This window comes from Synechococcus sp. TAK9802, assembly GCF_014279535.1.
GTDB lineage: Bacteria > Cyanobacteriota > Cyanobacteriia > PCC-6307 > Cyanobiaceae > Parasynechococcus.
Genome location: NZ_CP047937.1, coordinates 489,474 through 916,796 on the forward strand (window position 1 = coordinate 489,474; position 427,323 = coordinate 916,796).

At 59.5% G+C, this 427,323-nt stretch carries 497 protein-coding genes, 7 tRNA genes, 6 pseudogenes and 1 riboswitch (1 of these 511 cut by a window edge); of the genes and pseudogenes, 242 read left to right on the forward strand and 268 right to left on the reverse strand.

Features of this window, described 5'->3' with window-relative positions; translation table 11 throughout:
* The first annotated feature begins 18 nt into the window (after positions 1–18).
* The 4 genes from SynTAK9802_RS02705 to SynTAK9802_RS02720 all read left to right on the forward strand — a co-directional run bounded on the left by SynTAK9802_RS02705 (position 19) and on the right by SynTAK9802_RS02720 (position 1,235).
* Positions 19–225: a hypothetical protein gene (locus SynTAK9802_RS02705; protein WP_114988190.1), complete on the forward strand. Its 207-nt coding sequence runs from the start codon at positions 19–21 to the stop codon at positions 223–225.
* Positions 226–306: 81 nt separating this feature from the next.
* Positions 307–591: a hypothetical protein gene (locus SynTAK9802_RS02710; protein WP_115010338.1), complete on the forward strand. Its 285-nt coding sequence runs from the start codon at positions 307–309 to the stop codon at positions 589–591.
* A gap of 95 nt (positions 592–686) precedes the next feature.
* The gene (locus tag SynTAK9802_RS02715) at positions 687–878 is read left to right on the forward strand and encodes a hypothetical protein (protein WP_006850529.1); all 192 of its coding nucleotides are present in this window, start codon (positions 687–689) and stop codon (positions 876–878) included.
* Between the two features lie 39 nt (positions 879–917).
* The gene (locus SynTAK9802_RS02720; protein WP_186497143.1) at positions 918–1,235 is read left to right on the forward strand and encodes a DUF3288 family protein; all 318 of its coding nucleotides are present in this window, start codon (positions 918–920) and stop codon (positions 1,233–1,235) included.
* Between the two features lie 523 nt (positions 1,236–1,758).
* Here the strand turns inward: SynTAK9802_RS02720 and SynTAK9802_RS02725 are convergent.
* Both SynTAK9802_RS02725 and SynTAK9802_RS02730 read right to left on the reverse strand, forming a co-directional pair.
* Positions 1,759–1,962: a hypothetical protein gene (locus SynTAK9802_RS02725; protein ID WP_186497145.1), complete on the reverse strand. Its 204-nt coding sequence runs from the start codon at positions 1,960–1,962 to the stop codon at positions 1,759–1,761.
* A gap of 119 nt (positions 1,963–2,081) precedes the next feature.
* Positions 2,082–2,264, reverse strand: a complete 183-nt coding sequence (locus tag SynTAK9802_RS02730) for a hypothetical protein (RefSeq protein ID WP_186497146.1) — start codon at positions 2,262–2,264, stop codon at positions 2,082–2,084.
* Positions 2,265–2,392: 128 nt separating this feature from the next.
* Between SynTAK9802_RS02730 and SynTAK9802_RS02735 the strand changes: the two genes are divergently transcribed.
* The 5 genes from SynTAK9802_RS02735 to SynTAK9802_RS02755 all read left to right on the forward strand — a co-directional run bounded on the left by SynTAK9802_RS02735 (position 2,393) and on the right by SynTAK9802_RS02755 (position 7,416).
* On the forward strand, positions 2,393–2,665 hold the full coding sequence (locus SynTAK9802_RS02735; protein WP_186497147.1) for a DUF3303 domain-containing protein: 273 nt from the start codon (positions 2,393–2,395) through the stop codon (positions 2,663–2,665).
* Positions 2,666–3,538: 873 nt separating this feature from the next.
* Positions 3,539–4,312, forward strand: a complete 774-nt coding sequence (locus tag SynTAK9802_RS02740; RefSeq protein WP_186497148.1) for a hypothetical protein — start codon at positions 3,539–3,541, stop codon at positions 4,310–4,312.
* Positions 4,313–4,626: 314 nt separating this feature from the next.
* Positions 4,627–4,857: a hypothetical protein gene (locus tag SynTAK9802_RS02745; protein WP_186497149.1), complete on the forward strand. Its 231-nt coding sequence runs from the start codon at positions 4,627–4,629 to the stop codon at positions 4,855–4,857.
* A gap of 2 nt (positions 4,858–4,859) precedes the next feature.
* Complete coding sequence (locus SynTAK9802_RS02750) at positions 4,860–5,924, forward strand: hypothetical protein (RefSeq protein ID WP_186497150.1); 1,065 nt, start codon at positions 4,860–4,862, stop codon at positions 5,922–5,924.
* Positions 5,914–7,416: a DUF3987 domain-containing protein gene (locus SynTAK9802_RS02755; RefSeq protein ID WP_186497151.1), complete on the forward strand. Its 1,503-nt coding sequence runs from the start codon at positions 5,914–5,916 to the stop codon at positions 7,414–7,416. The genes SynTAK9802_RS02750 and SynTAK9802_RS02755 overlap by 11 nt, the downstream gene beginning before the upstream one ends.
* A gap of 411 nt (positions 7,417–7,827) precedes the next feature.
* Here SynTAK9802_RS02755 and SynTAK9802_RS02760 read toward each other — a convergent pair whose 3' ends face one another.
* The gene (locus SynTAK9802_RS02760; RefSeq protein WP_186497152.1) at positions 7,828–8,220 is read right to left on the reverse strand and encodes a hypothetical protein; all 393 of its coding nucleotides are present in this window, start codon (positions 8,218–8,220) and stop codon (positions 7,828–7,830) included.
* A gap of 162 nt (positions 8,221–8,382) precedes the next feature.
* Between SynTAK9802_RS02760 and SynTAK9802_RS02765 the strand changes: the two genes are divergently transcribed.
* Entirely contained in the window at positions 8,383–9,693 is a 1,311-nt protein-coding gene (locus tag SynTAK9802_RS02765) for a hypothetical protein (protein ID WP_186497154.1), read from the forward strand.
* Between the two features lie 72 nt (positions 9,694–9,765).
* On the opposite strand, the gene SynTAK9802_RS02770 is transcribed toward SynTAK9802_RS02765, so the two are convergent.
* From SynTAK9802_RS02770 to SynTAK9802_RS02795, 6 genes are all read right to left on the reverse strand, one after another.
* On the reverse strand, positions 9,766–11,136 hold the full coding sequence (locus SynTAK9802_RS02770; protein WP_186497156.1) for an FAD-binding oxidoreductase: 1,371 nt from the start codon (positions 11,134–11,136) through the stop codon (positions 9,766–9,768).
* Between the two features lie 8 nt (positions 11,137–11,144).
* Positions 11,145–11,852 (reverse strand): SDR family NAD(P)-dependent oxidoreductase, encoded by a 708-nt coding sequence (locus tag SynTAK9802_RS02775; protein WP_255487820.1) that lies wholly within the window; start codon positions 11,850–11,852, stop codon positions 11,145–11,147.
* A 35-nt stretch (positions 11,853–11,887) separates the two neighbouring features.
* Positions 11,888–12,832 (reverse strand): lysylphosphatidylglycerol synthase transmembrane domain-containing protein, encoded by a 945-nt coding sequence (locus SynTAK9802_RS02780; protein WP_186497158.1) that lies wholly within the window; start codon positions 12,830–12,832, stop codon positions 11,888–11,890.
* On the reverse strand, positions 12,829–14,391 hold the full coding sequence (locus SynTAK9802_RS02785; protein ID WP_186497160.1) for a flippase-like domain-containing protein: 1,563 nt from the start codon (positions 14,389–14,391) through the stop codon (positions 12,829–12,831). Before SynTAK9802_RS02785 ends, SynTAK9802_RS02780 begins: the two co-directional genes overlap by 4 nt.
* Complete coding sequence (locus SynTAK9802_RS02790) at positions 14,391–15,308, reverse strand: decaprenyl-phosphate phosphoribosyltransferase (RefSeq protein ID WP_186497162.1); 918 nt, start codon at positions 15,306–15,308, stop codon at positions 14,391–14,393. Before SynTAK9802_RS02790 ends, SynTAK9802_RS02785 begins: the two co-directional genes overlap by 1 nt.
* Positions 15,309–15,602: 294 nt before the next feature.
* Positions 15,603–15,676, reverse strand: a tRNA-Arg gene (locus SynTAK9802_RS02795).
* Positions 15,677–15,765: 89 nt separating this feature from the next.
* Here SynTAK9802_RS02795 and SynTAK9802_RS02800 point away from each other — a divergent pair.
* Positions 15,766–16,476, forward strand: coding sequence for a helix-turn-helix domain-containing protein (locus tag SynTAK9802_RS02800; RefSeq protein ID WP_186497163.1), 711 nt, complete (start codon positions 15,766–15,768; stop codon positions 16,474–16,476).
* Between the two features lie 33 nt (positions 16,477–16,509).
* On the opposite strand, the gene SynTAK9802_RS02805 is transcribed toward SynTAK9802_RS02800, so the two are convergent.
* Together SynTAK9802_RS02805 and rsmI are read right to left on the reverse strand one after the other, a co-directional pair.
* Positions 16,510–16,746: a hypothetical protein gene (locus SynTAK9802_RS02805; protein WP_186497949.1), complete on the reverse strand. Its 237-nt coding sequence runs from the start codon at positions 16,744–16,746 to the stop codon at positions 16,510–16,512.
* A gap of 19 nt (positions 16,747–16,765) precedes the next feature.
* Positions 16,766–17,623 carry a 16S rRNA (cytidine(1402)-2'-O)-methyltransferase gene (rsmI, locus tag SynTAK9802_RS02810; RefSeq protein ID WP_186497164.1) on the reverse strand — a complete coding sequence of 286 codons (858 nt, stop codon included), beginning with the start codon at positions 17,621–17,623 and terminating at the stop codon, positions 16,766–16,768.
* A gap of 26 nt (positions 17,624–17,649) precedes the next feature.
* Between rsmI and SynTAK9802_RS02815 the strand changes: the two genes are divergently transcribed.
* Positions 17,650–18,567, forward strand: coding sequence for a 3'(2'),5'-bisphosphate nucleotidase CysQ (locus SynTAK9802_RS02815; RefSeq protein ID WP_186497165.1), 918 nt, complete (start codon positions 17,650–17,652; stop codon positions 18,565–18,567).
* 7 nt (positions 18,568–18,574) lie between these two features.
* On the opposite strand, the gene SynTAK9802_RS02820 is transcribed toward SynTAK9802_RS02815, so the two are convergent.
* The 14 genes from SynTAK9802_RS02820 to sppA all read right to left on the reverse strand — a co-directional run bounded on the left by SynTAK9802_RS02820 (position 18,575) and on the right by sppA (position 29,961).
* On the reverse strand, positions 18,575–20,740 hold the full coding sequence (locus tag SynTAK9802_RS02820) for a polyribonucleotide nucleotidyltransferase (protein ID WP_114988219.1): 2,166 nt from the start codon (positions 20,738–20,740) through the stop codon (positions 18,575–18,577).
* 107 nt (positions 20,741–20,847) lie between these two features.
* The gene (gene rpsN / locus SynTAK9802_RS02825) at positions 20,848–21,150 is read right to left on the reverse strand and encodes a 30S ribosomal protein S14 (protein ID WP_186497951.1); all 303 of its coding nucleotides are present in this window, start codon (positions 21,148–21,150) and stop codon (positions 20,848–20,850) included.
* Between the two features lie 57 nt (positions 21,151–21,207).
* Positions 21,208–22,290 (reverse strand): RIP metalloprotease RseP, encoded by a 1,083-nt coding sequence (gene rseP / locus SynTAK9802_RS02830; protein ID WP_186497166.1) that lies wholly within the window; start codon positions 22,288–22,290, stop codon positions 21,208–21,210.
* A gap of 24 nt (positions 22,291–22,314) precedes the next feature.
* Complete coding sequence (gene serS, locus SynTAK9802_RS02835) at positions 22,315–23,592, reverse strand: serine--tRNA ligase (RefSeq protein ID WP_186497167.1); 1,278 nt, start codon at positions 23,590–23,592, stop codon at positions 22,315–22,317.
* A 42-nt stretch (positions 23,593–23,634) separates the two neighbouring features.
* The gene (locus tag SynTAK9802_RS02840) at positions 23,635–23,796 is read right to left on the reverse strand and encodes a hypothetical protein (protein WP_006852120.1); all 162 of its coding nucleotides are present in this window, start codon (positions 23,794–23,796) and stop codon (positions 23,635–23,637) included.
* Between the two features lie 78 nt (positions 23,797–23,874).
* Positions 23,875–25,365: an AAA family ATPase gene (locus SynTAK9802_RS02845; protein ID WP_186497168.1), complete on the reverse strand. Its 1,491-nt coding sequence runs from the start codon at positions 25,363–25,365 to the stop codon at positions 23,875–23,877.
* Positions 25,362–25,898, reverse strand: a complete 537-nt coding sequence (locus SynTAK9802_RS02850) for a DUF177 domain-containing protein (RefSeq protein WP_186497169.1) — start codon at positions 25,896–25,898, stop codon at positions 25,362–25,364. The genes SynTAK9802_RS02845 and SynTAK9802_RS02850 overlap by 4 nt, the downstream gene beginning before the upstream one ends.
* Positions 25,895–27,025 carry a membrane protein insertase YidC gene (yidC, locus tag SynTAK9802_RS02855; protein ID WP_186497170.1) on the reverse strand — a complete coding sequence of 377 codons (1,131 nt, stop codon included), beginning with the start codon at positions 27,023–27,025 and terminating at the stop codon, positions 25,895–25,897. Before yidC ends, SynTAK9802_RS02850 begins: the two co-directional genes overlap by 4 nt.
* 56 nt (positions 27,026–27,081) lie before the next feature.
* Positions 27,082–27,489: a PH domain-containing protein gene (locus SynTAK9802_RS02860; protein WP_114988225.1), complete on the reverse strand. Its 408-nt coding sequence runs from the start codon at positions 27,487–27,489 to the stop codon at positions 27,082–27,084.
* Positions 27,486–27,872, reverse strand: a complete 387-nt coding sequence (locus tag SynTAK9802_RS02865) for a ribonuclease P protein component (protein ID WP_011363583.1) — start codon at positions 27,870–27,872, stop codon at positions 27,486–27,488. Before SynTAK9802_RS02865 ends, SynTAK9802_RS02860 begins: the two co-directional genes overlap by 4 nt.
* Positions 27,873–27,933: 61 nt before the next feature.
* A complete protein-coding gene (gene rpmH / locus SynTAK9802_RS02870) occupies positions 27,934–28,071 on the reverse strand; it encodes a 50S ribosomal protein L34 (protein WP_011363584.1) in 138 nt (45 codons plus the stop codon).
* Between the two features lie 46 nt (positions 28,072–28,117).
* The gene (locus SynTAK9802_RS02875; protein ID WP_186497172.1) at positions 28,118–28,693 is read right to left on the reverse strand and encodes a DUF2808 domain-containing protein; all 576 of its coding nucleotides are present in this window, start codon (positions 28,691–28,693) and stop codon (positions 28,118–28,120) included.
* Positions 28,694–28,768: 75 nt separating this feature from the next.
* Positions 28,769–29,152, reverse strand: a complete 384-nt coding sequence (gene aroH / locus SynTAK9802_RS02880; protein ID WP_115132193.1) for a chorismate mutase — start codon at positions 29,150–29,152, stop codon at positions 28,769–28,771.
* A complete protein-coding gene (sppA, locus tag SynTAK9802_RS02885) occupies positions 29,149–29,961 on the reverse strand; it encodes a signal peptide peptidase SppA (RefSeq protein WP_186497953.1) in 813 nt (270 codons plus the stop codon). The genes aroH and sppA overlap by 4 nt, the downstream gene beginning before the upstream one ends.
* Positions 29,962–30,014: 53 nt before the next feature.
* Between sppA and SynTAK9802_RS02890 the strand changes: the two genes are divergently transcribed.
* The 3 genes from SynTAK9802_RS02890 to SynTAK9802_RS02900 are packed head-to-tail and all read left to right on the forward strand — an operon-like array spanning position 30,015 to position 33,890.
* Positions 30,015–30,956: a DMT family transporter gene (locus tag SynTAK9802_RS02890; RefSeq protein ID WP_114988229.1), complete on the forward strand. Its 942-nt coding sequence runs from the start codon at positions 30,015–30,017 to the stop codon at positions 30,954–30,956.
* Entirely contained in the window at positions 30,953–32,062 is a 1,110-nt protein-coding gene (locus SynTAK9802_RS02895) for a glycosyltransferase (protein WP_186497174.1), read from the forward strand. The genes SynTAK9802_RS02890 and SynTAK9802_RS02895 overlap by 4 nt, the downstream gene beginning before the upstream one ends.
* Positions 32,037–33,890 (forward strand): glycosyltransferase family 39 protein, encoded by a 1,854-nt coding sequence (locus SynTAK9802_RS02900; RefSeq protein ID WP_186497176.1) that lies wholly within the window; start codon positions 32,037–32,039, stop codon positions 33,888–33,890. Before SynTAK9802_RS02895 ends, SynTAK9802_RS02900 begins: the two co-directional genes overlap by 26 nt.
* 11 nt (positions 33,891–33,901) lie before the next feature.
* On the opposite strand, the gene SynTAK9802_RS02905 is transcribed toward SynTAK9802_RS02900, so the two are convergent.
* On the reverse strand, positions 33,902–34,423 hold the full coding sequence (locus tag SynTAK9802_RS02905; protein WP_186497178.1) for a DUF721 domain-containing protein: 522 nt from the start codon (positions 34,421–34,423) through the stop codon (positions 33,902–33,904).
* Positions 34,424–34,487: 64 nt separating this feature from the next.
* Between SynTAK9802_RS02905 and SynTAK9802_RS02910 the strand changes: the two genes are divergently transcribed.
* The 5 genes from SynTAK9802_RS02910 to SynTAK9802_RS02930 all read left to right on the forward strand — a co-directional run bounded on the left by SynTAK9802_RS02910 (position 34,488) and on the right by SynTAK9802_RS02930 (position 38,518).
* The gene (locus SynTAK9802_RS02910) at positions 34,488–35,261 is read left to right on the forward strand and encodes a PspA/IM30 family protein (RefSeq protein ID WP_186497180.1); all 774 of its coding nucleotides are present in this window, start codon (positions 34,488–34,490) and stop codon (positions 35,259–35,261) included.
* Between the two features lie 56 nt (positions 35,262–35,317).
* Positions 35,318–35,644 carry a thioredoxin gene (gene trxA / locus SynTAK9802_RS02915; RefSeq protein ID WP_170950537.1) on the forward strand — a complete coding sequence of 109 codons (327 nt, stop codon included), beginning with the start codon at positions 35,318–35,320 and terminating at the stop codon, positions 35,642–35,644.
* Positions 35,631–36,821 (forward strand): aminotransferase class I/II-fold pyridoxal phosphate-dependent enzyme, encoded by a 1,191-nt coding sequence (locus SynTAK9802_RS02920; RefSeq protein WP_186497182.1) that lies wholly within the window; start codon positions 35,631–35,633, stop codon positions 36,819–36,821. Before trxA ends, SynTAK9802_RS02920 begins: the two co-directional genes overlap by 14 nt.
* A 7-nt stretch (positions 36,822–36,828) precedes the next feature.
* Positions 36,829–37,596 (forward strand): biotin--[acetyl-CoA-carboxylase] ligase, encoded by a 768-nt coding sequence (locus SynTAK9802_RS02925; protein ID WP_186497955.1) that lies wholly within the window; start codon positions 36,829–36,831, stop codon positions 37,594–37,596.
* A 73-nt stretch (positions 37,597–37,669) separates the two neighbouring features.
* Positions 37,670–38,518, forward strand: coding sequence for a M23 family metallopeptidase (locus SynTAK9802_RS02930; protein WP_186497184.1), 849 nt, complete (start codon positions 37,670–37,672; stop codon positions 38,516–38,518).
* Between the two features lie 30 nt (positions 38,519–38,548).
* Here the strand turns inward: SynTAK9802_RS02930 and SynTAK9802_RS12745 are convergent, their stop codons facing one another.
* From SynTAK9802_RS12745 to SynTAK9802_RS02945, 4 genes are read right to left on the reverse strand one after another with little or no spacing between them, the layout of a single operon-like run.
* On the reverse strand, positions 38,549–38,926 hold the full coding sequence (locus SynTAK9802_RS12745; protein ID WP_370586372.1) for a winged helix-turn-helix domain-containing protein: 378 nt from the start codon (positions 38,924–38,926) through the stop codon (positions 38,549–38,551).
* 26 nt (positions 38,927–38,952) lie between these two features.
* Positions 38,953–39,213: a response regulator gene (locus SynTAK9802_RS12750; RefSeq protein WP_370586373.1), complete on the reverse strand. Its 261-nt coding sequence runs from the start codon at positions 39,211–39,213 to the stop codon at positions 38,953–38,955.
* 19 nt (positions 39,214–39,232) lie between these two features.
* Positions 39,233–39,931, reverse strand: coding sequence for an ABC transporter ATP-binding protein (locus SynTAK9802_RS02940; protein ID WP_186497186.1), 699 nt, complete (start codon positions 39,929–39,931; stop codon positions 39,233–39,235).
* Positions 39,924–41,495 (reverse strand): NAD(P)H-quinone oxidoreductase subunit N, encoded by a 1,572-nt coding sequence (locus SynTAK9802_RS02945; protein ID WP_186497957.1) that lies wholly within the window; start codon positions 41,493–41,495, stop codon positions 39,924–39,926. Before SynTAK9802_RS02945 ends, SynTAK9802_RS02940 begins: the two co-directional genes overlap by 8 nt.
* A gap of 111 nt (positions 41,496–41,606) precedes the next feature.
* Between SynTAK9802_RS02945 and topA the strand changes: the two genes are divergently transcribed.
* From topA to SynTAK9802_RS02970, 5 genes are read left to right on the forward strand one after another with little or no spacing between them, the layout of a single operon-like run.
* A complete protein-coding gene (topA, locus tag SynTAK9802_RS02950; RefSeq protein WP_186497188.1) occupies positions 41,607–44,306 on the forward strand; it encodes a type I DNA topoisomerase in 2,700 nt (899 codons plus the stop codon).
* Positions 44,306–44,734 (forward strand): hypothetical protein, encoded by a 429-nt coding sequence (locus tag SynTAK9802_RS02955; protein ID WP_186497190.1) that lies wholly within the window; start codon positions 44,306–44,308, stop codon positions 44,732–44,734. The genes topA and SynTAK9802_RS02955 overlap by 1 nt, the downstream gene beginning before the upstream one ends.
* Positions 44,731–45,384 (forward strand): DUF2232 domain-containing protein, encoded by a 654-nt coding sequence (locus SynTAK9802_RS02960; protein ID WP_186497192.1) that lies wholly within the window; start codon positions 44,731–44,733, stop codon positions 45,382–45,384. Before SynTAK9802_RS02955 ends, SynTAK9802_RS02960 begins: the two co-directional genes overlap by 4 nt.
* Positions 45,356–46,555 carry a nicotinate-nucleotide--dimethylbenzimidazole phosphoribosyltransferase gene (locus SynTAK9802_RS02965; protein ID WP_186497194.1) on the forward strand — a complete coding sequence of 400 codons (1,200 nt, stop codon included), beginning with the start codon at positions 45,356–45,358 and terminating at the stop codon, positions 46,553–46,555. Before SynTAK9802_RS02960 ends, SynTAK9802_RS02965 begins: the two co-directional genes overlap by 29 nt.
* Positions 46,552–47,565: a substrate-binding domain-containing protein gene (locus tag SynTAK9802_RS02970; protein WP_186497195.1), complete on the forward strand. Its 1,014-nt coding sequence runs from the start codon at positions 46,552–46,554 to the stop codon at positions 47,563–47,565. The genes SynTAK9802_RS02965 and SynTAK9802_RS02970 overlap by 4 nt, the downstream gene beginning before the upstream one ends.
* Here SynTAK9802_RS02970 and SynTAK9802_RS02975 read toward each other — a convergent pair.
* Together SynTAK9802_RS02975 and SynTAK9802_RS02980 are read right to left on the reverse strand one after the other, a co-directional pair.
* A complete protein-coding gene (locus SynTAK9802_RS02975) occupies positions 47,539–48,660 on the reverse strand; it encodes an aldo/keto reductase (protein WP_186497196.1) in 1,122 nt (373 codons plus the stop codon). The two genes, SynTAK9802_RS02970 and SynTAK9802_RS02975, sit on opposite strands and share 27 nt — an antisense overlap.
* Complete coding sequence (locus SynTAK9802_RS02980) at positions 48,660–49,205, reverse strand: bifunctional nuclease family protein (RefSeq protein WP_186497197.1); 546 nt, start codon at positions 49,203–49,205, stop codon at positions 48,660–48,662. Before SynTAK9802_RS02980 ends, SynTAK9802_RS02975 begins: the two co-directional genes overlap by 1 nt.
* A 49-nt stretch (positions 49,206–49,254) precedes the next feature.
* Between SynTAK9802_RS02980 and SynTAK9802_RS02985 the strand changes: the two genes are divergently transcribed.
* Positions 49,255–49,923, forward strand: coding sequence for a riboflavin synthase (locus SynTAK9802_RS02985; protein WP_186497959.1), 669 nt, complete (start codon positions 49,255–49,257; stop codon positions 49,921–49,923).
* Here SynTAK9802_RS02985 and SynTAK9802_RS02990 read toward each other — a convergent pair.
* Genes SynTAK9802_RS02990 through SynTAK9802_RS03005 form a run of 4 tightly spaced genes read right to left on the reverse strand, consistent with a single transcriptional unit; the run spans position 49,920 to position 53,429 of the window.
* A complete protein-coding gene (locus tag SynTAK9802_RS02990) occupies positions 49,920–50,279 on the reverse strand; it encodes an AbrB-like transcriptional regulator (RefSeq protein WP_186497198.1) in 360 nt (119 codons plus the stop codon). The two genes, SynTAK9802_RS02985 and SynTAK9802_RS02990, sit on opposite strands and share 4 nt — an antisense overlap.
* Positions 50,280–50,333: 54 nt before the next feature.
* Positions 50,334–50,933, reverse strand: a complete 600-nt coding sequence (locus SynTAK9802_RS02995) for a cytochrome c oxidase subunit 3 (protein ID WP_186497199.1) — start codon at positions 50,931–50,933, stop codon at positions 50,334–50,336.
* The gene (gene ctaD / locus SynTAK9802_RS03000) at positions 50,930–52,597 is read right to left on the reverse strand and encodes a cytochrome c oxidase subunit I (protein ID WP_186497200.1); all 1,668 of its coding nucleotides are present in this window, start codon (positions 52,595–52,597) and stop codon (positions 50,930–50,932) included. The genes SynTAK9802_RS02995 and ctaD overlap by 4 nt, the downstream gene beginning before the upstream one ends.
* A 1-nt stretch (position 52,598) precedes the next feature.
* Complete coding sequence (locus tag SynTAK9802_RS03005) at positions 52,599–53,429, reverse strand: cytochrome c oxidase subunit II (protein ID WP_186497201.1); 831 nt, start codon at positions 53,427–53,429, stop codon at positions 52,599–52,601.
* A gap of 200 nt (positions 53,430–53,629) precedes the next feature.
* Between SynTAK9802_RS03005 and SynTAK9802_RS03010 the strand changes: the two genes are divergently transcribed.
* The 6 genes from SynTAK9802_RS03010 to SynTAK9802_RS03035 are packed head-to-tail and all read left to right on the forward strand — an operon-like array spanning position 53,630 to position 58,726.
* Positions 53,630–54,556 carry a heme A synthase gene (locus SynTAK9802_RS03010; protein ID WP_370586374.1) on the forward strand — a complete coding sequence of 309 codons (927 nt, stop codon included), beginning with the start codon at positions 53,630–53,632 and terminating at the stop codon, positions 54,554–54,556.
* Positions 54,549–55,532 carry a heme o synthase gene (locus SynTAK9802_RS03015; protein WP_186497203.1) on the forward strand — a complete coding sequence of 328 codons (984 nt, stop codon included), beginning with the start codon at positions 54,549–54,551 and terminating at the stop codon, positions 55,530–55,532. Before SynTAK9802_RS03010 ends, SynTAK9802_RS03015 begins: the two co-directional genes overlap by 8 nt.
* Before the next feature lie 50 nt (positions 55,533–55,582).
* Complete coding sequence (locus tag SynTAK9802_RS03020; protein WP_186497205.1) at positions 55,583–56,596, forward strand: ATP-binding cassette domain-containing protein; 1,014 nt, start codon at positions 55,583–55,585, stop codon at positions 56,594–56,596.
* 9 nt (positions 56,597–56,605) lie between these two features.
* Entirely contained in the window at positions 56,606–57,460 is an 855-nt protein-coding gene (locus SynTAK9802_RS03025; protein ID WP_186497207.1) for an ABC transporter permease, read from the forward strand.
* A 4-nt stretch (positions 57,461–57,464) separates the two neighbouring features.
* Positions 57,465–58,031 (forward strand): hypothetical protein, encoded by a 567-nt coding sequence (locus SynTAK9802_RS03030; protein ID WP_186497209.1) that lies wholly within the window; start codon positions 57,465–57,467, stop codon positions 58,029–58,031.
* Positions 58,032–58,036: 5 nt separating this feature from the next.
* Positions 58,037–58,726 carry an N-acetylmannosamine-6-phosphate 2-epimerase gene (locus SynTAK9802_RS03035; RefSeq protein ID WP_186497210.1) on the forward strand — a complete coding sequence of 230 codons (690 nt, stop codon included), beginning with the start codon at positions 58,037–58,039 and terminating at the stop codon, positions 58,724–58,726.
* Here the strand turns inward: SynTAK9802_RS03035 and groL are convergent, their stop codons facing one another.
* Positions 58,727–60,406, reverse strand: a complete 1,680-nt coding sequence (gene groL, locus SynTAK9802_RS03040; RefSeq protein ID WP_186497211.1) for a chaperonin GroEL — start codon at positions 60,404–60,406, stop codon at positions 58,727–58,729.
* A 130-nt stretch (positions 60,407–60,536) separates the two neighbouring features.
* On the opposite strand from groL, the gene SynTAK9802_RS03045 reads away from it, so the two are divergent.
* Positions 60,537–60,713: a hypothetical protein gene (locus tag SynTAK9802_RS03045; RefSeq protein ID WP_114988256.1), complete on the forward strand. Its 177-nt coding sequence runs from the start codon at positions 60,537–60,539 to the stop codon at positions 60,711–60,713.
* Positions 60,714–60,722: 9 nt separating this feature from the next.
* Here SynTAK9802_RS03045 and fabG read toward each other — a convergent pair whose 3' ends face one another.
* Genes fabG through SynTAK9802_RS03060 form a run of 3 tightly spaced genes read right to left on the reverse strand, consistent with a single transcriptional unit; the run spans position 60,723 to position 63,423 of the window.
* Positions 60,723–61,475, reverse strand: a complete 753-nt coding sequence (gene fabG, locus SynTAK9802_RS03050) for a 3-oxoacyl-[acyl-carrier-protein] reductase (protein ID WP_114988294.1) — start codon at positions 61,473–61,475, stop codon at positions 60,723–60,725.
* 47 nt (positions 61,476–61,522) lie between these two features.
* On the reverse strand, positions 61,523–62,578 hold the full coding sequence (locus SynTAK9802_RS03055; protein WP_186497212.1) for a TrkA family potassium uptake protein: 1,056 nt from the start codon (positions 62,576–62,578) through the stop codon (positions 61,523–61,525).
* 11 nt (positions 62,579–62,589) lie between these two features.
* On the reverse strand, positions 62,590–63,423 hold the full coding sequence (locus SynTAK9802_RS03060; protein WP_186497213.1) for a glycosyltransferase family 9 protein: 834 nt from the start codon (positions 63,421–63,423) through the stop codon (positions 62,590–62,592).
* Between the two features lie 72 nt (positions 63,424–63,495).
* Between SynTAK9802_RS03060 and ispD the strand changes: the two genes are divergently transcribed.
* On the forward strand, positions 63,496–64,176 hold the full coding sequence (ispD, locus tag SynTAK9802_RS03065; protein WP_186497963.1) for a 2-C-methyl-D-erythritol 4-phosphate cytidylyltransferase: 681 nt from the start codon (positions 63,496–63,498) through the stop codon (positions 64,174–64,176).
* Here the strand turns inward: ispD and SynTAK9802_RS03070 are convergent.
* Together SynTAK9802_RS03070 and SynTAK9802_RS03075 are read right to left on the reverse strand one after the other, a co-directional pair.
* Positions 64,160–65,044, reverse strand: coding sequence for an LD-carboxypeptidase (locus SynTAK9802_RS03070; RefSeq protein ID WP_186497965.1), 885 nt, complete (start codon positions 65,042–65,044; stop codon positions 64,160–64,162). The genes ispD and SynTAK9802_RS03070 overlap by 17 nt on opposite strands.
* Entirely contained in the window at positions 65,044–65,937 is an 894-nt protein-coding gene (locus SynTAK9802_RS03075; protein ID WP_255487822.1) for a 4-hydroxybenzoate polyprenyltransferase, read from the reverse strand. Before SynTAK9802_RS03075 ends, SynTAK9802_RS03070 begins: the two co-directional genes overlap by 1 nt.
* A gap of 87 nt (positions 65,938–66,024) precedes the next feature.
* On the opposite strand from SynTAK9802_RS03075, the gene SynTAK9802_RS03080 reads away from it, so the two are divergent.
* The gene (locus SynTAK9802_RS03080) at positions 66,025–67,662 is read left to right on the forward strand and encodes a Ppx/GppA phosphatase family protein (RefSeq protein WP_186497967.1); all 1,638 of its coding nucleotides are present in this window, start codon (positions 66,025–66,027) and stop codon (positions 67,660–67,662) included.
* Here the strand turns inward: SynTAK9802_RS03080 and SynTAK9802_RS03085 are convergent.
* The 6 genes from SynTAK9802_RS03085 to petC all read right to left on the reverse strand — a co-directional run bounded on the left by SynTAK9802_RS03085 (position 67,646) and on the right by petC (position 71,760).
* Positions 67,646–68,422, reverse strand: a complete 777-nt coding sequence (locus SynTAK9802_RS03085; protein WP_186497215.1) for a RodZ family helix-turn-helix domain-containing protein — start codon at positions 68,420–68,422, stop codon at positions 67,646–67,648. The genes SynTAK9802_RS03080 and SynTAK9802_RS03085 overlap by 17 nt on opposite strands.
* A gap of 90 nt (positions 68,423–68,512) precedes the next feature.
* Positions 68,513–68,584 (reverse strand) — tRNA-Val (locus tag SynTAK9802_RS03090).
* A 25-nt stretch (positions 68,585–68,609) separates the two neighbouring features.
* A complete protein-coding gene (gene cobM / locus SynTAK9802_RS03095; protein ID WP_186497217.1) occupies positions 68,610–69,371 on the reverse strand; it encodes a precorrin-4 C(11)-methyltransferase in 762 nt (253 codons plus the stop codon).
* On the reverse strand, positions 69,368–70,246 hold the full coding sequence (gene lgt / locus SynTAK9802_RS03100; RefSeq protein ID WP_255487823.1) for a prolipoprotein diacylglyceryl transferase: 879 nt from the start codon (positions 70,244–70,246) through the stop codon (positions 69,368–69,370). The genes cobM and lgt overlap by 4 nt, the downstream gene beginning before the upstream one ends.
* Before the next feature lie 5 nt (positions 70,247–70,251).
* Entirely contained in the window at positions 70,252–71,184 is a 933-nt protein-coding gene (petA, locus tag SynTAK9802_RS03105) for a cytochrome f (protein ID WP_186497221.1), read from the reverse strand.
* 39 nt (positions 71,185–71,223) lie between these two features.
* Positions 71,224–71,760, reverse strand: coding sequence for a cytochrome b6-f complex iron-sulfur subunit (gene petC / locus SynTAK9802_RS03110; RefSeq protein WP_006850760.1), 537 nt, complete (start codon positions 71,758–71,760; stop codon positions 71,224–71,226).
* A 47-nt stretch (positions 71,761–71,807) separates the two neighbouring features.
* Here petC and SynTAK9802_RS03115 point away from each other — a divergent pair, with 47 nt between their 5' ends.
* Positions 71,808–72,224 carry a DUF3067 family protein gene (locus SynTAK9802_RS03115; protein WP_186497223.1) on the forward strand — a complete coding sequence of 139 codons (417 nt, stop codon included), beginning with the start codon at positions 71,808–71,810 and terminating at the stop codon, positions 72,222–72,224.
* Here SynTAK9802_RS03115 and tatC read toward each other — a convergent pair.
* Positions 72,205–72,909, reverse strand: coding sequence for a twin-arginine translocase subunit TatC (gene tatC / locus SynTAK9802_RS03120; protein WP_186497969.1), 705 nt, complete (start codon positions 72,907–72,909; stop codon positions 72,205–72,207). The two genes, SynTAK9802_RS03115 and tatC, sit on opposite strands and share 20 nt — an antisense overlap.
* 125 nt (positions 72,910–73,034) lie before the next feature.
* Positions 73,035–74,762, reverse strand: coding sequence for an NFACT family protein (locus tag SynTAK9802_RS03125; RefSeq protein ID WP_255487824.1), 1,728 nt, complete (start codon positions 74,760–74,762; stop codon positions 73,035–73,037).
* Between the two features lie 38 nt (positions 74,763–74,800).
* Here SynTAK9802_RS03125 and gmk point away from each other — a divergent pair, with 38 nt between their 5' ends.
* Complete coding sequence (gmk, locus tag SynTAK9802_RS03130) at positions 74,801–75,358, forward strand: guanylate kinase (RefSeq protein WP_186497225.1); 558 nt, start codon at positions 74,801–74,803, stop codon at positions 75,356–75,358.
* Between the two features lie 114 nt (positions 75,359–75,472).
* Here the strand turns inward: gmk and psaJ are convergent, their stop codons facing one another.
* Together psaJ and SynTAK9802_RS03140 are read right to left on the reverse strand one after the other, a co-directional pair.
* Positions 75,473–75,589, reverse strand: a complete 117-nt coding sequence (psaJ, locus tag SynTAK9802_RS03135; protein WP_006850741.1) for a photosystem I reaction center subunit IX — start codon at positions 75,587–75,589, stop codon at positions 75,473–75,475.
* A 32-nt stretch (positions 75,590–75,621) separates the two neighbouring features.
* Complete coding sequence (locus tag SynTAK9802_RS03140; protein WP_114988265.1) at positions 75,622–76,098, reverse strand: Photosystem I reaction center subunit III; 477 nt, start codon at positions 76,096–76,098, stop codon at positions 75,622–75,624.
* A 77-nt stretch (positions 76,099–76,175) separates the two neighbouring features.
* Between SynTAK9802_RS03140 and tsaD the strand changes: the two genes are divergently transcribed.
* Both tsaD and SynTAK9802_RS03150 read left to right on the forward strand, forming a co-directional pair.
* Positions 76,176–77,249 carry a tRNA (adenosine(37)-N6)-threonylcarbamoyltransferase complex transferase subunit TsaD gene (gene tsaD / locus SynTAK9802_RS03145; protein ID WP_186497227.1) on the forward strand — a complete coding sequence of 358 codons (1,074 nt, stop codon included), beginning with the start codon at positions 76,176–76,178 and terminating at the stop codon, positions 77,247–77,249.
* Positions 77,250–77,291: 42 nt separating this feature from the next.
* Positions 77,292–77,468 (forward strand): chlorophyll a/b-binding protein, encoded by a 177-nt coding sequence (locus tag SynTAK9802_RS03150; RefSeq protein WP_114988300.1) that lies wholly within the window; start codon positions 77,292–77,294, stop codon positions 77,466–77,468.
* On the opposite strand, the gene SynTAK9802_RS03155 is transcribed toward SynTAK9802_RS03150, so the two are convergent.
* A complete protein-coding gene (locus tag SynTAK9802_RS03155; protein ID WP_186497229.1) occupies positions 77,469–78,638 on the reverse strand; it encodes a type IV pilus twitching motility protein PilT in 1,170 nt (389 codons plus the stop codon).
* A 113-nt stretch (positions 78,639–78,751) separates the two neighbouring features.
* Here SynTAK9802_RS03155 and wecB point away from each other — a divergent pair, with 113 nt between their 5' ends.
* Genes wecB through SynTAK9802_RS03175 form a run of 4 tightly spaced genes read left to right on the forward strand, consistent with a single transcriptional unit; the run spans position 78,752 to position 81,935 of the window.
* Positions 78,752–79,864 carry a non-hydrolyzing UDP-N-acetylglucosamine 2-epimerase gene (gene wecB / locus SynTAK9802_RS03160; RefSeq protein WP_186497231.1) on the forward strand — a complete coding sequence of 371 codons (1,113 nt, stop codon included), beginning with the start codon at positions 78,752–78,754 and terminating at the stop codon, positions 79,862–79,864.
* Positions 79,833–80,435 (forward strand): DUF1643 domain-containing protein, encoded by a 603-nt coding sequence (locus SynTAK9802_RS03165; protein ID WP_186497233.1) that lies wholly within the window; start codon positions 79,833–79,835, stop codon positions 80,433–80,435. The genes wecB and SynTAK9802_RS03165 overlap by 32 nt, the downstream gene beginning before the upstream one ends.
* Positions 80,435–80,680 carry a hypothetical protein gene (locus tag SynTAK9802_RS03170; RefSeq protein WP_115010390.1) on the forward strand — a complete coding sequence of 82 codons (246 nt, stop codon included), beginning with the start codon at positions 80,435–80,437 and terminating at the stop codon, positions 80,678–80,680. Before SynTAK9802_RS03165 ends, SynTAK9802_RS03170 begins: the two co-directional genes overlap by 1 nt.
* Positions 80,670–81,935, forward strand: coding sequence for a sodium:proton antiporter (locus SynTAK9802_RS03175; protein ID WP_186497234.1), 1,266 nt, complete (start codon positions 80,670–80,672; stop codon positions 81,933–81,935). Before SynTAK9802_RS03170 ends, SynTAK9802_RS03175 begins: the two co-directional genes overlap by 11 nt.
* Here the strand turns inward: SynTAK9802_RS03175 and gltX are convergent.
* The 6 genes from gltX to SynTAK9802_RS03205 form a co-directional block, all read right to left on the reverse strand.
* Positions 81,879–83,312 carry a glutamate--tRNA ligase gene (gene gltX / locus SynTAK9802_RS03180; RefSeq protein ID WP_186497235.1) on the reverse strand — a complete coding sequence of 478 codons (1,434 nt, stop codon included), beginning with the start codon at positions 83,310–83,312 and terminating at the stop codon, positions 81,879–81,881. The genes SynTAK9802_RS03175 and gltX overlap by 57 nt on opposite strands.
* A 21-nt stretch (positions 83,313–83,333) precedes the next feature.
* Positions 83,334–83,407: transfer RNA gene (locus SynTAK9802_RS03185), tRNA-Asp, on the reverse strand.
* Between the two features lie 216 nt (positions 83,408–83,623).
* Positions 83,624–83,812, reverse strand: coding sequence for a hyperconserved protein Hcp (locus SynTAK9802_RS03190; RefSeq protein ID WP_006043540.1), 189 nt, complete (start codon positions 83,810–83,812; stop codon positions 83,624–83,626).
* Positions 83,813–83,849: 37 nt separating this feature from the next.
* Positions 83,850–83,922: transfer RNA gene (locus tag SynTAK9802_RS03195), tRNA-Trp, on the reverse strand.
* Positions 83,923–83,982: 60 nt separating this feature from the next.
* Positions 83,983–84,456, reverse strand: a complete 474-nt coding sequence (gene rplS, locus SynTAK9802_RS03200) for a 50S ribosomal protein L19 (protein ID WP_186497236.1) — start codon at positions 84,454–84,456, stop codon at positions 83,983–83,985.
* A 25-nt stretch (positions 84,457–84,481) separates the two neighbouring features.
* Positions 84,482–84,769 (reverse strand): PepSY domain-containing protein, encoded by a 288-nt coding sequence (locus SynTAK9802_RS03205; protein WP_186497237.1) that lies wholly within the window; start codon positions 84,767–84,769, stop codon positions 84,482–84,484.
* A gap of 53 nt (positions 84,770–84,822) precedes the next feature.
* On the opposite strand from SynTAK9802_RS03205, the gene map reads away from it, so the two are divergent.
* Entirely contained in the window at positions 84,823–85,668 is an 846-nt protein-coding gene (map, locus tag SynTAK9802_RS03210) for a type I methionyl aminopeptidase (RefSeq protein ID WP_186497238.1), read from the forward strand.
* Here map and SynTAK9802_RS03215 read toward each other — a convergent pair.
* Complete coding sequence (locus tag SynTAK9802_RS03215) at positions 85,649–86,386, reverse strand: SDR family oxidoreductase (protein ID WP_186497239.1); 738 nt, start codon at positions 86,384–86,386, stop codon at positions 85,649–85,651. The genes map and SynTAK9802_RS03215 overlap by 20 nt on opposite strands.
* Before the next feature lie 36 nt (positions 86,387–86,422).
* On the opposite strand from SynTAK9802_RS03215, the gene ebsA reads away from it, so the two are divergent.
* Genes ebsA through SynTAK9802_RS03230 form a run of 3 tightly spaced genes read left to right on the forward strand, consistent with a single transcriptional unit; the run spans position 86,423 to position 88,468 of the window.
* Positions 86,423–86,791: a type IV pilus biogenesis protein EbsA gene (ebsA, locus tag SynTAK9802_RS03220; RefSeq protein WP_186497240.1), complete on the forward strand. Its 369-nt coding sequence runs from the start codon at positions 86,423–86,425 to the stop codon at positions 86,789–86,791.
* Between the two features lie 26 nt (positions 86,792–86,817).
* Entirely contained in the window at positions 86,818–87,915 is a 1,098-nt protein-coding gene (locus tag SynTAK9802_RS03225) for a phosphotransacetylase family protein (RefSeq protein ID WP_114988302.1), read from the forward strand.
* A 16-nt stretch (positions 87,916–87,931) separates the two neighbouring features.
* Positions 87,932–88,468 (forward strand): hypothetical protein, encoded by a 537-nt coding sequence (locus SynTAK9802_RS03230; RefSeq protein WP_006851763.1) that lies wholly within the window; start codon positions 87,932–87,934, stop codon positions 88,466–88,468.
* On the opposite strand, the gene SynTAK9802_RS03235 is transcribed toward SynTAK9802_RS03230, so the two are convergent.
* Positions 88,469–88,885: an MAPEG family protein gene (locus tag SynTAK9802_RS03235; RefSeq protein WP_115161484.1), complete on the reverse strand. Its 417-nt coding sequence runs from the start codon at positions 88,883–88,885 to the stop codon at positions 88,469–88,471. It lies immediately after the preceding gene.
* 99 nt (positions 88,886–88,984) lie between these two features.
* Between SynTAK9802_RS03235 and SynTAK9802_RS03240 the strand changes: the two genes are divergently transcribed.
* Complete coding sequence (locus SynTAK9802_RS03240) at positions 88,985–89,482, forward strand: YajQ family cyclic di-GMP-binding protein (protein WP_186494737.1); 498 nt, start codon at positions 88,985–88,987, stop codon at positions 89,480–89,482.
* 108 nt (positions 89,483–89,590) lie between these two features.
* On the opposite strand, the gene SynTAK9802_RS03245 is transcribed toward SynTAK9802_RS03240, so the two are convergent.
* A complete protein-coding gene (locus SynTAK9802_RS03245) occupies positions 89,591–89,845 on the reverse strand; it encodes a hypothetical protein (RefSeq protein ID WP_186497241.1) in 255 nt (84 codons plus the stop codon).
* A 702-nt stretch (positions 89,846–90,547) separates the two neighbouring features.
* Between SynTAK9802_RS03245 and SynTAK9802_RS12755 the strand changes: the two genes are divergently transcribed.
* Together SynTAK9802_RS12755 and SynTAK9802_RS03255 are read left to right on the forward strand one after the other, a co-directional pair.
* Entirely contained in the window at positions 90,548–91,174 is a 627-nt protein-coding gene (locus SynTAK9802_RS12755) for a site-specific integrase (RefSeq protein ID WP_370586375.1), read from the forward strand.
* A 578-nt stretch (positions 91,175–91,752) separates the two neighbouring features.
* Positions 91,753–92,163 (forward strand): hypothetical protein, encoded by a 411-nt coding sequence (locus SynTAK9802_RS03255; RefSeq protein WP_186497245.1) that lies wholly within the window; start codon positions 91,753–91,755, stop codon positions 92,161–92,163.
* 1,115 nt (positions 92,164–93,278) lie between these two features.
* On the opposite strand, the gene SynTAK9802_RS03260 is transcribed toward SynTAK9802_RS03255, so the two are convergent.
* From SynTAK9802_RS03260 to SynTAK9802_RS03270, 3 genes are all read right to left on the reverse strand, one after another.
* Complete coding sequence (locus SynTAK9802_RS03260; RefSeq protein WP_186497247.1) at positions 93,279–95,516, reverse strand: zinc-ribbon domain-containing protein; 2,238 nt, start codon at positions 95,514–95,516, stop codon at positions 93,279–93,281.
* A 2-nt stretch (positions 95,517–95,518) separates the two neighbouring features.
* Complete coding sequence (rmuC, locus tag SynTAK9802_RS03265) at positions 95,519–96,955, reverse strand: DNA recombination protein RmuC (protein ID WP_186497249.1); 1,437 nt, start codon at positions 96,953–96,955, stop codon at positions 95,519–95,521.
* Between the two features lie 81 nt (positions 96,956–97,036).
* A complete protein-coding gene (locus SynTAK9802_RS03270) occupies positions 97,037–98,467 on the reverse strand; it encodes a transcriptional regulator (protein WP_255487826.1) in 1,431 nt (476 codons plus the stop codon).
* 224 nt (positions 98,468–98,691) lie between these two features.
* Between SynTAK9802_RS03270 and SynTAK9802_RS03275 the strand changes: the two genes are divergently transcribed.
* Positions 98,692–99,297: a hypothetical protein gene (locus SynTAK9802_RS03275; RefSeq protein ID WP_186497251.1), complete on the forward strand. Its 606-nt coding sequence runs from the start codon at positions 98,692–98,694 to the stop codon at positions 99,295–99,297.
* Between the two features lie 42 nt (positions 99,298–99,339).
* On the opposite strand, the gene SynTAK9802_RS03280 is transcribed toward SynTAK9802_RS03275, so the two are convergent.
* Genes SynTAK9802_RS03280 through SynTAK9802_RS03290 form a run of 3 tightly spaced genes read right to left on the reverse strand, consistent with a single transcriptional unit; the run spans position 99,340 to position 100,692 of the window.
* Positions 99,340–99,702: a hypothetical protein gene (locus SynTAK9802_RS03280; RefSeq protein WP_186497253.1), complete on the reverse strand. Its 363-nt coding sequence runs from the start codon at positions 99,700–99,702 to the stop codon at positions 99,340–99,342.
* The gene (locus tag SynTAK9802_RS03285; RefSeq protein ID WP_186497255.1) at positions 99,699–99,977 is read right to left on the reverse strand and encodes a hypothetical protein; all 279 of its coding nucleotides are present in this window, start codon (positions 99,975–99,977) and stop codon (positions 99,699–99,701) included. The genes SynTAK9802_RS03280 and SynTAK9802_RS03285 overlap by 4 nt, the downstream gene beginning before the upstream one ends.
* A gap of 49 nt (positions 99,978–100,026) precedes the next feature.
* A complete protein-coding gene (locus SynTAK9802_RS03290) occupies positions 100,027–100,692 on the reverse strand; it encodes a hypothetical protein (RefSeq protein WP_186497257.1) in 666 nt (221 codons plus the stop codon).
* Positions 100,693–100,815: 123 nt separating this feature from the next.
* On the opposite strand from SynTAK9802_RS03290, the gene SynTAK9802_RS03295 reads away from it, so the two are divergent.
* Entirely contained in the window at positions 100,816–101,016 is a 201-nt protein-coding gene (locus SynTAK9802_RS03295; protein WP_186497258.1) for a hypothetical protein, read from the forward strand.
* Positions 101,017–101,060: 44 nt separating this feature from the next.
* Here the strand turns inward: SynTAK9802_RS03295 and SynTAK9802_RS03300 are convergent, their stop codons facing one another.
* Complete coding sequence (locus SynTAK9802_RS03300) at positions 101,061–101,921, reverse strand: hypothetical protein (protein WP_186497259.1); 861 nt, start codon at positions 101,919–101,921, stop codon at positions 101,061–101,063.
* Between the two features lie 733 nt (positions 101,922–102,654).
* Between SynTAK9802_RS03300 and SynTAK9802_RS03305 the strand changes: the two genes are divergently transcribed.
* The 3 genes from SynTAK9802_RS03305 to SynTAK9802_RS03315 all read left to right on the forward strand — a co-directional run bounded on the left by SynTAK9802_RS03305 (position 102,655) and on the right by SynTAK9802_RS03315 (position 103,988).
* Positions 102,655–103,041, forward strand: a complete 387-nt coding sequence (locus tag SynTAK9802_RS03305) for a hypothetical protein (RefSeq protein ID WP_186497260.1) — start codon at positions 102,655–102,657, stop codon at positions 103,039–103,041.
* Positions 103,042–103,298: 257 nt separating this feature from the next.
* Positions 103,299–103,469: a hypothetical protein gene (locus SynTAK9802_RS03310; protein WP_186497261.1), complete on the forward strand. Its 171-nt coding sequence runs from the start codon at positions 103,299–103,301 to the stop codon at positions 103,467–103,469.
* 132 nt (positions 103,470–103,601) lie between these two features.
* Positions 103,602–103,988, forward strand: a complete 387-nt coding sequence (locus SynTAK9802_RS03315) for a mannose-6-phosphate (protein ID WP_255487827.1) — start codon at positions 103,602–103,604, stop codon at positions 103,986–103,988.
* A 167-nt stretch (positions 103,989–104,155) separates the two neighbouring features.
* Here SynTAK9802_RS03315 and SynTAK9802_RS03320 read toward each other — a convergent pair whose 3' ends face one another.
* Complete coding sequence (locus SynTAK9802_RS03320; RefSeq protein ID WP_186498254.1) at positions 104,156–104,308, reverse strand: hypothetical protein; 153 nt, start codon at positions 104,306–104,308, stop codon at positions 104,156–104,158.
* Positions 104,309–104,343: 35 nt separating this feature from the next.
* On the opposite strand from SynTAK9802_RS03320, the gene SynTAK9802_RS03325 reads away from it, so the two are divergent.
* On the forward strand, positions 104,344–104,736 hold the full coding sequence (locus SynTAK9802_RS03325; protein ID WP_186497263.1) for a phosphoribosyltransferase: 393 nt from the start codon (positions 104,344–104,346) through the stop codon (positions 104,734–104,736).
* Positions 104,736–105,206 carry a nucleoside 2-deoxyribosyltransferase gene (locus SynTAK9802_RS03330; protein ID WP_186497264.1) on the forward strand — a complete coding sequence of 157 codons (471 nt, stop codon included), beginning with the start codon at positions 104,736–104,738 and terminating at the stop codon, positions 105,204–105,206. The genes SynTAK9802_RS03325 and SynTAK9802_RS03330 overlap by 1 nt, the downstream gene beginning before the upstream one ends.
* A gap of 72 nt (positions 105,207–105,278) precedes the next feature.
* On the opposite strand, the gene SynTAK9802_RS03335 is transcribed toward SynTAK9802_RS03330, so the two are convergent.
* The 3 genes from SynTAK9802_RS03335 to hemL are packed head-to-tail and all read right to left on the reverse strand — an operon-like array spanning position 105,279 to position 107,446.
* On the reverse strand, positions 105,279–105,698 hold the full coding sequence (locus tag SynTAK9802_RS03335; RefSeq protein WP_115081707.1) for a cytidine deaminase: 420 nt from the start codon (positions 105,696–105,698) through the stop codon (positions 105,279–105,281).
* On the reverse strand, positions 105,673–106,137 hold the full coding sequence (locus SynTAK9802_RS03340; protein ID WP_255487828.1) for a hypothetical protein: 465 nt from the start codon (positions 106,135–106,137) through the stop codon (positions 105,673–105,675). The genes SynTAK9802_RS03335 and SynTAK9802_RS03340 overlap by 26 nt, the downstream gene beginning before the upstream one ends.
* 7 nt (positions 106,138–106,144) lie before the next feature.
* Positions 106,145–107,446: a glutamate-1-semialdehyde 2,1-aminomutase gene (gene hemL / locus SynTAK9802_RS03345; protein ID WP_071823045.1), complete on the reverse strand. Its 1,302-nt coding sequence runs from the start codon at positions 107,444–107,446 to the stop codon at positions 106,145–106,147.
* A gap of 136 nt (positions 107,447–107,582) precedes the next feature.
* Here hemL and SynTAK9802_RS03350 point away from each other — a divergent pair, with 136 nt between their 5' ends.
* The gene (locus tag SynTAK9802_RS03350; RefSeq protein WP_186497266.1) at positions 107,583–109,034 is read left to right on the forward strand and encodes an FAD-linked oxidase C-terminal domain-containing protein; all 1,452 of its coding nucleotides are present in this window, start codon (positions 107,583–107,585) and stop codon (positions 109,032–109,034) included.
* Between the two features lie 6 nt (positions 109,035–109,040).
* On the opposite strand, the gene xth is transcribed toward SynTAK9802_RS03350, so the two are convergent.
* Complete coding sequence (gene xth / locus SynTAK9802_RS03355) at positions 109,041–109,904, reverse strand: exodeoxyribonuclease III (protein ID WP_255487829.1); 864 nt, start codon at positions 109,902–109,904, stop codon at positions 109,041–109,043.
* 22 nt (positions 109,905–109,926) lie between these two features.
* Here xth and SynTAK9802_RS03360 point away from each other — a divergent pair, with 22 nt between their 5' ends.
* Entirely contained in the window at positions 109,927–110,211 is a 285-nt protein-coding gene (locus tag SynTAK9802_RS03360) for a hypothetical protein (RefSeq protein ID WP_244275896.1), read from the forward strand.
* Here SynTAK9802_RS03360 and SynTAK9802_RS03365 read toward each other — a convergent pair.
* Positions 110,177–110,989, reverse strand: a complete 813-nt coding sequence (locus tag SynTAK9802_RS03365; protein ID WP_255487830.1) for a hypothetical protein — start codon at positions 110,987–110,989, stop codon at positions 110,177–110,179. The two genes, SynTAK9802_RS03360 and SynTAK9802_RS03365, sit on opposite strands and share 35 nt — an antisense overlap.
* 93 nt (positions 110,990–111,082) lie before the next feature.
* Here SynTAK9802_RS03365 and SynTAK9802_RS03370 point away from each other — a divergent pair, with 93 nt between their 5' ends.
* The 5 genes from SynTAK9802_RS03370 to SynTAK9802_RS03390 are packed head-to-tail and all read left to right on the forward strand — an operon-like array spanning position 111,083 to position 115,475.
* Positions 111,083–111,703: a hypothetical protein gene (locus tag SynTAK9802_RS03370; protein WP_186497268.1), complete on the forward strand. Its 621-nt coding sequence runs from the start codon at positions 111,083–111,085 to the stop codon at positions 111,701–111,703.
* Positions 111,703–112,350 carry a hypothetical protein gene (locus SynTAK9802_RS03375; RefSeq protein WP_186497270.1) on the forward strand — a complete coding sequence of 216 codons (648 nt, stop codon included), beginning with the start codon at positions 111,703–111,705 and terminating at the stop codon, positions 112,348–112,350. The genes SynTAK9802_RS03370 and SynTAK9802_RS03375 overlap by 1 nt, the downstream gene beginning before the upstream one ends.
* Positions 112,347–113,555 (forward strand): nickel pincer cofactor biosynthesis protein LarC, encoded by a 1,209-nt coding sequence (gene larC, locus SynTAK9802_RS03380; protein ID WP_186497272.1) that lies wholly within the window; start codon positions 112,347–112,349, stop codon positions 113,553–113,555. Before SynTAK9802_RS03375 ends, larC begins: the two co-directional genes overlap by 4 nt.
* The gene (locus SynTAK9802_RS03385; RefSeq protein WP_186497273.1) at positions 113,555–114,469 is read left to right on the forward strand and encodes a lysylphosphatidylglycerol synthase domain-containing protein; all 915 of its coding nucleotides are present in this window, start codon (positions 113,555–113,557) and stop codon (positions 114,467–114,469) included. The genes larC and SynTAK9802_RS03385 overlap by 1 nt, the downstream gene beginning before the upstream one ends.
* Positions 114,470–114,482: 13 nt before the next feature.
* Complete coding sequence (locus tag SynTAK9802_RS03390) at positions 114,483–115,475, forward strand: metallophosphoesterase (protein ID WP_255487831.1); 993 nt, start codon at positions 114,483–114,485, stop codon at positions 115,473–115,475.
* On the opposite strand, the gene SynTAK9802_RS03395 is transcribed toward SynTAK9802_RS03390, so the two are convergent.
* Positions 115,452–117,146, reverse strand: coding sequence for an iron ABC transporter permease (locus SynTAK9802_RS03395; RefSeq protein ID WP_255487832.1), 1,695 nt, complete (start codon positions 117,144–117,146; stop codon positions 115,452–115,454). The two genes, SynTAK9802_RS03390 and SynTAK9802_RS03395, sit on opposite strands and share 24 nt — an antisense overlap.
* Before the next feature lie 64 nt (positions 117,147–117,210).
* Here SynTAK9802_RS03395 and SynTAK9802_RS03400 point away from each other — a divergent pair, with 64 nt between their 5' ends.
* Positions 117,211–118,281: an ABC transporter ATP-binding protein gene (locus SynTAK9802_RS03400; RefSeq protein WP_186497980.1), complete on the forward strand. Its 1,071-nt coding sequence runs from the start codon at positions 117,211–117,213 to the stop codon at positions 118,279–118,281.
* Positions 118,282–118,328: 47 nt separating this feature from the next.
* Here the strand turns inward: SynTAK9802_RS03400 and SynTAK9802_RS03405 are convergent, their stop codons facing one another.
* From SynTAK9802_RS03405 to SynTAK9802_RS03420, 4 genes and pseudogenes are all read right to left on the reverse strand, one after another.
* Positions 118,329–118,475 carry a hypothetical protein gene (locus SynTAK9802_RS03405; protein ID WP_250397297.1) on the reverse strand — a complete coding sequence of 49 codons (147 nt, stop codon included), beginning with the start codon at positions 118,473–118,475 and terminating at the stop codon, positions 118,329–118,331.
* A 53-nt stretch (positions 118,476–118,528) separates the two neighbouring features.
* Positions 118,529–119,698, reverse strand: a complete 1,170-nt coding sequence (locus SynTAK9802_RS03410) for a GTP-binding protein (RefSeq protein ID WP_186497276.1) — start codon at positions 119,696–119,698, stop codon at positions 118,529–118,531.
* A 19-nt stretch (positions 119,699–119,717) separates the two neighbouring features.
* Entirely contained in the window at positions 119,718–120,008 is a 291-nt protein-coding gene (locus tag SynTAK9802_RS03415) for a 4a-hydroxytetrahydrobiopterin dehydratase (RefSeq protein WP_186497277.1), read from the reverse strand.
* 42 nt (positions 120,009–120,050) lie between these two features.
* Positions 120,051–120,452: pseudogene (locus SynTAK9802_RS03420) on the reverse strand (YjbQ family protein); the annotation flags it as partial.
* Positions 120,453–120,527: 75 nt separating this feature from the next.
* On the opposite strand from SynTAK9802_RS03420, the gene SynTAK9802_RS03425 reads away from it, so the two are divergent.
* Entirely contained in the window at positions 120,528–122,606 is a 2,079-nt protein-coding gene (locus SynTAK9802_RS03425; protein ID WP_186497278.1) for a recombinase family protein, read from the forward strand.
* 227 nt (positions 122,607–122,833) lie between these two features.
* On the opposite strand, the gene SynTAK9802_RS03430 is transcribed toward SynTAK9802_RS03425, so the two are convergent.
* From SynTAK9802_RS03430 to SynTAK9802_RS03470, 9 genes and pseudogenes are all read right to left on the reverse strand, one after another.
* Positions 122,834–123,106, reverse strand: coding sequence for a DUF1651 domain-containing protein (locus tag SynTAK9802_RS03430; protein ID WP_186497279.1), 273 nt, complete (start codon positions 123,104–123,106; stop codon positions 122,834–122,836).
* Between the two features lie 487 nt (positions 123,107–123,593).
* Entirely contained in the window at positions 123,594–123,962 is a 369-nt protein-coding gene (locus SynTAK9802_RS03435; protein WP_186497280.1) for a hypothetical protein, read from the reverse strand.
* Between the two features lie 586 nt (positions 123,963–124,548).
* Positions 124,549–124,866 carry a DUF3303 domain-containing protein gene (locus tag SynTAK9802_RS03440; protein WP_011364204.1) on the reverse strand — a complete coding sequence of 106 codons (318 nt, stop codon included), beginning with the start codon at positions 124,864–124,866 and terminating at the stop codon, positions 124,549–124,551.
* Positions 124,867–124,952: 86 nt separating this feature from the next.
* A complete protein-coding gene (locus SynTAK9802_RS03445; RefSeq protein ID WP_186497281.1) occupies positions 124,953–126,557 on the reverse strand; it encodes a phage major capsid protein in 1,605 nt (534 codons plus the stop codon).
* A gap of 466 nt (positions 126,558–127,023) precedes the next feature.
* The gene (locus SynTAK9802_RS03450) at positions 127,024–128,193 is read right to left on the reverse strand and encodes an AAA family ATPase (protein ID WP_186497283.1); all 1,170 of its coding nucleotides are present in this window, start codon (positions 128,191–128,193) and stop codon (positions 127,024–127,026) included.
* Positions 128,186–128,818, reverse strand: a complete 633-nt coding sequence (locus tag SynTAK9802_RS03455; protein ID WP_186497286.1) for a hypothetical protein — start codon at positions 128,816–128,818, stop codon at positions 128,186–128,188. Before SynTAK9802_RS03455 ends, SynTAK9802_RS03450 begins: the two co-directional genes overlap by 8 nt.
* 3 nt (positions 128,819–128,821) lie before the next feature.
* Positions 128,822–129,127, reverse strand: coding sequence for a hypothetical protein (locus SynTAK9802_RS03460; protein WP_186497288.1), 306 nt, complete (start codon positions 129,125–129,127; stop codon positions 128,822–128,824).
* A gap of 270 nt (positions 129,128–129,397) precedes the next feature.
* Entirely contained in the window at positions 129,398–129,571 is a 174-nt protein-coding gene (locus SynTAK9802_RS03465) for a hypothetical protein (RefSeq protein WP_186497290.1), read from the reverse strand.
* 56 nt (positions 129,572–129,627) lie between these two features.
* Positions 129,628–129,876: pseudogene (locus SynTAK9802_RS03470) on the reverse strand (YjbQ family protein); the annotation flags it as partial.
* A 52-nt stretch (positions 129,877–129,928) separates the two neighbouring features.
* On the opposite strand from SynTAK9802_RS03470, the gene SynTAK9802_RS03475 reads away from it, so the two are divergent.
* From SynTAK9802_RS03475 to SynTAK9802_RS12520, 4 genes are all read left to right on the forward strand, one after another.
* Positions 129,929–130,336, forward strand: coding sequence for a thiol-disulfide oxidoreductase DCC family protein (locus SynTAK9802_RS03475; RefSeq protein ID WP_114987985.1), 408 nt, complete (start codon positions 129,929–129,931; stop codon positions 130,334–130,336).
* 198 nt (positions 130,337–130,534) lie between these two features.
* A complete protein-coding gene (locus SynTAK9802_RS03480; protein WP_186497292.1) occupies positions 130,535–132,043 on the forward strand; it encodes a carboxypeptidase M32 in 1,509 nt (502 codons plus the stop codon).
* A gap of 62 nt (positions 132,044–132,105) precedes the next feature.
* Complete coding sequence (locus SynTAK9802_RS03485; RefSeq protein ID WP_114987983.1) at positions 132,106–132,693, forward strand: inorganic diphosphatase; 588 nt, start codon at positions 132,106–132,108, stop codon at positions 132,691–132,693.
* Between the two features lie 432 nt (positions 132,694–133,125).
* The gene (locus tag SynTAK9802_RS12520; protein WP_255487834.1) at positions 133,126–133,458 is read left to right on the forward strand and encodes a L,D-transpeptidase; all 333 of its coding nucleotides are present in this window, start codon (positions 133,126–133,128) and stop codon (positions 133,456–133,458) included.
* Here the strand turns inward: SynTAK9802_RS12520 and hemC are convergent, their stop codons facing one another.
* Complete coding sequence (hemC, locus tag SynTAK9802_RS03495) at positions 133,459–134,412, reverse strand: hydroxymethylbilane synthase (protein ID WP_114987981.1); 954 nt, start codon at positions 134,410–134,412, stop codon at positions 133,459–133,461.
* Positions 134,413–134,549: 137 nt separating this feature from the next.
* Between hemC and SynTAK9802_RS03500 the strand changes: the two genes are divergently transcribed.
* The gene (locus SynTAK9802_RS03500) at positions 134,550–135,017 is read left to right on the forward strand and encodes a hypothetical protein (protein WP_186497294.1); all 468 of its coding nucleotides are present in this window, start codon (positions 134,550–134,552) and stop codon (positions 135,015–135,017) included.
* 192 nt (positions 135,018–135,209) lie between these two features.
* Here SynTAK9802_RS03500 and rpoD read toward each other — a convergent pair whose 3' ends face one another.
* On the reverse strand, positions 135,210–136,601 hold the full coding sequence (rpoD, locus tag SynTAK9802_RS03505; protein ID WP_186497295.1) for an RNA polymerase sigma factor RpoD: 1,392 nt from the start codon (positions 136,599–136,601) through the stop codon (positions 135,210–135,212).
* Between the two features lie 305 nt (positions 136,602–136,906).
* Here rpoD and priA point away from each other — a divergent pair, with 305 nt between their 5' ends.
* The gene (priA, locus tag SynTAK9802_RS03510; RefSeq protein WP_186497296.1) at positions 136,907–139,156 is read left to right on the forward strand and encodes a primosomal protein N'; all 2,250 of its coding nucleotides are present in this window, start codon (positions 136,907–136,909) and stop codon (positions 139,154–139,156) included.
* On the opposite strand, the gene SynTAK9802_RS03515 is transcribed toward priA, so the two are convergent.
* Genes SynTAK9802_RS03515 through SynTAK9802_RS03525 form a run of 3 tightly spaced genes read right to left on the reverse strand, consistent with a single transcriptional unit; the run spans position 139,157 to position 141,646 of the window.
* Positions 139,157–140,215, reverse strand: coding sequence for a DUF3153 domain-containing protein (locus SynTAK9802_RS03515; protein ID WP_186497297.1), 1,059 nt, complete (start codon positions 140,213–140,215; stop codon positions 139,157–139,159). It abuts the gene before it with no gap.
* Between the two features lie 3 nt (positions 140,216–140,218).
* A complete protein-coding gene (gene argB, locus SynTAK9802_RS03520; RefSeq protein ID WP_114987976.1) occupies positions 140,219–141,100 on the reverse strand; it encodes an acetylglutamate kinase in 882 nt (293 codons plus the stop codon).
* A gap of 3 nt (positions 141,101–141,103) precedes the next feature.
* A complete protein-coding gene (locus tag SynTAK9802_RS03525; RefSeq protein WP_115132127.1) occupies positions 141,104–141,646 on the reverse strand; it encodes a DUF2854 domain-containing protein in 543 nt (180 codons plus the stop codon).
* A 93-nt stretch (positions 141,647–141,739) separates the two neighbouring features.
* Here SynTAK9802_RS03525 and SynTAK9802_RS03530 point away from each other — a divergent pair, with 93 nt between their 5' ends.
* Positions 141,740–141,904 carry a hypothetical protein gene (locus tag SynTAK9802_RS03530; RefSeq protein WP_006849944.1) on the forward strand — a complete coding sequence of 55 codons (165 nt, stop codon included), beginning with the start codon at positions 141,740–141,742 and terminating at the stop codon, positions 141,902–141,904.
* A gap of 29 nt (positions 141,905–141,933) precedes the next feature.
* On the opposite strand, the gene SynTAK9802_RS03535 is transcribed toward SynTAK9802_RS03530, so the two are convergent.
* Positions 141,934–142,392: a single-stranded DNA-binding protein gene (locus SynTAK9802_RS03535; RefSeq protein WP_186497300.1), complete on the reverse strand. Its 459-nt coding sequence runs from the start codon at positions 142,390–142,392 to the stop codon at positions 141,934–141,936.
* Between the two features lie 29 nt (positions 142,393–142,421).
* Here SynTAK9802_RS03535 and SynTAK9802_RS03540 point away from each other — a divergent pair, with 29 nt between their 5' ends.
* Positions 142,422–143,213 carry a precorrin-6A/cobalt-precorrin-6A reductase gene (locus tag SynTAK9802_RS03540; protein ID WP_186497981.1) on the forward strand — a complete coding sequence of 264 codons (792 nt, stop codon included), beginning with the start codon at positions 142,422–142,424 and terminating at the stop codon, positions 143,211–143,213.
* The gene (gene cutA, locus SynTAK9802_RS03545; RefSeq protein WP_186497982.1) at positions 143,206–143,550 is read left to right on the forward strand and encodes a divalent-cation tolerance protein CutA; all 345 of its coding nucleotides are present in this window, start codon (positions 143,206–143,208) and stop codon (positions 143,548–143,550) included. The genes SynTAK9802_RS03540 and cutA overlap by 8 nt, the downstream gene beginning before the upstream one ends.
* Here cutA and SynTAK9802_RS03550 read toward each other — a convergent pair.
* From SynTAK9802_RS03550 to SynTAK9802_RS03565, 4 genes are all read right to left on the reverse strand, one after another.
* Positions 143,519–144,532: an adenosine kinase gene (locus SynTAK9802_RS03550; protein ID WP_186497301.1), complete on the reverse strand. Its 1,014-nt coding sequence runs from the start codon at positions 144,530–144,532 to the stop codon at positions 143,519–143,521. The two genes, cutA and SynTAK9802_RS03550, sit on opposite strands and share 32 nt — an antisense overlap.
* A gap of 41 nt (positions 144,533–144,573) precedes the next feature.
* A complete protein-coding gene (locus SynTAK9802_RS03555; protein ID WP_170950485.1) occupies positions 144,574–145,893 on the reverse strand; it encodes an adenylosuccinate synthase in 1,320 nt (439 codons plus the stop codon).
* Positions 145,894–145,978: 85 nt separating this feature from the next.
* Positions 145,979–146,404: a photosystem II protein Psb27 gene (gene psb27, locus SynTAK9802_RS03560; RefSeq protein ID WP_186497302.1), complete on the reverse strand. Its 426-nt coding sequence runs from the start codon at positions 146,402–146,404 to the stop codon at positions 145,979–145,981.
* Between the two features lie 24 nt (positions 146,405–146,428).
* On the reverse strand, positions 146,429–148,210 hold the full coding sequence (locus SynTAK9802_RS03565; RefSeq protein WP_186497303.1) for a proline--tRNA ligase: 1,782 nt from the start codon (positions 148,208–148,210) through the stop codon (positions 146,429–146,431).
* Between the two features lie 207 nt (positions 148,211–148,417).
* Between SynTAK9802_RS03565 and SynTAK9802_RS03570 the strand changes: the two genes are divergently transcribed.
* The 5 genes from SynTAK9802_RS03570 to SynTAK9802_RS03590 all read left to right on the forward strand — a co-directional run bounded on the left by SynTAK9802_RS03570 (position 148,418) and on the right by SynTAK9802_RS03590 (position 150,417).
* Positions 148,418–148,822 (forward strand): resolvase, encoded by a 405-nt coding sequence (locus SynTAK9802_RS03570; RefSeq protein ID WP_255487835.1) that lies wholly within the window; start codon positions 148,418–148,420, stop codon positions 148,820–148,822.
* 88 nt (positions 148,823–148,910) lie between these two features.
* On the forward strand, positions 148,911–149,171 hold the full coding sequence (locus SynTAK9802_RS03575) for a hypothetical protein (protein ID WP_186497305.1): 261 nt from the start codon (positions 148,911–148,913) through the stop codon (positions 149,169–149,171).
* Complete coding sequence (locus SynTAK9802_RS03580) at positions 149,113–149,622, forward strand: inorganic diphosphatase (RefSeq protein ID WP_115132120.1); 510 nt, start codon at positions 149,113–149,115, stop codon at positions 149,620–149,622. Before SynTAK9802_RS03575 ends, SynTAK9802_RS03580 begins: the two co-directional genes overlap by 59 nt.
* Positions 149,623–149,691: 69 nt before the next feature.
* Positions 149,692–150,051 carry a 2Fe-2S iron-sulfur cluster-binding protein gene (locus SynTAK9802_RS03585; RefSeq protein WP_186497306.1) on the forward strand — a complete coding sequence of 120 codons (360 nt, stop codon included), beginning with the start codon at positions 149,692–149,694 and terminating at the stop codon, positions 150,049–150,051.
* A 3-nt stretch (positions 150,052–150,054) separates the two neighbouring features.
* Positions 150,055–150,417 (forward strand): arsenate reductase family protein, encoded by a 363-nt coding sequence (locus SynTAK9802_RS03590; RefSeq protein ID WP_186497308.1) that lies wholly within the window; start codon positions 150,055–150,057, stop codon positions 150,415–150,417.
* Here the strand turns inward: SynTAK9802_RS03590 and SynTAK9802_RS03595 are convergent.
* Complete coding sequence (locus SynTAK9802_RS03595; RefSeq protein WP_186497310.1) at positions 150,380–151,885, reverse strand: hypothetical protein; 1,506 nt, start codon at positions 151,883–151,885, stop codon at positions 150,380–150,382. The genes SynTAK9802_RS03590 and SynTAK9802_RS03595 overlap by 38 nt on opposite strands.
* A 78-nt stretch (positions 151,886–151,963) precedes the next feature.
* On the opposite strand from SynTAK9802_RS03595, the gene lepB reads away from it, so the two are divergent.
* Positions 151,964–152,629, forward strand: a complete 666-nt coding sequence (gene lepB / locus SynTAK9802_RS03600) for a signal peptidase I (RefSeq protein ID WP_186497984.1) — start codon at positions 151,964–151,966, stop codon at positions 152,627–152,629.
* Here lepB and SynTAK9802_RS03605 read toward each other — a convergent pair.
* Positions 152,619–153,884, reverse strand: a complete 1,266-nt coding sequence (locus SynTAK9802_RS03605) for a dihydroorotase (RefSeq protein ID WP_186497312.1) — start codon at positions 153,882–153,884, stop codon at positions 152,619–152,621. The genes lepB and SynTAK9802_RS03605 overlap by 11 nt on opposite strands.
* Positions 153,885–153,888: 4 nt before the next feature.
* On the reverse strand, positions 153,889–155,217 hold the full coding sequence (locus SynTAK9802_RS03610) for a histidine phosphatase family protein (RefSeq protein WP_186497314.1): 1,329 nt from the start codon (positions 155,215–155,217) through the stop codon (positions 153,889–153,891).
* 76 nt (positions 155,218–155,293) lie between these two features.
* On the opposite strand from SynTAK9802_RS03610, the gene SynTAK9802_RS03615 reads away from it, so the two are divergent.
* The 5 genes from SynTAK9802_RS03615 to SynTAK9802_RS03635 are packed head-to-tail and all read left to right on the forward strand — an operon-like array spanning position 155,294 to position 160,472.
* Positions 155,294–156,556, forward strand: coding sequence for a CPBP family intramembrane glutamic endopeptidase (locus tag SynTAK9802_RS03615; RefSeq protein WP_186497316.1), 1,263 nt, complete (start codon positions 155,294–155,296; stop codon positions 156,554–156,556).
* 3 nt (positions 156,557–156,559) lie between these two features.
* Positions 156,560–157,048 (forward strand): hypothetical protein, encoded by a 489-nt coding sequence (locus SynTAK9802_RS03620; RefSeq protein WP_255487836.1) that lies wholly within the window; start codon positions 156,560–156,562, stop codon positions 157,046–157,048.
* Entirely contained in the window at positions 157,048–158,853 is a 1,806-nt protein-coding gene (locus SynTAK9802_RS03625) for a penicillin-binding protein 2 (protein WP_186497318.1), read from the forward strand. The genes SynTAK9802_RS03620 and SynTAK9802_RS03625 overlap by 1 nt, the downstream gene beginning before the upstream one ends.
* A 48-nt stretch (positions 158,854–158,901) precedes the next feature.
* The gene (locus SynTAK9802_RS03630; RefSeq protein WP_186497320.1) at positions 158,902–160,074 is read left to right on the forward strand and encodes a transaldolase; all 1,173 of its coding nucleotides are present in this window, start codon (positions 158,902–158,904) and stop codon (positions 160,072–160,074) included.
* Between the two features lie 14 nt (positions 160,075–160,088).
* On the forward strand, positions 160,089–160,472 hold the full coding sequence (locus SynTAK9802_RS03635; RefSeq protein ID WP_186497322.1) for a cyclic nucleotide-binding domain-containing protein: 384 nt from the start codon (positions 160,089–160,091) through the stop codon (positions 160,470–160,472).
* 36 nt (positions 160,473–160,508) lie between these two features.
* Here the strand turns inward: SynTAK9802_RS03635 and SynTAK9802_RS03640 are convergent, their stop codons facing one another.
* Positions 160,509–160,763, reverse strand: coding sequence for a DUF6737 family protein (locus SynTAK9802_RS03640; protein ID WP_186497323.1), 255 nt, complete (start codon positions 160,761–160,763; stop codon positions 160,509–160,511).
* Entirely contained in the window at positions 160,741–161,349 is a 609-nt protein-coding gene (locus SynTAK9802_RS03645; RefSeq protein ID WP_186497324.1) for a PCC domain-containing protein, read from the reverse strand. Before SynTAK9802_RS03645 ends, SynTAK9802_RS03640 begins: the two co-directional genes overlap by 23 nt.
* A gap of 85 nt (positions 161,350–161,434) precedes the next feature.
* Between SynTAK9802_RS03645 and SynTAK9802_RS03650 the strand changes: the two genes are divergently transcribed.
* Entirely contained in the window at positions 161,435–161,671 is a 237-nt protein-coding gene (locus tag SynTAK9802_RS03650) for a CopG family transcriptional regulator (protein ID WP_115009451.1), read from the forward strand.
* A 19-nt stretch (positions 161,672–161,690) separates the two neighbouring features.
* Here the strand turns inward: SynTAK9802_RS03650 and SynTAK9802_RS03655 are convergent, their stop codons facing one another.
* Both SynTAK9802_RS03655 and SynTAK9802_RS03660 read right to left on the reverse strand, forming a co-directional pair.
* A complete protein-coding gene (locus tag SynTAK9802_RS03655; protein WP_186497325.1) occupies positions 161,691–162,764 on the reverse strand; it encodes a transporter substrate-binding domain-containing protein in 1,074 nt (357 codons plus the stop codon).
* An 87-nt stretch (positions 162,765–162,851) separates the two neighbouring features.
* Entirely contained in the window at positions 162,852–163,067 is a 216-nt protein-coding gene (locus tag SynTAK9802_RS03660; protein ID WP_255487838.1) for a hypothetical protein, read from the reverse strand.
* 53 nt (positions 163,068–163,120) lie between these two features.
* Here SynTAK9802_RS03660 and pdeM point away from each other — a divergent pair, with 53 nt between their 5' ends.
* From pdeM to SynTAK9802_RS03685, 5 genes are all read left to right on the forward strand, one after another.
* A complete protein-coding gene (gene pdeM / locus SynTAK9802_RS03665) occupies positions 163,121–163,795 on the forward strand; it encodes a ligase-associated DNA damage response endonuclease PdeM (RefSeq protein WP_186497326.1) in 675 nt (224 codons plus the stop codon).
* Between the two features lie 77 nt (positions 163,796–163,872).
* The gene (locus SynTAK9802_RS03670) at positions 163,873–165,249 is read left to right on the forward strand and encodes a hypothetical protein (RefSeq protein WP_370586387.1); all 1,377 of its coding nucleotides are present in this window, start codon (positions 163,873–163,875) and stop codon (positions 165,247–165,249) included.
* Positions 165,250–165,251: 2 nt separating this feature from the next.
* On the forward strand, positions 165,252–165,821 hold the full coding sequence (locus SynTAK9802_RS03675) for a 4'-phosphopantetheinyl transferase superfamily protein (protein ID WP_186497328.1): 570 nt from the start codon (positions 165,252–165,254) through the stop codon (positions 165,819–165,821).
* Between the two features lie 40 nt (positions 165,822–165,861).
* Complete coding sequence (locus SynTAK9802_RS03680; RefSeq protein WP_186497330.1) at positions 165,862–166,047, forward strand: hypothetical protein; 186 nt, start codon at positions 165,862–165,864, stop codon at positions 166,045–166,047.
* Positions 166,017–166,346, forward strand: coding sequence for a hypothetical protein (locus SynTAK9802_RS03685; protein WP_370586376.1), 330 nt, complete (start codon positions 166,017–166,019; stop codon positions 166,344–166,346). The genes SynTAK9802_RS03680 and SynTAK9802_RS03685 overlap by 31 nt, the downstream gene beginning before the upstream one ends.
* A 276-nt stretch (positions 166,347–166,622) precedes the next feature.
* Here SynTAK9802_RS03685 and SynTAK9802_RS03690 read toward each other — a convergent pair whose 3' ends face one another.
* Together SynTAK9802_RS03690 and SynTAK9802_RS03695 are read right to left on the reverse strand one after the other, a co-directional pair.
* Positions 166,623–167,021 carry a hypothetical protein gene (locus SynTAK9802_RS03690; RefSeq protein WP_186497332.1) on the reverse strand — a complete coding sequence of 133 codons (399 nt, stop codon included), beginning with the start codon at positions 167,019–167,021 and terminating at the stop codon, positions 166,623–166,625.
* On the reverse strand, positions 167,021–167,464 hold the full coding sequence (locus tag SynTAK9802_RS03695; protein WP_186497334.1) for a hypothetical protein: 444 nt from the start codon (positions 167,462–167,464) through the stop codon (positions 167,021–167,023). The genes SynTAK9802_RS03690 and SynTAK9802_RS03695 overlap by 1 nt, the downstream gene beginning before the upstream one ends.
* Positions 167,465–167,935: 471 nt before the next feature.
* Here SynTAK9802_RS03695 and SynTAK9802_RS03700 point away from each other — a divergent pair, with 471 nt between their 5' ends.
* The 4 genes from SynTAK9802_RS03700 (at position 167,936) to dcd (ending at position 169,792) form a co-directional block, all read left to right on the forward strand.
* Positions 167,936–168,361 carry a cupin domain-containing protein gene (locus SynTAK9802_RS03700; RefSeq protein WP_186497336.1) on the forward strand — a complete coding sequence of 142 codons (426 nt, stop codon included), beginning with the start codon at positions 167,936–167,938 and terminating at the stop codon, positions 168,359–168,361.
* An 81-nt stretch (positions 168,362–168,442) separates the two neighbouring features.
* Positions 168,443–168,784: a hypothetical protein gene (locus SynTAK9802_RS03705; protein ID WP_038023460.1), complete on the forward strand. Its 342-nt coding sequence runs from the start codon at positions 168,443–168,445 to the stop codon at positions 168,782–168,784.
* Positions 168,785–169,030: 246 nt separating this feature from the next.
* Positions 169,031–169,231 carry a hypothetical protein gene (locus SynTAK9802_RS03710; RefSeq protein WP_186497338.1) on the forward strand — a complete coding sequence of 67 codons (201 nt, stop codon included), beginning with the start codon at positions 169,031–169,033 and terminating at the stop codon, positions 169,229–169,231.
* Positions 169,232–169,267: 36 nt separating this feature from the next.
* Complete coding sequence (gene dcd, locus SynTAK9802_RS03715) at positions 169,268–169,792, forward strand: dCTP deaminase (RefSeq protein ID WP_186497340.1); 525 nt, start codon at positions 169,268–169,270, stop codon at positions 169,790–169,792.
* On the opposite strand, the gene SynTAK9802_RS03720 is transcribed toward dcd, so the two are convergent.
* Both SynTAK9802_RS03720 and SynTAK9802_RS03725 read right to left on the reverse strand, forming a co-directional pair.
* Positions 169,789–170,079, reverse strand: a complete 291-nt coding sequence (locus SynTAK9802_RS03720; protein ID WP_025362165.1) for a 2Fe-2S iron-sulfur cluster-binding protein — start codon at positions 170,077–170,079, stop codon at positions 169,789–169,791. The two genes, dcd and SynTAK9802_RS03720, sit on opposite strands and share 4 nt — an antisense overlap.
* A 278-nt stretch (positions 170,080–170,357) precedes the next feature.
* On the reverse strand, positions 170,358–170,567 hold the full coding sequence (locus SynTAK9802_RS03725) for a hypothetical protein (protein ID WP_186497342.1): 210 nt from the start codon (positions 170,565–170,567) through the stop codon (positions 170,358–170,360).
* 83 nt (positions 170,568–170,650) lie between these two features.
* Here SynTAK9802_RS03725 and SynTAK9802_RS03730 point away from each other — a divergent pair, with 83 nt between their 5' ends.
* Positions 170,651–170,857, forward strand: a complete 207-nt coding sequence (locus tag SynTAK9802_RS03730; RefSeq protein ID WP_186498255.1) for a hypothetical protein — start codon at positions 170,651–170,653, stop codon at positions 170,855–170,857.
* On the opposite strand, the gene SynTAK9802_RS03735 is transcribed toward SynTAK9802_RS03730, so the two are convergent.
* Together SynTAK9802_RS03735 and SynTAK9802_RS03740 are read right to left on the reverse strand one after the other, a co-directional pair.
* On the reverse strand, positions 170,854–171,123 hold the full coding sequence (locus SynTAK9802_RS03735) for a hypothetical protein (protein WP_186497344.1): 270 nt from the start codon (positions 171,121–171,123) through the stop codon (positions 170,854–170,856). The two genes, SynTAK9802_RS03730 and SynTAK9802_RS03735, sit on opposite strands and share 4 nt — an antisense overlap.
* 34 nt (positions 171,124–171,157) lie before the next feature.
* A complete protein-coding gene (locus SynTAK9802_RS03740; protein ID WP_186497346.1) occupies positions 171,158–171,631 on the reverse strand; it encodes a CBS domain-containing protein in 474 nt (157 codons plus the stop codon).
* A 31-nt stretch (positions 171,632–171,662) separates the two neighbouring features.
* Here SynTAK9802_RS03740 and SynTAK9802_RS03745 point away from each other — a divergent pair, with 31 nt between their 5' ends.
* The gene (locus tag SynTAK9802_RS03745) at positions 171,663–172,199 is read left to right on the forward strand and encodes a CDP-alcohol phosphatidyltransferase family protein (RefSeq protein ID WP_186497348.1); all 537 of its coding nucleotides are present in this window, start codon (positions 171,663–171,665) and stop codon (positions 172,197–172,199) included.
* Here the strand turns inward: SynTAK9802_RS03745 and SynTAK9802_RS03750 are convergent.
* Positions 172,168–173,088, reverse strand: a complete 921-nt coding sequence (locus SynTAK9802_RS03750) for an NAD-dependent epimerase/dehydratase family protein (protein WP_186497992.1) — start codon at positions 173,086–173,088, stop codon at positions 172,168–172,170. The genes SynTAK9802_RS03745 and SynTAK9802_RS03750 overlap by 32 nt on opposite strands.
* Positions 173,089–173,159: 71 nt before the next feature.
* Between SynTAK9802_RS03750 and hisA the strand changes: the two genes are divergently transcribed.
* The 20 genes from hisA to fba all read left to right on the forward strand — a co-directional run bounded on the left by hisA (position 173,160) and on the right by fba (position 190,648).
* Positions 173,160–173,927 carry a 1-(5-phosphoribosyl)-5-[(5-phosphoribosylamino)methylideneamino]imidazole-4-carboxamide isomerase gene (hisA, locus tag SynTAK9802_RS03755; RefSeq protein ID WP_186497350.1) on the forward strand — a complete coding sequence of 256 codons (768 nt, stop codon included), beginning with the start codon at positions 173,160–173,162 and terminating at the stop codon, positions 173,925–173,927.
* A 128-nt stretch (positions 173,928–174,055) separates the two neighbouring features.
* Entirely contained in the window at positions 174,056–174,424 is a 369-nt protein-coding gene (locus SynTAK9802_RS03760; RefSeq protein ID WP_226424454.1) for a Fur family transcriptional regulator, read from the forward strand.
* 68 nt (positions 174,425–174,492) lie between these two features.
* The gene (locus SynTAK9802_RS03765) at positions 174,493–176,088 is read left to right on the forward strand and encodes a DUF3685 domain-containing protein (RefSeq protein WP_186497996.1); all 1,596 of its coding nucleotides are present in this window, start codon (positions 174,493–174,495) and stop codon (positions 176,086–176,088) included.
* A gap of 15 nt (positions 176,089–176,103) precedes the next feature.
* Positions 176,104–176,670, forward strand: coding sequence for a thylakoid membrane photosystem I accumulation factor (locus tag SynTAK9802_RS03770; protein ID WP_186497352.1), 567 nt, complete (start codon positions 176,104–176,106; stop codon positions 176,668–176,670).
* A 64-nt stretch (positions 176,671–176,734) separates the two neighbouring features.
* Positions 176,735–177,895: a F420-0:Gamma-glutamyl ligase gene (locus SynTAK9802_RS03775; protein WP_186497353.1), complete on the forward strand. Its 1,161-nt coding sequence runs from the start codon at positions 176,735–176,737 to the stop codon at positions 177,893–177,895.
* Between the two features lie 38 nt (positions 177,896–177,933).
* A complete protein-coding gene (locus tag SynTAK9802_RS03780; protein ID WP_186497354.1) occupies positions 177,934–178,965 on the forward strand; it encodes a hypothetical protein in 1,032 nt (343 codons plus the stop codon).
* The gene (gene ruvX, locus SynTAK9802_RS03785; RefSeq protein ID WP_115132089.1) at positions 178,965–179,441 is read left to right on the forward strand and encodes a Holliday junction resolvase RuvX; all 477 of its coding nucleotides are present in this window, start codon (positions 178,965–178,967) and stop codon (positions 179,439–179,441) included. The genes SynTAK9802_RS03780 and ruvX overlap by 1 nt, the downstream gene beginning before the upstream one ends.
* Positions 179,442–179,461: 20 nt before the next feature.
* Positions 179,462–180,016 (forward strand): DUF3727 domain-containing protein, encoded by a 555-nt coding sequence (locus SynTAK9802_RS03790; protein ID WP_186497355.1) that lies wholly within the window; start codon positions 179,462–179,464, stop codon positions 180,014–180,016.
* Entirely contained in the window at positions 180,004–180,525 is a 522-nt protein-coding gene (locus SynTAK9802_RS03795; RefSeq protein WP_186497356.1) for a YqeG family HAD IIIA-type phosphatase, read from the forward strand. The genes SynTAK9802_RS03790 and SynTAK9802_RS03795 overlap by 13 nt, the downstream gene beginning before the upstream one ends.
* The gene (gene proB / locus SynTAK9802_RS03800) at positions 180,522–181,595 is read left to right on the forward strand and encodes a glutamate 5-kinase (protein WP_186497357.1); all 1,074 of its coding nucleotides are present in this window, start codon (positions 180,522–180,524) and stop codon (positions 181,593–181,595) included. Before SynTAK9802_RS03795 ends, proB begins: the two co-directional genes overlap by 4 nt.
* Positions 181,596–181,630: 35 nt before the next feature.
* Positions 181,631–182,674, forward strand: coding sequence for a UDP-3-O-(3-hydroxymyristoyl)glucosamine N-acyltransferase (lpxD, locus tag SynTAK9802_RS03805; protein ID WP_186497358.1), 1,044 nt, complete (start codon positions 181,631–181,633; stop codon positions 182,672–182,674).
* A gap of 32 nt (positions 182,675–182,706) precedes the next feature.
* Complete coding sequence (gene leuB / locus SynTAK9802_RS03810) at positions 182,707–183,780, forward strand: 3-isopropylmalate dehydrogenase (RefSeq protein WP_186497360.1); 1,074 nt, start codon at positions 182,707–182,709, stop codon at positions 183,778–183,780.
* A gap of 64 nt (positions 183,781–183,844) precedes the next feature.
* Positions 183,845–184,747 (forward strand): phosphoribulokinase, encoded by a 903-nt coding sequence (locus tag SynTAK9802_RS03815; protein WP_114987927.1) that lies wholly within the window; start codon positions 183,845–183,847, stop codon positions 184,745–184,747.
* Between the two features lie 67 nt (positions 184,748–184,814).
* Positions 184,815–185,102, forward strand: coding sequence for a hypothetical protein (locus SynTAK9802_RS03820; protein ID WP_115132082.1), 288 nt, complete (start codon positions 184,815–184,817; stop codon positions 185,100–185,102).
* On the forward strand, positions 185,090–185,887 hold the full coding sequence (locus SynTAK9802_RS03825) for an A24 family peptidase (protein WP_186497362.1): 798 nt from the start codon (positions 185,090–185,092) through the stop codon (positions 185,885–185,887). Before SynTAK9802_RS03820 ends, SynTAK9802_RS03825 begins: the two co-directional genes overlap by 13 nt.
* Positions 185,888–185,942: 55 nt before the next feature.
* The gene (accD, locus tag SynTAK9802_RS03830; RefSeq protein WP_115081815.1) at positions 185,943–186,824 is read left to right on the forward strand and encodes an acetyl-CoA carboxylase, carboxyltransferase subunit beta; all 882 of its coding nucleotides are present in this window, start codon (positions 185,943–185,945) and stop codon (positions 186,822–186,824) included.
* The gene (locus tag SynTAK9802_RS03835; protein WP_186497364.1) at positions 186,821–187,192 is read left to right on the forward strand and encodes a hypothetical protein; all 372 of its coding nucleotides are present in this window, start codon (positions 186,821–186,823) and stop codon (positions 187,190–187,192) included. Before accD ends, SynTAK9802_RS03835 begins: the two co-directional genes overlap by 4 nt.
* A 1-nt stretch (position 187,193) precedes the next feature.
* Complete coding sequence (locus tag SynTAK9802_RS03840; RefSeq protein ID WP_186497366.1) at positions 187,194–188,273, forward strand: Gfo/Idh/MocA family protein; 1,080 nt, start codon at positions 187,194–187,196, stop codon at positions 188,271–188,273.
* Positions 188,274–188,383: 110 nt separating this feature from the next.
* Positions 188,384–189,451: a class I fructose-bisphosphate aldolase gene (locus tag SynTAK9802_RS03845; protein ID WP_186497368.1), complete on the forward strand. Its 1,068-nt coding sequence runs from the start codon at positions 188,384–188,386 to the stop codon at positions 189,449–189,451.
* Between the two features lie 123 nt (positions 189,452–189,574).
* A complete protein-coding gene (gene fba / locus SynTAK9802_RS03850) occupies positions 189,575–190,648 on the forward strand; it encodes a class II fructose-bisphosphate aldolase (protein ID WP_114987921.1) in 1,074 nt (357 codons plus the stop codon).
* A gap of 102 nt (positions 190,649–190,750) precedes the next feature.
* Here the strand turns inward: fba and SynTAK9802_RS03855 are convergent.
* From SynTAK9802_RS03855 to purS, 3 genes and pseudogenes are all read right to left on the reverse strand, one after another.
* Positions 190,751–191,704 (reverse strand): annotated as a pseudogene (locus tag SynTAK9802_RS03855) (LD-carboxypeptidase).
* A complete protein-coding gene (gene purQ / locus SynTAK9802_RS03860; RefSeq protein WP_186497370.1) occupies positions 191,704–192,354 on the reverse strand; it encodes a phosphoribosylformylglycinamidine synthase subunit PurQ in 651 nt (216 codons plus the stop codon). The pseudogene SynTAK9802_RS03855 and the gene purQ overlap by 1 nt, the downstream one beginning before the upstream one ends.
* Positions 192,351–192,605, reverse strand: a complete 255-nt coding sequence (gene purS, locus SynTAK9802_RS03865; protein ID WP_011364806.1) for a phosphoribosylformylglycinamidine synthase subunit PurS — start codon at positions 192,603–192,605, stop codon at positions 192,351–192,353. The genes purQ and purS overlap by 4 nt, the downstream gene beginning before the upstream one ends.
* A gap of 397 nt (positions 192,606–193,002) precedes the next feature.
* Between purS and SynTAK9802_RS03870 the strand changes: the two genes are divergently transcribed.
* Complete coding sequence (locus SynTAK9802_RS03870) at positions 193,003–193,317, forward strand: Tat pathway signal protein (protein ID WP_186497372.1); 315 nt, start codon at positions 193,003–193,005, stop codon at positions 193,315–193,317.
* Here the strand turns inward: SynTAK9802_RS03870 and SynTAK9802_RS03875 are convergent.
* The 3 genes from SynTAK9802_RS03875 to SynTAK9802_RS03885 form a co-directional block, all read right to left on the reverse strand.
* A complete protein-coding gene (locus tag SynTAK9802_RS03875; protein ID WP_186497374.1) occupies positions 193,278–194,303 on the reverse strand; it encodes a mechanosensitive ion channel family protein in 1,026 nt (341 codons plus the stop codon). The genes SynTAK9802_RS03870 and SynTAK9802_RS03875 overlap by 40 nt on opposite strands.
* Positions 194,304–194,368: 65 nt before the next feature.
* Positions 194,369–194,986, reverse strand: coding sequence for a DUF938 domain-containing protein (locus SynTAK9802_RS03880; protein ID WP_186497376.1), 618 nt, complete (start codon positions 194,984–194,986; stop codon positions 194,369–194,371).
* 2 nt (positions 194,987–194,988) lie between these two features.
* Positions 194,989–195,306 carry a metalloregulator ArsR/SmtB family transcription factor gene (locus tag SynTAK9802_RS03885; RefSeq protein ID WP_114987914.1) on the reverse strand — a complete coding sequence of 106 codons (318 nt, stop codon included), beginning with the start codon at positions 195,304–195,306 and terminating at the stop codon, positions 194,989–194,991.
* Between the two features lie 60 nt (positions 195,307–195,366).
* Between SynTAK9802_RS03885 and SynTAK9802_RS03890 the strand changes: the two genes are divergently transcribed.
* The 3 genes from SynTAK9802_RS03890 to SynTAK9802_RS03900 all read left to right on the forward strand — a co-directional run bounded on the left by SynTAK9802_RS03890 (position 195,367) and on the right by SynTAK9802_RS03900 (position 197,985).
* Positions 195,367–196,389, forward strand: a complete 1,023-nt coding sequence (locus SynTAK9802_RS03890; protein ID WP_186497378.1) for an ArsJ-associated glyceraldehyde-3-phosphate dehydrogenase — start codon at positions 195,367–195,369, stop codon at positions 196,387–196,389.
* Positions 196,386–197,639, forward strand: coding sequence for an organoarsenical effux MFS transporter ArsJ (gene arsJ, locus SynTAK9802_RS03895; protein WP_186497380.1), 1,254 nt, complete (start codon positions 196,386–196,388; stop codon positions 197,637–197,639). Before SynTAK9802_RS03890 ends, arsJ (SynTAK9802_RS03895) begins: the two co-directional genes overlap by 4 nt.
* Before the next feature lie 124 nt (positions 197,640–197,763).
* Entirely contained in the window at positions 197,764–197,985 is a 222-nt protein-coding gene (locus tag SynTAK9802_RS03900; RefSeq protein WP_186497382.1) for a hypothetical protein, read from the forward strand.
* A gap of 32 nt (positions 197,986–198,017) precedes the next feature.
* Here SynTAK9802_RS03900 and SynTAK9802_RS12525 read toward each other — a convergent pair whose 3' ends face one another.
* The 6 genes and pseudogenes from SynTAK9802_RS12525 to SynTAK9802_RS03930 all read right to left on the reverse strand — a co-directional run bounded on the left by SynTAK9802_RS12525 (position 198,018) and on the right by SynTAK9802_RS03930 (position 202,862).
* Positions 198,018–198,572, reverse strand: a complete 555-nt coding sequence (locus SynTAK9802_RS12525) for an efflux RND transporter permease subunit (RefSeq protein WP_370586388.1) — start codon at positions 198,570–198,572, stop codon at positions 198,018–198,020.
* 30 nt (positions 198,573–198,602) lie between these two features.
* Positions 198,603–198,725: pseudogene (locus tag SynTAK9802_RS12760) on the reverse strand (S4 domain-containing protein); the annotation flags it as partial.
* Complete coding sequence (locus tag SynTAK9802_RS03915; RefSeq protein WP_186497384.1) at positions 198,722–199,864, reverse strand: cell wall metabolism sensor histidine kinase WalK; 1,143 nt, start codon at positions 199,862–199,864, stop codon at positions 198,722–198,724. The gene SynTAK9802_RS03915 and the pseudogene SynTAK9802_RS12760, both read right to left, overlap by 4 nt.
* Positions 199,865–199,871: 7 nt before the next feature.
* Complete coding sequence (locus tag SynTAK9802_RS03920) at positions 199,872–200,600, reverse strand: response regulator transcription factor (protein WP_186497385.1); 729 nt, start codon at positions 200,598–200,600, stop codon at positions 199,872–199,874.
* Between the two features lie 121 nt (positions 200,601–200,721).
* Entirely contained in the window at positions 200,722–201,141 is a 420-nt protein-coding gene (locus tag SynTAK9802_RS03925) for a hypothetical protein (protein ID WP_186497386.1), read from the reverse strand.
* Between the two features lie 71 nt (positions 201,142–201,212).
* Positions 201,213–202,862 (reverse strand): AarF/ABC1/UbiB kinase family protein, encoded by a 1,650-nt coding sequence (locus tag SynTAK9802_RS03930; protein ID WP_186497387.1) that lies wholly within the window; start codon positions 202,860–202,862, stop codon positions 201,213–201,215.
* Between the two features lie 50 nt (positions 202,863–202,912).
* Between SynTAK9802_RS03930 and SynTAK9802_RS03935 the strand changes: the two genes are divergently transcribed.
* Both SynTAK9802_RS03935 and SynTAK9802_RS03940 read left to right on the forward strand, forming a co-directional pair.
* Positions 202,913–204,316, forward strand: coding sequence for an aminotransferase class I/II-fold pyridoxal phosphate-dependent enzyme (locus SynTAK9802_RS03935; RefSeq protein WP_186497388.1), 1,404 nt, complete (start codon positions 202,913–202,915; stop codon positions 204,314–204,316).
* Between the two features lie 84 nt (positions 204,317–204,400).
* Complete coding sequence (locus tag SynTAK9802_RS03940) at positions 204,401–205,267, forward strand: phosphatidate cytidylyltransferase (RefSeq protein WP_114987807.1); 867 nt, start codon at positions 204,401–204,403, stop codon at positions 205,265–205,267.
* Positions 205,268–205,273: 6 nt separating this feature from the next.
* On the opposite strand, the gene SynTAK9802_RS03945 is transcribed toward SynTAK9802_RS03940, so the two are convergent.
* From SynTAK9802_RS03945 to rimI, 5 genes are all read right to left on the reverse strand, one after another.
* Entirely contained in the window at positions 205,274–205,894 is a 621-nt protein-coding gene (locus tag SynTAK9802_RS03945) for a DUF2993 domain-containing protein (RefSeq protein WP_186497389.1), read from the reverse strand.
* The gene (locus SynTAK9802_RS03950) at positions 205,887–206,753 is read right to left on the reverse strand and encodes an alpha/beta fold hydrolase (protein WP_186497390.1); all 867 of its coding nucleotides are present in this window, start codon (positions 206,751–206,753) and stop codon (positions 205,887–205,889) included. Before SynTAK9802_RS03950 ends, SynTAK9802_RS03945 begins: the two co-directional genes overlap by 8 nt.
* On the reverse strand, positions 206,750–207,850 hold the full coding sequence (locus SynTAK9802_RS03955; protein WP_186497391.1) for an iron-containing alcohol dehydrogenase family protein: 1,101 nt from the start codon (positions 207,848–207,850) through the stop codon (positions 206,750–206,752). Before SynTAK9802_RS03955 ends, SynTAK9802_RS03950 begins: the two co-directional genes overlap by 4 nt.
* A complete protein-coding gene (locus SynTAK9802_RS03960) occupies positions 207,850–210,390 on the reverse strand; it encodes an ATP-dependent Clp protease ATP-binding subunit (RefSeq protein WP_115082544.1) in 2,541 nt (846 codons plus the stop codon). The genes SynTAK9802_RS03955 and SynTAK9802_RS03960 overlap by 1 nt, the downstream gene beginning before the upstream one ends.
* 176 nt (positions 210,391–210,566) lie before the next feature.
* Positions 210,567–211,082 carry a ribosomal protein S18-alanine N-acetyltransferase gene (rimI, locus tag SynTAK9802_RS03965; protein WP_186497393.1) on the reverse strand — a complete coding sequence of 172 codons (516 nt, stop codon included), beginning with the start codon at positions 211,080–211,082 and terminating at the stop codon, positions 210,567–210,569.
* Positions 211,083–211,085: 3 nt separating this feature from the next.
* Here rimI and lysA point away from each other — a divergent pair, with 3 nt between their 5' ends.
* The 8 genes from lysA (at position 211,086) to SynTAK9802_RS04005 (ending at position 218,136) form a co-directional block, all read left to right on the forward strand.
* On the forward strand, positions 211,086–212,465 hold the full coding sequence (gene lysA / locus SynTAK9802_RS03970) for a diaminopimelate decarboxylase (protein WP_186497394.1): 1,380 nt from the start codon (positions 211,086–211,088) through the stop codon (positions 212,463–212,465).
* 22 nt (positions 212,466–212,487) lie between these two features.
* The gene (cdaA, locus tag SynTAK9802_RS03975; RefSeq protein ID WP_186497396.1) at positions 212,488–213,318 is read left to right on the forward strand and encodes a diadenylate cyclase CdaA; all 831 of its coding nucleotides are present in this window, start codon (positions 212,488–212,490) and stop codon (positions 213,316–213,318) included.
* Positions 213,315–214,097 (forward strand): isoprenyl transferase, encoded by a 783-nt coding sequence (locus SynTAK9802_RS03980; protein WP_186497398.1) that lies wholly within the window; start codon positions 213,315–213,317, stop codon positions 214,095–214,097. Before cdaA ends, SynTAK9802_RS03980 begins: the two co-directional genes overlap by 4 nt.
* Positions 214,094–215,089, forward strand: coding sequence for a biotin synthase BioB (bioB, locus tag SynTAK9802_RS03985; protein ID WP_186497400.1), 996 nt, complete (start codon positions 214,094–214,096; stop codon positions 215,087–215,089). The genes SynTAK9802_RS03980 and bioB overlap by 4 nt, the downstream gene beginning before the upstream one ends.
* Positions 215,090–215,363: 274 nt before the next feature.
* Entirely contained in the window at positions 215,364–215,534 is a 171-nt protein-coding gene (locus tag SynTAK9802_RS03990; protein ID WP_186498256.1) for a hypothetical protein, read from the forward strand.
* 66 nt (positions 215,535–215,600) lie between these two features.
* Complete coding sequence (locus SynTAK9802_RS03995) at positions 215,601–216,584, forward strand: rhodanese-related sulfurtransferase (RefSeq protein ID WP_186497401.1); 984 nt, start codon at positions 215,601–215,603, stop codon at positions 216,582–216,584.
* Positions 216,585–216,632: 48 nt separating this feature from the next.
* Entirely contained in the window at positions 216,633–217,604 is a 972-nt protein-coding gene (locus tag SynTAK9802_RS04000) for a DUF952 domain-containing protein (RefSeq protein ID WP_186497402.1), read from the forward strand.
* Between the two features lie 34 nt (positions 217,605–217,638).
* Positions 217,639–218,136: a hypothetical protein gene (locus SynTAK9802_RS04005; protein ID WP_186497997.1), complete on the forward strand. Its 498-nt coding sequence runs from the start codon at positions 217,639–217,641 to the stop codon at positions 218,134–218,136.
* Here the strand turns inward: SynTAK9802_RS04005 and lipA are convergent.
* On the reverse strand, positions 218,121–219,020 hold the full coding sequence (gene lipA, locus SynTAK9802_RS04010) for a lipoyl synthase (RefSeq protein WP_186497403.1): 900 nt from the start codon (positions 219,018–219,020) through the stop codon (positions 218,121–218,123). The genes SynTAK9802_RS04005 and lipA overlap by 16 nt on opposite strands.
* Entirely contained in the window at positions 219,017–219,592 is a 576-nt protein-coding gene (recR, locus tag SynTAK9802_RS04015; RefSeq protein ID WP_025362207.1) for a recombination mediator RecR, read from the reverse strand. Before recR ends, lipA begins: the two co-directional genes overlap by 4 nt.
* A gap of 134 nt (positions 219,593–219,726) precedes the next feature.
* Here recR and psbP point away from each other — a divergent pair, with 134 nt between their 5' ends.
* Entirely contained in the window at positions 219,727–220,281 is a 555-nt protein-coding gene (gene psbP / locus SynTAK9802_RS04020; RefSeq protein ID WP_115010233.1) for a photosystem II reaction center PsbP, read from the forward strand.
* Here psbP and SynTAK9802_RS04025 read toward each other — a convergent pair whose 3' ends face one another.
* From SynTAK9802_RS04025 to SynTAK9802_RS04035, 3 genes are all read right to left on the reverse strand, one after another.
* Complete coding sequence (locus tag SynTAK9802_RS04025; RefSeq protein WP_186497404.1) at positions 220,282–221,226, reverse strand: LCP family protein; 945 nt, start codon at positions 221,224–221,226, stop codon at positions 220,282–220,284. It abuts the gene before it with no gap.
* Between the two features lie 65 nt (positions 221,227–221,291).
* The gene (locus SynTAK9802_RS04030; RefSeq protein WP_186497998.1) at positions 221,292–223,391 is read right to left on the reverse strand and encodes a cation:proton antiporter; all 2,100 of its coding nucleotides are present in this window, start codon (positions 223,389–223,391) and stop codon (positions 221,292–221,294) included.
* 62 nt (positions 223,392–223,453) lie between these two features.
* Positions 223,454–225,211, reverse strand: a complete 1,758-nt coding sequence (locus tag SynTAK9802_RS04035) for an ABC transporter ATP-binding protein (protein WP_186497405.1) — start codon at positions 225,209–225,211, stop codon at positions 223,454–223,456.
* Positions 225,212–225,312: 101 nt separating this feature from the next.
* Here SynTAK9802_RS04035 and SynTAK9802_RS04040 point away from each other — a divergent pair, with 101 nt between their 5' ends.
* Positions 225,313–225,507 (forward strand): hypothetical protein, encoded by a 195-nt coding sequence (locus SynTAK9802_RS04040; protein ID WP_006849594.1) that lies wholly within the window; start codon positions 225,313–225,315, stop codon positions 225,505–225,507.
* Positions 225,508–225,510: 3 nt separating this feature from the next.
* Here SynTAK9802_RS04040 and SynTAK9802_RS04045 read toward each other — a convergent pair whose 3' ends face one another.
* Entirely contained in the window at positions 225,511–225,798 is a 288-nt protein-coding gene (locus tag SynTAK9802_RS04045; protein WP_011364605.1) for an RNA-binding protein, read from the reverse strand.
* 197 nt (positions 225,799–225,995) lie between these two features.
* Between SynTAK9802_RS04045 and SynTAK9802_RS04050 the strand changes: the two genes are divergently transcribed.
* The gene (locus SynTAK9802_RS04050; RefSeq protein WP_186497406.1) at positions 225,996–226,190 is read left to right on the forward strand and encodes a hypothetical protein; all 195 of its coding nucleotides are present in this window, start codon (positions 225,996–225,998) and stop codon (positions 226,188–226,190) included.
* A gap of 20 nt (positions 226,191–226,210) precedes the next feature.
* On the opposite strand, the gene SynTAK9802_RS04055 is transcribed toward SynTAK9802_RS04050, so the two are convergent.
* The 5 genes from SynTAK9802_RS04055 to SynTAK9802_RS04075 all read right to left on the reverse strand — a co-directional run bounded on the left by SynTAK9802_RS04055 (position 226,211) and on the right by SynTAK9802_RS04075 (position 233,909).
* Positions 226,211–226,459, reverse strand: a complete 249-nt coding sequence (locus SynTAK9802_RS04055) for a hypothetical protein (protein ID WP_186497407.1) — start codon at positions 226,457–226,459, stop codon at positions 226,211–226,213.
* The gene (locus SynTAK9802_RS04060; protein ID WP_115162210.1) at positions 226,459–228,240 is read right to left on the reverse strand and encodes a DEAD/DEAH box helicase; all 1,782 of its coding nucleotides are present in this window, start codon (positions 228,238–228,240) and stop codon (positions 226,459–226,461) included. Before SynTAK9802_RS04060 ends, SynTAK9802_RS04055 begins: the two co-directional genes overlap by 1 nt.
* A 104-nt stretch (positions 228,241–228,344) precedes the next feature.
* Positions 228,345–228,686: a phosphomannose isomerase type II C-terminal cupin domain gene (locus SynTAK9802_RS04065; protein ID WP_186497409.1), complete on the reverse strand. Its 342-nt coding sequence runs from the start codon at positions 228,684–228,686 to the stop codon at positions 228,345–228,347.
* 13 nt (positions 228,687–228,699) lie between these two features.
* Positions 228,700–230,280: an ATP-dependent RecD-like DNA helicase gene (locus SynTAK9802_RS04070; RefSeq protein ID WP_186497411.1), complete on the reverse strand. Its 1,581-nt coding sequence runs from the start codon at positions 230,278–230,280 to the stop codon at positions 228,700–228,702.
* Positions 230,277–233,909 carry a UvrD-helicase domain-containing protein gene (locus SynTAK9802_RS04075; RefSeq protein ID WP_186497413.1) on the reverse strand — a complete coding sequence of 1,211 codons (3,633 nt, stop codon included), beginning with the start codon at positions 233,907–233,909 and terminating at the stop codon, positions 230,277–230,279. Before SynTAK9802_RS04075 ends, SynTAK9802_RS04070 begins: the two co-directional genes overlap by 4 nt.
* A gap of 245 nt (positions 233,910–234,154) precedes the next feature.
* Here SynTAK9802_RS04075 and SynTAK9802_RS12530 point away from each other — a divergent pair, with 245 nt between their 5' ends.
* Complete coding sequence (locus SynTAK9802_RS12530; RefSeq protein ID WP_006851171.1) at positions 234,155–234,325, forward strand: hypothetical protein; 171 nt, start codon at positions 234,155–234,157, stop codon at positions 234,323–234,325.
* Here the strand turns inward: SynTAK9802_RS12530 and SynTAK9802_RS04085 are convergent.
* The 5 genes from SynTAK9802_RS04085 to SynTAK9802_RS04105 form a co-directional block, all read right to left on the reverse strand.
* On the reverse strand, positions 234,322–237,582 hold the full coding sequence (locus tag SynTAK9802_RS04085; protein WP_186497417.1) for an exodeoxyribonuclease V subunit gamma: 3,261 nt from the start codon (positions 237,580–237,582) through the stop codon (positions 234,322–234,324). The two genes, SynTAK9802_RS12530 and SynTAK9802_RS04085, sit on opposite strands and share 4 nt — an antisense overlap.
* Positions 237,576–238,196 carry a metallophosphoesterase gene (locus SynTAK9802_RS04090; protein ID WP_186497999.1) on the reverse strand — a complete coding sequence of 207 codons (621 nt, stop codon included), beginning with the start codon at positions 238,194–238,196 and terminating at the stop codon, positions 237,576–237,578. Before SynTAK9802_RS04090 ends, SynTAK9802_RS04085 begins: the two co-directional genes overlap by 7 nt.
* Before the next feature lie 67 nt (positions 238,197–238,263).
* Complete coding sequence (locus SynTAK9802_RS04095; protein WP_114987829.1) at positions 238,264–238,599, reverse strand: hypothetical protein; 336 nt, start codon at positions 238,597–238,599, stop codon at positions 238,264–238,266.
* The gene (locus SynTAK9802_RS04100; RefSeq protein WP_114987831.1) at positions 238,599–238,919 is read right to left on the reverse strand and encodes an MgPME-cyclase complex family protein; all 321 of its coding nucleotides are present in this window, start codon (positions 238,917–238,919) and stop codon (positions 238,599–238,601) included. Before SynTAK9802_RS04100 ends, SynTAK9802_RS04095 begins: the two co-directional genes overlap by 1 nt.
* The gene (locus SynTAK9802_RS04105; RefSeq protein WP_186497419.1) at positions 238,916–239,665 is read right to left on the reverse strand and encodes a pyridoxine 5'-phosphate synthase; all 750 of its coding nucleotides are present in this window, start codon (positions 239,663–239,665) and stop codon (positions 238,916–238,918) included. The genes SynTAK9802_RS04100 and SynTAK9802_RS04105 overlap by 4 nt, the downstream gene beginning before the upstream one ends.
* A 26-nt stretch (positions 239,666–239,691) precedes the next feature.
* On the opposite strand from SynTAK9802_RS04105, the gene SynTAK9802_RS04110 reads away from it, so the two are divergent.
* Genes SynTAK9802_RS04110 through grxD form a run of 4 tightly spaced genes read left to right on the forward strand, consistent with a single transcriptional unit; the run spans position 239,692 to position 241,643 of the window.
* Entirely contained in the window at positions 239,692–240,447 is a 756-nt protein-coding gene (locus SynTAK9802_RS04110) for a 1-acyl-sn-glycerol-3-phosphate acyltransferase (protein ID WP_186497420.1), read from the forward strand.
* Between the two features lie 28 nt (positions 240,448–240,475).
* Entirely contained in the window at positions 240,476–241,003 is a 528-nt protein-coding gene (locus SynTAK9802_RS04115) for a hypothetical protein (RefSeq protein WP_186497421.1), read from the forward strand.
* A 48-nt stretch (positions 241,004–241,051) separates the two neighbouring features.
* A complete protein-coding gene (locus tag SynTAK9802_RS04120; protein WP_114987834.1) occupies positions 241,052–241,300 on the forward strand; it encodes a BolA family protein in 249 nt (82 codons plus the stop codon).
* A 19-nt stretch (positions 241,301–241,319) separates the two neighbouring features.
* Positions 241,320–241,643, forward strand: coding sequence for a Grx4 family monothiol glutaredoxin (gene grxD / locus SynTAK9802_RS04125; protein ID WP_006851683.1), 324 nt, complete (start codon positions 241,320–241,322; stop codon positions 241,641–241,643).
* A 1-nt stretch (position 241,644) separates the two neighbouring features.
* Here the strand turns inward: grxD and SynTAK9802_RS04130 are convergent, their stop codons facing one another.
* On the reverse strand, positions 241,645–241,917 hold the full coding sequence (locus tag SynTAK9802_RS04130) for a DUF6761 family protein (protein WP_115082587.1): 273 nt from the start codon (positions 241,915–241,917) through the stop codon (positions 241,645–241,647).
* Between the two features lie 74 nt (positions 241,918–241,991).
* Here SynTAK9802_RS04130 and SynTAK9802_RS04135 point away from each other — a divergent pair, with 74 nt between their 5' ends.
* Positions 241,992–242,759 (forward strand): response regulator transcription factor, encoded by a 768-nt coding sequence (locus SynTAK9802_RS04135; protein WP_114987836.1) that lies wholly within the window; start codon positions 241,992–241,994, stop codon positions 242,757–242,759.
* 100 nt (positions 242,760–242,859) lie between these two features.
* Here the strand turns inward: SynTAK9802_RS04135 and SynTAK9802_RS04140 are convergent, their stop codons facing one another.
* Positions 242,860–243,015 carry a hypothetical protein gene (locus SynTAK9802_RS04140; RefSeq protein WP_170950645.1) on the reverse strand — a complete coding sequence of 52 codons (156 nt, stop codon included), beginning with the start codon at positions 243,013–243,015 and terminating at the stop codon, positions 242,860–242,862.
* 782 nt (positions 243,016–243,797) lie between these two features.
* Here SynTAK9802_RS04140 and SynTAK9802_RS04145 point away from each other — a divergent pair.
* Entirely contained in the window at positions 243,798–244,067 is a 270-nt protein-coding gene (locus tag SynTAK9802_RS04145; RefSeq protein ID WP_186497422.1) for a hypothetical protein, read from the forward strand.
* A gap of 78 nt (positions 244,068–244,145) precedes the next feature.
* Here SynTAK9802_RS04145 and SynTAK9802_RS04150 read toward each other — a convergent pair whose 3' ends face one another.
* The 7 genes from SynTAK9802_RS04150 to SynTAK9802_RS04180 form a co-directional block, all read right to left on the reverse strand.
* Positions 244,146–244,700, reverse strand: coding sequence for a hypothetical protein (locus SynTAK9802_RS04150; protein WP_186497423.1), 555 nt, complete (start codon positions 244,698–244,700; stop codon positions 244,146–244,148).
* Positions 244,697–244,981, reverse strand: coding sequence for a hypothetical protein (locus SynTAK9802_RS04155; protein ID WP_186497424.1), 285 nt, complete (start codon positions 244,979–244,981; stop codon positions 244,697–244,699). Before SynTAK9802_RS04155 ends, SynTAK9802_RS04150 begins: the two co-directional genes overlap by 4 nt.
* A 35-nt stretch (positions 244,982–245,016) precedes the next feature.
* Entirely contained in the window at positions 245,017–246,573 is a 1,557-nt protein-coding gene (crtH, locus tag SynTAK9802_RS04160; RefSeq protein ID WP_186497425.1) for a carotenoid isomerase, read from the reverse strand.
* Positions 246,574–246,597: 24 nt separating this feature from the next.
* The gene (locus SynTAK9802_RS04165) at positions 246,598–247,563 is read right to left on the reverse strand and encodes a cation transporter (RefSeq protein WP_186497426.1); all 966 of its coding nucleotides are present in this window, start codon (positions 247,561–247,563) and stop codon (positions 246,598–246,600) included.
* Entirely contained in the window at positions 247,560–248,930 is a 1,371-nt protein-coding gene (gene trmFO / locus SynTAK9802_RS04170; protein WP_186497428.1) for an FADH(2)-oxidizing methylenetetrahydrofolate--tRNA-(uracil(54)-C(5))-methyltransferase TrmFO, read from the reverse strand. The genes SynTAK9802_RS04165 and trmFO overlap by 4 nt, the downstream gene beginning before the upstream one ends.
* Positions 248,931–248,977: 47 nt before the next feature.
* On the reverse strand, positions 248,978–249,100 hold the full coding sequence (locus tag SynTAK9802_RS04175) for a photosystem II protein Y (RefSeq protein WP_025362202.1): 123 nt from the start codon (positions 249,098–249,100) through the stop codon (positions 248,978–248,980).
* A gap of 193 nt (positions 249,101–249,293) precedes the next feature.
* Positions 249,294–249,806 carry a gamma carbonic anhydrase family protein gene (locus SynTAK9802_RS04180; protein ID WP_186497429.1) on the reverse strand — a complete coding sequence of 171 codons (513 nt, stop codon included), beginning with the start codon at positions 249,804–249,806 and terminating at the stop codon, positions 249,294–249,296.
* A 79-nt stretch (positions 249,807–249,885) separates the two neighbouring features.
* Here SynTAK9802_RS04180 and SynTAK9802_RS04185 point away from each other — a divergent pair.
* From SynTAK9802_RS04185 to SynTAK9802_RS12460, 5 genes are all read left to right on the forward strand, one after another.
* Positions 249,886–249,957, forward strand: a tRNA-Lys gene (locus tag SynTAK9802_RS04185).
* Positions 249,958–249,997: 40 nt separating this feature from the next.
* Positions 249,998–250,144: a hypothetical protein gene (locus SynTAK9802_RS04190; RefSeq protein WP_186497430.1), complete on the forward strand. Its 147-nt coding sequence runs from the start codon at positions 249,998–250,000 to the stop codon at positions 250,142–250,144.
* A 24-nt stretch (positions 250,145–250,168) separates the two neighbouring features.
* Positions 250,169–251,320 carry an NAD(P)-binding protein gene (locus SynTAK9802_RS04195; protein WP_186497431.1) on the forward strand — a complete coding sequence of 384 codons (1,152 nt, stop codon included), beginning with the start codon at positions 250,169–250,171 and terminating at the stop codon, positions 251,318–251,320.
* A 465-nt stretch (positions 251,321–251,785) separates the two neighbouring features.
* Positions 251,786–252,058 (forward strand): hypothetical protein, encoded by a 273-nt coding sequence (locus tag SynTAK9802_RS04200; RefSeq protein ID WP_186497432.1) that lies wholly within the window; start codon positions 251,786–251,788, stop codon positions 252,056–252,058.
* 39 nt (positions 252,059–252,097) lie between these two features.
* Positions 252,098–252,706 carry a hypothetical protein gene (locus SynTAK9802_RS12460; RefSeq protein WP_222929016.1) on the forward strand — a complete coding sequence of 203 codons (609 nt, stop codon included), beginning with the start codon at positions 252,098–252,100 and terminating at the stop codon, positions 252,704–252,706.
* Here the strand turns inward: SynTAK9802_RS12460 and SynTAK9802_RS04210 are convergent.
* Positions 252,703–253,098, reverse strand: coding sequence for a hypothetical protein (locus tag SynTAK9802_RS04210; protein ID WP_186497433.1), 396 nt, complete (start codon positions 253,096–253,098; stop codon positions 252,703–252,705). The genes SynTAK9802_RS12460 and SynTAK9802_RS04210 overlap by 4 nt on opposite strands.
* Positions 253,099–253,142: 44 nt before the next feature.
* Positions 253,143–253,625, reverse strand: coding sequence for a hypothetical protein (locus SynTAK9802_RS04215; RefSeq protein WP_186497434.1), 483 nt, complete (start codon positions 253,623–253,625; stop codon positions 253,143–253,145).
* Between the two features lie 590 nt (positions 253,626–254,215).
* On the opposite strand from SynTAK9802_RS04215, the gene SynTAK9802_RS04220 reads away from it, so the two are divergent.
* Positions 254,216–254,758, forward strand: coding sequence for a site-specific integrase (locus SynTAK9802_RS04220; protein WP_186497436.1), 543 nt, complete (start codon positions 254,216–254,218; stop codon positions 254,756–254,758).
* A 629-nt stretch (positions 254,759–255,387) separates the two neighbouring features.
* On the opposite strand, the gene SynTAK9802_RS04225 is transcribed toward SynTAK9802_RS04220, so the two are convergent.
* The 4 genes from SynTAK9802_RS04225 to SynTAK9802_RS04240 all read right to left on the reverse strand — a co-directional run bounded on the left by SynTAK9802_RS04225 (position 255,388) and on the right by SynTAK9802_RS04240 (position 260,058).
* On the reverse strand, positions 255,388–257,715 hold the full coding sequence (locus tag SynTAK9802_RS04225) for an AAA family ATPase (RefSeq protein WP_186497437.1): 2,328 nt from the start codon (positions 257,713–257,715) through the stop codon (positions 255,388–255,390).
* 214 nt (positions 257,716–257,929) lie between these two features.
* Positions 257,930–258,370, reverse strand: coding sequence for a DUF4326 domain-containing protein (locus SynTAK9802_RS04230; protein ID WP_186497438.1), 441 nt, complete (start codon positions 258,368–258,370; stop codon positions 257,930–257,932).
* Positions 258,367–258,594 (reverse strand): hypothetical protein, encoded by a 228-nt coding sequence (locus SynTAK9802_RS04235; RefSeq protein WP_186497439.1) that lies wholly within the window; start codon positions 258,592–258,594, stop codon positions 258,367–258,369. The genes SynTAK9802_RS04230 and SynTAK9802_RS04235 overlap by 4 nt, the downstream gene beginning before the upstream one ends.
* A gap of 225 nt (positions 258,595–258,819) precedes the next feature.
* On the reverse strand, positions 258,820–260,058 hold the full coding sequence (locus SynTAK9802_RS04240; protein WP_186497440.1) for a hypothetical protein: 1,239 nt from the start codon (positions 260,056–260,058) through the stop codon (positions 258,820–258,822).
* A gap of 174 nt (positions 260,059–260,232) precedes the next feature.
* On the opposite strand from SynTAK9802_RS04240, the gene SynTAK9802_RS04245 reads away from it, so the two are divergent.
* Positions 260,233–260,306: transfer RNA gene (locus SynTAK9802_RS04245), tRNA-Pro, on the forward strand.
* Between the two features lie 745 nt (positions 260,307–261,051).
* Here the strand turns inward: SynTAK9802_RS04245 and SynTAK9802_RS04255 are convergent.
* Together SynTAK9802_RS04255 and SynTAK9802_RS04260 are read right to left on the reverse strand one after the other, a co-directional pair.
* Complete coding sequence (locus SynTAK9802_RS04255; RefSeq protein ID WP_186497441.1) at positions 261,052–261,213, reverse strand: hypothetical protein; 162 nt, start codon at positions 261,211–261,213, stop codon at positions 261,052–261,054.
* 73 nt (positions 261,214–261,286) lie between these two features.
* On the reverse strand, positions 261,287–261,496 hold the full coding sequence (locus tag SynTAK9802_RS04260; RefSeq protein WP_255487844.1) for a hypothetical protein: 210 nt from the start codon (positions 261,494–261,496) through the stop codon (positions 261,287–261,289).
* A 119-nt stretch (positions 261,497–261,615) separates the two neighbouring features.
* Between SynTAK9802_RS04260 and SynTAK9802_RS04265 the strand changes: the two genes are divergently transcribed.
* A complete protein-coding gene (locus SynTAK9802_RS04265; protein ID WP_232202457.1) occupies positions 261,616–261,777 on the forward strand; it encodes a hypothetical protein in 162 nt (53 codons plus the stop codon).
* Positions 261,778–261,915: 138 nt separating this feature from the next.
* Here SynTAK9802_RS04265 and SynTAK9802_RS04270 read toward each other — a convergent pair whose 3' ends face one another.
* From SynTAK9802_RS04270 to SynTAK9802_RS04280, 3 genes are all read right to left on the reverse strand, one after another.
* The gene (locus SynTAK9802_RS04270; protein ID WP_255487845.1) at positions 261,916–262,113 is read right to left on the reverse strand and encodes a hypothetical protein; all 198 of its coding nucleotides are present in this window, start codon (positions 262,111–262,113) and stop codon (positions 261,916–261,918) included.
* Positions 262,114–263,180: 1,067 nt separating this feature from the next.
* Entirely contained in the window at positions 263,181–263,441 is a 261-nt protein-coding gene (locus tag SynTAK9802_RS04275) for a hypothetical protein (RefSeq protein WP_186497445.1), read from the reverse strand.
* A gap of 926 nt (positions 263,442–264,367) precedes the next feature.
* On the reverse strand, positions 264,368–264,598 hold the full coding sequence (locus SynTAK9802_RS04280; RefSeq protein WP_186497446.1) for a hypothetical protein: 231 nt from the start codon (positions 264,596–264,598) through the stop codon (positions 264,368–264,370).
* Between the two features lie 144 nt (positions 264,599–264,742).
* On the opposite strand from SynTAK9802_RS04280, the gene SynTAK9802_RS04285 reads away from it, so the two are divergent.
* Both SynTAK9802_RS04285 and SynTAK9802_RS04290 read left to right on the forward strand, forming a co-directional pair.
* Positions 264,743–264,940 carry a chlorophyll a/b-binding protein gene (locus tag SynTAK9802_RS04285; protein WP_115010181.1) on the forward strand — a complete coding sequence of 66 codons (198 nt, stop codon included), beginning with the start codon at positions 264,743–264,745 and terminating at the stop codon, positions 264,938–264,940.
* Between the two features lie 154 nt (positions 264,941–265,094).
* Positions 265,095–265,253 (forward strand): hypothetical protein, encoded by a 159-nt coding sequence (locus SynTAK9802_RS04290; RefSeq protein WP_186497447.1) that lies wholly within the window; start codon positions 265,095–265,097, stop codon positions 265,251–265,253.
* Between the two features lie 332 nt (positions 265,254–265,585).
* Here SynTAK9802_RS04290 and SynTAK9802_RS04295 read toward each other — a convergent pair whose 3' ends face one another.
* Together SynTAK9802_RS04295 and SynTAK9802_RS12535 are read right to left on the reverse strand one after the other, a co-directional pair.
* Entirely contained in the window at positions 265,586–265,918 is a 333-nt protein-coding gene (locus SynTAK9802_RS04295; RefSeq protein ID WP_255487846.1) for a hypothetical protein, read from the reverse strand.
* 62 nt (positions 265,919–265,980) lie between these two features.
* Positions 265,981–266,106, reverse strand: a complete 126-nt coding sequence (locus SynTAK9802_RS12535; protein WP_006850800.1) for a hypothetical protein — start codon at positions 266,104–266,106, stop codon at positions 265,981–265,983.
* Positions 266,107–266,333: 227 nt separating this feature from the next.
* Between SynTAK9802_RS12535 and SynTAK9802_RS04300 the strand changes: the two genes are divergently transcribed.
* From SynTAK9802_RS04300 to SynTAK9802_RS04310, 3 genes are read left to right on the forward strand one after another with little or no spacing between them, the layout of a single operon-like run.
* Entirely contained in the window at positions 266,334–266,585 is a 252-nt protein-coding gene (locus SynTAK9802_RS04300) for a hypothetical protein (protein WP_186497448.1), read from the forward strand.
* 40 nt (positions 266,586–266,625) lie between these two features.
* Positions 266,626–267,543: a histone deacetylase gene (locus SynTAK9802_RS04305; protein WP_186497449.1), complete on the forward strand. Its 918-nt coding sequence runs from the start codon at positions 266,626–266,628 to the stop codon at positions 267,541–267,543.
* Entirely contained in the window at positions 267,540–268,142 is a 603-nt protein-coding gene (locus tag SynTAK9802_RS04310) for a pyridoxamine 5'-phosphate oxidase family protein (protein ID WP_186497450.1), read from the forward strand. The genes SynTAK9802_RS04305 and SynTAK9802_RS04310 overlap by 4 nt, the downstream gene beginning before the upstream one ends.
* Here SynTAK9802_RS04310 and SynTAK9802_RS04315 read toward each other — a convergent pair whose 3' ends face one another.
* From SynTAK9802_RS04315 to SynTAK9802_RS04325, 4 genes are all read right to left on the reverse strand, one after another.
* Complete coding sequence (locus tag SynTAK9802_RS04315) at positions 268,143–268,490, reverse strand: hypothetical protein (protein ID WP_255487847.1); 348 nt, start codon at positions 268,488–268,490, stop codon at positions 268,143–268,145. It abuts the gene before it with no gap.
* Between the two features lie 43 nt (positions 268,491–268,533).
* A complete protein-coding gene (locus tag SynTAK9802_RS12765; RefSeq protein WP_370586377.1) occupies positions 268,534–268,929 on the reverse strand; it encodes a hypothetical protein in 396 nt (131 codons plus the stop codon).
* Positions 268,930–268,989: 60 nt separating this feature from the next.
* Positions 268,990–269,535, reverse strand: a complete 546-nt coding sequence (locus tag SynTAK9802_RS12770) for a hypothetical protein (protein ID WP_370586378.1) — start codon at positions 269,533–269,535, stop codon at positions 268,990–268,992.
* A 406-nt stretch (positions 269,536–269,941) separates the two neighbouring features.
* The gene (locus SynTAK9802_RS04325) at positions 269,942–270,454 is read right to left on the reverse strand and encodes a hypothetical protein (protein ID WP_370586379.1); all 513 of its coding nucleotides are present in this window, start codon (positions 270,452–270,454) and stop codon (positions 269,942–269,944) included.
* Between the two features lie 55 nt (positions 270,455–270,509).
* Here SynTAK9802_RS04325 and SynTAK9802_RS04330 point away from each other — a divergent pair, with 55 nt between their 5' ends.
* Entirely contained in the window at positions 270,510–271,223 is a 714-nt protein-coding gene (locus SynTAK9802_RS04330) for a putative 2OG-Fe(II) oxygenase (RefSeq protein WP_186498002.1), read from the forward strand.
* A gap of 42 nt (positions 271,224–271,265) precedes the next feature.
* Positions 271,266–271,517 (forward strand): hypothetical protein, encoded by a 252-nt coding sequence (locus SynTAK9802_RS04335; protein ID WP_186497451.1) that lies wholly within the window; start codon positions 271,266–271,268, stop codon positions 271,515–271,517.
* A 2-nt stretch (positions 271,518–271,519) separates the two neighbouring features.
* On the opposite strand, the gene SynTAK9802_RS04340 is transcribed toward SynTAK9802_RS04335, so the two are convergent.
* Genes SynTAK9802_RS04340 through SynTAK9802_RS04350 form a run of 3 tightly spaced genes read right to left on the reverse strand, consistent with a single transcriptional unit; the run spans position 271,520 to position 272,242 of the window.
* Complete coding sequence (locus SynTAK9802_RS04340; protein ID WP_255487848.1) at positions 271,520–271,765, reverse strand: metallophosphoesterase; 246 nt, start codon at positions 271,763–271,765, stop codon at positions 271,520–271,522.
* Positions 271,743–271,976: a TIGR02450 family Trp-rich protein gene (locus SynTAK9802_RS04345; protein ID WP_114987862.1), complete on the reverse strand. Its 234-nt coding sequence runs from the start codon at positions 271,974–271,976 to the stop codon at positions 271,743–271,745. The genes SynTAK9802_RS04340 and SynTAK9802_RS04345 overlap by 23 nt, the downstream gene beginning before the upstream one ends.
* Positions 271,976–272,242 carry a DUF3764 family protein gene (locus SynTAK9802_RS04350; RefSeq protein ID WP_114987863.1) on the reverse strand — a complete coding sequence of 89 codons (267 nt, stop codon included), beginning with the start codon at positions 272,240–272,242 and terminating at the stop codon, positions 271,976–271,978. The genes SynTAK9802_RS04345 and SynTAK9802_RS04350 overlap by 1 nt, the downstream gene beginning before the upstream one ends.
* 146 nt (positions 272,243–272,388) lie before the next feature.
* Between SynTAK9802_RS04350 and SynTAK9802_RS04355 the strand changes: the two genes are divergently transcribed.
* Positions 272,389–272,844 carry a Fur family transcriptional regulator gene (locus tag SynTAK9802_RS04355; protein ID WP_114987864.1) on the forward strand — a complete coding sequence of 152 codons (456 nt, stop codon included), beginning with the start codon at positions 272,389–272,391 and terminating at the stop codon, positions 272,842–272,844.
* Positions 272,845–272,859: 15 nt separating this feature from the next.
* Here SynTAK9802_RS04355 and SynTAK9802_RS04360 read toward each other — a convergent pair whose 3' ends face one another.
* The 5 genes from SynTAK9802_RS04360 to stpA form a co-directional block, all read right to left on the reverse strand.
* Complete coding sequence (locus tag SynTAK9802_RS04360) at positions 272,860–273,060, reverse strand: hypothetical protein (RefSeq protein ID WP_186497453.1); 201 nt, start codon at positions 273,058–273,060, stop codon at positions 272,860–272,862.
* A 105-nt stretch (positions 273,061–273,165) separates the two neighbouring features.
* Positions 273,166–273,561 carry a hypothetical protein gene (locus tag SynTAK9802_RS04365; RefSeq protein WP_186497455.1) on the reverse strand — a complete coding sequence of 132 codons (396 nt, stop codon included), beginning with the start codon at positions 273,559–273,561 and terminating at the stop codon, positions 273,166–273,168.
* A gap of 3 nt (positions 273,562–273,564) precedes the next feature.
* On the reverse strand, positions 273,565–273,726 hold the full coding sequence (locus tag SynTAK9802_RS04370; RefSeq protein WP_244276121.1) for a DUF3721 domain-containing protein: 162 nt from the start codon (positions 273,724–273,726) through the stop codon (positions 273,565–273,567).
* Between the two features lie 102 nt (positions 273,727–273,828).
* Positions 273,829–274,782: an arsenosugar biosynthesis radical SAM (seleno)protein ArsS gene (gene arsS, locus SynTAK9802_RS04375; RefSeq protein WP_186497459.1), complete on the reverse strand. Its 954-nt coding sequence runs from the start codon at positions 274,780–274,782 to the stop codon at positions 273,829–273,831.
* Positions 274,783–274,857: 75 nt separating this feature from the next.
* Positions 274,858–276,066 carry a glucosylglycerol 3-phosphatase gene (gene stpA / locus SynTAK9802_RS04380; RefSeq protein WP_186497460.1) on the reverse strand — a complete coding sequence of 403 codons (1,209 nt, stop codon included), beginning with the start codon at positions 276,064–276,066 and terminating at the stop codon, positions 274,858–274,860.
* Between the two features lie 180 nt (positions 276,067–276,246).
* Between stpA and SynTAK9802_RS04385 the strand changes: the two genes are divergently transcribed.
* Positions 276,247–277,551 carry a Rieske 2Fe-2S domain-containing protein gene (locus tag SynTAK9802_RS04385; protein WP_186498004.1) on the forward strand — a complete coding sequence of 435 codons (1,305 nt, stop codon included), beginning with the start codon at positions 276,247–276,249 and terminating at the stop codon, positions 277,549–277,551.
* On the opposite strand, the gene SynTAK9802_RS04390 is transcribed toward SynTAK9802_RS04385, so the two are convergent.
* Entirely contained in the window at positions 277,552–277,923 is a 372-nt protein-coding gene (locus SynTAK9802_RS04390) for a hypothetical protein (RefSeq protein WP_255487849.1), read from the reverse strand. It abuts the gene before it with no gap.
* A gap of 338 nt (positions 277,924–278,261) precedes the next feature.
* On the opposite strand from SynTAK9802_RS04390, the gene SynTAK9802_RS04395 reads away from it, so the two are divergent.
* The 8 genes from SynTAK9802_RS04395 (at position 278,262) to SynTAK9802_RS04430 (ending at position 286,288) form a co-directional block, all read left to right on the forward strand.
* Positions 278,262–278,825: a glutathione S-transferase family protein gene (locus SynTAK9802_RS04395; protein WP_186497462.1), complete on the forward strand. Its 564-nt coding sequence runs from the start codon at positions 278,262–278,264 to the stop codon at positions 278,823–278,825.
* A 145-nt stretch (positions 278,826–278,970) separates the two neighbouring features.
* Positions 278,971–280,485, forward strand: a complete 1,515-nt coding sequence (locus SynTAK9802_RS04400) for a hypothetical protein (RefSeq protein WP_186497464.1) — start codon at positions 278,971–278,973, stop codon at positions 280,483–280,485.
* 70 nt (positions 280,486–280,555) lie between these two features.
* Positions 280,556–281,686, forward strand: coding sequence for a phosphotransferase enzyme family protein (locus tag SynTAK9802_RS04405; RefSeq protein ID WP_255487850.1), 1,131 nt, complete (start codon positions 280,556–280,558; stop codon positions 281,684–281,686).
* A 1-nt stretch (position 281,687) separates the two neighbouring features.
* Entirely contained in the window at positions 281,688–282,263 is a 576-nt protein-coding gene (locus SynTAK9802_RS04410; protein WP_186497466.1) for a DOMON-like domain-containing protein, read from the forward strand.
* A 39-nt stretch (positions 282,264–282,302) separates the two neighbouring features.
* Positions 282,303–283,307, forward strand: coding sequence for a lytic transglycosylase domain-containing protein (locus tag SynTAK9802_RS04415; RefSeq protein ID WP_186497468.1), 1,005 nt, complete (start codon positions 282,303–282,305; stop codon positions 283,305–283,307).
* 43 nt (positions 283,308–283,350) lie between these two features.
* On the forward strand, positions 283,351–284,022 hold the full coding sequence (locus SynTAK9802_RS04420; RefSeq protein WP_186497470.1) for a hypothetical protein: 672 nt from the start codon (positions 283,351–283,353) through the stop codon (positions 284,020–284,022).
* A gap of 29 nt (positions 284,023–284,051) precedes the next feature.
* Positions 284,052–285,377: an O-acetylhomoserine aminocarboxypropyltransferase/cysteine synthase family protein gene (locus SynTAK9802_RS04425; RefSeq protein ID WP_186497471.1), complete on the forward strand. Its 1,326-nt coding sequence runs from the start codon at positions 284,052–284,054 to the stop codon at positions 285,375–285,377.
* 17 nt (positions 285,378–285,394) lie between these two features.
* Complete coding sequence (locus SynTAK9802_RS04430; RefSeq protein WP_114987876.1) at positions 285,395–286,288, forward strand: homoserine O-succinyltransferase; 894 nt, start codon at positions 285,395–285,397, stop codon at positions 286,286–286,288.
* Positions 286,289–286,314: 26 nt separating this feature from the next.
* Here SynTAK9802_RS04430 and SynTAK9802_RS04435 read toward each other — a convergent pair whose 3' ends face one another.
* Positions 286,315–286,632 (reverse strand): hypothetical protein, encoded by a 318-nt coding sequence (locus SynTAK9802_RS04435; protein WP_115081774.1) that lies wholly within the window; start codon positions 286,630–286,632, stop codon positions 286,315–286,317.
* Positions 286,633–286,691: 59 nt separating this feature from the next.
* On the opposite strand from SynTAK9802_RS04435, the gene SynTAK9802_RS04440 reads away from it, so the two are divergent.
* Positions 286,692–287,276, forward strand: coding sequence for an alpha-ketoglutarate-dependent dioxygenase AlkB (locus SynTAK9802_RS04440; RefSeq protein ID WP_186497472.1), 585 nt, complete (start codon positions 286,692–286,694; stop codon positions 287,274–287,276).
* Here SynTAK9802_RS04440 and SynTAK9802_RS04445 read toward each other — a convergent pair.
* Positions 287,267–288,181 carry an AEC family transporter gene (locus SynTAK9802_RS04445; protein WP_186497473.1) on the reverse strand — a complete coding sequence of 305 codons (915 nt, stop codon included), beginning with the start codon at positions 288,179–288,181 and terminating at the stop codon, positions 287,267–287,269. The two genes, SynTAK9802_RS04440 and SynTAK9802_RS04445, sit on opposite strands and share 10 nt — an antisense overlap.
* A gap of 471 nt (positions 288,182–288,652) precedes the next feature.
* On the opposite strand from SynTAK9802_RS04445, the gene SynTAK9802_RS04450 reads away from it, so the two are divergent.
* Together SynTAK9802_RS04450 and SynTAK9802_RS04455 are read left to right on the forward strand one after the other, a co-directional pair.
* A complete protein-coding gene (locus SynTAK9802_RS04450; protein WP_186497474.1) occupies positions 288,653–289,042 on the forward strand; it encodes an AbrB family transcriptional regulator in 390 nt (129 codons plus the stop codon).
* 123 nt (positions 289,043–289,165) lie between these two features.
* Entirely contained in the window at positions 289,166–289,432 is a 267-nt protein-coding gene (locus SynTAK9802_RS04455) for a hypothetical protein (protein ID WP_186497475.1), read from the forward strand.
* Between the two features lie 27 nt (positions 289,433–289,459).
* Here the strand turns inward: SynTAK9802_RS04455 and SynTAK9802_RS04460 are convergent, their stop codons facing one another.
* The 4 genes from SynTAK9802_RS04460 to SynTAK9802_RS04475 are packed head-to-tail and all read right to left on the reverse strand — an operon-like array spanning position 289,460 to position 293,125.
* Positions 289,460–290,203, reverse strand: a complete 744-nt coding sequence (locus SynTAK9802_RS04460; protein ID WP_186497476.1) for an amino acid ABC transporter ATP-binding protein — start codon at positions 290,201–290,203, stop codon at positions 289,460–289,462.
* Positions 290,200–291,174 (reverse strand): amino acid ABC transporter permease, encoded by a 975-nt coding sequence (locus SynTAK9802_RS04465; RefSeq protein ID WP_186497477.1) that lies wholly within the window; start codon positions 291,172–291,174, stop codon positions 290,200–290,202. The genes SynTAK9802_RS04460 and SynTAK9802_RS04465 overlap by 4 nt, the downstream gene beginning before the upstream one ends.
* Positions 291,174–292,064, reverse strand: a complete 891-nt coding sequence (locus SynTAK9802_RS04470) for an ABC transporter permease subunit (RefSeq protein WP_186497479.1) — start codon at positions 292,062–292,064, stop codon at positions 291,174–291,176. Before SynTAK9802_RS04470 ends, SynTAK9802_RS04465 begins: the two co-directional genes overlap by 1 nt.
* Positions 292,064–293,125, reverse strand: coding sequence for an amino acid ABC transporter substrate-binding protein (locus SynTAK9802_RS04475; RefSeq protein ID WP_186497481.1), 1,062 nt, complete (start codon positions 293,123–293,125; stop codon positions 292,064–292,066). The genes SynTAK9802_RS04470 and SynTAK9802_RS04475 overlap by 1 nt, the downstream gene beginning before the upstream one ends.
* Before the next feature lie 69 nt (positions 293,126–293,194).
* On the opposite strand from SynTAK9802_RS04475, the gene SynTAK9802_RS04480 reads away from it, so the two are divergent.
* A complete protein-coding gene (locus SynTAK9802_RS04480) occupies positions 293,195–293,539 on the forward strand; it encodes a hypothetical protein (RefSeq protein ID WP_255487851.1) in 345 nt (114 codons plus the stop codon).
* Here the strand turns inward: SynTAK9802_RS04480 and SynTAK9802_RS04485 are convergent.
* Both SynTAK9802_RS04485 and SynTAK9802_RS04490 read right to left on the reverse strand, forming a co-directional pair.
* Entirely contained in the window at positions 293,518–295,080 is a 1,563-nt protein-coding gene (locus SynTAK9802_RS04485; protein ID WP_186497483.1) for a SulP family inorganic anion transporter, read from the reverse strand. The genes SynTAK9802_RS04480 and SynTAK9802_RS04485 overlap by 22 nt on opposite strands.
* A gap of 30 nt (positions 295,081–295,110) precedes the next feature.
* Positions 295,111–296,379 (reverse strand): FAD-binding oxidoreductase, encoded by a 1,269-nt coding sequence (locus SynTAK9802_RS04490; RefSeq protein ID WP_255487852.1) that lies wholly within the window; start codon positions 296,377–296,379, stop codon positions 295,111–295,113.
* Between SynTAK9802_RS04490 and SynTAK9802_RS04495 the strand changes: the two genes are divergently transcribed.
* Entirely contained in the window at positions 296,365–297,462 is a 1,098-nt protein-coding gene (locus SynTAK9802_RS04495; protein ID WP_186497485.1) for a sirohydrochlorin chelatase, read from the forward strand. The two genes, SynTAK9802_RS04490 and SynTAK9802_RS04495, sit on opposite strands and share 15 nt — an antisense overlap.
* A 406-nt stretch (positions 297,463–297,868) precedes the next feature.
* Positions 297,869–298,135, forward strand: coding sequence for a DUF2811 domain-containing protein (locus tag SynTAK9802_RS04500; RefSeq protein WP_186497487.1), 267 nt, complete (start codon positions 297,869–297,871; stop codon positions 298,133–298,135).
* Here SynTAK9802_RS04500 and SynTAK9802_RS04505 read toward each other — a convergent pair.
* From SynTAK9802_RS04505 to SynTAK9802_RS04530, 6 genes are all read right to left on the reverse strand, one after another.
* Complete coding sequence (locus SynTAK9802_RS04505; protein ID WP_186497489.1) at positions 298,116–299,759, reverse strand: GMC oxidoreductase; 1,644 nt, start codon at positions 299,757–299,759, stop codon at positions 298,116–298,118. The two genes, SynTAK9802_RS04500 and SynTAK9802_RS04505, sit on opposite strands and share 20 nt — an antisense overlap.
* Before the next feature lie 59 nt (positions 299,760–299,818).
* Positions 299,819–299,895: transfer RNA gene (locus SynTAK9802_RS04510), tRNA-Met, on the reverse strand.
* A gap of 45 nt (positions 299,896–299,940) precedes the next feature.
* The gene (locus SynTAK9802_RS04515; RefSeq protein WP_186497490.1) at positions 299,941–300,909 is read right to left on the reverse strand and encodes an asparaginase; all 969 of its coding nucleotides are present in this window, start codon (positions 300,907–300,909) and stop codon (positions 299,941–299,943) included.
* A gap of 16 nt (positions 300,910–300,925) precedes the next feature.
* On the reverse strand, positions 300,926–301,420 hold the full coding sequence (locus tag SynTAK9802_RS04520; protein WP_115010212.1) for a CGLD27 family protein: 495 nt from the start codon (positions 301,418–301,420) through the stop codon (positions 300,926–300,928).
* Between the two features lie 11 nt (positions 301,421–301,431).
* A complete protein-coding gene (gene rsfS, locus SynTAK9802_RS04525) occupies positions 301,432–301,788 on the reverse strand; it encodes a ribosome silencing factor (RefSeq protein ID WP_038554011.1) in 357 nt (118 codons plus the stop codon).
* Positions 301,781–302,416 (reverse strand): DUF3318 domain-containing protein, encoded by a 636-nt coding sequence (locus SynTAK9802_RS04530; protein WP_115132050.1) that lies wholly within the window; start codon positions 302,414–302,416, stop codon positions 301,781–301,783. The genes rsfS and SynTAK9802_RS04530 overlap by 8 nt, the downstream gene beginning before the upstream one ends.
* Positions 302,417–302,520: 104 nt before the next feature.
* On the opposite strand from SynTAK9802_RS04530, the gene carB reads away from it, so the two are divergent.
* The 3 genes from carB to SynTAK9802_RS04545 are packed head-to-tail and all read left to right on the forward strand — an operon-like array spanning position 302,521 to position 307,955.
* Positions 302,521–305,844, forward strand: a complete 3,324-nt coding sequence (gene carB / locus SynTAK9802_RS04535; RefSeq protein WP_186497492.1) for a carbamoyl-phosphate synthase large subunit — start codon at positions 302,521–302,523, stop codon at positions 305,842–305,844.
* A 35-nt stretch (positions 305,845–305,879) separates the two neighbouring features.
* Entirely contained in the window at positions 305,880–306,545 is a 666-nt protein-coding gene (locus SynTAK9802_RS04540; RefSeq protein WP_186497493.1) for a DUF3386 domain-containing protein, read from the forward strand.
* A gap of 57 nt (positions 306,546–306,602) precedes the next feature.
* The gene (locus tag SynTAK9802_RS04545; RefSeq protein WP_186497494.1) at positions 306,603–307,955 is read left to right on the forward strand and encodes a sodium:alanine symporter family protein; all 1,353 of its coding nucleotides are present in this window, start codon (positions 306,603–306,605) and stop codon (positions 307,953–307,955) included.
* 58 nt (positions 307,956–308,013) lie between these two features.
* On the opposite strand, the gene SynTAK9802_RS04550 is transcribed toward SynTAK9802_RS04545, so the two are convergent.
* Complete coding sequence (locus SynTAK9802_RS04550) at positions 308,014–308,244, reverse strand: DUF6447 family protein (RefSeq protein WP_114987892.1); 231 nt, start codon at positions 308,242–308,244, stop codon at positions 308,014–308,016.
* A gap of 49 nt (positions 308,245–308,293) precedes the next feature.
* Positions 308,294–310,039, reverse strand: a complete 1,746-nt coding sequence (locus tag SynTAK9802_RS04555; protein ID WP_186497495.1) for an ABC transporter ATP-binding protein — start codon at positions 310,037–310,039, stop codon at positions 308,294–308,296.
* A gap of 39 nt (positions 310,040–310,078) precedes the next feature.
* On the opposite strand from SynTAK9802_RS04555, the gene SynTAK9802_RS04560 reads away from it, so the two are divergent.
* The 4 genes from SynTAK9802_RS04560 to SynTAK9802_RS04575 are packed head-to-tail and all read left to right on the forward strand — an operon-like array spanning position 310,079 to position 312,843.
* Positions 310,079–310,276 (forward strand): RNA-binding S4 domain-containing protein, encoded by a 198-nt coding sequence (locus SynTAK9802_RS04560; protein WP_006851620.1) that lies wholly within the window; start codon positions 310,079–310,081, stop codon positions 310,274–310,276.
* A 32-nt stretch (positions 310,277–310,308) separates the two neighbouring features.
* Positions 310,309–311,040 (forward strand): triose-phosphate isomerase, encoded by a 732-nt coding sequence (gene tpiA, locus SynTAK9802_RS04565; RefSeq protein WP_186498012.1) that lies wholly within the window; start codon positions 310,309–310,311, stop codon positions 311,038–311,040.
* A 43-nt stretch (positions 311,041–311,083) separates the two neighbouring features.
* The gene (gene folP / locus SynTAK9802_RS04570; RefSeq protein ID WP_255487853.1) at positions 311,084–311,863 is read left to right on the forward strand and encodes a dihydropteroate synthase; all 780 of its coding nucleotides are present in this window, start codon (positions 311,084–311,086) and stop codon (positions 311,861–311,863) included.
* Positions 311,860–312,843 carry a GlcNAc-transferase family protein gene (locus tag SynTAK9802_RS04575; protein WP_186497497.1) on the forward strand — a complete coding sequence of 328 codons (984 nt, stop codon included), beginning with the start codon at positions 311,860–311,862 and terminating at the stop codon, positions 312,841–312,843. Before folP ends, SynTAK9802_RS04575 begins: the two co-directional genes overlap by 4 nt.
* A gap of 80 nt (positions 312,844–312,923) precedes the next feature.
* On the opposite strand, the gene SynTAK9802_RS04580 is transcribed toward SynTAK9802_RS04575, so the two are convergent.
* Positions 312,924–316,934, reverse strand: a complete 4,011-nt coding sequence (locus tag SynTAK9802_RS04580) for a magnesium chelatase subunit H (RefSeq protein WP_186497498.1) — start codon at positions 316,932–316,934, stop codon at positions 312,924–312,926.
* Between the two features lie 117 nt (positions 316,935–317,051).
* Here SynTAK9802_RS04580 and dapB point away from each other — a divergent pair, with 117 nt between their 5' ends.
* The 5 genes from dapB (at position 317,052) to SynTAK9802_RS04605 (ending at position 320,288) form a co-directional block, all read left to right on the forward strand.
* Positions 317,052–317,885 (forward strand): 4-hydroxy-tetrahydrodipicolinate reductase, encoded by an 834-nt coding sequence (dapB, locus tag SynTAK9802_RS04585; RefSeq protein ID WP_186497499.1) that lies wholly within the window; start codon positions 317,052–317,054, stop codon positions 317,883–317,885.
* A gap of 10 nt (positions 317,886–317,895) precedes the next feature.
* Positions 317,896–318,552, forward strand: a complete 657-nt coding sequence (locus SynTAK9802_RS04590) for a hypothetical protein (RefSeq protein ID WP_115010220.1) — start codon at positions 317,896–317,898, stop codon at positions 318,550–318,552.
* Between the two features lie 64 nt (positions 318,553–318,616).
* Positions 318,617–318,868: a high light inducible protein gene (locus SynTAK9802_RS04595; protein WP_114987899.1), complete on the forward strand. Its 252-nt coding sequence runs from the start codon at positions 318,617–318,619 to the stop codon at positions 318,866–318,868.
* A 41-nt stretch (positions 318,869–318,909) separates the two neighbouring features.
* Positions 318,910–320,055, forward strand: coding sequence for an FAD-dependent monooxygenase (locus SynTAK9802_RS04600; protein ID WP_186497501.1), 1,146 nt, complete (start codon positions 318,910–318,912; stop codon positions 320,053–320,055).
* A 20-nt stretch (positions 320,056–320,075) separates the two neighbouring features.
* The gene (locus SynTAK9802_RS04605; protein WP_115010222.1) at positions 320,076–320,288 is read left to right on the forward strand and encodes a DUF2949 domain-containing protein; all 213 of its coding nucleotides are present in this window, start codon (positions 320,076–320,078) and stop codon (positions 320,286–320,288) included.
* Here SynTAK9802_RS04605 and SynTAK9802_RS04610 read toward each other — a convergent pair.
* A complete protein-coding gene (locus SynTAK9802_RS04610) occupies positions 320,279–320,833 on the reverse strand; it encodes an adenine phosphoribosyltransferase (protein ID WP_186498014.1) in 555 nt (184 codons plus the stop codon). The genes SynTAK9802_RS04605 and SynTAK9802_RS04610 overlap by 10 nt on opposite strands.
* Before the next feature lie 347 nt (positions 320,834–321,180).
* Here SynTAK9802_RS04610 and SynTAK9802_RS04615 point away from each other — a divergent pair, with 347 nt between their 5' ends.
* Complete coding sequence (locus SynTAK9802_RS04615; protein ID WP_255487894.1) at positions 321,181–321,750, forward strand: DUF2939 domain-containing protein; 570 nt, start codon at positions 321,181–321,183, stop codon at positions 321,748–321,750.
* 1,664 nt (positions 321,751–323,414) lie between these two features.
* Here SynTAK9802_RS04615 and SynTAK9802_RS04620 read toward each other — a convergent pair.
* Both SynTAK9802_RS04620 and SynTAK9802_RS04625 read right to left on the reverse strand, forming a co-directional pair.
* A complete protein-coding gene (locus SynTAK9802_RS04620) occupies positions 323,415–324,287 on the reverse strand; it encodes an autotransporter outer membrane beta-barrel domain-containing protein (protein ID WP_186498016.1) in 873 nt (290 codons plus the stop codon).
* A gap of 21 nt (positions 324,288–324,308) precedes the next feature.
* Positions 324,309–325,049 (reverse strand): hypothetical protein, encoded by a 741-nt coding sequence (locus tag SynTAK9802_RS04625; protein ID WP_186497503.1) that lies wholly within the window; start codon positions 325,047–325,049, stop codon positions 324,309–324,311.
* Positions 325,050–325,900: 851 nt separating this feature from the next.
* Between SynTAK9802_RS04625 and SynTAK9802_RS04630 the strand changes: the two genes are divergently transcribed.
* Entirely contained in the window at positions 325,901–326,428 is a 528-nt protein-coding gene (locus SynTAK9802_RS04630; RefSeq protein WP_186497504.1) for a hypothetical protein, read from the forward strand.
* Positions 326,429–326,604: 176 nt separating this feature from the next.
* On the opposite strand, the gene SynTAK9802_RS04635 is transcribed toward SynTAK9802_RS04630, so the two are convergent.
* The 5 genes and pseudogenes from SynTAK9802_RS04635 to SynTAK9802_RS04660 all read right to left on the reverse strand — a co-directional run bounded on the left by SynTAK9802_RS04635 (position 326,605) and on the right by SynTAK9802_RS04660 (position 331,499).
* Positions 326,605–327,444 (reverse strand): hypothetical protein, encoded by an 840-nt coding sequence (locus SynTAK9802_RS04635; RefSeq protein WP_186497505.1) that lies wholly within the window; start codon positions 327,442–327,444, stop codon positions 326,605–326,607.
* Positions 327,445–327,483: 39 nt separating this feature from the next.
* Positions 327,484–328,587, reverse strand: a pseudogene (locus SynTAK9802_RS12545) (inverse autotransporter beta domain-containing protein).
* Positions 328,588–328,656: 69 nt separating this feature from the next.
* Entirely contained in the window at positions 328,657–328,983 is a 327-nt protein-coding gene (locus SynTAK9802_RS04650; RefSeq protein WP_186497509.1) for a hypothetical protein, read from the reverse strand.
* A 39-nt stretch (positions 328,984–329,022) separates the two neighbouring features.
* Entirely contained in the window at positions 329,023–329,892 is an 870-nt protein-coding gene (locus SynTAK9802_RS04655; protein WP_186497511.1) for a hypothetical protein, read from the reverse strand.
* 599 nt (positions 329,893–330,491) lie between these two features.
* The gene (locus SynTAK9802_RS04660) at positions 330,492–331,499 is read right to left on the reverse strand and encodes a tyrosine-type recombinase/integrase (RefSeq protein WP_186497513.1); all 1,008 of its coding nucleotides are present in this window, start codon (positions 331,497–331,499) and stop codon (positions 330,492–330,494) included.
* Positions 331,500–331,736: 237 nt separating this feature from the next.
* Here SynTAK9802_RS04660 and SynTAK9802_RS04665 point away from each other — a divergent pair, with 237 nt between their 5' ends.
* The 5 genes from SynTAK9802_RS04665 to SynTAK9802_RS04685 all read left to right on the forward strand — a co-directional run bounded on the left by SynTAK9802_RS04665 (position 331,737) and on the right by SynTAK9802_RS04685 (position 334,794).
* A complete protein-coding gene (locus SynTAK9802_RS04665; RefSeq protein WP_186497515.1) occupies positions 331,737–332,285 on the forward strand; it encodes a DUF3038 domain-containing protein in 549 nt (182 codons plus the stop codon).
* Between the two features lie 7 nt (positions 332,286–332,292).
* Positions 332,293–332,907: a DUF4335 domain-containing protein gene (locus tag SynTAK9802_RS04670; RefSeq protein WP_186497517.1), complete on the forward strand. Its 615-nt coding sequence runs from the start codon at positions 332,293–332,295 to the stop codon at positions 332,905–332,907.
* Between the two features lie 59 nt (positions 332,908–332,966).
* On the forward strand, positions 332,967–333,335 hold the full coding sequence (locus SynTAK9802_RS04675; RefSeq protein WP_186497519.1) for a hypothetical protein: 369 nt from the start codon (positions 332,967–332,969) through the stop codon (positions 333,333–333,335).
* A gap of 94 nt (positions 333,336–333,429) precedes the next feature.
* On the forward strand, positions 333,430–334,344 hold the full coding sequence (gene ppk2 / locus SynTAK9802_RS04680; protein ID WP_186497521.1) for a polyphosphate kinase 2: 915 nt from the start codon (positions 333,430–333,432) through the stop codon (positions 334,342–334,344).
* A gap of 237 nt (positions 334,345–334,581) precedes the next feature.
* Positions 334,582–334,794: a hypothetical protein gene (locus SynTAK9802_RS04685; RefSeq protein WP_186497523.1), complete on the forward strand. Its 213-nt coding sequence runs from the start codon at positions 334,582–334,584 to the stop codon at positions 334,792–334,794.
* Between the two features lie 165 nt (positions 334,795–334,959).
* Here the strand turns inward: SynTAK9802_RS04685 and SynTAK9802_RS04690 are convergent, their stop codons facing one another.
* The 15 genes from SynTAK9802_RS04690 to SynTAK9802_RS04760 form a co-directional block, all read right to left on the reverse strand.
* Positions 334,960–335,181: a hypothetical protein gene (locus SynTAK9802_RS04690; RefSeq protein WP_041435027.1), complete on the reverse strand. Its 222-nt coding sequence runs from the start codon at positions 335,179–335,181 to the stop codon at positions 334,960–334,962.
* A gap of 89 nt (positions 335,182–335,270) precedes the next feature.
* Complete coding sequence (gene arsJ / locus SynTAK9802_RS04695; protein WP_186497525.1) at positions 335,271–336,518, reverse strand: organoarsenical effux MFS transporter ArsJ; 1,248 nt, start codon at positions 336,516–336,518, stop codon at positions 335,271–335,273.
* Positions 336,515–337,537 (reverse strand): ArsJ-associated glyceraldehyde-3-phosphate dehydrogenase, encoded by a 1,023-nt coding sequence (locus SynTAK9802_RS04700; protein ID WP_186497527.1) that lies wholly within the window; start codon positions 337,535–337,537, stop codon positions 336,515–336,517. The genes arsJ (SynTAK9802_RS04695) and SynTAK9802_RS04700 overlap by 4 nt, the downstream gene beginning before the upstream one ends.
* 97 nt (positions 337,538–337,634) lie before the next feature.
* Positions 337,635–338,609: a phosphate ABC transporter substrate-binding protein PstS gene (pstS, locus tag SynTAK9802_RS04705; RefSeq protein ID WP_186498018.1), complete on the reverse strand. Its 975-nt coding sequence runs from the start codon at positions 338,607–338,609 to the stop codon at positions 337,635–337,637.
* 1,120 nt (positions 338,610–339,729) lie between these two features.
* Entirely contained in the window at positions 339,730–339,996 is a 267-nt protein-coding gene (locus SynTAK9802_RS04710; RefSeq protein ID WP_186497529.1) for a hypothetical protein, read from the reverse strand.
* A gap of 99 nt (positions 339,997–340,095) precedes the next feature.
* Complete coding sequence (gene chrA / locus SynTAK9802_RS04715) at positions 340,096–341,280, reverse strand: chromate efflux transporter (RefSeq protein WP_186497531.1); 1,185 nt, start codon at positions 341,278–341,280, stop codon at positions 340,096–340,098.
* Positions 341,281–341,293: 13 nt separating this feature from the next.
* Positions 341,294–342,304, reverse strand: a complete 1,011-nt coding sequence (gene arsB, locus SynTAK9802_RS04720; RefSeq protein WP_186497533.1) for an ACR3 family arsenite efflux transporter — start codon at positions 342,302–342,304, stop codon at positions 341,294–341,296.
* A 527-nt stretch (positions 342,305–342,831) separates the two neighbouring features.
* Positions 342,832–344,457: a DUF2079 domain-containing protein gene (locus SynTAK9802_RS04725; RefSeq protein WP_186497535.1), complete on the reverse strand. Its 1,626-nt coding sequence runs from the start codon at positions 344,455–344,457 to the stop codon at positions 342,832–342,834.
* Positions 344,458–344,568: 111 nt separating this feature from the next.
* Entirely contained in the window at positions 344,569–346,716 is a 2,148-nt protein-coding gene (locus SynTAK9802_RS04730; protein WP_186497536.1) for a PhoX family phosphatase, read from the reverse strand.
* Between the two features lie 312 nt (positions 346,717–347,028).
* Positions 347,029–347,214, reverse strand: coding sequence for a hypothetical protein (locus SynTAK9802_RS04735; protein ID WP_186497537.1), 186 nt, complete (start codon positions 347,212–347,214; stop codon positions 347,029–347,031).
* Positions 347,215–347,783: 569 nt separating this feature from the next.
* Positions 347,784–348,083 carry a hypothetical protein gene (locus SynTAK9802_RS04740; protein WP_186497538.1) on the reverse strand — a complete coding sequence of 100 codons (300 nt, stop codon included), beginning with the start codon at positions 348,081–348,083 and terminating at the stop codon, positions 347,784–347,786.
* Between the two features lie 188 nt (positions 348,084–348,271).
* A complete protein-coding gene (locus SynTAK9802_RS04745; protein ID WP_186497539.1) occupies positions 348,272–348,970 on the reverse strand; it encodes a hypothetical protein in 699 nt (232 codons plus the stop codon).
* A gap of 156 nt (positions 348,971–349,126) precedes the next feature.
* Positions 349,127–349,423, reverse strand: coding sequence for a hypothetical protein (locus tag SynTAK9802_RS04750; protein ID WP_186497540.1), 297 nt, complete (start codon positions 349,421–349,423; stop codon positions 349,127–349,129).
* Positions 349,424–349,504: 81 nt separating this feature from the next.
* A complete protein-coding gene (locus SynTAK9802_RS04755; RefSeq protein WP_186497541.1) occupies positions 349,505–349,645 on the reverse strand; it encodes a hypothetical protein in 141 nt (46 codons plus the stop codon).
* A gap of 604 nt (positions 349,646–350,249) precedes the next feature.
* A complete protein-coding gene (locus SynTAK9802_RS04760) occupies positions 350,250–350,753 on the reverse strand; it encodes a hypothetical protein (RefSeq protein WP_186497542.1) in 504 nt (167 codons plus the stop codon).
* Between the two features lie 463 nt (positions 350,754–351,216).
* Here SynTAK9802_RS04760 and SynTAK9802_RS04765 point away from each other — a divergent pair, with 463 nt between their 5' ends.
* Positions 351,217–351,465, forward strand: coding sequence for a DUF3104 domain-containing protein (locus tag SynTAK9802_RS04765; RefSeq protein ID WP_186498020.1), 249 nt, complete (start codon positions 351,217–351,219; stop codon positions 351,463–351,465).
* A gap of 26 nt (positions 351,466–351,491) precedes the next feature.
* Positions 351,492–351,686, forward strand: a complete 195-nt coding sequence (locus SynTAK9802_RS04770) for a hypothetical protein (RefSeq protein ID WP_186497543.1) — start codon at positions 351,492–351,494, stop codon at positions 351,684–351,686.
* Between the two features lie 683 nt (positions 351,687–352,369).
* Here the strand turns inward: SynTAK9802_RS04770 and SynTAK9802_RS04775 are convergent.
* The 3 genes from SynTAK9802_RS04775 to SynTAK9802_RS04785 all read right to left on the reverse strand — a co-directional run bounded on the left by SynTAK9802_RS04775 (position 352,370) and on the right by SynTAK9802_RS04785 (position 353,716).
* On the reverse strand, positions 352,370–352,564 hold the full coding sequence (locus SynTAK9802_RS04775; RefSeq protein WP_186497545.1) for a hypothetical protein: 195 nt from the start codon (positions 352,562–352,564) through the stop codon (positions 352,370–352,372).
* 141 nt (positions 352,565–352,705) lie between these two features.
* A complete protein-coding gene (locus SynTAK9802_RS04780; protein ID WP_255487855.1) occupies positions 352,706–352,885 on the reverse strand; it encodes a hypothetical protein in 180 nt (59 codons plus the stop codon).
* A gap of 222 nt (positions 352,886–353,107) precedes the next feature.
* On the reverse strand, positions 353,108–353,716 hold the full coding sequence (locus SynTAK9802_RS04785; protein ID WP_186497547.1) for a hypothetical protein: 609 nt from the start codon (positions 353,714–353,716) through the stop codon (positions 353,108–353,110).
* A 296-nt stretch (positions 353,717–354,012) separates the two neighbouring features.
* On the opposite strand from SynTAK9802_RS04785, the pseudogene SynTAK9802_RS04790 reads away from it, so the two are divergent.
* From SynTAK9802_RS04790 to SynTAK9802_RS04810, 5 genes and pseudogenes are all read left to right on the forward strand, one after another.
* Positions 354,013–355,809 (forward strand): annotated as a pseudogene (locus SynTAK9802_RS04790) (TM0106 family RecB-like putative nuclease); the annotation flags it as partial.
* Positions 355,810–355,898: 89 nt separating this feature from the next.
* Positions 355,899–356,627 carry a response regulator transcription factor gene (locus tag SynTAK9802_RS04795; protein ID WP_186497385.1) on the forward strand — a complete coding sequence of 243 codons (729 nt, stop codon included), beginning with the start codon at positions 355,899–355,901 and terminating at the stop codon, positions 356,625–356,627.
* A gap of 7 nt (positions 356,628–356,634) precedes the next feature.
* The gene (locus tag SynTAK9802_RS04800; protein ID WP_186497384.1) at positions 356,635–357,777 is read left to right on the forward strand and encodes a cell wall metabolism sensor histidine kinase WalK; all 1,143 of its coding nucleotides are present in this window, start codon (positions 356,635–356,637) and stop codon (positions 357,775–357,777) included.
* The gene (locus SynTAK9802_RS04805; RefSeq protein ID WP_186497551.1) at positions 357,774–358,526 is read left to right on the forward strand and encodes a pseudouridine synthase; all 753 of its coding nucleotides are present in this window, start codon (positions 357,774–357,776) and stop codon (positions 358,524–358,526) included. Before SynTAK9802_RS04800 ends, SynTAK9802_RS04805 begins: the two co-directional genes overlap by 4 nt.
* Positions 358,517–359,437, forward strand: a complete 921-nt coding sequence (locus SynTAK9802_RS04810) for a helix-turn-helix domain-containing protein (protein ID WP_186497553.1) — start codon at positions 358,517–358,519, stop codon at positions 359,435–359,437. The genes SynTAK9802_RS04805 and SynTAK9802_RS04810 overlap by 10 nt, the downstream gene beginning before the upstream one ends.
* On the opposite strand, the gene malQ is transcribed toward SynTAK9802_RS04810, so the two are convergent.
* Entirely contained in the window at positions 359,371–360,939 is a 1,569-nt protein-coding gene (gene malQ, locus SynTAK9802_RS04815) for a 4-alpha-glucanotransferase (protein WP_186497554.1), read from the reverse strand. The two genes, SynTAK9802_RS04810 and malQ, sit on opposite strands and share 67 nt — an antisense overlap.
* Positions 360,940–360,970: 31 nt before the next feature.
* Positions 360,971–361,999 (reverse strand): NAD(P)-dependent oxidoreductase, encoded by a 1,029-nt coding sequence (locus tag SynTAK9802_RS04820; RefSeq protein ID WP_115010267.1) that lies wholly within the window; start codon positions 361,997–361,999, stop codon positions 360,971–360,973.
* Between the two features lie 354 nt (positions 362,000–362,353).
* Here SynTAK9802_RS04820 and SynTAK9802_RS04825 point away from each other — a divergent pair, with 354 nt between their 5' ends.
* Positions 362,354–363,010, forward strand: a complete 657-nt coding sequence (locus tag SynTAK9802_RS04825; protein WP_255487856.1) for an LCP family protein — start codon at positions 362,354–362,356, stop codon at positions 363,008–363,010.
* Here SynTAK9802_RS04825 and SynTAK9802_RS04830 read toward each other — a convergent pair.
* Positions 363,007–363,507, reverse strand: a complete 501-nt coding sequence (locus SynTAK9802_RS04830; protein ID WP_186497555.1) for a hypothetical protein — start codon at positions 363,505–363,507, stop codon at positions 363,007–363,009. The two genes, SynTAK9802_RS04825 and SynTAK9802_RS04830, sit on opposite strands and share 4 nt — an antisense overlap.
* 56 nt (positions 363,508–363,563) lie before the next feature.
* Between SynTAK9802_RS04830 and SynTAK9802_RS04835 the strand changes: the two genes are divergently transcribed.
* The 5 genes from SynTAK9802_RS04835 (at position 363,564) to SynTAK9802_RS04855 (ending at position 366,641) form a co-directional block, all read left to right on the forward strand.
* Positions 363,564–364,559: a ribose-phosphate pyrophosphokinase gene (locus tag SynTAK9802_RS04835; RefSeq protein WP_186497556.1), complete on the forward strand. Its 996-nt coding sequence runs from the start codon at positions 363,564–363,566 to the stop codon at positions 364,557–364,559.
* A 147-nt stretch (positions 364,560–364,706) separates the two neighbouring features.
* Entirely contained in the window at positions 364,707–365,810 is a 1,104-nt protein-coding gene (locus SynTAK9802_RS04840) for a glycoside hydrolase family 10 protein (protein ID WP_370586389.1), read from the forward strand.
* Positions 365,811–365,848: 38 nt separating this feature from the next.
* On the forward strand, positions 365,849–366,040 hold the full coding sequence (locus SynTAK9802_RS04845; protein WP_186497558.1) for a hypothetical protein: 192 nt from the start codon (positions 365,849–365,851) through the stop codon (positions 366,038–366,040).
* 186 nt (positions 366,041–366,226) lie between these two features.
* On the forward strand, positions 366,227–366,460 hold the full coding sequence (locus SynTAK9802_RS04850) for a hypothetical protein (RefSeq protein WP_186497559.1): 234 nt from the start codon (positions 366,227–366,229) through the stop codon (positions 366,458–366,460).
* 16 nt (positions 366,461–366,476) lie between these two features.
* Positions 366,477–366,641 (forward strand): hypothetical protein, encoded by a 165-nt coding sequence (locus SynTAK9802_RS04855; RefSeq protein ID WP_186497560.1) that lies wholly within the window; start codon positions 366,477–366,479, stop codon positions 366,639–366,641.
* 12 nt (positions 366,642–366,653) lie between these two features.
* On the opposite strand, the gene SynTAK9802_RS04860 is transcribed toward SynTAK9802_RS04855, so the two are convergent.
* Positions 366,654–367,451: a metal ABC transporter permease gene (locus SynTAK9802_RS04860; RefSeq protein ID WP_186497562.1), complete on the reverse strand. Its 798-nt coding sequence runs from the start codon at positions 367,449–367,451 to the stop codon at positions 366,654–366,656.
* Positions 367,444–368,133: a metal ABC transporter ATP-binding protein gene (locus SynTAK9802_RS04865; RefSeq protein ID WP_186497564.1), complete on the reverse strand. Its 690-nt coding sequence runs from the start codon at positions 368,131–368,133 to the stop codon at positions 367,444–367,446. Before SynTAK9802_RS04865 ends, SynTAK9802_RS04860 begins: the two co-directional genes overlap by 8 nt.
* A 48-nt stretch (positions 368,134–368,181) precedes the next feature.
* Between SynTAK9802_RS04865 and SynTAK9802_RS04870 the strand changes: the two genes are divergently transcribed.
* Positions 368,182–369,156, forward strand: coding sequence for a metal ABC transporter substrate-binding protein (locus SynTAK9802_RS04870; RefSeq protein ID WP_255487857.1), 975 nt, complete (start codon positions 368,182–368,184; stop codon positions 369,154–369,156).
* 95 nt (positions 369,157–369,251) lie between these two features.
* On the forward strand, positions 369,252–370,136 hold the full coding sequence (locus SynTAK9802_RS04875; RefSeq protein WP_255487858.1) for a hypothetical protein: 885 nt from the start codon (positions 369,252–369,254) through the stop codon (positions 370,134–370,136).
* 79 nt (positions 370,137–370,215) lie between these two features.
* On the opposite strand, the gene SynTAK9802_RS04880 is transcribed toward SynTAK9802_RS04875, so the two are convergent.
* From SynTAK9802_RS04880 to SynTAK9802_RS04890, 3 genes are read right to left on the reverse strand one after another with little or no spacing between them, the layout of a single operon-like run.
* Entirely contained in the window at positions 370,216–371,538 is a 1,323-nt protein-coding gene (locus SynTAK9802_RS04880; protein ID WP_186497568.1) for a hypothetical protein, read from the reverse strand.
* A complete protein-coding gene (locus SynTAK9802_RS04885) occupies positions 371,535–372,188 on the reverse strand; it encodes a TIGR03943 family protein (RefSeq protein WP_186498026.1) in 654 nt (217 codons plus the stop codon). Before SynTAK9802_RS04885 ends, SynTAK9802_RS04880 begins: the two co-directional genes overlap by 4 nt.
* Positions 372,189–372,201: 13 nt before the next feature.
* The gene (locus SynTAK9802_RS04890; RefSeq protein ID WP_186497569.1) at positions 372,202–373,158 is read right to left on the reverse strand and encodes a permease; all 957 of its coding nucleotides are present in this window, start codon (positions 373,156–373,158) and stop codon (positions 372,202–372,204) included.
* Between the two features lie 119 nt (positions 373,159–373,277).
* Between SynTAK9802_RS04890 and SynTAK9802_RS04895 the strand changes: the two genes are divergently transcribed.
* The 8 genes from SynTAK9802_RS04895 to SynTAK9802_RS04930 all read left to right on the forward strand — a co-directional run bounded on the left by SynTAK9802_RS04895 (position 373,278) and on the right by SynTAK9802_RS04930 (position 381,463).
* Positions 373,278–376,931: a hydantoinase B/oxoprolinase family protein gene (locus SynTAK9802_RS04895; RefSeq protein WP_186498028.1), complete on the forward strand. Its 3,654-nt coding sequence runs from the start codon at positions 373,278–373,280 to the stop codon at positions 376,929–376,931.
* A 25-nt stretch (positions 376,932–376,956) separates the two neighbouring features.
* A complete protein-coding gene (locus SynTAK9802_RS04900) occupies positions 376,957–377,241 on the forward strand; it encodes a hypothetical protein (protein WP_244275863.1) in 285 nt (94 codons plus the stop codon).
* Between the two features lie 106 nt (positions 377,242–377,347).
* Positions 377,348–377,653 (forward strand): hypothetical protein, encoded by a 306-nt coding sequence (locus SynTAK9802_RS04905; protein WP_186497571.1) that lies wholly within the window; start codon positions 377,348–377,350, stop codon positions 377,651–377,653.
* Positions 377,654–377,734: 81 nt separating this feature from the next.
* Positions 377,735–378,439 (forward strand): 16S rRNA (uracil(1498)-N(3))-methyltransferase, encoded by a 705-nt coding sequence (locus SynTAK9802_RS04910; RefSeq protein WP_186497572.1) that lies wholly within the window; start codon positions 377,735–377,737, stop codon positions 378,437–378,439.
* 34 nt (positions 378,440–378,473) lie between these two features.
* Complete coding sequence (locus tag SynTAK9802_RS04915; protein WP_186497573.1) at positions 378,474–378,782, forward strand: hypothetical protein; 309 nt, start codon at positions 378,474–378,476, stop codon at positions 378,780–378,782.
* Positions 378,779–379,027, forward strand: a complete 249-nt coding sequence (locus tag SynTAK9802_RS04920; RefSeq protein WP_186497574.1) for a hypothetical protein — start codon at positions 378,779–378,781, stop codon at positions 379,025–379,027. Before SynTAK9802_RS04915 ends, SynTAK9802_RS04920 begins: the two co-directional genes overlap by 4 nt.
* 30 nt (positions 379,028–379,057) lie before the next feature.
* Positions 379,058–379,207: riboswitch (cobalamin riboswitch) on the forward strand.
* A 7-nt stretch (positions 379,208–379,214) separates the two neighbouring features.
* A complete protein-coding gene (locus tag SynTAK9802_RS04925) occupies positions 379,215–379,847 on the forward strand; it encodes a HupE/UreJ family protein (RefSeq protein WP_255487859.1) in 633 nt (210 codons plus the stop codon).
* A gap of 68 nt (positions 379,848–379,915) precedes the next feature.
* Complete coding sequence (locus SynTAK9802_RS04930) at positions 379,916–381,463, forward strand: iron uptake porin (RefSeq protein WP_186497575.1); 1,548 nt, start codon at positions 379,916–379,918, stop codon at positions 381,461–381,463.
* A 187-nt stretch (positions 381,464–381,650) separates the two neighbouring features.
* Here the strand turns inward: SynTAK9802_RS04930 and SynTAK9802_RS04935 are convergent, their stop codons facing one another.
* The 4 genes from SynTAK9802_RS04935 to SynTAK9802_RS04950 all read right to left on the reverse strand — a co-directional run bounded on the left by SynTAK9802_RS04935 (position 381,651) and on the right by SynTAK9802_RS04950 (position 386,583).
* A complete protein-coding gene (locus tag SynTAK9802_RS04935) occupies positions 381,651–382,688 on the reverse strand; it encodes a chlorophyll a/b binding light-harvesting protein (RefSeq protein ID WP_186498032.1) in 1,038 nt (345 codons plus the stop codon).
* 564 nt (positions 382,689–383,252) lie between these two features.
* Positions 383,253–383,951: a histidine phosphatase family protein gene (locus SynTAK9802_RS04940; RefSeq protein ID WP_186497576.1), complete on the reverse strand. Its 699-nt coding sequence runs from the start codon at positions 383,949–383,951 to the stop codon at positions 383,253–383,255.
* 1,395 nt (positions 383,952–385,346) lie between these two features.
* A complete protein-coding gene (gene rpmG, locus SynTAK9802_RS04945) occupies positions 385,347–385,547 on the reverse strand; it encodes a 50S ribosomal protein L33 (RefSeq protein WP_186497578.1) in 201 nt (66 codons plus the stop codon).
* Positions 385,548–386,406: 859 nt separating this feature from the next.
* Positions 386,407–386,583 (reverse strand): hypothetical protein, encoded by a 177-nt coding sequence (locus SynTAK9802_RS04950; protein ID WP_186497580.1) that lies wholly within the window; start codon positions 386,581–386,583, stop codon positions 386,407–386,409.
* A gap of 984 nt (positions 386,584–387,567) precedes the next feature.
* On the opposite strand from SynTAK9802_RS04950, the gene SynTAK9802_RS04955 reads away from it, so the two are divergent.
* Positions 387,568–388,116, forward strand: coding sequence for a Crp/Fnr family transcriptional regulator (locus tag SynTAK9802_RS04955; RefSeq protein ID WP_186493388.1), 549 nt, complete (start codon positions 387,568–387,570; stop codon positions 388,114–388,116).
* Positions 388,117–388,969: 853 nt separating this feature from the next.
* A complete protein-coding gene (gene fldA, locus SynTAK9802_RS04960; protein ID WP_025362216.1) occupies positions 388,970–389,479 on the forward strand; it encodes a flavodoxin FldA in 510 nt (169 codons plus the stop codon).
* 45 nt (positions 389,480–389,524) lie between these two features.
* Here fldA and SynTAK9802_RS04965 read toward each other — a convergent pair whose 3' ends face one another.
* From SynTAK9802_RS04965 to SynTAK9802_RS04985, 5 genes are all read right to left on the reverse strand, one after another.
* Positions 389,525–390,484 (reverse strand): NAD(P)/FAD-dependent oxidoreductase, encoded by a 960-nt coding sequence (locus SynTAK9802_RS04965; protein ID WP_370586381.1) that lies wholly within the window; start codon positions 390,482–390,484, stop codon positions 389,525–389,527.
* Complete coding sequence (locus SynTAK9802_RS04970; RefSeq protein WP_186497582.1) at positions 390,481–391,248, reverse strand: alpha/beta fold hydrolase; 768 nt, start codon at positions 391,246–391,248, stop codon at positions 390,481–390,483. Before SynTAK9802_RS04970 ends, SynTAK9802_RS04965 begins: the two co-directional genes overlap by 4 nt.
* Before the next feature lie 331 nt (positions 391,249–391,579).
* Positions 391,580–391,873, reverse strand: a complete 294-nt coding sequence (locus tag SynTAK9802_RS04975; RefSeq protein ID WP_186497584.1) for a 2Fe-2S iron-sulfur cluster-binding protein — start codon at positions 391,871–391,873, stop codon at positions 391,580–391,582.
* 456 nt (positions 391,874–392,329) lie between these two features.
* On the reverse strand, positions 392,330–392,914 hold the full coding sequence (locus tag SynTAK9802_RS04980; RefSeq protein ID WP_186497586.1) for a ferritin: 585 nt from the start codon (positions 392,912–392,914) through the stop codon (positions 392,330–392,332).
* A gap of 143 nt (positions 392,915–393,057) precedes the next feature.
* Positions 393,058–394,062: an extracellular solute-binding protein gene (locus SynTAK9802_RS04985; RefSeq protein WP_186497588.1), complete on the reverse strand. Its 1,005-nt coding sequence runs from the start codon at positions 394,060–394,062 to the stop codon at positions 393,058–393,060.
* A gap of 115 nt (positions 394,063–394,177) precedes the next feature.
* Between SynTAK9802_RS04985 and SynTAK9802_RS04990 the strand changes: the two genes are divergently transcribed.
* Both SynTAK9802_RS04990 and SynTAK9802_RS04995 read left to right on the forward strand, forming a co-directional pair.
* Entirely contained in the window at positions 394,178–394,846 is a 669-nt protein-coding gene (locus SynTAK9802_RS04990; protein ID WP_186498036.1) for a Fe2+-dependent dioxygenase, read from the forward strand.
* 79 nt (positions 394,847–394,925) lie between these two features.
* Positions 394,926–395,156 carry a hypothetical protein gene (locus SynTAK9802_RS04995; RefSeq protein ID WP_186497590.1) on the forward strand — a complete coding sequence of 77 codons (231 nt, stop codon included), beginning with the start codon at positions 394,926–394,928 and terminating at the stop codon, positions 395,154–395,156.
* 103 nt (positions 395,157–395,259) lie between these two features.
* Here SynTAK9802_RS04995 and SynTAK9802_RS05000 read toward each other — a convergent pair whose 3' ends face one another.
* Positions 395,260–396,759: an iron uptake porin gene (locus SynTAK9802_RS05000; protein WP_186497591.1), complete on the reverse strand. Its 1,500-nt coding sequence runs from the start codon at positions 396,757–396,759 to the stop codon at positions 395,260–395,262.
* Positions 396,760–397,147: 388 nt separating this feature from the next.
* Entirely contained in the window at positions 397,148–397,723 is a 576-nt protein-coding gene (locus tag SynTAK9802_RS05005; RefSeq protein WP_186497592.1) for a helix-turn-helix domain-containing protein, read from the reverse strand.
* A gap of 639 nt (positions 397,724–398,362) precedes the next feature.
* Between SynTAK9802_RS05005 and SynTAK9802_RS05010 the strand changes: the two genes are divergently transcribed.
* The gene (locus SynTAK9802_RS05010; protein ID WP_186497593.1) at positions 398,363–398,545 is read left to right on the forward strand and encodes a conjugal transfer protein TrbI; all 183 of its coding nucleotides are present in this window, start codon (positions 398,363–398,365) and stop codon (positions 398,543–398,545) included.
* A 2-nt stretch (positions 398,546–398,547) separates the two neighbouring features.
* On the opposite strand, the gene SynTAK9802_RS05015 is transcribed toward SynTAK9802_RS05010, so the two are convergent.
* The 7 genes from SynTAK9802_RS05015 to SynTAK9802_RS12780 form a co-directional block, all read right to left on the reverse strand.
* A complete protein-coding gene (locus tag SynTAK9802_RS05015) occupies positions 398,548–398,832 on the reverse strand; it encodes a hypothetical protein (protein ID WP_186497594.1) in 285 nt (94 codons plus the stop codon).
* Positions 398,829–399,050: a DUF3721 domain-containing protein gene (locus SynTAK9802_RS05020; protein ID WP_186497595.1), complete on the reverse strand. Its 222-nt coding sequence runs from the start codon at positions 399,048–399,050 to the stop codon at positions 398,829–398,831. The genes SynTAK9802_RS05015 and SynTAK9802_RS05020 overlap by 4 nt, the downstream gene beginning before the upstream one ends.
* A gap of 4 nt (positions 399,051–399,054) precedes the next feature.
* Positions 399,055–399,312 carry a hypothetical protein gene (locus SynTAK9802_RS05025; RefSeq protein WP_186497596.1) on the reverse strand — a complete coding sequence of 86 codons (258 nt, stop codon included), beginning with the start codon at positions 399,310–399,312 and terminating at the stop codon, positions 399,055–399,057.
* Positions 399,313–399,380: 68 nt separating this feature from the next.
* Positions 399,381–400,091 (reverse strand): phosphoesterase, encoded by a 711-nt coding sequence (locus SynTAK9802_RS05030; RefSeq protein WP_186497597.1) that lies wholly within the window; start codon positions 400,089–400,091, stop codon positions 399,381–399,383.
* The gene (locus SynTAK9802_RS05035) at positions 400,091–400,906 is read right to left on the reverse strand and encodes a metallophosphoesterase (protein ID WP_186497599.1); all 816 of its coding nucleotides are present in this window, start codon (positions 400,904–400,906) and stop codon (positions 400,091–400,093) included. The genes SynTAK9802_RS05030 and SynTAK9802_RS05035 overlap by 1 nt, the downstream gene beginning before the upstream one ends.
* 5 nt (positions 400,907–400,911) lie before the next feature.
* A complete protein-coding gene (locus tag SynTAK9802_RS12775; RefSeq protein WP_370586390.1) occupies positions 400,912–401,160 on the reverse strand; it encodes a hypothetical protein in 249 nt (82 codons plus the stop codon).
* Positions 401,161–401,208: 48 nt separating this feature from the next.
* On the reverse strand, positions 401,209–401,685 hold the full coding sequence (locus SynTAK9802_RS12780; protein ID WP_370586382.1) for a hypothetical protein: 477 nt from the start codon (positions 401,683–401,685) through the stop codon (positions 401,209–401,211).
* Between the two features lie 150 nt (positions 401,686–401,835).
* Between SynTAK9802_RS12780 and SynTAK9802_RS05045 the strand changes: the two genes are divergently transcribed.
* Together SynTAK9802_RS05045 and SynTAK9802_RS05050 are read left to right on the forward strand one after the other, a co-directional pair.
* Entirely contained in the window at positions 401,836–402,105 is a 270-nt protein-coding gene (locus SynTAK9802_RS05045; RefSeq protein WP_186497601.1) for a hypothetical protein, read from the forward strand.
* 8 nt (positions 402,106–402,113) lie between these two features.
* Positions 402,114–402,290, forward strand: a complete 177-nt coding sequence (locus SynTAK9802_RS05050; RefSeq protein ID WP_255487860.1) for a hypothetical protein — start codon at positions 402,114–402,116, stop codon at positions 402,288–402,290.
* Between the two features lie 424 nt (positions 402,291–402,714).
* On the opposite strand, the gene SynTAK9802_RS05055 is transcribed toward SynTAK9802_RS05050, so the two are convergent.
* Complete coding sequence (locus SynTAK9802_RS05055) at positions 402,715–402,897, reverse strand: hypothetical protein (RefSeq protein ID WP_186497603.1); 183 nt, start codon at positions 402,895–402,897, stop codon at positions 402,715–402,717.
* A gap of 100 nt (positions 402,898–402,997) precedes the next feature.
* Positions 402,998–403,204, reverse strand: coding sequence for a hypothetical protein (locus tag SynTAK9802_RS05060; protein WP_186497605.1), 207 nt, complete (start codon positions 403,202–403,204; stop codon positions 402,998–403,000).
* A 168-nt stretch (positions 403,205–403,372) separates the two neighbouring features.
* Between SynTAK9802_RS05060 and SynTAK9802_RS05065 the strand changes: the two genes are divergently transcribed.
* Positions 403,373–403,792: a hypothetical protein gene (locus SynTAK9802_RS05065; protein ID WP_186497607.1), complete on the forward strand. Its 420-nt coding sequence runs from the start codon at positions 403,373–403,375 to the stop codon at positions 403,790–403,792.
* Positions 403,793–404,324: 532 nt separating this feature from the next.
* Entirely contained in the window at positions 404,325–404,489 is a 165-nt protein-coding gene (locus SynTAK9802_RS05070; RefSeq protein WP_011364523.1) for a hypothetical protein, read from the forward strand.
* 11 nt (positions 404,490–404,500) lie between these two features.
* Here SynTAK9802_RS05070 and SynTAK9802_RS05075 read toward each other — a convergent pair whose 3' ends face one another.
* Entirely contained in the window at positions 404,501–405,376 is an 876-nt protein-coding gene (locus SynTAK9802_RS05075; RefSeq protein ID WP_186497608.1) for a GNAT family N-acetyltransferase, read from the reverse strand.
* 166 nt (positions 405,377–405,542) lie between these two features.
* On the opposite strand from SynTAK9802_RS05075, the gene SynTAK9802_RS05080 reads away from it, so the two are divergent.
* A complete protein-coding gene (locus SynTAK9802_RS05080; RefSeq protein WP_186497609.1) occupies positions 405,543–405,935 on the forward strand; it encodes a DoxX family protein in 393 nt (130 codons plus the stop codon).
* Positions 405,936–405,951: 16 nt separating this feature from the next.
* On the opposite strand, the gene SynTAK9802_RS05085 is transcribed toward SynTAK9802_RS05080, so the two are convergent.
* From SynTAK9802_RS05085 to SynTAK9802_RS05095, 3 genes are all read right to left on the reverse strand, one after another.
* Positions 405,952–407,715, reverse strand: a complete 1,764-nt coding sequence (locus tag SynTAK9802_RS05085) for a gamma-glutamyltransferase family protein (protein WP_186497610.1) — start codon at positions 407,713–407,715, stop codon at positions 405,952–405,954.
* 648 nt (positions 407,716–408,363) lie between these two features.
* The gene (locus SynTAK9802_RS05090; RefSeq protein ID WP_115009204.1) at positions 408,364–408,543 is read right to left on the reverse strand and encodes a hypothetical protein; all 180 of its coding nucleotides are present in this window, start codon (positions 408,541–408,543) and stop codon (positions 408,364–408,366) included.
* 70 nt (positions 408,544–408,613) lie between these two features.
* Positions 408,614–408,883, reverse strand: coding sequence for a DUF1651 domain-containing protein (locus SynTAK9802_RS05095; protein WP_244272276.1), 270 nt, complete (start codon positions 408,881–408,883; stop codon positions 408,614–408,616).
* Positions 408,884–409,242: 359 nt separating this feature from the next.
* On the opposite strand from SynTAK9802_RS05095, the gene SynTAK9802_RS05100 reads away from it, so the two are divergent.
* Positions 409,243–409,635 (forward strand): hypothetical protein, encoded by a 393-nt coding sequence (locus SynTAK9802_RS05100; RefSeq protein WP_255487861.1) that lies wholly within the window; start codon positions 409,243–409,245, stop codon positions 409,633–409,635.
* The gene (locus SynTAK9802_RS05105) at positions 409,628–409,882 is read left to right on the forward strand and encodes a hypothetical protein (protein ID WP_186497611.1); all 255 of its coding nucleotides are present in this window, start codon (positions 409,628–409,630) and stop codon (positions 409,880–409,882) included. Before SynTAK9802_RS05100 ends, SynTAK9802_RS05105 begins: the two co-directional genes overlap by 8 nt.
* Before the next feature lie 42 nt (positions 409,883–409,924).
* Here SynTAK9802_RS05105 and SynTAK9802_RS05110 read toward each other — a convergent pair whose 3' ends face one another.
* The 3 genes from SynTAK9802_RS05110 to SynTAK9802_RS05120 all read right to left on the reverse strand — a co-directional run bounded on the left by SynTAK9802_RS05110 (position 409,925) and on the right by SynTAK9802_RS05120 (position 411,610).
* Positions 409,925–410,314, reverse strand: a complete 390-nt coding sequence (locus tag SynTAK9802_RS05110) for a putative quinol monooxygenase (protein WP_115009202.1) — start codon at positions 410,312–410,314, stop codon at positions 409,925–409,927.
* Positions 410,315–410,427: 113 nt separating this feature from the next.
* Positions 410,428–410,616, reverse strand: a complete 189-nt coding sequence (locus SynTAK9802_RS05115; RefSeq protein ID WP_083757090.1) for a hypothetical protein — start codon at positions 410,614–410,616, stop codon at positions 410,428–410,430.
* Positions 410,617–411,394: 778 nt separating this feature from the next.
* The gene (locus tag SynTAK9802_RS05120) at positions 411,395–411,610 is read right to left on the reverse strand and encodes a hypothetical protein (RefSeq protein WP_244276013.1); all 216 of its coding nucleotides are present in this window, start codon (positions 411,608–411,610) and stop codon (positions 411,395–411,397) included.
* A 174-nt stretch (positions 411,611–411,784) separates the two neighbouring features.
* Here SynTAK9802_RS05120 and SynTAK9802_RS05125 point away from each other — a divergent pair, with 174 nt between their 5' ends.
* The 3 genes from SynTAK9802_RS05125 (at position 411,785) to SynTAK9802_RS05135 (ending at position 415,384) form a co-directional block, all read left to right on the forward strand.
* The gene (locus SynTAK9802_RS05125; RefSeq protein ID WP_186497612.1) at positions 411,785–412,279 is read left to right on the forward strand and encodes a hypothetical protein; all 495 of its coding nucleotides are present in this window, start codon (positions 411,785–411,787) and stop codon (positions 412,277–412,279) included.
* A 232-nt stretch (positions 412,280–412,511) separates the two neighbouring features.
* Positions 412,512–412,760 (forward strand): DUF3104 domain-containing protein, encoded by a 249-nt coding sequence (locus SynTAK9802_RS05130; RefSeq protein WP_186497613.1) that lies wholly within the window; start codon positions 412,512–412,514, stop codon positions 412,758–412,760.
* Positions 412,761–415,195: 2,435 nt separating this feature from the next.
* Positions 415,196–415,384, forward strand: a complete 189-nt coding sequence (locus tag SynTAK9802_RS05135) for a hypothetical protein (RefSeq protein ID WP_186497614.1) — start codon at positions 415,196–415,198, stop codon at positions 415,382–415,384.
* 14 nt (positions 415,385–415,398) lie between these two features.
* On the opposite strand, the gene SynTAK9802_RS12550 is transcribed toward SynTAK9802_RS05135, so the two are convergent.
* The gene (locus SynTAK9802_RS12550; protein ID WP_255487862.1) at positions 415,399–415,521 is read right to left on the reverse strand and encodes a hypothetical protein; all 123 of its coding nucleotides are present in this window, start codon (positions 415,519–415,521) and stop codon (positions 415,399–415,401) included.
* Between the two features lie 323 nt (positions 415,522–415,844).
* The gene (locus tag SynTAK9802_RS05140) at positions 415,845–416,105 is read right to left on the reverse strand and encodes a hypothetical protein (protein WP_186497616.1); all 261 of its coding nucleotides are present in this window, start codon (positions 416,103–416,105) and stop codon (positions 415,845–415,847) included.
* A gap of 400 nt (positions 416,106–416,505) precedes the next feature.
* On the opposite strand from SynTAK9802_RS05140, the gene SynTAK9802_RS05145 reads away from it, so the two are divergent.
* On the forward strand, positions 416,506–416,742 hold the full coding sequence (locus tag SynTAK9802_RS05145; RefSeq protein WP_186497618.1) for a hypothetical protein: 237 nt from the start codon (positions 416,506–416,508) through the stop codon (positions 416,740–416,742).
* A 16-nt stretch (positions 416,743–416,758) separates the two neighbouring features.
* On the opposite strand, the gene SynTAK9802_RS05150 is transcribed toward SynTAK9802_RS05145, so the two are convergent.
* On the reverse strand, positions 416,759–417,112 hold the full coding sequence (locus SynTAK9802_RS05150) for a hypothetical protein (RefSeq protein ID WP_255487863.1): 354 nt from the start codon (positions 417,110–417,112) through the stop codon (positions 416,759–416,761).
* Positions 417,113–417,305: 193 nt separating this feature from the next.
* Between SynTAK9802_RS05150 and SynTAK9802_RS12555 the strand changes: the two genes are divergently transcribed.
* The 4 genes from SynTAK9802_RS12555 (at position 417,306) to SynTAK9802_RS05165 (ending at position 420,329) form a co-directional block, all read left to right on the forward strand.
* Positions 417,306–417,434, forward strand: a complete 129-nt coding sequence (locus tag SynTAK9802_RS12555; RefSeq protein WP_255487864.1) for a hypothetical protein — start codon at positions 417,306–417,308, stop codon at positions 417,432–417,434.
* Between the two features lie 170 nt (positions 417,435–417,604).
* Positions 417,605–417,784: a hypothetical protein gene (locus tag SynTAK9802_RS05155; protein WP_186497620.1), complete on the forward strand. Its 180-nt coding sequence runs from the start codon at positions 417,605–417,607 to the stop codon at positions 417,782–417,784.
* A gap of 214 nt (positions 417,785–417,998) precedes the next feature.
* On the forward strand, positions 417,999–419,387 hold the full coding sequence (locus SynTAK9802_RS05160) for a PhoH family protein (RefSeq protein WP_186497622.1): 1,389 nt from the start codon (positions 417,999–418,001) through the stop codon (positions 419,385–419,387).
* Positions 419,388–419,444: 57 nt separating this feature from the next.
* On the forward strand, positions 419,445–420,329 hold the full coding sequence (locus SynTAK9802_RS05165) for an LOG family protein (protein ID WP_255487865.1): 885 nt from the start codon (positions 419,445–419,447) through the stop codon (positions 420,327–420,329).
* 18 nt (positions 420,330–420,347) lie between these two features.
* Here the strand turns inward: SynTAK9802_RS05165 and SynTAK9802_RS05170 are convergent, their stop codons facing one another.
* The 4 genes from SynTAK9802_RS05170 to SynTAK9802_RS05185 all read right to left on the reverse strand — a co-directional run bounded on the left by SynTAK9802_RS05170 (position 420,348) and on the right by SynTAK9802_RS05185 (position 421,917).
* Complete coding sequence (locus SynTAK9802_RS05170; protein ID WP_170951026.1) at positions 420,348–420,515, reverse strand: hypothetical protein; 168 nt, start codon at positions 420,513–420,515, stop codon at positions 420,348–420,350.
* Between the two features lie 103 nt (positions 420,516–420,618).
* The gene (locus SynTAK9802_RS05175; RefSeq protein ID WP_186497626.1) at positions 420,619–420,795 is read right to left on the reverse strand and encodes a hypothetical protein; all 177 of its coding nucleotides are present in this window, start codon (positions 420,793–420,795) and stop codon (positions 420,619–420,621) included.
* A gap of 49 nt (positions 420,796–420,844) precedes the next feature.
* A complete protein-coding gene (locus tag SynTAK9802_RS05180; protein WP_114989333.1) occupies positions 420,845–421,024 on the reverse strand; it encodes a hypothetical protein in 180 nt (59 codons plus the stop codon).
* A gap of 665 nt (positions 421,025–421,689) precedes the next feature.
* Positions 421,690–421,917, reverse strand: a complete 228-nt coding sequence (locus SynTAK9802_RS05185; RefSeq protein ID WP_186497629.1) for a hypothetical protein — start codon at positions 421,915–421,917, stop codon at positions 421,690–421,692.
* 197 nt (positions 421,918–422,114) lie between these two features.
* Between SynTAK9802_RS05185 and SynTAK9802_RS05190 the strand changes: the two genes are divergently transcribed.
* From SynTAK9802_RS05190 to SynTAK9802_RS05215, 6 genes are all read left to right on the forward strand, one after another.
* On the forward strand, positions 422,115–422,300 hold the full coding sequence (locus SynTAK9802_RS05190; protein WP_186497631.1) for a hypothetical protein: 186 nt from the start codon (positions 422,115–422,117) through the stop codon (positions 422,298–422,300).
* Between the two features lie 202 nt (positions 422,301–422,502).
* The gene (locus SynTAK9802_RS05195) at positions 422,503–422,736 is read left to right on the forward strand and encodes a hypothetical protein (RefSeq protein ID WP_186498040.1); all 234 of its coding nucleotides are present in this window, start codon (positions 422,503–422,505) and stop codon (positions 422,734–422,736) included.
* 175 nt (positions 422,737–422,911) lie between these two features.
* The gene (locus tag SynTAK9802_RS05200; RefSeq protein ID WP_186497633.1) at positions 422,912–423,781 is read left to right on the forward strand and encodes a phycobilisome rod-core linker polypeptide; all 870 of its coding nucleotides are present in this window, start codon (positions 422,912–422,914) and stop codon (positions 423,779–423,781) included.
* Positions 423,782–424,218: 437 nt separating this feature from the next.
* Positions 424,219–424,833 (forward strand): hypothetical protein, encoded by a 615-nt coding sequence (locus tag SynTAK9802_RS05205; protein ID WP_255487866.1) that lies wholly within the window; start codon positions 424,219–424,221, stop codon positions 424,831–424,833.
* A 12-nt stretch (positions 424,834–424,845) separates the two neighbouring features.
* Entirely contained in the window at positions 424,846–425,070 is a 225-nt protein-coding gene (locus SynTAK9802_RS05210) for a hypothetical protein (protein WP_011364493.1), read from the forward strand.
* A gap of 65 nt (positions 425,071–425,135) precedes the next feature.
* Positions 425,136–425,402, forward strand: a complete 267-nt coding sequence (locus SynTAK9802_RS05215) for a hypothetical protein (protein WP_186497637.1) — start codon at positions 425,136–425,138, stop codon at positions 425,400–425,402.
* Here SynTAK9802_RS05215 and SynTAK9802_RS05220 read toward each other — a convergent pair.
* Positions 425,384–426,622: a cytochrome P450 gene (locus SynTAK9802_RS05220; RefSeq protein ID WP_186497638.1), complete on the reverse strand. Its 1,239-nt coding sequence runs from the start codon at positions 426,620–426,622 to the stop codon at positions 425,384–425,386. The two genes, SynTAK9802_RS05215 and SynTAK9802_RS05220, sit on opposite strands and share 19 nt — an antisense overlap.
* 82 nt (positions 426,623–426,704) lie before the next feature.
* On the opposite strand from SynTAK9802_RS05220, the gene SynTAK9802_RS05225 reads away from it, so the two are divergent.
* Positions 426,705–426,962, forward strand: coding sequence for a hypothetical protein (locus SynTAK9802_RS05225; RefSeq protein WP_255487867.1), 258 nt, complete (start codon positions 426,705–426,707; stop codon positions 426,960–426,962).
* 18 nt (positions 426,963–426,980) lie between these two features.
* Here SynTAK9802_RS05225 and SynTAK9802_RS05230 read toward each other — a convergent pair whose 3' ends face one another.
* A protein-coding gene (locus tag SynTAK9802_RS05230) for a lipocalin-like domain-containing protein (RefSeq protein ID WP_186497642.1) crosses the window boundary here: on the reverse strand, positions 426,981–427,323 show its 3' portion. 113 nt of this gene lie beyond the right edge of the window; 343 of the gene's 456 nt are visible here — the last part of the coding sequence; its start codon lies beyond the right edge, outside the window; it ends in the stop codon at positions 426,981–426,983.

Genomic DNA, 427,323 nt, shown 5'->3' on the forward strand with positions numbered 1-427,323 from the left:
CTTTCTACGAGGAACACCATGAATGCTCTTCAGCTTCTGAAGGAGCGTGAGCTGCGCGTGCAGCTCCGCAACAGCTCCAAAAAGGCCGTGGCTCGCGGATCTGAATCCGGCGACTACACCTCTGCACATCTCTCTCCCGTCAAGCTGGCGAAAGAGAAGGTTGCTCCAACTCAGTTGAAATACCGAGGAGTGACCTACGAGGCCATGCGTGCCAATTGGCTCTGATCCCTGTTTCATTCAAGGGATGAAGCCCCACTTCGGTGGGGCTTTTTGTTTGGATGGACTGATCGTGCGTGCAAGTCGACGGTGGCCTTTGATGTTGCGACCACCGGGTCAATGTCGTATCTGGATGTAAGGGATCAACTTCCATCGATTGACCCAGAAAATCTTTCGCCGCAGGACGTTCTGACCATTCTCCTGCACCTGTTCCAGCAGCAGCCCGGATTCGTTGACCGTGGCCATGAGGTCAACAATAAAGAGACAGCTTGGGTGAATGGCTTTCTCTTTCGTCTTCAAAATGACGCCTCAGCTGAGCGTCTTTCCATTGAGGAAGTTGGTTCCAGTGTCGACAAAATCTCGGCTTTGCGCTGATTACAACAGCTGATCAAGCGATCCCAACGAGTTTCTGTTGATCCTGCACAGAACGTGCGTGCTCCTCGAGCCTTTGTTCAGTTCGAACCAGGCGCATGTTTGCTGTTCAAGAGCTAACAGTTGATGGTTGGTCCAATCGTGCCGAACACGCTTCCAAAGACAATGCCTTCTGGCATGCCCGTGCCCGTAGTGATGCTGATGGGCACACGTATCGCCTGATCAGCGAGGAAAAGCACGTTGTCTGCCTGCTCACCAGTCGTGGTTCTGAGTGCTGGGAGCTCGACTGATCTGCTGCTCTGCTCTCCCTGTTCAGGCATGATCGGTGGATGACCGACGACACGCAGCAAACCCATCCGCTTTACGCCATTGATCGCGACCAGATCGATGCTGTGTTGGGTCATGAAGGCGAACCAGGCCCGCAGCAGTTGACAACGATTGCGGCGTTATTTTCGCGATATGCGGATTTTCCTGGCGCTGAAGATATTCGTGATGATCTGCAGAAATGTCTCACGCTATGGGGACTTTCGCGCGATGAGTTGAATCTCAAGACGCGTGAAATCTGGGAGAGTGGCTGGCGGCCTGGGCAGGATCCTGCGGCTGAAGGTGTTGGTTCTGGGGCCGATGTGGAGGATGCAGACGCTTGATGCTTACCGGAATGGCTCTTCCCTTAACTGTTTAAACGTGAGCCCCAGATGAGATCGGGTGGCTCCTGTTTCATGGGCGATCAGTCAAAGAGGAAGGCCGCCCTTCCCGGTGGAAAGACGGCCTAACTCGCTCGTTTGTGCATTGTTCAACCCATCACTTCAGCTGGGGAAAGAAAGGGTCGAAGCGTCTGGCTCGAGGCGCCCTGGGGCCATGGACTCGAGTGTTGGGTCGTTTTCTCCGAGGGCACCTGAGACGGTGCAAGTGGAGCGTCGATTGGCGTGGCGGACCATTGCGTGCCCACCAAAGGACCAACCCAGGTCATTGTTGAGACTGTTGGAGCAGGGGCCAGAAAGTCAGTCTGCTTCTTCGTTCTGCTGGGGTGGAGTGTCGTCCGTCATGGGCTCCTCCGATCTCGATGCCCATAGTTTTGTGCCTTCAGGGCACAAAGTCATCGGCATTAAGGCGCATTGCCTTGAGGGCCTGAACGATCGATTGTTGGGATGGCGTGCCTTTCAGTTGGTTTCAAGCCTCGGGCTGGTTGTCGACGCCCCTTGATGCGCGCTCTTCCGCTGTGAGGTATTCCTCGATGAGGGGGGAATGTTCGCCTCGCTGAACGGCGCTGATCTCCCGTTCGATGTTCTGAATGAACAGCTCGTTGCCTTTCCGCTTGGCCACCGCAAGCACACGCTCGAGGCGTTCCAGTTCCGCCTGCTGCTCGTTATTCATGCCATGGAACGTCAGTGATTTCCCACGCTGGCAGGGTTGGATCAAGAACGCTGAACAAGCTGGCCTGACGTGTTGCTGAGCTCGATGGGTTGTGCTCTGAGGCTGAGGTCAAAACCCGCTTATGCAGCCTCTGATTCCTCCTCCTCATACAAAGCCTTGAGCTGATCGAGCTCAACCATCAGATATTGAATTTCAAGCCAGTCCGTCGAGAGGTCAATTGCGGTTTCCAGGCGGTCAATCTGACGCTTGAGAAGCTCCGGCATTCCGCCATCTGGCTGCTTGGCTCCCATGTAACCGCGCATAACGCTGGATGCAAGACGACTGCTGACGACGATTGAGGGAAGGGCTTGCAGCGATCTATCCCGCCGTGTTGCCCCTCACAGACAAGCTGTTTGGCCTATGGGAATGTTCGTTGGCTTCAACGCCTTCCATGACCTTTTTTATGCACTGGTCGTTCAAGACCGGCTACCACGAAATCGCTGCCAAGAAGTTCCTGGCAACGGGTGCGCCTTTCCCTGAGTGCAAGTCCTGGAAGCGTTGGCATGCACCGGGCTCTGTTGAAGGCTGGATTCTCGTGGAGGCAGACAATGCAGATGCCTGTTACGAGCACGCCGCGGAGTGGGCCGAGTGCCTCGACTGGGAGGTCACCCCAGTGCTGTCAGATGAGCAAGCTGGCCCCCTCATCGCCAAGGCCTACAGCTGATCGTTTGATCTGATCGGTGCCCCTCACACTCCGAGGGGCTCCATAACCCGTTTGAACCCTTCCGAGACGTATTCGTTGGAGTGGCTTCGTAGTACACGCCCCCTGATGGATTCGAACCATCGACCGACTGCTTAGAAGGTAATCGGTCAGTAGATGCTGGTAACGGGGTCAAATTCTCGTAAACACTACAAAAACCAATGATGTGACTGGGCTAGCTGTCAGGCCATGCGCACAGAAGTTGCAACCCGTTCTTGACTGTTGCAACCATTCTGCGCACAATTCTGCGCACAGCTCCGAGCAACTGCCCCTAGGCAGTCGGTCATGCCCGCAAAGCGAGAACAGTGGTTCGTCACCGTCAGAAGGCAGCTGAAAGCTGAACACGGCTTTGGCTGGTCCATTCGTGACCACCGAGGCACTGTGCAATTGACCCGCCGGTTTGAAGACGACAGCAGATCTTCGGCGTACCTGCCGTTGCCCTGGCGAAAGGACTCCGGCACACCAATCTTGAACTGGGTCACTGCCATCAGAAACCTGATGGAGCAGCAGAACCTGCCCCTCAAAAAAGCGGTTAAGCAGTACGGCGATTCCCTTGCTGATCCAAAGCAAGCAGCCGCAACCGTTAGCTCTGGTGAGAAGGCATGGAAGACAGCCCTTGAAGCCTTTATGGCGACGAAAAGCGGCTGCAGGCCCAACACCATTAAGTGGACCTCTTCACGGCTGCAGAAGCTCCTGGACTCCGTTGGCACTGCTCCAAAACCACGCAACGCTGAAGCTGCTTTGAGGGCTTACGCCGCTCAGCACTTCTATGACGCTGATGGCAACGCTGTTGTCGCTGCAGGTGGCACTGGGCGTGCCAGGGCGCTGAAGGACTGCGTGGCGTTTCTGAAGTGGGCAACTGATCGTCAAATGCTGCCTGCGCGGTTTGTGCCTCCATCAGGTGCAGCAGATACGGAACTGATGCGTGAGCTGGTTGGTACGGCAACAGCTGAGGTTGAAGCTGCCAAGGCAACGCCACCGTTGAAAAGCCATCAGATCAGTGACCTGTTGGATGCTTTGGAAGAGGCAGGTCGGCACGACCTCAAGCTCTGCGTTGGATTGATCAGTTATCTGGGTTTGCGGCCCGGTGAAGTTTCCGTTTTGCAGGTCAAAGATGGTCAGGCAACCATCGGCCACATCAAGCGGAACCACCGCAACATGTTTAAACCAGCCAAGGCACCTGATCCAGTGATGCCGCTTGCAATTGCTGGTCGTCCTGCTGGTGAAGCGCAGCAGATGTTGGCTGCCTTCGAATCAGGATTGGTGCGGTTGCCCAAGGCTGTCAGGAATCAGATCGCCATGGTCAGCGAGAAAAATAGTTTTCAAGGTGTTGGCGCTGAGGTTGGTCAGCAGCTGAATCGTTTTCCTTACTGGCGTGATGTAATCAAGGCAGGCAACCCCGATGTCACGGCTAACAGCCTGCGGCACGCCTGGGCCTTCAGGGCTCACATTGAATCTGAGAATCACATGCATGAACGGGTGGCCGCAAAGTGGATGCGGCATTCGCTTTTGACGCATTTAAAGCATTACAGCCACTGGCTCGATCGCGAATCAATGGATGCAGCTTTGGCCAAAACTAACGCTGGTGTGTCCACTATCCCTACCCCCTGAGTTTGTCCACAGCCCCCGTTGATAAACCCAGAAATAGTGTTGAAAAGGCCCAAAAAAGGCCCAATTTGGATCATTGGCACCATCCATAGTGGTAAATCAGTTGCAATCGGTTGCGATTTCCTGTAGTTATTAGTCACGGGCAACTTGCCCAACTTCAATCAACTCTGCCTTCGGCGGAGAAACTGACCGGGATCTACATTCAGCCCCGCTGGATGAAATGCCTGTGTGAGACATCGGCTACGCCGGTGGCGGTCAGGAATGAAGAACAACTCTGTATCTCGTTCTCGTTCTGAACCCTTAGTTTCTGACCTGTTATGGAATTGACGAAACCACGATTGGTTTTGAAGACGGCTGATGCTGCCAACTTGATGGCAATCAGCCAAGGCCATCTGAAGAGACAGATGGACACCAAAGGCGGCCCGTTGATTGGTGGTGAGGATTATTTCCTTGGCCAACACAAGACCAGCCCAATTACTTGGGATGTTGATCGCTGCCGTGAAAAGTTTCACCGGCTTGGAATGCTCCGTCGTCAGGAGCAGGCATAAAAATGGCCGGAACAATTAGCTCCGACCTGGGTCCGTGGATTGAACCCAGTTTAGGTGACCCGCTGCTATTTCAGCAGTTGGCAACTCCGCCGACTTGCACTCCACTGGAAGACATCTGGTGGCCGTGTAGGAGGCATTGTGCGCAGTTTGGTGCGCATTCTTTCCCTTTCGACTGGCCACAGGCGGAATTTTGGTGTCATCACCTCAACCGTGATCCTGCTGATGTCCGCTACCGGGCAATTCCGCGCAATGGCGGCAGGGTCTACAAGGGTTGGCTCAAAGATGACTGGCAAGACTTCCCGCTTGCTCAGGCAAAGGGCTATGGCATCTATGCCTCACCAAACCTTGGTGGGGATACAGCCGACAGCATCACGAGCTGTCATGCGCTGTTTGTTGAGTGGGATGACATCCCACGCGCTGAACAGTTTGCAAAGCCAGATCAGCTTGGCTTGCCTGCACCAACGCTTCGCGTAAACACTGGCGGCAAAAGCATCCACACCTTTTGGACGCTTGAAACGCCAATCTCTGTTGAACGCTGGCGTCCGTTGATCAAACGGTTGATCCGTTATTGCGACAGCGACAAGGCGGTCAAAGATCCAAGCCGTGTGATGCGCCTTCCTGGTGGCTGGTACATCGGCAAGGACTTGATGGTTGGCTGGCCAGCGTGGGTTGAAAGGCGCAGCAGCTTTGAGCGTTACCCAGTCGAGCTGTTTGAAGAATTGGTGCCAGAGCTGCCGGTACCAGTTGAACGGCCACGGAAGGTTTATTGCGGCCCAGACAGCACCCTTTCTGAGATCGGTGATGCATTGTCTGCCATCCCGCAACGTGTAGCTGGGCAAGGCAACTACAACCAGCACCGCAACATCTGCTGGGCAGTTGTGGATGCCTGCCATCAAGCTGGTTACAGCGATGAAACCGCTGTTGATCTGCTGGAGGCATGGTCGCCTTCAAAGCAGTGCGGTTGGGACATCAGCCAGATCGTGCGCAGTGGTGGCGCTCAGATCACGGCAGCAACGCTGTTTCACCACGCCATCAATAACGGTTGGAGGCGTCGTCATGACGACTGAGGCAATTCAGGCGGTCGTTGACCGCGATGAAATCACTGTGTCTGAAGAGGGGGTTGAAGGTGCATCCAGGGTCATTGAGTTGGAAGCTGGTAGGGATGCCTTCACCTACGACAACCTGCTGCCACCTGATCTGGCTGCTGCTGTTGAGCTGATTAATCAGGAAGATCCAGCTGACGCCCTGACGGCAACGCTGATCTTTTTGGTTGGTTGTGCCGGACTGTTGAAGCTCGGTAACCGCGTCAAATGCAGCGCCCGGTACAGCGTGCCGATGAACCTGTTTATCGCCTCTGTAGGCCCTACTGGTTTGTCCAAAACAGGTCACACCACCAAGCTGATTGATGCGCCATCAGCCCACATTCGCCTTGATGCCAAAGAGCATCACGAGCGCATGGTTGTGCAGTGGGAACACGACTGCAAGGCCATCAAAAAGAAGGACGACAGGCCACCAAAGCCGCTTCCGCTGTACCCGCACATCAAGCAGTACACGCCTGAAGCTCTTGATGTTTGGCTCCCTCACTACGAGGCAAAACGCCTTGGGACGCTGATCAAGCGTGAAGAGTTCAGCGCCTTGCTACGGGCAATGGACGCTGACACCAAGCGTGGGCGCGGTACTGCTGAAGGGCAGTTTCTGGAGTTGTTCGATGGTGGCGGCAACACCAGTTACGGCGTTGTTGCTGGTGCCCGCCATTACGACGCCAGCATGGTTTCGGTGTTCGGCAACATCCAGCCGGATGCTTTGACAGAGCTGATCAATGGCAAAGATGCCACCGGCAAATTTGCACGATTGCTCTGCGTGAAGGTGCCGCTGGTTGGGCTCAACCTGCGTGATGAGGATGAAACCCCTGAAGAGGAAGCTGCGCTGCACGAAGCCCGCAAGGTGCTGGCTAAGTACGCCGACCGCTTCCATAAAGCACCACCACGCGTTTACAAGCTCTCAGCGGAAGCCCGGCGTTTCTACAACCGCTGGTTTACGCCCCGGAATCTCAAGGCGATTGATCCATCAACGCCAAAGGTGATTTCAGCGATGTGGGGCAAAGCTGGTGCCCATGCGCTTCGGCTTGCGGGCAACCTGCACATGCTGTGGGTTGGTGAAGACCAAGAGATCAGCGTTGATCTGATGCGGCAGGCAGCGGCAATCGTTGATCAATGTCTCCAAGAGACAGAGCTGTTCCACAACCAGCCTGCTGACAGGGCGCTGCGGTACATGCAGCACATCAACTCGGTTAGCCAAGAGCATGGTGAGGTGACCTACAAGCTCTCCCACGCCAAAGCGACGTGGAAGGGTGGACGCACCTACAAATCCAAGGACTTTGCTTCCTGCGTGGAGATGCTCTGCGATCAGGGTTATGGCGAAGTTGTTGAGGACACCAGCTCGCTGACCTACCGGTCACTGCGGCCAATGCCTGGTGACAGCACTAACAGCAAAAAACAACCCGTCTGTCAGCTGGAATCGACTGCAGCGCAGTCAGTTTCAAAGAAACGACGGTTTTGACAATGCTCTCACCGCTTGCAACACCCACTGTTGTGAACGGTGCTGAATCCTTGTCCTTTTGTCAGATTTCCCCGGATCAGTTGCAGCGCAGTTAGTTCGGGGTGACATCAGCGATGTCAAAGCCTGTCGTTTTGACAGACCCATTGCCACCACTGCAATAGGTCAACCAGCTCAGACCGCAAGCTGTGACAAGAAAAGTCATCCCAGTTTTTGGGGAAGTGCGCAGATTGGTGCGCAGAACTGACCGTCCCAGGGTTTGAAACGTCAACTAAACCGCCCAGAAGTTCCAACCTGTTCTCAGAAGGCTCAACCTCTGTCAATTGACTTTTGAGGCTGCTCGCTAGTCAAACGACGAGCCTTCAGATTACCCATATCGGTTTGCTGCAGAAGAACCCAAACAGGGGGTGGTCGTCAGAACTTGGTGTTGCCGTGCCGTTGCCCGTAACCCCAGCCAGTACGCCTTGCCTTGATGGCTTCATTGTCTAGGCGTCGGCTCAGCAAGATGTCGTAGAGCAAGCGCAAAGCGCCAACCGAACTGGCGAATTGTTTGTCGGATTCGGCTTTCAAGCTGATGCGTTGAAGGCTGGTGCAGAGATAGGTGACAAGGTGCTGAACATCGTGCGCATCAAGGCCCAGTTGAAGCTCGCCATGCGCCCAATGGCAGTCCCGTCTTGTAGTTGAGCGGCTGCACCCCCACTCAGACATCACAAACGTCACGGTGTCGGCGAAGCCATACCCCTCACTGATCTTCACCAGTGCAGCTTCCCTACGGCGTTTGCGTTCTGCCTTGGTGGTCCTTGCCATGTTGATAAGCGGCGATTTATTGGGTCAGCTGTTCTTGTGGTGCTGACTCGCGTTCTTCGTGACCAGTTTGCAAAATATTATTAAAGAAATGGCTTTAAATCCTGGCTGAATACGGGCTCGATGTGCATTGTCCTATAAATACTTCATTCGAGCTATACCCCCTTGCTAAAACGAATCTTTCTCAACAGAGGAGCCACTGCTTATTCACTGCAAGAGGCTCTGCTGCTGCTTCCTGCAGTAGTTGCAACTGTGAAGGGCTTCTTATTTGTTGTTCGGCAGGGATCTGGCAGCTGGATGGCGACAGACTGGTACATCAGCAACGAATTTGGCTTCGTAAGACGAGGCCTCTTGGGAGGGCTTCTGCGTCAAGCTTCGGAGCAATTGGGTGGACTGGATATCAATATTTTTGCTTTTTCGATCACATTACTTTCCTTGCTAATAGTATCTACTGTAGCTGTATTTAATTCGCGCAATTTGCCTTATATTAATAGGTTTGCGATTGCATTTTCTCCAGCCTTTTATCCGCTGTTTATATTGCTTGATCCGAACGCTGGAGGGAGAAAAGAAGCTTTGTCCATGCTTCTGATTGTCTCTTATGCATTAAGCCAAAGGCTTCAAGGACGGTATAAAAAATTAGTTGGAACTTTTTTAATAGTCGTAGGGCTGCCAGCGATCACGCTGATTCACGAAAGTAACTTACTGTTTAGTGCTCCTGTTTTATTTTTCATTATTTTAATAAATTATATCTCTGATAATAGTCGTGACTCTCTGCGATGGTTTGGAAGAACGTTTGGGGCAGCAGTAGTCCGAGCTTTGGTCTTGCTAGTGCCAGGATTGGCTGCATTCTTTTTTGCATATTTGCATTCGACTCCTGACCCTTATATTGTAAAAAGTATCTGCACATCATGGCAGCCAATAGTACGTGATTTGAGCTGCAATCCACTTCCTGCTGCACTGGGAGCTTTGGCCAGCCAAGACGGCTATTTGGAAAGCATTAAAATCGCATTTAGCAGGCCTCGGATATATGCGCAAATTCTGTATTCAGTATTTTATGTTTTCCTATTGGTAAATGCATTCTGTTGCCCTATTGTTCCAAGTAGTGCGTCTACTGATCGCGGCATCGAAAGGGCTAAGGTAGGGCTTTGCGTTCAGTTTCTGGGCGTAATTATTTTCTTGCCTTCAATACCTCTTTATGCCTTGGCAATTGACTATGGAAGGTGGTATTCGACAACAGTAACCATTTTGATCGTGACCTGTGTTGTCTGTCGAGAAAGGATTGCGAGCGTGGCAATTCTTCTGCCAGAAAGTTTGTTTAAGCGTCGATTGAATATGCTCCCGGTGTTGGATGCAAAGGTCGCATCTCTATTATTGATATTTGGGTCTAGTATTTGTACTGTTCCACACTGCTGCGCAAAGCTTTGGCAATTTACATCTATAGCTAGGCAGGCTGCAATAGTAATAAGTGGATCTTGAGGAGTCTTAGTGATATTGTGCCTGAAATCTATTTGCGCCAGAGAGCTATCAATTCTTTCGCTCTGCTGGTTGTTAAATACCTAGTCTTAGGGATAAGTCTGAAGCGAAGATTTCATGGTTCTTGGTGTTTTTATGGTTAGATGCGTTTTTGTATGTGCGCCGGAAGACGTGGGATTTTTTCCTTGAATCTTTCGCTAGATAGATTCTCCCTCCTGCCGTAGCCACTTCTTCGTCTAGCTCATTCAACACCTCCAGCAGGCCAGGGACTGCAGCAGGCACATCAGCAGCAAGAGTCCATCCACGCATTGGAAATGAAAGTGGAGCAGGATTGCTTTGACCAAACCTTTTTAAAACCGTCAGGAAACTAGGTGCTCCAACATTCCGAAGTGCTTGCAACGTACGCGGCACGAGATCAGCCGCTTCGTTAGGCACAGCGAATTGATATTGCAAAAAACCAGCTGGTCCATAGATTCGGTTCCAATCTTTTATTCCGTCCAACGGATGGAAGAATGGCGCAATCTCTTGCAGTTCACCCACCCGATGCTTGGGAGCTTTTCGGTACCAGGCTTCATTGAAGGCACGTACCGTGAATTTATTCAGCAACCCGCCTGGTAGGGACGAAGGCGCGGATGCTAGAGCTTTTGGGTCGTAGTGGAGCGGATCCGATTGCTTTTCTTTCGGAAGCGATTCTGCGGAGGCATGGTCGCCGCATGTCAACACACCTCGACCTTTTGGATCAAGGCTGTCTACCCAGGCCACGCTGTAACGATATTTCGCATCGGCCTCCACCATCGCTTCCATTAGCGACTCCAGATCTCGATAACGAGTCGTATCGACACTGATTAGTGAGCTGGTAACCGGAATCAGAGAGAAAGTCGCTTCCACAATCACCCCAGTCAGCCCCATGCCGCCAACGGTGGTCCAGAAAAGCTCGGCGTCGTCTAAGTCACCTCGCCCATTCGGAGTGAGATCTCTGAACATGCCTTTGCCATCCACTAGCAGCAATCGCTGCACGTGATTACCAAAGCTTCCATCCACATGGTGGTTCTTGCCGTGCACATCAGCGCCAATCGCTCCGCCAACGGTGATGTTGCGAGTGCCGGGTGTCACCGGCAGGAAAAATCCCGCTGGCACGATCACTCTCAGGATCTGATCCAGGCTTACCCCAGCTCCTACGGTCAGCGTGCCGCTACTGGGATCCAGTTCGATCCGGTCAAAGGCCGGTAGCTCAATCACCGTGCCGTCTTTGAGCTGTGCTGCATCGCCATAGGAGCGGCCCAAGCCCCTGGCAATCAGCGACTTGGGTGGTGCCCCTCGGATTAGTTCCTGCAGCTGCTCTACTGAGCTGGGTTGCACCACCTGGCAGGTGACGGGGTTTGTACGGCCCCAGCCGGTCAGCGTTTTGGTTTCAGCGGTCAGGTCTTCCGGAAGAGTGATGCTCATGGAGGGCTTCAGAGTTTCGATGCGATGGGAGCAGGAAGAACACGAATCAGCCGCATCAATAGAGACCACCACCAAGGGAGGTATTCGATCCCTCGTCTGTTCGGACGGCGCAGCAAGTCTCTCGCAACCGATTCAGGGCTAGCGCATAGGGCTGGCGGTGCTTTGCCCACGGTCATTGGGGTTGCCATGAAACCAGCCTTGATGATGCGCACCGCGAATGGTTTGCCGTGGCAACGCAACAGCACCCCCTCACAGAGCGCCGTTAGCGCAGCTTTGGCTGCTCCGTAGTGGTAGTTCGATGGACGGCCTCGATCAGCTGCCACCGAGCTGAACACCCAAAGCCGACCTGGTTTGGCCAGCCGCTCAGGGGTGGCGATGGCTGTGATCCATGGAATCAGGCCGCCCACATTGGCTGCCAGGATCCGCATTCCCTCTCCGGCATCACTCCGCGCCAATTCGGCATCTCCCAGCGTGCCCGCAGTGATCAGATAAAGATCAAAATCACCTACCTGAGGCCGGCGGACTGGGGACAGAGAACTATCGGCCAGCAGGTCGTTCTGTTCGGTACTGACTGCTGCTCCGTAGATCTGCTCTAGTTCTGTCGCCAACACCTGATTGGCGTCTCCATTGCGGGCCACCAGGTGGAACCTCCCGCAGCCACGGTTGGCCATCTCCCTGCAGAGGGCCTTCGCCACCTCGCTGGTGCTGCCCAGCACAAAAGCACTACGAATGGCGATCGGATCAATTGCAGCTATGGCCGGTAGTTTTGCCTGTCTGGCTCACCGACGGCTAACGGAAGGACGCCAGTAGCAGTGGCCAGGGCCACCATCGACCAAAGCGTGATCAGCCGCCGCAACACCGAGACCGGCAGAGCCACGGCCGCTGGAACTCCTTGCTGGCCCAGGAGCATCACGGTTGCCGCCTCATTCACGCCGATGCCGCCTGGCAGGGAGGAGGCCATGCCGGCGGTTCCTGACAGCAAGTAGATGGTGATGGCCGCTGGGATGGTTATCGGGGCTGGTGCCAGGAGCCGCACCAACAACCACAACACCAGGGCCTCGTTCGCCCACACCAGCACCGATATCAAGCTGGCAGGGAGCAACCTTTGCGCTAGTGCGCCGCTGGGGAAGTAATGGCGAAAGCGGTGCCACTGGTTCTGCAACCAACGACGACAGGCACGACGACCGGTCAGCAGCAGCGCACATGCCGCCACTAGGGACATGGCCAGGAGCCACGTTGAACTCAGTGGTGGAATGCCTCCGAGGAGCTGGTTAGGAATGAGCACCAACAGCAACAGCCCCACAGCTGCTGCATCTGCGCAGCGCTCCGCAACGAACACATGCACCAGGGGCAGACGGGGATAACCAAGCTGCTCATGCAGCAGCTGCACCCGGCTCAGCTCGCCAACCTTGGCGGGGGTGGCAGTTAGGGCAAAGCCTCGGAACCAACCCAGCCAATCAGGCCAGTTGGTACTGCCGATACCCAATTTCCCTAGCAGTAGTCGCCAACGCCAGTAGCGGCCTGCGTAGCTCAGTCCCACCACGCCATAGAGAACCGGCAGCCACACAAGAAGCGACTGGAGCGACTGGAGCAGGGCCTGCTGTTGCACGGTTGGCAACTTCATCAGCCCTGCCACTGCAAGAGCGAGCAGAACAAGTGCAATCAGCCCCAGCCAGGGAATGCGCTTGCTGTTCAAGGCTGGCGCCGTGGTTGCCACAACAGACAACCCACCCCAAGCGCCGTGGCGAACCACAGCGTCATCAACCGGATCAACAACGTTGCAGGAGTGCCCGCTGAAACTCCCACCCCCTGCAACGCCAACAGGCCAACTGTGCCCGCTTCCGTGCTGCCCAGGCCTCCTGGAAGCAGGGTGAGTGCACCGATCAGCCCCGCGGCCGTATGGGCAATGGTGGCTCCGCCGATTCCCACCTCACCCACACCCATTCCCCGTAGCAACATCCAGAGGCTCACGCCCTCCAGGCTCCAGGCCACGGCACCAATCGCAGTGGCTTGCAACAGCAGCCATGGCTTCAGCAATTGGCGGAGGGAGATCAGGCCATCGCCACTGGCACGGGCCAGCTTCCGGGGCAACACCCGTTTGGCGGTGCTCTTGAGTACTGCCCTCGCGTATGGGCTTCGAATTACTAACCAGCCTCCAATCAATGCAGCCAGCCCAAGGCTGATCGGCACCACCAGAGGCACCTGCCATCGTAATAGCAGAGGCACGTTGATCACCAGCAGCAACAGCACTGCTGTTCCATCGGTGAGGCGCTCCACCAGCAGCGCCATCAGTGTGGGCGGCATTGGCACGCCGAATTCCTGCTTGAGCAGCAGTGAGCGCAGGGCTTCCCCTGACTTTCCTGGAGTGGCGGTGAATGCATAGGAGCCCATCCAGATCCGAGCGTCAGTCGCAATAGGCGGGTGCTGATTTACAGCAGCGAGGAGAAGCCGCCAGCGTCGATAGCGGATGGCGTAACCGAGCAGTACCAGCAAAACGCCTAGGCCTATCGGGAACCAGAGGTCGAGCAGGAGCGAAATCAACTGATCGCCTTGGCTCCAGATCCCCAACAGCCCATAGCCCAGTAAAGCAATGGACACCACTGGCAGGAGTGGCCCTAACGAAATTGGGGGGTAGGGCTGGGGTTCACTACGAAAGCTGCGGTAATGGGGGATTGTTGCGGTCCTCAGCAGCTCACGGTCGCCCTTGCTGTCGCCGTAAGCCTCAATCGATCGACCTTCCAGTGGTCCGAGATGCTCCTCAAGGCGGCGAACCTTCTCAGGGCCTTTGCAGTTCGCACTGGCTAGCAGAGGCCACCAATGCCCCTCTCTTTGCTCCAGTTCGGTGCAGAGCAGCTCCACTTTCAGCCAATCGGCCACGGGCTGCAGCAACAGCCGCGGGGAAGCTGAACAGAGGAGCACCCGATCACCTTGTTGCTGGTGCCAGTGCAACCTCTGCAGAGCCTCAGGATTGATCTCGGCCTTCAAATCATCAAGTAGCCAGTTCGCATGACCCGCGGCCTCTGCGCGGTTGACCGCTTCACAGATGCCAAAAGCAGCAATGACCTGCTGCTTGAACCGTCCCGTACTGATCAATTGCAACTGCCAGCCAATCAACCAGGGCAAACAGGCCAAAACCGCAACGACTTGACCCCAAGCGCTCTTGGCTCGGCGGGCAGCGATCCAGAGGCAGTCGCTCTGCAGCAACGTGCCATCCACATCAAAAACAGCAACCCGTTGCTTCACCTGCGACGTCATCAACTGGCGAGGCCCAACGCTCCGATCACCGCAGTTGTCACGAACCAACCAAGCAGAGTCAGCTTGATTCCTCGATCACCCAGCAAAAGTTCCTCTGGTTTTTCGCTGGTTCGATCGGGATTTGATGAGCGACGACGCTCGGCTTCCTGTGGATCACTAAGCAGCTGATATCTGAAGATTCCAACCAGAACAAACGGCACAGTCAGAAGCATCCAGCTCGTTGAGGCGCCATTCAGAGCAGGCCCTGCTGCCCAGAGGGAATAGCTCATAAATGCACTAGTCGATACCAGGCTTTCAAGACGCAGCAGTAAGGGCAGTGAGTAGCGCGCCAGCACCGCTCGGGTGATCACACTTTGGTCCTGCACCACACGCAGTTCTGCTTTGCGCTTCTCGATCGCTAAAAACAGCGCTAGCAGACCCACTGTCAGCAGGAACCATGGAGAGAGCGGCAGGTCTGCGGCAACACCACCAGCTACAGCTCGCAGCAGGAATCCGGAGGAGATGCTGAAAAGATCCAGCAAGATCACCTGCTTGAACTGAATGCAATAGCCAACCTGGATCAGCGCGTAGGCAAGAACGAGGCCAGCCAAGGGAACTGACACCGCAGCTGCCATGCTCAAGCTCACAACCGCCACTAGTGCAGCGGTTGTCAAAGCGCTAGCGACGCTGACTAACCCAGCGGCAATTGGTCGGTTTCGCTTGATCGGATGGGCCCTATCCGCATTTACGTCGAGGGAGTCGTTAAGTAAATAAATCGTGCTGGAGATTAGGCAGAACGCGACAAGCGCCCCCCCCGCTTGGAGCCAGATGCCTGTGTCCAGTCGGAAGGCGAACAGCGGTGCTGCAAACACCAAGAGGTTCTTAGTCCACTGCCTCGGACGACATGCAGTGAATAGCGCGGTTGGATTCAAAGCCAAAAGGGCAACTGCGGGCTAATTGGTAGGCGTACTGACTGTTGCCCTGGCTGAAGGGCAATACAGAGAAACCATCGTGAACTCTGGCTTGTCTAATGCGCTGTGAACAACCCAAGCACTCGGATGGAGCTTCCGATTGGGAGCGGCTTGAACAATTTGATCAGCAAACAGGCCTCAATCCCACCCCTGTCCGGCTGAGCTTGAGTTAAATCTGCGCACAATTCTGCGCACAAACGTTGGTTTTCAAGAAAAAATGGCTCCCAGCAAATCGCTAAAAACCATTGGTATGACTATTAACGCCCCCTGATGGATTCGAACCATCGACCGACTGCTTAGAAGGCAGTTGCTCTATCCAGCTGAGCTAAGGGAGCAAGCGACCACATCTTGACAGGCTGCATCGAGGCGGGCTGGATTTCGAAGCCTTGCGCCACCTAAGGTGATGGGCTCTTGATCGGCATCCATGGCCCCGCGTCGTCTCAGCGACAGCGAGAAGCAGGATCTGGTCGGTCGTTACAAGGCCGGCGAGTCAACATCAGCTTTGGCTGAGGCCTTTGGCTGCAGCCCCAACACCGTGAGTCGCACGGTGAAAGCACTGTTGCCAGCTGATGCTTATGCCGCGCTGAAGGCCAGCAGGCAAAAAGGGCTAGCCACCCCTCCTCCGCCAACCGTCACTCAGCCGGTAGAACCAGAGGTTGACTCCCTCAAGGAAGACGACAGCAGCCTGGCCCTGGATGACGCGGATGACTTCGGCGAAGACTCTGAGGAGGAGCTCGCCGAAGACGATGACAACGGCAGCGTTGAAACGTTCACGGAGCTTGTTCCCCTGCTTGGGATAGGAGATCTCAGTGATCGCCCAATGAATCAAGCCCAACCGTTCAGTGTCGACCTGCTGCCGGACAGCGCTTACATGCTGGTCGACAAGGTGGTCGAGCTGGATGCGCGCCCCCTCAAGGAGTTCCCCGAGTTGGGCCTCCTCGACGATGCCGAGCAGGAACGTCAGGGGTTGTGCCTGTTTGCCAGCCCCCGCGCGGCCAAGCGCCAGTGCGGGCGGAGTCAGCGGGTGATCAAGGTTCCCGATACGGCTGTGTTTCATCGCACCAGCAGTTACCTGTTGGCCCGGGGTATTACACGACTGGTGCTGGACGGAACCTTGATTGCGCTGGATGCCTGAGCACCGCCGCTGATTGCTCCTACCTGATTGCTCTTAATCGAAGCGATTGCGTTGATCGGGAAGCAAAACGGCCGTTGCGGTTCCGCCGCTGATCACCCCGATCACCATCGCAATCCCCACGAGAAAACCCGTGGGGAGCGGCACGGACCGTTGCCCTCCGAGTTGGAGCGTGTGGCGATCCTGAAGGTTCTGGGCTCCAAGGCAGAGCAGCAGCAGCAGCAGTAGGCCACCGCCAAAGCTGATCAGCAGAAGACGCAGGCGAATCAACACAGCACAACCGTCGACGGGCTCAGTTTGACGTGCCCCGGTGCAACAGGGCATACAAGCGTCGTCTGGACAGCCCTGTGGTCTGGGCCAATTGCCGTGCAGCGTCGCTGGCGCTTGCACCCTCGTCCTGCAACGCCTGCAGCTGCCTGAGCAGGTCATCGTCGTTGGGTTCTTCTACGTTCTGCGATGGCGATCCCCCCAGCACAACCGTGCACTCCCCCTGGGGCGGGTGCTGCTGAAAGTGCAGCAGGGCACGATCCACCGTTGGCCCCACCTGTTCTTCATGGCGTTTGGTCAGTTCCCGTGCCACCTGCAGAGGACGGTCTCCTCCGCAGTGGTGCTGGAGTTCCTCGAGCAACGTGATCAGGCGGTGCGGCGCTTCGTACAGCACCGTTGTGCGGGGCTCATGGCTGATGGCTTCGAGGCGGGCCCGCCGTTCCTTGCCTTTGGCCGGCAGAAATCCTTCGAAGCAGAAGCGTCCGCTGGGCAGGCCGCTGCTCACCAGAGCAGTGGTGGCGGCGCAGGGGCCGGGGATGCAGATCACGGGATGGCCGGCCTGGTGCGCTGCGGCCACCAGCTCTTCACCGGGGTCGCTGATGCCCGGCAGCCCGGCATCACTGATCACCGCCAGGCTTTGACCCTCCACCAGCAGATCCAGCAGTTGGGGCACGCGGGTGCGGGTGTTGTGCTGATGAAAGGACAGCTTGCGGCCGCCCGCTCCAAGGCTGCTCAGCAGCTGTCCGCTGTGCCGGGTGTCTTCACAGGCGATCACATCCACGCTGCGGAGCAAGTCACGGGCGCGTGGTGACAGGTCCCCAAGATGACCAATGGGGGTGCCCACCAGATAAAGGCTGCCGCCGCTTGGTTCATCCCGCTGCATCAAAATGGCGAGCGCTTCTGTTGATCATGATGCCCAGCTATGCCGTCCTCCCCGCTGGCGTTGACAAGGAGGCTCTGCTGACGGAATTGCGTCGACTGAGTTGGGGTGCCGCCGACATCCTGCGGGCCTATGCCCGGGGCGAGCAGCCTCCGCATGGTTTCCCCAAGGCTTTGAGTGTCGATGAGGGCGGAGAGGGCCCTGTGTCTGCGGCTGATCTGGCTGTCAACAAGTGGTTGCTGGATGGACTGTCGGCCGCGTTCCCCCAGGCCGACTGGACGCTGCTCAGCGAGGAGACCGCCAAGGAGCAGCTCACGGAAGGCCAACCGCTGCCGGCGGAGTTGCTGTGGATTCTCGATCCCCTGGATGGCACGAAGGATTTTCTGCAGGGCACAGGCGAATACGCCGTTCATCTAGCCCTGGTGCGCGACAAGCGGCCGGTGATCGGCGTTGTGCTTCTGCCGGAAGCTGATGAACTTTGGATCGGCATCGTTGGTGAGGGTGCCTGGTGTGAAGACCGTCAGGGTGAGCGGTCGCCTGTTCGCTTCAGCGACAGAACCGAGGTTTCAGATCTGATCCTGGTGGCCAGCCGCAGCCACCGCGACGACCGTTTGGTCAAGCTCATTGATGCCCTCAATCTCGGCGGTTCCAAAGCCGTGGGCAGCGTTGGCTTCAAGGTGGCCACGATCCTGAGAGGCGAAACCGACCTCTACGTTTCCCTCTCCGGCAAGAGCGCTCCCAAGGATTGGGACATGGCTGCTCCGGAGGCGGTGTTGCTTGCGGCCGGTGGTCGTTTCACCCATGCCGATCAGGCCGACCTCACATACAACACCGGCGATGTGCGGCAGGCCGGCTGTCTGATCGCCAGCCATGGAAAAGCACACGCCGAGCTCGGAGAGCGTGCGACGCGGGCCATGGCCGAGATCGATCCTGGCTTTCAGGTCTGAGACCTGATCAGCTGAGCGGTGCCACCGGGGTGGGTTGAGGCTCCACTTCGGAGGCATCGCCGGCCTGGGGCACGCCCCGCAGGGTGAGGTTGATGCGGCCGCGGTTGTCGATTTCGCGCACCCGCACGGTCACCTCGTCGCCCACCTTGACCACGTCTTCGACCTTCTCGACGCGCGCTTCGGAGAGCTGCGAGATGTGGATCATGCCTTCTTTGCCCGGAAGGATCTCCACAAAGGCGCCGATCGGGATGATCCGGGTGATCGAACCGGAGAACACCTCACCCTCGTTCACCTTGCGGGTCAGGCCTTCGATGATCTTCTGGGCTTCTTCAGCCGCAGCACCATCGTGGGAAGCGATGGTCACGATTCCGCCGTCCTCGATGTCGATCTTGGTGTTGGTGCGCTCGGTGATGCCCTTGATCGTGCGTCCACCGGGGCCAATCACGGTGCCGATCAGCTCTGGATCAATCCGGAAGCTGAGCAGACGTGGGGCATGGGGAGACAGGTTGTCCCGAGGGGTGTCGATCGCCTCGAGCATCTTCTCGAGGATGTGGAGCCGTGCCGGACGTGCCTGGTTGACGGCTTCAGCCACCGTCTTCACCGAGAGGCCGGTGATCTTCATGTCCATCTGCAGGGCGGTGATGCCCTTCTCGCTACCGGCCACCTTGAAGTCCATGTCGCCGAGGAAGTCCTCGATGCCCTGGATGTCGGTGAGGATCCGCACCTCATCGCCCTCCTTGATCAGACCCATGGCTGCGCCACTCACCGGAGCCTTCAGCGGCACGCCGGCATCCATCAGCGACAGGGTGCTGCCGCAGACGGAACCCATCGAGGTGGAGCCATTGGAGCTGAGCACTTCGCTCACCACGCGCACCACGTAGGGGAAGGTGTCCTTCTCGGGAAGCACCGGAAGAATGGCGCGTTCGGCCAGGGCGCCATGGCCGATCTCACGACGACCGGGGGAGCGCATCGGCCGCGTTTCACCGACGGAGTAGGGCGGGAAGTTGTAGTGGTGCAGGTACAGCTTCTCGGTGTTGGGATGGAGATCGTCCATCTCCTGGGCATCGCTGGGGGTGCCCAGGGTTGCGGTGGAGAGCACCTGGGTGAGTCCGCGTTGGAACAGACCAGAACCATGCACCCTGCGCGGCAGGACGCCGGCCATGGCGCTGATCTGGCGAACCTCGTCGAGGCCACGTCCATCCACACGCTTGCCGTCTTTGAGAATCTGCTGACGCATCAACTTCTTGGTCAGCGCCTTGAAGCTGTTGCCGAGCAGTTTCGGGCTGCTGGCCAGGGCTTGGCGAACGGCGTGGTCGTCCTTGAGACCTGCGATGGTCTCGGACACCTCGCCCTTCACGGTTTCCAGGGCTGTGTCCCGCTCGTCCTTGCTCTGATCAAATTTGCTGAGGACAGCGCTTATCGCCTTGGTGCACTGCTTCTCGAGATAGGCAGGAACGGTGCTGTCTTCCTCCGGCTTCTCCGGCTTCACCTGGGTGATGCCCAGATCCTTCAGCAGCTGTTCCTGTGCCTTGATCAGTTCGCAGATCGCTTCGTAGCCGAAATCAATCGCCTCGATCACGTCTTGCTCAGGCAGTTGGTTGGCGCCGGCCTCAACCATCACCACGCCGTCAGGGGTGCCGGCGACAACCAGGTCTAGATCACCCCGTTCGATCTCCCGATAACTCGGGTTGAGCACGAAGTCATCCCCGAGCAGTCCCACCCGCACGGCGGCCATCGGGCCGTTGAAGGGGATGCCCGCCAGCAACGTGGCAATCGATGCACCCGTCACCGCAAGAACATCGGCGGGGACCCGCTCATCAAGGGACAGGCAGGTGGCCACCACCTGCAGGTCGTCGCGCAGCCAGCTGGGGAACAGTGGCCGCATCGGGCGGTCAATCAGTCGGGCCGTGAGCGTGGCCCGTTCGGGGGGGCGGCTCTCACGACGCATGTAGCTGCCGGGAATGCGGCCAGCTGCATAAAGCCGCTCCTCGTAATCGCAGATCAGCGGCAGGAAATCAATGCCTTCTCGTCCGCCTGAACGGGTTGCGGTCACAAGCACGGCGGTGTCGCCACACTCCACCAAGACGGATCCTCCCGCCTGAGGGGCGAAGCGCCCGGTGGTCAGTCGAATCTCGCGTCCGTCAAAGGAGATCGACTGGGTTTGTCCTTGCACGACGTCTTATGTCCTTTTGTCAATCCCAAGTCTGACATTTCATGGCTGCTCTTCACAAGAAAGGGGAGGCCAAGCCTCCCCCTCACGACGCCGTGGCGACAAGCTGATCACCAGCTGGACTTGACCACGCCGGGCAGTTCACCTTTGTGGGCGCGCTCACGCAGCTGGTTACGGCAGAGACCGAAATCGCGATAGACGCCGCGGGGCTTGCCGGTGGCCCAGCAGCGGTTGCGCACACGGATGCGTGTGCTGTTGCGGGGCAGAGCCTGAATCTTGCGATGGATTTCCAGGCGATCCATCGGATCTTCGGCTGCGTTGAAGGCTGCCATCAGTGCTGCGCGCTTGGCCGCATAGCGCTCAACTGTTTTCTTGCGCTTCACATCGCGAGCGATCATCGACTTCTTGGCCATGCAGCTGAGGGCAGCGAGTGGACGAATCGTCAACGATACACGGGCGCCATCACCCTCCTACCGACCCATCAATTGCTGGACCACCGGCAGCTGGCTGGTGTCACGCACGATCAGCACAAGCGTGAGCCCCACCAACAAAAGAAAACCGGATTGCACGAAGGCCATTTGGATCCGTTCGGACACCGGACGCCCCCGAACGGATTGAATCGCCAGCATCATCATCTGCCAGCCATCGAGCAGCGGCAGCGGCAGTGAATTGAGCACCGCCAGATTGATGGAGATCAGGGCTGAGAAGAGCACCAACCCGGATCCACCCTGCTGGCTGAGCTGAGCTCCCATCTCAACGATCTTGACGGGGCCACTCACCTGCCCCGCCGTTGCGCGGAAGTTGGTCAGGAGGCCGGCGTAGCCACGCACGGTTTGCTTCAGCATTTGGCTGAATTGCGAGCCGGTGGTGAGCACCAGTTCACCGGGATTGCGCACGGGGCGCATCTCCCCACTGATGTTGGCCTGCAGCTGGGCGCCGATTTTTCCTGTGCCCTGTTGATCATCGGGGATGAGTTCAAGGGTGGACGTCTTGTCTCCTCGCTTTCGCTCCACACGGATGGCTCGCTCGGGTGCTGCTTTCACATCCCGAACCATCGCTTCAACGCCCCGTTGTCCTGCAGCAAGGGGTTGGGCATTCAGGCTGAGGATCTGGTCACCGGCACGAAGCCCGGAGCGGGCGGCAGCGCCACCCGGTTGCACCTGCACCACCAGAACCCCTGGATCCGGCGCGGCGGGAACGCCGACAAACGCTGCCTGAGCGAACAGCACAACCAGTGCCAAGGCCAGGTTGGCTAACACCCCTGCAGCCACCACCAGGGCTTGCTGGGGGATGGGCCGGTTGCGCAGCAGATCCGGATCATCAGCCGGGATCGTGCTCTCCTCATCGTCGTCAGGGAAGGCGACGAAACCACCCAGTGGCAGCAGCCTCAGGGCGTAGGTCACCCCACGCCGTTGCCGCTTGATCAGGGCCGGGCCAAAGCCAATGGAAAAACCGCTGACGCGGATGCCCTGGAGCGTGGCAGCGAGGAAATGGCCGGCCTCATGCACCACGATCAGCAGGGCGAGCACCAGAAGGGCGGCCAACACGTTCATATGTCCGTCATGAGTCCAGTCGGATCATTCTGGCTGGAGTCGCTCGCGGCCGACGTAGGGCACCAGCGCTTTCGGCAGCAGGACGCTGCCGTCGGGCTGTTGGCCGTTCTCCAACAGGGCCGCCATGGTTCTGCCGACTGCTAGGCCACTGCCATTCAGGGTGTGAACCAACGTTGTGGCCTTGCCTTCCTTGGTGCGGATGGAGGACCGTCGCGCCTGGAAATCGCCACAGACGCTGCAACTGGAGATTTCCCGGTAAGCCCCCGCCCCCGGCAGCCACACCTCGAGGTCGTAGGTCCGGCGGGCGGAAAAGCCGAGGTCGGCGGTGCAGAGGTCCAAGACCCGATATGGCAGCTCCAGCGCCTGAAGCACGGCCTCTGCATCCGCCGTGATCTGTTGGTGCGCCTCTTCGGAGTGATCGGGGTGCACAAACCAGTACAGCTCCACCTTGTTGAATTGGTGCAGGCGGATCAGGCCACGGGTGTCGCGGCCGTAGCTGCCGGCCTCACGGCGGAAGCAGGGGCTGTAGGCGGCGTAGCGCAAGGGCAGTTGATCTGCCGGGATGATTTCGTCCCGGTGCAGGGAGGTCACGGGCACCTCAGCGGTCGGTGTCAGCCAGAGGTCGTCCTCTGCGCAACGGAAGCTTTCCTCGGCGAACTTGGGCAGTTGTCCCGATCCGGTGAGGCTGGCGCTGTTCACCAGCACAGGGGGCAGCACCTCGCGGTAGCCCTTGCTCGTGTGGAGGTCGAGCATGAAATTGATCAGGCCCCGCTCCAGCCGTGCCCCCTGGCCCATCAGCGTGACAAAACGGCTCTGCGCGATGCGGACGGAGCGCTCGGTGTCGAACAGCTGTAACCGCTCAGCGATCTGCCAGTGCTCGTCGAGGTTGTCATCAACCCGGGGGGTTCCCCAGCGGCGCACTTCAACGTTGTCGTCTTCACTGCGCCCATCAGGGCAGGCCTCTGAAGGGAGGTTGGGGAAACCCAGCAGCTGCTGCTTGAGCTCACTGGAGAGCTGCTTTTCCTCCTCCTCCAGCACCGCCACCTTCTGCTTGATGGCATTGCCCTGTTGGCGGAGTTCGGCGACCTCGTCGCCCTTGGGATCAGCGCCCGACTTGATGCGTTGGCCGACTTCTTTGCCGATCCTGTTTCCTTCAGCCTGCAGGTTGCTGCGTTGTTGCTCCAGATCGCGCTGCTGCTGGGCAATCAACTGCAGTTTGGTGAGATCAACAGCCTTACCTCGACGCCCCAGTTGCTGGGCGATCGTTTCGGGGTTGTCACGCACAAGGCGCTGATCGAGCACGGTTTCAGGGGCATCAGCGCCGGCAGCCTATGGCAGTCCGTTTCAGAGCACCTGGCCGACCATCACCGCCGCGATGCCCGAGAACAGGGTGATGCCAAGGGCGGTGAGGGGGCTTTGCCCCTGGGCGACGGCCATGGTCGTGATCACACCGGCACCAAGGCAGGCCACGCAGAGCTGAGTGGCGATGTCGTTGCGGCTCTCCACGTTGGTCCTGCTGTTGTTGGGACGGTAGGGAGCGCGCCGGCCAGCGCCTTACTCAAGGCGGGCGTTCGTTACGCCGCGTCAGGCTTCGTTACCTGCAGCAACAGAGGCGGGGCGGGCACGGCCGCCGGCAGCCCACTGCTTCAGCCGCTCGAGCTGTTCGCTGGCGGTGCGGGAGAGGGGGATGAGCTGGGAGGCCGCTCCAATCAGATCAGGCTCCGTCAACTCACGGTTGTCGGCAAAGGCCAGGTGCATCGCTTCGATCACGGTCTGCTCCAGCTCGGCACCTGAGAAGCCCTCACTGCGGCTCACCACCGTGTCCAGGGGAAGCTTTAGCCCCGGTCGTCTCCGTTCCAGATGCAGCTCAAGAATGCTATGGCGCTCAGCGCTGCTGGGCAGATCGAGCATGAAGATCTCATCGAAACGTCCCTTGCGCAGCAGCTCCGGTGGCAGCTTCTCAACGCCGTTGGCGGTGGCCACCACGAACACCGGTGACTGTTTTTCAGCCATCCAGGTGAGCACGTTGGCCAGAACCCGCTGGGTTGTGCCGCCGTCACTGCGGCCATCCCCGCCGAAGCCCTTGTCGATCTCATCGATCCAGAGCACGCAGGGTGCCATGGCTTCAGCCCGTTGGATCATTTCGCGGGTGCGTGCCTCGCTGGCCCCCACCAAGCCCGCGAACAGCCGCCCCACATCCAGCCGTAACAGGGGCATCGACCAACTGCAGGCAATGGCCTTGGCCGTGAGTGATTTGCCGGTGCCTTGAGGGCCCACGAGCAAGACGCCGCGGGGCAGAGGTAGTCCGAAACGCCGTGCATCTTCCGAGAAGGCCCGGTGCCGTTGGTTCAGCCAGGTCTTTAGACCATCGAGGCCTCCGATGGCTTCGGTGCCCGCATCGCTGCGACAGAACTCCAGCACCTCACTGCGGGCAATCGTCTGGCGTTTTTCGTCCAGAACGTCCTGCAGATCCTCAGATCCCAACTGGCCGCGGCGGGCCAGGGCCCGGGCGGCCACCTGGCGAACACGCATCTCGCTGAGCCCGCTGCAGGCCTGAGCCAATTCATCCAGGACAGGAGCTGGGAGGGGGCTGCCGCTGCTGGTGCCGATGCTGCTAATCAGCCGACGCAGGTCATCGCTGTCTGGAAGGGGGAGATCGAGAAGCGTGAGGCTTTCTTCCAGATCACCGGGGGGTGTCCATTGCCCGCAGCACAACACCAGGGTGTGCGGGGTGCTGCGCAGGGATGCTTCGAGATTGCGCAGCATCCGGGCAACGCCCGGGTCATCGCAGAAACGATGAAAATCCTTGGCGAGCAGAAGGGTTGGGCTGCCCGCATCCCGTTGCTGAAGCCACTGCAGCATGGCCATCGGTTGACGGCTCCCCTGGCCATCGGCATTCACCGGCCCGCTGATGCCATCGATGAAATTCCAGCAGACCAGCTGGCGTGCAAGCCGCTGAGCAGCCTCTCCCAGCAGGCTTTCCACCCGGGCTTCCTCATTGCTCCGCACCCAGATCAGGGGTGTGCGCGCACGCACCAGAAGGTCGATCTGATGTCCCCAGGTGGCACTGCTCATGGCTGATCGATCTGCTGCTGAAGCTGCTGCAGGGCCTGCCAGCGGGGATCCACAGCCTTTGTCTTGGTGTCTGGGATCACGGGCTGCTGCTGGAGGCCGGGTGGGCCTGGGCAGTGGTCACCGCAGTGGTTGACGACCGGCAACAGCAGGTTGAGCTGTTCGAAGGCCCATTGCTGGGGGTCAAATTGACCGCGTGGATCGAGAACATCCACCAGCCCTTCCATCTCGGCCACCTCTCCGGAAAGCTCCAGCTCGTCGGCCGTCGGTTGCCCGTCTCCAAGCCAGATCAGCTCGGAAGGCGTGCAGCTGAGCTTCTGATTGAACTGATTCAGGCATCGATCGCAGCAGAGCGTGACGATCGTGTTGAGTTTCCCCTCAACCGCCAAGACGTTGCCGCGGTGCTCTGCGGAAACATGGCCTCGCACTGGTGTGAGTGAGGGGAGCTCATCGAGCTCACCCTCAACCTCCCAGACTTTCGCGGTGCCGAGGGCCCGGAGCTCCTGGAGGGGAACAGGCTCCAGTGCCTCGATCACTTGCCCTTCGGTTCAAAGGGCAGGCGTGAGCCGCCTGAGGTGGCAGAGACCGTCACTGTTTTCTGGGCCATTTGCTGATCCAGAATTTTCTGAAGGTTGTCGGGCAGTGCCTCTTTGGTGAGGATGAAGGTCTGCAGGCCTTGGAAGATGTTGGCGATCAGCATGTAGAGCAGAACGCCGGCGGGGAGTGGGAAGAACAAGAACATCCCCGTGATCATCACCGGAGTGATTTTGTTGGCCGTGGCCTGCTGAGGGTTGGCAGGCATGCCCATACCCGACAGCAGTTGGGAGATGAACAGGGTGATGCCGAAGCCGGCAACGAGAATGGCGATGTCCCAGTTGATGGCACCGTCGGCATAGAAGCCGACCTGGCCCAGGGCTTTGATGAACAGGAAGCCGCTGCGGGCTGCCAAGCCCGGAATCTTCGCTTCAACGGTGGCGTCACCGGCGGCGAGGGCCGTGATAGTGCCGTCCTCGCTGACGCTGACGATGTCATCACCTTTGGTCACTGCCCATGTGGGGGAGAAGCGTCCAGGGTTCTCAACATCCGTGAGCACGTCGCTGAAGGCGCGGCCGTCCTTCGTATGAAGGTTCACCGTGGCACTGTCGCCAACGCCGATCTTGGTGCCCCGTGGCAGGCTGGCGATCACCGGCACGTGGTCGGTTTCACCGATGAAGATGGAATGGCTGGCGCTGTTGAACGGTTTGGGTTCAACGGCAGCGATCTGGTCGGCCGGCACCACCTTCATGTTCAAGGTGTAAGGGACGTCGGCGAACGGTGACCCCCGCAGGGTTGCAAACAGTGCAAACAGGATCGGCATCTGCACCAGCAGCGGCAGGCATCCCGCCAGGGGGCTGCCGAATTCCTTCATCACATTGCCCAGCTCCTCCTGCTGTTTCTGAGGATTGTTGGCATACCGGCTTTTGATCTCGGCCTGACGTTTCTGAATCACCGGTTGGGCGATGCGCATGCGCCGAGCGCTGCGAATTGATCCTGCGCTCAGGGGGTAGAGCGCGATCCGGATCACGAGGGTGAGGGCGACGATGGCCAGGCCATAGCTCGGAACCAACCCGTAGAAGAAGTCCAGGATTGGAATCAGCAGGTTGTCGGAGATGTATCCGATCACGTTGAAGAAACGGGGGGGCGGGACGTTGTGAGGCCAGTGTGCATGAACAGCTGCACTCAGGCGGCGAAACCTTCAGTGGTTTTCTCTTGGGCTTTGGCCGCACGGCTGCTGATGCGTTCGAGGATGTAGGCCTCAACTTCCCGGAATCGGGGCATCGAGCGCAGTTCGAGCCTGGCGCCGTCCTTGAGCACCAACACCATGTCTCCCCAGGCACCGAAGCCCCGGGGCACGGTGCGGACTTCGCTGATCTGTGAATACACAACCTGGGTTTTGTCTTTGCCCATCCAGCCACCTGTCACCGAGATGCGGCGGCTGGTGATGCGGAAGCGCAGCCACAGGGCCCGAACAACGGCTCCGATGGTGAAGGGAAGGCCGATCAGCGTGAAGCCAAGCAGGATGTTGAAGATCAGATCCCCGCGGGCTGGTCCACCGTCGTAGTGGACATCTTCCTGAATGCTGGTCATGGATCCAGTCCGGCGCTTCTCAGAAGACTGTCGCATTCTTCGAGCAACTGTGTGGGTTCGGCTTCCGCGGCTTCCGGGCGAAGGCTGATCAGCAACCACCGGCCCGCCAGATCGTTTCGCTGTTCAAAACGTCGACGCAGGTGGTCATGCAGAAGCCTCCTAAGCCGGTTCCGCTTAACGGAACGCTTGCTCACCTTGTTGCTGATCACTAGGGCGCAGCGGCAGGTTCTTTCCTGGATGCCTCGCAACTCCCGGCGAAGCAGGTTGGAATCACCTGCAGCGACGCGCAGAACCATCAAGGTTCCGTGTTGGCGCTTGGAGGATCGGTGCAAACGGTTGAAGCATCGATGCCCGCGCAATCGCATGGAGGCGGGAAGGACCATCAACCAATCCTGTTTGGGGATGTCGAGTCTGGGATGAATCCTCTGGATTCATCCCGCACCGTCAAGCGGCGAGGCGGGCGCGGCCGCGCTTGCGGCGCGTGCGGATCACACGACGGCCGGTGTGGGAGCGCATCCGTACACGGAAACCCGAGACGCGCTTCCTCTTGCGGTTTGTTCCCCCGAGGGTGCGCTTGGTCATGGACGTCTCCTGGCTACCGGCCGATCTGAATCTGGGATTTTATCAGTCAGTCCACATCGATCAGCCAGCTGCCGCGGTAGCCGGACATCGGCACATCTCCGGGGGCCTGCACCAGGGCGTTGAACTGATACATGCGATTCCCCTGGGGGTTGAACAGCTTGATGTGAAGCGAGTAGTCCCCGTCCGAAGGCAGCGGCGTGTCGGGGAAGACCACGATTTCTGTTTGGTCTTTGTTGACCTCGATCACCGCCGGGATCTCTTCGAGACACTTGCTGCGGCTCATCATGCTGCCAACGCTGGTGCGGCAAATGCGCATGCGGTGGGGCTTGAGCTTGGAGTCGAAGTAGTCCGGAACGGTGACGGTAAGTTTGAGAATCGCGGTCTTGCGGTCCTTTTCGCGCAGGGTGAGGTACCACTCCGAGCGGTCGTTTTCGATGCTGGAGGTTTGGTAGTAGTACAGCTTCCGGTAGTCCCGGTCGTTGTCCCAGCGGAATTCCATCAGCCCCGGTGTGCCCTGGGCGTGGGCGATCTGCTCGGGAGTTCCGGTGAGTGCTGAGCCCATCAACAGAGCTGCAGCAGTGCCGGCTCCAGCAAGCAATCGTCTGATGGTGGAACGGGCCATGGGAAGAATCTTGATGATGGGATTCTCCTGAGTCCAACCAGTGGGCGGTGATCTCAGGGGTCGGAGGCTGATCTGTCAGTTGTGACCAGATCTGTCTGGACGGAGCCGCTGGGCGTCGCCCTGATAAGGATGCACGGGTAGCTGGTCCTGTGGGATCCAGGCGTGGGCCAGAACACGGATGCAGCGGGGGAGGTCGCCTTGAACAGCCATTTGCTGGCAATCCAGCAAAGCCACCGTGTCCCAGCCGGGCCGCCGTCGTGCAATGGCTGCCGGGAAACAGGCGTCGAGATCGGCTGTGACCGAGAAGGTCACCGACACCAGCTGGTCGGGGGTCAGACCATTGCGATCGACAAGGGCGTCCATCAGGGCGCTGACCGCCGCATGGATGGCCTCCGTGCTGTTCTCCGTGCAGGTGGTGGCCCCGCGCAGGCCTCTCAGAACAAGGGGTGAGCTGGTCATGGGCGGTACAGCCAAAGCACCTGACCGCTCCCCATCAATTCAATCGAGAGTCGCTGCTCCAGTTGATGCAGGAGCTGGGACCCAGGCAGCAGGCCACTGAGCTTGCGGCGTTGCTTGCCCAGGGTGACGGGGCGAATGTCGTCCGCATCGAGATCGGCAAGCTGCGCCGCGAGGCGACGGGCATGGTCTTCGTCGCCGAGTTCATCCACCAAGCCCAGCGCCTGTGCCTGTTCTCCGCTGAACACCCGTCCATCGGCGAAGCGCTTCACCGTTTCCAGCTCAAGGTTTCGTCCCTGCGCCACAACACCAACGAACTGGCCATAGCTGCTGTCGATCAGCTCCTGAAGCAACGCACGTTCGGCATCGCTCAGCGGACGATCCGGGGAAAGGATGTCCTTGAACGGGCCGCTCTTCACCGTGTCGAAGCGAATCCCGATCTTTTCGAATACCCGCGAGAGGTCGTTGCCCCGCAGGATCACCCCGATGGAACCGGTGATCGTGCCGGGATTGGCGACGATTTTCTCCGCAGCCACACCGATGTAGACGCCGCCGGAGGCGGAGATGTTGCCGAAGCTGGCCACCACACGACAGCCCTGTTCCCGGAGCCGCAGCAGGGCTGCATGAATCTCCTGGCTGTCTCCGACCGTGCCGCCGGGGCTGTCAATGCGCAGCAGCAGTGCTGGAAATTCCCTTTGCTTCACCTCCCGCAGCGCTTTGAGCACCCGCTTCCGTGTGGCACCGGTGATGGGGCCATCAACAACGATGCGCGCCATCCGTCGTCGGGATTTTCGCCGCCAGGGCCAGATCATGTTGCGCATCTGCATCGCTCCAGATCTTAAAAAGAGCACCCCAGCGCCCATCCATGCCGTCGTTGCGACTCTGGTTTCTGATGGTGTTGCCCTTCGCGCTCTGGGGAACGGCGATGACCGCCATGGCCCCATTGCTCGCCAGCGCAGGGCCTTGGCTGGTTGCTGGCTTGCGCCTTGTGCCCGCCGGTTTGGCTCTTCTGCTCTGGGGCCAGTGCACCGGCCGAGGCCTGGCGATCGATTCCCGTGATCGGCCTTGGTTCCTCCTGTTCACCCTGGTGGATGCCACCTTGTTTCAAGGCCTGTTGGCGCGGGGGTTGGAGGGCACAGGCGCGGGTCTCGGTTCCGTCCTGATTGATTGCCAACCTCTGTTGGTGGCCCTGATGGCACGCGCGTTGTTCATGGAGTCGATCAATCCCATCGGCTGGATGGGGCTGGCCATCGGTTTGGCTGGAATCGTCTGCATCGGCCTACCGGCTGAGCTGTTGGGACATTGGTGGTTGCTGGCTGACCCGCCGGTGGTGCAGCAGTTGTTTCAGCCCGGTGAGGGCTGGATGTTGCTTGCGGCCGTCGCCATGGCAGCTGGGACGGTGTTGATTCGCTTTGCCTCACGCCACAGTGATCCGGTCAGCGTTACGGCCTGGCACATGGTGCTGGGGGGACTTCCCTTGCTCGGGGTTCATGCCCTGCAGCGCACGGATGCCGGCTTGGTCTGGACGGCAACGGACTGGGCGCGCATGGGGTACGCAAGTTTGCTCGGAAGCGCCCTGGCATACGGATTGTTCTTCTGGTTCGCCAATCAGCGCGATCTCACCAGTTTCAGCAGCCTTGGATTTCTCACCCCTGTGTTTGCCTTGGCCACCGGTGGTTGGTTGCTGGGAGAGCGCCTTGATCTGCTCCAGTGGATCGGTGTTGTGATGGTGCTCGTGTCGGTGATCTTTGTGAGTCAACGTCGCCGGTTCTGGGAGCCGCTACCGCTTGCGGACCCCTCCTCATGACGGAGTCGCCGCTTCACCTCGTCATCGTCAACACGCCCATCGGGGCCCTCGGTAGTGGCGAGGGTGGAGGTGTGGAGCTCACCCTCCGATCCTTGGTGCAGGGGTTGGTACGGCGTGGCCACAGGGTCACGGTTGTGGCCGCAAAGGGCTCCACGCTCCCCGTCGACTGCAGCGGAGTTGAGTTGCTGGAGGTGGAGGGTGTGAACCAGCCCAGCTGGCAGCACGCCGCCGAGCATGCGCCGGTCGAAATTCCCCGTAATGGGCTTCTGCCGGCTCTCTGGGAGGCCGCGCTCGATGTGGGTCAGTCCGCCGACGCCGTGATTAACGGTGGCTACGACTGGCTGCCGCTGTGGCTGACGCAACGGGTCAGCGCCAGGCTCTTTCATCTTGTGAGCATGGGGGATGTGGCTGCGGTGATGCGCGATGTGATCGAAGCCGTCGCCGCCTGGGATTCCCGTCGCCTTGCTTTTCACACCCACCGCCAGGCCGCTGATTTCCGGCTGCCTTCTCCGCCCAGTGTTGTGGGCAACGGTTTTGATCTCAGCAATTACACCTTTCAGCGCCCAACCGATGGCCCCCTGGGTTGGGCGGGCCGCATCGCTCCGGAAAAGGGGCTGGAGGATGCTGCTGCTGCCGCTGCCGCCCTGGGTGAACAGCTCTTGGTTTGGGGATTGCGTGAGGACGACGCCTATGCGCGGCAGGTGGAGTCGAGTGTTCCCAAGGGCACGATCGACTGGCGTGGATTTCGATCGACCCAGGAGCTGCAGCAGGAGATGGGCCACTGCCGCGCTCTGATCAACACACCGAAATGGAATGAGGCCTACGGCAATGTTGTGGTTGAAGCCCTGGCCTGTGGTGTTCCGGTCGTCGCCTATGACCGTGGTGGACCGGGGGAGCTGATTTGTTCCGGTCGCACTGGCTGGTTGGTGCCGCCCGACGATGTTGCTGCCCTCACGGAGGCGCTTCGGCGCGTCGACAGCATTGAGCGCTCCCTCTGCCGCAGCTGGGCTGAAGAGCACGCCTCCTGTGAGGTCTTCAGTCAGCGTGTTGAAGCGTGGGTTCGAACAGGACTGACGGCGGATGTCAGCATCAACCGCAGGAGCTGAGGGTCCCTTGTCGGTCAATGTTTCAGGACGCCAGCGACGCCAGGTTCTGGCACTTGTGCTGACCCTTGGACTCGTTGTCACCTTTTGGCGGTTGGGATCCACCGGTGTGGTGGATGAAACTCCGCCGTTGTTTGCCGCAGCCGGACGGGCCATGGCTGACACTGGCGATTGGCTGACGCCTCGGGTGAACGGCTTGCCCCGTTACGACAAACCGCCCCTGGTGTACTGGCTGATGGGGTTCGGTTATGCCTTGCCCGGCCGCGAGGTTTGGGATCCTCTCGGCAGTTGGGCGGCACGGCTTCCTTCCGCCCTGGCCACGCTCGGACTGATGCTTGGCCTCGCCGATACGGTGCTGCGCTGGCCGTTCCCCGGCGATGCGCGTCCGCGTTTGACGGCACTGATCGCACCGCTGGCCTTTGCCTTCTCGCCGCTGGTGCTCGTCTGGAGCCGCACCGCAGTGAGTGATGCCCTGCTGTGTGGTCTGTTGGGTCTCAGCCTGTTGTTGCAGTGGAGGCGTTTTGCCGCCCCCCAAGAGGTGGCCTGGTGGCCAGCCTGGGTGATTCTCGGATTCGCCGTGCTGGCCAAGGGGCCTGTTGCTGTGGTGCTGTCTGGTCTCGCTCTGCTGATGTTCGGAGCGTTGCGACGGGATCTTGTTCAACCCTGGCAGCGGCTGCGCCCGCTGCCAGGGTTGCTGCTCACCGCTCTGATCAGCCTTCCCTGGTATGCCCTGGAGTTGCTGGTGGAAGGACAGCCCTTCTGGGACAGCTTTTTCGGCTACCACAACCTTCAACGCTTCACCTCCGTGGTGAACTATCACCTGCAGCCCTGGTGGTTTTTCGGCCCGGTGATGCTCGTGGCTGCCCTGCCCTTCACGCCCTACCTGCTGATTGGCCTGGCACGGGTGCCCCGATCTGGGATCGCTCCGGAGCATTCGTTGCATCAATTCGCAGCGTGCTGGCTATTGGCGGTGCTGCTGCTGTTCACCACCGCAGCCACCAAGCTCCCGAGTTATTGGTTGCCCGCCACCCCCGCGGCGGCCCTGTTGGTGGCCCAGGCCACGGTGGGCTCCACGGTTGGCTCCGAGGTGGGCTCATCGCGCTGGCAACGGATGGCCTGGGCAACTTGCCTGGCCTTGATCGCCGTCCTGGCTGCTGGGTTCTGGCTGGGATCGCTCTGGGTTCCCTTGATCGAGGATCCGGAGATGCCGACGCTGTCGATGGATTTGCTCGCCAGCGGTTTGTTGAAGTGGGCTGCGGTCTGGTTCGGCGCTGCAGCCGTGCTTGGAGCCGGTCTGTTGCTTCAGCGTCGTGCTGCTGCTCAAGCCTTGCTGGCCATGCAGGGCTGTCTGCTCGGATTTCATCTCACGGCTCTGGTTCCCATCGCTGAACTCGCCGATCGTCTGCGTCAGCAGCCCGTGCGTGACGCGGCCTCACTGATGTTGTCGCAGCAGCGCCGTGGAGAGCCCATGGTCATGGTTGGCGCCATGAAGCCTTCGCTGCACTTCTACACAGGCCAGGTGATCCTTTACGAAGGCCAATCCGATGGGGCGTTGGTCAACATTGCGGATCGCCTGGCCCATGAACAGCGACGCGGCTGGAGTGGATATCCCCTCGGGAGCCCCGGTGCCTCCAGAACCGTGCTGGTGCTGATCGATCGCGGAACGGCAGAACGGGATTATTGGAGGAATCTGCAGCCTGAGCTGCTGGGACAGATCGGGATCTACGACGTTTGGCGTCTGGACCGCACTCGCCTTGAGCAACGGGCACAAACCCTGATGGCCGATGGCGTCGATGCCGACTGGGAGGAGCCGCGCCCGGAGCGGTATTGAGTTGTGGAGCCTTAAGAGGGCGACAAGGTCTGGCGATGGCAAAAACCGCAGTGCCCCCAGAGCTTGATTTCTCCGTTGGGCGCTGGTCGGCCACAGTCCGGGCATGTCCCCATGCCATGCACATCGGTGCGGCTCGGATGTTTGGCCCAAATGCTGACTTCGCTCTCCAGCACAGGGGATTGGAGGGAGTGGTGTTGCTGAATGCGCAGATCACGCACCGCGTGGCCGGCTTGGTGCAGGGCGCTGATCAGTTGAGGCTTGTTGTAGAGGAGAGCCTGGCGCCATTGAGGATGGCTGGCTCCCACGGTCAGCACCCCGCGTTGCAGCGATAAGGGGCGACAGTGCGGTGCCAGTTGCGCTCCCGCAACTCTCGGCCAGTCTTGCCAGAGCGCTGCCAGATGGTCGTCCTTGCGCCACTCCCTCTGAAGTGCGCCGAGGCAGGTTTTCAAGGGTTCTGCCGGTGCTGGCGCAGCTGACTGCAGCAGCTCCAGGCCCGGAAGGCGACGCCGTTGGGATTCAGGTGCAACCGCCATGGGTTGATCCTAGGCAGAACTGCTGCAGGAACCTCGCTAATGTCAGCGCGTCTGAGGCCAAGTCATGGGTTTCTTTGATCGGCTTAGCAGGCTGGTTCGTGCCAACGCCAACGCTGCCGTCAGCAGCATGGAGGACCCGGCCAAGATCCTCGACCAATCCGTCGCTGACATGCAGGCGGATCTTGTCAAGTTGCGGCAGGCCGTCGCCCTGGCGATCGCGAGTCAGAAGCGACTGACCAGCCAGGCTGAGCAGGCTGCAGCTCAATCCAAGACCTGGTTCGAGCGTGCTGAGCTGGCCTTGAAAAAGGGTGAGGAATCCCTGGCTCGGGAAGCATTGACCCGCCGCAAGACGTTCCAGGAGACGGCAACCTCGCTGACGGCCCAGGTGCAGGCCCAAGACGGCCAGGTGGAATCGCTCAAGAAGAGTCTGGTTGCCCTCGAAGGAAAGATCGCTGAGGCCAAGACCAAGAAGGACATGCTCAAGGCCAGGGCCCAGGCGGCCAAAGCCCAGCAGCAGTTGCAAAGTGCCGTTGGCAGCATCGGCACTGATTCCGCCATGGCGGCCTTCGAGCGGATGGAGGAAAAGGTGGAGGCCCTGGAGGCCACCGGTCAGGCTGCGGCTGAGCTGGCTGGATCTGATCTGGAGAGTCAGTTCGCGGCTTTGGAAAGCGGTGGCGGTGTTGATGATGATCTCGAGGCGTTGCGCGCTCAGCTGAAGGGAGGCCCGGAAGCTGTTGCTCTTCCCGCATCTGAGACCTCCGAGGCCGTGAAGCCCGTGCAGGTGGAAGAGGTGGATGCTGAACTCGAAGACTTGAAACGATCCATCGACAAGCTCTGATCAACCCGGGAAAGTCGTCCGGCTTTCCATAGGATCAGTTCAGTCATTTGAGTGCCTTGGCTGGAGCTGTTGCCGATTTCACCGACGCTGGTTTTGAACGTGAAGTTCTCAAGGCTTCCGGCACGGTCCTCGTCGATTTCTGGGCTGCCTGGTGCGGCCCCTGCCGACTGATCGCTCCGTTGATGGATTGGGTGGCGAGCGACTACGGCGATCGCGTCAGCGTCGGCAAGCTCGAGGTGGATTCCAATCCTCAGACCCGTGACGCTTACCAGGTTCAGGGCATCCCCACACTGATCCTCTTCCGCAACGGTGAAGTGGTGGCGCGGCATGAAGGTGCCATCGCTAAACCGCAGCTGCAGTCCTTCCTGGATGCCAACCTCTAAGCGGCTTGCCTCACTGGGCAGCGCTGTTTTTGCCCGTGTTGATGCCGCCAAACAGGCTTATCGGCTCGAGGCGTCTTCTTCGGTCCGTCCGGATCTGGTGGATCTCTCCATCGGATCCTCTGATCTTCGCCCCCCCACGGCGTTGTTGCACTCCATGGCCTCAGCGGTCATGGAGTCCAGCAGCAGCTCCTATTGCCTTCAAGCCGGCTTGAGGCCTTTTCATGCCGCCGTCGCGGACTGGTGTCGGCATCGCTTCGACGTTGCCGTGGATCCTGATCATGAGGTCCAGTTGTTGGTGGGATCCCAGGAAGGAACCGCCCATCTGCCGCTGGCGGTGCTGGATCCGGGTGACGCCGCCTTGCATCTGGACCCCTGTTATCCGTCCCATACCGGTGGATTGCACCTGGCGGGAGCCCGGACCACGGCCCTTCCCCTTTCCCCTGAAAACGACTGGCGGCCAGACCTGACGACCATCAGCCCCCAGCTCTGGGATCAACTGAAGTTGTTCGTTTTGGGGTACCCCCACAACCCTTCAGCCCGGGTGGGGGATCAGGAGGATCTCAATCGCATCACGGCGATCGCAGCTCGGCATGACGTGGTGATCGCTCACGACAACCCCTATGTGGATCTTGCCCTGGATGGAGAGCCTCCCTCGCTTTTGCAGGCTCCGAACTGGAGGGAGTGCGGCATTGAATTCTTCTCCCTTTCGAAGGGCTGGTGCCTTGGGGGATTCCGACTTGGTTTTGCAGTTGGTGCGGCACCGCTGATTGCCGCCCTGCGTCGCGCCAAGGCCGTCATCGATTTCAACCAGAGCCTGGCTCTGCAACAGGGTGCGATTCAGGCCTTGCAACGCTTCCCCGATTGGCCGCGGCAACTGCATCCGACCTATCGCGAACGACGGGATCGTGTGGTCGAGACCCTCAGGGCACGCGGTTGGTCGGTTCCCTGTCCAGAGATGGCGATGTACCTCTGGTTCCCCTTGCCTGATGCGGCCCATCGTCGGGGCTGGAGTGATGAAGATGCCGCGAGTGAACTGCTTCAGCGCAGTGGTGTCGCCTTGACCCCTGGGTCTGGGTTTGGTGGCGGCGGTCGCCAGTGGCTGCGCATGGCGCTTGTACGGCCAGTGAATGAGTTGGTGGACGCTGCATCGCGTCTCGCGGATGCGATGGATGACTGATTCACGCATGCCGCAACATCGATTCCCACACTTCGGTGGTGGCCGGTTGATGGCGACGTATCGCCGCCTCGCTGGTGCCTCGGCACGCCACTGGTCCATTCGTCATGTGCCTGTGTGCAGCAGCACGGAGGAGCTGCTGGGGGCCTGGTTGCGCGATCAGCCTTCATTGATGGGACCTCGCGCCGTCATTGCCACCCACCAGCGCCGGGGAGTCGGCCAGTGGGGGCGCGCCTGGGTTTCTCCGCCAGGTGGTGTCTGGATCAGTGCTGCTTTGCCTTGGCGGAGCCAAGGGTCCGGTCAGGCCGGCTTGCTTGGCCTGGCGCTGGCCCTTTCGGTGGTGCACCGGCTTGAGCGGCAGGGCCTTTCGGTTCAGATCAAATGGCCCAACGACCTGTTCGTGAACGGCCGCAAATTGGCGGGCCTTCTGCCAGGGGTGGTGCAGCGGGGCTCCCAGCTGCGTTTGCTACGCATCGGCCTGGGCCTGAATGTGCGGAATGCAGTTCCTGGCCATGCCATTGCTCTGAGAAGGCTTGAAGGGCAGCAGGCTGCGGATCCGATCCGATGGACGGCGGAGGTTTTGCTGGCCTTCGATCATTGTCACGACGAAGGAGGCGATGGGGCCTGGTGCCTCGATGGAGTTGAGGCCAGGCTCTGGTCCGATCAGCTCGTCCATCCTCAAGACGGTCAGATCTGGCGGATTACTGGCCTTGAACGGGATGGAGGGCTGCGGTTGCGTCAGGGTTCAAGGACTGAAACCTGGCGCCGCTGGCCCTGAGTTGGTGTCCCATCCATAGGATTCCTGAGCACAGCCGTCTTGTCCGTTGCTGGCTTGGTTCGCGCTGATCTGGATGTTGATTCCAGCCGCGGCTGCGCAGGGTTTTGATCAGTCGCTTGATAGTCTGGTTCGCCAACGGGTGATCACGTCCCAGGAGTGCAAGCTGCTTCGGGGCGGTGGCGCGGCGGTTCCCATCGAACAGAGCCGTTTTGAGGAGGCCTGTCGCACCGGTGCTCTGTCCCGGCAGGACTGTGCTTCCGGGGTGGCCAGGCGTCCGCCGGGGGCACCGGCCTCAGCACGGGTTCGCTTGATTCCCTCCCGCCAACCGTTGCGTGTTCCCGTGTCAGCGCTTCTCGCCCGCGATGGCGGCACCTTTCGGCTGGAATCCGTCTTTGCGGTCACGCCCCGTCCGCTGCCAACTCCTGGCAATGGCGACAGTCAACTGCTTTTCCCGGTGGCTGGAGATGCTTTGAAAAGCAGTGGGTTTGGTTGGCGTCTGCATCCGATCCTGGGGAGCTGGCTGATGCATGCCGGGCGGGACTTTGCGGCACCGGAGGGCACACCGGTGGTGGCTGCTCTTTCGGGGCAGGTCTTAAGCAGTGGTCTTGCCGGTGGGTATGGCGTCGCCATCGAACTGGAACACGCCGAGCCATTGCGCCGCACGCTCTATGGCCATCTCTCGGAGATCTATGTGCGACCTGGTCAGCCGGTGCGCCAGGGAGAGGTGATTGGCCGCGTCGGCAGCACAGGTCTCAGCACAGGGCCGCACCTGCATTTCGAGTTGCGCACACCCTCGCGGACCGGTTGGCAGGCCGTTGATCCAGGGGATCTGGATCTTTCCGCCGTGATGCGTGCCAACAACGATCCTGTTTCGCTCCTGTTCGGCCAGGTGTTGCGCAGCCTTGAACGGGATCAGCCCTAGCCCAGGGCGACGCCGAGCGAAACAGAGACGTCAGTTCGTCTGTTCCCGGAGGATGAATCCAACACCGCGCACGGTGTGGATGAGGGTTGGCGCGTCGTCCAGTTCGACTTTTTGACGCAGGTAGCTGATATAGACGTCGAGAAGATTGTCGTCCCCATAAAAATTTTCTCCCCAAACACCGTGCATGATTTCCTGGCGTTCAAGCACGCGGCCTGCGCCCCGCATCAGGAAATTCAGCAGGTCGTATTCCTTCACAGACAGTCGGATCGCACGATCTCCCCGCATCACATCCCGGGTACGCGTGTTCATGCTGAGGTCGGCGACCTTGAGAATTTCGTTGACGTCTGAGCCGCCTAAAGGTCCTGAGAATGTTGCAGCGCGGCGGTGCATGGCCCGCAGGCGCGCCATTAATTCGTCGATGGAAAATGGCTTGATCAGGTAATCATCAACGCCGGCTGGGAAGCGGCCTGGAGCTGCAGCTGTTTCAGGCAGGCCAAGCCGTCCATGCCTGGCAGCATCAAGTCCAGCAGCAGCAGATCGAAACGATCGGAGCCGGCTTCGTTGAGAAAGTCTTCTGCGGACCCGAAGCAGATGCAGGCGTGCCCCTCATCGGTGATTTCAGCACTGATCAGCTGCTGAATGCGCGGATCATCTTCCACGACTGCAACACGAAGAGCCTTGGGGGTCTCCTCCATTAGCGCAGGGGCACTGCACTCATTGTGGGCATCCAGTGAGCGCCCGACCATCCTGGAAGCGAGCAATGCGTTGTGCTCGGGCCGCCACATCGTCCTCATGGGTCACCATCACCAGGGTGATGCCCTGTTGGTGGAGTTCATCAAACAGTTCCAGCACCTCTGCGGTGGTGCTGGAGTCCAGAGCCCCTGTGGGTTCGTCCGCCAGCAACAGACTGGGGCGGTTGATGATGGCCCGGGCGATGGCCACCCGTTGTTGCTGCCCTCCGGAGAGCTGATTGGGCTTGTTCTCCAAACGCTGCGCTAGACCAACGCGGCGTAGGGCCGATTGGGCACGCTCGATCCGTTCCTCCCTGGGCACCCCCGCGTAGATCATCGGGAGCATCACGTTCTCCATGGCGCTGGCGTGGCCGAGCAGATGGAACTGCTGAAAGACAAACCCGAGCGAGCGGTTGCGAACGTCGGCTAAGGCATCGTTATCCAACAGTTCAACGGCCGTCCCATTGAGCCGGTAGGTGCCACTTGTGGGCCGGTCCAGGCAGCCAAGGATGTTCATCGCCGTGCTCTTGCCTGAGCCGCTGGCCCCCATCACCGCCAGATAATCCCCCTTGTGAACGGTGAGATTCAGTTGGTCAAGGGCTTTGACTTCGAGATCACCAGATCCGTAGATCTTGCTGATCCCCCTGAGCTCAGCAACCGGCTGCTGCACAGCCTCAGCCAAGACCCTTCAGACTTGACAGGGCGATGGCCTGCTGAAGCAATGGCGTTCCTGCAACCGCTGTATTGGCCCACTGGAACAGGGGATTGGAGAGGATCCCGCCAACGGCGGTGATCGCCACACATCCAATCAGGGCAACCCGAAGCGGCTGCATCCCCATCAACGACCAATTCACCTCGGGGTAAGCCTTGACCACATCGGAGGCCTCCTGGGGCTCCTTCACCACCATCATTTTGATGACGGAGATGTAGTAGTAGATCGACACCACGGAGGTGACCAGGCCAACCACCACCAGTAGGTATTCGTGGTTCGCCCAACCGGCAAAGAACAGATAAATCTTTCCGAAGAAACCCAGCATTGGCGGAATGCCACCCAGAGAAAGCAGGCAAAGACTGAGGCCGAGGGTGATCAGGGGATCCTTCTGATAAAGCCCCGCGTAATCAGAAATTCGATCGCTTCCTGTGCGGATCGAGAAGAGGATGATGCAGGCGAAGGCCCCCAGGTTCATGAACAGGTAGGCCGCCATGTACAGAACCATGGCCGCGAAACCGTCCTCGGTGCCGCAGACCATGCCGATCATCACGAAGCCGGCCTGGCCGATCGAGCTGTAGGCCAGCATGCGCTTCATCGATGTCTGGGCGAGAGCAACAACGTTGCCCAGCGTCATGCTCAACACCGCCAGAACAGTGAACAGCAATTTCCATTGATCATCGAAGGCACCGAAGCAACCCACCAGGATGCGAAGGGCCAGGGCGAATCCGGCGGCTTTGGAACCCACGGAAAGGAACGCCACCACAGGGGTTGGTGAGCCTTCGTAGACGTCAGGCGTCCATTGGTGGAAGGGAACGGCTGCGATCTTGAATGCAACGGTGGCCAAGACGAACACCAGAGCCAAAGCAGCCAGAGGTGTGGTGCTGGTTTGCAGAGCCAGGCCGATGGTGTCGAGGCTGGTGCTGCCGCTCAGGCCGTACAGCAGAGAAGAGCCGTAAAGGAAAACAGCAGCGGCTGCCGATCCCACGAGCAGATATTTGAGTGCTGCTTCGGAGCTGCGGGCATCCCGCTTCATGTAGCCCGACAGCAAGTAGCTAGCGACGGAGAGTGTCTCCAGCGAGATGAACACACTCACCAGATCCGTAGCCCCGCAAAGGAGCATGGCGCCGAGGGTTGCGGCGAGGAGGATGGCGGCGTACTCGCCAACGGGTGTGCCGCTCTTCTCCGCGTAACGCCAGCTGATCAGCAGCGACAGAAGCGTGGACAAGGCGATCACAGCCCGGAACGCCACCGCCAGGTTGTCGGCGAGGAAGGCTCCAAGGAACGAGGGCTCGAGCGGTGCGTTCCACTGCAGGGCCAGCAGCACCAGAGAGGCCCCCAGGCCCAGGTAGCAAATCGGCGGCACCCAACGTGTGGCGACCTTTTCGCCGGCCAGGTCCACCAAGAGGGTGGCGATCATCGCCAGCAGAACTGCAGCTTCGGGCAGTACGGCGGAGGCGTTGAGAGAGAGATTCAGCAGCTCACCAGGGGCAGCCGTGGCCTGGGTGGCGAGAAGGAAAGCACCCATGTCGGGCATGGCAGCCTGGAACCGTTGCGCTGGGGCGACTGTAGCGGCGCTTGACGCGCCGACGGTCATGCAGAGCGCTGCTCGGTGCGATAGAGAAGGGGAACGGTTTACCTGCCGCTAGTGGCGCACACCCTCGTCATCGTTGAGAGCCCCACGAAGGCCAAGACCATCCGTGGCTTCCTTCCCAAGGGATTCAAGGTCGAAGCCTCGATGGGGCATGTCCGCGACCTTCCCAACAACGCCAGCGAGATTCCGGCATCGGCCAAGGGGCAGAAATGGGCCAACCTCGGTGTGAACACCGACGCGGATTTCGAGCCGCTGTACGTGGTCCCGAAGGACAAGAAGAAGACGGTTCGCGAACTCAAGGACGCCCTCAAGGGTGCTGATCAGTTGCTCCTAGCGACGGACGAAGACCGGGAAGGCGAAAGCATCAGTTGGCACCTCCTCCAGCTGCTGGCGCCGAAGGTACCGGTGAAGCGCATGGTGTTTCACGAGATCACCAAGGAGGCCATCGGCAAGGCCCTGGATCAGACCCGCGACCTGGACATGGAGCTGGTCCATGCCCAGGAAACCCGGCGGATTTTGGATCGCCTTGTGGGGTACACCCTGTCCCCTCTCCTCTGGAAAAAGGTGGCCTGGGGACTCTCCGCCGGGCGGGTGCAGTCCGTTGCGGTTCGGCTCTTGGTTCAACGGGAACGGGCCCGCCGCGCCTTCCGCAGCGGCAGTTACTGGGACCTCAAGGCCCAGCTTGAGCAGTCGGGCAGTGCCTTTGAGGCCAAGCTGACCCATGTGGGTGGCCAGCGGATCGCCACCGGTAACGACTTCGACGAGAGCACCGGCGGGCTGAAGGCAGGCAGTGCCGTGCGGCTGCTCAGCGAGAGCGAGGCCAAGGCGTTGGCTGAATCCGTGCGAACCAGCGCCTGGACTGTGGACGCGGTGGAGGAGAAGCCCACCGTGCGCAAGCCGGTGCCTCCCTTCACCACCAGCACCCTTCAACAGGAGGCGAATCGCAAGCTGCGCCTCTCAGCCCGGGAAACCATGCGCTGTGCCCAGGGGCTCTACGAACGCGGTTTCATCACCTACATGCGGACCGACTCGGTTCACTTGTCAGATCAGGCGATCAACGCATCCCGCAACTGCGTGGAGAGCCTTTACGGCAAGGAGTATCTGAGCAAAGGGCCGCGGCAGTTCAGCACCAAAGCCCGCAATGCCCAGGAGGCCCATGAAGCGATTCGTCCATCCGGAGAAAGCTTCCGAACCCCCGGTGAGACCGGTCTGGATGGACGAGATCTGGCGGTGTATGAGCTGATCTGGAAGCGCACCGTGGCCAGCCAGATGGCCGAAGCCAGGCTCACGATGCTCTCGGTGGATCTCAGCTCAGGCGAGGCCAGTTTCCGGGCCAGCGGCAAGCGCATCGACTTCCCCGGTTTCTTCCGCGCCTACGTGGAAGGCAGTGATGATCCCGATGCGGCCCTTGAGGGTCAGGAAGTGTTGCTGCCGGCGTTGAGTGTTGGCGATGCACCGGAGCCGAAGACCGTTGAGCCCCTTGGCCATCAGACCCAGCCGCCCGCACGGTACAGCGAGGCATCGCTGGTGAAGATGTTGGAAAAGGAAGGCATCGGCCGGCCGTCGACCTACGCCTCGATCATTGGAACGATCGTGGATCGCGGCTACGCCACGCTGTTGGGCAACGCCCTGACCCCCAGCTTCACCGCCTTTGCTGTGACGGCGTTGCTCGAGGAGCATTTCCCTGAACTGGTGGACACCAGCTTCACCGCTCGAATGGAGAACACCCTCGATGAGATCTCCCACGGCAAGGTGCAGTGGTTGCCTTACCTGGAGGGCTTCTACAAGGGTGATGAGGGCCTGGAAAACCAGGTGCAGCAACGGGAAGGGGACATTGACCCCGGTGCATCCCGCACCATCGATCTGGAGGGCTTGTCCTCCGTGGTTCGCATCGGCCGCTTCGGCGCATACCTGGAGGCCAAACGGGTCAGCGACGACGGTGAGGAAGAGCTGATCAAGGCCACCTTGCCCCGGGAGATCACTCCGGCTGATCTGGATGAAGAGCAGGCCGAATTGATCCTCAAACAGAAGGCCGACGGCCCCGAAGCCATCGGTGAGGATCCGGAAACGGGGGATCTGGTCTACCTGCTCTTCGGTCAGTACGGCCCTTACGTGCAGCGGGGCCAGGTGAGTGATGAGAACCCCAAGCCCAAACGTGCGTCTCTGCCCAAGGGGCAGAAGCCGGAGGATCTCACCCTGGAGGATGCCCTCGGACTGCTCCGTTTGCCGCGTCTTCTCGGTGAACACCCCGATGGTGGGCGCATTCAGGCGGGGCTTGGCCGCTTTGGCCCTTACGTCGTCTGGGACAAGGGCAAGGGCGAGAAGGATTACCGATCGCTCAAGGGGGATGACGATGTTCTGGCGGTGGGGCTGAGCCGTGCCCTTGAGCTGCTGGCCATGCCCAAACGGGGTCGGGGTGGACGCACCGCCCTCAAGGACCTCGGAAAGCCGGAGGGCAGTGATGAAACGATTCAGGTCTATGACGGCCCCTATGGCTTGTACGTCAAACAGGGCAAGGTGAATGCCTCGCTGCCGGAAGGCAAGGGCGCTGACGATGTGACCCTTGAAGAAGCGGTGGAACTGCTTGCCGCCAAGGCAGCATCGAAGAAGGGCGGTCGTAAAACCGCCGCGAAAAAAACCGCCGCGAAAAAAACAACCGCCAAGAAACCAGCGGCCAAGAAACCCCCCGCCACCACCAAAACCGGTCGGCTCAGGGCCAGTGCGGTGCGGGTGATCAAGCCGGCTGACAGCTGATGGCCCGTCTGCTTTGGCTGCTGCCTGTGGGGCTCCTGCAGGCCTGTGCCGGCACACCGGTCGCTGAACAGTTGGAACGCTCCTTCGCGGTGCCTGAAGCCAGGCCGGCCCAGGCAGCTGCGCCCGTACCGGTTGTGAAGACCAGCCCAACAGTTGTCAGCCCATCGGTTGGCAGCCCTTCTGCTGCGACCCCCTCCACGCCGGCGGCCGAGGCTGTTTCCCTGCCTGAGGCAACGGATGCTCCTGACCCTGTTCCGCAGCCAAAACGGCGGACGGTGTCATCCCAACGTCTGCCCCAGGCGCCCTACCGGATCACCATCCGTTTGGCCGGAGCCGACCCTGCCGCTCCTGCTGAAGCCGTCACCCGCGCCCTGCGTGAGGCGGATGTTGGCTTTGCGGTGGAACGGATTGAGCGGGTTGAACCATGACCGACGCGACCCCCCGGTTGAGCCGCCAGCAGGCTCTGAGGCTGGTTGAGGGGGCATATCTCGCGGCCGCGACTGGGCTGATCTGGTTGGCTCTGTACTACTTGCCGGTAGGTGGTGCGCTGTTCCGTCTGGCCCTTCCCTTGCCCCTGATCCTGCTGCAGTTGCGTCGTGGCAACCGTTCCGGTGCAGAGGGTCTGCTGCTCTCTGTGCTGCTGCTCACCGCCTTGATGGGTCCTTTGCGTGGACCGCTGCTGCTGTTTCCCTACGGGCTTTTGTCGCTCTGGCTGGGCTGGAGCTGGTGCCGGGGGATCAGCTGGTGGCTGAGCTGGTCGGGGGGCGTTGTTCTTGGAACGGCAGGGTTTTTGGTGCGAGTTCTGGTGCTTTCGTTGCTCGTGGGAGAAAACCTCTGGGTCGTGATCACCCGGGCCGGTTCCGCTCTGCTCGAGCGTTTGATCGCGGTACTGCATCTGCCGATCACACCGGATCTCACCCAGGTGCAGTTGATGGCGTTGCTGTTGGTGGTGGTTCAGGAGGTCATCTATGTGCTGTCTCTTCATGCTTTGGCGTACTGGATCTTTCCCCGCCTGAAATCACCGATTCCGGAGCCCCCGAGGCTGCTGCATGGACTCATTGCCCTCGATCCCCTCTGAAGCCTCGGTGTTGCCTGAGGGCTGCCAGCAGCTGGGAGGTCTCGGTGCACGCAGGTTGGACGCAGCGGCACTTCGTCCCTGGACCTCCAACGATCAACCGCTGGATCTTTTGCTCGTTCTGGCGGCCACACAAACGGCTGAGCATGAAGGGATTTCAGCCGCTGGCTCCACCGTGGCTTCGCGGCGCTACACCGCCCTGGCTGATGCGGAGCTACTGATTCACGGGCCGGCGCGGCAGCGCCGTTGGCCTCTGCCGCCTCTGCCCGCTGGCGTCTCCCCCGCCCTGCTCAGCCATGTCGCGGCGCGACGCTTGACGTTGAGGCCGCAGGTGGCGGCCCTCGGCTTGGCTCAGAAACCCGATTTTCCTCACCTGCACATCGAGCCCCTGGACCAAGGCCCCTCGGCCTGCCTCTCCAGTGGTGCGGCGATGCCATTGCCGCGGGTGCAGCATTTGTGGCGACAGGGAGAGCTGCTGGGGCGGGGGTTGAAACGCCCCTTGGTGGTGGCGGAGTGTGTTCCAGGGGGCACCACAACCGCTCAAGCGGTTTTGACGGCCCTCGGCGTGGAGGTTGCCCATCTGATCAGCGGTAGTGCTCTTCATCCGCCGCAGCAACTCAAGAAAGATCTCGTTGTCCGAGGGCTTCAGCGGGCTTCGCTTGGTGCGCATCCTTCGGCCGAGCAGATCCTGGCTGCTGTTGGTGATCCTTTTCAGGCCTTCACCGCAGGGGTGGTGGTGGGTGCGGTGTCCGCGGGACAACCGTTGTTGCTGGGGGGCGGTTGCCAGATGCTGGCTGTTCTGGCCTTGGCGATGCAGGCTTTGCCCGCCCGTCAGCGGGACCAGCTGGCGGCCCAGGTGCTGATCGGCACTACCGGTTGGCTCGCTGATGAGGGTGCGGATCTGGCAGGTCAGTCCCCCTTCGGCGGGCTGGTGGATGCCACTGCGAGCCATCTGGCCTCTGCCCTCTCCGTTCTGGCCTGCGGCGTGCGTTTTCACAGCAGCACCCATCAACCCTTAAGGGACTACGAACGGGGCTATGTGAAAGAAGGGGTGGGGGCAGGCGCTCTTTTGCTGCTCGCCCAGTTGCGTGGATGCTCGTGTGCCGATCTGGTGCTGGATTGTGAGCACGCCCTGGAGCAGCTGCTCAGCCGCCCCGTAACGTCAAGCCCATGAACGTCTGGAGAGAGCGGTTGGGTCCCCTGCGCCGGCGCCAAGTGCTCCAGATGATCGGGGCGACGGGAACCGTGCTGCTGGCGGGCTGTCGTCCGACGACATCCGTGCCTACCCTGATGGCTCCGGCTGGGGTTGTGCCGAAAGCGTGGGCTGATGCCTTGCCCAAGCCATGGAGCCTGACGCTGGCTCCAGCCCAGCAGGACTGGAGGCCGGCGGATCAGGCGCGTGCCGATGTGTTGGTGATCGGTGATGGATGGCTTGATGCCCATCCAGCGGACACGCTCCAGCCCATTGCCTCTGAACCGCTCCTGAGCCAGTTGGATGGTCAGGCCAAGGCTCTGCTGGCCAGCCTCGGTGCTCTTCAGGATCGGGTGTTGCCGCTGGCCGTCAGCCCCTGGGTGATGCTGCTGCGGGATGACGCGGCCATGACCCAGGAGGGGTGGCCCCTGTTGCTGGATTCCGCCATGGCAGGGCGTGTGGTGCTTCCCGCAAGCCCCCGCTTGGTCATGAGCCTGGCGGACCATTTGGGCGGAGGCCGGGCTTTGCCTGCGCTGCGTCGCCAGGCCCTCACCTATGACGACCGTCAAGCCACCAACTGGTTGCTTAAGGGTGAGGCCAAGGTGGTGGTTCTTCCCCTGAGCCGCTGCATCGCTCTGTTGGGGCGGGATCCCCGTCTTCGGGCGATCCTGCCTGCCTCCGGCGCCCCCTTGCACTGGACTGTTCTGCTTAGGCCGGAGGCCAGTCGTGAACCGGTTCCCCAGCGCTGGGTCGAGCAGGGATGGCGGGATCCCCTGCGTCGCCGCTTGGTGCAGCAGGGATGGCGGGCTCCGATTGCATCGCCAGGGCTGATGGTGGACCAGAACGCCCTATCGGCGCGTCTGCGGCCTCTGCTCTTTCCGTCCGCAGTCACCTGGTCGCGCTGCTGGTCGCTGCCACCGCTGTTGCCCGAAGACCGGAGCGCCCTGGAAGAGCGCTGGCGTGATTCAGCTCCAGAGCCGCCGTCGCGGTGAAGCCTTCAAGCGTTGGTGGGTGTCCGCCAGCAGATCAGGAATGGGCAAGTGATGCGGGCAACGGGGAATGCACTCCCCACAGCGTTCACAGGCGGAGGCGTCGTGCTCTTCCCACCAGTGACCAGCACGGCCAATGAGGTTGTAGCGCTCCTGCGCAAATTCGGTGAGCCCATGGCCAATGGCCAGATTGCGCAGCCGCAAGAGTTCGGGGATCGGAACCTCGTTCGGACAGGGAAGGCAGGCCTGGCACTGCTTGCAATGCTCCTGGCCAAGTCGTTCCTGCTGCCGAAGCTCTGCCGTGACCAGAGCCTGTTGCTCGGCCTGGCTGAGGGGCCCATTCCCCTGCGCCAGGGTTGCGGCGAGTTGAAGATCCCCTGCAGCTGCGGCGCCAACGGTCAGGGTGCTGATGCCCTGTGCCAGCAGGAACCGGTAGGCCAGCTCGAGGGGGGCAAAGGGGGTGCAGTCCGCCACCAGTGTTGGGCTGGGGGCCTGGAGGCGACCGCCTTTATCGGCAGGGGAGATCGCCATCACTCCGAGGCCGTGCGCCAGGGCCCAACGGGCCAGGGGCAGACGCTGGGGATCCAGCCAATGCAGGTGCAGGCTGCAGAAACTGAAGCGCTGGCTGCGCAGCGCCCGATCGATCAGCGGGTTGCTGCCATGGCTGCTGAAGCCCACCTGGCTGACGCGTCCACTGCTGACGGCCCAGTCCAGAAGCCTGGACCCATCACCCACCAGGGCCCAGTCCAGATGCTCCTCCCGGTTGATGCCATGGATGGCGAGGTTGTCGAGCTGTGGACAGCCCAGTCGCTCCAGAATCTGATCAAGGCGGCGTTGTCCTTCCTCGAAGCTCAGCCCTGGCAGCAGTTTGCTGGTGATCACCCAGTGATCAGACCCTGTGAGGCTGTTCTGGCGAAGGGCCTCTCCCAGAAAACGTTCCGCAGGTCCGTAGGCCGGGGCGGTTTCCAGATGATTGATCCCAGCTGCCGCTGCCGCGTCAAGCACCTCGGCCATCTGGGCCGCCGAGTTCAGGGCACGCATCGTGCCGAGGGTGAACAGGCTGACGGGGCGGCCGCTGCCGAAGGCGCGGGTGTTCACTACTCCGAGGGCGTCTCGCTGTCTTGGTTGCGCAGATGGCGCACCAAGGCCGCAGGGCTGAGGTCGTCGACGAAACGGCTGAAGGCACTTTGATCTTCCGCATCCGCCTCCGCATCCACCGGTATCGAGGCTTCCACCACCACCTCTTCCAGCATCCAGATGCCGCTGCCCGTGCGGATCGCCAGCGCAATGGCGTCGCTGGGTCGGGCATCCACTTCAATCAGTTCCAGCACTTCGTTTTCAGTCAACTCGGCTTCGTCCAGATCGGGTCGCAGCTTCAACACCGCATGAAAGGTGCTGTCTTCAATCGCGTGGACGATCACGCGTTCCAGTTCGAGCCCCCCAGCCACCAACAGTGCTGCCATCAGGTCATGGCTGAGGGGGCGTGGTGGTTCTCCCCCCTGTAGTCCGGCCATGATGTTGTGGGCTTGCGCCTGATCGATCCAGATCGGCACCTGACGGCGGCCACTGGGATCCCTCAGCAGCACCATGGGTGTGCGGCTGGCGGCATCGAGGGCAATTCCGGCGACGCTCATTTCGACCATGTCGGCGGCGCGGCTCTATCCGATTATGGCCAGAGAGTCGCTGCGGGCGATGTTCACGGGGCTGGTGCAGTCAGTTGGAAGGATCGAGCGCCGTGCCGGGGCGGTGGTGGTTTGGGGCTGCGCTCCTTTTGCCCCGTTGGCCCTTGGCGACAGCGTTGCTGTGGATGGCGTTTGCCTCACGGCAGCAGAGCTGATCGCGGATGGTTTCCGCGCCGATGTGAGTGAGGAAACCCTGCGCCGCACCACGTTGGGACGCAAAGCGGACCGTGGTGGTGCGGTGAACCTCGAGCCAGCGCTTCGACTGAGCGACCGCCTTGGAGGTCATCTGGTGAGCGGTCATGTGGATGCGACCGGAGAAGTCACCTGCGTGGAGACCCTCCCCCACTCCTGGGCCCTGTCGATCCGCTGGTCGGATCCCCGATTCGGCCGTTATGTCTGTGAGAAGGCCAGCATCGCGGTGGATGGGATCAGCCTCACGGTGGCTGACTGTTCAGCCGATGGAACGACATTCAGCCTCGCCGTCATCCCCCACACCTGGGAGGCGACGACCTTGAAACACCTGGCTGTCGGGGACACCGTGAACCTGGAGGCCGATCAACTGGCCCGTTACGCCGAGCGGCTGCTGCATGCCGCCGCTGCCGATGACGGAAACACGGATGGCCACAACAAGACCGAGAATCTGTCAGCCAACTGGCTGGCGGCTCACGGCTGGTCTTAATCCATCTGCTGCAGAACGATCATTCCGGAGTCCCGCTGCAGCTCGATCTTGAACTCCTGGCCGGGTTCCAGGCCGAGCCGACGGGTGTAAGCGTGGCCGATCAGCAGGTTGCCGTTGCCATGCACACGGGTTCGGAATTCGGCCTGGCGACCTCGGCTTCCGCCTGAGGAACTGCTGCTGCTTTTCGGCAATTGCCATCCCTGGGCCGCCGCTTTGGCCTCCACCAGAGCCCGATAAAAACTCTTTTTCAGCAGTCGTCCGCTGGGGCCGACGTAGCCGCAGCCGCGGGCTATGTCATCTTCCGGCCGATTGCTGAGCGATCTGGCCTTGTCCAGCAGTTCCTTGCCGACCAGCATTTCAGGATTTAATTCAACTGAATTCTGGCCACGCTCGCCAATCAAGGCAAGGGATCAGAGCAGATAAAGGATCACGAAAAGAATCACCCAGATCCCATCAACAAAGTGCCAGTACAACTCCGCTGCTTCCAGGGGGAAGTGGTCGGCTGCAGTTACACGGCCCTGCGGCTGCCTCGCCTGCCACCAGACGATCAGGATCATCAGGGCGCCAAGGGTCACATGGAGACCATGAAATCCCGTGGCGGCGAAGAAGGTGCTGGCGTAAAGGTTGTCGGTGAGACCAAAGGGGAGTGTGAAGTACTCCACCATCTGGCTCACCAGAAAGGCCAGGCCGAGGCCTGCGGTGATTAGCAGCCAGCGTCGACAGCGACCGTGGTCGTCCTGTCGGATCGCCTGGCCGGCCCGGTGGAAGGTGGCACTGCTCACCAGGAGCAGAACCGTGTTGAGGATGGGCAGGGGCAGCTCCAGTTCATAGATGGCTCCATCCGGTAGGGGATTGACCGCTTTGAAGGTGAGGTAGGCCGCAAAGAAGCCGGCGAAGGTCATGGCGTCCGCCACAAGAAATGTGGCCAGGCCGAACATGCGGTGATCGGGATGCTCGGAATGCTCCCCGTGGCTGTGGTTCTGATCCTTCTTGGGAACTGTGGTGGTCATTTGCCGCTGCTCCAGAGATCACGACCACTGGTTGCGGTCAGGTCCAGCTCGTCCGGCGGGACGCCGTAGCCGTAGGGCTCTTCCACCAGAGGGGCCTCACCAATCCAGTTTTCGACCGGTGGCGGAGAACTGGTCAGCCACTCGGGCGTGAGTGCTTTCCAGGGGTTGTCGCCTGCGACAGGACCGCTGAGGGCGCTTTGGATCACATTCCAGAGGAAAGGCAGGGTGCTGATGGCCATCAGCAGGGCTCCGACGGAGCTGATCTGATTGATCAGGGTGAATTGGGGGTCGTATTCAGCAACCCGTCGCGGCATCCCATTGAGGCCCAGCCAGTGCTGGGGGCCGAAGCACAGGTTGAAGCCGATGAACGTGAGGGCACAGTGCAGGCGGCCGAGATCTTCATTCAGCATCCGGCCGGTGAACTTGGGATACCAGTGGTAGACCGAGGCGAAGATCACGAACACCGATCCACCGAAGACGATGTAGTGGAAGTGCGCGACGACGAAGTAGGTGTCGTGCACATGAATGTCGAACGGCACCTGCGCCAGGGCGACCCCTGTGATGCCTCCGAGCACGAAGTTCACGATGAAACCGCAGGAAAACAGCATGGCGCTGTTGAGGCTGATGCGGCCGCCCCAGAGTGTTGCCAACCAGTTGAAGAATTTGATGCCGGTGGGAACGGCGATGAATGCGGTTGCAATGGTGAAGAACAGGCGCATCCAGGGAGGTGTGCCGCTGGTGAACATGTGGTGCGCCCACACAATCAGGCCCAACACAACGATGGCCATAATCGAATACACCATTGTCACGTAGCCGAACAGCGGCTTGCGGGCATGAACCGGCAGGATTTCGCTCACCAGGCCGAAGGCCGGCAAGACCATGATGTAAACGGCTGGGTGCGAATAGAACCAGAACAGATGCTGGTAAACCACCACGTTTCCCCCAAGGGTGGGGTTGAAGAAGCCTGTATGGGCAACGATGTCGAAACTCAGCAACACCAACGTTCCCGCCAGAACCGGTGTTGAGAGAACCACAAGAATGCTGGTGCCCAGCATCGCCCAGCAATACATGGGGAGCTGCATTAGTTTCAAGCCGGGGCGACGCAGTTTGAGAATCGTGGCGATGAAGTTGATGCCTCCGAAGATCGAACTTCCGCCCAGGAGCAGCACGCTCAAGATCCAGATGATTTGGCCCGTTGCTGGTGTGGTGATGCTCAGAGGTGGATAGGCCGTCCAGCCCGATTGCGCAGCCCCCGTGAGGAAATAGCTGGTGATCAGCATCAAACCGGCTGGAGGGATCAGCCAGAACGCCACGGCATTCAGGCGCGGGAAGGCCATGTCCCTTGCACCCACATAAAAGGGGATCAAATAGTTCCCAAAAGCACCATTCACCACGGGGACAATCCAGAGAAAGATCATCACCGTGCCGTGGAGCGTCAGCACCTGGTTGTAGACATCACGTGCCATGAAGTCGGACACGGGACTGGTGAGTTCCGTGCGAATGGCACCGGCTAGGGCGCCGCCAATCAGATAAAAAATAAAGCCGCAGACGAGGTACTGCAGCCCGATCACCTTGTGATCAACGCTGAAGCTGAAATACCGCAACCAGCCGCTGGGTTGAAGCCGTGGAGGGCTGGACGTTTCCGGGGGCAAGCTGATGGTCATCTCAGGCGTTCGCGATGGTTAGCGTTTCGTCTTCGGGTGCGGCTTTGGCGTTGTCCCTGTACCAGCTGTCCCAGTCCTGCGGGCTTTCCACCACAACGGTGGAGCGCATTCCACCGTGGTAGGGCCCACAGAGTTCGGCGCACACGATTGGATAACGGCCGGTGCGTGTGGGTGTGAAACTCAGCTGGGTTGGTTGGCCGGGAATGACGTCCTGCTTCAAGCGAAATTCAGGCACCCAGAAGGCATGAATCACATCTTTGGCTTCCATCCGCAGAGTGATCGGTCGATCGGCTGGCACATGAAGTTCACCTGACGTGATGTCTCCCTCTGGGTAATGAAAGAGGAAGGCAAATTGCATGGCTGTCACTTCAACGGGTAAAGCATTTGTTGCGGCGGCTGATTCAATCGAGCCTGAACTTATGCCTCCCCAGATCTGTTCGTCGTGGGCTCCGCCCATGTGGTCATGGGCCAGAGGCACCATGCCTCCCATCCGGTCGTAAATGTCGTAGCTGTAGAGACCAACAAACAGCACCACAACAGCAGGAACTGCTGTCCAGAAAATTTCAAGTGGCAGGTTTCCTTCGATGGCAAGGCCGTCGCCGAGCTGGCCGCTGCGTCGCCGAAAGCGAATCAGGCTGAACACGAGAAGGCCAACGATTCCGATAAACAGAATGCTGCCAATCGTGAATAGAACCTTAAAAAGCTCGTCGTAAATCGGCGCGTTTGCGCTCGCATCGATGGGGAGAAGGTTGATGTTCTGGCCGATCCATAGGCCGCCCAGAGCAAGGACCATCCCGATCACCAACGTGAGAATGGCGGATGGGATCTGCACCTGATCAATCCCAGGTTTTCAACAGCGTATGGGCCTGGCTGCGGTTCTCCATGAAGTGATTGTTAAGGCCTTATTTCTGTCAGGAAAAGGGGATGATTTTTCCTCGTTTGTGTTGCAGACGTCCACACAGCGTGACGTCATCTTCTGCATCGCTACGGTCCAAGCAATCCCTTTTGGGTGCATCGGATGGAGCTTGTTCGATGATGCTTTCTTCAATGTCGACATTGCGTCGACGTCTTGGGTTGTTGTCGGCTCATCTGGTGGTTGCCGTGATCGCTTTGGTGGTGATCGGTGGAGCAACCCGGGTGATGGAAGCCGGCTTGGCCTGCCCGGACTGGCCCCTGTGCTTCGGCTCGTTTTTGCCGGGTCGCCAGATGAATGTTCAGGTGTTCCTTGAGTGGTTTCACCGCCTTGATGCCTTCGTCATCGGCATTGCTCTCGTGGTGATGGCTGTGGCGACGACGCTTCAGCGGCGCCAACTGCCGCGATGGCTGCCCTGGCTGGCCATCGGTCTGATGGTTTTGGTGGCGATGCAGGGAGGTTTGGGTGCGCTGACGGTGACCCAGTTGCTGCCCTCCGCTGTGGTGACAGCCCACCTGGCCCTCGCGCTCACCCTCGTTGCGCTCCTGAGTGGGCTGACCCAACGCTTGCTTCACCCCGCTGCTGCCGTCGCTCCGCTCTGGTGGCGCATCGGGGCATCGCTTGGGCTGTTGTCGGTCTTTGTGCAGTGCCTGCTCGGTGGTCGCATGGCCACCGCATGGGCAGGGCAGCGATGCCTTGCTGGAGGAGAGGCCTGCCAGCTGGTGCTGTCCCATCGCCTGACAGCGATGCCGGTGGTCGTAGTTGTGCTCGGCTTCGCCGGGGCAGCCGTGCTGGCGGGTGGTTGGACTCGTCAGCAGTGGCCCTGGCTGGGTGGGGCCGTGCTCCTGGTGCTGGTTCAGGTGGCCCTTGGCGTCCTCACCCTTCGTCTTGGTTTGTCGCAGCCGGCGGTGACCGTTGCGCATCAACTCGTGGCTGCACTGCTGATCGCTCTGCTGGCGGCGCTTCTGGTTCGCTCTCCGAACCTCCCCTACCCATCCCGTTCCGTCGTCCTCGACGACACCTCGTTGGAGGCCTGTCATGGCTGAAATCACTGCAACCGTTCGTCCGACCCGTGAGGAGGTCGTTCCCTCCCGCAAGCGGGTGAAACTTCCGGCCTGGCTGGAAGTCGCCAAGCCCCGCCTGATCCCTTTGCTGCTGGCCACCACCCTGGGTGGAATGGCTCTCAGTGAAGGCTGGCCGCTCTCATCGCCTCGGCTTGTCTGCACCCTGGGGGGAGGGGCGCTTGCCTCCGCTGCTGCAGGGGTTCTGAACTGCTTGTGGGAGCAGGATCTCGATGGCCGGATGGCCCGCACCAGCGGTCGCGCACTCCCCTCCGGTCGGCTGTCGCCCACCAGTGCATTCATCGGCGCCATCGCCTGCACCCTCGCGGCGGCGATGCTTCTCGTAAGCGGTGTGAACTGTCTCGCTGCTGGGTTGTCCCTGCTCGGCCTCTGCAGTTACGTGCTGCTCTACACAGCCTTGCTCAAGCCGCGGACGTCCCAGAACATCGTCATCGGTGGGGTCGCTGGGGCCATTCCGCCCCTGGTTGGGGCGGCGGCCGCCACGGGCCATGTTGGCCTCGGGGGCTGGTGGCTGTTCGCTTTGGTGATGGTCTGGACGCCAGCCCATTTCTGGGCTTTGGCCCTGCTGTTGCGTGAGGACTATCGCGCTGTCGGGATCCCGATGCTGCCCGTGGTGGAGGGTCCTGTTGTGACGGCGCGGGCGATCAAGACCTACGGCTGGATCACCGTTCTGCTCAGCGGTTTGGGCGTGTTTGCTTTGCCTTCAGGTGGCGCCTTCTATGGCGTGATGCTGCTGCCCTACAACGGCCGATTGCTGCAGCTCGTCGATCGGCTGTCCCTGGATCCCGACAGTCTTGTGAATGCCAAGGCCCTGTTTCGTTGGTCGATCCTTTATCTGTTTGGTCTGTGCCTGCTTCTCATTCTTAGCCGGACGGATCTGGCCTCAGGCTTTGCTCACCAGGTGATGCAACTTCTCTCCCTGCCAACGGCGGTGCAATGAGCACTCTCTAGATTCCCTGAATTGGCCGAGCAAGTCCCTGACGGTGCCTGATGGCGTTGATTGAACTGCGCAAGATTTCCAAGGCCTACGGCTCGGTACCGGCTCTGCGTGAGCTTGATCTCACCGTTCCTGAAGGATGCCTGTACGGGCTGCTTGGCCCGAACGGTGCCGGCAAGACAACGGCCATGCGCATTCTGGCCACCCTGCTCGCCCCCGACAGCGGCTCAGTGGTTGTTGGGGGTGTAGACGGTTTGGTGCAGCCACGAGAAGTTCGCCAGCTCATGGGTTATGTGGCCCAGGAGGTGGCCATCGACAAGATCCTGAGTGGCCGGGAACTGCTGCAATTGCAAGGTGATCTCTACCACCTGCCGCGGAACGATCGCGACAGCCGCGTCGCCGATCTGATTGACCGCCTCGCGATGGGCGACTGGATTGACCGCCGCTGCGGCACCTATTCCGGCGGCATGCGCCGGCGTCTTGATCTGGCCGCCGGTCTGCTGCACCGCCCCCGGTTGCTCGTGCTCGATGAACCCACCGTGGGACTGGATATCGAGAGCCGCAGTGCCATCTGGAAGCTGCTGCGTCAGCTGGTTGATGAAGGCACCACTGTTCTGCTGAGCAGTCACTACCTCGAAGAGGTGGAGGCTCTGGCGGATCAGTTGGCGATCATCGACGCCGGCCGTGTGATTGCCGAAGGCAGCCCTGATCAGCTCAAACAACGGCTGGGGGGTGATCGCGTGACTCTGCGAATCCGAGAGTTCAGCAATGCCGATGAGGCGACCCAGGTGCGTGCCCTTCTCGAACCCTTGGATGGGGTGCGTCAGGTGGTGGTGAACCGCTCCCAAGGCTTTTCCCTCAACCTGGTGATTGAGGGAGGAGCCGTGATCGATCAGCTGCGTCAGACCCTCGAGGCTGCAGGTTTGCCTGTGTTTGCCCTGGCCCAGAGTCGTCCCAGCCTGGATGATGTCTACCTTCAGGCCACAGGACGCACCCTGATGGACGCTGAACTGGCCATCGCAGGCCAGCGCGACGTCAAACAGGAAAAGCGTCAATCCATGCGTTGAGTGCCAACGATGACTTCCCCCACAGCATCTGTTGCTCTCCAGCAGCAGCAATCCGGAGCCCTCGCCGAGCTCAGCCAGGAAACATTGGCCCTCACCCGGCGCTTGTTTCTTCAGTTGATGCGTCGCCCTTCAACCTTGATCGCCGGGGTTCTGCAACCCCTGATCTGGTTGATTCTCTTCGGTGCACTGTTCGCCAATGCCCCCGAGGGTCTGTTGCCAGGCGGCATGAGCTACGGCCGTTTTCTTGGTGCTGGAGTGATTGTCTTCACAGCCTTCAGCGGTGCTTTGAATGCCGGCCTGCCTGTGATGTTTGATCGTGAATTTGGTTTCCTCAATCGGCTGCTGGTGGCACCGCTGCGAAGCCGCAGTTCCATCGTGCTGGCGTCGGTGATCTACATCACGGCGTTGAGCCTGTTGCAGAGTCTGGCGATCATGGGCACGGCAGCAGTGCTCGGTTACGGATGGCCCGGCATCAGTGGCCTGGCCCTGGTGCTGGTGACGCTGCTGCTTCTGGTTTTCGCTGTGACGGCCCTCAGCCTCGGACTGGCCTTCGCTTTGCCGGGGCACATCGAGTTGATCGCTGTGATTTTTGTGGCCAACCTGCCGTTGCTGTTTGCCAGCACGGCCTTGGCCCCGTTGTCATTCATGCCCACCTGGCTGGGCTGGCTTGCGGCCTTGAATCCCCTTACCTTCGCGATAGAACCCATTCGAGCGGCTTACCAGGGTCCTCTGGATCTTTCGGCCGTTCTGCTGGAGGCCCCCTATGGGGATGTCACCGGCACCAGTTGCCTGCTGATCCTTCTGGTCCTCACCATCGGGCTGTTTCTTGCGATTCGCCCTCTGCTCAACCGCAAACTTTCCTGAATCCGTGCTCTCTTCTCCGTTCCAGCAGCCATCACCTCGACAGAACGCTCTGGCCCAACAGATCCAGGAGGCCCGAACCTCAGGTGATCAGGCCTTGCTCGCGGGTCTGATCAGTCAGTGGGTTCACCGTTACGGCTTTGACGGAGCAGCTGAGCTTGATCTGAGTTTGCCGGAACCTTCAGCTTCGAAGCATGAGTTCAGTTCCGCGCCGATGCCTGTCGCGGAGGAGGAGATTGCTCCTGAAGACGAGATCTCTCCTGAAGACGACGTTTTGGTTGAGAACGAGGTGGTTGCTGAGGACGAGGTGGTTGGTCAGGACGAATTGGTCGCTGAAGAAGAGGAGCAGATTGCGGTTGAAGACGACGTGTTGATTGAGAGCGAGGTGATGCAGAACGGGGTGGTCGCTGAAGAAGAAACGATCGTCGAAGACGACGAGAGTGCAGCTGAAGAAAAGCCGCTTCAACGCAGCTTTGCGTCGGCACCTGTGCCTGCCCCGCCGATCAGCACGCCCCGTTCGCTCCGGCGTTGGCTCCCCCGCCGGGAGGATGACGCTTTCCCCAAGGCGTCCTGAACAGCATGATTCCCAACCCTGAATCCCTGGATCAGGGCCTGATCGTTTCGGTGCAGGCCCCCCAGGGTTCGCCGATGCGCGATCCCGATGTGATCGCAGCCATGGCGGATGCAGCCCTGCGCAATGGTGCTGTGGGTGTGCGCTTGGAAAGCCCTGAACACATCGGTGCTGTGCGTCGGCGCTGTCCGGATGCCTTGATCATCGGCCTCTGGAAATGCACGTTCCCGGACAGCTCTGTGTACATCACCCCGGGCTGGAAGGAAATTCAGGCGGTGTGGTCTGCGGGGGCCGATGTGATCGCGATTGATGCCACAGCCAGACCGCGGCCTGCAGGGCAGGACCTGGCCGTGTTGATCAAGCGCAGCCGTGATGAGCTGAGGGCCCCGCTGATGGCTGATGTGGATTCGCTCGAGAACGGTCTGCGCGCTGCCGAACTGGGCTGTGACTGGGTTGGGACCACGCTCTACGGCTACACGGAAGACACGGCACAGCAGCGCCCCCCTGCGTTGAATCTGCTCCCCCAACTTCGCGCTGAGCTTCCCGGCTCGGTTCGTCTGATCTGTGAGGGGGGAATTGCCTCTCCAGCGGATGCACGGTTGGCGTTGCAGGCCGGGGCCGACACCGTCGTGGTGGGGACGGCGATCACCGGAGTGGACCTCCAGGTGATCGCCTATCGCCAGGGAATGATCAGCTGATCACATCATCCCGGGCATGCCCATGCCGCCCATTCCGGGCATGCCCATGCCACCCATTCCGCCCATGCCACCCATGGGGTCTCCGTCTCCGGCGGGAGCTGGTGCAGGGGGTTCCGGCTTGTCGGCAATCACAACTTCGGTGGTGATCAGCAGAGAAGCGATCGAAATCGAATCCTGCACGGCCAAGCGCACCACCTTGGCGGCATCAACGATGCCAGCAGCCATCAGGTCCTCGTAGGCGCCACTGAGGGCATTGAATCCCTGGCCGCTGCTGCGCATGCCCGCGATCACAACATCACCGTTCTGACCGGCATTGGTGGCGATCTGATGAATCGGCGCCGTCAGTGCCCGCTGCACGATCTCAACGCCGGTGCGCTGGTCGCCGTTCAGGGATGAAGCCAGGGCGTCCAGGCTGTCGGAGAGTTGCAGCAACGTGCTGCCGCCTCCGGCAACGATGCCCTCTTCGACGGCGGCACGGGTGGCATTCAGGGCATCCTCGATCCGCAGTTTGCGGTTCTTCAGTTCCGTTTCCGTCGGTGCACCGACCTTGATCACAGCCACGCCGCCGGCCAGCTTGGCGATCCGCTCCTGGAGCTTTTCGCGGTCGTAGTCGGATTCGGTGGCCTCCAGTTCACGTCGGATCGCGCCGACGCGCTCGCTCACCGCCTGGCGATGGTCGTCGGTGGCGACGATCGTGGTGCTCTCCTTGCTGATGGTGACGCGGCGCGCCTTGCCGAGATCCTCGAGGGTCACTTTGTCGAGGGTCATCGCCTTGTCTTCGCTGATCAGCGTCCCGCCCGTGAGGATGGCGATATCGGCGAGGGCTGCCTTGCGGCGTTCGCCAAAGGAGGGTGCCCGAACAGCGGCCACCTGCAGAACCCCACGGCTCTTGTTCATCACCAGGGTGGCAAGGGCTTCGCCTTCCACTTCCTCAGACAGGATGAGCAGGGGAGAGCCGCTCTTCTGAACGGTTTCCAGAACGGGGACCAGATCCGTGATCGTGCTGATCTTGCGATCCGTCAGCAGGATCAGGGGGTTTTCAAATTCACAGACCTGACGGTCGGCATCCGTCACGAAGTAGGGGGAGCTGTAGCCCCGGTCGAAGGCCATGCCCTCGGTGATTTCCAGTTCCGTTGCCAGAGACTTCGATTCCTCAACCGTGATCACCCCATCGGTGCTCACCTTGTCCATCGCCTCCGCGATCATCCGACCGACTTCGTCGTCACCCCCGGAGCTCACCGTGGCCACCTGACGAATGGCATCGCCGGCCACGGCCTGGCTCCGCTCGCCCAGTCCAGCCACGACCTGTGCAGCGGCCTTCTCCATGCCTCGGCGGAGTTCCACAGGGCTTGCGCCAGCAGCGGTGTTGCGAAGACCTTCCCGCACCATGGCCTGAGCCAACACAGTTGCGGTCGTGGTGCCGTCACCGGCCTTGTCCTTGGTCTTCGAGGACACCTGCTGCATCAGCTTGGCGCCAAGGTTTTCGAACGGGTCGTCCAGTTCGATTTCACGGGCGATCGAGTCGCCGTCGTTGACGATGTCGGGTGCGCCGAATTTCTTCTCGAGCACAACGTTGCGACCGCGGGGGCCGATCGTGACGCGCACCGCATCGGCGAGTGCATCAACACCCCGCTCAAGGGCGCTGCGGGATTCGTCAGAGAAGGAAAGGAGTTTGGCCATAGTCGCGGGCACGCCGTTGGTCACTGTCCCACAGCAGTGTGGCCCTCGTGGAGAGGCGTTGTGGTGGGGAAAGCCGAATGGTTGGGGCTGCCCGGATGCCGCTGTCAAATGAACTGATTAGGGTCCGGTCATGGCTGAATCCGGAGCGCTGTTTTTTGTTCTGATGGCGGGGCTGGCCGGTTCGATGGCCCTCGTTTACGTGCCCTTGCGCATCTTTCTCACCGCTACAGCCCGCAGTCGTCGGTTACGCCTGCTCCAGCGCATCCGCCGCCTGCGGGATGAGTTGGCCCAACCCCTTGATTCCTGATCCTGAGGGTCAGGCCATCACCATGCCACCATCCACTTGCAGCACCTGGCCTGTGATGTAGGCCGCGGCCGGGTCGGCGGCAAGGAAGCGCACGGCACCGGCCACCTGCTCCTGGGTGCCAAAGGTTCCCAGGGGGATGTCTTTGAGGATGGCCTCCGCATCGAGGTCCTTGGTCATGTCTGTGGCAATGAAACCCGGAGCCACAGCGTTCACGGTGATGCCACGGCTGGCGAGCTCTTTGGCGGTGCTGCGGGTGAGACCGATGACGCCCGCTTTGGCGGCGGCGTAGTTGGCCTGTCCTGCGTTGCCCATCAGCCCCACAACGGAGGTGATGTTGATGATCCGACCACTCTTCTGTTTGAGCATCGGGCGTGCCACGGCTCGCGTGCAGAGGAACACTCCACTGAGGTTGAGGTCGATCACCGATTGCCAATCGTCGGTTTTCATCCGCATCAGCAGGCCGTCCCGCGTGATGCCGGCGTTGTTCACCAACACATCCAAACGGCCACTGCGCTCCAGCACCGTCTTGATCAGGCCATCCACCTCGGCCTCAACCGACACGTTGGCTTGCAGGGCATAGGCCTTGCCCCCAGCTGTGGTGATGGCAGCTACAACTTCATCGGCGGCGGCGGCAGAACTGGAGTAGTTCACAACCACCTCTGCACCGGCTTCGCCCAGGGCCAGGGCGATGGCCCGGCCGATGCCGCGACCTCCTCCCGTCACCAGGGCGGTCTGTCCGGCAAGAGAAGCGCTGGGAGACATGGAGGCATCGTTGATCGGAGGATCGTACGGAGCCGTCGTCATCCAGCTCAACCCGGCATGGTTTCAATCGTGTCGACGGCCTCCCCAAGCAACGACTGCAAGGTGGCGAGCTGGGTTTTGCTTCCCAGCACGATCAGGAGTTGCCCCGGTGCCATCTGGGTGTCGCCGCCTGGATTGGCGATCAGCTTGCCGTTCTCCCGGATCGCCAGCACCATGGCCCCGCTGCGACGGCCCAGCTCCAGCTCCGCCAGGCTCCTCCCGCGGATCTCCATCAGGTGCTGAGGGTCGTGACTCAGCTGGAATTCCTCGATTTCATAGTCGGAGCCCGCCAACAGCTCCATGAAGTTGAGGGCCAGCGGTCGCAGCGCCGAAGCGGCCATCACCCGGCCACCAGCCACATAGGGACTGGCCACCACAGTGGCGCCCGCCAGCCGCAGCTTTGAGGCGGCTTCATCGCTGTTGGCGCGAGCAATCAAGCGGCAATCCGGTCGTAGGTCTTTGGCGCTGAGGATCACGTAAAGATTGGAGGCATCGCTGGGTAGGGCTGCCACGAGGCTGCAGCAGCGTTCCAGACCTGCGTCCAGCAGGGTTTCATCGAGGGTTGCATCGGCCTGAAGCACCCAGAGGCCATTCTCGTCTGCCACGGCCTTTCGCTCTGGATCGGTTTCGATCACCACGAGGGGCACCGCGTCCCGTTGCAGTTGGGCTGCAATCTCCTGTCCGATCCGGCCGTAGCCGCAAAGAATCACGTGGTCGTGAAGGCTTTCCAGCATGCGGAGAAAGCGGAACTCCCGCAGTCTGCGGAAATATCCCGACTCCTTCAGCCCTAGAACGCGTTGGATGGCCAGTTGCACAACCACCAAGCCACCCACCACGATCAAGACGGTGACCAGGCGGCCTGGAGGTGAAAGCGGGGCGACTTCTCCAAAACCGATGGTGCTGATGGTGATCAGCACCATCCAGAGGCAATCGCCCCAGTCCCATCCCTCCGTGATCCGATAACCGAGGGCACCCGCGAAGATCACAGCACTGAGGGCACTGATGGGCCCCCGCCATGGAGCCGTGATCAGCTTCAGCTGTCCCCTGGCTCGGCGCCGCCTCATCGGACGTCTCCTCAGAAACCGAGGGCCGTCAGCACATCACTGCTCTGCAGCGTGGCGAGCTCCTGCGGGCGGTTGAGGCAGCGGATCTCCTGGCGCTCGGGGAGGTCTGCGGCCTCGGCTCCGAGGGCAACCAGGGGGGTGCCGCAATAGATCGCCAGGCGCTGGGACACCGGGCAGCTGCTGAGTACGACATCGGCATTGGCCACCAAGGCCGCCCGTTTGGGCAGGCTGAGCTCGGCTGGCAGCACCATGCTGCGCAGCGCCGGTAGGCGGCTTTTGATCGTCTCAGGCAGCTGATGCCATTCCGCTGCAGGCCAGTCATTCCCCTGGCCGGATGGCGACAGCAACAGCAGGGGGCCGTCACCGCTGGGCAGTGCTTCACGGGCTTCCTCAAGAGCCTCTGCCGCCAGGGGCAGGCGGAACTGATCGGCCTTGAGATCAAGGCCCAGGGCTTGAAGAAAGGGGTTGAGACGCTGCGCCGTCCAGCCGGGACCGACGCTGACCTGGTCGGTGCAGGCAAATCCCTCAACCGCCAACCGTTTGGGGATATGGCTCATCGACAGCATCAGGTTCACCTGCTGCCCTTCAGCGAAGTTGATGCAGATCTGAAAGTCGGGTTCGCGCACACAACCGAGCAGGTTGGCCCAGTCCGCAAGGGTGGGGTTGGCCTCGAAGCTGAACGGCAACAGCTTGTCCAGGCACGGCAAAAGCTTCCACGGAGCTGCCTGCTGGGGGTCACAGGCCACCTGCAGGCTGGCGTTGAGCTTCTGGCAGATGTCGGCCAGAGCCGGTAGACGGTCCAGCTGGTCTTCGAGCGAACCCGGGCTCAGGGCAAGAACTCGCATGCAGCGCCGCCATCCATGGTGCGAGCTGATTGTATGGAGGTCGTTTACGCCTGTCTGGGGCAGGAGTCGATTGTGCATCTGTTGATTGCTGCGGCGGGAAGCGGTCGGCGCATGGGTGCGGATCGCAACAAGCTGCTGCTGCCGTTGGCCGGACGCCCCGTCATTGCCTGGACCCTGGAGGCGGCCCTGCGTTCCGAGCGGATCGAATGGATCGGGATCGTCGGCCAGGAGGTCGATCGAGAGGCCATCCTTGCGGTGCTGGATGCACCCAGCAAGCCGGTGCACTGGATCCAGGGGGGCAGCACGCGGCAGGAGTCGGTGCTTTGTGGTCTGGCGGGGTTGCCGGAGCAGGCTCGGCACGTCTTGATTCATGACGGCGCCCGCTGTTTGGCTGAACCGGAGTTGTTTGATCGCTGTGCAGCTTTTGTGGAGACCGGCACGGCGCTGATTGCTGCAACGCCGGTGAGCGACACGATCAAGCGCGTGGGATCTGATGGTGTGATTCGCGATACGCCGGATCGATCGGAGCTTTGGGCTGCGCAGACGCCGCAGGGCTTTGCCGTCGATCAGCTGCGTCGCGGCCACGCTGAGGCGGTGGCCCAGGGCTGGACGGTCACCGACGATGCGTCGTTGTACGAGCGTCTGGGGTGGCCTGTGCAGGTCTTGGATGCCGGCCCCGCCAACATCAAGGTCACCACACCGTTTGACCTCACCGTGGCGGAGGCCGTGCTTGCCCTCAGGTCAGCAGGCTGAGCCGGCCGTTTTCGCCGTCCAGGCGTGCCATCGCCCCCATGGGCAGAGCTGCGTTTCCGGATCGGTGACCAACGGGCAGGTCCATCACTCTGGGAATGCCGAGATCGGCCGTGCGTTCCTCAAGAACCTGTTCAAGGTTGAAGCTTTCGGAGGCATCTCTGGTTTCGTCGGCGCACCCTTCGAAATTGCCAAATGCCAGACCCGCCAGGCCCTGCAAGCTGCCATTCAGCCTCCACTGAGTCAGCATCCGATCAATGCGGTAAGGCGCTTCACCCACGTCCTCCAGCACCAGAACGGCTCCCTTGAGGGGGGGCACGAAACGGCTTCCCAACAGGTGGGTGGCCACGGTCAGATTGGCCACGAGCAGGGGACCACTCCCCACACCGCCGCCGCCACCCCGACCTTGCAGGTCAGGAACGGTGTTGCCGAAGAGCAGGTTGTGCAAGCGGTCTCGGCTCCATTGCGGTTCCTCCGCAAGTGTTGTGAGCAAGGGGCCATGGATGCCCCCCGCAAACCCTGCTGCCTGGCGGGCCCAGAGCAGAGCTGTCACGTCGGAAAAGCCCAACAGCCAGCCGCTCTGCCAGCGGATGGGCTGCTCCAGCAGCCGAGCAGCCCCCCATCCACCGCGGGCACAGGCGAGCAGCGCTGCCGGTTCTGCGGGATGCAGATCGGCATGGCGCGTGTCATCGCGCCCTGCGAAGTAGCCCCAACGTCGGCTGGCCAAGGTCTGGGGTTGAACATCGAGGCCCCAGCTCTGCAGGACCGCAATGCCCTCCTGCAGCTTGATGTCGTCCTGCAGGGCTGAACTGGCGGCCACACAGGCCACACTGTCTCCAGTACGAAGCGGAGGAGCCGGGGTGATGCGCATCAGGCTCCCCATCCCCTGGCCAGAACCAGGCCGAGCCAGAGCAGCGTCCCTGCCTGCACCTGCTGGGCAAAGTGCTTCCCGTAGGTGCCCATGGAGGCATCCTGTTTGTTCAATGGGTTGCAGCTGAGCTGCATGAAGACGGCGGCAAGCAACCAGAGAGGCCAGAACGGTGCTGGGATCTGAGCCGACCATGCCGCCATGGCAAGGGTGATGGCTGTCACGAGGTAGCAGCCCCGCACCACAGGAACCACGCGGGATCCGAGGCTCAGGGCGCTGCTGCGCAGGCCGAGGCGGGCATCGTCACGACGGTCGGCCATGGCATAGACCGTGTCGAAGCCAAATGTCCAGACCACGGTTGCCAGCCAACTGCACACCAGGGCAGGACTCCCGCTCAAGGAGGGCGTTGCTGCGGCCCAGGGGATCAGCACCGCGAAGCCCCAGCACAGCGCCAAGACCGCCTGGGGGAAGGCGAACCACCGCTTTGCCGATGGATAGCCGAGGATCGGCAGCACGGCCGTGCAGGCCAAGGCGAGACAGAGCCCGAGGCTGGCGGCCGGCAGACTCAGCACAACAGCCAGGCTGAGGCCGAGCAAGATCAGCAGCAGAGCGAAGGCTGGCCCTCGCTGCAGCGCACCTCTGGCCAGAGGCCGATGTTGTGTGCGTTCCACCTGGCCGTCAAAGCGCTGGTCCCACAGGTCATTGGCGATGCAGCCTGCTCCGCTCACCGCCAGGCCCCCCAACAGAATCTGCAGGATCAGCACAACACTGGGGGGAGCGCTTGGATTCAGCCAGAGGGCCCAGCCTGCTGGGATCAGCAGAATCAGCCGGCCGGTGGGTTTGTTCCAGCGGAGCAGTTCGATCCAGGGCTGAAGACGGGCAGAGCTGCTGATCACAATCAACGGGATTTGAAGAACCCTAGTCAGGGCCCGATGGCCTCGGCCGTCAGTGTCAGAGTGGATTTCATTGCCGCTCTGACGTTGATGCTGGATGCCAAGGCCCCAGCCCAGCCAACGGAACAGAACAACGGCGCGTCGCAGGCAGTGAACGCTGATCAGCGTCGGATCGCCGCCATCGATATCGGGACCAATTCCTTTCATCTTCTGGTGGCAGCCGTTGATCCGAAGCTGCGCACGTTTCGGATCATCCAGGCCGAAAAGGCCACCACGCGTCTGGGGGAGCGTGATCCCGAGACCGGTGAGCTGACCGCGGCGGCGATGCAACGGGGGCTGGAAACCCTTCGCCAGTTCAGAGATCTCGCCGCCAGTCACCGGGTTGAGCAGATCGTCACAGCGGCGACGAGTGCCGTTCGAGAAGCACCCAATGGTCGCGATTTCCTCCATACCATTCTCGACGATCTGGGGATGGAGGTGGATTTGGTCAGCGGCCCCGAGGAGGCACGGTTGATCTATCTGGGCGTCCTCTCAGGAATGCCGTTTGGAGACCGTCCGCATCTTCTGCTCGATATCGGCGGTGGCTCCACGGAACTGATCCTTGCCGATGGTCGTGATGCCCGCGCCCTGACCAGCACCCGTGTGGGGGCTGTGCGACTCCAGCGGGATTTTGTTCGGGATGATCCGATGCCCCCTCAACGGCGGTCATTCCTGCAGGCCTTCATTCAGGGGTCGCTTGAACCTGCGGTCGACAAAGTGCGTCGCAGGATCAAACCCGGTGAAACTCCTGTTTTGGTAGCCACCAGCGGCACGGCGATGGCGATTGGCTCCCTGGCGGCGAGTGAAGAGGAGCGCCCACCCCGCAAATTGCATGGGTACCGCGTCACCCGGCAGAGCCTGAATCAGGTGGTTGATCGTTTGATCACGATGACCCCTGCGCAGCGACGGGAGTTGGCTCCCATCAACGATCGTCGGGCCGAAATCATCGTTCCCGGTGCGCTGATCCTGCAAACCACCATGAAGATGCTGGGTGTGGAGGAGTTCTTGCTCAGTGAGCGGGCGCTCAGGGAAGGTTTGATCGTTGATTGGATGCTTCGCCAGGGTCTTCTGGAAGACCGCTTCAGCTTTCAGAGCAGCATTCGGCAGCGCACTGTCCTCCATCAGGTGCAGCGCTTTGCGGTGAACCAGAGCAGGGCTGAACGGGTTGCCAGCCATGCCCTAAGCCTCTACGACGCCACGCGAGGCGTGATGCATGACGACAGTGGCGAAGGGCGTGAACTGCTTTGGGCTGCCGCGATGCTCCATACCTGTGGCCAGCACATCAATATCAGCGCTTACCACAAACACACCTGGTACTTGATTCGTCATGGTGAGCTGCTGGGCTATTCCGAGGCGGAGCACTTGATGGTGGCGGCCATTGCCCGCTATCACCGCCGCAGCCTGCCGAAGAAACGCCATGAGTCTTGGCAGCTTGTGGCCACCCGAGACAACCGTCGCTGTGTTCATCAGATGGCCCTTCTGCTGCGCTTGGCCGCGGCTCTGGATCGCAGGCCTGAGCCGGTGATCTCAGCACTCCGCATTCATGCGGTGAAGGGAAGTCTGCATCTTGAGATAGTCCCTGAGCGGGTCAACCAGAACGTCAGCCTTGAACAGTGGAGCTTGGAGGGCTGCGCTGAGGTGGTGAAGGAGGCGGTTGGCGTGAATCTGCGCGTCAGGGTGCAGGGCTGAGCGGGATCCAGCGGATGTCATCCACAGCGCCAAGGGTGCGTGTCTCGGCGTCGGGAGAACTGAGCTGCACCAGATCAGGCCGGCCGGCGTAGATCTCCACCAGGTCAGGATTGTCAATCCTGCGCTCACCGTTCAGCAGCCCTTCGAATTCCACAACTCCCTCACGCCGTAGGGCGATCCAGCTGGGTTCGCTGCTGCTGATCGTGAGGCCCAGGTCGGTCGTTGGTGGCGCTGAAACGATGAGGGCATCACGCTCATCTGCAAACTTGGTCACCTCCAGATCGGTTTCGCTTGGTTCAAGGGTTGGATTGGCAGGCTTCAACCCCTGGGCGAAGCGCGTCAACTCGGAGGCGTTGCTCCACACAACAAAGCCAAGGCCAGCAAGCCCGGCGAGGGCCACGAGGGGAAGTGGATTGACTGTTCTTCGGTTCTGAGGAGCGATGCCCCGCGGTGTTGCCCAGGGAGTCGCCCGTTTGGGCGGTTTGGTGGTGAGGGGGCCGAGGGTTTGAACCATGGCATCAGCATCCAAACCCAGATGCGAACTGATCCGGCGCACCATGGCCTTGATGAACACGGGTTCAGGCAGTTCGGTTTGATCGCCCCGTTCCAGTGCTGCCAGTTGCTCCTCGCCCATGTGCAGCTGGCTGGCGAGCTGGTTCTGGCTCAGGCTCGCAGCAGCCCGCGCCTCGGCCAACTGTCGCCCTGCTTCAACCAGGCCCGTGGCTTTGCCCTGGTCGTCCGCAAGACTCCGCTCGTTCATCAATGGGTCGATTGACCTCGTTCAAAGCTGAACTTAGGCCGATCCAACAGTGCAGTCAGCAACCAAGGGATTAAATCCCACCAAAAAATATGGGCGATACTGGATTCGAACCAGTGACCCCTTCCGTGTGAAGGAAGTGCGCTACCACTGTGCTAATCGCCCGCACAAATCGATCCTAAACCACCGCCTATTGGGGTTTCGGACGGAACAGGTGGTCGTGGTCAGGCGAGTAAAGCCGTGAGCGCTGGGGACCACCGGCAAGGGCTGGACTCACCACATAAAGCGTTGTGCGAATCAGATTGCGTTCCCGACTCACCGCAGCCATCTCCCTGAGAGGGACAACGGTGAGCATCTGATCAGGCCAGCTCACCCGATGTCCGATGGCCACGGGCGTGTCGGCGGGGTAGTGCTCCAGGAGGGTGGTTTGCACCTCTTCAACGTGTCGTGCACTCAGATAGATGCAAAGGCTGGCGCGCAGGGCGGCCAGCCGATCCAGCTGTTCCCGTTGCGGCACGCCGGTGCGACCCCCAGCGCGACTGAGAACAATGGTTTGCACCACGCCTGGGAGGGTGAGTTCGCTGGCGAGGCCGGCGGCTGCCGCTTGGTAGGCGCTGATCCCGGGAATCACTTCCACAGGGATTTCGGCGTCGCTCAGGGCGCAGATCTGTTCATTGATCGCGCTGTAGAGCGCCGTATCTCCATCGTGGAGCCGCACCACCCGTTTGCCCTGGCGCTGCCGGTCGATGAGCAGCGGGATCAGCTCTTCAAGCGTGGTCGTGCTGGTGCGGATGCGTTCGCAATCCGCCGGCGCCAGATCGGCGATGGCTGGACAGATCAGTGAATCCGTCCAGATCAGCACGTCGGCTTTGTTCAGACGGTCAGCCGCGCGAAGAGTGAGCAGGTCTGGAGCACCGGGGCCTGCGCCGACGAAACTGACAACGTGACTCAACTGCGTTGGCCTGATGGATCAGGCAGGGGTCGCTTCCGTTGATATAGCCACCAAAGCCCCAGGACGCCGAGCGCGACCAGGGTGCAACTCATCAATTGGGCGATCCGGATTCCCCCGTCGCAAGCCGGTGGAAGCGAACCGATGCAGAGAGGATCAATCCGTAGACCTTCGATCCAGACACGGCCAAGGCTGTATCCCACCAAGTACACACAACTCATGGCGCCCGATGGGAGCATCCCAGGAGTTTTGAGTCCGCGGCGAAAGAGCAGCATCAGCAGTCCGAAGAGAAGCAGGTTCCAAATCGATTCGTAGAGGAACGTTGGGTGGAAAAATTCCGACGTGCTGTACATCACAGGGCGGCTCTGCGCCGGGATGAACAGCTTCCACGGCAGGTCAGTTGGAACCCCGAAGGCCTCGGAATTGAAGAAATTTCCCCAGCGACCGATGGCCTGACCCAAGGCCACGGAGGGAACCAACACATCCAGCACATCCCAGAAGGGTTGCCGGCGCCAGCGGCAGAACAGGATCAGCGTGATTGTTCCCGCCAGCAAAGCACCGTGGATGGCGATCCCTCCTTCCCAGATGGCCAGGGCCTTGAGCGGGTTGGAGGCGTAGTTGTGCCACTCGAAGGCCACGTAGTAGATCCGTGCTCCGATCACGGCAAACAGCACGAGCACGGGCAGGAGATCGCTGACCAGGCCGTTCTCCAGCTGTCGAAGCTTGGCCAGTCGGCTGGAGAGGTTCAGTCCAATCAAGACGGCTGTTGCAATCAGCAGCCCGTACCAACGCAGGGGAAGGAACCAGTTTTGGGTGTGAGGCAAAAATTCCCCTGGCGACTGGAAGGTCGCCAGGGGAAATAGGGCTTCAACAGCCATAGCGATCAGACGCCCTCAGCAGCCTGAACTTTTTCGATCTGCTTCTTCTTCAGCACCAACATGATCTGGGCTAGAGCCACAGCCGCGAAGAAGGCGAGCAAGCCATAGATCCGAACGGGGTTCTGCAGAACAATTTCTGCGTCCACCTGGCCGAAGCCGCCCACGTTGGGGTCGTTGGTCAGGGCAGCACCGGCTTCGATGCTGTCGCCAACGCTGACCAGAACTTCAGGACCAACCGGAATGGTCTCGCTCACGCTGCTGCCGTCAGCAGCCTTGATGCTGACCACGCTGGCGCCGTTGTCACCGGGTTCGATGGAGGCAATGGTGCCGCTGGCAGGAGCCGTGTAGACGGTGTTGTTGCTCTTCTCGCCGGTGGGATACACCTGGCCGCGGCCGCGGTTGCCACCCACGTGGATCTGGTATTTGCCGAAGTGGATGTTGCTGTCGGTGGCGGGATCAGGGGACAGCACAGGGAAGACGATCTCTTGGTGCTCATCACCAGGAATCGGACCCACCAGCAGGATGTTGGGCTGCTCATCGCTGTATTGGGTGAAGTAGACCCCTTCTGTCTCTTCCTTGATTTCGTCGGTCCAGCGGTCCTGAGGAGCCAGGGTGAAGCCGTCAGGAAGCATCACAACAGCACCCACCTGAAGACCCACATCGCTGCCGTCGGCACCGATTTCCTGGAGACCGTTCTCATAGGGAACCTTGACGCTGGCGGTGAAGACGCTGTCGGGGAGGACCGATTGGGGCACTTCAGCCTGGGTCAGCTTTTTGGCCAGGTGGCAGTTGGCGCAAACAATCTTGCCGGTGGCTTCCCTGGGGCTGTCGTAATTCTGTTGAGCCCAGAAGGGATATGCCCAGCTGGCAGCCGGAGCGATCAGCAGAGCCAGTCCGATGACCAGCGATCCAAGGAAAAGCGAGAGGTGACGACGCATGGGACGGTGAGGGGGATGCAGGCGTAGGGAAGGGAAAAATCAGGCCCACCAGGGCTTATCACCAGTTCGGAAGTCGGTCTCGGTCCACTGGCTCACGAACACGTTGTCGTTCTCCACGCTGACGTTTGCCAGGGCCAGGGAGAGAGGGGCAGGGCCACGGACCACTTTGCCGGTGGCGTCGTACTGACTGCCGTGACAGGGGCACATGAACTTGTTGGCGCCGCTGTTCCAGGGAACAACGCAACCGAGGTGGGTGCAGATGGCGTTGATGCCGTAGCTGCCGATGGCGTCTTCGCCTTCAACGATCAAATAGGTGGGATCGCCTTTGAGGCCCTGCACCAGGCTGCGATCGCCCTCGGGGTGGCTGGAGAGCCAGCCGCTGGCTGTGATCGGGTTGCCCAGCTCATCCTTGGCGCTGGTGCCACCGCCACTGCCCGCGGCCTTGGGGGGGATGAAGTAATTCGCCACTGGGTAGAGGGCTCCCAGGGCCACACCGGTGACGGAGCCGAACGTCAGCAGATTCATGAACTGCCGACGACCCATTCCGGGCACATCGCTCGAGGAGAGTTGGGTCATGGCGGACGTTCATCCAGCTCAGAATGGCGTCCATTATGGATGCTTAAGTGCCTGTCAAGCTTTGCAACGACAGGCGTCTACCTGCCCCTGCCGCTTCATCTTCTGTGCTTGAAATCGCCAGGCCCGTGCCCGAGCCGCCGCTCAGTGTTGACGAGGTGATGGCCTGTCTACGCCAGCGCTGGCGGGCGACTTACGACCTTCAGCTGGTGGTTCGACGCCGTCGTTTGTACCTCCAAGTGATGTGGGCCTATCTCGAGCAACAGTCGTTTCCTATGGACCTTGAGGCCTATCGGCAGCATCTCGGTGAGGTGCTGGATGTTGTGAATCGTCTTGGTTTGGCGGGTGAGGTGCGCCAATGGCTCGGTTCCACCCGTGACAAACCCCGTCTTGGCAAGGCGTTGAGTCTTCCGCTGGAGGCGACAGGCCCGGAGGCGGAAACGCTGATCAAAGAGTTTCTGGTCTGAAGGATTCGGTCAGGGCCACCAGGCCGACGCCGATCAGGAACAGTGCTGTGATCGCTCCAGCCAGCAGCAGCATCGTGATCGGATCGGTGGATGGCGTCAGCACAGCGCCTGCCAGGGCTGAACCCAGCACAACCCAGCGCCAGGCCCCAAGCATCGGCCTCCAGCGCACCAGCCCCAGGGCCCCGAGGAGCAGTTGCAGAACAGGGAGCTGAAACGCCAGCCCGGTGGCCAGCATCAGCAGCAGAACAAAATCCAGATAACGCTCGATCGACCAGAGCGGCTCCACCACATCGGCGCCGTAGCTCACCAGAAAACGAAGGGCGGCTGGCACCAGGGCCCACCAGGCAAAGGCCAGGCCCGCCATGAACAGAACCGCGGAGCCGGCGACGGCAGGGGCGATCAGGCGTCGTTCGCGGATCGTCAGGCCCGGCAGCACAAAGGCCAGGATCTGAAACAGCACATAGGGCAGGGCGAGGGTGAGGCCGGCGTAGCCGGCCACCTTCAGCGAGACGAATAAAAACTCGCCCGGTGCCAGTTGAAGGAAATGAATTCCGCTGGCTGGCGCTTCCAGCAGGCGCACCAGAGGTTTAACCCCCAGCAGGCAGGTCAGCGCTGCAACAACAACGGCCAGCAAGCTGCGCAGAACCCGTTGACGCAGTTCCTCCAGGTGATCCACCAGAGGCATCTCCACCTCATTCGGCAGATCTGCATCGCCAGGTGCCCTCCCAATGCGAATGGGCGGTGGTGGCTGCAGAGCTGGGGGACCTTCGGGGCGCTCAGACACGGACGCAGGACGGGCGGCGCAACAGGTCAGCCCGAATGTGGGCTCAGGCTAGGGGCAAGCAGCCGCTCTTCCGCGCCCTGGGGATCCCCCCAGCGGATTTCAGCTTGTCCATGGCGCACGGTGCCCGGGCCGGCACCGGGAATGCGCTGCAGCTGATCGGTGGGCACCATCACCACCGCCACCCGCGTGTTGCCCCGCGCGCGGCTGAAATAGGCCGCCAGATCCGTTGCCATCGCCAGGTCGGATTCCTCGGCCAGCCCGTTGGAGCTCTTCAACACCACGTGACTGCCTGGGCATTCCTGGGCGTGAAACCAGAGGTCACCACTGCGGGCCTGGCGCAGCGAGATCCAGTCGTTCTGGCGGTGATTTCGCCCCACCTGCACCTTGAGACCTCCGGGAGTGTTCAGTTCCAGCGGCTTGGGCTGGTCCCGTTGACGCTGCTGTCGCGTGCTGCGACGGCGTTCCTTGGGCTGTAACAGCTCATCAAGTTCCTCCCGCAGATCATTCAGGGCGGCGAGGCGCGCCGGGCCTTCCTGCCAGGTGGCGCCCAGTTGATCTTCGATGAAGGTTTCGCTCGCGTTGATCAGCTCAAGCCGTTGCTGATGGTGCTCCAGCCGCTGCTCAAGGATCGGGCGCGATCTCCGCAGTTTTTTGGCCCTGCGATAGAGGGACTGGGCTTCATCGACCTGGTCGCGGCTTGGGTTTCCGAGGCAGAGGAGAGCGTCCGCCTGGCGTTGAAGAGCCTCGTGCCCGTCGGTGGCCTTCAGGCGCTGGTGTTGGTCCTGCTGGGCTGCCTGTTCTTTGCTGCGCCAACGCTCCAGGCGTTGACGCAGATCTTGGCTGACCCGTGCCAGGGCCCGTTGCTCTTGGGATTGCTGGTGCAGGGATCCCAGGGTGAGCGCCAGAGCGGGCTGTGGATGCACTTCACCCTGGGGAGACCCCCAGACCCGGTAACGACCGTCGTTCTCCACCACCAGGGCGAACTGCTCACGCTCGAGCTGGTCCAACCAGAGCGACCAGCGTTCAAACAGGTGGCACCAGTGGCGTGCATCCAGGCTGTCCACAGGGGTGTTCAGGTGCTCGCCGGCGAGCTGTAGAGCAAGGGCTGGGCTGATTCCCTGATAGGTCTGCTGCAGGGCCTTGCGCAGCGCGATCGGAACGAGGGAGAGCCGCTCCTTCCAGCGTTCAAAGCCCTCCGTTGGATCCGGTGCCAACCCCTGCAGCATCGGGGGTGGGCTGTAGGAATCACCGGTGGACAGAGGGCGCACGCGTGACTGATGGTCCCGGACCTGTCGCCCCAGGGCAATGATCCGGCGCTGCTCATCAAGCAGCAGCAGGTTGCTGTGCCGTCCCATCAGCTCCAGCACGAGCACCCGCTGGATCGGTTCCCCAGGGCGTTGCGCAAACCGGAATTCCACCACCCGTTCAAAACCACTCTGGTGGAGCTCCACCAGAGCCAGCTGGCGGAGGCTGTGTTGTAACTGTTGGGCGAAGGTGCTGCCGCTGCCGCTGCGCGGGGGAGGGTTGACCTCCACCAGCCGAGGGGCCTCGGCTTGCCAGCTCAGTTCCAGCCACACCATCCCCTTGAGGCTGCGGCATCCCAATTGAATCGTTGCCGGGTCCGGTTGTTGGGCCTTCTCGAAGCGGCTGGGCACCAGCTTTGGGCGCAGATCCCAGAGCACCGCGCGCAGCGTGGTGAGATCCATTGGCTGCAGGCTGGTGGAGGCGATCACCTGGAGCACCGGGTGGGGCATTGGGGCTTCCTACTCTGCTGACCCACGCAGACGCTGCGATGTCCACCAGTGGAAAGCTCATCTTGATCACCGGCCCCAGTGGAGTCGGCAAGGGAACGCTGGTGAACCAGCTGCTGGAACGGCACCCCCAGATCTGGCTGTCGGTGTCGGCCACCACCCGTTCTCCGCGCCAGGGGGAGCAGAACGGCATCAACTACTTCTTCCACAGCCGTGCGGGGTTTGAGGCCTTGGTGGAGCAGGGAGGTTTTCTCGAGTGGGCGGAATTCGCGGGGAATTGCTACGGCACTCCCCGAGGTCCTGTGGAAGAACAGATGGCGGCGGGGCGCCCCGTGCTTCTGGAGATTGAGTTGGAAGGTGCCCGCCAGGTGCGTCGCAGTTTTCCGGACGGTTTTCAGATTTTTCTAGCTCCCCCCAGCTTTGAAGAATTAGAGCGCAGGATCCGTGGGCGCGGAACCGATGCGGAGGATGCCATTCAGCGCCGCTTGACTCGCGCTCGCGAGGAGCTCGAGGCCCAACAGGAATTCGATGCTGTCGTGATCAATGACGCCCTCGAAGCAGCGTTGAACCAGGTGGAGACGCTGATGGGGCTGGGATAAAGCGGAGCTGCTTTTTGCAACGCTGATCGTCGCAACCCTGACTTTCGCAACGGGGGCAGGCACAAAAAAAAGGGAACCCGAAGGTTCCCTTGCCTCTAGAAAATCAACCCAGATTCACATCGGGTGGAAGAGAAGATCGGGGAAGAAGCGGTTCCACTCGATCAGGATTCCTGCGGTGGCGGTGAACCAAATGGCTGCAACCACTGGAGCTGCGGTCAGAAACTTGTTCATTGTTGAGGGTGCAATGGTTGAAGTCGTTTGAATCAGCGTGGTGAAACAGTCACCTTGCTGTCGTCTTCGAGCAGCTTGCCGCTGGTGAATTCACCGAAGGCAGCCAAAGGCCAGGTGGCAGCAGCCAGAAGGCTCTTGATGGCGATGCTGCGATCGATGAAGATTTCGTACTGGGCAGCATTCTTGCCGCGAGTTGCTTTCAGGTACTCACGACCGGCCCAGCCGATGCAGCCGGCGACGTACAGGAACATGATCCCGGGATACACAAAATCACCGGCGTGGCTCCAGCGGCCATCGACGATCAGGTGGGGAAGGCCATCCTCACCACAGGAGGCCTGGCTGTACATCTCGAAGCGAGCTTTGGCCTGAGGCGTGGTGGCAGCGGCAGCACGCTGCTGGAAGCGGGCGCTTTCTGAGCAGGGGGTGAGGCCAGCCACATCCGCCTTGGCGACGGGGGCGAAGCCGAACACCAGGAGTGCTGAAAGCACGACGGCGAAGAGACGACGCATCGGAACAATTCCTCTGAACGGTGCCCCGAAAGGGCAAGATGTCACAAGTCGGACAGTAGGGGAGGCGCATCGCTTCGATGCATGCAGTGCTTGCCCTCGAAACAAGTTGTGACGAGTCCGCTGCAGCGGTCCTGCGCCGTCACGCGGATGGGCGAATCGAGGTTCTGGCGTCGCGGATTGCATCTCAGGTTGAGGAGCATGCCCGTTGGGGTGGTGTTGTGCCCGAAATCGCTTCGCGTCGCCACGTTGAGGCCCTGCCGGGGCTGGTGGAGACCGTGGTTGACGAGGCGGGTGTCGCTCTGGGGCATCTGGATGCCATCGCGGCCACGATCACCCCAGGTCTGGCCGGGGCTCTGATGGTGGCCTCGGTGACGGGTCGCACCCTCGCTGCGCTGCATCAGCGCCCCTTTCTCGGCGTTCATCACCTGGAGGGTCATCTGGCCTCGGTGATGCTTGGAGATGCCCCACCCCAGGCTCCTTATCTGGTGTTGCTTGTGAGCGGGGGCCACACGGAGCTGATCCTGGTGGCTGACGACGGTGGGATGACGCGGCTCGGCCGAAGCCACGACGATGCCGCTGGAGAAGCTTTCGACAAGGTGGCCCGCCTGCTTGGTCTGGGATACCCCGGAGGCCCTGCCATCCAGGCTGTAGCCGAAACGGGTGATGCAACGCGCTTTCGCCTGCCCAAGGGGCGGATTTCATTGCCGGGCGGCGGTTTTCACCCTTACGACTTTTCCTTCAGTGGTCTGAAGACCGCCATGCTCCGCACTGTGGAAACTTTGCGGCAAAACCCTGACCCGCTGCCTCTTGCCGATCTGGCCGCCAGTTTCGAACAGGTGGTGGCCGATGTTCTGGTGCAGCGCAGTCTTCGCTGTGCTGAAGACCACGGTATTCAGCAACTGGTGATGGTTGGGGGCGTCGCAGCGAACCGTCGCTTGCGCCAAAGCATGCGCGAACAGGGGAAGCAGCGGGGCATCGCGGTCTCCATCGCTCCCCTGGCCTTCTGCACCGACAACGCCGCCATGATCGGAGCTGCGGCCTTGCTGCGTCTGGGCCAGAACACGGAATGCACCTCTCTTGAATCAGGTGTAGCCGCCCGTTGGCCCTTGGATCAGGCCGATGCGCTTTACACACCAGACCCACCCTTCTAGGTAAGCCTTTTAGGCTTGAAGGCACTGTTCGGTCTCTGCGTCGTGGACCAACCGGAAACCAGACCCGATGCTCCGGAGCCCGTGGAGGCTGATGAGCTGAACGCCTGGAAGCGTGGCTTCACTCCACAGGCCGAAATCTGGAACGGCCGTCTGGCGATGATCGGCCTTTCCGCAGGCATTGCTGTCGTCCTTTTGGTGCGTGTCTTCAGCGGTGGCTGATCAGCTTCGGCCCCGCAGGGCTTGAGCCAGCTCGTTGGGTTTGAGGCTGACGGCCATCGCTTGATCACCGTCAATGCGACCCGCCTCCACCAGGGCCATCAGCGATTGATTGGTGGTCACCATCCCATCGAATCCGCTGCGCTCCATGATGTCTTCCACCTCATCGAGCGCCCCCCGCTGGATGTAGTCCTTGCAGGCGTCGGTGTTGATCAGGATGTCGTGAAACGCCGTCCGTTTTGCATCTGTTGTCTTGATCAATCCCTGGGCGACCACCCCCAGCAGCGATTCGGACAATGAACGGCGCACACTCTCCTGCTCTTCAGGCGGATACATGCCGAGAACCCGTTCCACGGTCTTCACTGCAGAGTTGGTGTGCAGCGTTCCGAAAACCAGGTGGCCGGTCTGGGCCGCTTCCAGGGCCGTGGAAAGGGTTTCCTGATCCCGGATTTCGCCCACCAGAATCACATCGGGGTCTTCCCGCAGGGCCGCCCTCAGGGCGTTGTGGAATCTGAGGGTGTGCAACCCCACTTCCCGGTGCCGGATGAGGGACTTGCGGCTCTCGTGCACGAACTCGACGGGATCCTCGATCGTGAGGATGTGGCGTGCCTCGTTGCGGTTGATCCAATCGATCATGGCCGCCAGGGTTGTGCTTTTGCCGGACCCTGTCGGTCCGGTCACCAGGATTAGTCCCTTCGGACGGGCCGCGAGGCTCTCCAGCACGCTGGGGAGATTCAGCTGCTCCATGGTGAGGATCGTCTGCGGAATCAGGCGCAGCACCATGGCCGGGCCCCGCAGGGAATCCATCAGGTTGATGCGCACGCGCACGAAGGGGAAGGCATGGGAGCCGTCAAATTCCTTGTCGCGGTTGAAGCCATCGATCTGCTGTGGCGTCAGGATTTCCTGGAGCCATCCCTGAAAGACTTCGGCGCGGGTGACTGGCCAATCCGTGCCCTGCATGTCTCCCCGGGCCCGGTAGCGCGGCACTTCCCCAACCCCTAGGTGGACATCGGAATGGCCGGCATCATGGGCGATTCGAACGATCTCCTCGAGGCTTGGAGAGCCATCTGCAGCGGATCGGGGCGCCGGGTTGTGAACCTCCCGAAGTCCTTCTGGGCTACGGGCGGCTGTTGGGCGCGGCGGGAAGCTGGGGGGGAAAACCGGCTGAGCCACGTTGATGGAGAGGGATCTGTTTTCAGGATCGTCTCGATGCTGGAACTGGCAAGGATTTCTCACTGTTCTCTCCGGGTTAACGCCCGTAAACTCCAGCGGACCGTCTGGATGGAATGGCTGAACAGCCCCGCGTCACGATCGTTCTGGGAACGCGTCCGGAGGCGATCAAGCTGGCTCCGGTCATCCGGACGTTTCAAGCCTGTGATGCATTGCAGACCCGTGTCGTCCTGACCGGTCAGCACCGCGAAATGGTGGGCCAGGTGATGGATCTGTTCCATCTCCAGGCGGATCAGGATCTCAATCTGATGGCACCCCGTCAGACCCTGACCCATGTCACCTGTGCTGCGCTGCAAGGGCTGCGGGAAGACTTTCAGACCTACCCCCCGCAGTTGGTTCTGGTGCAGGGCGACACCACCACGGCGTTTGCCGCTGGTTTGGCTGCGTTTTACGAGCAAATCCCGGTTGGTCATGTGGAGGCCGGCCTGCGCACTGACAATCTTTTGGATCCCTTCCCGGAAGAAGCCAACCGTCGGCTCCTTTCTCAGATCGCAACCCTTCATTTCGCGCCGACGCTCAAGGCTGAATCCAACCTGAAAGCATCCAGGGTGGTCGGGGAGATCGCCGTGACCGGCAACACCGTGATCGATGCCTTGTTGTTGATGGCGGAATCGGCGCCGGATGTTCAGTTCGATGGCCTCAACTGGGATCAACAGAGGGTGATCCTCGCCACGGTGCATCGCCGTGAAAACTGGGGTGAGCGGCTGCACGACATCGCTGCAGGAATGCTGCAGGTGCTTGAGCGCTACCCCGATACGGCGCTGCTGCTGCCGATGCACCGCAACCCGACGGTGCGTGAACCGCTGCAGGCCCTGCTTGGAAGCCATCCCCGAGTCGTTCTGACCGAACCTCTGGACTACGACCGTCTCGTTGCAGCGATGAAAGGTTGCTGCCTGTTGCTCACCGATTCCGGTGGTCTCCAGGAGGAGGCCCCTGCGCTCGGCAAACCCGTGCTGGTTCTGCGGCGAACCACAGAGCGGCCGGAGGCCGTTGATGCGGGCACCGCCCGGCTGGTGGGCACCGATCCCGATGTGATCCTGGAGGAGACCTCGCGGCTGCTTGGGGATGCCACGGCCTATCAAGAGATGTCCCGCGCCGTTAACCCCTTCGGCGATGGTCACGCCAGCGAACGCATCCTTGAACGCTGTCGGCGAAAGCTCGGGGTCTGAAGCGTCCCTCAGCAGCGATGGCTGTTACCGCTGGTGGCTGCGGCGCTGCCTGGGTGACGGCGAAGGGTGCCTCCTTTTCGTGGGTCTGAATCCCTCGAGAGCTGATGGCCAGCGTGATGATCCGACCCTGCGCCGTTTGATCGGCTTCGCCAGGCAATGGGGATATCGGGAGTTGCTGGTGCTGAATCTGTTCGCCCGGATGTCGCCGTCTCCGGCGGCGCTGCTGCGGGTGAAGGACCCCATCGGTGAGCAGAACGACGCGATCTTGAACCGCTGGTTCAACCACTGGTCCCGAACATCTGGGGTTGATCTCTGGTGTGGATGGGGGGCGAATGGGGCGCGATGGGACCGGGCTCAGCTGGTTCTTGGAACCATTCAGCGTTTGCTGCCGCACCGCCGACGCTCCGTTCCCGACTCGCCGCATCCTCTGATGCTCGGGCAGACGGCCTCGGGGCAACCGCGCCATCCGCTTTATGCCCCGCGTAACGCTTGTCTTCGCCCTCTTCTCTGGGCAGACCCGGAACCGATCCGTCATCCTGTGGGGACCGTGATGGATGTCTTTCCGCGCTGATGTCCCGTACGCCCCGCCGCTACGCCGTCCATCTCCACCTTGTGGGAGGGCAAACCGAACGGGTGTTTTTTCCGAAACTCGAGACCTTCCAGGAGTGGTACCAAGGGGTGGTCAATGCCGAGAACCAGGGCGGTTTCGTCAACGTTCCCCTCAGTGATCTGGAGGGCGAGTATCTGGTCGTACGCCCCCAAGCGGTGATCGGCGTCCGCGTGGAACCTCAGTTCTCCTCTGTCGATGACGCCTGAGCGTCTGGGCCTCCTCTGGGGCGTCACGGTTTCCTCGGGTGCTGCAGCCCGTTTTCTGGCGGCCAAGTCGAAATTTCCTGGGGTGGTGTTGCTGCTCCTGTCGGGGCTGCTGATCGGTCGCTCTGGTCTGGGTTGGGTGGAACCCCTTGATCTCGGCTCCGGGCTTGGAACCGTGGTGGGTCTTCTTGTCAGCCTGGTGCTGTTCGATGGCGGACTGAATCTGCGTCTGCCTGGAGACACGATCAAGGCCACGGTGCAGCGCATCGCAGCCCTACATCTGTTGATCTCCCTGGGAGGCGGTCTGTTGGCGGCCCATTGGCTTGCGGGCCTCAGCTGGTCGCTTGCGGCTGTGTTCAGTGCCATCGTGCTGGCCACGGGGCCAACGGTGGTCACACCCCTGGTGCGTCAAATTCGGCTCGCACCTCCTCTGGGCGAAGTCCTGGAGGCTGAGGGACTAGTGCTTGAGCCCATCGGCGCCGTTTTAGCCCTGCTGCTGTTGGAGCTTGTCCTTGGCGACCTGCATGGCTGGAGGGAGGTGATGCTCGGCCTGCTGTATCGATTGGGCGGTGGTGTGCTGATTGGCGCGAGCGTCGGCTGGCTGCTCTCAGAACTGCTGCGACGGCTCAAACCCGATCAGTTGAAGGGGCTCCCGCTTCAGCTCAGTCTGGGTTTGCTGTTTCTGATGTATGGCGTCAGTGAGTGGCTTCTGCCTGAATCCGCCCTGCCTGCTTCGGTGGCGGCGGGCATCGTTGTCGGTCGACGTCCAGGCCCCCACACCGCTGAATTGGATGGTTTGATTCAGGAACTGGCGCAGTTGGCGATCACGATGCTGTTTCCGCTGCTGGCTGCTGACGTCTCCTGGGCTGAACTCAGTCCGCTGGGTTGGGGCGGCATCCTCTGTGTGCTGTCGTTGATGCTCGTGGTGCGTCCGATCGGCGTAGGTCTGGCCACCATCGGGTTGCCCTACAAACTTGAACAACGGCTGTTCCTGGGTTGGCTCGCTCCGCGAGGCATCGTCACCGCAGCGGTGGCCTCTCTCTTCGCGATTCGTTTGGAGCAGGCCGGCATCCTGGGGGCAGGACGCCTTCAGGGGTTGGTGTTCCTCACCATTCTGATGACAGTTGGTCTTCAGGGCCTCACGGCTCAGCCGTTGGCTCAGGCTCTTGGCCTGGTCAAAGCCGAGGATGACGAGCCTGCCTCAGCCGAGGCAGCGGCGCAGACGCGGCAGGTCCTCACCGATTCGGGCCAGCAATGACCAGGTGGTGATCAGATCGGGGCCTTGAAGACGCCCCAGCAGAGCGGCGCGCAGTGACTTCATCACAACCCCTTTCTTCACACTGGCTGCTTTGGCGGCATCCCCCAGCCAAGCCTTGGCTTGATCAACGTCGCTGCCGTCCCAAGGGTTGTTCTCGAGCCGCTGAAGCAGGTCCGCAATGGCTGCCTTGGCTCCTTCGATCGCGAGTTGCTCGAGGGCATCGTCCTGGAGCTCCGGACGATCAAAGAACGGTTCCGCCTGATCGACGCCATCTTTGAGCAAGGTGAGGGATGGCCCCAGCAAGGCGCAGAGGTCCAGGCACCAGCTCTTGTCGCTGGGAGGGGTCCAACCGCGTTCGGTCCACAGCGGCGTCAGTTCCTCCAGAAGATGGTCCGCCGTCCAGCCATGCAGAACCTGGGCATTCAGCCAGTTGAGCTTGTCCCAGTCGAAACGCGCCCCGGCTTTGTTGACGCGGTCGAAACCAAAAACGGCTGCGGCCTCACGCAAGCTGAACCGTTCCTCCATGCCCTCCGGTACGGACCACCCCAACAAGGTCATGTAGTTGGCGATGGCGTCAGGGGTGTAGCCCATGGCGCGGAAGTCGTTGATGGAGGTCACCCCATCCCGTTTTGAGAGCTTGCGTCCCTCGGCATTGAGGATGAGAGGAGCGTGGGCAAAGGTCGGCAAGGGCAGGCCAAGCGCTTCGTAGAGGAGCAGTTGCTTGGCGGTGTTGGCAATGTGATCTTCACCGCGGATCACATGGGTGATGTCCATCGCGGCGTCATCCACCACCACCACAAGGTTGTAGAGGGGGTCGCCGATTTGGTCCGCCGGGGCGCGGCGGGCAATCACCATGTCTCCGCCAAGGTCTGAGCCTCGCCAGCTCATGGCGCCACGCACCAGATCATTCCAGCGAATTTCGGCAGCGTCATCGATGCGAAAACGAATCACCGCTTCACGGCCTTCTGCCTGAAACGCCTGCTCTTCCTCAGGGGTCAGAGACCTGTGGCGGTTGTCGTAGCGCGGGGCTTGATTGGCCGCTTTCTGCGCATCGCGCATGGCCGTGAGTTCCGTTTCGCTGGCGTAGCAGCGGTAGGCCAGTCCCCGATCGAGCAGGGTCTGTATGGCATCACGGTGCTGACCCACCCGTTCGCTCTGGATGACGGGTTCCTCGTCCCAATCGATCCCGAGCCACTGCAAGCCCTCGAGAATGTTCTGGGTGTACTCGGGCTTGGACCGCTCCTTGTCGGTGTCTTCAATGCGCAGCACGAACGCGCCTTGCTCGTGCTTGGCGTAGAGCCAATTGAATACAGCGGTTCGCGCCGTTCCAATATGGAGCGTGCCCGTCGGGCTGGGGGCCAATCGAACGCGCACCATCGTGGCTCTTGGTGGTGAGAACGGGACCGACGGGATTCGAACCCGCAACTTCCGCCGTGACAGGGCGGTGCTCTAACCGGTTGAACTACGGTCCCAGATTTGATTCAGAACTCGCGAGACGCGCTCCGAAGAATCTGATCTGTGTCGCTTGCGCGACCTGATCAGTATCAACTGTCGCCCTGCCCTCCGTCAACAACTGAGCCATGTATCAGCCTGGTTTTGTCATGCGGGCGCCACTACAAAAAAATCCCGACGACAGAGTCGCCGGGACATGAGGGAAAACATCGGCTCAACGCCGAATAACCAACAATTCAGGGACGGAATCCTGCAGGTTCGATGAGCCGAACCTGATTGCCGCGGGCTGTGAATTCACGCCCTTGATCACTCTGAACGACCACACGGCCGCCGGACTTGACGCGTATCACTCGGGCACGGACCCAGCCGAGGGCGGCTGACTCCAACACCTTCACAACATCACCAGGTTGAAGATCCAACTCCATGCTCAGAACCGGGAAACTGCACGAGGGGAACATCGGACGCGCCGTGGAGGACTCGAACCCCCGACATCAGGTTTTGGAGACCTGCGTTCTACCAACTGAACTAACGGCGCAAGGCGATGTACCCCTCAGCCAACGTTGAAGTTGGCAACTGATTGAACGAGGTCGAAACCTCAGCGATCGAAGCGCTGCTTCACGCGGGTGGCCTTGCCCACCCGTTCCCGCAGATAGAAAAGCTTCGCCCTGCGCACTTTACCGCGCCGTTCCACCTTGATGGAAGCCACCTGGGGGCTGTGCAGCATGAACACCCGCTCAACGCCGATGCCCTGGAAAATCCGGCGCACGGTGATGGTCTGGTTGAGGCCACCATGGCGCTTGGAAATCACCACGCCTTCGTAGGGCTGAACACGCTGCTTGTTGCCCTCGCTGATGCGAACACCAACGCGCACGGTATCGCCCACGTAGATCTCAGGGAGATCATCCTTCTGCTGAGACGACTCAAAGGAGCGAATGAGGGCCTCAGGGCTCAGTTTCTTGGCAGGGGCACCGGAAGCATTGCTGGCCTTCGCCGCTGCCTCAGGTGCTGTTTCCACAGCCGTTTCGTTGTTGTCGTCGGTCACCGCTGTGTCCTTCGAATCGGCTGCCATCCCAGCTCCGCGTTGAATCGCCAAACTATGAGTGTACCTTTCGACGCCATCGCTCCATCAGGAGCCCTATGCCTGTGATCAGCATCCACAGCAGGCCGATGGCGTTGAGAAGAACGACGACCGGTTCCATGGTGGGACCAAGCCATTCCCCCTCGTGCACGATCATTAACCAGTGAACATGGTCTCGGCTGGCTCCGAACCAGTCCCGGGCCAGGCGGTAACTGACACCGGAGAACACCGTCACCAACAAGGGCGCCAGAACGAAGGGTGCAACGCTTCGATGCAGTTCCCGCAAGCGCGCAAGCAGCGACATGACCGGCATTAATTCGGTTGCTGTTGATAGCGTGACGGATATTGGGCTGAGCCATGAATCTCTTTGCTGATCTTCTGGCATCCACCCAGGCAGCGCAGGGGCAAGTGACGGCGACGGGCCCGCGCATTCAGAGGCGTCGCGGCGTTGAGATCAAATCTGCCCGTGAAGTGAAGATCATGCGCCAGGCCAGCCACATCGTCGCCACCGTGCTGCGGGAGGTGATGGGAATGGTGGAGCCAGGTCAGACGACGGGAGATATTGATGCCTATGCGGAAAAACGCATCCGAGAGATGGGGGCGACCCCAAGTTTCAAGGGCTATCACGGTTTTCCGGCGAGCATTTGCGCCAGCATCAACAACGAAGTGGTGCATGGCATCCCCAGTCCGAAGCGTGTCATCCGCCAGGGCGATCTGCTGAAGGTGGATACCGGCGCCTATTTCGAGGGCTACCACGGCGACAGCTGCATCACGATCTGCGTGGGAGATGCACCCCAGGAAGCACAGACCTTGAGCCGTGTTGCCAAGGAAGCCTTGATGGCTGGTCTGAGCCAGGTCAAAGCAGGTAACACCCTGCTGGATATAGCTGGAGCCGTTGAAGACCACGTCAAGGCCAACGGGTTCAGTGTTGTGGAGGATTACACCGGCCACGGTGTCGGCCGGAACCTGCACGAAGAACCTTCCGTGTTCAATTTCCGCACCGATGAGCTCCCCAACGTCACCCTGCGTCCTGGCATGACCCTGGCGATTGAGCCCATCCTCAATGCCGGCAGCAAGGCCTGCCGCACCTTGCGGGATCAGTGGACTGTCGTCACTCGCGACGGCTCTCTCTCGGCGCAGTGGGAGCACACTGTTTTGGTGACCAGTGATGGATGCGAGATCCTTACCGATCGGGGCGACTGAGGATCCGGCTGTAGATCCGCCGTCCAAGCTCGGTCAGAGGCATCAAGACATACGTCAGTGGGTTTGGTGTCACGATCACCAGGCGAAATCCCCAGCTCGCCTGGCGAACCACTTGGCTTGCGACGAAATCGGCACCCATCACCCCAATCGGATTGAGCGATGAGCGAAAGGGGCCGAGCACCAGCTTGCGCAGGATCAGGGCTTCTCGTCCGGTGGCATCAAGCACCGCACCGCGGATGCTCACCAGTTGCCCCAGCATTCGTTTGGTGAGTTCATACACGGGACTGACGGCAGGCTGAATTTCAGCCTCTGAGGTGTTGATCCACACCTCCCTCGGATCAGCCTGCGGCGATGCTCTGCTGATGGCCTCAAATCGCTGCATCAGCCTCCAGCTGCTCAAGGTGTTGACCTCCAGTGCCTGATTGATCACTTCAGGGCTTTGGCCGCCTTGAGGATTGATCCCGTGGTTCAGCACCAGAACATCGAGCTCCTCCAGATCGGCGTCCAAGCTGGCTTCGTCTCCGCAGCTCCAGCTCACCCAACGGTGTGGGCCGTCCGCTTGCTCTGGAGGTATGGATCCGTGGGTGAAACCGACGACGTGGGCGCCTGCGGAACGGAGGCAACGGGCCAGAGCTGCCCCGAGGGCTCCACGAGCGCCTGTGATGCCGATCCGTTTGTCGAGAAAGGGGGACTGGGCCATGGGGCCAGCTTGGGGCATCCTTGAAACGAGCGGAGCACGAATCAAGCACCAGCTGTGTCAGATGCCGCCCAACTGGTTCTGTTCGCTCCCTACTGCGGTGGCGTCAGTCGCGAGCAGGATCTATCCGCAGCCCTGCAGATCCTGGGGCGGGGCGCACTGCAGGGGCGGCGTCCGGTGGTCGGAAGCGATGGACACCCCTACGAACTCCGCTGGAATGGGGTCGCTGCACCGATGGAGAGGCTGGACTGTCAGCTTCGTTTTCCCGGTCATCCCGAGGGAGATCTTGATTTCGCCGTCACCACCCATCAGCTGGTGGTCTGGTTGATGGATTGTTCCCATCTGCAGCCATCGGAGCCCGATTTGCCCAATGGGTTCTGGCAGTGGTTGTTGATCGAGCGCGGAGATGCTCCTGAACAGGCCTAGATTCAGTGGTGTCAGGCATCACCTCCATGGGAACGACACTGTTGATCGGATCGTGTGAGCCGTTCAGTGGGAAGTCGGCCCTTGTTCTTGGAATTGCCCAGCAGCTCGCCCGTGCCGGACAGCAGATCAGGTTCGGAAAGCCCCTGGCCACAAGCCTGGACTGGGATCCGAACCAGGGGCCGTTGCCTCAACCACTCATCGACGACGACGTTCGATTTGTTGGTGAAACGCTGAATCTGCCGCCTGAGCGTTTGATTCCTTCGATGCATCTGCTGTCGCCGACAACAGCTGCCCAGCGGCTTGGCCAAGGCGAGTTGGACGCTGGCCAAGGTTTTGCGGAGCTGCGCCAGTGCATTCAGTCTGACGATGGACTCACACTCTTGGAATGTGCGGGAAGCCTCCAGGAGGGTTTGCTGTACGGCCTCAGCCTTCCGCAGCTAGCCACAGGTCTCGATGCCAAGGTCGTTCTGGTGCACCTCTGGCAGGACAGCCGCAGTGTGGATGCGCTGCTCGCGGCCAAGCAGACCCTGGGTGACCGTCTGGTTGGAGTGGTGCTGAACGCCGTCACTCCAGAAGAGGTCGACAGCTTGGAGCGACAGGTGGTTCCTGCCTTGCAGGGCCTGGGCTTGCAGGTGTTTGGAGTTATGCCCCGTTCTCCTTTGCTGCGCAGCGTCACGGTCGGCGAGTTGGTGCGGCGCCTCAATGCCCGGGTGATCTGTTGCCAGGAACGGCAGGAACTGCTGGTGGAAACCCTGAGCATCGGCGCGATGAATGTGAATTCCGCCATGGAGTTCTTCCGCAAACGACGCAACATGGCTGTTGTGACGGGAGCTGATCGCACCGACATCCAGCTGGCCGCCCTTGAGGCTTCAACCCAATGTTTGATTCTCACTGGGGCTGGGGAACCTCTCCCTCAATTGATCAATCGCGCCGAAGAATTGGATGTTCCCTTGCTCAAGGTGGAGCACGACACCCTGGCCACGGTGGGGGTGATTGAGCAGGCCTTCGGCCATGTGCGCCTGCATGAAGCCGTGAAGGCCACCTACGCCTTCCGTCTCGTGGAGGAGCATTGCAAGCTTGATCAGCTCTTCAATGCATTGAATCTGACGGTTCAGCACGCTTGATGGTTGCTAACTTCCGATGAAATCAGGCGGCAAGTTTTCCTTGGGTCAGTCACTGGATCTGCCGGCTCTTGATCGGGTTGACACGCTTGCGCAGGAACTCGCTCTGCTGCAGGACAAAAGCCAACGAAGGATCGCCATTCTTGGTAGCCGCCATGTGCCCGTTGTGGCGGTTCACCTGATCGAATTGGTGGCCCGCTCACTGGTGCAGGAAGGCCATTCTCTGATCACATCCGGATCTCAGGGGGTGAATGCAGCAGTGATTCGAGGGTGCCTTGAGGTGGATCCCTCCAAGCTCACTGTGCTTTTGCCCCAGAGCCTCGATCGGCAGGTTCCTGAAATCCGAGATCTCCTGGATCGGGTGTTGCACCTTGTGGACAAGCCCGAGCAGGACGACCTGCCCTTGCCGATGGCCAGCAGTTTGTGCAATCAAGAGATCATCAACCGCTGTGATCAGTTGATCTGTCTCGCATTTCACGACAGTGAAACCCTGCTGGCGAGTGCACGAACTGCTGAGGACATGGGGAAGGTGGTGAGCCTTCTGTATTTCGACTGATCAGCCGGCGGCGCTGATCACGGCCCGCAGTCCCTCCACGTAGCAGATGCCAACGGCAGTCACCCCCGTAGCCCAGCAGAGTCCCCTCAGGGGTGGAACGTTGCCGACATAGGCAAACAGATAAACAAATCGGATGCCTGGCCAGATCCACGCTGCTGCGATGGCCGTGGGGCTGCTGACTCCGCTGATCAGACACAACAGCATGGCCGGTGCCCCCAGGGTCAGTGCTTCCCAGCTGTTCTCCTGTGCCCACACGGCGCGCTGCCCGAAGGCGGGCAGCCGTTCAAACATCGCCCGAGGCGCCTGAAGATCCGCCATGGTGAAGTCGGCTTTGGCCCGTCCGGCACCGGTGAGCACGATGCTCACCATCACGACGGCTCCCATCAGGCAAAGGGCCCAAGCAAACGCAGGAGTCATGACATTCAATCAATTCCCGGGACCCTAACGGGCTCAGGTGAGCCACACCCTGCCTGAGATCGATGGGTTTCTAAACTGGAGGATCGACAGGTTTGCGACATGGCCAGCACTTATTCCTTCGATGTGGTCTCTGACTTTGATCGTCAGGAGCTGGTGAACACCCTTGATCAGGTTCGTCGTGATGTTGGCAACCGTTATGACCTCAAGGATTCCGGCACCGAGATCGATCTTGAGGAAACGGAGCTGGTGATCACCACGGCCAGTGATATGACGCTTCAGGCGGTGGAGGATGTGCTGCGAACCAAGGCGACCAAACGCAACCTCTCCCTCAAGATTTTCGATTTTCAAACACCTGAAACCGTCGGAGGCAACCGGGTGAAGCAGGTGGTGAAGCTGCGTAAGGGCCTCAGTCAGGAGATTGCGAAGAAGTTGAGCAAGATGGTGCGCGATGAGCTCAAAAAGGTGACGGTGGCGATCCAGGGTGAAAGTGTGCGGATCACCGGTAAGAGCAAAGATGACCTGCAAGCCGCGATTCAGCTCGTCAAGAGTAAGGAGGATGAACTTGATGTTCCTCTGCAGTTTGAGAACTATCGCTGATTAAAAGAAAGACTTGTCGGTGATTAATAACGAGTTTTGAAACTTCTTCGGCAGGATTTTTAGTCTCGTCGCTCATGGTTGGCACGTTTTTTCGCTGAGGGGCGACGTTTAAGCGCTCTGGTCCCGGGCCCGTCGGGCATCGATGATCTTTGCTAGTTCCAGCACATAGCCGGCGGTGCACCAGCGCCCATGGCTGCGGGATCGGTTTTCAGGGTCCGAACGGATTTCAGCGGTCTCGGCCATCACGAGATCCAGCTCTCCCTGCGGCAGGTCATAGAGCTCCTGTAATTCCAGTTCTCGGCTGAGCAGATGGCTGCGAAACCATTTGCGATTTTGTTCCTGGGGCGGGATGTCTTGGCTCAAGGGGCATCACAGCGTGGATGTAATTCAGTTTGACGCCGCGAGTCAGGAAGGGAGTCGCAATGCCTCGTACTTGCAGTGGTTTTGAAGGTGACGCTCATGGACTCTCAGGACTCTCCTGAGTCCATAAGCCAGAACCCAAGCCAAAAGGGCATTGGACCTCGTGTTGAGACGTCTTAGGGCTACGAAGGGCTACTGGATCAATGGATCTGGCTTGGCTTTTAAGGGGTGTCAGCCCTAAGCCCGAATCCCAAGCAAGGGAAAGGGATGCTGAAGAAACCTCCGAGGGTGAGGGACAACAACGGTGCTCTCCAAGTCAGGTTGAGGCTGGATGGGCGTGACCATTTCATCAATCGGATTGGTCGTTTCGACGATCCAGTTGCCCAAGCGAGGGGGCAAGCCATCTGTGCCGAGATCTGGCGGGACGCGCAGCAGGGAGATTTGGACTTATCCCTGAATCGATACCGCCCCTTGGTGGAGGGTCGGGACCAGGACTTGCTCGATGCCCTTAGGCGCCTCTCAGAGGAGAAGAAGCAGGCGAGGGTGACTCATGCGTATCGGGTGATGAAGAGGTTTGGGTTGCCAATCAGGACAAGAGCTGAGGTTGATCGCTTCTTGGTATGGATGAAGGCAGAGGGGTTAGCGGCATCCACTCAGTCCACGATCCTTTGCACGATTCGATCTGTGCAACCAGGCAATGAGCCATTGCGGTCGGTCCAGGTCAAGGTGCCAGCCAGGTCAGTGCAGGCGGAGGTGCTGAGTAGGGAAGAGATCAAGAGTGTGCTGGACGACCTCAGAAGCAATGAGGAGTGGTTTTACCCCTGCTTTGCCTTGTGGCTGGGCACAGGTCTCAGGAATGCAGAAGTAATTGGTCTGACCTGGGACTGTGTGCGCCTTGAGGAAGGTGAGCTGTTGATCAGTAAGACGCTGAGGCGTGATGGCACTGCCACGCTTCAACGGGTGTGGTCAGGCACCAAGACAGGCAAGGCGCGTGTGGTGCCGTTGAGCAATCAGGTCGTTGAGGTGCTGAGGCAGCACAGGAAGACCATGCAGTGCCTGGGTCTGAACACGAAGGATGGCTTGGTGTTTGTGACGCCAAGAACCCATAGGCATTTGTATGACGCGGGGTTGGAGAAGGTCTGGAAGCGATCGCAGCGACGTGTGGGATTGGTCCCAAGGCGTCTGTATGCCCAAAGGCATTCATTCCTTAGCCATGCCTTGGCGATGGGGAATAGTCCTGCTGATTTAGCAGCAGTGGCAGGGCATCGCACTGAGGAGCTGCTGAGGACCTATGCGAAGCCAACGGGACGGGTCAAGGTGCCGACATGGTGAGGCAGAGCAAAGAGCAGTGGATTGAGGAAAGGAGGGAGAAATTCAGATGCCCTCATTGCGGAGAAGTCGTTGCCTGCTCTGAGGAGGGAGTCCTTGGTTTGTATTCAGCCAAGATCTTCACAAGGCATCGGCAGGGTTGCGAGCGAGAAAAGAAGAGCTATCAATGATTCGATAAGTGCCCTTGCTGTAGGGCGCTTCTACTGGCTAATAAGGCAGGGTGTGTGCCAATTATTGTGGCTATATCAGGGGTCTTTGGCTCGCTGGTTTTATGCTCCAGAACCATTGGTATCACTGGCTTCTCTGAGCTATTTTTTGTCGAGATACGGGGTAAAAATAAACTGTCCTGTCCTTGGTGATCAGGGCTTCTGTACACCATATAATATGTGTATCGAAACGAGGGCAGGACGCCTCCTCTGCGATACGAAAACAAAATATTCGTCACTGCATATTTGCCCTGGCGAAGACGATAAACCGTCTCTAAACCCTATCGGTGAGAAACACCGAGAACAAACATATCCAATTGCTTCTTTTTATCAATGCCTGTAAGCTCCAAATTTGAAACTTTCTATGTCCAGTCCATGGCTGCTGAATACGACAGTGGCTATATCTTTCTCCCTGAGCATCAATACGTTGACCCCCTGATTTTGAACGAGCTTCTTGAAGCGAATAATTCTTTCCCTTGCAATACCACTGGTGAGATGGAGGTGTGGACAACCAATCCCGACCTTCAAGCTCGAAGCAAGTGGGAGTGCATTAACTATGTCTCTAAGGATGATTTGAAAGAATCATCATGTGAGAGTCTCCTTGATTATCTGACTGGAGGCGATTATGAAATGGGTTCTCACTGGAATCCTTCTTTTCTGAGTGTCACTTGGAGTGATGGCGATCAGGAGGCTGTAAAGGAAGCCATCTCCAACTATCTGGAGGCTGCACCCACTCAGGCTGATGTTGACGAGTACAAGCGATTGAAGGCAAAGCTCGGTCTTTGATCTGAGGTCTCATGCACTCCCCAGAGCAACTGCTGCAGGGTCTCTCAGTGACCTTGCAGCACCTGGGATGGAGAAAGACTGACAGTGGGGTGTATCGCTTTCGATGCCCCTTCTGCCAACACGACAGTTATGCCCCTATGTACCTCCACAAGGGGTATCTCCATCCTGAGAAAGGATCTCCAGGTCGATGGAGGTTTAAGTGCCATCGCTGTGGCATGGCAACGACCTTGCTGGACTTCGTGAGGGAGCATGCAGCTCACCTGCTGCTGCCTTCCCCAGAGGTCTTAGAGGTGCCCTCACCAGAGGCTGTTGATGCTTGTGGTGATGAGGAGAGGGTTACTCGCCTTCCCCCTCAGAAGGGCATCTCTGATGCTCGCTGGAGATCACGGCATCTACCGAGACATCTCTACAGGGGTAATCGAAGAATCCTTGGTGATGAGCACTAGTAGTCCTTATTCCCTTGAAATAAATCTCAGTTGAATATGACAACTGGCTACGCATAACTGTTTCTGACTGAAAACTCTTATACATAGTGGTGAAGGTATAGGAAATTCAGACTCAGGACTTCTCTGGATGTGAATCAATTAGAACTTGGCTATTGATCTTTGATGCCGCATCGCTTCCGCATTAAGTGCGCTTGAGCCCGCTTTAGAGCATTTCTTGATTCAAAAGTGATTGGTTTTAAGGTGGAAATCATATAAATAAATTTAAATGCTTCTTAGAAGCTAAGTGCGCTTGTTTCCTGAGGCTTCATTCTCTTGAGTTTAGTTTGATTCCTGATCAACTGACATCACTATCTTTTCTATTCAAAAACTATGTATATCACTAAAACCCCCTCTACTAATGTCTCCTTCAATAGACGAGAAGTAAATGCTTTTCGTCAGATGGAGGAAGCCTTGATGCGTAAGACCAGACTGACAAGGTCTGGTTGCTACAAGGTTGCAATGGAAGACTTTTACTTCAAGCACTTTCCAAGACGATGAATGTCAAACTAAAGCGAGATAGTATTGCTTGTCTGCGGGAGATGCTGAGGTCTAATTATCGATATGAGTCAGCAGATAAAATAGTTGAAGAAGCTATCAGGTTCTATTATTGCTCTGAGAGAAAAAGGAAGTTTAGATGATGCCATTGATTTTATTTTTTCCTGGTTTGTTGCAATATGGACATCCTCGTCCCAATTTCGCACGATTTGCTATTCGTGCTTGCCATATGTGCTGGGAATCTTTCTTGCATTGCCACCAAGGTTTCTTGTCAGAGCCTGGTAGGAAGTGTTCAGGTTTTAAGTCTCCATTTTTAGTTGGATGCCACTCCGCAGCAATTGCGGGATAATTATGCTTCAAGTTATTTGTTTTGCTTGGTCTTTTGCCTGCACAAAACGGACATCCGTCTTTTTGGGACCTGCTATCGGTTCTAGTTTGAATAAAGGCTTCCCATTCATGATCTTCGCCTTTATCACATTTCCACCAGACTTTCTGTTTAGATCTTGGGGTAAAGTCTTCGGGTTTTAATTCACAATTTTTGGTCGGATGCCATTGTTTTGCGATATCAGGAAACTTCACTTTGAGATTATTTTTTGAATCTGCTTTTCTCTTGCTGCAGTAGGGACATCCCTTATTTTGTGTGCTTCTATTTGATATGGGTGCTTCCCATTCGTGATCCTGCGCAATAGGACATTTCCACCAAACTGTTCTGTTGGACTGAGGTCTGACATGCTGAGGTAGTAGAGAGCCATTCTTAGTTGGGTGCCATTCTTCGGAGAGTTGAGGATGATTTTCTGCAAGAGACTGCTCCAATGGAGGTGCCGGCAAAAAGGAAGTAAGCCTGTCAAATTCGTCTTGATTTGCAAATGATCGGCGCTTGATGTATTTGTTGATTTCGGCGTGGTACTTGCCTTTTGATATTTTGTCTAGAGCCGCCATAAGCTCATTCATGCAGCTCTTCTCAATGTTTTGTCCTGTGTAAATAATGTCTAATGTAGACAGTTTCGTTAACGGTGCGTTCCTGACTCTAATTAGGTTGATCCCGTTCTCTGCTGATATCTTGTTCTTGATTAAGTCCTTTTCTTCTTTGTCCTTGTGGAAATATGATCCATCGTGCTCGATTCCTATATTCTCGCTTGGTATGAAGATGTCGTATTCGAAATTCTTGGATCGGTCTCTGTTGATTGCATCTGCAAAAATAAATTTGACCTCCGAATAAACTCTGTATTCTGGTATGGAAGATTGAGGGTGGCATTCTGGGCAATTCGTTCCTGAAACTCGACTGGTGACGGTTGCCTTCCATACGTGATCATCGTGCAATTTGCATTGCCACCAGATTTCAATTCCTGAGCCTGGTGTTACCTGGCTTGGCTTCAACTCACCGTTTTTTCTGGGATGCCATTCCTTGGCGATATCTGGGTATTCATTCTCCAAATTGTAATTAGTACTTGGTTTCCTTCCCGAGCAGAATGGGCATCCATTTCCATTCGCTCGATTGTTTATTTTTGCTTCCCACTCATGGTCCTCTGCCTCTGGACATTTCCACCAAACTGTTAAGTTGGATTTGGCTCTGACATGCTGAGGTAGTAGAGAGCCATTCTTAGTTGGGTGCCATTGTGCCGCAAGTGTTGGATTCTTGATCACTAGATTATCCTTGGATGATGCGTTTCTCCCTGAGCAAAATGGACAGCCGTGATTATTATTTGTCCTGTTATTAACTGCTACCTTCCATTCGTGATCGTCACCTTCTGGGCATTTCCACCATACAATTTTTCCTGATCCTGCTGTAACTTGGTCTGCTCGCAGGCTCCCGTTTTTTGTTGGATGCCATTGCTGGGCAATTTTTGGGTGTTGAATTGAGAGTTGGTTGTCAGGATGTAGTTGCCTGCCTGCACATATAGGGCAAGAAGTTGGCTTCTTATCCCTGGTCCTGTGTGACGGACTGGCGAGATATTCGTGTCTTTTTTTCTTTTTGCACACCCACCAATACTTTTTAGATGTACCTGGAACTACATCCTCCGGTCTGACTCCTTCGTTTTTTGTTGGGTGCCACTCGCTAGCAATCTCTGGGAATTCCGTTTTTAAATTGTATTGTTTACTTGCTCTGAAATGAGCACAAAATGGGCATCCGCTGGGGTTGACCTCACGAGTCCTATTTGCAGGAGGCGCTTCCCATTCATGGTCGTCCCCTTTTGGGCATTTCCACCAAAATTTTTTGCAGGATCCTTTATATACATCTGCGGGGCTAAGTATTCCATTCTTTGTTGGATGCCATTGCTTGGCAATTTCTGGATTTGCTGTGGCGATATCGTTTTTGCCTTTAATTAGCTTTGATCTGCTCTTAAGTGCTTTGCTGGTAAGTGGTTCTGGCATTTTTATTCTTCTGCCTGAATTTCACGCACGACACTATCGATTGCATCGTTCAGTCTTGCTTCTCCGCTTTGTCCAGCGAGATCAGAGAATCGTCTTCCCTGAGGTATCAGCCTGCTCTGTGCTGACCCAACCGCCTCGTTGTAGCTCTTGTTGAGTCGAGCAAGGTTGCTGCCGACTGCATTGAACTTATCGACGAAGGTCAGGAACCGCTTGTGCAGCTCCACAGCGTTGTTTTGAATCTCCTCGATGTTGGTAGCGATCTCAGCTTGCTGAATTGACATCGCCAGACCCTTCAGGATCGCTAGCAGGCTTGTTGGGAAGGTCAGGATGATGTTCTTGCTGAAGGCGTACTCCAAGAGGTCTGGATCGCGTTCTAGTGCCATCGAAAGGGCACCTTCCACTGGAATGAACAGAACCACTCCATCCACAACCTGACCTAGGGAGCTGAGTTTGCTGGCGTAATCCTTTTTGCTCAACAGGTCGACATGGCTACGCACCTTCCTCAGGTGCTCCTTCAGAGCTGCTTCGCGTTGTGCCTCATCGCTTGCCTGCAGAGCATCCAGATAGCTCTCAATCGGCGCCTTGGAGTCGACGATCAGCCGTCTGGACCCAGGGATGGTGATCACACAGTCAGGTCTGTAGGCACCGTCATCTGTCCCAACGTGGACTTGCTCATCAAAGTCGCAGTAGCTGATTAGCCCCACAAACTCCAGGATCCTTCGGAGGTTGACCTCTCCCCATCTCCCTTTGACATTTGGGGACCTCAGAGCGGAAGTGAGCTGTTGGGCTGCTCCCTGGACGTCTTCGCTGCGCTGACGCAGGTCCATGGTGGTTTGAGCAAGCACCCCAAGCTTTTCGACTGATTCCTTCTGCAGCACCTGCATCTGCTGCCGAAGCTGCTCCATTTGCTTTGAGAAGGGCTCGCTGACGGTCTCTTTGGTGCTCTTGAGCAGGGCTTCCCTGGACCCATCCAGCATCTGCCCACTGAGGGAGCGGAATTGGGTGAGCAGATCAGTCCTCGCTTCCTCCAGGAACTTTGTCTGACTCTCCTGAGACCTCAGCTTTTCCGCTGCTTCTGCTGCCTGTTTACTGAGACGTTCTTTCTCTGCCCTGATCTCCTCAAGAGAAGTGTTGGTACTTGCCTGGGCAGTCCTTAGTGCGTCTCTCTCTTGGATCGCACCCTCGAGTTGCGTTCGACTGACGGCAGCAGCCTCGCGAGCCTCCTGAAGCTGTTTCTGCTGGCTCTTCAGCTCTTCGTTTTGAACCTCTAACTGCCTGCTGAACTGCTCGAGCCCTGCATCTGCCTTGCTGAGACGCTCTTCCAGAAGGCGCTCACTGCTGCCGTTGGGTGCGGAGGATCCTCTGGTGCGCCTTGCAAAGAGGAATCCAACGATGATCCCCGTCAGCACACCAGTGATGAACAGGAGGGTTTCAGCCATTGCCAATCAACTCCAGTAGGTACATCCAAGGCTTCAAGCCATTTTGATTTTGCCCTTTCCCTACCTTCGGGTTTTCATCGATCAATCCGCCTGGTTACGGGTCTGCAGATCCAACCAGGACTTACCCGTGGAATCCGTGAACCAGGAACGGTTTGCCTTGCGTAGTCCGAAAGCGCAGTAGGCAGTGCTGATGCCATGACCAACCCGCTTACGGAACATCTCACCTGCCTGCTTCAACTCCTCCTCCTTGAACGCTTGGGCGACCTCATCCCTGATTCGTTTCTCAAATTCGTCCTTACCAATGAGGACACGCTCCTCATCAAGGCAGTCCTCCAGGTGCCGCATTGCCACCTCCAGCGCCAGTAGGCGAGCAGGTTCACCACGCTCAAATCGCCTGTAGCCCTTGGAGACGACCTCTTCCTTCTTCTTGCTCTTGTACTTGCGCTCTGCCTTCTTGGAGTCCTGCTTGACCTTGTCGAACTCCTTCAGGAACTTCTCAACGTCGATCTCCTTCCCGATACGGAAGGAAGGATCCAGCAGGTCTTCCTTGAGGCGGGTGACAGCAGTGTCCTTCGCACCTTCACCTGAGAGGGTCTCCTCCACAAAGAGGATGAGGTCCTGGCGTCTGACCTCATAACGGTCATAGGAAGAGGCGACGTATCGACTTCTCTTCATTGCCCGAGCACAGGACTCGTAACTGCTCTGGGTGATCTTCTTGTCCCCAATGGATTCCCTGACCAAGTCCTCCACTTCGCTTCGCTTGTCCGCATCCAGCGTCGCCAGCAGGGATTTCGCCATGGATTGCTCCAAAACCCAATCCACTAGAGCAGTCTTCTTCTTTCCGCTTACGTACCGCTTCTCATACCCCTTACCTGTTGAGTAGTTCATCAACGAGTAGATAGCGATGACGATCTCCAGCGTGAGGTCATCAAGGATTTCCTTGGCGACGTTCCCTGGATCTGAATACGACCGCTTCTTCAGACGGAAGAGAAGGTCATAGATGGTCTCTTTAGAGAAGGCATCACGACACCCCTTCAGACGGGTGCTGACAAAAGTCCGATACCCCTTACGAAGCAGGCACCAGGCACGAAGGACGAAGACCCCGTCGTCATAGGCATAGACCTCTTCGACACGGATACGCCTCCTGCTGGCGTTGCCTGACTTGTCGACGTAATCGATCAGGAGGTAGTCCTTAACCAGGAACTTCTCACAGAGGAGAGGACGCTGCTCCTCCTCTACGACGTCGATCTCTGGTTCCTTGGGGGCAACCTTTGCCTCCTCCAACTCAGGGGCAACACCAAGTGCCTTGCTGGGGGACACCCATTTGTATGTGGATGTACCGACTGACTGCCACTTGGAGTCGTTCAGGTCTCCAGTGACCCTTCCTTCCCTCTTGTCGTCCCCGTATAGGACGTTGCGGTAGGCATCCCTGAACTCTCTGTAGACGGAGTCACCAAAGACCTTCTTGAGGAGGTTCCGTACAGCAGTCCTCAGACCCATCCCTGGAGGCACGAAATAAGGTTGATTCTACGTCTAAATGTAGGTGCCATTTATAATATTCTTTTTTATCTGACCGATTCAAATTCTTGCTATTGATATATTAAATTTTGCACGTTGCTCATCCTTGCTTCAGTTCGCCAATTTGAATACTATTTTGTAGACGAATAATCACGTTTCCCCTGTGCTAAAGTATCGACATATTATTTACTTTCGGGGGGAGTGTTGCAATGGGTTTAATGACTATGCTGACCGGGAAAAGTCGCTTTCAGAGACAAATTGAAAAGTTAGAGAATTCTAAGGGAAAAGAGAATCATGAACTAGTTTTAAAATTCCGTAAAGAGTTAAATCTGGAAACTCCTGAAGAAATGGTTTCGGCAACGTCGCTTCTTTGTGTATGTTCAGCCATCAATATGTTTTTGACGCATCATTTGCGAACTAAATTAAGTCTTCATCCAAAATGGACAACCCAAAGTACCTTCGATGAAGAGGGTCCTGCCTTAGTTGCATGGCTTCGTCCTCACTTAATGGTCATGAACTCAAATGAACTGGCGTTTGACAAGCGTGTACCAATTATTGGTTTGATCATGGATGCATCTGATGGTGGACCAGAGCTTAGGGGCTTGATAGAAAATATGTTTAAAAATGCTGATCTTAAAAGGATGGCTGATAATTTCCCTGAGGAAACTAAGCAGGGCATCAATGTGATGACCGCACTCTATAAATCTCTTTGTGTCCAGTCCTCAATGGATAGTGACCCAGAAGGTTTGCTTAATTTCTTTCTTGAACTCCGACTTCTGTTTTTTAGAAATTGGGATATTAGTAATGGCGGTGTTTTTTCCTAGATTTTGCTTAGTCTGACAGTAAAAGCCAGGCAAATTTTCAAATTAAATGTTATTTTCTTTTGCGCATTGGTTGATTGCAGACTTCATTCTGTTCATCAGAGCCCCTGTTCGCCAATCGCTCGTATCACCACGTTTGACCTTTCGCCAAACATCTTCTTCCCAGCCAGAAACAACATATTTATCTTTAATACAGGAACACGCTTTTCTTGCTTGAGCATTGCTGTAACCATATGGTCTTGCACCGGTGAACTCTGGCATTCCATTGGAACATTTAAATGTTCCAGTTGATTTGTCGAACCGACCAGATGCATTTGCATGGAGATATTGAAACAGTGATAGAAGCAAAACTAGAGATGAGGAACGAGAAATTCCGACCACTAATCTTTTACTGATTTTTCGTTTCATCTGGAGATCCACGCTGGTTCAGGACAGCCAATGAACTGATTCTTTGTCTTGCATGGCTCAAACAATTCATATGTTGAACCTCTATAAATGTGCTCGCGAATACTTCTTACCTTTGCCTCAAGACGAATCATGTCTAGCTTGGTGCTGGTGTAATCAGCTGACTGCTCCTCTTCTGCCTGTCTAAAACGGTATATGGCTCCTACATACTCTTGTTCTGCATCCTCGAGCTTGTGTTGAGGCGTGAAGGAGACTTTTTTTCGATTTTGCTCATTCATGTGCTGAAGGCGTTGAATGCCATGAGAATGGACTTGTATTGATCTTCATTTAGTCGATTGACTGAAGCTTAATGCGTTCTTTTGCTGCCATATCCGGATTTAGTTCAGCCCACTTCTTCATGCCGGGATTTGCTTCTAAATATGCGTCAAAACTGCAGCCATATTTCTTCAATTTGAAGTTACATTTTGGTCCTTCTATTTCTGCTTTTGCCGCTGCAGCCTTAGGACTAAGCCAACCTTTTGCAGCCGTTTGACAGGTGCTATTAAAACCAAGCTCAGGTTCACCCTCAGGGCAATCTGGATTATTTGTTGTTCTGGTAACAGCTCCAGTTAGTCTCAGCTCTCCAGCGCCATAAATCCAATTGTACTTACAACCCCAAACGTCATTCCCATCCTTATCAATTTTTCCCGCTATCAGTTGATCATGTCCTAGATCAGTTGCTGGATATCTACAAGAAACATCCTGACAGTTTCCTCCTCCAATATAGGCGTAACCTGCTGTGCATTGATTACCTTCGGCGATGTCAGCACCCTGAGAAGTTATTGTCCGTGATGTAGAGGAGGATGTATCTCCTTTCATCGCTCTTACGCAACCTGCATAATCCTTTGCCTCGATGCAGAGTTTGTGAGTCTTGGCGTCAACCTCTGCTAGCGCTGGAATCGCTCCGATAGCGATAGAGGCAGAGGCGATAGAGATGGCGAGGAGTTTGTTCATGTGCTGAAGGCGCTTAGTGCCGCAACCACATACATATTCCTATCTTACCGAAGAGACAGTGGGTCAATAGCATTGCACTCAAAGGTCAAAGATCTAGTATGAGTGATGACTCAGATTAATCTAATGTCTGACAATCCAGATGATCTCCTCAAAGGTATTGGCGCATTAGCCGTAATGCTTCTGTATTACTTCGCAGGCATCACACTCATATCGTCTGTCATTATGATTTTTATCGGCAAATTTAGCTTTGAAGTTGCTCTTTATGCCATAGCGGCATTCTTTTATATGAGATGGTACCAACAAGTAGAAAGCAAGATGAAATGAGTTTTTGCTCCGAGCAGGTGTATTTATTGCATGAAAAGCGAGTATTACAATCCCAATTGTCTTTTTCTTAGCGCGTCGTATTCATCCTTCTCAATTAGTCCCTTTTCATGCATGTCTTGATAGCGCTTTAAGGCAATTTCTAATGTATCAATACTAGGAGTTTCGTCGCTTTTTGGTTGCTTAGGTGCTTCTTCTTGGGCATTGCTTAATTTATTCTCCCTTGCCATAGATTGAGAGCCAGGTGTTGAGGTGAGAGGTTCTGTTGTAGACGAAGTTCTATTTTTTTCTTCTATTGGTGTGCCAGTCTTTGTCGACTGTGGTGCTGTCGATTGTCGCCACTCAGGCTCTGGACTAGCTGCTTTAGCTCTGGCTCCGAACTGTAAACCTGCAAAAGGCGGTTGGCTATAAGATTTGTATTCTGATGGAGCACCTTTTCCTTTTGCTTTATCCCCAAACTTTAGTCCCATAAAAGTACCACTCTCATCGCTAACGGCTTGAACGTTTCTTCTGTCTTCAGTTCTTGATTGGCGTTGATCTTGCAGCACAACTGAAGAGATATTATCCATTGCTGAACAATCATTTGAAGTGCTGTCAATTCGTAATTGAGTCTTTGCGTATATCCGCGCACTGTCAATCCCTTGTTTAGCCAGGACTGGAGTGATTACAAATCCAAGCAAAAGCCCTGTCGCCTCAATGCTGGAATCGCTTGCTCCAGCTGCTCCCATAAAAATTCCAATTGTAAATCCAATTACGAATGATCCAAGTAACTGCCATGCTAGTGGTGTAATTGTTCGCCTACTCAATCCATAATAAATGCCATAAAAGGGGATCAAATGTGCAAAAGCATGTACCCATCCATTGTCACTCAGGCGCATTCTGAGTGCTCTGTCTTTGATCGCTTCCATTGCTAAATAGCTCGTTTGGATTGATGCTAGCTTTTTTATAGCATCAACTTATTCTTTCGACAACAGAATGGTTTTCGGGTGTGTTCTTATAGATGCCCTCCGGATTATCTGCAATCCAGGTTGCTTGAGCAGTTGAACGACAAAACGTAATTAGTGTTGTCTAGCAGAATAGAAGCAGTGCGATACATCCTTGCGACTGTCTTCGCTACTCAAAACGCCCTAAGGGCACTTGCTACTGAATACCGCTGGACTGGTCTTGGGAAGTTGCTGGGGGGACTACAGGGAGTTCCTAGCGATAGACCACTACGGACTCACTAAGGCAGGCGCTGGGTCAAGAGGGATATCGGCAGAAAGTGCTGCAGGTGGCACCAGCGATCGAGGGCGAGGACCAAAAAACACTTCAGAATCGGATTGATGAGGTGCTGAAAAGCGACCAGTGATCGTTGTTATTTGGATCCTGTGCGGTGTCTTTGCAGGCACCATTGCCGGAGGCAAAGGGCACGGTGGGTGTAGTTGGTTCTTGGGCGGGATTCTGTTTGGTCCGCTTGCTCTGATCGCCACCCTTGGTTTGAGAGACCGGAAAAGCGACTGGGATGCCAAACGACTCATAGACACCCAAGAAGAAATGCTGGATGAGATCCAGCGGTAGCACGCTTGGGAAAGGCGTCAGTGGGAACAGGAAAGAGTGCGTCAGTACTTAGAGGCAGAGTCCCGACGAGGGGAGGACTACCGCTTGCCTCCAGATGAGGAGGAGTCGGACGAGGCACCAGAGGGCTACCAGGAAGAAGTCATAGATGTCAGTGCCTCTGAGGAGGACTCACTCGACGACTACCTCCACACCCTTGAGTACGAAGAAGACGTCCCTGGTTTGCTGGAGAAACTCAATGCAATGGGGATAGAGACAAAGGCAGAGTTCCTCTATCGCCTCAAGTGGAGCGTCGAGGTGCCTAAAGACCAAGTGGCGGAGCAACTCTTCGCTGAGCATATGTGGAAGGAGGTGCTTAACAAGTCAGGTGACACCGACTATCAAGAGTTCTGGGAAAAGGAGTTGTCAGATTCTTTCCTTGTGGTCAGAACCCAGGACAACGCTTATTTCCTGAAGAAGAGTCACTATGAGTAGAGGGCAGTTCCGGGTCCAAGAACTGAACCCTTTCTTGGAATGGCACCTTCACGCGACAGCTACGTCATTGGAGGTCGCCTCTGAAGACGCAAAGAGGATCGCCAGGATGATTGGGAGGAAAACCCGAGTTTTGGGCGAGGACGGAGAAGTCCTCCATGAGGTGGATCCATCAAACTCCAGTTCTTGACGGGCGACTGATGAGGTTCCTGCTCCTACCCCTCCTGCTCTTGTCCCTTTCCGCTCCAGCACTCGCTCAGATGAAGTTCATCGTCCAATACGAAGATCAGTTTTCGAAATGGCATCGCTTCCAGGAGAAGCACAACAAGGCAGATGCCGTAAGGACTGCCAAGGCACGAGCAAAGGCAACAGGGAAGCGTTTCAGGGTTGTTGATGCCGATGGGCGCCTGATCGACCTGATTTACCCGTAAGCAGTGCAAGCACTCCTGCTAGTTGCGGGTGCTCTTGCGCCTGTCGTGATCCCTCAGGACTCAGTGCTTCCTGTCTATGGGTGCGGCACAGGGTGCCGAGTCGAGACGGAGCAGTTGTCTTTCCCTGAGCGGATGGATGACGGTTGGATCCGTCTCAAGGTTCGACGCAGGACCTGGATCAACACGTGCGACTGGGAAACAAGGGAATGCGTTGATGAACCAGCATCAGGTCGAGCAGGTCCCCCTGTCGCCGATGTCTGGTTGTTCGCTGACTGCAAGGGAGAGAAGTTCGCCAGCAGTTCGCGTGCTGATCGGTCAGATGCCTGGATCCAGGACGTTTATTGGCGCGAAGGGGATGCAGCAGGAGAACCGAAGTTCCAGACCGTTGCTGGTAACCCGTTTATGCAGTGGGCGAAGTTGTGCCCCGCTGAGGGCATCGAGGGCATCAAGTTCATCGACGGATTCTGGGAGCGGTTCCGCCTGGAACTCCAAAACCTGAGGCGAGATTCGACCCTCTGATCAGCTCTTTCTTCCCGTTGAACAACCTTGTTCGATCGTTCACGCATTCGCGAGCTTCCTGGAAAGCCAGCTCTTAAGCCCAAAATCTTTTCTCAACCCCTCTCTGTCGTCTCCGTGCTCGATATTGACCATCCAGTTTGCGTTGGATCCGTGTCGAGATCTCCAGCTCAGGGGTGGACCAGTAATGGTGACTGTGGGATCACGAGATCCAGCTCTCCCTGCGGCAGGTCATAGAGCTCCTGTAATTCCAGTTCCCGGCTGAGCAGATGGCTGCGAAACCATTTGCGATTTTGTTCCTGGGGCGGGATGTCTTGGCTCAAGGGGCATCACAGCGTGGATGTGTCATTCTCCGGCTATGCAGGTACTGAGTTGGGCCCAATTTGATCAGGCGGTGCAGCAGTTGGCTTCACGCTTTGCCGGTTCTGCGGTGACCGGCGTTTATGGGGTCCCCCGTGGAGGCCTGTGCCTTGCCGTAGCGCTCAGCCATGCCATCGATCGCCCCTTGTTCTCAGCACCTGAGCCATCAGCCCTGATTGTGGATGATGTCTATGAAACCGGACGCACCTTGCAGGCGTTGAAAGGTGAGGTGCCGCAGGCATCCTTTGCTGTTTGGGTTAGCAAAGCGCGTCCTGATTGGTGGGTGGCAGCCGAGGTTGCCGCGTCGTCGGAATGGCTGGTGTTTCCTTGGGAGAACCTTGAACAGGCCCGTGCCGATGAGCAGGCGTACCGCGCCTCACGGGGCCTGTGATGAACAACAGCGCGCGCACGATTTATTTGGCGTCTCCTTATGGCTTCTCGGAGCAATGGAAGCGGCTGTTGTTGCCGGAGTTCATCGGGGCATTGGAAGCCCTGGGATTGGAGGTCTGGGAGCCCTTTGCTCGCAATGGTCAGGTGAATCTGGCGGAACCGGGATGGGCCTATCGCGTCGCGCAGCGGGATCTGCAGGATGTGCGTGATGCCGATGCGCTGTTCGCCATCGTGAATGGAACGCCTCCCGATGAGGGGGTCATGGTGGAACTTGGTGCCGCCATTGCCCTGGGTAAACCCACCTTCCTGTTTCGGGATGATTTCCGCAGGTGCACCGATTCTGAGCAGTATCCGCTCAACCTGATGGTTTTTGCCGGTCTCCCTGAGCGGGAGTGGCAGAAGTACGTCTACAGCGATGTGTCTGACATCACTGATCCCGACAAAGCCTTGGCCTGTTGGGCGCGATCCTGATGTTCGGGTGAATCGTGGTCGTTTGATGCTGCGCGCTCTTGGAGGAGCGCTTCAAGGCTGTGATGGTGATGATCAGTTGATGTTTGCTTGCCTCAGCTCAAAGGCAGCAGGAAGGAGTTGTTCGAGTTGCCTTGTGCCCACACCATCGATGCTCACCTTGGCCTTGCTTGGCAGCAGTTCCTGCATCACCTGACGGCAGGCGCCGCATGGCATCCGGGAACCAGTGGCTGCATCGCTCTGGGCATCGATGCAGCTCACGGCCAGTTCAATCGGTTGTTTGCCTTGGCTGATCGCCGTGAAAAGGGCGACCCGCTCTGCGCAGATGCTCAGGCCATAACTGGCATTTTCCACATTGCAGCCGTCGATCACACTGCCGTCATCACACCGCACTGCGGCCCCCACGTGGAAGTTCGAGTAGGGGCAATGGGCACGTTCGGCGGCCCGGCGCGCTCGCGCCAGTAAACACTCAGCGTTGTTCTCGGCAGGAGCCATGGGCCGTTTCCAAAAGGCTGCTCAGGGTTTTTGTCCCAGCTGATTGGGTCAGCCGGGACTGCTGGCTGAGTTCGAATCCCTTTTGATCATCAATGACCAGATCTCCGCTCACAGCGACACGACTCTCCTGGGCAGGACCGCTGGAGGCGCCGGAGTCATTGAATGTGAGCGCTCTTAAGGGGGCTTCGTAGGACCAGTGATAGGTCATGCGAGAGCCCGCGATCTGTTCAACACCGGAACTGCTGAAGCGCTCCACCAGGGGGGTGAGTCTGCTGTCGATCACCGTCCGAGGTTCAATCGCAGGGTTCTCACCCCGCTCAACCCGAAACTGCTGCTGCTTGAGCTGTCGGATGCCTGCAATCGGATGGCCAGACCACCGGGCCTCCACGGTCTGAATGGTGCAGACCAGTGGAGGCGGAGGTGGTGCTGAGGCCAGCACGGACTGATCAGGCCACAGCCGCGAAGCTTTCGCGGAAGGCGTTAATCGTCGCTTCGATGTCGGCGTCGGAGTGAGCCAGGGACGTGAAACCGGCTTCGAACGCTGACGGTGCGAGGTAGATGCCCCGCTCGAGCATGGCGCGATGCAGTTTGCCGAAGCGTTCCGAATCCGTGCTCTTGGCTTCTTCGAAGTTGCGCACGGGGCCTTCGCAGAGGAAGAAGCCGAACATGGCGCTGACGCTGGCCGCTGTGATCGGCATGCCAGCGGATTGGGCGGCGTCCTTGATGCCCGCCACAAGCTTCTGGGTTGTGGCCGTCAGCTTCTCGTAGGTGCCGGGCTGCTTGAGCAGTTCCAGAGTCTTGATGCCGGCGGTCATCGCCAGGGGGTTTCCACTGAGGGTTCCGGCCTGATACATGGGTCCAGCCGGGGCCACCATTCCCATGATGTCGGCACGGCCGCCGTAGGCGCCCACAGGAAGGCCGCCACCGATCACCTTGCCCATGGTCGTGAGATCTGGGGTGACGCCGAAATGTGCCTGGGCACCGCCGTAACTGATCCGGAAGCCGGTCATCACCTCGTCAAACACCAGCAGAGCGCCGTGCTCTTTGGTGAGTTCCCGCAAACCTTCAAGGAAGCCGGGTTCCGGTTGAATGAAGCCGGCGTTGCCGACGATCGGCTCGAGGATCACGCCCGCGATGGCGTCGGGGTTCTCGGCGAACAGGGCCTTAACGGCTTCGAGGTCGTTGTAAGGCGCCGTGAGGGTGTTGGCCGTGGTGCTGCGCGGGACACCGGGGGAGTCGGGCAGGCCGAGTGTGGCCACACCGGAACCGGCTTTCACCAGGAACATGTCCGCATGGCCGTGGTAGCAGCCCTCGAACTTGATCACCTTGTCGCGGCCGGTGTAGGCACGGATCAGGCGCAACACAGCCATGCAGGCCTCGGTGCCGCTGTTGACGAAGCGCACCATCTCAACGCTGGGTACAGCGTCGATCACCATTTCGGCCAAGGTGTTTTCCAGGGCACAAGGTGCTCCGAAGCTGGTGCCCTTCTCGATCGCTTCCTGCAGTGCTGCGATCACCTCGGGGTGGGCGTGGCCGCAGATGGCCGGTCCCCAGCTACCGATGTAGTCGATGTACTTATTGCCATCCACGTCCCAGGCATAGGGACCCTTCACCCGATCGAACACGATCGGCTGACCGCCAACCGACTTGAATGCCCGCACAGGGGAGCTGACACCTCCGGGCATCAGGGCCTGTGCTGCGCCGAAGATGGCCTGGGAGTGGCTGGTGTTCAACGCGGGAGCTGTCACTGGAACCGACGCCAAAGGGCTGATGCAAACCGTGCAACATCCTGACTCAGGAACGACCGGTTCCGTTTGCTGTGTTTCTTAATTGCCCACTTCCCACGCATTTTGATGCGTAGTCTTTGATCAGATCGAGATCGATGTGGCCCACGACTGGTCAGTGCTGGAGCGGGATCTGCGCCGATGTCTGCCCCCTCGGGCCATCGTGGCGAAGCGTCAGGAACTGCTTAGTTACGACTGTGACGGACTGACGCTTGAGCGCCACTGTCCGCCTCTGGCGGTGCTGCCGGAGACCACCGAACAGGTCGCTGCTGTCTTGCAGTGCTGCCATCAACACGGTGTGCCGTTTGTGGCTCGCGGAAGCGGCACCGGCCTCTCGGGGGGAGCGTTGGTGGATCAGCAGGCGCTTCTGGTGGTGACCAGTCGCATGCGTCGGGTGCTCGACCTTGATCTGGCCAATCAGCGCGTCACGGTGCAGCCCGGGGTCATCAACAGCTGGGTGACGCGCGCCGTTGCAGGAGACGGGTTCTATTACGCCCCGGATCCCTCCAGCCAGGTGGTTTGCAGCATCGGCGGCAATGTGGCGGAAAATTCGGGCGGGGTGCACTGCCTCAAATACGGCGTGACCAGCAATCACGTTCTGGGGCTTGAGGTGGTCCTGCCCGACGGAACCATCACGCAGTTGGGCAACGGGCTGGCCGAATCCTCCGGACTGGACCTACGTGGTGCGTTCATCGGCAGCGAAGGAACGCTGGGCATCGCGACGGCCATCACCCTTCGCCTGCTTCGGGCTCCGGAGTGCGTGAACGTGCTGTTGGCGGATTTCGCCACGATGGAAGCGGCAGGGGAAGCGGTGCGATCGGTCACCGCGAGCGGCCTTCTGCCGGCGGGGATGGAAATCATGGACAACGTCACCATCAACGCCGTCAATGATTTCTTCGGCTACGACGAGTACCCCCGTGATGCAGCGGCCGTTCTGCTGATTGAGCTTGATGGGCAGGAAGCTGAGGTTCAGGCCTCTTCTGAGCGGGCCGAGGTGCTTTGTCGCGCGGCAGGAGCCCGTGGGCTGCGTCGGGCCCAAGACCCCACGGAATGCGCGGTGCTCTGGAAAGGCCGCAAATCTGCGTTTTCAGCGGTGGGAAAAATCACGCCGACCTATTACGTGCAAGACGGTGTCGTTCCCCGCAGCAGCCTTCCGTCGGTGCTTGCTGCGATTGAACGGCTCAGCCAGGAGCACGGCCTGCCGGTGGCCAATGTTTTCCATGCCGGCGATGGCAACCTTCATCCACTGATCCTCTATTCACTGGACCAGCCCGATGTGGAGCGGAGTGTGAAGGAGCTCGGTGCCGCCATCCTGCGGGTGTGTCTTGATGCCGGTGGCAGCATCAGTGGAGAGCACGGCGTCGGCGCCGACAAGCGCTGCTACCTCGACTGGATGTTCAGCTCGGACGACTTGGAAACGATGGGGCTGTTGCGGTCTGCCTTTGATCCAGACAACCGTGCGAATCCCGGCAAGGTGCTGCCCACGCCGCGCACCTGCGGTGAATCGGCCAAACGGATGGTGACGCTCCCCGCCGGCGTCGAGGTCTACTGAACAGGGTCAGAAGAACGGTTCATCCCCGTCGTCGTCGGTTGGAGGCCAGTCCAGGTCAACGCTGACAGGGGCGTGGTCGCTGGGTTGTTGGTTGCCGCGCATGCCTTTGTGAATGACGCAGCTGCGGGCGAGTCCCAGCAGCTCGTCGCAGAAATAGATGTGGTCGATGCGCCAACCGCGGTCCCGATCCCAGGCACCGCTCCGGTAATCCCACCAGCTCCAGTGACCGGAATCCGGTTCGAACACGCGGAACACGTCCTGAAGCCGTTCACCGAGGGCGTCACGAAGGGCCTGGCGTTCGGCATCGCTCGCCATGATTCCGCCGGTCTGGCGATCGGGGTCAGGAAGATCGCGTGCTTCAAGGCCGATGTTGAAGTCGCCGACCATGCAGAGCGGCTCGCCGCGTTGCTCTTGAGCATTGAGATAACGCTTCAGGCAGCCGAGCCAGGCCAATTTGTAGGGGTATTTCTCCGACTTCAGGCTCGATCCATTCGGGACATAAAGGTTGAGCACGCGAACGCCATTCAGCAGTGCGCTGATCACGCGCTTCTGTGCGCCGAGCTCGTTCGCTTCCGCATCATCCGGGAGCTCCCCAACAAAGCCGCAGCGCACATCCTCCAAGGGCTCGCGGCTGATCAGGGCGACGCCGTTGTAGGCCTTTTGGCCATGGATGTGCACGTGCCAACCCGCAGATTTGAAGGCGTCCAGCGGGAACAGGGGGTCGTCCACCTTGGTTTCCTGCAGACAGAGCAGATCCGGTTGCTCGCTCTCCAGCCAGCTGAGCACCTGATCCAATCGTGTGCGGACCGAGTTCACGTTCCAGGTGGCGATCTGCACGGCTGATCCAGTGGCGTCAAAGACCCTTAGCATCAGCCAACTCCGGATTCCGCTGATGTCTCGCCGTCTTGCGGCTGTCGCTCAGGCTCTGCTGTCTTCCCTGGTGGTGACGACGCTTCCGATGGGTGCAGGGGCCCAGGTTGAAGCTCCCTTTCAGAACCGCGAGGAACGCGAGATCTACGGCGACACCAATGGCAGCGGCTCAATTCTTGATGCCGCCAACCCCATGGATTTGTTGAACCAGATCCGACGGGCGACGGCCATGGACGACGCCACGCCTCCCTCCGATGCCATTGATGCTGCCCTCAAGGCCTATCAGAACCCTCCAGCGACGCCGTAGCGCTGGAGGGTTCTGATCCGGTGCTGCGGGCTGCGCTCAATCCCAGCTGTGCTGCCACAACATCGATCAAGGGATGGAGCCTCCCATTGGCATCCCGCCGTTCTCGGGCCTGCTTGAGCAGGGTTTGAACCGCCTCTGAATTGCCTTGCTCTTGCCGCAATAGGGCCAAGGCCAGCAGGGGCCTTGCATCTGTCTTGTTCTCCGTGGCCAGCTGGCCGTACAACCTCATCGCGGTCTGATCGGATCCGCTTTGTCGCAGCAGATCAGCCAAAAGCAAACCGATCTCCAAACGCTGGCCAGGCTCCAGGCCCTTGAACCGGGCCGTGAGCTCTGCTGTCACCTGACGCTGACGTCCCTGCTCTTGCTCCAGGAGCACCAGCAGTTGCAGAACCCGCAGATCATTCGGATGCAGCCGCAGCAGATGTTGGAGGCTGCGCCGGGCGGCCTCGGGCTGGCCATTGCGACGTTGCAGATCGGCTTTGAACAGAGAGAGTTCGCGCGGCGTGGAGCGGCCAGACAGCCACGGTTGCAGCACCACCTCGGCCTCTTGCAGGCGCTCCAGTGTCACCAAGCGTTCCAGCAGCAGGCCCCGTTCTGCTTCGCTGAGTACCTCCTGGTTCTGGAGCTGCTGCATCAGCAGCTCAACTTGCAGATCTTCAGCCTGGCGACTGCTGCGCGCTCGCGTTTCCGGGGCCATGGAGGCCGCGGCGATCCAACCGACCAGTGCAGCCCCCACGATGGACGCCAGCAGCAACAGAATCCGGCGCGGGCTGGGCATCCGATCTCGAATCAGCCACTTCAGTCTGAGGAGATTGCAGTGGGCTGGCTACAGTCTTCACAAGGGCTTTTGACTCCGCCCGGATCAGCATCAATGCGCGCCCATCCGATTCCCCCGGTCACAGAGCCGTTGCAGTACCGGGCCATCGGTCTTGTGCGCGGCACATACGCCCCAATCGACCCCGAGCAACTCACCCGTGGCACCTTGACCGATGCCCAGGGGGTCCCCCTGGAAACCGTCGTGCTCGGTCGGGTGCTCACCCTGATGCGGCGGCATCTGCCCCTGGATCAACCCCACCTCTGGGTCGTGTATCCCAGAAGCCGTGAAAGTGATCATCTGCATCTGCAGATCGCTGGGGTCTGGGAACCCAGCACCCTGGCTCCAGACCGAGCCGATGCCTCCGACACCCTGCCGGAAGGGGACGACTTCTTCTCTGTTCGAGGCGAGCTGATCTTCACCAAGCCGGAAACCGGCGAAATGGTGGTGAAGGTGCGGCAGCAGGCCCGTGCCGACGGCCACCGTCCGCTTCCCTTCAAGCTCCAGATCAAGGGAGAGCTTCCCCTCGAAAGCCTGCGGCACTTCGTCAGCCTTGACCTGCGCCGCCAGGGCCAAGAACTGCACCTCGAAAATCACGACGTGATTGCTCCGATGCCGACGCGTGGCGGTAAATCCAAGGGAGGTCGTGGTCGTGCCACCTCCCGCGCTCGCAGCTGATGGCCGAGGGGGGGCAAGGCTCCACGGGGGCACTTCGGGCTGGCATTGCCGTTGCCGGCATCACCGCCCTCGGCGCTTTTGGTCCTGCCCTTGGTCTGTCTGCTGCCTGGATCGTTGTGGCAGTTGGGGGTGCCCTGGTCAGCCTCAGCGTTGATGCCGCCACCTGGGAAGGCATGGGTGGGCACATCCTTGCCGAAGCTTTGCCGGGTGGGCAGGAGCGTCTGCGTCGGATTGCGGTGCATGAGGCGGGCCATGTTCTGATCGCGGAAGCGGAGCAACTTCCGGTTCAGCAGGTGCTGGTGGGAACCCTGGCCTGTGTGCGTGCAGGACTGCGCAGCAGCGGCGCCACGGAGTTCGCCGTGCCGGACAGCGTCCGCATGCCGCTTGAGGATCTACGCCGTTGGAGCCGGGTGCTGCAGGCCGGCATCGCCGCTGAGACCGTGGTTTTCGGCAAGGCCCGTGGTGGGGCCGATGACCGCGCTTTGCTGGGACGGCTTTGGGGACTGTCGGGCCATGACGTGGCCACCGCCCAGCGGGAGCAGCGCCGCGCCCGGCGGGAGATTGAGCAGCAGTTGCGTCAGCAGCGGGAGGTGCTTGACCAGCAGGCCGGTGTTCTGTTGGAGGCGGCTCCGCGTTTGGGGCGATGAGCGCGCTTTGGATTGATGCACCAACAGGGTTGGCAGGGGACATGCTCCTGGCCGCACTGTTGGATCTGGGTGTGGACCAGGCCGTGGTGGAGTCGCCTCTGGCGGCCCTCGGTTTGACGGGGCGCTATCGCCTCACCCGGCAGGAGGCGCGCAGTGCTGGTCTCCGAGGCATCCGCGTTGATGTGGAGGGTCTTGAGGATCAGCCGCCCCACCGCCATTGGTCGGGGATCCGTGATCAGATCAATGCAGCTGCTTTAGCGCCATCGCTGAAGCAACGGGTGCTCGCCGTGTTCACCCGTCTGGCGGAAGCCGAAGCCACCGTGCATGGAACTCCGGTGGAGGCCGTTCACTTCCATGAGGTTGGAGCCATCGATGCCCTTGTGGATGTGGTGGGTGTCTGTGCGGCGATTGACGACCTCAATCCAGCCAGGATCGTCTGTTCTCCGTTGCCTGCGGGGAGCGGAACGGTGGCAACCGCCCATGGCCTGTTGCCCGTGCCCGTGCCCGCCGTGCTTGAACTGGCACGACGTCACCGCATTCCTCTGCTTCAGGGCGGAGATCTGCCCACAGGAGAGTTGGTGACGCCCACGGGCCTCGCCCTGGTGTCGGTTCTGGCGGATCAGTTTGTCGCTCCTGAACGTTTGGTGGCTGACAAGGTTGGTGTTGGCCTCGGCCACCGCCAATTGGATCGCCCCAACCTGGTGCGCCTTGTGCTGCACACCCCAGCCGTTACTGCGGGGGAAGGTCCCCGTTGGGAGTCGTTGGTGGTGCAGGAAGCCTGGATCGATGACGCCACTCCAGAGGAGATTGCGGTGTTGATGAATCGCTTGCGTGATGCGGGAGCGATTGATGTGGCGGTGCAGCCGTTGCTGATGAAAAAGGGCCGCAGTGGTCAGTTGCTCACGGCGCTGGTGCGGGATGGGGATGCCGACCAGCTCCGCAGCCTCTGGCTCAGTGCTGGCAGCAGCATCGGCCTGCGGGAGCGGCGCCAGGGACGCTGGGTGTTGCCGAGGCGGCAGGGTGTGCTCGAAACGCCCTGGGGCCCCGTCGCTGCCAAACAGGTGCGTCGCCCCGATGGCCGTTGCACCGTCAAAGCCGAGGCGGATGCCCTTGAGGCTCTTCAGGCCAGCACTGGGTGTTCCTTTGATGAGCTGAGGGCTGCTGTTGCAGTAGCGCCGTTCGTCAGCACGGACGACTGGTCCTGATGGGCAAGGTTCTCCGGCAACCCAAGCTCTGGATCACACTGGCCAGCCTGACCTTCATCGCTGTGGCTCTGGCCCAGCAGGCGGGCCAACTTCGCCAGCTGAGCTTGGTGGCCAACGGTTGGTGGTGGCTGGTGCTGGGGCTGGGCCTCACCTGGCTCAGCATCCTGATCAATGGTTTGGCCTGGCGCGACCTTCTGATCTGGTTGAGACATCCTCCCCAGGGGGTTGCGGTGGTGCCGCTGTTTGTGCGGAGCAACCTGCTCAAGTACCTGCCGGGAGGGATCTGGCATTTGGTGGAGCGGGTCCGCGTGCTGCGTCCGGTGATTGGCGGCGGCCCTGCCCTGGCTGGGGTGATCCTTGATCCACTCCTGATCGTGGCGGCGTCCATTCTTGTTGTGGTTGCTGGTGGATGGCAGCAGGGCCTTGCCCTGCTGGCTCCATGGCCCGCGCTGTTGATGATGTCCCGCTGGCGCGAGCCCCTTCTGCGTCGACTGGAGCGTTCCAAGGCGGCGCAATTGCAGTCGGTTGGCAGTGGGCCACTGGAAAGTGAGGGAAGCGGCCGCGGCGGCTATCCCTGGCGGCCCCTCAGCCTTCAGCTGCTGTTTCTGCTCTGCCGCTTTGCCGGGTTCTGGTGCAGCGTGCAGGCCTTCGGCATTCAAAGTCCGGCACTGTTCACCTGGCTTGCGGCCTTTGGTCTGGCCTACGCCGTTGGGCTGGTGGTGCCTGGTGCCCCCGGGGGGCTCGGGGTTTTTGAGGCCACCCTGCTGCTGCGTTTGGGTGCTTCCGTGCCAGAGGCGCAGTTGCTCGCGGTGGTTCTCAGCTACCGACTCCTCTCCACCCTGGCCGATGTTGTTGCCAGCGGGGCCCTGGTGGCCGATCGGATGTTGGGCCAACGTTTGAAACGCCACCGCTGACCCCCGTGCTGTTGTGTTGCTGAGTCGTCGCCGGATGCTGCAGTTGGTGCTTGGCACCGGTGTTACGGCAGCGGCCCTGCCCTTGAGCGCCGCCAGGGGTGCTGTTCAACGGGTTGGGCTGATCAGCGATCTCAACAGCAGCTATGGCTCCACCCGCTACATCCCTGCCGTGGATCAGGGGCTGGATCAGCTCATTGGCCTGCAGCCGGATTTGGTGGTGTGTGCTGGCGACATGGTCGCGGGTCAGATGCGAGGCCTCAGTGGTCAGCAGCTGGATGCCATGTGGCGGGGCTTTGAGACGTCGGTTCTGCAGCGGCTTCAGGCGGCGAAGATTCCACTGCTGCCAGCGATCGGGAACCATGACGGTTCACCGGGGTTTCCCGCGGATCGTGCTGCTGTGGGTCGGTTCTGGACCCCGATCCGTTCACGGATGGGATTGGCGTTTGTGGATGCCTCGCAGTTCCCGTTTAGCTACTCGGTGCTGCAGGACGGGATCTTCTGGCTGGTCTGGGATGCCAGCTCAGCCCGTGTTCCTGAGGATCAGCTGATCTGGGCACAACAGCAGTTGGCCAGCATCGAGGCACAAAAGGCTCGTGCTCGGTTTGTGGTGGGTCATCTCCCCCTGGCAGGGGTTGGTCTGGGCAAGGATCGCCCCGGTGAGGTGTTGGAACGGGGAGGTGCACTTCAGGCCTTGATGGATACCGCCGGTGTGCAGGCCTACATCAGTGGTCATCACCACACCTGGTTCTCCAGTCGTCGTGGCCAGCTTGATCTGATCCAGCTCGGTGCCTTGGGCAGTGGCCCCCGGCGCCTGTTGCGTGGTGAAGCGCCAGCACAGCAGAGCTTCACCTTGTTGGAGATCGATGGGGGCAAGGGCACCCTCCGGGAGACCACCTACGCCGTGTCCACGGGACGGCCGATCTCCTGGTCAACACTCCCGCTCCGTCTCAACACCCGTGCTGGCTTGCTCCAGCGCAACGCATCAGAGCGTTTGCTGCGGGGGTGACGAGCCCTCTCGTCTGGAGGCGTGATCCAGGGTTGGCACCAAGGCCATGGCGGCGACCAGCCCCAAAACGAGGATCATCAGGGCCGGCAACATCGCTTCGGCCAGCCGTTCATCGCCGGCGTACTGGAACACGCGCACCGAGAGCGTGTCGAAGTCAAAAGGCCGCAGGGCAAAGGTGAGGGGAAGCTCTTTCACCGTGTCCACGAACACCAGCAGTAGTCCGACGGTGATCGGTCCGCGCAAGAGAGGCAGATGCACCCGTTGGAGCACGCGCTGCCAAGGTGATCCCATCCCCGTCGCCGCCTCATCGAGGCTCGGGCTGATCCGTTCCAGGGCTGCATCCAGGCCTCCTTTCGCCACCGCCAGAAATCGATCGCTGTAGCCCCACAGCAGCAGGAGCAAGGGGGCGACCTGCCAGGGGGCGCCCGTGAGCAACAGGGCCAGAGCCAGGACGGTGCCGGGGATGGCGTAGCCCGTTCCGGCCAGGAAGGTGAGGCTTTTCAGCCATGGGGCGCTGGACCAGCGTTTGGCGATGGCCAGCACCAGCGCTGCCGTTACCGCCAAAACAGCAGCGACCAGAGCCAGCAAAAGACTGCGGCCGCTCAGACTGATCAGATCGTCGTTCCAGCTGGTTTGGAGCTGGTCCAAGTTGCTGGCGGCCCACAGCAGTGGGGTGCCCAGGCTCACGATCGGAGGGATCACGGCGAGCAGTTGCGCCACCCCAGCGCGGAATCCATGCAGGTGCCAAGCGGTTGCATCCCCGCCGGCCACGCCATCGCTCCAGCGCCGACTGCGCCTGCGCAGGCTGCGTTCACACACCACCAACGTCAACACGATCACCAGCGTGATCAAAGCCAAGCTGATGGCGCCTGCGGGATCGCCGTTGGACTGCCAGGTTTCCAGGATGCCCGCGGAGAGACTCGGGATGCCGAGCAGCTGCACGGCACCCAGCTCATTGACCACTTCCATGCCCATGAGAGCGACGCCGGCGCCGATCGCGGGCAGTGCAATGGGCAAGGCCACACGCCGGAAGGCTGACCAGGGACCAACCCCCAGGCTCCGGCATGCCTCCAGCTGACGCTGACCGCTGACGGAGAAACTTTCCGTGCTCAGCAGGAACACATAGGGGTAGGTCGTCAGCGCCATCACAGCGATGCCCCACCCCATGCCGTGAATGGTCCAGCTGTGGCGACTGCCCAGATCAACGAGGATCGCCGAGAGGAGATAGGCCGGCGTTGCCAGGGGAATCAGCTGGGCGATGCGCAGCCATGCCCGACCGGGAAAACGGCAGTTGCACAGCAGCCAACCGTTCGCAGTGCCAAGCAAGGTGCCCAGCGTTGCTGTTCCGAGCAGCAGCTGGATGGTGCCAACGATCTGGCGCATGCCATCGGGGCCAAGATCGCTGAAGCCGCTGTGCAAAGACGTCAGGGCCTCCCTCACCAGCGTCAACACCGGCCAGATCGCAACCAGGCCAGTGATGGAGGCGATCAGGATCAGGGCCAGCCGGGTTGGGCTTGGAACAACACTCCGGTTGGGCAGCAACTTCACTTCAGCGATGGGCCGGACACCGTTGTCGCGACGTGGTGTTGCGACATTGCCATGGAACGAGTCTGGCGATGAACGATGGGGATCTGATCGAGGGAGTGCAAACCGCACACCGGCTTCGATCATTTGTCACACTCATAAGCTCGGTCGGTTCCCAAGCTTCATCTGATCTGTGGAACAGCTGCTCCCGATGGAGCCAACGGTTGCTTTAAACGGGGTCTGGCACAGCTACGGCGATGCCTCTGACGGCTGGACCCTGAAGGGGGTGGATCTTCAGGTGGCGCCTGGGGAGCTGCTGGGCCTGCTGGGCCCCTCCGGCTGTGGCAAGACCACCCTGCTCCGCTTGATTGCCGGCTTCGAACGCCCACGGCGCGGCACGGTGCAGCTGGATCAGCGCATGGTGGCTGGAGATGGGATCTGGATGGAACCAGAACGTCGGGGCGTTGGCATGGTGTTCCAGGATTACGCCCTCTTCCCTCACCTGAACGCTTGGCAGAACGCCAGTTTCGGTTTGCCCCGGCGGAATCCCAACCGTGAGCGCGTGGCCTGGTTGTTTGCATTGCTGGGGCTGAAGGGGCTCGAGCAGCGCTACCCGCACCAGCTCTCCGGTGGCCAGCGGCAGCGGCTGGCGTTGGCACGCGCTCTGGCCCCAGCGCCCAGGGTGGTTCTGCTTGATGAGCCTTTTTCAAGCCTGGATGTGGAGGTGAGGCTCCGCCTGCGCAGTGAGCTCTCCTCCGTACTGGACGCCTGCGGTGCGAGCGGCGTGATTGTCACCCATGACCCCGGAGAAGCTCTGGCGATCTGCGATCGCGTTGCCGTCATGCGGGACGGCGTGCTGCATCAATGTGCATCGCCCCCCGAGATCGTGAGGTCACCGGCGACGCCTTTTGTTGGGTCCTTTGTGCTTCAACGCAATTTGATTCCAGTGCAGGCCCATGGCCAAGGCCAGTTGTCTTGTCTACTGGGAGATCTGGATGCATCGGCCCCATTGGTCCAGGCGGACCGCGAAGCCTCCGGTGACTGTTGTGTGCTCGTGGATCCGCATGACATCACTGTCGTCGCCGATGCCGAAGGAGAGGCCAGCGTCCTGGGCCGTGAATTTCTGGGGGATGCATGGGAGTACCGAATCCGTGTCGCGGATGTGCTGGTGCGGGCCCACTGTCCGATCGAACAGGAGCATCCTCCCCACACCCGTTGTCGCCTCAGCTTCAGGGATGGGGCCAGAGTCACGCTGCTTCCGCTTGGCCAGGCGCTGGCATAAAAAATCCCCCGCCGCAGCGGAGGATTGAGGAAAAAGAATTGATGGTTTCAGCGCTGGTGATGGCGCACCGGGATGGGAACAAGTACTGGCTGGCGTAAGCCACCGCCGCCGTTGTCGTCATCGGAATCAGCCAGAAGCCACAGCAGCAGGCTGGCGAGAACAAAAACCGTTCCGAGCAGCAGTGGTTCGACCATTGAGGTTTCTCCCATGCCACGCACAATAAGCACCATTCCTGGGTTCTGCTGAATCAGCTGAAACCTTTTCCTGCATCCGGTGCCACACAGGCCTGGAGTTGTTCCCGCAGGGTGGTGTGGTCGATGTCGCGGCCGATCAGCACCAATTGATTCTTGCGATCACCGGTCCAGTCGGTGTCGTCGATGGAAAAGCGTTTGCCCGCCAGATGGAACACATGGCGGCGTTCGCTTTCGTTGAACCACAAGACTCCCTTGGCCCGGAACACCTCCTGGGGCATCTGGTTGTCGAGGAAGTTCTGGAACTTGCGCAGGGAGAAGGGGCCATCACTTTGGAAGGACATGGAGGTGAATCCCTCGATGTCCTGATGGTCGCCGTGGTTGTGGCTGTGGTGATGGTGTCCGTGGTCATGACCCTCCCCATGGCTGTGGGCATGACCGTGATCGTGCCCATGACCGTGATCGTGCCCATGACCGTGATCGTGCCCATGACTGTGATCGTGTCCGTGGTCATGACCGTGATCGTGGTCATGGCTGCAGTGGCCATGGTCGTGGTCGCAGTCGCTGTGATCCAGGCTCGGATCGTCGGCAGGGGAACTCACTTTGTCGGATTCAAACAGTCCAACGCTGAGCAGCAGGGGCAAGGGCACGTCTCCTTTCACCGAGCGCAGGATCCGCGCGTCGTTCTTGACGTCTCTGAGTTGCTGCTCGACAGCCTCGAGCCGCTCCTCGGAGACGAGGTCGCACTTGTTCAGCAGCAGGATGTCGCCGTAAATCACCTGGGCCCGGCCAACCTCCGTGTCCAGAACGACGTCGTCGAAGTTTTCTGCATCGATCAAGGTGATGATCGAATCGAGGCGGGTTTGGTCCCGCAGCTCACTGCCAAGGAAGGTCATGGCCACCGGTAGGGGATCGGCCAGACCGGTGGTTTCGACGACGATGTAATCGAGCGGTTCTGGGCGTTCAATCACCCGTTCCACCGCCTCCATCAGCTCGTCGTTGATCGAGCAGCAGATGCAACCGTTGCTCAGCTCCACCATGTCTTCATCGGTGGTGACGATCAGATCGTTGTCGATCCCGATTTCACCGAACTCATTCACCAGCACCGCGGTCTTCACCCCCTGCTGATTGCTCAGGATGTGATTCAGCAGCGTGGTTTTCCCCGCTCCGAGGAAGCCGCTGAGAATGGTGACGGGGATGTTGGCGGTGGCTGGTGCGGTGGTCATGCGCAAGGACCCACTCGACTCATGCTGGCAGCAGGGCGTCAATGGCGCTGGCCAGCTCCACATCAAGGCTGCTGAGGCCGCCGAGATCATGGGTGGTCAGGTCGATTGAAACGCGGTTGTAGACGTTGCTCCAGTTCGGATGGTGATTATTGGATTCGGCCAGCAAGGCCACCTGTGCCATGAATCCAAAGGCCTCCACGAAGCTGTTGAACTGCAGATCGCGGTGCAGCCTGTCTCCGTTCACAACCCAATTGGGCAGGGCTGTGCTGAGGGCCGACTTCTGGGCGGCATCGAGAGGTTCAACTGGCATGGCAGCCCTGAATCACCCCTCCATCGTGGCTGGAGCCGGTTGTCAGTCGCTCAGGTCATGCAATCGATCAATCATCAGATCGGTGTCGGTATCGATGCCGTCGTCGGTTTCCCAGGAGTTGGGGTTGTGGCGGGCCTGAATGGCTTGATTGATCCGTTCGCCATTGCGCAGGCTCAACAGGGTTTGCGGCGTGGCTGAAGTGTTCTGCGTGGTGCTTTCAGGGGTGGGGCGGCTGGAGGATTCACCGAATAAGTGGCAGGCGATCGTTCTGGTGTGTGCAGCGCTGCGGTGCTCCCAGAGGTAAACGGCTTGCCAGGTGCCCAGCAGCAGTTGCCCCCTGCTGACGCTCAGGTTCAGGGTTTGGCTGGTGAGCGCGGTTCGGATGTGGGCCGGCATGTCATCAGCTCCTTCGTCGTCATGGAAATAACGGCGGTGTTCTGGAACGGCATGGATTAACTGTGGGGGTTGCGTACAGCCCAAAACCCTGTGTACAACAAGCGAGTTACTGACCCGTAACTGGTGCCGTCCAAGCGTTCAGCTCCTAAAAATCAAGCCTTGGCTGTGCCGATTGAAGTGGCACAGGGGCGGGCGATCTCTTACCAGCGTGTCTCAACGCAGGGTCAGGCGGCAGAAGACAAGAGTTCTTTTGAGCGACAACAGGAAGCTTTTGATGACTGGTGCGCTCGTCACCCTGAGCACCCGCCTCTGCAGGCGTACCGAATCGCGCGCTCAGGAGCGGAGTCAGGCCGCTTCCAGTGGCTGCACGACGGACTGAAGAGCGGAGAGTTCCTTGTCGGAGATGTTCTGGTCGTTGAGTCAATCAATCGCTTCGGGCGTGAAGCGATGGCAGACACGCTGGAAAACCTCTTTGACATCTGGAAAGCGGGAATCAAAACCGCCTTTTGCGATCACCAAGACGGGCAGGTCTTGGACAAGGACGGCTTCAACAAAGTTCCTGCAACGGTCTTTTTGCTGGCGGGAAAGATCACCTCAGCAAGAGATCTGCACCTTGATCGCAAGAGATGGACGCAGGGCGCGATCACCAAAAACCACAGGGCGATTTACGAAGGCAGGCTCAACGACAGCCATTTCAAGGAGCGTTCCCTGCGCGAGGACGGCAAGCCAAAAAGAGTTCACTACAAGTTCTGGCTGGACTTCAAACGCGTCCTGAACAACGGCAACGGCGGCTTTGAGCTGAACGACAGGGCCAAGTGGATTCAGCGGATGTTTGAGCTGGCCTTGTCCATGGGGCAGGACCTAATCGCAGACAAGCTCTTTGAGGAAGGCTTCCGTAGCGAGGAAGGCAAGGTCCTCAACGGGAAGGCCATTGGGTCATATCTGAGTGATCGCGCGGTCATTGGCGAGTGGTGGCCGACAACGATCAAGAAAGACCCCGTAACGGGCGGACGAAGGATTGAGCAGTGCGGTCCTGTGAAGCGTGATCTGTTCCCGCCTGCGGTTTCTGAAGAGCTGTTCAACAGAGTCCAAGCGGCTCGGTTCAAGCGCCGAACGAACGTGACCTACAACAACGGCGGCGGCTCGCTGAAGCACCTCTTCGGCGGTGCTTGCTACTGCGATGAATGTGGCTGCTTGGTTGACCGTTTTACGCAAAAGGACGGCTACAAGCCGATGCTGCGATGCCGAAACAGGCAGTGTTCTGCCAAGAAAGGCATCCACTACAACGAGGCAGAGCTGCTCGGCCAACTGCAGGGCTTTCGCTGGAATCAGTTCTTCCGCGATGACCGCAAGGGCGAGCTGCTGAGCCAGATCAATCAGCAGGTCCTCGCTACGCAGGACAAGCTCAACAGGGCCAATGAGCAGGTGGCAAAAACCCTTGCTGCACAGGATCAGTTCATTGCCCAAGGCAGGGCATGGCCTGAGCGTTTGGACGCGCAGCTAGAGGAGCAGCAGCAGGCTGCAGAGGAACTCATAAGCGCCTTAAACAAGCAAAAGGCGGATCTGCACTCAGCAAGCCAAATCCCCACTGGAGAGGCTGCTGTGCAGGTCACTCAGCGGCGCATCACCGCCTTCATCAAGGACTCAGACGAGCTTGAGGCGAGACGTGAGTTCAACAACTGGTTTGTCTCGTCTGGAGTCGTCCTCGTCATTGACATGAAGAACGGCACTGCTGAGTTCGGCAGGGGAGAGGTCCAGATAGAGCGCCGCAAGAAAACCTTGTTAAGCCTGTCGTTGCTGGAGGAAGACGCAGCTCTGTTTGGTGCGACAGATCAGCAGCTTGAGGAGCTGGGTAACCAGATCAAGCAACGGAACCTCTACCGCGCTGAACAACGCAAGGAAGCTCAGCTCAAAAAAGAGGAACGCAGACGCAACGCAGTCCCAATCACGCCTGAGCAACGGGCAGAGATGGAGAGAAAAGTTGAGGAAACGCGCAAAGCCATTGAGGAACGCGACTTCAAACGCTGGAAAGCAGGCGAGCTACAAAGCGATTGGCCTCAACCAGACAAGGCGTGGGGCCACGTTGATCGCGAACCGTTGCTGCACATCGTCAAAGCGCGAATAGCGAGAGCTAAAGCAGCCGCAAGCCAGTCCAAACGACCTAAATCGCTCAGTCAGCAGCAGATGCAGCAACAGCAGTAGCTGCTGCTCATTTGGTCGCCGCCTGCCGCTCGTCTTTCAGCACTGTTGGCTTTAACGGGCAAGCCAGTGCACGAAAAGGCTTGTGTCGTCCATCAAGGATGAGTTCGCCGAGTGATTGAGCGTGGTGAAGATGAATCTCCATTAGATCCCCTACCAACATCCTTGGTGTAACCAGACAGCGGGAAAGGTCAAGTGATATCTGATGCCTTTTCGCCATCAGTGCGGAATCAGCGCACGGGCGGTGGGCAGCGCCTCCAGCCCGTCTTCTGCATCGTCTGCCATGCCTCAATAGCGTTGTGCCGCAGCATCCGCCTACGAGTCATCGGCTCAGGCGGGCGGGGCGGAACGTAGCTGTAGGTCCTGATGGCTATCCACTGCGCGTGGACCGTCGCCGTGTCGGGCTTGAAGTGACAGAGCTTCTGCTGCTGTTCGGAATACAGCCACCCCTCACCACCAGCCTTTTCTGGCGACTCGTGGAAGCTGCGGTCCTTGTTGGGCATACCTCAATTGCTAGCCAGACTGAATGACAAGCCGAGACTTTTGCTTTGAAACGGCTACTACTGATTTCGCTTCTCTGCCTGGCGCCTGGCTCTCAAGCTACGGATTACGTCCAATGCGAAGCCATACAAAGGGCTGCTGCGCGCTTGAAGGCGGCTATGGATACCGAAGCCCTAGCGAGTCAAAACGCAATCATCCTGCCTGCAATGGAGAAAGCCAAGGAAAGATGTCATGCAAAATTTGTCAACGATGAAGTCCTTAACTGCATGGTGAGGAGAATGGCTCCCTACGAGGCAGAAGGAGTATTAGCGAGAGAGTCAGTTGTCGAAAAATACGCCCCACGAGTAGATCGGGTACTAGACGACTATGAAGCCATGAGCTGCTACTGAAGATGAGTCCTCTTCTTCTGCTGTTTGGCTTAGGGCTTGGGGGTTATCTCGCCGTATGGCGCAACAAACGAGCCTTGAAAGTCAAAGCAAGGCGCAGGCGTTAGCTCTCCTGCGCAAGCTCAATCACGTTGCGCAGCGTCGCCCACTGCAGCTCTGTCCACGGTGGTGGCCCCCATTGCGGCAGGTCCAGATACCCGTTGGCGATATCAGTCCAATTCCGACTTCCCTTCGGCCAGCTCTCGTAATCCGCACCCCATAGCGGTGAGTTCCCACGGCACTCCGTATGGGCTTGAACGTGCTGACGCAGCGTTGGCAGACCCTTTGGGGCCACATCCAGATATGTCGCTCTTAAATCGGGTCCTGAGCGCACATACGCACTTAGTTCGCCCGCCTGCAGCAGCCTCCTGAGCGTTGTCGTTGTCTTAAAGCCCAAATGGGCACTGGCTTGACGCAGGTTGACGATCGCCATCGCAAAACAAGGTGTGCAATCAAAAAATTCCGCTGCCTAGACAAACAACGCGCCTTTAGATGACCCACAGCCAAAGGCCGAAAAGGGAGCCGTTGATGGGGGTGGGGGTAGCTGTTCGCGCCAATAGCGCCGTGACTGCGGACTGCTTAATGAGTCGTCGGCAGGGTTGGGCACTTTCGGGCAATCGTCATCAATAAGCTGCACTGTTGACACTGATAGTTATTACTAAGTCTATGTCTATTGAAATGGCTGATTGACCAGAGCTAGTGGTGAGTTGTCGTTGGTAATAAGACATGACATCAGAAGCAACAGCACTACAAATGGCGCTGCCTCTGTTCAATACCAAGATCACAAGTTACAAGTGCAAGCACTGCGGAGGTAGTGGCTACAAGAAGAGCAGGTATGACGGCTATATGCACGTCTGCAGCTACTGCAGCGGAACGGGCAGAAAGCTTGTCCTGACTCGGAAGTACGACATAGAAAAAGGGCCAACCCCCAACAGGTGACCCCATCTGAACCAAGCTGATTATGGCAAAAAAATGGGGCCAGCCCGACGCTGACCCTAAGTACAAAGTCCTTACAAAGATCAGGACATCTTGGCGAAAAGCTTCTTGTGGTAATCAACCACATCCTGACAACCGATTACAGGAGTGAAGTCCATTTCAATACCAAACTGAGCACGCCATGGCGCGAAGTGCTCAAAGATTTGAGCATCACTTTCAGCTTTGAACAGGATCGTCACTCGGCCTGCGCCAGGAGCGTGCACGCGGAACAACATTTCAAAGCCATCAAAGTTGTCCAGCTTTGCCATTTCGCCTGAATCCCACAGCTCACAGAAGCTCTTGTAGGCAGCCAGTTGGCCTTCAATCTCAGGAAAAACGCAATCCGCGAGATACATCTGCATGGGAGCCCGAAAGAAAAGGGGACGGCCTCGTTTAGCCCATCCCCAAAGCGTTTGCCAGTACGCGTGAACACGTTCCGACAATCGGGTTACGCAATCGCGTCCTGCATCGCCGCAAACGATTCGGCATGGCGAACTGCAATGTCAATCGTCTGCAGAGCACGCACTCCTGTCGTCCCTTTAGCGAAGTCGGTGTAGGGGTCCACAAGGATCTCCAGCGTCCCGTAGAGACCAATCAACAGGTCTGCAAAGTTGCCGTAGATCACAGCGGACAGATCGGTCCCTGAACCCTTTGTGAGGTTTGAGGGGACGTTGTTGCTGACCTCAAAACGCCGCCCCGCAATCTGGGAACGGCCAAGTTCAGTTCCATAAGGGCTGAGGAGGTACTGGCTCTGGGAGTCCTTGGCTTTTGCCAAAACCGCTTCAACCTTGGCGTTCGTAAGGAAACCGCACGTTGCGACATCTGCGTTGTCAACGGCCACCTCCTTTTTGAGATCCAACAGGTGGTCCAATGTTGGGGCAAGTCCGTTAGTTCCTCCCGCTACTGAACCAATTCCTGACGTTTGAAGGATTCCGAGAGGTTGATTGCTGCTGCCAGAGCCGTTGATTGCTGCTGCATCAATCGCATCAGCCAGAAGGGCAACAAAGTCAGCACGGATGAGCTGCTCAATGTCAGGTGTGGACTGCAGGTCCATCAACCGAGAGAACTTGCTCAGTGCGCCAACGGTCTTCGGGGTCATGGAGACATGCCCGATGGTTCCCGTTGACTCGGTCACGCTGTCGCTGTTGTCAGCGCCAAACCAGTAAGCAGTGGCACTGCCAGTGCGCTTCGGAATATCAACGTTGCCGACGAGGCCAGAGATGAAGGTTGCGCCTAAATCGGCTACCGCCAGACGATCACGCAACGCCTCAATGAAGCTGTCGGCGAGCAGGTCGGTGGCGATCAGGTTGCCGCCTGCAGTGGCGGTGCCAGCGACATAGGCCCGCTTGCGCCAGCCACCTTGCTCAGGGACAAAGAAGCCTTGAGTGCGGCGACCATTGCGGTGCTCCAGCTCTTGATTGACCTCGGCTTCGCGGCCACGCAGGCCACGGCCAGAGGCGATGCCTTGAGCAGCGGCAACGATTGAGAACTGGTCGGCTTCAGAAGAGAACTCGTCGCGTTCGGGATAACCGAGGGCAACAGCTTGAACTGGGGCTTGAGTCATGGTTTTGACGGAGTCGTTTTCAAGGGATCGGCCAATGCCGACCGTTGGGTCACTGGGTACGGAGACCAGCGAGATCTCCACGGGTGTCCAGTTCCGTGCGACGTAGTTGCCGTCCTCGTCCTGATCCATCTCGTTGATCTGATAACCAACGGAGACGTTGCGCAGGACGCCAATGGCAACGTCCTGTCGTTTCGCGGCAGCCTCGGGAGAGGTGCCCCAGCGGACGGTGGCTCTGCCTTTGCCGCCAACAACGCGGGCGCTATCCACCACGCCCAGAAGCTGGTCTGGGTTGTGGTTGAAGAGCAGCGGTGCGCTGTCGTTCAGGCGTGACAGGTCCACAGCACCAGCAGCGTGTGAGAGAACCTCGTCGCCGTATTGGCGAGCGACAGGGGTCTCTGAGCTGAAGCTCAGCTCAAACGTGTCGGTGTCAGCGTCCGTCGGATCAAGAGTCAGAAAGCGACGCCGCAACTCTTGAGTTGCTGATGGCATTATTTGCTTGCAGACATATCAATTTTCGCGCTAATTGCACTGTTTGATTTGACCAAACTCCAGCCGCAAAGCGCCTTCTAGCCTTATCGGGAGTAATGCCGAGGGTTATTCCGCTTAATCGCTACTAATCAGCCTTGATCCGCCTTATTTCGCCTTAAATTCCCTAAAAAAAGTCTCACGTTTTTAGCCCTGCGTTGCTTGGCGCTAACGCGGCTACGCGGTCCGAAATTACCCACAAGCTGTACGGCGGAAAGGACCCGCAATGGCTTGAGAAGCACCATCAGCACTGAGGTTGAGACAGGAATCATCGCTCCTCTCTCCAAAGCTTTGAGTCAGCAAATCTCCAAGCGACCATGGAACTTGCAGAAGCACCGAACGCAAGAAATGCGATCAGCATCTGAGACTTATTCATGGGTAACTAACTGGTGACGAGCTTTTAGCTAGTCACAAACGATTGGCGCTGTTGTTACCGATCAGTGGGGGGGGTGTTGGGGGTGTAGGAAAAGTCCTTCTCTGTGTAGGCATAAAGAGGACGACCGCCAGTAGATGGCAACTTGCGCCTCGCAATTTGGTGTTCACACCACAGTGATTGCATCGTGCGGCGCGCATGCTCGTGATTGCAGTTGATGCCTTGGCTGATGTCCTTGATGGTCCATTGCTTGCCACTGCCGACGATCAGGGCGAGAGCTTGTTCCTTAACCGCAACCGCTTTCAGCGGCAGCAGGTCTGAAGGATCAACAACACCGACAACACGGTGCGAGAAATCCTCCTTGCAGCCATCAAGGTGCCAAGCGGTATCTATCTCGCAAAACCTTCCCTTGAGGCACCGCAGCATCAAGTGGGTGTCGTAGCTGGGGTCGTTGTCTTCAACTTTCCAAAGAGCCCACACATCACTGGCAGCCCACGTCTGACTGCCAGCGCCATACATGTCGCCAATCCTGACGTTGTTGTTTGTGGCGTCTCTGGCTTGCTTGCGCAGATGGCAAGTCATCACCACAAGGACATTCGCCTCATCAGCCCATTTGTTGAGCCTGTAGATGGCGGCGCCAAATTCCACATCAGTCATCTTTGGCCCGTCACCACACATGCCAAGCAGGGTGGTGATTGAGTCCATGAAGATCGCGTCGTAGCCGTTGGCCTGCTGCAACGCTTCCAAGCGGGCTAGGTCCAGCTCAGGCATGTCGGTGAGCAGGTCAAAGCTCGGCGGATCCATGTCCATCACCTGCAGCTTGCGCTGCGCGTTTCTCTCGCTCTCATCGCTCTGAATCACCAGAGCCTTGCCTTGCTTGCAATTGAGCTGGCCGCCCCAGACGCTGCCCTCACTGATGGCTTGAGCCATCCCGTAAACCAACGTGCTTTTGCTGGCTCCTGTTGCCCCGCCAAGGACGACCAGTGAGCCGCGCATGCCGAATTGATCAATCAACCAGTCGTCTGGTTCTTTGTCCTTGAGAAAGTCCGCCGCGCTCGGGACTTTCCCTACATCCCCAAGGGGGTGGACTTTTCCTACATCCCCAAGGGGGGTCCCCTCGGCAGGAAGGCTCGCTCGTATACAAGTCATCTCGGCTCGCAAGTGACCAAAGACTTCTGGTTCTTCGGCGGCGGCGGCCTCTTTTAAAAACTCTCTGGGGTCATCCATTTCCTGTCTCCTTGGACGGTCTGCAAGCGATTGGTTCTCCGAACTGGTTGCACTCGCCCAGCTCGTTGCGGCGGAACTCCTCCACCGCTCTGCACATCCACCAGAGCGTTTTCAACGCACGGTCAAGAACGGCTTTTCTTTCCCGTAGGCAGGGCCGCGAGCGGGCCAACTTGCCGACGGTTTTTCGGAAGGCATTGGTCGCCTCATAGGTCTCCAACGCCAGCGCAAAGTCCCTGCGCATCTCATCGGGCCGCAAAAACTCAAACGGCGGGACCGCTAAAGCGCGGTCAATGTCAGCGATGGCCTTTTCAATCTCCTCGGCAGCAAGGCGACCGACCTTGTCCATCGGGGGCGCTGTGGCCCCCAGAAGACGGCTGTAAGCGCGTGAGCGGGCCTTGCCGCGATGCGGCTTGAGGACCATGGCGCAGCCAGCAAAACCGCCGTCAAAGCGGATGACGGCCCACTGCTTGCCACCGATATTGATGGTGTCGCCGCGCTTGAGATGCGATGGAGGGCCATGTGACTGGCCCTGATGGCAAAGGATCGTGGTGTCGTTCCAGCGGCAGTCGCTATCGCGCGTTCTCCCGCAACACGGGCAGGGCCGCGCAGGACTTGATGTCTGCATGGCTCAAAGCGGCCTGCGCCGCCGCTTCTCAAGCTCTTCCAGACGACGGCTGACGCCATCCATCTGCACGTTGAACTGATTTTTCAACGCATTGCTGAGGTCGCATGCCGACTCATCAGCACGACGGGCGGCCATCAACGCCTCAACAATTTGAAAGTGCGCCGCCATCAGCTCAGAAACGGTGTGAGCAAGCAGCAGCTCACCCTCCGTCTTCATCAACGGCGCCATTTCCCTGTAGAGCTTTTCGGCGACGGCTTGGACCTTTTCTGCGGGCCAAAACGGCTCAGGTGCGGACTTGTTTTCAGCCATTGATCCGCCTCCCGTGAGCGTCACGCAGCCAGTAGGCGAGGAATGAAAGCTTCCAAGTCCTCTGCTGCTCTTTGGTCAGACCGTCTGGGAGTCGTGCAGGCCAGAAATCTTCCAGCGTTTCGTTGAAATACCGCTCGCAATTACGCGATTTCTCTCCACTCAGGAGCCAAGGAACTGTCTGAGAAGACCGTTTAGACGCCGCGAAAATAGGGGGGTGGTGTTTTCCGCGAGTCGCGCTGGGCCGAGGGGTCGGCGCGATTTTTTTTGCCATCACACTTGCTCCTGCTCTTGGAGATAGGCGTGGACCAGAGCGCGGATGAACTCAGCACGGGTGCACTGCATACGGGCGATGACGGTGCCAACGCGATCCGCAGTGGCACGATCAAGGTCGGTCGTAACGCGGACGTTCTGCTGTGGCGGTCTTGTGTTCAGGGTTAGAGGCATGAATCAGTTGCGGATTCCTAACCACCTTGTGACCTATCCAGAACGACTGCAGCGCAATCAATCTGCGCATACGCGACCCTGACATCTATCCCATCGGCTATCCATGCATCCAGGTCCTGCAGCACCCGTGGATCGGCGTTCTCGTTGATGGTGAGGCTGGCGCTGGTGTGCAGGCAGGTGAGATGCAGAAAGCCCTGGTCCAGACCCGTGCTGCGGATCCAGGTGTTCAACCGCCCGTCCAGTCGGGTGAATCCTCTTCCCGGGGTTGCCACTGTCATCTGATGCAGGATCTGCTGCACGCCCACCGCTCTCCAGCGTTCTTTCCTTACTTTGCGTGCTGCAGCACCGTCTGAGTCCATGGCCAGCCCATCTGCCCCCGATCTGACCCTGCTGTTTGACGGAGGTTGTCCGTTGTGTGTGCGCGAAGTTCGCTTTCTGCAGCAGCGTGACCGTCAGGCCCGGCTGGCTTTTGTCGACATTGATGCCTCTGATTACGACGCAGCGGCCCATGCCGGCATCAGTTACCGGGTGGCCATGGGCCGCATTCATGCCATCACAGGCTCCGGGGAGGTGCTGCGGGATGTGGCCGTCTTCCGTGAGGCGTATCGCCTGATTGGTCTGGGGTGGCTTTACGCACCGACCCGCTGGCCTTTGATCGGCAGCGTGGTCGATTGGGTCTATGGGATTTGGGCCGCCCGGCGGCTTCAGATCACCGGGCGCGCCGACCTTGAGACCCTGTGCCAAGGGCGCTGTGAGCTGAACTGACCGGTTCCTATCGAACGGTCTGCGGTTGTCGGTAGATCAGCTTGAGCGGCCAGAGAGCCATGGGCAGGGCGATCCCCAGGGCCAGCTGCAGCATCAATCGGCGCATGGGTCCAGAACGTCTGAACCGCTTCACCATGGCCTGCATCGCTGCTTCGATGCCACTCCAGGTGTCGTTAGGGTGATGGAAAAGGGGGCGAGATGGCTTCTGCCGCAACGGCTTGGGGGCAGCTGGGAGCCCATCTAAGAGAGACGCAGCTGCTCGGCTCGATTCAGAGCACCCTGTATTGGGACCAGAACACCCGCATGCCTTCTGCCGGGGCGTCCTGGCGGGGTGAGCAGCTCACGCTGCTGGCGACCCAGCTTCATGCTCGTCAGAGCTCTGCGGCCTATGCGGATCTGCTGGCCGCAGCGCGTCAGCATTGGAATTCCGCTGAGCGATGCCCTGAGCAGGGCCGCAATCTTGATCTGCTGGAACAGGACCTGCAGCGGCAGCAGTCCCTCGATCCAGCCCTCGTTGCCGCCTTGGCCAAGGCCAAGGCCGAGGGGTACAACCGGTGGCAGCAGGCTCGATCGGCCTCTGATTTCAGCCTCTTCGCACCGGCGCTTCAGACCCTGATTGATTTGCGTCAGGAGCAGGCCAAACAGCTGGATGAGCCGCGCTCCTGTTGGGAGACCCTGGCGCAACCCTTCGAACCGGATCTGCGTCTGGAGCGTCTCGAGGCCTTGTTTGCTCCGTTACGACAACGGTTGCCGCAATTGGTTGCTCAGGCATCCACCCGGCCACGCCCACGATCAGCGGACTGGGATCTCGAGGAGTCCAGCCAGCAAGATCTCTGTGATGAGCTGCTCGGTGCCTGGGGCCGTAATCCCGCCATCACCTGCATGGCACGTTCGCCTCACCCCTTCTCGATCACGTTGGGACCGGCCGATTACCGCATCACCACGCGTGTGGTGCCTGGCCAGCCCTTGTCGTGCTTCCTGGCTACGGCCCATGAATGGGGCCACTCCCTCTATGAACAGGGGTTGCCGGACCAGAGCCACCAATGGTTCGCCTGGCCTCTGGGACAGGCCACTTCGATGGCGGTGCATGAAAGTCAGTCGCTGTTCTGGGAGAACCGTGTTGCCCGGAGCCGTCCGTTCGCAGAGCAGTGGTGGAAGCGTTTTGCGCAGGTGGGGGCTCCCTTCAGCGGAACCCAGGACATGTGGCAGGCGATGAATCCGATGGCGCCTGGTTTGAACCGGGTGGAGGCTGATGAACTCAGCTATGGCTTGCACATCCTGATCCGCACGGATCTCGAGATTGCTCTGCTGGAGCAGGGTTTGGCGGTGAACGATCTCCCAGACGAATGGAACCGGCGCTATCAGGAACTCCTGGGGGTGCGGCCGATGAACGATGCCGAGGGATGCCTTCAAGATGTGCACTGGAGTGAAGGCCTGTTTGGCTATTTCCCCTCGTATCTGTTAGGGCACTTGATCAGTGCACAGTTGAGCGAAGCGATGGCGGAGGCCATCGGGTCTCCGGAGGAGCATGTGGAGCGCGGCGATGTCACGCCCTTGCTGGTTTGGCTGCGTGAGCACGTTCACCCGCTCGGACGCAGTGTGAATGCCGATCAACTGGTGGAAAGGGTCACCGGTCGGCCCCTGAGCACCGATGCCTTCCTCGACTATCTGGAGAACAAGCTTGATCGGCTGCAACCGGCCCCCTAGCCGCGTGCAACTCGACGGGCTGAGGCGGCCCGTAGGATGCGCCGCGCTGTCCATCGCCGTTTATGGCCAACCTCGATCAGGCACCCAGCCGCAGCATGCCCAACCTGCTGCACGTGCTGCCGGCCTTCGCTGATGAAGCCGAACTTCGTCTCAACACGATCGTGGAGCTCAACTCCAACACGATCAACAAGTACGAGCTGATCACCGAAACCGGCCATCTCAAGCTGGACCGCGTTGGTTACTCCTCGCTGGCTTATCCCTTCGCCTACGGATGCATTCCCCGCACCTGGGATGAAGATGGCGATCCCCTCGACATCGAAATCGTTGGTGTCACCGAGCCATTGATTCCCGGTTCGATTGTGGAAGCCCGCATCATCGGCGTGATGACCTTCGACGACGGTGGTGAAGTCGACGACAAGGTGATCGCTGTGCTTGCCGACGACAAGCGCATGGATCACATCAAGAGCTGGGAAGATCTCGGTGAGCACTGGAAGAAAGAGACCACCTATTACTGGGAGCACTACAAGGATCTGAAGAAGCCTGGCACCTGCTCGGTGAACGGTTTCTTCGGCACTGAAAAGGCCGTTGAGATTATCAAGAGCTGCGAGGCTCGCTACATGGCTGAGATTGATCCCAAGTTGGTCGACTGAAAGCGTTTGCGATCGACTGCTGATCAGGCGGGGGACACTCCCCCGCCTTTTTCATGGCTCAGCGTCCGGCTCAGCAGCATCGAAGATCCTTCGATTGGGATGGACACCTCTCGTGAGACAACAGAGCTGAAGGAGGACGAAGTCGGCTCTTTGGTCTCGACCATGAGACCAAAGAGATTCTGAAGAGTTCAGCTCCAAGGCTGCTGCTGTTTTTTCTCGCAGCAATGAATACGTTGAGACTAGTGGGTCTTGTGCGTCTCATGAAGTGGTCATTGATGCCGGCGCTGTTGGCTGGCCTGTTGGCTGGGTCTGTTGCTCCATGCCTTGCTGCTGAACCTGTTGAGCTGGCCTTGCGGCAACCCGCTCATGCGTCGCGCATCGTGCTTGACCTCGGCAAGCGACAGATCACCCTCATGCGGGGCGAGCAGCAGCTTGGGGCCTGGCCTGTGGCGATCGGAGATCCCAAAACCCCCCACCCCAAAAGGGGAATTCGCCATCCTCAACAAGAAGGTCAATCCGATCTATGTGACCCATAAGTCGGGTCAGTGGCGGGAGCTGCGCGGACCCAGCAGTCCGATTGGTGATCGCTACATGGCTTTTCACCGCAATGGCCGCGGTGAGTTTGGGATCCATGGAACGGCGTGGCCGCACTGGGTTCAGATTCGCGCGGCCGTCAGCCTGGGCTGCGTTCGCATGCTCAACAGCCACATCCGGCAGCTGTTTGATGCTGTGGATGTGGGAACGCGTCTGGAAATTCGCAGTTGATCAGGCTTCCGGGCGGACGGTGTCGAAGATCTCTTTGAGGATCTCGCCAGCACCCTGACCTTTGAGGGTGTTGGCCAGAGCGATGCCGATGGCTTCGGCGTCGCTTGCTGCGCCACTGGCCTGGTCGCGGATCAGACGTTTGCCATCAAGGCTGGCCACCATCCCGGTGAGGATCAGTTGATCACCTTCGAAGCGGGTGTTCACGCCGATGGGCACCTGGCAGCCACCTTCCAGTTCCCGCAGGAAAGCGCGTTCGGCCAGGCAGCGCTGGGAGGTGGGGGTGTGCTCCAGCACTTTGATCGCCTCAAGCACTTCGGGCTTGCCTTCAACGCATTCAATCCCCAGGGCGCCCTGACCAACGGCGTGCAGAGAGATGTCGCCGGGGATCAGCTGGTGGATCCGATCGCCGAAGCCAAGCCGGCCCAGGCCTGCCGCAGCCAGGATCAGGCAGTCGTAATCGCCGCTATCCAATTTCTCCAGCCGGGTGATCACGTTCCCCCGAACGTCCTTGAAGATCAGGTGGGGGTAGTGGTGACGCAGCTGAGCCAGACGGCGCAGGGAGCTTGTGCCCACCACAGAGCCTTCGGGAAGGGTGTCGAGTTTGTAGGCCTGGTTCTTGGCATTCACCACCAGGGCATCGGCCGGGTCTTCCCGTTCGGTGATGCAGCCGAGCATCAGCCCCTCAGGAAGGTTGGTGGGCAGGTCTTTCAGCGAGTGGACGGCGATGTCCGCACGATCCACCAGCATCTGGGCTTCCAGTTCCTTGGTGAATAGGCCCTTGTCGCCGATCTTCGCCAGGGCGACGTCCAGGATCTTGTCGCCCTGGGTGGCCATGGCTTCCACCGTGATCTTCAGGCCTGGATGGGCCTTCTCCAGTTCCGCTTTCACCCAGTTGGTTTGCACCATGGCCAGCTGGCTGCGTCGTGAGGCGATGCGCAGTTCGGTGAGGGCCATGGAAAGGGCGAATCAGCCGCCCAGCCTACGCTTTTGGCCTTGGATTCTTTGGTTCGCCTTCACGAGGTTGTGAAGCTTCGAAAGGGAAGATCTCTTTATGAAGAACGCTTAACATTTGAGGGCATTGCAGCGCAGTCATGCCCGGACCCGTCGTCAATGGCGTTCGTCAGGCCGGAGCAATTGGCTCTGTTGCCCCCGACTCGCAAGAGCAGGAGCCCATGCTCCCCCTGGTGGCTGAGGGTTCCATCCGTCTGATCCTGTTGTGCAGTGGCGATGTGTTGATGGCTCGGCTGCGCCACACCACCGATCGCGATGGAGATCACGCGTATCAATTGCTGCGGCCCCGTCTGGTGCGTTCAGCCGTAGATGCCTCACACGAAGCTCAGCCCAGTTGGCTGCTTCAGCCTTACCTGGAGGGGCTGACGTCGCAGCACAATCTGGTGCTGTTCAAGGGGGCGGTTGCTTCCGTGCTCGAACCGGATGCTCGCCTGCTCCAGGCCTATGCACTTGAAACTCGCCAGGAGTGTCCTTTGGAGGAAACTCCGGTGGAGCGCCTGAAGCGTGCATTTCAGGAATTCACGGAGACCTTCGATGCAAACCCGTGAACCTGTGGCACGGTCTCTTTCTATTTACTAAAGGAAAACCCCAGTCATGGACTGGGGTTTGATCTCTTCCGTGTGAGGAGGGCGTCTCAATTCCCTCAAGCACTCTTATAGGAGCCCTCTGCTCCATTCAGCTAGGGGGAATGAACTTATGTATTACTCCCGTGACCGTTTGCTCACGGGCCCAGTGCTGGCTCACTTGATGTATTCCTTTAGAACCCCATTGCGGTTGGGGTGGCGCAATTTGCGCAGGGCCTTGGCTTCGATCTGACGGATCCGTTCACGGGTCACATCAAAAATCTGACCAATTTCCTCGAGAGTCTTCATCCGCCCGTCGTCCAAGCCATAGCGCAGGCGCAGCACATCGCGCTCACGGGGGCTGAGGGTGGCCAACTCACCTTCAAGGTCTTCGCGAAGCAGGTTCTTGGCAACATCCTGCTCGGGATTTTCGATGTCAGCTTCGATGAAATCACCCAGGCGGGAATCCTCTTCCTTGCCGATGGGGGTCTCCAGGGAGATCGGCAGCTGGGCGCTCTTGGCGATGAAGCGCAGTTTTTCGATGGTCATTTCCATCGATTCCGCGATTTCCTCTTCCGTTGGCTTGCGGCCGAATTCCTGGGAGAGAACCTTGGTGGTCTTCTTGATCCTGGAGATCGTTTCGTAGAGGTGCACCGGCAGGCGGATGGTGCGGCTCTGGTCGGCGATGGCGCGCGTGATGGCCTGGCGAATCCACCAGGTGGCGTAGGTGGAGAACTTGTAGCCCTTTTCGTGGTCGAACTTCTCGGCTGCACGAATCAGGCCAAGGCTTCCTTCCTGAATCAGGTCTTGGAAGCTCAGGCCCCGATTCATGTACTTCTTGGCAATCGAGACCACCAGGCGCAAGTTGGATTGCACCATCTTTTCCTTGGCCCGTCGGCCCAGCATCAAGCGCCGGCGGAAGCGGATGAGCGGCATTTCCACCAAGGCCGCCCACTCTTTGTTGTCGGGTTCCCGGCCGTTGTCGCTTTCAAATTGAGCGGCCAGTTCCTCGAGATAGAGGAGATCGGCAATTTTGCGGGCCAGTTCAATCTCTTCGTCGGGACGCAGCAGGCGGATCCGACCAATTTCCTGGAGATAAACCCGGATTGAGTCTTCGGTGTAGACGCCTTTGGGGCCGATCTTGATGCTGGCCAGGGCTTTGGCCTTGGCTTCCTTCTCAGCAGCTGCGGTTTTGGCTTTCTCCTCGGCGGTTGGCTTCGCTGCCGCTGCTTTGGCTGTTGATGCCTTGGCTGTTGAAGATTTAGTCGTGGTCTTCTTGGCGGTGGCTGCCTTCTTGGTTGTGGTGGCCTTTTTTGTTGTGGTTTTGGCCTTGGTGGTTTTCGCTGCAGCCTTTTTGGTGGTTCCCGAGGCCTTGGCTTGATCGGCCGCGGCGAGCAGTTCGTCGGCTGCGGCGCTCAGGTCCTTGGCGCTGGCCTTGCTGGTTCGTCGGCGTGCAGGGGCTTTTTTGGCTTCTTTGTCGGAACCCTTGGCAACTTCCTTCACCTTGCCGTCAGCATTGGCCAGAAGAACGATGTCCGGCTTGGCAGCTTTGGTGGCAGCAGGGGTCATGGTGTTAGTCGAAGTCGGATAGAGGGGAGATGCAACAGCGGCAACAACGCACCAACGGCAATGGCCGGAACCTGGAACTTCCGTTCAAGCGAAAAGGAACGACACAGCTGACGCTGAGACGGAGTTCATGGGCTGATGGTGGTGTCCGCGAGTCGACGAAACGCTTGGACTGATTGTGTCTGTGCTGTCCGGGGTGGTCTCAGACCGGTCAAAGTGGCAAGGAACAAGACCTTGACTTCAGACTCTGTGTCTTCCCTCTGGATCGAGCGCAGGGTTGGCAGAAGCTGTCCAACCTGTCCACGTTAATGAAGTCTTCCGAAGTTTGCAAGGTCCTGTCGCATTCGCGGCGATGCGTTGAGGTCTGGCTGGAGGCTGGGCGGGAAGGACGCTCCTTCAGTTACGCCGCAGATCCCAGCATGGGATTGATGCCGGGAGATCTGGTGCGGGTGCGCCTCCGGGGTCGAGCCATGCATGGACTGGTGGTGGCGGAGCGGGAGTGGGCTGAGCAGGATCCTCAGGAGCTGCAACCGGTGGAATCGCTCCTGCAGCGAGCTGCTGTCGATTCGGATTGGTATAGCTGGCTGGAGCGGGTGGCGGACCGTTGCCATCTCAGTGTCTTCCGCACCTTGAAGGCGGCTTTGCCATCGGGCTGGATTGGTCAGGCCGGCCAGCGTTCCCTGGCCGGCGGGCGTCAGATGTGGTGGATCCAGGCCCAGGTCCCCCCTGATGCAGCGAACCCACCCACCCCTCGCCAGCGGGAGCTTCTGGGCTGGTTGGAGGGCCAGGGCGAAGGTGCTTGGCAACGGGACCTGGTGGCCAGTGGGTTTGGGGCGCAATTGCTGCCGCCGCTGATCCAGCAGGGCTACCTGGTGCGTGAGCAGCGTCGTTGTGAGGACAAGGGCTCTTCAGCTGGTTCTGGCCCCCAGGAGCTTCCCCAGGCCTTGACCGCTGAGCAGAAGGACGTGGTGAAGGCTTATCAAAAGCTTTCTCCGGGGAGAGGACTGCTGCTCTGGGGAATCACCGGCTCCGGCAAGACCGAGGTGTACCTCCAACTGGCTGCCCAAGAGCTGGAGCGGGGTCGGCATGTGCTGCTGCTCACCCCCGAGATCGGATTGATCCCCCAACTCGTTGACCGTTGCCGCAAACGCTTCGGCTCGCGCGTCGTGGAGTACCACAGCGGTTGTGGTGATGCCGAACGGGTTCGAACCTGGCGCCGCTGTCTTGCTGCTGAACAGCCGTTGGTGGTGGTGGGAACCCGCTCCGCGGTGTTCGTGCCCTTGAAGCCGCTGGGGCTGGTCGTTCTGGATGAGGAGCACGACAGCTCTTACAAGCAAGACGCACCCATGCCCTGCTATCACGCCCGGGACCTGGCTTTGGACCGGGTTGTGATGCAACAGGCACGGCTTGTGCTGGGCAGCGCCACGCCGTCGCTCGAGAGCTGGATTCAAACGGGGCCCGAAGGTGCCTTGACCCTTGTGCGCCTGACCCAGCGGATTTCCCGGCAGTCCCTACCGCCTGTGCATGTGATCGACATGCGCCATGAGCTGGCCGAAGGACACAAGCGTCTGGTCAGTCGCGCCTTGATGGATCGTCTTGCGGCGCTGCCGGAGCAGGGCGAACAGGCTGTGGTTTTGGTGCCTCGTCGGGGATATAGCCCCTTTTTGAGCTGCCGCAGTTGCGGCGAGGTGGTGATGTGCCCCCACTGCGATGTGGCGCTCACCGTTCACCGCAGCAAGGCCGGACGTCAGTGGCTGCGTTGCCACTGGTGTGACCATCGTGAAGACCTGGAGAACCGTTGCAGTCACTGTGGTTCCACAGCCTTCAAGCCATTTGGGGCCGGGACGCAGAAGGTGTTGGAACTGCTCTCTCAGGAGCTCGAAGGCCTTCGTTTGCTCCGCTTTGACCGCGATTCCACCGGGGGGCGGGATGGCCATCGACGCCTGTTGGACCGTTTCGCTGCCGGAGAGGCCGACGTCTTGATCGGCACGCAGATGCTGGCCAAGGGCATGGATCTGCCGCGGGTCACCCTGGCGGCGGTGCTCGCGGCGGATGGGCTTCTGCACCGCCCCGATCTCCGCGCAGGAGAGCAGGCCCTGCAGTTGCTGTTGCAGTTGGCGGGCCGTGCCGGGCGAGGTGAGCGACCGGGGCAGGTGTTGGTGCAGACCTACACCCCAGAGCACCCGGTGATTCAACACCTGGTGGATGGTCGCTATGAAGCGTTCCTCTCCCAGGAGGTGGCCCTCCGCAAGGAGGCGGGTCTGGTGCCCTTCAGTCGTGCCTGTTTGCTGCGCCTGTCTGGAGATTCCCCCAGCAAAACAGCAACGGCGGCAGCGGTGCTGGCGGAGCGGATCCGGCCGATTTGTCAGCTCCAGAATTGGTGGTTGTTGGGTCCTGCTCCGGCACCTGTGGCCCGGGTTGCTGGCCGAAGCCGATGGCAGCTGTTGCTGCACGGTCCGGCGAGCTCCCCGCTTCCGCTGCCTCCGGGACAGGCCCTCTGGGATGGCTTGCCTAAGGGTGTGGCGCTCACTGTGGATCCCGACCCGCAGCAGCTTTGATCAGGAGGGCAGTTCAGGGAAGCCAAAGCCCAGCTTCCGACGCACCACCTGCAGCACCATGCTGCTGATCAGCAGCATCAGGATCACCACTCCCCCCAGGCCAAGCGGATTCCAGCGCCAGCCCTGCCAGCTGACTTCGGTGGTGGTGCCGGTAACAGCCGTGCGCTCCACCTGCCCGTGGTTCAGGCTCAGATGAACGTCGAGCCCGGGGATCTCGGGCAGATCGCTGAGGTCCACCATCAGCTGCACGTGCTGCTGCACCCCCAGCAGCCAGTTGCGTTCTTCGAGCTTGAGCGTCGGTGGCGGGAGTGAGACTCCAGCCGCGCGACCTGCCACGGCAACCACGGTGGCTATCTGTTGCGCCAGCTCGTGCGACGAGGCAACACGGCTGCTGATCTGTTGGCGTCCTGGGCCTGTTTGTTCGATCTTCAGCCCGGGCACTTCCCGTTGCAGGTCTCGCTCGAATTGCTCCTGCCAGGGCAGCGGGCGTTGCTGGGTGCTCCGCACGTCCCAGGTGAGGGCCAGTCGATCCGGGCCGCGAAGGTCAAGATCAGCCTCGATGCGGACGCAACCACTCAGCAACAGCGTGATCCCCAGCAGAACCGCCATCACCAGCACGGCGAAACCCGCCGCCGGTGAACGCGTCGGCCCCGTGGGTGGTGGTGGCGGGGGTTCGGGACGCCGCGACCGCCGCCGCCGCATGGTGGAGGTCTGCCCGCTGCCGGAGCCATTCAGCTCCAGTTGCGGCATCCGCATCGACCAGCGTTCTGGACGATCCAGGCTTGGGGCTTCAAGAACCCCGAGCAGTTGTTTGGCCTGCTGGCGCAACTTGGGATCGCGGCAGCGACTCAGCAGCCTGCAGGTGGCGATGGCTTGCTCGTCCTGCCCCTGGCCCATCCAGGCGGTGATCATCAGGAGCCGGAGGCCCGGCCCCTCCGGGCTGTTGAGCGGGTGTTGCTCCGCCAGGGGAAGAAGCAGCTCCAAGCCCTGGCCGTAGTCCCCGCGCTCCAGGGCTGCCTCCGCTTCAGAGAGGTCCAGTGCTGCGTCCTGCTCGCTCACCCTCTAGCCGCGTCCCACCACCATGGTGCCGATGCCGGCGTCGGTGAAGACTTCGAGCAGGAGGGCATGGGGAACCCGGCCATCAATGATGTGGGCGGCTGACACGCCCTGGGCCAGGGCGCGGATGCAACATTCGGTTTTTGGGGTCATGCCCCCTGCGACCACGCCGTCCTCGATCAGCTGTCGCGCCTCTGAGAGGCGCAGTTTGCGGATCAGCGAGTCGGGGTCATCCCGATCTTCAAGGATGCCGGGGGTGTCGGTCAGCAGGATCAGTTTTTCGGCTTCCAGGGCCGCCGCCAGCTCTCCCGCCACCGTGTCGGCATTGATGTTGTGGGCTCGCCCGTCATCGGGGGTTGCGGCAACGCTGGAAATGACGGGCACATACCCCTTCTCCAGCAGCGGTTCGAGCACATCGGGATTGACGCGGGCAACATCCCCCACCAGCCCATGGCTGCCATTCCCCCAGGGGCGTGCCTCCACAAGACTTCCGTCGCTTCCGCTCAGACCAACAGCACGGGTGCCGAGCTGATTGAGGCCATTCACGATCTGCTTGTTGACGCGGCCCACCAGCACCATCTCCACCACGTCCATGGTGTCGGCGTCGGTGACGCGCAGTCCGTCGCGGAATTCGGCGGGAATTTCCAGTCGCTGAAGCCACTGGTTGATTTCGGGCCCGCCGCCATGCACCACCACAGGTTGGACGCCGACGCAGGCCAGTAGAGCCAGGTCGCGGAAGACGGCAGCCCGCAGCTCGGCATGGGCCATGGCGGCCCCGCCGTATTTGATCACGATGCGCCGACCTGCGAAGCGCTGGATGTAGGGGAGGGCTTCGCTGAGCACCGACACCCTGAGGGCGTCATCGTTGTTCTGGGTGGATTGGGCCATGGCTTAGGCCTCACCTGCCGGAAGCAGAACAACGTCCAGCCGTTGTTCATCCAGTTCCTTGAGTTCCGCTCGCATCCCCTTGGCGAAGAAACGCCCCAGCCGCTCCTGTCGCTCTTGCCAGCGTTCGAGGGGAACGGCTCCCAGCAGGAATCGCATCCGCAGGCCATAGCCGCTGTCGGAATGCAGCTCTTCGATCTCTTCCAACTGCGGGGGGGTGTCTTCATCCCAGAGTTTGAGCGCTTCCAGCGACGACTCCAGGTGGGCCTTCTGGCCGTAGCGCCAGCGCGTCACATCGCCGAGCAATTTGCCCAGTTCTGGGGCTGCAGCTTCGCGTTCTTTTTGAAACGTCTTGACCGGTGTTACCCGGATGGCGGGTGGGAGCTCCGACGATTTCAGGGCCAGCCCCCCCAACAAGATCGGGATTCCGTAGAAAATCGTGGGCAGGCTGAGGTTGGCGCTTCCGGTGGCGTAAGCGGTGGCACCGACCACGGTCAGCACGCCTCCGGCGATGGTGACGAGGCTGCCGGGGGAGAAGAAATCCTTCATGAAGGCCTTGGCTTGATCGTCATTTTGACCTCTAGGCCATCAGGATGGAGATCCATTGCCTCGAGCCAGATGCCAGATCCATCGTCGACCGGCATGGATGATCTGCTCCAGCAGCTCGACCGTGATCGCAGCTGGTTGCTGCAGCAGATTGATGGGGGACGCTGGCCCGAGCTGCGGCTGGATCTTGCTGCCCTTGAACGGGAGCTCGGGCAACTGATCACCCGAGCTTCAGAGCTGCAGGACGAAGCGGGCCGTTAAGCGGCGACGCCCCGCGATTGTCCTCTGATTCAGAAGGGGATGTCGTCGGTGTCGGGCACGAGGGGCGCCGCATTCCAGCTGGTCGGTTCAGGCTCTTTCGCCACCTTGGTCGGTGCAGTCGCGGGGGCCTGGCGGCTGGGGGCCGGGGCTGAGGGGTTGCCGGAAGGAGCTGCACCCGTGGCTGCCGCGCCGATCGGATGAAGCCGAGCCAGGGTGAATTCAGCCCGTTTTTCCTTCATGCCATCGCCCCGGGGCATGGTGTTCATCCGCAGCCGGCCTTCGATCAGCAGCCGCTGCCCGGTCTGCACACGGTTCTGCAGCTCCTGGGCCAGGTTGCCCCAGCCCACCACTTTCAATTCACCCGGCGGATCACCCTCGCGAAGGGGGGCAAAGCGCACGGCCATCTCCGCAATGGGAGTCTGGTTGTCCTGGGTGTATCGAACCGTCGGTGCGTCGATCACCTCCACTTCGAGCACGCAATGGTTCATGGCTTGAGCTGGTGTCGGCGCACATCCTGATGCAAGGCCCCGCGATTGACCAGCGTCGTGTCCTGCTGCTGGCTGGAACCGGTGATGGGCCGCGCTTGGTGAAGGAGCTCTCCCGCCGCCATTGGCGTGTGAGCGTGAGTGTGGTGACGGCAACTGCAGCGAAGGCCTACGCGGGATTGCCGGTGGAGCGCATCTCGATTGGTGCCCTGCAGGGCATTGGCGGAATCAAGGCAGCCCTGCATCAGACCGGCCCTTGCCGTTGGGTGGTGGATGCCACGCATCCTTTTGCGGCTCAGATCAGCCATGACCTGGTCACGGCCTGTGCGGATCTCGGCCAACCGCTGCTGCGTTTTGAGCGTCGCCTTGAACCGCTGGGGGCGGCCTCTCTCCTGGCTAATGCCGATGCATTGGCGGCCCAACCGCTCCAGGGCCAACGCCTGCTGCTGGCCATTGGAGGCCGTCATCTTCCGGCCTTGACTGCTGCTGTCTGCCGCGCCGGAGCCATCCCCTATGGCCGTGCGCTTCCATCCCCCGATGGAGTGCGCGCCGCCTTGCGGGCAGGTCTACCCCCGGATCACCTGGCCGTGGTGCGCCCTCTGCAAGGGGAGGTGCCGGGGGCGATCGAGCGGTCTCTTTGCCGTCGCTGGGGCATTGGCGTGGTGCTCTGCCGCCAGTCCGGTGGTGTGACGGAACAGCTCTGGCATCAACTCACCACAGATCTGGGGCTGAGATTGCTGCTGTTGCGGCGTCCCTTCCCCCCCGACGGGATGGAATGCGTCGAGGATGTCAGCAGCCTGATGGACCGGCTTGAGCGTGATTGAAGCGAGTGGGCTCGTGCTGGCCCTCACCACGGAAGCGAACGCTAAGCGCGCCCAACAGCTGGCAGAGGCCTTGCTGGACCGCCATCTCGTGGCCTGTGTGTCCATCCACCCCGTTCAGTCGTTCTATCGCTGGGAGGGGTCGCTGCAGACGTCCCATGAGGTCCAACTGCTAATCAAGACCTCACCTCAGCATGTAGACGCGCTGCGCTTGGCCGTCTCCGAGCTGCACAGCTACGACACCCCCGAGTGGTTGTGCTGGCCGGTGACTGCATCACCGGCCTATGGGGCCTGGGCCATCGCTGAGCTCAGTTCAGATGCGTCTCCGCCAGCTGCTTGAGGGAGACCTGGGATCGAGCCCCCAGTTGGGTCACAATCTGGCCGGCGCAGAGGGCTCCGAGCTCACCACAGCGCTCCAGTGACTCGCCCTGGGTGAAGCCATGCAGAAATCCCCCGGCATAGAGGTCGCCTGCTCCCGTGGTGTCCACCAGATCTCCCAGGCCGAAGATGCCGATATCCCAGCGCTGGTCTCCACTCAGCACGACGGACCCCTGGGCACCACGGGTGATTGCAATCACTGAGCAGCAGCCGCGCACCCGCTCGAGGGCCTGGTCGAAATCGTCGGTCTCGTAGAGCGACTGAATTTCAACGTCATTGGCGAACAGCACATCGACGTGGCCATTCACCAGCTCGAGAAAACTTGCTCTGTGCCGATCCACACAGAAGCCGTCTGAGAGAGAAAGAGCCACCTTTCCGCCTGCTTCACGGCAGGCTTCGGCTGCGGCGATGAAGGCCCGTTTGGCGGCTGGACTGTCCCAGAGGTAGCCCTCCAGGTAAAGCACCTTGGCCTGTTTGACCATGGAGAGGTCGAGATCCTCGGGCTCCAATTGGGTGGACGCCCCCAGGAAGGTGCACATGGTGCGCTCGGCATCGGGCGTGACGTAAATCAGGCAGCGCGCCGTTGTGGCTCCACTGGTGGCTGCTGGGGTCTCAAAGCGTGCACCAACGGCCTTAATGTCATGGCTGAAAGTGCTGCCGAGCTGGTCATCCCGGACGCGGCCGATGAAGCCAGCGCGTCCGCCGAGCTGCGCGATGCCCACCATCGTGTTGGCGACCGATCCACCGGAGGTCTCGAGGCCCGTTCCACTGGCCTTGTAGAGAGCTTCGGCCTGTTGTTCATCGATCAGCGCCATGCCCCCTTTCTGGAGGCCGTGTTCAGCGATGAAACCGTCGTCCGTCTGCACCAGAACGTCAACGATGGCGTTGCCGATGCCAACGACATCGAGACTGCAGTCGCTGGGGAAACGGGTCTCTGATGACATCGGGGCGTGGAAAGCAGCCCCGAAGTATGAACGTCAGCGGCTCAGGCGCTCAACAGGGCTCGTTTGGGGCCATGGATCGGATCTTCGACAACGATGGTCTGATCACGGCTGGCCCCCAGTGAGACAATGGCGATCGGCACTTCCATCAGATCAGCGAGGAAGCGCAGGTAATCCATGGCTGGCTTGGGGAGATCCTCAAGGCTGCGGCATTCCTCGGTGGAGCACTGCCAGCCAGGCAGTGTTTCGAAGATGGGTTTGCACTGGGCGAAGTCATCGGCGCTGCTGGGGAAGTGCTCGATTCGCTCGCCGTTGAGTTCATAGGCCACGCAGACCTGAATTTCGTCCAGTTCGTCCAGCACATCCAGCTTGGTCACGGCCAGACAGTCCAAGCCGTTGACCTGTACGGCGTAGCGACCGATCACGCCGTCAAACCAGCCACAGCGCCTCTGGCGGCCCGTGGTGGTACCGAATTCGCCACCCCGCTCCGTGAGCTGGTCATTCAGGCTTCCGCTCAGCTCAGTGGGGAAGGGGCCTTCACCCACGCGGGTGGTGTAGGCCTTGGCAACGCCGATGACGCGGTCAATCAGGGTTGGGCCCACGCCTGCACCGATGCAGGCCCCGCCGGAAACGGGGTTGGAGGATGTGACGTAGGGGTAGGTGCCGTGGTCCAGGTCCAGCAGCGTGCCCTGGGCACCTTCGAACAGGATGTTCTTGCGATCTCGCGCTGCCTGATGAATCGTCTGGGTGCACTCCACCACGTGGGGGGCGAGGCGCTTGCCGTATCCCAGATATTCCTGGATGACGTCTTCGGCGTTCAGGGGTTCAACGCCGTAAATGGTCTGAAGAAGTTCATTCTTCTCCTGCAGTGGGCCTTCAAGGCGATCCCTCAGCCGCTGTTCGTCCAGCAGGTCGATCACACGGATGCCACTGCGCTGCGACTTGTCGGCGTAGGTGGGGCCGATTCCACGGCCTGTGGTTCCGATCCGTCGTGCTCCCCGCTGCTTCTCCATAGCCTGGTCGAGCAGGCGGTGGTAGGGCATCGTCACGTGGGCTGTGGATGCCAGGCGAAGCCCTGAAATATCAATGTCGTTGGCGATGAGCATGTCCAGCTCACCGAGCATCACCTTGGGATCCACCACCGTGCCGGATCCGATCAGACAGATCGTGTCGGGATAGAGGATTCCAGAGGGAATCAGGTGCAGCTTGAGCACACGATCGTCAACAACGATCGTGTGGCCTGCATTCACACCACCCTGATAGCGAACCACCACATCGGCGGAGCGGCTCAGGAGATCGGTGATCTTTCCTTTTCCCTCGTCACCCCACTGCGCTCCGATGACGACAACGTTGGCCAAGAACACGGCGGCCCGAAGCCGCAGATCTGCACAATCCGCGAGTATCTCAGATCTCGGGTGGCCTCGTCAAAACCGAGCTGGTTTCGGGGGCTCAGCTGCCCCGGAGCACTGATTTCTCAGCCTTGTTGAGTTCCTTGGCGATGCGGTCATGCAGCGCTTCCGGCAGGGGGCGATTGGCGTAAGAGGCGTAATGACCAGCCAGAGAGTTCAGCGCGGTCTGCATCGTGGTGAAGGAGCTGAGTCCGTTCACACGGGGCTGGGGCCGATAACGGGACATGTAGTCGTTGATCAAGGCCCGGGCGTCGGCTTCAGCTTCAGCGTGGGTGGGATCGTCCTGAGGCAGGTCGATCACCGTAAGCAGCGTGCGGGAGACCGCCACGGTGTCTTCCACGTAGTCGCCGCTCAGACGAGCTTCAGCGTCCCCACTGCATGCCGTCAGGAGGAGACATAACCCGAGGCCAAGGGCAACGGCGGCCCGGCTGAGAGGGCGAAGCAGGCGTGTCAGTGCGGAGAGCATGAAACCCTTCAGTGTCGTTCAACTTTAGGGGTGGATTGCATTGATCAGGCAGGTCACAGCCTCAGCGTGGGGAAGCTTTTGCACCTCGCGGTCGCTGCGGCACACCAGTTCAACGGTGCCCTCGCTGGCGTCGCGTCCCACCACGATCCGCCAAGGGATGCCGATCAGATCCGCGTCTTTGAACTTGACGCCGGCGCGTTCCTTGCGGTCGTCGATCAGCACATCCACCCCAGCGTTCTGAAGCTCCGAGTAGAGCGCTTCCCCCAGCTGGGCCTGGGTCTCGTCCTGGATGTTGGCCACGACCACGATCGCCTCGAAGGGGGCGATGGCCGTCGGCCAGCAGATGCCGCTGTCATCGTGATGCTGCTCGACGGCAGCCTGTGCCAATCGCGAAACGCCGATGCCGTAGCACCCCATCCAGAACGGTTCGGTCTTGCCGTTCTCGTTGGTGAAACGGCTCTCCATGGCCTCGGAATATTTCCGGCCCAACTGAAAAATGTGGCCGACTTCGATGCCTCTTTTTTCCGTCAGTCGTGATTCCGGGTTGTGTTGGCAAACGTCGCCGGCCCGTGCATTACGCAGATCCAGGCTGGTCGGCTTCTGCCCGATGGCCGTCCAGCTGGTGTTGAAACGGTGCAGATCGGGCGTGTTGGCACCACAGATGAAGCTGCCGAGTTCGCTGGCGGTTTCATCTGCCAGACGCAGGAATGTTGGCTCCCAGGTCTTGGCTCCCTTCAGAACGTCATCGGAGAGGTCGGGCCCGATCGATCCAAAGGGGAGCGGATCAATCTGCTGACGGTTGTTGTCCTCTGGTGTGATCGGGCGGCAATCGAGAACACCCTTGTTGAGGGTTCGGCTGACCGCGTTCACGACCTTTGTGGGATTGAGCTCCTGGTCACCACGGAGGCTCACCAACAGCGGTTGGAGGGTCTCATCGTCCAGGGTCGCCACAAACAGCAGCACCTTCACCACCTGGCTCGGATCCCAGCCTTTGGCGTCGCAGAGGCTTTCGATGCTGCCCAAGCCAGGGGTTGGAATCGACTCCTCCGGGCCGTCGGGAAGAGGAGATGCGGCGGATGGGATCGAAACAGCCTTCTCTTGGTTGGCGGCGTATTGGCCGTCATCGCTGATCAGGATCAGGTCTTCCCCGGCATCCGCCGTCACCATGAACTCCTGGGAGGCGGCGCCGCCGATCGCTCCGCTATCGGCATCGACAGGGACGGCATCCAGGCCACAACGTTCAAAGATGCGGCGGTAGGCCTGATCCATCACGCCATAGGTCTCGCGCAGATCCGCTTCGCTGGCATGGAAGGAATACGCGTCCTTCATGATGAATTCGCGGCCTCGCATCAGGCCAAAGCGGGGACGGATCTCGTCGCGAAATTTGGTCTGGATTTGATAGAGGTTCACCGGGAGCTGCCGGTATGACCTCAGCAGCTCCCCTGCCAGGCTGGTGATCACCTCTTCATGGGTAGGACCAAGCCCCAGTTCTCTGCCCTGGCGGTCTTCGAGGTGGAACATGATCCCCTCGCCAGCGGTGTAGCCCTGCCAACGCCCGCTCTTCTGCCAGAGCTCAGCAGGGTGCAGCTGCGGCAGCAGGGTTTCCTGGGCGCCGGCGCGGTTCATCTCCTCGCGCACCACGGCGGTGATCTTTTGCAGCACCCTCCACATCAAGGGGAGGTAGGCGTAGATCCCTGATCCCACGCGACGGATATATCCGGCCCTGAGAAGCAACTGATGCGAGGTGATCTCCGCTTCGGCGGGAACATCCCGAAGCGTCACCAGCAGCAGGCGGGAGACGCGCATCAATCGCAACAAAATGGGATTTGGAAGTTATCACCGCTTCGGAGGCATGCCGATCGTGGAAGTGTCTGTTTTGCTGGGATTCCTCTGGGCGCCCTGAGTCTCGACTGCTACCGTCCAGCTCAATCCAGCCTGTCCTAGGCCCGTCTCATGTTTCCTCGGTCTGTTGAATCTGTGGCGACAAGCGTTCAACAAGCGACCGAACTTTCCATGGATCCGGCCCATGCGTCAGCTCAAGCCGAGGCCCTGGTGGGGATCGACGACGTTCAGAAATCCCTGAACCGCTCCCGCGCTTCGGTGTATCGCTACACCAACACAGACCCACGCAACCTCAACCCTCCGTTCAACCCCCGCAAGCTGAACCCGGAGTACCGCAGCGATCAGAAAGATCCGCTGATGTTCCACCCCAATGAGGTGGCGCGCTTCGCCAAAGATGTTCTCCGCATCAAAGAAGTCACTGTTGAGGTGCTGAACTCTCCATCAACGGCGACCCAGCAAATCCTGGGATCGATCCTTGAGGAGCTTCGGCTGATCCGTACCCATCTCGAGGCGAATGGGGCATCCACTTCTGATCTGAGCGCACGACTCGACCAGCAGGACCGGCCCGCTGCTTAATGATCGGTGCGCCCTGCATTTGGCAGTGACAGAATGAGTTCAACAATGTTGTGATCGGAAGAGGGAGCTTTTCAAGCCCCCCCGTTTTATGGCCTCAGATGTTCCCCACCCGTCTCACGACGACGCCATCGCGTCTTCGGAGGCGGATGAGCCGTTCAGTCGTCGCGCCTCGTTGACGGCCATCAAAGGACTGCTGATTGCTGTTGTCAGTTTCAGTGCTCCCCTTGTGGCTGTGATCACGGACCGAACCTTCCCTTCTCCGCGACTGATCCCCACCGCCTCGGATCGGCATGGATCTCCATCAGCTTCCCCCGTCACCTTCGCCAGGCTTGGTGAATCTCATCGTTGAGATTCCGGCAGGAAGCAGAAACAAATACGAGTACTCCGCCGAAGCCGGCGTGATGGTTCTGGATCGGGTGATGCACTCCTCGGTGCGTTACCCCTTTGATTACGGCTTCATCCCCAACACGCTGGCGGAGGATGGATCTCCTCTCGACGCCATGGTGATCATGGCTGAACCCACGTTTGCTGGTTGCCTGATCAAGGCTCGCCCCATCGGCGTGTTGGACCTCCACGACAAGGATGTTTACGACGGGAAGATTCTCTGTGTCCCGGACGCAGACCCACGTCAGGACGAGATCCGAAGCATTCGTCAGATCGCTGCCTCCCAGCTGGAGGATGTCGCGGAATTCTTCAGGACTTACCGCACGTTGCAGGGCAGCGTCGTATCGATTGATGGATGGCGCGACCTCGATGCGGTTCAGCCGTTGCTTGATTCCTGCATCAATGCAGCCGATTGATCTCAGGGAAGAGCCCCTTGATCAGGCCGGATGCTTGTAAGTTGGTGCGCACTGAGATTTGCGGAACCCGTGCCCACCATCCGATTCGAGCAGGAAGGCCAGCAGGTTGGTTGCATCGAGGGCGCAAATCTGCGTAAGGCTGCACTTGATGCGGGCGTCAACCCTTACAAGAGTCTCAACAACCTCAACAACTGCAGCGGTGTTGGTCAGTGCGGCACCTGCGTGATGGAGGTGCTGGAAGGGCAGGCCAACCTTTCCCCCCGCAGCGATGTTGAAGAGGTCTATCTGTCCGATCGTCCTGCCAACTTCCGCCTGAGCTGCCGCACCACAGTGTTTGGTGATGTCACCGTTCGCACCCGCCCCGCTGAAGGTGTGGGCCGCGGCTCCAACAGCCTCGTTGGTGCGATCAAATCCCTGTTCGGCCGCTGAGCCTTGTCCGGAACCCTTCAGGTTTACAGCTACAACCGCTGTAGCACCTGTCGAAAGGCATTGGCCTGGCTCACTGAGCGAGGCATTGCCCATGAGGTGCATGACATCACCCTGACTCCACCGTCCAAGGAGATGCTGGTGGCCGCTCACCAATCCCTCGGCGATAGGAAGCTGTTGTTCAACACCAGCGGCCAGAGCTACCGCGCCATGGGCGCGGCTGCAGTGAAGGCGCTTTCGGATGACGAGGCTCTCGAGGCCTTGGCTGCCGATGGGAAGTTGATCAAACGTCCGTTCGTGGAGGTGAATTCCTCGACTTACCTCACCGGCTTCAAGCCTGATCTTTGGGAATCTGCACTCCAGGGCTGAAGTTCAAGCCATCCAATTCGCTGATCAGGGCGTCCACATCGCCTTGGTCGCGGATCTGACGGAAGCTTGAGCGTTTGATCTCTTCCAAAAGGGCGACCAGCAGATCCTGGCTGCGGCTCAGCACAGGCCCCTGTTCCAGGGTGTGGGCCAGCTCCTCCCAGAGCCGATCCAAGGCCTCGGATCCAAGTGATTCCAGAACAGGGTCCCGCTGTCCGATGCGGTTTCCGGCTCCCTTGGACAGGTCGAGCACGGAGGTCACCATGCTTTCTGCCAGCTGGCGGCTGAATTCCGATTCGGCGTTTTGCAGTCCAGGCAGTCGCCGCAGGGCATCCGGCACCACGTTCCGGTCCAAGCTTTGCTGCACCAGATGGCTGATCACGGCTTGCAGTTGCGGTCGCATGGCCGGGCCAATGCGGGTGAGCAGAAGGGGAAGCCACAACCGCAGCAGCTCGATCACCTCCCGCTCATCGTTCAGATCACTGCTCTGGTGGCTGCAGAGTCTGCGAACCCTCTCCGGCAGCTGTGGTGATCGAATCAGTTGCTGCAGAGCATCGACCACCCTGACAGCGATCACTTCAAACAGCTCCACAGCCAACAGGGCCACCACGCCGCGGCTGATCACGGCACGCAGCGGTTCGAGTTGCAGGAGGCCCGCTCCGCAAAGCCGTTCTGTGACCGGAACCACCCGGAGCCAGCGCGCAAACGGCAGCAGCAGAGGAAGGTCGATCCAGCGACGTAACAGGGCATCGCGCCAGCGGATCGCTGGATAGCGCTGTTTCAGGCGCCAGGCACGCAGAAGAATGTCGAGCAGAAACAGCAGTTGAAATGGCGTGTCGATGCGCCAGCTCAAATCGCTGGGGCGCCCGTTTTCATCGATGCTTCGCCAGTAGTTGCTTTCCACCAGCGGCAGGATCTGCTGGCTCCAGAACTGACGCTCCTGGCTCCAGGGGGAGCGTTCCAGATGCTCGGGACTCAGGAGAAGCTTGGCGGAGTCACGGGCTGATTCCAGGCCGGTGCGAGCGCGCAGTCGGTTCTTGAATTTCTCAAGGGCGCCGGCTTGGCCTGAACTGATGAACGGATTGCTGTCCATCAGCGCTGTGGTGAGTACCACCTGGTGCTGCAGCAGATCGTTGCTTCCCGCCGTGCGCGGGCCGTTTTGTTGCAGGGCCCGATCCAGGGCGGTGTAGGCCTTGAGGTAAGCCTCGGTGTCGCGATGGGGTTCGATGCCCTTGAGGGGATCCAGCCACGGGGTGATGTCCGGCAGCCAGGGCAGGGGAACCACCAGGGGAAGCGATGGCACCGGATACAGATTGCGTTGCAGCCAGAAGTTGCGCAGGGGGATGTAGGTGAGGTCGATGGCGACCCAGGTGAGATTGACTGCGGCGATGACAGCAATGGCCTGGTCCCACCGCCGCCAGCTGAACAGGCCGTGTTGGGGCTTGAGGGCTTGCCAGCGTGGACGGATCATGGGGCCTGCAGGCTCCCCCTATCGTGGGTCGAAAGATTGAGCCTGCCCACATTGAACGCGGAGAGAGAACCTTCCGATGTGAAGGGCAGGGTCAGCGCGATCTGGGAGTTCTGGGCCCCTTTTCTGTTCACGGTTTCGCTGTATCTCCTGCTCCGGCAGTTCGCCTTTGAAGCCCGCTACATCCCTTCGGGATCGATGCTGCCGGGGCTTCAGGTGGGCGACAAGTTGATCGTCGAGAAGCTGTCCTACCGCTCCCGACCCCCTCAGCGGGGGGAGATCGTTGTGTTCAATTCCCCCAGTGCCTTTGATCCCATTTGGAAATTGGAGGGGGGACAGCCCAATCCACTGAAGTGCGGCTTCGTTACCTTCCCGGGCATCAGCTGGGTTGTGGATCGTGTGCTGTTGCAGCGTTATCCCGAATGTGAGGCCTGGATCAAACGGGTGGTGGGTGTTCCTGGTGATGTCGTGGAGGTGAACAGCAGTGGTGCCGTAAGCATCAACGGCACGGCCTTCAACGAGCCTTACGTCACCAATTTCTGCTCCGATCGCGACGGAATGATTGGCTGCAAGGGCCTCTATGCCGTGGTCCCCGAAGGCAACGTTGTTGTTCTGGGCGACAACCGCCGCAACAGCCAGGATGCCCGTCGTTGGCCAGGCGGTCCGTTTTTGCCAGACGATCAGATCATTGGCCGTGCCGTCTTCCGCTTCTGGCCCCCTTCGCGCATCGGTTCGCTCAGCAATTGAGGCCACAGGCCACAACGCGTCCCTGAAGCTCGCGGCCCAGCCAGGGAATGTTGGCGGCACGCGGTGCGCCAGGGGTGTTGCTGCTGATGGTCCAGCGTTGATCGGGATCGAACAGCAGCCAGCGCCGGCTGCCCTGCTCAAGATGTTCAGGGGGCTGGTCGATCAGATCCGAAGGCCCAAAGCTGAGGGCCTGCCAAAGATCTTCCGTGGTCCAGCGGCCCGGCCGCACCAGGGCATTCCACAGCGCAGCAAGCACCACATGGTGGCCGCTGAGGCCTGCGGGGTGTTGGTCGCCCGGCAACAGCATGTCCTCAGCATCCAGAGGAACAGCATGCACAGCCACGGCAGTGATCGTTCGCTGCTGAACGGCCTGGATCAACTGCTCGCGATCGTCCGGGCCACCGAGGGAGGGGCAGACGCGCCAGCCTGGATCGCTGCTGGCCAGCATGCTGCGGTCGGTGAGGAGATGCCACCAGCTCACGCTGCTCAGGGGCGGGAACTCGCAGCCTGAAAGCTGCTGCACCGCTGCTGCTGTGGAGAGGTTCATCAGCCGCAGCTGTCGTTCCGGATGGCGTTGATGCAGCAGCAGCAACTGGCTGAGGGGAATGGTCTCGCTGGTGATTGGATCTGCTGGCCACCCGGCCCGCAGCGTCTCCACGCCTTCCCGCACCAGCCCCTCCCCCTGCAGCGCGGGATCCCGGGGTGCCACGAGCACTGGGAATCCCCCCATCTCTCCGAGCAGCAGTCCCCGTTCCAGCAACGGGGTTGGAACCACGGCGTCATCATCCGCCAGTCCGATGGCACCGTGTTCGAGAAGATCGCCGTGGGGGGCGAGTTCATCCGCTTTGCCGCCGCGGCTGAAGCCTCCCCAAAGGTGCAGACGAACCGTTGCTGTTTGATCCTGCTCGAGGCTGAATCCCTGGAGCCGCTCCGGACAGTCGCGCCAGCTGCTGCTGCGGGGAAGCAGGCCAATCTGGCCATAGCCCCCTGCGGCGGCACAGTGGCGCAGGCTCACGGCTGTTTCTTGATCGCCACTGAAGGGGGTCTCAAGGATCGAATGGGGATCCACCAGGCAGGGGGCGACGAGTTGATCCGGTGCTGGGCTGGCCTTGATGCCCAGGCCCAAGGCCTGCTGCCGGGCTTCGTCGTCAAAGCCGACGAGCACCCCCTGGTTGATCAAGACTGCACCGAGCTGCACTGAATGTCCGGGGCCACGCAGAACGCGCACCGGATCCAGCAGCAAGGTGTCGTTCATGACGTCAGAGAGCGCCTGCTGCCGTGCGGTCAATCACGCTTCCGAAGTGGGAGGTGAGGTTGAGGCAGGTCACCACTGCAGGCTGGCCTGGATCGGCGGCGATGTCGACCACCGTGACACCACCGTTGCCTTGTTTGACGGCCCAGATGTCGGCGGGGGTCAGCCCCAACAGCTCGCAGAGGATCGTTTTGTTGACGGCGTCGTGAGCTACCACCAGCACCGTTTCCTCAGGCTTCAGCTCGGCAGCGATCTCTCCCCAGCTCCGGACGGAACGGGCCCACACGTCCTGAATGGTTTCCCCTTCAGGCATCTGCACGGTTTCCGGAGCCCGTTTCCAGGTGTCCAGCAGCTCCGACCAGTCCTCTCGGATTTCGGATTCGAGCTTGCCTTCCCAGACTCCGTGTCCGATCTCCACCAGTCCGTCGATCTGGGTCAGGGGCACATCGGGATGGGCCTCGAGAATGATCTGGGCCGTTTCGGTTGGACGCGACAGCGTGCTGCTCCAGGCCCGATCGATGGGGATGTCTTTGAGGAAATCGCGGGCGGCCGCGGCTTGACGGCGACCGTTCTCATTCAGCGGAATATCGATCTGCCCTTGGAAGCGCCCGGCTTTGTTCCAGTCGGTTTCGCCATGGCGCACCAAAATCAGCCTGGCGTTTTTGCCCTTCTCCGGCAGCGGTTGCAGGTGTGTGGTGCTGTTCAGGCATTCGATCTGCACCTGGGGTCCGTTGTTTCCTGGCCGGATGTTGAAGACCGAAAGGGAGGTGTTGTCGACGCGGAGACGCCGGAAGCCGTTGTCGGGTTCCCCGAGCAGCACCAGCATCAGGCAGCGCAGGATGGCGTTGTGGGCCACCACCAGCACCGTGTCGTTGCCGGTGGCTGGATGGCGCTCCAACAGCGTGCTGATGAAGCCCCGCGCCTGTTCCATCAGCTCAGGCAGTGGCTTGTAGCTCGAACCATCACGGCGCTGGAGCTCCAGCTCCATGGGCCGCTGCTTCCAGATCTTGTAGGCCTCCGTTGAGCCTTGCATCAGCTCGTCGATGGTCTGGCCGGACCAGGGCTCAAGATCCACTTCCAGCAGTCCGTCATCAAAGACGGGATCTGGGGCCTGGCCACCTTGGGTCTCCAGCAGGCTCGCCGTCGTCGCAGCCGCCCGCTGCAGGGGGGAGCTGTAGACGGCCTGGATGCTCACATCCTGAAGCGAGCGGCCCAGGGCCCGGGCCTGCTCATGCCCTTCCTCGCTGAGGTTCGAGAGATCATCGCGGCCCTGGATCCGCCGTTCCTTGTTGAAACTGCTGAGACCGTGGCGGACCAGAAGAAGACGAAGGGGCACGGTTCAGCGTCAGGGCGCGGCCATCGTATGGAAGCGGCCTTTCGGGGGGACAATCGTGGGCAGTTGAAGCCCGCTGGTGCCCAGTTCCCCACAACCGGTTTCCCCGCGCTGGAAGGGACTTCTGGCGGCCTTGTCCCTCGCTTTGGCCGGTTTCATCTGGTTGTCGGGCTTGATGGACAGCCTCTCGCGACCTTCGGTGGCACCGGCCCTGAGCCTTCAACAGCAGGAGCTGACGCTTCTGGCTGAACCAGCGGTGCCGCCCCCGTTGCGGCACGCTCTCCTGGGGGAGTCGCAGCGGGATGCGCTGCTCAAGGCCCTGGAGGGCATCAGCCCAGAGGCGCGCAATGAGCGGCAGCAACAGATGCTTCTGTTGTTGAAGGACCAAGGTTCCGCATCCGCGGAGCTCGATCGTCAAGACGACGACCCATTGCTCCAGCAGCTGCATTGCGAAGCGGGCGCCTCTGATCCGACGCTCTGTATCGATGCTGTAGCCGCGGGGCAAGCGGCGTTCCGTTTGGCCGTCAGCACGGTGCTGCCCCTGGTGACAGCCCTGCTCGGTGGACTGTTGCTGCTTGGTCAGGCCTGGCGTCTGCTGCGAGGTCGGCTGATGGCCTGGCCCGATGTTCAGGGGCCGGAGCTGACCCTGGTTGATATGGCCCTGCTGGTGGCCGGTGGCTTTGTGGTGATCAGTGCCGTTGGCGTTCCGCTGGTGGCGTTTCCCTTGGTGGGTGCACTGACGGCGGGGCTGGGCAGCCCTCGTCGTGAAGCCGTCAGTGTGGTGATCAACTACGGCGTGATGGCCCTGCCGAGCCTGCTGATCCTGTGGCGGCAACTGCGCTCGTTGCCCATGGAAAGGGCGCCGCTGGGGGGGTGGATGCAGTGGCGCGTGCGTCCGCTGCTTTCAGCTCTGCGGGATGCCCTGGCGGGATGGTTGATGGTGACGCCGGTGGTGATGCTCACGGGGTGGTTGCTCGTGCGCCTGGTAGGTGATCCCGGGGGCAGCAATCCGCTGTTGGAGTTGGTGCTCGGCAGCCGTGATCCGCTTGCCCTGGCCTTGCTTGCGCTCACTGCGGTTGTGCTGGCGCCACTGTTCGAGGAAACGATTTTCCGCGGTGCCTTGCTGCCGGTGTTGGCGATGCGACTCGGTCCCCTCCCGGGGGTCCTGCTCAGTGGCCTGTTGTTTGCCATGGCCCACATCAGTGTTGGCGAGTTGGCGCCGCTTACGGTGTTGGGGATTGGGCTTGGTTTGGTGCGGCTGCGCAGCGGACGCCTGTGGCCCTCGGTGCTGATGCATGGGCTCTGGAATGCCGTGACGTTCGTGAACCTGCTGCTCCTCTGAACCTTGCCCCGCCTTTCTGCAGGTGGTTCACTGGCCTATTCGCCTGTGATCCCGGTGGTTGCCGCTCCGGAACAGCGTGCATCGACCACAGCTTTCGAGCTGATTCAAGGGTCACTGTCCTCCGGACGCATTGCACGACGCTCGCCTCTTCTTGGGGGGCTCCATCGCCTGATGGACGGCACGCTGCTGGGCTTGATTGCGGCGGTTGCCGTTCTTGCTGGTCTCACGCTGCACTGGCAGCATCGCTGGACTGTGGCCTTTCGCCTGCTGGAGGCAACCCGAACCCAGGCGCACCGGTTGACCGAATCAACCGCTGTGATGGAACAGCATCTGTTGCTGCGGTCTCAGCAGCCCAACCGCCTGGTGCCAACGCAGGTGGCCAATCTGGTGCATCTTGATCGCCCTGCTCTGGGCGCGTTGCAAGCGTCCGCCTCCTCTCCCATGGCATCGCTCCAGGCCCTGGGGAATCAGCCCATCCGGGCGGGCTACTGATGACGCGGGTGTCAGGGCGTCGACCCATCCGTTCGCGCCGCTCCCGCGTGCGGGTCGTTCCCCTGACCCAGGTTCCCCCCAAGCGGCTCTGGATCATCTTCTGGATCCTGGCGGCAGGCTTGCTGGGGCTGGTGGGTCGCATGGCCTGGCTGCAGTTGGTGCAAGCCCCCGACCTGGAGCAGCGTGCCCGTCAGCTGCAAACCCAGCGCACCCAACCCTTGGGGCAACGCCGTCCGATCGTCGATCGCACCGGCCGTTTGGTCGCGATGGATGAAAAGCGGTTCCGGCTCTGGGCCCATCCCCGCTACTTCAACATGCCGGGAGATGCCCCCAACCTTGTCCGCCCTGCCGAAGATGTGGCGGCGTTGTTGGCCGATCCCTTGGCTCGTCCTGCGCCTGCGCTGCTGAGGGCCATGGGAACCCAGGCCTCGGGGATCAAATTGGCTGAGGAGCTGGATCCGGAAACGGCCGATCGCATCCGGGCCCTTGGAATCAGCGGCCTTGATCTGGAGGCCTATCCCCAGCGGGTGTACCCCCAGGCGTCGTTGTTCGCCAACGTGGTGGGTTTTCTCAATGCGGAGCGGCAACCTCAAGCGGGTCTTGAGCAGAGCCGTAATGGGGATCTGGCTCGCCATGAGCAAACCCGATACCTCCGCCGGGGTGCTGATGGCACGCCATTGCCGGCTAACCTCGCCCCGGGAGCCTTCTATGGCGATGATTTACGCCTGCAGCTGACGCTGGATTCCAGGCTTCAGCAGGTGGCCCTCAAAGCTCTTGCTGAGCAGGTTGCCAAGTGGAAAGCCCAGAAGGGCGCCGCAATCGTGATGGATGCCACCAACGGTGAGTTGTTGGTGCTGGCATCTACACCCACCTATGACCCCAACCGCTACTGGGACTTCCCCACGGGGCGGTTTCGTGAATGGTCCGTTCAGGATCTCTATGAACCAGGCTCAACGTTCAAGCCGATCAACCTGGCTCTGGCCCTCCAGGACGGTGCCATTCAGGCCACGGATCGGGTGAATGATGTGGGCAAGTTGATGGTTGGTGGTTGGCCGATCAACAACCACGACAAAAAAGCCCATGGTTTGGTGGATTTCGCCACCGTGCTGCAGGTGTCAAGCAACGTCGGCATGGTCCAGGTCATGCGCCGTCTCGACGACGACGCCTACTGGAACTGGATGGAGCGTCTTGGCATCAATCAGCGTCCTGATACCGACCTCCCTGGAGCGGTGGCTGGTCAGCTCAAGAGCAAGAAGCAGTTCACCAGTCAGCCGATCGAGCCGGCGACGACGGCCTTTGGTCAGGGGTTTTCGCTCACACCGCTCAAGCTGGTGCAGCTCCACGGGATGCTGGCCAACGGTGGCAAGTTGATCAGTCCCCACATCACCCGTGGCTTCCGCTCGGGTGATGCCTTGGCTCCGGCGGCGGCACCCAGTGGTCAGCAGTTGCTGAACCCGGAGGTCACGCGCACGGTGCTTCAGTGGATGGAATCTGTGGTGGATCAGGGCAGTGGCAAGGGTGTGAAAACACCCGGCTACCGAATTGGTGGCAAAACAGGAACGGCGCAGAAGGCCCTCAATGGGATCTATCTCCCAGGAGCCAAGATCTGCAGCTTTGTGGCGACCTTGCCGATTGAGGACCCCCGTTACGTGGTGTTTGTGGTGGTGGATGAGCCCCAAGGTGAGCACGCCTATGGCTCCACCGTGGCCGTTCCTGTCGCCAAAAAGATCATTGATGCCTTACTGGTTGTGGAGCGCATCGCCCCCTCAAAACCTGCTGAATTGAACAAGCTTTTGAACAGCTGACGCATCAAAAAGCGCGGCTACGTTACGGGTATTGAGCCGTCTTACATCATGGCCAGCCTGCTCGATCAGCTTTCACAAATGACCGTGGTCGTTGCCGACACGGGTGATCTGGAGGCGATCCGCAAGTTCACCCCTCGGGATGCCACCACCAACCCGTCGTTGATCCTGGCTGCTGCACAGATTCCGGCCTATCAGAGCCTGATTGATGAGGCTTTGCGCTCATCGCGCAAGTTGATGGGCAGCGACGCAGCGGTGGAAGACGTGGTGCGGGAAGCGCTCGATGAGATCAGTGTGATCTTCGGCAAGGAGATCCTGAAGATTGTTCCCCGTCGTGTGTCAACGGAGGTGGATGCTCGCTTGAGTTTTGACACCGACGCCACGATTGAAAAAGGGCGCAAGCTGATTCGTCTGTACAACGATGCCGGCATCAGCAACGATCGGGTTCTGATCAAAATTGCCTCCACCTGGGAAGGCATCAAAGCTGCCGAGGTGCTTGAGAAAGAGGGGATTCACTGCAACCTCACCCTCCTGTTTGGTTTCGGTCAGGCCGTTGCCTGTGCCGAAGCCGGCGTCACTCTGATCTCCCCCTTCGTGGGGCGCATCCTGGATTGGTACAAGGCCGAAACCGGGCGCGACTCCTACCCCGGCCCTGAGGATCCGGGTGTGATTTCGGTGACCAAGATCTTCAGCTACTACAAGACCCACGGCTACGGCACGGAGGTGATGGGGGCGAGCTTCCGCAACATCGATGAGATCACGGAGTTGGCCGGTTGTGATCTGCTCACGATTTCACCGAAGTTGTTGGATCAGCTCCGTGAGACGGATGCTGTGCTGACCCAGAAATTGGATGCCACCCATCCCACCGATGGCGAAGCCAAGATCCACGTCGATCGCGCCACCTTTGATGCACTGATGCAGGACGATCGGATGGCCAGCGACAAACTGACCGAGGGCATTAAAGGCTTCAGCAAAGCCATTGAAACCCTGGAGCATCAACTGGCCCATCGTCTGGCTGAACTGGAGGGTGGATCCGCCTTCCGCCACGCCGTTTCCGAGATCTTCATGCTCAACGACATGAACGGCGATGGCTCGATCACCCGCGACGAATGGCTCGGAAGTGATGCCATTTTTGATGCTCTCGATCAGGACCACGACGGCCTGATCTCTCAGGAGGACGTGCGCAAAGGCTTTGGCGCAGCACTGACTCTGACCTCTGTCTGAGTCGCGCTGGTTCCATGCATGCCCTCGACACCATGCGTGCTTTGGCCAGCAAGGCCGAAGTGATTCATCTCAATCAGGGTGACGTGCTGTTTCGTACCGGCGAAACCGGCACCTGCATGTACGGCCTGCTGGAGGGATCGGTGCGGCTCACCTGGATCGATTCAGCAGGCCATGAGGGACATGAAGACATCCCTGTGGGTCATGTGTTCGGTGCGGGGGCCTTGGTGATGGAGAACCATCAGCGTCTGAGCACCGCCACGGCCACCAGTGATTGCCGTTTGATTGCCATGAACCGCGACAAGTTCCTTTTTGCGGTTCAGGAGACGCCGATGTTTGCAGTGCAACTCCTCGCATCGATTGATGCCCGTTTGCGGGACATCAAGTTGGCCGACGGATGATCGCGGGCGGGTCGATGCGGCGAAAGGGCGAGAACGTTATTGATTCGGCTCCGCTGACGACCGGTAGACGGCGGGCACGAGTACCAGAAACAGCAGCCACCAGGCCACTACGCCCACGCTCAGGGGAAGGCTGATCCAGAGGCGGTGCAGCAGCACCCAGGACCCGCCGACCATCAGCTCTCCTGTGCAGATGATCGACCAGGGCTGGCACCACCAGGGTTTCAGCGACCAGAAGGGAGGCTGTTTCTGAGGTGGCTGCTCCGGCTGATCAGCGGAGGGCGTCGAGTTCACCGGCGGCTTGCATGGCGGCGAGATCGTCGTAGCCACCAATCACCGATCCGTCGATGAACACCTGGGGGAAGGTGGTCATCCCACTGCGCTGCTGCACGGCCTGGAAGGCTGCGTCGTCGTTCACGGTGATGACGGTGTGGGGCAGATCCAGGGTTCTCAGGATGCGCAGGGCGCGGCTGCACCAGGGGCATCCCGGCAGCACGGCGATCTCAATCCGGGGTGCTGCTGCTGCGGTCTGACGCGCGGGGCGGCCTTCGCGTTGCTCCAGCACGCCAATCAGCAGATCGACGCCCTTCTGCACGATCGTGCCGGGCTCCAGGTGGCCTCCCCACACCTGACAGGCCCCATCCGAGAGGCTCAGGTGCAGGTGCACGCCCTCGGGGGAAAAGGTTCCATTGAGGGTGATTATCTCAAGATCGCCCTCCAGCACGGTGGGCTCTGCCTGGCCGGGGCATTGGAACGACGCCTTGGTCAGGTTGCCGACCACGCCAATAACAAAGCCGCTGATGCCGTCTCGCTGGGCCAGTTCTTCGAGGCTGAGGCGCAGATCACTGCCGGGAGCAAGCTTCAGCGGCAGGGGTTGCATGGCGCCTCAAAAAGTGTGACCAAGATTACGCAATCTTGTCTAGCACGATATTGTTTATTCAATGTGATCATATTTTCACGAAATCGTGTCTCTCCTTCAGGATCTGGTTCAGGAGTTGCAGCAGCGGATTGAGGGCCAGGCCGCGGCTCCCAGCACGGCTGCGGTGGCGGATGCGGCTGGTTCCGAGCGCATCAACGTCACCCTGCCCCGCGGGGTGATGGATGACCTCAAGCGTCATGCCCTCGCCGAAGGGCGCAGTTGCGGCAATCTGGCCGCCTATCTGTTGGAAGAGGCCCTGCGTCGTCATCGCCCATTGGGCTGAGTGGGCTGAGGCTTCAGGTTCAATCCAGCAGCCGGTTGGCAATGGCTGCAACCTTTCCCTGCCTTTGCAATTTGAGGATCGAGACGTCCATGGGCGTGCGCAGGGGGCTGTCCGGTTTGATCACAAAGCCATAGGTCTCTTCCGAAAGGGTGAAGGGGGCGAGGCGCAGGGCGAGGTCGGGATTGTTTTTGAGGTGGTAGCGAATGGCTGGTCGATCGAAGATCAAGGCATCAGCCTTCTGATCAACCAACAGTTGTACGGCGCTGCTGAGGTTGGTGGCGCTAACGATACGCATGTCGCCGCGTTGGGCCAGCTCCATGCCACTGGTGCCCTCCACCACAGCAACCCGACGTCCGTTCAGTTGTGCAGGAGCGCTGATGGCCGATTCGGTGGCACCGGAGAGGAACAGGGTGAACGCCGAAGCAAGGCTGGCGGTGAGGGACGACACCGCGATCAGGGAGATCACCATCCAGGCACCGGTGATGCCCCGGCCGGTTCGTGTGATCGGCGCTTTGTCGCCGTAGCCCACCGTGGTCAAGGTCACCAGGGCGAACCACATGCCGCTGCTGATGCCCGGTAGCCAGTTCCTCGGAAACTGCTCACTGTTGCGGTTGCGTTCCGCCATCCAGATCAGGCTGCCCACCACCAGCAGAACGCTGATCAGCACCAGCACCGAGGAGATCACCGCCCAGCCGAAGAACACTTGAACGCGGCTCAGGATCGAGGGCGGGCGCATCGGCAGCAACACCCCGGATTTGCCCAGGTAGTAGGGCTGGGTGAAGTCAATGCCCGGCATGGCCAGGCGGCGTGAGGTGATGCTGATCGGGCCCACCAGCACGTCGATCTCGCCGTCATCCACCGCCTCAATCCCGGCTTTGGGGGATGGCTGCTCCACCAGCTCGTAGCTGAGGTTGTTGTCTTCGGCGACGCGGCGCCAGATGTTGAGGCTGATGCCGCTGAGCTGATCGCCGTTCTTGATCACGAAGGGGGCCGATCCACTGATCCCCACCTTCAGTTGATTGGCCTGAAGGGGCAGTGCACTGCCGAAGCAGGCCAGAGCGAGAACGACGGGCCAGCGCCGGACTCCTCGCATCAGCTCTGTTCCAGACGACGCACGATCACGGCCATTGCCGCCAGGGAACCCGCCAGCGCGATCAGCAGGGCAGTGGTCATGGAAGGGTCAGAACAACGATGGTGCGCTCAGGTTGGCATCCCTCGCCCCGAGCAGCCAGTCGGCCACTTCCATCCTCAGGGCGTAGGCACATTCGAAACGGCCTTCCTCTTCCAGCATGCTCAAGCGTTGTTCGAGCGTGCGCAGGGTTGAACTCGCGACCTGGTGGAGGCCATTGCTCCGCGCCACAATGAGTTTTCTGGAGGCCCCCGAAGCTTGCGGCACGACGTCAGCCACCCAATGCAGCCAGCGCTACAGATCTGCGATCTGCACTCTTTATGAGCGCATTGGAGTGGACCTGGGGCGACAGCCCACTCACGTTCCTTCCCCAGCGGGCCCTGTGGCGGGCTGAGGGGCGGGAGCTGTTTGTTGCCGATCTGCATCTCGGCAAGGCCGAGGTGTTCCAGGCCCACGGCATCCCCATGCCCAGCGACGGGGATCAAGGCACCTTGAATCCGCTGCTGGAGCTCTGCCATGCCTGGTCACCGCAGCGCTTGTTCGTGCTGGGTGATCTCGTGCATGCCCGGATCGGCATCACCGCTCCCCTGCGCGAAACCCTGCTGGCGCTGCCCGATCTCTGTGGTTGCCCGGTGGTGCTGATCGGTGGCAACCATGACCAGGACAGCTGGATTGAAGGCTTACCCCAGCAGCCTTCTCAGCGTCTGGGCCATCTCTGGTTGAGCCACATGCCCGAACGGGTGCCGGAGCTGGGGTTGTTGAACGTGTGTGGTCACCTGCACCCCACCACCCGGATCCGCAGCCGTTCCGATCAGTTGCGTTTGCCCTGCTTCGCCTTTGATCCGGAGGGCCCGCGTCTGGTGATTCCTTCGTTCGGGCAGTTGACTGGAGGCCATGACTGCGGCGAGCGTTACCAGCAATGGCTGGTGGCCGAAGGCTCCATCGTTCCTTGGTTCGACCTAACCCCCAACAACCGAGAGCGAAGGGTCGCGTGACTCAGCCTGCTGCGCCGCGACCCAGACCCCTGCCCAAGCGCAGGATCCGTCTGCGCAAGCGCTGGCTGTTGCTGGCCATGCCGTTTGTGGTTTTCGGCGGCCTTATCGCCTTGGCGCCTGTGGCACCTGAGCGCTCCGAGCTGCAGGAGCAAGCTGTTCGTTCGGCCCAGCAGCGCGGCCGGGATGCCAAGCCGTTCCGCTACATCCCCGACGATGAGGTCTACGCGTTGGACCTCGATCCACGGCGGGTCCGCTTCGGGCTGCTGGAGGGTTGGGATCGCGAACAGGACGCCTACCAGGACAGCGCTGCCCTGGCCTACGTGTCCGGCCCGATGTACGAGCGCCATGTGGACGACGATGGCCGCGAGATCACGGTCCCTCTGGGGGATCTGAAATTCGGCAAGCAGGTCTGGCGCGCTCGTAACCGCTCGGCTTCACGGCAACGGGCCTTCGTCGGCATCCGCCACGACGGCAGCATTGATTTCGGCTACGGGGAGCTCACCGATGAGCGCAGCCGCACCTACGACACCTTCATCGGCGGCCTGCACAGCCTCTACAACGACATCGAGTCTCCGCCGCAGAGCTATAAGGGGGCCTACAGCATCAGCATGGGCCAGCGCATCCGCTATTACCTGCCGCGCATTCGCATGGTGATGGGCCTGCGTCAGGACGGCCACATGGAGGTGCTGATGAGCCGTGATGGCCTCACCCTCGAACAGACCAAAGACCTCGCCCGTCGCCGGGGCTATCTGGCGGCCTACATGCCCGACCATGCCTCGAAGAGTCGTTTGATCATCCCTGGGGTGAAGGGCTTCACCGAAGAAGACGCCAACTGGATCAGCGGCGGTGCCACCAGCTTTGTGCATGTGCCCTACCTGCTGCGGTTGAGCCCTCGCCAGATCCCCCTGCAGGGCAATCTGATCGCGGCGCTGACGCCCAAGCTGGCGCTGGATGAAGGTTGCGAGGGTCCGCTCGACTGTGTGTCGTCCTTCGGCAATCACCTCGCCGATCGCGCCCTGGCGGGCTTGAACCGGGTGATGGAACAGGGCGTGGAACCCCTGGCCCGGATGATCTGGGGGCCCGCTAACAACCTCACCAAGCCGGGTTTGCCCGCGGATGCCAACGACCGCAGCGTCGATCTGGACCGTGCACCCCTGAGGGAACCCCCGATCACGGCGGATCCTTTGGTGTTGCGCGAGCCAAAGGCTGTGATCCGGGAGCCGGAGCCGGCTGAACTCGGTTCCGATGACAGCTCAGATGCCAGCTCCGATGACAACTGGACAGAGTCGCAGCTGTTTGTGCCGTTGCCCCCCGATCTGCCGCCGCCGATTGTGCTCGATGAGCCGATGCTCAACCCCGCCGAGGTTCTGCTGGACGAGCCAGCCCCATCGGTGATGCCGCCGCCAGCTTTGCCGCCCCTGCCGCCGGTGCCCGTGCCGCCTGTTCAGGATTGAGCTTGGACGCCGTTTGGTCCTGGTGGTCGATCCCCAGCACGCAACGTCGGGTGTTGGTGGCCCAGCTCGCTCAGCCCCCGTCGCGCGCTGAGCAGCGGGCCTTGAGCGACAGCCTCACCTGCCGGTTGTTTGCCGATGCAGGCCAGATGGTGTCTGGTGATGACATCGGCCGCACGATCTACGGCAAACCGCAGCTGCGCGATTCCCCGCTGCACCACAGCATTTCCAACACCGGATCCCTCAGCATCGGCGTGGTGGGGCCAGATCCGATTGGCATTGATGTGGAGGCGCTGGACCGGCCGTTGCGTGTGGCATCTGACCTGCTGACGCGGCGCATGTTTGCCTCGGCCGCTGAAGCGACGGACTGCCTAGAGCATTGGACGCTGATTCAGGCCTGGACGGCGAAGGAGGCGGTGTTGAAGGCAGCGGGTTTAGGGCTTGGCGGTGGACTGGCGAACGTGACCATCGCCTCGGACGGGGCCGCGGCATGGCTGCATGGTTCGCGTTATTCCCTCCGCCTCTGGTCCCAGGAGGGCTTCAGCGTTGCGGTCGCTGAGGGCATCCGTGGCTAGAGGAAGGGATGGAGCATCGAGCAACAGCGTGAGATCTCTTTTGCAGCGACGTCTCGCCAAGGCCAACAACTTTCAGAAGGCGTTGATCACGTCTCTGCTCGCCTGGGTGGCTCTAGGGGTGTGGAGCTATCTGATCGTCGTGCCGATCCTTTCGGCTGTGGCGTTCCTCTGGCTCGGGGTGACGGGCTGGCTCGTGTGGCGGATCTGGCGCAAACCCGTGGGCTGAGCCAGGGAATTCTGGCTCAACAACTTAGAGTTCCTGCCGATTTTGGTTCGCGTTCGGTGGAATTCACGGTGGTGATTCTGAGTGAGCAGGTTGGCTCATACCCAAAAATCAACTGGACGGAATGGAAAGATCGCAACCGCAAGCAGATGAAGAGTCAGGGCGATGTGTGGTCGATGGCCACACTGTCTGGAGCCACAATCTGGGATTGTTTGGACAACAACAAGATCGACCGGCTCCACCTTGTGCAGTGGAAACCTGCTGACGACACGATGTATCAAGTGAGCTTGCCGCGCCGCTGAAATTGAGTTTCTAACTAACGGTTATTTAGTGTCAAATCAATAGCAAAAAAGCACCTGTTCGATTCGAGTAGGTGCTTTTTGATTGATGCTGAGGATAAGCCTTATCTCTTTTAAAGAAGGAAGAGAAAGATCACAGTGAACATGGAACCCAGCAGGAAGATCGAATCCTCCTTTCGGTTGATGTCAAAGGGCTCATGGGGCTCTGGGATCATAGGAAGGGCTGCTGAAGCCGGCAAGCTAAAGGACTCGGCTGTTCGTCCGCGGTTTGATCCTGTTTCAATCGCGCGAATCCCTGAGCTGAGCTCCATTCCATCGCTCACTCGACAACACCTCTTGAAGTTGATCCACTGCAGACTGTTTCGCCGCATTCCAGTCTTGGGCTGAGAGTCTGATCAGATATTCGTGCTGAATGCCTGAGCCTCTTTGCCTTGATGTGATGATTGAAACGTCGTCGTAGGTGATTGGAAAGGGGTTGCCAGCTAGTGCTCCAAGGGCAGCCTCTGAGGCGAACAACAGGAAATCAAAAATCACTGGATTGAAATATTCTTCGCTTTCATCCAGATCCCCACAAGCCAGCATCTGTTCTCTGGTTTGTGGTGTGTAGGTCACAAATGAAAAGCAGCAGGGATCACCGGTGGCTTGCAGGTAGAGCCCTTTGAACCGACGCTTGCTCATCAATCAGCTTGCCGCCAGATGGGAGAGTTGGGATCCCAGACGGGTTTGGCGTAGGTGCCCTTCAATTGCCGTTGAGGCTGATCGATGCCCAGCTGACCATGGCATTGGCTTGCAAATTCAATCGAGTTTTTGTGGAACTCCTTCCAAGGCACCAAGGTTTTGCCATTCCAGATTGGCGGTAAACCTGTTTCTTTGAGCATCTGATCAAAGGCGTCAAAGTGGCTTTGCAGTTGCCCGTTTGTGAGCACAGCTTCTGGCCGCGGCACCTTTAGAGACTGTTTGAAGGGAGCGCTCTCCATGCATGCTTCAAAGCTTTTTGTGAGTTCCGCTTGATGGCTCCAGGCCTTTTGTTGGGCCACTCCAAAGACAACAAGGCCTACTAGTAAAAGGCCGATCCCGATGATCGCGCTGAGATGACCAGCCGGCTCTCTGGTGTTGTCCATCGGCTCGCCCCCCCCTCGCCAAGCCTAAGAAGGCATTTCTTTTCCGCGGCCCACCACCGTCGGGTTCACCCGAGCAGACTGGAACTCCTTCTTCTGCCTGCGGATGCGAGTGCTGCTCATGGCTCTCCTCTCACTCGCTGCTTGTGCGTTGGTGTTGGCGACTGGGATGAAGAGCACCGAGCGTTTCACGACCCACATCGGTTCGCGGCTGCCTCCAGCAGAGCTGGGTTGCGTCCAGTCAGGGCACGTTCAAACCGATGAGGGGCGCCGGCTCAAGGTTTTCAAATGTCCGGTCTGAGGCTGGTCCTGCAAGGGTGATTGAACCCGCTGCCCCTCCATGACCAAAAGATTGAACGTTGATGCCGCACGGACAGCCGGCACCGCAGCAAAAAAGAATCAGTCAGCAGTTGGCAGCAAAACGCCCCTCGTAGAAAAAAGCTGAGAAACTGACGACGCATCTGTGCTGTCCCCATGTTCGGCCTGTTTCAAAAGAAGCCCGAGGTCTGCAACGTTCTTGGTGATTCCATCACCCTGCGCCTCACCGCTGAGCAAACCGATGGGAAGTACAGCGTTGCTGAGTTCGCGACCCCTGGTGGAGTCGGTCAGCCTCCCCATACCCATGCCTGGGACGAAACCTATCTGGTGCTGGAAGGAGAGTTGAACTTCAACATCAATGGCCAGCCAACCGTTGTGGGAACAGGCGGTTGCTATCAGGTCAAAGCCGGTGTGGTCCATGCCCCCACCCCCAACGGTGACTTCTGCCGTTACGTCATGGTCGGCCAGCCTGGCGGCGTTGAGTCTGTCTTCAAGAGCCTTCAGGCAAACCAGAAGGACCTCAGTGACATGAGCAAGGTTGTCGAGATCGTGACCAAGGAAGGGGTCAATATCGCTGGTTGATTCGCGAGCGGTGCTCGCATTAAGAAGGACGGCGGATCTTTTGATGGCCGCTCTTCCATCCACTCCCACGCCTTATCAGCAATGGCATCAAAATTTTTCCACGTTCATCATGAGTTCCGCGCTGGCAAAGCCCAGCAGTGGTGGGAGACAGCACAAGCAGCGATGGCGCCAGGTGGTGGCTGGGATGAGGCAGTAGCCAAAAACCTTGAAGCGGGCTTCTACAACCATTCGTTTTGTCCCATTGGCCCTGAGGGACCCGCCTTTTGCATCTGGGAAGTCCGCGAGGGAATCACTGCGGAGGAATTCCAGGAATTCATCGACGGCCCCAATGGCGTGAACTTCGGCTTGGGGGCATGGATGAACATCTGCCGGGAGATCAACGTTGAGATGGCAGGAACACCCCCTTACCCGAGGAAGTTCTGATATCGAATTGTCGACAGCCTCGGGGTGCTGATGTTGTCGCTATCCGTCTCCCGACAAAAAATCACCCCGTCGGAAGACGGGGTTTTTCACTGCCTGATCAACCGTTGGCCGCCTTGGTCAGCTTGTAGAGGTTCAAGGCGAAGAGGGCCATGCCGAAGCTGCCGAACGCGATGAGCAGGTCTTGGGTGGTGAAGGCCACGGCTCTCGTTGCAAAACTTTGTTGACTAATGTAACGGAGGCGCAGGGATGCGTCGTCAAGTCGTTTCGAGGGGGCTGTGGGCGGCCCTCTTCTTTATGACCTACCCCTTTGGTGCCATCAAGACAGACCTCGAAAAAGCCTTTCGTCTTCCCGATGCTCCACCGCTTGAGCAGCCTCAGAAACAAGACGTTGCCGAGCTGAGCGAGTCAGAACGGTCGACGGTTCTGTTTGAGCACCCTGGCGTCTGAGGCGTCCATACTCTTTGCCCAGCAGGGGATCGACCCATGGCGGTGCTTGGGCGTCAGGCCATTCTTCAAGCGGTTGACGAGGGCCTGATTGCGATCACGCCCTTCAATGCCGTCCATGTTGGGCCTGCATCGGTGGATCTCACCCTCGGCTCCACGTTTCGGGTGTTCCGCAAGGTGCATGAAGTGATCGAGGTTCGCGATCACACCGACTACCGCGAATGCACCGACAAGTTGGAAGTCCCTGAGGGCGGCCAAATCCTGATCATGCCGGGGGAGACCGTGCTGGGGATCACCCGCGAACGGGTCAGGCTCGGGCCTGGCCTTTGCGGTTGGCTTGAGGGTCGCAGCCGCTTTGCTCGCCTGGGGCTGATGGTGCACATCAGTGCACCGTTCATGGGGCCGGGGATCGACAGTCAGCAGGTGCTGGAAATGAGCAACTTCGGTCCGGCTCCGCTGGCGGTGGTGCCGGGCACGCTGATCTGTCAGTTCATCTTTCAGCGCATGGATGGTGAAGAGCACTATGCCGGCCGCTTCGCTGGGCAGAGCCAGAGCAGTTTTTAGAGGTCTTCTTCGGCTTCTCCTTTGATCTGGCAATCACTCGTTGGGTAAGCCACGCAAAGCAGGGCAAAGCCTTTGGCGATCTGTTCGTCGTCCAAGAAGCTCTGATCCGACTGGTCCAGAGAGCCACTTGAGAGCTTGCCTGCGCAGGTGGAGCAGGCACCAGCTCGGCATGAATAGGGCAGATCAGCACCCGCTTCCTCTGCAGCATCAAGGATGTACTGATCGTCGGCACAGGCAAAGCTGGAAGAGCCTTCCGATGTGGTGATCGTGATTTGATACGAAGCCATTGGTTTCAATCAATGCATGCATCAATCAAAAATCCAATTGGATCCCTTCGCTGATGCATTCAAGGAAGACTTCGGGATCGATGTAGCAAGTCATACCGGATTGATTTTGATGTTCTTGATCACTGATTTTGCAGGTCAGATTGATTGCTGTTGAGGGTGTTTTGATTTAACCGCTCAACTCAGAAAACCCCGGTTGCACTAAGGCAAATCAGGGTTGTGGCGAGCAGCACCCAGCCCACCAGCTGAAGCCATTGCGTGAGTGGCGTTCCCATGGCTTGTCAGTCGAGTGGGTCGTCCCAAAGGGGTGGTTCATCAAATTCTTCCAACAGCGAGTTGGCTTCTAACTCCTTGCCTGCCAGTAGCAGTTGAATCACTTGATTCCAGATGAATCGAGTCAGACGTTTTGCCTTCTTTCCCTGACGCCCGCTCTCGAACTTGATCGGAGGCACATCACCTGTGTCGTCGTGAAATCGTGAGATGAGCGACACAGGGCTGGGCGCATCAACTGCTCCGTCGTAACTCTCCTGGTTCGACGGTTGACGTATCAACTGACTCCGTTTGTTCGCACACGTTGAAAGCCAAACAAGGCCTCGCCATGGGCAACCCAGCGGCGCATGCTCGAGCCATGCAAGCCAAAACATCGGAAGGCTTAGAGGTTCTCGCGGCTGTTGTTGTCACCGCCGGCTTGGTGGCGGGCAACCTCGTGTTGTTTTCGCCGTTGCGCGTGGACAACCGCGTACCGCCTGCCCCGGCATCGCAAACGGCGGAACGCCCTTAGCGCTTGAACACGCCGTTGCAGTCGCCTGGAGCAGGTTTCACAAAGCAGTGCCCCTCAACAGACCGGTACCCCAGAGCTTGAAAAGTCAGGCCTTGGGCCCGGGCTTCGGCGTTAACGGCATCAACGCCTCGGGCCTGGATCAGCACGTTTCCCTCGCCATCCACCAGGTCCAGGAAATCCATTTCCTCGGTCTCGGCCGTGGGGTTGGCATGCCCAAACAGGGGAACAACCACCAGCACACAGGCCATGAGGAAGGAGCGCAGCATCGGCCTGGAAAAGGAGAACGAACGATGAGTTGAATCAGCCGGCTTGATGGGCGGCGAGGGCACGCACCACGTCGCCCCGGGTGATCACGCCGACGGGGCATTGGTTGCCGTCCAGAACAAACAGGCGTTGCGTGCCCCGTTCATGCAGTTGGGATGCCGCCTTGGGCAGCGCTAACGCCGTATCGCAGCTGTGGGAGTCCTTGCGCATCAGATCGCTCACCTTGGTGCCGAGCACCTGGTGCACCTGCTTGTCCCAGTTCAAGGGATTGCGCAGGTAGATCACGCTGTCCAACAGCATCACGTAGGGGCCGGCGTCAACACCGCTCTCCCGCACCATCAGATCCTGCTCCGTCAGCTCTCCGATCAGACCTCCCTCTGCATTCACCACCGGCAAACCACTCACGTGGTGGTCGCTGATCATCTGCACGGCCTGCTGCAACGGGGTGTCGGGCGTGACCGTCAGCACCGGCTGGGTCATCACATCAGCCACCGTCAGCTGCAGGACCATGATCAAGGTTCAGCTCCTCACATTCTGAGCGTTGTTTCTGTCTTTGCGTTCGATTGCCAACGGGCTCACCGTGGCGCGAGCCGTTGCCGGTTTCCCGCTGATCCTTGCCCTGCAGTTCGGCTGGCAGGACTGGGCCTGGTGGTTGCTGCTGCTGGCCGGGCTCAGTGATGCGGCCGATGGTTGGCTGGCCCGGCGAGCCGGGGGTGGCAGCAGCTGGGGCGCCCGCCTCGACCCCCTCACCGACAAGGTGCTGATCGCGGCACCGTTGCTCTGGCTGGTGTCGTCCGCTGTGTTGCCGCTCTGGGCGGTTTGGTTGTTGCTGGCCCGTGAATTGCTGATCTCGGGCTGGCGCTCCCAGGCCAGTGATGGCGGGCCGGCTTCGCTTTCGGGCAAAGCCAAGACGATCCTTCAGTTCCTCAGCCTGCTGCTGATGCTCTGGCCCTCTGGCTGGATCGCTGCTGCCGGGCTTCAGAGCCTGGGCTGGTGGCTGTACTGGCCCTCCCTCGCCCTGGCTCTGAGCTCAGCTCTGGGCTACATCACGCCCCGATCAGTGCCTCGTCAGAACTGAAGTCTGGCGCTGCGGTTGGGTTCAGGGCGTAGTCGTTGGCGTAGCTGTCGGCCAGGCCCTTGGCCAGGTCGAAGCTGGGTTGCCAGGCCAGTTCGCGTTCCACCCGGGTGATGTCGGTAAGGAAGTGATTGAGCCGCAGCGGGAAGGCCTTGCGCGCCTTGGGGTCCAGATCGCTGGGGTTGAAGCTGCGCAGCTCGAGGCCATCGGGATCGCGGCCGCAGGCCACGGCGGCGGCGCGGATCAGGCCCCGGAAGCTGATGCCCTGCTTGCCAGAGCAGTTGTAGATGCGATTGGCGGCAGCATCCACCTCGATGCAACGGGCCATCGCTTCCGCCAGATCCTCCACATGGCCCAGTTGGGTGATCGTGCTGCCGTCACCGGGCAGCGGAATCGGGCGGTTGTGAACGATGCGATCGAAGAACCAGCGTTCCACCGGGTTGTAGTTGCCCGGGCCAAAGATGTAGGTGGGCCGGAAGCTCGTGAAGGGGATGCCTTCCTTGCGCAGCCAGGCCTCGGTGTCGGCCTTGCCGGCGTGACGGCTCTGGGGATCGGTGGGGCTGGATTCATCCAGGGGCCACTGCTCCGAATCGGCGTACACCCCGGCTGAACTCACGTACACAAAGCGATGGCTGGGGGCCCCGGTGATGGCCACCACGCGGCTGCTGTCCTCTTGCTTGCGTCCGGAGCTGTCGACGATCACATCGAAGCTGCGGCCCTGCAGCGCGCTGAGGCCTTCATCGCTGCTGCGATCGCCACACAGGTGTTCCACGCCGGCGGGTACGGGGTTCTTGCCGCGGGTGAACAGGGTGAGTGCATGGCCCTGGGCTTGCAGGCGGGCCACCAGGGGCCGGCCCACGAAACGGGTTCCCCCCATCACCAGGATCTTCATGCACTTGGGCCCAAAAAGCGCAGCCATTGAAGCGTGGCGCTGCAGGATGGTGGGTCTCTGGTCCGACCCCGATGGAGATCATTCCCGCCATTGATTTGCTCGATGGAGCCTGTGTTCGGCTTCACCAGGGGGATTACGACCAGGTGACCCGCTTCAGTGAGGATCCTGTGGCGCAGGCCCTCAGCTGGCAGAGCCAGGGGGCAACCCGTTTGCATCTGGTGGATCTCGATGGCGCCAAACGGGGTGAGCCGATCAATGACGCAGCGGTGCGGGCCATCACCGCCGCGCTCGACATCCCTGTTCAGCTCGGTGGTGGTGTGCGCTCGCTCGAGCGCGCCGAAGAATTGATCGCCTGTGGCCTGGATCGGGTCATCCTCGGCACGGTGGCGATTGAACGGCCGGAGTTGGTTCAGGAGTTGGCCCAACGCCATCCCTGCCGCATCGTGGTGGGCATTGATGCCAACGATGGCCGGGTGGCCACCCGGGGCTGGATCGAGCAGAGCGATGTTCTGGCCACCGATCTGGCCAAGCAGTTCAGTGCCGCCGGCATCGCGGGGATCATCACCACCGACATCGCCACCGATGGCACCCTCGCCGGCCCCAACCTGGAGGCCCTGCGAACCATGGCGCAGTGCAGCGCTGTTCCGGTGATCGCCTCCGGTGGCATCGGCTGCATGGCCGACCTCCTCTCGCTCCTGCCCCTGGAGCCCCTTGGTGTGACGGGGGTGATCGTTGGCCGAGCCCTCTACGACGGCCGTGTCGACCTGGCGGAGGCCATCGCCGCGTTGGGTGAGGCAAGGCTTCAAGACGTCACCGCCGTGGCGGCAGACATCGCCTGAGCTGGCCTAGGGCCTTATGGTTGAAGAAGCAAGCCTCTTCTGTGGTAAGCGCAGCCGCCGGCAAGAGCAGCACGCCGTCCCCCGCGGGCAGCTTGCAGGAGGTGTTTGAGCAGCGCCGGCGGCTGGGGATGCGCCTCAGCCGTCAGCGGCGCATGGTGCTCGATCTGCTCTGGAGCGAGAAGAGCCACCTCAGCGCCCGCGACATCTTTGAACAGCTGAATCTGAGGGGCCGCAGCATCGGCCATACCTCGGTGTACCAGAATCTCGAAGCCCTTCAGTCGGCTGGGGTAATCGAGTGTCTCGACCGCGCCAGTGGTCGCCTGTACGGCTACCGCAGTGATCCCCACAGCCATCTCACCTGTCTGGACAGCGGTTCGATCGAAGACATCGACGTTGTTCTCCCCGACGATCTGTTGCGTCAGATCGAACAGCGCACCGGCTTTCGCATCGAGTCGTACACCCTGCAATTGAACGGCCGGCGCACCCTGGAGAACTGAGCAGAAGCTCGTTACCTTGAGCTCAACTGTTTCGGGTTCAACCCTTGGTCTCACCTTCGCCGGTGCGGATGTTGCTGCTCGCTCCGGATCTGCTCGGGGAGTCGCTGGCGCTGAAACTCACCTCCTCCCGGGACGATTGGGAGGTGGTGCTTCGCCCTGAACGCCTGACGGGTGCCCCGGCGTTGGTGATCTGGTCGATCGACAGCGTGGCCTCATTGGCGTCGCTTCAGCAGGAGCTGTTCGCTCTGCAGGAGCGCTGGCAGCCCGCCCCGGTGCTTCTGCTGCTGCCCAGCGAGTTACGCCTGTCTCGGGAGCAGCTGCTGGAGCTGCCCGCGGCCGGTCTGCTGCAGAACGTCGATGCCCAGGGCCTGCAGAACGCCATCGAAACCCTGTTGCAGGGCGGACGGGACATTCGCCTGGAGGCTGCGCCGGAGACGCCAAGCCAGCAGCAGACCATGGGCCTGGGCCAGTGGCTGCTGGTGAGTGGCCTGCAGCAGGTGAGCCGGGACCTGCAACGGGTGGAGACCCTGCTCAATCCACCCCCGGAGCAGCCGTTGCTGTTCCTGCTGCTGCAGGGGCGCCGCCGTGAATTGCGCTTCGCCAAGGGCTTGCTGCTTTGGCTATGGGGGCCACTGCAGATGGGCCTCGAGCATGCAGAACCCCTGGGCCCCTCCGTCTCCAGAGATGGATCAGCCACCACCACGGCGATCAGCCTGCGCGAACGCAATGCCGTAGCTGTATGGGATGCCATCCGCGACCGCATCGATGCATCGGTTCAGGCTGGATTGACCAATTCCACCGGCCGTTTGCTGGCAATTGAGGGCCTGCACCCGGATCGTCGCCGGGAGTTGCTGCTGGCCCTGTTGCAACAGCTTGATCAGGTCTTGCAGCGCCTGCGCAGCCGCCAGGACGCCACGGCGATCGCTCAGGCCTGGGATTCGTTGCAGCCCGAGTTGCGCCAGCAGGCCCTCACCGCCCTGGCCGGCAGTTACGTCCAGATCCCCTGCGACGGCGAGCTGCAGCCGGTGGTGGCTTCGCTGCTCAGCCGCGCTGATCTCACCGGCGCTGACGGCGAGCTGCCCGATCCAACCGGAATGCTGGCGCCGCTGGTGGCCGATCAACCGATGCTGGTGAACGGCCTGCTGCTGCCGGCCGATGACCCCAGGGCCTTCCTGCAACTAGAAACCCTGGTGAGCAATTGGCTGGTGAGGACGGCGGAACTGATTGGTGCCGAATTGCTCGATGCCTGTGGTGACTGGCCGGAGCTGCGCCGTTACCTGCTGCGGGACCCCCTCCTGGCCACCCGGGAACTCGACCGGCTCAGGAACCGCTTGAACACCCAGCTGCGTTGGGCGGATTGGGTGGAGCGCCCCATTCAGCTCTACGAAAGCCAGCGCACCCTGTTTCAGTTGCGCTCCGGTCGCATCGAACCGCTGCTTCTGACGGAGCCCCGCGACAAGGAGCTCAATCAGCTGGGTTGGTGGCAGCGGCAGGTGGCCTTGCTCCTGGAAGCCCGGGATGCCCTCGCACCCCAGGTGCAGGCCCTGGTGCGCCGCATCGGCGACCTTGCCGTGATCCTGCTCACCCAGGTGCTGGGGCGCGCTATCGGTCTGGTGGGGCGGGGCATTGCCCAGGGCATGGGCCGCAGCTTCGGCCGCGGTTAGGCCCCTGGGTCCACAATGGCGATCCGCTGCTTCGGCTTGATGCTTGCTTTGGTGCGCTGTCTGATCACCGTTTCGATCGCGCTGCTGCTCCATGTCGCACCAGCCGCCGCTGTGTTGAACAGCGACAGCTACGACGGCAACATCTATGCCCTCTACGCCGGCAATGGCTCGTTGGTTCCCCCCGCCAGCACCCTGGAGGAGTCCCTCGCTGAGGGACGCACGGCCGTGATCGTCTACTACCTGGATGACAGCGCCGTGAGCAAACGCTTCGCTCCGGTGGTGTCGGAACTGCAACGGCTGTGGGGCCGCAGCATCGATCTGCTTCCCCTCTCCACCGATCCGCTGCAGGGCCGTGAAGCGCTGGGGGCCGGAGATCCAGCCACCTATTGGTCCGGAACCATTCCGCAGGTGGTGGTGATCGGCACCGATGGCCGGGTTGTGCTTGATCAGAACGGTCAGGTTCCCCTGGCGGCGATCAACGACGCCATCAGCGCCTCCACCGGTCTTCCCGCTCCGGATCTGGGACGCATTGATCAGGAAGGCAGCTTCAACGAAGTGAACATCGAAGTCACCGCCAACTGAGACGCCCACCGCCATGGCGCCTACGCTGCCGGCCAGTTGTCCCGGTCGTTGAGCCGGATCCGCTGTGTCGCTGCTGCTTGCTCCGCTCGGCCTAGGACTTGCTGTGGCCTGGCTGGAGCTCCGCCATCGCCTCAGACCCGCCTCACCGTTGCGGATGACGCCTCGCGACTGGCGGGTTGATGATCTGGGCGGGCGGCTCCGTATCGAGGGGGTGCTGGAGATCAGCAACCCCCACCCCCGCATGGAGATTTTTGTGCCGGAGCTGCGGGTCGAGCCCGTGCTGCTGGGGTCCTCTGATCCCGCCGGCCTGGAGGTGACAACGCGGATCATTGCCGACCATCTCGACGAGGAGACCCGCGCAGACGGCTACTGGGCGGCCTACATCGTCAAAGGACGCAAAACCACGCGTGCCCGGGTCTCGATCGAGATCACCGGCCCGACCCCATCCGCTCGGGTCGACAGCCTCTGGGTGGATGCCCACTGGGTGAATTACGGACCCTTCGGTCGCCTGCAGCGCCGTCAGGGCGTGCTGGTGCCCTTGAGCCGTCCCCAACCCCTGCAGCCCGATCAAGCCCACTTCCGCCAGGGGGAAGGCTGCCGCGTCTTGCCGCTGCGCACCCACCTGCTCGGTCCCCTGGACGACGCCATCGACGTCCTGCGCACCTACGCCGCTGATCTGGTGCAGCCCGGCGACATCCTCACCATCGGCGAGACCCCCGTGGCTGTGATCCAGGGTCGCTACCGCCATCCCAGTGAGGTGGAGCCCGGCATGGTGGCGCGCCTGGCTTGCCGTGTGTTTCACCCCACCAGCAGCCTGGCCACGGCCTGCGGGATGCAGACCTTGATCGATCTGGTGGGGCCCACCCGGGTGCTGGCCGCCTGGCTGGGGGGTCTGCTGATGAAGCTGGTGGGCATCCCCGGTGGCTTCTATCGCCTCGCCGGTGATCAGGCTCGCTTGATCGACGACATCACCGGCACCACACCGCCCTATGACCAGACAATTGTTCTGGGGCCATCCCGGGCTGAGCAGTTCTGTCGTGATGCTTCTGCCGAACTCGGGGTCGACGTTGCCATCGTTGACGTCAACGACCTTGGCCGAGTGAAGGTGCTGGCCTCCAGCCCCGGCTGTGATGAGGGCTTGCTGGGCCGGGCCCTGCGTCCCAATCCCGCCGGCAATGCCAATGAGCGCACCCCCCTGGTGTTGGTGCGGCCAGGCCTGGAATGAGCGATACATTGTGAGCAGTTGGGGTTGGAGGGTGTCCGGTGACAGAACCCAAGACCACCTCCATCCGCATTGAGCCCCTCAATCCGGCCCACCTGGCCCAGTGGGTTCAGGATGCGCCGATCGATCAGCTCTCACGGTTTCAGGGGTTTCTGATCGGTGAATGGCTCTCCAGGGTCGAGCAACGTTTTCCCGATCTGCTCCCCAGCCGCTCGCCCCGTTGCCTGATGGCCCTCGCGGGGGATCGCCCGGTGGCCAGTGTGGTGGCCCGGCCGTTCAACCGCCGCGGCAGCTGCTGGATCCTTCATTTGCCGGAGCTGCTGGGCCCGCTGGACGATTACAGCCATCGCACCATTCAGCAGTCCCTGCTTCAGCAGGCTCTGCAGTCGTGGACTGCTCAGATTTGCAGCTGGGTGATCCGCTGCCCGGCCACCGATGCCGATGCCATTGCCCTGCTGCGGGAGCTGGGCTTTCAACCGCTTCGTCCGTACCAGTGCTGGTGTCCACCAGGGGCTGGGCTTGATCCACATGGCACCGATCAGTTGCCAGGGAGTCTGCGCTGGGTGGCCTTGAACCGCCGCACCGCCCAATTGCTCTGGCCGATCGAGCAGGGGGGCAGCCACAGCCACCTGCGTCAGATCACCGACCGCCATTGGCTGGATCTGCTGGACCGCAACGGCCCCGGCTGCGGCGTGCTGATGGCTGGAGATGCTGTGTTGGCCGGCTGCATCCGCCTTCCCGATGCGGGAGAGGCCGGGTTCCTGGAACTGATGCGCGACGTCGCCTGGGATCCCCGGCTGGATCAGGCCCTTCCCCAGGTTTTGAACGGGATCCTTCAGCGCGGCCGCCCCCGCGGGTTGCTCACGGCCTTTGACGATGCCCCCCTCAGCCGGATCCTGGAGGCGGAGGGCTGGACCCGTGGCGACGAGCAGCTGCTGCTCGGACGCAGCATGTGGCGGCGTCAGTCACCCCAGCGCAACCTGCAGCTGACCCGATCGCTCGATCAGGTGCTGGGCCGATTGCGGCCCCAGGGCACACCCTTGCCCACACCAAGCCTGGGTGATCGGCACTGATGCGGCCGCGTCCCTGTTCGATCCTCAGCCTCGATGTGGGCCGGCGGCGCATCGGCCTGGCCGGCTGCGATGCCCTGGGCATCAGTGTCACGCCCCTCGCTGCCCTGCGTCGTGGTCGCTTTGATGCGGATCTGGTCGTTCTGCGGGCCCACTGCCGTGAACGGTCGGTGCAGGGGCTTGTGGTGGGTTTGCCTCTGGATGCCGCGGGCCAGCCCACGGCCCAGGCGGAGCATTGCCAGCGTTACGGCCTACGGCTGGCTGCCGCCCTCGATCTGCCCCTGGCCTGGGTGAATGAACACAGCAGCACCTGGGCGGCCGGTGAACAGTTCGGGCTGACGGGCGATCGCAGCGGACGTCTGGACAGTGCAGCCGCTGCCTTGCTGCTGGAGCAATGGCTGGCGGAGGGTCCGGAGCTCAAACCGGCCCAACAGAGTGCGTCAAGGTCGGGCGCCGGGGCGGGCGATGGTGGATCCTGAGCCCAGTCAGAGCCGCGTTGATGTCTGAGTCGGGCCCCGGTAAGAGCAGCGATCACCCCACCCTGCTGGTCCGCGACCGCGAGGGCCATGATCTGCTGTGCTTCCTCGAGCATCTGATCCCGATCGAGGGGCAGGACTACGCCCTGCTCTCGCCGGTCGACACACCGGTGTCGCTGTTTCGGCTCAATGACGATGCAGAGCCGGTGCCGATCACGGAAGTCGCCAGCAGCGAGCCGATTCTCTCGGTGGCTGATGTGGTGCTCCAGGAGCACGACCTGGTTCTGGTGCGATCGGCGATCACACTCACCGTCAGTGGTGAACTGGAGGAGCCGGATCAGGACGAGCTCGACGAGCTGGAAGAGGAAGACGACGTTGATGAGGATGCTGAGACCTTTGAGCTGCTGGTGAGCTTCATGGTCGACGCGGAGGAATACGGCCTCTACATCCCCCTCGATCCCTTCCTGGTGGTGGTGCGGATGGTGGATGGCCAGGCGGTGCTGCTGAGCGACGATGAGCTCGACCGCGTTCAACCCCTGATTGAGGCGGAACTGGAGGAGCGTGAATGGCCGGATTGACGGCACAGCACTGGTTGACCCCCGATTGGGATCCCCACCTCACCATTGCCCAGCTTTCGCTGCCTCACCTCACGGCCCACGGCCTGAAGGCCGCCGTGATCGATGTTGACCGCACCCTTCTGCCCGGTCGTGACGTGACCCTGCCAGGGCCGGTGCGCGACTGGCTGGTGGATGCCGGCCGCCGCCTGCAGTTGCATCTGTTCAGCAACAACCCCTCCCGCGACCGGATTGCTGCCGTGGCTGATCAGCTGCAGGTCAGCTTCACCTTTGGTGCCGGCAAGCCCCGCCGTGGCGCCCTGCGCAGCGTGGTTCGCGATCTCTCGCTGCCCCCGGAGGCGATCGCGATGATCGGCGACCGCCTGTTCACGGATGTGCTCTGCGGTAACCGGATGGGGCTTTACACAGTGTTGGTTCGCCCGGTTCGAGACGACGGAAAGCCCTGCCGCCATGACCGTGTTCAGCGGTTTGAACGCGCCATGGCCCGCGTGATGGGGGCGCCTTCAGCATGACCCTGTGGGTCGTGAAAATCGGCACCAGCCTGCTTCGGGGGGAGACCGCCAGCACGATTGATGGCTACGCCCGCTGCTTTGCAGGGGCCATGGACCGCGGTGACCAGGTGGTGCTGGTCACCAGTGGTGCCGTTGGCCTGGGCTGCCAGAAGTTGGCCCTCACCAACCGACCCGACATGGTGGTGGCCCTGCAGGCGGCTGCGGCCATCGGCCAGGGCGCACTGATGGCGCTGTACGAACGGGCCATGGAACGCCATGGTCGTTCCGTGGCGCAGGTGCTGTTGACCCGCTCCGACCTGGCCGATCGGCGTCGGTATCAGAACGCTTCGGGCACTTTGCGGCAGCTGCTGAGCTGGGGGGTGCTGCCGGTGATCAACGAGAACGATGCCCTTTCGCCGGCGGAGTTGCGCTTCGGCGACAACGACACCCTCTCGGCATTGGTGGCCGCCGCCGTTGAAGCCCAGCAACTGATCCTGCTCACGGATGTTGATCGCCTCTATTCCTCGGATCCGCGGGTTGATGCCAACGCCGAACCGATCTCGGATGTTCGCCACCCCCGGGAGCTGGACTCGTTGGAACAGGGGGCCGGCGACGGGGGGCGCTGGGGCACCGGGGGCATGACCACGAAGCTGGCGGCAGCCCGCATCGCCACCGCCAGTGGCATCACCGTGCAGCTCGCCGATGGCCGCGACCCTGCTCGCCTCGAGGCTTTGCTGTTGGGCGAACGGGGGGGGACGGTGTTCCATCCCCACCCCGAACCCCTGGGCAACCGACGCAGTTGGCTGGCCCACGTGCTTCGGCCTGAGGGTGAACTGCTGCTGGATGCGGGGGCCTGTGCAGCGCTGCAGCACCGTGGTGCGTCCCTGCTGCTGGTGGGTGTGACGGCGGTGCGGGGTGAGTTCGCCGCCAATCAACCCGTTCAGTTGCTGGACCCCGATGGAGAGGACCTGGGCCGTGGCCTCTGTTCGATGGACAGCGACCAGCTGCGGGCCGCGATGAATGACCCATCGCCGGGGGAGTCCTCCCCGGTGGTGGTGCATCGCGATGGTCTGGTGCTTCGCAGCCGTTAACCACGTCTACGATCCGCCGGACTGCCCTGGCCTCCATGCGTTTCAGCACCCTGATCAAGGTTCTGCAGACCGGTGATGCAGGTCTGCGTTGGAGCCAGCCGGGCTTGGACCCATGGCTTGAGGGTGCCGCTTCACTCGATCAGGCCTCAGCCGCGCAGCTCAGCTTTCTGGAGAAGGGCAACGCCCTCACCGCGGCCTTGGGCGCCAGCGGTGTGGGTGCCCTTTTGCTGCCCGACCAACAGGATCTGATTGATCTGGCCTCGAAGCGTGGCATCGCCTTTGCGGTCTTCGCGGATCCGCGTCTGGCCTTCGCTGAAGCCCTCGATCAGTTGAATCCCCGCCGCCGGCCCTTGGCGGAGATTCACCCTTCGGCGGTGATAGATGAACGGGCTGTGGTGGGCCCCGGCACAGCGGTGGGCCCGCGGGTCTGCATCGGGGAGGGAAGCCGTCTTGGTGCCGACTGCATCGTTCATCCCGGGGTGGTGATCTACGACAACGTGGTGGTGGGTGATGGCTGCGAGTTGCATGCCAATGCCGTGCTCCACCCCGGCAGCCGTCTCGGGCGTGGCTGTGTGGTGAACTCCAATGCCGTTGTCGGCTCTGAGGGCTTTGGCTTCGTGCCGACGGCCAAGGGCTGGCGAAAAATGCCGCAGACCGGCCAGGTGGTTCTTGAAGACGGCGTTGAGGTGGGTAGCGGTACCACCATTGATCGCCCTTCCGTCGGCGAGACCCGCATTGGTGCCGGCACCAAGATCGACAACCTTGTGCAGATCGGCCATGGCGTCACCACCGGCCGTGGCTGTGCCTTCGCCTCCCAGGTGGGCATCGCCGGTGGCGCCCACATCGGTCAGGGGGTGATCCTGGCGGGCCAGGTGGGGGTCGCCAATCGTGTTGTCGTCGGCGATCGCGTCATCGCCAGCTCCAAGACCGGCATTCACGCTGATGTGGCCCCCGGAGAGGTGGTGAGTGGTTTTCCCGCGATTCCGAATCGCCTCTGGCTGCGATGTGCCGCCACCTTCAGCAAGCTGCCGGAGATGGCCAAGACCCTGCGGGAGCTCAAGCGGGACACCCCTCAGTAACCTCAGCGGTCGACCTGCCGCACCGCACCGTCATGGCTCAGCACCGCGTTGTTCTCCTGCCCGGTGATGGCATCGGCCCCGAGATCACCGCTGTTGCCCGTCAGCTGCTGGAGGTGGTGAGCCAGCGCCATGGCTTTTCGCTGAGCTTCGAGGAGCAGCTGATCGGTGGTAGCGCCATCGATTCCACCGGTGAGCCGTTGCCCGCCAGCACCCTCGAAGCCTGCAAGGCAGCCGATGCGGTGTTGCTGGCCGCCATCGGCAGCCCCCGTTTCGACAGCCTTCCTCGAGAGAAACGCCCGGAAACCGGCCTGCTTGGCCTGCGCGCCGGCATGGAGCTGTTTGCCAATCTGCGGCCGGTGAAGATTGTTCCGGCCCTCATCGATGCCAGCAGCCTCAAGCGTGAGGTGATCGAGGGGGTGGACCTGATGGTGGTGCGGGAACTCACCGGGGGGATCTACTTCGGTCAGCCCAAGGGACGAATTGAGACCGAGACGGACGAGCGCGGCTTCAACACCATGACCTACTCCGCCTCGGAGGTGGATCGGATCGCGAAGGTGGCCTTTGAGATCGCCCAGGAGCGGCGGGGCCGGCTCTGCTCGGTGGACAAGGCAAATGTGCTCGATGTGAGCCAGCTCTGGCGGGACCGCGTGGATGCCATGGCGCCCAGCTATGGCGCTGTGGAGGTGAGCCACATGTATGTGGACAACGCGGCGATGCAGCTGGTGCGTGATCCCCGCCAGTTCGATGTGCTGCTCACCGGCAACCTCTTCGGCGACATCCTCAGCGACGAGGCCGCGATGCTCACCGGCTCCATCGGCATGCTGCCCTCCGCCTCCCTCGGCAGTGAGGGCCCGGGGTTGTTTGAGCCTGTGCACGGTTCAGCCCCCGACATCGCCGGTCAGGACAAGGCCAATCCCATGGCCATGGTGCTGTCGGCCGCAATGATGCTGCGCATCGGCCTCAAGCAGGCCGCGGCTGCCGATGATCTTGAGGCTGCTGTGGATGCCGTTCTGGCCGGTGGCTTCCGCACCGGTGATCTCATGGCAGAAGGCTGCACCCAGCTGGGTTGTCGCGCCATGGGTGAGCAATTGCTCAAAGCTCTGTAAGCCAGAGATTGGTGCAATCGGGCCCTGATCTGGCAGGATCGCCGGGCCCGTAGTCCCTGCGTCGATGTCGAAGCGTCATCCGGTTGTCGCTGTTACCGGTTCTTCCGGAGCTGGAACCAGCACCGTCAAGCGCGCCTTCGAGCACATCTTTGCGAGGGAAGGCATTACCCCTGCAGTGGTGGAAGGCGACAGCTACCACCGCTACGAGCGGATGCCCATGAAACAGGCCATGGCGGATGCCCTGGCCAAGGGTGAGAACTTCTCCCACTTCGGCCCTGAGGCCAACCTCTTCGACAAGCTCGAGGAACTGTTCCGCACCTATGGCGAAACCGGTGCTGGTCAGAAGCGCTACTACCTCCACAGCGTTGAAGAAGCGGCTGAACACAATGCCCGTCTTGGCGTCAACCTCGAGCCGGGTCAGTTCACGCCTTGGGAAGACATCCCGACCGGCACTGACGTTCTGTTCTACGAAGGCCTCCACGGCGGTGTGAAGGGCGAGGGCTACGACGTGGCCGCCCTGGCCGACCTCCTGGTGGGTGTGGTGCCGATCACCAACCTTGAGTGGATTCAGAAGATTCACCGCGACAACGCTGAGCGTGGTTATTCCGCTGAAGCGATCGTTGACACGATCCTGCGCCGGATGCCTGATTACATCAATCACATCTGCCCGCAGTTCAGCCAGACCGACATCAACTTCCAGCGTGTTCCCACTGTGGACACCTCCAACCCCTTCATCTGCCGGAACATCCCGACCCCGGATGAAAGCTTCGTGATCATCCACTTCCGCAAGGGAGCTCGCGAGAAGTGGGGAATCGACTTCGGTTACCTGCTGAACATGATCCACGATTCCTTCATGTCCAGCCCCACCAGCATCGTGGTGAACGGCGGCAAGATGGGCTTCGCCATGGAACTGATCCTCACTCCGATCATTCACCGCATGATCGAAGAGAAGAACAAGCTCAGCTGATCGCTTCTCCCACCAACAATCGTCTCTACAATGGGCCTATCTGAGTGATCAGGTGGGCTCTATTTCTTTGTCAACGCCCTCCTTTGAAATCCGCGGAGCCTCGGGGGCGCCCTCGACGCCCCGCTGGGATCGCATTGACAGCCGCTCGCTGATCGCCCAGGCCCGTCGCATTTATTTCGCCTATCTCTCCAGCACCCCTGCGGGGCAGGAGCCTCTCGGTGTGGTGGTGGATCCGCAGGAACCCGATGGCCGCGTGGTCTTCGAGACCCCTGTTCTTTTGCCGGACGAAGAGTTCATTGCCATCGATCTGATCCGGGGACGCACGAGCCGCGGTCGGACCCGATGGAAGGGTTGATCCTGGCTTGGGCCGGCCTGCTGGGCGCCTGCGTCGGCAGCTTCACCAACGTGGTGGCCTGGCGCTTGCCCCGCCAGGAATCGGTGGTCTTTCCCGGCAGCCACTGCCCCAAATGCGGCCTTGCCATCCGCTGGCATGACAATCTCCCGGTGCTCGGTTGGCTGCTGCTGAGGGGCCGCTGCCGCGACTGTGATGCAGCGATCAGCTGGCGCTACCCCGCTGTGGAGGCCCTGAGTGCCGGCCTCTGGATCTCGGCGCTGTTGGTGTGGCCTGGTGCTGGTGGGGAGCTGCCTGATCTTTGGCTCCCCTGGGCTGGTTTCACCCTGATCGCGCTGCTGTTGCCGCTGGTGTTGATCGATCTGGATCACCTTTGGTTGCCGGAGCCCCTGTGCCGCTGGGGTGTGGTGCTGGGCCTGCTCGTCAGCACGGCTGCTGGCATTCCTGTTCTGGCCAGCCATTTGATCGCCGCGGTGCTGGCCCTGCTGCTGTTGGAAGGCCTCAGTGCCTTGGCCGAGCGGTTGTTGGGACAGCCTGCGCTGGGCCTGGGCGATGCCAAGTTGGCGGCGCTGGGCGGGGCATGGCTGGGCCCTTGGGGCATCGTAGCGGCAATGGCCCTTGCGGTTGTCTCGGGAGCTTTGGTTGGAAGCACCGCTCGTCTCAGCGGCCGGTTGGGCCCCAGGGAACCATTCCCCTTCGGTCCCTTCATTGCCCTGGGCATCTGGCTGGTCTGGTTGACCGGTCCGCAGTGGTGGTGGAACACCTGGGTGATGCTGTTGGGCGCTTGATTCCCCAGCGTCTCTTCCCAGTCCGGCTTTTAATGGTGTGAGCTGACGGCCCTGTGTGTCTCTGTTCGATTGGTTTGCTGATCGCCGCAAGGGTCAGTACGTCGCCAACGTCAAGCAGGAACCCGATGAAGGCGATGGGCTGTGGAGCAAATGCCCGGAGTGTGGTCAGGTCGTTTATCTCAAAGACCTGAAACTCAATGCCAGTGTTTGCGCCAACTGCGGCCATCACCACCGGATCGACAGTGCTGAGCGCATCGCACTGATCGCGGACCCCGACAGCTTCCAAGTGCTGAATGCGGATCTTTCACCGGTGGATCCCCTCGGATTCAAAGACCGGCGCGCCTACGCCGACCGACTGCGGGAAAGTCAGGCCTCGACGGGGCTGCGGGATGGTGTCGTCACCGGGCTCTGCCGGGTGGAGGGCATCCCCATGGGCCTGGCAGCGATGGACTTCCGTTTCATGGGGGGATCGATGGGCTCGGTGGTCGGGGAGAAAATCACCCGTCTGATTGAGGAGTCCACCGCCCGCAAGCTGCCGCTGCTCATCGTCTGTGCCTCCGGCGGTGCTCGGATGCAGGAGGGGATGCTCAGCCTGATGCAGATGGCGAAGATCTCCGGCGCGCTGGAACGCCACCGCGAAGCCGAGCTGCTCTACATGCCCTTGCTCACCCACCCCACCACGGGGGGTGTGACCGCCAGTTTCGCCATGCTGGGCGACCTGATCCTGGCGGAACCGAAGGCTTTGATTGGTTTTGCTGGCCGCCGGGTGATCGAGCAGACCCTGCGGGAGAAGCTGCCCGACAATTTCCAGACGGCCGAATATTTGCAGGAGCACGGCTTCGTGGACACGATCGTTCCCCGCACCCAGCTGCGCTCCACCCTGGCCAACCTTCTGCGCCTGCACGGCTGCAAACCTATGGAGCTCACCAGCGCATGATCCGAGCTGGTTGTTTGCTGATCCTGGCCTTGGTCTGCTGGGTCGCCCCCGCGCTAGCGGGCCCCGTGGAATGGATCGAGGTGCCTGCCACCGACGCGGGCCAGCAGTGGTGGGATCGCGGCAGTGTGCGCATCGATCGGGATGGTTACCGAACCGTGCTCAGCCGGTTCACCCCAGCGGCCACTGAGGATGGAGAGCAGCCCTCCGGCGAGCTCTATGTAATGCAGCTGGACTGCTCCCAGGAGCTGTATCGCGACAAACAGGTGAATGGTTTGCCTCGTTTTCGTGCCCAATGGCAGCCTGCCGGGGATGACGGGCTGATCACCTCCGTGATTGAGGCTGTCTGTGCCGAACCCCTCCCCAGCTGAGATGTCCCCAGAACCTCTTGGTGTTGCCGTCGCCGGTCTCGGCTTCGGGGAGAAGGTGCACCTGCCGGCCCTTGCGGCAGCGCCTGATCTCGAGGCAGTGGCGCTTTGGCACCCTCGCCAGGAGCGCTTGGATGCCGCCACAGCCGCCCATGGCTTGAAGGGATTCAGGGACTGGGACGCTCTGCTGGCCGATCCCGCGGTGGACGCGGTGATCATCGCCACCCCACCGGCACCCCGCTTCGACCTGGCCCGCCAGGCCCTGGAGGCTGGCAAGCATCTGCTGCTGGAAAAGCCCATCGCGCTGCATGCCGATCAAGCCCGCGAGCTGCAGCGGCTGGCCCTGGCAAGGGGGCTCTCAGTAGCTGTGGACTACGAATACCGGGCTGTTCCCCTGTTCATGCAGGCTGCACGCCTTCTGCAGGCCGGTGCTGTCGGCACGCCCTGGCTGGTGAAGCTCGACTGGTTGATGGGCAGCCGTGCCGATCCCCAGCGCGGCTGGAACTGGTATGCCCAGGCGGATCAGGGTGGCGGTGTGATCGGAGCGCTCGGAACGCATGCCATGGACATGCTGGCCTGGCTGATCGGTCCCCTTGGGACCGTCCAGGCCCTGAACAGCGTTTCGATTAAGCAGCGCCCTCATCCCGATGGTGGTCTTGCCGCTGTGGATGCTTCCGATGTGTCGCTGCTGCAGACCGTGGCCCATTGGCAGGGAAGGCAGGACCTGCCGGTGCCGGCGCAGGTCAGCCTCAGTTCCGTGTCGCGCAACGGGCGCGGGTTCTGCCTGGATGTGGTGGGGTCGTCGGGGTCGCTGCTGCTCAGCAGCACCAATCAGAAGGACTACGTCCATGGCTTTGAGCTGCAGCATGCTCCGCTCGGCGAGCCCTTCCGCGCCGTGGAAGCTGATGCCGACTTCGCCTTTTCGGAAACCTGGGCGGATGGCCGCATCGCCCCTGTGGCTAGGGTGCTCGGCTGGTGGGCCCAGAGCATCCGCAGTGGGCGACCGATGCTGCCTGGACTGGCCGAGGGCGTAGCCAGTCGTGTGGCCTGCGACCAAGCACAGACGTCACTTGCTCACAACTGATTGCGCCAAATGATGCAATCCCTTGGTTCCAATTTGAAGGCGTTTTTGTAACTCAAGTCAATTTGTTTGTCGCTTCAGATCGAAGAATTGCCTTCCACTGAATCGACCCCATGGCTCTGGCGGATTACTCCTCGGAATTGATGGCTACAGCCCAAGCCCTAGCCGCTCCTGGTAAGGGGATCTTGGCTGTTGACGAATCCACCAAGACGATTGGTAAACGTCTCGGCTCAATCGGTGTCGAGAACACGGAAGCGAACCGTCAGGCTTACCGCGGAATGCTCTTCACCACAGCAGGCTTGGGTGAATTCATCAGCGGCGCCATTCTTTACGAAGAGACCCTGTTCCAAAGCCACGCCGATGGCGAGTCGATGGTCGACAAATTGGGCAAGCTTGGAATCATCCCCGGCATCAAGGTTGATAAGGGCCTGAGGCCCCTGGGTGGAGCCAATGCCGTCGAGACGCTTTGCACCGGCCTTGATGGGTTGGTTGAGCGTGCTGCCGACTACTACGCCCAAGGTGCACGCTTCGCTAAGTGGCGTGCTGTGCTGCAGATCACCGCAGATGGCTGTCCTTCAGCCCTCTCCATTCGCGAAAACGCTTGGGGCCTTGCCCGTTATGCCCGCTCTGTTCAGGAATCAGGTTTGGTACCGATCGTGGAGCCCGAAATCCTGATGGACGGCAATCACAGCATCGAAACCACAGCTCGTATCCAGGAGCATGTGATTCAGGAGGTTTATCACGCTTGTCACGCCAACGGTGTTCTGCTCGAAGGCACTCTTCTGAAGCCTTCCATGACCGTTCAAGGGGCTGATTGTGCTGAGAAGGCCGATCCAGCAAAAGTTGCTGCCATGACGGTGCGAACCCTTGAGAGAAGTGTTCCTGCCAGTGTCCCCGGCATCGTGTTCCTCTCCGGAGGTCTGAGTGAGGAGGCCGCCTCGGTTTACCTCAATCACATGAACAGCATTGAGCGCAAAGCCAAGTGGAACCTGGGTTTCTCCTATGGCCGTGCTCTTCAGCACTCCTGCCTCAAAGGCTGGGCTGGTTCCAAACTGGAAGCTGGTCAGAAAGCCCTGCTTGCAAGAGCTCAGGCCAACTCTGAGGCTTCTCGAGGTCAGTACGTGCCTGGATCACAGCCTTCCTCGGATGAGCAGCTGTTTGTCGCTGGTTACACCTACTGAATCGGATTTCACCAAGCCCTGTCGTTCGTTCAACAGGGCTTGGTGACAATTTGAACACAACTAGGTAAAGTCGTCGCCCGGCGGAGTCTTATCCGTCAAGGTTCTCCGTTTCAGACTTTTCCTATGGCGCTCGTTCCGCTTCGGCTCCTGCTCGACCACGCCGCTGAGAACGGCTACGGCATTCCTGCGTTCAATGTGAACAATCTGGAGCAGGTCCAGGCCATCATGGAAGCGGCTGACGAGACCGACAGCCCTGTGATCCTCCAGGCCTCCCGCGGCGCTCGCAGCTACGCCGGTGAGATCTTCCTGCGTCACCTGATCCTGGCCGCAACCGAGACCTATCCCCACATCCCTGTGGTGATGCACCAGGACCACGGCAACGCCCCTGACACTTGCTACTCCGCTGCCATCAACGGTTTCACCTCCGTGATGATGGACGGTTCCCTGGAAGCCGACGCCAAGACACCCGCCAGCTACGACTACAACGTCAACGTCACCAAGCAGGTGGTGGACTTCGCCCACTCCGTGGGTGTGAGCGTTGAGGGTGAGCTGGGTTGCCTGGGCTCCCTGGAAACCGGCAAGGGTGAAGCCGAGGACGGCCACGGTTTCGAAGGCGAGCTGTCCAAGGACATGCTGCTCACCGATCCCGCTGAGGCTGCCGACTTCGTTGCCAAGACCAAGTGCGACGCTCTGGCCATCGCCATCGGCACCAGCCACGGCGCTTACAAGTTCACCCGCAAGCCCACTGGTGAAGTGCTGGCCATCAGCCGCATCGCTGAGATCCACAAAGCCATCCCCAACACCCACCTGGTGATGCACGGCTCCTCCTCCGTTCCCCAGGAATGGCTGGAGATGATCAACAAGCACGGTGGTGCTATCCCCGAGACCTACGGCGTTCCCGTCGAGGAAATCCAGGAAGGCATCCGTAACGGTGTGCGCAAGGTGAACATCGACACCGACAACCGTCTCGCCTTCACCGCTGCTGTGCGTGAAGCGGCCATGGCCGATCCTTCCAACTTCGACCCCCGCCACTTCAACAAGCCTGCTCGCAAGTACATGAAGCAGGTCTGCCTGGACCGTTACCAGCAGTTCTGGGCTGCCGGCAACGCCAGCAAGATCCAGCAGCAGAGCATCACCTACTACGCCGGCCTCTACGCCAAGGGCGCTCTTGATCCCAAGGCTGCCGTCGCTGCCTGACCATCACGATCAATGGATCCAATCACTGGGGGCTGAAAGGCCCCCTTTTTTTGTGGTGCTGCTCGATCGGGAGCAGCGTCACGCTTTGATCAGGCCATCACATCAGGCCATCAGGCTGAGCAGGCCGTGCTTGCCGTCCAGCTGTGCCTGCGCTCCCAGGGGCAAGGCTTGGTTGGGCCGTGCATGGCCCAGCGGCAGATTCAGCACCAGCGGTATGCCCAGATCGCCCAGGCGTTCCTCCAGGATCTCGTCCATCGTGAAATCGCCGGGAAGGATGTCGTCTTCAGCCCAGCTGAAGCGGCCGCAGGCCACCCCTGCCAACTGCTGCAACAGGCCTGCGCTGCGCCACTGGGTGAGCATCCGATCAACCCGGTAGGGCGCCTCGCCCACGTCTTCCAGCACCAGGATGGCCCCCTTCAGGGAGGGAAGCCAGGGCGTGCCGATCAGGTGGGTCGCCACGGTCAGGTTGGTGACCACCAAGGGTCCGCGCGCGATCCCCCGCCGTCGTGGCTCGCCCAGCAGGGGCGCTACGGGACGGCCACAGAGCAAGTCCACCGTGCGTTGCCATTGCGCCTCTGTGCCGCCGCTGGATCCATGGATGGCCCCCGGCAGGCCAGCTGCTCACTGGGCCAGCAGCAGGGAGCTGGTGTCGGAGAACCCCAGGCTCCATTTGGGATGGCGCGGAAAACGAAAACCGGCTTCGAGCACGCGGGCGGCCCCCCAGCCCCCGCCAAGGGTCACCACGGCATCCAGCGTTGGATCGTTCCAGGCTGACCTCAGATCTTCAACCCGTTCCTGGTCGGTTCCTGAGAAATAGCGCCATTGACGGGTGACGGCTGCGGGAATCTCCAGATGCCACTGCTGTTGATCACAGCGCTCGCGCAAGGCTTGGAGATCCGTATCCGGATCCATCCAGGTGCCGGGGTTCATGGCGCGGATGCGTGATCCAGGCTTCAAGGGTTTCAGCCTGCGCTGGACCGCCATGGCCCTGGAGGAGAGCAGGGCCGTGATGATCGTGGATGCCCCTGAGATCAGCAGCGTCCGGCGGGTTGGCATCAGCCCAGCAGGGCTTCCAGCATGCGGCGGCCGTCGGTTCCTCCCGTGGCCGGATCACAGGCCCGCTCGGGGTGGGGCATCAGGCCCAGAACGCTGCCGCTGGTATTGGTGATGCCTGCGATGTCGGACACCGACCCGTTGGGGTTGTTGCCGTAGCTCAGGGCGATGGCGTCGTCGTCCTGCAGCTGCTTGAGCGTGTCATCGCTGCACTGGTAGCGGCCTTCACCGTGGGCGATCGGCAGGGTCAGGGCCCCGTCGTTGTACCCCTGCATCCAAGCCGTGCGCTGGCTCACCACCTTGAGGGGTGCGTCTTCACAGATGAAGTGCAGATCGCGGTTCCTGGTGAGGGCGCCGGGGAGCAGGCCCAGTTCCGTGAGCACCTGAAATCCGTTGCAGATACCGAGCACGCGACCGCCCTTGGCTGCAAAGTCGATCAAGGACTGCAGGGCTGGTGCGAAGCGGGCAATGGCGCCGCAACGCAGGTAGTCGCCGTAGCTGAAACCGCCCGGCAGAACGATGGCGTCAAAGCCGCTGAGGTCTGTCTCCTCATGCCAGACCCGACGCGTGCTCATCCCAAGGCAACCCTCGGTTGCCCATTGCACATCCCGGTCGCAGTTGGAGCCGGGAAAAACGATGACCCCGATGCTCATGACTGCTCCAGCTCCAGGCTCCAGTCTTCGATCACCGGGTTGGCCAGCAAGCGATCACTGAGCAGTTCCAACCTGCGGCGGGCCTCGGCCTCATCAGGAGCCTCAAGCTCCATTTCCACGGCTTTACCGATCCGCAGCTTGCTGAGGCCTTCCACCCCAAGTCTTTCAGCGGCACCACGCGCGGCTTCTCCGGCTGGATCGAGGACGGAGGGGCGCAGACGCACGAGGACGCGGGCTTGAAAACGCGGCACGATCAGCAACTGGTCTGATCAAATCCTGACAGACACCAAACCCTGAAGAGATCCGGTGCGCCTCAACGGCGTGACCATCGCCCGGCCCCATGGTGAAAAGGAGGCCTTTCGCCAGCGTGCTGCCGAGTTAGTGTCTGTGCTTCGCATTCAGCTCTGGACCGCGGCTCTGCTGCTGATGTGCAGCTCTGCAGCTGGGAGTTCAGCAGCAGCGCGTCGACTTTGTCCATGACGGCAGCGGCCAGATGATGATGCGGGTTGGTGAGGGCGAGGACTGGCGGGAGGTGCAACCCTTCTGGACGGCTGACCACAGCCTCTGATGGGGTTCCGTTTGTGCCACGGGTGCCGTTCCGTTGGAGTGAAACCGGGGTGATAGATCTGAATTGAGGGCAGATTCCCCATGGCAGTTTTTTCTCTCCCTTGTTCCAGCTGTGGAACACCCGTTGAGATTCCGGGGCGTTACGGCTTCAAGTTGAAGAGTGCAGGCGTCACCAACACGGTGTGCATCCGCTGCCGGCAGGGGGCATTTCTGGCGTCACGACGCGACAACATCTCCAGCCCGATTGCCCTTGCTTCCAGTTCTGATCGTCGTCGCCTGATCCCCCTCACAGCTGCTGTGGCGGTCTTGTCCCTGTTGATCGGGGGTGTTGTTTGGCGCTCTGCTGTGCCAACGGCTCAGGAGGCTTTGCCGGCGAGTGAATCTCCCTCCAAGTAGAGCGTCCTGCTTGGGAAGGCAAAGTCGATGCCTTCTTGGGCGAAGGCCTCCATGATTCCGAGGTTGATGGCTTGCTGTTCGTTCAGAGCGACCGTGAAATCGCGGGTGTCGATGTAATAAACCAGTTCAAAATTCAAGCTTGAATCAGCAAATTCGGTGAAGTGGCAGCGGTTGAAGGTGCTGTGGGCCTGAGCGTCGATCACGGCCTGAACCATCGTCGGGATTGCCTTCATCTGCTCGACCGATGTGCTGTAGGTGACGCCAATCGAATAGATCATCCGGCGTTGCGCCATTTCAGCGAAATTGAGGATGGTGGAGCCTGTAAGTGATGAGTTGCTCATTACCACCTGTTCGCCGCGCAGGCTGCGCAGATGGGTGGAGCGAACACCGATGCGTTCCACCGTTGCTGATGTGGAGCCCACCGTGATGAATTGCCCAACGGTGAAAGGCTTGTCCAGAAGAATCATCAGGTAGGCGAACAATTCCTGGGCCGGTTCTTTCAGGGCCAAGCCAATGCCGATGCCGCCGGCACTGAGCAAACCCCAGATCACCGTCATCTTCACGCCAAGGCTCTGCAGCAGCACCAAGGTGCCGATCGCCCAAACCACGGTTTTCAGCAGCGGGAGCAGGCTTTGGAGGAGTTGTTGAAGATCATCCGCGCCTGCACGGCGCACCAATCCGAACAGGAATCGCGCTCCGATTCGGTTGACCAACCGAATCAGAATGATCGTGCCAACAATGCGCAGCGATGTGTCGTAGGCCCTTGAAATGTTGGTGGGCAAGCCCAAATCATCCTGAGCAAGGATCAGCGTGACCACCAAGCCGAAAGGCACCACCGAAGCGGCGAAGGCATTGAGCACAAAGTCGTCGAAGTCGGTTTTGCTTCGCTTGGTGAACCGAGGAAAAACTGTCTTACAAATGAACGCCAGGCTCAAGGTGATGGCTGAACCGATCAGCAGCTTCGCTAGGAAATCAGTCAGATCCATCGCTCACACCGGAGATACCGCGTGATTGTCGGTGGCCTTCCAGACGCTGGCAAGCGAGATGGGGCTCAAGTGCGCTGAAACACCAAAGTCAGATTGTTGGCGGGCATGGAGACCACGTTTTCGGTGTTGAAGCCAGCCTTGGCGGCGATGGCTGTTACGTGATTCAGCTCCCGCAATCCCCATTGGTGGTTGCGTTCTCTCAGGGATTGGTCGAAGGCGGCATTGCTTGCACTGGTGTGAGCACCATTGCGCCTGAATGGGCCATAAATGATCAAGGGGGCGCCGCTGGGCAGCAACAGGGCTGATTCCTCGAGCACGGCATCCGTGCAGCTGGCTGGGCTGATGTGCAGCAGGTTGATGCACACAACAGCCTTCACGGCCCCTTGGAGGTTCTGGGGCAGGGGCCAGGGGCGGTGTTCAACATCGAGGTTGAGTGCTGCTGGCATCACCTGGCTCAGACCCTGGTGCTGGATCCAGGCGTTGATGCTGGCCCGATGGTATGGATCCGGATCGCTGGCCTGCCAGTGCAGATGGGGAAAGCGCTGCTGAAAGCAGACGGCGTGCTCACCACTGCCGCTGGCCAGCTCCAGCACGGCTCCTGAGCCAGGCAAGAGCTGCTTCAGCAGATCTCCGATGGGGCCGCGGTTGCGTTCCGTGGCCGGGAAGAAAAGCCGTTGGTCCATCGTCAGCTCGGGCAGGGGGCAGCGCTCTGGCTGCAGTGGAGGCGCAGTTCGGCCAGCCAGGCTTCCAGGGCTGCCAGGGCGTCCGGTTGCAGGCGGTAGTAGATCCATCGGCCGCTCTGCCGATCCGTCAGCAGCCCCGCCTCTCGCAGCACCCTGAGATGGAACGAGAGCTTCGACTGGGAGAGGTTGAGCTCACCGGTGAGGTCACAGACGCATCGTTCCCCCTGTGCCAGCGCATGGATCACGTCGAGACGGATCGGGTCGGCCAGTGCTTTGAGCAGCTGCCTCGACTGCTCCCTGTTGAGGGTGTTCTGGATCACAAGAGAAGTGTCCCCCGATCTGTTTGGATCAACATAATTTGATTGATCAAAGGAGCTGGTATGCGGATCGGCATCAATGGCTTTGGACGGATTGGTCGCCTGGTGTTCCGGGCCCTCTGGGGACGGCCCGGCATCGAACTGGTGCATGTCAATGATCCCGCTGGCGATGCAGCAACGGCGGCCCACCTGCTGGAGTTCGATTCTGTGCATGGTCGCTGGGATCGTGGCATCACCAGCAGTGCTGATGGATTCAGCGTGGAGGGATCCGCCCTCACCTGGTCCAGCGAGAAGGACCCCACCGCCGTGCCTTGGAGCGATCGGGGGGTGGAGATGGTGCTTGAAGCCAGCGGCAAGATCAAAACGCCGGAGACGCTCAATCCCTATTTCGATCAGCTGGGCCTTAAACGGGTTGTGGTGGCCTGTCCCGTGAAGGGTGTGGTTGCCGGTGAGGACGCGCTCAACATCGTTTACGGGATCAATCACCACCTCTATGAACCGGCGCGCCACAAGTTGGTGACGGCCGCCTCCTGCACCACCAACTGCCTGGCGCCTGTGGTGAAGGTGGTGCACGAGAGCTTCGGCATCGAGCACGGCCTGATCACCACCATTCACGACATCACCAACACCCAGGTGCCGATCGATTCCTTTAAAAGCGACCTGCGCCGGGCGCGCTCCGGGCTCAGCTCACTCATTCCCACCACCACCGGCTCGGCCAAGGCGATCGCGATGATTTTCCCCGAGCTGAAGGGCAAGCTCAACGGTCATGCCATTCGTGTTCCCCTGCTGAATGGATCGCTCACCGATGCGGTGTTCGAGCTCAAGCAGAGCGTCACGGTGGAGCAGGTGAATGCTGCGTTCAAAGCTGCTGCGGAAGGGCCGCTGAAGGGAATCCTGGGTTACGAGGAACGCCCGTTGGTGTCCTGCGATTACACCAACGACAACCGCAGCTCGATTGTCGATGCTCTCTCGACGATGGTTGTTGATGGCAACCAGTTGAAGGTGTTTGCCTGGTACGACAACGAATGGGGCTACAGCTGCCGCATGGCCGATCTCACCTGCCACGTGGTTGGTCTGGACGGATGAAGCTCTCCCCTCTGCAGCAATACGGCATCGTCACCGCCAACTACTGGGCCTTCACGCTCACCGATGGGGCCCTGCGGATGTTGGTGGTGTTCCACTTCCATCAGCTCGGCTACACCACCCTCGAGATCGCCTCCCTGTTTCTCTTTTATGAGCTGTTTGGGGTTCTCACCAACCTGTACGGCGGTTGGATCGGTGCCCGCTATGGGCTTCGGCTAACCCTCTGGGTGGGAACGCTGCTGCAGATTCTTGCGTTGTTGATGCTGATGCCCGTCGCCGCCAGTTGGCCGAAACTGTTGAGCGTGATCTATGTGATGACCGCTCAGGCCATCAGCGGCATCGCCAAAGATCTCAACAAGATGAGCGCCAAGAGTGCCATCAAGACGGTGGTTTCAGAAACGCCGGAGGATCAGCAGCAGGGGCAGCAGCAGCTGTTCAAGTGGGTGGCGATCCTCACGGGATCCAAGAACGCCCTCAAGGGTGTGGGCTTCTTCCTCGGTGGGGTGCTGCTCACTGCCTTTGGCTTCAATGCTGCCGTGGGCTGGATGGCAGCAGGTCTGGCCCTGGCCTTCCTGCTCACGCTGGTGCTGCCCGGGGAGATCGGAAAGATGAAGTCCAAGCCGGCCTTTTCGTCGCTGTTCTCCAAATCCCAGGGCATCAACGTGCTGTCCCTGGCGCGCTTTTTTCTGTTTGGTGCCCGGGATGTTTGGTTCGTGGTGGCCTTGCCCGTGTTCCTTGAGGCCTCCCTGGGCTGGAGTTTCTGGGAGATCGGTGGCTTCCTGGGTCTCTGGGTGATTGGCTACGGCATCGTTCAGGGATCAGCGCCTGGTATGAGACGGCTCTGGGGGCAGACCACATCCCCGGGAGCATCTGCTGTGCAGTTCTGGAGTGCTGTGCTCACCGCCATTCCCGCCCTGATCGCGGTGGCGCTGTGGCGCCAGGTGGATGTGGCGGTCGCCATCACCGCAGGCCTTGCCGCCTTTGGGGTGGTGTTCGCGATGAATTCGTCGATCCACTCCTACATGGTGCTGGCTTACACCGATGCGGAGAGCGTCAGCCTCAATGTGGGTTTCTATTACATGGCCAACGCTGCCGGACGCTTGGTGGGCACGTTGCTCTCGGGGGCTGTGTTCATGCTCGGCCGAACCGAAGCCGCGGGCATGCAGGCCTGCCTCTGGGCTTCATCCCTGCTGGTGTTGTTGTCGTGGTTCAGCAGCCTCAGGCTTCCTGCTGTGCGAAACGCAGCCGGATGAATGCTTGGGTGGTGGATGTTGGGGGCAAACCCTGAATTTCTGTTGAATATCGCCGCATTGGTAGGGATTCAGACACCCACGAGCGTGGATTTTCTGCTGAATAGATGCATTCGCTTCTGATCCCATGCGCGACGAGCCTGGCAGCCCCGATTGTCGTTTGGTGATCGATGCCAAGCGATCCCTGGAGGATGTGCTGCGTTTGATCGCTGATCTGCCCCATACCGACCACATGCGCCGGCAGCTCTTGTCGGTCTACAACCAGCTGGAGGGCATGCACGACCTGGAACGCAGTGGTGGCGCCAATGTGTCGTTTCGTTCGGCCGATTGGAGCTCTGCGGCGAAGTGATGCTTCGTCTGCGGCATTGATGACCAACGAGATCAGCTGATCGGTTTGAACAGATGCAGTTCGAGGTTTTTCACCAACACATACACAGGGGGCACGACGCCCAGCGACAACACTGTCGCGACCACCAAGCCTCCAAAGATCACGGTGCCAAGCGACTGCTGGCTGTGAGCGCCGGCGCCATTGGCCAACACCAGCGGCAGGAAGCCCGCCAGGGCAGCGATCGCGGTCATCAGGATCGGCCGCAGTCGTGATTCGGCGGACTGCACCGCAGCTTCTGTGATGCTCAGACCTTGCTCGAGTTTCTGCTCGGCCACCTCCACGATCAGGATGCCGTTCTTGGCGGCGAGGCCGATCACGGTCACAAGGCCAACTTGGGCATAGATGTTCAGATCGGTGAGCAGAAGCGCACCATGGCTGTCGGCATCCAGACGGCCAACGGGGTGAAGACCAGCCCGATGCTGCGGGGGAAGCAGGTCCAGCACCGTGCGGCGACCCTGCGGGTCATCGCAGCTGCAGATCACCCCCACCGGCTTGTTGATCAGCAGCACCCGCGCCACACCACGGGACGGCAACGGCTGACCATCCACATGAATCGTCTGCTGCTGTGGATCGGCCTGGTCGCCAACGCGGGCGACCTGTCCATCCACCGTCACGCGGCCGGCCTGCAGCCATTCCTCAGCCCGGCGCCTGGAGCAGAGGCCGGCAGCAGCGATCAGTTTCTGCAGGCGTTGGCGCGTCATTGCAGGGGTTCCCTGGGCAGGAGCAGATCCATGCAGGCTCCACCGGCGGGATGGTTGCGAGCTTCGATGCGACCGCCATGGTTGACGGCGATCTGCTGCACGATCGCCAGGCCCAGGCCACTGCCGCTGCGGTTGGAGCGGGTGCGGGAGGGATCCCCCCGGTAGAAGCGTTGAAACATGCGCGTGAGATCGGCCTCACTCAAGCCAGGGCCATGGTCACGAATGCTGAGCAACCACCAGCCGCCGCTCTGGCGGACGGACACGTCGATGCTGCTCTGATCAGGGGAGTAGCGCAGGGCATTGTCGAGAAGGTTGAGCACCGCATGGTGCAACCGGCGCTGATCACCACTCAGGGGGCCTGATTCGCTGCGGTCCAGCTGCAGCGTCACCCGCCGTTCCTCCGCGATCGGGCCAATGGATCCCCAGGCGCTGTCCACCAGATCCTCCAGGGTGAGGGGCACATGCTCGCTGTCGTCCTGCGGCAGGCTGTTTTCCAACCGCGACAGCTCCAGCAGGTCTTCCACCAGCAGCTGAAGACGCCGGAGTTCCTTCTGCAGCCGTTGCACCAGAGCCGTGTCGTCTTCCTTGACGGCCAGTTCCAGCCGATCGCTCACCAGCATCAGGGCGGTGAGGGGGGTCTTGAGCTCATGGGCCACATCACTCACCCAGCGTTCCTGCTGCTGTTGCTGGGCTTCGAGGGACTGACGGCTGTGGATCAGCACCAGCCAGCATTCGTCACTGCCCGGCAGAACAACCGCCTCCAGCGGGGTCCCCTGTTGATCCCATTCACAACGTTTGGGACGCAGCTGATAGCGGCTGCTGAAGATCAACTCCTCCAAGACAGGAATGTCGAGGGCATCCCGGAGCTTCATGCCACGAACCAGGCGATTGGAGGGGATGTGCAGCAGCCGTTCAGCCCGGTCGTTGATGTAGGCGATGGAGTGATCCGGGGCCAGGATCAACCAGCCCTGGGTGGCCGCATCAATCCAGGCCAGCAGCTGGGGAGCGTTCAAGACGATGGAGCGCTCCTTGGACGTTCGCTTCGACGTTCGCTTGGACGCCAGAACACGGCGACGACGCTCCAGCAGAAGCGTGATCCCGATGCCAGCTGCAAAGCCGAGTGCGGCAGAGATCACCACAGCACCCTCAGCCGAAGCGATACCCGAAACCGCGAACCGTACGGATCAACTGAGGCGATGAGGGCTCCTGCTCAACCTTTTCCCGCAGCCAGCGGATGTGAACATCCACGGTTTTGGTGTCACCGATGAAGTCGACACCCCAGATTTTCTCCAGCAGCTGATCGCGACTCCAGACGCGCTTGGGGTTCTGAATGAACAGCTCGAGGATCTTGTATTCCTTGGGGGAGAGGGTCAGATCCGTGCCATCCCGGGTGACCCTGCATTCACTGGGATACAGGCACAGGTTGGCGTGAGTGAAGGAATGGGGTTGGGAGGGCGACGTCTCCGATTGAGTGGATCGCCGCAGCAAGGCCCTGCATCGGGCAACCAGCTCGCGCAGCCCGAAGGGTTTGACCAGGTAATCGTCGGCGCCCACCTCAAGCCCCAGCACCCGATCGGTCTCACTGTCACGGGCGCTGATCACCAGGATCGGGGTGGTGTTGTTGATGCGTCGGAGCTCGCGGCAAAGGTCAAGCCCCCCCAACCCGGGGAGCATCAGATCGAGCACAATCAGATCCACCGGATCTGAAGTTTCAGCGGTGATCAAATTGAGGGCTGAGGCGCCATCGGCGCAGGTTTGCACCTCAAAACCTTCCGCGCGCAGGGCCTCTCCGACTGTTTCCCGAATGCTGTCGTCGTCTTCCACCACGAGGAGACGACGGGTGGAGACAGCCGCAGACAGGGTTGTCACGTCCATGAGGCGGGAGCGCTTCCATTCTGACCGAGGACTAAACCCGACAAAGCAGAACAGCGGCTTCGCTTAAGGGCCAAGACCCCAGAGGGACAGGTCCGGCGAAACAAAGCTCAGAAGAAAAGGCTCAGAAAAATTCGTCGAAGTTGTCGAAATCAACCGCTTTGAACTTGCCCGCTTCCACCTGCTGCATCAGGCGCTCCAGCTGAGAGAACAAGGCACCACCGGTCAGCAGCGAGAGCAGCAGGGCCACCAGCAGGGCAGCGCCAGAGGCAAACCCGAAGATCTGAAGGCAGCAGCCGATGAACAGGGTCACGCCGATGAGGGTGCCGGCGTAGCTGAGGTTGATCTCCGCAGTCCCCAACGGCAGCAAGGGAAGCCGGTCCTGTTTCCAGCCATCCAGCTTGTTCTGCACCTGACGCCCAAAGGTGAGGCCGCAGAGCACACCCATCAGCAGCCCGATGCCTGCCAGCAGGTAGGGGGGCTGGGGCAGGGTCATCATCTGGAGAAGCTGCTCAAGCTCCTGGGCGCTGATCTCCTCAGGCATCGACGCCGATCTCAAAGAGCTGAGACCTTAGCGGTGAGTTCCACAATCTCGCTGGAGTTGTGATCTCGGGATCACGCTGCCGCCAACGGGTTGAGGCGCTGCAACAGGCCGCCGGCCAGACGTCCTGGGCCAAAGGTGCGTCCGAGCAGGCCGACCAGGGCACGCACGTCGTCGGTGTGCAAACGATCATCACGGATCAGCGTCATCAGCAGACGTTTGCGCAGGTCGGCACCATCTCGGCTGAGCAGCAGCCGCAGGCCGGCTCCGGCCACAGGGATCAGTTCCTTGCCAGGAGCGGGAGCGTCCTGACCCACCACATCCAGCAAGCTTTCCAGCCGATCCAGGCGCAGGCGACCTGATTCATCAAAGATCACCTCCAGCAGCTTCTCGCGCATCTCGCTGGTGTCACCCGCCAACAGTCGACGGGCCACGTAGGGATAGGCCACAGCAATGATTCGGAAGTTCGGATCCAGCCGCAAGGCAAGGCCTTCCTGACTGACGACGGCCCGGATGATCAAGGCGAAGCGCGCCGGAACCCGGAAGGGGTAATCGAACATCAGCTCCGAGAAACGGTCGGTGATCGCCTTGAAGTTGAACGATCCAACCGAGTCGCCGAGACTGCCGCCGAGCACCTCTTCAAGGGCAGGAATGATCGGCGTGAGATCGGCCGTGGGGCTGAGAAACCCGAGGGATTGGAAGTCCTTGGCCAACCCGGAGAAGTCACGGTTGATCAGGTGCACCACAGCACCGGTGAGGGTGAGCCGGTCGCTGTCGCTGATGGAATCCATCATCCCGAAGTCGACATACCCCACATGGCCAAGATCGCCGGTGCGACCCGGCAGGGCGAAGAGGTTGCCGGGGTGGGGGTCGGCGTGGAAATAGCCGAACTCCAGGAGTTGCTGCAGGCCGCAGATCACGCCGGTGCGGATCAACGCCGTTGGGTCAAGACGCTGGGAACGCAGCTCTTCGCTGTCGCGCATCTTGGCGCCATCGATCCAGGTGGTGGTGAGCACCCGGGTGGAGCTGAGCATCCGCTCCACCTTCGGGATGTAGACCGCATCGTTGTCTGCAAAAAGCGCCGAAAACCGCTCGGCATTGGCCGCTTCCAGGCCGTAATCGATCTCCTCGAACAGGCTGCGGCCGAACTCATCAATGATTCCGCCCAGCCCGAAACCGAGGTTGAGCGGCAGCAGCGGCGCCGTCATCACCCCCAAAGCCCGGATCAACACCAGATCCCGCCGCAGTATGAAGGTGAGATTGGGCCGCTGCACCTTCACGGCAACCCAGTGCTGGCCCTGCAGACGGGCCTTGTACACCTGGCCCAGGCTGGCGGCGGCGATCGGCGTGTCGGGAAACTCCTCAAACAATTCCTCTGCCGGCGCACCGAGTTCCTCGCGAATGCAAGCCAGGGCGGTGGCATGGGGGAAGGCCGGCAGATCGTCCTGCAGGCGTGTCAGTTCCTCCAGCCAGTCCCGACGCACCAGATCAGGTCGGGTGGAGAGGGCCTGTCCCAGCTTGATGAAGCAGGGCCCCAGACCCGTCAGGGTGTTGAGAATGCGACGCGCCAGCCCCTGCTGAACGGCGGGGTCATTGCTGCCTCCGCGCAGCAGCAGCACCAGCACCAGCCCCGCCAGGGACCACAGCACCTGAACAAGGCGCGGAATGGCGACCCAGGGACGCAGCAGCAGCCAGCCGAGATCCCGCCCGGGGTCGTAACGCATCGCATCGCGCTGAGTACAGAGAGAGACTTTAAGGAGATCAGGGGGATTTGATGGCGCTTCTGCCCCAGCTCACCCGTCGCCTCGGTCAGCCCCTGTTTCTGCCGGCCCACGGACGGGGGGCTGCCCTTCCGGATGGACTGCGTCAATTGCTGCGACGCCGCGCCGGCGTCTGGGACCTGCCGGAACTACCAGCCCTTGGCGGTCCGCTGGAGGCGGACGGCGCCATCGCAGACAGCCAACGCTCCGCCGCGGCAGCGATGGGGGTGGCGCGCTGCTGGTACGGGGTGAACGGGGCCACGGGGTTGCTGCAGGCCGCACTGCTGGCCATGGTCCGGCCCGGAGAGCGGGTGCTGCTGCCCCGCAACGTGCATCGCAGCCTGATTCAGGCCTGCGTTCTTGGGGACCTGCGGCCGGTGCTGTTCGATCTCCCCTTTCAAAGCGACCGGGGCCAGCCGGCACCGGCGGATTCGGCCTGGATCGAACGGGTGATTCAGGCCCTACCCCGCGATGGAGCCCCCATCCGTGCTGCAGTTCTGGTGCATCCCACCTACCAGGGCTATGCCAATGACCCAACGGCAGTAATTCAGCGGCTGCAGCAACAGGGCTGTTGCGTGCTGGTGGATGAAGCCCACGGCTGTCATTTCGCCGCTGGGGTGGACCATCCCCTCCCCCCCAGCTCTCTGCACTGCGGCGCTGATCTGGTGGTGCATTCCCTACAGAAGTCAGCTGCAGCACTGGCGCAAACGGCGGTGCTCTGGCTGCAGGGGGAGCGTCTGGATCCCGTGCGCGTGGAACGCAGCCTGGGCCTGCTGCAAACCACCAGCCCCAGTGCGCTGCTGCTGGCCTCCTGCGAAGAAGCCCTTCAACACTGGCAACGACGCAAGGGACGCCGTCAGTTGCTGCAGCGTCTGCAGGAGGCTGAAGCGCTCGCCGATGACCTGCGCCACAGCGGCGTGCCACTGCTGAGCAACCAGGATCCGCTGCGCCTGATCCTGCACACGGGGCAGGAGGGCATCACCGGCCTGGAGGCCGACGATTGGTTCCTCCCCCGCGGGTTGGTGGGCGAATTACCGGAGCCAGCCAGCCTCACCCTCTGCCTGGGGCTGGCACACCACCGAGGGCTGGGGCGTCAGCTGCAGCATCACTGGCAAAACCTGCTGCGGCACTTCCCCGATCGCCCTTCCTTGCCAACCTTCGAAGCCCCACCGCTTCCGCTGGTCACCTCCACAGCGCAGTCACCGACCCAGGCCTGGACGGCGGAGCATCAAGAGGTGGCGTTGAAGGATGCGGAGGGGTGCATCGCGGCTGAATTGCTATGCCCTTACCCACCGGGCATCCCCCTGCTGATTCCCGGCGAACGCCTCGATCGCCAGCGGCAGCGCTGGCTTGAACGCCAGCAACTGTTCTGGGGAGACCAGATCCCAGACGCACTGACTGTGGTGAGTGGGGGCTGAGCTGGGACAGCAAAGGTGGCCTCAAGCCTCGAGATCACGGCCAACAGCGATTGATAGTGTGAATCAAGGACGCCTCCAATCAGCGTGATCCGTGAGGTTGTCCTCGATCAGAGCCAAGCACCAGCGGCCCGAGCAGCCCTGCGCAAGCGGTTGATCAGTGGCATCGGTGTGGGGGGCTTTGGCCTGCTTGTCGTGAGCCTGGGGGGCTGGTGGTTCACCGCCGCGCTGGGGGGAATGGTGCACCTTGGCCTGCTGGAGTTCTTCCGGATGGCGCAATTCAAGGGAATTCGCCCCGCCACCAAAACCACCCTGGTGGCCTGCCAACTGCTGCTGTTCACCACCCAGTGGGCGATCCAGGGCGGGCTGCCGGCTGATGTAGCCCACGCTGTTCTGCCGCTCTCTGGAGCCGCCATCTGCGGTTGGCTGCTGCTGCAACCGGTGACGGGGTCCATCGCCGACATTGCGGCATCGATCTTCGGGCTGTTCTATCTGGGTTTTTTGCCCAGCCACTGGTTGAGTCTGCGCGGTTTGGACAACGGTCTGGAGATCACCCTGTCGGCCTGCCTGATGATCGTGGCCACCGACATCGGCTCCTGGGCCGTGGGACGGCGTTACGGGCGACGGCCCCTCTCACCGATCTCCCCAGGGAAAACCATCGAGGGGGCGATCGGGGGATTCATCTCGGCCATGCTGATCGGCCTGATCTGCGGCCAGCTGATGGGCTGGGCGCTGCATGGCCTGCCGGGCCTGCTGCTGGGGGCGCTGATCGCTCTGTTCGCCCTGGTGGGAGACCTGACGGAATCGATGATGAAACGCGATGCAGGCGTGAAGGACTCCGGTGACGTGCTGCCCGGCCATGGCGGGATCCTGGACCGGATCGACAGCTATCTGTTCACCCCAGCGGTGGTCTTTTACGCGATCGCTTTGTGCCAACCACTGTTGGCTCCATAAGCAGCGCTATGGGGTGACGCTGGCCTGGCCTTTGAGGGCCAGCTGGCCACCCGCCAGCTGCACCTGCTCGATTCGAATGGCGGGGTCCATCGGCAGCAAGGTGCGCGGTTCATCGGCGGTCTCCGGCCGGAAGCACAGTGTTCCCTGCTCCGCATTAAGGCGGAAGCGACGGCGAACAGGGTCTTGATGGGCCGCGACGGGCACCTGCAACTCGAGCAGATCCACGTCAATGCGCAGCGCCCCCAACGGGCTGAGCCCCATCAGCTGTTCAGCCATCCAGTCCCCGAGCCAGCGCCAGGGTTCGGCCAGCAACGCGCTGTTGAGCTGACGGCCGTTGAAACTCACCTCGCCCGCCACCTGGAACGGCTGCTTCAGGGCCAGCATCTGACCGGGACTGAGCAGCTTCATGTCCACCGCAATCGGACCGCTGCGCAACTCAACATGCTGCAAAGGCAGCTCCTGGAAACAGGCATCCCTCGCCGTGAGGGTCACACCATCCAGACGCCCCCGCAGCAATGACCAGCTAGAGCCGTTCAGGGCCAGTTCGAGGCTGCCGATGCTGTCGCATTGGCTGCGAATCCACAGGCGCAGGGCCCCTGCCAGCACATTGAGAACAGGATCAGCCATGGTTCAACAGCGCCTGACACCGCTCAGCCACCTTGCGGGGCTGATCGATATGGGGGAGATGGCCGCAGGAGGGGAAGGTCTCCACCGGCTGATCCAGCAAAGCCTGAAGCGCCTGCTTCTGCGGAGCACGCAGAATCCGATCGTTGTCACCCCAGATCACGTGCAGTGATTGAGAGGGGAGTGGAACCCCACATCCGGCGAAACCACCACTGCGGGCGAAGGCCGCCAAGGCCTCCGCCCAGCCGGGGCATTGCAGGTGCAACGAGGCGATTTGCTCTTCCGGAGCACCCACATCCGCATCGGGATCAGCGAAAGCCTGGCGACACAGCCCCCGCCGCACACCAGGACGCCCCAGGAACCAGGCACCAAAACGATCCAACAGGGGCGGGACTGGCATCGGACGCCCCGTGAGACCGGCAGGAGCCAGCAGCAGCAGAGAAGTCACACGCTCGGGATGACGCCGGGCCAGCTCCACGGCTACTGACCCTCCCATGGAGGCCCCGATCAGGCTCAGGGGAGCGTCTGTGGGGAGCCGCTCCAGCAGGGCATCGAGATGCCGCAACACAGCCTCTGGCCCGTAGGTCAGGCCCCGGGGACGCGGCGAAAAACCAAAACCGAACAGGTCGGGGATGAACAGCTGAAAGCGATCGGCCAGGAGGGGAGCCAGGCGCCGGTATTCGAGAAAACTGCTGTCGAAACCATGCAGCAACAACAACGGAGCGCCCTGGCCAAGGACCGCCACCGGGAACGAATCATCCACACCCAGACCTGGCAACGTCCACCACTGCACCTCAGCGGCCAGGGACTCGGCCTGCGGGTCAAGCAGAGCCGGCCGCAATTGATCCAGAAGCGTCTTCAAAGGCTGCTGGGGCTGAGTTCGGCAGCGCCCACAAGGGCCTCCAGCAAAGCACCAGGCGTCACAGCGAAAGGCAAATGATGCAGATCGGAACCATCACGGCAGGCGAAGCGACACACCTCGTGCAACTCACTGAGGCTGGCCTGCGCCAGACCCAAATCATCAAGGCTGACGGGCAAACCAAGCTGCCGCAGCAGCGGCAACAGCTGGCGGTGCGCCTGGCCTGCAAGCCGGTTGCCGCCCAGACGTTCCTCCAGGCGAAGCTGCACAAGAATTCCGAAGCCCACCTTCTCGCCATGCAGAACGTGGTGACAGGCCTGCAGCTGGGTAAGGCCGTTGTGAACGGCATGGGCCGCAACAGTGCGGCAACGGGCACCGCCCAATCCCCCCATCACACCAGCAGTGAGAGCACAGGCTTCGGCGGTGCGCACCCAGGCTTCGCTGTCTGGATCCTTCAGCGCTGTGAGGCTGTCTATCAGCAATTGATCCCGCAGCACCCGTGCCATCTGCACGGCCTGCTGCACCAGACCATCGCTGCTGTCGCCGCTGCTCACTGAGGCTTCGTACCACTTGGCAAGGGCATCAGCGACACCACTGGCCAGCGTGCGGGGTGGGGCCTGGCGCACCAGGCCGTGATCGAAGACAAGAAGATCGGGGCAGCGATTGAGGGCCACATCCCCTTCGAAAGCACCCTGAGAGGAATAAATGTTGGAGAGAGCCGTCCAGCCGGCGCAGGTGGAGGCGCTCAGTGGAACGGTGATGCAAGGCAGGGAAAGGCGATGGGCCAGCAACTTGCCGGCGTCCAGCACTTTTCCGCCCCCCGCGGCCAAAACGGCGTCAGAGCCCTGGGCTTCCGCAGCCACCCTCTGGAGATCCAGCTCACAGCAGTCGAACTGAAGCTGAGCCTGATGAGGTTGGAGCCCCTGGGCCTGGAGATCGGACGCCAAACGCTGACGCTGATCCGCAGTGGAAGCACTTCGACCCAGCACCAGCGGGCGTGAGCAGAGGGATTTGATCTGAGGCAAGGCCTCATCCCAGGCTCCATCCCCCCGCAAGACGTTGGCGGGGGCAATGGAGTGGGACGAGATGGATCGAACCATCAGACGCTGGCGCCGGCAAGTTGCGGTGCCGTGTCCACCTGACCTTTGTGGCGGACCACCACCTTCTTGTTCTCATCGACATCAACTTCGGCGTGGTCGCCGTCCTTGATCCGACCCGACAGCACCTCTTCGGCGAGGGAATCCTCGAGAAGACGCATGACGGCCCGACGCAGCGGACGTGCGCCATAGGCAGGGTTGTAGCCCTCCTCCACCAGGCGCTCCTTGAACGCATCGGACACGGTGAGGGTGATGCCCTTCTCGCCCATGCGGCCAAAGACCTCCTTGAGCATGATCTCGGCGATCTCTTTGACCTCGTCGCGGTTGAGCTGGCGGAAGACGATGATTTCGTCGAGACGGTTGAGGAATTCAGGCCGGAAGTACTGCTTGAGCTCCTCATTCACCAGGGAACGGATCCGGGTGTACTGAGACTCCTCAGCGCTTTCACCGGAGAACTCGAAGCCGAGGCCGCCGCCACCCTTCTCGATCACCTTCGAACCGATGTTCGAGGTCATGATGATCAGGGTGTTCTTGAAGTCGACCGTGCGGCCCTTGGAATCGGTCAGACGACCATCTTCCAGAAGCTGCAGCAGCAGGTTGAACACATCGGGGTGCGCCTTTTCGATTTCGTCGAAGAGCACCACGGTGTAAGGCCGGCGACGCACCGCCTCGGTGAGCTGACCGCCTTCGTTGAAGCCCACATAGCCCGGAGGCGAGCCGATCAGCTTGCTGACCGTGTGGCGCTCCATGAATTCCGACATGTCGAGGCGGATCATCGCCTCTTCGCTGCCGAAGAAGTAGGTGGCCAGAGCTTTGGTGAGCTCGGTTTTACCCACACCGGTGGGGCCGGAGAAAATGAAGCTGGCGATCGGGCGGTTGGGGTTCTTCAAACCGACCCGAGCACGGCGGATGGCCTTGGACACCGCCTTGACGGCTTCGTCCTGACCGATCAGGCGCTTGTGAAGGGTTTCCTCCATGTTGAGCAGCTTGACCGACTCGCTTTCGGTGAGCTTCTGCACCGGAACACCGGTCCAGGAGGCGACGATCTGGGCGATGTCCTCCTCGTTCACCATCGGTGAGCTATCTGAAGCAGGCGCTTCAGTTGCAGCTGTTTCACCGGATTCGGAGGTTGCGTCAGCCTTGACCTCGTCCTTGTTGGCCTGAAGCAGAGAACGAATCTGCTCCCGCAGTTCCACTTCCTTCTCGCGCAGTTCACCGGCCTTGGTGAAGTCCTGATCGCGAACGGCATCTTCCTTTTCCTTTTGGACGGAACGCAGTTCCTTGTCCACTTCCTTGGCCGCGGGGGGCAGCTTCGAATTGAGCAGACGCACGCGGGAACCGGCTTCATCGATCAGGTCGATCGCCTTGTCGGGCAGGAAGCGATCCGAGATGTAGCGATCTCCGAGGGTTGCAGCTGCCACAAGGGCGTCGTCGGTGATCTTGAGGCGGTGGTGCTGCTCGTAACGCTCGCGCAGGCCACGCAGGATTTCGATGGTGTCGTCGATGGACGGCTCGCCCACATTCACCGGCTGGAAACGGCGCTCCAGGGCGGCGTCCCGTTCGATGTGCTTGCGGTACTCATCGAGGGTGGTAGCACCGATGCACTGCAGCTCACCGCGGGCGAGGGCCGGCTTGAGGATGTTGGCGGCGTCGATCGCCCCCTCAGCAGCACCGGCACCGATCAGGGTGTGCACCTCGTCGATCACAAGGATCACGTTTCCGGCCGCCTTGATCTCCTCCATGATCTTCTTGAGGCGCTCTTCGAACTCACCTCGGTACTTGGTGCCGGCCACCAGCAGACCGATATCCAGGGTCAGGACGCGCTTGTCTTCAAGGATGTCGGGAATGTCGCCCTGCTGAATGCGCTGGGCCAGACCTTCAGCGATGGCGGTCTTACCGACACCGGGCTCGCCGATCAGAACGGGATTGTTCTTGGTGCGGCGACCCAGGATCTGGATGACGCGGTCGATTTCGTTGTGACGACCCACCACCGGGTCGAGCTTGGCTTCGGTGGCGAGCTGGGTGAGGTTGTTGCCGAACTCGTCGAGGGTGGGGGTTTTGGTGGATCCCTTGGCACCGCCGCCACCGCCGCCGGCGGAGACTTCAGCGGTTTCACCGAGCATGCGGATCACCTGGGTGCGCACCTTGGCCAGGTCGACGCCAAGATTCTCCAGCACACGGGCAGCAACACCTTCGCCCTCACGGATCAGTCCGAGCAGCAGGTGCTCTGTGCCGATGTAATTGTGACCGAGCTGACGGGCCTCTTCCAGAGACAGCTCCAGGACGCGCTTGGCGCGTGGTGTGAAGGGGATCTCAACGGCGACAAAGCCGGATCCACGGCCGATGATTTTCTCAACTTCAACCCGGGCATCCTTGAGGTTCACCCCCATGGACTTGAGCACCTTGGCTGCAACCCCAGTTCCCTCGCCAATCAGGCCGAGGAGGATTTGTTCGGTGCCAACGAAGTTGTGACCAAGTCTGCGGGCCTCTTCCTGGGCCAGCATGATCACCTTGATGGCCTTCTCGGTGAAGCGTTCAAACATCGCTGGGCCAATGCAGTGATGTGACCAAGCTATCAGGGTTGAGGGACTGCTGCGAGTGTTCGGTTTGTTCGGTCACTTTCCAGTCTGAGACTGGCCTGAAGCGCACAAAAAATAACAATGAATCCCACAAGATTCACCGCTTTTTTTGTCTCCCAGGGACGGGAAACCGAACAACTTCAAGCCGCCGACGTGGACGACGGCGCTGACGGGATGCGACACCACTGAATGAGGGCGTCGCGACCGTCTGAGTAGTACCCGGAACGAGTGCCTGCGGTGCGGAAACCGGCTTTGGCGTAAAGCGCCAGAGCGGCAACGTTGTCGCTGGCCACCTCGAGGGTGGCGTGCACGGCACCGTGCTGTCGTGCCCGTTGCAACAGTGCTTTCAAAAGCACACCTCCATGGCCGCTGCGACGCCTGTCGGGATCCACAGCCACCGCCGTGATGTGCAGTTCATCGGCCACCATCCAGCCGCAAGCCACCCCCAATAGGGCATCGGCCTGCACAAGACCGATGCAGAGGCGCCGGGGGTCGTCCAGCTCACGCCGCCATTGCTCTGCGGTCCAGAGACCGTTGAGCGCCCGTTGATCCAGTTCCAGACAGGCTTGCTGCCAGGACGGGTCAAGACGCAGGATCTGCGCAGTCGGTTCGCCCCCTGCAGGGTCGATTCCTAGATTGCCGTTCGACGCCGCCACTCCGTGACCCCAACCATCACCAGTCAACGGCCCTTCGAGGCCAACCGGGATGCGGAGAGCCCCAATCGCAACCTGACCCCGATCACCACAGAACTCGACGACACCGACCGTCTTGTTGTGGGCGGGTGTCGTCTCAGCGACCTGGCCGAGCGTTACGGCACACCGTTGTATGTGCTGGACGAAGCCACCGTTCGGTCCACATGCGGGGCCTACCGCCAGGCCCTGGAGAAGCATTACGCCGGGCCATCCCTGCCGATCTACGCCTCCAAGGCCAACAGCTCCCTGGTGATGAGCAGCCTGGCGGCCTCCGAGGGGCTGGGTCTGGATGCGGTGTCAGCCGGTGAACTGCTGACCGCACTGCGTGGGGGAATGCCCGGAGAGCGGATGGTGCTGCACGGCAACAACAAATCCGACGATGAGCTGCTGCTCGCGTACGCCAACAAGGTGACGATCGTTGTGGACAACCAGCACGATCTCGATCGCCTCGCCGAACTGGTGCCCGCTGGAGCCGAACCGGCTCGCCTGATGCTGCGCTTCACCCCAGGCATCGAGTGCCACACGCACGAATACATCCGCACCGGTCACCTGGACAGCAAGTTCGGCTTCGATCCCGACCAGGTGGAACCCGTGCTGCGCAGCCTGGTGGGACAGCCCTGGGCCCAACTCACCGGGCTGCACGCCCACATCGGATCCCAGATTTTTGAGCTCGAGCCCCACCGGGATCTGGCGGCGGTGATGGCCGACAAGCTGAAACTGGCCCGTGACCTGGGCCATCCCGTGAGCGACCTCAACGTGGGCGGCGGCCTGGGGATTCGCTACGTGGAGTCAGACGACCCCCCGAGCATTGAGCAGTGGATCCAGGTGGTGGCCGAAGCCGTCACCAGCGCTTGCCAGCAACGGGGACTCGAGTTGCCGCGGTTGATGTGCGAACCGGGCCGTTCCCTGGTGGCGACCGCCGGCGTCACCCTCTACTCGGTGGGCTCGCGCAAAACGATCCCGAACGTGCGCACCTACGTGGCCATCGACGGTGGCATGAGCGACAACCCTCGCCCGATCACCTACCAGTCGCTCTACACCTGCTGCCTGGCCGATCGCCCCCTGGCCAAGCCAGACGAAAGCGTGAACCTGGTGGGCAAGCACTGCGAATCCGGCGATGTGCTGTTGAAGGACCTGCCCCTGCCCACCACCGAGAGCGGTGACATCGTCGCCGTGTTTGCCACCGGTGCCTACAACGCCTCGATGAGTTCGAACTACAACCGGATCCCGAGGCCCGCTGCCGTTCTGGTGCACGACGGAGCAGCTGAACTGGTGCAGAAGCGGGAGCAGCCGGATGACCTGCTGCGCTACGACGTTTTGCCAGAACGATTCAACGCGTTACGCTGACAGCATTGATGAGAAGGGCGGAGTGAACGTGTTGGCGGTGGTGGATCCGCGCCTGGTGCTCGACGTTCTCTTCGCCTCTTCCATCGGCTTTCTGCTTTTTTCTCGCGTCAACGAGCAGCGCACCCTCTGGCTGCTCCGGGGATGGTTGTTTCTTGTGGCGATGGCCTGGTTCGTCCAGCGCTTCGCCAACCTGCCCTTAACCACAAAGCTGGTGGACGCGCTCGTCATGGCCTGTTCGCTCTCCCTGGCCATCCTTTGGCAAGGGGAGCTGCGGCGACTGATGGAACTGCTGGGCACCGGCCGTCTGGCCGTGTTGCTGGGCAATCCCCAAAAAGAGTTCAGCGCTTCGGCAGGCACCGTCAGCCAGATCACCGAGGCAGCAGGCCGGCTGTCGCAGTTGCGGCGTGGGGCCCTGATTGTGGTGGACCTGGGAAGCGACCTGAGGCCTGAGGACTTTCTCAATCCGGGCATCCCCATTGGTGCTGTGCTGAGTCGCGAGCTGATTCTCAACCTATTCGCCGCCGACACCCCCCTCCACGACGGTGCCGTGCTGGTGCGGGGCAATCGCATCGAGTCGGCGGGGGTGATTCTTCCCCTCTCCAGGGACAGCGTGAGCCGTTTCGGCACCCGCCATCTGGCGGCCCTGGGAATTACCGAACGCTTCGATCGCTGCATCTGCATCGTTGTGTCGGAAGAAACCGGCACGCTGTCTCTGGCGAACCAGGGCAAGCTGGAACGACCGATCACCAGTTCCCGACTCCAGGAATTGCTCAGGGAGCTGTTCAGTACCGCCGAATCGATGCCGCCAGCACGACGTACGGTGGGTAGCGCCCCGTCTGAATCGCTGTCTTGAGCCGCCCTCCGGCCACCAGCAATGACACGGCAGATTGTTCGCTTCTGCCTGCAGACCTCGACCAGGGTCGGCTCCCGAAGCATGTGGCCCTGATCATGGATGGCAACGGTCGCTGGGCCAAATCCCGCGGCTTGCCCCGCGTGATGGGTCATCGGGCTGGGGTTGAAGCTCTGAAAGCCACCCTGAGACTGTGCAGCGACTGGGGGATCCAAGCCCTCACGGCCTACGCCTTCTCCACGGAGAACTGGTCGCGCCCAGGGGAGGAAGTGAACTTCCTGATGACCCTGTTCGAACGGGTGTTGCAAGCCGAACTGCAAGCCCTCGAGGCCGAACAGGTGCGGATTCGCTTTCTCGGCGATCTGAAGGCCCTGCCCCAGAAACTGCAGGAACTGATTGCCAATGCCACGGCCCGGACGGAGGGCAACAACGGCATCCACTTCAACGTGTGCACCAATTACGGCGGACGGCGAGAGCTGGTGCAAGCCGCGCAGCATCTGGCCCGACGTGCTGCTGCCGGGGAGCTGGACCCTGACAACATTGACGAAAACAGCATCGCCGCGGAACTGTTCACAGCTGGCGAACAGGATCCCGATCTGTTGATCCGCACCAGTGGAGAACACCGCCTCAGCAATTTCCTGCTCTGGCAGCTGGCCTACGCCGAGATTCACGTCACCGATGTGCTCTGGCCCGACTTCAATGCCAAAGCGTTGAAAGCCGCCTTGCTCGATTTCCAGTCTCGCCGTCGCCGCTTCGGCGGTCTTGATCCGATCCGCCCATGACCCTCAGCATCCGCCACGACTGGACCACCGAGGAGATCCAGACCCTGCTGGAACTTCCCTTGATGGAGCTGCTCTGGCAGGCCCAAGCCGTGCATCGAGAAGTCAACCCGGGCTACCGGGTGCAGCTGGCCTCGCTGCTGAGCGTGAAAACGGGGGGCTGCGAAGAAGACTGTGCCTACTGCTCCCAGTCGATCCACAACAGCAGTGACGTGACGGCCTTTGAAGCCCAGATGCAGGTGGAGCCGGTGCTTCAGCGGGCCCGGGCCGCCAAGGAAGCCGGTGCTGATCGCTTCTGCATGGGCTGGGCCTGGCGGGAGATCCGCGATGGCGCTCCCTTTGAGGCGATGCTCGAGATGGTGCGAGGGGTGCGCAGCATGGGGATGGAAGCCTGCGTGACCGCGGGGATGCTCACCGACCATCAGGCGGAACGTTTGGCCGAAGCCGGCCTCACGGCTTACAACCACAACCTCGACACCAGCCCCGAGCACTACGACCGGATCATCTCCACCCGCACCTATCAGGAACGGCTGGAAACCCTGCAACGGGTGCGCAGGGCCGGCGTCACCCTCTGCTGCGGCGGCATCATCGGCATGGGTGAAACCCTGCGGGACCGTGCCTCCATGCTGCAGGTGCTGGCCAGCATGAATCCCCATCCCGAAAGCGTTCCGGTGAACGGGCTAGTGGCGGTGGAAGGCACTCCTTTGGAAGAGCAGGCTCCCTTCGAACCGCTCGAGCTGGTGCGGATGGTTGCGACCGCAAGGATCCTGATGCCCCATGCCAGGGTGCGGTTGAGCGCCGGCCGTGAATCGATGAGCCGGGAAGCGCAGATCCTCTGCCTCCAGGCGGGGGCCGATTCGATCTTCTACGGCGATGTACTGCTAACCACCGGCAACCCGGACGTGGAGGCCGACCGCCAACTGCTCGCCGATGCGGGGGTGACCGCCAACTGGCAGGAGGGCGCGGCGGCTCCGGGCAGCTGCTCGCCCCGCTGATCAGCTGCACCCACGTAACGCTCAGCCCAGTGGCACACAGACTGAGCAGGCGCAGGGGTAGACCGGAAACAGCGCTTCGATGAGGCGCCGTGATTGATCCCGTCGTCATCCCCTCGCTGCTCGGCCTGTTTGTTCTCTCGGTGATCGTGGCAGCGATCAAGGACGACAGGCAGCGTCACCACCATCACCGTTATTGAGATCCGGCCGGACAGGTCCTGCGGGGACCATCCCGACTGTCACCAACCGGAAACACTGCACAAAACACTCATTGTGGGTGGCATCCCGATTGAGCTACACCATGCTGGTCTGTGGCTCAGCCATGAAGATCGACAGCGCCAACGCTCAACCGATGGGAAGCCTGATCTTTGAAGGAGGGCACAAGCCCTTCCATGCCCTGGCCTGTCCCCTGAAGCCGGCTTCGGTGCGGATCAGCAGGAAAGCCTGACAACCAACAACGCGGTGGCACGCCCCGGCCTGATGCAGGCTGGAGGACTGTTGAACATGTAAGTGCGTGAATCCAAGCAACCTGGAGCCTGTGCTGGCCAAGAACAGCCGACTCCTGGTGGCGGCGTTCTATGCCTTCACGCCCCTGGATGACGAGCGTCGGGAGGCATTGCTTAGCAGCTTGCGGAGCCTGGCTCGCGAAGGCAGCGTGCTCGGATCTGTGTTGGTGGCCCATGAAGGGGTGAATGGCACGATCAGCGGACCAGAGCACGGCGTTGATGCGCTGCTGGATCACCTGCGCGCCTCGTTGGATCTGGGCGACGACCACTACGCACGGCTCGAGGTGAAGCGCAGCTGGGCCGAACAACCGGTGTTCCGCCGTTTCAAGGCCCGCCGCAAAAAGGAGATCGTGACCATCGGCGTGGCCAGCGTGGATCCCAGCGCCAGCGTGGGCACCTATGTGGAACCCGAACACTGGAATGCCCTGGTGGATGATCCCGACACCCTGGTGATCGACACCCGCAACAGCTACGAAACAGCGATCGGCAGCTTCGAGGGGGCCATCGACCCCAGCACCGAGAGCTTCCGCGACTTCCCGCACTGGGCAGAGTCCACGCTGCGGCCCCTGATCAAAGAGAAGGGAAGCAAGCGCATCGCCATGTTCTGCACCGGCGGGATCCGCTGCGAAAAAGCCAGCAGCTACCTGCAGCAACAGGGTTTCGGGGAGGTACACCACCTGCGCGGCGGCATCCTCAAATACCTCGAGCAGGTGCCGGAAGCCGAAAGCCGCTGGCAAGGGGAGTGCTTTGTTTTTGATCAACGGGTGGCGTTGAACCACCGGCTGGAACCTGGAGAGCACAGCCTTTGCCACGCCTGCGGCCTGCCGGTGTCAGCCCAGCAACGCGAACTGCCGAGCCACATTAAGGGGGTGCAGTGCGTGCACTGCGTAGATCGCTTCAGCGATGCCGACCGGGAACGCTTCGCCATGCGGCAACGCCAGATTGATCAACGCCAGATCGACCAACACAACATCGACCAGCAGCAGGCCTGAGCAGTCAGTCCGCATCGGACAATCCCTGCCAGGGACCACCCCGATGCCGTGCTGCCGACCCTCTACAGCTTTCGACGCTGCCCCTACGCCATGCGCGCCCGCTGGGCTCTGCTGGAAGCAGGACTGTTGGTTCAGTGGCGGGAGATCGCACTGAAGGCCAAGCCGGCGGAGATGTTGGCGGTCTCCCCCAAGGGCACGGTGCCCGTGTTGGTGTTGCCGGACGGCAGCGTGATCGAAGAAAGCCTGGCGGTGATGCACTGGGCCCTGGATCAAGCAGACCCTCGCGAGCTGCGCAACGCCGGCGATGCCTCAGCGCTGATCGAGCAGAACGACGGTGCGTTCAAACATCATCTCGACCGCTTCAAATACACCGACCGCTACCCCGGCACCAACAAAGACGAGCAGCGCGCCGCCGGGCTGGCCATCCTTCAGGACTGGAACCAGAGGATCGCTGATGAGGGCTGGCTGCTGGGCGAGCGCTGCTCGCTGGCGGATGCCGCCCTCTGGCCGTTCGTGCGGCAGTGGCGGATCGCCGATCCCGAGGGATTCGACAACGACAACAGCCTGGGAGCTCTTCGCCAGTGGCTCCAGCACTTCCTCGAGGATCCCCGCTTTGAGCGGCTGATGCAGCGGGCCGACCCCTGGGATGCCGGGGGGCAACAACACCACTTCCCCGCCGATGCCGTGGCAGTTCCCAAGGATCAAGCCCTGTTTCACCTGGCCCTCAAGGCCGACTGGCAGGCCGCCCAGGCCAACGGCAGCTACCGCATCTCCACCCGGGGAATGAGCTTGGAGCAGGTGGGCTTCATCCACTGCTCCTGGCAAGAGCAGGTGCAGGCGACCTTTGAACGGTTCTACGCCGACGCCGGCGAGGTGCTGCTGCTGGAGATTGATCCCGCCGCCGTGAACGCTCCCCTGCGGGCCGATGCCATCCCCACCGGCGAACTGTTCCCCCATCTCTACGGGCCGCTGCCTTTGAAGGCAGTGCGCTCGGTCGGCACCATGCCCGCGGCAGCATGACCGGACGACCATGACCGTGGCCAGATCCCAATCGATGCTTGAGCAACTGGAAGCCGAAGCCCGTGATCGAGGACTGCTGCTGAGGTTGCAGGTGGGCCGCCCCCTGGGGCTGTGGAGCCTGCGGCTGGTCGTGGCCCAGCAAGGCTCCAGCGGCAACCTGCTGCTGCTGGGGGAAATGAAGGGATGGGCTTATTCCGCCGCCACAGGCCTGCAGCTCGACACGATGCGGGTGATGCCAAAGGCGCCTGCCGGCGTGGGCGATCTGATCTGGGCGGCCACCATGGCCTGGGCCCAGGAGGCCACCCCCTGCTCCCGGGCCCGATTGCTGGCCATCCGCGACGAGGAGCAGCAGCACCGCAGGCTGGTGCGTTACTTTCGCCAACACGGCTTCAGCAAATCCCGCGATGTGGAAGCGGCGCTCTGGGATCTGCCCCTGCGCATGGTCTGGGGCGGCGCCGGGGCGATGATGAGTGGTGATGTGGCCACCGTGCTAGAGCGCAGCCTGAGGGGCTGGCGTCAGTCGGCGGCGTGATAGCTGCTGCGCACCAGCGGACCACTGCGCACCTGGGCAAAGCCCAGCTCGCGGGCCACATCCCCCAGCTCATCGAACTCCTGGGGCGTCCAATAGCGGGCCACCGGAATGTGCACAAGCGAGGGGCGCAGGTACTGCCCCAGGGTGATCCGTTGGCAATCCACGCTGCGGAGATCCTTGAGGGTGGCGATCACCTCGTCGCGGCTTTCCCCCAAGCCGAGCATCAGGCCACTCTTGGTGGGGATTTCCGGCGCCAGCTCACGGGCGGCCGCCAATAAACCCAGGGATCGTTCATAGGTGGCACCGCGGCGCACCTCCCCCTGCAGCCGCTGCACCGTTTCCAGGTTGTGGTTAAAGCACACCGGCTGGGCCGCCAGCACCGTGGCCAATCGCTCCCGTTGAGCCACCAACGCCTGATCGTGATCCGACACGCCCCCCCAGAAATCGGGGGTGAGCACTTCAAGGGCGATCAGCGGATTGCGGGCTCGGATCGCCGCCATGGTGCTGGTGAACAGGCTGGCGCCGTGATCGGCGAGATCATCGCGGGCTACCGCCGTGAGCACCACATAACGGAGCTGCATCGCCTCAACGGCATCGGCCACCCGCTCGGCTTCGGCGGCATCCACCGGCATCGGGGCCTGGCCCTTGTCCACCTGGCAGAAGGCACAGCTGCGAGTGCAGATCGAGCCACCCAAGAGAAACGTCGCCGTTCCGGCGGCGTAGCACTCGCCGCGGTTGGGGCAGCGCCCCTCCTCACAGATGGTGTGGAGCCGGTTCTGCTTCACCAGCCCCTGCACCCGCTCCAACTCCGAGGCGTTGCCGATCGGCCGCCGCAGCCAGTCCGGCAGTCGCTCGCCAGGGGGGATGGCACTGTATTTGCTCATACCGGCCGGCGCCCTTCAAGAGCCCTGCTCAAGGTGACCTCATCGGCGTATTCCAGTTCACTGCCCATCGGCAGGCCGTAGGCGATTCGGCTCACTGAGCAGAAGGGCTTGAGCAACCGCCCCAGATACAAGCTGGTGGTGTCCCCTTCCACGCTGGGGGTGAGGGCCAGAATCACCTCACTGATCTCCTCATTGGTGATGCGCTGCACCAATTCGGTGACGTGCAGCAGCTCCGGACCAATGCCATCCATGGGTGAGATCAGACCACCGAGCACGTGGTAACGCCCCTGAAATTCGCGGGTGCGCTCCAGCGCCAGCAGATCGCGGGAATCCGCCACCACACAGATCACGCCGTTGCGGCGCTCGGGGTTGCGGCAGATCTCACACTCCGGATCAGCGGAGAGGTGGAAACAGGTTTGGCACTGGCCCACCTGGGTGCGGGCCGCCAGCAAAGCGTCAGCGAACTGATGAATCTGCTCCTGCGGTTGGTTCAGCAGATGCAACGCGAGCCGCTGGGCCGTGCGCGGGCCGATGCCGGGCAGACGCTCGAACTGATCAATCAGTCGAGCCAACGGTTTGGTGAAGCCGCTCAGGGGTCTGCCGCCGATGCGGGAAATGTAGGAGTTGCGGAGATCATCTGCCGCAACAGGGGCCACGACCATCAGGCCACAACGGCAGAATGGCTCGTGGATTGATCGCCCCGCTGATGCAGCTCCTCCAGTCTCTGAGTCGCGTGATCGTTTGCGGCGTTCTGGCTCTGGTGCTGGGGGCCTGCGCGGCGGGACCAACAGCAGGGCTGCAGTCGTACCAGAGTCCGGATGGCCGCTTCGCCTTCCTCTACCCCACCGGCTGGACCGAGGTGCAGGTAAGCAACGGACCCCGGGTGGTGTTTCACGACCTCATCCACAGCGATGAAACCGTGAGCCTGATGATCAATAAGGTGAACGAAGACAACGAGCTGAGTGAACTGGGCAGCGCCGTTGCCGTTGGCGAGCGCCTGCGCCGTGAAGTGATCGCCACCGCCGGCAGCGGCCGCACCGCCGAGCTGGTGGAAGCGCAGGAGCGTGAAGTGAATGGCCACACCTTCTACGACCTTGAATACGCCGTGCACCTGGAAGACCGCGACCGCCACGAGTTGGCGACCGTCGTGGTGGACCGCGGCCGGCTCTACACCCTGGCCACAAGCGTCAACGAAGACCGCTGGGGCAAGGTGGGTGACCTCTGCGGCCGGGTGGTGCGCTCACTGACCCTGCTGATCTGATCAGAACAGGAAGCGAAAACGCCGACCGTTGGGGTCACCTGAATCGGCGCCAGTGCTTGAGTGCGCCGGCCACTCCGTATCCAGATAGCTGATGCCGTCGGCATCGAACGGAACCGCCCTCAGGCTGGAGGCCTTCAGTTCGGTCGTGCCCATGGCGGTGACCAACCCGCCCAGTTCCATTGGCCCCAGATCCGTCTCCAACGCCTGCCCCGCCGCAGTGATCAAGGCCGGCAGGCGGATCAGATTCTGCGGTTGTTTCATCTGCTCAAACAGCCCCTTCAGCGCCAGCTGCTGCCGTTCCAGCCGGCCGAAATCGCCGCGGCCGTCGTTGCGCCAACGAAGAAAGCCCTCCAGATCCTTGCCCTTTAACAGCTGAGGTCCTGGCTGCAGGTCGATCAACAGGTTCTGACTGCGATCGACGTAGTACAGGCGCTTGGGAACATCCACTTCGATGCCCCCCACCAGGTTGGCCAGGGTTTCGATCGCATCCAGGCGCACCACGATGTGATGACGGATTGGGCGGTTCATCAGGCGCGACAACTCCCGCTCCACCGCCTCCACACCGCCGTAGGCCATCAGCGCATTGAGCTTGATGCCGCCGAAGCCCTCGGCATCGATGTAGCTGTCGCGTGGGATCTGGGTGATCGATGTGGTGGTGCCATCCACCCGCACCGTGAAGATCACATCAGTATTGCTACTGGTGCGGTCCCGGCCCAGCACCACCACCTCCCTGGCCCCGAAGCCTGTCCAACCGGCAAACGGGTTGGACAGCGGCGCGGGCTGAAGCAGCGCGAAGGGTTGATCTGCCGTGCTGGATGGCGCCGTGATCAACCGGCTCAGCGGAACCGAAAGAATCAGGCCACCGCTGAGACCCGCCACCACAGCAGCAACCACCGGCCAATTGATGGCCTCAGATGACGCCTTAGCAGGGGGGGCTTGTGGCATGGAACACGTGCTGTAAGCATCTTGGCGCGCTCGTCCCATCTCGGGTAGAGGGGCGCAGGCCTCTGTTAAACCAACGGATCGCTGATCACCATCGAGGCGCAGGGGAGCTGACGGATCAATTTGCTGGTGCGATCACTGCCGGGAATCGGCAGACCGGCAACCCGCCTGCGCTGGGTGCGCAGGATTACCAGATCGTGTTCGCGGCTGAGGCGATGAATGGCCCCGTCGATGCCGGGCCCCCGCACGATCACGATGTGGAACCGCTCCTCCGGAATCCCCGGTGGGCGCCAGCGGATCAGCTGCTGTTCCATCCAATGACGGTCCTGGCCGCTGAAGCGGGGGTCGTGCACATGCAGCAGGGTGATCCGCACGCGCTGATCCTCTGGGGCTGAGTTGATCACCCGCAGCGCCAGTTCGAACTGCTCGCGGGCACTGGCGGAGAGGTCTTTGATCGGAACGAGGATCCGGCCCAGGCCGCTATCGGTCTCACGGCCCTGGTTCACCACCACCACCGGACAGTGGGCCGTGCGGCAGACCCCATCAACGATGTCGCCCATCAGCCAGGCCCGGAGCTGATCACTACGGGCTGCACCGATCAGCAACAGATCCGCGGCCTGCTCCAAGGCTGTGCGGCTCATGCCGCCGGCGATGTCTTCATCCAGCCGCAGCAGGCTGCGGGTGGGCACAGCCAACTGGGCGCCGATGCTCTCCGCCGTGCTGAGGCGTCCGCGCGCTGCCGCAACGGCCCGGTTCAATCCACCGCGCATCTCCTCGAGGCTGGGATTCACCATCGCCAGGGGCAACAGCACACCTTCAGCCCCCGATGAGCCCTGCACCAGCCGAGCAGCCATGCTCAGCAACCCCTTCTCGGTGCTTGGGTTGGCCACCGGCACCACGATGCGCAGGGGGCGCTGCACCACCTCGTTAACGCCGTCCAGAACCGCCGCTTCCTCACCGAAGCTGACCGGCACCGCATCGGGGCTGGGATCCTTGAGCCGGGTCACCGACTGCTCAGTGAGGATCGGCCCCAGGGTGGCGGTCACCACCATCACCGCCAGCACGCTGTTCAGCACGGTCTGATTGAGCAGGCCCGCCTGGTAGCCGATGAAGGCCGTGGCCAGTGTCGCGGCCACCTTGGGCATCGTCAGCGACCACATCATCAGGATCTGGGCGCGGCGATAACCGAACAGCCGTCCGCTGACCCACGACGCCAGGCCCTTGCCGCCTATAGCACCCACCAGCATCAGCGCGGTGAACTGAAAGTTGCCCAGGCTTTCGCCAAGGCTGCCCAGATCCAGCAACAATCCCAGATCGATGAAGAAGATCGGGATGAACAGCACGCCACCCACAAAAATCACCTGCTCCTTCACCCGGCCCTCAGGCAACACGGAATTCACCGCCAAACCAGCCAGGAAGGCGCCGACGATCTTCTCGACACCGGCCAGCTCAGCCCCCAGGGAGGCCAGGAACAGGGCCACCAGAACAGCAAGCACCATCCGGTTTTCATCGCTGATGCCGCGCAGCACCAGGCGCCGGCCCAGCCAGCGGATGCCGATCACCACCACCAGAGCGAAGCCACCGATCTTGAGCAGCAGCAGGCCCAGGCCCAGGCCGCTGAGGCTGCCCTGGCCCAGCCCCAGCCCTACCGCCAGCAGCAGCAAGGCCACGATGTCGGTGAAGATCGTGCTGCCCACGCTCACCACCACCGACTCATCCTTCTGGGCGCCATAACTGCGCACGATCGGGTAACCCAAGGGGGTGTGGGTGGCCATCAGGGCGCCGAGCAACAGGCACGACACCGAGGCGAAGCCCGCCATCAGACCAATCGAGACGCCCGTGCCCACACCGATCAACAGGATCAGCAGGCCATAGATGAACGAGCGACGTTTGACCCGGTTGAACTCCTCGAGGTCGATCTCCAGACCCATGGTGAACAGCAGATACACCGCCCCGAGATCGGAGAGCAGCCGCACCGTTTCGCTGCTGCTGTCGACCCAGTTCAAGGCATGGGGGCCCACCACCACACCCGCCGCAAGCAACCCCACCAGGTCGGGCAGACCCAGCCGCCGAATCAACGGCGGCACCGCCGCACTGATCGCCACCAACAGCGAAAACACCCCGAGGGGGTGATGCATGACGTGGCTGATCGAGGCCTGCATGGCCATGGCTGCACCGCCGGCTTGCGGACCCAGCATGGTCGCGGGATCTGCCGGCAACAACAGCTGCTTCAGGAAGCGATAAGCCCACCGCCGGCCTGCACCTGCCAGAGGTTGGTGTAGATCCCGCCCCGGGCCACAAGGCTGTCGTGGCTGCCCTGCTCCACAATCCGGCCCTGATCCATCACCACAATCCAGTCGGCATGGCGCACCGTGCTGAGTCGGTGGGCGATCACCACGGTGGTGCGCTGCTGGGTGATCTGCGCCAAGGAGCGCTGGATGGCGGCTTCGGTGTCGTTGTCCACCGCAGCGGTGGCTTCATCGAGCACCAGCACCGGCGCATCCTTGAGGATGGCGCGGGCCAAAGCGATGCGCTGGCGCTGTCCGCCAGAGAGGCGCTGCCCGCGCTCTCCCACCAGGGTGTCGTAACCCTGGGGCAAGGCGTCGATGAAGCCAGCGGCCTCCGCCAGGCGAGCGGCCTGCTCAATCGCCACCGGATCGGGATCTGCAACGCCATAGGCGATGTTCTCGGCCACGGTGCCGTGGAAGAGGTAGACGTCCTGAATCACCAGGGCGATGCAGCGGCGCAGGTCCTGCAGCTGCAGGGTGTCGATGGGGACTCCATCAAGGCAGATGCGTCCTCCATCGCGCTCATACAGCCGCAGTAGCAGCTTCACCACGGTGCTCTTGCCAGACCCCGTCGCCCCGACGATGCCGAGGGTCGATCCCGCTGGCACGGTGAGATCGAAGCCCTGCAGCAGCGTTGATCGGCCGGCATAGGCGAAATCCACAGCTTCAAAGCGAATCTCACCTCTCAGCCGCTGCGGATCCACCGGCACTGTCCCGCCCTGGATCAACACCGGCGTATCGATCAGATCAAGCACCCGTTGCGTGGAGGCCATCGAGCGCTGGTACTCGTCGAGGGTGCGGCCAATGGCGGTGAGCGGCCAGAGCAGCCGCTGGGTGATGAACACCAGAACGCTGTAGGTGGCCACCGGCAGTTCCCCGGCCAGGGCCTTGAAACCACCGATCAACAGGATCGCCAGAAAGGCGAACAGAATCGCGAAGCGAATCAAGGGGATGAAGGCCGCCGAGAGACGAATCGCCCGGGCATTGCTCTGGCGATAGGCCAGGCTTTCTGCCCGTAGGCGCTCCAGCTCCAGAGCCTCAGCGGTGAAACTCTTGATCGTGAGCATCCCCCCCAGGTTGTTGGCAAGCCGCGAGGCGAGGTCGCCCGCCCTTGCACGCACCTCCCGATAGCGCGGCGCCAGCTGGCGCTGGAAATGCAGCGATCCCCAGAGAATCACCGGGATCGGCAGGTAGGCGAACAGGGCCACCTCCGGCGCCACCATCGCCATGCCGATGCCCACCACCAGCACGGTGGTGATCAACTGCAGGATCTGGTTGGCACCCCGATCCAAAAACCGTTCGAGCTGGTTGATGTCGTCGTTGAGCACCGCCATCAGGCGACCGGTGCTGTCCTGCTCGAAAAAGGCCAGCTGCAGCTTCTGCAGATGGTCGTAGGCCTCGAGCCTGAGGCTGTGCTGGGTTGTTTGCGCCAGGTTGCGCCAGAGCACGTCGTAGAGGTACTCGAACAGCGACTCCGCCGCCCAGATCACAAAGGTGAGCAGGGCCAGACCCCACAGTTGCTGGCCGGCGGTCTTCAGACCGAAACCCGCCAGCACAGATTGCTCCTTGAGCAACACCACATCCACGGCCAAGCCGATCAAGATCGGCGGGGCCAGATCGAACAGCTTGTTGAACAGGGAGCACAACACCGCTGCCACCACGAGTCGGCGCTGCGGCGCCAGATGGCGCAACAGCCGCATCAAGGGGGAGCGATTTGCTGAAGCTTTCCTGAGGGTTCGTTCCGACACGGTTTTCACCCCTGAAGACGCACTACAACGGAACCACAACTGAAGGAGGTGCCATGAGCCGATCAAGGTCGTTCAACCGCTTTCACCGTTACCTGGCGCGGCAGAAACGTCGCGGACTGCGGGCTGTCTTGCCCCAGTTCCAGGACGCCCGTGAGCATCAGGAAAGCCCAGCCAACAGCAGCGATGGTGTGCTGCGTCGGCTGAGCCTGCGTGAAATGGAATTGGACCTGATGGAGGCCGAGGCCTGAGCCTCAGCCGCGGTAACCGCCACCACCACCACGGGGGCCGCCGGAGCGCTCCCGAGGGGTGGCTTTGCTGACGCGGATCATGCGGCCCATCCACTCCACGTCCTGAAGATCGTCGATGGCCTTCTGCTCATCGGCATCGTTGACCATTTCGACGAAAGCGAAACCGCGTTTGCGGCCCGTCTCGCGATCCAGGGGCAGGCTGCAGTTCTTGACCTCGCCGTACTCACTGAAGAGATCGAAGAGGTGCTCCTGCTCCGCCTGGAACGAAAGATTGCCGATGTAGATGGTCATGGACCGTGGAACCGTTGAACGTGCTCAGTCGCTTGAACTGGTTCCGAAAGCTCGGAAGGGACCAGTGCTCAAGCTTGAACCCGATGACGTTACAGGGCAGTCGCACGAATCAACACAAAAAAAAGAAGCAATTGCGAAGACTCGCCCGCAACCGAGCCATCCACTCCATTGTCAGAGGACCCTGACGCAGGAGAGAGATGACATTCGACAGCATTTGTTTCCAAGCCCTGGCTTGGACCGCCGACGGAGAACTGGATCCGCTGGACAAGCTTGTGCTGCTAAACAACTTGATTCGGCAAGCCACGCCGAGCGAGCAGATCGAGCTGATTCAGGTGGTGGAAAAATTAGCCCTGCTTCAGCCCGAAGCCACCGTTCAGGTGAGCCATCTCTGACGGTTTTTGATCCCCGGGGATCAGAAGCCGTAGGTCTCGGCAGCCTTGGCCTTGCAGGTGGTCTGGGCCGTCTGGATCCCCGCCCCGTTCTGCACCTCTGCGAGGTAACAACGGCAGGTGTCATGCACCATTCCCTCCGGAGGAACGGTCCCAGCCCTATGAAGCTCGGCCTTAACGGCCGTTTTGCAGAACTGGGTGATCAGGCTGTTGTCCGAGGCTGAAGCAGCCAGGGGAGCCGACATCAGACCAACGGCCAACAGCGCATGCATCAAGAGGCCTTGCTGATTTGCAGTTCGCGGTTCATCACGCGCAAGCGTTGAAGGCTGTTGAACACATCTTCCGGCATGCCCTTGGGAAGATCCACCAGGCTGTGATTGTCAAAAATCTGGATGCGGCCGATCATCCGGCCCTGCAGACCGGTCTCGCCGGCGATTGCACCCACCAGGTTGCCCGGCTTGACCCGATCGCGGTGACCCACCTCAACGCGGTAGCGCTGCATGTTCTCCTCAGGAGCCCGTGCCGGACGCTCGCGCCGCTCACGGCGGTCGCCTGAATGGCGATCGCGGTCGCGGTCATTGCGACGGGTGTTCTGAATCCAGTCGTCGTCGCCCTTACGCAACAGCGCATCGGGGCCGATGGCCAGGTTGAGTGCCGCCATGGCCAGCTGCTCGGGGCTGAGTTCAAGCTCCGTGGCCACCCGCTGCATCAATTCCTGGAGCAGGGCCGCTTCATCGGCGTCAGGGCGTTGCGATTGGGCCGCATCACTCAAACGCTTGCGCAGGCGGTCCAGCCGTCCCTGGTTGATGGCCGTGTTGCCGGGCACCTCCATCGCTTCGATCGGTTGGCCCGTGGCCCGCTCGAGGTTGCGGATGAAACGGCGTTCCCGTGGAGTCACGAACAGAACCGCTTCGCCGGTACGTCCAGCCCGGCCCGTCCGGCCGATGCGGTGCACGTAGGCCTCGCTGTCGAACGGCATGTCGTAGTTGATCACCAGGCCGATGCGCTCCACATCGAGACCCCGCGCTGCAACGTCGGTGGCCACAAGGATGTCGACCGATCCACTGCGCAGCCGCTCCACGGTGCGTTCCCGTTGGTTCTGGGGAACGTCGCCATTGAGCACCGCCACCTGATGGCCACCGGCCTCAAGAGTTTCGGCCACGGTCAGGGTGATCGCCTTGGTGCGGGCAAAGATGATCACACCCTCACCACCACAGGCATCGAGAACCCGCTGCAGCGCCTCGAGCTTGTGCGGCATCGGCACCGTGATCGAACGCTGACGGATACGCTTGCCTTCCTGATCCTTGGTACGGATCGTGACCTCAGCCGGATCCTTGAGATAACGCTTGGACAGGCGACGGATCTCAGGAGGCATCGTCGCGGAGAACAGCACCACCTGGCGCTGCTCAGGAAGCTGGTCGAGGATCCACTCCACATCATCGATGAAGCCCATGCGGAGCATTTCGTCCGCTTCATCGAGAACCAGGCTGCGAAGACCGCTGGTGTCGAGCGTGCCCTGACGCATGTGGTCCATCACCCGGCCGGGGGTGCCCACCACTACATCAACCCCGCGCCTGAGGGCACTGATCTGAGAGCGGAAATCCGTGCCGCCATACACCGCCAGCACCTTCAGATGGGGGTGGCCGGCGGAATAGGCCTTGAACGATTCGGCCACCTGCATCGCCAGCTCCCGTGTGGGGGCGAGCACGAGGGCCTGGGGTGTTTTCTGGCCGCTCTCGAGACGCTCGAGCAACGGCAGGGCGAACGCTGCTGTTTTGCCGGTGCCGGTCTGAGCCTGACCCACCAGATCGCGGCCGAGCATCAGCTCGGGGAAGGCCGCCTTTTGAATGGGGGAAGGTTCGCTGTATCCCTTGTCCGCCAGGGTGCGGAGCAGGGCCTCACTGAAACCAAAACCGGCAAAACCGGATTCCGGTTCAGCCGATGTGATGGTGGTGGTGAACACCTCAGCATTGGTGTTGGATTCCGGCAGGTCGGACGCAGAAAGATCCACTGCGCAGGCGGAATCGTCGCGCTGCTGTTGCTGTTCAGTCATGAAAGGTGGCTTCGCCTGATTGATCTCTGAAATCAGGCTCACAACCTCCCTGCAACGTAAGAGTTGCGCTCTGGTTGTGTTGCCTACGCTTCAAAGGTTGGCCATCAAGTTATCACCCGGCCGTAATCATCCTGCAGCCGTTCGATGTCGTCTTCCCGCAGATCATCACCGTGCTGAACTTCCAGAATCAGCAGATCTGAACCGTCTGCACTGGCGCGATGCACAGCGCCGCAGGGGATCGAGAGCATGACGCCCGCACTGGCGGGATGCCAGATGTCTCCGCAGAGCAGAGCCCCCGAGCCAGACACCACGGTCCAACTTTCGCTGCGATGACGATGCCGCTGCAGCGATAACTGCTGCCCGGCACGAACCAGCAGCCGTTTGACCAAATAGTTGTCCCCCTGGGTCAGCGTTTCGTACCAGCCCCAGGGACGCTCAACCCGCATCAGTCCACCCGCATCAGATCAGCGTCACCAGGTCAAGGCTGGCACGGGCACGGGTGATGGCTGTGTACAGCAATCGGCGTTGATGTTCTGCAGCCAGGCCATCCTCCAGGGGATCTGGCCAGAGCACGATCACCCGGTCGGCCTCACTGCCCTGGGCCCGATGGATGGTGAGCGCAACCGCCGGCTCCAAACGCCGCAAACGGGCTGGATGCAAACGGCGCACCTGCAGCTGGCCGTCCGGATCCACCACCTGGAACAACAGGCGTCGTTCAGAGCCTGCCCCGATCACCACACCGAGGTCGCCGTTGGCCAAGCCCAGTTCCGGTTGATTGCTGCCGCAGATCACCGGCAAGCCGATCGGCCAACGCTCGACCTTCCCGGCGGCATTGGCCCCCAGCAACGTGCGGTGCACATCATCAAGACTCCACGGCCCCCGGCGACGTGGACAGAGCAACAGGTCCTGCTCGAGCAGCGCAAACAAAGGCCGGGATGCCGCCATCAGCTCCTGCTCGGTGCAGCGATCGAGATCAACCGTTAATGCCTGCAACTGCTGGAGGCGCTGAATCCAGCGCTGGCGTACCAAGGCAGGGAAACGACGCAGGGGCCAGGGATGCACCTGAAGATTGGCCTGCTCAGGCAGGGCGGCCAGATCCGCTGCAAAGGCCTCCAGATTCCCCTGGCGCAGCTGTTGCGCCACCTGCGCCAAGGCACCGCGGTTGCGGTAGGTGCGCTCCAGATGCACGGCGCCGGCTCCGAAACGACCGCGCACGTCCGACTGCTGCAGCCGATGCCAGACCGCTCCACTCCCCACCGGCGGCAACTGAGCTGGATCCCCCACCAACAGCAGCCGGCAACCACTGGGCAACGCCTCCAACAGAGCCTGGGTCAAGGCCAGATCCAGCATGGACATCTCGTCGATCACCAGCAGATCCAGCTCAAGGGGACGCTGGCGGTGCCTGCTGAAGCCACGGCTTCCGGCCTCCAACCAGCGGTGGAGGGTGCTGCAGGGCAACGGAGCCCGCTGCGCCATCACCGCCTCCCCCAGGCGCCGGGCCGCCTTGCCGGTGGGGGCCGCCAGACCGATGCGCAGGCCGGGATGGCGGGCTTCCGCCCGGGCCAGAATCTCCACCACCGTGCTGGTTTTGCCCGTGCCCGGACCACCGCTGAGCAGCACAACCGAGGCCTGATCCAGGGCGCGCACGGCGGCGCACTGTTCAGCGTTGAGACGATCCGACAGCTCGGGATCAGCAGCCTCGACGGGTTTAGGAAGCGGAGCATGGGCCCGCTCCACCAGTTCGGCCACCACCTGCTCCATGGCCTGCAACCAGCGGCGCCAGCCCAGCCGATCACCCTGGAGCAGCAGGGGGGAGGCATCCCCCTCCAGCCAGCCGCTGGCTTGGGCAGCGGCCAGCCGCTCCGGCGTCAGCGCCACCGTCAACTCCCCCTGCTCCAAGGCCAGCACCAGATCGCGGCTGAGCACCTCCAGGGCGGGGCCATCAGCCCGGGGCGGGATCCGTCGCCGCAGTGCAGCATGGAGTCCGGCCGTGAAGCTGGAGGGCCAGGTGCTGGTTCCCTGGGGCAGCTGCTCCGTCACGCCGGCACCTCCCCCAGGACTCGATCCAGGGCCGCAATGCGATTGAGCGGCACGGGTTCAACGATGCGCCCCGGCCCAACAGCATCTTCTGGAGAGGCAGTCACCGCTCCGGGCATCCCCCGCAGGAAGCAGTAGACGTAGCCCCCCAGATGCTGCTCGGGGTCGTAATCCGGCAGCCGCCAACGAAGATGGCGATGCAGAGCCACCAGGTAGAGGTGGGCCTGCAGGGGGTAGTGGTGGTGCAACATCTGCTCCTCCATCGCCTTCTGGGAGTAGTGATGCGGACCGCACAGCCCCGGCTCAGCACCGGTGCGCCGTTCACCGATCCAGTTGCTCTTCCAGTCGAGAACCCACCAGCGTTGGTGCTGGGGGTCCTGGAACACCAGATCGATGGAACCGGTGAGAAAACCGCGGCTGTTGATTGAGAGCGATGCCAGCGCCGGGCTGTAGGTGCGGCCAAAACGGGCTTCGGCATCACAACCGAAGGCGGCCACCAGATCGGCCGTGCGCACGTGCTGCACCGGCAGATCAAAACTGAGTTCCGGCAGGCGCTGGTGCGGCCCCAGCCGATCCAGCGATAACGCACCCAGCGGTCCCCCCAGGGGCGTCTGCAACACCTGCTCCAACCCCGTCAACACATCGTTCTGAAGATCGGGATCAAGCCCGGCCCGGCGCAACTCGGCGGCGATCAGCTCAAGCCGTTGGCGGGGTTCAGAGGCCTCCGCCGCAGAGAAGGGGAACTGTTCGAGGATCCGGTGCAGACAGTCCCCGGCCCCGGCCCCGCGCGGGAAGGCCGCCAGCGGCCCCGTCTCGGACCATGCCGGTTCTGCCCTCGCCGCCATCAGTTCCAACGCCGATTCCAACGTCGATTCCTCGGCGCCTGGATCGCGATCACGACCCTGTTCATGCAGCTGAACGTCGTCGGATGAGGCAATCCAGGCCGAATAACTGGCCCGGCCCCAACTCCGGTCGATCCGCTTGGGGATGGAACCAAGGGCCAAAGGCTCGGCCCGCAGCGGAGACCGCCAACGCTTGCCGCTGGGCTGGCTCTGGGCCAGGCCATCGATGCTGATCGGAACCTGTCGCTCCGCCAGGGCTTGGCTCAGCCGCTCATCGGTGAGGCTGTCAATCGCATCCCCAGCGGCCTCAGCTCCGAACAACCAGGCGGGAAAGGGGGAATCCTCCTGGCCGTTGGCCCTGGCCCAGATCAGAACCAACTGGGATTGGGCTCGGGTCACCGCCACATAGGCCAGCCGCTCGGCCTCGGCCGCGGCCTCCCGCTGCGCCTGTTGCGCCGCCTGCCAGCCCTCCCCCCAATGGACATCCACCCGCACCAGGCACTCTCCGGAGCGGGGGTCACGCCAAAGCGGACCGGACACAGCTGGGGGGGACTGCCAGAGGTAGGGGCAGATCACCACCGGATATTCCAGACCCTTGCTGCGGTGAACCGTGACCACAGCGATGGCGCTATCGGCCTGATCGCTGTGGGGCTGGCGAGCCTCAGGCACCGGCTGGCTGGGGTGCAACCGCTCCCTCCGCAACCAATCCGCCGCGGTGGCCACATCAAGCCCCTGGCGGTGCATCGCCTCCTGCACCAGCCGCGCCGCCTGCTGCAGATCCCCCAGCATCCGGCCCCGTTCCGACAGCCCCGCCATCTGTTCACCCTTGAGCAGATCAGCCAGCGCCCCGAGCAGGCCCAGCCGCGGCATCGCCTCAGCCAAACCGCGCAACTGCAGCGCCAGCTGATCCAACAGAGCCGGCTCCAGGGCATCGGGCGCGATGGTCATCAGTCCCGAGCAGGCCAGCAGACGCAAGCGAGCGTCATCGCCCGGTTCCGCCAGGGCATCGAGGAACCACTGCAACAGCAGGGCTGCTTCACTGTCGAGCACATCCCCCTGAGTCACCAGGCGGGTGGGGAGTCCGCAGACCCCAAGGGCGCGGCGCAGTTCTTCGGCCTGTTGATGACGACTCACCAGCACGCAGAGATCTGCAGGGGTGAGGTCGTCCCGTTGCTGCAGTTGCTCCAGCACCATCGCGGCGAGCCGCTGGGGCAGCTCTGCTTCCAGGGCACTGCGGCTGGAGGGCGCCTCGGTGGAGAGCAGCAGCAGTTGCAACGCCGGGGCATCCTGCGGTGGGGTGGCGGAGCTGCGGGGCTGCACCGCGGGCACAGGCAGTTCAGATCGGGGGAGCCCCGGAGCCATCAAACGGTTCAACCCCTCCATCAGCGGTGCCGTTGTGCGGAAGTTGTCGAGCAGGTGATCGATCCGCTCCACCTGATCCCGCGCTGCCATGTAGGTGGCCAGATCACCACCCCGGAAGCGGTAGATCGCCTGCTTGGGATCCCCCACCATCAGCAGCAGATGGCGTTCACCACCACCGAAGGCGCGCTGCAGCAGACGCCACTGCACGGGGTCGGTGTCCTGAAACTCATCCACCATCACCGCCCGGTAGCGCTGTTGCAGCGGGGCAAGCCAGGCAACGTCGCCATCGCCCGGGTCCATGGCGGCCAACAAACCGCCAAAGGTGATCACCCCGCGGCGGCGACGGCGGCGGTCCAGCTCCTGCAAGCCCCGTTCCAGCAGGTACTGCCAGGTGCGCTCAATCGGTGCATCCCAGAGCGCCGCAACAGCGGCCTGCAAGGCCGGCGTCACCAGGCTGGGATCGGTCTCACCACACTTGCGCGCGACCTTGCACCAACTGCCGGGATGGAAGTACTCCTTCAACGGCTTCTCATGGGCGGCAATCTCCAGCAGTGACGGCACTGCGGTCTGCCCATGCAGCCACTGGTTGATCTGCGCGCAGCGATCGCTCTTGGGCTTGGCCGAATAAGGGGTGGTGGTTCCACAGCCCTGGGCTTTCCACTGCTCGGCCGCCTGACGGAACCCGGCATCCAGGGCGGCATGGTCCCGCTGCCAGAGCGGCACGAACTCGTCCCAGAGCTGCGCCAACCAGTGCTCCAGCTGTGGGGCGAGGGGCTGGTCGAGATCGATCGCCCCATCAACGGCCCTGAACCGCGGCTGCTGTTCGCCATCGAGTTGCGCCAACCCCCTGCGCAGGGTCTGGGGCGAGAGGCCGCGTTGACGCAACGCCTTGAACTGATCCGGCGGCAGGCTGAGCAGTTCCTGTTGCCACAGGTCCTGGACCACCTCGGCCTGGAGCGCGGTGGCGTCGGTGTCCAGCTGAGGCTCCATCGCCGCCGCGTTGCTGAGGGCCAGACGGCGCAGACTGCGGCGGCAGAAGCCGTGGATGGTGGTGATGTCGGCCCGGTCCAGCTGTTCGAGGGCCACCAGCAAGCGCCGAATCCACCGCTGACGCGCCTCCCCTGGTTCGGAACCCGACAGCCACTCCACCAGGACGGGGTCTGGAGCGGAAGCCTCCATCCCCTGCTCCAGCTGCTCAAGGCCCTGCAACGCCAGCTGCAGCCGCTGGCCGATGCGGGAGCGCAGCTCTTCGGCCGCCGCATCGGTGAAGGTCACCACCAACAACGCCTCGAGGGCGTGGTCGGCCTCCGTGATCAGCCGCAGGCAGAGATGCGCCAGAGCAAAGGTTTTACCGGTGCCAGCGCTGGCCTCAAGCAGGCGGACCCCAGGGCCGAGGGGGTAGGTGTTGGCATCGAAGCGCTGGGCCATGGATGGAGTCTGCTCAACTTCGGCCTCAAAACCAGTGTTAACTTCCATTAAGCAGCCGGCGAAAGCTGCGAACTGGACTGGGTGTTGTCACACCCCAGAACAGAAGACGACCTGAGCGAGGGCCTGAAGAACCCTCGCTTTTTTATGGGCTTGTGAACGGATGCAACCCAACCCTTGAGAGAACATGGGCTTGTGCGGGTGCGGGGCCATCAGGCCAACACGTTGGTGAAAGCCACCGGCCTGTTGTGTCCCCCGAACGTCGTCAGAAATTGGCCCAGCTGCTGGTGCGCAAAGCCGCCGCTGTTGAAAGCATCAACCAGGAACATCGGGCCTACTTCTTCCGCCGTCAGGCCGGCGAGCCCATGGTGATTTCCAACGAACGCATGCGCGAAATGCTCGACGAGCTGTTCGACTAACGCAGCTGGGCCAGAAGCGGGCCATACAGCAGCTGACACGCCTCCTGGAATCCGGCCTCATCCATCAATTGCTCCGCAGCGATCTCCGTGCCGAAGCAGAGCTGCATCACCGGGGTGGCCCCTTCGTCCTGCCAGGTCTTGCGGAAGTCCTGCGGCCCCTCCCCCGGTTTGCGCCGGTCTTTGGCCACCATCTGCCAGCCGCTCTTCGGGGGGACCGGCCAGCACCGCTCCAGCCCCTGTTGCGCCAGCCGCGCCAGCTGCTGCAGCTGGTGCTTGGCTTCAGCCGTCGGCAACGCCGACCAGCGCAAGTGCACCTCGGCGCCGGCAACCCGGGTGCTGCGGGCCACCACCGCTGAGCCGGCAGCAGGCGCCAATCCCTCAGCGCACAGCAACAGATGCTGCAACCAGCCGCGCATCACCGCCGCGGCCGTGAGCATGCCGGGCTGCACCACCACCTGGGTGTCGCCGGCGTAGAGCAGGGGCATCGGCAGACCGGCGAGCACAGGCACCTCCCGGCGGCAGGGACCAAGCGATGCCAGCTGCCGTTGCAGGGCCTGCCAACGCTGCTGCAGTTCCTCTTGCTCAAGGGCCGCACCAGCCCCCGCCGGCAGCACACCCTGGCCCGCCAGCGACGTCGTCCAATCCGGAGCCGATCCAAGAATGAACTGCTCCTCAAGCTCATGGTTGAGCAGCAAATAGCGCTGCAGACCCTCCAACTCGAGCGCCTCAAGATCCTCCACCGCCTCAATGCCTTCTCCAGGCCGCAACCCCCGTGCCTGCAACCAGGCCTTCTGGGGCTGCTGCATCCAGGCCAGCAAGGCTTCAGGGTCCAGGGCCAGGTCGTCTCGGTCACGTCCCTCGGCCTCTACCTCGTCATCGAAATCGACATCGTTCAGGTCTTGCTGCCAGAGCGATGCCCAGGCCAGCCCCTGGACCTGATCCGACACCGGAGCACGATCAAGGCAGCGCCGGGCCTCCAGCTGGCGGCGATCACAGCTGAGCGGCGCCTCGGGCCGGAAGTTCTCACGGGAGAGGGGGTTCGCCGCCGGCGTGATCAACAACCCCTCCGTGGAGGCACCGGCCCGTTGCAACTGCTCCTGCAGCACCGCAAGCCACTGCTCCACCGGCGCAGCAGGCGGCTGGGGCTCACCGGTGCGCTCCAGCCGCCCGCACCAGCTGATCAGCAGATGACGGCGTGCCGACATCAAGGCCTCCAGCAGCACGTAGCGGTCCTGGTCGCTGCTGCGGGGATCCCCCAGGCGCCGTTGCTGCTCGAGCAGGTGAAAACCAGGGCGGCGACTCGGGCGCGGAAAGTCGGCGCTGTCGAGGCCCATCAAGACAACCACCTTGTGGGGAATCGCCCGCATCGGCTCAAGGGCACTGATGGTGAGGGCGCCACTGCGGTGACCGAAGCGACCGCTGTCCACTGACAAGGCCTCCTGCAACACCTCCAAGGCCACGGCTGCATCGAGGTCCAGAGGGCAGTCATGGGCCCGCAATCGCCACTCCTCAAGGGCCGCCGCCCAGCTCTGCGACTCATCGGCCCAGGCCCCACCCTCAGCGAACAGCTCCTGCAACAGGGTCTGCAACAGCTGCACCCAGTCATGGCAAGGCCGGGGCTGCCTAAGGCGATCGAGCATCCGCGCCAAACGGTCCAGCAGCGTCCACCAGCGCACCAGGCGATCGGGATCCAGCTCCTGCTGGAACGGTGCCGCCCCTGCTGGAGCCAGGCCCGGCTCCACCGGCAGCACCAGGCCCAGCAGCCAACGGTCGAGACACCAACGCAGGCTGTGCACCTCGTCCCCGCCACGCTCGCGGGCATCCAAGCCCCAGCGAAAACCGCTGCGTTGCAGCGTCTGGGTGATCAACACCGCCTCCTCCGGCGTGAGTCCCTGCTGGCCCTGCAGGGCAGGATTGGCCAGCAGACGTTCCAGCCCCGTGGCAGTGAGGCGTGTGGCCGCCAGCTCCAGCAACGTGAACATCGCCATCGACAACCCCGGACTGCTCTGCTGACTGCGGTCGGTGAGGCGCCAGGGCAAATCGACACCGATGGCCGCCGTGTCGTTGAACACGGAGCTGAGCAGCGGTGCATAGCGCTCAATCTGCGGCGTCATCACCAGCACATCGCGGGGCGCGAGATCGGGATCGGCCGCCAGCCACTGCAGGATGCGATCACGCACCAGTTGCACCTCCCGCCAAGGTCCCGGTGCCGCTTGAAACAGCAGCGACTGGTCGTCTGAGGAACGCTCAAGTGCGGGAACGCTGTCGGCATCCACCAGCTGCTGCTGAAGCTGATCGAGCAGGGTGGGCTGGCGCTCTTCCGCTGCGGCCATCTGCAGGGAACCTGCAAACAGATCCCCTTCGCGTCGCTCCCCCAGCTGCGCTTCACCGGAGCCCTCCAGCAACTGCTGAAATTCGGCACCCATCCGCCCAAGCACGGCCTCCAGGCGCGGCGCCTCCGCCAACCAGCCCCCATCGGGCGGAACCAGCCAGTCATCCCCCATCGAGGCACGCCGACTGCCGCAGCGCTGCCACAGATCCGGACACGGGGTGAGCAGGTAGATCTCCACATCCAGCAGACCGGACAAGGCCTGAATCAGATCCACCTGCACCGGTGCCAGGGCACTGATGCCAAACAGCCGCAGCCGCTCCGGCAGCAGGGCTGGATCAACGTCTCCTCGCCGGAGACGATCGACGGCCTCACGCACCTGCAGCCCAAAGGGAGCCCGGGGAAGCCGTTGGGCCAGCAGTCGCCAGAGCACGGGCTGCCAGTCGTCATCGGGCCGCGGCCGTTTCCACTGCTCCAGTTGATCGGGGCGGTAGAGGGCGTAATCGTCCATGGCATCGGCGATGGTGCGTGCCAGCTGCCAACGGTCCCGCGTCAACCCCGAGGCGGTTCCTTCACGCTGGGTAAGCCAGGTCCGTAGCGGCTGGGCGACGGGCTGCTCTAACAGCTCCGGCAGCAGCTCGAGCACAGCCCACACCAGCTGGCCCGCTCGCCAGGGATCGTCCTCCTGCGCGGGGAGATGCAGCACCTGGCGCACCAGCTGCCGCAGGCGACTACCCGGGAAGGGGAAGCGCACCAGGGAACTGATGCCGTTGGCCGTGGCCAGCTGTTCCCCCAACCATCGGCTGGTGGGCCAGGTGTTGACCATAACCTCCACCGTTTGAAGGGGGCCCGGCTGCTGCTCGATCAACTGACGGGAGAGCAAGCGAGCCAGAAATTCAGCCCTGTTGCTTCGATAAACCGTCAGCAAGGGCCAACTCCAGCAAGCACGGCATCGGTTGCAGCTCCTTCAACCTGAACGACCGCATCCGTTTGCGGGCAGTAGGCCGATAAACAACCGCCGTAGACCGCACCGGTGTCGATCAGAACAATCGCGCCAAGGCGTTCCACCTGGGGACGGGGCGTATGGCCCACAACAACCTGGCCAAAACGACCGTCATAGGCCTCCCAAAAGGGATCACGAATGGAGAGGTCCGGTTGACCCGCTGCATCGAACCCGGCATGGGTGGCGCACCAACCGTCACCGCGATAAACGAGCGGGAGCTGTTGCAGGCGCGGCAACCATTGGCGAGCGCTGCTGTCGCCCAACTGGGCATATGTGGCGTGCTGACTCAAGCCGTCCCTGGATTTCAGGGCATCAATGAGGTCTTGCTCATGGTTCCCGCGCAGCCATGTGGCACGGCCGGCCTGGACCAGATCCCAGACCAGATTCATCGTGGCGGGAATGGCCTCACCACGGTTAATCACATCCCCGCAGAAGACCAGATGGTCGTTTGGCGGCAGGGTGGCGAGGAGTTGGCATAGGGGCTGATGGCAACCATGCACATCTCCAATCACCCAGTGCCGGCGGCTGTGCAGGTACAAAGCAACAACCTGAAGATGCGTCAATTCTGATGCTCAGCCAGGCAGCGCCAAGAATCCGGCATGCAGATCAGAACAAACCGAGAAAGCGCTTGCGTTCCTTGGGTTGGCTCGGGTCTGGCTTGGGTTTTTCGGGGGTTTCCCGGCGGTAGCGGGGCTTGGCATCACCAACGGTGACCAGGGGATCGTTGTTCTTGAACCAGATCCAGTCGCGAATCGGCGGCGTCTCCGTGAGATCCCGGCGGGTCAGCCCCAACCCCAGCTTGGCCGAAGCCCCCAGCAGGATGTCCACCATCGCGTCCCCGTCGGGACAGGTGGCCAACGCCTTGTTGGTTTTCTCCGCACCATCGAGGGCCTGCACCAGGAGTGCAATGCGCTGCTGAACGGGAAGGGAACTGGGATTCATCAGACGGCACCGGCAAGGGCATCGGGAATCCCTGCGGACGGTGCTTCAAAGGTCCCCACAGCCACGTACTCCAAACGGAGTTTGAGGAAGGTGATGAAGGTGGGATCGGTGGACACCACAGCGGCAGCGGGCTGGGGAATGGTTGCCTTGAGCTCAGCCAGCTCAGGAGAGGAGAGGAAAGCCGGTTGCTTCACCAGCCAAAAATCGATGGTCTTGCCGGTTTCGGCGTAGTTGCGTTGGCGCTCCCGCAGCACTTCCTCCAACGGCTCCTCCACGGTGAGGAAGCGCTCGCTAGCTGCAACGAAGTGATAGGTGGTCATCCGGGCGCCTGTCCGAAAAGGGGATCAAGGCGGGGATTCTGAACCAAGACCTTCATATCCCGCACAGCCTGTTGCAGTCCGACGGCGACAGAGCGGGCCACGATCGTGTGGCCAATGTTGAGTTCTTCCATCCCAGGGATGGCCGCGATGGGCTCAACGTTCTGATACGTGAGGCCATGGCCGGCATTGACCCGCAGACCGAGCTGCCGGGCGATGGCCGTGCCCTCCTGCAAGCGCGCCAGCTCCTGGGGCTGGGTGCTCCAGTCCGCATCGGCATAGCGCCCCGTGTGCAATTCCACCCAGCAGGCCCCCGTGGCTTTGCAGGCCTGGAGTTGGGTGGCCTCCGGATCCACAAACAGGCTCACAGGTATCCCGGCGGCCTGAAGGGTTTGCACCATGGCCCCCAGGGAGGCCTCTTGTCCGGCCACATCCAGGCCACCCTCCGTGGTGACCTCCTCCCGCCGTTCCGGCACCAGGGTGACCATGTCGGGCTTGATCCGCAGCGCAATCGCCACCATCTCCTTGGTGGCGGCCATTTCCAGGTTGAGGCGGGAGCGCACGGTCTGGCGCAGCAACTCCACATCCCGATCCTGGATATGACGCCGGTCTTCCCTCAGATGCACGGTGATCCCATCGGCCCCACCGAGTTCGGCCAGCAGTGCCATCGACACCGGGTCTGGCTCGACGGTCCGCCGCGCTTCACGGATGTTGGCGATGTGGTCGATATTGACGCCGAGGCTGGCCATGACGGGGCAGTCGTTGGCCGGATCCTATGCAGCTTTGCCTGGGGGATTTAGGTTCTCAGGCATCGAATCCGATCAGCCCGTTGCAAGCGGCCCTGGCGACCCGAGAAAACAGCCTGCGTGTCGGCATCGACAACTTCTGGGCCCCCCTGGCGATGTTCACCACCCAGGATCTGGCGCTGCGCCTTCAATTCCGTGAGCGTCTGGTGCTCAACCCAGAGCATCTCCCCCATCAGGGCCCGGTGCTGCTGGCACCGACGCACCGCGCCCGCTGGGATGCCCTGATGCTGCCGATGGCCGCCGGCCGTCGGGTCAGTGGCCGCGACTGCCGCTTCATGGTGACCACCACCGAAATGCGGGGGCTGCAGGGCTGGTTTCTGCAACGGCTCGGCTGCTTCCCAGTGGACCAGGGACGGCCTTCGATGACCACCCTGCGCCTGGCCATCGACCTGCTGGCCGACGGACAGCAAGTGGTGATGTTCCCCGAAGGCAGGATTCACCGGCAGGACGCGGCGATTGAACTGCGGCCCGGCCTGGTGCGTTTAGCCCAACTGGCCCAGAGCCGCGACGTTTCCGTTCCTGTGGTTCCCGTTGGCTTGGGCTACAGCCAGGCCCCACCGCGGCCCTTCAGCCGGGCAGCGCTCTGTTTCGGAGCACCGCTCAGCGTGCCACCCAAGGGAGATCGCGAAGCGACGCGGCAGTTCAACAGCGAACTCGCTGCGGCGATGCATACGGCTGAACAAGCGGCCCGTGCTGCCGTTGGCCGACCGCTTCAGAGCTTCTAAAGTCCGCCCACGTTTTCTTGCTGATCTCATGGGTTGTCGCGCATTGCTGACGACTGCTGCACTGATGGCAACCCTGGGCGTCACCGCAGCTCCCGGCATCGCCCAAACCTCAGCCGAGAACCGCGTTCTGGCTCAGAGCCAGGGTGGATTCAACCCGGCGGCCGTTCGTTTGATGCTGGCTGAGGGCGATGCAGCCGCCAGCCGGGGGGACCTGGCCGAGGCTCGGGCTGATTACGACAAAGCCCGCAAAGCCTCCAAGCAGCTCCTGGCCTTCTATCGCGACCTGAGTGGTGCCTTCCGGGGGCTTGATGCTCGGATCCCCCGTGAGATGGACACCAAGGGCCGTGAAGCCTTGGAACTGCTGGCGGAAACCAACCTCCGCCTGGCAGCCCTGTTCCGCCGTCAGAACCAGCCCGAAGTGGCTGTTCCGGTGCTTATCGAGGTGGTCAAGCTGATGACGCCGGCCAAGCCTCAGGGTCAGAAGGCTTATCAGAGCCTGCTGGAACTTGGCTTCGTTGAAACCGAATTCCGGGGTGCATCGGCTGCCGGCCAATGAGCCGGTCTGTCAGCATCTGAGCCAGTCCTCTTTTGCACAACCGCCGCCATGGTGCAGCCGGATGCCGTTGAAGCCGCGATCCAACAGGTCATTCCCGACGCCAACGTCACCGTTGAAGACCTCACCGGTGGCGGTGATCACCTCCAGGTGACGGTGGTGTCGTCTGCTTTTGCTGGCCTTTCACGCATCCGTCAGCATCAAATGGTGTACGGCGCGCTGCAGCAGGAATTGGCCAGCGAAGCGATTCACGCCCTCGCCCTCAACACCTCAACACCTTCGGACGCTGCGTCCGCTTAACGCCAACTAACGCTCAACGATGGACCCCTCCACCAAAGCTCGCATCGAAACTCTGGTCGCTTCCAGCCCGATCTTCGTGTTCATGAAGGGCTCCAAGCTGATGCCCCAGTGCGGATTCTCAAACAATGTGGTGCAGATCCTGCACTCCCTCGGTGTGGCATTCGAGACATTTGACGTTCTCTCTGATCCAGAGATTCGTCAGGGAATCAAAGAATTTTCCAGCTGGCCCACCATCCCCCAGGTGTACGTGAAAGGGGAATTCATCGGCGGTTCCGACATCCTGATCGAGATGTACAACTCCGGAGAACTTCGCGAAAAGCTGGAAATCGCTCTCGCTAGCTAACTCAATAGCCCTGGGGATGGCGCATATACAAGGTGCTCACATCCCCGTCAGGGCCAATAAAGCTGGAGGGATCCAGGATCCAGCGATCAATCAATTGCTCAAGACGATGCTGAGAGCGGGGATCAAGCGATCCTGACTTCCGCAATGCATGCAAGTAGCCATCGGAGTACAGCCGCAGCTCCGAAGGTGTGTGATATCTCGTCGTCAGCTCCTGACAGGCATCGCAGAGCGATTGGAAATGGCGGATGGCTTCAGGGTCGTCGAGTGATGTCATGAGATACAACAGCAGCCCCTGCTACCAGCCTGCCAGGAATTTCGGCTTAGCGTAGGCGCGCCCGGGCCGATCCAGTGACCTCCACTCCCCACGACCTCACGGCGGAAGCATCTGCAGCCAGCTCTGATCCGGTGGTGATGCCAAGTGCAAGCACCGGTCAGGAACCTTCGAGAGTGTTGGTGGTCGAGCCGCACCCCACCCTGCGCACGGTGCTGGTGCAGCGGCTGCGTCAGGACGGTCATCTCACCGCAGCAGTGGCCAACGCCGCTGAAGCTTTGGAGGTTTGTCAGGAACAGTCTCCCGATCTCTTGGTGAGTGCAGAACTGCTGGAGCGCAGCTCCGCCCTGCGCTTGGCGGAGCAGCTGCGTTGCCCTGTGATTGTGCTGACCGCACGGGCCGGAGCCGAGCCGGTGGTGGGCCTGCTGGATGACGGTGCAGACGATGTGCTGCGCAAACCCTTTGGCCTCGAGGAACTGGCCGCCCGCTGCCGCACCCTGCTCAAGCGGGGGCACAGCGGCCTGCAAGAGCGGGTCACCGTTGGGCCTCTGGAGGTACATCTGCTCCTCCGCCAGGTGACGCTGCGGGAGCAGCCGGTGGAGCTCAGCCCCCGCGAATTTGCCCTGCTTTGTGCACTCTTGATGCCGCCTGGGCTGGTGCGCAGCCGGCAGGAACTGCTGCGAATGGCTTGGCCTCCCTTCAGCGGTGGCCCCCGTTCGGTGGACACTCAGGTGTTGACCCTGCGCCGCAAGCTGGAGCAGGCCGGTCTGGGCGAGGGCGGTGGAATCACCACCGTGCGTCAGCGGGGCTACCGCTTCAGCCTCGACAATCTGCCTGCCAGCTGAATCAAGTGAATTCATTCCAGTCAGCGACTGGAATTCTGGGGTCGGGGCCAATCAACGCCAACCCGAAGCACCCTTTGTGCTTATGCCCCTTGAAGAGACCTTAATTCGTCTTGTGATGACGCAGGGCCTGCTTCAGCTGAGCCTCTTTGGTCGGGACCAGATGGTGCGAGGTCACCCAACCCAATTCACAGAGGTGATTCGCGCAGACCTTGAGCTGAACCGTGCCGCAGGGGAGGTTGGTGAGTTCGGTTGTCATCCGATCGGAACAACTGCATCGATTTCAACGTCTGTGCGACCCATGGCAACACCAGACATCTGGACAAAATCAAGAGTTGTTTGCAGGAGCGTCTTCATTGCTTGATCGGCGCAGCCGGGTCAACATGGCGCTGTCGACACCCGGGAGCCCCCGCCGTGATCGGATTAACCAGGCTGTATTGCAACCAGGGAGAGAGATTTCTCCTCATCGACGTTGCCTCAGAAGAGGCTCCAACACGAGCCGAAGAGCTGCTCAACGAGGGCTGGGAGATCGAAGCGGCAATACCGGTCTGAAGCGAGACAGCGTTTTACGTCCGGATTGGGAGTGGCTGGTGGGATGACGTCCCTGGAATGGGGGAGCTGCGCTGGTGAACAAATCCCTCAAACGGGGGAGTTGCTCTCAGACAGGAACAGAGATGGTGTGCTCAGAGAGGAGAACAGGATGCTTCCATTGCTCACCATCGCCCACATGCAAGTGGATTGCCGATGCCTGAACGATGGCGTCGGGGAGCCTGATGCCTGCCGAGGGCATCTCTGAAACAGGCTGAGAGCCATACAAGGCCCGTCAAGGGAAAGCAGGAGGCGCGGATTGTCGCCATCCATCTCACGACCAAACCTCACACACTCCACCCCATCAGCAATGGCGGGGTTTTTATTGCATACCCAGATGAGGGATGCGATCCGTTGAAAAAATCCCTCAACTCAGGGAGTTAATTCCCTATTGGAACGGAGATGGTGTGAATACAGGGCTGAAGCCCACAGATCAAGCGAGGAGGAATGATCATGAAAACAACAACTCTCGGAATCGCAATCGGAACTGCAATCGCTGCCCTTGGTCTTGCGATCACTGCTGTTCCCGAAGCCAAGGCAGGTGGTGTTTATTGGAACAACAATGGTGGAGGCGGTGTCGGCATCAATCGTGGCACCACCTACGGTCCCCGCGGTTATTACAACTACGGACCGAACTATTACAGAGGTCGCGGTGTTGTTGCAGGTCCCAATGGTGCCTGTGCTCGCTGTTACTACGGTCGTGGTGGATGCGTCCGTTACTGATCCATCGATCGATAGCAAATCAAGCCATTTCACCCCGTCAGCACTGGCGGGGTTTTCTATTGAAAGAAACAGCTCTGATCAGCCTGGATAACCCGCCGGCAAACTGATCCAGCCCTGGGCCAGCGCCAGAGACGTGACCAGTTCGCCGGCGATCATGATCACGGCCAATCCAGCCAAGAGCTGATACGTCCAGGGCGGGGTCAGACGCCCGATGCCCTTTGTCGACACAGGGGTGTTGGCGGCCAGCAGCTCCAGGAATCGATCGAAGCGCTCAATGCGTTGAGGCAGGAGCTGGTGGCGCAGATCGGCTGCCTTCACGTAATACACCGTTCCCCCCTGACTGGTGCCAACGGGAACTAGGGCCCGAATGTCCTGCCAACGCATGGACCAGCCGCGCCGCAGCAACCAGCGGATCCAGGCGGGGTAATGCACCTGAATGCCTTCGGCATCGGTCTCCACCCGTTCACTCAACAGACCGATCACCAACACCAAGCCCAGCAGCAGCCCTGCCACCATCACCCAGCGCGACTCCGCAGGGGCCAGCAATGGCAAGGGCAGCACCAAGGCCCCATACGAGCTGAGCAGGGTGAAGCGGATCAGGGGTGATAACCCGAAGCGTTCGATGCCGGTCATCGGTCGTCTGGAGAACCGGGCAGCGGTTCAATCAGTTCAGACGGTTGGTAGGTGCCACCAAACACCTCCTGTTCATGCCCCTTCCAGAACTGACCGAGCCGCATCAGATCGGCATGGGCCTCCTGCACCTTCTCGAGGTAGAGCTGAGGATCCATCGAGTCCTTGGCTTCCTTGAGCTTCTTGAGCCGCAGCATCTGCAGATTCCAGGGCTTGGTCAGCTCGCCCCTCTGCTCGAGGTAGCGGGCCAGATCGTCCGACGACGGCTGAAACTCAGGCGGCATCCCAACTCCTACGCACAATCACGCTAGGCAGAAGATCAGGCCGGCAGCGCCCAGGGGTTCAGGCCCAGGTCGGCCCCAACTCGATGGGCACAGGCAAACCCACTGAAGGCCACAGCGTTGAGGCCCTGGCCGGGGAAACAGGAATCACCCACGCAATAGAGGTTTTTCAGGCCCGTGCGGTTGAAGGGCATTGGCAGCAGTCCCGGCAATTGCATCGCCGGAATCGGGCCGTAGCTGCCCTGAAAGCGACCCAGAAAACGCCGGTGACTGCGGGGCGTGCCGATTTCCTTGTGGGTGATGGCATCGGCGAGGCCGGGAAGGATCGCCTCCAGGCGCTGAATCAACCGTGCAGCATCCGCCTCCTTTTTCTCGCGGTATTGGCTGGGGGTCAGTCCCTGCCAGGCCTCCATCGATGAGGGAGTGAAGGTGTGAACGATGTGATGCCCGGCCGGGGCCAGATCCGGATCCAGCAGCGAGGGCATCGACACGAAGATCACCCCCTGCTCATCCTCCATCCGGTTCCAGTCTTCGAGCAGGAGGTGATGGCAGTGGGTGCCGGCCGGAATCAGGTCAGCCCGAACCCCCAGATGCAGCGACAGGAACGAAGGGGAAGGCACATAACGCTTGCGCCAGAACTGCTCCTTGCCCGGCGTGTGGGGCGCATCCACCAGGGCCTGGCCGGAGCGGCGCTGCTCATCACCCGCTCCCGAGAAGGTGTCCCAGCGGGTGGCATTGGAGATCACACGCTTGGCGCGGATGACCTCGCCATCGGCCAGCTTCACGCCAACCGCCTGATCGTTCTCAATCAACACCTCGGTGACTCGGGCCTTGTAGCGAATGGCGCCGCCGTGACGTTCCAATCCCTTCACCAGCTTTTCGGCGATCACGCCGACGCCTCCTTTGGGGTAGTTGATCCCGCCCGCATGGCGATCGGAAAACACCATGCCGGCATTGATCATCGGCGTGCGATCCGCAGGCATCACCGACCAGCAGAAGCACTCGATGTCGATGAACTTGAGCAGCTGCTCGTCCTTGATGTGTTCGCGGGCCACCGCACCGACGTTGAACGGCAGCCAGCGGGCCAGCCCCAGACAGGCCAGTGGGGCCTTGAAAAACACCTTGGTGAGGTAAGCCGGATCCTCCAGCGAGAGAAGCGGCATGGCATCGAGGCAATTGAACACCTGCCAGCAGGTGTCGTAGAAGCGGCGGATCCCCTTCGCCTCATGGGGAAACCGCGCCGTGAGATCGGCGATGAACTGCTCGTAGTCGCGATCCACGGCGATGCGCAGTCCACCGGGCATGTGGTACTCGAGCTGGGCGGGGTCGGGGATGGTGTCGCAGTGCTCCCCCACATCAGCAAGGGCCCGGGTGAGCAGGTTGGTGAAACCCTTCTTGCCGAAGCCGAAAATCATCGAGGCCCCCACATCGAAGGTGTAGCCCTCGCGTTTGAAGGCACCACCACTGCCGCCGGGGATCAGATACCGCTCCAAGACGAGGGTCTTGGCTCCCTTGGCCGCCAACTGACTGGCGGTAACCAAACCACCGATGCCGGAACCGATCACAACGGCATCCCACTGCTGGTTCTCGCTCATGGCATCGCTTCTTTGGGGGTGACGCTAAGGGGCCGTCTGCGGCCTTGGATCCTGGCGGTGAATCGGCGGCATCACCGTAAGGATCACCTCAGAGCGCACCGGACGTCCGAGTTCAGCACTACAGCGGGCATCGATGTGATGGCGCAACCCATCAATCACCCGACTTTCCTGGGGCTGCAGCGGATTGATGTAGACCACGACAAAGGCCGTGCGGCCGAGCTGCTGCACCGTGAAATCCATCATCTGCAGCTGAAGCCCCACCAGCTCCTGCATCAACACCATGCGGGTGCGCTGGAGCACATCCGGGTCAGCGGCACAGCCCGCGGCCTGGGCCATGGCATCCCGCAGCGCCGACAGCGGTTCGCGCAGCAAGGCCAGGCTCACCGCCAACACCAGCAAGGCATCGGTGATCGGCGCAAGGGCAGACAAGGGCGTTGCCAAGAGCAGCGGCGACGCCAGCAAGGCCAGACCCGTGGCCAGGGTGATCACGGCATCGATCCGGGCATTACGGGCCTCTGTGAGCAGCAGCAACGAGACACGACCCGTGCGGCGCCAATCCCGGCGGTGCCGCCAGGCCAGCAATCCACACAGTGCCGTCATCAAAGCGGTGTAGAGCGCCACCGGCTCCAGATGCAGCGGCGCAATGCTGTTCCCCCGCCACCAATCGATCAAGGTGGAGCAGGAGCTGCCGACGCCAAAGCCGATTACCCCGAGCAGCACCAGGGAGCGAAACAGCACATACAGGGCTTCCTGGCCTTCGTAGCCGTAGGGCCAGGCTCGATCCGGTGGCCGCACCACGTTGCGGCTGATACGACTGGCAATCAAGGACGACCCCACCAACACGGCGGAATTAAGGCCGTCCAACAGCAGGGCCGAGGATCCGGTGAGCACATGGGCGGAAAACCCAGCCAGGGCCATCACTGCGTTGGCTCCAACACCGAAGCGCAGGGAGCGCTGTTCGATCCGGCGAGCCTCCGCAAGGGTTGTCATGCCGTCACGGTCTGGAGTTGGAGGGCCCGCATCGGCTCCAAGTCCTGCAGGGCACGATCGCGGTAGGCGCCATAGCGTGCTCGCTTGTCGCGAATGCGTTCCGGCAGCTCCGGCAACAAACCGAAGTTTGGGGGCATCGGCTGGAACTTGGCCGTTGGTGCCTCGCTGACAAAATGGGTGAGGGCTCCACTCATGCAGGTGGCGGGCAGATCAATGGGCTTCAGGCCCAGGGCCAGCCGGGCCGCATTGGTGCCGGCCAACCAGCCACCGGCCACGGCGGCGGCATAGCCCTCGGTGCCTGTGATCTGGCCTGCCGCCAGGAGGTTGGGGCGCTGGCGGAACTGCAGGGTGGGCTGCAGCAGCTGCGGCGACTCCAGGAAGGTGTTGCGGTGCATTACCCCGAAGCGCACGAATTCCGCCTGGCCAAGCCCGGGGATCATCTGCAGAACTCGCTTCTGCTCACCCCATTTGAGATTCGTCTGGAAACCCACCAGATTCCAGAGGCGCCCGTCCTTGTCTTCCTGCCGTAACTGCACCACCGCGTAGGCGCGCTTGGCCCGGCGCACATCGCGATCATTCACATCGCCCCAACGGGGATCCCAGAGCCCGATCGGCTTCAGGGGGCCATAACGCATTGTGTCTTCACCACGACGCGCCAACTCCTCAATCGGCAGGCAGCCTTCAAAGAAGGTGGCGTCGTTTTTGTCGAAGTCTTTGAGTTCCGCCTGTTCCGCCTCCAGCAGGGCCTGGCGGAACGCCAGGTACTGCTCCTTGTCCATCGGACAGTTGATGTAGTCGGCATCCCCCTTGTCGTAGCGGCTGGCGCGGAAGGCCACCGACAGATCGATGCTGTCCCCATGCACGATCGGACTGGCCGCATCAAAGAAGTGGCAGTCGGCACGGCCGGTGAACTGGCGCAGATCCTCCGCCAACTGTTCACTCGTCAGCGGCCCCGTCGCCAAAACGGTGATCGCATCCTCCGGCGGTAGAGCCTGCTGCTCACGCCGTTCAATCGTGACCAGAGGATGCTGGTCGAGAGCTTCCGTGAGGGCAGCGCTGTAGCGACCGCGATCAACCGCCAAGGCTCCGCCGGCCGGCACCGCATGGGTGTCGGCCGTGCCGATCACCAAAGAGCCAAGCCTGCGAAGTTCCTCCTGCAGCAAGCCTGCGGCACGGTCGCTGCTCAGAGCGCCAAAGCTATTGCTGCACACCAATTCAGCGAAATCACTGCTGTGGTGTGCAGGGGAGCGTCGAATCGGACGCATCTCCACCAGAGTGACCGCAACACCTGCTCGGGCGATCTGCCAAGCCGCCTCGGTACCGGCCAGACCGGCACCAAGAACGGCGACATGGGGAGATTGAGACAACCGGCTGCATCAAGCAGCCTTCAGCCTACGAAGCTCGCTTGCCTGGATCAGGCGCGGCTGCGCTTGAGCATCAGCTGCAGCTGACCCACAGCCGCACGGCCGATGTTGAAAGCAGCCCAGCTGACGGCGGCCAGGATCGGGGCAACCACCAGGAACAGGCGGGCATCGATACCCAGAACCTGGCCCGTGGTGATCACGCTGAAGGCCGAGTAACCGACGATCACCAGGATGAGGACCAGACCGATGGCAACTCGGACCATTCTTGAAAACGGAAATCTGTGTCGCCGATCTTACGGACTTCTCCGTTGATCCCACGACCTTCCTTGAAAGCTGATCGAATTCGCAGCAATCAGAGGAGTGCGTTCAAGGCCTGATCTGGGCGTGGGATGCCGCCAATTGCGCATAACGCCGGGCATGGCAGCGCTGTTCATCAATCGCCTCAGGCGACAACTCCCGCTTCACCGCCGCTGGCGCACCCATCACCAGGGTTCCGGGAGGCACATCCTTGGTAACAACAGAACCAGCAGCCACCAGGGCGCCTGCACCGACGGTGACGCCATTGAGAACGATGGCCCCAATGCCCACCAGGCATCCATCCTCGAGCGTGGCGCCGTGGATGACGGCCCTGTGCCCCACGGTGACGTCAGCACCGAGGCGAACCGGCTGTCCGGGATCGCCATGGAGCACGACACCGTCCTGAACATTGCTGCCCGCTCCGATGCTGATCTGCTCGAGATCTCCGCGCGCAACGGCCGTGGGCCAGAGGCTGCTGCCCGCTGCCATCTGCACATTGCCAATCACAACGGCGGATTCAGCAACCCAGGCGTTGGCATCGATCTGGGGATCGGGCCAGGGCTTGGATCCAGTCATGGCCATGGTTCAGCAGCCACCAGTCTCCCCGGCGACCTGAGTGATAACCTCATTTGGTGCCGAAATGGCATGCCCAAGCGGGCAAGGGTCGCTAGCTCAGCGGTAGAGCATCCGGCTTTTAACCGGCTGGTCCTGAGTTCGAATCTCAGGCGACCCATATCCACGATTTGATGTCGTCTCGTGACTCAGCCGAGCCGATGACCGAGCGGCTGTTAGAAAGCCGTGAATCTCTGATCAGGCCAACAGTTCAGATGGCGTATTTCGCATTCTTTGGCGTCACGATTCTTCTGGCATTGCTGGGTGGTTTGTTTTCTCGAGTGGCCGCAGAGCGCTATTGGATGTGATCAGCGGAAGAGGCTTCAGCGAACGTGGCTGAGGTTGATCTCGCCGTTATCGGTGCAGGGCTTGCTGGCTGCAGCCTGATTGGCCGGCTCAATCAGCTGGGATCTGACCTCAACATCGCTTTGATCGAGGCCGGCCGGGGGCCAGGTGGACGCACGGCCACCCGCAGGAGACGCGACCAAAGTGGCTGGCTGCTCAACCATGGAGCACCGGGATTCAACCTCAGTGAATCCATGCCGGAGGGCATGGATTCACTGCTGAAGCCATTGCGGGCAGCAGGTGTGCTCCAGCGGGACGAGCGAGCTGTACTTTCGCTCAATGTCGAAGGCGGTTTGTCACCTGCCACCAGCCCAGACGCCTGTCCAGAGGGTGGCTGGTGGCATGGTGTGCCCAGCATGGCCAGCATCTGCGAGGCGCTTCTCGATACGGCTGGCACCGCGCAACTGAGCCGTCAGTTCGAAACCCGTGTGCGCTGGTTGGAGCGACGCCGGGACCATTGGCTGCTGGAGAACGAGGATCGAACCTGGAGCCTCAGGGCCAAGCGCCTCGTGCTCAGTGGAACCCTGCTGGCCCATCCCCGCTCACTCAAGATGCTGGCCTGGGATGACGTCCCCCTGCGCACAGCCGTTGCAGAAGGCGAGGATAACGAGCTCGACAAGGCATTGAGCCTGCTGCAACTCAGCCAAGCCGAAGTGCGCTGGAACCTGATGGTGGATCTGGGCGTGCTCGCGCTCAACGCTGAGGAGCTTCCCGCTCAGATCTGGTTGGACGACGCCGCAAAGGCGCGCTGGAAGGTGGAACGCCTCGTGCTGCAGCCGCAAAGCGATGGACGCTGGGGGCTTGTGGTGCATGGATTGGATTCCGGGGAAGCAATCACACCCGAAAGCCAGGGGCACCTGCTGGCTCAGGAGCAACAGCGCCTGGTGGAGCTGTTGCCCGAACTGCTGCAAGCCCTGCCGGTTGTTTCAGCTGCGTTGAACCAGGCGACGCCGTTGGGTGTGATGCGCTGGGGCGCCTCACGACCCCTCAACAACCCCTTGCCACAAGAACTGCAGTGGTGCCCCACTAGCGCCGTTGGGTTCTGTGGCGACTGGATCGCAGTGCCTGGCTTCGGCCGAGCGGAGGGAGCGATCAGCAGCGGCGTCAACCTGGCTGAACAGCTGCACGCTGACCGCTAATCTCTGTGTGCGCCGGGGAGTGGCGCAGTTTGGTAGCGCGCTTGCTTTGGGAGTAGCGCAACCGACAAGCAACAACCCCACTGGTACTGAGAACCTCGACAATCTCAGAGCACTGTCTTAGCGACATAAAAGCGACAACCGGCCACAGCTGGCTGCGGTGACCAGACTATTTGTGTCCGAACACCTAAGAACAGGTCAATGACACAGTCCTCAGACACTGCTCCCAACCTAAAAGTTCCCCCACTTTCCTTCGGCGCAATCGTTGGTGGAATCGCTGGAGGTTTGTTGTTTATTAATGGCTGTGCGATGTCAACATCAAGCTCAATACATCAGATCTACCAAGTTCTGAATTTGGGCATGGGCGCGCAACTGGTCACTCTCGCCAGCATTGCCCAACACGGCAAAAGTGCTCGCAAGGACTGAGCCACGACTGGGCGGCTCAAGGATCGCTGCAATCCTTGGCGCATGAGCAACAAATTCCGCAGCGGTTTCATGACAGCCCTTGGCGTCATGGCTGCTGTTGCTGCTGTGCCCGCCACCATCTGGGTGGGTTACTTGCTGTGGGGCAAGGGCATGGATCTCCTAAGGAGTCCTGCTTATGACCAGTGGTTTAAGTGCTGGCAGGAGACCGTCTTCGACAAGAACGATCCGAGCGATCCTCTGCATTTAGACCCTGGGGCACGAGTGGATCGTGACTGCGGTGAAAGCCCACCGCGGTGGCGCTGGCAGACGCGCTAGCTCACCGCTGCCATCCTTGGAGGGTGGGTTCATTGCTCCATGGCTCTTATCAACTGCGTCGAATGTGAGAAACAGTTGTCCGACCAGGCAGCCGCGTGTCCCCATTGCGGTCACCCCAACCCGGCCTTTGCAGAAACAAAGGCGGCACCAGAGACTGCTGACGAGCAAAGAGCCCGCATCTCGGGGGCGAGCAAAAAGGATGGGGACGAAAAGCCAGCGAAGAAGAACGGATGCCTTGTCGGCTGCCTGAGCCTCTTTGTTGGCGTTGTCATCCTTGGCGCTATCGGCAGCATGATCGAGGACACGACACCAAGCTCATCACCATCCCAAAAATCCACTCCAAAGGTGGATAACTCTTGGGTTCCAGATGGGTTTACCCGTTACAACAGCAAGGTGGCAATTCGCTGGTCGCCTAACGGCTCATACAGCTGCAGTTACGGCCAGCGCTGCATCCAGATGGAAGTTGTTCCACGTAGAGGTTGCGGAAACCTCTACGCAGAGCTGAACAAGATCGACGCCAATGGCAACAACGTTGGTTACACCAACGAAACAACCACCAACGTGGGGGCCGGACAAAAGGCAATCCTGAAGTTCGACACCTACGGAACCTTCAAGACTTTCCAGGTCTCGAAAATCTCCTGCTACTAGACGTCGATCACGTTGGGCGGACCGCCCTCCAACCGCTCCAGGGTCTCCCGGACCTTGGCCAGCTGCTCAGCGTTCTCACGGTCGGTCACGCCCTTATCGATGACGGAGAACGCGCCCAGGATTGCCTGGATCTGGGCGTAGGGCTTCACCTCGCTCGACAGACCAAGCTCCACGAGCCGGGCGGCCAACATCGGCAGCGCCTCGGTAATGACACCGTGGCTCTCCTCGATATTCGAGTGGATGGCCTGCTTGATGTAGCCGGCGGCATCCGGGTGCTGCCTCCATTTCCTGAGGTTGCCGGTGGTGGTGCCGCACTTCTCAGCAATGGTGGTCCAGCTCTCCCCCTGCGCATGAAGTTGGAACGCCCGGCAGACGTATGCCGGGAGCTCCATGTCCTCACGCCGGGGCCGGCCCCTGCCCTTAGCCATGGCGAGGGTCAATTTTTACCGTGGTAGCGGCGGCGGTTCTCCGCGATTTGCTCAGAAGTGAGCGGCTGATGGCCGAGCCTCGCGAGCAGACCCATGTCCTGCCAGGCAGCAGTTTTCTGCATCGCCTGCTCGTAGCCCTCACGGCTCTGCCGGGCTTGATCCACCAGCTGTTGATCGATCAAACGCTGCCCCCGCGCCTCCGCCGCTTGAGCTTCAGCCTCCAAGCCCGCCCGGCGGAGATGCTGTGCATCCTGCGGAATCGACTGCCCCTGGTTTCGACGCATCACAACGTCGGCAGGCATCGCACTGTGGCCATTCGCTCCAGCGAACAGCAGCTGGGCAAGCGCCGGGTCTTCGCTCTTCATCGCCAGCACGGTTGTCAGCGGCAGGTCGCTCTCCTTTTTCGGCAGAACCGGAACCGGTGCCCCCGGAAAAGCTTTGGCGTACCAGGTGCAGAACCTAGTTACTTTCTCCTGAACGATCGAGTCCATTAGTAATACATCAAGCGAGGACGACGCTTAGCCAGTTGATCCAGCAGATTGGGTGCTTGCTGATCGCGTAATCCCTCCGGTGACATGTGGCCACTGAGGCACTTCTTGTAAGCCATCTCAGCCCAAATGTATGCAGACCGTGAGTTGGTCGGATACAGCTGGTTGCCACATTTGGAGCAGCGACTCATCAACTGCCACTCATCTGCGGAGAGATCCCAATCGCTATCCACATGAAAAAAGCGCTCGCAAGTAATTCTAAGTGCACAATCGCCATCCTTGGTGTAATACATATCCAGAACTAGGTAATCACCTACCGTCGTGCTATATTCTCTATACAAGTTCCCCGCAAAGTGATAAGCAACTAGCGAATTGCAACCCCTCCCCTATCACTAACTCTGATATCATCAAGTGTGTACGAAGAAGTGTAATTCTGAGACAATACTAATCATGCAAAGTGGCTAATCCCCTGCCTTGATTGGCTTTCTTGCTTTCTAAAATCACAGTTATGGAAAACCTGGCGTCAGCCGGGGGCTCCTAGCGCTCCTCGACAACTGAAAATGCAATTCGAAGGCAACGGCCAGGCCCGAGTCTTGGATTCGCAGCAGCTCGATCACCTCATCTCCTGCATCACCGATCAGAAGTTCCAGGTTCTTGCCATCACCATGCGGTTCACCGCCGCAAGGGTGTCCGAGGCCAGGCAACTGGTCTGGGGATGCGTCGGCGAGGAGGAGATCCTGCTGCCCAAGAATTCGACCAAGGGCAAACTGGCCTCACGCGTCATTCCCGTAAACCCACTGTGCATAGGTGCTTTGGAGGAATGGCGTCATCAATGGGCCGCCACCTATAAACGGCCACCGCGGAAGACCGACCCGGTTTTTCCCGGTGCGTCGATGGATCGGCCTGTTACGCGCCAGCGGTTTGGTCAGGTGCTGGCTGATGCTGCGGCACGGGCACGCTTAACCGGCGTATCGAGCCACAGCTTCAGGCGCTCAGCACTCAGTGCTAGCAGTGCATCTGGGACACCACTGGCGGATCTGCGAACACTGTCAGGGCACCGTTCACTACAGACGCTCCAGGTTTATTTGCAGACCTCGGATGCGGCCAAGCGGCGTGCAGCGATGCGCTTCGCGTGATGAATGGCCAAAAAGAAGCCCCCCGGGCGCTCGTCCGAGGGGTCTCTTTCCCTGAATGGCCGCGACCCTAATCAGGCTTGGAGTCGAAGGATTCTCCGTCTCCATAGTAATCGCATTTATTTTCAATAGTTATTACTAAGGCCCATGCGTCGTCCTCTATTAAGGGCGGCTCTTGGCCTTCTTTAATGACGTGGATCTTGATGTCAGGTGGTGCTTCATAGGCCGCCAGCCGATTAGTCCGCCGCCGGATGGACTCCAGCTCCTTACCTATCCCCATAACGGCCCCCACGATTTTTCCCCGGGGGTTCCGGAGCTTTCAGAACACGAATTTTTCGTGGCTCGCCTGGCCGACCGAACGGTCTGTGCCGGGGCCGGGAAACCGGGAAGATCCAGGGGGTTAGTAGGTAAGAAGTAAGTAGTAGTAAGGGTTTTAACCCCTGGTACTCCTCGGGAAAGTCCCGGGACGATCTCGGGAATCCGGGAAAGTCCAGGGGGGAGAGTTTCCCGCTTTCCCGCAACTGTCCCGAGAGTTTCCCTGCCGGTGTGCGACTCACACCCCAGCTGATGCAAGGGATTACAGCTGCACAGCGGCTGATATTCCCGGATTCCTTGGTTTTGGCACCCCCTGTTCATCGGGACACCTCAACAATCCTGGGCTTCAGCCCAAAGGCCTTGTTGATGGTGTCGATCTTCTCCGGCATCAACTCCGCCAGCCGCAGCGCACCGGGCTTGTCCAGGTACCAGCGCTGTTTGTGAGTGCGGATCAGACCCTTACGGCGCAGCGGCGTTAGCCATGTGTTGTAGAGGGTCTTCCTCTGCATGTTCAGAGCATCGGCAAGCTCGGTGGATGAAACGCCACCATCGTTGTGGCCAAACACTGCCTCGAGCACATCGGCCTCGGTGCCGGTCTCCGGTTTGAGGATCTCGAACAGACCATTGGTGCGGTCCAGGACGTAATCGAACTTGCGCCCTGCGTTCCCCCGGAACTTCTCCACCACCCACCGGGTCACATGATCGTGGCCTTGGCGGGGAACTTTGTAGAGGTTGTGGACGGCGAACGGCACCTCGTAGATGTTCGAGTTACCGCCGGACCCACTGACCCCCACGTCAGCACCACGGTTGGATTTGCTCGGATGGTGTAACCACACCACCGCGGCTTGGTATTTCGCAGCGATGGCCTGCATCAAACGCATGGCCGTCCCCATCGCCGGGCCGGTGTAATTGATCCCCCCGAGGTCCATCACGGCCTTGAGAGTGTCCAGCACAATCACGGCGTAGCGATCACCGTTGGGGTGCCCGCGCTCCAGCTCGGTGCACAGCCTGTGGATGCCGGCGACATTGAAGCCCCAGGGCTGCTCACCGGTCTCCTCATCTGCGCCCCAGAAGGTGAAGTTGTGGTCCCAGTGGGCCCGCCCCGACACCTGGAGCATCCCGGCGTAATCCTTGGCCATCGCGTGGGCCCCCTCGCCACCATCGGAACCGATGTAAAGCGCAGGCCCACGATCAGCCGAAGACGTTCCCTCGGCCATGTCGAGGAAGGGCGCATGTCCTGACGACACGGCGTAGGTGATTGCCAGGCCGGCCAAGGTTTTACCGGAGCCGGAAGCACCAAACAGCAGGACATCCTTGCCCTTGTGTACGAAGCCCGGGAGCAGCTCGTTGTAGTTGCCTGCGGCGGTGGTTGCTGTCGCCAGGCTGCGATGACGAGTCACAACCTGGCCACCCTCACCGATGCGGAGACCGTGTTCAGCGGCGGTCATCATGAGCAGCCGCTCATCGATCTGATCCCGGTTCAGCCTTCTGGCCAACAACTGGGAGCGGCGATAGTCGCGCCAATGATTCTGAGCCGGATCGCCCTCCTTCTCGAGGCGATAGAGATCGGCGTAGATCTCCTTGATCTTCTCCGCCTTTGAGGCCTCATCGTCCTCAGCCGGACGCGCATCATCACCCCGCTCCTGGGGCTTCGGCCCCTCCCATTTGGGGTGCTGCTTTGCGCGGTGGATGAAGCTGGCAAAGGTGCGCTCGCCGGGCTTGCGACCAAAGCTCTCCCACTTCTCCTCGCACTCAGCGAGGTCGAAGTTGAGCATGTCGCTGCACCACTCGGTCCAATGGTTGAACAGCTTCCATGGATCACCGCAGTCGCATGACAGCGAGTGCAGCTCCATGCCGATGTGGAGCCAGGTCCAATAATCGCTGTACTCGTTGGCCGGCTGGAAATACTGCTGGAGGTAGCCGACCCGACTCAGGTCGTAGTCCAGCTCCTCACGAGACTTCCGTGGCCGCCGCACCTCGGTGCTGTTGGCCTGCCGCCCCTGCGGTGTGCACAGCTCAGCCCAACGCTCAAGGAGCCATTCCGGAGCATCCGCAACTTCGATGCCTACGGGGGATAAACCCTCCAGCCAGTCGTAGTAGCCCTGACCATCACCCTCACCGGGCCCCACCTTCTGGCAGGGCTCCCCTGGTGCGCCGGTGATCTTGTCGTTGGGATGCTTGCCCACCATCACCGCCTGCTGGCCGTGGGCCCGGAGTTCGAACTTGGAGGCACCCTCCAGGTCCAGCTCCTTTCCACCCGTTATCCGTCCCCACCACTCGGGAGGGACGCGATACAGCCGGCTGTGACGATGCGGTCGCCCCGATGACCATGACACCGTGGGAGGGAGCGCCGCCAGTTCCCGCTTCATGTGATGCAGGAACGTCCGCTCATGGCCGGGGCCATCCAGGTCCAGCACCATGGCGTTGCTGACCGGGCCGGTCATCAGACCAAGGCCGGTGTAGTTGAACTTGAGCTGCAACAGCTCGAACAAGCTGTACGGGTGCTTCTGCCAGTCGTTCCCGTCGCAAGGCCTCTTGCACTTAACCGGGGTCCAGCGCAGATCCTCCGGCAGGAATCGAACGAACTCGAACACCATCCTTTGCTCGAATTCAGGGAACGTCGGGTTGCTATGCGCCGTCAGCATCAAAGCCCTCCCGCTCGGCCTGGGTGATGAGCATCCGGCGGATGACAGCAGAGGGGTCTGTTTTCTCAGCCATGGCCAAACCACGGATGAAAACGTTCAGCCTTCGTTGAACACGAAAACAGACCGTATCCACTAACGGAGCGCCGAAAACTTCCCTCTCGGAAGTATTCATTAGTGCGTGATCTAAAAGTGTGTATAACAACGCTAGCCCTGATTATTTACCAGAGCTAGTGTCGGAAGTTGACGGATCTAGCCTGTTCTGGCAGGAGTTCTGAGCTTTTTTTTGAGTAACTGGTGAGAACCAGGTGCCCTCAGCCAGGTGGATGATCAAATCGCGCAGAGTGTCGCCGTGACAGCGACGATGATCTGCATGATTTCGACACCGACAACAAAGCTCGATATCTCGGCCTTTGATGTATTCATCCACCCTGGCTGACAGCCACTCCAACTGCTCATCGGACCAGGTTCCGTGTTTCAGCCACCCGACCCAAACCAGGTCGTCGAAGTGACGACAGACCTCATCGCGGTCCGCCTCCGTAGCCATCACCGCAGGGTTGCCTACCGGCGACTGCCCGCGCGTGATCATCTTGCGCACCACCTCGGGGTGAGCCTTGCGGTCGTAGCCACCGACCACTCGAATTGAACCAGCCATCATTCCTCCACCGCGGTGGGGGCGGCCCACAGCGCCATCTGCGCCCGGGCGCTCTGGATGTTCCAGAGGCAAGGGCTCTTGGCGTGGCGGCCTGTGCGGATGTAATCGCGACCGGCCTGAAACAGGCCTTCGCGCTTGCGAACTTGCAGGGTGTCCCTGCTGATGCCCAGTGCAACGCACGCCTCAGGCGTACGGAGCCAAGGCCCCTCGTTTAGGTGATGAGTCACGTCGATGAACGTGTAGGTGGGCTTTTTCCCCGTTATTCATCGACGTTTGCTGGCCCCTACCCGGACCGCGGAGGCTTTCCCCCTCCAGCTGGGTCTGCGGCGGAGTTCCGCAGAGTGCAAATTGCGCGCCCCTGAGGAGGGAGGTAGCCCCTCAAAACTCAGGAGTCCCCCCGAGAATCGGGATACTCGGGTCCTGTTGAAACCCTACAGATTCCGCAGAGGCCGTCAAGACCCGCCAAGCAAACGCAGCTCAGCCCGAGCCATCGCCTCCTCGATGCCCTGCTCCTCGGTCCACATGGCGTAAGCCTTGTTGTGGACTTCGGTTGTGTGTCCCATCGAGGCGGCCATGATGCGGTCGCCGAGGCCGTACTGAACGTGCCCCCGGTAGCTGTATCCGTGCCGAAAACTCTTCGGTGAGCACCCCCGGGCGGCCATGGGGGCCCACGCGCTGCACCGCTCCAGGTACTGACGCATCGGCTGATCGATCCCCCTGGACTTCGGTGGCTTCGGCAGCGGCTCACCTCGCCGGATGCGCTCCACTAGATCCCACTCCTCCGCCCACTTGCGGTGGAGGGGATACAGCCGCCGCGGCTTGGTGGTCCCGCCGCCGGCCTTCTTCACCCAGGTGCACCACATGTGAGCCCCCCGGGCGACCAAGTGATTCACCTCGATCGGCCTCAAGCCGTAGGTGGCCATGAGCTGGAACACAAACTTCCAGCGGCGGGCAGCCTCACGATCGCGAGGGTGGCGGTGATTCACCGGCAGCGCATCCAACAGCGCCAGGATCTCTTCGTCGAAGAGCGGAACCGTGGGCTCAGAGGTCTTCGCATGAAGCGCAGCACTCTTCCGCCCGACCCAGCGGCTGATGCCACCCTTCGGTGGAGCGAACCAGCGGTCGGGGTCTAACGCAGGTCCATTGGCCGGATCGGTGGCCCAGCGCAGCATCGCCGCAACATGCTGCACAGCCTGCCGGCGCACACCACTGCCGGGCTCCCAGTGGCGGCCCAACAGCGTGAGCAGTTCGTTGGTGTCGCGGCTGCCGGCCACCTTCACCAGCACCTTCTCGGTGTTGCGGTAACCCTCGTCCCAGGTGCTCTGCTCGATGTCGCCGTCCTTGCGCTTGGCCTCACCAAAGGCCTGCCAGGCCTGCATCACCAACGTGGCGGTGGAAGTATCAACGCGACGGGGGAGCTGGGTGGGCCCCAGCTCGGCGATCGCTTCCTTCAGCGTTCTGCCGCTCTGAACATGGCCAGCAACAGCTACCGCTGCATCCTCGATCTCCCGGCTGTGCTCTTGGTCCCACGGGATCGGCAGCATCCCGGCCTTGCGGGTGCCGTCAGCGAAACGAACATCCAGCTTTGCCTTCCCTGACTGCTGGACCACCCGGTAGGCAGCACCCACCCGGTCCTTGATGTTGTCCCGCATCACCAGGACCCAGGGTTCGGCGTGGAGGCGGCTAGGCAACGGGTGTCGCTAAGTGAGGCTGGTGGTTAGCGACAACGGGAGCTGCGCTAGCGACAAAGTAGCGACAAGATCCCTCCCGATCCAGCTCAGAGCCTCTAGAACCGACAAGGATGAGACTGACTGCGACTACTGGTTTTTGCCAGATGCCCGTCGAGCCCTATGATTTGCAGGTGCCGGGGAGTGGCGCAGTTTGGTAGCGCGCTTGCTTTGGGAGCAAGATGCCGCAGGTTCGAATCCTGTCTCCCCGATGCGATCAAAAACCAGTCCCCAGCTGGTGTTTAAACCGTCCCGCAAGGGGCGGTTTTTTTATTGCTCTCCCTGCTCAAGCAAGCTGCTTGAACGGGCTTCTCACCCCGCGGTGGCGCCAGAAATCCCAAGGTCCCCACCCTCGTCCAGGTCGCCGACGTGGACAACGGCCATATCAACTGACTCAACGCTGACCTGGCCACCCACATCGCGCCAAGGGCCTGAATTGAAATTGCGCCTGTTAAGCCATCCAAGGATTTGTAATAAACCGGACACTTTGTCTCAATTCGCCTAGTCGGGACTCATCTTGTTGTCTATTTGTTGGATCAGCGGAGATCAAGAACATGAAAGGAACCAAGACAAGACTCACCACCGCTCCAGAGGGCTTCGAGTACTTCAGGGTTTGCGACCAGGAAGGGGTCTGCCAAGTCGTCAGAGGCATGTGGGCAGCACAGCACCTCACAGAAGACATCCGTGAACTGAGCGTCAGCAAGACAAAGTATTCAGATGATTGGGTTTAGGACTCTGAACGACAACCCGCTTCCCCCCATACAAGGGCGATGGCATACGCCAAAAAGAGGAGATTGAACAAATCGAAAGAGCACTGGCAGCTCTGACGACCACCGAGGAAAAGCCCTGAATGAATCGACAGGACTTTGATCTTCGTGATGAAGAGATTCCTGGTGCCGTCACGCGCCGGAGTTTTTTCTTGCCCCTACCAGCAATGAAACCGGCTTCGTTGGTGGCTCAGACGATCTCTTTACGGCCGGCCTTGATCTTGGCTTTGGCAGATACAAGACCAAAAATCAGCAGGATCAGAAGCCCCGCATTCACGCCAACAAAAAACATTGTATCCATGACTTCAAGATGGCTTTGCTCGTCATAAGGAAAGCGAACAAAACAGCCCATCGGTCAAAAGACTCATTCAGCTCCGAAGAAAGAAGAAATCTTCGGCTGATCTTGGGAGATCTGGCGAGACCAACTACATCTGCCAATCGCCATCGCCATCAGTACAGTCCTTCCCTTGCAACTCTTGCAACCGCGCCAAGAGCTCGGGATCACCAACAATCTGCCGGCGGCATCCGTCTTCACCCATGTAGGTCAGATGCCCATCGGCATCGATGACCAGCGCGGTCATGGGGGTGACTGGAGACGTCTCGTCGATGGCGATGCGCTCCTTCTTCAGATCCACCCAGTCTGCGTCCTCTAAGCGCACAAGCCCAAAGCCATGAACAAACCAGACAGTGGTGGAAGCCGCCTGGGCAGCGTTCCTCTATGAAGGGTGCGATGGACTCGAGCCTTTCCAAACGCGTGACTGATCAACAAGGCAAAGACAGGGCCTACTGGATTGATGAGATCGCCTTCCTGGAGGCACGCTTGAACGGCAGTCAGGGTGACATCGACAGCGAAGACCGAGCGGCCTGCGAGGAAGCCCTCAAGGCAGCGAAAGCGAACTTGGCTGCCTCTCGGTGAACCCGGGGCTGACGGAGGCCCGAGCCACAACTAGGGTTTGAAGGTGAGAGGGAGACCTCTTCGGGCGTGGTTGCTTGATTTGGTGGGTGGTGTCACGACCTACTGCCTCTCTCACACCTCTTTATCAAGGCTGATTGGTCACGGCTGAACCAGGCCCCTCTCCTTGGCATAACTCTTGTAGTGATTGGGAAATTCATCGGCAAGCCGAGCAAGTACATCACTTGAAGAGCCCATTTGCTCGTTCACTTCATCAAAAACCGATGCAAAACAGCTCTCACACCTGATTTCAAGACAAAGCTCATCCCAGCTCGTAACTTGTTTGTTGAAACTGGCCACAAGCTCTTTAAAGGTCACGAGAAACAGAGTGTTCTGCTGCGGACAAGTTTAGAGGCAATGACAACAACCAATTTGATGCCGAATGAAATCAGGATTGGCATAGCCTGATGGCACATGGCTTTGATGAACCAACATTCAAGGGATGAAACGATTGCTGCAGCTGCTTCGGCGATGGACTGGCCAACGGGAGAAACCCCCATTGCATACACCCGAAGAGTTGGAGTGCTTTAAAACAGATGCGATCGACAATCGCGGCAAGCACTACTGATGCAGGGGGCAACTGAACTGGCACTACTCGCCCTGGCGTTTGTCGGGCTTCAGCTCTGGTGGCTCAGCAAGGTCTTTTTGAATCGACCCCGGCAGCCAAGGCCACTGGGCAACCCCATGAGGGCAAATTCGCTTCAAAACGAGCGAACTGCCCTGCAAAAGATCTTTGATCAATCCTGAGAACCGCCAAACCTTGGGATCGAACTAGGGACAAACACCGATGCCTGATTCGATCTGAACAATCAGCGTGGTGCATCAGCAACAACAGCCATGGCACTGATTTGTTGTGCGCACTGTGGTCACATGCACTCGAGCCTGAGAGGGGACTGCCCCCAGTGCCATCAACAGAGGCGCCTATGGTCTCCCCAGGTGTTGTCAGACCGGATCAAACCAACGCCGATCAACACCAAGGAGTGACCACCATGGCCTTTGAAGCCCCCCCCAGCAGAGGGACGTCAGTGCATCAGCTGCGGTGACATCAAACCTCTGAATTTCTTTGGCTTGGATCAACAGGAGTGCCGGAACTGTGAATCAAGTCGACGCCAACAGGGCATCAAACAAAACGCCGATGATTCCGTCGAGGAGGCTTGAATCAAACCGAGCCTCAATGAGCATATGCACCAATGTTCAATTGATATCCATGGGCTATCACATGGGTAGCGATGCAAAGAGGTGTCATGGGCAAGGTTCTTTCAGCAGCAAAGTGGTCATTCGAACTACTTGGCCAACGCATCACTGCACTTCGTCTTAAAAAGAGCTTTTCAGAATCAAGGATTTACAGCAACTGGGCTTATGACGAATCACAGATGAAAGAGGCCGATTTTGGCAAGCGTGAGCAGAAATCTCATCTCGAATACGATTGCTGAAGCCACAAGCTGATTCATCAGAACCAAAAACAGCGACTTAACAGGCATCCAACCAAAGCCTTGAATGGCGAATTGACCAGCCTGAGAGAAAGGTTGGCAATTTGCGTCCAAGTCTCCTAGAACGCTGTTCAGCATCGTTGTTGCAATGGCCTTGATTCCCCGCTGGCAGTTCATGACTGACAGCAGCAAAGCCATGGTGAAGCGATCTGCGATCACACTTGTGGTCGTCCTGATTGGATTAACACTGCTGCGCGCAATCTTTCCCTGGATCCTGCTTGGCCTTGCCCTTTATGGTGCCTGGTGCCTGTTGAACCGGAAATAACCGATGAGCGATGACTCAACCCAAGCCAGACGCACGCTTTATCTCTGGGCCCTTGGCCTCAACGTTGTCGCTTGGGGCGGATACCTCGTTCTAACCAAAGTGATGGGTATCGATTTTGAATCGATTCGGCAAGCCAGATTGGCTGGCTAGGACTAACTTTCTTGATCAAAGACTCTGCCCTGAACAATGGCGCTAAGCGGTAGAAGACAATTCGTGCAGTAAAACAACGCAAGGCATAAAGGTGCAGATGCACAGCTGACCTGATCCAGCCGTAGCAGACTTGATCCACAGGGCACCAAGGGTATAAATCGTTTGGTGCAGACAAAAAAACCGCTCCATTACTGGAGCGGCTCAATAGCCAAGGCAATCCCCATCACCCGGCGATCTGCACCAATCTTTGATGCAATGAAAAAATAATACCCACCAAACACCAGATGTAGTGGACGTCAACACTCGCTTAAGACCCTGGTGAACATGCGTGAAGTGGCCAGATAACGCAACAGCAGCACTGCATCCAGTGCAAGGGAGCCCGCCATGAGGAGACACTAAATCTGGAGCAAGAGGTCCAAACCCCTCGGAATTGTGATGCTTCATGCTGAAGACATCCTTAAAGGAGAAGCCATGATTTCTGGCCCATCCTGCCCATTGCGGTTGGGAGTTCTCGATAGTCCCGACTATTGGACTGATGACGCACTGATGTCTGCAGTGCGTCCATTGAATCCAGAGGAACTTCACCACCTGGCCGTTGGATCCCAACAACGAAGGAATCAACAACGCGGTGTTCGCACCACCCGTTCATTCAATTCCGGCGGCTGAACGCAGCCAGGAGTTGATTAATCGGCGCGACAAGCTTGTCGACCCAGGCGCCTGAACGCCGACCAGCAGGCCGCTGCAATGCCGAGGCATGCAGCATTGGCCCGTTGGAGCCATACCCCTCAAAAGCAATCAAAGCGTCTTGAGCTCCCTGCAGCTCCTGGTCGATTCGACGGGAGGAGAAGCGGCTGTGGGCTCGGTTTCGCGACGTTGACATGACTGGGGCGGTTGCACCTACATCCGGTCTGGCTACGGACCGGGCTGCTTGGCAGCAATTGGTGATGCTTCTTAGGGAGCCGAAGCACCACCCATTTACAAACCGTTACAAGGGTATTAATATTTCGTAACTTGCCTACGAGCCATGGCTTCTTCAACTCCCAACGACGACTGGTTCCAAAGTGCCGCAGCAGCTCAAATCCGCAGCGAGCGTTTCGAACGGGCAGAGCTCCTCAATGGCCGCGCCGCCATGATCGGCTTTGTAGTGGGCGTGCTGACGGAAGCTCTGACGGGGCACGGGATCGTGAGCCAGATCACCTTTGGCGTGTTCGGCTGCAACTGAATCGATCAGGCCAATGGGGCAGAACGTGTATCGAAATCACGCGTTGCTCACCCCATTGGCCGTCGCCAAGCCCTGACAGGTCCCATTTTTTGGGTTGAAATGCTTGATATTGCAGGCATTTTGCGATAAAAGGTTATGAATCGGTTATGAAGAGATGAAGACAAGCACCGCCCATTCACGCCTCGAGTCCCTCCAGCTCGCCGCTGAAGAGTGCCTGACCCGCGATGAAGCTCAGAAGATCTTGAAAAAGGCAGACAAGGCCCACGCCAAGCTCGAGTCGTCCGCAGCCCCCTTCCACCGCCCAAAGAACTGACAGGCACCTCAAGTCTGTAGCAGACGAAGACATAAACCCTCTTACTCATGAACTGGAGTGTGTCCATCCACTCCAACACCCATCAAGTCAACCCAGGATGGCTGTGCTGCCCTTGATAGGTCGTTGATTCATGGGCTGGATTGGCGTCACTCCTTTCCATCAACAGAATGGTGGCTGTCCTGTTGGTCTGTGGAGCTGCCGAGAAAAACTGAAGGGTGCAGATCGATCGTGGGCGATCTGCTGCCATGTCATCCGGATCCCTCCAGAACCGGAACCCAGATCAATCAGGGAAGACGGAGATGGCTTGAAGCCTCTGCAACGGATCTCTTCGCCTATCCCATGTCGAGCAGATAGTGCATGACGGCAACCCGATGGGACACAGCAATGCCCTCGGGGGAGTCGGGACCGATCAACGCATCGGGAACACGATGAATGCGCGTGAGAGGTTTGATCTCATAGGCCGTCCCTTCGGGAGCACCGGAACCGCGACTGCGGTCCCAGATGCCACTGGCGTCACCCTTGTAATGCCCCGCCACCTGCGAGAGGTGCGCATAGAAATTGGGCCCGATGCGACAGACCACGATGGCCAGACAGGCATCGAAATCGTCGGACGAAAGCACATTGATCCCATCACGGACAGCACGTTCGTCAACCCCGAGAACCATGTCCTCGAGTGCTGTTTCACCCGTCAACTACCAGCAACGGATGGTGACCGCGTCGTGTTGGCTCACTTTCTGCGGGTGAGATCACCGAAATCATCGTCGTTGGGCTGCAGAAATTGCCAAACGACAGGAACGGTGAGGGCGACCGTCAAGCCAATGGTGACCCAGATCGCTGTCGTGTAGTCACCCATGTCATGTCCCCATTTCTGCGGACCTTAACCAGTCCGGGCCGAAGCAGCAGCGAAAACGCCAGTCACACCTGGACACGCCACCACCACAACCTGGTCATCCTTCACAAGGCCGATTCCACCACACTTCATTCGGGGAACGAGACACCCCGCACACACGGACCGAGGGTCCTTCGCGAGTCCAGCGCGCCTCATCATGGGATAATTAAGCAATCCTTAAGGGCTGCCCTATGGGTCACTTCGCTAAGCAGCTCAGCGCGCAGGAGATCAAGCAGGGCTACGCCCTGCTCAACCTGATGGAACATCTCGACCGCGAGATGGACCTGCTCAATCAGCAGCGCATCCGCGTTGGGCCAACAACCCAGGAAGGACAGCGACTCACCCAGATCAAGCAGAGCCATCTGCGCAAACTGCAGAGCTGCATCAGCGAACTGAACACCAATGGCTTCAACGACTGGTTGCTGCACCAACAGCCTGCCTGACCCTTGAATGGGGCTGAGCCATCCCGGGTGAGACACCCCCTTGCCGCTTCCGGTCGTTTACCACCCGCATTACTCCGCGCCGCTGCCGAGCACCCATCGCTCTCCGATGGCGAAATTCCGGCTGCTGCATCAACTCCTGCTGGAGCAGGGGGTCGTTCAGGCCGACGAGGTGCATCGGCCCTTGAGCATCGCCCGCAGAGATCTGGAGAGCGTTCATCCCCGCAGATATCACGAAGCCTTCAGCCGTGATCACCTGACCCGACCGGAGCAACGTCGCATCGGGCTGCCGGCCACGCGGCCTTTGGTGCAGCGCACCTGGCTTGCCGTGGGCGGCACCCTGTTAACGGCGCGACTGGCTCTCCAGCGGGGCTTGGCCTCTCATCTGGCGGGCGGAACCCACCACGCCCACCCCGGCTTCGGGAGTGGCTTCTGCATCTTCAACGACTGTGCTGTCGCCGCTCGGGTGTTGCTGGGAACAGGGGAGGTGCGGCGAATTCTGATCGTGGATCTCGATGTGCACCAAGGGGATGGTTCGGCAGCGTGCTTTCAACACGACCCCAGGGTGACCACCCTCTCGGTGCACGCCGCCAGCAATTTCCCCTTGCGCAAAGTGGACGGGGATATCGACATCCCCCTTGCCGACGGCACCAGCGATGACGACTATCTCGCTGCCATTGCCGACAGGTTGCCCGATGCCTTGGACAACATCGCCCCGGACTTGGTGCTCTACAACGCGGGCGTCGACCCCCATCGCGATGATCGACTCGGCCGCCTCGCCCTCAGCGATGCGGGATTAAACATGCGCGATCGACTCGTGCTCGATGCCTGTCTGCGCCGCAGGATTCCAACCGCAACGGTGATCGGCGGGGGCTACGACGCCCTCGCTCCCCTGGTGCAGCGCCACGCCATCGTGGTGCGTGCTGCTGCCGAGCAGGCTCGCTTGTTCAACCTTCCATGACTGAGGGAATCTCTGGGGCCATCACTGAGCCCATCACTGGGGCCATCCCCCCTTGGAGACCTCTGCTGCGCGCTGCCATGCAGCGGGAGGGACGCTCCGTTGCCGCCCGCTGGGTGCAACTGGCCACCACAGGACGCGACGGCGCACCACGGGTGCGAACCCTGGTGTTCCGCGGCTGGGCCGGTGCAGACCAGCTCGAACTGTTCAGCGATCAGCGCAGCGAGAAGGTGACGGAACTCGCCAACGATGGAGCCGCTGAACTGTGCTGGTTGTTCCCCAAAGCTCGTCAGCAGTACCGCCTGCGGGGAAAGGTGACGTTGATCACAGCCACCGAACAACCTGAGCTCTGCCAGCAGCGCTGGCAAAAGCTCTCCAACACAGGACGAGCCGTCTGGGGCTGGCCCACCCCGGCGGATCCACTGGACCCCAAGGCGGCCTTCCCCGATCAACTGGCTGAAACTGCACCGCTGCCAGAGCATTTTGTGGTGCTGAGGCTGCAGGTGATCAGCGTTGAGCGGCTCAACCTCGGCCCCCATCCCCATCAACGCACGCGTTGGAGCGCGGACACCCTCTGGCAGGAGCAACCACTGAACCCCTGATCACCACCAGCGCTCAACGCGACCAACCGACGGACGGCCGGGTTCACTGGGCACCGTCACCACCGACAGCCGCTGCAGGTCTCGGCGGTAATCAAAGCGGCAGAAGCCAACGCCCGTGCCGGAACAGGCCGAAAGGCTCTCGAGCGCAACAGAAGCCCAGCGCCGCTCCTCAGGCGTTGGCTTTTTTTCCGGCGCGGGACGCCAGCCATCGGCAATCAGGTGGCGATTCGCCTCGAGGATGGTTTGCTTGGCGCTGAGCTGCGGCTCAGGTCTGGCCAAGCCAGACCCGCCCACCAACCAGGGCAGCAACAGCGACAAGACAACACAACGGGCCATGGAGAGGCTCATCCCTCTCTGACCTAGCCATGGATCAGAGCGCTGACCACTGGGGTCAGCCTGCGGTGAGCTGAGCGAGGGGCTGAATGCTGAGGGCGATCACCACACTCACCACAACGCCAACGGCGGCTTTCCAGAGATCCGTGCCGATGACCTTGGCCAGACTGCCCCCTTCACTGTTGGTGAACGGGAGATCTGATGTTTGTTGCTTGATCCGCAGGGCCAACTCACGGCCGCCGATCAGCCCCAGAAACACCCAAGTGGTGCTGAGGGGGAAGCTGGAGATGAAGGCCTTGTAGAGCAGGCAAAGACCGAACAACAGATCAATCAGCGTGGCTGAACGCAAATCGGAGCTGTTGGTCTTGGTGCGGAGCACGGCCTGGATCGGCCCTCCCCCGGTGGCCACCAGAACACAGAGGCCCACGCAGATCACCAGCGTGCAGATGAGCATCGGGACGAGGTCCAACTGGCGCGGCAGGAACACGAAAATGTTGGCCAGGTCTTGCACCAGCTACATGCACCAGAGGAAGCCGGTGGAGAACCACTGCAGGCCGTACCAGACCTTGCTGGGGTCTTTGCCGTCCTGGGAACGACAGAACACCCAGCGCTCCAGCGACCACAACCCCAGGCCATAGGCCGCCAGACCCACGCCGAAGGCGAGGCCATACCCCGTCAGCGAGCTGCTGAGCAGCGTGCCGATGTTGGCTGGCATGAACGATGACAACACCAGAAATGAGGTGCTCACCGGTGCTCCCCACTGGGTCAAGGCCACAACAGCGAGCGGTGGAATCACGTAGACCCAGGTGAACGGCTCGGGCCAAGGAAACTCCTTGCCAGGCACACTGAGACGCCCCCAGGTGGGATCACCGTTGTTGAGGAACCAGCCCAACAGCAGCACTCCACAGGTGACCGTGCAAATGAACAGCATCTGAACGGGCTTCGGCGTGCGTTTCCGGTTGGAGGAGAGATATGTGCCGAGGGTCTGGAGCGAATCGTTCGCCACCACGGAATAGGCCGCAAGCAGGAATCCGACGAGCATCCAGATGCTGACGTCCATGAATCCGATCAAGCCGATGGTTTGCCTTCCTTGTAAGGAGCTCTAGGAGGAACGTCGGTGCTCCAGGCCACTCAAACGTGTCGTGATCAAGGAATGTTGTGTGGTCGACGGTGATGCACCACCGGAGCGATTCGACCACGAATGTACGTTGACGGACGGATCGGTATTTAGGGATACACACCCAAATGTCTTAATAACGAACGGATTTGACCTCAGCCAATGCCGAAGCCAAATCGCAGTTCCCGTCGGGCATCGCTCGGCCCGGCTTCCAAGCCCCTTAGCGGCTTAGCCCACGCATCATGAGCCGAAAAGAACGAGATTGCAGGACTGTCGGCGACGATTTTTCGACATTCACAAATTCCGTTCGAGACCGAATTTGGGACAGCTGCACGTCAAGGCTGTCGCATCAGTTCACCACCTTCAGGCTGCGAATCCCAGTGGCCTTGACCCAACTGGCGAGCGCATCGATATCAGCCCGCTCGGGAATGCAGATGCAACCCGTGCCGGGGTAACAGCGGTGGATGCCCAGTGCACTTCGGGTCGTGTCGAAGCGAGGGGTCAGGTCAAACCAGAGATCATGCCCCCACGGTTCCGGACGCCCCAGGCTGTACTCACCAGCGGGCAAAGGGGCTGCATTGCCGGGGCTCCAGCGACGATCAGCACTCTGACGCCGGGCCACACCACTGGCCGCTGGCCAGCTGGCCAACAAGCGCGGGCCTCGATGCAGTTCAACCTTCCAGATGCGGTTGCCGTCCGGGAACAGCTCGGCCGTACGACGGGTGCTGAGCTGCAGTGGGCCGCCCTGCAGCAACGCTGTTTTGGGCCCCTGTTGCCCAGGGAGATCAGCGGCCGTTGCAGCGACGCAACTCCCCAGCAGCACAGGCACCAGAAGGACGTGGCGCAGCATCAGGATCGTCATGAACGGTGCACCCACTTTGGGGCTGCCACGATGGCCTGCAGCAGACCAAGCCTTGGTGGACGTTCTCGATCTGTTTCCCCGCTCCATCCTTCGGGGCACCCTTCCGGATCCTCTGCTCCAACAGCTGACTGCGCTGAGCGAAAGCGTTCTCGCCCATCCCGAGTCCAGCCCCGATGCATCAGCGAAGCTGGCGGGTCAACTGCGTCAGCAGCGCGAACTGAGACCTGATCAACCCGGCGTGCAGGAGCTCAGCAACAACCACCTGCTGCCGGCATGTGATCGCTGGATCCGCCATGTGATGGACCGTCAGCCTCCCCAGGGTCGCGGCCCCTGGGTTCCCGGTCGTTACCGCCTGCAGATGATTAATCTCTGGCTCAATTGCCAGACCGCCGGTGATTACAACCCCACCCACACCCATGGCGGCAGCTTCTCCGGAGTGATCTTTCTGAAGGTCCCACCGCAGATCAACGCCAACAGTTTTGATGGCCAACTCTGCTTCCACGGCCCGGAAGACTGGCACATTCAATCGTTCCGCACCGGCATGGCGCACTATGTGCTGCCTGTGCCCGGTGAGTTCTATGTGTTTCCGGCCTGGCAACCCCATTCGGTGATGCCCTTCCGCGGGGACGGGGAACGCTGGTCGCTGGCATTCAATGTGGTGGCGGCCCCCGGTGTTCCACCCACAGCGATGCAGAAGCCCGCCGCCCAGCAACAACCCCTGGGCAACGTTTCGCTCTCGAGTCAGCGACCCACGGCCAAAGGATTCTGAGGAGAACTGTCAGAGTCGTGCGATTGCATCTGTTCAGGATTCATGAGTGACTCCGCGCCGCTCCAGCAGGCCAAAGCGATCGCAGCGGCGCTGGAGCTGTTGGCCGACCAGCTGCGCCCTGAGGTGATTCGTGCAGCACGACTGGATGACGACGGACGCCGCGACCTCGACCGGATCGAATACGCCCTCGGGACCATCGGCAAGGCCTTGATCCTGACGGACTACTCCATCGACGAAGAGAAGGACATCGACAAACTCAAGGCCTTCCGCGAGTCGCAGAAGGGAATGGGCTGAATTCAGATGCTGCTGTAGCGCAGCACCCGGTGCTGAACGGCTCCATCTGGCGTCAGATCGAGCAGCAGCCGGGCATTGCCACCCCAGCTTTCGTCCTGGCAAAGGTCCCCCGTCACCAGCATCAGATCGGGGTTCAAGGCCCCACCAAGCTGGAGAGCTCGCTCGAAGTGAGCCAGGGCAGGCCGGCCGCGCATCTGCCCCTGATCAGCCGCCACCAGGTGTGGATCACTGAGGTGAAGGATCCTCATCGCTCTCCGGAATGGACTGCCAGCCGCTGCTCCAGCGGGTTGGATCCTTGAGCTCACTCCAGAGCACCCGCTCGCGATGCGACGGAGCCAGCACAGCCGCCAACTCAACCCATCGCTGCGGACCACGCCCGCCTTGCGTGATCAGCTCGAAATGGCGGTAACCGGCCACCGGGTGTTGGCTGGTCCAGGCCCGGGCAGGACGCCAGGCCATCAGCTGGCGACGAACACCTGACTCACGGTGCTCTCAATCACGTGCCCCGAAGCCGCGATCATGTCGGTGTTGTCGGCGATGAATTGCTCCATCACCCCGGGAGCGGCTTGCATCACCGCGCAGACCTTGCTGGGGTCGTCCTTGCTGACACCCCGGTAGAGCGAGGTGATGCCAGCGATTTTCTGAAGCGGCAGGGATGCGTCATAGGTGGCGACCCATTCGGCAAATGACTTGGTGATGGTGAAGGTGAGGACGTGGGTTTCCATCGACCAGAACAACAGTGTCGGCGGACGCTATCACCAACGTTCATCGTCCTCATCGGCGACCGTTGGGATCCGACGAGGGGCCTGATCCTGAAGGCGAGACATCACTCTCATTAAGGCCTACTCTTGAGAATGAGCGAGGAGAAGCTGTGACATCGTCCTCCGCGCCTGCCGCAACGGACATAAACCTGCAGCAGGGGCTGCATCAGGACGGTCGCCGTCTGACCCCGCAGCGCAAACGGGTTCTTGAGCTGTTCGAGCGCTGTGGGTCCGGCTGCCACCTCAGTGCCGAAGAGGTGCACCAGCAGCTGGCGGCCCTTGAGATGAAGGTGTCTCTGGCAACGGTGTATCGCACCCTGCGCCTGCTGGCCGATATGGGTCTGCTCCAGGAACTGGAGCTCAGCGAAGGGGGTCGACGCTTCGAGCTTGCCGTTGACGATCACCGCCAACATCACCATGTGGTGTGCATCCGCTGCGGCCGCACCGAGGAATTCGAAAGTGAGCCCGTGCTGGCAGCAGGAGCTGCCGCCGCTGCCCATGTTGGTTTTCAGTTGATTGAGTCGAGCCTGAACGTGCGTGCGATTTGCCCCAAATGTCAGGGATAGATCGCATCACCGGAATCATCCGGCGCGAAATTCCTTGTCGTAGAGATCAGCCACCAGAAGCTCGATCAGCTGAACGGACACCAGTTCCTTTTCGCGTCTCAACGTGTTCAGCAAGATCTGAACCTGGCGGTGATGGATCAATGACACTTCACCAATCTCCAACCATCGGGCACTGAGCAGGGTTTGAAGACGTTGGCGTGGCGACGATGGTGACATCAGATGCGCCCTGTTTCACACACTGAAGCCAGCAGCACAGCCTCTGAAAAAGGCGTGAGCAACAGAAGTCTTCCGAAGCTTTTGCGAAGCGGAAGCGCGGGCTGCTTACTGAGGATGCTCGTTGCAGGGCATCCAGTAGCGATCGCCCATGCGATGCACACCCTCACAACCCAATTGGCGCGCCTGTTCCTCCGCCTCTTCGCGACTGGGATAAGCCAGATAGCGGGGATTGGTGGTGGAGCGGATCTGAATCAAGCCCATGCTCATCGGGCCGGCGGTGATCTCCCCCATGGTGTTGACACCAACTGCCACCAATCCCATCCCCACGATGGCGGCATTGATCACGCCCATCGCCACCACACCAATCGAAACCACACCCATCGGCACCACACCGATGCAGATCACTCCCATCGGCACGATGCCGATGGAGATGGTGCCGAGGGGAGCCACGCCGATCGCGATCCTCTTCGGCTTGCTGCCGCAGTGCCCGCCTTCAGTCATGGATCAGTGAGCTCCTTGGTGATCCGCTTCACCGTGCTTGTCGCAGACCATCCACATTTCACCCATCTGGTGAGCACCGGTGCAGCCAAAGCCTGGGGCCGCCGCCTCAGCTTCAGCCTGCGTTTTGAACATCGCCTGCTTGGGCTTGCCGTGGGATCCGGCCATAGCCGATGTCGCAGACACGATCAACGCGATAACCGCAAAACAGATACGTTGCAACGGGGTGGCCTCTTCAAGGATCCACCCACTATGCCCATAACGCGCTGATCAGCCCTGAAGCGCCCCGCCACAACTTGACCCGGCGCCAGCCGTGCAGCCAAAACAATGCGGGGCCGTGTGGATGGGCTGATCCGCCGGAACGGCTTCAAGGTGGATCAAATCCCGAAGGTGACGCACCTCACCGGGGCAGGGCAGGCCGAGCTGCTGATTGAAATCACAGTCGTAGAGATGGCCCTGCCAATCCACACTGATCAGCTGACGGCACATCACAGCCCCCAGATTGTCCGGGTTGTGCGCATCCTCAAGAAGGGTCTGATAACGCTGCAAATCTCCACTGCGTTCCAGTTGCTTGGCGAAACGTTGGATGGGCATGTTCGCCAACGTGAGCAGACGATCGAAACGGATTCCCAACCCGCCCAACACCTTCTTGTAATCCGCCTCCAAGGCTTGCTGGGGAGGAGGCAGCACCGGACCCAGCGGGTTGTAGACGAGATCCAACTGCCGGTTTGGATCACCCGTTCCATAGCCCAGGGCATTGAGCTGGCGCAGTCCGCTGATGCTGCGCTCAAACACGCCATCGCCCCTCTGTTGGTCAACGTTCTCGGCGCTGTAACAGGGCAGGGAGGCGGTGATGCAAACGCCCTGCTCCGCCAGGAATTCAGCCAGATCGTCCTGGCCGGGTTCGCTGAGGATCGTGAGATTGCAGCGGTCAATCACGGTGGTGCCGCGTGAACGTGCCTGGCGCACCAACGCGCGAAAACCCGGGTGCAACTCCGGTGCTCCCCCCGTGAGATCGAGGCAGGAAATGGAATGCCGTTCAAGGATCTGCGGAATCAACGCCAGCAGATCCGCACTCATCATCTCGGTGCGGGTGGGCCCTGCATTGACATGGCAGTGGGCACAACTCTGGTTGCAGCGGTAGCCGAGATTGACCTGCAACGTTGTGAGCTGCCCGCGCTTCAGGGGTGGGAAAACGGTCTCAACAACAGCCACCGGCTCCACGCGGATGAGGCTGATTCTTCCAGACAGAACATGTCCTGGCGAAAGAAACGGATGCTCCCACTGCTGCGCAGCTGATCAAGCCACCCGGCGACGCTCAGAAAGCTGACGGAACCAGGCGATGTACTGCTCCGGGCCATCGGGCATGAGCGTGTCAATCCGCAGGGGATCCTCCGGATCGGTGATGCCTCGCAAAGTCCCATCGGCATGGCTAGGGCGATCCACCTCTCCATGGCTGCTGTCAACAAGGACAACGCGATTGGATCGACCGCACCAGGCACCGAGGTCCTGCAGCAGGTTGAGGAAACCGCGATCACTCCCACCCCGTAACCAGCCCGTGCCATCAGCCGATGCCGTGGATGTGACCGTGTCTCCCACACCCACCAGCAACGGCATCCGTTCCGCGGGGATGCGCTGCTGCACCAACGCCAACAGCGCTTCGGGATCGTGGGGAGCCGTTCGCACATTGAACGTCTCACCCAAGGGAGATTCACCCCAACGGCACTGGATGTGCTGATTGAGCAGCACCAGAAGGCCGGCCTCCTTGATGGACCCGGTGAGCATGAATTGAATGTCAGTGGTTCCCACATCACCTGCAGCAGCGGGCTTGATCCGTTCCTGACCTTGCGCATCACGGCCCAGGTTGGGAGCCACATGCAGGAAGAACGATTCCTCCAGGCCCTGCTCAGCAGCCTCAGCAAGCAACTGATGCATCAGCTCCGAGAGCATCGTCTGCAGGGCCTGCTGAGTGGTGACATCAGCGGGGACAAGTTCAAAAATCCCGTTGAAATTGATGGTGGGTGACACCTGGGTGTCCAACACCGCGGCTTTGGCCAGCTCGGCCAGATCATCAACACCCAGCTGCGGCAGCAGGCCGGGCAATCGCTCGATCAGGAGAGCTTCCATTCGGGTGGGGGCTGCAGCGAGGAACGCCATTTCCGCCGATGAGACCCCGGGGTGGCTCAAGTCGCCAAAGCGATCCTGCAGCTGCACCCCTCCAGCCGCCAGGCCTGGTAGGTAACGGCCCTCATGTCTAGGGAGATCGGAATTTCCCAGGGCCTGCTCCACGAGACGGTTCACCCCGCGCCGCCCTTCGTGCTCGCCGTTGGTCAGCACAGCGAATTGACCATCCAGAGCGGCGACCGCATCCACATAGGACGGGTCCATGCGCCGCGTCAGTGGATCCTTCACCAGTTGCATGCAGACGCCGTCCAGGTCCTGCACGATCAGCAGATCCTCAGCACCGGTGAGCTCCTGCAGCAACTGGTCGGGCGTCAAACGGGGCATAGAGGTTCAGGGGAGGTCGCTGCAGCCGACGGAACAGCGGTGCACTTTCATCGCGCAACTGATTAGTGCCAAACCCGTAAGAAGTCCAGTGGGGGGAGGCAGTCAGAAGCACGGATGACAAGCGAAACACCGCAGCCAAGCCATCCGGCCAGCGAACATGACGGCCTTGATGCTCCTGCCATGCACCCCACCTGGACCGAACAGTGGTGGCCGATCAGCTATGTGCAGGACCTCGACCCCAATCAGCCGAGCCGGTTCACACTGCTGGAACGGGATCTGGTGATCTGGTGGGATCGCGCCGCATCGAGCTGGCGGGTCTTCCCGGATGTCTGTCCCCATCGTTTGGTGCCCCTCAGCGAAGGGCGGATCAACGAGGAAGGGCTACTGGAATGCCCTTATCACGGCTGGAGTTTCGACGGCGGCGGCCAGTGCCAGCGCGTGCCGCAGGCTCTCGAGAACACCCAGCCCAACAACCGTCGATCCCGCTGCGCCAGCCTTCCCACAGCCACGGGACAGGGGCTGCTGTTCGTCTGGATGGGGGCCCCCGATGCCGCAGACCCCAGTCAGCTCCCCCTGGTGCCAGCCCTGGAGGAGAACCCCGACAGCTGGACGGTGCAGGACACCTTCCGGGATCTGCCGATGGATGCCGTGACCCTGCTGGAGAACGTGCTGGATGTGAGCCACGTTCCCTTCACCCACCACAAGACCGTCGGCAAACGGGAGAATGCCGCGCCGGTGGAAGCTTCCATCACGGGGGAAGACGCCAGCGGCTTCACGGCCCACTGGGAGGAGGGGCCGCGTCGGGGCAAACTCGGCGCCCAATCCACCACCTTTCATGCCCCGCAGCTGATGTGGCATGACCTCACCGCCAAGGGCTTCGGGCGAATTCTCACGGTGGTCTACGCCGTTCCGATTCGCCGCGGCGAGTGCTGCCTCTTCGCCCGCTTCCCCTTCCAGTTCCAATCCGCCGTCCCCCGGCTGCTGATCGGATTAAGGCCCCGCTGGTTGCAACACATCGGCAATCACAAGGTGCTGGAAGACGATCAGGTGTTCCTGCACTGGCAGGAGCGGGTGCTGGAGAGAGCCGGCGGCAGCCCCGCCGTGGAACGCAGTTTTTTCATGCCCACAACGGCAGACGTCTACGTGGCGGCTCTGCATCGCTGGTTGAACGCCAACGGCGGCGAGCCCTTTGCAGGACAACCCCTACCTCCACGGCAAAGCACCACGGCGCTGATGGATCGATACAACAGCCACACCATCCATTGCCGCAGCTGCTCGTCGGCGCTGAAGCGGATTCGTGCGGCACGCCCCTGGGCCTGGGCCCTGCTCTGGGGATCCGCCGTGCTTGTGGGCATCCAGCAGGGCAGCGGCTGGAGCAGCACCGGCTTGGTCACTGCCGCACTGTCGGCCCTGGCACTGCGACAACTCAACCGCTGGGAGCAGGGGCTGACCATTGGCAGCGGCGCGGCCCCCCGCAACCGCTGATCAGGGCATCGGCACAGGAAGCAAGGTCGGCTTCACCTTGCCCTGGATGTCGACCTTGCCGCCGATGGTGACTTTGTTGTCGATAGAGACGTCTGCCCGTACCGCAAGCGGGTCTTCAGCTGTGACGGACACAGCTCCTTCAACCGCCAGAGGGGCATTTCCGCTGATGGTCACCGGCCCTTCGATCGCCAGGGGCGCAGCGCCACCAACGGTGACCTGCTCCTTAACCACCACAGGTAAAGCCGTATCGGAGCGGATGGTGACACTGGGCGGAAGCACCAACTTGTCGACCTGTAATCCACCCTCAATCGCGATGGGGATGGGCCGATTCAAAAGCTTGGCGGCCGTGACCGCCAGAACCAGGCTGGACAACACAAGCGGCGCAGGCTAGCGGTACGCCATCAGCAGATCACGGCTGGTCACAGGCCTCTGGGCAATGGTTTGAATGCATTACAACGTGTTTGAACCGGTCCTGCCCGTGATGACACCCGCCCAGCCATATCAGACCGCTACCGACCAAATGTTGTTGCGTGAATGCCGACGCGAAAGATTGACATGTCGCATGTCCAACACAACGGGATCACCATCAATGCGTCCAACAAGGCATCCAAATAGCGGACAACATTGAGATCAAACCCGACCAGAGCTGGCACTTCGTAACAACACTGGTTCATCCCAATGGATAGCATAGAGAAAGTTAATAGTCAGCGATGACGCTTTATCTCTACGGCGGCCCTAAGACCCGTGCTTCAATGCCGAAATGGTATTTAGCAGAAAAAGGAATTTCTTACGAATACGTCAACATTGACCTGGCAGCTCGTCAAAACCTTGCAGCGAGCTACCTGGAGGTTAATCCTTTCGGCAAACTGCCTGCCCTCAAGGACGACAGCAATGGTTTAGTGCTGTTTGAGTCGGGCGCCATTCTTCAGTATTTGTCTGATAATTACGCCAACGAAGTCCATGATGCTGCAACACGCGCCTCGATCAGCCAGTGGATTCTTTTCGCCAACTCCACACTGGCAATAGCTTTGTTCGTTCCCTCCAACAAGGAGCGGGAATTCCCCAGGCTGATGGCAACCCTGAATGACATCTACGCCAAGAAACAGTTTCTGGTGGAGGATTGCTGGACCGCAGCAGACTGTGCAGTCAATGCATACCTCGGCTATCTCCCCATTTTCTATCCCAACGAAGATCTCTCCGCTTATCCCGAAATCCAAGCTCTCAATGAGCGAACACGATCCAACCCGAATTACAGAACAATCATGGAGCTTTGAATCATTCAATTGCCGTCGAATTTTCACGTCTTTCTTTCATTTAGTCACCTGCCCTGCTCGATGCTTCCAACTCCGCATCACCGAAGGGACTGGCGTCTGTCTGCTGTGAGCAGTCTCATCGGGAACGCTGCTTAGTCTTGCCGGCATGCGCAATTCCTTCTTCGATCAGAGCCTCGACGCCGGCGCAATCCGTCGGCGCGTGCAAGAGCTCTCGACCGGCAAGGTGGGGTTCTACAGCGTCGGGCTTTATCCGGCCTCGCTGGCCTACAACTGCGCCATGCAGAACGCCAAAGGGCGTCTGCTGCTGGCCCCTCGCCCCGGCCGGGACCTCCTGGGAGCCTTCCCCCAGGAGACGATTGCAACGATGGACGATGAGCACGTGGAGACCGTGCTCAACATGGGCGGCCACCGCATCGGAGGTGAGCTGGTTGTCAACACCCTGAGCGATCTAATCCAGCGCTGCGAGCTTGTGGTGCTCAGCGCCAACAGCAACCACATCGAAGAAGACCTCCAGGAAGCCTGCCGCCTGCGCAAGGAGCTCCATCGGGAGCAGGTGGTGCTGGCCTGCCTGGCGGGATCCTTCAGCCATGACCCGATCAGCAACAGCGCCTATGTGCTGTGCGAACAACAACCCGAGCTCGCCTTCTTCTCCGGCTTCCACCGCCATGGGGCTCTGCGCAACCCCTTCGACAGCTTCACCGCCAATTTCTGCCATCCCAATGCCCTGACGGCCATGTTGGGGGCTCAACTGATGGATCAACTGTCCCCGAACATCCAGGTCTCCGCCGGTGTTCACAACGTGGAGGGGCAGTTCATCAAGGCCGCCAAAAACATGGCCTCGGTGTTCGCCGGTTTCGGCTACGGCTTCCATCAGGACAACCCCGGGGTGTTGCCAACGCTGCTGACCCTGCTGCTGAACCAGTGCCTGGACCAGGCGGCCACCGTGTCGATGGCACGCCCCGACCGTCAACGGCTGTACCACCGGCAGCCCTTTCCGCTCACAGAACTGGGTTACGCCGTCCCCAGAATTGAATCCACCCTGGTGCGCGATGGCGACTTTGAGCGGGTGCGGGACCACACCTTCAGCCAACTCACGGCGATGGTGGCCGATGTGCGCGGCAGCATGATGCTGCCAGTCTCCGGAAGCCCCACCCGCAACTTCCAGGCCGGGCAAGTGATGGCCGAGGCGATGCGCCATCAAGGCCGCTGCCCCCATTCCATGGAGGAATTGGAGCAGTGGTGTGAAGCCGCAGGCCTGCGCAAAGGTGGACTGGAGGGGCTCAAATCCCTGCGGTACTGGCCTCAGATCGCCCGCAAGTACGCCATCCCAGCCAACGACGCCTCGATGGTGAACCTGCTGTACATGGCGATTTACGGGCGTGCAGGCGTGAAGGAGACCGCCTACCGGGTGATGACGGAAAGCCGTGAACTCTCCAGTTACTGCCAGGAATCCGTGCGGCCCAGCCACAGCCGTCGCTACGCCGAGGCACTTCAGAACCTCGATGTTCCCAAAGCCCTCGAGCTGGTGGTGAATGCCGTGATTGCCGACAACGCCAATCAAGCCATGGGCAGCAAGATGGCTCTGGACGAGAACGGTGAGACCGGGGCACCGGCCTACCTGGAGCTCATGGATGTGATTGAAAGCCAGCTCGATGCCTGAGTCGGCTGTGGTTCTGCACACCTGAACGGGGCAAGGCACCGGAAGAACGGCAAGGTGCCATGTGAGACCCATGCGACCGTTCATGACCGAGGCCCTGGAAGCCATCGCCGATCGCTTCCATCCTCGCGAGGGGATCAAAGCCATCCGTTCCCTTGGTTCGGGCAACGTCAACGAAACGTTCCTCGTGACCCACGAGGGACAGGACGGCGCCTTCGTTATGCAACGCCTGAACACAAACGTGTTTGAGCGGCCTGACCTGGTGATGCAGAACCTGCAGGCCCTGGGCGACCACATGGAACGCCGTCTCGCCTCTCCACCCCCACAATTGAAGGGGCGGCGCTGGGAAGTGCCCAGGGTGGTTCCCTGTCGGCGAGAGGCCTCCCCCTGGATCGAACAGAACGGAGAGTTCTGGCGCTCGATCACGTACATCGGCGCAGCAACCACCAGCGATGTCATCCGGGACAGTGCCCATGCCCAGGAAGTGGGCTACGGGCTGGGAATGTTCCACCACCTGATCAGCGATCTGCCCATCAATCAACTGGCGGACACCCTCGAGAATTTCCACGTCACGCCGGCCTACCTCCAACACTTCGATGCGGTCGCCAAAGCCACAGACCGCCTTGGGCCTGCCGAACGTGACGCCTGCGCGTTCATCGAGGCACGTCGTCAGGGCGTCGATGTGCTGGAAGCAGCGCTCAGCCGCGGTGAACTCCATCACCGCCCCATCCATGGGGACCCCAAGATCAACAACGTGATGATCGATGAGGCCAGCGGCCAGGCGATCGGTCTGATCGATCTGGACACCGTCAAACCGGGGCTTGTTCACTACGACATCGGCGACTGTGTGCGCTCCTGCTGCAATCCAGCCGGAGAGGAAACCCTCTGCCTCGACGATGTGAACTTCGACATGGAGCTCTGTGAGGCGATCCTCACGGGCTATCTCTCGGTTGCGGGTGGGTTCCTGAGTGACTGGGACCTGCACTATCTGCCCCACTGCATCCGCCTGATCCCCCTGGAGCTTGGCCTGCGCTTTCTCACGGATCACATGGAGGGCGATGTGTATTTCCGCTGCGATCGACCTGGGCACAACCTGCAACGGGCCCTGGTGCAGTTCCGACTCACCGAAGCGGTGGAGCAGCAGTTCAACGCCCTGGAGCAACTGGTTGCGCGGCTGAAGCAGCAGCCAAGTCCAAGCCTCTGAGATGGCGCGTTCTGCCGTGATGCTGCGTCAGGCCTGCCGCCTGATTCCCTTTGAACGGTCCATGCCAGCGGGGGTCCAGATCAGCGCGGAACTGGTGTGGAGGCGCGAGGGTTGGCTGGAACTCAGCTACGGGGTTCTGGCCCGCGCGGCCAAGGGCATTGGCGTCCTGAAGCTGCCGGAGGAACTAAAGGACGGGCCCCAACAGGGGCAGCGCAAAGATGAGCTCTGGACCACCACCTGCTTCGAAGCCTTCATCGCTGCCCCCGAGGAGCAGCGCTACTGGGAGGTGAATCTGGCTGCCAATGGCGATTGGGCGCTCTATCGCTTCGATGGCTACCGCAGTGGACAAACGCAGCAGGAACTGAGCACACCCCCAACGGTGCGGCTGCAACGCGGGTTGCACCAACTGCGGCTCGACGCCCGTATTGCATTGGAGCCCTGGTGGACACCAGACGTCTGCCCAGACCTGGCATTGACGGCCGTGATCGACCGTGGACAGGAGGGGCTGAGCCATTGGGCCCTCCGCCACGGCCCCAAGGCCGACTTTCACGACCGCAGCACCTTTCTTGCCGCCTGAACCGCACCGGTAGGGTCGACAAAGCGCCCCTGCCCAACCATGCGCAGCCGCAATGTGCTTGTTGTCTCGGCCATCACGGCAAGCCTGCTGGCAGGGCTGTGGCTGAGACCAAAACAGCCGCAGGCCGCAGCCGAGGCCATTGTTTCCAAGAAAGCTGTCACCAAGCCAGGGGCGACTGAGCCAGGGGTGAAATCACCCCTGCTGCTTCCTGCCCAGGCCAGCCAACCGAAAACCAAGGATGGCCGGCAGTACCCCCTTGTGCCAGCTGAGCCAGCAGAGCTGGCAACACTGCTGGCGGCCGTTGAACAGGCGCTGAGGGATCCCGCCACAGCGGCCGAGGGCCTGCCCGATCTCGGCCACCAACAACAGGTGATCTACCGGGTCTTGTCGACGGACCAACCCAGATCTCAGCAGGTCGTTGACGCGTTACCCCCGCGCTGGCGCAGCGTGGCGGAACGCCACCTGGCAGCACGGCGTGAATTCGTTCGCATGAGCCGCGGCCGTGGACCGACGATGCTGCCCGCCTGGCGGATCATCCAGCCCGAACCAGCGGAAAATCTGCTCAGCTATTACCGCAAGGCCGAGGCAGCGACAGGGATCGAATGGGAGGTTCTGGCGGCCGTGAACCTCGTGGAAACCGGCATGGGACGCATCGATGGCATCTCCGTGGCTAATGCCCAGGGCCCGATGCAGTTCCTGCCCACCACCTGGGCCGAACCCGGCATTGGCACCGGGAACATCCGCGACCCCCACGACGCCATCCAGGCAGCAGCGCGTTACCTGGTGAGGCGGGGCGGACTGCAGGACATTCGCCGCGGCCTCTGGGGCTACAACAACAGCGATTACTACGGCCGCGCCGTGCTGCTCTACGCCTCACTGATGAAGGAGGACCCCGCGGCCTACACCGGCCTGTATCACTGGGAGATCCACTTCAATGCAGCGGCCGGTGATCTCTGGCTGCCGGTGGGTTACAACCAACCGCAGCGCATCACGGTTGAGCAGCATCTGCAGGCCAACCCCGCCAGCAGATCACCAAACGGGTGAGCATCGACACCTACGCTGAGGCCTGGCGTGATCCAGGAAGCGGGTGTCCAAGGAAACCTCCCATCGCGGTGATGAACTGAAGGGTCTCGGCTGGTCCGAGGCTGATGTGGCTCGCTACATCGAGCTGTGGGAATACCGGCAGCGCTGGGGGGCCATGAATCTGGAGCGGGAGGATCGCCTGTTCCTGCGCAAAGCCGAAAAAGCTCTGCCGGCAATTGTGACCGGACGGGCCGCCGCCAAGAAATCAATCAAAGACAAGACCTACTACCGCTGGCTGCGCTTCCATCTCGATGCGATGACCGAAGCCGAGGCGGGTATGGGCCTTGGCGACGGCGAACGCGGAGCATGGCCTGTGCTGCTGGAGGCTGAACTACGCCTGCTCGACCATTACGAGCCCGTGCTCGGCTTGCCTGACACATTGAAGGCCAAAGCCCTCAGCCCTGTGCGTGAAAAGCTCACGGCCCAAGTGGCTGCTCTCGGCAACACCAAGGCCTACGACTTCCAGGCCCCCCTGATTGCTCTGAAAGCAGAAGACAGCAGCAACCGCTGGAAGCATCTGCGCGAGGTGGATGCGAGTGATCGCACCTATCCCCTGCTCAGCGCCGATGGCGTGGCTGGATTCCGCAGCGAAGCGCACCGCGACATTCAAGAGGTGATCCGCAACACATTTCCTTCTTTGGCGGAAACCGACAAACCTGAGCTCTCTGACGACTAGAACTGGGGCAGTGGCCCCCGCCGAAGACCATGTCTCACCGCTTCGAGACCCTGCAGCTGCACGCCGGACAGTCCCCGGATAGTGCAACCAACGCGCGGGCGGTTCCCATTTATCAGACCAGCTCCTACGTCTTCAATGACGCCGAACACGGAGCCAACCTCTTCGGTCTGAAGGAATTCGGGAACATCTACACCCGCCTGATGAATCCCACAACAGACGTGTTTGAAAAACGCGTCGCCGCCCTTGAAGGCGGGGTGGCTGCACTGGCGACGGCCTCAGGCCAGTCGGCTCAGTTTCTGGCGATCACCAACTGCATGCAGGCGGGAGACAACTTCGTTTCAACGTCTTACCTGTACGGCGGCACCTACAACCAGTTCAAAGTGCAGTTCCCGCGCTTGGGAATCGACGTGCGCTTTGCCGAAGGCGACGACGTCGCGAGCTTTGCAGCGCAAATCGACGACAACACCAAGGCGCTCTACGTGGAAGCGATGGGAAATCCCCGCTTCAACATCCCCGACTTTGAGGGTCTTTCAGCGCTTGCCAAAGAGAAAGGCATCCCCTTAATCGTCGACAACACCCTGGGAGCCTGTGGAGCTCTGCTGCGACCAATTGACCACGGCGCTGATGTGGTTGTTGAAAGTGCGACCAAATGGATCGGGGGCCACGGCACCAGCCTGGGGGGCGTGATCGTGGACGCCGGCACCTTCAACTGGGGCAATGGCAAGTTCCCGTTGATGAGCCAGCCCAGCGCGGCTTATCACGGCTTGGTGCACTGGGATGCCTTTGGCTACGGCAGTGACGTCTGCAAAATGCTGGGCTTGCCCGATGACCGCAACATCGCCTTCGCCCTGCGGGCCCGGGTGGAGGGCCTGCGGGATTGGGGGCCGGCCGTCAGTCCATTCAACAGCTTCCTCCTGCTGCAGGGCCTGGAAACCCTGAGCCTGCGCGTTGAGCGCCACACCGAAAACGCCATGGCCCTAGCCACCTGGCTGCAGGACCATCCCGCCATCGCCCATGTGAGCTATCCCGGTCTGGCCAGTGATCCTTACAACGCTGCCGCGAAGAAATACCTGACAGGCCGTGGCATGGGATGCATGCTGATGTTCTCCCTCAACGGTGGCTACGACGATGCGGTTCGCTTCATCGACAGCCTCAAGCTGGCCAGCCACCTCGCCAACGTGGGCGATGCCAAAACGCTGGTAATTCACCCCGCGTCCACGACACACCAACAACTCAGTGAGGCGGAACAAGCTTCGGCTGGCGTGACCCCCACGATGGTGCGGGTCTCCGTGGGACTCGAGCACATCGACGACATCAAGGCCGACTTCGAACAGGCCCTCGCCGTTCTCAGCTGAATGACGTCCCAGCTTCCATGGCCCTGATCCTTCCTGGCAGTTACCACAAAATCGCGGAGGTTGAACGCAACCGGATTTCCTGGATTGAGCCCGAACAGGCTGAACGCCAGGACATCCGGCCCCTGCGGATCGGCATCTTGAACATCATGCCGCTGGGCAAGCAGTACGAGTTCAACCTGCTGCATCCGCTGGGCCTATCGGTGCTGCAAATCGAACCGATTTGGATTCGCCTCAACTCCCACGCCTACAAGAGTTGGGATCAGAACCATCTCGACCAGCTCTATGTGAGCTGGGATGAAGCCTTGTCCCAGGGTCCCCTGGATGGCTTGATCATCACCGGTGCCCCCGTGGAACACCTGCCCTTTGAACAGGTCAGTTACTGGAACGAACTGGTCCAGTTGATCGAGGAAGCGCGCAGCACCTGTGCCAGCACCCTCGGACTTTGCTGGGCCGGTTTCGCCCTCGCTTACCTTGCGGGAGTCGACAAGGTGGCCTTTCAGCAGAAGCTGTTCGGGATCTACCCGATGCGCAGCCTTGTCCCGGGGCATCCATTGATGGGAACCCAGGACGACCATTTCGTCTGCCCCCAGAGCCGTCATGCCGGACTGCCGGATGCCGCGATGGAAGCCGCCGAACGGGACGGACGTCTTCGCTTGCTCGCCCATGGCGAACAGGTGGGCTACACCATTTTCGAGACACCGGATCAGCGGCAGCTGATGCACCTCGGCCACCCCGAGTACAACGTGGGGCGGATCCTCGGAGAAATGGAACGCGACCGAGCCCGCGGAGATGTTCCGCCGCCCGAAAATTTCGATGCGGCCCAACCCCAGACCCTCTGGCGCTCCCACCGGAACCTTCTGTTCCAGCAGTGGCTTTGGTTCTGCTATCAGCGGGTCAGCCTCAAAGCCTGATCAGGCTTGGTTGCAGCAACACCCCCTTAGCTGTGTCGTTTCGGAGTGGGTTCCAGATTGGCCGAAGGCTCCTGAGCGACGGCCTCTGGACGCTCAGCGGATTTGCGATTGAGTTCCCGCTCCAGCGAAGCAATCCGTCTCTCGCGAAGGCAATGACGGCATCCACCCAGGGTTTGCAGATGCTTTTCCGGTGTGATCGTGATCGGTTGAACCGGATGGGCGTTGCAACGGATTTGAACAGGACTCTTGTAACTCCGCCAGCGGATCAAGCTGTAATCGAATTGATCACCGAAGCGCTGCACGGCGCGCTTGAGAAACTCGTCTTGGGTGATTCGGGCTCCCATGCCATCGAATGTATGGGACAGTCTCGGGATCGAACCGACCTCGTCATCCGACGTCACGAATGACCATCCATCCAGCTGCAGCTGAAACGGACTGGTCCCTGCATGAGGGTTGGCTGAAGCCAGAGCTCGCCAGGCACTGGCAAACAAAGCTTGAACACCAGCTCCAGTGGGAGCAGCCCGTGGTTCAGGTCTATGGGAAGCGCCACCCGGTGCCCCGACTGACGGTGTTTCTTGCCAATGAAGGAATTCACTACCGCTACAGCGGTGCCATTCACACCGGTGATGGCTGGCCTGCATGGTTCAAGCCATTGCTGCACCAGGTGAATGAAGCCTGTGAGACCAACTTCAATGGATGCCTGCTCAATTGGTATCGCCATGGCGATGACCGCATGGGTTGGCACGCCGATGACGAACCGGAAATTGATCAGCGGGCTCCAATTGCCTCCCTTTCACTCGGGGCAACGCGGGATTTTCAGCTCCGCCACCGCAAAACTGCACGCCTAAAAATGTCTCTGCCATTGGCCGATGGTGACCTTCTGGTGATGCACCCGGGCTGTCAGAGCCGATGGATGCACAGTGTTCCTCAGCGGCGCAAAGTGCAGAGCACCCGCATCAACCTCACCTTTCGCCGTTTTCAGAACTGAGATCGCAGCAGCACACCCCATGCAGGCGCTGAAATTAGGGCCAGCAACGTGCTCCAAAACACCAGCCCTGCGGCCCGCTCCTGATCAGCACCCACTGATTCTGCAATGAGCAAAAGAGAGATTGCCGTCGGCGCGGCGCCTTGCAGAGCAACCGCCTGAACCATCACAGGCTTGAACTGCAGCAGAGACGCCAGAAGCCAAAGCAGCAATGGGTAGAGCAGCAGCTTGGCCACCAGTGGCTTAAGCAGCTGCAGGGGACGTGCTTCCGGCGCAATGCCCTGGCGATGAATGCTGCCCAAGCGCATGCCCACCACCATCAGAGCCAGCACAATCACGCAGCGTGAAGGCCACCACAGCGCATCGGCCACCGACGCAGACCATGGGGTCGCCTGAACCAGCAAAGCGCCGATGAGCCCGCGGGTTGCCGGACTCCCAGCAACGCTGCTCAGCAACCCTCGCAACCGCTGAGATCCATCGACCTGCCCCCCAATCAGCAGCGGTCCCAGGCTCCAGACCAGCAGAGTCGCCCCGAGGTCGTAGCCAATGCTGATGGGCAGAGCCTCATCGGGAAGGAAAGCCAGGGCGAGAGGAACCCCGAAATAGGCCGTGTTTCCGGTGCAGCTACCAAGCCGCAGCGTGGGAGACGCCAGCTCAGCCAATCCCGGCAGGCGCGCGGCACCCACAAGAACAAGACCCATGGCAAACACGGCAAGGCCTGCGGCCTGCAACATGTCGCTGCTGAGGCCACCCTTCAACAGCAGGCCCATCACACTTATCGGCACACCGAACCTCACCAGCGGTGCGGCCAAGCGAGTGGACAGGGTTTCATGGCGACGACCAGCCCAGAACCCAATCAGAAGTGAGGGCACAAGCTCCAGCAAGAACCGAAGAATGAACACCTCCATCAGATCAATCGACCTTAGAAAGCTGTGGTGACTGATGCCTCAGCCCCAGGCTTAATCTGACTTTTGATTGGCCGCGTGGATTCAGCTGATGCAACCAGCTTCACGCCATCGCATCGTGCGCAGTGATCAATCAGAGGATCAGCTGACAAGGCTGCGCTTTGACAGCTACAACGCTGCCTACGATGAACTCGAGCGTTACTACGGGGATTTTTGCTGCTCTGATGATGATCGTGTCGAGTACACGATCGTTTCTGAACCCTCAGACAGTGCTGAGGTTTAAACCACTGAGGACGCCTCAACATCAGCCCGCAAGCTTCATCGCAGGAGAGCAGTCTCAAAAGCCAGACCACAGAGACGCATCCCTAGATACCAACCTCTCAAAGCACTGAGCCTTGGGAATATCGGCTCGATTGATTGACATCCAGCCAGCCAACCAGTTATGAACTATGTATCCATTGAGACGCATTTAAAATGCTGACCGGTTCCGATCTGCTTGCCAAGGTCAAAGAACTTGGAGATGTTTCCAAATCCGATCTGGTGAGAGCTTGCGGATACGTCTCTGACAAGAAAGATGGTGGCGATCGCCTGAATTTCACAGCGTTCTACGAGGCCCTGCTCGAGGCCAAGGGCGTGAATCTGAGCAGCGGTGGTGCTGCGATTGGCAAAGGTGGTCGCAAACTGAGCTACATCGCCAAAGTTCAGGGCAATGGCAATCTGCTGATCGGCAAGGCTTATACCGCCATGCTGAACCTCGAACCCGGCGACGAGTTCGAAATCAAGCTCGGCAAGAAAGCCATCCGTCTGATCCCTACGGGTGCAGCTGCGGAGCACAGCGAAGCTGCCGACCAGGTTGACGAGTGATCAACTGATCCATCATCCCAAGCTGAATCCCCTACAGCCCCTCCCTTACCTGGAGGGGCTTTTTTTGCGCAACGAAGCAACCGAGGCCCTGAGGCAACCACACTGGGGCTGGCATCACAATTGTTGCTCGGTAATGTGAGCCGGATTGGCGCGACAGAGTTGAAATCCTTCAAGGCAACCGTCGCTTCGTTCCTGAGCAATACGTTTCTGTTGGGGGGCTCAGTCGCCCTGTCCATCCATGTCGTGCTGACCTTCTTTCGGATGCACGGACTGGCGCTGACCCTTGCTTTTGTGGCGTTTTGGCTGATCTGCGTGACGGCCTACTTCCATTGGCAGGGCAAGCACAGCCGAAAGCCCACTGAGGCTTGGAGAGAACGACAATCGGCCTGAAGCACGTCACACGGTTGTGCAAAACGTTCAGTGCTGCATCTGATTGAGGAACCTGCGGCTGCGTTCCTCCCTGGCATTGCTGAAAAAGGTCTCTGGATCAGAGGTCTCCACCACCTGGCCCCGATCCATGAACATCACCCGATCCGCCACCTCACGGGCAAAGCCCAGTTCGTGGGTGACCACCACCATCGTCATGCCGCCTTTCGCCAGCTGGCGCATCGCATCCAACACCTCCTTGACCCGCTCCGGATCCAAGGCACTGGTGGGCTCATCGAACAGCATCACCTCAGGATCCAGGGCCAGAGCCCGGGCGATCGCCACCCGCTGCTGCTGACCACCGCTGAGCTGCGCCGGGTACTTGTGGGCCTGCTCGCGAATGCCCATCTGGTCAAGGAGATCCATTGCCCGCTGCTCGGCAGCCGCCTTGGCACGCTGTTGCACCTTGATCGGGGCAAGGGTGATGTTGTCGAGGATGGAAAGGTGAGGGAAAAGGTTGAACTGCTGAAACACCATCCCCACGCGCTTGCGGATCTCCCGCACCTGACGTTCTGCATGGGTGGCGTCCAAGCGAACCCCAAGCACATCCAAGGCGCCGCCATCCAACGACTCCAGACCGTTGAACGTACGAATCAGCGTGCTCTTGCCGGAGCCGGAAGGCCCCATCACCACCAGCACTTCGCCGCTGTTCACCTCAAGGGTGACGCCATCGAGAGCTCGAACCCCTTGGGAATAACTCTTGACCAGATCAGTGGCACGAATGGCGACAGTCATGAAGCGGAGCGGGCAGGGTCAAGCTGAACTTCCAGGTGGCGGGCCAGCAGCGCCATGGCGGTACACGCCAGCCAGTAAACCGCAGCAAGCCAGAGGTAGACCTCCAGATAGCGGCCGATGAAAGCAGGATTCGCCAACAGGCTGCGGCTGATGCCCAGCAATTCCATCAAACCGAGAATGGCCATCAGGCTTGTGTTTTGCAGCAGACCCACCGCCTGATTGGTGAGCGATGGAAGTGCAACCCGCAGCGCCTGAGGCAGCACCACCAGTTGCAACACTTGGCGTGGCGACAGCCCCAGCACGGCTGCAGCTTCCCGCTGAGTAGGCGGAATCGCCTGCAGGCCTCCGCGAACATCCTCTGCGATGTAGGCCGCTGCAAACAAGGCGAAGGCCACAACCGCCCGCAGAACCCGATTGATCTCAAGCCCTGGCGGCAGGAACAACGGGATCAGCAGTTGTCCAAAGAACAGAACCGCAATCAAGGGCACAGCCCGCATCAACTCGATGTAGGCGGCGCTGCTCCAACGCAGCACCGGCAGCTCACTGCGCCGGCCGAGGGCCAGGAGGATCCCCAACGGAAGCGCCAAAGCTCCACTGCCTCCCGTGAGCAGCAGCGTGAGCGTCAGACCACCCCAACTGCGTATCCCCACCGGCAGCAGACCCAAACCTCCGGTCAACAGCCAGAGCCCCAGCGGTGCCATCGCGATCCAGACCAACGGCAACCAACGGCGAACCCAGCCACGCTTCGGACCAGTGAGGGTCAGCAGCGTCAGCGTGATCAGTGCTGCCATCCACAGCAACGGACGCCAGCGTTGATCCGCAGGGAAACTGCCCACCGCGTACAGCGGCAGATTGGTGGCCACCACAGACCAGTCGGCTGCCACCAGCAGCCAATGCAGCATGGACCAGCCAGCCCATCCGAGCAGAACCAGCAGCAGCAGGGTGATCCCACGATCCAACCAACGGTTCATCAGCGGCTCCTGTTCAGACGACCCAGCACGGCACGGTTGAAGGCAGCCATGCCCCCGCTGATCAACAGATTCAGCAGCAGAAAGCTGAGCAACAGCAGCAGGAAGCCCTCAATGGCGCGGCCGGTTTGGGTGATGGTGGTGTCACTGACGGCGTAGAGATCGGCGTAGCCCACGGCAATGGCCAGGGTGCTGTTCTTGGCGAGATTGAGGTACTGGCTCGTGAGCGCAGGAAGAATCGCCGGCAGGGCCTGAGGCAACACAATCCGACGCAGCCCAAGCCCTTCTCCAAGCCCAAGGCTGCGGAAGGCCTCCCACTGGCCCCGCGGCACCGCATTGATGCCACCGCGCACGATCTCGGCAATCGATGCACCCGTGAACACCGTGAGCCCCACAAGGACCGCACAAAATTCAACGCTGAGGTTCAGGCCCAACAGCTGAATGCCCTGATTCGAAAGCCGGATCAACCCACCGATCGGCACCGAGGGAAGGCCAAGGAAGGCAACGAAATACCAGAACAGCAACTGCAGTAGCAGAGGAATCTGACGAATCAAGGCCACGTAGCTTCCGGCCAGGCTGCGCAGCAGACGGTTGTTGCTACCGCGGGCTGCACCGGCAGCCACACCCAGGCCGGTGGCCAAGACCAGGCCAGCCGCGATCACCTTGAGGCTGTTCAGCCAACCAATGGTCAGGGCCCAGAGGTAGCTATCAGATGGGGCATAGGGGAGGGCTGTTTCCGCCAGAGCAAAACCAGCGGGTCGGCCCAGCCAGCCAAAACCCAGTCCCAAGCCCGTTCGAATCAGGTTGACCGCCAGATTGTTGACCAGCAGAGCCACAAGGCCCAGCAGTACGGCGGCGATAGCAACCTGAACCAGGAGACGACGCTGCCGCATCAGGTGAACGGTGGAGAAATCATCAAACCACCTTCACCGGACAGCCGGTTCGCCCCCCGGGGAATCGCCACGGCACTGTCGGGTCCGAGATGGCGGTTGTAGATCTCGCCGTAATTGCCGGTGGCACGGATCACCTGAACAACAAAGTCATCGGCGAGTCCGAGTTGGCGACCCAGACCTGGGTCCACCCCCAGGAAACGCCGCAGAGCGGTCTGGGAGGGGTCAGCTGCGGCTTGCTTCACCACCGCATCAACATTGGCTTGGCTGATACCCCGTTCCTCGGCTTCGATCAGAGCGTTGATCACCCAGGTCATGGCATCACCCATGGGCTGATCCCCACCCACCACAGCTGGAGCCAGAGGCTCCTTGCTGATCCGGTCGTCGAGGATCTGATGCGCCTGGGGATCACTGAACCCTGAGCGTGCCGCCGCCAGTTGCGAGCGATCAGACGTCATGGCTGCGCAGCGCCCTTGGAGGTAGCCACCCACCACCTGATTGAGATCTTGATATTTGATCGGTGTGTAGGGAAGCCCCTCGGAGGCGAAGGCGTCGTTGAGGTTTTGCTCGGTTGTGGTGCCCGATCCCACGCAAATGGACTTGCCGCTCAAGTCAGCCAGCGAACGCACTCCGCTGGCGGCATTCACCATCAAGCCCTGTCCGTCATGGAACACCACAGGTCCAAAGCGCAGCCCATTGCCCCCCACGGCATCGCGGCTGAGGGTGTGGGTGGTGTTGCGAGACAACAGATCGATCTCGCCCGATCGCAAGGCCGTGAACCGCTCGGGCGCAGTTAAAGGCCGGTATTGAACCTTCTCGGCATCACCAACGAAAGCGGCAGCCATGGCACGGCAGATGTCGACATCCAGGCCGGTGTAACGCCCATCAGGACTGAGAAAACTGAAGCCTGGAATCTTGCCGCTCACCCCACAAAGCAACTCACCACGCGCTTTGACCAGATCCAGACGCGAGCCAGCTGCACTATCCAGTGACGCGCAGGACGCCAGGAACGAGGACAACCCGGCCAACGCAACGATCAGAACACGTGAACTTGATCGGAACATCAGCGTTGGTACGGATCGGGTGGGATTGTCCCAGATCCCCAGCACATCCCCCACATCCGACCTACGTTCATGGCAATCAGCCTGGCTGCAATGAAGGTCTGGGCCTGCCTTTTGGCCGGACTGATCGCTGGAAGCACGACTCCCTGTGCTGTCGCGGGGGACGAGCACGACAGTGGCACCTACAACAACAAGATGGCGCTGTTGGGCTTCCTTCTAGAGAGTGCTCAGCAACGGGCCGGACGTGATGTTCAATCCCTTTGCCTGTTGATGAGCATCAGCAACGACGTCACCGAGCAGTACGTGGAAAGCAACCCTGAGGACGTGCAGATCCAGCTGCGACTCATGGCGATGCGCCAAGACCTCAGGGCCTGTCTTGCCAACCAAGCCGATGCTCATACATGGGCTGATTCCTGACCACCGATCCGCTCGAACAGATCAAGGCTTTCCTCGTTCAGGCCAATCACGCTGACCACAGATCCACCGCTGCGGTATTTGCGGATGACCTGATCCAGCGCAGCCACGCCGCTCTGGTCCCAGATGTGGGCTTGGGAGAGATCAATCGTGATGCGCTCGGGATGGTCATGAAGATCAAATCCCTGTAGGAAATACACCTTGCTCACAAAAAACAGCTGCCCCTGCACCCGGTACAACCGCTCCTGATCGCTGATCTCGACGGCCTCCACCTGAATCACCTTGGCCACCTTGCGGCTGAACAGAATTCCTGCCAGTGCCACGCCAGCCAACACGCCAAGGGCGAGGTTGTGCGGAGTGGTGAGCATGGTGACGGCAAAGGTCATCAGCATCACCGAGGTGTCGCTCTTGGGGATGCGACGCAGGTTGCGCAGACCGTTGATGTCAGCAGTGCTGACAGCGATGCTGATCATCACGGCCACAAGAGCCGCCATCGGAATTTGCTTGAGCCAGGGCCCAGCCAGCAGGATCATCGCTAGCAGGCTCACCCCCGAGAACAGGGTGGACAGTCGCGTGCGGCCGCCGTTGTCCACATTCATCACGGACTGACCCACCAGGGCACAACCGGCCATGCCACCGAACAGGGAGGAAACGATGTTGGCGATGCCCTGGCCCCGGGCCTCAACGTTTTTGTTGGTGGTGGTGTCGGTCTTGTCGTCGAGGATGTCCTGGGTCAGGAAGGTTTCCATCAGACCCACCAAAGAGATGGCCAAGGCGGTGGGAAGCACCAAGCCAAGGGTGTCCAGACTGAAGGGAACACCACCTTCACCAAAGGGAAGGCTGAAGGAGGGCAGACCTGCAGGCAGGGTGCCGAGGCTGCTGACCGTGGGGATGTCGAAGCTGAATCCCACGCTGATCGCGGTCAACACGATGATGGCCACCAGCTGTGAGGGCACCACCCGGGTGATCCGGGGAAGGCCATAGATGATCACCAGGCCCAGCAGGACCAAGCCCCAGACGACGGGGATCTGGCCGCCATGGGGGAGCAACGACGAGGCCCCATGGTCACCATCTCCAGCGTGAAAGTTGAGACCGAGCTGGGGCAGCTGGGCCTGAAAAATCAGCAAAGCCAGCGAATTAACGAAGCCGCTCAGCACCCCTTGGGGAACAAAGCGCATCTGATAGGCAAGACGCAGATACCCCCAGAGGATCTGCAGCAGACCCGTCACCAACCCCGCCACCATCAGGTACTGGACCCCCAGGCCTGGCCCCCGGGCTTCACCGGTGGCCACAAGGCCTGTCATCAACAGGGCGGTGGAGCCCGTGGCTGAGGTGATCATGGCCATGCGACCACCCACGACGGCGATGGTCAGCGACAGGCAGAAGGCTCCGAACAGGCCCACTTTGGGGTCCACCCCAGCGATCCCAGAGAAGGCAATGGCCTCGGGAATCATCGCGAAAGCCACCACCAGACCCGAGAGCAGATCTTTGCTGGGGTTGGCCAACCACTGATTCATCAGGGTTGGGCTGGATCGTTTGGCCATCAAAGGATGCCGATTAGGGGCGACCGTAAATCAGAGCGTCGGCAAGGTGCCTGCTGGATCCAAGCGCTGTTTCAGCTTTCGCAACTCGGGCAACCAGGGGCCGAACGCCGCCTCCAACTCCTTGTGATGAAAGGGCATATGGTCATGAAACTGCGCCAGATGCACACCAGGGCAGACCGACTGAAGAACCTGCCAGACCTCCTCCAACCAAGCAAGGCTGCGCCTCTGACCCGGAGCATCTCCCGGAGTCCAGGCGGCGGTGATCCAGGGCTTCCACTCGGCAGTGCGGTGCACGAACGAGCTGGCCTCCACGGCAACCTGTTGCGTCGCCGCCCCCAGCTGCTGACAGGCCAGGCTGCAGAAGGGATGAGGACGATGCTGCAGCAAACGGCATAAATCCGGCATCACGGCCTTCCAGAGCTCAGCAGCTGCCGGCCCCAGCAAGCCAACCACCTCCGTGTGAGATCGCGAAGGCATCGGAGCCGATCCCCGCAAGGGTGGGAGCTGGTGCAAGCCTTCGATCTTCTGCGCACCGGTCCAGGGGGCATCGGCAATCCGGAGCAACTGCACCGCGTCAGCCCTCTCCCAATGCCACTGCAGACTGGTGCTGGCGTTTGACGCTTCGGCCCTGAGCATGAGCTCTGGCAGTTGATCCGGAGCCACCACGCACTGCTCCACCCACAGCGGTAGGAGCGCCTGGGTGGCCATGCGCAGCGCGCTCACCACCCCCAGAAACGGGGCTGCACCGCAGAGGCCTCTCCACTCCAGCGAACCAGCATCGGCAGCCCGAGATAGGGCAAAGGGGCTGCCATCACCCCAGACCCCATGGATCTCGAGCACTTGATCCACAGCAAGCCCCACCTGCCGGCTCAGCGGTCCCATGCCACCCGTGAGCACATAGCCAAGCCCAGGCAGACCCGACAAACCAGCCGCCACGGTTCGGCCGTGGGGAAGCAAGACCTCCAGCACGTCTCCCATGCGGCAGCCCGCGCCAATCCAGACCGACTGATCCGCGTGTTGCCACTCCACACGTTGGAAATGGGTTTGCAGATCCAGGGTCCAGTGGTCGGCCACGGCGGCCCGAGATGTGGTGCCCCCGCCACAGAGACGCAGCGGCCGGGGACCGGACCAGTTCTGAACCAACTCCGCCAACTCCGCTGGTCGAGGGGAGACCAGACCGGATCGCCTCGCATCAGCCGCCTGCGCGCTGAAGAAAACGGGACGGTCTGAATCCATTGCGATGCGACCGATATCGTCAAACCATTGGAACAGCAGAGCGACCTTTTGGCCGAACAGCATGCGGAAACCGGCAACGAGCGTCTTGGCGTTCTGATCTGCGGCCACGGGAGTCGCAACCGACTAGCCGTTGAAGAGTTCGCCCAGATGGTGGACGCCCTGCGGCCTCGGCTGGCCCCGATGCCGGTGGAACACGGCTACCTGGAATTTGCCCGCCCCATCCTTCGGGATGGTCTTGAAGCACTCCGCGAGAAAGGCGTCACCAAGGTGCTGGCCATTCCCGCCATGCTTTTTGCAGCCGGGCATGCCAAGAACGACATCCCCTCCGTTCTGAACACGTACACGGCCGAAACGGGGTTACCGATCGATTACGGCCGGGAGCTGGGGGTGGACCGGTTGATGGTGTCGGCCGCCGGAGCTCGCGTTCAGGAGTGCCTGGATGCGGCGAAGCACGACGTTCCCCTGGCCGAAACCCTGCTCGTGGTGGTGGGCCGAGGCTCCTCGGATCCAGACGCCAACTCCAACGTGGCCAAGGTGACCCGGCTGTTGGTGGAGGGATTTGGTTTCGGCTGGGGAGAAACGGTGTATTCGGGCGTGACCTTCCCCCTGGTGGAACCGGGGCTGCGTCACGCCGTGAAACTGGGCTTCCGCCGGGTGGTGGTGGTGCCCTATTTCCTCTTTTCAGGGGTTCTGGTGAGCCGAATCCGCCAACACACCGAGCTGGTGGCTGCCGATCACCCCGAGGTGGAGTTTCTCTCTGCGGGCTATCTGGGCGACCACACACTCGTGGTGGACACCTTCAAGGAACGGGTCGAGGAGGTGCTGCGGGGGGACACCGCCATGAACTGCTCGCTCTGCAAGTACCGCGCCCAGGTGCTGGGCTTCGAACAGGACGTGGGACGCGCCCAGGAAAGCCATCACCACCACGTGGAAGGCCTTGCGGAAAGCTGCACGCTCTGCGAACTGGAGTGCACCGGTGCCTGCCAACCCGACGGCATCCCGATTGGCCATGACCACAGCCACTCTTCAGATCACAGCCATGGCTCAGACCACAGCCATGGCCACCATCACCCCCCGTACCCCCATGCCGACCATCCCCTTGGACCTACCACGCTGAAACGCAATAACGGGATCCCTAAAGATTGATTCCATGGATCCGAAGAGAACCTGCAGCTGGCTTGTCGCCAATGACACGGTTCTCGAAAGCGACAGCAGCGACAGAGCAAAGATCAGGTTTTCTTATCAAAATTGCTTCGCCAGGTTTCACCCCCTTTTTCCACATAAAAAAACGTCGTTTTCCACAGGCTGAAGTTGGCTCGCCGGCTGTAACGGTCAACCTGTGAATTTCCGAGGGAATCGCACCACCGGGTTGACAGACCGTCTATTCGGCCTAGAGCAACCGCACCTCGTCACTTCCCGCACTCCCAAACCCAGTCAAAGACTGCTGTCTCATCTCGTCTCAGCCGCAATTCAACAAATGGCGACGGCTTTGACGCAAGCGCCGGTGATGTGGCTTTCTTGGTGGGCGTTGGACAGGGGCAAGCTGTACGGAATGGATCGAAATCACCTCGAGCGATGCCATGAAATGGGAACCACGGAGCGCGGGAATGCTTCAAAAGCCAGCTACGTGAGTCTTGAGACGGAAATTCCCGAGGTGCTCTATCGAGGCATGAAGGATTTCATCGGAGAGCACCCCACCTGGGACCAATACCGCGTGATGAGTTCTGCTCTTGCCCACTTCCTGTTTCAGAACGGCTGTGACGACCGCGCCGTGACCGAGCGCTATCTCGACGATCTGTTCATCCGCCCCGACCACTGATGGCCAGCAGGCAGGCCCGACGGCTCAAGGCCATCATCGTCAGCGTTGGGCTCTGCCAGGCCGACGTCGGCCAACAGGCGCCATCCACCACAAGAACGTTTGGAGCACGCCAAAGACGGTTGGAGGAATCAACGACGCTGCTGGTCTCGCTTCTCCCCATCGCAGCCCCTCCCACCTCATGGATGTAGTACCCGGGGGGGGCTGCCCCTTCAGACAGCGCAACAGCACCCTTCAGGAAAGGTTCAACCAAGGGGAGGTAAAACAGGTCTTTGATCGATTTGGCTTCGCCTCCGGCGGCGGCAATGCAGGCCTGGATCGAGGCGCGCATGTGCCTCACCATGGCCAGTTCATTGCTGCTCCAACGGCAGGCAATCGAGGGAACACGCACACCCCAGCGATCCGTGCGCTCACTCAGGGTCACCCTGTTGTCAGCCCTGGGAAGAACTTCGCCGTGACCAATTAGGAAGCCGGTGATGCTTGAAGGGCGACGCCGTAACCATCGCGGCGGATCAAACCGTCCAATGCCACCCCAGAGGCCATAGCCGCCCTGAAAATCAGCCGATGGCAGGTGTCGGCCAAACGGAACGAAAAAACTTCCAGCACCCGTGAGCATGGGCTGTTCCCCCTGAACAGGCTCGGGGAAGGCAAAAAACTGCGATGTGGAGACATGGTCCATCAGGCGTGTGCCCAATCGTCCTGAAGGGTCGTCCAAACCGTTGCTCTGTTCGCCACGACGGGAGCGCAGCAGGATGGAGACGGTCTGAATCGTGGAAGCGGCCAGGACCACGAGATCCGCCTTCAACTCCCTGCGGTTGCCATTGGATTGGTCAACGGCAACCACACCAATGGCTTTGTCTCCACCGGCATCCATCAAGAGATGCTCCACCAGATGCGCAGAGAGCAGCTGGGTGCGTCCTGTGGCCATGGCGCGAGGAAGGCTGCTGCCGCGACTGCTGGAGCGGGGCCAGGCGGGATCTTCTCCCTGCGGCGCCGGACCAAACCCCCTCGAGGGGATCACCGGATAGCCCAAACGTTGCTGCACAGCTTCGGCAAAACGCTGTTCCGCCGGCGTCGCCGCCAAAGCCGGTTGCGTTTCACCGTCCGGCAGATGCTGCAAACCATCGCGGCCACCATGAACGCCCAGCCATCGCTCCAGTTCGGCGTAGTGCGGTGTCAGCTCACCGCTGCGCAACGGCCAACGGACCTGTTCACCCTCCACATCCACTCCGGCCAGATCCTCATCCGAGAGACGCAGGGTGATGCCACCCCAGGTGAGGCTGCGGCCGCCAACCTGCAGGCCTCGCGTCCACAGAAACGGCTGGTCCGCCGGGTGCTCATAGGGATGCAGACGCTCGTCGGCATACAGACGAGGGTTGGCTTTCCAGTAGCCGGGATGCTGGGACTGCTGGCGATGGCTGCCGCTGGTCAGGCCCACGATCCGACGCAGCAGATTTCCCGGTTCAGCCCCGAAGGCTTGCGTGCTGTTGAGGTCAGGTCCTGCCTCCACCACAAGCACCCGAGCTCCTGCTTCAGCCAGGGTCATGGCGGCCACGCCACCACTCGCTCCCGAGCCCACAACAATGGCGTCCCAGGGGCCATCGCAGTTCATGGAGCGACTGCTCATGGAGGTACGACAGACAAAAAAAAATCTCCCGAAAGGGAGATTATTGATTCAATCAGAGTTGGTGGCGGGGGGGAGATTTGAACTCCCGACCTTCGGGTTATGAGCCCGACGAGCTACCAGACTGCTCTACCCCGCGGTGACCCAAAAATCATACATGTCGGTGTCGCAGACGACAGCAAAGTCACGACTGCAAGGCACCGGACACGCTGAGCTTGACGCTCGGGTTCACGACCAGCACCTGCTCATCGAGCTCGTCTAGCCCCATGGGTGTGAGCCACTCGAGCTGACGCAAGAGATGCAGGGCAACCGCTTGCTTGGCACGACGGGAGCCGTCTTCCACCTTGATGGCTACTCCAAGACCTTCACCCACGCGGCTGAGGCATTGAATGCCCTCTGCACCGCCCTTGCTCAGGACCTGACCGTGGCTGCGCCGCATCAGCTCGGTGTCGAAACGACCCTCACCAGCCACAAGGTCAGGGTGACTCAGCATCGCCCGACTGATCTGCTCGAGTTCGGCATGTTGTGAGGCACCGAGGTGGGCATAGAGCAAGGCCATCTGAGCCAACTGCAACACCAGGGTGGGAGCGCCACAGTCATCCCGTTCGGCAACCAATTCCTCAGCAGGCAAGCCGATCAGTTCAGCGACCCTGCGGTTCACTTCGACCTGGAGAGGGTGGTCCTGCTGGAGATAGGTCTCGATCGGCCAGCCCATCTTTCGGCTTGTGGCCAGGAAGGCAGCGTGCTTGCCGGAACAGTTGTGCTGAAGAGGACTATCAGCCCCGTTCGGCACAGGGCATTGAAGTGAAGCGCTGTCCAACTCCGCCTTCCAGAGCAACCGGAAGGCTTCCCGGGCGTGGGCATTGGTGCCCGCATGGGACGCGCAGCTGATGGCGATGCCCCGTTCATCAACATCCAGTTGGTCTGCGGTTCCACTGCTGAGAAACGGCAGGGCCTGAAAGGGCTTCAGAGCCGAACGAATGAAACTTTCCAAGCCGGGGTTTCCTGCCGACATCAACACCCGTCCTCGGCCATCACAAACCACGGCATGAACGCGATGCACCGATTCCGTGATCGATCCGCGCCGCAAGCAGACCTCAAGGGGGGCTGACCCGGTCCGGGCTGCAGGGCTGAAGCCCGAGGGCAAAGTCATCGGAACCCCGATTGGTTCAGAGAGCCTGACAGAGACTGGCACCGGCCAGCATCAAACCCGCTGAGGTGGCCATGGCCCGTCCCAGACGGCCCAGGATCGGACGAACCTCATGCCGGGCCACCAGCAGGTCGCGTTCCCGCCAAGACAGAGGCTTTTCCCAGGTCTGCCCGTCGTACCAGCCGGATTCTTCGTAGTCGACGGACTCACGCAGAAGCCGCTGCATGACGTAGGTCCAGCCCAGCCATTGCCGCACCAGCAACAGCAGGGGAAGCACAAGAGCGGCCACAGCTGCTGCGGCCAGAAGCCGGGGCGGATCCTGCTTCAGGGTCCAACTACCACTGGCGATCAGGCTGCACACCGGCAACATCAGCAGCCAGAAGCCAGCAAGGCGTTGGCTCAGGCGAGGTTCCTGACCCGCTGGCCAGGAGAAGAACCACGACTCGCAGAGCTGTTGAAACTCCTCAAGAGGCCGCTGCTCCGGTGGTACGGGGCAGGACACCGCTTCTGGCATGGGTCAAGCGGCTACTTCACCGACGGTAAGAAGGTTCGGCTTTCGCCGTGACTCCAGAACGCCTCAAGGTCGTAGTAGCCGCGCTCATCGGGCATCAGCACGTGAACGATCACATCGCCGTAATCAAGAAGCGCCCAGCGCCCCTCATTCAGCCCTTCCTTGCGCAAGGGGAGCAGGTCTGCCTCAGTTTCCAGGCGGTCTTCAACCGACCGGGCAATGGCACGTACCTGAACGTCGGACTGACCGCCTGCGATCACCATCCAATCCGCCAGGCTGGACACCTCATCCACACGAATCAGACGGATGTCGGTGGCCTTGCGGTCATCGCAGGCATCGGCCACCAGTTCAGCAAGCTTTTCGCTATCCATAAACGTTCTCGCTGGTAACGGAGCTGCGTGAGCCCTCCTGTTGGGCCATTTCAGCTCTGGCCTTACTGGCACTCTTGCGCAGCGCCTCAAGCCGGTCTTCGTAGTAGCTGCGGCGGCGCTTCTTACGGGTCTTTTCGACCAGCTCCTTCAATGCGCCCCCAAGACTGCGATAGGCATTCGGCACGCTGTAACCAAATCGGCAGGCCAGATCGATCGCGCGCTCGTCTGCACTGATGGCGTCCTGCAGGCGTTTTTCGGAATTGTTCTTGAGATAAAGCCGATACCCCGCAAAACCGGACAGGCCCAGGGCCATCAACAGCAGCAGGCCGTCCTGAACCCACAATTCACCGATGGCACCTCCGAGACCGATGGCCAGAGCAGCCATCTCCCAACCGTCCCGGGGAATTGTGTCGTTCTGGATCCGACCAACTTCATGCCAGAACAGCAAATTGCGGTGATCCAACGCCAAGGCATCCCATTCCTCGAGATCCACCTGGATCTCCACTTCATCCCGGCCAATTTCCTCAAGGGTGATCAATGGAGGATCGACTGCAGCAGCTGATTCCACAAACACCCAGCTCTGCATTTCCGGTGGCAGCAGCCCCTTCAGGCGCTGGAGCTCACTCATTGCAACTCTGGTGCTGATCTCCCTTCACCGTAGCGAGGCCAAGTCCCCCAGTTGGGGCGAGGCCGCGTGAGAGGCTTGATCTGTTTGGCCAAGGACGATTTCCCATGCCGAGGCGGTCTGATCTGCGTCGCATTCTCCTGCTGGGATCTGGTCCGATCGTGATCGGCCAGGCCTGTGAGTTCGATTACTCGGGAACCCAGGCCTGCAAGGCCCTCAGAGCCGAGGGATATGAAGTCATCCTGATCAACTCCAATCCGGCGTCGATCATGACCGACCCGGGAATGGCCGATCGCACCTACATCGAGCCGCTCACGCCGGACGTGGTGACACGGGTGATCGAGCAGGAGCGCCCGGATGCTCTGCTGCCGACCATGGGGGGGCAGACCGCCCTCAACCTGGCGGTCACCCTGGCCGAAAACGGCACCCTCGATCGCTTTGGCGTTGAGTTGATCGGTGCCGATCTCAAAGCGATCCAGAAGGCGGAAGACCGTCTGCTGTTCAAGCAGGCCATGGAGCGCATCGGGGTGAAGGTTTGCCCTTCGGGCATCGCCTCATCTCAAGAAGAAGCTGAAGCCGTCGGGGCCGCCATCGGCAGCTTCCCCCGGATCATCCGGCCCGCCTTCACCCTGGGGGGAAGCGGCGGGGGCATTGCCTACAACTCCGAGGAATACGCAGCAATCTGCAAGAGCGGGCTTGAAGCAAGTCCGGTGTCTCAGATTCTGATCGAGCAATCGCTTCTGGGCTGGAAGGAATTCGAGCTTGAGGTGATGCGTGATCTGGCTGACAACGTCGTGATCGTCTGCAGCATCGAAAACCTCGACCCCATGGGGGTGCACACCGGGGATTCGATCACGGTGGCTCCGGCCCAGACCCTCACGGACCGGGAATACCAGCGGTTGCGCGACCAATCGATCGCCATCATTCGGGAGATCGGTGTCGCGACGGGCGGCAGCAACATCCAGTTCGCGATCAATCCTGACAACGGCGACGTTGTGGTGATCGAGATGAATCCCAGGGTAAGCCGATCGTCGGCCTTGGCCAGCAAGGCCACCGGCTTCCCGATCGCCAAGATCGCCGCTCGCCTCGCCGTCGGTTACGCCCTCGACGAAATCCTCAACGACATCACCGGCAAGACGCCTGCCTGCTTCGAACCGACGATCGATTACGTCGTCACCAAAATTCCACGCTTCGCCTTCGAAAAATTCCGAGGCAGTCCGGCGGTGCTCACCACCTCGATGAAATCGGTGGGCGAAGCGATGGCCATCGGCCGTTGCTTCGAAGAGTCGTTCCAGAAAGCCATGCGTTCCCTGGAAACCGGGTTCTCGGGCTGGGGAGGTGACCGGGAGGAACCGGAGCTCACGGATGCTGATTTGGATCGTCAGCTGAGGACCCCCTCTCCGGAGCGCATCCTCAGCGTGCGAACAGCGATGGTGCGCGGACGCAGCGATGAGGAGATTCATCGGATCAGCAGGATTGACCCCTGGTTCCTGGCCAAACTGCGGCGGATCATTGAGGCGGAGGCCATGCTCATCAAGGGCAAAAGCCTGGATCAGCTGGATGCCGACAGCTTGTTTGAGGCCAAGCAGCTGGGTTTTTCAGACCGACAGATCGCCTGGCACACCAAAAGCGACGAATTGTCGGTGCGTCAGCGGCGCCATCAGCTCGATGTTCGCGCCGTCTTCAAAACCGTCGACACCTGCGCAGCGGAGTTCGCTTCCTCCACTCCTTATCACTACTCGACCTACGAGCGTCCCTTGCAGACCCTGCAGGCCGACGGATCCCTCAAGCCCCTTCCCGCTTCATCCGAAGTGAGTCGTCGTGAAGACGGCCGCAAGATGATGATCCTCGGCGGTGGACCCAACCGAATCGGGCAGGGCATCGAATTCGACTACTGCTGCTGCCATGCCTCCTTTGCCGGGCAGGATCAAGGGATCACCACGGTGATGGTGAACAGCAATCCGGAGACGGTGTCCACCGATTACGACACCAGCGACAGCCTGTACTTCGAACCGCTCACCCTGGAGGACGTTCTCAATGTGATCGAAGCGGAGCGTCCCGATGGCGTGGTGGTCCAATTCGGTGGACAAACGCCCCTGAAACTCGCGATTCCTCTGCTGCGCTGGCTGGACAGCGATGAGGGGCGCGCCACGGGCACCAGCATCTGGGGCACCTCCCCTGAATCGATCGACCGGGCCGAAGACCGTGAGCAGTTCGAAGCCATCCTCCGCGATCTGAACATCCGCCAACCCCGCAATGGCTTGGCACGCAGCGAAGAGGAAGCACGGGCCGTGGCCACCCGAGTGGGTTATCCGGTCGTTGTGCGTCCCTCTTATGTCCTGGGCGGACGGGCCATGGAAGTGGTGTTCGACGAAGAGGAACTCAACCGCTACATGCGCGAAGCAGTGCAGGTGGAGCCCGACCATCCGGTGCTGATTGACCAGTACCTCGAAAACGCTGTTGAGGTGGACGTGGACGCCCTCTGCGATCACACCGGTGCTGTGATCGTGGGTGGTCTGATGGAGCACATCGAACCGGCGGGAATCCATTCCGGCGACTCAGCCTGCTGCTTGCCTGCGGTTTCCCTCGGCGAGGCGGCACTGAACACGATTCGCGAGTGGAGTCGCTCCCTGGCGCAAACGCTCGAGGTGCGGGGTCTGATCAACCTTCAGTTCGCCGTGCAGCGCAACACCGATGGCTCGGAAGTGGTTTACATCATCGAAGCCAACCCCCGCGCCTCCAGAACGGTCCCCTTCGTCGCCAAGGCCACAGGTCAACCTCTTGCTCGCCTGGCAACCCGACTGATGGCGGGCGAAACCCTGGCCGACATCGGCATGACAAGCGAGCCGAAGCCGCCGCTTCAGTCGATCAAGGAAGCGGTGCTTCCGTTCCGGCGCTTCCCGGGGGCCGACACTGTGCTGGGGCCGGAAATGCGCTCCACAGGAGAGGTGATGGGATCCGCCGACAGTTTCGGCATGGCCTATGCCAAGGCTGAGCTCGGCGCTGGAGAAGCGCTGCCCACCCAGGGGACGGTGTTCCTCTCCACCCACGACCGCGACAAACAGGCGCTGGTGCCCATCGCCGCTCGGCTGATCGAACTCGGGTTCGATGTGACGGCCACATCAGGCACGGCTCAGGCGCTCGCCAACGCGGGATTGAAGGTGCAATCGGTGCTCAAGGTGCACGAGGGGCGCCCCAACATCGAGGATCAGATCCGCTCCAATCAGGTGCAGTTGGTGATCAACACACCGATTGGCCGCCAAGCTGCCCATGACGACAAGTACCTGCGTCGGGCAGCGCTCGATTACGCCGTTCCAACGGTGACGACCCTGGCGGGAGCACGGGCAGCGGTGGAGGCGATCTCAGCGCTCCAGCAACAGCCGAGGCTCAGCATCCATGCCCTGCAGGACGTACACGCCATGCAGCGTTAGGCCACCGGTAGGGTTGCGGGAGCCACCTCAACGCTGTGACAGCCTCCGTTCCCGTCAAGCCTGGAAGCGACCTGCGTGATGACTTCCGTCGCGCCTACGAGAACCGCTACACCTGGGCGCCTAAATTCTCCGGCTATCGTGGCCGCTGCATCTGGCAACAGGGCGATCAACGTGTCGAGGGCACGTTTGAGATCGGTGCCGATCTCAAAGCCAAAGTGGACGGCATTGAAAACGAACAGATCCTCAAGGCGGTGAATTCCCAGCTCTGGGAAGTCGCGATCCATCGCGTGCGTCGCAGCTTCGAGCAGACCCACGGTGAGAACACCTTCACCGCCGGTGACACCAACGAAGTGGGAACCGAAGTGCTCGTCGGCGGCAAGGGTGAAGGGGACAAGTACCGCATCAAAGATGACGTGGTGACCATGGTTCACCGCCACATCCACGGCACCGTCGTGACGATCTACACCACCGATGTCACCGACACGGGTGCGGGCTACCTCAGCCACACCTACACCAGTCAGTACGCCGACCCGGCAACGGGAGAAGCCCGGGGTGGCCGCAGCAGCTTCAAAGACAGCTTCGCTGCTCTTCCTGGAGATGGCCCCTGGGTGCTGACCGAGCGGGTTGTGACCACCGAGGCCCATGGCGATACCCCCGCCGGCAGCCAGACCTTCCGTTTTGAAGATCTCGAATCGCTCTGAGTTGATTGCCGGTGCAAGCCGGCTATGAGACCATCCGCCCAAACCTGTTGTAAAGGCATGGGCGGAGTCGAGTCGACCATTCAGGCCATCAATGGCCCGATCAACAGCATCGTCTGGGGATGGCCCACCGTTCTTTTGATTGCCGCGACGGGCATTCTTCTGATGGTGGGCCTGCGGTTCATGCCGCTGCAACGGCTGGGCTATGGCATCTCGATGATGCTTCGGCCGGCTGAATCACAAACGGAAGGGGAGATCACCCCCTTCCAAGCGCTGATGACGTCGTTGTCGGCCACGATCGGCACGGGAAACATTGCCGGTGTGGCGGGGGCCATCGCCGTTGGTGGACCTGGTGCCGTCTTTTGGATGTGGATCATCGCGATCTTCGGCATCGCAACCAAGTACGCCGAAGCGGTGCTCGCGGTTCAGTTCCGCGAAACCGATGGAGACGGAAACCACGTGGGTGGGCCGATGTACTACATCCGCAACGGACTCGGCAGCGGCTGGAGCTGGATGGCGGGCCTGTTTGCCCTCTTCGGCATGTTGGCGGGCTTCGGCATCGGCAATGGGGTTCAGGCCTTTGAGGTGTCGTCTGCCTTGAGCCTGATCGGCATCCCGAGGCTGGCGACCGGAGTCGTTTTGGCAGCCCTGGTTTTCGCTGTCGTGATCGGGGGCATCAAACGCATCGCCCAGGCGGCCTCCGCCATTGTTCCGTTGATGTCGATCCTCTACATCGCTGCATGCCTTCTGGTGTTGCTGGCCAATCTGGGCAGCGTGCCTGAAGCCTTCGCCACGATTTTCTCCAACGCCTTCTCCGGCCAAGCCGCAGCCGGTGGGGCCCTCGGTCAGGTGGTGCTGATGGGCTTCAAGCGGGGCATCTTCTCAAATGAAGCGGGCCTGGGCAGTGCTCCGATCGCCCACGCGGCTGCCAAAACCGATGATCCCGTTCGCCAGGGCACGGTGGCCATGCTGGGCACCTTCATCGACACCCTGATCATCTGCACGATGACTGCCCTGGTGATCATCACCACCAAAGCCAATCTGATCCTCGATGCAGCCGGCGACAAGCTCAGCGGCGCAGACCTCTCCATCGCTGCCTTCAACACCGGCATCGCCGGCAGCGGCGTGGTGGTCACCCTGGGACTGGTGGTCTTCGCCTTCACCACCATTCTCGGCTGGAGCTTCTACGGCGAACGCTGCACCACCTATCTCTTCGGTGATTCCGCCGTGCTGCCCTTCCGTCTGACTTGGGTGGCTGTGGTCGTGATCGGTGCTGTCGCCGGCGACCGCGGTGTGATCTGGTCGATTGCCGACACGCTCAATGGCCTGATGGCCCTCCCCAACCTCGTGGCCCTGATCCTGCTCTCCGGAACCGTGTTCAAACTCACCAAGGCCTACAGCTTCAGCGACTGAGCAGAACGACGAGCAATAAAAAGGAGGGCTTCCAGCCCCCCTTTTTGTTGGCAGTCAATCAACCCTGATCGGGCAACGGAGTCACAGACTTGAGCCTTTCATTGAGCTGAGTCGCCAGGCTCTGACGACCCACCGCCAGAACCTTGAGGGTGTCTTCGTGCATCCGCAGTTGAGCATCGGCAACCTGCATGCCACGCACAAGCTCCTTGAGCTCATCAGGAAGGGTGTTGAGGTCGTAGCGCTTGCCTTCAAAGGTCAAGACGGGGTTGTTGGCTGCGGAATCAGTCATCGTTCATCGCCGGGATGGCGGTGTACCGGCGGCCAGATCGTAGAGGGCTTCAGGACTTCTGCCGATCTCGAATGAACTGCCGTTCGCACAATTCGCGGTAACGCCCACCACGCTGCATCAACTCGTCGTGGGTTCCTCGATCGACCACGGCTCCCTTTTCAAGAACCACAATGCGATCGGCCTCCTGCACCGTAGCCAGACGATGGGCGATCACCAACACGGTTCGCCCTTTCATCGCCTGCTTCAGTCCGAGTTGCACCGCCGCCTCGGCTTCAGCATCAAGGGCACTGGTGGCTTCATCCAGCAGCAACAGCGCTGGATTGCCCAGCACCGCCCGTGCAATGGCGATCCGCTGCAGTTGGCCACCAGAAACGTTGGTTCCCCGTTCCTCGAGCTGGGTGTCATACCCCTGGGGCAAGGCACGGATGAAATCATCCGCATTGGCCAACCGTGCCGCATCGCGCACCTCGTCATCCGTCGCACGACGGCCGAACCGAATCGCTTCGGCAATGGTTCCGGAAAATACGGTGGTGCGCTGCGGGACCAGGGCCACCTGCTGACGCAGCTCGCGAGCGCGCATCAAGCTGATGTCGGTGCCGTCGAGGCGGATCTCGCCCTGTTGCGCCGTGTTGAACCGCAGCAGAAGTGACAGCAGGGTGCTTTTGCCCGCACCGGAGGGGCCAACGATGGCCAGCACTTGGCCCGCATCCACCCGCAGATTCAGCTGACGCAACACCGGCTGGGCTGGATCATAGCCAAAGCTCACCTGATCAAAAACCAGATCACCCTGAAGTGCACCGATGGCTTGCGCATCAGTTGGATCCGCAGCCTCCTGGGGCTCTCGCTCGATCTCCCGCAGACGTCGCAGTGATGCCTGACCCTGCTGAAATTCGTTGAAGTTGTTGGTGACGTGGGCGATGGGATCGATCAGCACGATCAGCCCTGTCAGGTAGCTGCTCAGCCCGGCAATACTCAGATCACCGCTCTGGATTCGCCAGGCTCCGAGGGCCAGCACGGCAAACAGACCCACCACCTCGATGGTGCCCACCACCGGATGCTGCAGCGCCACCAGGCTGTAGGTGCGGTGGCGGGCCTGCCGGTGCTGGTCGATTTCCGTCTCGAAACGGTCCTGCAGCCAGGGCTCGGCTGCAAAAGCACGCACCAGGGGCAAACCTTCGATGGCCTCACCCAGCAGACCGGCCAGTTCGCTCACCTTTTTCTGACTTCGTTCCGTGGCCGCCATCACGCGAGCACCAAACAGGCTGATCAGCCAGACGATCACCGGCGCCAGCAGCAGGATGGCCAGCGTCAGTTTCCAGTCGAGCCAGAGCATCATCCCCAGCACCGCAACGAGCTGAAGGACGCTGGGGACCGTGTCATGGATGGTCTTGTACAGCACCTCGCTGACGCGATCGGCGTCTTCGGTGAAGCGGTAGGTGAGATCACCGGCCGAGAGCTTCTCCAGTGCCCCCAGCTCCACGGTCTGCAGGCGGCGGAACAGATCACGCCGTAAGTCCTGGCTCACCAGCAATGCAGGGCCGGCAAGAAGCGAGTCCTGACCGAACTGGGCGATCTTCTGAACAGCAAAGATCAGCAACGCCAGCCCGATCAGCTGAAGCACGCGAGCCAAATCACCCGACCCCAGCGCGGGAAACAACTCCCCGGCCAGCTGCACGAGCAGCGGAAAGCTGCCAACGTAAATCGCCATGCAGCAGCCCCCCCAGAGCAGTTCCCGCAGGTGGGGGCGAAGCAACGGCAGCAGCCGGCGAAAACCGGCCTGGGATGAGGTCAGCATCGCGGCACAGTATCAATGGTGAGCTCAAAACTCTGCCCAATGAAGCTGGATCAGTTCCTGAAATGGAAGGGTTGGGTCTCCACCGGCGGTGAAGCGAAGCAACGCATCCAGATGGGTGAAGTGGAGGTCAATGGAAGCGTTGAAACCCGGCGGGGACGTCAGCTTTCCCCGGGAGATCGGGTTGTGCTTGCTGGGGAGGAGTCCGTTGTCGGCAGCGAAAACGCGACCGGGCCGTAGGTTGGCTGCCACATTCCATGGGGAAGCAAGGCGTGCGCAGACCGGTGATCGCTGGCAACTGGAAGATGCACATGACCTGTGCCCAGTCGCGGGAGTTCATGGAAGCCTTCCTGCCACTGATTGCTGACACCCCGGATGACCGCGACCTGGTGCTGGCACCACCCTTCACGGCGCTGTCGACCATGGCGGAACTCAGCCAGAACTCCCGGGTCTGCCTTTCGAGCCAGAACGTGCACTGGGAAGGCCAGGGAGCCTTCACCGGGGAAATCTCCCAAGCCATGCTCAAGGAGCACGGGGTGACCCACACGATCGTGGGCCATAGCGAACCGCGGAAATACTTCAGTGAAAGCGACGAGCAGATCAACCACCGGGCCCGCTCCTCACAGTCCAACGGTCTGATTCCGATCGTTTGCGTTGGCGAAAGCGATGAGCAGCGCGAGCGGGGCGAAGCTGAACGGGTGATCCGCCGTCAGATCGAGCAGGGCCTGGAGGGTCTCGATGCAGAGAAACTGGTGGTGGCCTACGAACCAATCTGGGCGATTGGCACAGGCAAGACCTGCGCAGCCGAAGAAGCCAACCGCATCTGTGGTCTGATCCGTAGCTGGGTGGGCTCCCCCGATCTGGTGATTCAGTACGGCGGCTCCGTCAAACCCAGCAACATTGATGAGTTGATGGGCATGAGCGATATCGACGGGGTGCTGGTGGGGGGTGCTTCCTTGGAGCCCGAAAGCTTTGGACGGATTGCCAACTACCAAGCGGCCTGATTCAGGCGGCTGGCCTCAGGGTTGGGGCCAACGCACAGCCGTGATGGGGGTGATCAACGTCACCCCGGATTCCTTCAGTGACGGAGGGAGATTTCTGGCGAGCGAACGGGCCCTTGCTGAAGCTCAACGGCAGCTGAGCCGTGGTGCGGACGTGTTGGATCTCGGGGCGCAAAGCACCCGACCCGGAGCTGAGGAGGTGGGCGCCGAAGAGGAGTTACGGCGTCTCTTACCAGCGCTGAAGAGCATCCGGCAGCGCTGCCCAGAGGCACTGATCTCCATCGACACGTTTCTGGCGCCGGTGGCCGCCAAGGCACTGGAAGCAGGGGCCAACTGGATCAATGATGTAAGCGGTGGCCGTCGGGATCCCGATCTGCTGCAGGTGGTCGCCGATGCCGGCTGTCCGGTGGTGCTGATGCACAGCCGCGGTGACAGCCAAACCATGGATCAGCTCACGACCTATGCCGATGTCGTGGCAGATGTTAAAGAAGCGTTGCTGGAGCGCAGTGAAGCTGCGATTCAAGCCGGCGTTGATGAAAGCCAAATCATCTGGGATCCGGGTCTCGGCTTCGCCAAGACCCACGAGCAGAACCTACAGCTGCTGCGGGATCTGGAACAACTCACTGCAGGGCCGCGACCGGTGCTGATCGGCCCTTCACGCAAACGCTTCATCGGTGCCGTGCTGGATGAACCCAGACCCAAAGCGCGTCTCTGGGGAACAGCTGCGGTGGCCTGCCGCTGCGCCCAGGCGGGTGCTGCCGTGCTGCGGGTGCACGATGTAGGCCCGATCAGCCAGACGCTGCGAATGGCGGCTGCACTCTGGTGAGCTCCACGATCTTTGTTCAGATCGCGGCATATAGGGATCCAGATCTCCCCGCCACACTGCACAACCTGATTCAGCGCGCAGCCCAGCCAAAGCGCCTGCGCTTCGGCATCTGCCTGCAACTGGCGACTGATGACCCGCCCCACTGGGGAACAAGCGCATTTCCGGATCATCCACACCTGAAGTGCATCAGGTTCGATGCAGCGGAAAGCCGCGGGGCCTGCTGGGCCCGACGACAGGCTCAGGGTGATTACGGCGGAGAAGACTTTCTGCTGCAAATCGACAGCCACATGAGGGCCGTTGAGCACTGGGATGACCTGTTGCTGACGACCTGGAGGGAATGCAGCGATGAGCGCGCCGTTCTCAGTGTTTACCCGAACGGCTTTCAACAGCCGTGCCGTTTGCAGACATCAACCCTGCCTGTGATGGCAGACGCCGGTTTCGATGCCTACGGCATTCTCAAACTGCGAGGCATCAGCCGATTCCAACTTCCAGAAGAACAACCTGATCGCCCCATCACCGGGGCATTTATCGCCGGAGGCTTCCTGTTCGGCCCGGGCTCAATCGTGAGCGACGTGCCCTACGACCCCGAGCTCTACTTCTATGGAGAAGAGATTGCCATATCGGCACGACTGTGGACGTCAGGATTCAACATCTACGCCCCGAATCGCCTGCTGCTGTTTCATCTCTGCAAGACAGAACATACAGATCAAGAGCATGCGGCCACCCATTGGGGCGATCACAGCAATTGGCACGATTACAACCTTCGCGCACTCAAACGTGTACACACACTGCTCGGCAGTCTCAACAACGCACCGGCATCAATCTGTTGCTTGAATGATGAGCATGGCGAACTTAAACCCTTTGGATTAGGGAGAAAACGTAGCCTGCATATGTATCAACAATGGGCTGGAATTGATTTCAAAACAGCAGAGATCAGCCAATCCGCAAGAGATGCAGAATTCAATCCCCTGAAAGCCTGAGTTGTCCATCATTCATCGCCAATAAAAAAGCCAGAGTCCGGCAGGAACTCTGGCTTTGATGTTCAACACATTGTCGACGATCAGTCGGTGACAACACCCTCAATCCGATCCTCAACCTCCTGGTACAGCTCCTGCAGCTGTTCAATGTTTTCATCCGAGGTCTCCCAGTATCCGCGGCCATGCACCTCAAGCAGGGTGCCCACGATCTGACGGAAGCTGTTGGGATTGAGCTCCAACAGACGCTTGCGCATCTCGGGGTCGTTGATGAAGGTTTCGTTGGCTTCTTCGTAGACGAAGTTGTCAACGGCACCACTCGTGGCACTCCAACCCAAGGTGAAGTTGAGGCGCTTGGCCACCTCACGCACGCCCTCGTAGCCGGAGTCAAGCATGCCTTCGTACCACTTGGGATTCAGCAGCTTGGTGCGTGAATCCAGGCGGATCGTTTCACTCAGCGAACGCACCTGCGCGTTTGCCGTGGTGGTGTCAGCGATGTAGCTGGTGGGAGCTTTGCCGTCATCACGCAGGCCAGCGATCAACTTGGTGGGATCGGAGTCGAAGTAGTGGCTCACATCGGTGAGGGAGATCTCAGCCGAATCGAGGTTCTGGAAGGTGACATCCGCCGTCTTCATCACGTTCTCGAACACCTCCCGCTTCTGATTCATCTCACCGGGGTTGTCGGCATTGAAGGCGAAGGTCTTGCGGGAGAGGTACATCTCCTGCAGCTCACCTTCCTCCTCCCAGGTGCTGTTCTCCACCGCAAGGTTCACGTTGGAGCTGTAGCTGCCGCTGGCATTGGAGAACACCCGGCAGGCCGCATCACGCAGGCTCGTGCCTTCTTTCTCCGCCTGCTCGAGGGCATGCTTACGAACGAAGTTTTGCTCCAGAGGCTCGTCGGCCTCGGCAGCCATCTTCACGGCCTGATCGATCAGAGCCATCTGGTTGATGAACAGATCGCGGAACACACCGGAGCAGTTCACCACCACATCAACGCGGGGGCGGCCGAGTTCTTCCAGGGGAATCAGCTCAAGCTTGTTCACCCGACCCACGGAGTCCGGCATCGGCTTGACGCCAACAAACCAGAGGATCTGAGCCAGGGATTCACCGTAGGTCTTGATGTTGTCGGTTCCCCAGAGCACGCAGGCGATGGTTTCGGGCCAGGTGCCCTGCTCCTCACGCTGACGCTCAATCAACTTGTCCACAACACTCTTGGCTGCAGCCACTGCGGCACGGGTGGGGATCGCCTGCGGGTCGAGGGCGTGGATGTTCTTGCCGCTGGGCAGCACACCAGGATTCCGGATCGGATCACCACCGGGGCCCGGAAGGATGTATTCACCATCGAGAGCCTTCAGCAGACTCTCCATCTCCATGTCGGCGCACACCTGCTCAAGGCAGAAGCGCAGGTAGGCAAAGAGCTTGTCGAGCTCGGTGGCATCGATCTGCACGAAGCCAGCGCTGCAGCAGGCCCGCAGCCAAGGCGAGGGGAGCTTGAAACCGAACTTGGCCAGCAGGTCGTAGAACCAACCGAAGCTGTTGCGCAGGCTGACCCGACCATCACGGCCGGTGAGCGTGCGAACCATGGCGCCAATGGCAGCGCGGGATGTCTCCGTGATCGTGCGGTTGAGTTCCACATCGGCGAGAACGCCCTCGTCGTTGCCTTTGTAGATGTCTTCGATCGAGCGGCCCATCGCCTCAGCCAGCAGGCCAGGGAGTGAGCGCAGCCCATCCTCCTCACGCTCGAGAGCAGCGATGTTCACCAAGGTGGCAACGGCCTCCTCTGCGGTGGGAGGCTTGCCAATGGTGTGCAGGCCACAGGGAAGGAGACGGCTTTCGATCTCCATCAACTGGCGGTAAACGGCGCCCACCAAGGCATCACGTCCCTCCAGGTCGAGGGTCGAGGCATCCTCCTCAGGAAGGTCAACGTCCTTATCGAGGTTGCACTGACGTGCCGTCTCGATGATCGTGTTGACGATCTGAATGCCGCGGCCACCCTCACGCAGCTGCTGGTAGGAGCCCACCAGCTCACCCAGTTCCTTCAGGCCCTTGTAAAGACCGGCATTTTCAGCCGGAGGGGTGAGGTAGCTGATGGTGGAGGCATAACCCCGCCGCTTGGCGATCGTGGCCTCGGAGGGGTTATTGGCGGCGTAGTAATAGAGGTTGGGCAGCGCACCGATCAGTGAATCGGGATAGCAGGTTTCGCTCATGCCCATTTGCTTGCCGGGCATGAACTCGAGCGAGCCGTGGGTGCCGAAGTGCAGCACCGCATCAGCCTTCCAGATCTTCTGGAGATAGGTGTAGTAAGCCGCGAAGCCATGGTGGGGGCTGGCGCTGCGGGAATAGAGCAGGCGCATCGGGTCACCCTCGTAGCCGAAGGTGGGCTGAACGCCAACGAAAACGTTGCCGAAGTGGCGACCGAAAACCAGCAGGTTCTGGCCATCGCTGTTGAGGTTGCCGGGGGGCTTGCCCCAGTTCTCTTCGAGCCGTTCGGAGTAAGGCGTCAGACGCTCATACTCCTCAACGCTCATGCGGTGGGCGATTGAAAGCTCCGGAGAGCCCTGCATGGCATCGGCGTCGTTGATGACGGCCTCCAACAGCTCACGAGGCGTGGAAGGCAGGTCCTGCACGTCATAGCCCTTCGCCTTCATCTCCTGCATCACCCGATGGATGGAGCCGAAGACGTCGAGGTAAGCCGCCGTACCGACGTTGCCCTTGTCGGGAGGGAAGCTGAACACGGTGATTGCCAGCTTCTTTTCGTTGCGGGGCTTGATCCGCAGCGATGACCAGCGGATGGCCCGTTCAGCAATGGCATCAACCCGGTCTTGAAGGGTGTGCGCCTTGCCGGTGGCATCGTCGCGACCCGAGAGAACGATGGGCTCGATGGCGCCATCCAGCTCCGGAATGGCGATCTGCAGGGCCACCTGCACCGGGTGCAGGCCAAGGTCGCTCTGTTCCCACTCCTGGGTGGTCTGGAAAACGAGAGGAAGCGCGACCATGTAAGGACGGTTGAGCTTCTTCAGCGACTCAATCGCCTTGGGGTGGTCCTGGCGGGCCGGACCGCCGACCAGCGCAAAACCGGTGAGGGAGACGATGCCATCCACCAGGGGCTGCTCGGGATTCAGCGGGTCATAGAAGAAAGCATTGACCGGCTTGGAGAAGTCGAGACCGCCGCAGAAGATCGGAATCACGCGAGCGCCACGGAACTCCAGCTCCTGGATGGTGGCCACGTAATGGGCATCGTCACCGGTGACGATGTGGCTGCGCTGCAGCACCAAACCGATCATCGGCCCTTTGCGGGCTTCCTCAGAGAGGTCGGTGCGGCTGGAGGTCCAGTTCAGATATTCCTTGAGGTCCTCGAACATCGAGGGGGCCAGGGGGTGCCAGATGCCGAGATCGGGGAACACCTCGGGCTCCGCCACCTCCATTGCGGGGCGTTCCTCACCTTCTGCAGCTGGGAAGACGTACTTGTCCGCCAGCATCAACAGGAAGTTACGCAGGTTGTCGGGGGTACCGCCCAGCCAGTACTGGAAGCTGAGCATAAAGCTGCGGGCATCCTGGGCCTTCTCAACCGGCAGGTACTTGAGAACGGTGGGCAGCGTGTTCAGCAGCTTGAGCATCGCGTCCTGGAAGCCGGCACCTCCGGCTTCCTTCCGCTTCTTCATGAAGCCTGCGATAGCGCTCTTGCTCTGACCGAGCTGGGCCATCGAGAAGCTGCCCAGCTTGTTGAGCCGCATCACTTCCGGCATGGACGGGAAGACCACAGCCGCCTTGAGTCGGTCGCGGTGGGGAGCAACGGCGTCCACAACCTTCTGCGCCAGATCCTCGATAAAGATCAAGGACGCAACGAAGACATCAGCCTCAGCCACATCGGCACAGAAGCCGGCGTAGTTGTCGTCGTCGCGGAGTTCTTCGATCAGATAAGCGCTGAGCTCGATCCCGAGATCGCCACCCGATGCATTGAGAGCCGTTGCTGCCTGGGTGAGAGCGTTTTGGTACTGGGGCTCCAGCACCACATAAACCGCCTTCATGACGGACTTGTGGTTCTGGCCCTCCACAGGAGCAACGCGGCGATCGGCGGAGCGGACCTGTGTGAACATCAGCGCGCTTTGAGCAATGTGAAGAACCTTACGGCGACTGGCCCTTAGGGCGCGAGGATTTCTGATCGGCCGTTACACGAGCAGACCCATAGGCTTTGAAGCGTCTGCTGCGCTTTCATGAACGCTCCGATTCCCGTCGTTGTTGCCGGTGCCCTGGGACGCATGGGCGCCGAGGTGATCAAGGCTGTGGTGGGAGCCGAAGACTGCAGCCTGGTTGGCGCCATCGACAACACCCCCGGCAAAGAAGGGGCAGACGTGGGGCTGGAGCTGGGCCTTGGCGAGCTGGAGGTGGCCATAACATCTGATTTCGAAGGCTGTCTCTGCGCTGTGAGCCAATCGGTGCGGGACAGCGGCAGCGGAGCCGTGTTGGTGGATTTCACCCACCCTTCCGTTGTGTATGAGCACACCCGCGCGGCGATTGCCTACGGCGTTCACCCCGTGATCGGAACCACTGGACTCTCGCCTGAACAACTCAACGACCTCACCGAGTTCTCGGCCAAAGCGTCCGTGGGTGGGGCCGTGATCCCCAATTTCTCTGTGGGGATGGTGCTGTTGCAGCAAGCCGCAGCCGCGGCGGCACGGTTCTACGACCACGCGGAATTAACGGAACTGCACCACAACCGCAAGGCGGATGCCCCCAGCGGCACCTGCATCAAAACCGCTGAGCTGATGGAGGAGCTGGGCAAGAGCTTCAATCCCGAGGAAGTGGACGAGCACGAATCCCTGGCGGGCTGCCGCGGCGGACAGCGGGACAGCGGCCTGCGGCTGCACTCCGTGCGGCTGCCGGGCCTGGTGGCTCACCAGGAAGTGATGTTCGGTGCCCCGGGAGAGACCTACACCCTGCGTCACGACACCATCGATCGTTCCGCCTACATGCCCGGGGTGCTGCTCACGGTGCGCAAGGTAGGCAGCCTCGGCAGCCTTGTGTACGGCCTTGAGCGCCTGATCTGAAGGCGACACCATGCTCATCCCCCTTCGCCCCGGTGAACTGCAACGGCTGATCCCCGCCGTTGCCACCGGCAATCAGTTCCGCTTTGCCCTCGGCAACCCTCAGGAGGTGCTGCAGCGCCTGATGATCGCCGCCATCGGTGGGGTAATCACGTTCCTGATTTACAACCAGGCGCAACTCGGCAGCCGCTGGGGCCCCGTCTGGCTGGTAATTAGCGTTGTGTTCTTTCTGTATGTGCTGTGGGGCCCGATCGTGCAAGCCGGCCAGCGCAACGCCACGCTGCGGCGCTATCCCGCGGCTGCCCTGTTTGAGGGCGAGGTGGCGGACGTGATCACGCGTGAACGGGTGGAAAATCGCCACGAGCAGGCCGACAGCCGCGGGCGGCTGGAACTCGTGGAGAACCGACGCACCTGGATGCTGCTCGAACTCGAAGACGAGGAGGGTTACCTCGGCCGGGTGGCCTTTCCGATGGAGAAAAAGCATCAGTCGATCCGCCGCGGCAGCCTGATCCGCTGCCTGGTGCTGAGCGAGCGCAAGGATTTTTCAAAGATCGGAGCCCTGAGCGATGCCTGGCTGCCGGGCATGCGGATGTGGGTTGGCGAGTATCCCTTCCTGCTCCGTCCCGCCTTTGAGGAGCTCTGCCAACTCCGCCTTAACAGCCGGCGTTGAACAGCCACTGCCGAACATTTCTTAAACCTGGTTTACACTTCTTAGTAATCAAACGGCGGCATCGATGTCCCAGTCCTCTCCCACCACTCCCGTCGTGCGCGGTGCACAGGTCACCACGGAAGACGGCGGCCGCCTCAACGCCTTCGCCACGGAACCCCGCATGGAAGTGGTTGAAGCAACCCAGGGTTGGGGTTTCCACGATCGCGCCGAAAAACTGAACGGCCGCATGGCCATGCTCGGTTTCATCGCTCTGCTGGCGACTGAACTGGCCTTGGGCGGCGAATCCTTCGTTCACGGGCTGCTCGGCCTGGGCTGATCGCCTCGCGCTGGATCGGGATGGCTGGCCAGACTCCCTGAATGGCTCCATCCCCTCCAGAGATTCATGTTTTGGGCGCTGGTCCCACCGGCGCCCTCACAGCTCTTGCCCTCGGCCTCCGTGGTCAGCGCGTGGTCCTTTTTGACCCGCTGAAGGCATCGGAACTTCAAGCCAGAAGTCGGGCGTACGCCATCACCCATTCCAGCCGCCGGCTGTTGACCAACCTGGGCTTATGGCACGACCTGCGCGATGCCTTGGTGCCTTTCCGTGACCTGGATTTGCGGGATGGGGCCACCAACGCCCGCGTTCTCTTCGGCGAGGACGATCTGGCATCAGCCAATCGACACCACGACGGCATTGGCTGGATCCTCGATCACCGGCCCTTGATGAAGCTGTTGCTGGCTCGGCTGGAGGCCAATGGCAACGTGGCGATGCACCTGGCCGAACCATGCCCTGATCCAAGCGCTGATGCTCTGATCGTGGCGGCTGACGGACCTCGCTCCCCCACACGGGAGGCCTGGGGCATCCGTCACTGGGGCATCCGCTACCGCCAGGGGTGTCTCACCGCCAAAGTTGCCCTGAGGGGACTCCCCCACGACAGGGCCTGCGAGTTGTTTCGCCCGGAAGGCCCTCTCGCCGTTTTGCCCTTGGGGCAGGGCACGTTCCAGGTGGTGTGGAGTGCACCCTGGCAGCGTTGCCAGCAGCGCAGCACGTTGCAGCGCAGTGCCTTTCTCGATCAGCTGGCCGCTGTTCTGCCGGAGGGGATTGAACCGGATTTCCTTCTGGATCAGCCCCGAGCCTTCCCCCAGCAATGGCTGCTGGCTCGCCGCTTTCATCGCGGACGGGGCGTGCTGATCGGCGAAGCGGGACACCGCTGCCATCCAGTGGGAGGCCAGGGACTCAATCTCTGCTGGCGTGATGTGGAAGGTTTGTTGCGCGCCGTGGAGCGGGGCGGCAGCGCCACAACAATCGCTCGTCGCTACGGGATGAGCCGGTGGCTCGATGTGCTCCAGGTTGGTGTGGCGACGGATCTTCTGGTGCGGGTGTTCTCCAACCGCCAACCGCTGTTGCTGCCCCTGCGGCGTTTGGCCCTGCTGCTGCTGAAACAGTTCTCTGGGCTGCGCCAACTGAGCCTGCGGGCCATGAGTGACGGCCCCATGCAGCTCTGGCGGGCCTTGCCAAACTGAGCCAAGCGCGAGTCGCGACCATGGTGATGTCCAGCCAGCGGCAACCCCCAGCAACGGACGCCTTGCTGCAATTCCTTCAGCGGCGTTTGGGGTTGAGTCCAAGCGCCCTGGAGCTGGGGCAACGCCAGGCGGAACTGGAACAAGCCCCCCTCCCGATCGTGCTGTGGAGCTTCGGGTTATTGAGTTTGCAGCAATTGGAAGACGTCTTCGACTGGCAGAACAGTCAGCCGTAGCGCAACAACGCGTCCACGGGCTGGCCTGCGGGCAAGGCCTGACGGCCTCCAAGCCCCTCCAGCTCGATCACAAAGGCAAAGCCCACCAAGCAACCACCGGCCTGCTCCACCAGTTGTCCCGTTGCTGCAGCCGTTCCACCGGTGGCCAACAGATCGTCCACCACCAGCACCCGGGGTGAATGTTCAAATGCATCGGCTTGGATCTCCAGCCGATCGGTGCCGTACTCCAAGGCATAATCCAGACCCACCACCTCACCAGGCAGCTTTCCGGGCTTGCGCACAGGCACGAAGCCAAGCCGTCGGTCGCTGGCCAAAGGTGCCCCAAAAATGAATCCCCGGGATTCGATCCCCACGATCAGATCAGGCTTCACCTGGTCGCAGAACGCACCCAGCTGGCGGATCACCTCGGCCATGGCCTCAGGCGACCGCAGCAGCGGATTGATGTCTCGAAACAGAATTCCAGGCTTGGGAAAATCTGGAATTGAGCGAATGTGCGACTGAAGATCCAAATCCAGGTGACGCAATGGAGGTGCCCCTGGCATCATCGCAGCCATGAGGTGTGTCAAGGCCTAACACCCTGCAAATACTGGGCGGTGACTGAGTTGCGGAGGTGTATTGCGACTGAGTTCTACGACAGTTAAACGACCGCAGAACGGCGAAAGCGGGGTATGGGCGCTGAGGTGTCCCTGCCCATAAGTAAAAGACCCTCAAAAATTTCTGCCATCTTTTAGGAGAAGCTGATCCAGGGATCCAACGGTTAGTAACACGTCAGCCTATGTTCATCCTGGTGCCGGTGCCGTTCAACGTCCTTTGACTAGTTTGGATCAAGATGCTGAGTAAGTGAAAGCGTCCTTGAGCATGTTCAAAAAAAAAAACGTTTGGCTACTCAGCCATCGCCGCAAGTGTTGTTACTGGCTGCTACGCCTTTGCATCTCCGTGGCTTGCATTGAGAGATTTGACGCATGCATTTGAGGATCAAGACACCAGAAAGATTGAAAAGCTTATCGATTTTCCCGAATTAAGAGAAGACATCAAAGTAACCGCAAAAGCTACAGTGATGAAAAGTGCAGCGATCGAACTTGAGGGCAACCCATTTGCTGCAATGGGAATCATGATGGCAAATACCATTGTTGATCCAATTATTGATCAAGTGATTTCTCCGGCTGGTCTACAGCTCCTTTTCTCTGCCGGAGAGAGGCCAGGAGGTGCAGATGGGGTTCACGAAAATATTGATGCTATTGCAAGAGACTTGATTCCCTCTAGCGATGGGGGTAAGGCAAGCGACGGAATCGAAGTCAAAACTGAATACGTTGGCATCAATGAATTTGAAGCTCAAGTCCGTAATGTGGAAATGCTAAATGAATCAGTTTCCTTCTATATGCGGCGCGAAGGCCTAGGGGGCTGGAAGGTTGATGGCATTAGAATCCCTGAGTCTTTGGTGGAAAAATTTATGGAAGAGTAGGATTAGAAGTGAATGTTTAAGCAACCGTACGTTGTTCCATGGGTGTGAAGTCCCACTGCATTATTCGATCAATGGTGTTGGTACGTATGCCGGCAGGAGTGATGGGGTCATGCTTGTGAATGGTGATGTGATCCTTATCGACACAAGACCAAGCGTTATGGGAAGTACGTACATCAAAAATACTGCGAGAGGGAGCGTTTGCAGTTGGCTGCTTACTCCCTTGCGATCAGTCATCTCTACGAAGACCAACTCCCATCAGCAGTGACCAGAACAAGTCTCTTGTATGCACATCCTGAGGATGACAAGCCTGTCACTGTTTTTTCTACCCAAGGCAACTTGCTCTTGAGTATCAACAAAAGTGGCTTGATCTTCTTGGTGAGTGGTACGAGATCTACGGTGAGCAAGTGGCCGATGAGCAGCTCTATTTCAATTTGAGCAAAGCGTAGAGGTTGAGAGATAATGAGGCCTGTAATCGGCGAACGAGCCACGTGTTGAGAACCCTCTTGTCGTTAGTTCTCCTCTTGGCTCCTATGCAAGCCTCAGCCGAGCCAGATAGTCAGAAGCGGGTTAAAAATTCAACTACATATAGTGAATGCATCCAAAAAGCATCCGATATAAATTCAAAATGGATCGAATACAGAGCCGATGTAAACGACTGTAGGTCTAAGCACGGTATTCCTGGTCAGTATTGATTTTTTTGACTTTTTTATGCGCTTAAGCTTGATTACTCCACGACTAGAGATCAAGGCCAACTGAGCCTCATCTTTTGGTGATTGTGATTCATTGATTATTCTATTTTTGTTGGCATGTTTCATGATGATGTATGAATGAGGCGTGACGTATGTAAAATCTTCAGAAAGCTATCCATGCTTGAATTCAAGTGAGGTATTCACTAGGAAGGTTTGGACAAGAAGAAAGGTCCCCCCCTTACCCCCCATTGATCAATGGTGAATAAGGTTGGTCTTGCCCGGTATGTCCAGTAAGATGCTGCTCAAAAGGGCTTCACTGAGGACGTTTACGGCTAAGAAGAAAAGGACCCCAAACCTCGAAAGAAGACCATCAATAATGCATTACCCAGATAGGCAGCATCTCCTTTAGATCGTTCTTACCAGTACCCATGACTGGTGGCATGCCTTCGTTGCTATCTCGAAGGTCGGTCAGTTGTCTCTACGTTTTTGGTCCAGCTTGACCAAGTATTTGCGAATTCTCCCTGTATAGGGGAGGGAGCTGGAGTTCTTCCTTAATAGGTGGCTATCGCTTCCTCCTTTTACGGGTGGGAGCTGATCTTCTTCCTTATAAGGCAGGGATCGCCTTTTTCTGGAACATGTCTTCGGTACGGTAATGCGAACTTCATTTGCCTCTTTGCCAGGACTAGAACGAGTTCAGAGAGAAGGAGGGATCAATGCTCAACGAACTACTTTTCACGCTGTTCCTTACGCAGGTCGGCACAGTCGCTACAATTACCGCCTGTATCGTTGGTGTAATGACACTCTTTTATGTAGAGATAATTGGCCTTGATAAATATAATGTTGAGAAACGCTTAGAAGGCCCTGCAAGGGCTCTTGGTGAGTGTGAATAATGGATTCATTATTCGAGTTATTTTAGGCGCCTTGTAGTCGATTTATAAGGCGATTGGTTTTTAGGCTGGGAGCTGTGATTCTCGGTCAAAATTTAATTGATATTCCACCTGAAATATTCCAGTTGGTTGGCTTCTCGGGTGAGTCCCAAGTCTCGATCCCTCCCTTGACATTGATCGATGTCCTGCTGTCACCTTGTTTATTCACTAGATAGTTCAATCCGGTTTCAACGCTTAGTCCGTTACAGTGCTTTTGATTAATTGGAAGAGATGCGCGATTGCTGTTGTAGATGTTTTGAACTTCCACATCGCTATTGCTGGTGTTCCAGTCAGCAAGCCAGCCAATGAGCAGGTGAGGAGTAAATCTGTTTGTTTCTTCGGTTGTTAGGGGAGGCGATATCTTTATCGATAAACGACTTCTTAGAAAAAAGTCATCGTAATTCTCATAGCGCAAGTTGAAATCGCCACCCCCAATCTCATTCCACTGATAGTCATGGTTCTTGTTCGCATTCAACAATATCTCAGGTTCAAAAGTTGCAAGCTTGCTCTTGATTTTATAGCTCGTCTTCAAGGAGCCTGTATAAATCTCTGCTTTCTTGTCTCCATAGGCCAAGCCTGCTTCTGAATCCCCGACTGCTAAGAGACCTCTCGAATGCAGTCCATCTATTGTGCTTTTCCCAAGCAATCCCTTGGCAGCAAAGTTGCCTTTTTGATAACCCAAGGAGATTCCTCCTCCATATCCACTTGGGCGCCAATAGCCCCCTCCGGCATCCAGAAAGCTGACATCAATGTCAGCTCTGTTCATGAATCCACTAACCGACCAGTTCTTGTTCAGGTTTGCGTTAACACCTATGACGTATCCCGAGTAGTTGCTTTCCCAGTTTCCAAATGTGCCGTGAGAGCCACTTTCATAATCAAAGGAAGAATGATGTCCGCTCAGTGTTTTGATCCAGGCGTCTATGGCGGGTTTTGATTGACTGGACTACTTATCTGTTTTTGTTGTTCCTTCGGCTTCATTGGATTCTTTGACTTCTTGAGGCGGGATTGGGTTAAGACTATCCAAAACAACATCACTCAATTGATATTGATATTCCTGGGTTGCCCTGCCACCGGTAGCTGTGTGGGCTCTAGGAAGTGTGTTGAGTGCCATTTTGAAATTATTTGCTGCAGTGTTTTCAACATCAATATTTATTCCTCTTGCCAGTTCAAGAATGCTTGCCTTGGAAACTGAACTAATCGGTATGCCGCCATCTACGGTTTCACAATTTCCTAAATACTTTGCCCAACGGTGCGACACGTCTGAATGTGTCCATGTGAATAGATTTGGAGGTGTCGTGCTTCCCCACCTGTAGTGGCGGGGCATTGTGTATGACCTTGTTTCTTTGTCAGAGTAGTAGTTAAACCTTACCCAACTAAGATTTGTTTTTTCATAGTAGAGATCTCCCCATATCCTTGCTGCTTTGTTTGTCTCATCCTCTTGCCAGCTTGTGGCTTCTTTTTGTCCTGTGTACCAAGGAGCATCAAGAAAGCCTCCTGTCCCCTCGAGCTCATCCCACTTGCCGATCTCTCTTCCGACATTTGCGCAAGTTAGGCCAACTGTTATCTCTTGAATGTTGTCAGCAGCTAAGCCTTGCGATGGCAATATTGTGAAGGCACAAGCTCCTGCAACGAAAGCTCCTAAAAGCTTCCCCGCTTTGTTTTTTGGCAGGAGCAGAGCTTTCAAAAAAGTATCTTTTGACGATCCATTGTATCTTGATCTGATTGAGTTGCAATAAGATTTGGAATATTTGTATTTGCGTATAGAATTTCTGTATGAGTCAGTAGTGTCTGCTTATTCAAATAGCTGAACTTGCATTCCACCATTCTGTCGTTTGTTCCCGAAGTTGATGATTGTGATTTCTTTGTTCCGCGTCAGCTTGCTGGCTTTGTGCCGAAACACGCCGTACTCGTGGAATGTCTCGGATGTGATCTAAACCGTTGAGCTAACGCTCTGGTCTTTGAGGTAAGCCAGCAGAAGCAGATGCGTTCCTCTCAACTAAGTCTACTAGAGATGCTGCTACTTCTTCTGCTCTAGCCGACAAGCAGGACTACTTCCAATTTGATTTTAAGAGTGCAGGGATTATCTCTGACTACAAGAGGTGCGACTGGACACGTGTACAACTCAACAAAGCTGATTCGGGAATAGGAGACAAGCATTTCAAATGCGAAGAGCTCAAGTCATATGTGGAGCCTGGTGAAAGATTGAAGGCTGCTTCGCGTCAGGGCTTGGTTCAAAACTGTGAGCAGGCAATCAAAGCTGCTCTCTGGGATCCAGGGAGCTATATCTTCATAGATCACCTGTACGTGGCTAACGACATCAACGGTGTCGATGTTCGTGTGACATACTTGGAAAACGACGGTTATGGCGGTCGTGATCAGTGGCAAACAACCTGCAGCTACCACTTGTGATCAAACATGGATCACGTTGGGCATTACACACTCCAACTGATCCGGTGACCCACTTCTTTGCCCGCTACCTAGAACAGAAGAGAGTGGGCTGGGCTCCAGAAGCAAAATGAAGGCACAATCAGAGGTATGAAAAGACTTCTGCTACTTCTGCCGCTGCTGTTACTGGCTGCTTGTGAACCTGCGGAGCCGACAGCCTCTCAGGTCGCTGAGAAGCTTCAAGCGCAAATCAACGAGCTTCTCGAAGAGGTGGACAAGAACCTCGAGAAGGTGGCAGACCTTGACCTTGATGGATTGTGCGCCAACAGCGGAAGGATCACTGCAGGGATGGACTTGCTTGTTCCTCGATACCGAGCTTTTGCAGTCCTGATGGAGGAACTAGGAGATATGCAGCAAGCCTTACTCGCAGGAGGAGCAGCCAATCAGTTCGCAGTGGATGTCCAAAAAATCAGACGCGACTGCGCCACTAGGGTCACAGCCCATCCGTCTCAACCTGAGTCGTCAGTAAATCAATCGACTGATAAACCGGTTTCAAACGTTGAGGATATGGCTATGACCAGTAGTGAGGAGAACCCTTCAGGGCAGCCTCCAGCTTCTGACTCAACCTCGCCACGTACATCACCTCAATCTCAAGAAGCAATGGCGGTGCCGGAATAAGGGCAAGTTAAGCCATCCCCTGTGGCAGCACACCTGGACTGCCACAGGGCTGCAATAAGCATCCCTAACAAAATAAGCGTGGTTTTTTGCGTGCAGGTTGTCGAGGTTAGTTAAAACCCAGTCAGTACTCAGCCTGTAACTGCCAGAGAAAAGTTAACTCATAATTGCAATTGTATCTACTCGATAGTAGTAATTTCCATCTGGAAAGGACCCGAACCAAACTCGTCTACACCGAAAGGTGAGCTTGGATTTGGCAGGACGGACATACCATTATCAGTAACTGTAAATGTAATTTTTACAGCCGTAGTAGAATCAGTAATTGTGTAAGAAGTAGTTGGAGAGAAAGCACCAATCAGCCTAGTTATAACATTACTAGAACAAGTTGTATCCTCATTTAAATCCGAATCAGTGACAATAGCACTCATAGTTCCGAGGGACATAGTTGCCTGTCCTGAAGATTCGCAGGTATTTCCAGAACCAAAGTCGGTCAACGACTCCGTAAATTCCCCATTGCTACTTGAGCTGCTTGAGGCAGCAGTCGTTGATGTTGATCGCCAGATATTTTCGGATGTGGCAAGAGAACCCTTAAGGCCAAAAGTATTTGCCATAACCATATATCCCCAAGTATATGTATTTGCAGCTGGCTTGCTTGCACTTGAGGCATCAAGAGTGACAGAATTAGATCCAGCAAGGTCAACAGTCTGACCGCTTGAATTTGCAAATGTAGCCGTGCAGTTAGTCCTATCTAGAGTGCCTCCCGAAATTGGGCTACCACTTCCGGTGCATAAACCCATTTCGTAAATCACAATTTCGTATTTTTCAGGAGTCATTGCACATCCATTTGAATTATTTGAAGCAAATTGCAGGTCAGTCAGCTGAGCCAGAGTTTTTGTTTGCCCCCCAATAGTATAAGAACGATCACAAGCATCCATACTTTGAGAATATGCTTTGCTTGGGAAAGCAAAAGTCAAACCTGCGCTAATCGCAAGAAGTGCAGGGAGAAGAAGTTTTTTCATGGGATTGGTGAAATAAATAATCGGGAGAAACGGGTAGTACTAGCTACCTGCGGCTATATTGCTAAAACTGGAAGAAGACCTGGCCCATCTTTCTAGCAGTACATCATAACGGCGCTTGACAGGATTTTTCATCTCTTGAATTAGATTAGCCTTATAGTTTGGCTTGTATTCAACCTTATTGGCAGTTAATTTAAATCCTATGCCGACAACCATTGAAGGTCGATTAGTGAGATCTGTATTCGGCGAAGTCGAGTTTGCTGGTATTTCATTTGATGCCCATGCATTGATCCCTAGATGTGGCGTAGCCTGCCAAGACAATGTGCCTTGAACACCGCTATTATCATTTCTTTTCTGATAATCCCAGTTAAATCCTTTTAAATAAAAGGCAAGATTCGGATTTGACGGAAGCCTATAACCAACCTCTACATCCCAACCAGGGACTACTCTTTCATAGTAATTAGAACCACCGGTGGTGATTGATTTAGTTCCGGTTCCACTCATTTACCAGTTATTTCTAAAACTAAAGTCCTTCCAGAAATACTCGCCTCCTAAACCAAACCTACTGTGTGCCGAGCTGTAATTTGTCATCCTATAATCCCAATATGTATTAAGTCCATACATTGAATAATCACTTGTTCTCTTTCTGAGTCCGAGCCCGATGTTGGTCGTGGACCCACTATCAAAATGTGTTTTGTATTTGGTGTGTACAAAGGCCAGTCCTAATGGATCGCCTGATTCATCATTGCCGAAATCAAGTGCTTTAAATAAGGCATCTGCTGAAATATTCGTCTCATTCTCAGAGGCAAAATCCAAGCCAACTGATGCATGAAGAACGAAGGGCATACTTTCTAAGTAATCCTGCACATAGCTATTGAGCTTCCCTGAGGCGAATGCAAGGGGATATCTTGAAATATTACGCCATAAATTACCTACATCAACCGAATTAAAGTCGCCTCTATCTACAGAACGCATATCAAAATAACCATCATGCAGAGCATCAATGCTCGCTCGAGAATGTCTGTCGATATATGGATTTAAAATCCTATTTTTACCATTAAAGAATTGTGATTCTTCCGCCAGTGCCGGACTGCTCCCGCCAAGAATGAACGAGAGAAGGAAGCACCTGACGAAAATTGATTTCATCTCTCGAGAAATTAAATTTAAGCCTTTATAGATCGTGAGAGATAATAGTCAATCAGCATTCACAAAACTTTAGTCTTTTTCTGTTGTGATGCTGCTATCGCAGATTGATTGAAACACATGCTTCGAGGCAGGCGTCATCTCAACAGCAGCACTCGCAGGATTCTCGTAGTTGAAATTCTCATCCATCTCAATGCACTTCATGATTGCCATATCAATGTCCTCTTGAGTAATTTTAATAGCATTAAATTTAACTCCTGAAAATGGAAAACTGCTTGGCTTGGATGACTGAGCAAGTAATAATTGATCTTGATTCTTCGTGCCAACACGGAGATGCTGATAATTCGAGAGTCCCAAAGCATTAGAGGAGGTCCATAGGGTTATCAATGCCAACACCAAGGACACCCTTATCATGCGCATCATAATATTGATTACAACCTAGAGTAACAGGCTAATCGTAGCTCGCATAGAAGAGAGTATTTCTTGTGAAACATCAGATTTCCGAACAGCAGTCCAATCAATAGTTTTTGCAAGAATTACAAGCTGACGAAGCTTCTCAATGTTTGTAGCCACACTCACATCCATAACTACCCCCGACTCAGAACAATTCTCTAATGCAGGCTCTCGACGTACTTGCTGAACCTCAGTGAGGCTGCTTTTATCCCCAGCTTTAAAGGGTTCGGCATCGTCGTCCTTCACCTCCTGAACCGTTGGATACAAGCGTCGAATCTGCTCAAGGCGTCTGACACTGATGCTTTTTTGACCAATACAGAAATGCCATCTTTCATAGGAAACCTCATCCTTCACTGCCTTGTAGGCCTCATTGCTCATACGACTTAACTCATAGAGGTGAGATGGTGTCAGCGATTCAAACCACTTCAACTCATCCTTTCCTGGATAGCTAGTGACCATCCAACATGCAGTTTTAACTAGCTTGTGCGCATTAGTTCTCGAAAAGCCAATACGCTCCAAGATCACCTGTGCTTGTTTCTTTAGTACCTTTGATTTGTAGCCCCACTCATTGTCTTTATCAAAGCGATGATGTCTATCTAGATAGTCAGCCTCATGAAGCACAGCTAGAGCTAAGTTCAGGCCTTGTCTGGCATAGTTCTTTTGCAACTGCTGGGACTGGGATACAAAGTCCATCAACTCACCAACAGCGTCCTCACCAAGCTCTTTGCAAATTCGTTTAAGACTTTGCTTAAAGCGGTGATCCGGCTGATCGTATTTGTTGAATGGAAGAAATACTGAGAAATTTGTATTTGACATGATTTTGCCACACGTGTAGATTTTTCGACGTTCAACCACCTGCTGGTAACTCGCTGTCCTGGCAGATGGTTATGCGAAGTATCTGTCTAGATATTCACTTAGATTCGGCTTGGGAAGTGTTGCCGTAGGCTCCGCCTACAGCACGTACTCCGAAAACACGAACCAACAAGCCAATCCAGAGTTGGATTGGTTTCACTTGAGTTCCTGGTGGTGCCGCTGTGTTAGTGCGTCACGCTGACGGGTTCTACTAAGCAGTGCCTAAAGCTGCTTGATCCCTGGCGTCTGACGGCGCGAATGACGACTTACTCCCGAAGGCATTCAGAGTCACCCCCTTTCTTCTACGTGGATTCCAATCCACGAGTTTTAAATTATCTTTTCTTTGATGATGGTGAAAAGCCGTCGGCTGTTCTCCATGTTGTATGTGGTGGTTACCCAGAGCCACCTAGGAGCACCTACAACAATAGATAAGCACTGCGTGATGGATTGATCATTCATCGCAAAAGAGAGGCCTTGGAAGAGCTTCTAGGTCTGTTTTGGCAAGATCCGTAATGTGATCACCATCATACGATTCAGGATCAAGACTTCTCAAATAAGCAACCACGAATCAATCTTCTTCCATACAGGCGTCAGCACTCTTCTTAAAACCTCTGGGTCATATCCCTGTCCATAAACATTGGACATCTGACTAATCGAGAGCCTGTGACCAAGCAATGCTTCGATGTGAGCTGGATCCACTTGATTGCTCCTACCCAAGTTGTGATGCCATGCCTAAAGCTGTGAGTCGTTAGTTCAGGGTTGATGCTTTTTAGCCTGATATTGATTTGAGACGCTGTACCCCAACCCTTTTCGAAAGGGAAGTGCTTCAAAAGTTCCAATAACTTTGGCGGCAACGGAATAGTTCTGACAGAGGATTTGTTCTTCGCTGTGCCTACAGCAACTTGCATCGTGCCGCTCTCCAAATCGAAGTCTTCACGCCTTCGATTCATGACCTCGCTGATCCGCGTACCGCAATAGACCTGAATCAGGACAGGGATGAGCTGCCTATCGAGAAGCTTTGGCAGTAGTAAAGACAGATCCCGGTAATCCCCCTCAATTGCTGTGTAGATGTGGTTTGCCTCCCCAGCGCTGTAGTCCGCGGCATCAAAAGGGTTCATGGTTAGTCCCCGAAGCAAGCCTGATTTCATGCACTTAGAAACCAGCCCCGACAGCAGTGAGCACTTGCTGTTGATGGTCTGACCCGAGAGACCGGAATCCTGCATTTGATCGATCCACTCTCCGATCGCTTCTGGGGTGGCTTCAGCGAGCTCGAAGGGGCACTGCTTTATGGCTATGCCCACATTTCGATGCCAGCTAGCTGAGAAGGGAGACAAGTTCTTCCTTCTGCGGATGCGTTCGACCTCTCGGATGAGATCGTTCCAGGTGGCTGGCACCTCCCTCTTAAGCAGAGCCTGAGCGAGAGCCTCGGTGTTCTTATCCAGGAATGCCCCAGAGACGTCGTCTTGGGCCCGCTTGCCTGTGTATTGCTCAGCTGTGGTTTCAGGGTCAAGGACCTCTGAAAGCTCAAGAAGGCGGCTGAACTCCTTGGCATCTCGCCACCTTGTTTCAACCTCTTGCTTGGCCTTGCGAGCTGCCTCCAGTTCCGCCATCGCCTGAGCTGCTCGACGGTGCGCGACCTCGATGTCTCTGGTCCCTAAGGAACGCGTCACACGCTTGCCTCCCAGGTGCAGCTGAACGCAATACACTCCGTTCGACCTCTTCTGGATCGGCTTCCTCGGTCTGCCCATGGGTTTTGTACTGCAAGAGTTCTGCGACAGAGAACTGCGAGAGAGTCGTAAAACCCCAATGCCTGTCAGTCACAGCCTGACTTCATTGTCATCGCAGCCATGACTGAAGCTCCAGCCCCCAGCGCACCCACCGACGGCGCGCGTCTCAGCCGGCGGGGTGTCGAGCGTCTTGACCTGTTGCTGCTGACCATTGAGGCTCTTGATCTGAATGGTGGCGAGGCGATGGTCTGGACCAGCCAGCAGATGGGCCTCCAGGCGCAATTCCCCAACCGGGTTGAACTCTGGAAGCGGCGCTGTCATAACCCGCTTCGGCGCACCACCCGGCGGGACCAGCTCGACCCGGTGGATGCCGAATCCCTGATCTGTCTGGTGTGTGCCATGGCTGATCGGCTCTACCCCATGCTCCACCAACTCCTCTCGAGCCGCGAACCCGAACAACTCACCAAACAGCGTTGGCAGTTGTTCCACGAGCGCCTGCGGGACCTGATCGAGGAGCGGATGAATCCGCGCCGGGAAGCCGTTGTTCGTCTGCTCACTATGGAGCCGGCGGGCCAGGTGCACCGCCAACTGATCAGCACCCTGGCGTTCTGCGCAGGCCCAGGAGGAATCGTTCGACTCCGCGCAACCCTGCTCGACCCCACGCCCTAGGCCGACCATGTTGAAAACGACATACCGATACGAACAGACCGCAGCACGGCTGGTGGTGGAAGGCTTTCCCGACCTCTCCGCCGGACAGTCCAATGAGGCGATCGGCATCCTGTCGTCCTGGCGGCTGCAGTTGATCGGAGCACCAGAACTGGAGGGAACCCGAGATCATCTCGAGGCTCTGATGGCAGCGGTGATGCCCTACGCCAGGCACCGCTTGTCCGGCGTCCAGCGCCGCTTTGGCCTGGAAGGCGGTTTTGTGAGCATCGCGCCGGATCAAGCCAACCATCGGCTGGAACTGCGCAGCAGCCGAGAGGGCGTCGAGCCGTTGCAGCTCAAGCTCGATGACGCCGAACTGGCTGATCTGGTGCGTTGCCTCGATCGCTTGCGGCTCGACAACCGGGTCAAGCTGACCTGGACGTTCCCCGAGGACCGCCCGTTGAAGCGCCAGGAGATCGTCGATCGCATTCCTCTCCAGAAACGTCTCGGACCACCCCTTCTGGCTGGGGTTGCTCTGGCATGCACCATCGCCACCGCCTGGCTTGTTCCTCTGCCTCAGGGAACCAAAGAGACCGCGCCAGCACTTGCACCGGTGGACAAGCCTGAATCGCAGTCCGACCGTTGACGTGCAGGAAACACGCTTCAGAATCGCCGCAGTGACGGCACCCTGATCACACCGATGCCATGAGGAAGGCGCGCCGAAGCAACAAACGCGATCAACGACGGGTCTTCCGCCCCCGTCGGCGCTTCCCCTATGGCCCCGTCCTGCGTCAGTTGACTGTTGTCGTGCTGATGCTGGCTGCTGCCGCAGGGATCGCAGTCCTGCTAAATCAGCTGCCCCAGCAGGTGGACATCATGCTGCTGCTGAGCCAGGCCATTGATGACCTGAATGGCGGCGTTCAGCAACTGCTGGAAGCCATGCTCGGGCTCGCCGCCATCGTGCTGATCGCTGCCATCGCGCTTCTGGCGGGCATCCTCTTGCTTGGTGCGCTCTGGAGGTTGATTCGCATCATCCGACTGGTGTTGTCGCCCCCTATTCAAGGCAGGCGCTGAAGCCGAAAGCACCAGACATTCCGTAACAAATCGGACCAGATCGACCCCGCAGATTGCAGCGCTGGCAGAACTGAACTGGCGATCCACCGAAAGCATGAGCCAGCCCGTCGACCACGACATGACAGCCGTCTTCGAGGCCATCGATCACTACAGCGATGGCGATGTCGACCGACCGCAGGAAATCATGGTGGAGCTGCAGGAGGGTTGTTCCAACAAGCACAAACGGCTCAACAAAAAAGTCTACGAAAAAGAGCTGGCCAAACTCCAGACGGAACTGGTCAAGATGCAGTACTGGGTGAAAGCCACCGGCTTTCGCATGATCATCCTGTTCGAAGGGCGGGACGCCGCAGGCAAGGGTGGATCGATCAAACGGCTGACGGAGCCCTTGAACCCCAGGGGATGCAGGGTGGTGGCGCTGGGCACGCCTTCAGAGCATCAGAAAAGCCAGTGGTATTTCCAGCGCTATGTGGAGCATTTCCCCAGTGCCGGAGAAATCGTTGTCTTTGATCGAAGCTGGTACAACTGGGCCGGCGTGGAAAAGTTGATGGGCTTCGCGACACGCGAACAAGTGGAGCAGTTTTATGTGTCGTGCCCACAGTTTGAGCAAATGCTGGTGCAGGACGGAATCCTGCTGCTCAAATACTGGTTCTCCATCAACGATGACGAACAGGAGAAACGTTTCCAGGAACGCATTGATAACGAAGAGCGTCGCTGGAAGATGAGTCCTATGGACATCGAGTCGCGCAACCGCTGGGTGGAGTACTCAAAAGCGAAGGACACCATGTTTGCCAAGACGCATATCCCGGAAGCCCCATGGTTCACAGTGGAGGCCAATGACAAGCGCCGCGCCCGCTTGAATTGCCTGCGCCATATTCTCAGCAAGGTGCCCTATGAAGACATGACACCGCCACCCGTCAAGATGCCGAAGCGCCCAAAGCAAGGAAGCTACAAACGGCCTCCTTTCAACGAGCAATTCTTTGTACCCAACAACTATCCATACAAGGACTGAGAAAACACTGCGCAAAAAGAGAAAAGCAATAAGTTCAGGTCAACTATTAGCTTGGGCTGCCTCAATCAAGCAGCCCTTTTCATGCGAAAAATAACTATTTTTACGTTCACTTACTCAATTAAAAGCTAGCCGACCCGCAAAAAACCACCTCGCTTGGCTTGAGTCCACACAGCAGCACGCTTTAAGGTGATCGACCATGCAGTTCTGCAGGCTTTGCTCGGCTCCTGGCAAGTCCTAATGCGGTGTATCGCCAGCGCACTTTTCCTGGTGGCCCATGGTCTGCTGGTGCTGGAGCACATCACCATTGGAACGGCACTGCATGGGCTTGCGGAGTTGTTCCTTGCCCCCTGGGCCATCCGCCACAAAGCCTGGGACATCATCGTGATCGGACTGATTTTCTGCGTCTTCGACCTGTGGGGAACGCTGCGTCTGACCGGCGTGTTGGTCTAAGGCCCTTCAACCACTCAGCCTCTGGGACCAAAACCCAAACAGCTGCCACGACGACCAGAGGAACATCCCCAGGAAGACCCAGTTCAGCCAAGCCGGACGTCGGTCGTTTTCAAACATCTCTCAGGACAGCGAAAGGCGACACTGACCTTATCGGTGTCGACCGGATCACTTCGCCGACGAACTCCAATCGGCGGAACGAAACGACACATTGGCACCACCACTACGTTTCAGGTCGTGCATGCCCTCCAGCTGGTTGTACACCGACAAGAGCTGCCGCCGCATGTGGTCGGTATGGGGCAGATCAGCGATCAAACGCAACACATCCTCCAGGGATCGCTTGGCATCGATCACCAAACGACAATCGGGGCTGCCAGGCTCGTCTCGCATGGGATCAGAAGCGATTTCATCCATTCAGCAGAAAATCTCTGCTTGCGGGTGTCTGAATCCCTACCAACGCGGCGATATTCAGCAGAAATTCAGAGTTTGGCCACAACCGGCAATCTGAGGCTGCTGAACCACGACAACAACACCAGCAGGGATGAAGCCCAGAGGCAGGCCTGCATGCCCGCGGCTTCGGTTCGGCCGAGCATGAACACAGCCCCCGAGAGCAACGTGCCCACCAAGCGTCCGGCAGCGTTGGCCATGTAATAGAAACCCACATTGAGGCTGACGCTCTCCGCATCGGTGTAAGCCAGCACCATGTAGGAGTGGATCGACGAATTCATCGCGAACACCACCCCAAAGGCGGCAAGGCCTGCGGTGATGGCGACCGCCACATCCACCTGGCGCCACAGCGCCACCGCGATCAGGGCGGGAATGGCGGTGAGCACAGCACTCCAGAACTGCACAGCAGATGCTCCCGGGGATGTGGTCTGCCCCCAGAGCCGTCTCATACCAGGCGCTGATCCCTGAACGATGCCGTAGCCAATCACCCAGAGACCCAGGAAGCCACCGATCTCCCAGAAACTCCAGCCCAGGGAGGCCTCAAGGAACACGGGCAAGGCCACCACGAACCAAACATCCCGGGCACCAAACAGAAAAAAGCGCGCCAGGGACAGCACGTTGATGCCCTGGGATTTGGAGAACAGCGACGAAAAGGCCGGCTTGGACTTCATCTTTCCGATCTCCCCGGGCAGCACCAGCGTGAGCAGGAAGGCCAGGGCCAGACCTGCTGCCATCCAGCCCACGGCAGCATTGAAGCCAAAGGCAGTGAGCAGCACCCCACCGAGGAAGAAGCCCACACCCTTGAGGGCGTTCTTGGATCCCGTGAGGATCGCCACCCACTTGAACAGCTGCTGCTGCCCCTGCTGCTGATCCTCCGGCGTTTCTGAAACCACCGTCTTGATGGCACTCTTGGCGCTCATCTTGTTGAGATCTTTGGCGATGCCGCTGATGGCCTGAGCGGTCATCACATAGATCACGCTCAACAGTTTCGGCCAACTGGCGGCGACGGGCATCAGCATCAACAACGCAAGAATCTGCAGCAGCGTTCCCACCCAGAGGGTTAGCCGAAGCCCATAGCGGGCACCGATCCAACCGCCGTACAGGTTGGTGAGAACCCCAAACAGCTCATAAAAGAGAAACAGGGAGGCGATCTCGAGGGTGGTGTAGCCGAGCTGATGGAAGTGGAACACCACCAACATCCGCAGGGCCCCATCGGTGAGCGTGAAGGCCCAGTAGTTGGCGGTGACGATGCCGTATTGCTGCAGAGGGGAGAGCTTCATCCGTCCAGACCAACCACGTGGCAGGTGAGATCGGCCATGCGGCAGCTGTAGCCCCATTCGTTGTCGTACCAGGCAAACACCTTCAACTGGTTGCCATCAACAACCATCGTCGAGAGAGCATCGACAATCGAGCTGCGGTTGTCGTTGGTGTAATCGCAGGACACCAACGGGCGTTCCTCGTAACCCAGGATTCCCTTCAGCGGCCCTTCCGCAGCAGCTTTGAACGCAGCATTCACCTGCTCCACCGTGACGCTCTGCTTGAGCTCGAACACCGCATCGGTGAGCGATCCATTCAGCAGGGGAACACGAATGGCATGACCGTTGAGCTTGCCCTTCAGCTCAGGGAAGATCATCGCGATCGCCTTGGCCGAACCGGTGGTGGTGGGAATGAGTGAGCTGAGCCCGGAGCGTGCCCGACGGAGATCGCTTTTGAAGGAATCGACCGGCACCTGGGTGTTGGTGATGTCATGAATGGTGGTGATCAGGCCGTGCTCGATACCGAAGCTCTCGTGCACCACCTTCACCACCGGGGCCAGGCAGTTGGTGGTGCACGAGGCGGCCGTCACCAACTTGTGGCGCGCCGGTTCATAGAGGTGGTGATTGATCCCGTAAACGATGTTGAGCGCTTCCTCTCCGGCGACGACTCCCTTCACGGGACAGGCCACCACCACCCATTTGAGGCCCAGCTGATCGAAATAGGGATTGAGCGTCTCCGGGGTTTTTATCTTGCCGCTGGCTTCAAGCACCATCTCCACCCCCCGATCGCTCCAGGGCACGGCGGTGGGGTCCTTTTCGCTGGACCAGGTGAGTGCGGATCCCTCCACGCTGAATCCATCAGCACTGCTGGTGATGCCTCGATCCCAGCGACCGTGGACCGAATCGAATTCGAGCAGATGCGCTGCCGTCGCAGCATCACCGGCGGGATCATTGACGTGCACCAGTTCGATGCCGGGGCGCCCCCAAAGGGCCCGAAATACCAAACGTCCGATCCGACCAGACCCATTAATCCCAATCTTCATAACAACTTTCTGATCCAAGAAAAGGGGGAATTAGATCCACCCTTCTTCTTGGAATTCAAGGTTTTTTAGTTAGTTAAATCGAACGATATGGCTCTAATTACTTCCCGATCTTATTCACAGCGGCCTTGGACTTGTCCAGGATGTCACCCTTGAGGGGAACGAAGCCCAGAGAAGGGGCCTTGTTCTGAGCAGCGTCGCTCAACATGTAGTTGAAGGCGTCCTGAACCACCTTGGCATTGTCTCCGTTGCCGGTTTTGTACGCCAGAACCCAGGTGAGGGTTGCGATGGGGTATGCGCCCTTGGCGGTGGGGTTGGGGTTCTTGCCAGCCAGGTCCTTGTCCAGGCTGATGCCATTGAGGGCCTTGGCACCCGCAGCCACAGAGGGCTTGAGGAACTCACCGGACTTGTTCTGGAGAGCGGCGGCAACCACCTTGCCCTTGATGTACGACTGGTTCACATAACCGATCGCGCCTTCACGGTTCTGGATCAGGCCAGCCACACCGGAGTTGCCCTTGGCGCCAACGCCAGCGGGCCACTTCACGGACTTACCGGTGCCGAGGGTCCAGGTCTTGGAGAAGGCCTGCATGGAGTTGGTGAAGGCCTTGGTGGTGCCAGAGCCATCGGAACGGTGCACCCAGGTGAGGGTGCCGGGCTTGCAGCCGAGCTCCTTCCAGTCCTTGATCATGCCCATGGCGACCTTGACGGCCTGCTCCTGGGTGAGCTTCAGGTTGCAACCGGGCTTGTTGTAGCCGAAGGCGATGGTGCCACCCACCATCGGGATCTGAACCACACCACGAGTGACCTTGGCCATGTCCTTCTTCTTCATCGGATCATCCGATGCACCGAAGTTCACGGTCTGGTCGATGAAGGCTTTACGGCCGGAACCGGAACCCACGGCCTGGTAGTTGACCTGAGGGCCGCCAGCCTTGGCCAGGTCGGCGAACCAACGCTGGTAGATCTTGGCCGGGAAGGAGGCGCCAGCGCCATTCAGCTTGGGAGCTGCAAATGACGGCAGTGCAGTGCCAAGAGCCAGGGCAGCTCCCAGCAGGAGGGCAGTGCGTGCAGAGCGAATCACAACCAAGGGTATGGAATCGTTGCACTATTGTTTTTATTACTAGAGCAATCTCTTCGTCTTTCAGAAAGAAATAAATTCTAATTAAGAGACAGTTAAGGCATATTTCTTGCTTTTTCTGGAATGGAGATACTAACATCCACGATTGAATTAATTGCGGCAATTCAACTTTTGGCGGGCCTGGCCAGGCACTGCAGCCTGGGGATCGCCTTGAACGACTTGCAAAGTTCGTTAGCGAATTGTGGGCACAACGCCGACACGTTGTTGAGACTCGGCGCCGCATCGATAAGAGATTCGCGGATGAGAACGACTGGTTTGTCCGCATAGACACTGAACTCGTCGACTGAACTCCTGTCTGGCTGTGGCAAAGTCCAAGGCATCAGAGCTATGACTTCAATAGAGACACGTCCCCAAGAGAGGGTGGCGGGCTTGGCTCAGGTGATCTGCTCTATAGAGCTGCAGCGGATCACCCTGTCTGCGATTCCGTAGTAAGTAGGTGCTCTGCCGAAATTTCAGTGTTTAACTCTGGAGTGGAGTTTTTAAACCACTCATAATTCTTTTACTTTTCCTTGCTTACAAAAAGGAGTGTGAACAGTGTCCGAGATATCCAGAGGTAGCCACCGCAGGGCTTTTCAGCGAAAAGGTCAATAGTGTCCGGCTGTTGTCGGAGATGTCCGGGCTGTGATAGCACGAAGTTAGGTAAACCAACTTTGCCGTGTATTGCATCCATCGAGAAGCAAGCCCCGGTCAATGGATTCAGGACTTCTGCTTCCAGACAGAGCTTAGAGCTTTTGTCCGAGCAAGAGTGATGTCGAAGGTGAAAGGCTGCAATTACAGAGTTGTCGATCAGGCAACCAGCAATGTGGTTGTTGTCATTGACCACGGCAAGGTCTCAGCTGTTTAGGGGTGCAACGGGAATCCAAAATTCTCGTTGAGATTGCTCGTAAACGGCCTCGGACTCATCAAGCTCTGTGTCCACGTTGATACAAAGCATGTTTTGCGTTGAGCGACACGTTGGAACCGACTTTTGGGTCCAAGAACAGTGCTTTAAGACTGAGTTCCAAGCCTTCAGCAACGCCCGCACCAAATCGCTGAACTCTTTCGGGCTCTATCGAGTCACCTACGGAAGCGAAAATCCCAGCAACTCACATGAAGTGCTGAGGGTTTCAAATGGGAAAGCAGTGTTGTCGGATGGCGACCAGCTAGTTGGATAGACGTTGACGACATAGTCGATCAGCGTGACCTGCTGTTCCAGTGCGTCGCTCGCCTGGAGCGCACGGCGCGGAAGGCAGAAGAAAGCGGCCAATTCGGAGTGGTTGTCGGCTGCGTCGCTCAGCTCAACAAGATGATGGCCCTGGGTGCTGACCAGAAGGGCTTCATCGATCATCGACGCAACATGCACTACTACCGGCGCTAATCAGCAGGATTCACACCAGCTCCAGCCACCACACTCCCCATCAATGCAGTGATTCTGCAGAGGAATGGATCAGGCCAGAGTCAAACCACCCACTCCGGCGCAGAACAGCACCACCCGCCACGCCGGTTGCCGCCAGCTCACCAACAACACAAACGCCACCAACGCCAGGCTGAACTCAGCACCCCCGCGGATCCCTGTCTGCCAGACGGGCTGAAACAACGCCGCCAGCAGGATGCCCACCACTGATGCGTTGATGCCCAGCAGGGCTCGACGCATCGGAGCTAAAAGGCCCAGGTCACTCCAGAAGGGCAAGAGCCCACCAACCAACAAGAACGAGGGAAAAAACAGGGCAACGAGCGCCATCACAGAACCGGCGATGCCCTGAAGCCCTGGCTGCAGATCAAAGCCAAGAAAGGCCGCGAAACTGAACATCGGCCCTGGCACCGCCTGGGCCGCGCCATACCCCGCCAGAAACTGCTGCAGGTCGATCCAACCGTTGGGCACCAGCGCCTGCTCCAGCAAAGGGAGCACCACATGGCCACCACCGAACACCAAGGCACCGGTGCGCAGGAAACCACTGAGCTGCTGCACCAGCAGCGGCCTGGCCTCAGCAGACAACCAAGGCAGAGACACGAAGAGCAGCACAGCGAAACCGAGCGAAACCACCGCCACCGAACGCTGCAGCGGAACAACGAGACGTTCCGGTTCAGATGGCTCCAGCGCAGGTGGCGTCAGAGCACACAACCCCACCAATCCTCCAAGCAACAGGGACAACAGCTGGGCCCAGACGCGAGGCACCAACAGCACCAGCACAGCAGCGGCCACCATCAGGCTGGCCCGCTGCCGATCGGGAGCCAGCTTGCGCTGCAGGCCCAGAACGGCCTGGGCTACCACAGCCACAGCCGCCACCATCAAGCCATGCACCCAGCCCCCCTCGATCCAACGGGGATGGGCTGAAAGCAGCGATGCCGCCAGCAGCATCAACACAGCCGAAGGCAAAGTGAACCCTGCCCAGGCCGCCAGGCCGCCAAGCCAACCGGCCCGGATCAGCCCCAGACCCATGCCCACCTGGGAACTCGAAGGGCCTGGCAACAGCTGACAGAGACCAACGAGATCGGCGTAGGCCTCAGCGGTGATCCAACGCTCCCGCTGCACAAAACGTTCGTGGAAGTAACCGAGGTGCGCCACAGGGCCACCAAACGAGGTCAACCCCAACACGAAGAACTGAACGAACACCTTCAGCGGAGCGGGCATCACGCTGCTCCTCTCAAACGGGGAACAGGCGTCGGTTCCGGTTGGCCATCGCCACCAGCGACAGCATCACCGGAACCTCCACCAGCACGCCCACAACCGTGGCCAAGGCAGCCCCGGAGTTCAAACCGAACAAGCTGATGGCCACCGCAACTGCCAACTCAAAAAAGTTGGACGCGCCGATCATCGCCCCGGGTGCCGCAATCGATCGTGGCTGCCTTGCTGAGCGCATCCAGATCGCTGTGATCCAGAAGATCAGATTGGTCTGGAGGATCAAAGGGATGGCAATCAAAACGATGGCCAGCGGATTCGCCAAGATCGCCTGGGCCTGCACCATGAACAGCAGCAACACAGTGGCGATCAACGCGCCAATCGACAGGGGCTTGAGCCACGTCTCCAACCGCTCAATCCGGCGAGTACTGCGCAGGCTCAGCCGCGTGAACCATCCGGCCACCAGGGGGACCACGACAAACAGACCCACTGCCGTGAGCATCGTGTTCCAAGGCACCAACACATCCGAAACCCCCAGCAGAAGCGCCGCAATCGGGGCAAAGGCGAAGACCATGATCAGGTCGTTCAACGCGACCTGCATCAGGGTGTAGTTGGGATCGCCGTCGCTGAGACGACTCCACACGAACACCATCGCCGTGCAGGGAGCGACGCCAAGAAGAATCATCCCGGCCACATACTCCTGACCGATGCCTGCCGGGATCCAGGCGGAAAACACGCCACGGATGAACAGCCAGGCAAGAGCCGTCATGGTGAAGGGCTTGATCAGCCAGTTCACAACGGCTGTCACCAACAGCCCCCGCGGCTGCTGGCGAATCGCTCCGATGGAGGAGAAGTCGACCGCCAACATCATCGGGAAGATCATTCCCCAGATCAGCACCGCGATCGGCAGATTGATCCCCGCAGCCTCCAGGGCCGCAATGCTTGCCGCCGCATCAGGGAACCAAGCACCAAGGCCAACTCCCGCCACGATTGCCATGCCAATCCAGACGGAGAGATAGCGCTCGAACAGACCCATCAATTCATCAAGAATTCTTGATGGGAGAACCCTACCTCCAGCAGGTTCCACTCACCAAAGGATGTGCTTTGGAATACACGCTAGGCATGGCTTAATTGCTCCTAAAGCCATCCACAAATCTCACTTAAACCACCTCAAGCACAATTTTGAGGTGGTGCCTGAATATCGATGACTGAAAAACCCATAGGCCTGTTTCCTTGGGCCATTTTGATCTTTGCGCTGGTTGTTCCAAACCCATGGAAACTGGCATCGGAACGGGCATTCGCCGAACAAAGCGTGACAACGGAACAATGCTCAAGCCGCTAGTAAGGCATGTTTGACACCTGTGAATATCAAGGTCCAAACCCAATGAGGCCGCTTGCTTTGCGTCAACATCGGGAGATGAATGCTTAAAAACACATCTCTTGATTCTCAAGTGGTGAGTGGTCATCGCGCCGCTGTGCAGTGATCGAATGCATGCGACCTTTTGGCAGTGAAGTGGAACTCAATCGGCATAACATTCAAGCCTTTTGAGGCGGAGCCATGGTTCAGGAGCGCCGCCGGCGCGGATTGGCTGGAAGCGGTTGCTGCAAGGTCTGGTCCAGAGCCAATTCCAGTGGAGCGTGAATCGGGCCTTCCTTCTGGAGCACCACAACACCATCCTCAAGGGATTGAACGCGGTAGGCCTGGCGGTGCTTCTCAATCCAGCGCTTGCTGTTGCGAAGCTGGCGCCAATCTCCTGCGAACGCCCGGCCGTAACGGTCAAGCAAATCGAGGTCCACGGCAACCCAGTCCACGCTTTGAGGCCGACCCTTGCGGTCCAGATAGTCGGTGTTGAAGGGGAAGCGCACCAACACCTCGCGGCGGGCAAGCAAAGGCACCAGCGATGTGTTCGCCGCAACGCTGGCCTGCGGAGGAATCACAGCCAAGGCACGCCGAGCCGCTGCACCATGGCTCCATTGGTCAGCCGGGCTGCTGTGCACCCATGGCTGCACGCTGGCAGGAACAAGAAACGAGAGGCTGCGGTGGGGATTGCTGGTCAATGTGAGCAGCAGAGAGAGGCTGATGGCTGCGCCCCAAGCCAGCCTGAGGCGAGGCCCCAGCTGTAAGTGAGGGCGCCGCTGCCACCAGAACAGGGTGCCAAGGGCGAAGCCAGGAACCACCAGCAGGGTGTAGCGAATGGTGATCGCAAGAGGATTGTTCGCGCCCTGGGCAAGGAACAGTCCCAACAGGCTTGGGCCCGCCAGCAGGCAGGCATCGAGGCTGATCAGGGGTAGGAAAAGAAACGGCAGGCTGTGACCAAGGAGGTAGCGAAGGGTCCCTCCGGGGGGATCCACCAGTTGCTGCAGCAGCAGGAATGGCTGAGACCACATCCGTTGGAGAACCGCAAGGCTGCTGCTGCCCTCGCTGTTGCCATCGCTGAGGTACTGACCGAAGTTCTCCACCATGAAGCGCTTGGCGTTGTCGTCTGAGAACAGCGGCATCAGAACGTTGGTGCACAGCAACACCCATCCCCCTCCCCAGCTGATCAAGGCCAAAGCCAGGGGCCAGCGTTGGCGATGGCGCACCAACAACCAGAAGCCAACCGCCACCAGAAGCACCCCCGTGTCCTCTCTGATCAGGGGCATCAGGCCGGCGGCCATCAGGATCAGCCCGGTGCGCCGTTCCACCAGGCCCAGCACCAGCACGAAGACGGCCAGAGGCAGCTGACAGAGATCCGTGAAGTTGCCGAGGGTGGGACCGATCAAGGCGTTGCCACCGAAATAGCCGTAGGCGATCCAGTTGGCGGTGCGTTCGGGCAAACAACCACTGGCGAGGCGATGCAGCACAAGACCCGCAGCAGTGATAAGGCCCACCTGAACCAACGGGAGGGCGGCTCCCCCGAGCAGCCCCAGCAATGGAGCGAAGAGCAACAGGGTTGGCGTGAAGTGCTGGCCAAGCCGTTCGTAATCCACCGAAGGCAGCTCTCCGGCATGCTCCACGTTGGTGGAGAGTTGCGAGGAGAGGGTGCTCTCGAACCAATGGCCATGCAGGCTGTTCCAAAGCACCTGCTGAAAAATGCCCTGGTCGTAGCTGGCCAACAGGACCCAGGAACGCCAGGCCTGCAGGCCCAGGCAGATGACGGCAAACAAACCAGCAGCAATGAGGACGCGACGGGACGTCAACAACGGCACCTGAACGCTTCACTCAAGCCAGCCCAGCGTTGCAGCGACTTCATCACCTGCATGTGCTGTGGAGCACCAGCGTGATCAAGACCTGAAACGGTGCATGCTCACCAAGCCGGCTCAACCCGGCAGAAGGGGTTCGCCATTGGCCCGATGGATGGCAACCACACCGGGACGGGGCGGCCGGCCGGGTGCCTGAGCCGGCCAATTGGAACCCAGCGGCACCTGACGCAACTGCTGGAAGGATGCGCCCTCACGATCCACGAGCTGGTGCGACTGGAACTCAATGCCGCCGGAGACCCGAGCACCATGGACTTCACCGGGGTGCTGCACCGCCAGGAAAAGGCTGCTTTCCTCTTGATCCAGGCAAACCCCAGTCAGTTCGCATTCCATGGGCCCGGTGGCGAAGCAAAGGGCTGAGCCCCCATCCCGCGGCACCCACCAGCAGCTGTTGTTGCCGAACACATCGCCTGCTGCGGACTTCATCGAGCGATCGGTCACGATCCAGAGATTGCCCTGTTGATCCAGGGCCAGGTTGTCGGGATTGGTCAGCCCAAGGCCGCCAGCCCAGGGCTCGCCGCCAGTCACAGCCATGGTCCAGCGGAAGCCACGCTCCCCATACTCCGTCAGTCGCATCACCCAGCCGTGGCCCCAGCTGCTCTGGCCCTGCGGACCACAGAACACAGCCGGATCGGCACCACCCTTTCCGCCGGGAGAACCCGACGTGAAAGCAATCAGCAGGTCACCAGTGATCGGATCAATCTTGGTGTCTTCCGGTCGGGCCGTTGGGGTGGCACCGATGGCGCTGGCGGCCAGATGCGCGTCGATCAGGATGGCTCCCTGGAGAGCTTCACCCTCTCCGCGATACAGATCGCCCAGCGTTCGGAACTTCCGGGCATAGGCCGCAACGGAGGCGTCGTCGCGAAACAGCTCGGCACCGGCGCGGTCGCGGTCGCGGTGGGGCAGCTCCACGGGGCAGGTGAGATTTGCTTCGCTGAAACGGCTCGGCCGAAAAGGATCCACCACGGCGTCCGGCGTCAAGGACAACCACTCGCCGGAGCCATCGGCATGAAAGCGGGCCACTTGAAGCTCACCGTCCTCCAGCAGCCTTGAATTCGCTTTGTCGGCAAGGTCGGTGAGTGTGCCGCTGCTGACAAATCTGTAAAGGTGCCCGCCGCGGCGATCACAACCCGAATACACCTGCAGGGGCCGACCTGCCTCGGCCCTCACCGCGACGGCCTCATGGCGGAAGCGGCCAAGAGCCGTGTGTTTGCGGACCGCATGGCCTGGGCGCTGCGGATCAACCTCCACCATCCAGCCGTATTTGTTTCCCGCCAGGCCGTAAACATTGCCCAGACCAGCCAGCTTCCCTTCGCGGCAGAGAAAGGGGCATGCCGATGGAGGCACAGAGCTGCCATCGGCATACACCGCCTCCGGAACCTGCGACTGGATGTTTTCTTCGGCGCTCAGCACCGTGCCCCAGGGGGTGGTGCCACCACCGCAGTTGGCGAAGCTGCCAACGATGCCATCACCGAGGCCATCGTCGTAACCGAGGCGCTGTTGGGCCCGGAAAACCGCCGCAGCGGGGCCGGTGCTGACCAACCGCTGGGTGGGATCGCTCAACCCCGTAATCCCGGTGATGCGCCGATCAGTTGCTGCGTCGGCACGACTCCAATGCCCCTGGGAGTCACGTCGCAAACTCATCACCCCGAAACCCAGATCGGTCATGGCCTGATCAGCCACACCGCGAATCAGGCCGAGGAGGGGATCCCCAGCCGTCAGTGGTGTGCAATCGATCTCCCCATCTGCCGGTGCCAACTGCTCCACCAGGCGGGAAAACGGAATGGCTTGACCGATCACATCCTCGAAACCCTCAGTCCAAGGCAAGGCACTGATGTATTCGAAATTGACCGTCATCGAGGCGTGATCAGGCCCGTGCTGAACGAAACCCAAATGGTCGTTGTTAAAGCCAAAACGGCTTTCTCCGAGGGGATCGCCCCAGGCCGCCAGCAGATCAGCGCGAAATCCCTCTGGCAGCGCGAGCCGGTCTTCGAGAGAAATGTCGCGATAGACGTTGTGCTGCTCGGACGCCCTTAAACCATCGCCCTCAACGGGGAGCGGAACAGGAACGGGGTCAAACGGTCGACTCCGCACTACACCACGTTGTGCCGATGGAACGAGAGAGCCTTCAGAGAACACGCGTGCTGTCACCATGCCGGCCGTGCCAAGTCCGAGCAGAGACAGAACAGAGCGGCGGCGCAACGACATCGGCTTTGGTGAACTAAGCGATCAGCGGTTGAGTGGCGGGGCAACGATCACTGCCACGGATCTAGATCAGACCCCGACGCACGAAGGCATCAACAACGCGGTTGTAATTCTCACCATCCAGTGGTGAATCAGCCAGTTCGCCTAAAGCTTCACGAACCAACTGCTTAACGTGCAGATCAGGAGGGGCGCTAGAAGGATCTTCAAGCGGGGGTGAAGCTGCAGGCATTGGGCGACAAAACATCGACCACACTTAGTTCAATCCGCACGAAATACACGTGCCTTGGAACACACCAGCCCAGAAACCCTTAACGCCTAATCCTCAGATTCGGCCGCCTGCATGGTTGAAGCTTTCTGGTCATAGATCTGGCGCCATTCATCGCTGGTTTTGCAGTAGCGCCCATGCTCAACAACATGCATGGTCTGAATGACGCACACAACGGAGACGAACACAGCAGGAATCAGCCAAACCGGACTGGAAAACGAAAAGTGTTTGAACATCACTCCACCTTCAACTCGCGATCGTAAATCTCATCATTCTGAGTGGTCCATGCGGATTCGGTTAAGCAACCTCGGTCATGGAGATCCTGATGTTCCACAAACAACCAGACAGTCCATCCAAGCAAACCGGCTGCAACCAAAAATCGCAATCCACGCAGGAAACCTTGAAGACTCATCTCACAACTCTACCAGAATCAATGGTGAGACGAGACACAGAGATATGAACGTGTCGCGGAACACACGCGACAAAGAATTTCATGACTGTCGAGCCCAGGGCAATGCGATGGAAGATGGGAAATGATCAAACCAGGCAGTCGTGCGAAGGGTCGTGCTGGCGTTGATGCTGTGGTCCGTGCTGCCCGCACAAGCAGCAACCCCCATACGGTTGCAGGTGATTCCTTATCAAGTGAACAAGCAAGCCTTGCCTGTGTTGCCGGCCTTGCTTGCTCCACCGCCAATGATCACCGAGCAGGCCCAGCCAAGGAAACGAAGGCCAGCACAGAGCAGAGGTTGGAACAGCGACGATGACTTTGACTGGTTGATGGATTAGGTCTCGACCCGCCTGGGGATCAGGCAGCGGAGTGACTGTCGTCTTGCTGTTTGAGCAAGACGGCCAAGCGGTTCAGAAGAGGAATCGTGTCGTCCAGCAGGGCAACATCAGGATCTCGGCCGGGGTCGTAGGGAACATCCTCTGGCTTTTGCTGCTGCATTTCCTCCAGCAGGTCGATCAAATCAATCACCGCTGGGCGCAAATCATGGAGCGCCTCGCCGATATCCGTGACGTTCATCCAGTAACGGCTGCGGCGAATGCTCGCCAATCGCATCGCGAAAGAATCCTGAAGGGCTTGATCGCTCAGGTTTGACGCCATGGGCGACAGGGCAAAACACCCTGAAATCAACCTTGAAACCTTGGCATGCCCTGGTTAATGACACGTAAAAGAAGGCATAAGAGCAAAAGCCGTTGCACAAGCCAAGCGATGCCAAACGACAATCAATGATTCCGTTGCACGACTTCAACGCAGCCCATTTCGAACGGGAAGCAATTGAATCTGTACAGCTATTGAGGCGTTAATGCAGAATTTTCTCTCTTCAACTGGAGCAAAAGCTGCGCCTTATCGTAGCGTTTTTTAAAACCAGCTTTTAGAGCCGAATGCTGGGCCATGAGCTGGGCACGGAGGCCATCCCGTCGCTTCACCTCCTCAAAAACAGAATCACACAGCAACCAATAGAGCTCAACAATTCCTAATTCGCGGGCATAGTCTTCCTGCTTGCGCAAAAGGCTTGCAACCCGCTTGAAGCAGTCGGGCGTAGGGAAAACGTGCTTGCTCTGAGATGCCTCGATCTCAGCCTTACAACAAGCCAGCATCAAATCAAGATTGCTTTTGTTCTCTGGAGAATTCTTCACAGCCGTCCAATCTTGCTTCTCAACGCCGCGCACTTGTGGAAACATCATCACCAAAACCTCGGAAGGAGTTTTGCCCGCGCCCTCGCCTCCTAACGACCAGTCAAGTTCAGAATCAACAGCCTCCACCAGAGTTGGTTGAGGAGGTGCTGGCGGGTCTTCCAAACCCACCAATGCTGAAGACGGTGATACCTCAGAAGCTTGTGCTTTGAGCTCAGCGGATCGCGAACCTCGAAAGCCAGTCACCCTGATGGGCCTCACCTTCTTGCACCTTCGAGCTATGCGCTTACCAACCGCCTTGGAGAGAATAAAAGCAGTCGCCAGGACAGCCAGCAGAAAAGCAAGCAACTCCATTGAGGAACTGAGTGAGGAACGCCAAAACAACGTGGCGAAGCCTACTTTGAGATCGCACAACCTGATGTTCTGACCAACAGCAAGGGAGGATCAGCGTGAAGGCCCAGAACCACGGCGCATGGAAGGAGCGATGCGGAGAGGACAAACCCTGCCTGGCTAGTTCGCTTCCTCAGGCGGGCAAGAAGCAAAACGAATCGAACTGATCCTTTGCACTTTGGATCGGAGCCCATTCAGAACAGTGCCAAGGTTGCCACCACCCAGTTTTTGCTTGCGCTTGTACTGAATCACTTTCAAATCACCGTCATTCTGTTCTGCGAAATTTCGAGCGGAAATGTATGTCTTGATTTCATTGATCACAAAACTCTGATCCACAGCATGCTCGCGGACGACGACCGACGTGATCGCATCAACCATGTCCCGAATTTCCTTGCGGGCCTGATCAGCGGGACTCACCAGCCAAAAACTGTGTCACTGGATACAGTTTAATGCAGCCAAGCACTCCGAAATCAGCACTCATACCTAAGGAGTCTGACCTCAGCGGCAGCGGCTGCCATCAAGCTTCTGCTTGGCCTTCTCGGCCTTTCTGATCAGCTTCTGCGCGGAAGAGCGATCAACGCACGCTCGAGCCTGGAGCTCCAGGCGATGCAGCTTGAGGAATTGCTTCAGCGGATTCATAACAACCTCCTGTTAACCAATCATTAACCTGTAACACGGCATGTCGCCAGGGGGTACATACCGATTCGGGTTTCTTAATCACGCTGCAATCAAGCCTTGACCTTCAGGCCGTAAATAGAAGTGATCTGGGCAGGATCCCTTGCAAGACCCACTCTTGAGATCACCGTTCTGGTCTTGGCTGCTGGCAGCTGGCATCGTGTGGGGACCAGGGGCGGTCGCACTTCACCTGCAGCACAACGGCGTCATGCCGATCCCCTCTGATCAAGCGTTAACGGTGAGCCAGAAAAGCCAGGACATAACCAATCAGTAGGCCATTGCCGAAGGTGAGCCAGAGGAACTGGTATTTGCTCAGGCCAATCGACTTCCTGAACCGCTTTGTGGCGCTTTTATGCCAACTGAACATCGAATGCGTAACGCAAGCTATGTATCAACAACTACACCACAGCGGTGCATGAACGCCAGGCCCAGCATTCGGCTCTGAAGGCTGGCTTTAGAGAGCACTGCCACGAGGCCAAGCACTTGCTGGAGAAGCAGGCGTGACGACTCAATTCATCGAATGATTGGTTGTCACCTCAAGCGACCGACATCAATGGTCTGAGCCAGTTCAACGACGGGCCAGGGCGTACTGATCTCTCCACAGGATCGCCTCCACAGGGAGCACCTCCCAGGGCTGAGGAAGCTGAAGGCCAGCATGAACCGCACGGTGCCGATGCTCACTGATCCAAAGCAAAGAGCCCACAACCCAGTTGGGGAGGTTGGCCAAGAGCCGGGCCTCGAATTCCTGGTCCGTCTCATGCTCGTCGTAAAGCAGCACCGTCATCACCTCACGGTCATCCATGGTCCAGCGGACCAACCAGGTGAGCAGTGGCTCTGGTATCAGCGACTCCCGAAGATCGAAATTTTCCTGAATGGCATGCACCATCTCGTGGCGCAGCACCCGCTCGAGGTCCTGATCAGCACGATGAACGTTGGCATGACAGAGCTCAATCAGATTCGTGCCCGTGATGTAGCCACCCATCAGGCCCGGTTGCTCGCGGCAGTCACGGGGACTGTCGACAACACTCACACCGGACAGCGCCAGGAAAACAGATAAGCCGAGGTCCCACATCTTTCATCCTCTTAAACATCCCTTAAGCATCCAAGCATTGATCTCGCGCGTCTCAACATCCGCTCAACAAAGCGTTTCCTGTCTTTCCGTTCAAGCTCGACCTATGAGCACTGGTCGGTGTTGCGCCTGCAGGTGTCACCTGCCTGATGGATCAACAGGACAGATGTTGTGACACGACCAGCACCTCACGCAGAAACACAAGCTCGAGGGACCGACATGGAAGAAAGCGGTTGAGCTCCACAAGCTGGATGAAACCACACTGTTGTTGTGGGAGCTCTTTTGCTGCTCCTGATGGAAATTGCCGACCTTCTGCTGAGGAGGATCGTTAAGAAGGCTTATCCGCACGCCTACAAGCTTATGGCGGGGCAAACCGAGACCAGCCCTTAAACAGCCGTTGAAGATCTCTTGGTTGGCTCAGCGAACTGGATCGGCTTTGAATCAAGGGGTTGCGACCCGAAGGGATATGCCCACTGGCCCGGTGAGACCAGTTGCCCCACCCAACCCAGATCCGATCTTTCACCACGTCAAAGCGGGAATGTCCGTGATCATCAAGAACACAGACGAGACCTGGCAGATGGCTGACGTGATTCACGTTATCGGCAGCCCGCAAAACCCCAAAGTCCCATTGTTCTTCCAGGTGTCCTATGTGGACACCCACGTCACCAACTGGGTCAAGGCTGACCTCGTCACCCACATCGTTCCAAGGCTCTGAATTGTTGCCATCCTTGGAAGAGCTCGATGGCTCTGATGGGAAAGAACAAGGGCAAGACCGTAACGGTCCAACTTTCAGACGAGACGGCAGCCATGATTGACCGCAAGCTCAAGCAGTGGTCGCTGAAAAGTTGTAGCGAGGTGATTGAGCAAGTTCTTGGCTGGTACGTTCAGCCCTCAGATACCAAGGTGGCTCGTCGCAGAATCACAGAGCTGCTCTAGGAGCCAACCGGTACCCAGCGGAGCTGGGTTGACATGCCAAAGAAGATGGCCTCGGCTCCAAAGGGTTAGAGGTCTATACATACAAGGATCGCCTAGGCGACAATGTCCATGCACTGGCTTCAAAAACAGCCGAGAAAGACTTCCTCAGGCGCTTAACCTCGCATTTGATCGAGCTGTATGAGCTCCCGCAGCAAGAAAAAGGCTCATACAAGAAAACCTCCCACTGAGGGGGAGGTGATTTCTCATTCTCACGCCTAGCGGAGCTTAGAGCGATTGACTCCGCACATTCATATTGCCTGGACGAATCCTTGATGGAAGCAATGCTCTGAATATATTTCGATATCAGAACACCACCTAAAGCGCAGAAACCAATCCCCATCAAGTTGCCGTCAATGAGGACTGGATGATCTGCCAGCCAACGGGTCGCTCTCCCGTGCTGCCGCGATGACTCACTCTGCCGTAAGAGAAGTCTCCGCAGATCTCCTTCATAGGGAGTCTCCCGTGCCACTGCATACCATTTTTCGGAGACCTTTGGGATCAAGGATTTCTTCCATGAAAGTCCCATAAGCCTGTAGCGAGGGCTACGGAGATTTGGCATGTGAGCCGTTAACGGCTACGTAGTCAACGCCATAGGCGCGACACCATGAGGGAAATGGGCTGGGCTCAGGAAGAGGGCTACTCGGTCAGGTTTCGGCGTCAAGCAACTCAAGCTCCACTTCACGCCCTTTCAGCCTGTTGAGCATGTCGCGGCTGTGATCGATGGGCGATCCGTAGTACTCGAAGTCCATCTGGAACTGCGGCAGAACAGAGCGCAAACCACGGCGTTTCTGCCTTGCCAGATAGCGATGAAAGCGGTTGAACGACCTCGATCGACTCATGGAAACTCCTTCAATCGTGTTTCCGTTGTAAGGCCCCTCCAGGGGTGAGAACTGTGTTGAAACAAACCATCGAGAAAGCTTTAAATGCGCAAAAAAAACGCCCCTCGACGGGACGCTTGCTTGCCGATGAGTGGCGCCAGTTCAGCTGGTGTAAGCGACTCCCCGATAGGTACAAGACGCAGAAGCACGGGCAATGGTGGGAGAGAGGTGGGCTGAGGTGTCGACACCGCGATAGGCGGTGGCACGCAGATGGGCCAGTTGAGCCTCAGTGAGGCGTTGCTTGCGCAGGGTTGCGCGCTTGACGAGGTCGAGAGGTGACATGAACGTCTCCACAGTGTCTGGGTCCCCGTTGCATGACCCAGATCGAACTGCACCTGCAAATAGCAGGCCAACGATGGTTCAAGTTTATCGAGGACGATCAATGATCAGCGTGCTGAGCAACACCGGAGCGGCTCAATAAGCAACACATTTTCAACCGCTATTCGTCTTTCCGTACTTCATCTGACCCAACGCCATAGGCAAGGCATAGCCTCGCCGCGGGCATCACGCCAACGCCAAGGCTCCAATCAGGTCCGAAGAATCCATAGCCATCAGGGCTTGGAGAACTTCATGGGAAGTCTTGGACACCCAGCGTCCATTGTCTTTGTCTTTTACGTGCAGCAAAGAGAAACCGACAGTGGTGCGGCCATCGTCACTGACGTGATTTTCAAAATAGTGATCTTGGTCAGAGAAAGAACACAGGAATCGGCAAAAGGCATTGAAGAGCTCTTCATTTGCGCAGCCGTCATCCCAGCAGCTGACCTCGATGACCGCATGGGCTATATCACCATCAAAAGAGGTTTCCTTCGTGAACAGACTTTGGATCTCCTGACCAATTCCCTCAAGGGCCTCCTCTTCTAAAATGCCATCACCTTGGTAATCGAGACAGATTCTTCCCAGCTCCTCACATCCGTAATTACAGAGCGGCTCCTCCTCGATGTCGAGCAACTCATCCCGGTCAATCACCCCAAGAATTTCACGAGCAAAAGACAAGCACAAAGTCTTCAGATCATCGTGATCAGAAGCACCCTTGACAGATACACAGCCGTAAATTTGATCAGACATAGCGTAAAAATTAATTAGCGAACAGTTATCGGCAACAAGGGCGAGCAATCACCGAGGCTCAGGTAAGCCAAGCGATCGCCTCTCCGCAAGAAGGGTCGTTACCCAAGAAAACAGATTAATTCTTCCGACGAGAGAATTATAGCGTGATTTCTCAAATTTTTAAACCCCTAATGGATATTTTCCCGAACAAAATGGATAATTTGTAGAAGCCTCTCCAAAAAAGGTGAATCACGCAGGCAACATTAAGGTGTCTTCCAACTCTGTTCAGGTCAAAACATTCAATGTCAGATCAGAATTACCTTGCTTCTCTGCGGTGTTAAGCACATCAAGGCCATGCATAGGTCATGGGAAATCGCCTCATAACTCCCAGCCAGCTGTCACTGTTCAGCATCAGCCCAGTGATCGGGGCCTGGTGGGAAGAGTTGCAGGCGCAGAATCTGTTTGACGGCAGCAAACCGGCGGTGAGTGAGCTGGATCAGCAGCTGTTTGCTGATGGCCTGCGCCACGAGCAGGTGTTGCTCAGCAAGCTCGAAAAAGAAAGCCGCGGCATTGCCCGGCTGCCCGGCAAACAAACGGAAGCCGATTACGCCGCCACCCGCCAGGCGATGACAGAGGGGGTGGAGTTCATCCACCAGGCCTCGCTCTGCAATGAGGAGATGCGCGGCAGTGCCGACCTGCTCAGGCGCATTGATCGCCCTTCGTTGCTTGGGGAGTGGAGCTACATCCCAATCGAGTGCAAGCTCGCCAGCAAACCGAAAACCACCTTCCTGGTGCAGGCCTCGGCCTACTGCGAACTGCTCACTCCATTGCTGGGGCATCGCCCGGATCAGTTCGAGCTTTATCTGGGGGGCGGCAAGTTTCAGCCCTATGGCACCGATCAGTTCTGGGCTTGGTACCAACTACTGAGGCAGCGCTACCGCCAGTTCCGCGAAGGCTTCGATCTAGCGGTGGTTCCCGAGGATGTACCGGGGGATCACGGCGGCTGGTCGACGTTCATCGAACAACGGCTCGAAGACGCCCGCGATCTGATGCTGGTGGCGGGCATGCGCCAGAACCAGCGCCAGAAACTGCGCGCTGCTGGCATCACCACGATTGAAGACCTCGCTGCCGTTCCCGCTGGCACAGCCATCCCAGGGCTGAATGGAGAAGCCCTGCATGAGCTGCGCCAACAGGCCGAACTCCAGCTGCAGCCTGTGGATGCTGAGGGCCGACCGGCCTATCGCCTGCGGCCGATCGAAACCGGTAAAGGCCTGGCGGCTCTGCCGGCGGCTGATGCCGGCGACATCTGGTTCGACATGGAAGGCATCCATGACCCGGTGGGCGGCAGCAAGCTCGAATACCTGTTTGGCGCCTGCTACCGGAACACCCCAGGCACCAAGCCGTTGTTCAAGGCGTTCTGGGCCCACAACGAAGCGGAGGAAAAACGCGCCTTCGAGGGGTGGGTGGATTGGGTGGAGGAACGGCGGCGCCAGTTCCCGGGCCTGCGGATCTACCACTACGCCGCCTACGAGAAGACAGCGATGCGGCGCTTGGCGCAACAGCACGCCACTCGCGAAGCCGAAATCGATTCCTGGCTGCGCAGCGCACTGCTGGTGGACCTGCTGCCGATCGTGACCAGCTCAATCGTGTTGGGGGAACCCAGCTACTCGATCAAGAAGGTGGAGCACCTTTATATGAATGCCCGCCAGGCGGGGGTGACCAACGCCGGTGATTCGGTGGTGGCCTACCTGCACTGGCAAAGCTCCGGAGAACCCGCCATCCCAGGCGATGCGCCGAAGGCCAGCCCCAAGCTGCAGGCGATTGAGGACTACAACCGCGAGGAACTCGGTGCGCCGGCCGAGGAATTGTTTGATGAGTTTCCCGACACGCCGATCGCCGCCGCCAGCCTGGGCCAGGTGTACAAGGCCCGTCTGCAGGGCCAGCACTGGGTTGCGGTGAAGGTGCAGCGGCCCAATCTCACCTTCATCCTGCGGCGGGATTTGGTGTTGATCCGGGCTTTGGGGGTGATGACAGCGCCGCTGCTGCCGCTCAACCTCGGTTTCGGGCTGGGCGGAATCATTGATGAGTTCGGCCGCAGCCTGTTTGAGGAGATTGATTACGGCCTGGAAGCGGGCAAGTTCAAAGCGGTTGATTTCGACAACTTCGACGAATTCTTCTAAGCCCTTAAGCGAAGCCGCTGTTCTGCTTTGTCGGGTTTAGTCCTCGGTCAGAATGGAAGCGCTCCCGCCTCATGGACGTGACAACCCTGTCTGCGGCTGTCTCCACCCGTCGTCTCCTCGTGGTGGAAGACGACGACAGCATTCGGGAAACAGTCGGAGAGGCCCTGCGCGCGGAAGGTTTTGAGGTGCAAACCTGCGCCGATGGCGCCTCAGCCCTCAATTTGATCACCGCTGAAACTTCAGATCCGGTGGATCTGATTGTGCTCGATCTGATGCTCCCCGGGTTGGGGGGGCTTGACCTTTGCCGCGAGCTCCGACGCATCAACAACACCACCCCGATCCTGGTGATCAGCGCCCGTGACAGTGAGACCGATCGGGTGCTGGGGCTTGAGGTGGGCGCCGACGATTACCTGGTCAAACCCTTCGGGCTGCGCGAGCTGGTTGCCCGATGCAGGGCCTTGCTGCGGCGATCCACTCAATCGGAGACGTCGCCCTCCCAACCCCATTCCTTCACTCACGCCAACCTGTGCCTGTATCCCAGTGAATGCAGGGTCACCCGGGATGGCACGGATCTGACCCTCTCCCCCAAGGAATACAAGATCCTCGAGCTGTTCATTCAGAACCCCAAGCGCGTCTGGAGTCGCGATCAGCTGCTGGAGAAAATCTGGGGTGTCGACTTCATCGGTGACACCAAAACCGTGGATGTTCACATCCGCTGGCTGCGGGAAAAGGTTGAGCAGGAGCCCTCATCGCCTCAGTTGATCCGTACGGTTCGCGGTTTCGGGTATCGCTTCGGCTGAGGGTGCTGTGGTGATCTCTGCCGCACTCGGCTTTGCAGCTGGCATCGGGATCACGCTTCTGCTGGAGCGTCGTCGCCGTGTTCTGGCGTCCAAGCGAACGTCGAAGCGAACGTCCAAGGAGCGCTCCATCGTCTTGAACGCTCCCCAGCTGCTGGCCTGGATTGATGCGGCCACCCAGGGCTGGTTGATCCTGGCCCCGGATCACTCCATCGCCTACATCAACGACCGGGCTGAACGGCTGCTGCACATCCCCTCCAATCGCCTGGTTCGTGGCATGAAGCTCCGGGATGCCCTCGACATTCCTGTCTTGGAGGAGTTGATCTTCAGCAGCCGCTATCAGCTGCGTCCCAAACGTTGTGAATGGGATCAACAGGGGACCCCGCTGGAGGCGGTTGTTCTGCCGGGCAGTGACGAATGCTGGCTGGTGCTGATCCACAGCCGTCAGTCCCTCGAAGCCCAGCAACAGCAGCAGGAACGCTGGGTGAGTGATGTGGCCCATGAGCTCAAGACCCCCCTCACCGCCCTGATGCTGGTGAGCGATCGGCTGGAACTGGCCGTCAAGGAAGACGACACGGCTCTGGTGCAACGGCTGCAGAAGGAACTCCGGCGTCTTCAGCTGCTGGTGGAAGACCTGCTGGAGCTGTCGCGGTTGGAAAACAGCCTGCCGCAGGACGACAGCGAGCATGTGCCCCTCACCCTGGAGGATCTGGTGGACAGCGCCTGGGGATCCATTGGCCCGATCGCGGAGGAACGGCGGGTGACGCTGCAGCTGGACCGCAGCGAATCAGGCCCCCTGAGTGGTGATCAGCGCCGGTTGCACCATGCGGTGCTCAACCTTCTCGACAATGCCCTGCGCTACTCCCCTGATCAGAGCAGCATCGACGTGTCCGTCCGCCAGAGCGGCGGCTGGTGGTTGCTCAGCATTCGTGACCATGGCCCTGGCTTGAGTGAGGCCGATCTCACGCGCATGTTTCAACGCTTCTACCGGGGGGATCCCTCCCGCACCCGCTCCAACCGCAGCGGCAGTGGCCTGGGCCTGGCGATCGTGCAGCAGATCGCCGTCAACCATGGCGGTCGCATCGAAGCTCGCAACCATCCCGCCGGTGGAGCCTGCATGGATCTGCTCCTGCCCAGGGAACCCCTGCAATGACGCGCCAACGCCTGCAGAAACTGATCGCTGCTGCCGGCCTCTGCTCCAGGCGCCGGGCTGAGGAATGGCTGCAGGCCGGCCGCGTGACGGTGGATGGACAGGTCGCCCGCGTTGGCGACCAGGCCGATCCACAGCAGCAGACGATTCATGTGGATGGTCAGCCGTTGCCGTCCCGTGGTGTGGCGCGGGTGCTGCTGATCAACAAGCCGGTGGGGGTGATCTGCAGCTGCGATGACCCGCAGGGTCGCCGCACGGTGCTGGACCTGCTTCCCCCGCAGCATCGGGCTGGTCTTCACCCCGTTGGCCGTCTGGATGCCGACAGCCATGGTGCGCTTCTGCTCACCGATCTGGGTGAGCTCACCTTGAAGCTCACCCACCCGCGTTACAGCCACGCCAAGACTTACCGGGTGTGGGTGAAGGGTGTGCCACCGGAGCCGGTCCTCGATCACTGGCGTCGGGGTCTGCCTTTGGATGGTCGCTTGACCCGCCCCGCTCGGGTGCGCCGGTTGCGGGCCTGGGGTGACCGCTCGCTTCTGGAAATTGAGCTGCGGGAAGGGCGCAACAGACAGATCCGCCGAATGGCGGAAGCCCTGGGCCATCCGGTGCTGGACCTGCAGCGCACGGCCATTGCAGGGTTGCCGCTCGGTGATCTGGCTGAGGGGTGCTGGATCTGGTTGAGCGAGGGAGAATGGAAGCCCTTGCTCAAACGGGCTGACCCGATGGAGTGGACTAACAGCCCATGCGACTGAAGCGTCCAGGACTTTGGTGGCGACGTCCGCGCAAGGGTTCCAGCCCTGATGCCGGCGCGGTTGAGGCCCAGGAGCAGCAGCGTCAGGATCTGGGGCTGCTGCTGCGGCGGCGCCGTGAGGAGCTGGGCCTCTCGCTGCGTGATCTGGCCAATGAGACCCGGATCACCACCCCCGTGATCGAGGCTCTTGAGCGGGGCTGGCGTGATCGCCTGCCCGAGCGGGCCTATCTCGCCTCGATGCTTCCTCAGATCGAGCGTCGCCTGGCCCTGCCCGGGGGATGCCTCGACCCCCTGCTTCCCCCGCCGGTGCTGCTCCGCCGCGGACCCGCCAAAGCGGGCCTGGGTCGCTTCACCCTGGGCAACATCGATGTGTTCACCACCTGGCAGGGAACGGTCGTTTACGCCGCGGTGATCGCCTTCAGCCTGCTGGCCATCAACCGTCAACAACAGGACCTGGCCCTGCGCAACAGCCTCAGCCTCGAACCCGTGCGTGCTGATGTGGAGGCGATCAGCCGTGGTCCGAACCTGGTGGGTTCAGACGAAGGCATCGCGGCCCTGCGCCCCCTGGAACAGGTTCAGAAACGCACGCCTCAGCAGTGGCTGGATCTGGTGCGAGGTGCCCTGCCGCAGTCCCAGGGGGTGCTTGAGGTTGTTGTGGCTGAGCCAAGAGAGCTGCAGCTCTCCAGCGGTGGGGGAGATCGGGTTCAATTCGCAACGAGCGCCGGCACGCTCACCCTGCAGTTGATGGCCCCGATCGAGGTGCGCCTGGACCCTCCGGCTGGTGCTGAGGATCAGGTGCTCTGGAATGGAGAGCCTCTGCCTCTGGATCAAGAGCGGCCGGGGATCTACCGGGTCAACAAATTTCCGGCTCCGGAGAGCGACCTCCCCCAGACCGCTCCCCTGCTCCCGTAGCCACTCAGGGCATTCCCCAGCGCGGCATCAAAGCCGCCCAGCCTCCAGCTCCAGTTGCCTTCGCAGGTGCCGGGGGTGTTGAACCTGGCCCGGTCATCGAGGTGCATCAGGTCCTGCAATGGGGCGATCACCAGGCCTGCGGTTGTGGCAAAGGCCATGTCGAGCAGATGCCAGGCCGGAGCACTGATCTCACCATTCACCCGCGTGGCGATGCGGGCGCGGCTGTCGGCATCCAGCCCGTTCCACCAGCCCAGCGTTGTGGGGTTGTCGTGGGTGCCGGTGTAGACGACCCAGCGATGCCCATCGGTGTTTTCCGGCAGATACGGGTTGTCGGATGCGCCGTCGAATGCGAACTGCAGCACTTTCATGCCCGGCAACCGGAAGGCATCGCGGAGTTGTTCCACATCCGGTGTGATCACGCCGAGATCCTCGGCAATCAAGGGGAGAGAGCCACCGGCATCCCTGCGCAGCTTGCGCAGCAGGGCGTGACCCGGCGAGGGCTGCCACTGTCCGTTCTCTGCGGTGCTGTCTCCACCGGGGACAGCCCAGAAGGCCGCAAGGGCCCGGAAGTGATCCAGGCGCAGCAGATCCACCATCTCCCGCTGGCGCGCAATTCTTTGCCGCCACCATCGGAAGCGCGTGATCCGATGCTGTCCCCAGCGGTACACCGGTGAGCCCCACAGCTGTCCGGTTTCCGAGAAGTAATCGGGCGGAACACCGCTCTGGGTGGTGAGCTGGCCGTTCTTCTTGACGGTGAAGAGCGAACGGTTGCTCCAGACATCGGCGCTGTCACTGCTCACATAGAAGGGCAGATCGCCAAACAGCTGGATGCCCAGGCTGGTCGCCTGGCTGCGGATCGCCAGCCACTGCCGGTCGAGCTGCCATTGGATCAGCTGTTCCCGCAGCAACGCGTCTTGGTGTTGCTCCGCCCAGGTCTTGAGGGCTTTGTTGTCATGCCGGGCCAGCGGCAGCGGCCACTCCCACCAAGCGGTGTTGTGTTGGTCGTGCAGAACCTGGAAACGGGCATGGTCCTGCAGCCAGCTGCGCTGTTGTTGCGCCCAGCGCTCGAAGGCGGCATGTCGCGCTGGATCCTGCTCAGGCCAGGCGGCAAGCAGGGCATCCCCTAGGGCAGTGGCCCGTTGCTGGGCCAGGTTGAACTCCACACGCTCTGCGCCCTCCAACGGTGCATCAGCCCCTGGAGCGGCCCTCAGCGCTTCTTCGCCGATGAACCCCTCGTTGGCCAGGTCCTGGCCGTCGAGGAACCAGGGGTTCAGGGCATTGCAGGAGGGAGAGCTGTAGGGGGACCCGGTGGGATCCGGCGGGGACAGGGGCAGCATCTGCCAGACGCCGATGCCATGGTCGGCCAGCAGCTGGATCCAACGGCGGCAGGGCTCACCAAAGCTGCCGCAGACGGGGCTGCCAGGCAGAGCGGTGGGATGCAGCAGCACCCCGGTGCTGCGCCCCATTCCGGCCTTGGCCGGGTCAACGGTGGACTGATCCATGGGGGGGCTTGGTCACCCAAGGATGGCGGCTTCAGAACAGCGCCGCATCCCCCAGGTCCTGCCCGGCCATGCCCTCCCGAGCCACGCGCTCAAAGAACTGCTCCAGAGTGTCGGTTCCATAGGACGGCGTGGCATCCGCGTCGTAGCACTGCTTCTGCTCATCCCAGACGAGCATCGATTCGCTGGCGTAGTAGCGGCCGATCCGACCAAATTCCGCCGTGTCGTTGATGCCTGGGAACACGCGAGCCAGGGCGTCCAGCACGGCGATCGGTGCATCCATCAGGGCAATCGGCACCGATAGCATCCGTTCGGGCTTGTTCAGAGCGCGGAAGAGCATCTCTCCCTGCTCCCGGGCGCTCAGCGCCGGACCCGGCCCCCCAATCGGCAGCACCTGGTTGCGTTTGGACGCGTCATGGATGCAGTCGGCCATGAACCGGGCCAGATCGGCTTCGCTGATCGGCTTGCAGCTGGCCAGGGTTCCGCCTCCGAACATCACGTAGGGGCCGCCCTTGCGGCAGCTTTCCACCTGTCCGCCCAGGCTTTTGAAAAAGGCGGTGGGGCGAACGATGGAGTGGCTCATCTCCTCATCCGCCTGCAACACGGCTTCGAAGGCCAGCTTCGCCTTCTGAAATTCCAGCAGCGGCTTCTGCACGCAGATGGCCGAGAGCAGCACGTAGTGGGCCACCCCGGCCGCCCGTCCCTGCTCATACGTGTTGAGGGTGGCTGCGTGGTCAATCGCCCAGGAATCCTTGCGGCCGCCGGTGCGGGACGCCAGGCAACTCACCACCACATCCGTGGGTTGATCGAAGGCCTCGGCGGCGATTGAGGCTGGATCGGTGACATCCCCGAAGCGCACCTCAGCTCCCGGGAAATCGGAGATCACCTCGTCTCTGCTCTGACGACCACCGATGCCGCTGCGCTCGCGGGCGAAGGCGATCACCTGGTAGCCCCGGTCCACCAGTTCCTTCACCACAAAGCGGCCGATATAGCCCGTGGCTCCGAACACCACCACGCGCACCTGTTCGGGTGGTCGGCTGCGGTAGTCGTGGCGGAGGGACATCGATGACGGCTTCACGGGGCCCAGGCTAGGAACTGGAGATCTGGGCGAAACTAAGCGCCATTGCGGTTCGTCCAGCGAAATGAACTGGTTGTCGCCATCCCGAGTTCGCGGTGCGCTGTATGTCGGTGCTGCCGTGCTGGGGATTGGTGTGACCGGGTGGTTGATGGCGACCCTCTGGCCAAAACCCGATCGCGTTGCCGCGGGCGCTCCGCTGAGTGCGGATCAACCTGAAACTCTGGCCCCCTTCCCGGAGGTCCCGGTGACGGTGTTGGTGATCGGTGTTGATGCGGATCGGCTGGGTGCCGCCTCCAACCAGGCCGCGCCCAAGCCCCCCCCAATGCCGATGCACTGCTGTTGCTTCGCATTGCCGCCCAGGAGCCGCTACAGGTGCTCCAGATCCCCACGGAGCTCGGAGTTCAGCTCCCTGGCGAAGAGAATCCGGGCCCCTTGGCTCAGTTGTGGCGACGGGGTGGCGTCAGTCTTCTCGGCGATGCCATCCGCGACATTGTTGGTCTTCAGCAGGGTGATCCCAAGCGCTATGTGGTGATGTCCCGTGCGGCCCTACGCCGCCTGGTGGATGGTCTGGGCGAAGTGGAGGTGGTGTTGAGCGACTCCTACAAACGCCAGGACAAGACGCAGGACTACACCGTCATGCTCCAGGCCGGACGACAGCGTCTCAACGGTGCCCAGGCGGAACAGCTGGTGCGCCATCTGCCCGATCCCAAGGCTGTCTCCCAGCGTCGCCGGCGCCAAAACATCCTCGTTGAGGGTCTGATTGAACAGGTCAAGGCTCCCAGTGGCATTGAGGTGATTCCTGGTTTGGTGAACCAACTGAACACTGAGCTGGAGACCAACCTCAGTCGTTCGGAGCAGCTGAGCCTGGCCGCGGCGATCATCGTCAGCCCTGAACCCGCACGGATCAGCCGGCTGCCCCTGGCCGAGCGGGCCGGTGAGCAGACCTTGCGCCAGATCGACGCCGGAGCCAGCTTTCCCCTCTGGCCCCAGCGTTAAGCGGGGCTGCGGAGTTGCAGCCTCCGTGCGAGGGCGTTGACGCATTCGGTCTGTTCCGGATGCTGTTCATCGGGAATCCAGCCCAGCCAGCTGAGGCCGTCCCGGCGTCGCGCTGGGCCATTCCAGGGGCCCTGGAGCTGCACCAGGCCGAGCAGCGGCACCTGCAGTTCCCGGCAGAGGGCGGCGTAGGCCGCGGCTGCGCCAGAGATTGAACCGTCCTGTTCAGCAGTGGTCAGCAGCAGCACCGGCTGACGCCAGTCGGCCAGGGCCTGCAGCCAGCTGGCATCACCCTGCGGGGTCGGCCGGGCTGCGTCGCCGCTGAGCCGCACCAGCCCTGTTGCCGCCGGGTTGGTCTGCAGAACCTCAGCCGGTGATGCACCACTGGCCACCGTGGTGAGAGGGCATCGGCAAGCCCGTGCCAGGGCTTCGCAGGCCTGACGCATTTTGAGTTCAGGCAGGGGGCCCGCACCCACCAACAGTGGGAAACCTGTGGACATGGGGGCACTGCTCACCTCTACCATCGGATTACAGCAGAATTCGTTCCGCGGGCGCCGTGACAAGTTTCCTGACAGCAGCCCGTTCCGAACAGGAGCAGATGACCCCGGACAGTCGTCGTCTGCGCCTGTTCAGCGGCACCTCGAACTCTGCTCTGGCCAAGGAGATTTCCGCCTATCTCGGGGTGCCTGATGGTCCCCGCGTCTGCAAGCGTTTTGCCGACGGTGAGCTGTACGTGCAGATCCAGGAGTCCATCCGTGGCTGCGACGTGTTCCTGATCCAGCCCACCTGCGCACCTGTGAACGATCACCTGATGGAGCTGCTGATCATGGTGGATGCCTGCAGACGGGCCTCCGCACGGCAGATAACTGCGGTGGTCCCTTACTACGGCTACGCCCGAGCTGACCGCAAGACCGCTGGTCGTGAATCAATCACCGCCAAGCTCACGGCCAACCTGCTGGTGACGTCGGGCGTTGACCGCGTGCTGGCAATGGACCTGCACTCCGCCCAGATTCAGGGCTATTTCGATATCCCCTGCGATCACATCTACGGCTCTCCCGTGCTGGTGGATTACCTCTCCACCCAGGATCTGGGAGATGTGGTGGTGGTGTCTCCTGACGTTGGGGGCGTGGCGCGGGCCCGGGCCTTCGCCAAGCAGATGAACGATGCCCCGCTGGCGATCATCGACAAGCGCCGCACCGGCCACAACATGGCCGAAAGCCTCACGGTGATTGGTGATGTGGCGGGGCGGACGGCGATCCTGATCGACGACATGATCGACACCGGCGGCACGATCTGCGCCGGTGCACGCTTGTTGCGGGAGCAAGGGGCCAAGCGGGTGCTGGCCTGCGCCACCCACGCCGTCTTCTCTCCCCCCGCCAGCGAACGTCTGTCCGTTGACGGCCTGTTTGAGCAGGTGGTGGTGACCAACAGCATCCCGATCCCGCAGGACCGGGTCTTCCCTCAGCTGAAGGTGCTCTCCGTGGCCAACATGCTTGGGGAAGCGATCTGGCGCATCCATGAAGAGAGCTCTGTGAGCTCGATGTTCCGCTGATCGTTGGCCGCGGGCCCATGGACTGTTGAACGAGCGGGCTTGGTTCGGCTTGATCACGGTTGATCCGCGCCATCCTTGAGGCCCGGTGCTTCAACGGCGTTGGCTCAGCGGTGGAAGCCTCTGTTTGGTGTTGCTCTGGCCAGCCTGATGGCGGGGCTTCCCGCACCTCTGATGGCTGAGTCCCGATTGGACCGGTTGCTCCGAAACCGCAGCACGATGGGGGTGTGGCTGACCAACAGCCCCAGCCAGCTCTATTACGACCGGAAGCGCATCAGCGCTGCAATGCAACAGCTGCAGGATGCGGGCTTCAATCGCGTGGTGCCCAATGTCTGGAGCCGTGGCACCACGTTTCATCGCAGCCGCTTCGCTCCAGTGGAGCCGCCGCTGCAGAAGGCTGGGGTCGGTCTTGATCCCATCTGCACCCTGGCGGCGGAAGGTCGGCGCCGCGGCATCAAGGTGATGCCCTGGTTTGAGTACGGCTTGATGGAGCCGGCCGATTCATCTGTTGTGCGCAACAACCCCAGCTGGGTATTGGCCAAGGCCAATGGCCAACGTTGGATGGCGATGCATGGCAACCATCGGATGGCTTGGCTCAATCCTGCCCATCCGGGGGTTCGTGCCCGCTTCATCGATTTGGTGGTGGAAACCCTGAAGCGTTGTCCGATGCATGGCCTTCAACTGGACGACCACTTCGCCTGGCCGGTTCAGTTCGGTTATGACCCCACCACCGTGGCGTTGTACCGGCAGGAGACGGGACTGGTGCCTCCTCGGGATCACAGCAATCGGCAGTGGATGAAATGGCGGCGCAATCAACTCACCACTCTCTTGCGTGAGTTGCGGCAACGTCTCAAGCAAGAGCGCCTTTCCACCCGAATCAGCCTGTCTCCAGGTCCCTTCCGTTCGGCCTACAACCTCTGGTTGCAGGACTGGGAGCTCTGGGCTTTGGGCGGACTGATTGAAGAGTTGGTGATTCAGAACTATGCCTATTCCGTTCGAGGATTCGCCAAAGACCTGGATCAGCCGGCGCTGCGCAAAGCCCGCAGCTGGGGCATCCCCTCGCAGATTGGCGTGTTGGCGGGATTCGGCAAACGCATCACCTCGATGGCCGTTCTGGAACAAAAAGTCCGCCTGGCCCGGCAACGCGGTCATGGCGTGATCTTCTTCTACTGGGAAGGCTTATGGGGCAAGCATGTGGCGGAGCGGTATCGAGATCCTCGCCGCGCAGCATTCACCAGGCTTGGATCTGATTGACCAGCAGACCTGGCTCGACACGATCGTTATTGAGTTGCATGAAACAGTTCACTGAAACCAGTTCCGACCCCTATGACCGTCACCACTACCGCGTCTGGTTGTGTGATGGGTCGTTCAAGGATGTCGAGAGCTACGACGCAGCGCAACGCGTTTGGTATTCCAGCAAGACACGGCCAACAACAATTGAGGTGATGCAACCGAAGGGGCGAAGACGTACCAAAGGCTTTTAGATGTTTTGTTCAACGTGCTGTTCATTGATCGGCTTAGTACTAATTCAGACAGACGCATTTATCTCTCTTGTGCGAAAGGGTCGCGTTGAGGGAATGGCCTCGCTAAAATTTTGGTTTACTCGATATCGGGTTTCGAGGAATAGCCCTTTGACGATGAATAGGCGAAAAGTTTAGGTGTTTTGAGCCATGAATCAGTTTGAACTCAACCAGATTCGTTCCAAGCTGCGGCGGCTTGAACTCGATGATCAGTTCATCGAGCGGTACATCGATAAGTTGATCAGGAACAAAGAACCGTTTGTGACGGTATCGAAGGCCATTGATCGTTGGGAGAAGAAAGATTCAGGCCAATTTGTGCTTCAAGCCCTCGCCTGTGGCTTGATTGCAGCCCTGGCTGGCGGTTGGTTCGCCATTGTTCAGTAGCGGGTTGGATGGAGCCATGAGCGATGCAAGCTCGATTGCCCTATTCAGCGTGGGGATGGCCTCAACGCTGACTGTGTTGTTCCTGGCCTTTCGGCGCACCTTCCGCCTGGAGCAGGAACGCACATTGATGCGGAGAATGCGTCGCCGACTCGATCGGATGTTTCTGAAGCAAAAGCCGTAAAGAAAGCTTCTTTTATGACTGTTGCTCTGCAGTGTTGACCCTGTAGGTGAACAGCAGTGCCAAGCACAGTGTTCCGATCAGTGGGCCCGGTGGCAGGTCAACAGCAATCGCCAGCATCATTCCGCCACCACACAGAAGCAGCCCCGTGCTCGCGCTGCGCAGCATGAGTTCCTTCAGGCTTCGGCTGCGCTCCACGTGCATCAGCACTGGAGCGCACAGCAGGCCAATCACCAGAATCACCCCCACGGCAGTAATGGCGCTGATCACCACCAGGGCGGTGATCAGGCTGCAGATCAGCCGAATCAAGAGCACCGGTCGTTTGGCGATTGCTGCTCCCTCGGGGTCGATGCCAACGAAAACCAGGTCGCGGTAGCCCCAAATCAACAGCGCCAATAGAGCTCCGGCTGCAAAAGCTGTTCGCAGCAGATCTGTTGTGTTGGCGGCAAGCAGGTCGCCGAACAGAATCGTTTCCAGGTCCACCCGAGCGTCCAGCAGGGGAACCAACAGAACTCCAAGAGCCGTGAAGCCGGCCAGCACGGTGTTCATGGCGCCTTCTTCTCTGCCTTTGAAGCGCCGGTTCAGGCGTTCAGCTACCAGGGCCCCTAGCAATCCACTGATCAGGCCCCCGATGCTTGGGTCGATCCCGATGGCCAGGGCGACCACCAAGCCAGGCAGAACGGAATGGGCCATCAGGTTGGCCAAAAGCACCCGGCGTTGGGTGATCAGCAACGCTCCAGTTGCTGGACAGATGGCTCCGATCAACAGCGAGATCGTCAGTGGAAGAAGCCACCAGATATCGGTTTCAACCACAGCAGTGGCTCCCCATCATGCAAGTCAGGTCGCTGAGTTTTTCTCGAACCGTGTCGGGTGATCCGTTGGCCAGGATCTGGCCGTCCATCACGACCACCTGGTCGTAGCTGTCGAGGGCTCTGCCCCAGTCGTGGCTGCTGACCAGCAGCGTTTGCCCTGCTTCTGCTTGGTCTCTCATTACCTTGATCAGGTGCTCGCGCGTTGGTGGATCAATAGCGCTGCAGGGTTCGTCCAGAAGCAGGATCTCGGTCTGCTGCATCAATGCTCTGGCCAGCAGGACGCGTTGTTGCTGGCCGCCAGAGAGCTGGTTTAGGCGTCGTGATCCCATGGCTCCCATGCCGACCCGCTCCAGCAGCTGTTCGCAGTGGTTCACTGCTGTGGCTTTGCCCTTTTTGGGCTCCCCCAGCTGAACCATGTCGCGGGCGGTGATCGGAAACGACCAGTCAATGGCGGCCCGCTGGGGCATCAGGCCAATTGGTTTAGTGGAGTTGACCGTTCCCTGGCTGGGTTTAAGTCGCCCCTCCAGCAGGTGCAACAGCGTTGACTTGCCGGCTCCATTGGGGCCAACTAGTGCAGTTAGCGTTCCAGCCCGGAGTTGCAAGTTGACGCGGTCGACGGTCTTACGACTCCCGTAGCTGAAGCTCAGTTCGGTTGTGCTCAGCACAGACAAAGAATCGTTCATCAGCCCCTTGGTGGCCTGAAGTGGGCCTCTTGTCGTTTTGCACACCCAATGGTGGCAAAGGATCATGCGATCACCAAAATGATAATCATTCTCATTTCGTTGTCCATGCGTCTTCCCTTGGCTCATTCGGCAGGGGTTTGTGTTGCTCTGGCCCTTGGCGCTGGTGTTGTTCCGGCCAGTGCGGCTCAACCTGTGCTGGTGGCCGTCGACGGCACGCTGTGCGATCTCACCAAGACACTGGCTGCCGCTGCAGCCTCGGTGACGTGCCTGATCCCCCCTGGTGGTGATCCCCATTCCTATCGCTTAAAGCCCAGTGATCGTGCAGTAATCGCCAAGAGCGATCTCATTTTCCATATTGGTTTTGGGCTGACCCCTTCCGCCAAAAAGCTCAAGTCACCGGGAACGGTGGTGGCGGTCGGTGAAGTCGCCTTGCCGTCCTATGGCGGTAGCGACCCCCACGTCTGGCACGATCCGGCCAATTCCGCTGCGATGGTGCGGGTCATATCCCGTTCTCTGGCACCTCTTCTGACTGCCAGTGATCGTGCGGCCTTGCAGCAACGAACGGCTCGGGCTGTGGGTGTCTTCCAGGTACTTCAGAGCTGGGAAGCCAAGCAGTTCAGTTCTTTGCCCTCGGCGCAGCGGGTCATGGTCACCGATCACAAGACATATAGCCATCTCGCTGATCGCTTCGGACTTGTTGAGTTTGCGATGTTGGACAGCCACACCACCGGTGGAGTCTTGAGGCCCTCCAGTCTGAAAAAGATTACTGAGGAGGTGAAAACTTCTGGTGCGCAAATTATTTTTTCTCCCGCTGCATTCCCGAATAAAACTCTAAAACGCATAAGCAAGAGCACTGGGTTGCCCATTGCGAAAACTCCGCTATACGGAGAAGGAATCGCTGAAGGTCTTAATGCTGTTTCGACGGCGACTCTCAACGTCTGTACGATCGTAAATGGTCAAGGTGGTTCCTGCGATATCTCAGGTGCCAAAGAATTGAATGCTGAATGGTCATCTATTCGTTGACCAAGCTCTAATTTAACTTTTACTTCCACTATTTCTCTTCCATGATCCGTTCTCGTCTCCTTTTCCTGGCTCTGATTTTGAGCCCTTTCGCTTCCATGGCTCCAGTTCATGCGCACGGTTCACATGGTGGTGGCTCTGAATTGGAAGCTGGTGAGTTTGATTTCACGCCACTTCTTACTGTTGAAGGTCATGCTGGATTTGATGACAATCTTGAAATCCCGGAAAAGCACTATGCAGCTGATTTTTTGATTGGTGGCGAATTTGCTTGGGGTCTTGGCAACGATAAACAGTTTTCTCTAAGTGCTTTCGTGGGCCCTGCTTTAGTCAGGGGTGGAGCAGAGCACTTCTATGGTGAAATCCACGTTCATGATGAGGAAGAGCACGAGGCTCACCCAACTCGCTCAAGAGTTGATTTCAAGGCTTATCTAGAGGCTAATTACAAGCACTCAGACAGGCTCAATGTGCAGGCTTATTGGAACCCATATTTCGTCACAAGTGACGAATTAAAATTCCATGCCGAAGAGGGTGAATGGGAGAAGTTTGAATCAAAGGGCGTCAAGAATGAGCTTGGTGCAAAAGTTAAGTATGCGTTCGGTGATGGTGACGTTGACTTCGGCCTCGGTGATTCTTTTTCTGACCTAATCGATGGCGCGTATGTATCTGTCGATCATCGGCAAGGTTGGGGAGTGGATGGCGTTTTCATTGGAAACTATACAGATCCACGCCTTGGTGTTGGATTTAATTACGGTGAAATAGCTTTTCAAATTGAGGGAGGTCCACGTTTCTATACCCCTGGTAAGTATGCAAGTGCTTTGAATTCACGCACCGACTGGGCTGGTGAGATAATGGTCTCGAGGCCAGTTAGCGACAAAGTCGATTTCTTTGCGCATTGGAAATTCATCCATACTTGGGATAATGCTGAAGGTTGGGGTGATGGATACCAGCATCATATTGGAACCGGTATTACATATAAGCTGTAATAAAATATCTTGGAGCTATACCTCGCCAATTTATTGGCGAGGTTTTTTATTGTTTTTTTGAGGGAGTTAGGGCTGTCGTTCAGCCCGCATTCAGCCACTGGGCTTCGCTGATGGGTGTGTTGATCACCTTGATGAGCTTCAAGCTGTCGCCATCGATCAGGCCGGCACGGGCATGGGTTTGCTTCGGTCGCGTCAGCGTCATCAACAGCTGGTTGGTCACCGGGTTCAACTGGATGGGGCTCCCTGCCTTGATCGTCCAAGGCTCCAGTGCCCTCCGTTGTGTCACCTCTCCCGCGTCGCTTATCAGCACCAGTTCGTGATTGCCCCGTTGCTGCTCCCAGCGCCCCAGCACAGCCCAGATCCGTTTGCCGCGGTTGTCGCAGGCCACCCCCAGCACCGCCTGATCACCAAGGTGCAGCTGCTTCGGTGCCTGCCCTGGAACCACCAGCTCGATCGAGCGCCTGTAGTCCGGCCAGTGCCGGATCAGCACGGCCCGTCCTGAAGCCCCGCAGAAGGCCCCCAGCTCCCTGCTCCCCGGCAGCATCTGCGGCTTTTGCTCGGTTGCTTGCAAGGGGCGGAGGCTCAGGCCGTTGCTGGTGGGCATCACCACTCCCCCTCCTGCCGGCAGCAACTGCATCGGCCCTGAGGGTTTCAGTGCCAGCGCCTTGCGTTTGCCATCGGCCTGCAGCAACAGGGCCTGGTCACTGCCCGGCTGGAACCCACCGCTCTGCACCAGCAGATCACCATTGAGATTGCTGCTGAGATGGGCGAAGAGCACCTCCCCTTTCAGCAGGGGTTCCGTACGGCTCAGCGTTGGTGGCCCCAAGGCCGCCCGGCGGTTGGCGGTGCTGCGGGGTGTCAGTTGGTCCCACCACACCTGTTCGGTGCCGTTCTGATCGCGTCCCACCAGGGCAATGCCCCGGCCATTCCCAAGGGGGACGACGCTGGGGATGGCGGGCCAGACCCGACTGATCGGTATCCATGCTCCTGATCGCGTCTGCAGTTGAACCTGTTCGCCTCCCGGCACAGGCCGTGTTGCGATCAGCCAGGGTCTCGGGTCCCACCACCATTGCTGCTGTCCCAGCTGCAGCCCGCGTTGGTCGTCCCCTGCGATCGATAGCTCGAGCGGAGCCTTGAGGACGACATCCGCATCAATCACCATCCGCAGTGCTGTCGTCTCCCCCAGCCACTGATGGGGCACGGCTGGAGTGATTCGAGTGGCCTCGCTGACCCGGAGTCGAGCCATCGAGCGACTGAACTGCAGATCCAGGGCCGTGCTGCCGCTTTGCACCTGCTGGGGCACCAGGCGCAGCAGCCGCGGAGGCTGTCGCAACAGCAGTTGTTGCTGCGCCAGAACAGCGGCGCAGGCCATCAGCATCAGCAGCAAGGGCCGCCGCGTCATGGTTCCAGGGGCCGCTCGGGCCTGGCAATCGGCGTGATGTTTTGGGGAATCACGACGGGAATGCGCCGTTCCTTCCGCGTTTGCACGCTCATCGTTCCCTCGATGGCCAACCACTGGTTGGTTTGGGGGATGAACGACTCCGGCCACTCCACCGCCAGGCCAGCGGGTGTGGCATCGGCCAGGCAACAGCGCACCGTGAGCCGGGCGATCAGCGGTGGGCCCTGGGGTTGCCTCCAGACAAAACCGCTGATGCGCACAGGATTGCCGGCCACAAGGTCGGGATCGGGCTGGCTGCGCAGCAAGCGCACCCATTCTGTGAGGCTGCGTTGTTCGGGGGGCAGAACAAAGGCCAACTCCGGTGGATCGGGCAGGCCCTGGGGGCGGTTGCTGGCCAGATCGCTGAAGGAGGGACTCGGCGGAAGGACCAGCACCAGCGCAGCCATCACGCCACTGAGAAGCCAGGGCAAGCGCCAGCGTTCGGCTTGCTTCTCTCTTTTCAGCAGAAGGGCCACGCCCAGCATTAGCAAGACCAGGCCGGTGACCCCCACCAGGTCATGGAAGACCCCGCGAAGCAGCAAATCGAGGCGTCCGCTGTGGAAGCTCCACAACAGCGTCAGGCCCCAGAGCAGCAGCAGAGTTCCGCGCTTCAGCACAACCGGCCCCTCACAGCAGCCACAGGTTGATCCACTGACCGATCAGCAGCACGCCAAGACTGGCACCGATCGCCGTGATCAGGATTGCCTTTGGCCGCATCAGCATGGTGAACAGGCCTGCGAGTTTGAGGTCCACAACAGGCCCCAGCAACAGGAAGGCCAGCAGGGCTCCGGGGGTGATCTGAGCGGCAAAGCCCAGGGCAAGAAAGGCATCCACGCTGGAGCAGACCGACACCACCACCGCCAGCAGCCTCAAAGCCAGGATTGATGCCGTCGGCGCGCCCCCAACGGCCAACAGCCAACTGCGCGGCAGCCAGGTCTGCACCAGGGCTGCGATCACGCACCCCAGCACCAGCAGAGCCAGCAGATCGAGAAATTCGCGGCAGCTCTGATCCAGCACCTGCCAGGTCTTGAGTCGCCTGCCGCTCAGGGACCGGGTGAGGGTTGGTGATCCGCCGATCACACCACTGCTGCGCTGCAGCAGCCCGAGGTTGCTGAGGGGCTGGCTCATGCGGCGTTCCTCCAGAAGCGCAGTGGCCAGGAGCTGCGTCTCGGGCAGTTGCACCAGCAACAAACTCAGCAAGATCGCCAGCAGAAAGGCCCCCAATGGCCGTGCCACCAGCAGCCAGGGCTGATCGGGAAACGCGGCCCAGGTGCTGGCCAGCACGATGGGATTCAGCACCGGAGCTGCAAACAGAAAGCCGAAGGCCGTGCCCATCGGTGCACCACTGGCCAGCAGACGGCGAGCAACGGGGACGTTGCCGCATTCGCAGGCCGGAAGGGCAAAACCCATCAGGGCCCCGATGATCGGTGCCAGCACTGGGTTCTTTGGGAGCCGCTCGATCCAGGCACCCGGTGGCACGGCCCATCGGGCCAGCCCTGCGATCGCAACGCCGAGCAGCAGAAACGGAACGGCTTCCAGCAGTAACCCCTGAAAGATCGCCCAGGCCGTGGCGAGCTTGTCCAAGCGTTCGGGCAGCAGTTGCCTCTCAACGTTCTCAGTTCAGCTCGCCCATCGGGGGGCGTCGACATGGTTTGTTGATCGGCCTGCGCGGCAGGCTGGTGCGACGTTGGCCAGGGCAGGAGATGGGGTGGTGCTTCTGGATTGATCGCGGTGGCACCTTCACCGATCTGATCGGTCGCGATCCAGGAGGCCAGCTGCACGTGCGCAAGGTGCTCTCGGAACAGTCCGGGGCTGGAGACCCTGCGGTGTCGGCCATGGAAGCGATGTTGGCGTCGGCTTCACCGCCCGTGGATCTGGGAGACGTCGACGACGTGCGTCTCGGCACCACCGTGGCCACCAATGCGCTGCTGGAGGGGGCGGGTGCTCCTTTGCTGTTGTTCACCAATGCCGGGTTGAGGGATCAGCTGTGGATCGGCGATCAACATCGCGACGATCTGTTCGCGCTTGAGCAGCCCCAGCGCCCCTTCCTGGCGCAAACGGTGCTGGAGCTGACCGGCCGGCTCGATGCCCGGGGTGAGGAGGTGGAGCCCCTGGTGCTGGATCAACCGCTGCGGCGGCGTCTCGAGGAGCTGCGCCGTTCCGGCCTGGACGTCGCCGTGGTGGCGTTGTTGCATGCCCAGCGCAACCCAGCCCATGAGCAGCGCTGTGCTGCATTGCTGCGGGAACTTGGCTTTCGCACCGTGGTCTGCTCCCACCAGGTGAGCGTGATGCCCCGCCTGGTGCCGCGTGGGCAGACGGCCCTGGTGGACGGGGCCGTGCATCCGGTGCTGGATGGCTACCTGCAGCAGGTGCAGGGGGCGTTGGGTGCCGCCACGCCCCTGCGGGTGATGACCTCCAGCGGAGCGTTGCAGGCTCCAGACAGGCTGCAGGCCAAAGACACCATCCTTTCGGGGCCGGCGGCGGGGATGGTTGGGGCGATCGCCGCGGCGCGAATGGCCGGCTATGACGGGGTGCCGGTGCTCGGCTTCGACATGGGGGGCACGTCGACGGATGTGTTCTGTGTGGCATGCGCCGATGCGCAGGCTTTGCGGCAAGTGAAGGAACAGACCGAGATTGCCGGCCTGCAGTTGCTGGCCCCACGTCTGCCGATTGAAACCGTGGCGGCCGGTGGCGGATCAGTGCTGGAGCTCCAGGGGGAGCGGTTGCGGGTGGGGCCCCGCTCCGCCGGAGCGCAACCGGGCCCGGCCTGTTATCGCGCCGGCGGACCACTCACCATCACCGACGCCAACCTGCTGCTGGGGCGTCTGCAGGTGGACCGCTTCCCAGCGGTGTTCGGCCCGTCCGGGGATCTGCCACCAGATGTGGAGGTGGTGCGGCATCGCTTCGCCGAGCTCGCGGCAGCGCTGGGGCAGACCCCGGAGCGGGTGGCATCCGGGGCGTTGCAACTGGCGGTGGAAACCATGGCTGCTGCCATTCGCCGGGTGTCGCTGCATCGCGGTGAGGACATTCGCGGCGGGGTGTTGGTGGCCTACGGGGGGGCTGGTGGTCAGCACGCCTGTCGCCTGGCGGATGAACTGAGGCTGAACACGGTGCTGTTGCATCCCATGGCCGGCGTTCTCTCCGCCTTCGGTATGGGTCAGGCCCGCCAGCGCTGCCGGCGGCAGGTGCATCTCGGCACTGCCCTCTCGCCTGAGTTGTTGGCGGCCCTGCCGGATCAGGTGGAGCGGCTGATGGCAGAAGCGCAGGAGACCTTGCATCGCCAGGGGGATGGCGCTGATGCCGTGGCGGGGGAGCCGGAGGTCTGGGTCAGCCTCGCCCTGCGTTATCCCTCTGCCGAGCAGACCCTGGTGCTCCCCTGGTCCGCTGAGCAAGGTGTTGATGCCGTGATCTCGGCCTTCCAGGCGAGTCATCAGCAACGCTACGGCTACTGCATTGATGCCGATCAGGCCCTGATCGTCGAACAGCTCAATGTTGAGGTCACAGCTCCCCAACAGTTCGACGCCACAGCCGCAGCTACAACAACAGCCGCAGCTGAGAAGGCCGAACCAACGCCAGAGGTGCAGCCATCGCCGCAGGTGTCGATGCACCTGGAGTCGAGCGGCTGGACGCAGGTGCCGTTGCTGAACCGCGCTGCCCTGCGGCTGAATCAGCGGCTTGCAGGCCCGGCCCTGATTGCCGAAGCCACGGGCTGCACAGTGCTGGAGCCGGGCTGGCAGGCCCGGGTGGAGGAGGGGGGCACGCTGTTGCTGGAGCGCTCGCATCCCGCAGACGGATCACTGCTGCTGGCCCAGGCCGGTGAGCACGACCCGTTGCAGGCGGAACTGTTTCGCCACCGCTTCATGGCGATCGCTGAGCAGATGGGGGAACAGCTGCGGCAGAGCAGTCGCTCCGTGAACATCCGCGAGCGCCTGGATTTCTCCTGTGCGTTGTTCGATGCCACAGGGGGCCTGGTGGCCAATGCCCCCCACATTCCGGTGCACCTCGGATCGATGGGCGACAGCGTCCGCGACCTGCTGGCTCAGGTGGTGATTGGTGATGTCGAACCGCTGCAGCCCGGCGACACGCTGCTCAGCAACGACCCTTTCCATGGCGGCACCCATCTGCCCGACATCACCGCCATCTCGCCGGTTTTCTGCGATGGGGATCAGCCCAGCTTCTTTGTGGCCAGCCGTGGCCATCACGCCGATGTGGGTGGCATCGCTCCCGGGTCGTTGCCGTCCTTCAGTCGCACCATTGCTGATGAGGGGCTGCTGCTGCGCAACCAGCTGTTCGTGCGCCAGGGCCGGGTTCTCGCCGCTGATCTGAAAGCGGTGTGGGGCGGCATGGCGACGCCGCCCCGCAACCCTCCGGAACTGCTGGCCGATCTGCAGGCGCAGGTGGCGGCCAATCAGGCGGGGATTACGGCGCTGCAATCCCTCGTGGAGCGGGAGGGGCAGACCCTGGTGCAACGGCAGATGACCCTGCTGCAGCAGGACGCAGCCCGCAGTGTTCAGCGGCTGCTGTTGCGCCTGACGGACGCCCGGCATCAGCTGGCCCTGGATGACGGCTCCTGCCTGGTGGTGCAGGTGAGCCTGGATCTCCAACGCCAACGGTTGCGTTTGGATTTCAGCGGAACATCGCCCCAACGGCCGGGCAATTTCAATGCCCCCCTGGCGGTGACGCGGGCAGCTGTGCTGTACGTAATCCGTTGTCTCCTCGACAGCGACATCCCCTTGAACGAGGGCTGTTTCGCGCCTCTCGATCTAGTGGTGCCGGAGGGCTGTCTGTTGAATCCGCGCCCCCCCGCAGCTGTGGTGGCCGGCAACGTGGAGGTGTCTCAAGCCCTCTGCAATCTGCTGTTCGCGGCCTTCGGCGCCCAGGCGGCCGGCCAGGGAACGATGAACAACCTCAGCTTCGGCAATGGCCGCTGCCAGTACTACGAAACAGTGGCCGGGGGTGGCGGCGCGGGTGTGGGCTTTGCCGGATCGGTGGGGCTGCAGTCCCACATGACCAACTCGCGGCTGACGGACCCCGAGGTGCTCGAGAGTCGTTATCCGGTGCGCTTGGAATCCTTCGCGGTGCGCTCCGGCAGTGGCGGCCAGGGCCGATGGCCCGGGGGCGACGGACTGGAGCGCACGATCCGTTTCCTCGAGCCGATGAGTGTGTCGCTGATCAGTGGCTCGCGGCAGGTGGCCCCGTTCGGTCTCAATGGAGGAGCCAGTGGTGCCTGTGGCGAGAACCTGCGGCTGGATCGTAAGGGGGTGGCCCATCCCCTGCCCGGTGCCGTGCAGCTTGAGCTCCAGGCGGGCGAGGCCATTCGCATGCTCACCCCAGGGGGAGGCGGCATGGGACGTTGAGGCGGCGATGCCTTCTGATGGTGTGATGCCGATGCGATTACAGGGTTGGTGGTTGAGCGTGCTGCTGGGCTGCAGCCTCAACGGGGCTGTCCATGCCAGAAGCCTCGACCAGCAGATGTTCCAGTTGCAACTGGTGATGGATCAGATCCGTCTGGCCCATTCTGTGGAGGATCGCGTTGGCGTTTGTGTTGAATCCCGCCGAGCCAACAATCTTGTGCTTGATCTTCTTCCGGCTCTGCAATTGAATCGTCCTGGCCTCAATCACGCAGCCTTGCAGGACAGGATCCTGTTGGGATTTGATCAGTGTTGATCGTTTTCTTGTGATTGGCTTTGGAGCTGCTGTTTGAATACCAGCATGACGACTCATTGTCGATCGGCATCTGCGGATTCAATCTGAATGCAGCAAAGCTGATGGCATGGGTTTGCTTCAAACGATCCAGGGACGGTTGCTTCAGTACGACTCTCCGTCGCGGCAGTTGCAACAGGCCCATTTCGACGCAGCCCGCCGCCTGGTCCAGGCTCAATTTCGGCTGGCTGATGCCGAATTAAGCCAACGTCTCTGGCAGGACGTAGCTGATCGTGATCTTGATGTTGATCGGATCCTGAATCTTCTGTACGGCTGCTGGTTCCAGGATGATCCTGCGGCGCTGCGTGCTGCCGACGCTGAGTTTCAGGCGCGCCGCGAGCGGGAATTGATCCCCGGGGTGTTCGAACACTGCTGAGGATTGTGGGCCTGGGACATTGTTGTGCTGGACTGACGGATCTGTTGGTGACGGCGTGCTGTTGATCCCAGAGATCCAGCCATGAACATCGTTGTTCTCAACCGTTCGGATTGGCTGGATGAACGGAGGGTTCGTCTTGTTGATCGGCGGGCGGATCACATTCGTTCGGTGCTACGAGCTGCGGTGGGCGACAGCATCCGGGTTGGTGAGCTGAATGGCGATCTGGGCCAGGGCCGTATCTGCGCGCTCGATGCAGATGCCGTGGTGCTTGAGGTGGACCTCAACCAGCCACCGCCGCCCCGCCATCGGTTCGACATTGTTCTGGCCTTGCCGAGGCCCAAGGTGCTGCGACGTCTGCTCCGCACCGTGGCCGAATATGGGGTAGCCAATCTTCACCTGATCAACTGCGCCCGCGTTGAAAAGAGCTATTGGCAATCGCCTTTGCTCGCACCAGAGAAGGTGAACGATGCGCTGCTTGCGGGGCTGGAGCGCGCCAGCGACACGGTGGCGCCCCGGGTGCATCAGCACAGGCGCTTTCGCCCCTTTGTTGAAGACCAGCTCAAGGATCTCTGTGCCGGACGGCACTGCTGGATGGCCCAGATGGGGGCCTCCCTTCCCTTGCGGGACACCCCACCGGGAGCTGCCGTGGTGATGGTGGGGCCGGAGGGTGGTTTTGTGCCGTTTGAACTGGAGTTGGCCCAGGCGGTGATTGCGCAGCCCGTGCATCTGGGATCGCGCACCTTGAGCGTGGACACGGCCCTCACCACCGCTCTGGCCCAGGGATGATGGTGTTGCGTGTGTTGCTTCAACAGCGAAGGCAATGAACGATCTGGCTGGCTTGCAAGCTCTTGTTGAGGACGTCGGGTCTGGCAACGTCATCGATGCCGAACTGCTCGATGGGTGTCCGGTGGAAGCCCACGAACTCGATGAAATGGATGCGTCCCAGGCCGCGCAGGTCGCCGCCCATTGCTTCGGCCTGCTCTTTGATCACAAGGTGGAGCAGCTGGAGGGGATCGAGGCGGATCTCGATGCAGGCCTGTGGACCGGCACCGTTGATGGCTTCGGATTTCAGATCAGCCGTGATGACGTCGGCGATCTGGTGCTCGATTTCTCGAACCAGCCGGCGTGACGGTTGATGAGCTGCGCAGCGACCTGACGGCCCGGCTTGGTGAGCAGGTGGAGCAGGTGTTCACCCGGGATGGAGCCCCTGTTGACGACATCACCGAGCTTTATCAGCCCTCTCCGGCGGGTTTTGGCGGCCAGCTGCGACTGAAACGCAGCGGCCGCCGCCTGGCCTGGGAGCTCTGGCTGGAAGACGGTGATCGCTGGAATTTCCACACCACCGACCTTGCCGACGCACTTCCAGAGGCCTAATAAGCCTTGATCTGACGCGTTGTGGTGGCGCCGGTAGAGTGGGGTGCTGGTTTCAGCGGGGAACAGCCGCTGGAGGAAATGGGGAAAGAGCAGTGAAAATCTGCCGCTGTCCCGCAGCTGTGAAACGTCGGCTCTCCGCCCACGTCAGTCAGAACGCCCGCCAGATCAAACCGACGAGGATCGACTTTTGAATTCTTTGCCACTGGCCCTGCGCAGGCCGCTGCAAATCGCTGGCCCATCGCTGCTTGCGGTTCTTCTCCTGGCCAGTCCAGCGTTCGCCCACCATCCCTTTGGCATGGGAGACAGCACAGACCTTTCGGCTCTGCAGGGATTGTTGAGTGGCATTGGTCACCCGCTTCTAGGTCCTGACCATCTTCTTTTTCTGCTGGCCATCGCTTTCATCGGCCTGCAACGTCCCCGCGCCTGGGTGGTTCCTCTGCTGGCTGCTGGCCTGGGCGGCAGTGTTCTGTCGCAGTTCATCCCCCTTCCTGATGCCGTGGCTCCCTGGGCGGAGGCCATGGTTTCCCTCAGCCTGGTGGTGGAGGGTTTGATCGCTCTCACCGTGGCCTCCACCCGTTGGTTGCTGCCGCTTGTGGCCCTGCACGGTTTTCTGCTCGGCAGCACCATCGTTGGAGCGGAACCCACCCCGCTGTTCACCTATTTCCTGGGCCTGCTGATTGGCCAAGGCGCGCTGCTGCTGGTGGTGAGCAGCTGGTCCAAGTCTCTGGTTGAGCGCCTCGGCTCCCAGGGGCAACGGCTTGGCGCCGGCATCTGGATGGGTATCGGCATGGCCTTTGCCTGGGTGGCCCTGATCGACTGATCACGAGCACGCCGTTTCACAGCTTCTGACCCCAGAGATCACCTCTGGGGTTTCTTTTATTTGTACAAATGAAAATTTTCCAGCAACTGCTGGTGGCCCCTGCCGCCCTTGGCCTGCTGGCCACTGGCGCCAATGCCGCCGAGCTGAACATCAACGGCGTTTCTGATTACGCGGCTTCCGCTGATCAGGTCACCAGCGTCACCCAATTCTCTGACGTCTATCCCACCGACTGGGCCTATCAGGCTTTGGCTGGTCTGGTTGAGACCTACGGCTGCGTTGCCGGCTACCCCAACGGCACCTTCCGTGGCAACCGTGCCATGACCCGCTACGAAGCGGCTGCCCTGCTGAACGCTTGCCTCGACCGCGTCACCGAAGTGACCGACGAGCTGCGTCGCCTGATGGCTGAGTTCGAAACGGAACTGGCCATCCTCAAGGGTCGCGTTGACGGCCTCGAGGCCCGCGTTGGCGAACTGCAAGCTGCTCAGTTTTCTACCACTACCAAGGTTTCTGGTGTCGCGACATTTGTCGCTGGTGCAAACCGGTTCATGGGATCTGCCGATCAGCTCCGGTCGACGAATAACAGGGATTCAGGTGCCACTATTTTTAATTACGACCTCCAGTTGATCTTGGAGACCTCGTTTTCCGGCAGAGATCTATTGAGCACGGTTTTACGCGCTGGCAACTTTGGTGCTTCCAGTGTGTTCGGCAGTGGCGGCCCCTCCGCACTGTCTGTTTTAGAGACTGCTTATCAAGCTGAAGGAGGGGCGAATGTTCTTGCAATCGACAAGCTGTTTTATTCCTTCCCCATTGGCGAGTCCATCACCATCACCGCGGGGCCGTTGGTTGGGCAGGAAGACATGCTGGCGGTGTGGCCCAGCACTTACCCCAGTGATCCAATTCTGGATGTGCTGACGCTCAACGGAGCTCCCGGCGCTTACAACAAAAACTTGGGTGCGGGTGCAGGCATCTCGTGGTCTGATTCCAGCGGAATGCGGGCATCTGCCAACTACGTCGCTGCCAATGGCTCAATTAGCGACTCTTCTCAAGGCGGCATTGCTACAGATGCGGCTGGAGGATCTGGCACGGTTCAGCTGGGTTGGGAGGCGGAAGGTTGGAATGTGGCCGCCATCTACTCCCAGATCCAGAACGGACATGACTTGATCGGCTACGCCACACCATTCACGCAGCAGAATCTGAATGAAAAGGGTGTTACCCATGTCTTTGGTCTGGGTGGATCCTGGGCGCAGGAGGAGATCGGTTGGGTTCCTGCGATCAGCGCCGGTTGGGGACTCAATAGCAGTGATACCGACAGCAGCGGTGAAGTGAGCACCAGTCAGTCCTGGACGGTTGGGCTGGAGTGGAACGATGTGTTGATGGCGGGAAACAATGCCGGCATGGCAGTGGGTCAGCCCGTTTTTGCGACGGACCTGCGAGGTGGCGACACCCCTGCTGATGGTCAGTTCATCTGGGAGTGGTGGTACCAGTTCCAAGTGACCGACAACATCAGCGTCACCCCGGCGCTGTTTTATCTGTCGCGACCCAGGGGTGAGCTCACGCCGTACGGTTCAACCTTCCAGCAACTGGGCGGTCTGATCAAAACGACATTTGTGTTCTGAGCTGAGGGTTCTTTTGTTTGATTCGAGGTCAACCGAGGCTGACTGCTGCCATCGGTTTGTTGATCCGCGGCCTCTTACCGTTTTCATGCGTGAGGCTGCTGTGGTGCATATTTGCCTAAATGGCAAAATAAGTAAAGAAACCCCCCATCTCAATGAGATGAGGGGTACATCAAAAAAGGCAGATCAATCAGGCACTGACTTTGGAATTTCCCATGTTTTCAAGCGCTTCAGAAACGCGCTTGAAGTCAAAGCCCATACCGCGTAAGGCATGCCAAAAATGCCCTTGCAGGAAAAAGAATGCAAGGTAAAAGTGCGTATTGGCCAGCCATGCTCGGGCTGAGTGGGCACCCCCCTCAAGAGCAGTTGTGTCGCTGAAGTAGGGAGAGAAGGCGAAGTTCAATTTCAACGGATCGCCATACAACTCAACGGGGTAAATTGTTGTGTTTTGAGCACACCAAATGGCGGTCACAAACCCCATCAGAGCTACACCAGCAAGCGAGTAAGACAGGATCGATTCGCCGTTGTAGATCAAGATCTTTTTGAAGGGTCCGAAAGGGCTGGAGATGATATGCCAAACACCACCAATCGTGAGAATGAAGGCCAAAACAGCATGGCCACCCATCACGTCTTCAAGACTACTGATGGAGAGAAAATTAGCCTGATAACCCCACACCATGCCGAGGTCAATATTTGGTTCAACCCGTCGAACCGCTCCGATGGCGCTGTCGTAAATTCCATGGTGTTTTGCCCATTCAACGAAGGCAATGGCACCCAGGCCGAGAAAAATCAGGTGATGCCCCAGGATGAACGTGAGCTTTTTGCCATCACTCCATTCAAAATGAAACTTTTGGGCGCGGCCTTCAGCCTCTGAAAGGTCCTTGGGCGCTCGAAGTGTATGCCAGATTCCAGCTGCTCCAAGAACAGCAGACGAAACCAGATGGAACGCTGCGATCGTGATGAGGGGTTGTTGGTCAATGATTACAGCACTTTCCCCTACGCCGAAGCCAAGGCCGGCGAGATGTGGAATCAAAATCAGCCCTTGTTCTCCCATTGGCAGTGTTCCGTCATAACGGGCCAACTCAAACAAGGTGAATGCACCTGCCCAAAACATGATTAAACCTGCATGGGCAGCGTGGGCTGCAATGAAAGAACCGCTGCGCTTCGCGACTCCTGCATTTCCAGCCCACCAGTCATAACTGACTGAAGAACTTCCGTAAGACTGCATTTTCAAAAAGATGCGGCATAAAAAACATAATGAGTGCTGTCTGTCGATTAAATCTGCTTTTACATAGCTTTGCAGGGGTAAGTCATATTTAACCGGTCGAAGGCTCATTTGATTTGAGTGCTTTGTGTTTAATCTATTGGCCAATTGATGTGGATCATTTGATCTTTTGGATTGAATTCTTTGAACTACCCAATGAAACTATTTTGCTCCTACAAGAGAGTTAATCCGATATCTGATTGCAGTCAATTGATGGCAAGAGTTGTATCAAATATGCCTGCTCAAAGAATGAAGTAATTTCTGTATTGTACTTGGGTCTGCATGATTTGCAGCTTCGTACAAACCATGCTTCAGCCATACATGGTTTGTTTATTAAAAATCTATTGAAAATCTACCTCCCGGAATTACCTCCGAGAGATAGATCGCTTTGAATTTGCCGAAACCCGTCCAAGGTCGACAAGGTAATTATCTTGCTCTGCGATTTCTTGAATGTTGGCAACGCATCAATCGAGTGTTAGATCCTGAACATCTTTCAAGTCAAATGATCAAGGATCAGAGTCGTCTTGCTCAGAGTGTTGCCCACTCAGACGGCAACACTCTATCGATGATCTTGAAGCTTTTTCCCCCATCGGGCTGAAGGATGTATGCGACTCCTTGCGGTTCAGGATAGATTCCTGTCACGGCTTCAAAAGGATCATCATGTCCGATAATGACTTTGTTGGTTCCTGCTAGAGGTTGATGCGTTAATAAAGGCATGACATTCTTTTTCATCAGTTCAACATGACTTTTGGTGTAATCCTCATAAGGTAAAAAGTTTAAACGGGAATCTTTTTGGGTCCATTCTCCAAATGCAAGGTTTGCTGTTTTCCAGGACCGGCAATACTCACTAACAATAATTTCACCGACTGGGATCTCCTTTGCAGCAAATGCCATGCCAATCTCGTAAGATTCTTTGATGCCCTGAGTGCTCAGCTTTCGCTGTGAACTGCAATCATTAAGGCTCATCAGAGGATCAGCTTGGTCTGCGTAATCCTTCACCGTTGTTGCATGACGAAAATAAATGACATATCCTCCATCCTTGAGTGAAGCCAGCAATACTGATTTCCCAATACTCGGTTCTGAACTCAGACCAATACTTGGTGTGTTGGTATTTTGATCTGCTGTGGTTTTAGCCTCACCCTCATTAGAGGAGACACCAGATTCACTATTGAGTCCGCATGCACTCAAAAGCAATGCAGTGAACAATGGAATAAAAATTTTAGTCATGAGATTGGTGGTTGAAGTGCTTACTTTGCTTTCAGTAAAGCCAGGGTTTGGTTGTTCTTTGTTTGGGAGTTGAAGGCGCTGCTTTGGCTGTCACTTTTTCTTTAAGTTTGCTCATGCCCATTCGTTTTTCGCCAAAGCTTTGTATAGAAGCAGAACCGACCTGTTCGTTGTTGGTGTAGATGTGATTTTGCTTCCGTAACTTTTCAATTTTATAGGGACATAGGAAGTCTAAAGTTATCTCAAAAATAAATGTTTAGTTTATGTTCTTGTGTGTCCTCTGAACTCAAAGCATGTTGACGCTCAATGACATTTTCAATTGTGGTTCGATGGGCTTCTGCAATTGCATCAACAAGGCCTATCGGCCATTCCGACCCGCAGCGCATCTGTGCTTCTAATACCGATACGTCAAGTTTTGACAACCGGTCTGTTTTTTTTGACATTGTGTTGATGGTGAGGAGTAGAAAACATCAACGCCAGTTATTGATGGGTAAAGATAAGACCAATCAATTGTTCTGGTTTGGTTAAAACTCCACCTTTGCTCTTCAACCTGAAGGGAAGAAAAGCCAGATGGCGACCAATGAGACTGACATGATCAGAATCATTGTTCGAACAGCTCCGCCTGAAGTTAACTGTCCAACTAAATTTTCGCGTTATGAATAGGACCATGTCGCTCACATGTCGTAGTACCACGTTTGAAATGATGCACTCTCGTGTAAGTGATGCTATTTATAAAAGGTCTGAAGTTTGTAGTTATACGGAAGAGATCGATCTGTAAGTATTACGCCACCATGATTTCCTGATGCAAGTATTTTCTTAGCATTATTTTTTAGCCTATCAATCAGTGTGATTCTAATATTATATCCTTGTTCGTTTGCTGCTAAAATTATGATAATTGGTGTTAGCCATTCTGCACTATTTGCAGCCTTGCTCTTTTGTTTTGAGTGTCTGATTCGCGAGCCGCTCTTCTACCAATTGTCTAAAATCACAATAATCTATATCTTCCGTTTTTTTGTCGAGCATGATTTCCTGCGCTTCTCGCATTAAATACTCATAAGTGGCCGTGTCAGTTGTTCTGTTAGCGAGGTCAATGATGTGTGCGAAGGCTTCAATGTTAGTCAAGAATAGATCGCTGCTTTCCGTAAATTAGCTGCTGCTGAGTCAGGCTGTGTCCTAAATTCTACTGATCGATGTTTATATTGATTAATTGGTGTTGATCAGTAATGACACAGTAATGTGTTTCATGCGTTGGTATGTAGAGGTTCTCGCTGTTGGTTTTTTCCCATATATGAATTGTTCAAGGTAGGCAATCGACCATGCTTTGAAAAAATGATAACCAAAGTTTATTTGAGACGAGATTATTGGTGTGTGCTGTTTTGCAAGTACTATATTTTTCTTCTATTTTATTTCGCGATGAAGAGTCATCCTGTTGAGTTGTGGGCAGAATTTCATCAGTTCGAGCCTTTCAGGATTGTTTCTTCGGTTTTTAGTTGTTGTATAGCGAGAGACTCCAGGACTGCGTTTTTCAGAAGCAGTTGCTGTTCTGCATTCGGTGCATTCGAGTGTAACAATGATGCGGACGCCTTTGCTTTTGGCCATAATAATTCAGTGTATTTCTGAGAGTAAACAACTGGACTGACTCGCCTGGTTGAGTAGAGGAGCCAGTTGTAACCCCAGCGCGATGACCCGGATCAGCCATCGGATGAAGGTGCCTCGCGAGAACCTTCATATGCATATTGGCTGGTTTTTCTTAGAGTGCGAGTACAAACTATCTAATCTCATCTGTCAAATGAATCGATAACTGGTTTTCTCCTCCTCTGTGCCTTTGGTCTCTCCCGCTGTCTACTCATTGGTGAGGAGTCAGTGGTGTGACCAGCTTGAAATGGGCCTGAATACAACCCTTCAAGCAGATGTCACGCGTGCATTTCTTTGACTAGCTTCAATTCATTTCATTTGCACGCCAGGTGTCTCAGTAAGCTCGTCGAATTAGCTTTGGCATTTTTGGAATGAAATTACGCTGATCTGACTCCCCGCATCGTCAGTAGGGAGTCAGTGGTGTTATCAGCGCCCAATGGTGATTGCCCCCACCATTGGTTGGAGGTTTCCTGCGACGGAACATCCATGATCACTGTGAATGGGTATATGGATGTTGCTGCTCTAGATGATGCTGAATGGTGAATCAAATGAGCCTTTGAAATGTGGTTGGGAGCCAAATGCTGAATTGACTCCTTTCTCTTAAATGAAAAATCAGCCGTTTGCTCGCTGACTAGTCGCGGTTCACGTTTTTCTGACTCCCCCGGTTGAGCAAAGGATCCAGTTGACACTCAGCGCCCAATGGTCATCACTCCATTGGATGGTGGAGGTCCTCCAATGTGACAATCTCACCGACCATGGCTACTGCTTGTTCTTAAGAACAGATAGCTGGGATCTTATGAGCCGCGTAAATGTGCGCAGTTGTTCACCAAAACACTGGACGAGTTGTGTTAACTGGTTGATCTTCCTGGGCTGGAGCTTTAATGCTTTTGTCTATCCGTAATGGCGAAAACAGCAGAAGGTTTCCGGCAACCAGACCTGCTGTGACAACAATCGCAGCAACTACTTCAAGCATCTCAGTGTTTTTGTTTTGCGAGGTCAAGTCACCCGTCAAACGCTGAACTGACTCCCCGTCCGCCAAGAAAGGGAGTCAGCTCTTTTGGACAGCGCCCAATGGTCCCTACAAAAACCATGGGATGGAGGTTTGGGGACTCCTTAGACACAATCACCCCTGTCAGGAATGAGACGCGATACAGATGAGTTGGTGGCAATGGCTAAATGAGTCACCCGAATGTTGTCGCAAGACAAATCGTTGAACGAACTCGCCGCTTGTGAAGAGCATTCAGACCCCTGAACATGAGCCCCATGGTCAATGGAGGAACCATTGGATGGAGGACTTGAACCTATGTGAAATGGATCTCACTGGTGATTGGCAGAGCTCTGTGCTCATGTGGAAAGGGTGGCCACCCTCTTAGAGGTGGCAAGTTGGCGGTGGGTGAGCCCACCCACACCTCTTTCCTGAGGGCAATCCAGTGATGGGTATTGCTTTTTTGTTGATGGGATTGTCCGATGTGCTGTTCATGCACCTGATGACTCTCGGGCCCCAAGTGGTCGCTCTCCTTCATGGACCCCAGGAGCATCAGCTGTTTCTTGACTTTCTTTTATCTGTACCGTCCAAACGGTGAGCTTTCTCCCATCGCCGCAGGCGGGTAGGACTCTGATCAATATAAAAGCTGTGTTCCTTGTTTTTTGACAAGGAATTACAGCGCACACGTTCAATAAGAACGCCTCAGCGTTGTAAGCGATCTATCGGGTACTCAGTGAGCGTGGTGTACTGGGCCATAACCACATCAAACCGATGCTTCGAATTCAGGGCGATGCTCAGCTGCTCCGCTCACTTCTTCTGAGTACGGAGGGAGCTTGCTTGCAGCGTATTGAGAAAGAATCTCAATTTGAGGGCCTTATTGAGAATGACTTGCAATATCGACAAGGAGTCTGTACTCTTGCGAGTAATTCTCAATCGCATTAGTTCGTGACGACCTCTTCCTACCGGTTCTTGCCGGATGATCCTGCGGCACCTTTGTCGATGCCCAGGCTTCAGACCGTTCTGCTGGATCCTGCCGGTCGCGATCAGGCCACCGTTCTTGAGGTGTTGGAGGGGGTTTGCCGGGTGTATTGCCCTTGTGAGGAAACCGAGGGAATGACTTTGGCGTTTTTGCAGTCAGGTGACAGGCTTCGTACCGATCGCATGTGCAGCGACGGGGCTTGTGTGGAGGCACTTACGGCCTTGAAGTTTCGTCGTGATTCAGTCTCCGCGGACGAATTCGGAATCGACGCAGTCAATGAGTGGACGTTGCAGCTCCTGAGAGTCCGTCATCTGGGCCAGGCGGAACAGCGGCTTCATGCTCTGTTGGCGCTTCTGGTTAACCGCCTTGGTCTTCGTTGCAGTGATGCTTATCAGCTTCCTTTCCGTTTAACTCATGATCGTTTTGGTGAGTTGATCGGTGCTACCCGCGTGACCACAACCCGCCTTCTATCGAAATGGCGTCAAGCTGACATGATCGCCATGTCGACTGGTGATGTCACCATGCGCATTGCCCCTGACCTCATCAATTCTTCACCACTCCAATTTTGAAGATCGTGAATTCCTTTGGTGTTCTTGGAGATTTCTGCAGAGAGGCTGAATGGATGCGTCGGCGACTTGAATGTGCGAGTCGTTCAATACAGCATTGTCAGCATCCTCAGCTTAAAGAACGTCTCTTGGCGGAAATATCTTTTTACCGTGTCAGATGTTTGGCTATAAAAGACTCTCTGACTGTGATTAGTCAATCTCTTGATTCTCAATCTACGCAGAAATGCTTGTTAGAGGAATTGCTGTCTCGCTGCCTGTCAGTAGCACAGCTGTCATATCACCTTTCTTGAACTGATTTTACGATCTTTTGCTAGCTTAACGTTTGCCCATTTAATTATTTATGCTTTATTTTATTTTTAAAGTTCTGCTCCTGTAGCTATTCCTTGCCTTCGTTATTTTATTAACTTTTTAATATAAATTGAATGAAATTCTCTTGATGGATTTGTCAAGAGGTCCCTATTTTCCCTTATTTGCTCTTATCGAGTATTGCTTAAGATCGAATCAAAAGAATCATTTGACTGACCGCCGTTCAAATAATTAATTAAAGTTTGGCATTGGTCTTTAGCGTTTGACATGCTTGTTGGATCAGCCATACTCGAAGAATTCATTGACCACATTGAACAGGATGACTTGGTTCGTCACCGTTGGCTCAAGCGTATCCGTGAGACAGGATTTGATCAAGCGTTATCAGAGTATCGTGAGTCTTTGAATCGTCTTAGACAGTCTTAGATAAGAATTTGTCTGGCAGAACGAGGTGGATGAGGTGTCTGGATGTAACTGATTTCACCTGCAGTTGAAACAAGCGTTAATTCGGGAGAGCGATGATTTGCGATTCTTAATTGGTGATTTCTTTTGCATGACTTTCACTATTTTCTTTGCCACATCTACTGGTAAAACTGAGGATGTGGCTGATCGACTCAAGGAGCTTCTTCCTGGAACAGAAGCGAAGGATGTTGACAACATCGACTCAATTGATGAGTTGGTTGCAGCTGAATCGTTAATTTGTTGTGTTCCAACCTGGAATACAGGCGCTGATGAAGCACGGTCAGGAACAGCCTGGGATGATCTGGTTCAGGAAATTCCTGACAAGGATTTTGCCGGTAAATCAGTCGCAATCGTAGGTCTTGGTGACTCCTCCGGTTATTCGGATTTTTTCTGTGATGCCATGGAGGAACTGTATACGGCATTTCTTCAATCTGGTGCCAAGTTGATTGGTAAGGTTTCCACAGAAGGGTATACCTATGATGACTCAAAGAGCATTATTGATGGTAAGTTCTGTGGACTTGCAATCGATGAAGACAATGAGTCGGAATTGACAGATCAACGTTTGCAGGCCTGGGTTCAGCAAATAAACGCTGAGGCTTGAACGTAATTTATTAATTAACTGTAGGCGCCCGAGAGGGCGCTTTTTTTATCGATGCACCCAATCCACCCGGACGTCCTTCCGTTTATTCAAATACTTGTCAATTGCCATCGCTGCAATGCATCCATCAGAGCAAGCAACAACAGCTTGTTTAAAGGGTGTGTTACGGATATCGCCGATTGCCCACACTCCTTCGATATTTGTCATCATGTCGCTGTTTACTCTAACCCCACCATTTGGGTTGACCGGTACCTGTTCTTGTAGATAATCGGTGATAGGCAGTGAACCTGTGGAGTAGACGAACGCACCTTGAACTTGGATTATCTGCTCTTCACGACCTCCAGATGATTGAACTCTGACAGCATTTACTCCCTGGTCATCTCCTTGTATGGAGGTGAGCCTAGTGCGCTTCCAGTGCTTCACATTTTTAGAATTGAGAAGGATCTTTGCTCCTGGAGAATTTGCGTTTGGTTTATTATTGGTAATCCAATGTACTGTTGATGCAAATTTTGTGAGTACAAGTGCCTCATCAATGGCTTCATGATTTGATCCATAGACAGCTACTTCTTGGTTTTTATAAAAAGCTCCGTCACAAGTTGCACAATAACTGACCCCTTTACCAAGAAATTCGTTCTCACCGGGAAGTGTTGATGCTCTACCCATTGCACCTGTTGCAAGAACCAATGTTTTGCCTACAAATGTTCCCTCTGGTGTATATACAGTCTTCTCTTCATCAGTCATGCCGATTCCATAAACCTGAGCCTGCTTGTATTCCGCTCCATAGTTAATTGCTTGAACTCTCATTGTTTTTAACAATTCCTCACCTGATGTGTCTCCCTCCACACCCGGATAGTTTGCAATTTTGTGAGTGATAGCAAGTGCACCAACAGCTGGATTTTTATCCAGGATAATTGTCGATAGATTTGACCTTGCTGTATACAATGCACAAGAACAACCCGCTGGTCCTCCACCAATGATGATGACGTCGAAGGTATTCATTTGATTCATGAGTTGGTTTTACTAATACTCAGATTCTTGCAGCTATTAGGGACTTGGTTCTGATGTCGCTCAGGAACCATCGTGACAAATGACTCGATTATTTTTGCAGTTTGACTCCACTCTGTAAATGGGAAGAAATGGCGTCCGTTAGAAATTTTTTGGTAGCAGTCTCCAGGTTTTAGGCAGTGTCTCCATCTGATATCACTCTGCTCATCAACAACAAAGTCTTTTTCACCATTAATCACCAGTATTGGAACCTCAGCTTTGTCTAGATTCGTGATTGGTTCGCTATTGACAATAGATCCATACACTAAATCATTATCCAAACATGTTGCCAATAGTCGCGCCATAATATTGATAACTTTTTCAGTTTGTCTGTCGACCAATAGTCGGCTTAGATGGCTTAAAATATGAAATCTTGAGCAGGGTAATTGGCTCCGCATACTCTGATAATGACTAGTCCATTGATTTGTCGAGTGAGTATCTACTGATAGCACGGAAACTGACGATATGTTGTTGGGATATTTTTGAGCAAATAAATATGCAACTGTACCGCTTATACCGTGTCCTACAAGATGAACTGGATTTGAAGAGTTTTCTATCGTGTGCCTCATTAGGCTGTGAACGACTTCAACATCACATGATTCATCAAGATCATGTTCGAATGACCATCTTTTGACTTCAAAATGATGACCCAAGTTTTGCGCTGTCCGCTTGAAAAGGCAATACAGTGATGGCTGGAGATCAATCCAAAGTATCTGACTGGTGCTCATCTGATTGTATTTTTCTTATCTTCTGATGCTTTTGATTATGTTTTCTCTCAGAGAAGACGACTGGCTGTATTCTTTATCACATCCAGGCTGATCAAGCTTTCACCTTTGATTCAGATGAAAGCACAACCTTTCCGTGCCTTACTTGTTCTTTGATCCTTTTAATCAATTTCTTTTCGATTGGATCGGCTTTTGATTCGTAATTTAGCATGTTCTGATAGGCTCTGTCGCTTATTTTGTTGAAACAGGACGCATTTAGATACTGATCAACCAAACTAATCTCGCTTTCCCTAAGTACTTTCATTTTGCGATGATCCTATCGTTCTATCTATTGTCACCAAAGCTCTTCTTCGCAATCAGTCTTTACGATCAAATCTGATGTTGCATAAGCTACGCATAGAAGTGAATAGCCGTCTTCCATTTGTTCATCATCAAGAAAACTTTGATCAGACTGATCAACTGTTCCTTCGATGATCTTCCCTACACATGTGCTGCATGCTCCAGCTCTGCATGAATAACTCATATCAATCCCAGCCTGCTCTGCTGCTTCTAGAACGTATTCATCATCAGGGCATTCGAAGCGTTTGACTCCATCAGGCATCCTTAATTCGACCTTGAATGAGGTCATCACTCCCATAAAAATCCTACAATAACTTCAATTAGTCTCTTCTGCTCATATATGTATCTCGCTTGAGTATCATCGGCTACGTTCTAGATTGATGTTAGCTATTCACCAGTCTTGCTTATATGCTGTTGGCAGGCAACATTCAATTGTTGTTTAATTGATTCGAGTGCTTTACTTTATATTATCTCTCAACTAAAGGTCTTATGTCATGAATTCAGGCTTAACACCAAGAGTTTCGCGCTATTTAGGTTCTCCTAATGGTTGGCGTAAAAAACGACTGAAGATTGCAATGGCATTAAGACGCCAAGGCTGGTCCCATCGGCTTATTTCTGAATACCTGGAAGTATCGCCTAAATCGTTAATGCGGGATATAAAATGTTTCGTAATCGATCCACAAGGGCTAAATATGTGACACCAGAAAGTTGATGTGTGTTAATCAACTTTCTGGTCGGGAGTGAATTAACCCTGAAGAGATGCAGGTTTGTTATTTCCTTGATCTAGCTCGTTGTCGATGAGCAATAAAGCCGCTGCTTGATTATCTGCAAACTTCACCCGTCCAAGAAGGTGCGCAAATTCGTGTTCTGACTGAGTTTGCATTTCCACCATCGGGTCGAGAAACACCGTGGTACGCGTATCGCTTACTCTCTCTGCCATTGAATACAGCTGTTGCAACGAAGCTGTGACGTCAACCTCCATTTTAAATGCGGTTGCCATCACATCTGCAGGGGATGCCCAGTTCTGCAAGGGAGCATCAACCACTTGAAGCGCAACGCTTTGACCTCGAGCAATGATGTATTCCGCGAATTTGGCAGCATGCTCATGCTCGCTGTTGGATTCGTCTCGGAAGAATCGTGAAAATCCCCTTAACTCCCGCTCAGCAAACCAGATTGCTGCAGCGAAATAGGAGGCATGGGCCTGCCTTTCCATGTTGAGGTGGGCTTGGATCGCGCTTAGAAGATCAGAGTCAATTGCTTCTGCAATTGCACGACCTGATGGGCCGCAGGCGATAGATGACGCGGTGATCGAATTGGTTGTGCTCAGCATTTTTTACTTGTCAATGTCCAAATGATACGCATAGGCAAGTCGAATTGCTCGAATGGTGTGTTATTTGCACCAAGTTAAATGAGAGTCATTATCAAAAGCAACTGAAATCAATGTATTTTTGGTCAATTGTTGAGCACTTCAGATCAACGCCAGCCAGAATCTGCCATCACTTTGATTGCGGTTTTCTGCGTTGCGCCTAATGCGCTAATAGAAACATTATCTGGGCTAAATTTTCCAAAGGACTTCAGTTCCTTTGATGTGCCAAGGTTTTTTAGCGGATATTCAAAAGTTGGCCCTGCAATCAGTCTGCTACCTTTTGGTGACGAAATAAACTCAACAAATTGAATTGCTTCTGCTTTGTTTTTTGCGGACTTAGCAACTCCTGCGGCACTGATGTTCACATGGGCTGGATTTGGCATGATCAACTTAATGTTTGATGTTACTTTCTGATCGTTTTTACCACTTGCCCCTGCCTGCATTCGTGCAAGATAGTAATGATTAACAAGTCCAACCCCGCATTTACCTTGTCCGACTGCACGAATCAGTGATACATCACCACCAAAGTAAGGCTGGCTTACATTCTTGACCATTCCTTTAACCCAATCAGAAGCAGCTTTTTTACCCTTCAATATGATTTGATCTGCTACCAGTGATTGGTTGTAGACGTTTTTTCTTTTACGCAAACAGAGTTTCCCTTTGAGTGCTGGATTTGCAAGATCGGAATAGGTCTTAATCGTCTTTGGATCAACGACATTGGGATTTACAATTACGGCTCTTACGCGCCTCGTGAAACCAAACCATCGATTTGATGGATCGCGATAGCGTGAAGGCACATTCGACTGGAGTTCACTCGAGGATACCGGCTGCAGAAGACCTGCTTCTGCAGCGTTGTTAATCCTTGCTGCATCCACCAACAGAATGACATCGGCGTTTGAATTTTCTCCCTCTCGTTTAAGCCGCTCAACCAGTGATATCCCTGTGGCCTCGATTAGCCTTACTTTGATGCCGGTTTCTTGACTGAATTGTTTGTAGGCAGCACGATCAGTGTTGTAATGCCGTCCTGAGTACACCCTTACTTCCTTCGCTTCGACTGAAGGGAGCCCTGCAAAGGGTGCTACCAGAGACAGCGCTGCTAAGAACCTACGCATGCTTTAAGACATCATTTCACCTATGCTAGACCAGTGATTCAACTTGTCAGCTGTTTTTGACGGTTGATTTCGTAGCATTTGTGAAACGCTTTTTATTCCTGAGATTCCCTTGGCGATGGACTTCCTGACGCATTCTCTTTTGCCTCTTCCTGAGGTTCGTGACTTTCAGCACCGCCTTAGTGCTCCTAACTTGCATTGGCGAGATGGCCGATTGACCGCAGGGGATCAGGCTGCATTAGTGAAGAATAACTACCAGCTTGACCCTAATGCCGAGCTCACAATTGCGATTACTAACTGCATTTCTTCAGCACTTACTAGTGACCCATTAATTAAAAGTTTTTCTCTTGTACGCAGGGTCCACAGTTTGTTGGTTTCTAGGTGCAGTGTCGGAGATTGTTATGGATGGCATGTTGATAATCCTTTTTCCCGGCATGGTCGTCGAGATTTATCTTTCACCTGCTTTCTTAGTGACGAAGGCACCTACGAGGGTGGATCCTTAATGATCCAAACTGGTGGTGAAGAGACGAAGCAATTTCGATTGCCACCTGGTCAAATTGTTCTCTATCCGTCTTCCACGCTTCATTGTGTGACACCAGTTCTTAGCGGTGTCCGTTATGTATGTGTCGGCTGGATCGAGAGCTATGTCAAGTCGCCTGACGACCGCTCAATGTTATTTAATATTGATGCCGGTGCTCGTGGTTTGCTGGCTCGTCATGGTCGATCTGATGAACTTGATTTGATTTTTCAAAGCTACACGAATGCTATCCGCCGCTTGTCGAGCTGATATGTAACTTTTGATAGGGTTAAACCATTTATTTTCTGGCCTTCTCTTCTCTAGAATTTGTTCAGTTGAGCTTCTTTCCATGTCAAAGCCCTCGGCCATTTCTGTCTTCGTCGCCGCAACCTCACTTCTTGTCGCCTCTGCAAGTGTTCCACCATTGCGAGCTCAAGACGCAGGTGGTCTTAAGGAGTGGAATACAGATCAAGGCGTTGACGAAGAAAGTGTTTTAGATGCTGATGCTGCCGCTCTTAAGAAAAAAGCTGAGCAAGAGGACATCTGTGTGCCTATTGGGGAAGGTGAGAACTGTTGGTAATTTTTTTACAATACAGCTTTGTCGGGGCATTAATTGCCCCTTTTTTTTGCATAAAAAAAAACGCCCCGTTGTGGGGCGTTTTGTATTTCAACAAGCCTTTTGATCAGAACTTGAAAGTTGTGATTACAACGGCGCCGAACTTGTCGTCACTGTCGTTATCGTAGTTGTTGGTCCAGAAAACAGCAGGTTTGACGCTGATGTTGTCAGTGACTTGATAGTCGTACCAAAGTTCCAGCGCGCTGTTGTCACGGTCAACGTCAGCGGAGCCTTTTGTATCAGTGATGTAGCTGCCTATTGAGCCAAAGGCAAGGCCAGCTTTGTTCCCGTCAACGAACACGTCGTTCCAGCTTAGGCCAACCATGTAGCCGAAGGTTTCAGTGGTGTCGCCGTCGGTTTCACCGTCAGAGTATCCGAAATCAACACCAGTGCTGATTGAGGGAATGATTCCCGACTCATCAGGAGTCCAGAAGCCACGAAGACCAAATGCATCCAGTGGTGCACCCTTGGTACCGAGGGTTGATTGTCCAGCAATCCAGGTTTGGCTTCCCGATGAGCTGCGGTATTGGTTCTTACGTGCGTAGGAAGCACCCAACCACCATTTGCGTGTTCCATAGCCGACTTGAGTCAGCAATGAACCACCTGCATCGTTACCTGCAATGCCATGACCTACAGCTGAATCTGCACCTGTATTAGAGGTGTAGTTGACTGCAGCATTCCATGCTGCCTCTCCTGGTCGGACATTTTGACGCCACTGAATACCAGCGCCAGCACCAGTACTTGCACCCATAACAGCGCCATAACCGCCTAACTTAAAGGCCTTCAGTACTGGGTTGTATCTGGTTGGTGTCTCCACCATGTAATAGTTCTCGATCTTCGGTCCAACCGTGATCTTGAAGTCACCAGCAGGGAAGGTGTACCAGAGCTTGTCAATACTCAGTGAAGAACCATTCGACCCGGAAGAGTTGAGGTGGGTGTCACCTGTCTCCCAGTGCTCACCGCTTCCATCTGCTGCCTGAAGGCGTGCATAAAGAAGATCTTTACCGGTAAATGACGTGTTGAGGTTCAACCGATACCGGTAGTTCATGAATAGAGACTCGCCCATACCGGTCTCTTGGTTGTCCTTGTCCATATCGACGGCACCAAGGAAGAAGTTTGCGACACCCTTCAACTTGGTGGTGGTGGAGAACTGGCTGGCTTCCAGTTCGCCAACCCTGGCTTCGAGGCCGTCAACGCGACCCTTGAGGATGGCCAGCTCGGTTTCGAACTCAGCCATCAGGCGACGCAGCTCGTCGGTCACTTCGGTGACGCGGTCGAGGCAAGCGTTCAGCAGGGCAGCCGCTTCGTAGCGGGTCATGGCACGGTTGCCACGGAAGGTGCCGTTGGGGTAGCCGGCAACGCAGCCGTAGGTCTCAACCAGACCAGCCAGAGCCTGATAAGCCCAGTCGGTGGGATAGACGTCAGAGAATTGGGTGACGCTGGTGACCTGATCAGCGGAAGCCGCGTAATCAGAAACGCCGTTGATGTTCAGCTCGGCGGCATTGGCGCCAGTGGCCAGCAGGCCAAGGGCGGCAGGGGCCACCAGCAGTTGCTGGAAAAGCTTCATTGAATTCCTCACACAAGATTGCCCACAACGGGCACACTTATGTTGGCGCCTCGCTGTGTCGTCTGCTACTCGTTTACTTCAATTAAAAGTAGCTTTCTATACACCCTTCATTTCATTTGATACGGTTATTGCCTTCTTTCTCAATGAAAACAGGCGCTCTTAGGCCTTGGGTATGCCTTGACTCGGATCAGATGACTCGCAATTTTGTGCTTTTTGTCACTCCCCACGTCTAGATCCATCTCCGTTAGTGACGGTATTGTTGAAGGAAACATTTTCTAAGGTCTTGGCCGAGTCTTCCGAAAACCGACTTGCAGTAAATAAGAAAAAGGGTTGCAAGAAATCGAAGTGCTCCAAGTGGAAGGGCGGAACGTGTCGTTGTGGGCGTTAGTTAATCCACAGGTAATAGAATCTGCCCTTTTAGTTCATCAATATAAATTTGTTGGGACTTCCTCAGAGTGCTAATCGTCCGTGATACGGTTGATCTCGTAGATCCAATGATTTCGGCAATACGTGCGTGAGGCAGTGTGTTCTCGAGCAGTAGCCCTTCTGATGTTCTTTTGCCTAGTTTTGTTATCAGTAATCTAAAAAATTTCATAAGTCTGTTTTCTATATTTGTCTCGTGCCTCACTATGTGTAGTTGAATGATCCATTCCATAATTGCATCGCTTGTGTCGGATCCCTTTTTTTCTATTGATTCAACTATGTAAGTTGTGTCTGTTATGGCTTCTACTGTGATTTCTAGGTCTTCTGGATAATGGAATTTGAAAGCATCTGCTCTGCATGCAAAAGCCAAAGTTATGTCTTTTGCGTTGTTTGATTGCTCGCCCGCTATCCTTATAACCCCACTCTTTACTGTTATTTCTGCAATTTCTCCAGCTTGGGGCCTTTCTAGGCGGATTGTTTCGTGCGAATTTAAGGATATGGATCTCCCTCCCTTTTTTCGATGTTGGTTCTCAGTATTCATTGATGTACTCAAATGTATTTTTTGCTACACCATCTTGTGCTTAATTTCCCTGATGAAATCTTTTTGCTATCTATGAACGAGTACATCAAGATTTAGTGCGTATTTAATGTCTCTTATAGCACGATGTGGTTTCTTGGTTTTGTCTCTTCTTGTTATATTTGCTTTCCTTGAGGTGAGGTACGACACAATCCGTCGGCGCGATAAAGGTGCTGTTTCTGTTAGTTTGCAACCCAAAGTAAATCTTCGGGGTTAACGTTCCGAAGTGACTCCATGTGCTCTTCTGTCAGGGCTTGTGCAGCTTTGTCGTGGCCAGCGATTGAAAGGTGGGAAGCGCGTTGAAAGCACCATGCGTTGATTTCTTCAAGCGTCTTGTTTCTAGGCTGATAATTGTTGTTCATGCTCTTTAAGGGGTATTCCTTTTTATTCTTCTATTTTATCTTGAATTTCTGGGTATTTAACTGCTTCTGCTTGTGTCATATGGTTTGTATTGGCGTGATTATTGGCTTCTTCCTTTTTAATTTTTTGCATGCTCCTGCTTTTCGAGCAGCTCTTTGCTGCTGAGCGTCTGCATGCGACGAGACTCTTATTGCTCCCAGCATAATTTGTTCCGCCCGTTCAGCAGTGAGTTGTCTGGTAGCGATGGCTCTCGCTACTCCCTGTGGCTGTCCGTGTTGCACCTGCGAAGTGCAAGCGTCCCAGGCTTTTGTTCACGATGGCCTGAGTTTCTGTTCAGAGGCCTGTGCCACCGGTCAACCCAAACACGAGCCCTGCCATGCCAGTGGCTCCTGTGGCTTCACTTTGTGGAGTGAGGCTGTCGGATGATTTCAACCCCCTGTCTTGCCGGCTGGTCTGAGCAGCATCGTCAGCCCAGACACGGTCACAACGATGGTGAGACCCCCCAGCAGGATTGGGTACACGGGTTGAAGGTTGAGCCAGCCGAACTTTCCTGTGTGCAGCTTGAGCAGCCAGAAGGCATCAATGTTCTGTTCCAGCAGCAGGCTGTAGAGGGAGCCGGTTCCAGCAGTGATCAGCAGTGGTGCTGCGGCGATCGGCACCAGCCAACGATGGATGCGTCGCGCCTTTCGGCTGGTTGTTCTTGAGCCTTTCATTGCTCGCGCAATTGTTGGTGGAGTTCCCGTTCATCAGTGCAAGGCATCCAGCGTCCATTGTTCTCGTGAACGCTGTTGCAACCGATTTCAGTTGCCCGCTGCTGGGCTTCGGCTTCGGTGCCATAGAGCCCCTTCCCGTGGGCCATTCCTGGCAATTGGTTCACCAGCAGGGCCAATACGCCGAAGCTAAGAGCCGATAACGGTTGGATGGCGCGCATTGGCTCAGAACCCTTCGCAGTGTTCGACGGCTTTGAGGCAATTCATCTTGCCGGCAGTTGTGCCTCCCTTGGGATTGATGCTGGCCCGCTGGGCGATCTGTGCGTCGATGCAGCGGTTGTAGCGATGGGTTTTGACTGCTTGTGGGATCAGCAGAACCGTGATGCTGAGCAGGCTGAGACTGCTGTCGACCGCCCGTACGGGGTAGGCGTGGGCCCGCACCATCTCGCGAGCCGTGAGCTGTTGTTGGCTGTGGTCGACCATGCGTCATTTGCGTTTGGTTCCAGCGTATGGACGCCTTACGGCTGGATTGGGCTCGAGCAATTTTGCAGTTAGCCAAAGCCCCGTCCCGAAGCGTTGGAAGGTTCTCTCGCAATTCGAAATTCGATGTGATCTGTGGCGGGGTCGTAGAGGGTGTAATGCCTTCCTCCGCCAATGCCGATCACGCTTCGTTTGGGCACAGCCTGTTCGCTCTGCTGTTCACCGGCATCGTCTTTGACGTGGGATTGGATGGATCCACCGGAAAGCTCCAGTCGGAACTGACGCTGACAGCGCGCCGTAAACAGCCGGTTCACATCCAGCCGCGTCAGCCGATCCAGCAGCACCAGGGCTGAAGTGTCTTCCGTTAGCCGGTCGCCGACGTCAGCGGAGCTGCCATGAATCAAAGCGCAGTCGAGTTCGATGAAGCCGAACTGCAGCGATGCCAGCCAGTTGAGATGGTCGGCGTCCACCGCAGCGAGAAGTTCTCCGACCGCCGCCTCGCCCTGCTCGGCTCTGAGCCCTTCAGCCTTGCGTTCGCCGCGGTAACCACATTCCGCCAGAAGCTGTTCTTCCCACCAGCCATAGATGCAGTCGGGCTTAAGATCAGCGCGCTTCGGCTGCCGCGAACGATCTAGCAGTGCATTGCACTTGCGTTGTGATCCGATCAGATCACCGAGAACGAAGAGATTGGCAACACCCCGTTGTTGCTTCAACTCCCTCTGAATCTGTTCGTACAGATCCAGGTCTCCTTGGAGATCACTCGCCAGGGCCCAGCGTTCCATCAGCGCTCACACACGTGGCTGGCGTCTTCAGCCCGCTCGGCATATTCGAAGCCGTGGCTGAGCCTCCAGGCAAACACCTCCGGTAAGCCCGCATCAACGATCGCTCGACAGGTTTTGGCGACGTCGTAGTCGACCTCCCGAATCATCACCTCTCCGGTGTTGTCGTTATGGATCACATAGGTGGCCTTGGTGCTGCCATGACGCGGTTCCCCCACAGAACCAGCGTTAACGATCCGCCGCATCGGCAGTTCAATCTCCTGTTCTGTTGGTGCGCCTTGATCGCGTTGTTGCACCTTCACTCGAATGGATCCCTGGCGTAGTTCGCGCACATAGGGCTGATGGGTGTGGCCGCAGAACACGGTTTCCGCCCCTGCTGTTTCCACCCGTACAAGGGCCGCAAAGGCATTCATGCCGGGCAACAGATATTCGTGCTGACTGTTCGGACTGCCATGCACAAACAACAACTTGTCGCGCCGAAGTGTCATTGGAAGTTCAGCCAGAAAGGCCTTGTTCTCCTCCGTCAGCAGATCGGCTGTCCAGTGATGGGCGCGATGGCCTCGTCGTTCCGCCAGCTGGGAGGGATAGCTGCATTCACAGGCATTCAGACCATCAATGATGTCCTCATCCCAGCAGCCCTGGCAGGTGGGAATCTCGCGCTGACGCACCAGTTCCACCACTTCATTGGGCTGGGGTCCGTAGCCCACAAGGTCGCCAAGGCAGGTGATGGTTTGGATGCCCTGGGAGCCGATGTCGTCGAGCACGGCTTCCACGGCGGCAAGGTTCGCGTGCAAACAGGAGATGACGGCGTGGTTCATGTCAATCAGCCTTGTGATGTGGGTTGTTGAAGCTGTTGTTGCTGCATGGCGAGCACGTCATCCGCGAGCAGACAGTCGTTGATGGTGGATTGAATGCCTTCGGGGTTGAGTGCCTTGCCCTGAACAACGAGCTCTGAGATTCGACTGGGGCGACTCTGAGGTGGTGCTGTGGCGTCCAGGGGAAGGAACTGGGATGACTCCTGGCTCACCATCCAATTGCGGAACAATGCCCGCCCGTCAGGAAGATTCATCAGGCCTTTGGCGCGCTACACATCGCCGTAGGCACCGTTCACGAGTTCAAACTAAAAGCTGCTCAGGCTGTTGGGATCCCAGACACAACCTGAAAGAGAGGTGTGCCAGGCCTCGAGCTTGCTGAACTCCAGGGTGTCCTTTGCAGGCAATTCAGGGTCTCGCCCGAAGTGCAGGAGTTGGTCGGGGTGCAGCTGTAAGGCCTCCAGCTTGGAGCGAACGTCGTCTCCGAGCCCTTCAACTCCTTCCTTGCTGGGGGGATGGAACTGCTGCACTTCGATCAGGGTCAGCCCATCGTTGTCCTGCTTCAGATCCGTTGCGTTGGCTGTTGCCGGTTTCTCAAGCCTGGGCACCTGGTCCTTGAGCCAGGTCAGGTCGATTCCGCTGTCTTCCCCCTGTTCAAGCCCCGCTGCCTTCTCTCCCCCCAGCTGCAGGTAGGCGCAGGGGCCTTGATGCTGCTGGAGCCTTTGCAGCGCCCAGGTTGTTTTCCTGCACCCCGGAGGGCCTGAAATCAGGCACACCTGCCCCATCGCAACCTCCCCGAAACCCGAGAATCATTCTCATTATGAGCCGCCGTCGCTGCTCTGTCCCGTTCTCCCTGTGCCTTTGGACGCTTGGTATCGCTTGCTATGGCGCTCCCTGCTTGTCTCGCTAGGGTCATCGCAACCCGGTTTTGATCTATGCAGGCCTTGGAGTTCCTCGCCCTTGTGCTGGTGAACTTGGCTCTGACGGTTTATCTGGTTGAAAAGGGGACCAAGTTCTGGAAGGAGAATCGCCGCCTCAAACGTCTCGTCAATCAGCACCCTGAGATGAAGGGTGTGCATCCCGATGAGGACGGCCTCTTTGTGTTTGAGAGCGATGATTCGCTCAAAGTGCTCGTGCTGGAGAACGATCAGCCCGGTTCTGATGAGCCCTTCTACGTCACAGAAGAGGATCTGGAAGAGGATTGAATCGATTGGTGCAGGAATGGAACGATGAGTTCATCACCCAGGCTCAGCATGAGCTCAAGGGGATGGTGGCTGATTGGAAATATGACTACGGCGTGAGTGATCGCGATTGCTCGGCGATGTTGCTGTGGATGCTGATCAAGCTCAATCCCGACGCCAAGATCGATGCTGCGCTGCTTGATCGCTGATGCGACCGTTCGCTAGGTGCAATCACCGATGCCCTTTAGTTCGCCGGGATACAGAATGAACAGGTAACCCCCAGCTCAGAACAGGGGGAAACTGCGTCGAACAGGGGAGGGATTAGGGAACCCTCCCTTTTTTGTGACCACCAATGCAAAGTGTTGCCCCTGGCGCTGCATCTGGGGTTTTGCCACAAAAAAGCCCGCTGAAGAGGCGGGCCGGGTGATGGGGTCTCTCAATATAACGAGCAAGGGCACCACATGCAGCGTTGATGTGTGATCAAGGAGCTCTACATAAGTAATCGTGCTCCCCCTAGATCTGGGGCTGGATGAGTATTGTCGACCCAACGCATCAAGATCTGGTGCTGTGAGCCGGGTGATGGGGATTGCTCCGGCTTGATGAATCGCTCCATGGCTGGAGCGATTTTTTTTGTTATCGATGTGAGTGGTGGTTGTGTTCCACCTCTGGCACGTTGCGGCTGAGGTAGAGGGCGTTGCTGAGCCCCATCACAATGGTGCATCCGGCGGGTCCGCAGACCCGATACAGGTGATTGCCGATCGATTCCACGGTTCCATTGCCTTGAACGGAGTAGGGCAGGCGCAGGGTTTCGGTCATGGGATCACGTTTGAAACTGCAGCCGTCCTACGGATCCATGATTGGACCGGGCTGCGACAACCGATACTGGTTTGGCTTTCTTTGTGTCTCTCAGCATTCCTTAAGAATTGAGCCCTTTGGTTCTTGATGGTTCAGGTGCCTGGGAAATGGCTGGCCTGAGCCGATCGAGGTGATCGCGCACTTCCAGATCGGGCATGCGCATCACCCGTTGCATCAGGTTCTGTCGGTGGGCATAAAGCCCTTTGCATCCCTTCAGCGGTTCGATCAGCAGATCGAGCAATTGAGCTTTGGCTGTTGTGTTGGTCATGGTTTTCGGTGCTCCTCGCCTCGTGTTCCATCAGCATCGGCAAAACCTGAGGGCCACACATCACCCACTTGAGGGGGTGTGGAGTGGTGATTCAAAACGATGTCTCCCTCATCTGAGGGGACGTCGTCTGATGACTCCCCTTAACGTGACCTGTCTTCTGGGGTTCCGATGAGGGTTCTGCAATCCGTTCTGGCATTGTTGCTGGTGCTGGTGCTCGGTTGTGCAACAACCTCAACGGTCTCTGCGGCAACGATTGAGGAGGGGGCCAGTGGTGATCTGATTGCCACGCTGGAAAAGGCGCGGGATGTTCGTGAGCAGGCCGATATCAAGATCCGGGAAAACCTCAAATTGATGGCGTCGAGTTGTCTGTATATGAGTGATTCGTTGAAGGAGTTGATGGCTCTTGAGAATCAGTTTGAAGACCGCCAGATCGAAGATTTCACCGTGGGAATGGCAGACGCGGTTGAGCTGGAGTTGCTCGATGAGGAGTCACGCAAGATCAAAGCGCTCTATCGCAGATCCCACTGTGATGATCCGATCATCCTGCGGGAGCAACTGCGGCAGGCCGATCAAAAGCGCAAGGCCTGAACCAGCAGCAGACCCCCGATCCCTGTGACGGAGGGGCCGGGGGTCTGTGTCTGAACGATGGTGTTCAGGGTTGGTGTGGCCGTCCCGTTCCGTTGAACAGGCGGCCTAACTCGCTCGTTTGTGCATGACGCAATCCATCAGATGTGGCTGAAGGAAGGTCGAAGCGTCTGGCTTATGGCGCCTGGGGCCATGTTCCAAGGGGTCGGGTGATGGGAGCTCCTTAGGGCACCTGGCACGGTGCAGATGGAGTGCCGATCGGCCTGGCCTTTCGCACAAGGCCTGTCGAAGGGCGCACCCAACAAGAGGTGTGAAAACTGTTGGAGCAGGGGCTTGAAAGTCAGCTTGCTTCTGAAGTCTGCTCGGTTGGACCGTCATCTCGCATGGACGCCTCCGATCTCGATGCACACAGTCTTGGGGCTTGGCCAGGCCCTGGCAATCAGCACGAACACGCATTGCCTTTCAGGCCAGAACCGGCTGAAAGTGGGGCTGGCGTGGCTGCGATCTGATTAGCCTGAACCACCGCGTGTGGTTGATGACCATTCCCTTCGGCACGCCTGAGCCTTCGGACGGTCTGCTTAACAAGTCGGTGTCATCCACCCGACTGCGCGCCTGGCTGAACACCCGCCTCCGCCAGCTCGCGGTGGGGCAGCGGATTCAGGATGCGCGGGCTTTGCGCAGCGAATTCCTGGTGGAGTGATTGTTCAGCGATCACCCCAGCTCGAGGCAGGCCAGGCCGTAAATGTTGCGGTCGTGCCCCCTGGGGATCACGCCCTTGTACATCCGCACCGTTGACGTCATCGGTTTGAAGCCCCTGGCGCTGAGGATGGTTTTGGCGCTCGGGTTGTGGCCGGGGGTGTCGATCAGGACGACACCGTTGTGGTGGTCCAGGGCGTTGTTCAGCAACAGCGAGGCCATGCCGGGGTCTTCGGCGAGCCAGGGGCCCACCCGCCAGCCCTCGCCGATCGGCAGCAGGCAAGGCCGAATGCGCACGTAGCCATGGCATTCGCCCTCGGCATCCCTCGCCGCGAACACATCTCCGGCTCTGTGGCGGAGCCATAGCTCAAGGAAGTGGGGCCTTGGGCTGATCTCATGGCGTTCGTCGTAGCGCTGAATCGCCTCCAGCGACACCTCGCTCAAGGGCACGACGGCAACGTCGCTGCGCTGGCTGGGGCTTGCGTGCAGTGATGCCTCGCTCCGGAACAGCATCTGCCGGCGGGTGGTGATGCAGTCCTTCTGAAATCCAGCGCGTTCGTAGAAGCCCACCATCTGCACCGCGGCCTCCAGGCCGATGCACTGCACGCTGCTCAGGGTTTTTAAGGCGTGTTGCCAGAGCTGATGCCCGATTCCTTTGCCCCGATGCTCCGGCTTCACCACGAACAGCCCGATGAAGGCGTAGTCGGGGTTGTAGGTGACTGCAGCGATGCAGCCCACCGGTGCGTTGTCTTGCCAAGCGAGCCAAATCCCCTGGCGATCGGTGTTGGCGTAGATCTCGATGTCGCCGATTCCTGGGGCGAAATCCTGCTCACGGGCCAGGGCCGTGACCACGTCGAGGTCGGCAGGTGTGAAGGGTCTGATCTCCAGCATCGAGCTCGGCCCATCCCGACCCTGCTGAACTCCGTCTTACCGCCTTTGACGGCTGATCTCCATCCCTGAATCAGCCCATCCTCTGCTGGTGCATGACTGTTCTTGCTGAACATTTGCTCTCTAGGGTGCTCCTCATGACTGCTCTGCCTGCGGGCTCTTGATCCCCATGACTGCTTCGAAGCTGTTCGATTTCCTCGGCCGGGTGCTGATGGCGGCCGTGTTCGTGAATGCCCTGCCGGCCAAGTTCACCAACTTCGCTGAAACCGCAGGCTTCATCGCCTCCAAGGGCATCCCCGAACCCCTGGCTTCTGTGTTGCTCGTGGCGGCGATCGTGGTGCTGATCGCCGGATCGATCCTGCTGGTGTTCGGCAGCAACACGGTGCTGGGGGCCTCGCTGCTGCTGCTGTTCCTGGTGCCCACCACGCTGATCTTCCACACCTTCCCGGTGGACAGCGGCTTTGCGATGAACCTGGCCTTGATCGGGGCATTGATTTTGGCCATCACCCGTGCCTGGGGCAATGGCGTGCCCAGCTTCACGCACCTGCGCTCCAAGGGTTGATCGCTTGATGGCTGGATCAGGGCAGGCCCAGGGCCGTTCCTTCGCGGCGCGGATCAGCGGCCCCCTGCCAGCCAGCACCGATTTTTTGAATCAGAGCGGTGCCGCTGCCGATGCTCTGACGCCGCGGGCTTGCTTCGCTTTTGAGCTGCTGCAGCGGAAATGGCCAGGGCAGCGGCGGATTGCTTTCCAGCACCAGCGTTGTGCCCCGGCGTGAGAGATGGGGAAGGCCCACCGCCCGCGCCGGCGGTTCGTTCCAGATCAGGGATGCCAGCAGCACCCGGCTGAGCAGATGGGGAATGCTGCGGCCGCCGGGGCTGCCGAGGGCCAGCACCGGCTCGCCCTTGCGGAACACCAGCGTCGGCGCCATCGACGACATCGGCCGTCGTCCGGGCAGCCGGCGGTTGGCGACCGGTTTGCCGCCAAGGCTGGGCTTGAAGGCGAAATCGGTGAGCTGATTGTTCATCACCATGCCTCCCACAAGGTGCCGACTCCCGAAGATCGTCTCCACCGAGGAGGTGTAGGAGGCAATGTTGCCGCTGGCATCCACGATGGTGACCTGGCTGGTGCCCTGTTCGATGCCCTGATCTGGCCGGCCGTAGGGATAGCGATCGATGCCTGGCGGCAATCCCGGCGTTGGCCTTTCGCCGTTGGCGCCCTGCATGGCTCTGGCCCGGCTGTTGATGTAGGCCGGATCCAGCAACGCCGTGCTGGGAACCGAGCCATCGATGGGGTCGTGCACCCAATAGAAGCGGTCGGCATCGGCCCAGGCCTGGGCGCGGGCCAGCTGCCGCCACACCTGCGGCTCAGCTGCGCTGGAGTTGGCCAGGTTGGTGGTCTGGTTCAGCAGCGCCAGGCTTTGCAGCAGCGCTAAGCCACCGCTGCTGGGGGGCGGCACCGTGCAGATCCGGTGCTGCAGCTGCTGGCTGCAGAGGGGAGTTCGCCGGACCACGGCATAGCTGCTTAGATCAGCGGAACTCCAGCCGCGGAAGTTCGGCTCGCTGGCCTGCAGGGCATTCACCCCGTCCAGGATCTTCTGCGCCAGAGGCCCGTGATAAAAGGCTGGTCCCCCTTTCCTGGCAAGCAGTTTCAGGGTGCGTGCCAGGGCTGGGTTGTGGAAGGGTTGATCCGCTGCTGGTGGCTGTCCGCCGGGCAGGTAGAGCGCTTGAAACTCAGGACTGTGGGCCACGCCGAAACGCTGGGCCAGGCGAATGGAGCGCAACAGACGCGGGCTCGGCAGAAAGCCTTTGCTGGCCAGGCGGATCGCCGGTTGCAGGGTTTCGCTCCAGGGCAGATGGCCATGGTTTTGATGGGCCTCCCAGAGCAGGGCCACGGTGCCGGGAATGCCGATGGCGTTGGCTTGGCTGGTGGCCTGACGCCAGGGGAGGGGACCCCCCGCTGCGTCGAGCAGATCGCCTGGGCGGCTGCGTTCGGGGGCCACTTCACGGCCATCCAGCACTGCAAGCTGGCGTTGCTTGGCATCCCAGTGCAGCAGAAAACCACCACCCGCCATGCCGGAGCTCTGGGGTTCCACCACCGCCAGCACTGCCTGGGCTGTGACTAGAGCATCGATGGCGCTGCCGCCGTTCTTCAACGCAGCCAGCGCTGCCGTGCTGGCGAGGGGATTGGCGGTGACCACCACGGCGGATCCGCGGGCGGTTGAGATGCCTCTGCTGTTGGTGTCGCTGGATTCCGGATCGTCCCTGCTGATCGGGGCTGCCGATGCTGGGAGGGTGCTCCAAAGGCTCAGCGCCAGCAGCAACGCTTTGAGCTGGGGGAGCACGGCGTTGGATCGGCTGGTTTCAGTCTTGTGGCTGGTGAGGCGGACTGTTGGCCTTTGCTGGCTTTCTGATCAAAAAAAAGAGCCGGCCCCTCAGCCCGCTCCTGCTTGACGCATTGAAGGCACCACAGCCTTCACCTCAAGAGTGGATCAGTGGAGGGCCGTTCGAGGTGCGATTGGAGCGTTTCTCAGGGAATTCTCAGGAGGTGGAATAGGCATTTCAGCTCAATGAGAATCATTCCCGCATGGCCGATGATCGTGCCGGCGCGAGCACCACTGCAAACGCTTCTGGAGGGAATAGGGAGCAGGTTCCCTCGCCTGCTCCTCTCCTCTCGGCTGTTAGCGAGAAGCGGCCGTTCATTAGGAGGAGATGTATCCGCAGGCCCACCTACGGGATACATCACTCACCTGATGGGAACTTACCCAAAAAAAGGTTCCCGAAGAGCCCACTCCCCGGGAACGACTCGTGCATGCGAGGAGAACTTAATGCTGCGCAATCTCCCTTAACAATGGGTAATTGTGCTCAGTCCGAGATGACTGGGTCTCGCTTTGATTGCCCTGGTTCTGAGTCGCTTGGCGCGCCCCAGATATCCAATAAAAAACCCCTGCCTGCTGCAGGGGCGCATAACCGTTTTGTTGTGGAAGATGGGTTCAGAGGCCGAGGAATTTGGCTGGAATTCCATCCAGGCTGTTGTTGCCCATCATCTGGAAGATGACGTTGATCAGCATTCCTCCGATGTGGAAAGCTCCCACCAGAGCCAGGCCTCTCCAAAGTTTTTCGGCTGCTGCTGGGGGCTGATTGTTGGCCCAGGTGCCGGATCCGTTGGTCATCGGTTGATCGCAACTTCAACAACGTTGGCGAAATAGGTAGTAGCGGTCCAGCAGTCGTCACTGAGGTTCATCAGCGCACCGGCGGTGGACAGCGTCGCCAGCCTGTTTTGAGCATCGTGTTCCAGGCTTCGATGGCGTTGTGCCGCAGCATCCGTCGCCGGGTCTGGGGCACCGGCGGACTGGGCGGAATCCAGCTGTAGGTGCGCACCACCACCCACTGGGCATGGGCGGTGGATGCATCTGGTTTGAACTGCACCACTTTCTGCTGCTCGGCGCTCACCAGCCAGCCTTCTCCGCCGGGCTGTTCTGGTGGTTCGTGGGTGGCGCGGTAACGGGGCAAGGGGTGGGGCGACGGCAAATAGAAGACAGCTCTGCAAAGCATCTGCTGCCGAGGCGGCGCCCCGGCTTCACGATGGCGAATTCGCTGCTTGAACGGTGAGCCATATCGAGCAGGACGCTGGTCAGACCTGAACGACGCTCGCGAGTCCGACGGTCTATGGATGAATGAGTTGTTGTTGTCCTCGAGGAAAAGAAGCTTGTCTCAGTCAAAACGAGGCTTGAGAGAAGCTTCTGGTGGCCTTGGCTTGCGACCACGGTCCAACCAAGGCAGGGCACCTTTGCATCGGTCGGCGCATGGTTCGAGGTCTTCGTGAAAGATGTTGAGCAATTTTTTGTTTCTCCAAGAAAAAACATAAAGTTTTGTCTTTGCTTGATAAGCAAGAATTCGAAGTTCAACGCATTGGTTCAAAAAGTTATTGGGGCTTCATTCTTTTCTCGCATACATTCCGGCAAATCCAGAAAGCGATGCCCTGCCGTCAGGTTGAAGATTTTTCCCAGAAAATTGCCTCAGATTTTGCTGCAGCCTGCAGGACTGATGAGCAGAGTGAGGATTGTTTTGGGACTGCTTACAACTACGGTCGCGACCATGTGACCCGTTTGACGCACGAGATCATTCGACTTCAGCGGGAGAGTGGTTTATCGCGAAAGGAAATCGTTGAGTCGATCAAAGATCTGGCCAGTCACATGAATGCACTCTCCTATGTGTTTCTTGTGGCGGCCGATGTCGCCGAAAAAGCCCTGGACCGTGATTGATCCTGAGGAGGCGTCTGCACACAACGAGTCCCTAGAAGATGCTCCTTGCTATGCCCCGCGGGGCGATTTTCTGATTGGTCTTGCTCAGGAAGCGTTTTCCTTTACCAGGAGACGGAAGCTTGAGAAGGAGATCGCCGTGATCAAATCAGCGCTGAAGGGCCATGACAACAAACCCACAACCCGTCGCGCCAGGCAACTCAAAACTCGTCTTGACAAGCTCAAGGATGAGCTGAACAGCGACCCATAGGTATGACTTCCAAGACTCGAGGGATTCTTTCCGCCCTTTTGTTCAGACCCTGCTGTATCCAAGCTTGGTTTCAAAGATCTTGAGTGGAAGTCCAAATGACTCCATCAACTGCCGGCAGTCATCGCCCACCGTGCCGTACACCTCAACGCTGAAGCCATCGCCAAGCTCCGCATGCTTCTGCAGATACTTCTGAACGGGAGGGTTGGAGACGTGGGCGCTGAATGCCTCGTCGTTGGCGTAGACCTCAGACCACACGAATGCTTGGGGATCGTCCGGGTCCTGATCAAAGGTGTGGTGAACCATGCCTGGCTCAGATGCCTGAACGGCTTCGTCGGTGACGCGGGCCAGCTCCAGGTATTGGTCCACACAGCCGGGTTTGACATGGATTCGTGCCAGCAGCATGAACGGAGTGGTCTTGTCGAAGCTGGCCATTGGATGTCAGGCGGTGCCCAAGTGTTCCATGGATTCAGGCTGACCCCCCCCCCTGGAGGTGCACTCTCCAGGGGAACCCAACATGTGTTCAACTTACGAACCGATGGTGACGATCAGGCGGCTAGAGGCTGTTGTTTCAGCGACAGGCGACCGCCAGCCATCGAGTTGTGAACCAGGTCTTCGGCGTAGCGACGGCCTGCTTGTTGTGCTTCTCGAACGCTCTTGAAATTGCCGACAAAGTCGTATTCCTTTCCGTCAACCGTTGCTGCAACCGCATAGAGCCTGTCAGTCACCTTGCTCACAGACCAGCGCAAAAAGCAGGCCGGGGAGTTCTTCTGACTGTGCATACTGTCCTCCATGAAATAACGGGATGACTTAAGCACTTGATTACTTGTTTGATTTCAAAGCTTTAAATATCGCAAATAGGTAATTATATTTCTTTCATGATTTGCTCATCAAGTACACATTGAATCGATAGGTGTGGAGGGGCGTGGCCGAGGTTTTTGAGCAGCTCCCTCTGCCGCGATGGCTGACCTTCAACCAAGCTGCGACTTAACGATGTGGAGCCACGGAACCGCGAGGAGAAGCGAGTCCTCCCCGAGCGATGCGGTATCCGCATAAACACGTTCGCTACGTCACACTGATTTGTGCCTGATGCACTGAATGTCTACAGCTTGTAGACACAGAGAGGTTCCCCCATTGATCGCTCTCAACGGGGAAACTCGTCTGCCAGCCCCAGGGTCGCTCTCCCCGTGCTGCTCAGCACCACATCTGGTATGGGGGCGACTGAGGGCTCAATGATGAGGCCATTCAGCAGGCTTGTCTGGTAATTATTGAAGATGTGCTGATCCGCCAAAAATTTCGGTAGATCCCTGCGATGGTTTCGACCGATACGGACTGCCTAAAAGCTCGATTGGCCTCGGGAGAACGACTGGATTCGCTAGACAAGCGGACCCAGCAGTTGCCGCTGACATGGGTCCGCGTCCCGGGCTAGGTGCATGAGACCAAGACGCGATACAGATAAGCCATAGGAACCAGGCGACTCAGCGAAATCCACTACGCAAATGGCTCGACACATTGTCATGCGGGCGCTTTGCGGAAATTGGTTGAATACGGGAACCGGTAGCCAAGCTCCATTTCCTCCAGCTGCTCCTCGGCGAGGTAGAGGCTGCGCGTGAAGAAGCACACGTTCTCGCTGTCGCACACCAGAAATTTGCCGGCTTCGATTTTTTGGATGGATGAGCCGCGCGGAGTCTGTGCGATCAAGTCTGCTTGAGCCATGGAGCGTTCTGGCAACTCTCCCCTGTCATGGCTTTCATCGTTTTCGTTTGGTCGTTACAACGCTCACACTTCGACAATGTGATTCCTCAAGTTTCTTGGTAACAATAGATACTCGGGTTAAGCGATAAAAAGAATCTTTCGCGCCAGCCCAAAAATGGGCTATTTACGGTCTCGGTTGATAACGATGCGATGAAGTGGCTGCTCTCGAAGCTCGGTTTACTCAAGCAGCACAAAAAGACCCAGGATCTCCAGGACGATCTCTCGTTTTTTAAGACCTCGCTTCAGGCCAATGCCATTGCATGTCAATGGCTTCTGAGAAAGCAAACTCAGTTCTTGCTGAGTCAGAGCAAGGGGGCAGCATTAATGATCAGAATTAGGGATGCATCCGGTGATGGCACGGTTGCGAGCAAGTTGGTGGAGCTCAGCCTCAAGGCAACGCAAGCACAGATTGAAGCCCCATCTGCAAGCGGGCAGATGCTTCTTGAACTTGGTTATCGCACGGTTGGTGGTGACTTCATCACGCTTGAGTATTCCTTCATTGACCTAGGACCCAAAAAAATTGTGCAGCCAGAGTTGACAAATTGGTTCAGCAATGAATCGGACAATATTCACCAAGACATGTACGACTTGGCGACCAAAGGAAGCGCTCTTGGTGGATCTGAAGTTATGCCCCTCGGCCGGTGAAAACCACGACGATGGTTGTTGCGTAGATCCTCTCCGGTATAAGCGATCCCATTGATCCGTAATGCTCTCTTCTGTGACCGGAAAGCTGCCTGAACCAAAATCCAGAGCTTCGCCGTGTGACGACGTGCACCGGCGTTCGCCGCTGCACCAGCCCGTTCCTTGAGCCTTCAGATTTTGTCCCTGCCTCCTAGAACCACATTTGTACTCGTACAGCTGTACTAAAGCAAAGGTTATGATGGTTGATCGTGGGAGTAGTGTTTCGGCGCCCAAGTCGGATCCGTTCTTCCTGCACGTCAAGTCGGGGATGACCGTGATCGTCACCGACACGGACGGGGCCTGGCGAATGGCAGATGCGATTTGGGTCGATGGTGGTGCCAGGAACCCCAAGACTCCGATGTTGTTCCAAGTAGCCGATGTCGACACCGGCGTTATCAACTGGGTCACCGCCGATTTCGTCACCCACATCGTTCCAAGGGGCTGAAGCCCCCTTTTGGTACGGGACGAGGCGGATCAGGTCTCGGAATGCAAACAGCAGCTTTGCCAGAGAAAAACCATCTGACAATCAACTCCTGCTTCAAATGAACGTGGCGCGATTTCTGCTCAGGGACGGGAACAAGGTTGGTGCTGAGGTCTCACCAGAAGGGCTTGAGGTCTTCACTTACGAAGACCAGAAGGGGCAACTGATCCATGCTTTGGCCACGGTGAAAGCTGAAAGGGAGTTCCTCAGACAAGTCTCCTCGAAGCTGCTTCCCTTGTATGTCCGCATGGAGCAGGCCCTTGCCAGGGCCGTTGGGCGGAACTGAGACGAGCCGCAGATCTTCCCCAGGCGAAACCATCGGCCAGGTGACCGCTCGAAGTTGGTTCCGCCGCCCCTGAGTGGTTCGGGCCGTCCCGGGGCACTCCAGTCGTAGCCCTTTCGAGCCAGGCTGAGGCGTGCCACCTGCTATACGCTGGTCGTGTAAGCCGTACGCATAAATACTTAGTCGCTCTGTTAGGACTGGGCTACGTCATGAGAGGCGGAGGTCCCGGCATCGAACACCGGGACTTTTTCTTGGGCATCACCCACGGTTCGGCGGAAAAGCTTTGAACATGGACCAGGGCGTAGGGATACCGCCCCACCGCCTTCTTATCCACCGTCTTCTGCCCCAACGCCTTCTGGTGAGCGATCACGTAGAGGGACAAGTCACAGGCTGTCCATAGGTAACTTCCCTGTTTTTCGCCTTCTAGTCACGATGAAATTGTGAGGAAAACATCTCATGGGATGGAAACAAGGTCGCATCCCTGAGATTGTTTTGAGACCTCTGCCTTTGGCGGAGGTCTTTTTTATGGCTGCCCAGTTGTGAGAAGAGAGGTTTTCTTGTTGTCGAGCTTCAGGTATCAGCAACTACTGCAGCCAGTGTCAGCCCTGCTATTGTTGACTAACTGCAAAAAGTAAGTGACACTTGAAGAGCAATACATCACTCTGATGGATGCGGCTGGAAGGGTTGCAGATCAATGGTGTCGGGAAAAATTTATTCAGGAAGCAGATAATGTTTTGATGCACATCAATGCTCAAGTTCTGAAGAACAGGCAAGAGCTCAACACCATGTCTGCATAAGGCGGCAGCCGTTCAAAAAGTGAGTTCCCATTGGTAAGACGGGTTGTTGCTGGCTTGTGCCGATAAAACTGCCTATCGACTCGCCAAGGCTTGGAAGATCAGAGCCGCAAAAAGCGACCAAAGCACGGTGCTTGCGAAGCGGTGCTCCAATGCCAACCGACGGGACGTGCTCCTCATCAGTAGGTCCCGCGGAAAAACGTTGCAATGACTGAAGCAAGCGAGCAGGTAAACAACGCAAGCAGTGCGAACTCCATCAAGGTTGTGGTGTGGCCTGTTTCTGTCATGCCTCGGGTTGAAGCAGAGCTGTCGTAGCGGTCGGCACCAGAAAGCACCGGTAAGCGCTTCTACTCATAGCGGCGAGGAAATCCTGTCTTTTTCTTGGGTTGCTGACCACACCCATCGTTTTGTCGTGATGGCGACGACTTGTCGCTGAACCTCACGTCATCATTTGGGAGCTTCTTCGGTGAAGGGGCGATGCGTCGAACGTGGGGGTGCTTAGGGAACACCCCCTTTTTTTGGCAGTTCGTAAACGATGCCCACGGCACCGCCGACTGATTGAAGAGGGTGGTGTTGCTGGGATGCCAGCACCTTCGACGCATTCGTCCCCTTGTTGATGGGCGGCATTCCCTGCCGCCTTTTTTTTGCCTGTTGCCGACCAAACCATGGCCGGTGTCCACGACTTTTTCCGACGGTTCTCCCACTCCCTTTACGAGTTATCTGGAGCAAAGTGGATTTGTCGTCAAACGAGGGACACCGGCCCCTGGAGGTGAGATCTCCAGGGGTTTTCTGTAACTCCTTGCACCAGGTAGAGAACCTCCTGCCAGGGGTCCGGCGCACCAAATGCTGGCTATGCAGCGATGTCTTGATCGATGTAGTCCAGAAAATGAATCACTCTTCTTTCCTTCTTCGCTAGCAAAGCTTCCTTGGCAAGAGTCAGCAGCTGATTCTCTCGGGCTTTGATGGCGGTTCTCCACCGTTTGGGTTTGGGATTGGTCACACGGAAGGGCCCTGAGAGTGGAGAAGTCCTTGGAAGCACAAGTCTTTTCAAGCGCACGATGATAGGGGTCACAAATGAAAACCGCCAAGATGCTTGATGGTTGTTGATACAGGTTCGTTCAGATACCGTTTATTTGTATCAAGCTGAACTCGCAGTTTGGCTGCATCAACAAGAGAAATCGCTTCAAGCCTGAAACCATTTCTCGATAACCCAGTGGGGAGCCGCAGGGGAACAGGGCCTACGGCAAAGCACCGCAGTGATTTGTTGCCCAGTTGAAACCGGGAGCGGTTTGAGCCACAACTGGTTTGTCGCAGCAAGTCAGGTGGGTTTCAGCACTGAGCAACGCAAAGCGGAAACCACGAGCTCCACTCGCATTGCAGCCGGACTCATCCTCGGGATGGCTTGTTTCGCTGCGGTGCTCACCGGAGGAATCTTTGTCGGACAGACCATCAGTGAGGCGCTGAGCACGCTCCAGACCATCACCCCAGTTGAGGTTGACCCGCTTCGCTGAGGTTTTGGAGCTGATCAGGCTTCAACGTCAGCCTTGTCATCGGCGTTGTGGTGAGCCTCAACTGATGTGACCTCGGCTGATTTGCTGCGAGGGCAGTCGCCAGCGTTGGCGGCACCAATAAACACAACCACCGCCATGATCGCGACGATCACGGAGCCGCCTACAAAAGCGAGGTTCGGACCTTTCACGCCAGGTGTATGCCAGTAATCGGGCGACCCTAGTGCTGAATTCAGACCTTTGGGGCGATGTGGGTGGCACGGTCAGTGTTCACCCACGAGGTGGCCTTTATTGATCCTTGTTTTCTTTGTATCTGGGCAGGTCGGTTGGCTGAGCCAGCACATAAACGACGGCAGCAGAGATCACCACGGTGACCACGATGAGAGCGGTGATAGCTGCTGAGTAGTCGTTCACTGAAGTCTCTCCAAAAAGAAAGGTTAGGGCTGACGCTTTGCTGGTTGCGTCACGTGCCCGAAAGGGCCTGGCTGTGGATCGTGGTCATCGTGTTGTTCAGATCACCCACATCCCGAAGCCCTTCGGCACTGAACCAGGGTGCGTTCTCCCAGCTGAAGCCTTCACCAAAAGTGTTGTCGGGTGCCGTGACGTACCAGTGACAGTCCACATCCGGCGTATCAACGGAGCACTGCGACCAGTCCGGCTGCCACTGCGGCACCTGAACCCACATCACTGCTGTAAACACAAGGGAGAACAAAGCTTTGAGCATCGACCTGGGGCTACTTATTGAAACTTTACACGAATTGGTCTCAGAATTGGAATTGTCACTATCATCACGGATCACGCCCGGATGGCTGAAGCGAGAACGCGCTTCGGTAGTTGGTGACTCGATTTCAATCGGTTGAGAGGGGATACAACCGAAGTGCCGTGCTGTGCGTTCGAGGGCACACCGGTGGCGGAATCGCATCCCTCATCGCTCGACGCGATGTGATTCCGTCGTGTGTACCCAACGTTTACACCCAACTTGTGCATTCAAATCTGATCGACGTTCAAGGCCAAAGAACAACTTTGGAGAGTGTTGGCACCAGGCTTCGCGTCATCAACTGAAGACGTGATCCCAAAGCTGGCCTGTCGATCGAGGCCAAGCGGCCGCAGCCTCATCAAGCTGCGTGTCCTCCATGCTCCAAACGATGTACTGCGTTGAGCGAAGCGATGGGCCCGACCAATGGGTACAAGAACAGTGCTTCAAAACTGAGTTCAAGGCGTTCGTGAATGCACGCGCCAAGTCGCTTGCTTTCACGAACGTCTATCGCGTCATCTATCAAAGCCCTGGGCTCACAGGCGAAGTGGTGAGGGTTGCGAAAGGAAAGGCGCTTTTGAATTCCGATGACCGCCTGGTTGGTTAAGCCGGTCAACTCCTCTTCAGCGCAGCCAGGGCGATTGCGTCACCTCCAGGGTGAACTCACCCGTGCGGGTGAAACGCAGCGGGATGGAGTTGATGCGGATGTAGGTCTCCCCTTGCTCGGCAGCCAGAAAGCTGAACTCATGCTCAGCACTGTTCACCATCACGTTGCCGCCGCGCTGCATGAAGTCGCAGCGGAAGGTTTCCACGCTGGTGATGTTGCCGTCGTAGCTGAGCAGCCGGCAGGTTGAGGCAACGATCTCAGCGCTTGCCGGAATGGCTGTGGCGACGGCGAGGCCTGTCGCGGCGAGGCTGGTTCGAATCCAAATCATCGGAGCACCCCGCAGTGCATTGCGTTCGATTCGTTCTCTCACTCTGCTGCCTCAATCCTTCCCAGGCCGGTGATGTTGGGAGACTCGCAAGATTCTCTTAAGCATTGCGGGGCGCGCCTGCGACTGATCTGCGCGATAGTTAATTGACGCGAAAGGGCCGCGAGACCACGACGCGAGATCTGAATAAGAGGAAACTTCAATGAGCAGGAGAGGTATTCATCCCCTCTTGATGGGCATGGACAAACCCGAGCGCAAGCCCGTGGAGCCTTCAAAGGGGAACGATTTGTCCGGCAACGAATCCGCTCAACGCAAGCGGTTCATCCGATCGGAAGAAGAAGATTCAGGCAACCAGCAGGCTGCTTGATCAATTCATTGACAAGTGATTAGAGCGCGGTTGAGACCGTTCATCTGCGCGATCCATCAACCGCTCTTCCTCAGGTGTGAGCGGTTTTTTGTTTGTGTAAAGGAATGGGTTAAGTACCTATTGATTCTGGAGGGGAGAGGAGTAGAGATAAGTCAGCGACAAGGAGAGAGATGGTCACGATCTGTTCAGGTTTTTTCGATCTCTGCATTCCCCTCAATGCATTTGACAAGATGCAGCAAGTGCAGGCTGACGAACCCAAGCAAGCGATGAAATCTCAGCACGATCTGTACTGGGAGGAGCGTTGCGACACCTCGCCGACTGCGCCTGGCTGCAAGATCTACGACGACTGAGCCCAGTACGTCGTCGTTGACGTCATCAAGGCAACGCAATCGATCCTCTTTGGTTCAAGCAACCACACCTGGCTGATCTGCCTGGTTTTGTTGTTGCAATCTTCTTTCTCCCTGCGTCTTATCTGCGGGGAGAAGGGGCTCTGCTGTGGTGATTTTTTAGGTCACGACCTTGATGAGTTTTTAACACCAATTGATCCATCAATGGTGAAGTTCAATGAAAGACAAAATTGTTGTTCTCGATACGAATGTGCTGCTCCACGATCCTGAGGCGCCGCACCGCTTTGGGGATCTCAGGGTTGTGATCCCCATGCAAGTGGTTGAAGAAATCGATCGCTTCAAAAAGGATCACTCCGAAAAAGGCCGCAATGCTCGGCGCATTTCAAGGCTCCTGGATTCCTACCGAGCCCGCGGAAGCCTTGCCGATGGCGTTCCGATTGAGGGCACGAATCACGGCATGCTGCAGGTGATTTTCTGTCAGGCCCAAGCTCTCAACGCCTTGCCGGCAGAACTGCAGGGGGGCGGCGGCGACAACAACATCCTTGCGGTGGCCCTCGAGCAGATGCGATGCAGCGGGCTGACGCAGGCCCCCGAGGTAGTGCTGATCAGCAAAGACATCAACCTCCGCATCAAGGCTGATGCGGTGGGCCTGCAGGCCGAGGACTACGTCAACGACAACGTCTCGATCGACGATCTCTACGCAGGGTTCCGTGAACTCAGCACCGATGCGGAGACGATCAAAACCCTGCATGACGAGGATCAGCTGCCCCTGGAGGCTGTCATTAACTCTGAGGAGCAGCATCTCCAGGCCAATGAAGGCGTGGTGCTGGTGGATAAGCGCAACGACAGCCACTCCCTGCTGGCCCGGCATCAAGGCAACAGCAACACCATCAAGCCACTGCACTGGCTGAACCGCGCCCATTTGGGCCGGATCAAGGCGAGAAACCGCGAGCAAAACTTCGCGCTGGATCTGCTGCTCGATCCCTCCGTCGCTCTGGTGACTCTGGTGGGCAAGGCCGGCACGGGCAAAACGCTGCTAGCCATCGCTGCTGGTTTGCACCAGGTGGCCGACACCCATCACTACGCCCGCCTGTTGGTGACGCGCCCACCGATCTCCCTCGGTAAAGACATCGGCTACCTGCCGGGCACGCTTGAGGAGAAACTCGGCCCCTGGATGAAGCCGATCATCGACAACATCGACTTCATCACCGGTTCGTCTCCCGGCGGGGATGCTGAGCAGACGAAGAAACAGCGGCAGCGCGAACCACGCAACTCCTGGGCCGACCTGCAAGGCATGGGCTTGCTTGAGGTGGAAGCGATCAACACCATCCGCGGCCGATCGATTCCCAATCAGTTCCTGGTGGTGGATGAGGCGCAGAACCTCACGCCCCTGGAAGTGAAAACGATCGTGACGCGGGTGGGTGAAGGAACCAAGGTTGTCTTCACCGGTGACCCATATCAAATCGACAATCCCTATGTGGATGCCGAAAGCAATGGACTCACCTGGCTGGTGGAAAAGCTCAAAGGTCAGCCCCTGGTGGGCCACATGACCCTCACCAAGGGAGAGCGCAGTGAACTGGCTGAACTGGCCGCCAACATCCTCTGACGCAAGACGACATCGCCGATACCGCCGACATCGCTAAGACCAATGACTGTTGAACACATGACCCAATTCCCAAGTACTGCATCGCCTGAGCAAGCCAACCTGGACGCGATTCTGAAGTCCCCCACCTACAGAATTGCCCATGAAGATCCCGACTTGCTGAACAGCAATGCCATGCGTGGTGTGCGCATGCTGCTTGAAATCACCAAACCGGATCTGCATCTGGAAACAGCTGGAATCGAATCGACGATCATTGTTTTTGGTGGGGCCAGGATCGTCGAGAGCGACACTGCTGCCGCGAAGCTGGCGCAAGCCGAGCAACGGCTCAGTGAAACTCCAAGCTCACCGGTGTTGAAGCGACAAGTCGCCCATGCACAACAGCTCGTGGAGTTGTCTCGTTTTTACGATGCAGCCCGGGAATTCGCCTCATTGGCGTCCCGGCATGGTCAGTGCAACAGGGAACAACCCCACGATTGCTCATCCCATGTGATCGTGACCGGTGGCGGGCCTGGAATCATGGAAGCCGCCAATCGGGGTGCCTTTGAGGCCGGCTGCCGCTCGATTGGGCTGAATATCACCCTTCCGTTTGAGCAACATCCCAATCCCTACATCACCCCTGATCTCTGCTTCAAGTTCAACTACTTCTCACTACGCAAATTCCATTTTGTGATGCGCTCGATTGGCGCCATCCTCTTCCCGGGTGGCTTCGGCACGCTCGATGAACTGTTTGAGCTGCTCACCCTGCGGCAAGTGGGCACTAAGGGCAGCATGCCCATCGTTCTGTTTGGAACAGACTTCTGGAAGAGGCTGGTGGATTTCGACTATCTCGCCGAGACGGGCTTGATCTCAGATGAAGACCTCGATCTGATTCATTTCTCAGATTCAGCGGACGAGGCCTGGGAGTTCATCCGCAGCCGAACGCAGGCCGAGCCTGAGGCGAGATGAGCAGGCCCAGCTTCCCGATCAAGCGGATGGCTGGTTGTGCTGGCGCAGTTTCTTGAGTTGATCTTCGATCTGAAAGCGCAGCTGCCTCAGGTTTTCAACATTGATCTGGTGTTCGCCGGAACTCCAGTGCTGCGGGTTGGCGACACGGATCTCCAGCTCGCGCAGGCGGGAGCGATCAGATTGCATGGCGAACTCCACGGCCGGATCAAGTCTGTTGCCGCAGCTGCTGCCACTACATGAGTTTTTCTACCGACTAAAGGAAAGCGACTGATTTGCTTCGGAAGTGGACTCAGATGGATCCTGATTCGAGCAGGTGGTCCATCAAGGCCGCATAGAGCTGGGTCTTCATGTTCAAGAGGCAGGCTTGTTCGTTGGCATCACCACCGGGCCAGTTGGCGTAGGCCTCCGATACAGCCCGGTGTAGAAGACGCAAGGCATCCATTTCCACCGAGATGGTGGTGATCATTTGGTTGTCTTCCATCGTCGTAAGTCGTTAGCAACGAAATCAGCTGACTTCAGAGGCCCTGGGACTGCTGGCGCACGATCCAGGCTGAGGCGGCTTGTTGTTGTTTCCAGGCCACCAGGAGGTCTTTGGCAATGCTTTTAAGAGCCGCAAGATCGTCCGAGTTATCGATCTCCCTTGAGAATTTTTCGATTTCAAATTTCTGGCCCAGAGTCAACGCGATGGGTTCCATTGGCTTGTGACTTTGTGAGCGGAACGTACCCGAGAACTTTTGAGGCTGCAAATGGAAAACGTAGTAGTTGCAACCGATTTGAGGAAAGAATGCTCAACTCAATGCATTGCTTGCATTACAGAACATTTCTGAATGCCGCTGATCGCTCGGATCGCAAAGGCTAATGGCCTTAGAAAGCATGTACAGGCCTGGAGCTGATGCATTTCTCCTGGGAAAAACATCTGGAATTGTCCAGGAATGTAGCTGTTGCCTCAGACAAAAATCAGGGCATGGCCCTTGCCCTTATGGGTGTTGCTCTCACCATGTTGGCCACTGATCTTCTGGCCCATGAATTGAAGGCCTCGGTCTTGCCGTCCTCCAGGGCTTGATTCAGAGGAAGTCCATCTCGTCTTCATTGTTGTCGTCTTCCCTCGATTGAATCCAGAGGGCTGAAAGCGGAAAGATGAAGCAGCCGGCAATCAGGAATTCCATGGGCTTTAGACTCGATTGCAGCCACGATCTGTTGGATTCCAACGAGAAGCTGTATCAACCGCTGTCGTGTTTTGTCGATTTGGTTGCCGATCAATCCGTTTGATCGCGTTGAGTGTTTGTGCCTAATCAGCCGATGCTGATCAAGGTGACACCGGCCATAAACAGCAGAACAGACAACACCAGCAAGCCACTGTTCATCGGTTGCTGGCGCGTTTGATGGATTCCATCCCCAGGCGAGCAGCTCTGCGCCCCAGATCAACAGCTGCTTGAGCTCCGCTTTTGATCACATCCTTGGCGGTGCTGCGGACCCGGCGGGGACTGCGTTGCATGGCATCGGGCCAGGATCCTTCCGGCCAGCGCGGCACACGGCGACCAACACGGTCACCGAGTTGAAGCAGGGATCGACGCAGCCGGCTGGCCACAGCTTTGAAGCAACAGCATCAATGTGCTGGCTCCACATCAATGCTGTTGTGCCAAATGACACGAAGGGGGGCTGGCGCCCACTTCGTTGCTTTAAATCCATCAATTGAGGGATATGGCAACACAGATGTCTCCCCCAACTGAGGGATGTGGAATTCATTGGCTTGTTGCTCAATAAAGGGGTGCGCTGCCGGTTTGCATGTCTCCTCTGTATGACCTGATTCTTCAGCGCAAAGAGGAGCTGCAGACCGAAACGGTGCAGGTGGCGGATGCCCTCCAGGCCTGGCGCCTGGGGCGTGAGCGCTATCCCCACTGCATCCGCGGTGTTGTGCGTCGGGATGCGGGGCGTGATGGCTCCGCAGCTGAGCCATCCAAACGCCGCTAAAAGAGGGGCATCCGAAAAGCCTGGGATAGAGCTGCGGCTCGAGTCGCGTGCGTTGAACGAAGCCATCGAAGCGACGGCGCAGTTTTTCAAGACCCAGCGGGTGGTGGCCTGCTGCGGTGATCGCCTGTTCGGTGATCACGGTCGTGATTTCGCTCCCGTTGCCAACGTCCGATCCATAGGGTCTCGGCGTTGCTTATTTGTGATGTCCGAGGAAACCACCAACCAGCAGGCCTGCGGCGGCAAGAAGCGGGCGATGCTCGCCTATGGCCTGGTTCAGATCTCCGCCACCGTGGTGTCGGCTGTGTCGTTGGCGGCCATTGCCGTGGGTCTGTGCGCCGTGAAGCAGGAGAGCCGCCTGTTCAACGGCTGCGTCGAAACCGTTGTGGCCGAGGGCCGCTCCCAAGCCGAAGCCGTTCGCACCTGCAACGGCGGCTGATCCCGTCAGAACTTCAGTTCCGGTCTGGCTTTTCAGCCATTTCAAGTTGTGGGGATCAAGTTGCAGTCAGCGGCTTTGATTGCGCCATGTAACGCTCACTTTGAACTATTTATAAGTTCATCAGCGCGCATGAAGTCATCGCCATAACTTGAACTGAATTTCATTGGTTCCTCGGATGCCAGCTCTGAAGTACAAGCGGGATTTCACCCACGATCAGCGGGTGTCCTTCGCGTTTGCGAACTCCGCGACTGCCACCAAGAGCGCCAGCTCCAACGCTGGCAAAGCTGCATCCAGCAACGCTGAATACAAGCAGAACCAATGCGCCTCGATGGGCATCGGCATGGGTCCTCGGATCCATGAGGTCTGCCCATTCGGAGCGGTGAATCACTCCTATGCCGCCACCGGCAGCTCGGCCCTGGAAACCGCCATCGCCGCGGCCTACAAGCAGGTGTTCGGCAACATCGGCATCTCCGACAGCCAGCGTCTCACCTCCCTGGAAGCCTTCCTCTGCGATGGCCGCATCAACGTTCAGGGCTTCATGGGTGGCCTGGTCAAGTCTGAGCTCTACAAGCAGAAGTTCTTTCACGCCGTGTCGCCAATGCGCGGCATCGAGCTCACCACCAAGCACCTGCTGGGCCGTCCTCCGGTGAGTCAGCAGGAAATCAGCGCTGGCATCCAGCTGATTGCTGACCAGGGCTTCGACGCTTTCGTCGACAGCCTCACCCACTCCGAGGAGTACCTCGAGACCTTCGGCGCCGACACGGTTCCCTACCTGCGCGGCTTCAAGTCGGAAGCCCGGGCTGCCTGCTCCACCTTCGTGGGCATGGCTGACATCACCCCGGCCAATGCCAGTGCTGAGCACGTGATGTACACCGGCCCTCTGCTGGTGAAGCGCCTCACCAAAGACCTCAGCGGCTTCACTGCTGGCAGCGGTGCCTTCTCCGGCGATGGCAGCGGCTTCTCCTACACCAACGCCGTCAAGAACGCCCGCAACAGCGCCTACCGCCGCATGTATGGCGGCAAGTTCAACTACGGCAGCTATTGATTCTCTGCTTCAAGCAGCGATCAACCGATCAATGAACAGCAGGAGGGGCAACCCTCCTGCTTTTTTCATGGGTATTAGTACTCATTGAGAATCATCTTCATTTGCGTACAGTCCCCGAGTTCTTTGGCTTGTGGATGCATTACTTCGGGCTATTGGTGCATGAAAGCGGCCGGGTAACGCCCTTGTTTGGCACTGAAGTTCTTGAAGTTGCCGTTTCCAAATTCTTTGAATGTTGTCTGAGAGCGGGATACAAGCCCACCGACGTTCATCTGCGTCTGATCAAATCGGCATCCCCGCAATTTCCGGCTGAGATCTGTTTGGATAAAAACCTGTTGGTCTCGGGCTACAACCTGCAGGTGGAAAATTATCAATAACCTGCCGATGGTTTCGCTGCGGCTGGGTGAAGCGGATGACATCTTGGGGATTAACCCCGCCTGATGCTTGTGGCCAGCCCCGCTGACGCCGACGCCAACCTCAAGCGGGCCCTCGAGCAGCTCAATGAGAACGAGGCGGCCGTGGCCGAGGCGATCAATGAAGCCCGCGCCGAGCATGCCCGCAGTGAACCGCCCCTCACCGGGCCGGCCCTACTCGAGCGGATTGATCAGCTGGCCAGCCAGCGTTCTCTCGACAGCCAGGACGCCGCGATTCTTTGCCATTGGCCCGATGCCGCCTCCATCGGCCAGGCCTGGTTCGAGCTCAAGCACCCCGGCAAGAGCGTGCCCAGCCCGATGCTGGTGCTCGACGCCTACCTCGTTGGCGCCCCACCTTTTCTCAGCAAGGCCCAGCGCGATCTGGTGGGCGATTGGTACCGCAGCAAGGTGAGCTCTAATCCCGAATACACCGATGCCGTCACCGGAGCGGCCAAGGCCTTCGTGCTGATCGGTGATCTCAACGCCAGTGCCGCCGGCATGGCCTGGCAGACGATCATTCCCGATCTGCTCGAGCAGGGGCACGATCTGGAGTTCAACGTCACCAAAGAACAGGTGACGGCTGCGGCCGCCCGCTGGATTGTTGCGGTGGCCGACACCTTCGCGCCACCATCGCTGGATTGATGCGAGCGATCGATGGGTCTGCAGCTGGTTTCCGCCGACTACCTCCACGAGGACGGCATCACCTACCGGATCCGCCGCGACAGCCTTGAGCAGGACTTCACGATTGAGGAGAAGCGCGACGGCGCCTGGGTGGATTGCGGCCTGGATCAGGCGGTGAAGGATGTGAACTTCGCCGAGTTCAAGCGCCTCGGCCTGCTGATCAAGAAGGTGATGGATGCCGATCAGTGGCTGGCCTGAGCGGCCCTGAATCGCAGCTGCCGGCCGGCCGCGCCAGGATGTAACGAATTCGTTACACATTTCTCATGACCGTCGGAGAAATCTTCCTGGAGAGCCTCTCCACCGGGGTGATCACTGAGCACGAGGTGAACTGGCTGGCTTCGCATCAGACCAGCTTTGATCGGCCGGAGGAAGCCGCCGCCATCCGGCTTGGACGCCTGATGGACCAAGGCCAGATCAACCTCGGCTGCCGCCTGCCGGAGCCGATGCTGCGCCACCAGGAAGTGCTGGTGGACTGGATCGAACCCCTCGGCCGTCGTCGTCGCAGTAACCATCACCGCGCGGTGGCCTGAACCAGCAATCCTTCCTTGGGTGTGGGGCTGGGGATCAGCTGCAGCGCCAGGTCTTGATCCGGCTGCAGCTGCAGCTCCACCGCCTGCAGCAGTCCCACCGCCATCAGGCGGATTTCCAGTTCCGCCAGGGCCTTGCCCAGGCAGACCCGTTCGCCGCCACCGAAGGGCAGCAGGGTCTGCTTGAACGATCCATCCAGGTGGCGTTGCGGCCGGAATGCCGCCAGATCCTCGTCATCACCGGCTGACGTCGGGCTCAGCACCACCTGAATCACGCTGCCTTCGGGAACGGCAACCCCCGCTAGTTCGATCGGCGCCAGGCTGCGCCGGAAAAAGCCTCCCACCGGCGGCGTCAGCCGCATCACCTCCAGCACTGTTGCGTCCAACCGTGCTGATGACGCCTCGCTCGCCAACCCATCGCGCAACCAATGCTCCACCTCGGGGTTGAGCAGCAGCGCCCGGAACAGGCAGCTCAGAGATGAGGCCGTTGTCTCGTAGCCGGCGAACAGCAAGAGCAGCAGCTGTTCGGCCAGATCGTCATCGTCCAGAGGCATGCCGGCTTCATCCAAGCCGCCGCTCAGCAGATCAAGCCCGCCTTGGTTGGTGCCCGCCTGGAGCACGCCTTTGATCCGCTTCAGCAGCCGTTGGCGTGCCGCCATCGCCTTGGCGAAGGGGGTGCCGGGAATCGCCAGCGGAATTGAGAACAGGGCCCGGGTCCAGATCTCGAAGTCGGCGAACAGGGCATCACTGCTGGCGCCATCCAGCCCCAGCACCGTGGTGGCGATCACGGCAAAGGCGAAGCGCCGCATCCGTGCCGCCAGCGGCAATGGTGTGGTGGTGGTGATCAGCTCCTGGCAGAGCTCCGCCACCATCTGCTCGATCGACGGGGTGTAGCGCGCCAGTGCTGCGCTGGAGAACAGTTGCCCCACCACCCGGCGCCGGGCTTTGTGCCCCGGGCCACTGCGGTTGGCCAGCGATCGGCTGCCCAGCAGTTGCCGCACGCTTTCGGGCCACCAGCCCTGCAAGGCATCCCCCTGCCCCAGCAGGTCGCCGATGGCCCGTTCGCCGCGGATGAACACCATCCGCTGGGCCAGCAGCTTGGTTTCGAACACATCGCCGTGGGTCTCAAAGCGCCGCTGGGCGAAATCCGCCTGGGTGAAGAAGGCCAGGGTTTCCCCCAGTCCGCTCACGGCGCCTGTGCTGGGGAGGGGGGTGGTGGCCATCTCAGCTCGGCGTGAGCTGACGTTCTAGGGCTGACAGTGCTGCAGACGCTGGCTATCTCAACGGGTGTGCTGTGCGTTCTCCGTGGAACTCAAGTCTCTGCTGTTTGTGCTGATCGCTCATCTGATCAGCGCCGGCCTCTCGAAAACCGTTGCCGCCCAGAAGGCGCGCAACAGCAACCGCTGGGCTGTTGCGGGTTTTCTGTTTGGGCCGTTGGGTCTGATTGCCGCCGTGGGCATGCCGGACCGTCATCAGATTGTTTATCTCCGCTACCTGGCTGAGCAGCAGGGCTACCAACCCCGCCACGCCTGTGGTGGCCAGAAGGGCGAGACCGCCGCCTGAGTCTTCTCTTGAAACCCTTCAGCGGCAGCGCTGAAAACGAACAATGCTGCGGGTGAGGCCTTTCTCGGGCCAGTTGGGCATCACCCGCCAGGGGGTGTGCACCGTGAGCACGTCGCCCTCGATCGCGAAATAGCGGGTCTGTTCCGTGCCCACCCATTCCGGGTTCCAGGCCACATCCACCTGGGTGATCCAACGGTCATCCTCGAGCCGGTAGGTGCCGGTGTAGGCGATCATGCTGCTCAACAGGGCCGATCGTTCCTCGGCATTGCTGCCCGGTTGGCGACCCTCTGCCGAGAGCATGAAGGAGAGACGACCCTCCGCCGTGAAGATCACATAGCCGCTGGGGTTGTCCCCCATCGAT

Bases quoted from the DNA above. Each gene is read 5' to 3' on its own strand.
- SynTAK9802_RS02705 (WP_114988190.1), top strand. From the start codon at position 19: ATGAATGCTCTTCAGCTTCTGAAGGAGCGTGAGCTGCGCGTGCAGCTC.
- SynTAK9802_RS02715 (WP_006850529.1), top strand. From the start codon at position 687: ATGTTTGCTGTTCAAGAGCTAACAGTTGATGGTTGGTCCAATCGTGCC.
- SynTAK9802_RS02720 (WP_186497143.1), top strand. From the start codon at position 918: ATGACCGACGACACGCAGCAAACCCATCCGCTTTACGCCATTGATCGC.
- SynTAK9802_RS02725 (WP_186497145.1), bottom strand. From the start codon at position 1,962: ATGAATAACGAGCAGCAGGCGGAACTGGAACGCCTCGAGCGTGTGCTT.
- SynTAK9802_RS02730 (WP_186497146.1), bottom strand. From the start codon at position 2,264: ATGCGCGGTTACATGGGAGCCAAGCAGCCAGATGGCGGAATGCCGGAG.
- SynTAK9802_RS02735 (WP_186497147.1), top strand. From the start codon at position 2,393: ATGACCTTTTTTATGCACTGGTCGTTCAAGACCGGCTACCACGAAATC.
- SynTAK9802_RS02745 (WP_186497149.1), top strand. From the start codon at position 4,627: ATGGAATTGACGAAACCACGATTGGTTTTGAAGACGGCTGATGCTGCC.
- SynTAK9802_RS02750 (WP_186497150.1), top strand. From the start codon at position 4,860: ATGGCCGGAACAATTAGCTCCGACCTGGGTCCGTGGATTGAACCCAGT.
- SynTAK9802_RS02755 (WP_186497151.1), top strand. From the start codon at position 5,914: ATGACGACTGAGGCAATTCAGGCGGTCGTTGACCGCGATGAAATCACT.
- SynTAK9802_RS02760 (WP_186497152.1), bottom strand. From the start codon at position 8,220: ATGGCAAGGACCACCAAGGCAGAACGCAAACGCCGTAGGGAAGCTGCA.
- SynTAK9802_RS02770 (WP_186497156.1), bottom strand. From the start codon at position 11,136: ATGAGCATCACTCTTCCGGAAGACCTGACCGCTGAAACCAAAACGCTG.
- SynTAK9802_RS02785 (WP_186497160.1), bottom strand. From the start codon at position 14,391: ATGACGTCGCAGGTGAAGCAACGGGTTGCTGTTTTTGATGTGGATGGC.
- SynTAK9802_RS02800 (WP_186497163.1), top strand. From the start codon at position 15,766: ATGGCCCCGCGTCGTCTCAGCGACAGCGAGAAGCAGGATCTGGTCGGT.
- rsmI (WP_186497164.1), bottom strand. From the start codon at position 17,623: ATGCAGCGGGATGAACCAAGCGGCGGCAGCCTTTATCTGGTGGGCACC.
- SynTAK9802_RS02815 (WP_186497165.1), top strand. From the start codon at position 17,650: ATGATGCCCAGCTATGCCGTCCTCCCCGCTGGCGTTGACAAGGAGGCT.
- rpsN (WP_186497951.1), bottom strand. From the start codon at position 21,150: ATGGCCAAGAAGTCGATGATCGCTCGCGATGTGAAGCGCAAGAAAACA.
- rseP (WP_186497166.1), bottom strand. From the start codon at position 22,290: ATGAACGTGTTGGCCGCCCTTCTGGTGCTCGCCCTGCTGATCGTGGTG.
- SynTAK9802_RS02845 (WP_186497168.1), bottom strand. From the start codon at position 25,365: ATGAGCAGTGCCACCTGGGGACATCAGATCGACCTTCTGGTGCGTGCG.
- SynTAK9802_RS02860 (WP_114988225.1), bottom strand. From the start codon at position 27,489: ATGACCAGCATTCAGGAAGATGTCCACTACGACGGTGGACCAGCCCGC.
- SynTAK9802_RS02865 (WP_011363583.1), bottom strand. From the start codon at position 27,872: ATGGTCCTTCCCGCCTCCATGCGATTGCGCGGGCATCGATGCTTCAAC.
- rpmH (WP_011363584.1), bottom strand. From the start codon at position 28,071: ATGACCAAGCGCACCCTCGGGGGAACAAACCGCAAGAGGAAGCGCGTC.
- SynTAK9802_RS02875 (WP_186497172.1), bottom strand. From the start codon at position 28,693: ATGGCCCGTTCCACCATCAGACGATTGCTTGCTGGAGCCGGCACTGCT.
- aroH (WP_115132193.1), bottom strand. From the start codon at position 29,152: ATGACCAGCTCACCCCTTGTTCTGAGAGGCCTGCGCGGGGCCACCACC.
- sppA (WP_186497953.1), bottom strand. From the start codon at position 29,961: ATGATCTGGCCCTGGCGGCGAAAATCCCGACGACGGATGGCGCGCATC.
- SynTAK9802_RS02890 (WP_114988229.1), top strand. From the start codon at position 30,015: ATGCCGTCGTTGCGACTCTGGTTTCTGATGGTGTTGCCCTTCGCGCTC.
- SynTAK9802_RS02895 (WP_186497174.1), top strand. From the start codon at position 30,953: ATGACGGAGTCGCCGCTTCACCTCGTCATCGTCAACACGCCCATCGGG.
- SynTAK9802_RS02900 (WP_186497176.1), top strand. From the start codon at position 32,037: ATGTCAGCATCAACCGCAGGAGCTGAGGGTCCCTTGTCGGTCAATGTT.
- SynTAK9802_RS02905 (WP_186497178.1), bottom strand. From the start codon at position 34,423: ATGGCGGTTGCACCTGAATCCCAACGGCGTCGCCTTCCGGGCCTGGAG.
- SynTAK9802_RS02910 (WP_186497180.1), top strand. From the start codon at position 34,488: ATGGGTTTCTTTGATCGGCTTAGCAGGCTGGTTCGTGCCAACGCCAAC.
- SynTAK9802_RS02920 (WP_186497182.1), top strand. From the start codon at position 35,631: ATGCCAACCTCTAAGCGGCTTGCCTCACTGGGCAGCGCTGTTTTTGCC.
- SynTAK9802_RS02925 (WP_186497955.1), top strand. From the start codon at position 36,829: ATGCCGCAACATCGATTCCCACACTTCGGTGGTGGCCGGTTGATGGCG.
- SynTAK9802_RS02930 (WP_186497184.1), top strand. From the start codon at position 37,670: ATGTTGATTCCAGCCGCGGCTGCGCAGGGTTTTGATCAGTCGCTTGAT.
- SynTAK9802_RS12745 (WP_370586372.1), bottom strand. From the start codon at position 38,926: ATGGCGCGCCTGCGGGCCATGCACCGCCGCGCTGCAACATTCTCAGGA.
- SynTAK9802_RS12750 (WP_370586373.1), bottom strand. From the start codon at position 39,213: ATGGAGGAGACCCCCAAGGCTCTTCGTGTTGCAGTCGTGGAAGATGAT.
- SynTAK9802_RS02945 (WP_186497957.1), bottom strand. From the start codon at position 41,495: ATGCCCGACATGGGTGCTTTCCTTCTCGCCACCCAGGCCACGGCTGCC.
- SynTAK9802_RS02955 (WP_186497190.1), top strand. From the start codon at position 44,306: ATGGCCCGTCTGCTTTGGCTGCTGCCTGTGGGGCTCCTGCAGGCCTGT.
- SynTAK9802_RS02960 (WP_186497192.1), top strand. From the start codon at position 44,731: ATGACCGACGCGACCCCCCGGTTGAGCCGCCAGCAGGCTCTGAGGCTG.
- SynTAK9802_RS02965 (WP_186497194.1), top strand. From the start codon at position 45,356: ATGGACTCATTGCCCTCGATCCCCTCTGAAGCCTCGGTGTTGCCTGAG.
- SynTAK9802_RS02970 (WP_186497195.1), top strand. From the start codon at position 46,552: ATGAACGTCTGGAGAGAGCGGTTGGGTCCCCTGCGCCGGCGCCAAGTG.
- SynTAK9802_RS02980 (WP_186497197.1), bottom strand. From the start codon at position 49,205: ATGGTCGAAATGAGCGTCGCCGGAATTGCCCTCGATGCCGCCAGCCGC.
- SynTAK9802_RS02985 (WP_186497959.1), top strand. From the start codon at position 49,255: ATGTTCACGGGGCTGGTGCAGTCAGTTGGAAGGATCGAGCGCCGTGCC.
- SynTAK9802_RS02990 (WP_186497198.1), bottom strand. From the start codon at position 50,279: ATGCTGGTCGGCAAGGAACTGCTGGACAAGGCCAGATCGCTCAGCAAT.
- SynTAK9802_RS02995 (WP_186497199.1), bottom strand. From the start codon at position 50,933: ATGACCACCACAGTTCCCAAGAAGGATCAGAACCACAGCCACGGGGAG.
- ctaD (WP_186497200.1), bottom strand. From the start codon at position 52,597: ATGACCATCAGCTTGCCCCCGGAAACGTCCAGCCCTCCACGGCTTCAA.
- SynTAK9802_RS03010 (WP_370586374.1), top strand. From the start codon at position 53,630: ATGATGCTTTCTTCAATGTCGACATTGCGTCGACGTCTTGGGTTGTTG.
- SynTAK9802_RS03015 (WP_186497203.1), top strand. From the start codon at position 54,549: ATGGCTGAAATCACTGCAACCGTTCGTCCGACCCGTGAGGAGGTCGTT.
- SynTAK9802_RS03020 (WP_186497205.1), top strand. From the start codon at position 55,583: ATGGCGTTGATTGAACTGCGCAAGATTTCCAAGGCCTACGGCTCGGTA.
- SynTAK9802_RS03025 (WP_186497207.1), top strand. From the start codon at position 56,606: ATGACTTCCCCCACAGCATCTGTTGCTCTCCAGCAGCAGCAATCCGGA.
- SynTAK9802_RS03035 (WP_186497210.1), top strand. From the start codon at position 58,037: ATGATTCCCAACCCTGAATCCCTGGATCAGGGCCTGATCGTTTCGGTG.
- groL (WP_186497211.1), bottom strand. From the start codon at position 60,406: ATGGCCAAACTCCTTTCCTTCTCTGACGAATCCCGCAGCGCCCTTGAG.
- SynTAK9802_RS03045 (WP_114988256.1), top strand. From the start codon at position 60,537: ATGGCTGAATCCGGAGCGCTGTTTTTTGTTCTGATGGCGGGGCTGGCC.
- fabG (WP_114988294.1), bottom strand. From the start codon at position 61,475: ATGTCTCCCAGCGCTTCTCTTGCCGGACAGACCGCCCTGGTGACGGGA.
- SynTAK9802_RS03055 (WP_186497212.1), bottom strand. From the start codon at position 62,578: ATGAGGCGGCGCCGAGCCAGGGGACAGCTGAAGCTGATCACGGCTCCA.
- SynTAK9802_RS03060 (WP_186497213.1), bottom strand. From the start codon at position 63,423: ATGCGAGTTCTTGCCCTGAGCCCGGGTTCGCTCGAAGACCAGCTGGAC.
- SynTAK9802_RS03070 (WP_186497965.1), bottom strand. From the start codon at position 65,044: ATGCGCATCACCCCGGCTCCTCCGCTTCGTACTGGAGACAGTGTGGCC.
- SynTAK9802_RS03080 (WP_186497967.1), top strand. From the start codon at position 66,025: ATGCTGGATGCCAAGGCCCCAGCCCAGCCAACGGAACAGAACAACGGC.
- SynTAK9802_RS03085 (WP_186497215.1), bottom strand. From the start codon at position 68,422: ATGAACGAGCGGAGTCTTGCGGACGACCAGGGCAAAGCCACGGGCCTG.
- lgt (WP_255487823.1), bottom strand. From the start codon at position 70,246: ATGGCTGTTGAAGCCCTATTTCCCCTGGCGACCTTCCAGTCGCCAGGG.
- petA (WP_186497221.1), bottom strand. From the start codon at position 71,184: ATGCGTCGTCACCTCTCGCTTTTCCTTGGATCGCTGGTCATCGGACTG.
- petC (WP_006850760.1), bottom strand. From the start codon at position 71,760: ATGACCCAACTCTCCTCGAGCGATGTGCCCGGAATGGGTCGTCGGCAG.
- tatC (WP_186497969.1), bottom strand. From the start codon at position 72,909: ATGCCTCTGGTGGATCACCTGGAGGAACTGCGTCAACGGGTTCTGCGC.
- SynTAK9802_RS03125 (WP_255487824.1), bottom strand. From the start codon at position 74,762: ATGCCCCACCCGGTGCTCCAGGTGATCGCCTCCACCAGCCTGCAGCCA.
- gmk (WP_186497225.1), top strand. From the start codon at position 74,801: ATGTCCACCAGTGGAAAGCTCATCTTGATCACCGGCCCCAGTGGAGTC.
- psaJ (WP_006850741.1), bottom strand. From the start codon at position 75,589: ATGAACAAGTTTCTGACCGCAGCTCCAGTGGTTGCAGCCATTTGGTTC.
- SynTAK9802_RS03140 (WP_114988265.1), bottom strand. From the start codon at position 76,098: ATGCGTCGTCTCTTCGCCGTCGTGCTTTCAGCACTCCTGGTGTTCGGC.
- tsaD (WP_186497227.1), top strand. From the start codon at position 76,176: ATGCATGCAGTGCTTGCCCTCGAAACAAGTTGTGACGAGTCCGCTGCA.
- wecB (WP_186497231.1), top strand. From the start codon at position 78,752: ATGGCTGAACAGCCCCGCGTCACGATCGTTCTGGGAACGCGTCCGGAG.
- SynTAK9802_RS03170 (WP_115010390.1), top strand. From the start codon at position 80,435: ATGTCCCGTACGCCCCGCCGCTACGCCGTCCATCTCCACCTTGTGGGA.
- SynTAK9802_RS03175 (WP_186497234.1), top strand. From the start codon at position 80,670: ATGACGCCTGAGCGTCTGGGCCTCCTCTGGGGCGTCACGGTTTCCTCG.
- gltX (WP_186497235.1), bottom strand. From the start codon at position 83,312: ATGGTGCGCGTTCGATTGGCCCCCAGCCCGACGGGCACGCTCCATATT.
- SynTAK9802_RS03190 (WP_006043540.1), bottom strand. From the start codon at position 83,812: ATGGAGTTGGATCTTCAACCTGGTGATGTTGTGAAGGTGTTGGAGTCA.
- rplS (WP_186497236.1), bottom strand. From the start codon at position 84,456: ATGGCAGCCGATTCGAAGGACACAGCGGTGACCGACGACAACAACGAA.
- SynTAK9802_RS03205 (WP_186497237.1), bottom strand. From the start codon at position 84,769: ATGTCGCTGCTTGCGCGCTTGCGGGAACTGCATCGAAGCGTTGCACCC.
- map (WP_186497238.1), top strand. From the start codon at position 84,823: ATGAATCTCTTTGCTGATCTTCTGGCATCCACCCAGGCAGCGCAGGGG.
- SynTAK9802_RS03215 (WP_186497239.1), bottom strand. From the start codon at position 86,386: ATGCCCCAAGCTGGCCCCATGGCCCAGTCCCCCTTTCTCGACAAACGG.
- SynTAK9802_RS03225 (WP_114988302.1), top strand. From the start codon at position 86,818: ATGGGAACGACACTGTTGATCGGATCGTGTGAGCCGTTCAGTGGGAAG.
- SynTAK9802_RS03230 (WP_006851763.1), top strand. From the start codon at position 87,932: ATGAAATCAGGCGGCAAGTTTTCCTTGGGTCAGTCACTGGATCTGCCG.
- SynTAK9802_RS03235 (WP_115161484.1), bottom strand. From the start codon at position 88,885: ATGACTCCTGCGTTTGCTTGGGCCCTTTGCCTGATGGGAGCCGTCGTG.
- SynTAK9802_RS03240 (WP_186494737.1), top strand. From the start codon at position 88,985: ATGGCCAGCACTTATTCCTTCGATGTGGTCTCTGACTTTGATCGTCAG.
- SynTAK9802_RS03255 (WP_186497245.1), top strand. From the start codon at position 91,753: ATGGCTGCTGAATACGACAGTGGCTATATCTTTCTCCCTGAGCATCAA.
- SynTAK9802_RS03260 (WP_186497247.1), bottom strand. From the start codon at position 95,516: ATGCCAGAACCACTTACCAGCAAAGCACTTAAGAGCAGATCAAAGCTA.
- rmuC (WP_186497249.1), bottom strand. From the start codon at position 96,955: ATGGCTGAAACCCTCCTGTTCATCACTGGTGTGCTGACGGGGATCATC.
- SynTAK9802_RS03275 (WP_186497251.1), top strand. From the start codon at position 98,692: ATGACTATGCTGACCGGGAAAAGTCGCTTTCAGAGACAAATTGAAAAG.
- SynTAK9802_RS03280 (WP_186497253.1), bottom strand. From the start codon at position 99,702: ATGAAACGAAAAATCAGTAAAAGATTAGTGGTCGGAATTTCTCGTTCC.
- SynTAK9802_RS03285 (WP_186497255.1), bottom strand. From the start codon at position 99,977: ATGAATGAGCAAAATCGAAAAAAAGTCTCCTTCACGCCTCAACACAAG.
- SynTAK9802_RS03290 (WP_186497257.1), bottom strand. From the start codon at position 100,692: ATGAACAAACTCCTCGCCATCTCTATCGCCTCTGCCTCTATCGCTATC.
- SynTAK9802_RS03295 (WP_186497258.1), top strand. From the start codon at position 100,816: ATGTCTGACAATCCAGATGATCTCCTCAAAGGTATTGGCGCATTAGCC.
- SynTAK9802_RS03300 (WP_186497259.1), bottom strand. From the start codon at position 101,921: ATGGAAGCGATCAAAGACAGAGCACTCAGAATGCGCCTGAGTGACAAT.
- SynTAK9802_RS03310 (WP_186497261.1), top strand. From the start codon at position 103,299: ATGAAGTTCATCGTCCAATACGAAGATCAGTTTTCGAAATGGCATCGC.
- SynTAK9802_RS03315 (WP_255487827.1), top strand. From the start codon at position 103,602: ATGGATGACGGTTGGATCCGTCTCAAGGTTCGACGCAGGACCTGGATC.
- SynTAK9802_RS03325 (WP_186497263.1), top strand. From the start codon at position 104,344: ATGCAGGTACTGAGTTGGGCCCAATTTGATCAGGCGGTGCAGCAGTTG.
- SynTAK9802_RS03330 (WP_186497264.1), top strand. From the start codon at position 104,736: ATGAACAACAGCGCGCGCACGATTTATTTGGCGTCTCCTTATGGCTTC.
- SynTAK9802_RS03335 (WP_115081707.1), bottom strand. From the start codon at position 105,698: ATGGCTCCTGCCGAGAACAACGCTGAGTGTTTACTGGCGCGAGCGCGC.
- xth (WP_255487829.1), bottom strand. From the start codon at position 109,904: ATGCTAAGGGTCTTTGACGCCACTGGATCAGCCGTGCAGATCGCCACC.
- SynTAK9802_RS03360 (WP_244275896.1), top strand. From the start codon at position 109,927: ATGTCTCGCCGTCTTGCGGCTGTCGCTCAGGCTCTGCTGTCTTCCCTG.
- SynTAK9802_RS03365 (WP_255487830.1), bottom strand. From the start codon at position 110,989: ATGCCCAGCCCGCGCCGGATTCTGTTGCTGCTGGCGTCCATCGTGGGG.
- SynTAK9802_RS03370 (WP_186497268.1), top strand. From the start codon at position 111,083: ATGCGCGCCCATCCGATTCCCCCGGTCACAGAGCCGTTGCAGTACCGG.
- SynTAK9802_RS03375 (WP_186497270.1), top strand. From the start codon at position 111,703: ATGGCCGAGGGGGGGCAAGGCTCCACGGGGGCACTTCGGGCTGGCATT.
- larC (WP_186497272.1), top strand. From the start codon at position 112,347: ATGAGCGCGCTTTGGATTGATGCACCAACAGGGTTGGCAGGGGACATG.
- SynTAK9802_RS03385 (WP_186497273.1), top strand. From the start codon at position 113,555: ATGGGCAAGGTTCTCCGGCAACCCAAGCTCTGGATCACACTGGCCAGC.
- SynTAK9802_RS03395 (WP_255487832.1), bottom strand. From the start codon at position 117,146: ATGATCGAAGCCGGTGTGCGGTTTGCACTCCCTCGATCAGATCCCCAT.
- SynTAK9802_RS03400 (WP_186497980.1), top strand. From the start codon at position 117,211: ATGGAGCCAACGGTTGCTTTAAACGGGGTCTGGCACAGCTACGGCGAT.
- SynTAK9802_RS03405 (WP_250397297.1), bottom strand. From the start codon at position 118,475: ATGGTCGAACCACTGCTGCTCGGAACGGTTTTTGTTCTCGCCAGCCTG.
- SynTAK9802_RS03410 (WP_186497276.1), bottom strand. From the start codon at position 119,698: ATGACCACCGCACCAGCCACCGCCAACATCCCCGTCACCATTCTCAGC.
- SynTAK9802_RS03415 (WP_186497277.1), bottom strand. From the start codon at position 120,008: ATGCCAGTTGAACCTCTCGATGCCGCCCAGAAGTCGGCCCTCAGCACA.
- SynTAK9802_RS03430 (WP_186497279.1), bottom strand. From the start codon at position 123,106: ATGCCCAACAAGGACCGCAGCTTCCACGAGTCGCCAGAAAAGGCTGGT.
- SynTAK9802_RS03435 (WP_186497280.1), bottom strand. From the start codon at position 123,962: ATGGCGATCGTCAACCTGCGTCAAGCCAGTGCCCATTTGGGCTTTAAG.
- SynTAK9802_RS03440 (WP_011364204.1), bottom strand. From the start codon at position 124,866: ATGCAGATGTATCTCGCGGATTGCGTTTTTCCTGAGATTGAAGGCCAA.
- SynTAK9802_RS03445 (WP_186497281.1), bottom strand. From the start codon at position 126,557: ATGCCATCAGCAACTCAAGAGTTGCGGCGTCGCTTTCTGACTCTTGAT.
- SynTAK9802_RS03450 (WP_186497283.1), bottom strand. From the start codon at position 128,193: ATGGATGACCCCAGAGAGTTTTTAAAAGAGGCCGCCGCCGCCGAAGAA.
- SynTAK9802_RS03455 (WP_186497286.1), bottom strand. From the start codon at position 128,818: ATGCAGACATCAAGTCCTGCGCGGCCCTGCCCGTGTTGCGGGAGAACG.
- SynTAK9802_RS03460 (WP_186497288.1), bottom strand. From the start codon at position 129,127: ATGGCTGAAAACAAGTCCGCACCTGAGCCGTTTTGGCCCGCAGAAAAG.
- SynTAK9802_RS03465 (WP_186497290.1), bottom strand. From the start codon at position 129,571: ATGCCTCTAACCCTGAACACAAGACCGCCACAGCAGAACGTCCGCGTT.
- SynTAK9802_RS03475 (WP_114987985.1), top strand. From the start codon at position 129,929: ATGGCCAGCCCATCTGCCCCCGATCTGACCCTGCTGTTTGACGGAGGT.
- SynTAK9802_RS03480 (WP_186497292.1), top strand. From the start codon at position 130,535: ATGGCTTCTGCCGCAACGGCTTGGGGGCAGCTGGGAGCCCATCTAAGA.
- SynTAK9802_RS03485 (WP_114987983.1), top strand. From the start codon at position 132,106: ATGGCCAACCTCGATCAGGCACCCAGCCGCAGCATGCCCAACCTGCTG.
- hemC (WP_114987981.1), bottom strand. From the start codon at position 134,412: ATGGCCCTCACCGAACTGCGCATCGCCTCACGACGCAGCCAGCTGGCC.
- SynTAK9802_RS03500 (WP_186497294.1), top strand. From the start codon at position 134,550: ATGCCCGGACCCGTCGTCAATGGCGTTCGTCAGGCCGGAGCAATTGGC.
- rpoD (WP_186497295.1), bottom strand. From the start codon at position 136,601: ATGACCCCTGCTGCCACCAAAGCTGCCAAGCCGGACATCGTTCTTCTG.
- priA (WP_186497296.1), top strand. From the start codon at position 136,907: ATGAAGTCTTCCGAAGTTTGCAAGGTCCTGTCGCATTCGCGGCGATGC.
- argB (WP_114987976.1), bottom strand. From the start codon at position 141,100: ATGGCCCAATCCACCCAGAACAACGATGACGCCCTCAGGGTGTCGGTG.
- SynTAK9802_RS03525 (WP_115132127.1), bottom strand. From the start codon at position 141,646: ATGAAGGATTTCTTCTCCCCCGGCAGCCTCGTCACCATCGCCGGAGGC.
- SynTAK9802_RS03530 (WP_006849944.1), top strand. From the start codon at position 141,740: ATGGATGATCTGCTCCAGCAGCTCGACCGTGATCGCAGCTGGTTGCTG.
- SynTAK9802_RS03535 (WP_186497300.1), bottom strand. From the start codon at position 142,392: ATGAACCATTGCGTGCTCGAAGTGGAGGTGATCGACGCACCGACGGTT.
- SynTAK9802_RS03540 (WP_186497981.1), top strand. From the start codon at position 142,422: ATGCAAGGCCCCGCGATTGACCAGCGTCGTGTCCTGCTGCTGGCTGGA.
- SynTAK9802_RS03550 (WP_186497301.1), bottom strand. From the start codon at position 144,532: ATGTCATCAGAGACCCGTTTCCCCAGCGACTGCAGTCTCGATGTCGTT.
- psb27 (WP_186497302.1), bottom strand. From the start codon at position 146,404: ATGCTCTCCGCACTGACACGCCTGCTTCGCCCTCTCAGCCGGGCCGCC.
- SynTAK9802_RS03565 (WP_186497303.1), bottom strand. From the start codon at position 148,210: ATGCGCGTCTCCCGCCTGCTGCTGGTGACGCTTCGGGATGTTCCCGCC.
- SynTAK9802_RS03570 (WP_255487835.1), top strand. From the start codon at position 148,418: ATGGATCCGGCCCATGCGTCAGCTCAAGCCGAGGCCCTGGTGGGGATC.
- SynTAK9802_RS03575 (WP_186497305.1), top strand. From the start codon at position 148,911: ATGGCCTCAGATGTTCCCCACCCGTCTCACGACGACGCCATCGCGTCT.
- SynTAK9802_RS03580 (WP_115132120.1), top strand. From the start codon at position 149,113: ATGGATCTCCATCAGCTTCCCCCGTCACCTTCGCCAGGCTTGGTGAAT.
- SynTAK9802_RS03595 (WP_186497310.1), bottom strand. From the start codon at position 151,885: ATGATCCGTCCACGCTGGCAAGCCCTCAAGCCCCAACACGGCCTGTTC.
- SynTAK9802_RS03605 (WP_186497312.1), bottom strand. From the start codon at position 153,884: ATGAACGACACCTTGCTGCTGGATCCGGTGCGCGTTCTGCGTGGCCCC.
- SynTAK9802_RS03625 (WP_186497318.1), top strand. From the start codon at position 157,048: ATGACGCGGGTGTCAGGGCGTCGACCCATCCGTTCGCGCCGCTCCCGC.
- SynTAK9802_RS03630 (WP_186497320.1), top strand. From the start codon at position 158,902: ATGGCCAGCCTGCTCGATCAGCTTTCACAAATGACCGTGGTCGTTGCC.
- SynTAK9802_RS03635 (WP_186497322.1), top strand. From the start codon at position 160,089: ATGCATGCCCTCGACACCATGCGTGCTTTGGCCAGCAAGGCCGAAGTG.
- SynTAK9802_RS03645 (WP_186497324.1), bottom strand. From the start codon at position 161,349: ATGCAACCCCTGCCGCTGAAGCTTGCTCCCGGCAGTGATCTGCGCCTC.
- SynTAK9802_RS03655 (WP_186497325.1), bottom strand. From the start codon at position 162,764: ATGCGAGGAGTCCGGCGCTGGCCCGTCGTTCTCGCTCTGGCCTGCTTC.
- pdeM (WP_186497326.1), top strand. From the start codon at position 163,121: ATGAGCGCATTGGAGTGGACCTGGGGCGACAGCCCACTCACGTTCCTT.
- SynTAK9802_RS03670 (WP_370586387.1), top strand. From the start codon at position 163,873: ATGCCGTTTGTGGTTTTCGGCGGCCTTATCGCCTTGGCGCCTGTGGCA.
- SynTAK9802_RS03690 (WP_186497332.1), bottom strand. From the start codon at position 167,021: ATGAGCAAGCGTCGGTTCAAAGGGCTCTACCTGCAAGCCACCGGTGAT.
- SynTAK9802_RS03695 (WP_186497334.1), bottom strand. From the start codon at position 167,464: ATGGACAACACCAGAGAGCCGGCTGGTCATCTCAGCGCGATCATCGGG.
- SynTAK9802_RS03700 (WP_186497336.1), top strand. From the start codon at position 167,936: ATGTTCGGCCTGTTTCAAAAGAAGCCCGAGGTCTGCAACGTTCTTGGT.
- SynTAK9802_RS03705 (WP_038023460.1), top strand. From the start codon at position 168,443: ATGGCATCAAAATTTTTCCACGTTCATCATGAGTTCCGCGCTGGCAAA.
- SynTAK9802_RS03710 (WP_186497338.1), top strand. From the start codon at position 169,031: ATGCGTCGTCAAGTCGTTTCGAGGGGGCTGTGGGCGGCCCTCTTCTTT.
- dcd (WP_186497340.1), top strand. From the start codon at position 169,268: ATGGCGGTGCTTGGGCGTCAGGCCATTCTTCAAGCGGTTGACGAGGGC.
- SynTAK9802_RS03720 (WP_025362165.1), bottom strand. From the start codon at position 170,079: ATGGCTTCGTATCAAATCACGATCACCACATCGGAAGGCTCTTCCAGC.
- SynTAK9802_RS03735 (WP_186497344.1), bottom strand. From the start codon at position 171,123: ATGCTGCGCTCCTTCCTCATGGCCTGTGTGCTGGTGGTTGTTCCCCTG.
- SynTAK9802_RS03740 (WP_186497346.1), bottom strand. From the start codon at position 171,631: ATGGTCCTGCAGCTGACGGTGGCTGATGTGATGACCCAGCCGGTGCTG.
- SynTAK9802_RS03750 (WP_186497992.1), bottom strand. From the start codon at position 173,088: ATGAAGATCCTGGTGATGGGGGGAACCCGTTTCGTGGGCCGGCCCCTG.
- hisA (WP_186497350.1), top strand. From the start codon at position 173,160: ATGGAGATCATTCCCGCCATTGATTTGCTCGATGGAGCCTGTGTTCGG.
- SynTAK9802_RS03760 (WP_226424454.1), top strand. From the start codon at position 174,056: ATGCGCCTCAGCCGTCAGCGGCGCATGGTGCTCGATCTGCTCTGGAGC.
- SynTAK9802_RS03765 (WP_186497996.1), top strand. From the start codon at position 174,493: ATGTTGCTGCTCGCTCCGGATCTGCTCGGGGAGTCGCTGGCGCTGAAA.
- SynTAK9802_RS03770 (WP_186497352.1), top strand. From the start codon at position 176,104: ATGGCGATCCGCTGCTTCGGCTTGATGCTTGCTTTGGTGCGCTGTCTG.
- ruvX (WP_115132089.1), top strand. From the start codon at position 178,965: ATGCGGCCGCGTCCCTGTTCGATCCTCAGCCTCGATGTGGGCCGGCGG.
- SynTAK9802_RS03790 (WP_186497355.1), top strand. From the start codon at position 179,462: ATGTCTGAGTCGGGCCCCGGTAAGAGCAGCGATCACCCCACCCTGCTG.
- SynTAK9802_RS03795 (WP_186497356.1), top strand. From the start codon at position 180,004: ATGGCCGGATTGACGGCACAGCACTGGTTGACCCCCGATTGGGATCCC.
- proB (WP_186497357.1), top strand. From the start codon at position 180,522: ATGACCCTGTGGGTCGTGAAAATCGGCACCAGCCTGCTTCGGGGGGAG.
- lpxD (WP_186497358.1), top strand. From the start codon at position 181,631: ATGCGTTTCAGCACCCTGATCAAGGTTCTGCAGACCGGTGATGCAGGT.
- leuB (WP_186497360.1), top strand. From the start codon at position 182,707: ATGGCTCAGCACCGCGTTGTTCTCCTGCCCGGTGATGGCATCGGCCCC.
- SynTAK9802_RS03815 (WP_114987927.1), top strand. From the start codon at position 183,845: ATGTCGAAGCGTCATCCGGTTGTCGCTGTTACCGGTTCTTCCGGAGCT.
- SynTAK9802_RS03825 (WP_186497362.1), top strand. From the start codon at position 185,090: ATGGAAGGGTTGATCCTGGCTTGGGCCGGCCTGCTGGGCGCCTGCGTC.
- SynTAK9802_RS03835 (WP_186497364.1), top strand. From the start codon at position 186,821: ATGATCCGAGCTGGTTGTTTGCTGATCCTGGCCTTGGTCTGCTGGGTC.
- SynTAK9802_RS03840 (WP_186497366.1), top strand. From the start codon at position 187,194: ATGTCCCCAGAACCTCTTGGTGTTGCCGTCGCCGGTCTCGGCTTCGGG.
- SynTAK9802_RS03845 (WP_186497368.1), top strand. From the start codon at position 188,384: ATGGCTCTGGCGGATTACTCCTCGGAATTGATGGCTACAGCCCAAGCC.
- fba (WP_114987921.1), top strand. From the start codon at position 189,575: ATGGCGCTCGTTCCGCTTCGGCTCCTGCTCGACCACGCCGCTGAGAAC.
- purQ (WP_186497370.1), bottom strand. From the start codon at position 192,354: ATGAGCATCGGGGTCATCGTTTTTCCCGGCTCCAACTGCGACCGGGAT.
- SynTAK9802_RS03870 (WP_186497372.1), top strand. From the start codon at position 193,003: ATGGCAGTTTTTTCTCTCCCTTGTTCCAGCTGTGGAACACCCGTTGAG.
- SynTAK9802_RS03875 (WP_186497374.1), bottom strand. From the start codon at position 194,303: ATGGATCTGACTGATTTCCTAGCGAAGCTGCTGATCGGTTCAGCCATC.
- SynTAK9802_RS03880 (WP_186497376.1), bottom strand. From the start codon at position 194,986: ATGGACCAACGGCTTTTCTTCCCGGCCACGGAACGCAACCGCGGCCCC.
- SynTAK9802_RS03890 (WP_186497378.1), top strand. From the start codon at position 195,367: ATGCGGATCGGCATCAATGGCTTTGGACGGATTGGTCGCCTGGTGTTC.
- arsJ (WP_186497380.1), top strand. From the start codon at position 196,386: ATGAAGCTCTCCCCTCTGCAGCAATACGGCATCGTCACCGCCAACTAC.
- SynTAK9802_RS03900 (WP_186497382.1), top strand. From the start codon at position 197,764: ATGCGCGACGAGCCTGGCAGCCCCGATTGTCGTTTGGTGATCGATGCC.
- SynTAK9802_RS03920 (WP_186497385.1), bottom strand. From the start codon at position 200,600: ATGGACGTGACAACCCTGTCTGCGGCTGTCTCCACCCGTCGTCTCCTC.
- SynTAK9802_RS03925 (WP_186497386.1), bottom strand. From the start codon at position 201,141: ATGCCTGAGGAGATCAGCGCCCAGGAGCTTGAGCAGCTTCTCCAGATG.
- SynTAK9802_RS03930 (WP_186497387.1), bottom strand. From the start codon at position 202,862: ATGCGTTACGACCCCGGGCGGGATCTCGGCTGGCTGCTGCTGCGTCCC.
- SynTAK9802_RS03935 (WP_186497388.1), top strand. From the start codon at position 202,913: ATGGCGCTTCTGCCCCAGCTCACCCGTCGCCTCGGTCAGCCCCTGTTT.
- SynTAK9802_RS03945 (WP_186497389.1), bottom strand. From the start codon at position 205,894: ATGGCTGATCCTGTTCTCAATGTGCTGGCAGGGGCCCTGCGCCTGTGG.
- SynTAK9802_RS03955 (WP_186497391.1), bottom strand. From the start codon at position 207,850: ATGGTTCGATCCATCTCGTCCCACTCCATTGCCCCCGCCAACGTCTTG.
- SynTAK9802_RS03960 (WP_115082544.1), bottom strand. From the start codon at position 210,390: ATGTTTGAACGCTTCACCGAGAAGGCCATCAAGGTGATCATGCTGGCC.
- bioB (WP_186497400.1), top strand. From the start codon at position 214,094: ATGACCCTCAGCATCCGCCACGACTGGACCACCGAGGAGATCCAGACC.
- SynTAK9802_RS04005 (WP_186497997.1), top strand. From the start codon at position 217,639: ATGCTTGAGCAACTGGAAGCCGAAGCCCGTGATCGAGGACTGCTGCTG.
- lipA (WP_186497403.1), bottom strand. From the start codon at position 219,020: ATGAGCAAATACAGTGCCATCCCCCCTGGCGAGCGACTGCCGGACTGG.
- psbP (WP_115010233.1), top strand. From the start codon at position 219,727: ATGCAGCTCCTCCAGTCTCTGAGTCGCGTGATCGTTTGCGGCGTTCTG.
- SynTAK9802_RS04025 (WP_186497404.1), bottom strand. From the start codon at position 221,226: ATGCCACAAGCCCCCCCTGCTAAGGCGTCATCTGAGGCCATCAATTGG.
- SynTAK9802_RS04030 (WP_186497998.1), bottom strand. From the start codon at position 223,391: ATGGCCATGCAGGCCTCGATCAGCCACGTCATGCATCACCCCCTCGGG.
- SynTAK9802_RS04035 (WP_186497405.1), bottom strand. From the start codon at position 225,211: ATGCGGCTGTTGCGCCATCTGGCGCCGCAGCGCCGACTCGTGGTGGCA.
- SynTAK9802_RS04040 (WP_006849594.1), top strand. From the start codon at position 225,313: ATGAGCCGATCAAGGTCGTTCAACCGCTTTCACCGTTACCTGGCGCGG.
- SynTAK9802_RS04045 (WP_011364605.1), bottom strand. From the start codon at position 225,798: ATGACCATCTACATCGGCAATCTTTCGTTCCAGGCGGAGCAGGAGCAC.
- SynTAK9802_RS04050 (WP_186497406.1), top strand. From the start codon at position 225,996: ATGACATTCGACAGCATTTGTTTCCAAGCCCTGGCTTGGACCGCCGAC.
- SynTAK9802_RS04055 (WP_186497407.1), bottom strand. From the start codon at position 226,459: ATGCATGCGCTGTTGGCCGTTGGTCTGATGTCGGCTCCCCTGGCTGCT.
- SynTAK9802_RS04060 (WP_115162210.1), bottom strand. From the start codon at position 228,240: ATGACTGAACAGCAACAGCAGCGCGACGATTCCGCCTGCGCAGTGGAT.
- SynTAK9802_RS04065 (WP_186497409.1), bottom strand. From the start codon at position 228,686: ATGCGGGTTGAGCGTCCCTGGGGCTGGTACGAAACGCTGACCCAGGGG.
- SynTAK9802_RS04075 (WP_186497413.1), bottom strand. From the start codon at position 233,909: ATGGCCCAGCGCTTCGATGCCAACACCTACCCCCTCGGCCCTGGGGTC.
- SynTAK9802_RS04095 (WP_114987829.1), bottom strand. From the start codon at position 238,599: ATGAATCCCAGTTCCCTTCCCGTTCAGCAGCGCATTGCACTCCTGGTG.
- SynTAK9802_RS04100 (WP_114987831.1), bottom strand. From the start codon at position 238,919: ATGACCACCTATCACTTCGTTGCAGCTAGCGAGCGCTTCCTCACCGTG.
- SynTAK9802_RS04105 (WP_186497419.1), bottom strand. From the start codon at position 239,665: ATGGCCAGCCTCGGCGTCAATATCGACCACATCGCCAACATCCGTGAA.
- SynTAK9802_RS04110 (WP_186497420.1), top strand. From the start codon at position 239,692: ATGCAGCTTTGCCTGGGGGATTTAGGTTCTCAGGCATCGAATCCGATC.
- SynTAK9802_RS04115 (WP_186497421.1), top strand. From the start codon at position 240,476: ATGGGTTGTCGCGCATTGCTGACGACTGCTGCACTGATGGCAACCCTG.
- SynTAK9802_RS04120 (WP_114987834.1), top strand. From the start codon at position 241,052: ATGGTGCAGCCGGATGCCGTTGAAGCCGCGATCCAACAGGTCATTCCC.
- grxD (WP_006851683.1), top strand. From the start codon at position 241,320: ATGGACCCCTCCACCAAAGCTCGCATCGAAACTCTGGTCGCTTCCAGC.
- SynTAK9802_RS04130 (WP_115082587.1), bottom strand. From the start codon at position 241,917: ATGACATCACTCGACGACCCTGAAGCCATCCGCCATTTCCAATCGCTC.
- SynTAK9802_RS04140 (WP_170950645.1), bottom strand. From the start codon at position 243,015: ATGACAACCGAACTCACCAACCTCCCCTGCGGCACGGTTCAGCTCAAG.
- SynTAK9802_RS04145 (WP_186497422.1), top strand. From the start codon at position 243,798: ATGAAAACAACAACTCTCGGAATCGCAATCGGAACTGCAATCGCTGCC.
- SynTAK9802_RS04150 (WP_186497423.1), bottom strand. From the start codon at position 244,700: ATGACCGGCATCGAACGCTTCGGGTTATCACCCCTGATCCGCTTCACC.
- SynTAK9802_RS04155 (WP_186497424.1), bottom strand. From the start codon at position 244,981: ATGCCGCCTGAGTTTCAGCCGTCGTCGGACGATCTGGCCCGCTACCTC.
- crtH (WP_186497425.1), bottom strand. From the start codon at position 246,573: ATGAGCGAGAACCAGCAGTGGGATGCCGTTGTGATCGGTTCCGGCATC.
- SynTAK9802_RS04165 (WP_186497426.1), bottom strand. From the start codon at position 247,563: ATGACAACCCTTGCGGAGGCTCGCCGGATCGAACAGCGCTCCCTGCGC.
- SynTAK9802_RS04180 (WP_186497429.1), bottom strand. From the start codon at position 249,806: ATGGCCATGACTGGATCCAAGCCCTGGCCCGATCCCCAGATCGATGCC.
- SynTAK9802_RS04190 (WP_186497430.1), top strand. From the start codon at position 249,998: ATGACCGAGCGGCTGTTAGAAAGCCGTGAATCTCTGATCAGGCCAACA.
- SynTAK9802_RS04200 (WP_186497432.1), top strand. From the start codon at position 251,786: ATGAGCAACAAATTCCGCAGCGGTTTCATGACAGCCCTTGGCGTCATG.
- SynTAK9802_RS12460 (WP_222929016.1), top strand. From the start codon at position 252,098: ATGGCTCTTATCAACTGCGTCGAATGTGAGAAACAGTTGTCCGACCAG.
- SynTAK9802_RS04210 (WP_186497433.1), bottom strand. From the start codon at position 253,098: ATGGAGCTCCCGGCATACGTCTGCCGGGCGTTCCAACTTCATGCGCAG.
- SynTAK9802_RS04215 (WP_186497434.1), bottom strand. From the start codon at position 253,625: ATGGACTCGATCGTTCAGGAGAAAGTAACTAGGTTCTGCACCTGGTAC.
- SynTAK9802_RS04225 (WP_186497437.1), bottom strand. From the start codon at position 257,715: ATGCTGACGGCGCATAGCAACCCGACGTTCCCTGAATTCGAGCAAAGG.
- SynTAK9802_RS04230 (WP_186497438.1), bottom strand. From the start codon at position 258,370: ATGATGGCTGGTTCAATTCGAGTGGTCGGTGGCTACGACCGCAAGGCT.
- SynTAK9802_RS04255 (WP_186497441.1), bottom strand. From the start codon at position 261,213: ATGGGCTGTTTTGTTCGCTTTCCTTATGACGAGCAAAGCCATCTTGAA.
- SynTAK9802_RS04275 (WP_186497445.1), bottom strand. From the start codon at position 263,441: ATGGCTTTGCTGCTGTCAGTCATGAACTGCCAGCGGGGAATCAAGGCC.
- SynTAK9802_RS04280 (WP_186497446.1), bottom strand. From the start codon at position 264,598: ATGTCAACGTCGCGAAACCGAGCCCACAGCCGCTTCTCCTCCCGTCGA.
- SynTAK9802_RS04285 (WP_115010181.1), top strand. From the start codon at position 264,743: ATGGCTTCTTCAACTCCCAACGACGACTGGTTCCAAAGTGCCGCAGCA.
- SynTAK9802_RS04290 (WP_186497447.1), top strand. From the start codon at position 265,095: ATGAAGACAAGCACCGCCCATTCACGCCTCGAGTCCCTCCAGCTCGCC.
- SynTAK9802_RS04295 (WP_255487846.1), bottom strand. From the start codon at position 265,918: ATGGTTCTCGGGGTTGACGAACGTGCTGTCCGTGATGGGATCAATGTG.
- SynTAK9802_RS12535 (WP_006850800.1), bottom strand. From the start codon at position 266,106: ATGGGTGACTACACGACAGCGATCTGGGTCACCATTGGCTTGACGGTC.
- SynTAK9802_RS04300 (WP_186497448.1), top strand. From the start codon at position 266,334: ATGGGTCACTTCGCTAAGCAGCTCAGCGCGCAGGAGATCAAGCAGGGC.
- SynTAK9802_RS04310 (WP_186497450.1), top strand. From the start codon at position 267,540: ATGACTGAGGGAATCTCTGGGGCCATCACTGAGCCCATCACTGGGGCC.
- SynTAK9802_RS04315 (WP_255487847.1), bottom strand. From the start codon at position 268,490: ATGAGCCTCTCCATGGCCCGTTGTGTTGTCTTGTCGCTGTTGCTGCCC.
- SynTAK9802_RS12765 (WP_370586377.1), bottom strand. From the start codon at position 268,929: ATGCTCATCTGCACGCTGGTGATCTGCGTGGGCCTCTGTGTTCTGGTG.
- SynTAK9802_RS12770 (WP_370586378.1), bottom strand. From the start codon at position 269,535: ATGGACGTCAGCATCTGGATGCTCGTCGGATTCCTGCTTGCGGCCTAT.
- SynTAK9802_RS04325 (WP_370586379.1), bottom strand. From the start codon at position 270,454: ATGACGATCCTGATGCTGCGCCACGTCCTTCTGGTGCCTGTGCTGCTG.
- SynTAK9802_RS04335 (WP_186497451.1), top strand. From the start codon at position 271,266: ATGAGTGACTCCGCGCCGCTCCAGCAGGCCAAAGCGATCGCAGCGGCG.
- SynTAK9802_RS04340 (WP_255487848.1), bottom strand. From the start codon at position 271,765: ATGAGGATCCTTCACCTCAGTGATCCACACCTGGTGGCGGCTGATCAG.
- SynTAK9802_RS04345 (WP_114987862.1), bottom strand. From the start codon at position 271,976: ATGGCCTGGCGTCCTGCCCGGGCCTGGACCAGCCAACACCCGGTGGCC.
- SynTAK9802_RS04350 (WP_114987863.1), bottom strand. From the start codon at position 272,242: ATGGAAACCCACGTCCTCACCTTCACCATCACCAAGTCATTTGCCGAA.
- SynTAK9802_RS04360 (WP_186497453.1), bottom strand. From the start codon at position 273,060: ATGTCACCATCGTCGCCACGCCAACGTCTTCAAACCCTGCTCAGTGCC.
- SynTAK9802_RS04365 (WP_186497455.1), bottom strand. From the start codon at position 273,561: ATGACTGAAGGCGGGCACTGCGGCAGCAAGCCGAAGAGGATCGCGATC.
- SynTAK9802_RS04370 (WP_244276121.1), bottom strand. From the start codon at position 273,726: ATGGCCGGATCCCACGGCAAGCCCAAGCAGGCGATGTTCAAAACGCAG.
- stpA (WP_186497460.1), bottom strand. From the start codon at position 276,066: ATGCCCCGTTTGACGCCCGACCAGTTGCTGCAGGAGCTCACCGGTGCT.
- SynTAK9802_RS04385 (WP_186498004.1), top strand. From the start codon at position 276,247: ATGCACCCCACCTGGACCGAACAGTGGTGGCCGATCAGCTATGTGCAG.
- SynTAK9802_RS04395 (WP_186497462.1), top strand. From the start codon at position 278,262: ATGACGCTTTATCTCTACGGCGGCCCTAAGACCCGTGCTTCAATGCCG.
- SynTAK9802_RS04400 (WP_186497464.1), top strand. From the start codon at position 278,971: ATGCGCAATTCCTTCTTCGATCAGAGCCTCGACGCCGGCGCAATCCGT.
- SynTAK9802_RS04405 (WP_255487850.1), top strand. From the start codon at position 280,556: ATGCGACCGTTCATGACCGAGGCCCTGGAAGCCATCGCCGATCGCTTC.
- SynTAK9802_RS04410 (WP_186497466.1), top strand. From the start codon at position 281,688: ATGGCGCGTTCTGCCGTGATGCTGCGTCAGGCCTGCCGCCTGATTCCC.
- SynTAK9802_RS04415 (WP_186497468.1), top strand. From the start codon at position 282,303: ATGCGCAGCCGCAATGTGCTTGTTGTCTCGGCCATCACGGCAAGCCTG.
- SynTAK9802_RS04425 (WP_186497471.1), top strand. From the start codon at position 284,052: ATGTCTCACCGCTTCGAGACCCTGCAGCTGCACGCCGGACAGTCCCCG.
- SynTAK9802_RS04430 (WP_114987876.1), top strand. From the start codon at position 285,395: ATGGCCCTGATCCTTCCTGGCAGTTACCACAAAATCGCGGAGGTTGAA.
- SynTAK9802_RS04435 (WP_115081774.1), bottom strand. From the start codon at position 286,632: ATGGGAGCCCGAATCACCCAAGACGAGTTTCTCAAGCGCGCCGTGCAG.
- SynTAK9802_RS04440 (WP_186497472.1), top strand. From the start codon at position 286,692: ATGACCATCCATCCAGCTGCAGCTGAAACGGACTGGTCCCTGCATGAG.
- SynTAK9802_RS04445 (WP_186497473.1), bottom strand. From the start codon at position 288,181: ATGGAGGTGTTCATTCTTCGGTTCTTGCTGGAGCTTGTGCCCTCACTT.
- SynTAK9802_RS04450 (WP_186497474.1), top strand. From the start codon at position 288,653: ATGCTGACCGGTTCCGATCTGCTTGCCAAGGTCAAAGAACTTGGAGAT.
- SynTAK9802_RS04460 (WP_186497476.1), bottom strand. From the start codon at position 290,203: ATGACTGTCGCCATTCGTGCCACTGATCTGGTCAAGAGTTATTCCCAA.
- SynTAK9802_RS04465 (WP_186497477.1), bottom strand. From the start codon at position 291,174: ATGAACCGTTGGTTGGATCGTGGGATCACCCTGCTGCTGCTGGTTCTG.
- SynTAK9802_RS04470 (WP_186497479.1), bottom strand. From the start codon at position 292,064: ATGCGGCAGCGTCGTCTCCTGGTTCAGGTTGCTATCGCCGCCGTACTG.
- SynTAK9802_RS04475 (WP_186497481.1), bottom strand. From the start codon at position 293,125: ATGTTCCGATCAAGTTCACGTGTTCTGATCGTTGCGTTGGCCGGGTTG.
- SynTAK9802_RS04480 (WP_255487851.1), top strand. From the start codon at position 293,195: ATGGCAATCAGCCTGGCTGCAATGAAGGTCTGGGCCTGCCTTTTGGCC.
- SynTAK9802_RS04485 (WP_186497483.1), bottom strand. From the start codon at position 295,080: ATGGCCAAACGATCCAGCCCAACCCTGATGAATCAGTGGTTGGCCAAC.
- SynTAK9802_RS04490 (WP_255487852.1), bottom strand. From the start codon at position 296,379: ATGCTGTTCGGCCAAAAGGTCGCTCTGCTGTTCCAATGGTTTGACGAT.
- SynTAK9802_RS04500 (WP_186497487.1), top strand. From the start codon at position 297,869: ATGGATCGAAATCACCTCGAGCGATGCCATGAAATGGGAACCACGGAG.
- SynTAK9802_RS04505 (WP_186497489.1), bottom strand. From the start codon at position 299,759: ATGAGCAGTCGCTCCATGAACTGCGATGGCCCCTGGGACGCCATTGTT.
- SynTAK9802_RS04515 (WP_186497490.1), bottom strand. From the start codon at position 300,909: ATGACTTTGCCCTCGGGCTTCAGCCCTGCAGCCCGGACCGGGTCAGCC.
- SynTAK9802_RS04520 (WP_115010212.1), bottom strand. From the start codon at position 301,420: ATGCCAGAAGCGGTGTCCTGCCCCGTACCACCGGAGCAGCGGCCTCTT.
- rsfS (WP_038554011.1), bottom strand. From the start codon at position 301,788: ATGGATAGCGAAAAGCTTGCTGAACTGGTGGCCGATGCCTGCGATGAC.
- SynTAK9802_RS04530 (WP_115132050.1), bottom strand. From the start codon at position 302,416: ATGAGTGAGCTCCAGCGCCTGAAGGGGCTGCTGCCACCGGAAATGCAG.
- carB (WP_186497492.1), top strand. From the start codon at position 302,521: ATGCCGAGGCGGTCTGATCTGCGTCGCATTCTCCTGCTGGGATCTGGT.
- SynTAK9802_RS04545 (WP_186497494.1), top strand. From the start codon at position 306,603: ATGGGCGGAGTCGAGTCGACCATTCAGGCCATCAATGGCCCGATCAAC.
- SynTAK9802_RS04550 (WP_114987892.1), bottom strand. From the start codon at position 308,244: ATGACTGATTCCGCAGCCAACAACCCCGTCTTGACCTTTGAAGGCAAG.
- SynTAK9802_RS04555 (WP_186497495.1), bottom strand. From the start codon at position 310,039: ATGCTGACCTCATCCCAGGCCGGTTTTCGCCGGCTGCTGCCGTTGCTT.
- SynTAK9802_RS04560 (WP_006851620.1), top strand. From the start codon at position 310,079: ATGAAGCTGGATCAGTTCCTGAAATGGAAGGGTTGGGTCTCCACCGGC.
- folP (WP_255487853.1), top strand. From the start codon at position 311,084: ATGGGGGTGATCAACGTCACCCCGGATTCCTTCAGTGACGGAGGGAGA.
- SynTAK9802_RS04580 (WP_186497498.1), bottom strand. From the start codon at position 316,934: ATGTTCACACAGGTCCGCTCCGCCGATCGCCGCGTTGCTCCTGTGGAG.
- dapB (WP_186497499.1), top strand. From the start codon at position 317,052: ATGAACGCTCCGATTCCCGTCGTTGTTGCCGGTGCCCTGGGACGCATG.
- SynTAK9802_RS04590 (WP_115010220.1), top strand. From the start codon at position 317,896: ATGCTCATCCCCCTTCGCCCCGGTGAACTGCAACGGCTGATCCCCGCC.
- SynTAK9802_RS04595 (WP_114987899.1), top strand. From the start codon at position 318,617: ATGTCCCAGTCCTCTCCCACCACTCCCGTCGTGCGCGGTGCACAGGTC.
- SynTAK9802_RS04600 (WP_186497501.1), top strand. From the start codon at position 318,910: ATGGCTCCATCCCCTCCAGAGATTCATGTTTTGGGCGCTGGTCCCACC.
- SynTAK9802_RS04605 (WP_115010222.1), top strand. From the start codon at position 320,076: ATGGTGATGTCCAGCCAGCGGCAACCCCCAGCAACGGACGCCTTGCTG.
- SynTAK9802_RS04610 (WP_186498014.1), bottom strand. From the start codon at position 320,833: ATGATGCCAGGGGCACCTCCATTGCGTCACCTGGATTTGGATCTTCAG.
- SynTAK9802_RS04630 (WP_186497504.1), top strand. From the start codon at position 325,901: ATGAAAAGACTTCTGCTACTTCTGCCGCTGCTGTTACTGGCTGCTTGT.
- SynTAK9802_RS04635 (WP_186497505.1), bottom strand. From the start codon at position 327,444: ATGAAAAAACTTCTTCTCCCTGCACTTCTTGCGATTAGCGCAGGTTTG.
- SynTAK9802_RS04660 (WP_186497513.1), bottom strand. From the start codon at position 331,499: ATGGCGGAACTGGAGGCAGCTCGCAAGGCCAAGCAAGAGGTTGAAACA.
- SynTAK9802_RS04665 (WP_186497515.1), top strand. From the start codon at position 331,737: ATGACTGAAGCTCCAGCCCCCAGCGCACCCACCGACGGCGCGCGTCTC.
- SynTAK9802_RS04670 (WP_186497517.1), top strand. From the start codon at position 332,293: ATGTTGAAAACGACATACCGATACGAACAGACCGCAGCACGGCTGGTG.
- SynTAK9802_RS04675 (WP_186497519.1), top strand. From the start codon at position 332,967: ATGAGGAAGGCGCGCCGAAGCAACAAACGCGATCAACGACGGGTCTTC.
- ppk2 (WP_186497521.1), top strand. From the start codon at position 333,430: ATGAGCCAGCCCGTCGACCACGACATGACAGCCGTCTTCGAGGCCATC.
- SynTAK9802_RS04685 (WP_186497523.1), top strand. From the start codon at position 334,582: ATGCGGTGTATCGCCAGCGCACTTTTCCTGGTGGCCCATGGTCTGCTG.
- SynTAK9802_RS04690 (WP_041435027.1), bottom strand. From the start codon at position 335,181: ATGCGAGACGAGCCTGGCAGCCCCGATTGTCGTTTGGTGATCGATGCC.
- arsJ (WP_186497525.1), bottom strand. From the start codon at position 336,518: ATGAAGCTCTCCCCTCTGCAGCAATACGGCATCGTCACCGCCAACTAC.
- SynTAK9802_RS04700 (WP_186497527.1), bottom strand. From the start codon at position 337,537: ATGAAGATTGGGATTAATGGGTCTGGTCGGATCGGACGTTTGGTATTT.
- SynTAK9802_RS04710 (WP_186497529.1), bottom strand. From the start codon at position 339,996: ATGATCGATGAAGCCCTTCTGGTCAGCACCCAGGGCCATCATCTTGTT.
- chrA (WP_186497531.1), bottom strand. From the start codon at position 341,280: ATGCCCGCTCCGCTGAAGGTGTTCGTTCAGTTCTTCGTGTTGGGGTTG.
- arsB (WP_186497533.1), bottom strand. From the start codon at position 342,304: ATGGGTCTGTTCGAGCGCTATCTCTCCGTCTGGATTGGCATGGCAATC.
- SynTAK9802_RS04730 (WP_186497536.1), bottom strand. From the start codon at position 346,716: ATGTCGTTGCGCCGCCGCTCTGTTCTGTCTCTGCTCGGACTTGGCACG.
- SynTAK9802_RS04735 (WP_186497537.1), bottom strand. From the start codon at position 347,214: ATGTTCAAACACTTTTCGTTTTCCAGTCCGGTTTGGCTGATTCCTGCT.
- SynTAK9802_RS04740 (WP_186497538.1), bottom strand. From the start codon at position 348,083: ATGGCGTCAAACCTGAGCGATCAAGCCCTTCAGGATTCTTTCGCGATG.
- SynTAK9802_RS04745 (WP_186497539.1), bottom strand. From the start codon at position 348,970: ATGGAGTTGCTTGCTTTTCTGCTGGCTGTCCTGGCGACTGCTTTTATT.
- SynTAK9802_RS04755 (WP_186497541.1), bottom strand. From the start codon at position 349,645: ATGAATCCGCTGAAGCAATTCCTCAAGCTGCATCGCCTGGAGCTCCAG.
- SynTAK9802_RS04760 (WP_186497542.1), bottom strand. From the start codon at position 350,753: ATGTGGGACCTCGGCTTATCTGTTTTCCTGGCGCTGTCCGGTGTGAGT.
- SynTAK9802_RS04765 (WP_186498020.1), top strand. From the start codon at position 351,217: ATGCCCACTGGCCCGGTGAGACCAGTTGCCCCACCCAACCCAGATCCG.
- SynTAK9802_RS04770 (WP_186497543.1), top strand. From the start codon at position 351,492: ATGGCTCTGATGGGAAAGAACAAGGGCAAGACCGTAACGGTCCAACTT.
- SynTAK9802_RS04775 (WP_186497545.1), bottom strand. From the start codon at position 352,564: ATGAGTCGATCGAGGTCGTTCAACCGCTTTCATCGCTATCTGGCAAGG.
- SynTAK9802_RS04780 (WP_255487855.1), bottom strand. From the start codon at position 352,885: ATGTCACCTCTCGACCTCGTCAAGCGCGCAACCCTGCGCAAGCAACGC.
- SynTAK9802_RS04795 (WP_186497385.1), top strand. From the start codon at position 355,899: ATGGACGTGACAACCCTGTCTGCGGCTGTCTCCACCCGTCGTCTCCTC.
- SynTAK9802_RS04805 (WP_186497551.1), top strand. From the start codon at position 357,774: ATGACGCGCCAACGCCTGCAGAAACTGATCGCTGCTGCCGGCCTCTGC.
- SynTAK9802_RS04810 (WP_186497553.1), top strand. From the start codon at position 358,517: ATGCGACTGAAGCGTCCAGGACTTTGGTGGCGACGTCCGCGCAAGGGT.
- malQ (WP_186497554.1), bottom strand. From the start codon at position 360,939: ATGGATCAGTCCACCGTTGACCCGGCCAAGGCCGGAATGGGGCGCAGC.
- SynTAK9802_RS04820 (WP_115010267.1), bottom strand. From the start codon at position 361,999: ATGTCCCTCCGCCACGACTACCGCAGCCGACCACCCGAACAGGTGCGC.
- SynTAK9802_RS04830 (WP_186497555.1), bottom strand. From the start codon at position 363,507: ATGTCCACAGGTTTCCCACTGTTGGTGGGTGCGGGCCCCCTGCCTGAA.
- SynTAK9802_RS04840 (WP_370586389.1), top strand. From the start codon at position 364,707: ATGGCGGGGCTTCCCGCACCTCTGATGGCTGAGTCCCGATTGGACCGG.
- SynTAK9802_RS04845 (WP_186497558.1), top strand. From the start codon at position 365,849: ATGAAACAGTTCACTGAAACCAGTTCCGACCCCTATGACCGTCACCAC.
- SynTAK9802_RS04850 (WP_186497559.1), top strand. From the start codon at position 366,227: ATGAATCAGTTTGAACTCAACCAGATTCGTTCCAAGCTGCGGCGGCTT.
- SynTAK9802_RS04855 (WP_186497560.1), top strand. From the start codon at position 366,477: ATGAGCGATGCAAGCTCGATTGCCCTATTCAGCGTGGGGATGGCCTCA.
- SynTAK9802_RS04865 (WP_186497564.1), bottom strand. From the start codon at position 368,133: ATGAACGATTCTTTGTCTGTGCTGAGCACAACCGAACTGAGCTTCAGC.
- SynTAK9802_RS04870 (WP_255487857.1), top strand. From the start codon at position 368,182: ATGGTGGCAAAGGATCATGCGATCACCAAAATGATAATCATTCTCATT.
- SynTAK9802_RS04875 (WP_255487858.1), top strand. From the start codon at position 369,252: ATGGCTCCAGTTCATGCGCACGGTTCACATGGTGGTGGCTCTGAATTG.
- SynTAK9802_RS04880 (WP_186497568.1), bottom strand. From the start codon at position 371,538: ATGACGCGGCGGCCCTTGCTGCTGATGCTGATGGCCTGCGCCGCTGTT.
- SynTAK9802_RS04895 (WP_186498028.1), top strand. From the start codon at position 373,278: ATGGGGTGGTGCTTCTGGATTGATCGCGGTGGCACCTTCACCGATCTG.
- SynTAK9802_RS04900 (WP_244275863.1), top strand. From the start codon at position 376,957: ATGCCGATGCGATTACAGGGTTGGTGGTTGAGCGTGCTGCTGGGCTGC.
- SynTAK9802_RS04905 (WP_186497571.1), top strand. From the start codon at position 377,348: ATGGGTTTGCTTCAAACGATCCAGGGACGGTTGCTTCAGTACGACTCT.
- SynTAK9802_RS04910 (WP_186497572.1), top strand. From the start codon at position 377,735: ATGAACATCGTTGTTCTCAACCGTTCGGATTGGCTGGATGAACGGAGG.
- SynTAK9802_RS04915 (WP_186497573.1), top strand. From the start codon at position 378,474: ATGAACGATCTGGCTGGCTTGCAAGCTCTTGTTGAGGACGTCGGGTCT.
- SynTAK9802_RS04930 (WP_186497575.1), top strand. From the start codon at position 379,916: ATGAAAATTTTCCAGCAACTGCTGGTGGCCCCTGCCGCCCTTGGCCTG.
- SynTAK9802_RS04935 (WP_186498032.1), bottom strand. From the start codon at position 382,688: ATGCAGTCTTACGGAAGTTCTTCAGTCAGTTATGACTGGTGGGCTGGA.
- SynTAK9802_RS04940 (WP_186497576.1), bottom strand. From the start codon at position 383,951: ATGACTAAAATTTTTATTCCATTGTTCACTGCATTGCTTTTGAGTGCA.
- rpmG (WP_186497578.1), bottom strand. From the start codon at position 385,547: ATGGCCAAAAGCAAAGGCGTCCGCATCATTGTTACACTCGAATGCACC.
- SynTAK9802_RS04955 (WP_186493388.1), top strand. From the start codon at position 387,568: ATGCCCAGGCTTCAGACCGTTCTGCTGGATCCTGCCGGTCGCGATCAG.
- fldA (WP_025362216.1), top strand. From the start codon at position 388,970: ATGACTTTCACTATTTTCTTTGCCACATCTACTGGTAAAACTGAGGAT.
- SynTAK9802_RS04965 (WP_370586381.1), bottom strand. From the start codon at position 390,484: ATGAATCAAATGAATACCTTCGACGTCATCATCATTGGTGGAGGACCA.
- SynTAK9802_RS04970 (WP_186497582.1), bottom strand. From the start codon at position 391,248: ATGAGCACCAGTCAGATACTTTGGATTGATCTCCAGCCATCACTGTAT.
- SynTAK9802_RS04975 (WP_186497584.1), bottom strand. From the start codon at position 391,873: ATGACCTCATTCAAGGTCGAATTAAGGATGCCTGATGGAGTCAAACGC.
- SynTAK9802_RS04980 (WP_186497586.1), bottom strand. From the start codon at position 392,914: ATGCTGAGCACAACCAATTCGATCACCGCGTCATCTATCGCCTGCGGC.
- SynTAK9802_RS04985 (WP_186497588.1), bottom strand. From the start codon at position 394,062: ATGCGTAGGTTCTTAGCAGCGCTGTCTCTGGTAGCACCCTTTGCAGGG.
- SynTAK9802_RS04990 (WP_186498036.1), top strand. From the start codon at position 394,178: ATGGACTTCCTGACGCATTCTCTTTTGCCTCTTCCTGAGGTTCGTGAC.
- SynTAK9802_RS04995 (WP_186497590.1), top strand. From the start codon at position 394,926: ATGTCAAAGCCCTCGGCCATTTCTGTCTTCGTCGCCGCAACCTCACTT.
- SynTAK9802_RS05000 (WP_186497591.1), bottom strand. From the start codon at position 396,759: ATGAAGCTTTTCCAGCAACTGCTGGTGGCCCCTGCCGCCCTTGGCCTG.
- SynTAK9802_RS05005 (WP_186497592.1), bottom strand. From the start codon at position 397,723: ATGAATACTGAGAACCAACATCGAAAAAAGGGAGGGAGATCCATATCC.
- SynTAK9802_RS05010 (WP_186497593.1), top strand. From the start codon at position 398,363: ATGGCTCTCGCTACTCCCTGTGGCTGTCCGTGTTGCACCTGCGAAGTG.
- SynTAK9802_RS05015 (WP_186497594.1), bottom strand. From the start codon at position 398,832: ATGAAAGGCTCAAGAACAACCAGCCGAAAGGCGCGACGCATCCATCGT.
- SynTAK9802_RS05020 (WP_186497595.1), bottom strand. From the start codon at position 399,050: ATGCGCGCCATCCAACCGTTATCGGCTCTTAGCTTCGGCGTATTGGCC.
- SynTAK9802_RS05025 (WP_186497596.1), bottom strand. From the start codon at position 399,312: ATGGTCGACCACAGCCAACAACAGCTCACGGCTCGCGAGATGGTGCGG.
- SynTAK9802_RS05030 (WP_186497597.1), bottom strand. From the start codon at position 400,091: ATGGAACGCTGGGCCCTGGCGAGTGATCTCCAAGGAGACCTGGATCTG.
- SynTAK9802_RS05035 (WP_186497599.1), bottom strand. From the start codon at position 400,906: ATGAACCACGCCGTCATCTCCTGTTTGCACGCGAACCTTGCCGCCGTG.
- SynTAK9802_RS12780 (WP_370586382.1), bottom strand. From the start codon at position 401,685: ATGGGGCAGGTGTGCCTGATTTCAGGCCCTCCGGGGTGCAGGAAAACA.
- SynTAK9802_RS05045 (WP_186497601.1), top strand. From the start codon at position 401,836: ATGCAGGCCTTGGAGTTCCTCGCCCTTGTGCTGGTGAACTTGGCTCTG.
- SynTAK9802_RS05055 (WP_186497603.1), bottom strand. From the start codon at position 402,897: ATGACCGAAACCCTGCGCCTGCCCTACTCCGTTCAAGGCAATGGAACC.
- SynTAK9802_RS05060 (WP_186497605.1), bottom strand. From the start codon at position 403,204: ATGACCAACACAACAGCCAAAGCTCAATTGCTCGATCTGCTGATCGAA.
- SynTAK9802_RS05065 (WP_186497607.1), top strand. From the start codon at position 403,373: ATGAGGGTTCTGCAATCCGTTCTGGCATTGTTGCTGGTGCTGGTGCTC.
- SynTAK9802_RS05070 (WP_011364523.1), top strand. From the start codon at position 404,325: ATGACCATTCCCTTCGGCACGCCTGAGCCTTCGGACGGTCTGCTTAAC.
- SynTAK9802_RS05075 (WP_186497608.1), bottom strand. From the start codon at position 405,376: ATGCTGGAGATCAGACCCTTCACACCTGCCGACCTCGACGTGGTCACG.
- SynTAK9802_RS05080 (WP_186497609.1), top strand. From the start codon at position 405,543: ATGACTGCTTCGAAGCTGTTCGATTTCCTCGGCCGGGTGCTGATGGCG.
- SynTAK9802_RS05090 (WP_115009204.1), bottom strand. From the start codon at position 408,543: ATGACCAACGGATCCGGCACCTGGGCCAACAATCAGCCCCCAGCAGCA.
- SynTAK9802_RS05110 (WP_115009202.1), bottom strand. From the start codon at position 410,314: ATGGCCAGCTTCGACAAGACCACTCCGTTCATGCTGCTGGCACGAATC.
- SynTAK9802_RS05125 (WP_186497612.1), top strand. From the start codon at position 411,785: ATGAAGTGGCTGCTCTCGAAGCTCGGTTTACTCAAGCAGCACAAAAAG.
- SynTAK9802_RS05130 (WP_186497613.1), top strand. From the start codon at position 412,512: ATGATGGTTGATCGTGGGAGTAGTGTTTCGGCGCCCAAGTCGGATCCG.
- SynTAK9802_RS12550 (WP_255487862.1), bottom strand. From the start codon at position 415,521: ATGGCGGTGGTTGTGTTTATTGGTGCCGCCAACGCTGGCGACTGCCCT.
- SynTAK9802_RS05140 (WP_186497616.1), bottom strand. From the start codon at position 416,105: ATGCTCAAAGCTTTGTTCTCCCTTGTGTTTACAGCAGTGATGTGGGTT.
- SynTAK9802_RS12555 (WP_255487864.1), top strand. From the start codon at position 417,306: ATGGACAAACCCGAGCGCAAGCCCGTGGAGCCTTCAAAGGGGAACGAT.
- SynTAK9802_RS05155 (WP_186497620.1), top strand. From the start codon at position 417,605: ATGGTCACGATCTGTTCAGGTTTTTTCGATCTCTGCATTCCCCTCAAT.
- SynTAK9802_RS05160 (WP_186497622.1), top strand. From the start codon at position 417,999: ATGAAAGACAAAATTGTTGTTCTCGATACGAATGTGCTGCTCCACGAT.
- SynTAK9802_RS05165 (WP_255487865.1), top strand. From the start codon at position 419,445: ATGACCCAATTCCCAAGTACTGCATCGCCTGAGCAAGCCAACCTGGAC.
- SynTAK9802_RS05170 (WP_170951026.1), bottom strand. From the start codon at position 420,515: ATGCAATCTGATCGCTCCCGCCTGCGCGAGCTGGAGATCCGTGTCGCC.
- SynTAK9802_RS05175 (WP_186497626.1), bottom strand. From the start codon at position 420,795: ATGATCACCACCATCTCGGTGGAAATGGATGCCTTGCGTCTTCTACAC.
- SynTAK9802_RS05180 (WP_114989333.1), bottom strand. From the start codon at position 421,024: ATGGAACCCATCGCGTTGACTCTGGGCCAGAAATTTGAAATCGAAAAA.
- SynTAK9802_RS05190 (WP_186497631.1), top strand. From the start codon at position 422,115: ATGTCTCCTCTGTATGACCTGATTCTTCAGCGCAAAGAGGAGCTGCAG.
- SynTAK9802_RS05195 (WP_186498040.1), top strand. From the start codon at position 422,503: ATGTCCGAGGAAACCACCAACCAGCAGGCCTGCGGCGGCAAGAAGCGG.
- SynTAK9802_RS05200 (WP_186497633.1), top strand. From the start codon at position 422,912: ATGCCAGCTCTGAAGTACAAGCGGGATTTCACCCACGATCAGCGGGTG.
- SynTAK9802_RS05205 (WP_255487866.1), top strand. From the start codon at position 424,219: ATGCTTGTGGCCAGCCCCGCTGACGCCGACGCCAACCTCAAGCGGGCC.
- SynTAK9802_RS05210 (WP_011364493.1), top strand. From the start codon at position 424,846: ATGGGTCTGCAGCTGGTTTCCGCCGACTACCTCCACGAGGACGGCATC.
- SynTAK9802_RS05215 (WP_186497637.1), top strand. From the start codon at position 425,136: ATGACCGTCGGAGAAATCTTCCTGGAGAGCCTCTCCACCGGGGTGATC.
- SynTAK9802_RS05220 (WP_186497638.1), bottom strand. From the start codon at position 426,622: ATGGCCACCACCCCCCTCCCCAGCACAGGCGCCGTGAGCGGACTGGGG.